Source organism: Mycolicibacterium helvum, assembly GCF_010731895.1.
GTDB classification, from domain to species: Bacteria; Actinomycetota; Actinomycetes; order Mycobacteriales; family Mycobacteriaceae; genus Mycobacterium; species Mycobacterium helvum.
The window spans coordinates 4,818,101-5,279,473 of the sequence record NZ_AP022596.1; the positions used below are offsets into that span (position 1 = coordinate 4,818,101).

Sequence of the window (461,373 nt, forward strand, 5' to 3'; positions counted from 1 at the left end):
CATCAACGCGTTCACCGCTCAGCTCAATGCCGGTGTGCGGCAGTACAACGAAATGGTGACCGCCGCAGCGCAACTGGTGTCGGCGGCCAACACCGGCTCGATGTCCAGTTCGCCGATGTCCCAGCAGCGCTACCGCAACGAGCTGGCCGGCGCGACCGATCGCCTGATGGGCTGGGCGCAGGCCTTCGACGAGTTGGGCCAGCTCCGTCGGGCCTAGAGCGTTGAGCGCGGCCCGAACCGCTCCACATAGGACTCGTGCTTGCCGGCGTTGCGCTCACGCTCGAGCTTCTCGATCAGGTCGGGATCGAGCTGATGTACCCGCAGCATGTGCTTGCGCCAGATCTTGTTCAGTGCGTGTGAGAAGTAGATGAACGGGATCAGAATCGGGACCGTCATACTGGCCCGCACCCACATGGCGGTCGGCACCAGCCAGAACGGGGCGAGGATGAGCACCGCGGGCACCAGTACACGGAGCATGACGCGCCGGGTGGCGCCGGGACCGGTGAGGTCGTTGCGGACCCAGTCCAGCATCGAGTCCGGCAACCGTCTACCCAAGTAGTAGCCGACCAGCTGGAACAGGTTGGGTTTCGTACGCTCAGTGCTAATCGTGATCTCCTACAGAGTCGGGCGCAGGGCGGGGACAACGGCGCCCAGAATGCCGCGAATGATAGCTTTGGTGAAGTCGAACATGTCGAAGTAGTCCCGCCACAACGTGATTCGGCCGTTGCGCACCTCGAAGACACCGCACACCCAGAACTGTAGGCGCACCGGACCGATCGCCAGCACATCGGTGCGTTCGGTCAGCACCGCCGGGCCGTTGACGGCGATGCGGTGGATCTTCACCTCGAAGCCGCCTTTGCCTTCCATCCGGCGGAACAACTTCATGGTCCGCGCACGGCCGCGAATGGTGGGGAATCCGACGTTCTCGTAGACCAGGTTGTCGTCCAGTTGGGCGTCGGCGGTGGTCAGGTCCTGGTCTTGGAGTGCAGCCAGAAAGACCTCGACGGTATGAGCGTTGTCGATGTCGGAGCTCACGTTGGTGGTCTGCTCGGTCATGCATGCCAGCCTAGGCTTTGTGCTCTGTGGCAGGGTAGGCCCGTGCGCGTCGCGGTGGTGGCAGGCCCGGATCCCGGCCATGCGTTTCCCGCGATCGCGCTGTGCCTGCGCCTGGCCGCCGCCGGGGACGGCCCCGTCCTGCTGACCGGCACCGAATGGCTGGATACGGCTCGGGCGGCCGGTATCGAGGCCGTCGAACTCGCTGGTCTGGACCCCACCGACGGCGACGACGACACCGACGCCGGTGAGAAGATTCACCGGCGTGCGGCGCGAATGGCGGTGCTCAACGTGCCGATCCTGCGCGGGCTCAAACCCGAACTGATCGTCTCCGACGTCATCACCGTCTGCGGCGGGATGGCTGCTGAACTGCTGGGCATCCCGTGGGTCGAGCTGAACCCACAGCCGTTGTACCTGCCATCGCGGGGCCTGCCGCCGTTGGGCAGTGGGCTGGCGCCAGGCACCGGTATCCGTGGCAGGGGGCGGGATGCGATCCTGCGGGCCCTGACCGCTCGGTCGGTGAAGGAAGGCCAGCGCCAACGCTCGGCGGCGCGGGTCGAGATCGGATTGCCGGCCAATGAGCCGGGACCGGTACGCCGGCTGATCGCCACCCTGCCGGCGCTGGAGGTGCCGCGCCCGGATTGGCCCGCTGAAGCCGTCGTCGTGGGCCCGCTGCACTTCGAGCCGACGGCCGCGGTGTTGCCGATTCCGCCGGGGGATGGTCCGGTGATCGTGGTGGCGCCGTCGACCGCCACGACCGGAGCCGCCGGCGTGGCTGAGCTGGCGCTGAAACACCTGGTGCCTGGCCGCACCCTGCCTGCGGGTTCCCGGGTGGTGGTCTCGCGGCTCGGTGGCCAGGATGTGGAGGTTCCGCCGTGGGCGAGTGTCGGCCTCGGACGGCAGGACGAGCTGCTCGGCCATGCCGACCTGGTGATCTGCGGGGGCGGGCACGGCATGCTGTCCAAGACGCTGCTGGCCGGCGTGCCGCTGGTGGTGATCCCAGGCGGGGGTGACCAATGGGAGTTGGCGAATCGCGTTGTCCGACAAGGCAGTGCGCGTCTGATCCGGCCACTGGCAGCCGAGGCGCTGGTGACCGAAGTGGGTGAGGTGCTGTCGTCGCCGGAGTATCGGGAGGCCGCCCGGCGCGCGGGGGAGAGCATCCGGCAGGTCACCGATCCGGTACGGGTGTGCCATGAAGCGACGGGGACGGCTGGGTAAGTTGGTCACGTGCGGCTGACGGAATTCCGGGAACTGGTCGATGCGCAGTTCGGTCGGGTTCGCGGGGGCTCGCTGCTGGTCGACCACGTGCTGACCCAGCTGGGCGGACGCACCGCCGCGCAGGCCATCGAGGACGGTGTGGAGCCCCGCGACGTGTGGCGGGCGCTGTGCGCGGACTTCGACGTGCCGCGCGACCAGTGGTAGCCGACACGCGCGGCGCGCCTTCCTTGCCATCGAACACATGTTCGCTATCGTGGTCGACGTTCGCCCGTTTTGTCGGAGCCTTGCCCTAGCGTCACGGCCAACCGACCGAGAACCGGTCAACAACGACTACTCAGAAGAGGTATCACCATGGCTCCTCAGGCACCTGATCGCGAGAAGGCCCTCGAACTGGCGCTCGCGCAAATCGAGAAGAACCACGGCAAGGGCTCGGTGATGCGCCTCGGTGACGAGGTACGTCAGCCCATTTCGGTGATTCCGACCGGATCCATCGCCCTGGACGTGGCGTTGGGCATCGGCGGTCTGCCCCGCGGGCGCATCATCGAGATCTACGGTCCGGAGTCCTCGGGTAAGACCACCGTCGCACTGCACGCGGTGGCCAACGCCCAGGCCGCCGGCGGCATCGCGGCGTTCATCGACGCCGAGCACGCACTGGACCCGGATTACGCCAAGAAGCTGGGTGTGGACACCGATGCGCTGCTGGTCAGCCAGCCTGATACCGGTGAGCAGGCACTCGAAATCGCCGACATGCTGATCCGCTCGGGAGCTATCGACATCATCGTCATCGACTCGGTGGCCGCTCTGGTGCCGCGCGCCGAGATCGAGGGCGAGATGGGCGACAGCCACGTCGGCCTGCAGGCCCGGTTGATGAGCCAGGCTTTGCGCAAGATCACCGGCGCGCTGAGCAACTCGGGCACCACCGCGATCTTCATCAACCAGCTGCGCGAGAAGATCGGCGTGATGTTCGGCTCGCCCGAAACGACAACGGGCGGTAAGGCTTTGAAGTTCTACGCCTCGGTGCGCCTGGATGTGCGGCGGATCGAGACGCTCAAGGACGGCACCGACGCGGTAGGCAACCGCACCCGCTGCAAGGTGGTCAAGAACAAGGTGTCGCCGCCGTTCAAGCAGGCCGAATTCGACATCCTCTACGGCAAGGGCATCAGCCGCGAGGGCTCGCTCATCGATATGGGCGTCGACCAGGGCTTCATCCGCAAGTCCGGATCGTGGTTCACCTATGAGGGTGAGCAGCTCGGGCAGGGCAAGGAGAACGCCCGCAACTTCTTGATCGGGAACCCCGATGTGGCCAACGAGATCGAGAAGAAGATCAAGGAAAAGCTCGGGATCGGTGCGGTGATAACCGATGAACTCGTCGATGACGTCCTGCCCGCCCCAGTCGACTTCTGAGACCCGCGAAGAGCAGGCGCACGCACTGTGCCTGCGCCTGCTCACCGCGCGGCCGCGGACGCGATCTGAACTGGCCGGGCAACTGGCCAAGCGCGGGTACCCCGACGAGATCGCCGCGACGATACTGAATCGACTGGCTGCCGTCGGCCTGATCGACGACGCCGATTTTGCCGAGCAGTGGGTCCGATCGCGACGGGCCCGGGCAGGAAAAGGCAAGCGCGCCTTGGCTGCTGAGCTCCGGACCAAGGGTGTCGACGACGACGTGATCGCCGCGGCCCTCGACGGTATCGACGCCGGTGCCGAGCGGCTACGCGCCGAGCAGTTGGTCGAGCAGAAGCTGCGCCGCGAGGCGCTGACCGACACCGACGACACCAAGGTGATGCGCAGGCTGGTCGGCATGCTGGCGCGCCGCGGCTACAACCAGAGCATGGCCGTCGCGGTGGTCAACGAGGGGTTGGCGGCCGAACGGGACCGCCGGCGGGTTTAGTCGAGTCCAAGTCACCAGCTCCACACGATGCCGCGGCGCCGGTCCCGGCCGGTCGGGGTGATCTCGCCGACGTGGGGGGCGCGGGTCTGAGGCACCGCCTTGATCGACACGCTGCCACTGGTCTCACACCTGACATGGCTGCCGGCGTCTTGACAGGTCTGCCGGGCATCGGCCGCGGGCGCTGAAACCAGCGATACCGCGACCATTGCCGCCGTCAGAAGCGAAGTCTTTCCTCGTAGAGTCATCGTGCGCGTTCCTTTCGCCGAGTATGTGGTTGGGATCCGCACCAATCGCGTCACGGGCAAGCCGATACGAGGATTCGGGCGCCCGGATCCAACGGTGCACTGGCGTCTTGCGAGTGTCGGAACGCATCATCACGCGCCGCCTCGACCGTCGGCCCGGCGCCGCCGGACACGATTCCGCTGTCGTCGTCGGCGCCGACGGAGACCACACACAGGTTGTCGTTGGTGACTTCGTCGCGGCTGCACTCCTGGGCCCCGGTCTGCTGGCACGCGGCGATCACGGCCGCCGATGCCGCCTCGTTGGTCGGGCCGGTGGCGGAGAAGCCGGTGAGTGCTCCGTTGAGCACACCCGAGCCGACCGCCTGAGAAATGTTGTCACTGCCCTCGACCGCGCCGTCTGGTCCGCCGGCCCATGCCGGACCTATGGAGAGCGTTGCCGCGACGGCGCACAGGGCCAATATCGTAGAAGCTATGCGGGTGAGGTTCATTCGCGTCCTGTCTTAATGCTGGTCGGCGAGGCGAACCGCTACTGTAACCGCGATATTGCCAACGTAGGCTGCCCTCATGCGGATTTCGGCCAAGCTCGCGCCCACGTTCGACTATCCCGAGCTCGAGCAGTTCTGGCGCAGCGCCGACGATCTCGGCTTCGAAGCGATCTGGAACTACGACCACTTCTACGGTCTGGTCGAGAACACCAAACCGACTCACGAGGGGTGGACGACGCTGGCTGCGATGGCTGTAGTGATCCGGCAGGCCCGGATCGGCTGCATGGTCACCGGGGTGACCTATCGCAATCCGGCGATCCTGGCGAAGATGGCGGTGACGGTCGACCACATCAGTGGCGGGCGGCTCGACTTCGGTATCGGTGCCGGCTGGCACGAGGCTGAGCACCGCGGCTACGGTCTCGAATTCCCCAGCGCCGGAACACGAGTCGCAATGCTCGACGAAGCGCTCACCGTCATCCGCCGGCTGTGGAGCGAAGAGTCGGTGACCTTTGAGGGCCGGTTTTATACGTTGCGCGAAGCGCTTTGTGAACCCAAGCCGGTGCAGCGTCCGCACCCGCCGATCGTCGTCGGCGGATCGCAACCCAAGATGCTGCGTGTCATCGCGCGGCACGCCGACGAGTGGAACATGCCCAGTCACGAAGGCCCGCAGCAGTGGGGAGAGGCCAACGCTCGGCTCAACGAGGCCTGCGCGGAGGTCGGCCGCGACCCGGCTGCAGTCCGCCGCTCGGTCCAGCTTTTCCTGCATCCGCGCGAGCCGGAGCAGGTCGCTACCCAGCTCGATCTGTTGCCCCGCTTCGCGGATCTGGGTTGCGAGCACGCGGTGCTGTCGTTCTACCAGCCGCCCTCGGTCGAGCTGCTGGAGCGGTGCGCGGCGTTGGGGGACAGCTAGTCGCCGGACCCCAGAGCGGCCAGGGGGTAGACGTTCTTGCACTGTGCTGCGAGGCGGACATATTCGGCAGTTACCGGAACCCGTACTCCGGGACGACATCGTCCGCCGTCGCTACGGCAGATCCAGACCTCAGGGAAAGCGGCGAAGACTCCGCAGTAGCTAGTCGCCCGGCTCCAATGTCGCCTGCGCGTGCATGGGGGCGGGCGCGCGCTTGGAGCGGCGCAACCGCTTCTCCAGCTTTGTGGCCGCCACCGACAGCGTGAAGTTCACGCTGATCATCAACACGGCGATGACGATCAGCGCGGGAACGTAATTGCCGTAGGACGATCCGACGACCGTGCCCTGGCGAACCATCTCGACGAACGTGATCTGATAGCCGATCGCGGTGTCCTTCAGCACGACCACCAGTTGCGACACCAGCACCGGCAGCATCGAGGTAATGGCCTGCGGCAACAGGATTGACCGCATCGTCTGGCCCCAGCGCAGCCCCAGGGCGGCCGCCGCCTCGCCTTGGCCCCGGGGCAGTGAATTCACGCCGGCGCGGACGATCTCGGCGATCACCGCCCCGTTGTACAGCGTCAGGCCCGTCACCACACCGGCCAGCGCCAGGTATTTGGACGGGAAGGTGCCGTAGAGCGCGAACAGGAAGTACGCAAAGATCATCATGATCAGCACGGGCACGGCGCGGAAGAACTCGACGAACACCGCAGACGGCCAGCGGATGAATTTGACCTGCGAGAGCCGTCCCACCCCCAGCAGGAACCCCAGGACCCCGGCCAGCACGATCGAGAGGGCCGCGGCGGTCAGCGTTCCCTCGATACCCGGCAACACGTAGGTCTTCCACAGGTTGGCGGTCAAGAACGGCTGCCACTTGGCTTCGGTCAATTGACCCTTGCTGGTCAGCTTGGCGAGCACCGCCCAGACGACCAGTGCGGCAACGACAATCGTGACACCGGTGATGATGCGGTTGCGGACCCGGGCCCGGGGCCCGGGCGCATCGAATAGGACCGACGCAGTACTCATCTCGCCACCGCCAGCCGGTTACCGAGCCAGCCGAAGAACAGGCCCAGTGGCAGAGTCAGTATCACGAAGCCCAGCGCGAAGATGGTGCCCACCGTCACCAGCGCCGCGGTGTTCTCCGTCATCTCCTTCATCAGCAATGCCGCCTCGGCTACCCCGATCGCCGAAGCGATCGTCGTGTTCTTGGTCAACGCGATCAGCACCGAGCCAAGCGGGATGATCACCGACCGAAAAGCTTGTGGCAACAGGATCATTCGCAGGTTCTGGCTGAAGGTGAAGCCCAGCGAGCGGGCCGCCTCGGCCTGGCCCAGCGGCACGGTGTTCACCCCGGAGCGCACTGTCTCGCAGACGAAGGACGCGGTGTAGACCGTCAACCCGAGTACCGCGAGCCGAAAGTTGCTGTCTTCGATGGACGTTGCTGATTTCGGATCCACCAGCGTGACGCCCAGCGTTTGCGCCAACCCGAACGAGCAGAACAGGATGATCAGCGTCAGTGGGGTATTGCGCACCACGTTGACATACGCGGTACCCAGCCAGTTGAGCATCGGCACCGGCGCCAGCCGCATCGCGGCCAACGCCGTGCCGAGGATCAGCGCTCCGACCGCGGAGAACACCGTGAGCTGAATCGTCGTCCAGAACGCCTCGAAGATCTGGCCGCGAAACTCGCTGAAGACCTCCACGTCGGGATGGCCTCAGCAGCCGTCGAGGGCTGGCGGAGCCGGTGCGGGGATGCCGGCGGGACCGAGGTTCTTGTCGAACGCGGCCTTCCAGGCGCCGTCGGACTCCATCTTCTTCAGTGCATCGGTGATCTTGGTGCACATCGCGGTGTCACCCTTGGTCAGCCCGATTCCGTAGCGCTCCTCGGAGAACGGCTGGCCCACGATCTTGAACTTTCCCGGGGACTGGGCGGCGTACCCGGCCAGGATCACCTCATCGGTGGTCACCGCGTCGATCGCGCCGTTCTTCAGCGCCTCGACGCAGGCCGAGTAGGTGTCGTACTGCTGTAACTGAACGCCGGGGTACTTGTCTTTGATCCGCTGCGCCGGGGTCGACCCGCTCACCGAGCACAGCTTCTTGCCGTTCTGCAGCGAATCGGCGCCGGTGATGTCGGTGTTGTCGGCGCGCACCAGCAGGCTCTGGCCGGTCACCAGGTACGGCCCGGCGAAGCTGACCTTCTGCTTGCGGGCATCGGTGATCGAGTAGGTCGCGACGATGTACTTGACCTGTCCGTTCTGGATCAGGTTCTCGCGCTGCCCTGAGGGTGCTTCCTTCCACTCGATCTTGTCCTCGGGGTAGCCGAGCTCCTTGGCGACATACTTGGCCACGTCGACGTCGAAACCGCTCATCGTGCCGTCGGGGTTCTTCAACGCCAGACCGGGCTGATCGAACTTCGTGCCGATCACCAGCGTGTCGCTGCTACTGCCACCACCGCACCCGGTCGCGGCGAACGGCAATGCGACAGCGATGACAGCGGCGCCGAGGACCCGCCAAGAATTACGAGACCGGGACGGCCAAGGAAAAACAGGCACGGTGGGTGTTCCTTTCGCCCTAGTGATTGAGGATCTTGCCGAGAAAATCTTTGGCGCGCTCCGAGCGCGGATTGTCGAAGAACTCAGCGGGCGGGGCGTCTTCGATGATTGCGCCGTCGGCCATGAACACCACCCGATTGGCGGCCTTACGAGCAAAGCCCATCTCGTGGGTGACCACCACCATCGTCATGCCATCGGTCGCCAGCGAGGTCATGACCGCCAGCACCTCGTTGATCATCTCCGGGTCCAGCGCGCTGGTCGGCTCGTCGAACAACATCACCTTCGGATTCATCGCCAGCGATCGTGCGATGGCGACCCGCTGCTGCTGACCGCCGGACAGCTGGGCCGGGTACTTGTCGGCCTGGTTGGCCACTCCGACCCGCTCCAGCAATGCCAACGCGTTCTCGCGGGCCTTGTCCTTGGCGACCTTGCGCACCTTCACCGGTCCCAGCGCAACGTTCTCCAGGATCGTTTTGTGCGCAAAAAGGTTGAACGACTGGAAGACCATGCCCACGTCGGCGCGCAGCTGCGCGAGTTTGCGCCCCTCGGAAGGCAATTGCTCACCGTCGATGGTGATAGTGCCGGAGTCGACCGTCTCCAGGCGATTGATGGTGCGGCACAACGTCGATTTACCCGAACCCGACGGGCCCAACACCACGACGACCTGGCCGCGGTCTACCTCGAGGTTGATGTCCTTGAGCACGTGTAGCTCGCCGAAGTGCTTATTGACGCCCTTGACCGAGATCATCGGCTCGTCGCCGCTGCGTCCCATGCGTTCAGACCATACCCAGGTAACCCCCAGATTGCCGAGCGTTGGCCGATCCGCGATTTCTCCGGTACACCAACCGCTCCGTACGATGAGCATGTGACATCGGTGCTGACCAACGACCACCCGGCGGGCGAACTGCCCAGTTCGGGGGCTGGGCGCACCTACCAGGTGCGCACCTACGGCTGCCAGATGAACGTCCATGACTCCGAGCGGCTGGCCGGACTACTCGAGGCCGCCGGATATCACCGGGCGCCCGAGGGCACCGACGCCGACGTGGTGGTGTTCAACACGTGCGCGGTGCGCGAAAACGCTGACAACAAGCTGTACGGCAACATCAGCCACCTGGCGCCGCGCAAGCAGGCCGACCCCAACATGCAGATTGCCGTCGGCGGCTGCCTGGCCCAGAAGGACCGTGACGGCCTGCTGAAGAAGGCGCCGTGGGTCGACGTCGTCTTCGGTACCCACAACATCGGCTCACTGCCGACACTGCTCGAGCGGGCGCGCCACAACCAGCAGGCTCAGGTCGAGATCGAAGAGTCGCTGCGGGAATTCCCTTCCACGCTGCCCGCCGCCCGCGAATCTGCCTACGCGGCATGGGTTTCCATCTCAGTGGGCTGCAATAACACCTGCACGTTCTGCATCGTGCCGGCGCTGCGCGGCAAAGAGGTGGACCGCCGTCCCGGGGACATCCTCGCCGAGGTGCAATCGCTGGTGGACCAGGGCGTGCTGGAAATCACCCTGCTGGGCCAGAACGTCAACGCCTACGGTGTCTCGTTTGCCGACTCGGACACCCCGCGTGACCGCGGCGCGTTTGCCGCATTGCTGCGCGACTGCGGCCGCATCGAGGGACTGGAGCGGGTCCGGTTCACCTCACCGCATCCGGCCGAATTCACCGATGACGTCATCGAGGCCATGGCCCAGACCCCGAATGTCTGCCCGGCCCTGCACATGCCGCTGCAATCCGGATCCGACCGCATGCTGCGGGCGATGCGGCGCTCCTATCGTGCCGAGAAATACCTCGGCATCATCGACCGGGTCCGCGCGGCCATGCCGCACGCGGCGATCACCACCGACATCATCGTCGGCTTCCCCGGCGAGACCGAGGACGACTTCGCCGCCACCCTCGACGTGGTGCGCCAAGCCCGCTTCTCGACCGCCTTCACCTTCCAATACTCGAAGCGGCCCGGCACCCCGGCCGCCGAACTCGACGGCCAGCTGCCCAAAGCTGTTGTGCAAGAACGCTATCAACGCCTGATCGAACTGCAGGAGCAGATCTCCTTCGAGGAGAATACCGCCCAGATCGGCACCCACGTCGAGCTGTTGGTGGCCACCGGCGAGGGTCGCAAGGACGCCAGCACCGCCCGGATGAGCGGACGCGCCCGCGACGGCCGCCTGGTGCACTTCACGCCGGGCGAAGCCGAGTTGCGGCCCGGTGACATCGTCACCACGACGGTGACCGGCGCGGCACCGCACCACCTGATCGCCGATGCGCCGCTGCTCAGCCACCGGCGCACCCGGGCTGGTGACGCCCACGCCGCGGGCACCCGGCCCCGCACGGTCGGGTTGGGGTTGCCCCCGGTGGGCCGGCCGCGCATCGAAGAGACGACGGGATGTTCGCGATGAGAAGCCCAGCAGACGATCGCTCACAAGACGACGGAAGTGAGGCCTACCGGTCCGAGATCGAGGCGGCCGAACGCAAGGTCGCCGGCGAGATTCAGCCGGGCGCCCGTGCCATGGTGGTGGCCATCCTGGTGTTCATCCTGCTGGTGTCGCTGATCCTGCCGCACACCGGTGGCGCACGCGGCGTCGATGTGCTGATGGGGGATAGCAAGGCAATCAGCGTAGGGATCGCCCTGCCCTCCAGGCTCTTCAGCTGGTTCGCGCTGGTGTTCGGCGTCGGGTTCTCGATGCTGGCGCTGACGACCCGGCGCTGGGTGCTGGCCTGGATCGCCCTGGCCGGTTCCTCGCTGGCCAGTGCGCTCGGGCTGCTGGCCGTCTGGTCGCGCCAGACCGCCGCACACGGAAATCCCGGCCCGGGCATCGGGCTGCTGCTGGGCTGGTTTGCGGTGATGCTGCTGACGTTTCACTGGGCGCGCGTCGTATGGACCCGTACCGCTGTGCAGCTGGCCGCAGAGGAGCAGCGCCGGATCGCGTCCGCCAAGAGCCAGTCTCGAACCCTGCTCGAGGATGTGGACCGCCGCGAGGAGAATTCTTGACTCGCCCGCGCCGGACTTCTCGCTAGCGCTTACCCAGCGACTCGACCGCCGCATCCGCCCATTGCCGCCACTGCTCGGCGTTGGCCCTGGCCGCTGCGGCGTCCTTGGTGCGGCCCGCTGCTTCGGCCTTCTCCGCTTGGCGTTCGTACTGTTCGACGCGCGCCTGAAACTGCTCAGCGCGGGCCCGGGCCTGCGGATCGATCCGGCCGGAGTCGGCTGCGTCACGCACCTTCTTCTCCACCGCACGCAACCGCCGCTCGAGGTCGGCGGACCGCTCCCGCGGCACCTTGCCGATCGCATCCCACTTGTCGGTGATCGTCCGCAACGCTGAGCGAGCCGCATCCACGTTGGACGTGTCGAGTTTCTCGGCCTCAGCCAGCAAGGCCTCCTTGGCGGTGGCATTGGCCGCAAACTCGCTGTCTCGCTCGGCGTTCACCGCGTTGCGTGCGGCGAAGAACGTGTCCTGCGCGGACTTGAACCGATGCCATAGCGAGTCGTCGACGTCCTTGGCCGCCCGGCCGGCTGCCTTCCACTCGGTCAACAGATCCCGAAACGCCGTCGCCGTCGCCGACCAGTCCGTGGACCCGGAGAGCTCCTCAGCACGCATGCAAAGTGCTTCCTTGGCCTGCCTGGCGCCGGCGCGTTCGCGGTCCAGATCGGCGAAGTGTGAGCCGCGCCGGCGGTTGAACGTCTCGCGAGCCGCCGAATAGCGCTTCCACAATGCATCGTCGGTCTTGCGGTCCAGGCCGGTGACAGTGCGCCACTCGTCGAGGATTACCCGAAGCCGATCGCCGGCGGCCTTCCACTGCGTCGAGCTGTTGGCCAGCTCCTCGGCCTCGGCGGCCAGCGCCTCTTTGCGGGCGGTCTGCTCAGCGCGGTGTTCCTCGCGGCGCGCCCGGTCGGCGGCCGCGGTTTCCTCGGCGTGGTCGCGAATCGCACCGAGCCGCTCGGCCAGCGCATCGAGGTCACCGAGAGCGCTTGCGGTCGGCAGGGTTTCGGCCAGCGCGGCCGCGGCCGCCTTGATCTTGCGGGCGTCGCCGGTGCCCGAGGCCAGGCGGGTCTCCATCAGCGTGACCTCGGTCGCCAGATCCTCGAAGCGCCTGCCGAAGTGGGCGAAGGCGGCCTCGGTGTCGCCGGCCTGCCACGAACCGATGGAGCGTTCGCCGGACGACGTGATCAGCCACACCGTTCCGTCGTCGTCGATGCGGCCGAACCGGTGGGGGTCGCTGGACGGCGGCACCGCCAGCGGGGCAGTGGGGGGGTGGGGTTTGGGTACCGGCCGGGGCGGTCCCGGTCGGGGTCCCGGCCTCGGGGATCCGCCGGCATTGGGTTCGTCGATGGTCATGGGCTCGCCTCACCTACCCTCCGCGCGGTCACCCGCGCATCTGCCGCGCGACGCGGCGCCACTGGTGCATGGTCGACGACCCGAGCGCTTGCGGTGGGCCGTCCTCGTTGGTATTGAACCAGGTCGATGTCACATGTGCGTCCGGGTTGGCCGGTCTGAGGTTGCGGGCGGCGGCGATCGGCGGGCAGGCTGGCGGCTTCGAGGGCGGAGGAGATCGGTCATGGCAAGGGCGGATATCGCAGTCCTGCTTGCGTTGTGCGCCGCGTTCTTCATCGCGATCGGTGACGTGATTCAGCAGCGATCGACGCACGAAGTCACCGACGAACAGCTGAGCCCGATCGAGTTGTTCACCCGGTTACTGCGTGACAAGACGTGGTGGGTGGGCAGCGTGGCCGGTGGCGCGGGGTTCGGATTCCAGGCCGCCGCGCTCGGATTCGGTTCCGTGCTCTTGGTCCAGGCCCTGCTGGTCACCTCGCTGCTGTTCGCCCTGCCGCTGAGCGCCTACTTCGCACACCGGCGGGTCAGCCGCTCGCAGTGGCTGTGGGCAGTGCTGCTGGCGGCGTCGGTGGCGGTGATCGTGACTGTCGGCAATCCCACCGAGGGGCATTCCCGCGCTGGCCTCGAACTGTGGATCTGGGTGGCCGCGATCATGGGTCCGGCACTGGTCGGGTGTGTGGTCGGGGCGAAGATTCTGGGTGGCAGGCAGGCGGGAAGCGACCCGAAAAATGGCCGGGCAAAGCCGGCGGCCGCGGTGCTGCTGGCGCTGGTCTCCGGATCGCTGTGGGGGTTGTTCGCGGTGCTTACCAAGGGCGTCGTCGGCCGTCTCGACCACGGCCTGGAGGCGGTGCTGGTCAGCCCGGAGCTGTACGCGTGGGCGCTGGTGGCGGTGGGCGCCACCATGTGGCAGCAATCCTCGTTCCGGGCCGGGTCGATGGCGGCGTCGTTGCCGACGATGACGGTCACCGAACCGGTGGTCGGCTCGATCCTGGGCATCTTCGTGCTCGGCGAGACACTGAGGCCCGGCGACGCCGGCTGGTTCCTGCTGATCGTTGCGTTCGCGGCGATGGTTCTCGCGACGGCCGCGCTGGCGCGCGGGGAGGTCGCCGACAAGGATGCGCCCGCCACCGAGAGTGTGCCCGGCTGACGGCCACTACCGTGTGTGGCGTGCTGTCCGCCATCGCTCTGACTCCCTCAGCACCTGTCCTGGTGCCGGAGCTGGCCGGTGCGGCGGCAGCCGAGGTCGCCGAATTCCGCGCCGCGGCACTGGCTGCGGTCGCCGAGCTCCCGGATCGCTGGATCGCCATCGGCGTTGGCCCGGATGACCAGGTCATCGGCCCCGACACCCGCGGAACATTCGCCGGCTACGGGGTGGACGTTCCCGTCGCGTTGTCCCCGGACGCGGGTCCGGCAGTCAGTGCGTTGCCACTGTGCGCACTGTTCACCGGGTGGTTGCGAGGGCGGGCCAACCCGTCGGCCCACGCGCAAGTCCGGGTGTACCGCGCCGACCATGACGCTGACACGGCGGTGGCGTTGGGCCGGGCGCTGCGCGCCGAAATCGACGCCGCCGGCGACCCGATCGGTGTCCTGGTGGTGGCTGACGGCGCCAACACGCTCACCCCACCCGCCCCCGGTGGATACGACCCGGACGCGGTGCCGGTCCAGGCCGCGCTCGACGATGCACTGGCCAGCGGCGATGCCGCCGCCCTGACCCGGCTGCCCGGCGGCATCGTCGGCCGGGTCGGCTACCAGGTGCTGGCCGGGCTCACCGAACCCGCGCCGCGGGCGGCCAGGGAGCTGGTGCGGGGCGCGCCGTACGGGGTGGGGTACTTCGTCGGGCTTTGGGTTCCGGAGGGCAGGAGCGCAGCGACCCGGGAATTGACCGAGTGAGACCGATAGCGGTCATTGGTCCGACCGGCACCGGCAAGTCGGCGCTCGCCCTGGATGTGGCCGAGCGACTCGGCGGCGAGATCGTGAATGCCGACGCCATGCAGCAATACCGCGGTATGGACATCGGCACCGCCAAGCTCACGGCCGCCGAGCGTCGCGGCATCCCACACCACCAGCTCGATGTGCTCGACGTCGCCGCGACCGCGACCGTCGCGCGCTACCAGGAGGCCGCCGCTGCCGACGTCGAGGCCATCGCGGCCCGCGGTGCGCCGCCGGTGATCGTGGGCGGCTCGATGCTCTACGTCCAGTCCCTGCTCGACGAATGGGCCTTCCCGGCCACCGACCCCGACGTGCGGGCCCGGTGGGAAGAACAGCTCGCCGAGATCGGGGTGGCCGCGTTGCACGCCGAGCTGGGTCGCCGTGACCCGGCCGCAGCGGCGGCGATCCTGGCCACCGACGGCCGCCGGATCGTGCGCGCGCTGGAGGTGGTCGAGCTGACCGGCCAGCCGTTCGCCGCCTCGGCGCCCCGTATCGGGGCACCCCGCTGGGACACGCTGATCATCGGATTAGATTGGCCGACAAGTATTCTCGATGAGCGACTGGCGCAGCGCACCGACGCGATGTTCGATACCGGGCTGGTCGACGAGGTGCGCGGGCTGCTGGACTGCGGGCTTCGCCAGGGCGTGACTGCCGCCCGCGCTCTTGGCTATGCCCAGGTGATTGCCGCGCTGGATGCCGATGGCACCGACGAGCAGCTGGGGCAGGCTCGCGACCTCACCTTCATCGGGACCCGGCGCTACGTGCGCCGGCAGCGGTCGTGGTTTCGCCGTGACCACCGCATCCACTGGCTCGACGGTGCGGCCGGCGGCCTGGCCGACGAGGTGATCACCCGGTGGCGGCACGTATCCTGATCAGGTGATCTTCACCAAGGGGCATGGCACGGAGAACGACTTTGTGCTGTTGCCCGACCTGGACGCGCAGCTGGAGCTGGCACCCGCCGCGGTGAGCGCGCTGTGCGACCGGCGCCGGGGTCTGGGCGCCGACGGCGTCTTGCGGGTCACCACCGCCGGTGCGGTCGTCGCCGCCGGTGTGCTGGACCGGCTGCCCGAAGGTGTCGCCGCCGGTGACTGGTACATGGACTACCGCAATGCCGACGGTTCGGTCGCTCAGATGTGCGGCAACGGCGTGCGGGTGTTCGCGCATTACCTGCGGGCCAGCGGACTGGAGAAGAGCGACGAGTTCGTGGTCGGCTCGCTGGCCGGGCCGCGACCGGTCGTCGTGCACCACGCTGATGCGCTCGAGGCCGAGGTCACCGTGGACATGGGCAAGGTCAACCTGCTCGGAACCGGGACCGCCACCGTCGGCGGCCGGCATTTCACCGGTGTCGGCGTCGACGTCGGCAACCCGCACCTGGCCTGCCTGGATCCCGGCCTGTCCGAGGCGACGCTGGCCGCTCTCGATGTGGCCGCGCCCGTGCAGTTCGACCACGGACAATTCCCCGACGGCGTCAATGTCGAAGTGCTGACCATCGCCGGTGACGGCGCGGTGAGCATGAGGGTGCACGAGCGCGGTGTCGGCGAGACCCGCTCCTGCGGCACCGGGACGGTCGCGGCCGCGGTCGCCGCGCTGGCGCATCTCAACATGACGACCGGCACGCTGCGGGTGCGCATTCCCGGTGGGGAGGTCACCGTCGAAGTGAGCCACACCAGCAGCTCCCTGCGGGGTCCGTCGTGCCTGGTGGCCCATGGCGAGGTGGCCGACGCATGGTGGGCGGCACAACTCTGACGGCACGTTAATGGGATGCACGACGTTGGACACCCGTGACACCATCGATTACTGCCTATGAGACTTAACCGCCTATGACGAAATCTGACTTTCCCGACCCGAGCGTCGGCGAACTCGCGCTCGAGGACCGTGCGGCCCTCAAGCGTGTCGCCGGGCTATCCACTGAACTCACCGACGTCTCCGAGGTCGAGTACCGCCAGCTGCGCCTCGAGCGGGTCGTCCTGGTGGGGGTGTGGACCGAGGGCAGCGCCGCCGACTCCGAAGCCAGCCTCGCCGAGCTGGCCGCGCTGGCCGAGACCGCAGGCTCCGAGGTCCTCGAAGGACTGATCCAGCGCCGTGACAAGCCCGATCCGTCCACCTATATCGGCTCGGGCAAAGCCCAAGAGCTGCGCCAGGTCGTGATCGCGACCGGCGCCGACACCGTGATCTGCGACGGCGAACTCAGCCCCGCCCAGCTCAACGCGCTGGAAAAGGTGGTCAAGGTCAAGGTTATCGACCGGACCGCACTGATCCTGGACATCTTCGCCCAGCACGCCACCAGCAGGGAAGGCAAGGCTCAGGTGGCGTACGCGCAGATGGAATACATGCTGCCGCGGCTGCGTGGCTGGGGTGAATCGATGTCGCGGCAAGGCGGTGGTGCAGGCGGCAGCGGCGGTGGCGTGGGTACTCGCGGCCCGGGTGAGACCAAGATCGAGACCGACCGGCGCCGAATCCGCGAGCGAATGTCGAAGTTGCGCCGCGAGATCAAAGACATGAAGCAGATCCGCGACACCCAACGCAGCCGCCGGTTGCACAGCGATATGGCGTCCGTCGCGATCGTCGGCTACACCAACGCCGGCAAGTCCAGCCTGCTCAACGCGCTGACCGGCGCCGGTGTGCTGGTGCAGAATGCGCTGTTCGCCACGCTCGAACCGACCACGCGCCGTGGCGAATTCGACGACGGTCGGCCGTTTGTCCTCACCGACACCGTGGGATTCGTCCGGCACCTGCCCACCCAGCTGATCGAGGCGTTCCGTTCCACCCTGGAAGAGGTCGTCGACGCCGATCTGCTGGTGCACGTCGTCGACGGATCAGACAGCAATCCGCTGGCCCAGATCGAGGCGGTGCGTCAGGTCATCCGCGAGGTGCAAAACGACCACCACGCGCCCCCGGCGCCGGAACTATTGGTGGTCAACAAGATTGACGCCGCCAATGACTTGACCCTCGCCCAGCTGCGAAAGGCGCTGCCGGGAGCGGTCTTCGTCTCGGCGCACACCGGCGAGGGCCTCCCACGTCTGCGTGCCCGGCTCGGCGAGCTGGTCGAACCGCGGGAGATCACCGTCGACGTGACGATCCCGTACGAGCGTGGTGATCTGGTGGCCCGACTGCACAGCGACGGACACGTCGACGCCGTCGAGCACACCGAGGCGGGGACCCGCCTCAAAGCACGGGTGCCCGCGGCGCTGGCGGCGATCCTGCGCCAGTACAGCAGTTAGGCGGCGGCCGAGGGCCCGCCGTCGAACGTGCGACAAACCTGAGAAAACGGCTATCGAATTACCGGCGGTTCATGCGCCCGCACCGGCGGCAGCGGGCCGTCGAACTTCTCGATTTGAACCAGGACGGCGGCACCGGTGCAGCCGCGGGCCAGCGACGAGGTGCCGACATCGTCGGTCAGTACGTTCGGATTACCGTGCACGCACATCGAATCCGGGTCAGTCGGGTCCAGCGGGTCGTACCAGGCACCCGTCGACAACTGCACCACCCGGGGGCGCAGCGCCTCGTCGACGACAACCCCAGCCAAGCAGGATCCGCGGTCGTTGAACACCCGCACCACGTCACCACCGACCAGGCCGCGCTGCGCGGCATCGCTGGGATGGATCCGGAGCGGTTCGCGCCCTTGGATTTTCGCATCCTGACTCACCGCGCCTCCGTCGAGCTGGCTGTGCAGCCGGGTGGCGGGCTGGTTGGCGAGCAGGTGCAGCGGGAAGCGTTCGGCGCGCGGCCCGCCGAGCCATTCGACGGGGTCGTACCAACGCGGGTGGCCCGCGCAGTCGGGATAGCCGAACCCGTCGACGTCGGAGGAGAAGATCTCGATCCTGCCGCTCGGGGTGGCCAGCGGATGCGCGTGCGGGTCGGCGCGGAAGTCGGCCAGCAGGGTCAGTCCGGATTCGACCGGAAGCGCCAGGAATCCGTCGGCCCAGAACTGGTCGAAATCGGGGACAGCGAAATCGACTTCAGCCGACCACGTTTCATAGAGGTGCTCCAGCCACTGCCGCGCTGTACGGCCTTCGGTGAACTGTTCGCCGAAGCCCAATCGGTCGGCCAGCGCGGCAAAGGTCGCGTAGTCGTCCCGGGACTGCGCATATGGACGTGCCAGGGCCGGCATCGCCACCAGCTGCGGATCGTTGCGCGACCCGGAGTAGTCGTCCCGTTCGAACGCCGTGGTGGAGGGGACGACGATATCGGCGTGCCGGGCCATGGGCGTCCAGTACGGATCGTGCACGACGACAGTGTCGACCCGGGCCAGCGCTCGACGCAGCCGGGGCAAATTCTGGTGGTGGTGGAAGGGATTGCCGCCGGCCCAGTACACGCACTTGATATCGGGGTAGGTCAGCGTGCGCCCGTTGTAGGTGAACGTCTCGCCGGGGTGCAGGAGCATGTCGCTGATCGCCGCCACCGGGATGAAGGTCCGCACCGGGTTGATGCCCTGTGGCAGCGAGGGCAGCCGAACCCGCACCGGTGGCAGCCCGGGTTCGTTCATCGATCCGTAGCCGTGGCCGAAACCGCCTCCAGGGAGCCCGATTTGGCCCAGCATAGCCGCCAGGGTCAACCCCATCCACGGGGCTTGCTCGCCATGGCGCAGCCGCTGTAACGACCAGCTCACGGTGACGATTGTGCGCTGCGCGGCCATCGTCGTCGCCAACTCGGTCAGCACCGCGGCCTCGACGCCGCAGATGCCTGAGGCCCACTGCGGAGACTTCGGCTGGCCGTCGTCGGCGCCGAGCAGATAGCGCTCGAACTGCTCGTAACCGGTGCAGTAGGTGTCCAGGAACTCCCGGTCGGCGAGGTTCTCAGTGGCTAGGACGTAGGCCAGCGCCAGCATGATCGCCACGTCGGTGCCGGGAATGGCGGGCAGCCAGCGGCAGTCGCCCTCGACGTCGCTGCGCAGCGGGCTTATCGAGACGATGCGACCGCCCTTGGCGCGGAAGCGCTGCAGCGCGCCGCGGGCTGGGTGACCAGTGGTACCGCCGTGGTTGATGCCGGTGTTCTTCAGGTTCACCCCACCGAAGCAGACCAGCAGGTCGGTGTGCTCGACGATGACGTTCCAGTCCGTCGATCGCTTGAACAGGTCGTCGTGCGTGCCGACCACCCGCGGCATGATCACGCCGGTGGCGCCGAGGCTGTAGGAATGTCGCGAAAAGGTATACCCGCCAAGAAGTTTCAGAAAACGGTGCACCTGGCTCTGGGCGTGGTGGAAGCGGCCGGCGCTAGCCCAGCCGTAGGAGCCGCCGTAGATCGCTTCGTTGCCATGAGTGTCGACCACCCGGCGCAGCTCGGTGGCCAGCAGATCGGCGAGTTCGTCCCAGTCCACGGCGACGAACTCGTCGGCCCCCCGTGCGGTACTGGGGCCGGGTCCGTCGCGCAGCCACCCGCGGCGGATGGCGGGCGTGGCGATCCGGGACCGGTGACGCAGGGAGCCTGGGATGTTGCCGAGCAGGGGAGAGGGGTCGGCGTCGCCGGGAATGGGGGCGACCGTGGTGATCTCGCCGTCGGCCACCGTCGCGCTGAAGGCACCCCAGTGCGTGAGGCTGGTGGGGGCATCGGGCATGGCAGAAGTTTATGTGCCGGCCGGCGGCGCAGGCCCCTAGGCGACCAACCATCCGGTTGGTCTATCCTCGTCGCAACAACTCGAGCGCTGTCCGGAAGGGAACCATGGCCCTGAAATCGAGCCCAGATAAGAACTCCGTCGTCAAGTACGAGCGGACCCTGTTCGAGCCCGAACATGACCTGTTCCGCGAGTCATACCGGGCCTTCCTCGATCGGCACGTCGCGCCATTCCACGAGGAGTGGGAGAAGGACAAGATCGTCGACCGCGGGGTCTGGCTCGAGGCCGGTAAGCAGGGCTTTCTCGGCACGGCCGTGCCGGAGGAGTACGGCGGTGGGGGCAACCCGGACTTCCGCTACAACGTCATCCTGACCGAGGAGACCGCGGCCGGGCGATACAGCGGGCTCGGGTTCGGCCTGCACAACGACATCATCGCCCCGTATCTGCTGCATCTGGCCACCGAGGAGCAGAAGCAGCGCTGGCTGCCCAAGTTCTGCAGCGGCGAGTACATCACCGCCATCGCGATGACCGAACCCGGCACCGGCAGCGACCTGCAGGGCATCAAGACCCGGGCGGTGAAAGAGGGCGACCACTACATCCTCAACGGCTCCAAGACGTTCATCACCAATGGCATCAACGCCGACCTGGTGATCGTGGTCGCCCAGACCGACCCCGAGAAGGGTGCGCAAGGCTTCTCGCTGCTGGTCGTCGAGCGCGGCATGGAGGGCTTCGAGCGCGGCCGGCACCTCGACAAGATCGGCCTGGACGCCCAGGACACCGCCGAGCTGTCGTTCACCGACACCCATGTTCCCGCCGAGAACCTCCTCGGCGAGGAGGGCATGGGCTTCATCTACCTGATGCAGAACCTGCCGCAGGAGCGCCTCAACATCGCGGTGATGGCGGCCGCGGCGATGGAGAGTGTGCTCGAGGAGACCCTGCAATACGCCAAGGAACGCAAGGCGTTCGGCAAGCCGATCGGCAGCCAGCAGAACAGCCGCTTCCTGTTGGCCGAACTGTCTACCGAAGCCACCGCGGTACGCATCATGGTCGACGAGTTCATCCGGCTGCACCTGGATGGAAAACTCTCCGCCGAGCAGGCGTCGATGGCGAAGTGGTATTCCACCGAGAAGCAGGTGTATCTCGTCGACCGCTGCTTGCAATTGCACGGCGGCTACGGCTATATGCGCGAATATCCGGTCGCGCGCTCCTTCCTGGACGCGCGGGTTCAGACGATTTATGGCGGGACGACCGAAATCATGAAGGAAATCATCGGCCGCAGCCTGGGTGTCTAGCCCACCCCATTGGAATTGCCTGGGCGCCTCGCCCAAACTATTGGGATGACCTGGGGTTTCTAGTAACCTTGGTCCGCTATGTACGACCCGGTGATCCGAATGGCTTGGCTTTGTGCTCGACTTTTCCGGAGTTTTACGCCTTACCTACGTGCGGCTTATCTAGGGAAACGCCGCGTGTCGTGAAGTGCTGACGCACAGTTGACACGGAGGATAGGGGAAGCATCTTGACCGAAACTGCGGGGAGAGTGCATGACCTGGCTTGGAAGTCGTCTCAGTAGAGGCGTCGGGCGGATGGCGCTCGCCGTCATCGCGACGGCTACAGCGGCTCTGCTGTTCGCGCCCGGGGCGATCGCAACCCCCGACAGTGATGCAAGTGATGCCATCGATCAGGCCTGGCAGGCCGCCGGTGGCGACGGTTCTCCGGTGGGCACCAAAGACGGCGACGTCTACGCGGTCGGCGACGGGTTCGCCCAGAACTTCAGCGGCGGCAAGATCTTCTTCACCCCGGCCACCGGTGCGCACCTTCTCTTCGGACCGATCCTGGACAAGTACCAGTCGCTTGGTGGCCCGGCCGACAGCGACCTCGGCTTCCCCACGATTGACGAAGTGGCCGGCTTGGTTGGTCCGGACAGTCGCGTCAGCACATTCAGTGCCAGTGACAAACCGGCGATCTTCTGGACGCCCGACACCGGCGCGCGAGTGGTGCGCGGTGCGATCAACGCGGCGTGGGACAAGCTCGGCGGCTCGGCCGGCACGATGGGCGTGCCCACCGGCGACGAGACTTTCGACGGCTCCGTGGTGAACCAGAAATTCACCGGCGGTGAGATCTCCTACGACAACAGCGCCAAGACGTTCACCACGGTGCCTCCCGAACTGGCGAGCAACCTGGTCGGTATCGAGGTCCCGACTGACCCGACAACGGCGATCAACGAGGCGTGGCGTGCCGCCGGCGGGCTCTCGGGCCCGCTCGGTGCCCGGCAGGGCGCCCAAAGTCCGGTCGGCACCGATGGTGCTGTGCAGGACTATGCCGGTGGCAAGATCTTCTACTCACCGGCGACCGGCGCACACGCCGTGACGGGCGCGATCCTCACGAAGTACGAGGCGCAGGGCGGACCGACCGGTGATCTCGGCCTGCCGACCGGAACCGAGGCCGACGGGGGTGCCCCGAACAGTCGGGTCAGCGCATTCAGCGCCGCTGACAAGCCGGTGATCTTCTGGACACCCGACAATGGCGCCATCGTGGTGCGTGGCGCGATCAACGCCGCGTGGTCGAAGCTGGGCGGGGCCGGCGGAAAGCTCGGCGTGCCGACCGGCGAGCAAAGTGCCAACGGCGACACCGTGACCCAGAAGTTCAGCGGTGGCGAGATCTCCTGGAACAAGGCGGCCAATAGGTTCACCACCCAACCACCGGAGCTGGCCGGCGAGCTGGCTGGGGTGCAGGTACCCAACGCAACCGGGCCGCAGGCGGGCCCGGCAGCACCGACTTCCGGCAAGGGCTTCACCTGGCACTGGTGGTGGCTGTTGATCGCCATTCCGGCGCTGCTGCTGGTGGCGGTGATCGCGCTGGGCTTGCTCTGGCTGCAGCGCCGTCGCAGCGCCGACATCGAGGTCGACGACGACTTCCATGACTCGGAATACGACGACGATGACGATCACTGGCCCGGCGATGACGCCGGTCCCGCAGGTGTGTCTCCTACCAGCCGCTTTGCGACATATCCCGATGGTGGCCGCGTGCAGGTCGCTCAGGCACCTGGGTTCGCCTGGGCGCAGCCGGGCGGCGAGGACAAGTCGCAACCCGGGCCCGAGGACGTGTTCGACGGTGACCAGGACTCCATCGACACCACGCCGACTCGCATTCCCCCCGAGCTGGTGGATCCCGACGAGACGGATGAAGCCGAGGTGCCCGTCGAGCACGAGTATGCCGAGGTCGAAGAGATCGAAGAGATCGAAGAGATCGAAGACGACGACCAGGCCACCGACTCAGGGCGCCATGCCGTGGTGAATCTTGGCGAGTCGCAGTCCATGTGGCGGCTCGATATGGGTGAGCTCGGTAAGCCGCGGGGGCGGCGCCGCGCTGCTGAGCCCGCGGAGTATGCCGGGGCCGAGATCGTCGAGCCGGAGGACGCCGCCGACGAGGCTCAACCGATCACCGAGCCGGCCGAGGTCCTGCAGTCCGACGTGCCGGCTGGGGCTGCCTCGTCGCGCCCGGCAATCCACCTTCCTCTGTCGGATCCGTATCAGGCACCCGAGGGTTACGTGATCAAGGCCAACACCCATTCGGGGCTCTACTACACCCCGGAGTCGGCCCTCTACGACCACACCGTGCCCGAAGTATGGTTCGCCAGTGAGGAACTCGCTCAGGCGAACGGCTTCATCAAGGCGGAATAGGGGCCTTGCCCCCTGGGTCCGGCTCAGCAGGGGCCTCGCCCCTGGATCGGGCCCAGGGGATTTGGCCCCTGGGTATCGGGGCTAGATCTTGCGGATCACGGTGACGACCTTGCCCAGGATGGCGGCGTCGTTACCGGGAATCGGGTCGAATGCCGGGTTGTGCGGCATCAGCCAGACCTGGCCACTGGTGCGTTTGAACGTCTTCACGGTCGCTTCGCCGTCGATCATCGCCGCGACGATATCGCCGTTGTCGGCCACGTTCTGCTGGCGGATCACCACCCAGTCGCCGTCGCAGATCGCGGCATCAACCATGGACTCGCCGACGACCTTGAGCAGGAACAGCGAGCCCTCGCCGACCAGTTCACGCGGCAGTGGGAAGACGTCCTCGACGGCCTGCTCGGCCAGGATCGGGCCGCCGGCCGCGATCCGGCCCAGCACCGGTACGAACGTCGGTTCGGGCAGGGCGTCCGAGCCGGTGACCTCGGTGCGCACCGGTGTCGCATCGTCGGAGCCACGCACATCCACGGCGCGCGGCCGGTTGGCGTCACGGCGCAGGTAGCCCTTGCGCTCGAGGGTGCGCAGCTGGTGTGCCACTGATGACGTCGATGTGAGGCCGACGGCGTCACCAATCTCGCGGATGCTCGGGGGATAGCCGCGGGTGGTGACCGAGGCGCGGATCACTTCGAGGATGGTTCGCTGCCGCTCGGTCAGTCCGGAGGCGGCACCTGCTGTCTCACTGCGGTCGCTCATGGGCCCGAATCTAGTCGTGCGAGCATTGATAATCAAACACTTGTTCGACCGTGGCGTGTCGCGCTGGAAGATCGCGCTGGTGACCAGCCGAATCGCGACATATCAAAACTTGTCGGTGGCCGGATTTAATCTTCAGACACGCTCGCTCACATGTTCGTATTTCGAACGCATGATCGAGTACAGTTCGAACACAAGAGCGAACAGTGGGCGTCTTGGAGGAAGGAAGCAGACGTGACAGTCATCGATGATCGGCAGGCTTTCCCATCGGCACCGGTACGACCGATGCGCCCCCGGGCAGCGGTCAGGCCCGTCGCACCCGTTCGCGGCCGTCCCGCCGGCCCCCGCGCCCGCCGGCCGTACCCGGCGCGCCCGGCCACCGCGCCGATGCACTACCCCGGTACCGGGGTCAGCTTCTCGCGCGCGCCGCACACACGCCGGCCGGTGAGCACCGCCGTCACCATCGCGCTGGCCGCGGTGGCCGCGCTCATCACCCTCTGGCTAGGGCTGGTGGGTCATCTCAGTGGCACTCCGATGGCCGCCACCGACCAGTTGCCGGATCAGCTCGCCGTGGTCCAGGTCCAGGCGGGGGAAACACTGCAGCAGCTCGCGGGCCGGGTGGCCCCAGATGCGCCAGCCGGGCAGGTCATGCAGCGCATCCGCGACCTCAACAAGCTCGATTCGGCCTCGTTGGATGCCGGGCAGACCCTGATCGCGCCCATCGGCTGACCCGCGGGGCGTCATGGCTGGCCAAAACGTGTGCCGGACAAGCGGCCTCGATGGCGGGGGTCTCGCTCGTCCGAGTTTCCGGGACGTGGCCGCTCGACGGACGGCGCAGGTAGGCTCTGGGTGGCTCGAACCATCGAGCTGCATCGGAGGCGAAGGAGCGGTCATGCATTGTCCGTTCTGTCGCCATCCCGACTCCCGGGTGGTCGACTCCCGAGAGGCTGACGAGGGCCAGGCCATCCGGCGGCGCCGGTCCTGCCCGGAATGCGGTCGACGGTTCACCACTGTGGAGACCGCCGTGCTGGCGGTCGTCAAACGCAGTGGAGTCACCGAGCCGTTCAGCCGGGAGAAAGTGATCAGCGGGGTGCGCCGGGCGTGCCAGGGTCGCGACGTCGATGACGATGCGCTCAATCTGCTGGCCCAGCAGGTCGAGGACACTGTGCGGGCGGCCGGTTCCCCCGAGATCCCCAGCCACGAGGTGGGCCTGGCCATACTCGGCCCACTGCGCGAACTTGACGAGGTCGCCTACCTGCGCTTTGCATCGGTCTATCGCTCGTTCAGCTCCGCTGAGGACTTCGAGCGCGAGATCGAGGCGCTGCGCGCCCACCGCGCGGTCGGTACCTCCGGCTGAGCCGTCGTCAGCCCAGCTGCCGCACGCCGTCGCTGACCACGCGACCAGCGACCAGCACCCATCCTTCGGCATTCCACGTTGTATAGATCTGCGATCCCTTGCCCTGGGTGATCGTCAGGTCTCGGCTCAGATAGTCGGTAATCCGCGCCGCCGCGGAGCCGGTCGCCTCGTCCTCGACGACGCCGAGGTCGTGGGCGAACATCCGCGAGCGAATGTGCCCGCCGTCGCGATCGAGCCAGGTCCACACATAGTGCTCGACATCGTCGGGGTAGTCGCCCGGCTCGGTGGCCAGCAGGTCGTCCACCGAATCAAGCTCGTGAACGGCGAACTCCGGTGACCATTCCGCCCGCGCCCGCACCGTGGTGAAGGCGTCGTCGTAGCTGATCTGCACGATCCCGGCCGGGACCTGCAGGGTGCGGATGGGGGTGCCGCGTTCGGCCAGCCACCAGGCCGCGCCCACGGTGGGGTGTCCGGCGAACGGCAGCTCGGTGGCCGGGGTGAAGATACGAGCGTGCGCGGTGGTCGACCCCTCGTCCGGCAGGTCGATGAATATCGTTTCGCTGTAACCCAATTCGGTGGCGATGCGCTGCCGCTCGGCGGCGGGCACGGTCGATGCGTCGACCACCCCGAGCGGATTGCCGAAATTGCCGCACTCGTCAGTGAATACCCGCAACACGGTAACGTCGACAGTCATATTTCGACTCTACGATGCCCGTTAGGGGGTAGAGCGCGTCAGGTAGCGCTGCGCTCGTCGGTGCCCATCGCGTCGAGCACCGCCACCCGGGTGTCGAGCGTGCCGGTGACCGAACGCTCCGACAGTCCGGTGCGTAACAGATCGCGCAGCGAGTCCTGGTCGTACTCGGCGGGTGCCGTGGAGTCGATGAACCGCTCGACGACCTCCACGAAGCGGTCGGGGTCGTCGTGGAACGGGAAGTGTCCGGATCGGCCGAAGATCTCCAGCCGTGAGCCCGGCATGGCGGCGTGGGCCATGCGGGCATGGCTGACCGGGATGACCGCATCCTGGTCACCCCAAATAAGTTGTACGGGAACAGATTCAGTCAAATAACATCGATCGAGCATGGTCACCACCTGCCCGCGCCAATCCACCACCGAGCGCAACGTGCGGGTGAACGCCGACGACGCGGTCGGCTCAGGCAGATCGGTCAGGATGCGCAGGGCATCGGGCAGGTCGCGGCCCAGGCCCGTCGAGCCGAAGAGGGTACCCAGTGCCCGCCCCGTGACCTGCAGGGCCGGCAGTACCAGCGGCAGCCGAAGCAGGGCCAGTGCCTCGCCGCCCAGCGGTAGCGAGGCGGCTCGCAGAGCGATGTTCACGTCTTTGGTCACTCCACCGGCGCCGATCAGGATCAGCCGCTCGACCAACTGCGGAAACTGGTAGGCGAATTGCATCGCCACACCGCCGCCGAGCGAATGACCGACCACCGTGACCTTGTCGAGGTCGAGGACGCTGAGCAGATCGCGCATGCCGTTGGCGTACGCGGCCACCGAATAGTCCGCCCGCGGCTTGTCTGACTGGCCGTGCCCCAGCAGGTCCGGGGCGATGACGGTGAAACGCTGGGCGAGCTTGCTGTGCACCGAATGCCACGTCGTCGAGTTGTCGCCGATCCCGTGGATCAGCAGCAGCGTCGGACCCGACCCGGCGACTCGGAACGCCCGCCGATAACCGTGAATAGTCCGGAAATGCAGCGTGGGCGTCACATCCCGCACGGGCTGCAGATTGGGCTTTCGCTGCGTCATTGGCAACCCCGTCGTTGGTGCGGTGGACCTCGCGTTAGGTGTCCCCGTTGTCGGTGAACCCGTCTTTGAAGTCGTCGGCGTGCTGGGCCAGGAAGCGCTCGAATTCCGCACCCAGTTCGTCACCGCTGGGAAGATCCTCATCGCGTGCCAGGAGCGACCGGTTCTCTTGAGCGGCAACGAAAGCATCGTACTGGCGCTCCAGTGCGCTCACCACTTGAGACACCTCAGGTGAGGCCTCTACCTGCTCGTCGATCTTGGCGCGGATACCCTCGCCCGCATCGGTCAACGCCCGCAACGGCACCTGCAGCGAAGTCAGCTTGGCCACCTGCTCCAGCAGCGCTTCGGCAGCCGCCGGGAAGTCGGTCTGGGCCAGATAGTGCGGCACGTGGACGGTGAACCCGACGACTTCGTGGCCGTGCTGGGCCATCCGGTATTCCAGCAGGTTGGACACGCTGCCGGGGACCTGTACCTCGCCCACCCAGGGGGTGAACTCGGTGATCAGCTCGCGGTTATTCGAGTGCGCCGTCAGCGTCACCGGGCGAGTGTGGGGGACTGCCATCGGGATCGTGCCCAGTCCGATGGTCTGGCGCACCCCGAGCCGCTCGGCCAGCAGCCGCACGGCCGTCACGAACCGCTCCCATTTCAGGTCCGGCTCCAGGCCAGCGAGCAGCAGAAACGGCGTGCCGAGGCTGTCGCGCAGGGCGTACAGGTTCAGCTGCGGATCGTCGTAGTCGGTGAAATGGTCGGTCTTGAACGTCATCAGCGGGCGACGGGACCGATAGTCCAGCAGGTCGTCGATCGCGAATGAGGCCACGAGCTCCGTGTCGAGCTTGCTCTTCAGGTGTTCGGCGGCCAGGCGAATAGCGTGGCCGGCATCGGAGAACCCTTCGAGAGCATGGATCATCACCGGTCCACGCCCGTCAGGGGCGGACAGTTGGGGCGCCGGAAACTCCAGTTCATACATTCCGGTCTGCTCAGGTTGGTACTGCTGTCCTTGCTCGTCAGTCATCGTCTCCGCCTCCTCGCGGTGCCCGGGCACGGTGTCGTGCCCTTGTACCGTGACAACCAGTGTCTCTTAGATTCGGGCCTGCGCTATCGATAGCGCCTGTGTTGCCTAACGCAGGGGCTGTGCCCGTCGTTCCCCGATGGCTGTGAACTCGACGGGTCCGCAGCTCCCGCATCAGGCATGATCGTGCAGATGCGGACGGTTTCGGCGGCGCTGAACCTGGTGGTGGTCACGGTGCTGGTGGCAGGCTGCCACGCGTCGTCCGAACTGCCGGTCAAGGCTGCCGAGGTCGCCGTCGCGCGGTCGGTGACCACGAGTGCCCGGCCGGTGACACCCCAGCCAGCGGTGGGGGCGCTGTTCCTTGGCGGCAGCGATTCCCACACGTGCACCGCGTCGGTGGTCCACTCCACGGCCCAGAATTTGATCCTGACCGCCGCGCACTGCCTGACCGCGGGCGTCCCGGTCACCTTCGTACCGGCGTTCGACGACAAGGCTGCGCCCGATGACGTGTGGACCGTCGACGCCGTCTACCTCGATCCTCGCTGGCTCGCCTCCCAGGACCCCAAGGCCGACTACGCCTTCGCGCGGGTCAGTCGCGTCGCGGGCGGGGCTGTCGAATCGGTCGCCGGTCAGGCGCTGACGCTGGGCGTGGCCCCCGGCGATCCCGCGCCGGTGACGGTGGTCGGGTACCCATTGGGCGTCGGCGGGCCGCCGCTGGGCTGCGACACGGCAGCGGGCATGGACCAGGGCGGGTACCCGTCGTTGCGTTGTGGCGGGCTGGTCGACGGAACCAGCGGTGGGCCGTGGATCAAGGGCTCGACGGTCGTCGGTGTGATCGGCGGCCGCGACGGTGGCGGCTGCCAGGATGACATCTCCTACTCGCCGCCATTCGACTCAGCGACGTCTGATCTGCTGGTGCGCGCCGAGGCGGGCGGTCCGGGAGACGACGCGCCCGTGGCGCTCGACAGCGAGTGCTGAGCTAGCGGCGGAACTGGTTCAGGGCCCGCAGCTTGTTCATCACGTCCAGCGCTGCGACCTTGTAGGCCTCTGAGAACGTGGGGTAGTTGAAGACGGCGTCGACGAGGTACTCGATCGTCCCCCCGCAGCCCATCACCGCCTGGCCGATGTGCACCAGCTCGGTGGCGGCGGTGCCGAAGATGTGGACGCCCAGCACCTTCAGGTCATCGGTGGACACCAGCAGCTTCAACATGCCGTAGGAGTCACCGGCGATCTGGCCGCGCGCCAGCTCGCGGTAGCGGGACACCCCGACCTCGTAGGGGATCGAATCCTTGGTCAGCTGCTGCTCGGTGGCGCCGACGTAGGACACCTCAGGGATCGAGTAGATGCCGATCGGCTGCAGCTGGGTCATCCCGGCCGTCGGCTCACCGAAGGCGTGGTAGGCGGCCAGTCGGCCTTGTTCCATCGAGGTGGCCGCCAGAGCCGGGAAGCCGATGACGTCACCGACGGCGTAGATGTGGTCGACCTTGGTCTGGAACGTCTTGTCGTCGACATAGATCCGGCCGCGGCTGTCGGCCTCCAGGCCGGCGTTCTCGAGATCGAGGTGGTCGGTCTGGCCCTGCCGGCCGGCCGAGTACATAACGGTCTCAGCCGGAATCTGCTTGCCGCTGGCCAGTGTGGTCACCGTGCCGGCCGAACCGACGTCGACGGCGGTCACTTCCTCGCCGAACCGGAAGGTCACCGCCAGGTCGCGCAGGTGGAAGCGCAGCGCCTCGACGATCTCGGGGTCGCAGAAGTCCAGCATCGTGTCGCGCTTCTCCACGACGGTGACTTTGGTGCCCAGCGCGGCGAACATCGAGGCGTACTCGATGCCGATGACTCCGGCGCCGACCACCACCATCGAGCTGGGGATGTTCTTCAGGTCGAGAATGCCGTCGGAGTCCAGCACCCGGTTCTCGTCGAACTCGATCCCGGCCGGCCGCGCCGGTTTGGTGCCGGTCGCGACGACGACATAGCGGCCGCTGATGGTGAAATGTTCGGCCCTGGTCGGGTCCTCGATCATCAGGGTGTGCTCGTCGAGGAACCGGCCACGGCCCATGTAGAGCTCAACACCGTTGCGCATCAACTGGTTTCGGATCACGTCGACTTCTTTGCCGATCACGTGCTGGGTGCGGGCGAGCAGATCGGCAGGCGTGATCTTGTCCTTGACCCGGTAGCTGGCTCCGTAGAGTTCGCGCTGGCTCATACCGGTCAGGTACAGCACTGCCTCGCGCAGCGTCTTGGACGGGATCGTGCCGGTCTGGACGCAGACGCCGCCGATCATGTGGCCCCGCTCGATGACGGCCACCGACTTGCCCAGCTTGGCCGCGGCGATGGCGGCCTTCTGGCCGCCGGGACCCGAGCCGATGACGACGAGGTCGTATTCCAAACCCATGAGGACAAGGTGTACGCCGGTTTGCCGAATCTTGCATGCCGACGATGTCAATACGACATGAACAATCTGCTCTCTCGCGCATAGTCGCTGATCCCCAGTCTCGACTTCATCCACAGGGCCGGGCTCCCGCGTGCGCGGGCGGCGCGATCTCGACGGTGCTGATTGACAGCGTCACTACCCATGACCACACACAAACCTGACTACCGCTTCACCCGACCCGGCGCGCTGATCGCCGCCCTGCCCGCCGTTCTCGGCTTCGTGCCGGAACAGTCGCTGGTGCTGGTGTCCCTCGAACACGGCGAGATGGGTGCGGTGATGCGCATCGACCTGCCCAAGGCGCTCGACGGCGATCTCAGCCGCCTGGCCGAGCTTGCGTCCGCTTCGGGGGCAGACACGGCGGTCGCGGTGATCGTGGACGCCGAAGGCGCGAGGTGCCCGATGTGCAACCAGGATTATCGCGACCTGTGCGATGAGCTGACGTCGGCGCTGTCGGCCCATGACATGGAGCTCTACGCGGGCCACGTCGTCGACCGGGTCGAGGCAGGCGGGCGCTGGCACTGCGTTGATGGGTGCGGGGCATTCGGTGCGGTGGACGATCCGATGGCATCGCCGTTGGCGGCTGCCGCCGTGCTCGACGGGCGCCGGCTCTATCGGCGCAGGGCCGATCTCCAGGCAGTCATCGCGGTGGCCGACGAAAACCGCAGTGCGGCACTGGTTCCGGTCATCTCCGAACGTGGCGAGACGCGGGAAGCGGACTGGCGCACCGATCCCGACGGCTGCGGCCGGCGGGACGTGGAGGCGGCGATGACGCTGGGCGTCCGGGTATGCGATGGTGAGGAGTTGGACGATGCCGAGCTGGCGGCGTTGGCCTGCGCGCTGACCGATGTCGCGGTCCGCGACACGCTGTATGCCTTGGCCGTCGGCGCCGACGCCGCGCGGGCGGAGGCATTGTGGGCGCTGCTGGCGCGCACGCTTCCTGAGCCGTGGCGAATCGAAGCGCTTGTGCTGCTGGCTTTCTCGGCCTATGCGCGCGGTGACGGCCCGCTGGCGGGGCTATCGCTGGAGGCGGCGTTGCGCACCGACCCCGAGCACCGGATGGCCGGCATGCTCGACACTGCGCTGCAGTCCGGCATGCGACCCGAGCAGATTCGTGAGCTTGCCGGTACGGGGTATCGGCTGGCCAAGCGGCTCGGGGTGCGGCTTCCGCCGCGCCGGTCGTTCGGCCGTCGCGCCGTCTAGTGCCGCACTAGACCTTCTCAACCTTGACGGCGTGGGCCATTTCGTGGGGGAGCTGCACGTTCTCGTGCCCTGCGATCACGATGGTCACGCTGCCGCTCGGGGTGTTCTCGACCTGCACCCGCGCATTGGGCACCACGCCGGCGTCCTTGAGCATGCCGATCAACTCCACGTCACCTTGGACGTGCTCGGTCAGCTGGCGGACCACCACGGCAACAGGGGTGCCGGGCGGGAGCTCGGTGAGCCGCACCAAGTGGGAGTCCTCACGCTGGTTCATATCCAGGCCCAGCAGGGACAGGCCCGGGATGGGGTTGCCGAACGGGGACACCGTGGGGTCGTCGAGAACCTGCACCAGGCGGCGCTCGACGTCCTCGCTCATCACGTGCTCCCACTTGCAAGCCTCGGCGTGCACCTCTTCCCACGGGAGTCCGATGACGTCCACGAGCAGGCGCTCGGCCAGCCGGTGCTTGCGCATCACCGACACGGCCAGTCCGCGGCCCTTGTCGGTGAGCTCGAGGTGTCGGTCGCCGGCCACATGCAACAGGCCGTCGCGCTCCATGCGGGCCACGGTCTGGCTGACCGTCGGACCGCTCTGCTCCAGCCGCTCGGCAATGCGCGCGCGCAGGGGGATTACGCCCTCTTCTTCGAGGTCGTAGATCGTGCGGAGATACATCTCGGTGGTATCGACCAGGTCGTTCATAAGGCACCCTTCTTCGGCCCCGAGTCTACTTGGCGAGCTGGGGAAATGGGTGTGCAACACCATCGCGCCAGAGCAGTGTGCCCGCCGGCATCGCCGACGGGCACACTAAGGGGGTTGCTGAATTTAGCTGGCGTACGACCGCAGCCGGTCAGCCCGATCGCCGTTGCGCAACTTGGACATAACCTCGCGCTCGATCTGGCGGACGCGCTCGCGGGACAGGCCGAACAGCTTGCCGATCTGGTCGAGGGTGCGGGGCTGGCCGTCATCGAGGCCGAACCGCAGCCGGATCACCTGCTGCTCACGCTCATCCAGCGTGGCCAGCACGTGGCGGATGTCGGTGTGCAGAAGCTCGGCGATTACGGCGTTCTCCGCCGACATGGCCTCGGAGTCCTCGATGAAGTCACCCAGCGGGGCCTCTTCGTCACTGCCGACCGGCATGTCGAGGCTGACCGGGTCGCGGCTGTGGGCCAGCAGATCGGCGATCTTCTCTTCCGGGATGCCCGACTCTTCGGCCAGTTCCTCGTCAGTGGCCTCGCGGCCGAGGTTCTGATGCATCTCGCGCTTGATGCGAGCCAGCTTGTTGACCTGCTCCACGAGGTGCACCGGCAGCCGGATGGTGCGGCTCTGGTCGGCCATGCCGCGGGTGATGGCCTGACGGATCCACCAGGTGGCGTAGGTGGAGAACTTGAATCCCTTGGTGTAGTCGAACTTCTCCATCGCCCGGATCAGGCCCAGGTTGCCCTCCTGGATGAGATCCAGCAGTGGCATGCCCCGCCCGGTGTAGCGCTTGGCCAGCGACACCACCAGGCGCAGGTTGGCCTCGAGCAGGTGGCTTCGGGCGGCCTGCCCGTCGCGAACCACGGTTGCCAGATCACGTTTGCGGTTATCGCTGAGCCGCTTGCGGGTCTGGAGCAGATGTGCCGCGAACAAGCCGGCCTCGATGCGCTTGGCCAGTTCGACCTCATCCTCCGCGGTGAGCAGGGCGGTCTTACCGATGCCGTTCAGATACACGCGCACCAGGTCGGCGGCTGGACTCTGGGCGTCCAGATCGCTATCAAATCGGCTGGTGGTGGCATTTGCCATGGTTGGCCTCCTGATCGGCTGCAACTGTCAAACGGTCCAACGTTCGACCGGAGCAAAGAGTTCCCATGGGGCCGCCTTCTCACACCCTCTGACGTGCGGGAATGCCGCGAAGCCCTGAGAATGTCCTGAGAAATGACGACTTAAGCGCTCAGCGGGAACTGTGGTCGGTGCCGTCGGCCGAATGCGGTTGCGCTGCGGAGATCCCGGTGTTGAGCGCGGGAGGTTCGGGGCGCGGGAACAGCTGAGTGCGCCGCGGGGTGTCATTGAACCGGCGCGGCTCCTCGGCACTGCGCGGCGGGCGATCATTGGCGATCAGCACCGCCATCCACGGCAGCGGCAGCGACACCGCGATGATCGCCAGCGAGATCAGCCCGTTGTGCCATAACCCGTAGGCCGCGGCCGCCAGGATCAGTGCCGGGATCCGAAAAGACATGATCGTCAAGTACTTTCGCACCCGCCGGCGGTGCTGCTCCTCATAAGCCGGAGCGGCAGCGGTAATGAGCACGGGTCGACCTTCGTCATCGAACCCCAGCTCACGCTTCATAGCTCCACTGTTCCACATTCTTCGGTCGATATGCAGGTCAGTTTCATCCGGCCGTCCGACCGGGCACAATGTCTTCTATGCAGACTCAGACGATCGAGCGCACCGACACCGACGAACGCGTCGACGACGGCACCGACGATGACACGCCGAAGGTCTTCCACTACGTCAAGAAGGAAAAGATCGCCGAGAGCGCCGTGATGGGCACCCATGTCGTCGCGCTCTGCGGTGAGGTGTTCCCGGTCACTCGCGCGGCCAAACCCGGGTCGCCGGTCTGCCCGGATTGCAAGCGCGTCTACGAGAATCTCAAGAAGGGCTGACCGGGGCCTTATCCTCGGGCTGCGGGTCGGGCACGTCTTCGGCGTCCTTGTCGCCCATCGCCTTCGCCTTGTGCCGCAACCACGTCCGCACCCGGTCGGCGTGCGGGGTCGGGGCCGGCCATTCCTCTTCGATCGCGGCATTGAGTTCGGCGCCGATCATGATCGCGAAGCCGAGAAAGAACGCGAACAGCAGAAACGCGATCGGCGTCGCGAGCGCCCCGTAGGTGTAGCCGGTGCTGGTGATCCAGGTCAGGTAGAACCGCAGTCCCATGGTGGCGACCACGAACACCGCCGTCGCCAGGACCGCACCCCACACCAGACGATGCGTCGGCAGCGGCTTGGGTAGCGACACCCGGTACAGGATGGTCACCGCCAGAACGAGGGCTAGCACCAGAGTGGGGTAGTAGCCGTACTGCAGGACGTTGTCCCAGCTGTCGGGCAGGTATGACGAGATCTTGCGCGGACCGACCGCGACGACGGGCGCCGCGGCGATGACGAACACCAGCATCACCACGTACAGGCCCAACGCGAAGAACCGCTGCCGCACGGGATGGCGCAGCGGCGTCTGATCGTGGGCTTCCACCACCGAGTCGACGAACGCCGAGATGGCCGACGAGCCGGCCCACAGGCTGATCACGAAGCCCACCGAGACCACCTCCCCGCGGGCCCCCTGCACGATGTCGCGGACCGTCGGCTCGATGATCTCGTTCACCACGTTCTTCGAGAAGAAGCTGTCGGCGAAGTTGATCAGCTGGTTCTCGATCGTCGGCAACGTATCGGGCCCGAAGAGCGGCGCGATGTAGGCCAGGCTGCCGAGCACGCCCAGCAGCAGCGGGGGGAGCGACAGCACCGACCAGAAGCCGGCCTGAGCGGACTCGGAGAAGATCGAGTCGTCCCAGCTCTTGGACAACGTCCGTTTCGAGATTCGCCAGATGTGATGGCGTGATGGCTTGGCGGGATGGTCAGTCATGACCAGACCAGCATTCCTGACGACGGCAGTCCTGCCCAGCGACGCGGCCGTGAGTTGTGGTTATGCCTCCGACGCAGCGACTTCGATCACCGCGGCGAGCTCGACAAGCTTGGCCTGGTGCTCGTTGGCGTGGTGCTGGCAGAACAGGAGCTCGGCACCTGAAGGAAGCTTTGCGCGGACCCGAGCGGCCGCACCACAGCGGTCGCAGCGATCAGCCTTGGTCAACTCGGGACTGGTCAGGGTCGCGTTCATCATTGGGCTCCTCCGTAAGGTGCTCAGCGCTCCGGTGACTTGGCGTCACCGTCACGTATCTCCACTGTCTCAGACGTTCTCTGTTTCGGCCTTGTTCCCCGGTGGTTTAACGCTGTGTCGTGTCTCACGCCCTGTGCTGTTGCAGGTGGTGCAGTGTGGTCGTATGTACCCGAATCCGGATCTCCTACTCCACCTCTGCGGACAGCGAGACTGGGACGCAGCCGAGGCCGCCGGGGAACTTTGCCCCGTCTCGCTGACCGAAGTCGGATTCGTCCACCTTTCGACGCCCGAGCAGGTCCACCTGCCCGCCAACCGGCTCTACGCCGGCCGGACCGATTTGGTACTGCTGCACATCGACCCGCGAGCGCTGGACGCGCCCGTGCGTTGGGAACCTGGAGTGCCAACGGATCCCGAGTCGATGCGGTTCCCGCACCTCTACGGTGCGCTGCCGGCCGCCGCCGTGACGAAAATCACCCAGTACGGGCCGGGGCCTGACGGCCGGTTTCAGCCGTTCGAGTCGCCGGCGTAGGCGTCGGCCTCGATCTCCACCAGAAGTCCGGGCTCGATGAGGGCCGTGACCTCGACCCGGCTGTCACAGTGCGCGCGGATCCCATCCGTAGTTCGCGAACGCATCCGTCGTTGTGGCCCACCGGAACGTATCGCTGAACCAGACTCGGGTGGCTTTGTCGTACGCAACGCGGTAGAAGCCTTGTTTCCAGTACAGGCCCGGGTCGCCGCAGTAACCGATCTTGCGGTTCTGGGCGTCTACTAACTTCTGCCCATCGCGCCAAATCTTGGCGTAGCCCGTTCCGGTGCAACCCAACCGCACCTCGATCACGAAGTCGTGCCATTGCTGCTTAGGTAGCGAACCCAGCGTGAACCACTCTGAAGTGGAGCCAGGTGGGTGGTCGGCCCCGTTGAGTTGGCCGCCCCCGAAAAGGCGCATCTTCAGGTTGGCCCCATCCCCGACGAGATTGAGTTGCCAGGGCGATTGCCCAGACCCGCCGGCCACATGTAGCTGGACGAAGTTGTTCCAGTCGCCCGGCGGGCTGGCGAAAGCCGAATCGATGAACAGCCCCCAGGACATCACGATCGTCTGCCCATCGACGAACCCTCCGAGATCGCCCACCCTGGTCACCTCGGCCCGTTCGCCGCTGCCGCCCGTTTCGAACACGTAGTTATCACCGGGCTTCACCTCGATACGCTGCACGATGCCACGCTGACCTGCGGGATCCGCGACATATGAGACGCGATCTGGTGCCTTGACCTGTTCGGCCCAATATGAGTAGCTTTCGGCCCCAGCCGCGATGGAGTCGTAGTCCGTGCGGGTCAACGGCGCTGAGGCGGCCGAAGCCGAAGCGGGATCGACCACCGATGCAGCGACCAGCGCGGCGACCGCCATTGCGGCAACCAGCGTCGACCCGCGGAAGCGACGACGAGGGATGGAACCAATGGACGCGGGCATCTGGCGAACTCTCTTCCGTGCTGGCCGCACGACTACCCGTTCACGAACCTGGTAAACGCAGTTCCAGGCTAGTGGACCGGGTCGAGTTGTCGAGGACGCCACGCGACACCCCGCGATGAGACCACCGCGGGGGTGCGGCTCTTAGTCGAGGTAGTCGCGCAGTACCTGAGACCGGCTGGGGTGGCGCAGCTTGCTCATGGTCTTCGACTCGATCTGGCGGATCCGTTCGCGGGTGACGCCGTAGACCTGCCCGATCTCGTCGAGGGTGCGGGGCTGACCGTCGGTCAGCCCGAACCGCAGCCGCACTACACCGGCTTCACGCTCGGAGAGCGTCTCGAGCACCGACTGCAGCTGATCCTGCAGCAGGGTGAACGAGACCGCGTCGACGGCCACGACGGCCTCGCTGTCCTCGATGAAATCGCCGAGCTGGCTGTCACCCTCGTCGCCGATGGTCTGATCCAGTGAGATCGGCTCACGCGCGTACTGCTGGATCTCCAGCACCTTCTCCGGCGTGATGTCCATCTCCTTGGCCAGCTCTTCGGGAGTGGGCTCGCGGCCCAGGTCCTGAAGCAGCTCACGCTGGATACGGCCGAGCTTGTTGATGACCTCGACCATGTGCACCGGGATACGGATGGTGCGGGCCTGGTCGGCCATCGCGCGGGTGATGGCCTGACGGATCCACCAGGTGGCGTAGGTGGAGAACTTGTAACCCTTGGTGTAGTCGAACTTCTCCACCGCGCGGATCAGGCCCAGGTTGCCCTCCTGGATGAGGTCCAGGAAGGCCATGCCGCGGCCGGTGTAGCGCTTGGCCAGCGACACCACCAGGCGCAGGTTGGCCTCGAGTAGATGGTTCTTCGCGCGGTCGCCGTCGCGGCAGATCCACTGCATGTCGCGGCGCTGCTGGACCGGCAGCTTCTCACCCTTGTCGGTTTTCTCGACCATCAGCTGAGTGGCGTACAGGCCGGCCTCGATCCGCTTGGCGAGCTCGACCTCCTCCTCGGCGTTGAGCAGCGCGACCTTGCCGATCTGCTTGAGGTAGGCACGAACCGAGTCGGCCGAAGCGGTCAGCTCGGCGTCTTTACGGGCCTGGCGCAGCGCCTCGGACTCCTCTTCGTCCCAAACGAAGTCACCGGAGGCCTTGTCCTTTTCGGACGGCTCTGAGATGTCCTCCTCGTCGCTGGCCTCACCTGCGGCCGCGGGGGCCTTGGTGGTCGCGGCCTCATCGCCGTCCTCGTCAGCGTCGTCGACGACGACTTCGAGATCGTCGAGCTCCAGTTCATCGTCGACGACGACGTCGATATCGGGTTCGCCGTCGAGTTCGGTGTCGACGTCCTCGTCGGTGCCGACTTCGGCATCGCCGTCGGCGGCCGTCGCGTCCTTCTTGCCGCGGCCACGAGCCGCGGGGGCTTTCTTCGCGACGCGTGGCTTGGCCGGGGCCGTGTCACCAGCGTCGATGGGATCGGAATCGCCGGCTTCCGCAGTGGCGGCGCGGGGCGCGGCCTTGGCGACGCGCTTGGCGGGCGCGGAACCGTTAGCGGCCTTCGCCGCCGGCTTCTTTGCGGGAGTCTTGGTGGCGGTGCGCTTCACCGGCTCGTCGGTTGCCGGGCTTGCTTTGGTCGCTGCCACGTACACCCTTTCGGTCGTGCTGGCTCTCGGTGGGCGCGGGGGCTCCACCGAAAGCGTCGGCTATGAGGACTGTTGGCGTGGATCTCGTTGCGGATTCTCGCCGCTATCCGGTAGGCGGCCGCCGTCGACCATTGTAACGACAGTGCGAGCATCTACCGCGCGAGCGGCGAAAAATCAGCGTGTGACGCCGGCCTGAGCCGCCATCGCCGCGCCCACGATGCCCGCCTCGTTCAGCAGTTCCGCGGCAACCACCGGGGTTCGGTTCTTCAACAGCGGGATCCACTTCTCGGACTTACGGCTGATGCCGCCGCCCGCGATGAACAAGTCGGGCCAGATTGCATTCTCGATGCTGACCAGCACTTTTGTGACTTCTTCAGTCCACCGCTCGTAGCTCCATTCTTTGCGCTCCTTCACCGAGGAGGCGGCGCGGTGCTCGGCCTCCTTGCCGCCCACCTCGAGGTGGCCGAACTCGGTGTTGGGTAGCAGCTGGCCGTTGTGAATCACGGCGGAGCCGATTCCGGTGCCAAAGGTGAGCAGCACGATGACGCCGTTCTTGTTGCGTCCGGCGCCGTGGCGCTGTTCGGCCATGCCGGCGGCGTCGGCGTCGTTGAGAACGACGACGTGTTGGCCGCCCAACGCGCCGCTGATGACCTCGGCGGCGTTGGTGCCGATCCAGCCCTTGTCGACGTTGGCCGCGGTCTGTACGACGCCGTTGACCACCACGCCGGGGTAGGTGACGCCCAGCGGGCCGGTCCAGTTGAAGTGCCGAACCACCTCGGCGACGGTCGCGGCCACCGCCGCCGGGGTCGACGGCTGCGGGGTGGGCAACTTGAAGCGGTCCCCGATGAGCAGGCCGGTGTCGAGATCGACGACGCCGCCCTTGACCCCGCTGCCGCCGACATCGACGCCGAAGCCGCGATTCTGTCCGGGGGTGGGTGATTCGGTCTCGGGCATGGGGTTGCTCCTCAGCGAGGCGGGCGGTCTGCGCGATTGCCCACACTAGTGGCTGCGAGTCTGTCTGTGCTGCGATAGGCGGGTGACTGACAACCGGCCTGAGCAACTACGGGCGGTGGCCGAGCAGTTGGCCGCCGAAGCCGCCGCATTCGTCCGCCGGCGCCGGTCGGAGCTGCTTGGCGACGGGGAGAGGATGGCCTCGGATTCAGCGCGGCCCGGGCTGGTCCAAACGAAGAGCACGCCGACCGATCCGGTGACCGTCGTGGATACCGAAACCGAACTGCTGCTGCGGGATCGGCTGGCCGTGCTGCGGCCGGGCGAGGCGATCCTCGGCGAGGAGGGCGGCGGCCCGGCGGCCGGTGACGACGGCGCCGTCTGCTGGGTGATCGACCCGATCGACGGCACGGTCAACTTCGTCTATGGCATTCCGGCGTATGGGGTTTCGATCGCCGCACAGATCGACGGCGTGTCGGTGGCGGGTGCGGTCGCCGATGTGGTCAGTGGCGACATGTATTCGGCGGCGGCGGGTCACGGCGCTGACGTGGTCAGTGGCGGCGAGCGCCGGGCATTGCACTGCAGCGTCTCGACCGACCTGTCGATGGCGTTGGTGGGAACCGGATTCGGCTATGCGCCGCAGCGGCGCGCCGAGCAATCTGCGTTACTGGCCCGGCTGTTGCCGCAGGTGCGTGACGTGCGGCGGATCGGGTCCGCCGCCCTGGATCTCTGTCTGGTCGCTGCCGGTCGCCTCGACGCCTACTACGAGCACGGCCTGCACGTCTGGGACTGGGCGGCGGGTGCGTTGATCGCGACCGAGGCGGGCGCGCGGGTGGTGCTGCCGCCAGTCGACGAAGAGGGCGGGCTGGTGGCGGCCGCCGGTCCGGGCATCGCGGGCGCGCTCATCGACGCGTTGGACCGGGCCGGGGGACTGCGGCCCCTGGGATAGCCGGCTCAGCAGGTGCCGTTGTGGATCTTGCTGATCAGTGCCGAGTCGGCGGGCTCGGTGGCGTCCGGGCGCAGACCGGCCAGGACGGCGTCGATGTCGTCGCTGTGGGCCAGGGTGGTGAAGTCGGTGCCGATCGACAGGTCCACCGAGTCGTCCTTGCGGTCGTCCTGGAAGAGCTCGACGCAGGGTGCCACCAGCCATACCGCGGCCGCGGCGGCCCGGCCGCTGGAACCGAAGCGGATCTGGCCCTGGCAGCTCAGCCGTGTGCTGGCGTAGATCGGATCGTTGGCCGCGGTGGGCTGGGCGAAGCCGACGTCCCGCAGTGCGCCGGCGACCTCACCGGCCTGTCCGCCCTGGCCGCTGGCGTTGAGGACCCGGATCTTGGTGTCGACAAGTTTGGCCGGCGCGACGTCGAGCATCGAGGCGTGCGAGACCTGTTCACCGAGCTTGGGCGCGGCCGGATCGGCGGCGGGTGGAGGCGGGTTGCAGGCCGCGGCCTCCCGTACGTCGACCGGGCGGGTCAGCACGAACGCCCACACCACCGCGGTGATCGTGAACATGACACCGAGGGCGATGAGTCCGGGCAGGTAGTTTCGCCGACGGAACGGACGACCGTTCTTGTCGAAGGCCGTGCCCTCCGTGATTTGAGCGACCACGGATGCACTCTAGAGGCACGCGGTGCGTGCCGACGGAACACGCCCGTCGAATCAGATCGATCTATGTGATGTAAATCACACGCGGATATGGGGGTTCTGGGCACGAATCGTTTGGCGGATCCGTTCGACGCTGATACAAAGCCATGCTGAGGTTTGGAGGGGACAACAATGGCTACCGATTACGACGCCCCACGGCGCACTGAGACCGATGAGGTGTCCGAGGACTCGCTCGAGGAGCTGAAGGCTCGCCGCAATGAGGCGCAGTCGGCGGTGGTCGATGTCGACGAAACTGACTCCGCCGAGAACTTCGAGCTGCCCGGTGCCGACCTGTCCGGCGAGGAGCTGTCGGTGCGGGTCGTCCCGAAGCAGGCCGACGAGTTCACCTGCTCGAGCTGCTTTTTGGTGCACCACCGGAGCCGCCTGGCCAGCGACAAGAACGGCGTGATGATCTGCACGGACTGCGCGGTCTAGCTGCGCCAGTCAGCTGCCGTCCCGCGCCGATGCGGGCCGGAACGGGCTGGGGAGGAGCGGGCTATCAGCTCCTCAGCGCGGACAGCACCCGATCGGGGTGGCGCACGCTGACCAGCCAGTACGGCGTCGGATCGTCGGGATCGTCGAGGACGACCAGCACAAGGGGGCCGACCCAGCCGCGGTGCAGGACATAAGCGGCCGGATCGAGCTGGCGGCCCAGCGCTGCCGATTTCGCGGTGCGCGGGATCTCGGCCGACCGTGACACCACCGACATCGGTAGATGGGCCTGACCGGCCCACAGCTCGACGTCGGCGCCGTCGGTCACCACGCGGACCTCGGTGCGGCTCAGCCACAGCAACACGCCCGCCGCGACGGCGCCGAGCAGGGTGTAGGGCAGCCAGACGGGCAGGGTGCGCACGCCCATGGTGACTTCCTTGGCGATCAGCGCTGCCAGCGCCAGACCGAGCGGCCACCACCACCACGGCACCCAGAGCCGCTCGCGATAACGCACGGTTTGCGAGGTCACACGCGAACCAGACACGCGGCCAAGGGTAGTCTGTGCCATCGTGCCAACCAGTCTCGCGGTGGTTCGCCTAGACCGCGATCTCCCGATGCCCAGCCGCGCCCATGACGGCGATGCGGGCGTGGATCTGTTCAGTGCGCAAGACGTCGACCTGGCGCCCGGCCACCGTGCCCTGGTGAGCACCGGGATCGCCGTGGCGATCCCGCACGGCATGGTCGGCCTCGTCCATCCGCGCTCCGGTTTGGCTGCGCGCGTGGGTCTTTCGATTGTTAACAGCCCCGGCACGATCGACGCCGGATATCGCGGCGAAATCAAAGTGTCGTTGATCAACCTCGACCCGACCGCGCCGATCGCGATTCGGCGCGGTGACCGCATCGCTCAACTGCTGGTCCAGCGGGTCGAACTCCCAGAGCTGGTCGAGGTGGCCTCGTTCGACGAGGCCGGACTGGCTGACACCACCCGTGGCGAAGGCGGCCATGGATCCTCCGGCGGACATGCGAGTTTGTGATGGCATTCGGCAGACGTAAGAACGAACCCAAGATTCCCGCGGACGAGGCGCCCGAAGGCGCTGAGGCCACCGAGGACACCGCGGCCGCTGAGCCCGACGACGTCGATGGCGACGCCACCGTCGACTACGACGGCGGCCCTTTCGACGTCGAGGACTTCGACAACCCCGACGACGCCGCGGAAGCCCGGCTCGACCTCGGTTCGGTGCTGGTCCCGATGCCGGCGGCCGGCCAGATCCAGGTCGAGTTGAACGAGGTTGGTGTGCCGAGCGCGGTGTGGGTGGTCACGCCCAACGGCCGGTTCACCATCGCGGCCTACGCGGCACCGAAGTCACCCGGCCTATGGCGGGAAGTTGCCTCGGAGCTGGCCGACTCGCTGCGCAAGGACAACGCTGCGGTGTCCATCGAGACCGGCCCCTGGGGCCGTGAGGTGGTTGGTACCGGCGCCGGCGTGGTCCGTTTCATCGGGGTCGACGGCTATCGCTGGATGATCCGCTGCGTGGTCAACGGCGCCCCAGAAGCCATGCCGAACCTCGTTGTCGAAGCGCGAGAAGCGTTGTCCGACACAGTTGTTCGACGCGGCGACACCCCGCTGCCGGTGCGCACCCCGCTGCCGGTCAACCTGCCCGAGCCGATGCTCGAACAGTTGCGTCAGGCTGCTGCCCAGCAGGCTCAGATGGTGGCGGCCCAGCAGGCGCTGGTGCAGGAGCAGCAGGCGCAGGGCCAGCCGCCAACTGAGCGGCGCAGCGCGTCGGGCTCGGCCATGCAGCAGCTGCGCAGCTCCAGCACCGGCGGCTGATCCCCCGGGGACCTAACCGGCCGCCTCGTCCAGCGCGGCCAGGCACGCCGTCCCGAGCACTGACGGGTCAGGGCCGAAGTCGTCGAGGCTGACCGTCCGCAGCGCCGCGCGCGGCGCCGCTGACACCCATTCCAGCGCCACCTCCAGCGGATGGATCGGATCGTCGGATGCCCCGACCACACCCATGGGCACGGTCAGCCGCTCCAATTCGGTGATGTTCGGCGCGACATAGGCGGCGGCTTCCTCCATCGCATCGGGCAGTTCGGGCCACTGGCCCAGCCAGCTGCGGGTGAGCTCGTCGGCCAGCCAGGCCGGGCTGGACGCCCGCATCTGCGCGGTTGTGGCGACCAGTCCGGCGGTGCGCAGCTGGTGGGCGGTGTGCCGGGCCGACAGTGCGGCCGGCGCCGCCGGCGCGGCCCCGGTCCACGCCGGCAGTGCGGCCAGCACCGCCACCGCGTGGCTCGGGTGAGCCAATGCCCATGCGACCGTCACGGCCGCCCCGATGGACACGCCTCCGACGATGATCGGCCCCTGACGGGCGGCGTTGTCGAGCGCGTCGAGGTAACTGGCGACCAGCCGGGACGGTTGCGGCGCGGGCGTCGACACCACCGCGCCGACCCCGTGTAGCGGCCCGGAGAACGCCCGGTAGACGTAGTCGTCGTCGGAGCCTGTCCCGGGCAACAGCACCGCGGTGGTGCCTCGGAAGGTGATCGTCATCTCCTGATCCTGCCTGTGACGGATTAGCAACGGTCGCCGCGGGTATGCCACGTGGCATTAGGGAACCAACAGGTCTACCGTTGCGTTGGCATTGTGATCCGCTGAAGTATCAGGAGAGGCCATGGCTACGGCCGAAAGTTTTGTCCGCCGTCTCACCCGTCGGTTGACGGAGGACCCTGAGCAGCGAGATGTCGAAGAACTCACCGATGAGGCGGCTGCCACCGGCGCGCAGCGAGCAATCGATTGTCAGCGCGGCCAAGAGGTCACCATGGTGGGCACCCTGCGCAGTGTGGAGATGAACGCCAAGGGCTGCGCCGGCGGGGTACGTGCCGAGCTGTTCGACGGTACCGACACCGTGACCCTGGTCTGGCTGGGACAGCGCCGGATCCCCGGTATCGAATCGGGTCGCGCCCTGCGCGTGCGCGGCCGGCTGGGCACGCTGGAGAGCGGTGCCAAGGCCATCTACAACCCGCATTACGAGATCCAGACTTGAGCCTTCCCGTCGAAGACAGCGATCGCTCGCAAGATTCCGTCGATATCGAGCCGCCCGCTGCCGAGAGGACTCCGGCCCAGGCGTTGCTGGCCCAGATGGGCGGTGTCAGTGGGCTGATCTATTCGGCGTTGCCCGTCGCCGTGCTGGTGCCGGTGAATACCGCGTTTGGTTTGGTGCCCGCGATCGCCGCGGCGCTCGGTGTCGCCGCGGCGATCCTGGTGTGGCGTCTGGTTCGCCGCGACTCCGTGCAGCCCGCTGTCTCCGGCTTCATCGGCGTCGGGATCAGCGCCCTGATCGCCTGGATGGTCGGGGCGTCGAAAGGCTACTTCCTGCTTGGCATCTGGACGTCGCTGATCTGGGCGGGGGTCTTCGCCCTGTCGGTGCTGATCCGCCGGCCCATTGTTGGCTACGCCTGGAGCTGGATCCAGAGCCACGACCACACCTGGCGCAGCAGCCGGCGCGCGGTGCTGGCCTTCGACATCGCGACGGTGACCTGGGTACTGGTGTTCGCGTCGCGTTTCGTGGTGCAGCGTCACCTCTACGATTTGGACCAGACCGGCTGGCTGGGGGTGGCCCGCATCGCGATGGGCTGGCCGTTGACCGGGGTGGCCGCGCTGGTGACCTACTTGGCGATCCGGGTGGCCCAGCGGGCGATCCACGCCGCGCACGCGGACAGCCACGACACCGGCGCCGCACCGGCCGCTGACTGACGGCTCGTGGCAGTGCGTGACGACCGCCTGCTCGTCGCGGCCGCGGTGCTCGCGTCCTTCGTCGCCTTCCTCGACGGCTCGGTGGTCAATCTCGCGCTGCCTGCCATCCAGGCTGATCTGGGCGGCGGGCTGGTCACCCAGCAGTGGGTCGTCGATGGGTACCTGCTGACACTTGGCGCACTGATCCTGGTCGCCGGGGCGATCTCCGACACCTTCGGCCGATTGAGGGTGCTGCGCGCCGGACTCGTCGCGTTCGGCTTGGCTTCGCTGCTGTGCGCGGCCGCACCCACCGGCGCGGTGTTGATCGCGGCGCGCTGTGTGCAGGGGGTGGGCGCCGCCTTTCTGGTTCCCAGCTCGCTGGCGATGCTGAACGCCAGGTTCGTCGGCCCCGCGCAATCCCGCGCCATCGGGATCTGGACGGCGTGGACCGGAACCGCTTTCGTGATCGGTCCGCTGCTCGGCGGATTGCTCGTCGAGGGTTTCGGCTGGCGCTGGGTGTTCGCCGTCAATCTCGTGCCGCTTGCCGTCACCCTCGTCCTCACCGGCAGATTGGCTGACGGCCCCGCCCCACGCACCGGGAGTGTCGATATCGTCGGCGCAGCCCTCGCCGCCATCGGCCTGGGCGGCACCGTCTTCGCCGTGATCGAACAGCAGCGCATGGGCTGGACCAACCCGGCGATCCTGACCGGGCTGGTCGTTGGGCCGATGTGCCTGATCGCGTTCGGCTGGTGGGAACGCCGCGCCGATGCTGCCCCCCGGCATATTCGCTGCGCGCAACTTCGCGGTGGGCAACCTCGCCACGATGTTTCTCTACGCGGGCGTCTCGCTGGGGCAGGTGCTCATTGCCCTGTACCTGCAGGAGACCGGGCGGCTGTCGCCTGCCCAAGCCGGGCTTGCGACATTGCCGGTGCCGATCTTGTCGCTGCTACTGGCTGCCCGCTTCGGCGGGCTGGCCGGCCGGTACGGACCCCGCCGATTCATGGCTGTCGGGCCTTTGATCGCCGCGGCTGGTTTCGTGCTGATGGCGGTGACGACCGGCGACATCTGGTTGCAGACGGTGCCGGGGCTGGTCCTGTTCGGCATCGGCTTGGCGGTCACGGTCTCACCGTTGACCGCCGCGGTCCTGGCGGCGGTCGACCCTGGCCAAAGTGGGATCGGGTCTGCGATCAACAACGCGGTGGCCCGCGTTGCGGGTCTGATCGCCATCGCCTGCACCGCTGTCATCGTCGGTGGCGCAATTGATGTGGGCGGCTTTCACCGCGGGACGATGGTCACCGCGGTGTTGCTTCTGATCGCCGCAGCCGTGTCGGCGGTGGGAATCCGAGATAGCGTGCGGGAACGGTCCGCGCCATCGCCGGCAGCGCTGGCCGCCTGCCAGGATCGGGACGGCCCGCCCCCGGCGACCCGCTAGCCCGTAGAGGCCGACAGCACCGTTCGGCGCAGCTCGTCTTCCACCTCTGGCGCCGCGACGAACAACAGCTCGTCGCCGCCTTCGAGCGGTTCGTCGGCTTCCGGCACGATCACCCGCGGTCCGCGCAGGATCGTCACCAGCGTGGCATCGCGCGGCAGGATGAGCTTGCGCACCGGCCGTCCGCCCCACGGCGTGTCGTCGGGCAGGGTGATTTCGACGAGGTTGGCGTGGCCCTGGCGGAACTGCATGAGCCGCACCAGATCGCCCACCGCGACGGCCTCTTCCACCAGCGAGGCCAGCATCCGCGGCGTGGACACCGCGACGTCCACGCCCCATGAGTCGTCGAACAGCCACTCATTGCGGGGATCGTTGACCCGGGCCACCACGCGCGACACCGCGAACTCCGTCTTGGCCAGCAGGGACAGCACCACATTCGCCTTGTCATCGCCTGTCGCGGCCACGACAACATCGAAATCATGCAGGTGTACCGACTCCAGCAGGCTGATCTCGCAGGCGTCGCCGAGCCGCCAGTGTGCGGCCGGGATCGCGTCGACGTCCAGATGTTCGGCATTGCGCTCGATGAGCGTCACCTCGTGCTCGCTCTCGAGCAGTTCGCGGGCAATCGAGCGGCCGACCGCACCCGCCCCGGCGATCGCCACTTTGAGCCGTTTGTCGCCCATCTCAGTGCCCCTCTCCGACGTCCGGGCCGGGCGGTAACGCGGCGATCGCCAGCGCTTCGCCAGCGCGCCCCGATACCGCGGCGATGTAGACCTGATCGCCGGCCTGGACGACGGTTTTGGGCTCGGGCAGGATGCCGGTGCCGAACCGGATCACGAACGCGACCCGTGCGCCGGTGGCCTCCTCGAGGGAGGTCAGCCGATGCCCGACCCACCCTTCGTGCAGGGTCACCTCGGCGACGGCCATCGTGCCGGTCGGATCCCGCCATTTGGCCGTCTCGGTGTCGCGCAGGAGGGCGTTCAGCAGCCGATCGGTGGTCCAGGGCACGGTCGCCACCGTGGGGATGCCGAGGCGCTCGTAGACCGCGGCACGTTTGGCGTCGTAGATCCGCGCGACGACCCGTTGCACCCCGAATGTCTCGCGGGCCACTCGAGCCGAGATGATGTTCGAGTTGTCGCCAGAGGAGACCGCGGCGAACGCGTCGGCGTCCTCGATCCCGGCGCGCAGCAGCACTTCTCGGTCGAATCCCATGCCCAGCACCCGTTCGCCGGAGAAGTCCGGCGACAACCGGTGAAACGCCGTCGCATCCCGGTCGATGACGGCCACCTCGTGGCCGATCCGCGACAGCGCGTCGGCCAGCGACGCGCCGACACGGCCGCACCCCATCACCACTACCCGCACCTGGCGTCCTCCCGGCTTTGTCGCGCGTTGACCCGCAGCGAACCCGGGCCGCGAAGTGCCTGACCCATGTGTGCGGACAACGACCGTACGGGGAACGCTACAGCCAAACCGCCATGGGCCTACTCTTGGCACTCGTGTCTAAGCTTTCGACCGCCGCCCGTCGGCTGGTCCTGGGGCAGCCGTTCCGCAGCGACAAGCTGAGTCACACGCTGCTGCCCAAGCGCATTGCCTTGCCGGTCTTCGCCTCCGACGCCATGTCATCGGTGGCTTACGCGCCCGAGGAAATCTTTCTGGTGCTCTCGGTGGCGGGCCTGTCGGCCTACGCGATGGCGCCGTGGATCGGGGTGATGGTCGCGCTGGTCATGCTCGTGGTGGTGGCCTCCTACCGGCAGAACGTGCACGCCTATCCCTCCGGCGGCGGCGACTACGAGGTGGTGACCACCAACCTGGGGCCGACGGCCGGCCTGACGGTGGCCAGCGCCCTGCTGGTCGACTACGTGCTGACCGTCGCGGTGTCGATGGCGTCGGCCATGTCGAACATCGGCTCGGCGGTCCCGTTCATCGCCCAGCACAAAGTGGCGTTCGCCGTCGTGGCCATCGTGATCCTCACCGCGGCCAACCTGCGCGGCATCCGCGAGTCGGGCACCGCGTTCGCCATCCCGACCTACGCTTTCATCGTCGGCATGTTCATCATGCTGATCTGGGGCTTCTTCCGGATCTACGTGCTGGGCGACGATCTGCAGGCCGAGTCGGCAAAGTTCTCGATGCACTCCGAGCACGGCGACGTCATGGGTTTCGCGATGGTGTTCCTTGTCGCGCGGGCGTTTTCGTCGGGTTGTGCCGCGCTGACCGGTGTGGAGGCGATCAGCAACGGCGTACCGGCGTTCCGTAAGCCCAAGTCCAAGAACGCCGCCACCACCTTGCTGATGTTGGGGACGATCTCGGTCGCCCTGCTGATCGGCATTATCGTGCTCGCGACCAAGATCGGTGTGAAGATCGCCGAACGGCCGGACGAGCAGCTCGGTGGGGCGCCGGCCAACTACCACCAGAAGACGCTGGTGGCCCAGCTGGCCGAGACGGTGTTTGCCGGTTTCCCCTTGGGTCTGTGGCTCATCGCCGGTGCCACCGCGCTGATCCTGGTGCTGGCCGCCAATACCGCGTTCAACGGATTCCCGGTGCTGGGCTCCATCCTGGCCCAGGACCGCTACCTGCCGCGCCAGCTGCACACCCGCGGCGATCGGCTGGCCTTCTCCAACGGCATCCTGTTCCTCGCGGCGGCTGCGATCGCGTTCGTCGTCGCGTTCAACGCCGAAGTCACCGCGCTGATCCAGCTGTACATCGTCGGGGTGTTCGTGTCGTTCACGCTCAGCCAGATCGGCATGGTTCGGCACTGGACGCGGCACCTGCGCACCGAAACCGACCCGCGGGTTCGCCGGCACATGATGCGCTCGCGGGTGATCAACACCATCGGCTTCATCGCCACTGGGGCCGTCCTCATCGTCGTTCTGGTCACCAAGTTCGTCGCCGGCGCCTGGATCGCAATCCTGGCTATGACAAGCCTTTTCGTCTTGATGAAGGCCATCCACAAGCATTACGACACGGTGGCCCGTGAACTGGCCGAGCAAGAGGCCGAGCAGGGCGAGGTGATCTTGCCCAGCCGCAACCACGCCGTCGTGCTGGTCTCCAAACTGCACATGCCGACGCTGCGGGCGTTGTCCTACGCCAGGGCCACCCGGCCCGACGTGCTCGAGGCGATCACCGTCAACGTCGACGATTCCGAGACCCGCCAGCTGGTGCATAAGTGGGAGGACAGTGACATCACTGTCCCGCTGAAAGTTGTTGCCTCCCCGTACCGGGAGGTCACCCGCCCGGTACTGGACTACGTCAAGCGGATCAGCAAGGAAGCCCCGCGCACGGTGGTGACGGTGTTCATCCCGGAATACGTCGTCGGGCACTGGTGGGAGCAGGTGCTGCACAACCAGAGTGCGTTGCGGCTCAAGGGGCGGCTGCTGTTCATGCCCAACGTGATGGTGACTTCTGTTCCATGGCAACTTAATTCGTCGGAACGGGTGCATGATTTGGAGGCGCAGAACGCACCAGGCGACGTGCGCCGAGGGTTCTTGGAGTGACGCGATAGTGGATCAGGGGGATGCGGTCGAGCTGGTGCTCACAACGGGCTCGGCCGCCAACGGGGGCAGCTGTGTGGCACGCCATGAGGGGCGGGTCGTGTTCGTCCGCTACGCACTTCCCGGCGAGGTGGTGCGCGCCCGGGTGACCGGTGACCGCGGATCCTATTGGCACGCCGAGGCAATCGAGATTCTCGAACCGTCGCCGGACCGGGTGGAATCGCAGTGCGCGATCGCCGGTGTGGGCAAGGCCGGCTGCTGTGACCTGGCCTTCGCCAGCCCCGAGGCGGCCCGCGTGCTCAAGGGACAGGTGGTGGCCAACCAGCTGGCCCGGCTCGGTGACTTCACCTGGGACGGGGTGGCCGAACCCCTGGGTGACGGCGCTGCCCGTGGCTGGCGCACCCGGGTGCGGCTGGCCGTGGATGCGGGCGGCCACGCGGGATTTCATCGCTATCACAGTGCCGAACTGGTCACTGACCTACGCTGCGGCCAGTTGCTCGACGGGCTTGTCGACGGGCTGGAGGGATCACGCTGGAAGCCGGGTGATCAGGTGCACGTCGTCGCCGACGACGACGGCACCCGCCACGTTGTGTGTAACAACCGTCAGCAGCGGCGTGGTCACCGCGCCGAGGGCGAGTTCGACGCGGTGCAGCGGGTGGGGCAGCGGGCCTGGCGAGTTCCGGTCACCGGGTTCTGGCAGTCGCACCGCGACGCCGCGACGACCTACAGCGCGCTGGTGGCCGGCTGGGCGCAGGACATTGCGGGGCGCACAGCGTGGGATCTGTACGGCGGCGCTGGTCTGTTCGCCGCCGTGCTGGCCGAAGCGGTCGGCAACGATGGCCGCGTGCTGACGGTGGACACCTCACGCGCCGCCTCCGCGGCGGCACGCGCCGCATTGGCCGACCTGCCGGGCGTCGAGGTGCTCACCGATTCGGTGCGCCGGGCGCTGACCGCCCAGCAGGCGGGCGCTGACATCGCCGTCCTGGACCCGCCTCGGTCGGGGGCTGGGCGCGAGATCATCGACCTTCTCGCCGACGCCGGGGTGCCGCGGGTGATCCACATCGGCTGCGAAGCGGCGGCGTTCGCCCGCGACATCGGCCTGTACCGCGGGCACGGTTACACCGTCGAGCAGATCCGGGTGTTCGACTCGTTCCCGCTGACGCACCACGTCGAGTGTGTCGCGCTGCTGGTGAGGTGAGATGCGTCACGCCTTATTCGCCCGGGGGTCGTGGTCGGAAACGTCGCGGATCTCCTCGATCCTGCGCAAGGAGACCGTGGGCGGGGCGTTGCTGCTGTTGTCCGCCGCGATCGCGTTGGTCTGGGCCAATTCACCGTGGTCGGCGGCCTATGGCCGGCTGGGCGACCTCCACGTCGGCACGGACCGGCTCGGCCTGCACCTGGATCTGAGCCTGGGCGGCTGGGCGGCCGACGGGCTGTTGGCGATCTTCTTCTTCGTCGTCGGACTGGAGCTCAAACGGGAGTTCGTTGCCGGCGATCTGCGTGACCCGGGCCGCGCCGCACTGCCGATCGCCGCCGCGGTGGGCGGCATGGTCGCACCCGCGGCCATCTTCGTGGCCTTCACGCTGCCCGAGGGCGGCGGCGCGAGCCGCGGCTGGGCCATCCCGACGGCCACCGACATCGCGTTCGCGGTCGCCGTGCTGGCCGTCCTCTCCACCCACTTGCCGGGTGCCTTGCGGACGTTTCTGCTGACGCTGGCCGTCGTTGACGATCTGCTGGCGATCACCGTGATCGCGGTGTTTTACACCGACAAGATCAACGTCGTTGCGCTGTTGATCGCAGTGATCCCGTTGACGCTGTTCGCGATCGTCGTGCAGCGCCGGATCAGTTCCTGGTGGCTGCTCGTCCCATTGGGTGTGCTCACCTGGGCATTCGTTCATGAATCGGGGGTGCATGCGACGGTGGCGGGGGTGCTGCTCGGGTTCACGGTGCCGGTGCTGCGCAGCGCGGCGGACGGCGGTCCCGACGCCGGACCTGGGTTGGCCGAGCACTTCGAGCACCGGATGCGGCCACTGTCGGCGGGCTTCGCGGTGCCGGTGTTCGCGTTCTTCGCCGCCGGTGTGACGTTCGGTGGCTATCACGGTTTGGTCACAGCTCTGAGTGATCCGATTGCGATGGGGATCGTCTTTGGCCTGGTGGCCGGCAAGACGATCGGGGTGTTCGGCACCACCTGGACACTGGCCAAGCTGACCCGTGCCAGCCTCGACTCGGCATTGCGCTGGGTCGACGTGTTCGGCATCTCGATGCTGGCCGGGATCGGTTTCACGGTATCCCTGCTGATCGGCGAATTGGCCTACGATCCTGGCTCCGAACGCCACGCCATCGTCAAAGTCGCGGTCCTCACCGGAAGTTTGCTGGCTGCCGCGTTGGCGGCGGTCGTATTGCGGCTGCGCAACCGGCATTACCGCACGGTGTGGCAGCTGGAGAACGACGATCGCGACCACGACGGTGTGCCCGACATCTACGAGTCTCATCAGGACTGATCTACGTACGGGTGCGTAGACTGGCCGAATGCTCGAACAGGTTCGCGGCCCAGCCGATTTGCAACACCTGTCCCAAGCGCAGCTGACCGATCTGGCCGCCGAGATTCGCCAGTTCCTGATTCACAAGGTCGCGGCCACGGGCGGACACCTCGGGCCGAACCTCGGTGTCGTCGAGCTGACGCTGGCGCTGCACCGGGTCTTCGACTCTCCGCACGACCCTATCCTTTTCGACACTGGGCACCAGGCCTACGTCCACAAGATGCTCACTGGCCGCGCGGCCGACTTTGACACGCTGCGCAAGCGAGAGGGCCTGTCGGGCTACCCGTCTCGCGCCGAAAGCGAGCACGACTGGGTCGAGTCCAGCCACGCCTCGGCGGCACTGTCCTACGCCGACGGGTTGGCCAAGGCCTTCGAGCTGACCGGCCATCGGAACCGCCATGTGGTAGCGGTGGTCGGCGACGGCGCCCTGACCGGCGGCATGTGCTGGGAGGCGCTGAACAACATCGCCGCCGCCCGCCGCCCGGTGGTGATCGTCGTCAATGACAACGGCCGCTCCTACGCCCCGACCATCGGCGGGCTGGCCGATCACCTGGCCGGGCTTCGGCTGCAGCCGGGTTACGAACGATTCCTGGAGCGCGGCCGGGTGGCGGTGCGCGGCGTGCCGGTCGTCGGCGAGGCCTGCTATCAGGCCATGCACAGCGTGAAAGCCGGCATCAAGGACGCGCTGTCTCCGCAGGTGATGTTCACCGACCTTGGCCTGAAGTACGTGGGCCCGATCGACGGGCATGACGAGCACGCGGTGGAGACCGCCTTGCGGCACGCCAGAGGCTTCAACGCCCCGGTGATCGTGCACGTGGTGACCCGCAAGGGCATGGGCTATGCGCCGGCCGAGAACGACGAGGCCGAGCAGATGCATTCCTGCGGGGTGATCGACCCCGACACCGGGCTGGCGACGAAGTCCTCGGCGCCCGGCTGGACCTCGGTGTTCTCCGAATCACTGATCTCTTATGCCGCCAAGCGGCGCGACATCGTGGCGATCACCGCGGCGATGCCCGGCCCGACCGGTTTGTCGGCGTTCGGGGAACGCTTCCCGGACCGGCTGTTCGACGTCGGGATCGCCGAGCAGCATGCGATGACCTCGGCGGCGGGCCTGGCGATGGGTGGGCTGCACCCGGTGGTGGCCATCTATTCGACGTTCCTCAACCGCGCGTTCGACCAGGTGATGATGGACGTTGCTCTGCACAAACTCCCGGTCACCATGGTGCTCGATCGGGCCGGGATCACCGGCAATGACGGCGCCAGCCATAACGGTATGTGGGACCTGTCGCTACTCAACATTGTTCCCGGCATCCAGGTGGCCGCGCCGCGTGACGGCGCCCGGCTGACCGAGGAGCTGGGTGAGGCGCTGGAGATCAACGACGGCCCGACTGCCATTCGCTTCCCCAAAGGTGAAGTGGGCGAGGACATTCCCGCGCTCGAACGGATCTCGGGTATCGATATCCTGGCACGTCCGACCGACGGTCTCGGTAACGATGTGCTGCTCGTCGCGGTGGGATCGTTCGCGTCGATGGCGCTCAAAGTCGCCCAGCGGCTGCGCAATCAGGGGATCGGTGTGACCGTCGTCGATCCGCGCTGGGTGATTCCGGTGCCCGATGCGGTTGCGCCCCTTGCCGAGTCGCACAAGCTGGTGGTCACGCTGGAGGACAACGGCGTGCGCGGTGGGGTGGGTTCGACGGTCTCGGCTACGCTGCGCGCCGCCGAGATCGATGTTCCCTGCCGGGATGTGGCTGTGCCGCAACAGTTCTTGGACCATGCCGCGCGCGGCGAGGTGCTCGAATCAGTGGGCTTGACCGAGCAGCACATCGCTCGTCAGGTCACCGGGTGGGTGGCCGCGCTGGGCGCGCTCGATGCTGACGAGCATCAGACCAGCGAACACCTCGACTAGTTCTGCACTTGCGGTGCGGGGTCCAACTTTGCGGCCAGCACCGGAACCACAAGCGTGCGTTGCCATTCCCTGGCCCCGCCGTCGCGCAGGACCTTCTCGATCGCCGTGCTGGCGTCGGCACTGTCCTGCCAGTCCCAGCACAGCCTGCGGACGAGTTCCGGGGAGACCAGGTTCTCGGTGGGGACATTCACCTTTTCGGAGAGCTCGGACAGCCCTGCCCGCGCGGCGTCCAGCCGGGCGGCGGCCTCGGGCTTGCGTTTGGCCCAGCGGACCGCAGGCGGCGGACCGTTCTGCGGCTCCGCGGTGTCCGGTGGCTCCGGGTTGGTGCGGGCCGACTCCAGCGCGGCCAACCAGACATTCGCGCTGCGGCGCTGCTTGTGTCCGCCGAAAATCGGCAGCTTCGTCAGGTCCTCGATCGTCTTGGGGTCGGCCACCGCGGCCGCGATGATCGCCGAGTCGGGCAGGATCCGGCCCGGCGCGATATCGCGACGCCGGGCGATCTGATCGCGCACCGTCCACAGCTCCCGGACCGCAGCCAGCGTCTGCCGGTTGCGGACCTTGTGGATGCCAGACGTCCGCCGCCACCGATCACGCCGCGTGGGTGTTGGATCGGCGCATCGGAGATACTCGAATTCCTCTGTGGCCCAACTGCTTTTGTGTTGCTCAGCTAGTATGCCCGCGATCGCATCCCGCAGTTCGACGAGCACTTCGACATCCAGGGCGGCGTAGTTCAGCCACGCGTCGGGCAGCGGGCGCTTGGACCAGTCCGCCGCACCGTGGCCTTTGGCCAGTCCCAGCCCCAGTAAGCGCTGCACCATGGCCGCGAGATTCACCCGCTCGAAGCCGGCCAGCCGCCCAGCCAGCTCGGTGTCGTACAGACTGGGCGGACGCATCCCGACCTCGGCCAGGCAGGGCAGGTCCTGGTCGGCGGCATGCAGAATCCACTCGTCGGTGGCCAGCACGTCGGCCACCGGTCGCAGCACGTCGATCGGGCTGTTGCCGTGGTTGACCGGGTCGATGAGCACCGTGCCGGCGCCGGTGCGCCGGATCTGGATGAGGTACGCGCGGTTGGAGTAGCGGAAGCCTGACGCCCGCTCGGCGTCGACGGCGAACGGGCCGGTGCCTTTGGCCAGCTGCTCTGCCGCCCGGGCGATCTCGTCGACGCTGATCGACAGCGGTGGCACGCCCTCGGCCGGGCACAGCAGGGGAGTCGCCTCGGGGGCGTCGTCGGCTGGGGTGTCGGACACCGCGGCTGCGGCGTCATCATCATCGGGTTCTGGCATGTCAGGCGCGGGAGCGGGAACCCAGATCTGTCACTCCCACCGGCGGCAGGCCCGCGGCGTGCTCGAGCACCTCGCAGAACGCCTGGACATGGGTGTCGAGTGCCATGGTGGTGGCCGTCCACGACGCGCGCATCTCGAGCTGATGAGCGCGCGGCGGACCGGAGATGTCGCCGTAGCGCACCGAGGTGGTGGCCGTGACGGTGCCGCCAAGGGCGGTGACGTGTTCGGCGCGGCTCTCCAGGGCGTCGATGAGCCAGCTCCAGGCCACCTCGGGCAGCAGCGGGTCGACGGCCTCACTGGAGTCCAGATCGGCCTGGATGTAGGCGACCAGGCGCATGGTGCCGTCCCACGCCTCTGAGCCGTCGGGGTCGTGGAGCAGGATCAGCCGACCGAACGCGTCACCTTCGGCCTGCTCGGGGACGATTTCGGTCTCGGCGTGCTTGACCTCCGCGCCCAGCGCATAGCTAAAGGGCGCGAGACGTTGAGGTGGGCGGATCGGACCGAGCTCGATCTCCGGCCGTACCTCGGCGGTGTTCATTGCCGCCACCGCCTCGCGGAATTGCGCCGGTTCCGCAGTGGTCACGGCAATTGACGCTAGCCCTATCGTCGAGGTGGAGGGGGCAGGCGCGCCGATTTGGTGCCATCTGGCGACTAAGGGCTCGTGGGCTGGGCCCGCGGGCTCGTGGGACCATGGACGCGATGAGTACCCGTCGTCAGCTGCCCGAGGCGCCCTACCTGGCCGCCGCCACCGGGCGCAAACCCAGCCGTGTCCCGGTGTGGTTCATGCGCCAGGCCGGCCGCTCCCTTCCCGAGTACCGCGAACTGCGGGCCAAGAACACGATGATGCAGGCCTGCTTCGACCCGGAGCTGGTGTGCGAGATCACTATGCAGCCGATCCGCCGGCACGGGGTCGACGCGGCGATCCTGTTCTCCGACATCGTCGTCCCGCTGCGCGGCGCGGGCATCGAACTGGACATCGTGCCTGACGTCGGTCCGGTGATCGACCACCCGGTGCGCACCGCAGCAGATGTGGACGCGATGAAAGGCCTTGAACCGCAGCGCGTCAGCGCGATTTCCGACGCGGTGGGCCTGCTGGTGGCCGAGCTCGGTGACGTTCCGCTGATCGGTTTCGCCGGCGCCCCGTTCACACTGGCGTCGTACTTGATCGAGGGCGGGCCCAGCAAGCTGCACGAGCGGACCAAGGCGATGATGCTGGCCGACCCGCCGACCTGGCATGCGCTGATGGGGCTGCTCACCGATGTGACCATCGCGTTCCTGAAGGTGCAGCTCGACGCGGGGGTGGACGCCATCCAGTTGTTCGACTCCTGGGCGGGCACATTGTCGCTGGCCGATTACCGCAGCCATGTGCTGCCGCACAGTTCCCGGGTGTTCGCAGCGCTGGCCGATTATCGGGTGCCGATGACTCATTTCGGCGTCGGGACCGCTGAACTGCTCGGCGCGATGGGGGAGGCGGGTGCCACCGTCGTCGGTGTCGACTGGCGCACCTCATTGGCCGACGCCGCGCTGCGCGTCGGTCCGAACGTGGCCTTACAGGGCAACCTGGACCCCGTCGTGCTGTTGGCCGGCTGGCCGGCGGTCGAGCGTGCGGCGCGTGCGGTGGTCGATGACGGCTGGCTGGCGGTCGACGCCGGCGCTGCCGGGCACATCTTCAACCTCGGCCACGGCGTGCTGCCGGGCACCGACCCTGGCGTGCTGACAGATCTGGTCGGCTTAGTGCATTCGCTGTGACCAAACAGTATTGCGTTGTCGGGGGCGGCATTTCGGGTCTGGTCGCGGCCTACCGATTGCGCGTGCTGGCCGGTGCTGACGCCGACATCACGGTGTTCGACCCGGCCGACCGGCTGGGCGGCATCCTGCGCACCGAGCGTCTCGCCGGCCAGCTAATGGACATCGGTGCGGAAGCATTCGTGGTGCGCCGCCCCGAAGTACCCGCACTGCTGGCCGAGCTCGGCCTGGCCGGCCGTCAGATCAGCACCACCGGCGTCCGGCCCACGATCTACAGCCAGGGCCGCATGCACCCGCTGCCGCCGGACACCGTCAACGGCATCCCGACCTCAGCGGGCTCGGTGACCGGCCTGGTCGACGACGCGACGCTCGCGCAGATGGCCGCCGAACCCAACCGGCCGCTGAACTGGCGGGCCGGCACCGACCCGGCCGTCGGCGCCGTCGTCGCCGACCGGTTCGGCGAGCAGGTGGTGGCCCGCTCGGTGGACCCGATGCTGTCCGGCGTCTACGCCGGCTCGGCGGCCACCATCGGCATCCGCTCCGCGGCGCCGACGCTGGCCGCCGCCCTGGACGCCGGCGCCGCCAGCCTCACCGACGCCGGGCGGCGCGCGCTGCCCGGCAGCACGGCCGGCCCGGTGTTCGGCGCCATCGAGGGCGGCTACCAGGTGCTGCTGGACGAATTGGTGGCCCGCAGCCGGCTGCGGTGGATACAAACCTCGGTGCAGCACATCGCGCCCGCCGCGAAGGGCTGGAGTCTGCGCGATGACGAAGGTTCGCACTGGCATGCCGACGCGGTGATCGTGGCCGTACCGGCGCCGAGGCTGGCGCCTCTGCTCACCGAGATCGCGCCGAACGCCGCCGCGGCAGCCGCCCGGATTCCGGTCGCATCCGCGGCGGTGCTGGCGCTGGCGGTCCCCGGCGGCACGCCGCTGCCGCAGCAGTCGGGTGTGCTGGTGGCCAGCGGAGAGCGCTTGCGCACCAAGGCAATTACCCTGTCCACTCGCAAGTGGGGGGCACGCGGTAACGCCGAGTTGTTGCGGCTGTCGTTCGGCCGGTTCGGCGATCAGGTGGCACGCAACACCTCCGATACCGACCTGCGAGCGTGGGCGGTGTCCGACCTGTTGACGGTGTTCGGCATCGCCATCGATCCGGTGGATGTTCTGGTGCACCGCTGGCTGGATGCGATGCCGCAGTACGGCCCAGGACACCGCGATCTGACCGCGGGACTGCGGACGGACCTGCCGCCCACGTTGGCGATCGCGGGGAACTATCTCGACGGCATCGGGGTGCCCGCCTGCGTGGCGGTGGCGGGTCGAGCGGCCGAGGCTGTGGTGGCCGCCACCATCGGTCAATAGTCGTATCCGCGCATGGCACCATGGGTGCCATGGCCAAACTGGACTACGACGAGCTCAACGCCACAATCCGCTACGTGATGTTCTCGGTGTTCGCGGCGGAACCGGGTGAGCTGGGGTACGACGAAGAATCCCGTGCCGCCGTCGTCGACGAGACCGCCACGTTCCTCAAGCAGCAGGAGGAGAACGGCGTAGTGGTGCGCGGTCTCTACGATGTCGCCGGTCTGCGTGCCGACGCCGATTTCATGATCTGGACGCACGCCGAGCGGATCGAGACGCTGCAGGCCACTTATAGCGACTTCCGCCGCACCACTACGCTGGGCCGGTCCGTCTCGCCGGTGTGGAGTGCCGTCGCGTTGCACCGGCCGGCCGAGTTCAACAAGAGCCACGTGCCGGCGTTCCTTGCCGGCGAGGAGCCGGGCAACTACGTCTGCGTCTACCCGTTCGTGCGTTCACTGGACTGGTACTTGCTACCCGATGACGAGCGCCGCAAGATGCTCGCCGACCACGGGATGGCCGCCCGCAGCTATAAGGACGTGCGCGCCAATACCGTGCCGGCTTTCGCGTTGGGCGATTACGAGTGGATCTTGGCGTTCGAAGCCCCTGAGTTGTACCGCATTGTCGACCTCATGCGGGATCTGCGGGCCACCGAAGCTCGTCGCCATGTGCGCGAAGAGATCCCGTTCTTCACCGGTCCTCGGGTCGGTGTCGAGGAGTTGGTCGCCAAGTTGCCCTAGGGTGGCGACGATGCAGGTAAACACCGTCGACTGAACAACTCGTTCGCTACGATTGCCTGGCCGTGATCATCCGCGGCCGAGACGATCGGGAGGCCCGATTGAGAGGGCTTAGGCCGACGCAGTCGATAGCCTTGGTCGCCGGCCTTATCGCGTCTGTCCTTCTCATCGACGCTGTGCTGACTGTTGTCGGATGGTCGACCGGCGCAGCGGTTCGATTCTTCGCCAATACCGACAACGTCATGATCGTGGTCGCCGTGGCGGCGGTGGTCGCGGCGACCTCGACCGCGCGATCCGCCCGTGGGCGGGTGCGCCTCGCGTGGGTCATTCTGGCGACCGGGCTCACGTCGTTCACCCTTGGTGCTGTCCTCTGGCGCGTCTACAAACTCGTCAACTACAAGCACCCGTACCCGTCGCTGGCCGACGCCGCCTATCTGGTGCTCCCGATCGCCACCGCGATCGCGCTGCTGCTGCTGTCCTCAGGGCTCAGCCGCACGTCGCGGACCCGGCTCATTCTCGACGGGCTGATCGTGGCCGGGTCGTTCACCATCGTCGGCTGGGCCGTGGTGCTGGACAAGCTGTGGAATTCGGCGCCCAAGGATCGCCTCCACGTGGCGGTCTCGGTCAGCTACCCGGTGTTGGATGCCGCGGTTCTCACCATCGGAGTCTTGGTGGTGGCGCGCAGTCAACGCGGTCAGCGCCTAACGCTGATCCTGCTCACACTGGGCATATTGGGGATTGCGATCTCCGACGGCGCCTTCGTATACCTGATGGCGACATACCAGCGAAGCACGCAGTTCGTTTACATCGGCTGGCTGGTGGGGCTGGCGCTCTTCATCGCCGCGGCCATCACCGGTCGGGGCTTCGCACATCGGGAAACGGCCACTGCACAACCGGTTTCGCTGACCTCGGTGTGGCTGCCGTTCATCCCGGCGCTGTTGGCAAGCCTGGCGGTATTCAGCCAGTCGCCCGCGGAGATCAAGTCCGGGCCGATACCGGCGATCGGGGTGGTGCTGCTGCTGGCCTTCGCCGGGCGCCAGCTGTTGGTGATGTTCGAGAATCGCATCCTGCTAGCCAGGGTGGCCGAGCAGGCGCTGCGTGATCCGCTCACCGGTGTCGGCAACCGGACCGTCTTCCGTGATCGCCTCAACCACGCGATGGAAATGCGGCAGCGCGATGGCATGTCGGTCGGTGTTCTGGTCATGGACCTCGACGACTTCAAGGTGGTCAACGACACCCTCGGTCACCCAGTCGGCGACGAACTGCTCAGCCTGGTCGCCGATCGGATCGCCGGCTGCGTGCGGGCCGGCGACACGGTAGCGCGCCTCGGCGGTGACGAGTTCGCCGTGTTGATCGAGGGCCGGGTGGACAATTCGCAGCTGGTCGCCCACCGGGTGGTGGAGGCGTTCGACGAGCCGTTGATCGTCGACGGCCAGGACCTGTTGATCCGGCCCAGTGTCGGGCTCGCGGTCGCCGATTCTGGTGAACCCGACTTGATGGCCGAGGACCTGCTCAAGCGGGCCGATATCGCGATGTATTCGGCCAAGCGGTCCCGCACCGGGGGCGTGCACCTCTTCAACGCGGAGATGCTGCTGGCCGAGGCGCCCGACAGTGACCTGTTCGCCAGCGGGCCGTTGCGGGTGGCCCGCAGCGGTGCGAGCACGATTCGGTTGCTGGGTGAGCTGCGTCAGGCCATCGACCAGTTCGAACTCACTCTGGTGTATCAACCGAAGTTCGATCTGCACACGGCCTCGATCGTGGGTGTTGAGGCGCTGGTGCGCTGGCCGCATCCGAAACGGGGCCTGCTGGGGCCCAACGAGTTTCTTCCGTTGGTCCGCCGCTACGGGCTGATGGGCTCGATCACCGATTTGGTGGTCAATACCGCACTCGATGACGTATTGCGTTGGCGCACGGAGGGCCTCACGGTGCCCATCGCCGTCAACATGTTCGCGCCGTCGATGGCCGATCTGCGCCTACCCGGCACGTTCGCCAAGTCGCTGGCCAGCCGCAACATCAGCCCGTCCCAGCTGACTGTCGAGATCACCGAAGACTTGTTCCTGGACAACATGGATCGCACCAAGTCTGTTCTGAATCAGTTGCAGGAGAACGGTATTCGGATTGCGATCGACGATTTCGGCAGCGGGTACTCGGCGTTGTCCTATATGCGCGACCTTACCGTCGACGAGGTCAAGCTGGACCGCACCTTCATCGCACCCATTCCCGCTGACCAACGGGCGGCCGCTGTGGTGCGCGCGGTGCTCAACCTGGCCGACGAGCTGGGGCTGACCACAGTGGCCGAGGGCATCGAGACCGCGGGAACGGCCGACTGGCTGCGCCAGCATGGCTGTCACATCGGGCAGGGCTATTACTTCAGTGCGCCGCTGGCTTCTGACGAGCTGGTCGAGATCTTGACGAAGTGTCAAAATGACGGCGACCGCCAGACATTGGGCTGTTCGGTCCGGGAGGGCTCCTGCCGCTGGGGTGACTCCGACGTTCCGCAGATCGAGCTGATGCGCTAGGTGTACGTTCGGGGCCGAGGGGGAAAGGCCACGATGCTCAAGACTTCCCATGTCGCCGTCGGCGCAGCCCTCGTGTTCGTCGGCTATGTCCTGTTTATTCTGGCCGGCCGGGCAACTGGCACGCCGTTTCGCGTGATTGTTGATCTGGTGCCCATCGCCCTGACGATTACCGCCGCCGTGTTCTGCGCTGTGGCGACCCGAACGATGCAGGGCCGGATGCGACTGGCCTGGTTGTCGATGACCGTCGGGTTGTTGGGTTGGGGGCTTGGCCAAGTCATCTGGACGCACTATGAGTTACAGCTGCCCGAAGTGCCGTTCCCCTCGATTGCGGATGCCGGCTATCTGGCGCTGCCGGTGGGAGGCTGCCTGGCACTACTGCTGTTCCCGGTCGAGGGCACCCAGTCGCGGGGGCGGCTGGTCCTCGACGGGATCATCGTGGCGCTGTCGTTGTTCCTGGTGAGCTGGGTGATCATCCTGCGTCCGCTTTACCTGGCGGACACGCCCAATCGGCTCGGGTTCGCTATCTCGCTGGCCTATCCGATTTTCGACATCACTATCCTGACTGTCGCCGCGGTCGTGTTGGTGAGGGCCAGTGACGATCATCGGCTTTCGCTGACCCTGCTGACCGCCGGAGTGGTGTGCTTTGCGTTCTCGGACAGCGGGTTCGCATATCTGGCCGTCGGCAACCGCTATAGGTCCGGCAACATGATCGATATCGGCTGGGCGGCCGGGCTACTGCTCATCACGGTGGCTGCGACAGCCGGTCACGAAGGCACCGAGCGTCAGCGCGACGCGTTCGTTCTTCCGGGCTGGACGTCGGTGTGGTTGCCGTACGCGCCGCTGCTGGTGGCGGGGTTCGTGACGGCCGCTCAACCGGTGCCGGTTCTGAAGACCCGGCCGGTCATCATCGCGGCGGGCATCCTGGCGGTGGCCGTCCTTGCCCGCCAGTTCCTGGCGGTCAGGGAGGACCGGCGGCTGGTGGCCACGGTTGCCGACCAGGCGAGGCACGACCCGCTGACCGGACTGGCCAATCGCGCGCTGTTCAACGAACGCCTCACCTACGCAATGCAATTGCGTGAGCGCGAAGGTCTGCAACTGGCGGTCGTTTCCGTCGACCTCAATGATTTCAAGCTCGTCAACGACACCCTTGGCCATCTGGTCGGTGACGACCTGCTGATCGGAGTGGGCCGGCGATTACGCAACTGCGTTCGGGGGAGCGGCACGGTGGCCCGGCTGGGTGGCGACGAGTTCTCGCTATTGGTCGACGGCGGTGCCGAGGCGGCAGAGCGGGTGGGCGCCCGCATCGTCGAGGCCTTCGAGGAGCCGTTCCAGCTCAGCGGTCACGAACTGCTGATGCGGCCCAGTATCGGGCTGGCCGTGGCCGACTCGAATGAACCACACCTGGCCGCCGAGGAATTGCTCAGGCGGGCCGACACCGCGATGTATTCGGCCAAACGGTCGCGGTTTCGCGGTGTGCAGGTCTACAACCCGGACATGCACTTGCTGGACGAGGCGGCGGACGTCCAGGTGTTCGGTGCGCCTGCGGCCATATCAGATGGCGGCGGTGTCGGGACGGTCCTGTTGCTCGGCAAGCTGCGGCAGGCCGTCGACAGGGCCGAACTGACTTTGGCTTACCAGCCGAAGTTCGACCTGCGTACCGCTGAGATGGTCGGCGTGGAGGGGCTGCTGCGCTGGCCACAGCCTGGCGGGGACGCGCTGGCGCCCGAGGAGTTCTTGCCCCTGATCCGCCGGCACGGTCTGATGGGCCCGGTCACCCAGCTGGTGATCACCAGGGCCCTCGATGACGCGCTGGTCTGGCATCGCGCGGGCGTCGACGTGCCGGTCGCGGTGAACGTGTTCGCCCCGTCGATGGCGAACGCCGGCCTGCCGGCGATCATCGCCAAGGAGCTCAGTGATCGTGGCCTGCGCTCGGCCGCGTTGGCGGTCGAGATCACCGAAGACCTGTTCCTGGACAGTTCGGAGCGAACACGCGCGGTGCTGGAGCAATTGCGGCAGAACGGGATTCGAATCGCAATCGACGACTTCGGTAGCGGCTACTCGGCGCTGTCGTATCTGCGGGACCTGCCGATCGACGAGGTGAAGCTGGATCGCAGCTTCGTCGCGCCGATCCTCGCCGACGCCCGGGCGGCGGCGGTGGTGCGCGCCGTGGTCGACCTTGCGCATGTGCTGGATCTGACGGTGGTGGTAGAGGGTGTCGAGGACGCCGCGACCGCGGCGCTGGTGCGTGAGCTGGGATGCGACATCGGCCAAGGCTTCTTCTACGGGCCGCCCGTCTCGCCCGAGGAAGTGCTGCGTCTGGTCCAGCGGCGGGCCGACGGCGCGGCCACCTAGCCGCCGGCTACTCCTGCGACGGAACCAACTTCAGTGATATTGAATTGATGCAGTACCGCTGGTCGGTCGGCGTCGGGTAGCCCTCGCCGCTGAACACGTGGCCGAGGTGGCTGTGGCAGTTCGCGCACAGCACCTCCACCCGGTGCATGCCGCCCGTGTCGTCCGGCCGCAGGATCACGGCCTCGGAATGCGACGGGTCGAAGAATGACGGCCAGCCGCAATGAGACTCGAATTTCTCTGTGCTGCGGAACAATTCGGTACCGCAGGCGCGGCAGGCGTAGACGCCTTCGGTTTTGGTGTCGGTGTACTCGCCGGTGAAGGGCCGCTCGGTGCCGGCTTCGCGCAGTACCGCGTACTCAGCGGGGTTGAGCCGCTTGCGCCATTCGTCGTCGGTCAGTTCGAGCTTGGGGGCTGGAATCGAACTCATGCTTTCACGTTACCGTGGCGTCGGCCCGGGCCTGCCGCATCCATGGCGGATCGATACCGTCGGCCAGCCGGTCTTGCGTCTTGGCGTCGGAATAGCGGTAGTACAGCACGCAGAACACCACGACCAGCATCAGCGACCAGCCGTAGGTGATCTTCATGTATTCCAGGAACCGGCCGGTGGTCGGCCACCGCCACATCAGCCAGCGGTCCATCGTCAGGAACCCGTAGGTGGCCAGCCAAGCCGGCCAGTTGCGCACCACCGAGTTGGGCAGCACCACCGTCATCAGGAACGGGAACAGCATCATCGAGTAGTAGCCCTGGGCCAGCGACAGCACCAGCCACGACGCGATCAGCAGCACACCGGATGAGGTCAGCATCCAGAACAGCGGGTCGCGGTCGGCGTAGTAGCGGTGCAGCAGCCACAGGCTGGCCACGGCCAGCGCCAGGAACACCACCCGCAGCGCCAGGATCAGCCACATCGGCAGCCCGTAATACACGCCGTTGCCCAGCACCGAGCTGTTGAAGTAGTCGCGGGTGGAGAAGATGTACGGCAGGGTGCGTTCGACGAAGTTCATCGGGTCGGCCACCAGCGGCCAGGCCGCCAGGTTGAACACCACCGGCACAACGATGGCGGCCACCACCGCCCGCCACTGCCCTTTGAGCAGCGGCAGCAGCAACAGCACGCCGAGCACCGGTTTGACCACCAGCGACAGCCCGATCACCACACCGGCCCACCACTGGTGGCTGATCTTGCCGTCGAGCAGCCAGCGGAAGAACAGCACCTCGCACAGCAGGATGCAGCCGTTGATGTTGGTGAACACCAGCGTGTTGGTCACCGATTCGGTGCAGAACATCGCCAGCAGCAGGGCCGGCAGCGCCACCGAGGTCAGCGAGAAGTTGAACAGCTTCACCAGCAGGCAAGCCGCGATGATCATGGCGACGGTGTTGAAGAACACGAACCAGTTGTGCGAGGCGAAGACCGGTAGATAACCGAACGGCGCCATCAGCAGCGTGCCGCCCGGCGGATACAGGTAGTGCGGGTCGACGTGGTCGAAGTGCTCGTTGTAGATGTCGAGGCCCCGCCGGAAATTCGACACCGCCCGGTAGACCGGCCCGAAATCGTCGGTGATGTAGCCGTTGGTCGACAGCACGTAACTGCGGTGAATGATCGACATGATCGCGATCGGCCACAGCACCGACCGCAGGATTGCCGAAGCGCTCGGGGGGCTGGTCCGCGGGCCGAATGTGTTCCTCAGGCCGGACCGTAGTGATTCAGCTACCGTCACGTCCGCACCGTACACCGGTGGGCCGCGTCAGCCGGTCAGGCGGGGCAGTAGGTGTCGGTGGGCGGCATGTTGCCGCTGTCGAGGTAACTCATCATCGGCGGCAGCGCACACGCCGAATAGACGCTGGCGCCGTGCCCGAGGCCCTGCCACATCACCCGCTTGCTGGCCGCACCGGCGTTGATGATGGTGGCCGCCGAGGCGGGCACACCCTGGTTACCGACGATCGGGTCGTTCTGCACGCCGAGCAGCAGCACGTTGACCTTCAGGTCCTTGGGTTCCTTGGGAGCCGAGCCGCTGGGCCAGTTCAGGCATTGGACCAGGCCGAGTGCACCGACCGCGCCAAACTGCGGGTAGAGCTTGCCCCACTGGACGACGAGTTCGCGTACCCGGTCGGGGGTCGGGCGGTTCAGCGCGTCACTGCAGGAGTTGACGAACTGGCCGTCGCTGTCGCGCATCGCCTCCGCCTGGTTGATCAGGCTGTTCAGCTGGTTGGCGTCGCCGTTGCGAGCCGCCGCCAGGGTGTTGGCCAGGCTGACCGTACTGCCGATGCGGTCCCCGCTGGGGAAGCCCATGCCGGTGACGATCGCGTTGGCCAGCACCGCCACCGACACGCCGCCGGGGCCGCGGCCGGCGCGGGCGGCGGCCAGCAGTGAGTCGACGGCTCCCAACGGGTCGGGCCCGAGCGCGCAGTTGACCGCGACGCATTGCGCGGCGAACGCCTCGAGCGCGGCTTGCTGGCCCTTCACCTGTTCCTCGGCGGCCGCTTCGGCGCTGACGCCCGGCGGGACGGGGGAGTCCAGCACCAGGCGGGCGACCTTGTCGGGATGTGAGCCGGCGTAGGCCAGCGCGATCTGCGCGCCGTTGCCGATGCCGATCAGCGCCAGCCCCGGCACGTCCCAGGTGCTGCGCAGGCGTTCGAGATCCTCGGCGGCGCGGGCATTGTCGTAGGCCGAGTCGCCGGGGGCGATGGTGTCGGTGCAGCTCGTGGTCGCGGTCATGGTGATCGCGCCCAGGTTGGCGACCGGGTCGTCACCCGATTCGAACTGGGCTTGGTCGCGCATCTCCTGGCGGTCGAACGCGTCGCGGCAGTCCACCGGGCTGGACATCCCGAGTCCGCGGCGGTCCACCGAGACGATCGGGTGACTCTTGAGCACGTCGGCTCCCGAGCGGGACAGCCACACCGGAAGTTGCATCGATGACGGGATGTCGGTGCCGGTGGTGAACACCAGTGGGCCGGCGTCGGGCGGGGTCTGCACCGAGCGGGCGCGCACCACTCCGATGCTCACCGTGCCGGTCGCCCCGGCGATCGGGTCGAGGTCGGCGTCGTAGTTGGCACACTCCAGGACCACCCCAGGGGCGGGCGGCACGCCGGCGTCACCGAAGACCTTCGAGGTGCAGTCCTTCCACCCGAGCTCGTTCTTCGGCACCGCGATGGCGGGCGGGCCGCCGGCCGGTGTGGTGGTGGCGGAGCCGGAGGGGTTGTGCGCCTTGTCGCTCGCGAACTGCGGATTTGCGGCCAGCCACGGGGCACATCCGGTTAGTAAAGCCGCACACGCCGCGGTGCCGAGGCTGACTATCGCCTGGGAGGCCCAGACCCGACGATCGCGCATGCCCACCACAGTAGCGACCCCGGTGGGCGGTACCGCTCAGCCGACGCGCGTGTAGCGCGCGTACAGATAGCCGTCGGCGTCGGCGATCAGGTGCGCGCGGTGCATCGACGTCAACACATGACCGGTACCGCTGGCGATCCGCGGTGCGGAACCGCCGACGAGCTTGGGCGCGGTGGTCAGGCACAGCTCGTCGAGCAGGTTGTGCTCGACGAACGTGCCCGTCAGGGTGGGTCCGCCTTCGCACAGCACCCGCAAGAGTCCGCGGTCGGCCAACGCCGCCAGCATGGCGGCGGGGTCGACCTCGGCGGGATCGGCTGCCGAGCAGGCGATCACCTCGGCTGCGCCGGCCAACCGGGTGCAGGTGTCGTCGACCGCGTCGGAACAGGTGAGCACCAGCGGTGGCACTTCGGTGCGGGTCAGCACCGGCAGATCGTGCTCGATGTGCCCAGAGCGGGTGACCAGGGCGATGGGCGGGACCTCGCTCTGGCCGCGCCGCTGCCGGTTACCGCGCTGCGCGACTGTCATCTGCGCGCCGGAGTAGTTCTCGGCGCGTGCGGTGCCGGCACCGACGACGATGACGTCGGCGAGCTCGCGCAGCACCCGGAAGAGCCGCCGGTCGCCCTCACCGCCGAGCCCGCCTGAGGTTCCGTCGGTCGCGGCGCCGCCGTCCAGACTGCTGATGGCATTGCCGCGGACCAGGCAGCGGTTCAGCTCGGTGGGGTAGGCGTAGAGCTCGGCGAGGCGGTCGTCATCCATCGGGCCGCTGGGACTGTCACCGCTCAGCAGTGTGAAATGCGTCCCATCCGGGTCGTCTGCGCTTGGGTCGGACATACCGACGATTGCAGCACGTCGTTACAGTTCGTGCATGGATCGGCCCGCTGCACCCACCGGAGTCGTTGTCGGGCATCTCGTCGACCGGCATCCGACGGTCTCCCCGGAGCGGCTGGTGGCCCAGCTCGTCCCGCCGCCCACGTTCGCCGATGTCGGCTTCGACACCTATCGGCCCGATCCCGCCGAGCCCACCCAGGCGGCGGCCGTGGACGCCTGCCGAGCCTTCTGTGTGGAGGCGCAGCGCCGCCGGGCCGGCAAGAAGAAACTGTTCGGGAAGCGGGAAACGCTGCCAGGGGTGGGCATCTATCTCGACGGCGGGTTCGGCGTCGGCAAGACGCACCTGCTGGCGTCGGCGTACCGGCAGCTGCCCGAGTCGGCCGAACATCCGAAGGCGTTTGCGACGTTCGGGGAGCTGACCCAGCTGGCCGGGGTATTCGGCTTCGTCGAGTGCATCGACCTGCTGGCCGAGTACGTCGTGGTGTGCATCGACGAGTTCGAGCTCGACGATCCGGGCAACACCACGCTGATCTCCCGGCTGCTGTCCCAGCTCGTCGAGCGCGGGGTTTCGATCGCCGCGACGTCCAACACGCTGCCCGAGCAGTTGGGTGAGGGGCGCTTCGCAGCCCAGGACTTCCTGCGGGAAATCAACACTCTGGCAAGCATTTTCACCACAGTGCGGATCGAGGGCCCGGATTACCGGCATCGCGGCTTGCCGCCCGCGCCCGAGCCGCTGTCCGGCGACGCTGTCACCGCACGCGCCGCCGAGGTCGCCGGCGCCACGCTCGACGATTTCGATGCGCTGTGCGCGCACCTGGCGACCATGCATCCGTCGCGCTATCTCACCCTGATCGAGGGGGTGTCAGCCGTGTTCATCACCGGCGTCCACCCGATCGACGACCAGAATGTGGCGCTGCGGCTGGTCGCGCTCACCGACCGGCTGTACGACGCGGGCATTCCGGTGGTGGCGTCCGGCGCCAAGCTGGACACCGTGTTCTCCGAGGAGATGCTGGCCGGCGGCTACCGCAAAAAGTACCTGCGGGCGACGTCCCGGCTGTTGGCGCTGACCAGCCCCGGCGGGCTATAGCTCGTCGGAGTCCGCTGCGGCCGCCGGCCGGATCTTGGCGAGTTCGGCCAGGCCGCTGACGATCAGCACGCGCATCAGCACCGGGTTGGCGATGATCTGAAGTGATTCCGCATGCGGTGCAAGGGCATTGATCGCTGCACTGTCCAGGTATTCGACGGCGCTGAGGTCGACGGTCAGTGTGTCGGCATCGCCACCCGTGCCGGTATTGAGGGCCTCGGCGAAGTCGGCCACATTGCTGGCATCGATTTCCCCGGCGGCGAACAGTACGAGCTGGCCGTCGGCTGCTCGGTCGATGCGAACTGTCAATGGTGTGCTCATCGGCGGATCCTGGTCGCCAGGTGCACGATAGTGCCGGTGGTGTCTTGCAGGATCGACACATCCTCCATCAGAGCCTGCATGATCTGAATGCCTTTGCCGCGGTGGCTATAACCGGTCTGCTTGGGTTTCCACGACCCGGTGTCAATGATTGTCAGGCGCAGCTGGTCGACTTCCGAGGTGGCGTGCAGGGTGATCGTGCCGCCGTCGATATGGCGATAGCCGTGCTCGATGGAGTTGGTGACGGCTTCGCCGGCGGCGACCAACACGTCCTGCGCCTGATCCTGGTTGATCCCCGCCGCAATCAGCCAGTCCCGCAGCGCTTTGCGTGCCGGTGCCAGGTGTAGGGGATCGGCGGGGATCGTCACTTCCAGTGGAGCGGGATGTCGGTAGAGCAGTACCGCGACATCGTCCTGGTAGCCGCCCGGCGGTGACAGGCGCGCCATGATCTGGTCGGCCAGTGGGTCGAGATCCAGTGTGCTGTCGTCGCGAATGAGGTTCGCCGCCCGATCGATTCCGTCGTCGAGCGAACGGCGGCGGCGCTCAATCAGGCCATCGGTGTAGAGCAGTAGCGTGGCCTGCGCCGGTACGATCAGCTGAGCCTGGGGACGCTCCCGGTCCGGTCGGATGCCCAGCGCGATGGAATGACCGCCCTCGAGCAGTTGGGTGGAGCCGTCGGCGCAGACCAGGATCGCCGGCGGGTGACCGGCACTGGAATAGTTCAGTTCACCGGTGTCGGGATTCAGGATCGCGCAGAACGCGGTGGTGGACTGGGCGCCGGGCAGGCGCGCGGCGAAGCGGTCCAGGCCCGCCAATGCCGCTGCAGGACTTGAATTTTCGAGTAGCAGAGCACGGCAGGCGCTGCGCAGCTGCCCCATCACGGTGGCCGCGCTCAGGTCGTGGCCGACGCAGTCGCCGACGACCAGGGCGATGCGACCGTCGTCGAGTGCGATCACGTCATACCAGTCGCCGCCGACCTGAAGCGGATGCGATGCGGGTTGGTAGCGCACTGCGAAACCGGCGGGCAGGTAGGCTGGGCCCAGAATCGAGTGTTGAAGTGCCAGAGCAGTTTCCCGCTGTTGATCCACCTGGTGGACGCGTTGCAGGCCCTGCCCCAGACGCCCGGCCAGTACGGTCAGCAAGGTTTGGTCTTCGGAGGTGAAGGGTCGTTCGGCGGGGAGGTCGATCCAGATCACCAGGATGCCGCGCGGGTGCTGAAGTGCGATGCCCGCCGAGCCGGCAATGCCGGTGTCGGCGGTCAGCAGATCCCCAGTGTTGCCCAGCGAGGTCATCCGCTCTCGAACTGCCGCAGGCAGGGCCGACCACTGCGCTTTGTCGGTGTCGCCGACGAGTTCGGCGGTGTCCGATCCGGCGAAGACCGCGGCCGACACGCGGCGGGCCGACCACAGCGCCCGCAGTTGTTCGATCGCGCCGCGCAATGCGTCGTCAGTGGTATCTGACTGTGCGAGTTGCTGATTCAGGGCGGCAAGGGCGGCCTGGCGTTGCCCGCTGTAATGCTCCGCTGTGACGTCGCGGAACGTCCCCACCATCACGCCGCGGCCGGTATCGGGGTCCTCGGCATGGGCGATGTTCGCTGTGATCCACACCCGGTGGCCGTCGCGGTGATTCACCGGCACGGTGTAACTCCCGTGCGGGTGCGCGGGGATCCCGGCAAACGCCTCGACGATCTGCTGATGGGCTTCGGGCTGAGTCTCGGCGTCCGGCCACCACGGATGCTCCGGGGCGTAGGGCAGATCCTCGGGTCCGAAACCGAGGATCTCGGTGAAGGCGTTGTTGATCTCGATGACGGCGCCGACTTCGTCGCAGACGAAAAAGGCCTCCTGTAGGGACTCCACCAGCGCCGCGCGCCAGCGGGTGTGGTGGGTGCGCAGCCGCGCCAGCTCGATGTTGGCCCGCACCCGAGCCAGCAGATCTGCGGCGGCAAACGGTTTCACCAGATAGTCGTCGGCGCCGGCACGTAGTCCTTCGCTGGAGGCTTCCTGGCCGGCTCGGGCCGACAGCAGCAGCACCGGAACGCCGACGGTGCTGGTGTTGGTCCGCAGGGCCGCTACCAGCGCCAGCCCATCGAGGCGTGGCATCATCACGTCACTGACCACGAGATCGGGCAGTTCGGCCCGGATGCGGGCCAGCGCCTGCTGACCGTCGGCTACCGCGTCGACCCGGTAGCCGGCGCCGCGCAGCAGCCGGACCAGGTATTCACGCATGTCGGCGTTGTCGTCGGCGACCAAGACGCGTCGTGGCGCGCTGACCCCCGACGGCGGATCCGGCACCTCCGACATGTGGTCGGCATCGTTGTCGGGCAGCCAGCGCAGGGCTTCCTGCACATAGGGTTCGGCGATTCCGGAGGATCCCAGCCCCGCCCCCGCCGGGGTGACTGCGTCGGCGGGCAGATGGGCCGATCCCATCGGCAGCCGAATGGTGAACGTGGTGCCCGCACCAGCGACGCTCTCGGCGGCGATGGTGCCGCTGTGTAGACCGACAAGTTCCTTCACCAGAGCCAGCCCGATGCCGCTGCCTTCGGTGGAGCGTGCGCGCGCATTCTCGATCCGATGGAAGCGCTCGAACAGCCGAGGCATCTCGGCGGCGGCCACGCCGATGCCGGTATCGGCGACACTGACCACCGCCTCGTCGCCGTCGCGGAACACCCGCACCGTGATGGTGCCGTCGAAGGTGTACTTCAGTGCATTGGACAGAAGGTTGAGGATCACCTTCTCCCACATGTCGTGATCCAGATACACCGGCTCGTCCAGCGGCTGGCAGTCCACGATCAGCTGTAGGCCCGCGCGGTCGATGGCCGAGCGGAACACACTTGCCAGCTCCGCGGTCACCTCGGCCACATTCACCGGCTCGTAGTGGGCTTGCACCCGGTTGGCCTCGATCCGGGAGAAGTCCAGCAGCGTGTTGACCAGTTTGGCCAGGCGCAGCCCGTTGCGCTGGATCACGTCCAGCTCCTTCTGGACGTGCTCGTCGAGGCCGGGCGCGCGGGTGCGTAGTTCGGCAACCGGGCCCAGGATCAGGGTGATCGGCGTACGGAATTCGTGGCTGATGTTGGAGAAGAATGTCGTCTTGGCGCGGTCCAGCTCGGCGAGTTCCTCGACCCGGCGCTGCTGCTCGCCGTAACTGCGGGCGTTGGAGATCCCGGTCGCGATGTGGCCCGCGACCAGGTTGATGAAGCCGCGGTACTCGTCGTCGAACGGGCGGAAGCGATTGAGGGCGGCGACCAGGAACCCCGATGGCGTTCTGCCCTGCGCCAGCAGTGGGGTCACCACGGCCTGTAGGGGTGGGTCCTGCCATTGGCCGGTCGGCAGGTCGGTGAAGGGTTCGCCGTCGAGGTCGACCACCACCGAACGGCCGTGACTCGGCTCGTCGACGGGCCAGACGCCGCCGCCTGCGCGCAGCACTGCCGGGGCGGCTGGGTGGCCGGCGGCGATTCCGCTGGAATCGGCCAGGCGCGCGGTGCCGTCGGCGTCGAACAGGTAGGTCAGCGTGAACGGCAGGTCACGCGGGTTGTGCTCGAGGTGGCGGGCCGCAAAGGCCAGCATTTCCTGCTCGGTTCGCACCACCGATGGATCAGAGCCCAGGTCGCGCAGCGTGGCCATCCGCCGGCCGCCGATCACCCGGTCGGTGTCTTCGCTGACGACGCAGAGCATCCCGACGACGTCCCCGGTGTCGTCGCGCAGGGGACTGTAGGAGAACGTGTGATAGGTCTCCTCGGGGTAGCCGGAGCGCTCCAGGAACAGCAGGAGCGCCTCGTCCCAGGTTGATTCGGCGGTGGTCAGCACCCGGTCGATGCGGGGACCGATGTCGTCCCAGATCTCTGCCCACACCTCCCGCGCGGGCCGGCCCAACGCCCAGGGGTACTTGCGGCCGAGCGTGTCCCGCCGGTAGGCGTCGTTGCAGAAGAACGTCAGGTCGGGTCCCCAGGCCATCCACATCGGGAAGCGGGAGGACAGCAGGATGCTGACCGCGGTCCGCAGGCTTTGGGGCCAGTCGGTCGACGCCCCCAGCGGAGTCGCAGCCCAGTCCACTTGGGCCAGATGGTGACCGACATGATCGGCGGGGCCGGAGGCCGAACCAACGTCCACCAAGGGTCCTTTCGGCCAGATCCGGCGTTGTGCGATCAGCGAACGGAGTTCACATTACGGCCCCTTCGCTAAACCAGGGGCGGAGTCGGCGCACTGCGTGGGCCTAAAGCGGCCGGACCATCACGAAGTCGTGTTCGGTGTGCGCGCCGAGCTGGAAGGTCTTGGTGCCGGCGATGCTGAAGCCGTTCTTGGTATAGAACCGTTGCGCCCGTTCGTTTCTCTGATTCACCCCAAGCCACAGGCAGCGGGCTCCGGTGGCCGAGGCGCGGTCGACGGCGGTGGACAGCAGGGCCGCGGCGACTCCCGAGCCGTGGCTGTCGGCCAGCACGTAGATCTTGGACAGTTCGACCGCGGGCCGCATCGTCACCGCCGCCGCGACATTGGGGTCCTCGCCGACGCCTTCGATGAGGATGGCGTAGCCGACGAGTCGGCCGCCGTCCCGGGCCGCCAGCACGATGCGCGACGGGTCGGCCAGGTAGTCCACGAAGCGCTGTGCTGACAGGTTGGCCCCGATGAAGGCCGCGACGTCCTCGGGCGGCGCCGAGGGCGGGCAGGCGAGCGGGAAGGTGGCGGCGGCCAGGTCGGCGAGCTCGTCGACGTCGGTGGCGGTGGCATCGCCGAGCTCGTGTCGGTCGAATGAGTTCAACAGTCCCATCCTCCGGTGAACGCTGTGTGTGGCGACTGGCTATCTGGAGGATAGCGGCCGGTTCACGGCGAACTCGCTCAACGACTTTGACGCGACCGTGCGGTGCCGGCCGATCCGGACAGCATGCGGATAGGACTCGTCGCGATGTTGGAACGACAGGATCTCTGGATTGAGCACGATCCCGTCTCGGATCTCGACGGCCCGAGCGATTGTCGGGCTCGTTTTCCATGCCGCCGGCCCCGCCAACAGGACCTCGAGGTGTGGCAACAGTGCCTCGCTGATCTCCCAGGTGGCGGAGTTCCACAAGTAGGACGGGCTGTGGTCGACGGCGTAGTAGTGCACGCCGTCTGCCACCTCGATGATCGGGTGGGTGAAGGAGGTTGGGTGCGCCCAGTCAAAGCCCATGTCCACGTCGCACGAGACATCGATGATCAGGCTGCCGGGTGCGAACGCGCCGAGTTCTTTTTCGGTGACGAAGATCAGCGGCGCGCCAGGATCCTGCAGAACACAGTTGACGACGATGTCGTTGTCGGCGAGGTAGCGGGCCACCGGGATCGGGCCGTCTCCTGCGTCGGCCCAGACCCGGTCGGGCCTGCCTGGGTGATGTCCCATCTGGATGATCTGGGTGGAGTGGATCGGTGACCCGACGGCGGCGACGTCACGGTTGGTCAGAACCCGAACGTCGTCGACGCCGTGGGCGTTCAGCGCGGTGACGGCGCCGCGGGCGGTCGCGCCGAACCCGATGACGGCGGCCCGCAGCCGACGACCATAACTGCCGGTGACCCCGACCAGTTGCATGGCGTGCAGCACTGAGCAGTAGCCCGCAAGCTCGTTGTTCTTGTGAAAGACGTGTAGCGCGAACCCGCCGTCTGGTCGCCAGTGATTCATCGCCTCGAAGGCGATCAGCGTCAGCTGCCGGTCGATGGCCACCTGTGTGAGCGCGACATCCTGTACGCAGTGCGGCCACCCCAAAACGACTTGCCGCTCTTTGACTTCCGCGAGGTCCTCGGCCTGGACTTTGGGCAGCAGAATGACGTCGCAGTCGGCGAGGAGCTGCGTGCGGGTGCCGATTCCACCGACGAGCTCGCGCAGCGCGTCATCGGTGGCGCCGAAGTCCGAGCCGTAGCCATGCTCAAGGAATATCCGCGATCGCAGCTCAGGATCGATTCTGCTCAGATGCGCTGGATGGATCGGCAGTCGCCGCTCGTTCTCCTTGCGGGAGTGAGCGAGAATACCGAGCGAAAGCGGTTGTGCATTAATATTTTTGGGCCCTCGATTACGGGGCCTTGGCAGCACCGATGCTTTGACTCTACGCCGTGGGCTGAGAGATCTTGAAAATCAAGGCGATTCATACCACGCAGGTCATAGCCAACCTCAGTGGCGGGAATGGGAGTACTGTCGAGTTCACCGGGCAGCTCGATTACGAGCGGACATGCTCGTCAAAGAAGGAAACCATGGCTTCGCCAACAACGGTCCGTACGCCGTACCTCCATCGTCTTGATCTGGTTACGGAGATCATCAAGGCTCATTCCAAACTCGGCGACAAGGCTGCGAGCGAAGTTGCGGTGAACGTGCTGCATGCGCTCAATTCGATCCCTGAGAAGGTGCGCTGAGGTTTCGACCATGACCGTTACTGTGACGCTGCTCGACGGCGAATGCGAAGAATACATGCGTTTCGGTGACTCGTATGTCAAGCACAACGATGGTTCGCTCGACGTCGTACGACGAGGCGAGAAAAAGCCGCACCGCTACGAATCAGGGCAGTGGACCCAGGTGGTCGGCGACGAAAAAGCATGGAAGAAACCCCGACTCTGGGGTTGATCAACGCGTTTCGCTCAACGATGTTGGTGACCAAACGATTTGCCCTGCTCACTCCACGCGGGTGATGGCATATCGCAGTCGCGGGCCAACAGGTCTGCGGTGGTCTCGCGCCGGATGAGCTGGTGGCATCGGCCGCCGGTGACGGCGACCAGCGGTGGGCGGCCCACGGTGTTGTAGCTCGACGCCATGCTGTGGTGATAGGCGCCGGTACAGGCCACGGCCAGCAGATCGCCGGGGTGGATGTCGGCGGGCAGTTGCACGCCGCGGGCAATCACATCGCCGGCCTCGCAATGCCGGCCGACGACGGTTACCGTCGTGCTGGGTGTGGCCGTATGCCGGTTCGCCAGTGTGACAGTGTATTTCGCGCCGTAGAGAGCCACCCGAGGGTTGTCGCTCATCCCACCGTCGACAGCGACAAACGTATGCCCGCCGGGCTGGGACTTGACTGCCACTACCCGATAGAGGGTGATGCCGGCGCGGGCGCTGATTGCCCTGCCCGGTTCGACCGTCAGCGCGGGGCGGGGAAAATTCGCAGCCGCACAGGCGGATTCAAGGCTGTGCTCGACGATGTCACCGAACCGCGCGAGGTCGAATTCGGGATCGCCTGCGACGTAGGGCACCGCGTGCCCGCCGCCGATGTTGAGCTCGGCCAGGGTGACCCCGAACCGAGTCCGGATATCGGCCATCACGGCGATCATCCGCGTGATGGCCTGCCCGTAGAGGGTGGGGTCGGCGACCTGGGATCCGATGTGGCAGTGCAGGCCGGCCATTGACAAGCACGGTTGGTGCACGATGCGGCCGGCGGCGTCCAGGGCCTGGTCGCCGCCGATGGTGAAGCCGAACTTCTGGCCGTCGACCCCAGTAGTGACTGCGGGGTGGCCGCCGATGTCCACGCCGGGAATTACGCGCAGCAGCACCGTTTGGCGCCGGCGAACCTGACCGGCCAGAAAGGCGATCTCCAGCGGAGAATCCACGACCACCCGGCCGACACCGGCCGCCGCTGCGTCGCGGAGTTCGTCGGGTGTTTTGGCGTTGCCGTGCAGGATGATTCGGGCCGGATCCAAGCCGGCGGCCAGGGCGGTGGCAAGCTCACCACCCGAGCACACGTCGAGCCCGAGGCCTTCCTGGTCGATCCATCGGACGACGGTAGTGGTCAGCAGCGACTTGCCGGCGTACGCGATCGATACGCCGGGAAGGGCGGCGCGGTAGCGGCGGATCCGGGCGCGGAAGTCTTCTTCGTCCAGGACGTAGGTGGGGGTTCGGAATTCGTCGGCGACCTCGGTCAGTGGCACCCCGCCGACGCAGAGCTGACCGAGGTCGTCTATGTGTGTGCTCGACGGCCACAGTCGCCGTTCGAGACCGGCGTGGCCAAGGGAGGGCAGTAACTCCGAAAGCGTCATGACTCAATCGATACGCCGGCGCCAGCCCGGGGTTGGGCTGTCTTGACGATGTTCTGACACCGCTAGCGCCCAATATTGATGGTTCAGGACTCCCGGGTCGTCGTGATCGCGACGAGGGTCTTGGCGATGTCGGCCTCGGCGCGGGCCTTGTCGAAGCCGAGCCGGCGCAGGGTGCCGTCGTCGTTCTCGGCCTCCATCAGCGCCAACAGAATGTGTTCGGTGCCAACGTAGTTGTGGCCCAGTCGAAGCGCTTCACGGAAGGTCAGCTCCAGGACCTTGCGGGCCTGGGCGTCGAACGGGATCAGGGCGGGCATGTCGGCGGCCGGCGGCGGCAAGGTGATGGTGGCGCGCACCGCCTCTTGGGTGATCTGCTGGGCTCGCAGCAGGGGAGTGGCCAGTGCGGCTGGATCGGTGAGCAGACCCAGCAGCAGATGGTCCGCGGTGATCTCGGCGTTGCCGGCTTTGTGGGCAGCGTTCTGGGCGGCGACGACCGCGCCGCGGGCCCGTGGGGTGAAGCGGGCGAATCCCTGGGCGGGGTCGAGGTCGATCGCGTCGAGGTTGGTCATCTTGGGTACGAATCGCTTTTGGGCCGCCTGTTTGGTGACGCCCATGCTCTTGCCGATGTCGGTCCAGGAGGCGCCCGAGCGGCGAGCCTGGTCGACGAAGTGGCCGATGAGGTGATCGGCGAGGTCGCCGAGCGCCTCGGCGGTCAGCACGGCGTCGGCCAGCTGCTCGAGGGTGTTGGTGTGGACGCGTTTGATCCCGTCGATGAGGTCGTCGAGGCGAACGGGGTAGGCGATGCGGGCCGGGTCGTCCATGCGTCAACCGTAAGTTGACGATTGGGATTCGTCAACCATGAGTTGACGCCCTGGTTCGTCACCTGCCTGCCCCGCTTCACGATTTGTTACCGGTGTGGCCGCGAAAGTCCATAAACTCGGCGCCATGGCAGGCCTGCGTAGATCCCAAGAGCAGCCCGACGTGAGCAAGATCGACAACCGGGCGCCGTCGGTGCCCCGGATGTTCCTTGACCGGGTCGCGGCCACGCCCACCAGCGAAGCGTTTCGCTATCCCGACAACGACGGGTGGACCAGCGTCACCTGGCAGCAGGTCGGTGATCGCGTCGAACTGATCGCGGCAGGGTTGATCGCCCTGGGAATCAACCCCGAGGATCGAGTCGCACTGGCATCGGGGACTCGCTACGAGTGGGTAGTTGTCGACTTCGGCATCTTGGCTGCCGGGGCGGCCACGACCACGGTCTACCCGAGCACCAACGCCGAGGACACCGCGTTCATCGTCGCCAACTCGGGCAGCAGGGTTGTGGTGGCCGAGAACCAGTCTCAAGTCGACAAGCTGGTCGCGAACCGTGCTGACCTGCCGGCCGTCGAGAAGGTGGTGATCATCGACGGCAAGAGCGACGACGACTGGGTGATCACACTCGAGGATCTCGAACAGCTGGGCAAGCAACTGTTGGCCGACAATCCCAGCGCGGTGACCGACCGGATCGAGGCGATCACGCCCGGTCGGCTGGCCACCCTGATCTACACCTCCGGCACCACCGGCAAGCCCAAGGGGGTGCGGCTGCACCACGAGGCCTGGACCTACACCGCCGCCGCGCTGCAATCACTGCGTGTGTTGTCGGACAAGGACCTCAACTACCTGTGGCTTCCGCTGGCCCATTCGTTCGGCAAGGTGATGCTGGCCATGCCGCTGTTGATCGGCTTCCCGACGGTCATCGACGGCCGGGTCGACAAGATTGTCGAGAACTTGGCGATCATCAAGCCGACGTTCATGGGCGCGGTGCCGCGCATCTTCGAAAAGGTGCACGGCCGGATCACCGAGACGATCGCCGAAGAGGGTGGATTCAAGAAGACCCTGTTCGACTGGGCGATCGAGGTGGGCTTGCGGGTCTCGCGGGCCAACCAGGCCGGTCACCGGATCGGCGCGGGGCTGGCATTGCAGCGTGCGATCGCCGACCGACTGGTGTTCTCCACGATTCGCCAGCGGTTTGGCGGACGGCTGCGGTTCTTCATCTCGGGATCGGCGGCGCTGGACCGCGACGTCGCCCAGTGGTTCGACGCCGTCGGCACGGTCGTTCTGGAGGGGTACGGGCTAACCGAGACGTCGGCGGCCTCGACGCTGAATCGCCCGGAGGCCTACCGGTTCGGCACGGTGGGCTGGACGTTGCCCTATACCGACGTCAAGATCGCCGATGACGGTGAGGTGCTGCTCAAGGGGCCCGGCGTCATGAGCGGCTATCACGACCTGCCCGAGGCCACCGCCGAGACCCTCACCAGTGAGGGCTGGTTCCACACCGGCGACATCGGTGAGCTCGACGCCGAGGGCTACCTGCGGATCACCGACCGCAAGAAGGACATGTTCAAGACCTCGCAGGGCAAGTATGTGGCGCCTTCGGCGATCTCGGCGTCGTTCAAGGGCATGTGCCCGTTCGCCAGCGAGATCATCGTTTACGGCGAGGGCAAGCCGTACTGCGTCGCATTGGTCAGTCTGGACGGGGAAGCCATCCGGGACTGGGCTGATCGAAACGGCTTGGAGGGCAAGTCTTTCAGTGAGGTCGCCCGCCACGAGAAGACCAAGGAGATGGTTGAGGGCTACGTGGAGACCCTGAACAAGCATCTCAACCGCTGGGAGCAGGTGAAGCGGGTCGCCATCATCGATCGTGAATTGACGGTCGAGGCAGGCGATTTGACGCCGAGTCTCAAGCTCAAGCGCAAGGCTGTCGTGGAGAATTTTCACGACAACATCGACCAGCTGTACGGATAATCGTGCGGAGGTGTGGCGCGCTGATCGCGGCGGTGGCGGCCGCGCTGGCGTCCGCGGCGCCCGCGCATGCCGACGCACCCGTCCCGCAGGCCGGCGCGCCGTGCCCGCAGGACTTCGCCGATGTGATGACGCAACTGCCCGGCGGCGCGGACTTCCTGGTGTGCCAGGCGGTGCCGGATCAGCCGGGGCGCTGGGCGCCGGTGGTCACGCCGTTCGATCCCGCCAGCAGGTGGCTGAGCTACGGGCCGGAGATCACGTTACATGGCCAGGGTTTTCGTAACCCGAACCTGCGCTCGGGACAGTGGACCGCCACCCCGCTGGACCCGGCAACGGAGTGTGCAGCTGATCAAGTCACCGTGGTGAGTGCGGGAGTGCTTGCGCCCCTGGTTCATTCACAGGGTCAGCCGGGTCAGCCGTTGCGCCTGGACGTGTTGCCCAAGCTGTTCACCATCGTGCTGAGTGGCGAATGCCTGTGGTCGCAGGAGGGCGAGTAGCGCAGGCGTCCTGACGTCAGGTGCCCTCGAGGTGAGCCGGTGGCGATCCGTCAAGTGGTCTCCAGGGGCGGGGGGCCCGGTGGCCCAAGGGGGTGGCCACGTCGCGTAGCCCGCCCCTGGAGACCCGCTTGTGTCGGTCAGGCTTCGGCTTGATCTATCACGGGGACCCGACCGGTCGGAAGTGCTCACAGCTCCGCCAGAAATGTACGACACCCAGCGACGGCAGGAAGCCGACTTCGCAAGAAAAATTGACGAATCAGTAAGAGGAGCTCTACCAGGTCACCGGCAGTGCGACCAGGCCGTGCGACAGAGAGTGGAAGCCGGCGGTCATGGTCGAGGGATCAGCGTTCAGCTTCAGGGTTGGGAACCGAGGAATGAGCTGGGAGTAGACGGTCTTGAGTTCCAGGCGCGCCAGCGCCGCGCCGATGCAGTAGTGCAGGCCGTAGCCGAATCCGACGTGGGCCGCGCCGGTGCGGGAGAGATCGACCCGATCGGGGTCGGCGAAGAACTCGGGGTCGTGATTGGCCGCGCCGGGATCCAACAGGACGAGGTCGCCGGCCCGAATGGTGACACCCTCGGCGTCGATATCGGCGCGGGCGTACCGCGGGACGCCGACACCGCCGGTCATACCGGCGCGCAGGATTTCCTCGACCGCCTTGGGGATCAAGTCGGGGTCGGCCAGTAGGGCCTGCCATTGCTCGGGATTGGTCAGCAGCAACAGTGAGCCCACCCAGATCTGCGTCACCGTGGTCTCGTGTCCGGCGAACAGCAGTTGCATTGCCAGCGTGGCGATTTCGAAATCGGCGAGATCGGGCTCATCGCACAGCCGGGAGATGACGTCGTCATCGGGCTTCGCGCGCTTGGCGGCCACCAATTCCATGCCGTAGCCGAGGAGCTTTTCGAGGCCTTTCAGCGAGACGTCATCGTCGGGCGAGAACGCGGCGTCATCAACCCAAGCCCGGAACCGATCCCGGTCGTCGTACGGCACGCCCAGCAGATCGCAGATCACCAGAATCGGCAGTTGCTGAGCCAGGCTCGTCAGCAGGTCCGCCGGTGAGCCCTGCTTCTCCATATCGTCGAGCAGGCCGGCGCACAGTCCCTCGACCTTCGGCTGCAGGGTGCGCATGTGCCGAGGCCCGAAGTGCGGTTGCAGCAGCCGGCGCATGCGGGCGTGGTCGGCAGGCTCGGAGTCGAAATCGCCGATCGGGCCGCCGAACAACGCCGACGTCCGGCTGCGCGGAGCGTTGGCGGGGTCACGGTGGGTGCGGCCCAGCCGTTCGTCATCCATCAGCCGGCGCACCAGGGTGTAGCCGGTGACCAGCCAGGCTTCGTCGCCGACCGCGGTGAGGACTTTGTGAATCGGCCCGGTGCCCTGCAGGGCGAGCAGCTGGTCGGGGGAGTGCAGGGGATGACTCTGGCGAAACGGCAGCTGCGCGGTGGCGGTCACGGTGGCAGCCTACGACGGAGCGGCGCTGCGAAAGCGGAGTTTTAAGACTATTGGTCTTGTTGGCCTCCCTCGGCAGCGAAACGGACGGGTCGGCCCCCGGACAGCCTTAGGATCGAGCCGTGGCTCACCCGGACCGTCGCAGCCTGAGCGCACTCCTTGGTTTGTGCGCGGCGCCGCTTTCGGTCGCCCTGTGCCTTCCCCTGACTGCTTCCGCTGACTCGCCGTCCTGGAATGGTGAGTATGCGATCACGTTCATCGTCGGTCCCAAAGCCGGAACGAGCATGGCGGCGGGTCAGCCCGAGCAGCAGCACACCGAGACCTACGGACTCCAATCGAGCTGTACAGGCGGAAAGTGCACCGCCACGATCACGAGCGGTCCTCCGCCGAGCAACCCGACGGTTCCGCAGCCCATTCAATTCACCTGGGACGGTTCGTCGTGGACGCAAGCCAACGATTTCCAATGGCAATGCATGATGCCCGACGAGACGATCCAATGGAGTCCGGCCCACGCCGACGTGCGTTACACACCCCAACCTGACGGGTCCCTTTCCGGCGTCATGCACACCGAGATTTTGAGCGGCGCGTGCCAGGGCACAGTTGACATGGAGATGACCGCCGAGCGCACGTAGGAACTGGCCACGCTGCTGTGGACTCTGGTCCGGAGGGATCGTATGGGTGGCATGTTCACTCAGGTCACCGGAAAAGGTACAGCTGACTGAGGTCGGCGGTCTACGCTCGGCTGGCGGTGCCTGATCGCACCGCGGTGGAGGTCGCGGCGGGGATATGAAGGCCAGCAAGGGGTTTACCCCGAAGGCGACACGAACGACCGTACTGTTATGCCTGCTTCTCGTGATCGCGCTCGGCACATCGCTGCTCTTCGGCGGATCGACGCTCGAAGACGCCTTCATCACCTTCCGCTATGCCAGGAACCTGGCCGACGGCGCAGGCGTCGGTGTGTGGAATGTCGGCCAGCCACCGGTGGAGGGCGCGACGAGCTTCCTTTGGATGCTGATCCTCGGAATCGGGATGAAGGTGGGAATATCACCGTTCCTGCTGTCCAAAGTCATCGGTCTGGGCAGCCTGCTTGGCGTCATCCTTCTGTTCGGGTTCCTGTCGCGGTCAGCCGCACGCCGTAATGACGAGCGGACCTCTCGCGCTGCGCTCGCCACGGCGGTGCTTGCCGCGCTTTATGTTCCGTTGGCGTGGTATTCGGTGAGCGGCATGGAGACCACCTTTTTCTCATTTCTGGTCGCCGTAGTCGTGGTGTCCATGATCGAGAGGCGCGGCACCTTAGTTTGGGTGCTCATCGACAGTGTTGCCATCGTCGTGCTTCTGCTCTTGCGCCCCGAAGGAATGGTGTTCGGCCTTTTGCTGGGGCTGTTCAAGATCTTCTTCAGCGACGACAGAGACCGGGCGCGCTTCGTACCGCTGGCGGTGTTCATCCTCGCCGTCATCGGAATCGAGGTATTCCGACTCGTCCAGTTCGGTGAGCTATTGCCAAACACCTACTACGCCAAGGCTTCAGGGGGAGCCGCGGGGTTCTTCTTCACGTTCGGCGTCAGCTATCTACGTGACTTCCTGCGCAACTGTTGGCCGATCTGGCTAGCCCTGGCGGCTGGCGGCGTTCTCGCCTTGCGCCGCAGAGACTGGACAGCGCCAGAGGTCATGCTCACGCTCGTCGTCGTGATCTACATCGGTTATGTCCTCAAGGTGGGCGGTGACCCGGTGTCGGCGTTTCCGCTGTGGCGCCACTTCGTCCACATCGCGCCGGTATGGCTATTCCTCACGGGCGCGGCCATCTCACGACTGAGCGCCGGCGACGTGCGCGCCGTCATGCTCGCCGCAGCCGTCGGCCTCCTGACCGTCGCGATGACATGGATGAAGACATTCACCCCTGCGGGTTCGCTCGCGGTGCAGCCGGGTCTTGCTGTGCGGCAAGCGGATAACGCCTATTTCGACTTTGTCAATCGCTTCGCCGACAACAAGCAGGTAGCAGCCGTCTCGTTGGCGGGTCAATGGGGCTGGTACGTCCCCATCGCCACGATCGACATGCTCGGCCTCAACGACCGTCACGTCGCGCAGTTCGGCACCTTCCAGCGCGACGGCGCGCTTGATAGCAAGACTGATATGGCTTACGTGATGGGGCAGAAACCGACGATTGTCGACGGCCACGACAGCGGGCTCAAGTTGCGCCAAGGTCGCTGCCCGCAGAACATCATCCTGGGCCGCAACGGAGTCCGTCACGACATGCTGCTGGGCATCTTCAAGTCCGACGATTTCCTGGACAACTACTACTTCGTTGCCAACGCCCCCTACGAAGTATTGGACCGGGCGCTGTTCGTCTCCGCTTCGGTCGCCGATGCCGCGAGAGCCACCGGTGCCGAGCTGGTGCCGTTACGAAAGACTGTCCTCAACGATCGGACCTGTCTGCCGTGAGAATGGCGCTGGAGTGCCCCGCAACGCGCATTCAGGCCATCGTGGTGGTCGCGGTAGACAATGACGTCACCGATGGCTCAGCAGCCCGGTAGCAGCAGGACGTCAGGTCAATAGCGTGGTGTCGCCGACGAGCGAGGCGGCTAACAGGTGCGTCGGGTGGGGAGGTCCGTTCCAGGATCAGCAATCCGGTGATGAAGACCACTTCATCGACCGTTCCCATCCCGGGGCTCCGCTGGAATTCGCCTGGGCTTCAAATGCGCGTTCCGGCCGCAACATACTGGTGCGCGATACTGGGATTGAACCAGTGACCTCTTCCGTGTCAGGGAAGCGCTCTCCCGCTGAGCTAATCGCGCTGGGCACATCTTGGAGGTGGAGACGGGAATCGAACCCGTGTGCACGGCTTTGCAGGCCGTTGCCTCACCACTCGGCCACTCCACCGTTGGGTCTGATGCCGCTTGCACCTTCGAGCGGATGACGGGATTCGAACCCGCGACCCTCACCTTGGCAAGGTGATGCGCTACCAACTGCGCTACATCCGCACGCCTCGGATGAGATCGTCACCCGGTGCGAAGGACGACAATAGTCGACGCAACCGAAGCCACACAAATCCCGACGTCGACCCGCTGCGACGAGCGCATTCTGGCCGGGTGGCGCCGTCGTGCTAGTGTTCCTGCTCGGCGAGGTCGCCACCCTTGGTGGTGTGTCCGCCACCCCGGGTCTCGTAGCTCAGTGGGAGAGCGTCCGCCTCACACGCGGAAGGTCGCTGGTTCGATACCAGCCGGGACCACCAGATAAAAGCCCAGATCAGAGGGCATATTTTCAGCCAATCGGCACCTCAAGAAACCACGATCGCGAGATCTATAGGGCCAAAATGGGGCCAACCCTCAGGGGTGATCGACCTGGCGGTCGTCGAGCGCATCGAGAGCCGACGCCACGTCGTCGAGTTCGTCGTCGTAGAGATCGGCGTAGGTGTGCCGCAGATCGTGCACGCGCAGCGTGGGCCGGCCGAGTTCGGCGATCGAGTCGTACCAGTGCACCGAGCGCTTCCAGTTCTCCAGGCCCAGCCGCGAACCCTTCGGTGAGGTGATCGCCGGTTCGCCCGGGCGCCGACCTGCGAGACGCTGCTCCAGGATCGGCACGACGCGTTGGGGGATCGGGATCGAGTGACGGCCGGCGGCTGATTTCGGATTGCCCTCGACGAGCTTGCCGCCGACCTGGGTGATCGAACGCCGGACGCGAATCCGGCGCGCCGTGAGGTCGACATCCTCGACGTTGAGACCGGTCAATTCGCCGAACCGCAGCCCGGTGTAGGCGAGCAGCGAAACGATGTCACCGTTGTCGCCACAGATCTGTGTGAGTGCAGCGACCTCGGGGGCAGTGAGATAGGTGTGCGTTGTCTGGCGCATTGGCGGAAACTTGGTGCGCGCAGCGGGATTTCGGCCGAGAAGTTGCCCGTCGTCGGCGGCATGGTGCGGGCACATCTTGAGCACCGAGTGATACCAGCGCAGCGTGCGGGGGCTCAGGCCGTCGGCAGCCATCTCGTTGACCCACTTCTGAATCGACTGGTGATCGATCTTGTTGACCTGCCATCCGCCGAATCGCGGTTGCAGCCAGGCGCCAGATATCTTCATATCCCCGCCGCACCTTGGGACTCAGGTCGAGCCGGGACGGAAGCCACGCTGCATAGACCTCTGCCAAGGTGATCCGCCCGGCCCGCGGGTCGACGACATCTCCGGCCGCGGTCTTGGTGACAATGGCCGCTTCGAAGATGCGTGCCTCGCGTTGGGTCTTGAAGGTCTTTCGGCGTTTCGACCGGTCAGGCAGTCGCCATTCGACGTCGAATCGGGGGCCGAGGCGGGTTTCGCGGCGAATGATAGCCATCAGTTACTCCATCAACAGGGCTGTGCTGCATAGTATTTCACCCCATGCCGACAGAAATCGGTGTGCCGCAGCCCGCTGTGGATGATCGGGCTCCTGTGCATGCGCGAGGCCCGGCGCGAGGCCTAGACGGTTCTGCGAAGCGTCGCGGGTGATCTCCGGGTGGACAACACGACCGTCCAAACCTCCTGAGTCATTCGGTCGGTTCGGTCGCAGCGACTACCGCTGCCGGATCCACCTTCGCGAGTGCCGGCAGTGGGATGAACCACGGCACACCCGACCACGCTCTAGCGATTGCAGCACGCCCAATGACTTCGTGGCCCGTCTCGGCAAGAAGAGCGCCAACCTCAGCGAGTTCGCGACTAGCAGGAATTGCGGCGAGAAGGTCGAGAGAACGATCTGTGTGGCCGGCAGTGATTGCCGCTTCGGCGATGATCGGGAGAGCTGCCGTCCGCTGCGCGGGATCTGGGATTGCGTTTACGCAGGCTTGCGCATGGTCGAGATGACCACTACGTGCTAGTGCAGACGCGACGGTCAGGTAGGCCGAAGCAACGTCCGTAGGACTAGTGACGCTGCGCACTAGACGATTGGCCAGGTCGGGATCAGATGCAGCCACGCCGGCAGCCATCGCGGTGATGGCACCAGGTCGCTTTCCTCTGGGAGCGGAACGAATAAGGCTCTCAGCGCGTTGGTGGTCCCCAATACGAGCCAGGGCGGCAACAGCAGCTATCAGCGCCCCGGAGTACTCGATATCACGTATGCGTGAATGAGCGAGGGACAGCGCCTCGTCCATGATTCGGCGCGCCTGTTGAAAATCTCCCTCGGCAGCACACTCCTGTGCGATGCTGGCCAGCGCCGCGACACGAAGAGGTCTGTCGGAGATTCTATTTGCCGTCCTTCGAGCACGTTTCGACTTGCCTCCCTTCGCCAATGCAGCCATTACTACGGACATCCGCTGAATGGACGCATCTGGATCGTCGTACGTAACGTCCAGCTCGGCCGCGAATTTAGCCGCTCTCGGACGGCCCGCCTCCGCTAGAACCGCCACTAAATCCGACCGCGCTTCAGAACGTAGGTCGCCGTCGCTCATCAGTAGCAGCGTGCCAACCGCTCTGATGACCCTCCCGTGCCGGCCATACCCGATACTGACTGCGCTGAGCGTCTTCTCCCAGAGGATGTCGTCGTCTATCTCGGTGAGGCAAGATCTGGCCTTGCGAAACATTCCGTTGGCGGCTAATTCTCGTATGACAGCCAACCAGCCCTCGCCGCGCTGAGGACCGCTTCTGACGTTACGAATCATCGCTATTGCTTGTTCAACGCGTCCCGCTCGGACCAACGCTGTGCACACGGCAATTCGCTCCGCGGTCCGCTCTGTATCTGAGAACCCGCGAATGACCTGCTCGGCGCGTTCAAGATCACCGCTTCGGGTTAACTGAGTAGCTACGGCCGCCAATGCAGCTCGGCGTAACCCATCGTTAGTAAGGGCATTCGCCGCACGCTCCGCCATCAGAACTGAGCCAGATTGGGCATGGGCAACAGCCACTCTAGTCAACAATGCTGCCCGAACGTCGTCGAGATCCACACCTTCACACAATGATTCGGCAGACTCACACTGGCCAATCTCAAGTAGCGCAGAGACAATTACCGCCAACATTTTGGCCTTCTCAGAAGCGTCTGTCGTACTTGTCGCATCGGCGTTCGCCGCATCAATGGCTTGTCGGTACTTGACGACATCCCCGGATTTTGCGAGAGCAACGGCGGCAGTGCATTTCGCAATAACTCGGCCGTAGGGATCGCGGATTGCGAGCTCGGATGCCTCGTCGACAACTTTCGCGACCGAGGAGCGCGACTCAGTGTCGGCCATTGCGTGGGCAACGACATTCATAGCGGCTGCTCGACCACAGTGATTGGTTATCTTGCGAACGAGGTCCACAGCTATGGCTGGTTGACCGGCTTTCACTGTCTCCACCGCGACAATCAGGAGGGCCCGGGCTCCGCTCCCCGTCAATTCACCGATCGCGTCGGCAACTTGGCGATGCCATGCGAGAGGCGTCGTCTGGCTCATCATGAGCGACGGCAATTCGTACGGCAGTGGTCGCACCGATCCCGGTGTCGCCCCTATGATTTCCCCGATCCGCCGCGCTGTTGCGAGGTCACCAGCGCGCGTAAGCGCCTCCGCCAACCCTGCGAGCAGGTCAATACGTCTTGGATCAGAGTCGGAGATCAAGGAGGCTAATAGCTCGATCCAGTCAAAGCGTCCTGCGTCCGCCAGAGCTTGTGCTGCAGCGACGAGCGCGCTAACCCGACCTTGCTGCTTCTTGTCGATCCTGAAAAGCGCCGAGTTGAGCTGTGCCGCTGCGCCGTCTGTCGGGATGGCCGTCGTGGCCGTGACCTCGATTAGTGTTCGCATGCGCCAATGGTCGTCGGGAACTATCGCCACGACGCGACCAGCGAGCTCGGAGTCGCCGATTTTCGCCAAGGCGAAAGCAACTCGCGCATAGATTTTCGACCTAGAGTCGTTGGTAACCCGGCTCCCCAGATAGACCGCGGTCTGACCATCGCCGAGTTCGGCAATCGCCGCGGCAGCCATCGCTAGGTCTTCGCTGTAGTCGGTGTATCTTGGGTCCGCGATAGCGACTGCTTCCATGGCTGCCCGTCCACAACGCGCGCGGTCGCCCATCGATCCGAACTCCGCTGCCAGCTCAGCCAACGCGCCAGCTCTGCGATTTTTGTCGATGATATTGGACGTTAATGCGATGGCGTAATCGGACAGTTCGGCCGCGCTATCCCGAGAATCACCGCGAACCATTGCCGCCGCAACGCGTGACAGAGCCGTCGCTCGGAGGCGGGCGTCGGAGACGTTCTTCAAAACATCCAGGGCTGAATTCGCTTCTGACAACTCGGAAAGCGCGGCCGCGACCGTTATGTACGCCCCATCGTCGCCTCGCGCCTGAGCAGCTGCCATTGCCCGGTGAAGTTGTCCTTGTTGCACCCAAGCTGTTAGCAAGAGCTCGGGTATAACTGTGCCTCGAGATGACACGGCATCACGGTGTCGCGCAAGAACGCAAATTCTCGCCAAGTCGGGGCAGGGTTGACGCGCGAGATAATCAATGGCGCCTGTCAGTTCTAGCATCGATGCGGCATCACCGCCCGTCATGAGATATAGGCGCTTATGGCGGTCATCATCAGAGGCGAAAAGATACACATCGTCGCCTCGGCCGGCGTTCTTCAGGACGCGGGGATAGTCGAGAAGCAAGTACACGGGACTAGAGTCAGGCCAGCGCTTCTCGACGTAACTCTTAGCCCATGAATGAATGCGATCCCGGTAATCCGCAACCCGGGGCGCAAGCTGCAGCTCAGCTTGAGTGAGCAGTTGGTCGTGCGCAAGAACATAGCGGTCTCCGAGCCCTCCTTGAAAAGAGGCTCCGCGTTGTGCCGTCAACAGTCGGCCAGCCTCGCCTGCCAAGGCGGCAGTGATGTCAGGCTTAACTCGGGACGTCAACTCGGACAGATCTGCGCAGCTGAGTCCACCCTGAGCGGCAACGATAAACCCCACCACGTCTCGGAGCAGTGGGTCTTGCAGCGCCCGCTGTAACTCATCTTCGGCACGACGCCCGATCCCGCGAGCATGCGGCGACGGAGGTAGAGGTACTGAATGCCACTCGAACAGTGGATGCTCGGGTTGAAGCCTCTCCCGGACGAGAGGCGCGCGTCTGCTCGAAATGATAATTCGCAGCGCGGGGTGCGGCCGCATCGGTAATTGCGATCCAATACTCGGGGAGCCATCGTCTTCGTCTAAGCCGTCGACGATAAGAGCGATCCGACGCCCTTTCCGCTGAGCCAGTTCACATGCAGTCTCAAGGAGTCTGCGCCTCAGGTCGTTCAACGCCGGCCCGGTCCAGTCGTTTGGCAATTGCTCACCGGTTATGACAGCTAATTGGGGAACGATCTTGAAGTTGAACCCCGCTAGATCGCATTCTGTGGCTATTCCACGACGGACAAAAAAATAAGCTGTGTCGACCTCGGAAGGGGGATCGAGCGCGAAAGTCGCCAGGAGACCCGTTTTGCCAGACCAGGGGTCGGCTTGCAGCCAGAGGTAAGGGCCGTCAGCCTCCAGGAATTGCCTCAGGTCAGCAAGCTCGGCTGACCGATCTAGTAACGGCCTAGGGGCAAGCTCTGAGACATATAGTCGATATCCCTGTTGCAACGTCGAAGCAGACGCCTGGGATTCGCCGAAATGCACATGCTCCGCGCGAAGCTCCGTGACGACGTTGTCGCGGCCAGCGACAAATAAATCTCTCCCGGTAGAAACATTCTCAATACGCGCGGCGAAACCGGGGGCTGGAGTCGCGCCTACTAAGGGTTTGGGCGTTGCTGCTCGCCTGCGCGTATACCACTGATGTTTACAACACGTGCTTCTATGTCGCTGGCCCTGACGCCGATCGCGCCTGCGCCGGCGTCTACGTCGTGGACATTTAGTAATTCGGTACTAATTCTGTCTAGGTCGACACCAACGGCGGTCGCCGCGCTCGGTGCATGAATTCGGATCGCCTCTAAAAGGTAACTGGAGGCGGCGAGCAGTGCGGCATCTCCTTCCGCGCCAGCGTCTGTCAGTATTTCTTTAAGAGCTGCTCGCTGGACCTCCGAGTCAGGTTTGGCTTCAATGGCTTTGGTGTCAACCTGCGAATATCTCGCCTCTGATAGTAGTTCCTTAACTCTGCCGTAGGCATCCTTTATGGCTTCGGCGACGGTGTCTGTCAGCCCAGCCGATGCTCCCGCGGCCAGTGCCGCGACGACTATCGAAACGGGGTCCATAGTGGCGCCTTCCAACTTGAAGCCCGCAAAGGCGCAGGCGACTTTGCAGTCACTCTAATGGTGACCATTGACCACGCGTCAGATTGACTAAGGCACCCGCGCGTGGCGAGTCGCCTCCGCGCCTGCTAATCGCGGGCGCCACCTTTCTGGACGAGTGGGGCACGAATTCCGCAAGTAAGGCTGGACCGGCCACGCTGGATGACGTGGCCTGCCCCACTGACTTTTGATCAACGGGTTGGGGGTCCGAGACTGTGTGGCAGCGGAAGTCCGGACGGCCGGAAGATGGCCAGATTTGGGAACAAATTTGGGAACACAACGCTGCGAAACCCCCAAAAGCATGGGACCCAACGGTACTGAGTGGACTTACACAACGGACTGACCAGCTCTTTGGGATTCGGCGTGATGCCGAAAATGCCCGGTGCCTGGCTCATAACCCAGAGGTTGCATGCTCGGATCCTGCCCTCGCTACCACCCAAAACGGCCGTCCTCGGCAACGCGATCGAAGCAGGACATGGTCATAGGGCTCGGTGGCACCGCTTTGGAGCCCGGGCATGGTGGCGTTGACGGCAGGCCAACGAGTCGTTCTTTGAGCCCTAAGCCCGACCTCCCGCTTGGTGTCCGGATACTCGGGGTCGAATTGAGCCCGAATTCATAGGGCCAAAATAGGGCCAAACTTTCAGACCAAGTGCTCCAGAGGGTCCAATCCGGCCCATCCGCAAGCCTCTGACCAGTGCAAACAGAAAGTTAGCGGGTCTAAGTCAGCCTCACACGCGGAAGGTCGCTGGCTCGATACCAGCCGAGACCACAGCGCAAAAGTCCAGTTCAGAGAGCATATTTCAGCGATCCCGCACAGCGCGAGACGGCATTGCCGAGACCGCCAGGGCCAAACGGTCAGTGGACGCGACGTGACTCAATGTGTTGCCACATAAGGACAACGGGCGCATGGCAGCGTCGCCCAGAGCCGCCGACGAAGTATCCCTCTGTCGTTGAGCGTCCCCACGGCTGATTGATGGCGTGGGGCGATCGCGGGTAGCGATGGCGAGATTGCGCCGCAGTGCCTGGGCGCTGAAAGTCGCTGCACAGATCGCGGTGGTTCCGCTGTGTGGGCATTTTCCCTCGGAGAACTCGGTACCCTGAACCCGACCGGAGCTCCCGCTGGCAGCGCATATCTCGCCCAGAACCGACGTTTTGCCGTGGTGAGTCGCCGATGCGGAGGAAGGGTGCGATGGATCGGCTGGTTCAGGCACTGACCGCTTCGGTCGATCCAGCGTCGTTAATGGTCCGCGTCGCTGAGCAGGCGTGTGCGTTCATGGCGAATGCCGATGGGGCCGCTATCAATCTGCTTCGCGCCTCCGACAATTCCTATGTGACGGTTTCGGCAAGCGGCGTACTAGCACCTGCCATGGGATTCGTGGTCTCCAAGGACAACAGTTTGCAGGGCATCGCTGCGCAGGAGAAACACCCCATCCTGATCCACGATGCGCAGGCGGACCGGACGGTGTCGCGGAATGTCCGTGCGATCAACAAGCAGTGGGGCACCCGATCTTGGGCGGTGATTCCGCTGTTGCACAACGACAGAGCCATCGGTTCGCTGATGCTGGCCGCCACAGCCGCCGGCGCCTTCACCCAGACAGACATCGACCCGATGGTCGCTGTCAGCGATTTTGTTTCGGCGTTGATCGGCAGTCAGTCGGAGCTTTCGACGCTGTTGACGGACGTGATCACAGACGGTCAAGACCGCGGGCAGGGGGCCTTCACAGCTCGATTTGTCGCGTCGGTGATGATGCCGGAAGCGGTCGAGGCCGAGGGGCACCAACTTCGACTGGACGCGCTGCTCGAACAGCCTGACGTCCTCGGCGTGGCATTTCAGCCCATCGCGCATCTGGCGAGCCGCAGAACTATCGCCTACGAAGGGTTAGCGCGCTTTCCCGCGCCGATGGGGTTGACCCCGACGCAATGGTTCAGCACGGCCCGCCGCCTAGGTCGAGGCCTCGACCTGGAGGGCGCCGCCCTACGTGCCGTCTTGGCGGCAGCTCGTGGCATCCCGAGCGAGTGTCCGGTCTCGGTCAACCTGAGCCCGAGCGCTGTGCTGGAGACGGCGATTCAGGACATCCTGTTAGCCCAGGACCGTCAGCTGATCGTAGAGATCACCGAGCACGAACCGTTTCCCGATGACCTCGGCGCGGGCCTGAAGGGTCTGCGCGAACGGGGAATCAAGGTGGCGGTCGACGATGCCGGCGCCGGATATGCCAGCTTCACTCAATTGCTGCGATTACGGCCAGACATCATCAAGATCGACGGCGAGTTGATCGCTGGCATCGACAGCGATCCGGCAAAGCGTGCGATAGCCACCGCACTCACGTCGCTGGCGGCCGAGCTGAACGCGAAGATAGTCGCCGAAGCCGTGGAGACGGCTGACCAACTACAGACACTGATTCGTCTCGGTATCGAATATGGCCAAGGCTTTCATCTAGGTCCGCCGCGGCGTGTGCCTCGCCAGGACCTCGGTGGCGCAATGTCTTGATCGGTGGACTCTTCTATGTCTTGTCAAGCGGCTTGAGGGTTGGCGTTGGGTTCGGCGTGGAGTTTTTCAAGGGTGCGGTAGAGATGGCGCGCGAGGTAGCGCTTGAGGCAGCGCCGGATCTCTTTGGTGGTGCGTCCTTCTGCGCGACGTCGTTCGACGTAGGCCTTGGTGTCGGGGTCGTGGGTCATCCGGACGATGACAGCCATGTGCAGGGCACGGTTGAGCCGCCTGTCGCCGCCGCGGTTGAGTCGGTGGCGCACGGTGTTTCCGGAGGATGCGGGGATCGGGTTGACGCCGGCCAAAGCGGCGAACGCCGCTTCGGAACGGACCCGGCCGGCGTGCGACCAGGCGGTGTAGACGACCGCGACGGTGACTGGGCCGATGCCGGTTTTGTCCAGCAAGACAGCGGCCTTGCTGGCGTGAATGAGATCAATCATGTTCTTGTAATTGGTCGCGAGTTGCTCGGTGAGATCAACCACGCGCTTGGCCAGCCGTACTGCCTCGGCGCGTGCAGTAACGGTGACAAGGTCTTCGACTCGGGTGCGCCAGCGGGCGACCTCACTAATTTGACTGGCGGTCAGCGGCTTACGCGCATCAACACCCAGGGTGGCCACACGCAACAACGCAGTGAGCGCGTTGACAGTCGCGGTGCGTTCGGTCGTCATGTGCTCACGGGCCGTGACAAGAATGCGCAATGCAGCTCGGATGCCGTCGTCACTTCGGGGACGGCGCAGCTGCTCAGGCTCAAGGGACAACACCGATGCCGCGATCCTGCGGGCATCGAAGAGGTCTGATTTGCCAGTCCCGCGATGGGCTCGTGCGTTCATCGCAGCCGCCTCCACGACTTCATAGCCAGCTCGCTTGGCTGCCGAAGCCAGGTGGGCTCCGTAGCTGGCGATGCCTTCAATGACCCACAGGGTGGCCAATTCGCCTTCGGTGCGCCGCGCGGCCCAGGCGATGGCCCGATCCAGGCCGGCACCGGTGGCTGGAAACTGCTCACTGGCGACCAGCTCGCCAGTGGCCGCTACCAATACGGCCAGGGTGTGAGTGCGGGCGTGGGTGTCCACTCCGATGACGAACGGGTGGTTGTGCGCAACGATGGTCATGGTGGTGGGATTCCTTCCATACGCGGGACAGATCCGGCCGCCAAAACGGCCGGCGCCGGCCTGGATGGAAGTCACGTCGGGGCAGCACTGTGATGAGCCACGATCCGCCCCTGGGGCGGGGACGGGCAGTCTTCTGATCAAGTCACCGAGGTGGAGCCGGGTCAGCGTCGGCCGTCCGCCCCTGCGCTGGACAAGTCCACCGAAACGCACCCAACGGGGCGAATGATTGTAAGAGTCACAACCCAAGGCGAGGCGACCGCCGCTAACCCTGCCAGCCAGTCCCAGACCAGCCACTCGAAGACTCACAGTGGTTGTATTCCCGGTCCCGTCAGGAGCACTGAGGAAGCGGTGGGGTGCGCGAGTGCGCCGCGGCCGCCGCGAACGACATGCGGCTCGCGAAACCGTACCTGCTTCTTTAAGGTCAACGGTAGGAGAGTAGCTGGCGAGCGATGCTAGCTGGCGGGGGATGTGTATGGCCTGCCGGAGGGAATATCATGGCGCAAATAGCCGCGTCTGACGATGCGCAACGACTTCAGCAACTCATCGATCGCCTGCCGGCGATGCTCGCCTACTGGGACGGTGATTTGCGCAATGTTGTTGCCAATCAGGCCCATTGGAACTTCTTCGGTAAGACTCCCAGTGAGATCCGGGGTCTGCATATTACCGAGTTACTGGTCGGGGATCTTGGCGTGGCGAGCTTGCCCTATGTCTATGCGGCGATGGCAGGTCAGGATCAGGTGTTCGAAAAGACCCTGACCGACCATAACGGCGTCACCCGACACGTGCAGGCCGCCTATCTCCCTGACATTGTCGACGGCCGTGTGCAGGGTTTGTACGTCCAGGTGACCGACGTGACGGCGCGGGTCGAGGCCGAACGGTCTCGGGACGAGGCCCAGCGCTTGTTCCAAATCACCCTTGACAGTGCACCATTCGGGAAGGCCGTGTTCGCCAGGGACGGGCAGGCGCTGTTTGTTAACCCAGCGCTGCGCCAGCTGCTGGGTCAGCCGCCGCACGCCGCAGCGGTGCTGAGGTACGACGATGGCGTGCATCCCGAAGATCTCGCTGTGGCGCAGCAGGATTGGCGCGAGTTGCTCTCGGGTGCGGTATCACAGACCTCGACCGAGGTCCGCTACGTCAAAAGTGACGGCACTACGATCTGGGCGCACCGCGTCGCGGTATTGGTACCCGGTGGTCATGGCGGTGCCGATGTCGTGGTCGCACAGCTTCACGATGTCACTTCCCGAAAAGTTGCCGAAGCCGAACTTGCGCGCCTTGCGGTGACCGATCCGCTGACCGGGCTATACAACCGGCACTCGTTGGTCGCTCGAATCGCCGATTATCGCGCCACCCAGCCGACCGCTTTGGTTGGAGCCGTGTTCATCGACCTCGATGGGTTCAAACAGGTCAACGATCTCCACGGCCACGCCGCGGGCGACACCGTCCTGGAGGCCGCGTCTCGCCGGCTCGTCGAGGCGGTGGCGCCACCTTCTTCGGTATACCGGCTCGGCGGTGATGAGTTTGTCGTCCTGGTCATCGATGATGTCCGCCCATCTGCCGTCGAACGGCTGGCCAAGGACCTGATCGCGGTACTCACCGGGTCGTATCTCGTCAACGGTGGCGAGGTCACGCTCACCGCCTCGGCGGGATGGGCCTGCAGTGCCACAGCAGATGCTGCTGAACTCATCCGGGAAGCTGATGCCAGCATGTACCGGCACAAGGCGCGGGGCAGGAACGAATCCGCGTTGGGACGCAACGATTGCCGCAATTTCTAGAGTCGCCCGTAAGCCTTCGCGTCCCGACGCAGACAGGTCGGCTAAGACGTGGTCTCAGATCTCAGCTAGCAAGAATCTGTTCGCGCAGGATGTCGGCGTGACCGCAGTGGTGAGCCAGTTCGCGCAGAACCTGCAGGTACACCCAGTGCAACGTGCGGGGCCCGCCCCGATGGCCCGTCACGACAGCGTCTAGCGGGAGGCCGGACACGGCCGCCCGAGCCGTCGCACAGGCCTGCCTGTGCGCCGCCACAACGCTGGTGCTGCTGTTCTCGTCAGCGAGTTGGAAGGACTCGTCTGGACTGTTCACCAGTCCTAGCTCCCCACGGGGTCTACCTCCGACGCACTCCTCGAACCACACTCGCTGCATCCATGTGACGTGCTTAAGCAACCCGAGCAACGTCGTCGCCGAGGGCACGAGCTGGACACGAACCTGCTCCTCGGTGAGACCGCTGAGTGCGGCTTCGATGGCGCCCCGATACTCCTCGATAAACGCGTCGAGCTGAGTGCGCTCGTCATCCAGCAGCACCTCGAACGGGCGCATTAGAACCTCCCATCACAGCGCCAATCAGGTGGTCCCCAATGGCACGTACGAACAGCGTTGACGTTAGCGATCGTGGCTCGACCAGAAGTCGATGGACGACACGTCGTGCTTACGCGATCATCGGGTCGATCGCGGACCGCGGCACCAGAACGTGCAAGGCCCCGGCTGAGGTGGGCAACAACACGCCCTGGTCGAAGAAGAAAATCACCCCGTCGTTGACCACCGCGAAATTCTGATAGTTGGCCGGGTTGTACAGCGCTGCTGGCGCGAACGGCAACGGCGCTGGCGGGGGTGGCGGCGTGCTGGTCGGCGTGGCCGTAACCGGTTGTCCGGGTTGTGCGGGCGGCGCAACGGCCGGCGGCGGTGCCAGTTGCTGCTGCAGCTCGGACTCGACGATGGGCGCGACGGTCTTCAGCGGGTCATCCACCCGCCACAGCGGCGCATGTTCTTTATCGTCGGGTGCGGCGGTGTAGGTGATCGCCTTGCGATAGCTCTGGTCCCAGTTGAATGCTTTGTACGTCGTCTGAGGACCCCCACCGCCGATGTCTTGGGTCACCGTGAATACCACGGCCTGCGTGCCGCGCGGGGGAACCGACGAGTTGTACTCCGTCGGCGTGATTTTCAGCTCGTATGGCGTGCTGTGGGGCGCGCCGGACTTGGCCGTGTTGAGGAACGCGTCACGTGTCTGGGAGATGTAGTCGGCGACCGATTTCTGGTCGGGGTAATCCAGCGGGACGCTGATATCGACGCTGTACCCGGCGTCCGAGAGCTGGATCTCACAGGTGCTGCCGGTGTTGGCGCCCTTGAGGTCGGCGCAGTAATCCTTCGGGGCCGCCGCCGCCAGCCCAGAGGAAACGGACATCGCGGCAACCGTGACGACTACTGCCACGCTAAAAGAACGCATGAGTGATACCTCCAAACACACGCGGCGCGCGCCGCGACCAAAGATCATCGTGCGCCACGCCAGCAAAGCGCCCCGACGGCATTGGCGCTCCACATCGTAGCCCAGGGGTCACGCCGCGCGCGGCGAGTAGTCCGGGGCAGCGCATGATGGGCTTCGTCCAATCATGTTCTGCCCCAGCAGTTTCTCTGTCGAGGTGGCTCAACCAGCCTCGAACACGTGGCGTCGGCCCTATGCAGAAGAGGGCCACTAGCCATGCGGCGCCTCTGAGATCTTGGTGTCTTCTTTGCCGAGTGTCTGGCAATAGAGCGTGACGGAGGCCTTCGTGGCAGTGATCTCTAGATTTGCCGGGTCCTGCCCGCTCTTGTCCTTGAGCATCTTGCTGACTTCATCGTTCTGCTTCTTCTCGTCTTGAGTGAGGAAGTCCTTGCACTTGGTGTCGCCGCCGGTGTTGATGACCTCGGAGGCTGAGCAGCCGCTGAGGACGGCCGCCGCCGCCGATGCTGCAAGAACGGAATGCGCGATTCGCTTCACTGGGAACCTCTCTCGGGTGGGACACGGCACGCAGGTGATTCACAGAATTGCGGAATTTGAAACCCAGCGATGGGTTGTGCCTGTCCACCTGGGGCGTTCGACCCGCTCAGTCCAAGTCTGCGAGCGCCTTACGGGCGGCTTCCAACTCGGCTTCGAGTGCGGCGACCCGGGCGGCCTGTTCCGAGCGCGCCTCCTCGATGACCTCGTCGATCGGGGTGGCGAGATCCTGATGCAGTTCCTTGGCCGCTCGGGAAACGGCGGCCGCCGCAACCGCGAGGTTACGCGCCACGTATGTGGTGCCCCGCTTGAGCTCCGCGTGCCATTCACCGTCGGCGGTACCGGTGACAGTGAGTGTGAGCTCGAGCGTCTTGGACTTCTTGCCGGCCTTCTTGGCCGGGGTCTTCGCCGGCTCCTCGGTGTCCGCCGGGGCGGGCGCCACCTGGGTTTCGGGCACCGTCGCCGCGACCGGGCGAAGCAACAGGTCCGGCATTTCAGTATTGGTAGACGGTGCTTCGGTTGCCCAAGTGTCTACAGTCATGGTCACGTCGGTCTCCTCCTGAAGGACGCCCGCAGTGCGCAGGCTGGCGATGCCCTTCAGTAGAACATACGTTCGACATACGGCCAAGTGGCCGACCCGGCATGTCGCAACGAAACCTCTGCCGGATTATTGGTGAATCGCGGTGTTGTTGCGGATGTTTCGCAATTCTTGTGCGGCCCGCAGTCGCGCCACGGTGATCCGTGCGCCGCGCTTCGGTGTGAGAATCACGTGCTTGACCCGCTGGCTCTCGCCGCGCGCCGTCGTCGGCACCAGGTCCGTCCGGCGCAGCACCTCGCCCAGCACCACCCGCATCTCGGCCATCGCGAACGTCGCCCCCAGACACCGGCGCGCCCCGCCACCGAACGGCAGCCATGTCGTCGGGCTCAGCGTCGCCCCGATCATCCGATCAGGGTCGAAGCGATCCGCATCGGGATAGACCCGGTCATCGGAGTGCACCAGACCCACTCCGGGCGCCACCATCACCCCGGCTGGCAGCAGATACCCGGCGATCTCCACCGGCTGTTTCAGAACCCTGCCGACGTCGAACACCACGGGCCGGTTGCGCAACGTCTCCTTGGCCACCGCATCCAGGTACTCGTCGTCGCCCGCCTCGGCGGCCCGCACCGCCTTGGCCAGCACCGCGGGATGTCGTGTCAGCCGCTCCAGGGCCCACGACAAACCCGTCGCCGTGGTGTCGTGCCCGGCCACCAGCAGGGTCATCAACTGGTCGCGCAACTCCGAGTCGGTCATCGTGCGCCCGTCCTGATCGGCGGCGCGCACCAGCATCGCCAGCGCATCGGTCCGTGACGCCAGGTCCGGATCGGCGCGACGTTCCGCGATCTCGGCATACAGCAGCCGGTCGGCCTCCTCGATGCGCCGGCGCACCCCGCGCCAGGGCCGCCGCTGTTGCAGGCTGGGCGTGCCGATCGCCAGCAGCTGGAACGCCGACAGGTTCAGCAGCTTGGGCAGCACCTCGCGCAGCGCGGCCAGCCGCGCGGCGTCGCTGGCGCCGATGACCAGGCGCATGATCACCTCCAGGGTGATCTCCGACATCTTCGGTGCCACCGCAAACGGCTTACCCACCGGCCAGCCGGCGATATTGGCTGCGGCGATCTGTGCCATCACCTCGGTCTGACGTGCCACGGCGTCGCGGTGGAACGGCTCCAGCATCAGCCGGCGTCGATCGCGGTGTACCTCGTCGTCGACCACTAGCACCGAGGCCGGGCCCAGCAGGCCGGAGAGCATCGAATTCGCCTCGCCGGCATGATAAATCGCGGGATCTCCCGCGAACACCTGCTTGATGTCGGCTGGGTCATCGAGGTACACCAGCGTGCCCATCTGGGCGATTCGCAGGGTGAATGTCCGCCCATAGCGTCGCCGGCAGGCCGATACTAAGTGCGGCCAGTAACGCAACATCAGCACGGCCTGAATCGCAGGGGGCAGACCGGGGCCTGGCGGCAGCGCCGTCGTCGGCTTATTAAACATGAGTCCAGTATAGAAAATTCACCCTCCGACGCACCGGGATTGACGGAAAGGTGCGATTTACCGGGGCTAAGGCGACGGTTTGTCGATTCGGCCGGCGCGGGCGCACACCCTGACGTTGGTCACCGCTCCCACATTTGGAGGCGGTGTACGTTAGCCTTTAGTGGTCTCGCCGGGAAGTTTCCGATGCTGACCCCGCGCCGTAAGCAGACCGGCGCAGGCCTGCTAACAAGTTCATGCCAGGTTCAGACGGCAGCCTCGCAGAGACGACGTATTCGCGAGCGTGCCGTCTGGCGCGTGCAAATGAGGTGAATCTTGGACGAGCAAGGCACTGCCACCACCGGCACAACGACCGCTGCCAACACAGGCTGTGTGATCGACGAGCAATGGATCGGGCGGACGGTTGTCATCTCCGCGACCGGCGTGGTGGACATGCTGACGTCACCGCAACTGGAGACCAGCATTGCCACCTCGCTGACGCGGGATCCGAAGGCCATCATCGTCGACCTCTCGGGCGTCGACTTCCTCGCTTCGGCGGGAATGGGTGTCCTGGTCGCAGCCCGCGACAAGGCTTCCGCCGACATCGGCTTCGGCGTCGTGGCCAGCGGGCCCGCCACAAGCCGGCCCCTCAAACTGGTCGGTTTGGCCGATATTGTCGGTCTCTACGAGACTCTGGAAGAGGCACGCGCCGCACTGGGTGAGTAATTCTCGGAAGTTGGGTATAAGAGATTTGCCATGACGACACCGAGTTACCCATGCCCCACAGCTGACGGTGACCGTTTCATCCGTAACGATGTCGTCGCTGATGCGCACAACGCAGCCAGGGTTCGCGATGAGTTCGCGACCTGGCTGCGAGCTTGCGGGGATCTGGACAGGGTTCGGTACAGCGACGTCGTCCTCGCGGTCAATGAAGCGCTCGCCAATACCGCCGAGTTCGCCTACCTGCACACCGGCGGCCCCGGCACCATCGATGTGGAAGCTGTCCGCGACGGCGCCACCTTGACCATCACCGTCGCCGACCAGGGCCGTTGGCGTGAATCCACCCCGGCCACGCAAAGCCGCTCCCGCGGCCGCGGCATCCCGCTGATGCAGGCATTGGCCGACGACGTCACCATCGATTCCTCCGCGCTGGGCACCACGGTCTGCCTGCGCTTCGAACACCTCAACGCCATCCGCCGCGACGACGCCGACTCAATAGTCAGTTAGCTCAAGCCGGTTCGTAGCGCAGCATCGTCACACCGGAATCGGGATAGTCGACAAACACCGGCTGCAGCCGCATGCCGACTTCCAGTTCGGTCGGCTCGGCGTTGACGATCTCGGTGGAGAACCGCGGCCCTTCGTCCCACTGCACCACGGCCAGCAGCTGCGGCACATCCTCGGCAAAATGCGGTGCTGTCGGCCGGTAGGCCACCGTGTAGGTGTAAAGCGATGCGGCCCCGGAGATCTCCCGCCACTGGAGGTCGTCGGCCAGCGTGCCCGGCGCCAACACCCGGGGATAGAACATGTACTGCTGCGCGGACGGCGAGTACTGGATCCGAATCTTGTGTTCGCCCAGCGCATCCCAGAACGGCTGGGTGGTGGGCGTCGGGATCGGCATCGGCTTGACGAAATCGCCCATGACTAATCGCCTTCCAGGACAAGGGTGGTCTGTTCACTCAAGATGCCGCCGTTGCCGGAGACGAAGGCGCGGTGGCAATCGGCCACCTGGGTGGCCCCCGAGCGGCCCATGATCTGACGGGTGGCATCGCAGATGTGGTGCATGCCGCCGGCGGTGCCGGCCTGCCCGTAACCCAGCTGCCCGCCGGCGGTGTTCATCGGGAAGTCGCCGCGGAACGTCAGGTCGTGTTCGGCGATGAACTGCAGGCCCTTGCCCTTCTGGCAGAATCCCGCGTCCTCGAGGCTGAGCAGCACGGTGATGGTGTAGCAGTCGTAGATCGACACCATGTCCATATCGGACGGGGCCAGCCCGGCCATCGAGAATGCCGACGCGGCTGCCTTGATCATCGGTGTCTGCAGAAGCTCATGGGCGTAGGTGGGCGTCTTGTAGGGGACCCGCTCCCCGAATCCCTTGACCCACACCGGCCGATTGGTGCTGCGACGGGCCAGCTCGGCGTTGGTCACCAGGACAGCTGCGCCCCCCATCACCGGCATGACGATCTCCAGCATGTGCAGCGGCGCGGCGATCACCGGGCTGTTGACCACGTCGTCGATGGTGATCGGGGTGTCTTTGAAGATCGCCCCCGGTGTGTGATTGGCGTTGACACGCTGGTCGACGCTGATCTTGGCCATGGCGCGTTCGTCGTAGCCGTAGGTGGCGCCGTAGCGGGTCGCGACCTGCCCGTAGGGGCCGTTCTGTCCGAGATTGCCGTAGGGGATCTCGAATTCGGCCTGCGGCGAGCCATACCGGTTGCTCGACGCCCCGAAGTACATCAGCTCGCTGACGTCCAGCGGTTTCTGCGCGCTGACCGGGGTCATCGGCGTCGCGGGGATCACGCACAGCACGGCGTTGCACAGCCCCAGCTCGATGGCAGCCGCGGCGCGCCACACCATCGCGACCGCGCTGGCGCCGCCAAGGTCGACCATCTCGGCGAAATTGGCTTTGATGCCCAGATATTCGATGACGGTCGAAGGGACGAAGATCTGTGATTCCTGCAGGTGCGTGGTGCAGATGCCGTCCACATCAGACGCCGACAGGCCCGCGTCGGCCAGGGTGGCCGCTGCCAGCCGGGCCCACTGTTCGAGGGTGAACTCCAGTGGCCCGGTCGGTCGCTTGGTGGAGGGGAGTTCGGTATAGCCGACGATTGCGGCCTCTCCGCGCAAGCCCATTCGGCAGCCCTTCGTCGCATCATTGCCCAATAACATTGAGCATGTAATCATATTGAGCGCTTAATGAGAATCTGGATGTAGGGAGAGGTAGCTCACAGTGGTATTACCGCTGGACGGAAAGGTCGCCGTCGTCACCGGCACCAGCCGCGGCGTGGGACTTGGTATCGCGCACGAACTGCTGCGGGCCGGGGCCACGGTTGTCGGCTGCTCGCGAGGACCGTTGGACGCGATCCCCGGCGTGGCCGACAACCCGGACTGGCTGGGCCGCTCGTCGCAGCGGGTCTGCGATCAGGGCGACTACCGGGCCATCGACGCGTTCGTCGACGCCGTGGTGGCCGACTACGGCCGCATCGACATCCTGGTCAACAATGCCGGCGGCACGGTACCCGCACCGCACGTCGAGGACATCCCGGAGCTCGTCTCGCGCATTCAGGGCGCACCGGCGGCCGCCGACGACTACGAACGCACGGTGTTGTTCCACGCCTTCGCCATTCAGATGAACCTGATCAGCCCGATGTGGTTCGCCATTCGGGTGTTTCGGCAGATGCGTGACCAGGACGGCGTCGGCTCGATCGTCAACATCTCCAGTGGCGCAGGCCATCCCGCCGGATCGCCCACGCTGGTGTCCTACGGCGCGGCCAAATCCGGGCTCAATCATCTGACCCGCTCGCTGGCCGAGGAATGGGGACCGAAGGTGCGGGTCAACTGTTTGGCACTGGGCCCCACCATGACCGACAACTTCAAGTCGTTCGTGCTGCCCAAGGATGACCCGACGGGGGAGAAGTACTTCCACGCCGTGCCGATGAACCGAGCCGGCGAGCCCGCCGAGGTCGGCCGTGCGGTGGTGTTCTTGTGCAGTGGCACAGCCGATTTCATCAACGGCACCACCATCGAGATCGACGGCGGCATGATGCCCGGCGTGCTGTACGAGGCGGGCCTGAAGACCATTACGGATCTGCTATGAAGCGCGTCATCCAGTTCGCCACCGGCAATGTCGGCAAGCATGCCCTGCCGATGATCATCGAGCGGCCCGACCTGCAACTCGTCGGGTTACACGCGTACGGCGCCGACAAGGTCGGTCGCGACGCCGCCCAGGTCTGCGGGCTGACCGAGCCCACCGGCGTCATCGCCACCAACGACATCGATGCGCTGGTCGACCTGGGCGCCGACTGCGTGGTCTACACCTCGCAGGCCGAGATGCGCCCCCAGCAGGCGATCGAGGAGATCTGCCGGTTCCTGCGGGCGGGCACCAACGTCGTCGGCACGTCGATGGTCTGGCTGGTCGCCCCACACCACGCCGACGCCTGGATCCGCGAACCGCTGGCCCAGGCCTGTGCCGACGGCGGCACCTCGCTGTACATCAACGGCGTCGACCCGGGCTACTCCGGTGACAGTCTGGTCTACACCGCGCTGACCTTGGCCGGGCGGGCCACCGCGATCACCGTGTCGGAGATCTGTGACTACGGCAGCTACGACGACGCCGAATTCACCGGCGTCAGTTTCGGTTTCGGCACCGCGCCGGACCACACGCCGATCATGTTCGCGCCCGGGGTGCTGTCCTCGCTGTGGGGCGGGCAGGTCCGCTCGCTGGCCGAGGTGCTCGGGGTCACCCTCGACGAGGTGCGCGAGCGGCACGAGAGCTGGGTCACCCCCGAGCCGATCGACTGCACGATGATGAGTGTGGCGCCCGGTCAGGTGGCTGCCGTCCGCTTCGCGGTCGAGGGCATCCGCGACGGGCAGCCGGTGATCACCATGGAGCACGTCAACCGGCTCACCCCGGCAACCGCACCGCACTGGCCCTACCCGCCCGACGGCCGCCTTGGCGTGCATCGGGTGGTCGTACACGGAAACCCCGGGGTGGAGATCAACACCCACCTCGGTCTGGACGGCGTGGACCACAACGACGGCGGGGTGATCTCCACCGCCGCGCGAGCCGTCAACGCCATCGACGCGGTGTGTGCCGCGCCGCCGGGTCTGGTGTCCGTCAAGGATCTGCCCGCCGCGCACGCCGACGCAGTGATGTGGTGACCAAGGCTTCGCCGCGGCGTCCGCCCGGCGGCAGCCAGCTGCGCGCCGACCGGACTCGCGACGCGGTACTCGACGAGACAGTGCGCTGCGTGGTCGAGGAGGGGTTTGCCGCCGCCAGCGCCAAGCACATCGCCGAACGGGCCGGCGTGACCTGGGGCGTGGTGCAATACCACTTCGGTGACCGGGACGGTCTGCTGATGGCCGTTGTCGACCGGGGTTTCACCGAGCTGCTCGATTTGTTGCGCAGCCTGCCGCCCCCGTCGGGCGATCAAAGCCGCCGCAAGCGGGTCGAATTGGTGGTCCACGCCGCGTGGGAGGCGTTCTCCAGCCCGACGTCGCGGGCCTCCCTGGAGATTCTCATCGGCACCCGGGCGATGCGCGACAAGCGGGCCACCCGCCATCTCGTCGAATTGCACAGGGCAATCACCGATTTGAGTGGCGACATCGCCGAAGGCCTGGACAGTCCGCACGCGGCGGCCATCGGCGACCTGATCTGGGCCACCATGCGTGGTCTGGTGATCACTCAACTGGTCATGGCCGGACCGTTGCGCAACAGCCGGGAACTGACGGCGCTGGTCGATGTGATCTGCTCGTACCTGGATCTACATGGGCAAACACAGTGAGCACCAGGCAAAGTCACAGTTAGGTCATAGGCGTGCGCGCGCTCGGCGCGCCTGAGTGACATTCGTCGTGAGCCATGGTGATCATGGCCAAATGACCGAACCACTGGGTATCTCCGTGGGCTCAACCAGCCTGGTGGCCGCGCGTGCCGGAGCTGCGCCGGTCATCTGTCCTGCCGAATTGACACTCGGCGACCAGGTGTGGACCGGCTTTGTCGACCGGGTCGGTGACCCGATGCCGCTGGTTGGGGACGACGGGGTGTCCTATCGCGCCGAACAGCTGCTGGCCCTGGCGCTGTCCGCGCTCGCCGATGCCGGCGGCGCGGGTCTTGCGGCGGTAGCGGGTGTGGCGGTTCCGGCGCACTGGGGGCCCGGCCGCCGCGACGCGCTGCGCGACGCCATGTGGAGCTTGCCCGCACTGGCCGGCGCCGGCGCACCACCACTGCTGGTCTCCGACGCCACCGCCGCGCTGCGCTCGCTGCAGAACGATCCGGGCCTACCGCGCCACGGCGTGATCCTGGTGTGCGACTTCGGTGCCAGCGGCACGTCGCTGACCCTGGCTGATGCCGGTGCCGACTACCGCCAGATCGGTGAGACCGCACGCCGCGCGGGTTTGCCCGCCGAACTCGAGGCGTTCATCGATGACACGCTGGCGCAGGCGCGGATCTCCCGCGAGAGTATCAGCGCCGTCGCGGCTATCGGCGATTCGGAATCGATACCGGCTGCTGTGCAACAACTCTCGGAGCACTTGCGGCTGCCGGTCACGATGTCGGCGTATCCGCAGCTTGATGCGGCGCTAGGCGCGAGTGTGGCCGCGGCACGACAGCTGGCGGCCGACGCACCGACCGGTCTGGCGCCCGCACCGCTGATCGCTGATGTCGGCCCGCAATCGGCGACCATGGCCGCCGCGCTGGCCTGGTCGAGCGACGAAACCCCCGATGACCCGATCGCGCAAGACCAGTCGTATTCCTACGGCGACTACGACTACCGCGGCTATGGCGACTACGAGAGCGACGACGATCTCGCCATCCTCGGCGGCGACGAGTCCGAGCGACGCGAGTCGGGCCTGACCCGCAGCGTGCCCCTGCTGCTCGGCGGGGCCGCCGCCGTCGCTGCCGTGGCAGTCGGTGGCTTCGCCTACACCCTCACAGGTGCCAGCACCCCCGACACACCGAGCACGCAGTCGGTGAAGCCGGCTCCGGCCACGGCGGTCACCGCGCTCACCCCGGCACAGCAGAGTCCTGCGGCGCCTCCACCGGTCCCGACGGAAACCGTCACGATGACCAATGCGCCCATCAGCACGGTCACCGAACAGGCACCGCCACCCCAAACCACCATCGTCACCGTGGAAACGACGATCACGACGCCGCCGACCACCACCACGACAACGCCGACGACGACCACCACAACAACGGCGACCACGACGCCGCCGACCACCACCACGACAACGCCGACGACGACCACCACCCAGTGGGACACCACAACCAGCACGACGCGAAAGCCGTTGATCCCCGGGTTGCCGCCGCCACCGCACATCCCCGGCCTGCCTCCGCTACCGAACCTCAACGTGGGCTGAGCCGGCTCCTTAACACGCAGGTAGAAGCGTGATGTGTGCGATGACACAGGAGATTTCGAACGTTTCAAGTAGGTGATGCCGTTTGCGTCCGCTCCTCGACGGGAAGACGGAAGCAGGCCGACGGGGATTTTCCCCTCACGTCCAACGGGGCGTGGTGCCACACCGAGAGGAAACACTATGGGCGAGCACAACAGCGGACCAGAAGAAGCCGTCAAGGGCGTCGTCGAAGGCGTCAAGGGTAAGGCCAAGGAAGTCATCGGCGCCGTGACGGGCCGCGATGACCTACAGCGCGAGGGACAGGCCCAGCAGGACAAGGCCGATTCTCAGCGTGAGGCCGCTCAAAAGGAAGCCGAGGCCGAGAGCGCCCGGGCCGCCGCGAAGGCGAACGAGGCGCGCGAAAAGGCCGAACAGAACTAGTGTTTGAGCCTAGACAGGCCCGGCACCCATTCGGTGCCGGGCCTGTCTACGTTTAGCGATGGCCGGCGTGGGCATTCTGTTGAGACCCAAGCCGCCTGGACTGAAAGCTCCGAACCATGCCGAACGCATCGATCAAGAACGAGAAGATGTACCGGGACCTTCGTCAGGAAGGCAGCTCGAAGGAGAAGGCCGCCCGCATTTCGAATGCTGCCGCGTCCCGGGGTGCGTCGGAAGTCGGTCGCAAGGGCGGCAAGTCAGGCACCTACGACCACTGGACAGTGGTCGAACTGAGAAGGCGCGCCAAGGAAATCGGGCTCTCGGGGTACTCCAAGCTCACCAAAGACAAGTTGATCGCGGAACTCCGCGATCACTGACAATAGAAGGGCGTGTCATGATCGTTCTCGGAATCATCCTGTTGGTGCTCGGCATCGTTCTAGGGGTCTCCATCCTGGAGACCATCGGCGTCATCTTGCTGGTGGTTGGCGCGGTGCTGTGGATTCTCGGCGCTGTTGGTCGGCCAGTCGGCGGACGCAAGGTCTGGTTCTAGAAGACGTTTCAGGCACCCGGTACGGCCGTGCGGGCTGCGACAGACTGGGCTGACCGGGTGTCGAATACCGCGATGGCAACATCGTCATCGCGGTATTCGGCTATCCGGTGCAGGCCGGCAGTCGCGCCGATGACTGCGTTGGCCTCGTCCCCCGACAGCGGATAGTCGGCCACCGGATGACGCCAATGCGCCGCGATCACGGTGACGCCCGCGTGCAGACGGGGCAGCTCTCGATCGAGTATCGCTCGAAGTGTCGGGGCATCGAAGTAGTACGCAACCTCAGAGATCATCACTAGGTCGAAATCGATTGCTGGCCAAGGCATATCGAAGGCTCGATGCAACAATGTGACGGTTTCTCGTCGCCCGCACCTGCGTAGCCGGGCATCTGCATGCGCCAGAGCGCCCTCGGCGACGTCGATGGCCGTAACGTGATCGCACCGAGCGCTGAGCTGCTCGGTGAGCACCCCGACCGAGCACCCCGGCTCGAACGCATGCTGGTAGCGCTCCTCGGGCAGCAGCGCGAGAGTGATCGCGTACTTGCGGCGTTCATACCAACGAGATTCGAGCTGCCACGGGTCCGTCGAGGCCTCGTAGAGGGCGGCGAAATACTCGTCGGGCAGGCGGGGCGTCACCGGAACACCACTTCGCCCACGGCCTGAAGCCGCGACAGGACATGCGGCGGCACTATCGGATCTCGGCCATCGTCGGGGTCGAGCTGACTGCGGAACACCGCCACGGCGTGTTGTTTACGTTCGGTCGCAACGGGATCCAGAATCACCCGGCTTGCCCGTTGCCACGGCACGTTTGCCTCGCCCGGACGCGCCCAGTGCCACATCCAGACCGGGTACTCCAGCAGGACCGCGCCGGTGCGGGACGTGGCGACAGCCGCGGCACGACCGACTGCCTCGTGATCGGGATGACCGTCGCCGCGCCAGGTTGCCGCGCACCACGTCCCGTCCACGCATTCGTCCAGCATGCCGGTCAGGATGTCGGCCAGCCGGGATTCCTCATCGGCCAGCCCGCCGTCGGGCAGCCCGAGAAAGGTCGGTGCGCGAAGGCCGAGCGCAGACGCCGCGCGCCGTGACTCGCTGCGTCGTGCGCGCTCGAGGTGCGTCTGGTCGCGCGATGAGAGGCCCGGCCAGGCCGCGCCGCCGTCGCTGGCGACGACCGTGCGGACAGCGATTCCGCGGGCCGCGATCGCGCCGGCCGCCCCGCCGAAGCCGAGGGTCTCGTCATCGGGGTGCGGTGCTACCACGAGCAGGCCCGGGCAGCTGTCGAGATCAACGGGCGGAAAGTGACAGCCCCACTCCAGCCACTCCTGCGTCGGCGTACCGCCGCCGGCGATCGGCACATCGGCGAACCGCGCGGCGTTGCTCGCCGCCCTCGGACTCATCGGGCCACCAGGCGGCCCAGCGCCGCCAGATCCTTCTCCGCGTGACTCTGCCTGATGTACATGGTCAGATCCGCGACGCGGCGGGCGTGCGCGGCATCGAGGGCCAACGGGGCGGGGCCCAGCGCGCGGGCCGCGCGAGCGATGACCTCATCGACAGCCGTTTCGACCACCGCGCGCAGCCGCCGGGCCGCCACCTCGCCGTGATCGCCATCCGGATCGGCATCGATCTGTTCGGCGGTGCGGGCAAGCAAGGCCTCGGCGGCAGCCAGCGCGGCGTCGGCCGCGCCGAGATGGGCCTGGGCGTGGGGGTCACCACTGCCGCGTGCGTCGTTGTCGCACACCGCCCGGTAGAGCGGTGCCGCGACGGCCCGCGCGGCGCCCAGCCAGCAAGCGGCAACCCCGGCCGCGCCATGCCAGAAGCCCGGTCGGCGCAGATAGTCACCCAGTCGGCCGACCAGAACGGCCGGTGCGGCAGTGAATTGCACCGATCGGGTGTCTGACTCGGCCATGCCCGCGTTGCGCCACGTACTCGGTAACGGATGCACACCCGGTCCGCGCAGATCCACCGCGTACAAGCCACGCTCGCCGGTCGCGGTAACGGCGGTCACCAGCGCATCCGAGCACAGGCCGGCACCCGAGCACCATGCTTTGGTGCCGCTCAGCGACGCCACGTCGCCCTCGAGACGGGCGGTGACCGCGGCCCCGGGGGCCTCAGCCGCCCAGACTCCCCACAACCGGCCTGGCAGCGCCGGTCGTCCCGACAGCTCGGCCAGGATTGCGACGGCGTCGGTGTGGGCCTCGGCGAGTCGGCCTGCCACCACATCGATCTCGGACAACTCGGCCAGTTTGCGCCAGCGCAACAGCGTTCGGCCCGAACCGGGCAGTGGCAGCTCCAGCGCGCCGGTGTCGAGCCAGCGTTGCACCAACGTGGCCGTCACGCCGGGTCCTTTTCCGGCCCGGCCAGTACCGTGCGCAGGTGATCGGCGAATCCGGCTGGCGCGCGGCCGATCTGGCGTGCTGACGTGACCACCGAGAGTCGGGTGTCTCGGTGGATCCGGTAGCCGGCCAGTTCGAAGCGGCGCACCAGGTCGACGTCCTCGCCGGTCGCCCGTTCAGGAAATCCGCCCACCCTCCAGTATGCGTCGGCCGCGAAACCCATGTTCGCGCCGTGGATGTGCTCATGGCGACCGCGATCCGGATGGATCTTGGCGTGGTAGGCCCGTAGGTAGCGCCGTGCCGCGGCGGCGGGGATCTGCCGCCAGTTGCTGATCCGGACGACGCCGAGCACCATGTCGGCCCGCGCGGTGAGTTGACGGGTCAGCCAGTTGCGGTCGACGCAGCTGTCCGCGTCGGTGGTCGCGTACCACGCACCCGAATCGGTGTGACCGTCCCCGAGTTGGTCGCGCGCGAACGAGAAGCCCGCGGCACGCGCCTTGCCCACGTTCTGAGCGTCGATCTCCAGGAAGTGCACCGTCGGCCCGAATCGGTCGGTCAATGCGCTGCTTCCGTCGTCGCACGTGTCGAGCACCACGACCACCGCCACCGGGATATCGACACGCGCGGCGGCAGCCAGGATGGCGGCCAGGCAGCCCGGTAACGCCCTCGCCTCGTTGTGTGCGGGAATCACGATCACTGCCCGATCGAAACGTGGTGTGCTCACCTCCCTGAAATAGCCGCTAACCGCGCATTTCACACCCGATGGCTGACATGGCCTCGGGTGGGGCCATCATCGAACACCATGGGCGTCACCACAGCTTCGAATAATGATCGTCGCCGCTCGCGTCGCGGCCCGATCACCCGCAATGCCGTCGGTCCGGCGAACGCGGAAGCGTTTGTCATTATTGCCATCACGACGATCCTGCTGACCCGCTTCTACCTGAAGCTCACCGGCTACCCGCAGATAGGCGGCGGCCAGCTGCACATCGCGCACGCGTTGTGGGGTGGTGCGCTGATGATGCTGGCCCTGCTGATCGGTTGGCTGACACTGGGTTTCGGTGCTCGGGTAGTGGCCGTGGTGGCGGGTGGCATCGGATTCGGTCTTTTCCTCGACGAAGTAGGCAAATTCGTCACCAAGGACAACGACTATTTCTACGGGCCGGCGGCCGAGATCATGTACATCCTCGTGTGCCTGATTCTCGTCGGCGCCCGGGTTGTGCGGGCGATCCGTCCCCTCAGCGCACACGAATGCCTGGCCTCGGCCGCCTCGATCGCAGCCGACGGAATGGCCCGCGGTTTGGCCGACCATCGCCGTGAGATCGGATTTCGGCTCGTCGAACAAGCGCGCGCCGGGGGAGCGCCACCGGCCGACGTGGACCACGTCCACTCGCTGCTGTCATCGGCCGGTCATGCCAGTGATCGGCTGCACCTCTTACAGAATCGGGCTGCGCGGCTGATCCCGAACGTGTTTCGCAGTCCGAAGTGGGTGCCGTGGGTGGGTTGGCTGCTCGTTGCCGGCGCAGTGGTCGGCTTGTTCTTCCACACGCTCGGCATCGCGCTCGGCGGATACTTCTTCGAGGACAAAGACATCAAGCTTCATCTTGATGGCAAGAGCCCGGCCACCCTCATCTTGTTGGTCGCCGCCGCGCTGACGTTGGCGATGGCCCTACCCGCCATGATCGCGCTGCCACGCACCAACAAGCTTCTGCCACTGCGTTTACTGCGCAGCGCGGCACTGACGTTCACGTTTCTCAGTGCTCTCGTCCACTTCGCCACCGAGGGCTTCGCGGCCCTGATCACGCTGTCGATCGGCCTGTTCGGGTTGGCCATCCTGTCGTATCAGCTCGACGTAGCGGCGGGAAAGGTGACGTCGACGCCGGACGGCAAAGCCTGACTCAACGCACGTTCGCTTGCGCCGCATCGACAACCTTGGTGGCCACCTCCGCCAACGGAACGTTGGAGTCGTGGGACAGCTGGCGGAGCAACTCGAAAGCCTGGTTGGCGCGCATGGCGTAGCGCTCCATGATCATGCCCTTGGCCTGTCCGATGATGTCACGGCTGGCCAGCGCCTCCCGGAACTGCAATTCGCGTCGTGCCGCGTCCCAGATCAGCGCCACCTGGGTAGCGAACAACGAGCCAAGCCGCCGGGTGCGCTCGTCGAACGCGTTCGGGCGTTCGGCGAACACATTCAGCGCACCCATCGATGTCCCGTTCACGAATAGCTGGAAGCCCATGATGCTGCGCACGGGTGTGCTGTTGAGAGCTTCGGCACGAAACTTCGGCCAGCGGGTCTCCTGGGTAAGGTCTCGGACGTGCACGGTGTGGTGCTGCCAAGCCGAGGACAAGCACGGGCCCTCCCAGTGGCGGCGCTGGATTGCGTCGATGCGCTCCGCCCACGGATGCGTTGACGCGGGGGTGTCGAAGTCGTCGGGGCCCGAGATCACCATGATGTTCGCGTAGTCGGCACCGGGCAGTTCCGCCGCGGCGTGTTCGGCTACTTCAGCGGCGACATCGCCGTCGAGACTCCGGCGTTCGTAGAGACTTCGGGCTATCTCGGCGATCCTGATGGCCGCGTCCGTCGGTGGAGACCCATCGTCGACCGACATGGTTCAGCGATACCCACCGCCGCCGAGCCCAATCCTTCAGTGGCGGTTACACCACCGACAGATACCGCTGGGTGATCACTCGCTGCACGATCGAGGCGACCGGTGCCCCGATTTGGCTCCACCACATCGCCGGCGTGGAGAACGCCACCACCTCGGCATGTACGGATTCATCGGCGGGCTCGAAGCGCACCCCGAACATTTCCTCACCGGACACGGCGTGCCCCGGCAGGCTGCCGTAGGCGAAGCCGCGGTGATTGGGTTCGTCGACCACGTAGACCACCCGGCAGGGCGCCGAAAACGGCCCCAGCCGGCCCAGTACATCGGTGCCGACCTCGGCCACCTCGGTGGTCGCGGTGATGCGCAGGCCGGCGCCGCGCAGCATTCCGTAGTGCATCACCGCGCTCGCGGCCTGCTCGAAACGGGCCCGGCCGCTGCCGATCCGCGACGACAGCCGCACATGGTGATAACCCGCAGGCAGGTCCGCTGCCGTCGCGCCCACCTCGGTATAGGTCAACGGAAGGCCGGCCAAGTCGCTGAGCTTCACGGGGTCCACCATGCCATCTGCGCAACGTCGGGGCGGCCACCACTTACGTACTCTCGAGATGAGCCGCCGGCACCCGGCGGCATACGGTAACCAGGTGGCAGAGGACATGACGGCGATCCGTGAAGCCGTGGCGGCATTGCATCCAGGCGGGGGATTCAACCCGCCGGTGCCGACGACCAAGGGCGGCCCCGACTACGGCCGGTTCATCGAGGCCGTCCGCGAGCTGCAGGATCAGGCGCGTGCCGTCGACGCGCCCGACGAAGTGATCACCCAAGCCGCCGAGCTGCTGGAGCAGGCATCGGCGCTGTTGACGCCGTACGACGCCGACGAGTGGTCGACCCCGTCGGGCCGGCGGATGGACCTCCCGATGCGCGGCAGCATCGTGAGCGTTCCCAACGAGACCGAGGTCGGCGAGGACGGGCGGCTGCGCGGCTGGGTCCGATTCCGGCGCTACCACCTGGGCCGCAACGGGGCCGTGCACGGTGGGTTCATTGCCCACCTGTTCGACTCAGTGCTGGGCAAGACGTCGTTCCTGGTGACCGGCGGGCCCTACCAGCGCACCGCCTATCTGCACGTCAACTACCGCAAGATCGTGCCGATCGAGAAAGAGCTCCAGGTCGACGCCGGGATGGCGCGCACCGAGGGGCGCAAGATCTTCGTCGACATCCGGCTCTCCGACGGCGAGGACCTGCTCGCCGACGGCGAAGGACTGTTCGTGACGCTCAAACCGGGGCAACCATGAAGCAATGGTTGGGTGCGTGGGCGCGTCGGCGGGACAAGCTGCGGGAGCGGCGTGTCGCCGATTTCGTCTACCGGGCCGTGGTCGGGGTCGTCGGACTGACCGTGCTGTTGGTCGGGATCGTCGCCATCCCGTACCCCGGCCCAGGCTGGGCGATCGTGTTCGTCGGGCTGGCGATCCTGGCCACCGAGTTCTACTGGGCACACCGAACCCTGGCGTTCACCCGCGGCCGCTATGACAGTGCGATGGCGTGGTTCCGCAGGCAGGGCTGGTTTGTCCAGGCGTTGGGTGCGGTGTTCACCGCCGCGGTGGTGGTGGCCACGCTGTGGCTGGTCGGCGCGGTGGGCTGGTCGGCGGGACTGCTGGGGTTGGACCATCCCGCCTTGAACAGCCCCATCGGCCTCGGTGCCTGACCAGCACCCCGATAGCATGGTCGCGTCCGACCGCGAGCGATCGCGGCGGTGGTTTGCCACCGCCCGGTGAAGCGGAGCTAGTCACATCAGCCGAAAGAGGCCAGCAATGAGCGCCCCCGCACACCCCGCCCCCGCAGCCCCGATCCGGGTGCCTGCCGGGACTACCGCGGGCGCTGCGGTGCGCGACGCGGGACTGCCGGGCCGCGGTGAACCCGGCGCGATCATCGTCGTACGCGACGGTGAGGACAAGCTGCACGATCTGAGCTGGACGCCCGACGCCGACGTCGACGTCATCCCGGTTCCCGCCGACACCGACGACGGTCGCAGTGTCATCCGGCACTCGGCCGCCCACGTGCTGGCGCAGGCGGTGCAGGAACTCTTCCCGCAGGCCAAGCTGGGCATCGGCCCGCCGATCACCGACGGCTTCTACTACGACTTCGACGTGCCCGAGGCCTTCACGCCCGAGGACCTCGAGGCGCTGGAGAAGCGGATGCGCAAGATCGTCAAGGACGGTCAGCTGTTCTCCCGGCGGGTCTACGGCTCCAAAGACGAAGCCCGTGCTGAACTCGCCGGCGAGCCCTACAAGCTCGAACTGGTCGACGACAAGTCCGGTGATGCCGACATCATGGAAGTCGGCGGCGATGAGCTGACCGCCTACGACAACCTCAATCCCCGTACCCGCGAACGCATTTGGGGCGATCTGTGCCGCGGACCGCACATCCCGACCACCAAGGACATCCCTGCCTTCAAGCTCACACGCAGCTCGGCCGCCTACTGGCGTGGTGACCAGAACAACGCCAGCCTGCAACGCATCTACGGCACCGCGTGGGAGTCTCAGGAGGCACTTGACCGCCATCTGGAGCTGATCGAGGAGGCCCAGCGCCGCGACCACCGCAGGCTCGGGGTCGAACTGGATCTGTTCAGCTTCCCCGACGAATTGGGTTCTGGCCTGCCGGTTTTCCATCCCAAGGGCGGCATCATTCGGCGCGAGTTGGAAGACTACTCGCGTCGTAAACATGAGCAGGCCGGGTACGAGTTCGTCAACACCCCGCACATCACCAAAGAACAGCTCTACATCACCTCGGGGCACCTGGAGTGGTACGCCGACGGGATGTTCCCGCCGATGCACATCGACGCCGAGTTCGATGAGGACGGCAAGCTGCGCAAGCCGGGGCAGGACTATTACCTCAAGCCGATGAACTGCCCGATGCACCATCTGATCTACCGGTCCCGGGGACGGTCTTACCGGGAACTTCCGTTGCGGCTCTTCGAATTCGGCTCGGTGTACCGCTACGAGAAATCCGGTGTGGTGCACGGCCTGACCCGGGTGCGCGGCATGACCCAGGACGACGCGCACATCTACACCACCCGCGAGCAGATGCGCGACGAGCTGGCCTCGCTGCTGCAGTTCGTGCTCGACCTGCTCGCCGATTACGGCCTGAACGACTTCTATCTGGAGCTCTCCACGAAGAACCCGGACAAGGCCGTCGGCTCCGACGAGATGTGGGAAGAAGCCACCGAAACCCTGCGTGAGGTCGCCGAGGCGTCTGGTCTGCAGCTGGTTCCCGACCCGGGCGGTGCGGCGTTCTACGGACCCAAGATCTCTGTTCAGGTCAAGGATGCGCTGGGCCGCAGCTGGCAGATGTCGACCATCCAGCTCGACTTCAACATGCCTGACCGCTTCGAGTTGGAGTACACCGCCTCCGATGGCACCCGACAGCGGCCGGTGCTGATCCACCGCGCGTTGTTCGGCTCGATCGAGCGGTTCTTCGGGGTGCTCACCGAGCACTACGCGGGAGCCTTCCCGGTATGGCTGGCACCGGTGCAGGTGGTCGGCATCCCAGTCGCCGAGGCGCACGCGGCGTATCTGGAAGACGTTGCCGCCGAGCTGAAATCCCAGGGTGTGCGGGTCGAGGTCGACACCAGTGACGACCGGATGGCCAAGAAGATCGTCAACCACACCAACCAGAAGGTGCCGTTCATGCTGCTCGCGGGGGACCGCGATGTCGAAGCGGGCGCGGTGTCGTTCCGGTTCGGGGACCGTACTCAGATCAACGGAGTGCCCAGGCATCAGGCGGTCGCCACGATCAAGAAGTGGATCGCTGACCGCGAGAATGCCACTCCCACAGCAGAACTGGTGAAGGTTGACGGTGGCTGACGAAGCGGACGCGATCATCGATCGGGGCATAGGGGAGCCGGACCGGCTGCAGCGCCTGTGGACCCCGCACCGGATGAGCTACATCCTGGACGTGCCCGCGCAGAAGAACTCATCCGAACCATCCCGACCGTTCACCGACATTCCCACCTTGCCCGACGAGGACGGCCTGGTGGTCGCCCGCGGTGAGCAGGTCTACGCGGTGCTCAACCTCTACCCGTACAACCCTGGCCACCTGATGGTGGTGCCCTACCGGCAGGTGTCGGAGCTGGAGGATCTCACCACGGCCGAGAGCGCCGAGCTGATGGCCTTCACCCAGAAGGCGATTCGCGTCATCAAGTCGGTGTCGAGCCCGGACGGGTTCAACGTGGGGCTCAACCTCGGGAAGTCCGCGGGCGGCTCACTGGCCGAGCACCTGCACATGCATGTGGTGCCGCGCTGGGCCGGCGACGCCAACTTCATCACGATCGTCGGTGAAACCAAAGTCATCCCGCAGCTGCTGCGCGATACCCGCAGGCTGCTCGCGCAGGCGTGGGCCGGTCAGCCGTGAGCGACTTTTACCTGATGACCCGCGCGGCCTACGCCAAGCTCAGTGGACCGGTGGCCAAGGGCGCGCTGAAGATCGGGCTGACCCCCGACATGGTCACCATCATCGGTACCGCGGGTTCAGTGCTGGCTGCACTGACCCTGTTCCCGATCGGCGTGCTGTGGTGGGGCGCGGTGGCCGTGTTCGTCTTCGTGCTCGCCGACATGCTCGACGGCGCGATGGCACGCGAACGAGGTGGCGGCACGCGGTTCGGCGCGGTCCTGGACGCCACCTGTGATCGGATCAGCGACGGTGCGATCTTCTGCGGGTTGCTGTGGTGGGTGATTTTCGGCCTGCACAGCTCGTCGCTGGCGGTGGCCACCATGATCTGCTTGGTGACCTCGCAGGTGATCTCCTACGTCAAAGCCCGCGCCGAGGCCAGCGGCCTCGAAGGGGGCGGCGGGCTCATCGAACGTCCCGAACGACTGATCATCGTGCTGGTCGGCGCCGGATTCTCCGATCTGCCCTTCTTCCCGATGCCCGTGTTTCTCCCCGTCGCCATGTGGGTACTGGCGGTGCTCAGCCTGGTGACGGTGGGTCAGCGGGTGCACTCGGTGCGCAGCAGCACCGGTGCGATGGACAAGATCGCGCCGGCGCGCCCGCAACAGCCCACCGGCGACGAGCCGACAGGCACCGAGCAGTGATCAGCAGACCGGGACAGCTGTGGACGCCGGGCCGCAGCTGGCTGCCGCGCGGCGAGGACATCAGCGACCTCGGCTACGCCGCTGGCTGGCGGGTGGTGCGGGCTTTGCCGGAGTTCGTGGCGCGCAACGCTTTCGATGCCGGCGCTTGGTACGCGGCGCAGGGCGGTGGACCCGATCAGCTGCGCAAGAACCTAGCCCGGGTGATCGGCACAACACCCGCCGAGGTGCCGGATTCGCTGGTTCGTGCTTCGCTGGCCTCGTACGCCCGATATTGGCGGGAGGCATTCCGGTTGCCCACGATGGACCACACGACGTTGGGGCCTCTGCTCGACAAGACCGCGTTCGGTAAGGAACACCTGGAGGCGGCGCTGGCCGCAGGCCGTGGGGCGATCCTGGCGCTGCCGCACAGTGGCAACTGGGACATGGCCGGGGTCTGGCTGGTCCAACTGAACGGCACCTTCACCACGGTCGCGGAACGGCTCAAGCCCGAATCGCTGTACCGACGGTTCCTCGACTACCGCGAAAGCCTGGGCTTCGAGGTGCTGCCGTTGACCGGCGGCGAGCGGCCCGCCTACGAGGTCTTGGTCGAACGCCTCCAGGCCAATCGGGTGGTCTGCCTGATGGCCGAGCGGGACCTGAGTCGCTCGGGGGTGCCCGTCGACCTGTTCGGGGAGCCCACCCGGATGCCCGCCGGCTCGGCCAAGCTCGCGTTGGATACCGGCGCGGCGCTGATACCGGTGCATTCCTGGTTCACCGATGACGGTTGGGTCGTCGACCTCTACCCGGAGCTCGATTGCTCCAGTGGCGATGTCGGCGTCATCACTCAGGCACTGGCCGACCGATTCGGCGCCAATATCGCTGAGCATCCCGAGGATTGGCACATGCTGCAGCCGCAGTGGCTGGCTGATCTGTCCGATGAGCGCCGGGCTCGGCTGGGGGATGACGCTCGGCGGGCAGGAGCGCAGCGACCGGGGGATGACGCTCGGCGGGCAGGAGCGCAGCGACCGGGGGATGACACAGCCTGATGCGGATCGGCATGGTCTGCCCGTACTCGTTCGACGTGCCCGGCGGGGTGCAGTCGCACATCTTGCAGCTTGCCGAGGTGCTGCGCGCCCGCGGTCACGAGGTGAGCGTGCTGGCGCCGTCGTCGCCGCATGTGGAGCTGCCCGACTACGTCGTCTCCGGCGGCAAGGCGGTGCCGATTCCCTACAACGGATCGGTGGCCCGGCTGCGGTTCGGCCCGGCCACCCATCGGCAGGTCAAAAAGTGGCTCGCGCAAGGCGATTTCGACGTGCTGCATCTGCATGAACCCAATGCGCCGAGTCTGTCGATGCTGGCGCTGCAGGCCGCCGAAGGCCCGATCGTCGCGACATTCCATACCTCGACCACAAAGTCGTTGACGCTGAGCGTGTTTCAGGGCATCCTGCGGCCATACCACGAGAAGATCATCGGCCGGATCGCGGTGTCGGATTTGGCTCGGCGCTGGCAAATGGAAGCACTGGGCTCCGATGCCGTCGAGATTCCGAACGGCGTCGACGTCGCGGCCCTCAAGTCGGCGCCGCGGCTGGAGGGCTATCCGCGGCCGGGCAAGACGGTGCTGTTCCTCGGGCGCTTTGACGAGCCGCGCAAAGGCATGGCGGTGTTGGTCGGTGCGCTGCCCACGCTGGTCGAGCGGTTCGACGACATCGAGATCCTGATTGTCGGGCGCGGCGACGAGGACGAGCTGCGGAAGGAGTGCGGCGAGCTGGCTTCTCATCTGCGCTTCCTCGGACAGGTCGACGACGCCGAGAAAGCGTCCGCGCTGCGCTCCGCGGATGTCTACTGCGCGCCGCACACCGGCGGCGAGAGCTTCGGCATCGTGCTGGTCGAGGCGATGGCCGCGGGAACCCCCGTGGTGGCCAGCGATCTCGACGCCTTCCGCCGAGTGCTCGTCGACGGCAAGGCGGGCCGGCTGGTTCCCGTCGACGACTCCGAGGCGCTTGCACAGGGGCTGATCGAGGTGCTCGACGATGAGGCTCTGCGCAAGCGCTACGTGGCGGCGGCCACTATCGAGGTGCGCCGCTACGACTGGCCGGTGGTAGCCGACCAGATCATGCGGGTGTACGAGACCGTGGCGGGTGCCGGGGTCAAGGTGCAGGTGGCCGGCTAGTGGGTCCGGGGTTGTACTGGTCGTTGACCGCGGTGCTGATCGTTGTGCTGGTCGTGAGCGCGCTACTGGCGCTGCAGACCGCCAACCGGCTGGACCGCCTGCACATCCGCTACGACCTGTCCTGGCAGGCGCTGGACGGGGCGCTGGGCCGGCGCGCGGTGGTCGCGCGGGCGGTGGCTGCCGACACCTACCGCGGACGCCCGGAGGGCCAGCGGCTGGCTGCGCTGGCCGCCGCAGCCGAACGCGCGCCTCGCTCCAGCCGGGAAGCTGCCGAGAACGAGCTGTCCGCGGCGCTGGCGGCGGTCGACCCCACGTCGATGCCGGTGGCGCTGGTCGCCGAGCTCGCCGACGCCGAAGCCCGGGTGCTGTTGGCCCGTCGGTTCCACAACGACGCCGTGCGCGACACACTTGCGCTGCGGGAACGCCGCCCGGTCCGGTGGCTGCGGCTGGGTGGCACCGCGGCGCTGCCCAGCTATTTCGAGATCGCCGAACGGGCCGCACCACCGGCAACCGAGGACCCTGACCGAGTGGATCGCCGCACGTCGGCACGAGTGGTACTGCTCGACGAACAGGGCGCGGTGCTGCTGTTTTGCGGGTCCGACCCGGCCGTGACGAGCGGCGTGGCGCCACGCTGGTGGTTCACCGTCGGCGGTCAGGCGTTGCCGGGGGAGCGGCTGGTCGATGCCGCCGTCCGCGAGATCGCCGAGGAGACCGGATTGCAGGTGGCACCGGCTGACATGGTCGGGCCGGTGTGGCGTCGCGATTCGCTGATCGACTTCAACGGCACCGTGGTTTCCAGCCAGGAGTTCTATTTCGTGCATCGCACGGCCCGGTTCGAACCGACCGCGGCTGGGCGCACCCAGTTGGAACTGCGGTACATTCACGGCCACCGATGGTGTGACTCCGCTGCGATTGCTGCGCTGGCCGAGGGTGGGCAGACGGTGTATCCATTGCAGCTCGGTGAGCTGCTCGAGGAAGCCAACCTGCTGGCCGACGGACGTGCCGGCCGGCCGGACACGGAGTTACACCCGATCCGCTGAACCGAACACGGCCCGATACGCGGGTCGCTTCGTTCCAGCCCACCGGTGGAGAAATTCAGTTTGGGGTCGCCCTTTACACTGGATCCGTATCAAACGAAGGGACTGACAGTGGATACCAACGGCTCGGGCAGCCCCGCGCAGACCGGTACCGCTCGGGTGAAGCGCGGCATGGCGGAGATGCTCAAGGGCGGCGTCATCATGGATGTCGTCACTCCCGAGCAGGCGCGCATCGCCGAGGGCGCCGGAGCAGTGGCCGTCATGGCGCTGGAACGCGTCCCGGCGGACATCCGCGCACAAGGCGGCGTGGCCCGGATGAGCGACCCGGACCTGATCGAGGGCATCATCTCGGCGGTCACCATCCCGGTGATGGCCAAGGCTCGCATCGGGCATTTCGTCGAGGCGCAGATCTTGCAGAGCCTCGGCGTGGACTACATCGACGAGTCCGAGGTGCTGACGCCGGCCGACTACACCCACCACATCGACAAGTGGCGCTTCACGGTTCCCTTCGTCTGCGGGGCCACCAACCTGGGTGAGGCCCTGCGCCGCATCACCGAGGGTGCGGCGATGATCCGCTCCAAGGGTGAGGCCGGCACGGGCGACGTCTCGAACGCGACCACGCACATGCGGTCCATCGGCGGGGAGATCCGTCGGCTGTCGTCGCTGTCGGAGGACGAGCTTTACGTCGCAGCCAAGGAATTGCAGGCCCCCTACGACCTGGTCGTCGAGGTGGCCCGGGCGGGCAAACTTCCGGTGACGATGTTCACCGCGGGCGGCATCGCCACCCCGGCTGACGCCGCGATGATGATGCAGCTCGGTGCCGAGGGTGTCTTCGTCGGCTCGGGGATCTTCAAGTCCGGCGACCCCGCCCTGCGGGCCGCCGCCATCGTCAAGGCCACCACCTTCTTCGACGATCCCGACGTATTGGCGCGGGTGTCTCGTGGTCTGGGTGAGCCGATGGTCGGAATCAACGTGGAGGAGATCGCGGAGCCGCACCGACTCGCACAGCGCGGCTGGTAAGTGGCGATCGAAGAGATCCTCGATCTGGAACAGCTCGAGGTCAATATTTACCGCGGTCAGGTTTTCAGCCCTGAATCCGGTTTCCTGCAGCGCACTTTCGGCGGCCATGTCGCCGGACAGTCACTGGTGTCGGCGGTGCGCACCGTCGACCCCACCTTCGAGGTGCACTCGCTGCACGGCTACTTCCTGCGTCCCGGCGACGCGACCGCTCCAGCGGTCTACATCGTTGAGCGGCTGCGCGATGGCGGATCGTTCGTCACCCGGCGGGTCAACGCCATCCAGCACGGCGAGACCATCTTCTCGATGTCGGCGTCGTTCCAGCGGGACCAGAGCGGCATCGAGCACCAGGACGAAATGCCCGCCGCGCCGCCGCCGGACGATTTGCCCGGGTTCATCTCCAAGGGCGGGGTCTTCGATGACGCTGGCTTCTCGCAGTTCGCCGAATGGGATGTCCGCATCGTCCCCCGCGACCAGGTGGTCCTGTTACCGGGCAAGGCTTCCCAGCAGCAGGTGTGGTTCAAACACCGCGACCCGCTGCCCGACGATTACGTGCTGCACATCTGCGCGCTGGCCTACATGAGCGACCTCACGCTGCTGGGTTCGGCACAGGTCAACCACCCTGAGGAACGCCAACACCTCAACGTCGCCTCGCTGGATCACGCCATGTGGTTCATGCGGCCGTTCCGCGCCGACGAGTGGCTGCTCTACGACCAGTCCTCGCCGTCGTCGTGCGGCGGCCGATCGCTCACCCAGGGCAAGATCTTCAATCAGTACGGGGAGATGGTCGCGGCCGTCATGCAGGAGGGCCTCACCCGGTACCGGCGCGGATACCCCGGCCCATGACGGTACCCACTGTCGCCGGCCCAGCGGAGCCGGTGCGCGTCGGCGTGCTGGCACTGCAGGGCGACACCCGCGAGCACCTGGCGGCCCTGCGCGAGGCTGGTGCCGAGGTGTGCACGGTGCGCCGCCGCAGTGAGCTCGACGCGGTCGACGCCCTGGTGATCCCCGGTGGCGAATCGACCACGATGAGCCACCTGCTGCGCGCCTTCGAGCTGCTGGACCCGCTGCGGCAACGCTTGGCCGACGGGATGCCGGCCTACGGTTCGTGTGCGGGAATGATCTTGCTGGCCACCGAGATTCTCGACGCCGGCGCGCCGGGCCGCGAGGCGGTGCCGCTGGGCGGCATTGATATGACGGTGCGGCGCAACGCATTCGGACGCCAGGTGGATTCCTTCGAAGGTGACATCGACTTCGACGGTTTGGATGGACCCGCGCACGCCGTCTTCATCCGCGCGCCGTGGGTGGAGCGGGTCGGTTCGCAGGTGCAGGTCCTGGCTCGCGCTGGTGACCACATTGTGGCGGTACGGCAGGGTCGCGTGCTGGCCACCGCGTTTCACCCCGAGATGACCGGTGATCGTCGGGTGCACAAGCTGTTCGTCGACATCGTCGCCGGCGCCAGGTAACTGCAGGCCAGACTGGCCGAACCCCTTACCGAATCAGTGCGCTCAACTGGCTGTTGCGGGCGTCGATCTCCTGCTGGGTGGCTGGCACCAACCGGTCGCCACCGGGGCCCGCGGTGCCCTGGGCGTAGGTAACGTGCGGGAGTTGCGCACGCTCGTATTGATCGAACGCCGCGGCGATGTCGTCCGGGTGATCGCGCAGCGCTTCGGCGAGCGACCAGGCGCCGGTCATGGCCAGACTGGTGCCGCGGCCGGACAGCGGAGACGCGCAGTACGCGGAGTCCCCGACCAGTACGACGCGCCCTTGGTGCCAGGTCGGCATGTGAATCTGGCTGACCGAGTCGAAGTAGAGTTCGGGGTCGCTGACCGCCGCGTCGAGTAGTTCGGGGATCTTCCACTCGTCGTGGCCCGCGAAGGCGTCGATCAGAAGCTGCTTCTGCGCGGCCAGGTCGTGGTAGTCGTAGTTGATCCACGGCGAGCGAAATATGAATACCGCCAACGCTTTATCGCGATACGCGGCGATACCGGCCATCCGCCCTGGGGTGTTGTACATCGGGTTGCGGCGGTCAGGTTGTGCGTAGCTCGGCAGATCGGCCAGCGCCACATAGAAGCCGAGGTGGTGGATGAATTGACTCTCCGGGCCGAAGACCAGACCGCGAGTCGCCGAGTGCATGCCGTCGGCACCGACGACGATGTCGTAGCGCTCTTGCCTGCCGGAGGTGAATCGCACAACCACGCCGTCGCCGTCGTCGTGAAGCGCGGCGACGGATTCGCCGAACGTCACGGGTGTGGCGGGGTCGAGGGCACCGCGCAGAACCAGGGCGAGATCCTCGCGGGGAATCTCGGTGTCGTCGGGGCAGTCGTTGACCTCCGAGTCGGGCATCTCGGCGAGCGTTTCACCGGAGGCGTCGATGAACTGGACTCGTTCACTCATGTCCACCCGGTGGGCGCGAATCGCGTCGAGGACTCCCATCTTGTCCGCGACCGCGAGCGCGTCGCCGCGGATGTCGATCGGCGATCCGTTGACGCGAAGATGGTTGGCCCGTTCGACGATGGCCACGTCGTGGCCGGCTGCTCCGAGAGTGATACCGGTGCTCAGACCGGCCATGCCTGCCCCAGAAACCAGAATGCGCATGTGAGATCGTCCCTTCCATTAAGATACGAACCGTCCCTTATGGACCATAGCCCGGCTATTTAGGAAACGCAATGTCTCTTAAAGAGGATGTGCCGCCGCAGCGCCGCCGCGGAGAGGTGCTGGAGAAAGCGCTGCTGGACGCGGCGTGGTTAGAGCTGACCGAGACCGGATACGACGACCTGACCATCGACGCGGTCGCAACGCGCGCGGGCACCAGCCGTGCCGTGTTGTATCGCCGGTGGCCCAACAAGAAGGACTTGGTGCTGGCAACCCTGCTGGACCACGTGAGATCGGATGCTGTCCCGATGCCGGACACCGGGTCGTTGCGCGGGGATGTCGTCGCGCTGCTCAAGGCTGCGAACGAACTTCGTTCGCGGATGGCCATATTGGTGTTCACCCGGCTCGGCGGGTTCTATCGCGACGCCGGCACCAACCTCGCCGAACTTGCTGCCGTCGTCGAGGGCGATCGGACCACCGTGCTCGACGAGATCATCGCGCAGGCCGTTGCGCGCGGCGAGGTCAAACCGGGCCAGATCAGCGAGCGAGTGGCACGGGTGCCGGTCGAGTTGTTCCGCTACGAGCTGATGGTGCGTCTGAAGCCGGTTCCCAACGACGTGCTGGAGGGGATCGTCGACGACGTGTTCCTCCCGCTGGTCAACCTGGGCGCCTCCCGGTCGCCGGGCGACTAACGATGGTGGCCTACACTTTCACCGGCCGGTACCGGTTATTCGGTTGACGAGTGCCACCAATTCTTCGACTGACGTTTAGATGACGTCAATCTGGGCCAACTCCGTCTGCCGGGACGCTCATCCATACTCGGTGTCTTGGATCGCGGCACAACGGTAGGAGGTCGTGGTGGCAGCATCACGCAACTGGTTGGGTCGTCGGGTGCGGCACATGCTGGAGGGTCAGCCCGCCAAATCCACGCTGGGCCTGTGGCGCCCGGCTTGGCAGAGTAATTCGCCTGTGGTGCGGCCGACCAGTTGGTGGCGCGCGCTCTAGCTTGCCCGATCGGTCTATGCGGTCGGGCGCCGTCTCTGGCTCTGGTGAAACTGGCGCTGGTCTTCGGTTCAGCTCAGAACGGGTAGCAGTAGCCGCGACGACGAGCGCACGGTGTTGATGCTGCTGGTTCCCACGCTGGCATGGCGGAAGTTCATGATCGCGGGAATGTCGGGGTCCTGGTCGTCGCTGGTGATCGTGACCTGGATGCGATGACCAGCTGCGAAATGATGGGCATTGGGCACCAATGGAATTCGATACTCCACGTCTTCACCGATGGGTACCGCGCCCGGGAGGCGGCACGGCAGTACCGGCGCGCCGGGCCGGCTGGCCGCTGCGTCCACCTCGCGCAGGCTGGCCCGCAGCCAGCCGGCGGTGACGGCCTCGGTGCTGCCGTCCGGGGCGACGTCGGTCAGCGTGACGATCCACGCGGTGTCGGCTGCGGTGGCGCTGGCCACCAGGCGCAGCTCGACGTCGCCGACGACGTCGATCGCCTCGGTCAGCGGCTCACCGGTCCACGTCAGTGACGACGGAGGATCGATCTCACTGGGCTTGGCCCGGCCTAATCCGGCGCCGAGCACCATGAATTCCCTTGCCCCATGAGCTCCTTCGTCGTCGTCGAGTCCGCCGTCGGCGCGCAGGGCGAGTTCACGATGGGTGCCGGCCGGTGGCCAGGAGTCGGCGGTGCGCCACTCGTCGGTGCCGGGCAGGACGTAGCGGATGGCCGGACCGTCGAGGATTCCGGTGTCGCGGCCCTTGAGCCAATGGTCGTACCACGCCAGCGCTTCGACGTGCAGGCTCTCCCATGGCCAGGTCAAGCCGTACTGGCCGAGCATGCCCATCTGGACCGCCGGACTGTTGGTCAGGCCGGCGAAGGTGGTGAAGGTCGACGGCAGGTGCAGCGGCACGTTCTGCCAGTCACAGCCCAAATAGACTGGAATATCGATATTTTCGAGCAGCGGCAGCAGGTTTCGCTCGTCCCACCAGGCGTCACGGGTGGGATGGCGCACCGCGGCATCGAGCCACAGGTCGTCCCAGGGATGCGGGTCGTGCGGCACCTTGAGCAGCCCGCGCATCATCGTCACCGCCGCCTCGCCGTTCATGGTGGCGAACTTGTGGTGCAGCGGCTTGGTGTTGAGCACCCAGCGCGCCAGGCCCAATGGCCGGCTGCGCCAGAACGAGTCGCTGCGGGCGGCAGTCAGCCCCAGCATGGACAGGAACGGCGTCACGAACGACGCGCTGGATAAGCCGTGGTGCACCGCGGCGTCGTACAGGTCGGCGGTGACCGCCACCGGGAAGATGGCCTTGAGATGGGGCGGGCGTTCGACGGCGGCCTCCAGCTGGGTCATCGCGAAATAGCTGATGCCGATCATCCCGACGTTGCCGTCGCACCACGGCTGGCCGGCCACCCACTCCACGAGGTCGTACATGTCGCGGCGTTCCTGGGCGTCGAAGAAGCCGAAGGTGCCGCCGGAGCCACCGGTGCCGCGCAGGTTGGCGATGACGTGCCCGTAGCCGCGCGGCACCCAGAAGTCGGTCGCGCCCGCTTCGATGAACCCGGCCGGGGCGCCGAGGTCCTGGATCTGCCGGGGGTAGGGCGACGCGGCGATCAGGGCGGGGAAGCGCGCGCCCTTCGCTGCTGGGCCGTCCGGGCGGTGCACGTCGGCGAGCAGCGTGACGCCGTCGCGCATGGGGACGGTGACGTTGATATCGGTGGTCGTGCCGTGGTCCGGCGTGCTGAGGTTTCGGTACTCCCGGCCGGTGGTCTGCGGCCCGTTCAGGAGTCGTTCGGTCGTCATGAGTTTCACGCTACGTTGAAACTAGTCTCAACGCAACGAGAAACTATTGCTAGGCTCGTCGTCGTGCCGAAGAACACGCCCCCAGGACCGCGCGATGAAAAGGGCGTCCTGTCTGCCCGGATCCTCGAGGCCGCCCGCGGTGAGTTCGCCCAGCATGGGTCAGCGGGCACCACGATCAGGGCAGTGGCCCGTGCCGCCGATGTCGACCCGGCCCTGGTGTATCACTACTTCAGCTCCAAGGACGGCCTGCTCGACGCGGCGACGAACCCGCCGCAGCGCTGGCTCGAAAGCGTGGCGAAAACCTGGACGACGCCGGTCGCGCAGCTCGGGGAGGCGCTCTTGCACCTGATGCTGCGCGCCTGGGCCGACGACGAGATCGGCCCGATTCTGCGGGCGGTGTTGCAGACCGCGGCTCATGAGGCCACCACCCGCGAGAAGCTGCGCAGAATCGTCGAGGGCCAGCTGATGGGGGCCTCGCAGCTGGGTATCGACACCGACGACCGCCGCAAGCGCAGCGGTCTGATCTCATCTCAGATCATGGGGCTGGCGATGATGCGCTACATCTGGAAGATCGAACCCGTCGCGTCGATGCGTGAGGACGAGATCGTCGCGGCCATCGCGCCGAACCTGCAGCGCTACATCGACGGCGATTTGGGCTAACGCCAAGCGTGGGGGATCTCGTTGAAGTTCGTCGGTAATTTCACCGACAACCCGCACGCTCGGCGTTCGGGCCGACGTCAGGTGAGCGTTGCCGCAATTCGCTCGGCCGCCCAGGACCGTGCCTGGGTGATCGGGTCGGTGGACCGCGAAATCTTGGAGCCCACCAGCGCGCCGTCGTACAGCAGTTGGATCTGCCTTGCCAGGCTCTCCGGGTCGCCCACTCCCGCATCGGCAAGCAGGCTCTCGAGGACCTCCAGCAGCCAGCGCCGGTGCGCGGCCACGGGTTCGAGTTCGACCCCGGGGAACTCGGTGGCCGCATTGGCATAAAGACAGCCTCGGAAGTCGCGCGCTGTCGCCGCCAAGGCGGCCAGGTCGAAGAACAGCAGGACTTTGTCCACTGCGTCAGGCTTCGCTGTGGCCGCGTGCAGCCAGCGGTTGCGATCAGCCTGATCCAAATCATTCAGGTAGGCCAGCACCAGGGCGTCTTTTGAGCCGTAGGTACTGTAAAGGCTCGCCTTTGCCACCCCCGCTTCACGCAGAATCTGATCAATGCCCACGGCCCGAATCCCTTGTGAAGCAAAGAGTTTCGCGGCGGTACGCAACAGCCGTTCGGCGGGCCGGGAGCCCGTCTCGGGCTGGGCCGCGGATGGCTGCGCGGTCGACGTCATAGAGGCAGAGTAGCCCATCAGGGGCAGTGGACAGACCGGTCTGTTCATGCAACCGTCGTGGAACCGAGCCGACGACGAAAGAGCTACCGTGTCCCTCTATCTCTACGAGATCGCCCCCGCCAGTGCCGACGCCAACCAGCTGCTCAAGGAGGTCGACGCGCTGATCCAGCGCCTCGGCGGCGATCTGATCGAAGCGCAGGTCACCGCGGCCCGTCGGATCTTCGCTGTGGCCGAGTTCAGCGCCGGGGAGGCGCCGAACCTGGATGCAGCCGCACTGGGTGGGGCTGAAGTCACCGGCCCACACCAGGTCCGGCTGGTGGGTGCCGCACTCGAGGACGTGAAGGCGGCCCGGCCCGCCGCGGGCTACCTGGTCGAGTGGGACCTTCCCGCCGAGCTCGACATGGATTCCTACCTCGCGCGCAAGAAGGCCAACGCGCCGCGCTACGCCGACGTGCCTGAGGTCAGCTTCTTGCGCACCTACGTCCGCGAGGACATGGACAAATGCCTGTGCTTCTACGACGCCCCGGACGAAGCCGCGGTGCGGCGTGCCCGCGATGCGGTGTCGACTCCGATCGACCGGCTGCACCGGCTCGACGAGGACCGGAGATGACCAGGGCGCTCACCGAAAACCGTGCCGCGACAGTGGCTGCGGCCGTCCGCACCGTCGCGGGGCGGGCAGCCGCGTTGGACGAGCCTGGCGTCGATGTGCGCACTGACCTCGCTGGTCTCGGTGCCGCCGGCCTGTTCGATGCCGCGTTGTCCGATACCGGTCTGCCCGAGATCGTCGGGCTCATCGACGACATCGCCACCGAGAGCCTCACGGTCGCGTTCAGCACCTGGGCGCACGTCATGGCGCTGACGTACCTGAGCCACGGTTCGCCACAACTGCGTGAGGGACACATCGAGGCGTTGCGTACCGGCTCCCGCATCGGGGTCACCGCCATGGCCGCCGGAATCAAACAGGTGGCCGGCCTTGGCGAGGTGCCTGTGGTCGCTCGCTGGCGCGGTGACGGCTTGACACTCAGTGGCCCAATCCGCTGGGCGTCCAACCTGTTCGACGATGCGGTGATCGTGTTGCCCGCCCGCGACGACACCGGCACGAGCCATGTGGTCGCGATCGATGCCGCCACACCTGGTGTCACCGTCGACCCGCCGCCCACACTGATGGCGCTGAATGCGACTGTGTCGAGTTCGTTGCGACTCGAGGAGGTGGCGGTGGGCCCGGACCAGATCATCAGCACTGATCTGGCGGGGTTCGTCGCCGCTATCCGGCCGGCATTCTTGTTGGCGCAGACGGCTTTCTGTGTCGGTGTCACCCGGGCGGCAGTCGCCGGCGCGAGCCACGCCGACGGTGTGCTGGCCGATCCGTTCGCCGACGACATCACCGCACTCGGCGAACGTGCCGCTGCGCTGCGCAACCGTCTCTACGAATTCGCCCGCGGCACCTCACCAGCGAGCATCGCGGACCTGATCCGGCTACGGCTCGAGGCCGCCGGCGCGGCGTTGGCCGCGACCCGGCTGGAATCCACCCTCGTCGGCGGAGCCGGCTACGTACGAGGCAACAGTGCCAACCGGCGGTTTAGGGAAGCGGCTTTCCTGCCCGTTCAATCACCTTCGGAAGGACAACTGCGGTGGGAACTGAGACGGTACGAATAAGCGCGGGCACCAAGCGGTTTGGGGCGACAACCGCGCTGCGCGATATCGACCTGACCATCGAAGGCGGGGAATTCCTGGCGGTGCTCGGGCGCAGCGGCAGCGGAAAGTCCACGCTGCTGCGGGTGCTTGCCGGACTGGACACCCTCTCGACCGGTGAGATCGCCTGGTCGGGCGCCGAGGGCCGCCCGCGAACCGGGGTCGTCTTTCAACAACCCCTGCTCATGCCGTGGCTTACGGTAACCGAAAACGTATGCTTTGCCCGACGATTCGGCGCTCACCGGCACGCGTTCGACGACAAGCACGTGGCCCAGCTGATGCAGCGATTCGGCATCGACTCACTCGCGGCACGGTATCCCGACCAGCTCTCCGGCGGGCAGGCCCAACGGGTGGCCATTCTGCGGGCTGTCGCTACCAACCCGGTATTGCTGCTGCTCGACGAACCGTTCAGCGCGCTAGACCCCGCCACCAAGAACGACCTGCAACGCTGGCTGGCCGATCTGGCTGCCGCCCTGACGATCACCGTTGTGCTCGTTACCCACGACGTCGACGAGGCGCTCGGGCTGGCCGACCGGGTGGTCTTACTGGGTTCGGACAGTGCACTGCATGGTCAGTGGCAGATCGTCGGCGCACCGACCGCCGACGACACAGTCGAGCTGCGCCGCGTGATCCTGGACCACTACCACCAGACCGCCGGATCCCTCCGGTGACGGGCCTGTCCCGGCGACGGCTGCTGGCGGGAGCAGCAGGGCTGGCCGCCACCGGTGGTCTGCTCGGTATCGCCGATCTGACTCGCAGTGCAACCACCAACGCCGCCAACGTCAGTGGGCAACTGCGGATCGGATATCTGCCGATCACCGACGCCGCACCACTGCTCATTGCCCACAGCGCGACGCTGTATCCGGCCGGTGTGGTGAGTTCGGCGAAGCCGACGCTGTTCCGCAGCTGGGCCGCGCTGGCCGAGGCGTTCATCAGCCGCCAGGTCGACGTCGTGCACCTGCTGATGCCGATGGCGGTGCAGCTGCGCTATGGCCTGGGTGGGGGAGTGCGGGTGCTGGGCTGGAACCACACCAACGGCTCGGCGCTGACCGTCGCCCCGCACATCCACGACCTGTCCGATCTGGCTGGCGCCCAGGTCGCGATCCCGTTCTGGTGGTCCATTCACAACATCGTTCTGCAGCAACTGCTGCGGGCAAACGGGTTACGACCGGTGGTGCGCCGCAGCGCATCTCGCTCCGAGCGCACCGTCGAGCTCGTCGTGATGAGCCCATCGGACATGGTGCCGGCGCTGGCCAACCGGTCGATCGCCGGATACGTCGTCGCCGACCCGTTCAACGCGATGGCCCAGATCAAGAAGATCGGCCGCATCCATACCTTCCTGGGTGACGTGTGGCGCGATCACGCCTGCTGCGTACTCATCACCCGCGACGATGTCATCGCCTCGCGGCCCGCCGCGATACAGGCCGTCACCGACGCCGTCGTGGCGGCGCAACTGAAGATCAACGCCGACCGCAAGGCCGCCGCGGCGGTGCTCTCCGGCCGCTATCTGCCCCAGCCGCTGCCGGCGGTGCAGACGGCGCTGACTTACCCCACGGCGCCGTACCCGTTCGCCCATCCGCAATGGCAGCCGCAACATATCGGGTTCCAGCCCTTTCCTTTTCCCAGCTTCACGAAGCGGTTGCTGGAGGCGATGGGTGACACCGTCGTCGACGGGGACCGGCGATTCCTTGATCGCCTCGATCCCGCCCATGTCCACCTCGACCTGGTGGACGACCAGTTCGTGCGCCACTCCCTGCACGCCCACGGCGGTCCATCCGCCTTCGGGCTGCCCACCGATCTCACCCGAATCGAAGAGGTGCAACCGCTATGACGACCACCCAGGCAGACCCGGCCGATTCGCTCGTCGGCAGCACGGTCCCCGTCACCAGTTCGCCCCGCGGGTGGGTGTGGCGCCGGGTCTGGCCGCCGGTGATCGCCGTCGCCGTTTCGGTCGGTCTGTGGTGGCTGGCCACCTCGGTGCTGTGCGACCCGACATCGCTGCTACGCCAGACGGCACCGCAGAAGGCGCTGCCCGCAGTCGGTGAACTGCTCAGTCGAGGGGTGCTGCTGTCGGACACCGGATACAGCTTGTACCGGCTGCTGGTGGGTTTGCTCGTCGCCGCGGTTATCGGCGTCCCGGCCGGGCTGCTGATCGGGCTGAACACGACGGTCGAACGTGCCGCCACCCCGTTGGTGCAATTCCTGCGGATGATCTCCCCGCTGTCGTGGACACCGATCGCGTTAGCGGTCTTCGGGATCGGCAACCAGCCGGTGATCTTTCTGATCGCGGCCGCCGCGGTGTGGCCGATCCTGCTGAACACCGTCGCGGGTGTGCGCGCCATCGAACCCGGCTTCCTGCACGTCGCGCGCTCCTTTCACGCCACCCGTACCGAACTGCTGACCGCTGTGGTGTTGCCGGCCATTCGCGGCCACGTTCAGACGGGTCTGCGCCTCGCACTCGGCATCGCCTGGGTCGTCCTGGTTCCCGCGGAAATGCTGGGGGTTCGATCGGGGTTGGGCTACCAGATCCTCAACGCCCGCGATCAACTCGCTTACGACCAGGTGGTCGCTGTCGTTCTGGTGATCGGCCTCGTCGGCTACCTGCTGGACCTCATCGCCCGGCTCGCGCTGGGCGGCCGGCTGGGCCGCAGCCTGGACGGATAGCTCGGCGACGGTCACTGACCAGTAGACTCGTCGGGTTATGGCAGGACGGAAAGTACGGAGAAGAACCCGATGAGCGGCCATTCCAAATGGGCTACCACCAAACACCAGAAGGCCGTCAAGGATGCGCGCCGCGGCAAGGAGTTCGCCCGGCTGATCAAGAACATCGAGGTCGCGGCCCGTACCGGTGGTGGTGATCCGGGCGGTAACCCCACCTTGTACGACGCCATCCAGAAAGCCAAGAAGACCTCGGTCCCCAACGACAATATCGAGCGGGCCCGCAAGCGTGGTGCCGGTGAAGAAGCCGGCGGCGCCGACTGGCAGACGATCATGTACGAGGGCTACGGACCCAATGGTGTCGCGGTCCTCATCGAGTGCCTGACCGATAACCGCAATCGCGCCGCCGGTGAGGTCCGGGTCGCGATGACCCGCAATGGCGGCAACATGGCCGACCCCGGGTCGGTGTCCTACCTGTTCTCCCGCAAGGGCGTGGTGACGCTGCAGAAGAACGGTCTGTCCGAAGACGACGTGCTGCTGGCGGTCCTGGAGGCCGGCGCCGAAGAGGTCAACGATCTCGGTGAGAGCTTCGAGGTCATCTCCGAGCCGACTGATCTGGTCGCGGTGCGCACTGCGCTGCAGGACGCCGGAATCGACTACGACTCCGCCGACGCCGGTTTCCAGGCCTCGGTGACGGTGCCGCTGGACGCCGACGGCGCCCGCAAGATCATGAAGCTCGTCGACGCGCTGGAGGACAGCGACGACGTGCAGGACGTGTACACCAACGCCGACATCTCCGATGAGGTCCTGGCCGAGATCGACGAGTGAGCTAGGGCATGGCGGAGGTGACCGACCCCGACGGTGTCGGCTGGTCGGTGCGTCGCTGGTGGTGGAAGACGATCCCCTGGGAGACCGGGTTCGCCACCATCGACGCGCTGATCTTCTTGGTTGTGCTGCCGTTCATGCTGCTGTGGCCGTTTTGGTTGGCGTCCAAGTGGCTTGGCGCGTCGTGGACCATCAACGTCAGGCGCGACGGAACCAAGGTGGGCAGCGAGCGGGTGCGCGGGTGGAAGCAGTCCGGTCAACGCGTCGAGGAACTCGCCCGCGCAGCGCAGGAAGGCACGCTGACGCAGTTCAACACCGAGGCCTGATCAGTTGCATGCCACCGGTTTGACCGGTGTCACCGTCGAGCACTGTGGCCCATGGTCTGACGATAGCCACTGCTCAGCGATCCGCGTGGCGTGTCATCACCGATCCGGGCAGCCCGGCCCGCTACTGTTATCGAACAGCTGTTCGTAGTGGGAAAGGGCGATCCGTGCGCGTGATGGGAGTCGACCCGGGGTTGACGCGATGCGGTCTCTCGGTGATCGAGAGTCGGGGCGGCCGCCAGGTCACCGCGCTGGATGTCGATGTGGTGCGCACCCCGGCCGACGAGGCGCTCCAGTGGCGCCTGATGACCATCAGCGACACCGTCGACCATTGGATGGACACCCACCTGCCCGACGTGATCGCGATCGAGCGGGTCTTCGCCAACCAGAACGCGAACACCGCGATGGGCACCGCCCAGGCCGCCGGGGTCATCGCGCTGGCCGCCGCCCGCCGCGATATCGACGTGCATTTCCACACCCCCAGCGAGGTGAAGGCCGCTGTCACCGGCAACGGCCGGGCGGACAAGGCACAGGTCACCGCGATGGTCACCCGGATCCTGCAGTTGCAGCAGAAGCCGACGCCCGCGGACGCCGCCGACGCGCTGGCCCTGGCGATCTGCCACTGCTGGCGCGCCCCGATGATCGCCCGCATGGCGCAGGCAGAGGCGATGGCCGCCGAACAGAAACGTGCCTACCAGGCCCGGCTGAAGGCCGCGAAAAAGCCGATGTCACGGAGCGCAAAATGATCGCCTCGGTGCGCGGGGAAGTCCTCGACATCGCCCTCGATCACGTCGTCATCGAGGCCGCCGGCGTCGGCTACAAGGTGATGGTCACCCCTGCCACGCTGGCGACGCTGCGGCGCGGCACCGAGGCCCGGCTGATCACAGCGATGATCGTGCGCGAGGACTCCCAGACGCTTTACGGCTTCGCCGACTCCGATGCGCGCGACCTGTTCTTGACGCTGCTCGGGGTGTCCGGGGTCGGGCCGAAGATCGCGCTGGCGACGCTGGCCGTTTACGACGCGACCGCGCTGCGCCAGGCACTGGCCGACGGTGACGTGACCGCCTTGACGCGGGTACCCGGCATCGGCAAACGTGGTGCCGAACGGATGGTGCTGGAATTGCGGGACAAGATCGGCGCGGTCTCCGGCGGTGCGGGTCTGGCCGCGGCCACCGGTCATGCGGTGCGGGCGCCAGTGGTCGAAGCCCTTGTCGGACTTGGTTTTGCGGCCAAACAGGCCGAGGAGGCATGCGACAAGGTGCTCGCCGGTGACCCGGATGCGACCACCCAGAGTGCGCTGCGCGCGGCGCTGTCACTGCTGGGGAAGACCAAGTGAGCCGGTTCGACGCCGACGACGAGGACGCGGAACTAGAGCGGGACGTCTCGCCGGCGCTGACCGTCGGCGAAGGCGATATCGATGCCAGCCTGCGACCGCGCTCGCTGCGCGAATTCATCGGCCAGCCACGAGTGCGCGAACAGCTGCAGCTGGTCCTGGAGGGCGCCAAGAATCGCGGCGGCACACCGGATCACATCCTGCTGTCCGGTCCACCGGGACTGGGCAAGACGTCGCTGGCGATGATCATCGCCGCTGAACTGGGCACCTCGCTGCGCGTCACCTCCGGACCTGCCCTGGAACGGGCCGGCGATCTGGCTGCGATGCTGTCGAACCTCGTCGAGCACGATGTGCTGTTCATCGACGAGATCCACCGCATCGCCCGGCCCGCCGAGGAGATGCTGTACCTGGCCATGGAGGACTTCCGCGTCGACGTCGTCGTCGGCAAAGGCCCTGGGGCGACGTCGATTCCGCTCGAAGTCGCCCCCTTCACGCTGGTGGGTGCCACCACCCGGTCGGGCGCACTGACCGGGCCGCTGCGCGACCGCTTCGGGTTCACCGCACACATGGACTTCTACGAGCCCGCCGAGTTGGAGCGAGTGCTGGCCCGCTCGGGGGGCATCCTCGGCATTGAAGTGGGAGCCGAGGCCGGTGCCGAGATCGCGCGCCGATCGCGGGGCACGCCGCGTATCGCCAACCGGCTGTTGCGGCGCGTGCGCGACTACGCCGAGGTGCGTGCCGACGGGGTCATCACCCGCGATATCGCCAAGGCGGCGCTGGCTGTTTACGACGTCGACGAACTCGGCCTGGACCGGCTCGACCGCGCAGTGCTCACTGCGTTGACCAAGAGTTTCGGCGGCGGCCCGGTCGGGGTGTCCACCCTGGCCGTCGCGGTGGGGGAGGAAGCCACCACAGTCGAGGAGGTGTGCGAGCCATTCCTGGTCCGCGCGGGCATGATCGCGCGGACTCCCCGCGGCCGGGTGGCGACGCCGCTAGCCTGGACCCACCTCGGCATGGTGCCACCGCCGCGGGCCAGCGGACTCGGTCAGTCCGGCCTTTTCGAATAATGGGAGCCCCAATGGTCACTGCCGCACTGGTTTTCGCCGGCCTCGCCGCGCTGCTGCATATCTACATCTTCACCATGGAATCACTGACCTGGACGACGCCGCGGACCCGCGCGGTGTTCGGCACCAGCGCCGAGGAAGCCGAGACCACCAAACTGATGGCCCTCAACCAGGGCTTCTACAACCTGTTCCTGGCGATCGTGAGCGTCGTCGGTATTGTCGCAATCATTCTGGGGCACAACGGTATCGGTGCGGCACTGGTGTTCGCCGGCGTCGGATCGATGCTCGCCGCGGCGGTCGTGCTGCTGGCGTCCGCGCCGGACAAGGCGCGCGCCGCCATCACTCAGGGAGCGTTCCCGCTGGTGGCCGTCGTGCTGCTGGCGATCGCCATCATCTGATCTCCAGGATTCGCTTGGGGTGCATGCCGTCGACCATGCCCATGAACGGCGGATGGATGCTGTAGCCGAGCATGCGGCGAATGTCCTCCGACACGGTCCGCACCGTGGCGGGAGGCGTCGACAGCGTGAAGGCCTCTTGGGGGCGCAACCAGGGCTCACAGTATTGCGCGGTGACGCCGAGCCGACTCTGGTCAGCGGTATGGTTGGCGCCGCCGCCGTGCCACAGCGTGCCGACGAAGAACACCACCGACCCGGCCGGCATCACGACACTGACATGCTCATCGGTGTCGGTGGGCTTACGGTCGTCGCCCCAGTGGTGGCTGCCCGGGATGACCACAGTGGCGCCGTTGTCCGCAGTGAAGTCGGTGATCGCCCAGATGGTGGCCGCGCTCAACGACGGACGCGGGCGCGGCACCGGATACATGCCGTCATCGAAATGCAGGAACTGCGCGGTTTCCTCAGGTCCGATCCTGATGGCCTGCAGCTGAGACAGTAGATAGTTGGGCATCAACAGCCGATCCAGCAGTGCCAGCACCCGCGGATGCTGGACCAGGGTGTCGCAGATGCGGGTCTTGGTCAGCAGGCTGTAGGCCCGCTGAGTATGCAGGCCCTCGAAGACATTTCGGCCGACCGGCCCCAGCAGCGGGTCCACCGTCGCGGCGATGTCCTGGCACGCCTGGGGCGAGAGCAGGCCTTCGATGACGAGGTATCCGTCGCGCTCGAGCGTCGCCAGGTCGGACTCGATGCAGTTGGGTACGCCCGACGCGGATGTAGTGGCGGTCGATCGGTATGTCCCGGCGATGTCGGCATAGAGATCCTCGACCTTCTCAACACGAACATCGTTGCGGGATATGTAGTGGGACATCGATTTAACCTTTCGCGGTTGGATCAAGGCCGACCGCCCCGGCGACGAACGACCACAGCTGGTCGATCACGTCGGGCGCGGGTGGACGGGGATCGCGGGTCAAGCACACCGCGACGACCGCGTTGGTGCCGCCGATCGTGGCGGCGGCCAGGTATTCGGGGTCACGGTCGGCAGGGATCTCGCCATCGCGTTGCCCTTGGGCCATGTTGCGCGCGCCGATCTTGCTCATCTCCTGCTGCCAGCGACTGCGTGCGGTGGCCAGCTCGCCGTCGCCGAGCCCGGCCAGTATCGCGGCAGCCACCGGTTCCCCGTAGAGGAAGTGCACCCAGTCGGCAATGCGTTGCCGTTCCCGTTCGGCCCAGGTCGGTGCGTCATAGCTGCGAAGGGCGATCGAGTCGGAGAAGCGTTGGTAGAACGCGTCGACGACGGCCACGAGCAGGCCGGTGCGGGTGCCGAAGTAGCGGTAGGGCAATCCGGCGCTGACTCCTGCCCGGCGCGCGACCCCGGCGACCTCGAAGGGCGCGGGGCCGGCCAACTCCGCCGTCGCGGCTTCGATCAGCCGTTCCCGAGCCTGGATGCCTCGCATCGTCATCGCTGTCGCCACAGGTGCGATCTTAAGTTGAGTTCAACTCATTTCCAAGAGCTGATCGTGAAGTCCCGCCAGGGTCGCGACGTCAGCTGTGGTTGCCCATAGCAGTGCGGTAGCGAACCTGGTTGCCGCCCGCTCGTTTGGCCTCGTACATCGCGGCATCGGCGGTGTCCGCCAACTTCGCGATCGTCGTGGCGACCGGCCGCTCGTCGATGTCGGTCAGGTCCAGCGTCGCCATACCAACGCTGGCGGTCACGCCACCCGGCGCGGCCGCGACGGCCGCACGCAGGCGCTCGGCACTGGCGGTAGGGTCGCCCGGCTCGGTCAGTTCGGCGATCAGGAACTCCTCGCCGCCGAGGCGGGCCACGACCGAGTTCATCGCGCTGGCCCGCCGCAGATTGTCGGCGACCGCGATCAGAACGGCGTCGCCAAAGCCGTGGCCGTGACGATCGTTGATCTGCTTGAACCCGTCCAGGTCGATCATGATCACGGCCAGCCATCGTGACTCTGATCGATCCGCCGCGGCGACCAGCCGCGCGGCCAACTGGTAGTAACCGCGCCGGTTACGCAGACCGGTCAGCGGATCGGTATGCGACATCAGCGCATCGAGGGTCAACAAGTGCAGCAGCACCTGACCGGCGAACGGAACCGCCAGCACCGCGATCGCCACGCCCACCACGTGGCCGGCCGCCAGCGCGATATCGCCGTCATCGGCCACCCGTGCGGCGGCGATCGCGGTGGCCAGGGCCGCGTTGGCCAGCGTCGCCGCCAGCAGCCGGCTGGAGTGGAACAAGGCCACGTACCCGGCCAGCGGTGCGAAGGTGGTGCACGCCAGCAGACCGGTGACCGGGCTCCCGGCGATCAGGCAGGCGAGGGTCACGCACGCATTGCCGCCGAGGGCGAACAGCGTCGATTGGCGTTGGCTCGGCCAGCCGGCCACCCAGATGCAGGCCCCGCCGACACACACCACCGAGATCATGATGGCCGCGGACCGGTGCAGCTCACCTTGGGGGCCCGACGGGCTGAACAGCATCACGATCGGCACCAAGCCGAGTATCGCGGCGATCGATGCGATCATGACGCGGGTGAAGCGCTGCAGTTGGCGCGACACAAGGTATTCGGACAGCCAGTTGTACTGATCGGGCTGACGCCACCACTGCCGGATCGACGCCGCCATGCCCACGTCTTTGCGCATAAGCTCCCGAACCGCCCGCAGCCCGCCCCCAAGGGCTGGAAGTCTGCGCGAAATCTTACTGCGAAGACCTCCAACCTGCCTGGGGAAGGACTGGGGGTTCGGCCTACAGCAGGCCGAGGAGCTGTAGATCGGTCACGTACTTGACGATGACCTCCGGTGTGACGTGCGGAATATCTTTGTCCGGACCGATTTTCGCGTCTTGAACCGCAGTGCGGAACCGCTCGGTCGGCGCGATCGATCCGCGGACGGGCCGCTCCGGATGCTGGTAGTTATGCAGCAACGGTAGGAGCGAGTACTGGCGCTGGCGGTCCGGCAGTGCCCGCATCGAGGTTTCGAACCGCTGCAACCACGCGCCGTACTCGTTGATCCGCTGGATCGGGTAGCCGGCCTCGACCAGCCAGTCGACGAACTCGTCGAGCCCGATGCCGTCGTCGTAGGGGTTCATCACGTGATACGTCTCGAATCCTTCGGTGACCTGAGCACCCAGCGTGGAGATCGCCTCGGCGATGAATTCCACCGGCAGGCCGTCATAGTGGGCACGCTGGCGGTTGCCATCGGCGTCGAGCTCGTAGAACGAGGCCGGCGCGACCCCGGTCGCCACCAGGCTCAGCATCATCCGGGTGAACATATCGGGCAGGTTGAGCTGGCCGCCGTAGGTAGTGTCGGCCAGGATCATGTCGCAGCGGAACACCGAGACCGGAAGGCCGCACAGGTCGTTGGCCTCGCGCAGCAGAACTTCGCCGGCCCACTTGCTGTTGCCGTAACCATTGGCGTAGGAGTCGTCCACCGCCCGGGTCGGGCTGATTGAGCGGATATCGCCGTCCTCGACGAACTGCCCCGGCGTGATACCGGCACCGACGCCGATCGTCGAGACATACACGAACGGCTTCACCTTGCTGGTCAGCGCGATCCGGATCAGTTCCGCGGTACCAACAGCGTTGGGGCCGAACAATTCCCGGTACGGAAGCACGTGGTTGACCAGGGCGGCGGGATCGACGATCAGATCGACGGTGTCGGCCAGCCGCTGCCAGGTCTGGGCGTCGAGCCCGAGGTTCTCCTCGCCCTTGTCACCGGCGATGACCTGGAGATGCCCTTCGGCCAGTTCGCGATAATGCGCCAGCAGCTCGGGATCGCCGCTGTCGAACGTCGCATCCAGTCGGCGGCGGGCATCCTCGTTGGTGCGGGCGCGCACCAGGGCGATCACCGTGCCGTCGACCAGGCTCATTCGCTCCAGCCATTCCAGGGCGAGGTAGCGACCCAGGAATCCGGTTGCGCCGGTGAGTAGTACGGTGCGGATCTCGCTGCTCGCCGGGGGGAGTTGCGGCGCGGCGGCCAGTGTCGCGGTATCGATGAAGCGGTCCAGTGTCAGATCACTGGCGTGCGCCTCGGTGGCGCCGGCACCGTGAACGGAGGCGAAGGTCGGCCGCTTGCTGCCCGAACTCCGCTCGGCCTCGATGTAGCCGGCGATGGCCTGTAGGTCGTTGGCCGGGCTGACGATGACGCCCACCGGCACCTCGATCGCGAAGATCTCGTTGAGCAGGTTGGCGAAGGTCAGCGCCGAGAGCGAATCTCCACCCAGGTCGGTGAAGTGCGCGTCGGGTTGCAGGTCTGCGGCCCCGGCGCCCAACAGTGCGCCGGCGGCGCGGGTGATGGTCACCAGCACCGGAGCGTCGGCGCCGCTCTGCCGAAGTGCACGCAGCTCGTCGGCCTGGCCTTCGGCCAGATCGGTGTAGAGCTGTTCCAGCGCAGAGCCGTAGCGTTCTTTCAGGCGGGGCCACGCCAGCTTGCGGATACCGGTCAGCAGGCCGTTCTCGACGGTGAAAGGCGTTGTCTCGATGAGGAAATCGCGTGGGATCTCGTAGGACTGCAACCCGGTGGTGCGGGCCACGTCCTGCAGTGATTCGCCGATCAGGGCCTTGAGCTCCGCCGCGTCGTGTCCGGCCGCTGCTTCAGTGGTGGGCACCACGACGGCCAGCAGGTAGGGCCGGGCGCTGTTGCCGTACAGGTAGATCTGCTGCACCAGCGGGCTGCCCAGGAATGCGGCTTCCAGCTTCGACACCGTGACGAACTCGCCCTGGGAGAGCTTGAGGACGTTGTTGCGCCGGTCGACGTACTGCAGGTGGTCGGGGGCGGGCTCGGCGACGATATCGCCGGTGCGATAGAAGCCGTCCTCATCGAACATCGTGGCGGTCACTTCGGGTCGCTTGTAGTAACCGGGGAACAGCTGCGTCGTCTTGACCAGCAACTCGCCGCGCGGATGCGGCAGGTCGGTGCCGAAGTAGCCGAGTTCGGGAACGTCCACCAGCTTGTAGTCGGTGACCGGGGGACGGCGCACGACGCCGTCGACGAACACCGCACCGGCCTCGGTGGAGCCGTACCCCTCGATCAGGTGCATGTCCGCGAAATTCTCGACCCAGGCTTTGAGTTCGGGCGCGATCGGTGCAGAGCCAGTCATCACCGATACGAACCGGCCGCCCAACAGGCTGGTGCGCTTGTCGGCCAACACCTCTGCCTCATCAGACGGCTGCCGGTCGATCGCGCTTTGCACTTCTTGGTGGATCATGTCCCACACCCGCGGAACCAGGTTCAGTTGGGTGGGGCGGGCCAGTGCCAGGTCTTCCAGGAACGTCGATAGATCCGGACGGGCGGCGAAATAGACTGTGCCGCCAGCGCTCAGCGTTCCGTAGAGCGCGCCGCGGCCCATCACATGACTCATCGGCATGAAGCTCAGCACGATCGCGGGGTAGGCGCCCTGCTTGTCGTCCCAGTGCGCAGCCGCGGCCGTCCACATGTCGGCGACCTTCTGGGCTGGGTACATAGCGCCCTTCGGGGCACCGGTGCTGCCGGAGGTGTAGATCAGCAGGGCCAGCGGATCGGCCTCGGAGGTGGCCGCAGGCCCAATGGAACGGCTGGCGCCATAAGCGATTTCGTCAGCAAGGGTGGTCACCGTGACCTGCGTGCCGGCCAGACGGTCGCGGGCGGCGGCCAGCGACTCGCGCTGATCGTCGACCTCGGGGTGGAAGTCGAAAACCACCAACAGCTTCGGTGCCGGTCCGGCGAGCACGAGATCGACGGCGTCGTCGAGGTTGTCGATGCTCGATGCGATCACCGTCGGTTCTGTCTCGGCAACGATCGGTTGCAGTTGGGTCGCACCGGCGCTGGTCTGCAGCGGCACAGACACCGCACCCAGTTGGGCCAGCGCGAGATCGATGGTGGTGTAGTCGACGCTGGTGAACCCCAGGATGGCCACCCGGTCGCCGGTGTTGACGGCGCGGCCGGACCAGGCGCCCGCGACCGCCAGTACGCGGTCCCACAGCTCGCGGTAGGTGATGGTGTCGAACTGAGCCATCAATTCGGCAGTGGTGCGATGGGTTTGCGGGTCCTCGACGAACCGGACTGCGCGCTGACCGACCGCGGGGCGGTCGGCGTATCCGTCGAAGACGATCTTGATGACCTGGGGCAGGCTCAGGCCCGATTGTGCGGCGGCCGCTGTGACGGCCGGGTCAGGCGCGGCGGCCGCGAACTGCGGATCAGTGGCGTAGAGATCGGTGACGCGCTGCTCGAACCGGGCTTCGCGAGTATCAGTCGGCATGACGAAACTCCATAAAAAGCTAGAGAAACAAGAAGGAATGTGGGGGCGCTCCGTTGCGCCCAACACAAACTACGTTAGCAAAGCTAACGGTATTCCCCGTGACGGTCGCATGTGACTGTGAACTTGCTGTCCGTTGCCTGGAGCCGGGTCGGTTAGAGGCTCGAGAGACAGGGGTACTCGTGCGTCATCACGGGGGATATCCCCTGGAACCAAGGAGGCGTCATGAAAGACGTAGACACCCGCATCGATGCTGGTGCGAGCCGGATGGAGATCGCGCGCAGCCGCGGCGCGGCAAGCGGTTTCCTGCTCATCCTGCTGGGCGCGTGGGGCGCGCTGATTCCGTTCGTGGGGCCGTACTTCAACTTCGCCTACGATCCCACTGTCACGTGGGCGTGGACCTCCGCTCGCGGCTGGCTGGAGGTTCTGCCCGGTGTGGTGACCGTGCTGGGCGGCGTGCTGTTGCTGATGTCACGTAATCGGGCGACCGCCGTGTTCGGCAGCTGGCTCGCGGTCGTCGCGGGCGTGTGGTTCGTGGTGGGACGGCTCTTCGCCAGCCCATTGCAGCTGGGCGACTTGGGCTCGCCGGTGTCCAACACCACGGCCGGGCGGCTGGCGATCGAGCTGGGCTTCTTCAGCGGGCTGGGAGCCCTGATCATCTTCTTCGGCGGGATGGCCCTGGGCCGGGTGTCGGTGCGCAGCCTGCGTGACGTGCGCTACACACAGCGACCGGTCGTCGCCGAACCCGTTGCCGACGAGCACGATACGGCCGCCACAACGGTCATCAAGGCACCGCGCCGCCATCGTGGTCCGGAGTCGGTCGAAGTCGACGAGGAGCACCGGCATCGCGGCTGGCGAGGAATGTTCGGCGGCTCGCGCCGCACACCCGTCACGCACTGACCGCGCGGGCGTGCGTCAGCCGGTATAAGCCATCACGTGCTTGATGCGGGTGTAGTCCTCGAAGCCGTACATCGAGAGATCCTTGCCGTGCCCTGAGGACTTGTAGCCGCCGTGCGGCATTTCGGCGACCAACGGGATGTGGGTGTTGATCCACACGCAGCCGAAGTCCAGCGCATTGGACACCCGGATCGCGCGGGAGATGTCCCTGGTCCACACCGAGGACGCCAGCCCGTACTCGGTGCCGTTGGCCAAGCGAAGAGCCTCGTCCTCGTCGGCGAACGACTGCACAGTGATCACCGGTCCGAAGATCTCCTCCTGGACCTGCCGGTCGTCCTGCAGCAGCCCGCCGATCACCGTCGGTTCGATGTAGAAACCCTTGTCGCCCTGACGGTTTCCGCCGGCCGCAACCGTGGCGTGCGACGGCACGTCGGACAGGAAGCCGAGCACCCGGTCGAGCTGGTTGAGGTTGTTGACTGGGGGCACCCAGGCGTCCTCATCGTCGGCCGCCCGGCCGAAGGTGGTGGCCGCGCCCTTGGCCTGTTCGGCCAGCGCTGCGATCAGCTCCTCGGCGATGCCGGCGTGCGCCAGTACCCGGGTGGCCGCGGTGCAGTCCTGACCGGCGTTGAAGTAACCGGCGGTCGCGATTCCCTCTGCGGCAGTGGCGATGTCGGCATCGTCGAACACGATCACCGGCGCCTTACCGCCCAACTCGAGGTGGGTGCGCTTGAGATGGCCACCCGCACTGACCGCCACCGCGCGGCCGGCGGCAACCGACCCGGTGATCGACACCATCTGCGGGGTCGGATGCGCGACGACGGCTGCGCCGGTCACCCGGTCGCCGCACACGACGTTGAGCACGCCGGGCCCGAAGTGCTTGGCGGCGATCTCGGCCAGCATCACGGTGGTTACCGGCGTGGTGTCGCTGGGCTTGAGTACGACGGTGTTGCCCGCGGCGATGGCAGGACAGAACTTCCAGATCGCCATCATCATCGGATAGTTCCAGGGTGCCACCTGACCGATCACCCCGACCGGTTCGCGACGGATCCACGACGTGTGATCGGCCATGTATTCACCGGCCGACTTGCCTTCCAAAATCCTTGCGGCACCTGCGAAGAACCGGATCTGGTCGACCATCGGCGGGATCTCCTCGGCCGCCGTCACATGGTTGGGCTTGCCGGTGTTCCGGCCTTCGGCCGCGACCAGGCTTTCCGCATGCCTTTCAATGTCGTCAGCGAAACTCAGCAACGCCTTCTGCCGATGCGACGGCGTGGTCCGTTTCCAGTCGGCGAACGCCGCAGCTGCCGCAGCGTAAGCGCTGTCGATGTCCTGCTCGTTGGAAATCGGTGCAGTGCCGTACTTTTCACCCGTCGACGGGTCGACGATCGGCATGGTGCCCCCGCTGATGGAGTCGACCAGTTCGCCGTTGATGAAGTTCTTGACGGTTGTCATCGCGGCTTCCTAGATGTCGGCGAGGATGCCGGCCAGCACGTCGAGACCTTCGGTCAACAGTTCATCGCTGATGGTCAGCGGTGGTAGGAAACGCAGGATGTTGCCGAATGTTCCGCAGGTGAGCACCAGCACACCCTGGGAATGTGCCTTGGCGGCAAGGTTTTTGGCGAGGTCGGGGTCTGGCTCGGCGCTACCTGACTTCACCAGCTCGACGGCGATCATCGCACCGCGACCGCGGACGTCGCCGATGCGGTCGTCGTCGGCCTGCAGGCGGCCAAGCTTGTCCTTCATCACCTTTTCGATGTGCTTGGCCCGGTCGAGCAGCCCGTCGAGCTCGATGGTCTCGATGGTGGCCAGCGCCGCCGCGCATGCCACCGGGTTGCCGCCGTAGGTGCCGCCCAGCCCGGAGACGTGCGGGGCGTCCATGATCTCGGCGCGCCCGGTCACAGCGGCCAGCGGCAGACCGTCGGCGATGCCCTTGGCGGTGACGATCAGGTCGGGGTCGATGCCCTCGTCCTCACAGGCGAACATCGCACCGGTACGGGCGAATCCGGACTGCACCTCGTCGGCGATGAAGACCACATTGTTGTCGGAGCACCACGCGCGCAGCGTCGGCAGGAAGCCTGGTGCGGGAACGATGAAGCCACCCTCGCCCTGGATCGGCTCGATGATGATGGCGGCCAGGTTGGCTGCACCGATCTGCTTGTCGATCACCGTCAGCGCCCGCTCGGCGGCCAGTTCGCCGTCGGTGGCCCACTCCTTGTCGATCAGGCCATCGCGGTAGGGGTAGGACATCGGCGCGCGGTAGACCTCCGGCGCGAACGGGCCGAACCCGCTCTTGTAGGGCATCGACTTGGCGGTCAGCGCCATCGTGAGGTTGGTGCGGCCGTGGTAGGCGTGGTCGAAGGCCACCACCGCGGTCTTGCGGGTGTACGCCCGCGCGATCTTGATTGCGTTCTCCACCGCCTCGGCCCCGGAGTTGAACAGCGCCGAACGTTTCTCGTAGGAGCCGGGGGTGAGGCGGTTCAGATGCTCGGCGACGGCGATGTACTCCTCGTACGGGGTCACCATGAAGCAGGTGTGGGTGAAGTCGGCGACCTGCGCGCGCACCGCCTCGACGACCCGCGGGGAGGAGTTGCCGATCGTCGTCACGGCGATCCCGGAACCCAGATCGATCAGCCGGTTGCCGTCGACGTCCTCGATGATCCCGCCGCCGGCGCGCGCGGCGTAGATCGGCATCGTGACGCCGACCCCGTGCGATACCGCGGCGACCCGGCGTTTGGACAGCTCGAGGGAGGCGGGGCCGGGGATGTCGGTGACGAGCTTGCGGCTCTGCTCGAGGGTGGTCACTTCTGTTCTCCTAGACGAAGGTGGCGCTGCACGCAGCGGGCCATCAGAGCCTAGTCGGGCAACAGCACGACGCAACTGAAAACCCGGTTCGAGGGCGTGATCAATAGTGGATTACGTCGTTGGTACAGGCAATATCGACGTAATCGGTTGGTATCTAGCCGGCGGCGGGAGTGAACGGCGCGCCGTCGATCCGGTCGATGGTGGTGAACGAGTCGACGGGTTGGCGGGTGAGCCGTCGGGGCTGGCGCACGGGGTGGCCCAGCGCGATCACCGCCGCCAGCACCAGCGGATCTTCGGCGCCCAGCAGCTGCTTCACCTCGTCTTCGGCCCGGACGAGCATGGTCGTCAACACGCCGCCGAGGCCTTCGGCCCGCGCGGCCAACAGGATGCTCCACGCGAACGGGTAGACCGATGCGCCACCGGCCAGCGAGTAGCGGTCGAGGTCTCGATCCACGGCGGCCAGCTGGGACAGATCGGCGAACAACGCCAGCAGCACCGGGACCTCGTCGAGGTGTGCGGCCATTCCGCCGACCGCGGTGTCGGCCGTCGGCCCGGCTCCCGCAGCCAGCGCGGCCGCCTCTTCGGCCCGGTCGTTCACCGGTGACCACGGACGCAGCCCGGCCGCGGTCAACGTCAGATAGTCCACCCAGGGCGGCAGATAGAGGTCGCGCAGGCGGGCCCGAATCGCACGGTCCTTGGCCACCACCACGCGCCAGGCCTGCGCATTGGCGCCGCTCGGGGCGAAGCGCGCGGTGTCGAGAACGCGGGCCAGCACGGCGTCGTCGACGGGCTCGTCGGTGAACTCGCGCACCGAGCCGGTGCTGCGCAACGCGTCGATCAAGTCCATCCGACCATCATCCATCGACGGTGCCGGTCGGAGTCGAACCAAGACAATGGCAGACTGGGCAGCTATGAAGCGCGTGACCCGACGGTCGCGGAGCTGACCCAGCACCCGATACGAAAGATTCGTGCCGCCATGGACCTGCTCGTCTTCCTGCCCCTGATCGTCATCATGGGCGCATTCATGTACTTCGCTTCCCGGCGTCAGCGCAAGGCCATGCAGGCCACCATCGACCTGCACGAGTCGCTGACCGTCGGCGATGAGGTGTACACCACCTCCGGCCTACGGGCCACGATCACCGGAATCACCGACGACACCGTCGACCTGGAGATCGCTCCTGGTGTGGTGACCACCTGGATGAAGCTCGCGGTTCGTGAGCGCATCGAGGCCGACGCGCAGGACGTCGAGGACGCTGAGGACGTAGCGTCGGGTGCCACCGAGATCACCGGCAGCGACGCGGACCGCCTAACCAGAGACTGATCGCCAGGCACACCACGTACCCTCTAGCGGGAGCTCGGCGGACCGCACCCGCGGACGCAGCACAATGACCTAGCGGGATGCGGCACAAAACCTAGGAGAGACAACAACGTGGCATCGTCTTCGGCGCCGGTGCATCCCTACCGCTGGCTGGCGCTGTTCCTGGTCCTGCTCATCGGGGTTTACCTGCTGGTCTTCCTCACCGGGGACAAGAAATCGAACCCCAAGCTGGGCATCGACCTGCAGGGCGGCACCCGTGTCACGCTGACTGCGCGCACCCCGGACGGATCCAGGCCCACCCGTGACGCGCTGAACCAGGCACAACAGATCATCGGCGCTCGCGTCAACGGTCTGGGCGTGTCGGGCTCTGAGGTCGTCATCGACGGCGACAACCTCGTCATCACCGTTCCCGGCAACGACGGCAACGAGGCCCGCAATCTCGGGCAGACCGCCCGGTTGTTCATCCGCCCGGTGATCGGCCAGCCGATCCCGATCGATGCCATCAAGCAGCAGATGCAGGCCGCGAACCCCGGTGGCGTGCCGCCGGGCGGGGCGCCCGCACCCGGTGCACCGCCGGCGCCCGCCGCACCGCCTGCGGCACCCGAGCCTGCCAACCCGGCCGCTCCGGCGCCGCAGCCGCGGCCATATCCGGCCGAGCCGGCACCCTCGCCGTCGCCAACCCCCGAGCCGGCGCCGCCGGCCGCAGAACCGGCTGCCGGCGCACCCGCCGCGCCGGGCGCGCCCGCGCCCGGTCAGCCCGCGCCGCCGCCGGACCCGCGTAAGGACCTCGCCGCGCGCATCAAGTTCGAGAAAGAGCTGCGCCAGAGCACCAACCAGAACCTGCTGCTGATCGCCGTGCAGTACATGGCGACCAAATGCGACCAGCCGGACATCCTGGCCGGCAACGACGACCCGAACCTGCCGCTGGTGGCCTGCTCGCAGGATCACAAGTACATCTACGTTCTGGACAAGTCGATCATCAGTGGCGACCAGATCAAGGACGCGACGTCCGGCCTGGACAACCAGAGCGGCGCCTACGTCGTCGACTTGTCGTTCAAGGACCAGGCCGCCACCACGTGGGCCGATTTCACGGCCGCCAACATCGGCACCCAGACAGCGTTCACGCTCGACTCCGAGGTAGTCAGTGCCCCGCAGATCCGGGAGGCCATTCCTGGCGGGCGCACCCAGATCAGCGGCGGCAACCCGCCGTTCACCGCCGACAGCGCCAAACAGCTGGCCAACGTCCTCAAATACGGATCGCTGCCGCTGTCGTTCGAATCTTCGGAGGCCGAAACCGTCTCGGCGACACTGGGATTGGCGTCGCTTCGGGCGGGCCTGATCGCGGGCGCCATCGGGTTGGCACTGGTGTTGCTGTACTCGCTGCTCTATTACCGCGTGCTGGGACTGCTGACGGCATTGTCGCTGGTGGCTTCCGGCGCCATGGTGTTCGGCATCCTGGTGCTGCTGGGCAGATACATCAACTACACCCTCGACCTGGCCGGTATCGCGGGTCTGATCATCGGTATCGGCACGACCGCCGACTCGTTCGTGGTGTTCTTCGAACGCATCAAGGACGAGATCCGAGAAGGCCGTTCGTTCCGCTCGGCGGTGCCACGCGGCTGGGCGCGCGCCCGAAAGACGATTCTGTCCGGAAACGCGGTGACCTTCCTGGCCGCCGCGGTGCTGTACTTCCTGGCCGTCGGGCAGGTGAAGGGCTTCGCGTTCACGCTGGGTCTGACCACGATCCTCGACGTCGTCGTGGTGTTCCTGGTGACCTGGCCACTGGTGTACCTGGCATCGAAGTCGCCGACCATGGCCAAGCCGGGCCTGAACGGCCTCGGTGCGGTGCAGCAGATCGCCCGCGAACGCCGAGCGGCCGCAACAGCGACAGGACGGGGGTAACGGCATGGCCAAGGACACCGCGGACGACACCGCATCGACCGCCATCGAGGCACCCGATCTGGAGGCTGCCGGCGCCGCCGGACCCAAGCACGGCTTCTTCGTCCGTCTCTACACCGGCACCGGTGCCTTCGAGGTCATCGGCAAGCGCAGGATGTGGTACGCGATCAGCGCCCTGATCGTTGCTGCCTGCATTGTCAGCGTCGTGGTGAAGGGCTTCACCTTCGGTATCGACTTCGAAGGCGGCACCAAGGTTTCGATGCCGGTCGCCGGCCAGAACGGCACCGTCACCACCCAGCAGGTGGAGGACGTCTACAGCAAGACCCTGGGCAAGGCGCCGGAATCTGTGGTGCTGGTCGGCAACGGCGCCTCGGCGACTGTGCAGATCCGCTCGGAAGCCCTGAACAACCAGGAGTCCGAGGAGCTGCGCACGGCGCTGTTCGACGCGTTCAAACCCAAGGGATCCGACGGCCAGGCCAGCAAGGAAGTCATCAGCGATTCGGCGGTCTCGGAGACCTGGGGTGACCAGATCACCAAGAAGGCGCTCATCGCGCTCGCGGTGTTCCTGGTGCTGGCCGCCATTTACATCACCTTCCGCTACGAGCGGTACATGGCGATGTCGGCGCTGCTGACCGTGGTGTTCGACCTCATCGTCACCGCAGGCGTGTATTCGATCGTCGGGTTCGAGGTAACCCCCGCCACGGTGATCGGCCTGCTCACCATCTTGGGTTTCTCGCTGTACGACACGGTGATCGTGTTCGACAAGGTCGAGGAGAACACCCACGGCTTCGAGCACACCACCCGAAGAACGTTCGCCGAACAAGCCAACCTCGCGGTCAACCAGACCTTTATGCGGTCGATCAACACCAGCCTGATCTCGGTGCTGCCGATCGTGGCGCTGATGGTGGTCGCGGTCTGGTTGCTCGGCGTCGGCACGCTGATGGACCTGGCCCTGGTGCAGCTGGTCGGCGTCATCGTGGGCACGTACTCGTCGATCTTCTTCGCCACCCCGCTGCTGGTGTCGCTGCGGGAGCGCACCGACTTGGTGCGCACCCACACCCGACGGGTGCTCAACCGGCGCAAGGCAGCAGCCACCGCGAGCGATGTAGTCACCGGCGGTGCTGCCGACCTGGACACGGCCGTCGACGCGGTCCCCGCCGAAGCTGCCATCGGGGGGACCCCGACGTTGGCAGTGGGCAACAAGCCCGCACCGGGTGCCCGCCCGTCCAGTGCGCGCCCAAACCGGCCAACGGGCAAGCGCAGCACCCGAGGGCGATAGCGAGCCATGGCTGTCCGGCGCCGGCGCGCCGCCGCTGTCGCAGCGGCGGCTGTCGTGGGAGTGATCGCGTCGAGCGTTCTGACGTCGTGTTCGGGCAGCCCCGCTGACCAGATCAACTACGCCGTCGACGGCACGCTGATCACCTACAACACCAACACTGTGACCGGTGCGGCCTCGGCCGGCCCGCAGGCCTTCGCCCGCGTGCTCGCCGGCTTCAACTTCCACGGTCCCGACGGGCAGGTGCTGGCCGACCACGACTTCGGCTCGGTGTCGGTGGTCGGTCGAGACCCGCTGGTGCTGGACTACCAGATCTCCGATAAAGCCGTGTATTCCGACGGCAAGCCGGTGACCTGTGACGACATGGTGCTGACGTGGGCCGCGCAGTCCGGGCGGTTCCCGGCCTTCGACGCCGCCAGCCGCGCCGGTTATCTCGACATCGACGGCATCGACTGCCAGCCGGGCCAGAAGAAGGCGAGGGTGACCTACCTGCCGGGCCGGGCTGTCGTCGACTACCTGCAGCTGTTCACCGCGACGTCGATGATGCCGTCGCACGTCATCGGCGACGTGCTGGGCCTCGACGTCGCCCGCACCATCCAGAGTGGCGATCCTGCCGGGGTCGACCGCATCGCCCAGGTGTGGAACACCGTGTGGGATCTCAAGCCCGGTGTCGACCTCAAGCGGTTCCCCTCGTCTGGTCCCTACAAGATCGATTCGGTGCTGCCCGAGGGGGCGGTGGTGCTGACCGCTAACGACCGGTGGTGGGGCGCCAAGCCCATCACCAAGCGAATCACCGTGTGGCCACGCGGCGTCGACGTCCAGGACCGGATCAACAACGGCACCTTCCAGGTCGTCGACGTGGCGACCGGATCGTCGGGCACCCTGACCACGCCCGACGGCTATGACCGCCACGAGCTGCCCTCGGGAGGTATCGAGCAGCTCATCTTCGCGCCCGGTGGCCCGCTGGCGGCGCCGCCGGCCCGCCGCGCGGTGGCGTTGTGCACCCCGCGCGACCTGATCGCACTGAACGCCGAGGTGCCGATCTCCAATGTTCGGCTCAACCCGGCCAGCGATGACGCGTTCAGCGGTATCGAAGGCATCGCCATCGCAGGGCAGTTCGGTCCGGCCAATCCCGACGCCGCGCGCGACGCCCTGGGCGGCCAGCCGCTGACCGTGCGCATCGGTTACCAGGCACCCAACCCGCGGCTGGCGGCCACTGTCGGCGCGATCACCAAATCCTGCGCCGCCGCGGGGATCACCGTCGTCGACACCACATCGGATACGACGGGCCCGCAGGCGTTGCGGGACGGCAAGCTCGACGTCCTGCTGGCCAGCACCGGCGGCGCGACGGGCAGTGGCTCGACGGGTTCCTCGGCGCTGGACGCGTACACGCTGTTCTCCGGCGACGGCAACAACCTGCCCCGCTACTTCAACCCGCAGATCGACGGCATTATCTCCGCGCTCGCGGTCACCGCCGACGCCAAGCAACAGGCCAAGCTCCTGAGCGACAGTTCGCCGATCCTGTGGGACGACATGCCGACCCTGCCGCTGTACCGTCAGCAGCGCACGGTGCTGGCGTCGAAGAAGATGTATGCCGTGGAAGGCAATCCGACCAAGTGGGGCGCGGGCTGGAACATGGATCGGTGGGTTTACGAGAAGTGAGTGATTCCGTCGTCGACGTCATCAAGTCGCTGACCCGCGAGGTGCCCGACTTTCCCGAGCCCGGCATTCAGTTCAAGGACCTCACCCCGGTGCTGGCTGATCGCAACGGGCTGGCTGTCGTCACCGACGCGCTGGCCGAGATCGCGGCCGGCGCCGACCTGGTGGCCGGTATCGATGCCCGCGGTTTCCTGCTGGGCGGTGCGGTGGCCCACCGACTGGGCGTCGGAGTCCTGGCCATTCGCAAGGGCGGAAAGCTGCCCCCGCCGGTGCACAGCCAGACCTACACCCTCGAGTACGGCACGGCGACTTTGGAGATTCCCGCCGATGGCATCGACCTGGCGGGGCGTCGCGTCGTGATCATCGACGACGTGCTCGCCACCGGCGGTACCTTGGCCGCAGCGGGCGCTTTGCTGGCGGCCAGCGGGGCAGAGGTTCCGATCGCGGCGGTGGTGCTGGAACTCTCGGGGCTCGGCGGCCGGGACAAGATTTCCCCGCTGCAGGTTGCGAGCCTCCAGACCATCTGAGTCCGCCTGCCACTCGGCAGCTCGGGGAGCGATATCCTCGAAGTCGGTCCGATGGCGAGGAGGTGACGGCGTGGTGGACGACAACGGTGCGCTCACCTCCGCGCCGGCGCCGGTTTCCGATATCCCACCCGCTGAGCCGCGGGTCGAGACGCCGAAGACCACCAGCAGCGCATCGCGCCGGGTGCGTGCCCGGCTGGCACGCCGGATGACCTCGCAACGCAGCACCGTCAACCCGGTTCTGGAACCGCTGGTCGCCGTGCACCGGGAGATGTACCCGAAGGCCGACCTGGCGATCCTGCAGCGCGCCTACGAAGTGGCCGAGGCCAAACATGCCGATCAGCTGCGGCGGTCCGGTGACCCGTACATCACTCATCCGCTGGCAGTGGCCAACATTCTCGCCGAGCTCGGCATGGACACCATCGCATTGGTGGCGGCGCTGTTGCACGACACCGTCGAGGACACCGGTTACGCCATGGAGGCGTTGACCGCCGACTTCGGCGAAGAAGTAGCCCACCTGGTGGACGGCGTCACAAAGCTGGACAAGGTGGCCCTGGGCACCGCGGCCGAGGGCGAGACCATCCGCAAGATGATCATCGCGATGGCCCGGGATCCCCGGGTGCTCGTCATCAAGGTCGCCGACCGGCTGCACAACATGCGCACCATGCGGTTCCTACCGCCGGAGAAACAGGCCCGTAAGGCCCGTGAGACGCTGGAAGTCATTGCCCCGCTTGCTCATCGGCTGGGGATGGCGACCGTGAAGTGGGAGCTCGAGGATCTGTCCTTCGCGATCCTGCATCCCAAGCGCTACGAAGAGATCGTCCGGCTGGTCGCCGACCGGGCGCCGTCGCGGGACACCTACCTGGCCAAGGTTCGTGCCGAGATCATCGCGGCGCTATCCGGGATGAAGATCACCGCCACTGTTGAGGGCAGGCCCAAGCACTACTGGTCGATCTATCAGAAGATGATCGTCAAAGGCCGCGACTTCGACGACATCCACGATCTGGTGGGTGTGCGGATCCTGTGTGACGAGATCCGGGACTGCTATGCGGCTGTGGGCGTTGTGCATTCGCTGTGGCAGCCGATGCCCGGCCGGTTCAAGGACTACATTGCCCAGCCGCGATTCGGGGTGTACCAGTCGCTGCACACCACCGTCGTCGGCCCGGAGGGCAAACCGCTGGAGGTGCAGATCCGCACCGAGACCATGCACAAGACGGCCGAGTTCGGCATCGCCGCGCACTGGCGATACAAGGAAACCAAGGGCCGCAACGGAGTTCCGGCCTTGAACGCCGCGGCCGAGATCGATGACATGGCGTGGATGCGGCAATTGCTCGACTGGCAGCGGGAGGCCGCCGACCCCGGCGAGTTCCTCGAGTCGCTTCGCTACGACCTCGCGGTGCAGGAGATCTTCGTGTTCACCCCGAAGGGTGACCTCATCACACTCCCGGCCGGCTCGACTCCGGTGGATTTCGCGTACGCGGTGCACACCGAGGTCGGCCACCGGTGTATCGGCTCCCGGGTCAACGGACGACTCGTCGCGCTGGAGCGCAAACTGGAAAACGGCGACCAGGTTGAGGTTTTCACCTCCAAGGCGCCGAACGCAGGCCCATCACGGGACTGGCAGACGTTCGTGGTGTCGCCGCGGGCAAAGGCCAAGATCAGACAGTGGTTCGCCAAGGAGCGCCGCGAGGAGGCCCTGGAAGCAGGTAAGGACTCCATCGCCCGCGAGGTTCGCCGGGGCGGTCTGCCGCTACAGAGGCTGGTCAACGCCGAAGCGATGGGCGCGTTGGCCCAGGAACTGCGGTATGCGGACGTCTCGGCGCTCTACACGGCGGTCGGGGAGGGCCACGTCTCACCCCGGCACGTGGTGCAGCGGCTGGTGGACCAGCTCGGTGGTGCTGAAAGCGCCGAAGACGAACTGGCCGAACGCTCGACGCCGGCCACCATGCCGGTGCGCCACCGAAGCACCGACGACACCGGCGTCGCGGTGCCCGGTGCGCCCGGTGTGCTGACCAAACTGGCCAAGTGCTGCACACCGGTGCCCGGTGACAACATCATGGGCTTCGTGACCCGCGGCGGTGGAGTCAGCGTGCACCGCACGGACTGCACGAATGCCGGATCACTGCAGCAGCAGTCGGAACGGATCATCGAGGTGACGTGGGCGCCGTCGCCCACGTCGGTGTTCCTGGTGGCTATCCAGGTCGAGGCGCTCGACCGGCACCGGCTGCTCTCCGACGTCACCCGGGTGCTGGCCGACGAGCGGGTCAACATCCTGTCGGCCTCGGTGACCACCTCCAATGATCGAGTGGCGATCAGCCGCTTCACCTTTGAGATGGGTGATCCCAAGCACCTCGGACACGTGCTCAACGCGGTCCGCAATATCGAGGGTGTCTACGACGTGTACCGGGTGACGAGCGCGGCCTGACCAACCTGCGTACACCGGACTCATAGGCCAACGCCTCAGCGCCGCAGATTATTTCATTGAAACCGACGGAATAACTAACCGCCGCAACACTCTTGTTCGTAGTGGCCAAGATCCCTCTTGGAAAGAGATTCGCTATGAACAGATTTCACGTGTTATCAGCAACTATCGGGGCCGGTGCCCTCGTTTCGTTCGGTGCATTCGCCGCGATGACGGCCAGTCCGCAGACCGAGACCGGCTCATTTTTGAGTTCGGAAATGTCTACCGGAGTCACGGTCACACAATCGCCAGGGCCGACCAAGGCTGAACTGCCGGTTGCGGTACCCGCCATCAAGGGGCCGGCACCTTTGCCGCCAGAGGAACAGGGCCTGCCCGGCGGATAGTCGCGCAGGCTCAGTTCAGCCGGATTGACTTGATCGTCACCGGTTTCGCTGGTTTCCCGTCATCGGCACTTCCGGCGATACCGATCGCGGCGATGTCTTCGATCACCCCAAAACCGGTCTTGTCGACCTGTCCGAACGCCGTATAGGTGGGCGGCAGCTTCGAATCGCGGTAGACGATGAAGAACTGGCTGCCGTTGGTGTCGGGCCCGGCGTTGGCCATGGCCAGCGTGCCGCGCGGATATGTGACGGCCTGCTTGAGCGCGGGGTCGAACGGGCGGAACTGGTTGGTCGGGTACTCGTTGGCGAACCGGTATCCCGGCCCGCCGGTTCCGTTGCCGGTCGGGTCACCGCATTGCAGCACCGATAGCGATCGTGAGTCGGTGAGCCGATGGCACGGAGTGTTGTCGAAGTAGTTCTGTTTGACCAGGCTCTCGAAGCTGTTGACCGTGCACGGCGCCTTGGCGTTGTCGAGGTGCACGACGATGGGGCCTGCGTTGGTGACGATCGTCGCGTCTACCGTCACCGGTGTGGTGGACGCTTTGCCGGGCTGCGGCGGCTTGACCGGCTTGTCGGCCGGGGTAGCGGTGGCCGGGTACTGGCAGTTGGCGCCAAGGGCGGCCGGTGGGTTGAACGGTGGCAGTTGGTCGCTGCCGGGTCCGGCCGTCGTCGTCCGCCCCGGAATGCCGGCACCGCCGGTGCGCTCCAACTCCCGCGCCATCCAGGAGAAGAACACGATGCCGGCGACCAGGACCAGGATGCTGAGCACGGTCACCAGGTAGCTGATCACCAGTCCGGCGATCGCCAGCCCGCGGCCTTCCTCACCGGACTTCTTGATCTGCGACAGCGAGATGTGGCCGAACACGATGCCCAGCGGCGCGAACACGAACGCACAGATCAGCGACGCGATCGCCATCCCATTGGTCGGCTGTGGTGTCGGATACGGATACGGCCCAGGCCCGTACGGCGCGCCGTACGGCGGTGGCGGCGGGTAATACGGTGGTTGGCTCATGGCCGCTAGTCCAGCAGGATCGACTTGACCTGCACGTCGGTTGTCGGCTTGCCGTCCTGGCCGCCGCCGGCAACCCCGGCGCCGGCGATCTTGTCCAGCGTGGCCAGGCCGGTCGCGTCGATCGTGCCGAACGCGGTGTAGTTCGGCGGCAGCTGCGAATCCTTGTAGACCAGGAAGAACTGGCTGCCGTTGGTGCCGGGCCCGGCGTTGGCCATGGCCAGTGTTCCGCGCGGGTAGGTCACCGGCTCCTGCAGGGCGGGATCACCCTGCGGGTACTGGTCCGTCGGGTACTCGTTGGCGAACTGGTAGCCCGGTCCGCCGGTTCCGTTGCCGGTCGGGTCGCCGCACTGCAGCACCGACAGCGACGGCGATGTGGTCAGCCGGTGGCAGGGGGTGTTGTCGAAGTAGCCCTTCTGGGCCAGGCTGGCGAAGCTGTTGACCGTGCACGGGGCCTTGGCGTTGTCCAGGATCAGCCCCAGGTTGCCTTGGTTGGTGCTCATACTGACGCTCACCGTCGGCGGGGTGGTCGGCACCTTGCCACTGTGTGGCGGGTCGACCTTTCTGCTGGCCGGTTCGGGCGACGCCGGGTACTGGCAGTTGGTGCCCAGGTTCGCGCCGGGTTTGAAGGCCGGCAGGCCGCCGGTGGCGGGGGGAGCGGTGGAGGGCCCAGCGGGGTCTGCGGGTGCACTGCTCGGCGCGGAGGATGCCGCCGTGGTGGTCTTGTTGTCGTCGTTCTTGTTGGTCAAGACGAACGTGGCGACCAGTGCTGCGGCCACGATGATCGCCACGACACCGCCGATGATGACGAACAACTGGCGACGCTTCTCCTGTTGGGCGCGACGCTCCAGCTGCCGCTCGAGTTTGCGCTTGGCGGTCTCACGTCGCTGTTCGTTGGTGGGCACCGTGGTGGTCCTCCGTTGATGATCGGTTGAGTCGGCACCGAGTGTGCCAGCTAATGCTGAGGCCAGGGGGCGCGACCCTCACGAACAGGGGATGGGAAACTGGACGACGTGCTACTCACCGGGTTCCCGGCCGGCATGTTGGCATGCAACTGCTACGTGCTGGCCCCACGCGCCGGGGCCGACGCCATCGTCGTCGACCCGGGTCAGCGTGCGATGGGGAATCTGCGCCGCATTCTCGACGAGAATCGGCTGACCCCGGCGGCCGTCCTGCTCACCCATGGGCACATTGACCACATGTGGTCGGCGCAGAAGGTGGGCGACACGTTCGGCTGCCCGGTGTTCATCCACCCCGAGGATCGCTTCATGCTCGCCGACCCGATCCGCGGGTTCGGGCCCAGACTGGGCCAGCTCGCGTTCGGTGCGCTGTTCCGCGAGCCCAAGCAGGTCGTGGAACTCGACCGCGACGGGGACAAGATCGAACTCGGCGGCATCACCGTGACCGTCGACCACACGCCGGGACACACGCGCGGGTCGGTGGTGTTCAGGGTGGACCGGGCCGGTTTGCAAGATCCGCTGGTCTTCACCGGCGACACCCTGTTCAAACAGACGGTGGGTCGCACCGACCTGCCAGGCGGCAGCGGACGGGACCTGCTCGGCTCGATTGTTGACAAACTGTTGGTGCTCGACGACGACACCCTGGTATTACCGGGGCACGGTGAATCCACCACCATTGGTCTCGAACGCCGCACCAACCCATTCCTCGAAGGTCTGACTCAGTGAGTGAATTCCAGGCACCCAAGGGTGTTCCCGATTACCTGCCGCCGGAGTCGGCTGAGTTCGTCGCGGTCCGCGACGGCCTGCTGAGGGTGGCCCGGCTGGCCGGCTACGGCGACGTCGAGTTGCCCATCTTCGAAGACACCGCACTGTTCGCGCGCGGCGTCGGCGAGTCCACCGATGTGGTGTCCAAGGAGATGTACACCTTCGCCGACCGTGGTGAGCGCTCGGTGACACTGCGGCCCGAGGGCACCGCCGGCGTCATGCGCGCGGTTATCGAGCACGGCCTGGATCGCGGTGCGCTGCCGGTCAAGCTCTGCTATGCCGGCCCCTTCTTCCGCTACGAGCGGCCGCAGGCCGGGCGTTACCGACAGCTGCAGCAGGTCGGGGTCGAGGCGATCGGCGTCGATGATCCCGCGCTGGACGCCGAAGTGATCGCGATCGCCGACGCCGGCTTCCGTTCGCTGGGGCTGGACGGCTTCCGCCTCGAGATCACCTCGCTGGGCGACGACACCTGCCGCCCCCAATACCGAGAGCTGCTGCAGAGCTTTCTGTTCACGCTGGATCTGGACGCAGAAACGCAGCGACGTGCTCAGCTGAACCCGCTGCGGGTTCTCGATGACAAACGCCCGCATGTGCGGGAGATGACGGCTGAGGCCCCGGTGATGCTCGATCACCTCTCCGATGTCGCCAAGCAGCACTTTGAGACGGTGCTCGCGCACCTCGACGCCCTTCGGGTGCCCTACGTGATCAATCCGCGGATGGTGCGCGGGCTGGACTACTACACGAAGACCACGTTCGAGTTCGTGCATGACGGACTCGGTGCACAGTCCGGCATCGGGGGCGGTGGCCGATATGACGGGCTGATGCGTCAGCTCGGCGGCCAAGATCTGTCGGGCATCGGGTTCGGCCTGGGTGTCGACCGCACCATGCTGGCGCTGCGCGCCGAGGGGAAGACGGTGGGCAATCCGAGCCGCTGCGATGTGTTCGGGGTGCCGCTGGGCGAGCAGGCCAAATTGGCGCTCGCGACACTGGCGGCGGGCTTGCGCGCGGCCGGCGTGCGGGTCGATCTGGCCTACGGCGACCGCGGAATGAAGGGCGCGATGCGTGCGGCCGATCGTTCGGGCGCCCGCATTGCCTTAGTAGCCGGCGACCGGGATATCGAGGCTGGCACCGTGGGCGTCAAAGATCTCGCCACCGGCGTGCAGATGGATATCCCGGCCGACGCGGTTATCGCTGAAGTGATAACGCGGCTGGCCTAAATCAGGCCAGCCGCGCTCTTGGTCGGAAGAAGTTGGCTGTCAGCCTGCTGGGCAAAGGTCAGTCTTTGCGAAATTGACCGCGGCGTCGGCCTGCGCGTGGCTGATCTGACCGGAGTTGGTGAAGTACCTCTGCGACAGCGTGTTGGGATCTGTGCCCCCCGCCAGCGCCTGGCAGATCGTGTGGCCGTCGGCGATCAAAGCCGCCTGGTCACCGGCGATACCGGCGCTGGTGAGGTCCTTGATGTAGTCGGCCTCGGCGTTGGTGATCGCTCCGGCAACAGGTGCGCCGATGAGCGCGATGGCCCCGGCGGCAGCAGCCGCCGTCAACAAACCTTTGATCATTGTCCGTCCCTTTTATGCATTGGAGTTACTGCTGCGGCAGAAGTTACTACGCTTTCAGCAGACTCGCAGAGAAAGCCGAAAGATTTAACGCGCACCAAGGCGGCGCCGATCAATCGGCTTTTTGAGGACATGAATTCAAGTTGTGGGCTGTGCACCCCCATTTAATCAATTCTCAACGAATTCTTGGCGCAACCTTGGGCTATTTGGGAACCGTGTCGTTCGTGCGGTCCGTTTGAGAGTTATGAACACCGCGATCGGCGCCCAGCTCATCGAGAGCTACCTGCGGACCCGGCAGGTGCGGCACTTCCGCGGCCATCATGACGACGAATACTTCTTCCTGGTGAGCGCCTACCACGGCCGTCTGCATGTGCACCTGCAACCGTGCGGGCCATCCGGGGCCGCGGCGCGGATCAGCATCACCGCCGCGCGCTACTACCCGGCCGAGCAACGCGCCCGGGTCGAGGCATTGGTTGAGCAGTGGAACGCCGCGGCCCCGCGGGTCACCGCCACGGTCTTCGAGTCCTCAGACCCACGCCTGGTCGGTGTGCTGGCCGAACGGCGCTATCGTGCCGGCGACACAGAATTCGGCCCGTTCGTCGATCAGGCCGTCCAATCGGCGATCGACCTGTTCGGCCGGCTCAGAGCGTTCGTGGCGTCGCCGTCGGACGACACGCGCCTGCTCGACGCGGGCTGACATTCAGCGCACCGATCATTCGCGCCTGGCGCCAAACGTCATCCGGCTCAACATCCGGTCGCCCAAGGTGAGGGTATGCAGCAGCACCGCCGACACATGCGCGGCGATCGCCGCGACAAGCAGGTAGGCGAACACCGAGTGCGCCTGTCGCAGCACGAAATACAGATCGGCGTCGAACGGCGCGATCCGCGGCAGCGCAAGCCAGTCGAACACCACCACGTGCCGTCCACCCGCCGACACCATCGCCCACCCGACCAGCGGCTGAGCCAGCATCAGGGCGTACAGCCCGATCTCGGAGCCGACCACCAGCAGATGCTCGACGGAGCCCACCGTGTCCGGCAATCGTGGTGTGCGGTGGGTGAAACGGTTGGCCGCGCGGATGACCACGACAAGCAGGATCAGCACCCCGAGCGTCATATGCACGCCGACCAGGGCGCCGTAGCCACCGAGCGAATTCACCATCGCGAACCCGATGAACAAGGCGCTGAACACCAGGACAGCGGTCAGCCAGTGCAGCACCCGGGTGCGCACCGGATAGCGGTCGACCCTCGTCACGCGCCGACCTCCGATACCTGCACCGCCGGTGGTGATTTGGGTTCGCCGGTGCGCTGCCGATACGACTCCGCGTAGACATCCGAACGGGCGGACAACAGCGGGTCGGCGGAAGGCTCGATGCCGTCGGGCAGTGCCAGCGGATCGAAGTTGATATCGCGGGCATTGCCGGGGGAGTCGGTCGCCACCGCGGTCAGCGTGAGCAGGCCCAGATCGATGCTCCGCCGGTCGGCGGGCCAGGCCAGAGTGGCATCGGTCAGCGGGTCGCCGGGTTCAGCGAGGGTGACCAGCAGATGCCACCGCAGCGGCCCGCTGCGCAATTGGTCGATCAACGCGTCGAACAGGCCGTTGACATCACCGGGCCGTGGGGCTGGCGCGGTCGTCTGTTGCGGCACAAGCGACCATCGCACCGGCGTGCGTGCGCCGGCGTCGTCGACGAAGTAGAAGGTGTTGAGGCTGCGGAATGTGCTGTCGCCGAAGCCGACTGCGGGCGGCTGCTTCTTGATGATCGCCATCGCGGCGGCGGTCTCGGGATGGGCAGTCAGAAACGCGTCCATGGCCGCGGGGTCCGGCTTCCCGGTGCCAGGCACGATCTTCGACGCCAGCAGCCGGTCGTAGAACCCGCGCGGTGAGTTGTCCGGGAACACCGGCAGGTTGAGCATCGCCGTGCGCCATTGGGAGCTGCCGGGAAATCCGAACGCCAGGCCGAGCCCGCGCGCGGCGCCGGAGGTATCGGCAGCGTGGGCATCACCCCCGGCCAGCGAGAAGCGGCCGACGACGGGAACCTGTCCGGGCCGGAACACCGCGGCACGGCTCAGGAATTGGCCGTTGCCGTTGCCTTCGAAGTAACCGCTCACGGAGACGCCTTTGGCGTGGTTCTTGCGGAAGCCGAGTTGGGGCCCGTTCACCGCGAGGAACCCGTCGAGGAAGGTCTTGGGCGTTGCGCCCGAGCCGATCCATTTGTTGGCGTAGGCGATCGCGCCGAGGTCGACGGCGAGGAAGGCGCCGACCGCGCCGAGTCCAATCAGAACCGATCTGCGGCTGACAGCGGAGTGCACGCCCCAGCGTGGACGTTGGGTCACCTAGAGAGGGACGCGTCGAAGGCGGTTTTCGTTCACTGTCGTGACACAGTTCACGACGACAAGTCTAGGTCTAGATCGCCATCGCCGCGCGCACGTCGGCCTCTGACGCCGACCCGCCGGTCCCGCTCGAGGTGACCCGGCCGGCTTCCAGGATGTAGTACTGCTGTGCCGACTCCAGTGCGAAGCCGATGTGCTGCTCGACCAGCAGCACGCCGAGGTCGCCGCGGCGGGTCAGCGTGGTGATCGCCGCCTCGATCTCGGCGACCACCGACGGCTGAATGCCCTCGGTGGGTTCGTCGAGGATCAGGATCTTCGGGCTGGTGATCAGTGCCCGCGCGATCGCCAGCTGCTGGCGCTGACCACCGGAGAGCAGACCAGCTCGGCGGGTGAGCAATTCCTTGAGCGCGGGGAACAGGTCGAGCTGTTCGTCGATCAGCTGCTTGCCGTTTTTGCGGCCGTCGGCGACGACCTGAAGGTTCTCCGCGGTGGTCAACTGGCCGAAGGACTGCTGACCCTGCGGCACATACGCCAACCCGCGCGCCACCCGGGCGCTGGGCCGCATCTTGGTCACGTCGTCGCCGTGCAGCAGCACCGTGCCCGAGCTGCACTTCAAGAGGCCGACCGCCGCACGCAGCAGGGTCGTCTTACCCGCGCCGTTGTGCCCCATCACGGCGGCTACGCCGTCGGAGGGCACGTCGATGCTGACACCGTGGATGACCTGTGATCTGCCGTATCCGGTGCGGACGTCGACCAGTTCCAGCATTACGAGGTCTCCTCGATCAGTTCGTCCGGAACGCCGTCCGTGCCCGCCGCGGCGGTGCCCAGGTAGACCTCCTGCACCTTGGGGTTGGCCTGCACGTCGGCTACCGATCCTTCGGCGATCACCTGGCCGCGGGCCAGCACCGTGACGGAGGTGGCGAAGGCGCGCATGAAATCCATGTCATGCTCGACGACGACGACGGTGCGCGACGATCCGATGCGGCGCAACAGCTTTCCGGTCTCTTCGCGTTCTTCACCGCTCATCCCGGCGACCGGTTCGTCGAGCAGCAGCACGTCGGCATTCTGCACGAGTAGCATGCCGATCTCCAGCCACTGTTTCTGACCGTGGGCCAAGATGCCCGCGGGCCGGTCGGCCAACTCGGTGAGCCCGATCGTCTCGAGCGCCTCCTCGATGGCAGGCAACACTTCCTTGCGCCGGCGCAGCAGGGTCAACCACGACCGGCCTGCCCCCGCCGCTATGTCGAGGTTCTGCAGGACGGTCAGCTGCTCGAATACGCTGGCGGTCTGGAAGGTTCGGCCGACGCCGAGCCGGGCGATCTGATGGACCTTCTTGCCCAGTAGGTCCACACCGGACTTGTCCACCGACCCGGTGGCGGGCACCAGGCCGGTGATCGCGTCGATGACGGTGGTCTTCCCGGCCCCGTTGGGGCCGATCAGGAAGCGAAGATCACCCTGGAACAGCGTCAGGTCGACCTCGTTGACAGCCTTGAACCCGTCGAAATCGACGGTGAGACCGCGGACTTCGAGATACTGGGTGCCCATGCCGACATTGCCGCCGGCTACCGGTTCGGCGAGTTCGGTCATGGTGCGGCTCCCACCGGCTCGGATGCGGGCTCACCGCTGGGCGTGGCAGTTGCCTTGGTGCGGTTGCGCCGGCGGAACAGCGCCCCGAGTCCGGCGAACCCCGCAGGGAAGAAGCCGACGACCACGATGAACAGCAGCCCCTGGGCGTAGGTCCAGCCCGACGGAAAGCGTTCGGAGAACGCCGTTTGCGCCCAGGCCACGCCGATCGCACCCAAGATGGGCCCGAGCAGTGTGGTTCGCCCCCCGATCGCGACACCGATCAGGAAGGCAATGGACGGTACGACGCCGACCTGAGCCGGGGTGATGAAACCGATGATGGGTGCGAACAGGGCACCGGCGATGCTGGCGAACAGTGCGGCGGCCGTGTAGGCGACGACCTTGATGTTGGCCGGGTCGTAGCCCAGGAACCGCACTCGTTCTTCGCCGTCGCGCACCGCGACGAGAAGTTCGCCGTAGCGACTCTGCATCAACTGGCGCACCACGGCGACCACCACGAGCAGGGTTCCCGCGGCGATGAAGTACAGCATCTGCCGGTTCACCGGGTCGGACAGCCGGAACCCGAAGAATGTGCGAAAACCATTGAGCCCGTTGCTGCCACCCAACGTCGCTTGGCCGACGAGCAGGATGGCCAGTGCGGCAGCCAGCGCTTGGGACAGGATCGCGAAATATGCGCCCTTGACCCGGCGTTTGAACACCCCGAGCCCGAGCAGCGCCGCGATGCCCGTCGGGACCACTACGATCGCCGCCAGGGTGAACGCCGCCGACGAGAACGGCTCCCAATAGGACGGCAGCGCAGGCATTCCCGCGATCTGCATGAAGTCAGGGACCGCCTGTTTGCGGACCTCGGCGTCAGCGATCTTGAGGTGCATGCCCATCATGTAGGCGCCCAGCCCGAAGAACACGCCCTGGCCCAGCGTGAGCATCCCGCCACGGCCCCAGGCCAGCCCGATACCGGCGGCCACGATCGCATAGCACAGGTATTGGCCGAGCAGGCCGAGTCGGAAGCTGGACAGTACCGCGGGTGCCACCCCGAAGAGGACGACCGCGGCGACCGCGAAACCGGCCAGCGGAAGGGCATGGGCCTGCCAGCGTCCTCTGCCGCTCGTCATACCAAACTCCTTGTCCGCACGGTGAACAACCCCTGCGGGCGTACCTGCAGGAAGATCACGATGATCACGAACACGATCACCTTCGCCAGCGACGCAGTGGTGCTGTACTCGATGAAGGAGTTCATCAGTCCGAGCGCGAACGCGGCGATGACGGTGCCTTTGATCTGGCCCAGGCCGCCGACCACGACCACCAGGAACGCGTCGATCAGATAACTCTGCCCGATGGTCGAACTGGTGGATCCGATCAGGGTCAGCGCGACACCGGCGACGCTGGCCAGACCCGATCCGATGAAGAACGTGGTGATATCGGTCTTCCGGCTCGAAATACCGCTGGTTTCAGCCAGATCCCGATTCTGCACGACTGCCCTGATCCGCCGGCCCATGGGGCTGAGCTTGAGCACCGAGGCCAGCACGATGACGCAGACGACGGCCAGCACCAGGATGAAGACGCGAGTCTTGGGTACCACCGCGCCGAGGATCTCGACTCCGCCGGACAGCCATGTCGGTGCGTTGACGTTCACCGCGGGCGCACCGAAGATGCTGCGGGCGGCCTGCTGCAGGATCAGCCCGACGCCGAAGGTCACCAACAGCGTGTCCAGCGGCCGGTCGTACATCCGCTGGATCAGTGTGACCTCCAGCAGAACTCCGAGGAGGCCACCGACCACGAATCCCACGGCTAGCGAAACCAAAAGCGATGCACCGGCATTCGAGATCAGCTTCTGCACCACGAAGGCGGTGTAGCAGCCAACCATGATGAATTCGCCGTGCGCCATGTTGATGACGCCCATCTGGCCGAATGTCAGGGCAAGCCCCAATGCCGCCAGCAACAGGATTGAGCCGAGACTCAATCCCGTCGCCAGCTGTCCGACAAGGACATCCATGCTGTGTTAATTCCCCGTCGCGCTCAGCCCGAAAGGCCCTTGGCCCAGGGGTAGGACTTCAGATAGGGATCCGGGGTGATCGGGCCGGGGGACTCCCAGATGGTGTAGATCAGGCCGTCGGGATGGATCTCACCGATCCGCGCGGTCTTGGTGATGTGGTGGTTCTCACCGTCGATGGTGACCAGACCCTCCGGAGCATCAAACGTGACGCCACCCGCATTGTCCTGAATCGCCTTGACGTCGAAGGACTTCCCCTTCTCGACAGTGTTCTTCCACAGGTAGACCGAGACGTAAGCGGCTTCCATCGGATCCGAGGTCGGCTTATTTTGGCCGTACTTGGCCTTGTAGGCCGCCACGAACGCCTTGTTCACCGGATTGTCGAGCGTTTGGTAGTAGTTCCATGCGGTCAGCTGGCCGGCTATGTTCTGCGCGCCGATGCCCTGGACTTCTTCCTCGGCGATCGACACCGAGACCACCGGCATCTTCTGCGGGGTGAGTCCGGCGTTGGTGTACTCCTTGAAGAACGCGACGTTGGAGTCACCGTTCAGGGTGTTGAACACCGCGTCAGCGTTGGAGGAACGGACCTTGTTGACGATGGTCGAGAAGTCGGTGGAGCCCAGCGGCGTGTAGTCCTCGCCTTTGATCTCGATGCCGTTGGCCGCCGCGTACGCCTTGATGATGCGGTTGGCGGTCTGCGGGAACACGTAGTCGCTGCCCACCAGGTACAGCGACTTGAGGCCCTTTTCCTTGAGGAAGTCCAGAGCCGGCACGATCTGCTGATTGGTGGTGGCGCCGGTGTAGAAGATGTTCTTCGACGACTCCAGGCCCTCGTACTGCACCGGGTAGTACAGCAGCGAGTTGTTGCTTTCGAAGACGGGCAGCATGGCCTTGCGGCTCGACGACGTCCAGCCGCCGAAGACCGCGGCGACGCAGTCGTCCTTGATCAGCTTCTCGGCTTTCTGGGCGAACACCGCCGGGTCGGACGCCCCGTCTTCGCCGACGACCTGGATCTGCTTACCGAGCACACCGCCTTGGGAGTTGATCTCGTCGACGGCGAGCTTGATGGCGTCGCGCACAGTGACTTCGGAGATCGCCATGGTGCCCGACAACGAGTTCAGTGAACCCACTTTGATATTGGGCCCGGACGTGTCCACGCATGAATCGGACTTTGCTGTGTCGGTCTCGCTCGCCTTGCTGCCGCAGCCGGACAGCACGAGTCCAGCCGTCACCATGACGCTTGTCGCAGCCAATGCCGATCGGTTCAGAGCAGAACGCCGGAGTTGCATAGAGGCCCTTTCATGTTGGGAACGACAATCTTTGGGCGACGACAGACTTGATGGCCCCCGAACCCACGGTTGGTGTCGACCCGGACGTTAGAGCGCATAAGTTTCTGTGACATATCTGTGTGTGACGAACTCGTTAACCTGCTATTCATTCGCTGTGGGCGGCCAGGTGCCGACACGGGTAACGATGTCGGTAGCGTGGCCGATATGGGCCATATGCGAAAAGTGACAGCAAGGGTTGGGGTGGCGCTGGTGTTGGCGACTGCCGGTGTTGCGGCCACTCACGCGGTGTCGAACGCTGATCCGGCGCCCGGACACCAGGTGACCTACACGCTCGCGACGGGCGGCACGTACGACTTCACCATCACCTATCTGACGGCGCAGCCGCCGAGCAAGGACGCCTTCAACGCAGACTCGAACGCGTTCATGAAGCGCGAGACCATCACTGTGTCGCCGGATGCGCCGTGGGTCTTTTCGACCACACTGGCGGATCCGCAGTGGGCTTTCCTGCAGGTTGGCAGCACCACCCACGGCGGGCAGGCAGCCCCGAACGCGCACTGTGAGGTGTCGGTCGACGGCCAGGTCGCCATCGCGCAGGACGCCCCCTACAGCCCGCAGTGCTACTTATCGAAGTGGTCGTCCTAGCGTCCTAGGCGCTTACTGAAGAACACCCGGTCGAAGCCGTCCTGGCGGGCCCGGTGCGTCTCGACGTAACCGTGGCGCGGATAGAACGTCAGGTTCTCTGTCATCGCGGCATTGGTATAGAGGCGGACCTCGATCACGCCGGCGTCATGGGCGTCATCTTCGGCGCGGTGTAGCAGCAGCGCGCCGTATCCGCGGCCCTGGGTGTCAGGCGCGACGGCGACCGAGTCGAGCAGTAGATGGCTGCCTTGCGTGTAGGTGACCAAACTCCCGACCAGGCGGTCGTCACAGGTCAGGACCCACACGTTGGCGTCCTCGATGAGAGCCGCGTAGTCGGCGTCCATCGGAGCGGGCCTGCGCCCGATGCGGGCGGTGTATTTCTCGTATGCCCCCTCGACGAGCGCGACGATAGCGGCCGTATCGGCCGCGGTGGCCCGGCGTAACGACGGTTCGGACATGCGCCCACGGTAAAGCCACAGCAGCCCTGACGTACGTTGGGCACGGTGGGTAGCTCGATAGCGCTTGTCGGTCCGGGAGCGATTGGTTCGACCGTCGCCGCGCTGCTGTATGCGGCCGGTCATCGGGTGACGTTGTGCGGGCATACGTCCCGCGCTCAGATCGAGGTCCGCCGGGATCAGCCGGGCGACACCATCGTGGTGCCCGGCCCGGTGCTGACCGATCCCTGCGACGTCGACGGTCGCGTCGACCTGGTGTTGCTCGCGGTCAAGGACACCCACAACGAACAGGCGGCCGGCTGGCTGCACCGGTTGTGCGACGACCACACGGTGGTCTGTGTGCTGCAGAACGGCGTCGAACAGGTCGAGCGGGTCGGCGAGTTCTTTCCGTCGGAGCACATCGTGCCGGCGGTCGTCTGGTTTTCCGCAGAGCCTCAGCCGGGCGGCTGGGTGCGGCTACGTACCGATGTGCGTCTGGTGCTGCCCGACTGCGAAGACGCCGAAACCCTGGCGGCGGTGTTGCGTCCGGCGGGGGTGACAGTCGACCTGGACCCCGACTTCAGCACCGAGGCGTGGCGCAAGTTGTTGGTCAATGCGCTGGCCGGGTTCATGGTGCTGGCCCGGCGCCGATCAGGCATGTTCCGCCGCGCCGACATCGCCGCGCTCGCGCGCCGCTACCTCACCGAATGCCTGGCGGTGGCCCGTGCCGAAGGTGCCGCGCTGCCCGACACCGTGATCGACGAGATAACCGAGATGTTCGCCACCGGGCCGCAGGATCTGACCACGTCGATGCTGACCGACGCCAACGCGGGCCGCCGCCTGGAGTGGGATATCCGCAACGGTGTCATCGTTCGGAAGGCCGCTCAGCACGGGTTGGCGACGCCGGTGAGCGACGTGGTTGTTCCGTTGCTCGCCGCGGCCAGCGACGGACCCGGCTAGTCCGGCACCCGCCAGATGGCATCCTGGCCAGGTGGGCCTGATATTCCGGTTGGTCGAGCTGTTGCTCGTGATCGTGCCGATCGCTGGCGCGATCTATGCCGCCTTCCGGGGTGTCTCCGCGCTGACCAAACGCCAGAGCGGCTCCGGGCAGGATCCACAACCCGCAGCCCGTGACGACCCGAAAAGCCAAGCAGCACAGTGGCGCACCATCACCCGAGTGATCGACGAACACAGCCGTACCGACACCCGCTGGCTCGACTACGAACTCGACGCCGCCAAGCTGCTCGACTTTCCGGCGATGACCGATATGCGCGATCCGCTGACGGTGGCCTTTCACCGGGCCAAACTGCGCGCGGATCTGCTGCGGCCCGGCAAGGCCGAGGATCTGCTCGACGCCCCCGACGCGATGCGCCAGTATCTCGACGCCGTCGAGGCGTATGTGACCGCGTTCGATGCCGCCGAGAACGAGGCCCGCCGGCGCCGGCGCAGTGACTTCTCTCGCGCTGACCAGCAGCGGATGACCCGGGCGCAGAGTCTGCTGCGGGTGGCGGCCGATCGCGGCGCCACCCAGCAGGAGCGGGAGCGCGCCTACGAGCTGGCCCGCGGTGAGCTCGACGGGCTGCTGGTGCTGCCAGATCGCACCACGGCCGCCCTCGAGCGCGGTATCGCGGGCGAGCTCGACGACTAAACAGCGTTGTCGTGCCGCACCGAGAGTGTGCTCCGGCAGTCGGGTGGGCTCAAGACTCGTGTGAGCCCAAGAGATCGCCTCATCGAAATCGACGCAAGCGCGAGAAGATCCCGCGCCAGCGTCGATCTCGGCGCTCGACTCGAGCGAGCAAGCGGCACGTTCGCCGCAATCCGCCATTGACAGATCATCGAACGTGCGTTCGAATGAATGGATGCGGTGGAGCGGCCAGGGGATAGCGATCGACGACGGCGCCCTGCCGGGCCTGCAGCGCATTGGCCTGGTGCGCAGCGTGCGCACACCGCAATTCGAGGGCATCACGTTTCACGAGGTGCTGTGCAAGTCGGCGCTCAACAAGATCCCTGCCGCGGCGATGCTGCCGTTCCGTTTCACCGTCAACGGCTACCGCGGCTGCTCGCACGCCTGCCGGTACTGCTTCGCGCGGCCCACCCACGAATATCTGGAGTTCGACCCTGGCGCGGATTTCGACAGCCAGATCGTGGTGAAGACCAACGTCGTCGACGTGCTGCGCCGTGAGCTCGCCCGCCCGTCCTGGCGCCGGGAAACGGTGGCGCTGGGCACCAATACCGATCCCTATCAGCGGGCCGAGGGGCGCTATGTGCTGATGCCGGGCATCATCGCTGCCCTCGCCGGGTCGGGTACGTCGCTGTCGATCCTCACCAAGGGCACGCTGCTGCGCCGGGATCTGGATCTGATTGCTGATGCAGCACAACAGGTTCCGGTGTCGGTCGCGATCTCTCTGGCTGTCGGCGACCCTGATCTGCACCGCGACGTCGAACCTGGAACGCCGTCGCCGCAGGCCCGGCTTGGGCTGATCGCCGCCGTGCGCGACGCCGGGCTGGACTGCCACGTCATGGTCGCCCCGGTGTTACCGCATCTGACCGATTCGGCCGAGCATCTCGACAGCCTCCTCGGCCAGATCGCGGCGGCGGGCGCCACCGGGGTCACGGTGTTCGGCCTGCACCTGCGCAGTTCGACGCGCGGGTGGTTCATGACCTGGCTGGCGCGTTCGCATCCCGAACTCGTTGAGCCCTATCGGCAGCTGTACCGTCGCGGGGCCTACCTGCCGGCCGAGTACCGCGACATGCTGCGCCGGCGGGTGGCGCCGCTGGTGGCCAAGTACCGCTTGACCGGCGACAATCGGCCATTCGTCCCGGTCGCGCCGCGTGCCGTCGTTGAGCCGGAGCCGCAGCCGACGCTGTTCTAAGCCGGTTGCTGCGCGCTGGACAGCGCCGCCCGCCACGTCGCAACGCTGTCCCGTAGGTCGGCTAGCACCGCGTCGTCGGGGTGTTCATGCGCATGGATGATCTCGAAAAACAGATAGACGTCGCCAGTCCAGCTCTGCCTGAGTTGGTCGACGACGACGGTCGCGTCGACAGTGCCGGCCGCCTGGGTCGCGGCGGTGAACGGCCCGTGATGATCGGCGCCTCGGGGCGACTGCTGAAGTTGCACCACCGGGGTGTGCCGCCATGTCTCGCGGATCCAATTGTCGATATGCCCGCTCGGCGTCTCAGAATCCAGCGCCGCCGGGTGGCCGAGGTCCAGGCATAACCGCCACGGTATGGCGGTATCGGCGAGTGCGTCCTCGACTGCATGTGCCTCGTCAATCGAATGGCCGTATTCGCGTGTCACAGCGAGGTTCTCGAACTGCAGGTGGTCCAGGCCGGCGGCCTGCGCGGTATCAGCAAGCTTGCGCATCGCAGCGAGTTCGTCGTCGATCAGAGTCCGCGCCCGGTGTGCATCTGCGGCCGCGCCGACCGACAGCGCACCGAGATGGCCGCCAACACCGCGTGCACCCGCTGCCACGGTGACCGCGACCATTTGCTCGTACCAGTTATACGCCGCCGCGCGGTCACCGGGATCGTCGGAGAGCAGCAGCCCAGACGAATAAGCCGCCAGTCCGGTGAACAGACTGTGGATTTCGAGGTCGTATTCTTCGGCTGCTTGCCGAGCTCGCTTGGCGTATGCCAGTGCCGGGGCGGGATCGAACCCGACGGGCAGCAGATCGATGCTCAGCTGAACGACGTCGAGGCCCAAATCCTCCTTGGCGATTCGGGCCCAATCTCGGGGCTCCGGCCAGCGTTTCACCGCAAAACAGGTGTTGATGCCCAGATGTAGCCGAGGTCCCTGCGCTGATGTGTTCGTCATTCGATGCGCTTTCCTGAGTCGGGGTAGAAGTAATGCGCGGAATCGGGCCGGACGCTCAGAGCGACCGGAACACCGGGTTCGATCCCGCTGAGACGGCTCACTTCCGCGACGGCCGTGAGTTCGGTGTCGCCGACGGCGATCGTGACGATGGCGCGTGGCCCCAGCAATTCCACGAGGGAGACCACCGCCGTCGATGTCGGGTCGGGGGTGAGTAGCAGGTCGTCGGGGCGCACACCGAGCAACAGATCGCCGCGTAACGGGGCGTCGACAGTGAGCCTGATACCGGACTCGCTGCGCAGCACCGACTCCGAGTAGGAGCCCGCGATGAGGTTCATCTTGGGGCTACCGACAAAGGTGGCCACGAACGTGTCCACTGGCCGGGAATACACCTCGTTCGGCGTGCCGGTCTGCGCCACACCACCGTCGCGCATTACCACCATCCGATCAGAGAGGGTCATCGCCTCCTCTTGGTCGTGGGTGACGTAGAACGAGGTGATGCCCAGCCGGCGCTGGATGCGCAGCAGTTCGGTGCGGGTTTCGATACGGAGCTTGGCGTCGAGATTGCTCAGTGGTTCGTCGAACAGAAAGATGGCTGGCTCGCGGACGATCGCCCGGGCGATGGCGACGCGCTGCTGTTGACCGCCGCTGAGATCTTTGGGACGGCGTTTGAGTAGTTCGCCCAGTCCGACGGACTGGGCGACTTCGGTGGCGCGGCGGTGTGCGTCGGCCTTCTTCATCTTCTTGGCGCGCAACGGAAACGCCACATTGCCGAGCACATCGAGATGGGGGTACAGCGCGTAGTTCTGGAACACCATGGCGATATCGCGGTCGCGGGTGTCAACCTGGGTGACATTGCGTTCACCGATGAAGATGTCTCCCGAGGAGACCGCCTCGAGACCGGCCAACATGCGTAATGAGGTGGACTTTCCGCATCCAGACGGTCCGACCAGTACGGTCATGGACCCGTCGGGCAGATCCAGATTGAGGTTGTCGACGACATGGGTCTGACCGTAAGTCTTGGAGACGTTACGAAAAGTGATGGTAGCCACGGGTTCTCTCTGTTCGATGGATGGCTGGTCAGAATTTGACGGCGCCGCCGCCCATGCCCTGGATGAGGCGGCGTTGCACGAAGAAGGCCGCAGTCACGACAGGGACGATGGAGATGATGATGGCGGCGCTCATCGTGCCGAGATCGACTCCGCGGAATGTGTTGAACGATGAGATCGCGACCGGAAGCAGCTGATTCTTGTTGGGCGCCAGGATCAGTCCGTAGAACATGTCGTTCCAGGACAGGATGAAGCCGAAGATGGCGGCTGCGCCGACACCGGGCAGAACCTGGGGGACCATCACCTTGTAGAAGGCACTGAACCGGGTCAGGCCGTCGACCCGGGCCTGCTCCTCCAACGAAGCTGGGACCGACTCCCACAAACCGATGAGGAACCAGGTGACGAACGGGAGCACAAAGCTGATGTGCGCCAGCGTGACCGGTATCAGTGTTCCGCTGAGGCGGAGCGTATAGGCCATGGTGAGAAACGGGAACACCAGCACCGCTGGTGGCAGGACCTGGGCCGCCAGCATACCGAATCGGGTGACCGAGCCACCGGCGCGGTAGCGCGAGATGGCGTAGGACGCCATGGTGCCGGCAACGATGCTGACGACAACTGTGGTGATGGCGACGAAGGCGCTGCGTCCGACCGCCTCGATGATTCCGCCGGAGACCACATCCGACCAGTTCTGCGTGGTCGGCGTGAACGCCACCAAGCCAGGGTCGTTGATCTGGCTGGGAGTCTTGAAGCTGGCCAGGGTAATCCAGCACAGCGGGAGCACCACGACAAGGACAGCGACGATCAACAGCCCGATCCGGGCGGCGCTGAATACGCGGTGTTTCACGACGACAACCTCTCCATACGCCGGTAGATCACGAAGATCACCGCGAGCACAAATGCCAGCACCAGACACGCCATCGCACTCGCCTCACCGAGGCGGAAGAACTGAATCCCGGTCTGATACATGAGGTATTGCAGGGTCTCCGTCTCAGTTCCCGGACCGCCTCTGGTGGTGGCGTAGACATACTCGAAGACCTTCATCGCATCCAGGGCCCTCAACATCACCGCGACCGTCAGCACCGGCGACAACAGCGGCAGAATCACGTGGAACAGCGTGTAGATCCCGCCCGCACCGTCGACCTGAGCCGCCTCGAGTGGTTGCTTGGGCATGGCTTCCAGACCCGCGAGGATCAGCAGCACCAAAAATGGTGTCCACTGCCACACGTCGATCGCGATCAGCGTGTACAGCGCTGTCCCCGAGCCGAAGAAATCGACGTCGATGCCCACACTGGACAAGGCGCGGGGGATGGCCCCCAACTGACTGTTGAGCAGGAATCGGAAGACCAGCGCGACCGCGATCGGGGTGATGAACATCGGGATCAGCAGCACTGATCGGGTCAGATCTTTCATCCAGCGCTGCCGGTGTAGCGCCAGCGCGATCAACAGGGCCAGGACGAACTCCACGGCGACCGCTACGACGACGTAGAACACGGTGATCCAGGCCGAGGAAAGGAAGCGGCCATCGAACGCGGCAGCGTAGTTGTCCGTTCCGACGAACCCGGGGGAGGCGCGCGAGGTGAGTTTCTTGTCGACGAAGCTCAGATACGTCGCATACATCAACGGAAACCCGATGGCGATGACGAACACCGCGATGAACGGTGCCAACATGCCATACCGAAAGGTCTTCATACGGAGGAGCTTTCTCTGGTGAGCGCGTCCCGGGAGGCCGTGGGCTGAACCGGCCTCCCGGGACGGGCTGCTACTTGCCGGAAATCTGGTCGGCGGCCTTCTGCGCGTCGGCCAGTGCCTGGTCGATCGTCTTGGCGCCGATCACGGCCTCGTTCAGCTGGGTGCCCACTTCCTGCACCAACTGCTCGGCGTTGCGGCCCTCCGCGAACGGAACTGCCTTCTGCAGAATCGAATTCACCGCGGTGAAGTAGCCCTCACCCAGACCTTCCTTACGGACGCGAGGATCGTTGACGGTGCTCATGCGGGTCGGGGCGCCGCCATCGATGACCCGCTGCTTGTCGACATCCTTGGAGGTGACCCAGGAGATGAACGCCCATGCGGCATCGGGTGCCGCCGAGTTCGACGGGATGGCCCACGACCAGGCTCCCAGTGAACCGCGGCCGCCTGGCATCGGCGCCAGCGCGAATTCCCCGGCGTGCGGCCCGGATCCGGCCTTGTTCAGGCTCGCGGTCAGCCAGTTGTAGCCGACGATCGAAGCCGAACCACCCGAGGACAATGAGCGCAGCGTTTCGTCCTGCGCCCAGTTGACGCTGTTGGCCGGCGCGGCGGTCTTGAGGGTGTCGATGTAGACCTCCAGGGCGCGTTTGGCCTCCGGGGTGTTGATCGTCGGCTTGCCGTCGGCGTCGAACATCTGCCCGCCGGCGGCCAGATAGAAGCTCGACCACTCTTCGAGGATCTTGTACCCGCGCTGTGGGCTGTGGGCGATACCGGCGTGCTCGGGCGTCGTCAGTTTGTTTACCGTGGTGACCAACTCGTCCAGCGTTGTCGGTACCGACAACCCGGCTTGCTGCAACAGATCATCGCGATAGATGTAGCCCAACGCGTAGTTGTACATCGGCACGCCATAGGTGCCGCCCTTGACTTCGTTGAGCTTGCGCAGTGACTCATAGAAATCGTCGTAGTCCATGCCGGTCGTCGAGGCGATGCGGTCCTGCACCGGTGCCACGAACCCGGCGTCGACGAAGTCGCCCATCCAGGGGTTGTCGACCATGATGAGGTCGTAGGTGGGATCCGGTGACTGGAACGAGGCGACCAGCTTGTCGCGCATCGAGTCGTAGGCGAGCTTCTGGATATCGAGTTTGATGTTGGGGTAGGCGGTCTTGAAGCCGCCGAGCAGACCCTCGATCACCTCGGTGTCGTGCTCGTCTTCCAGCAGTACCCGTACGGTGGCCGTGGTGTCCTTCGGGATGTCGCCGGCGCCGGACCCGGCGTTGTCCTTGGCCGAACTCGAACACCCGGCGAGCGTGAGGGCCGTAGCACCGAGGAGCGCGGCGGCAACCGAACTCCATCTCTTTATCGACATGTGAATTCTGATCTCCTCAGTTGTTGTTGACGGATCTGACGGCGTCAGTCCATGAAGGCGCCGCCGTTGACCGACAGCGCCTCTCCGGTGATGAAACGGGCGTCCTCAGAGACCAGGAAGGCCACCGACCGTGCGATGTCTTCGGGCTGTTCCAGTCGACCCAATGGTGTTGCGGCAATCCACATTTGCTTGACGTCGTCCGCTGTGCAGCCGCGCAGCGTCGCTTCCCATTCCAGTTCACGCTCCTGCATCGGCGTCGCCACAAAACCGGGGCAGATGCTGTTGACGTTGATTCCGTGCTCGGCCAGTTCGTGGGCCATCGCTTGAGTGAGGCCGATGACCCCGAACTTGGAGGCGATGTAGTCGGACAGGTACGGGACGTTGCCTTGTTTGCCACCCATCGAAGCGGTGTTGACGATCATTCCCTTGCTGCCGGTGCGCACCATGGCTCGGGCGGCAGCCTGCCCGCAGATGAACACACCCTTCAGGTTGACCTCGAACGTGCGATCTACACGATCCAGGGGCATATCGAGAAACCGCTGCATATACGAGATTCCGGCGTTGCTGATCCAGGCATCGAGTCCTAGGCGATCAGCGACGTCGTCGGCGACTCGAGTGGCATCGGCCGCGCTGGTGACATCCAGCTTGGCGTGCTCGTGGTGCGCTCCAGCGGAGCGTTCCAGGCTTTCGCAGGTACGCTCGGCGGCGTCGGGGTCGACGTCGGTCACCACGACCTGCCAGTCGCGGCGGGCCAGCTCGACGGCCATGGCGCGGCCGATGCCGGAGCCGGCGCCGGTTACTACTACGGTCTTCGTCATGTTTCCTCTTGTCTCGTCGGAGTTTTCGTAGTTCTGGGCGTGCCTCAGCACAACTGGATCTTGACGCCCTGCTGGCGTGCGGCCTCGAGAGCGGGATGTTCAGGAGGACCGTCGGTAACGATGGTGTGTGCAGCTGACAGTGGCGCGATGTTGACCAACTGCACTCGGGCGAGCTTGCTGGAGTCGACGACGACGATCACCCGGTCGGCGCATTCCATCGCCAGCCGCTTCACGTTGCTCTCCTCGCCGTGATAGTCAGTCAGTCCGCGCTTGGCATCGACCCCCGCAACGCCCATCACATAGGTGTCGCAGTTGTAGCGGCGGAACGCCGCCTCGGCGTCAGATCCGATCAGGCTCAGCTCGCCAGGGCGCAGGCGCCCGCCGGTGAGGATGACGGTGGTGTCCGGTTCATCGGCGAGCTCAAGTGCCGCCAGCACGCTGGGAGTGATGATGGTCAGGGCCAGGTTGCGGCCACGGATGCACTTGGCGACTGCCAATGCGGTGCTGCCGCTGTCGAGGATCACGGTGGCGTGCGGTTCGAGCAGTGTCACGGCGGCTTCAGCGATATGTGCCTTCTCATGGGCGGCCAGCTGCGCCCGCGCCTCGAACGAAGGTTCCTCGGACTTACCGGTGAACGCGATTGCGCCGCCGATCACCCGGCGTACCTTGCCCTGGACTTCGAGTGCCTCGATATCGCGCCGGATCGTCATCTCGGAGACGTCGAATGCGGACGCCAGCGTCGCGTAATCCGCTTCGCCGTCGGCGGCGATCCGCTCCTGGATGAGTGCGCGGCGTTCGTCGCCGGTCATCGGAGCCGTGAGGCAGGACGGTTGTGATTGGCTAACAGCATCGAGCCTCCAGTCGTGATAATCCCGGTGACTAATCGTCTAAGTTGTTAATGTCTAACACAAGATTGCGGAACGGGAAACGGGAACATGACATCTTTTGCCAGTCGTACGGTGACAGCGGAGCTTCTCGACGTCGCGCTTGCGGCCGCGCGGGCGGGTGCGCGGGTGCTGCGCGACGGTGCTCTGGGGGCGCCGCAGATCACCGTCAAGGGTGAGCGAGGCAACCTGGTGACCGATGTCGATGTGGCTGCTGAGCGTGCCGTCCGTGAGGTGCTCGCGGCGCGCCGCCCCGGCGATGAAGTCACCGGCGAGGAATTGCCCGACAGCGCCTCGGCCGGGTCTGCGCTGCGTTGGTCGATCGACCCACTCGATGGGACGACCAACTTCACCAGGGGGATTCCCTATTACGCGACGTCGGTGGGCGTCGTTGACGGCGATGGCTGCTGGTTGGCCGGCGCAGTTATCGCCCCTGAACTGGACAAATGTTATTTCGGATCGCTGGACGGAGGAGCCTGGTTGGCCGACTCCACCGGGGTGCGACAGCTGACCGGGCCGGCGCAGGACGGTGAAGGTGCACGCCTGCTCGGAATGGGCTACTCGTATTCGGCGCAGATCCGGGCCGGCCAGTACGCGATGACCGCTGAGTTGATGGCCGGCTACACCGATGCCCGTGCTTTGGGGTCGGCGGCGCTAGCCGTCTGCGCGGTAGCCGAAGGGGCTCTCGACGGATACATCGAGACCGACCTGGCCGAGTACGACTGGGCGGCCGGGGCGGTCATCGCCGAGGCTGCGGGCCTGCGGGTGGTGCGACCGACGGCAAGTTCCCCGATGCTGCGCATCGAGCCTGAACCGGCCGGCGCGTGTGAAATATAGACAAACTGAATGTTTATGAATAACATCGCGTTTCGCCGGCGACCCGCTGCCGGGTGGGGCCGGGACAGGCCGGGGATGGCCGTGGGAAGGACATTGAATGGCCAGCAGGCATTACATCGGGATCGACATCGGGACGACCGGAACCAAGACGGTGCTGCTGGAACGTTCGGCGGGCATCATTGCCCAGGCGAACTTCGAGTCGCCGATCTTCTCCGACGGCCCCGCCTTTGCCGAAGCTGACGCCGACGCGTGGGTTGATAACGCAGTCAACGGGATTCGTGCGGTGTTGACCGAATCCGGTGTTGATCCGGCCACGGTGGTCGCGGTGGCGACCACCGGAATGGTGCCCGCGGTGCTGTGCTTGGACGCGGATATGAAGCCGGTCCGCCGGCCGATCCTGCAGAATGATGCCCGCGCGACTGTCGAGATCGGCGAACTCGCCTCGCTCATTGACGGCGCCGACATGCTGACCCGTACGGGGTCGGCGCTCACCCAACAGTCGGTGGCCCCCACCCTGATGTGGCTGCGCCGTCACGAGCCTGAACTCTGGTCGCGCACGGTCCATGTCGTCGGTTCCTACGACTATGTGCTGACCGCCCTCGGCGCGCCGGTGCACGTCGAGGAGAACTGGGCGCTCGAATCGGGGCTGTACACCCTCGATGGCAGCCGGTACGACACGGCGATCACGGCGGCCGGACTGGATCCGGGCTTATTGAGCACCCCGGTCCGGCCCGGCACTGTGGTGGGCGCCGTGTCGGCACGGGTTGCCGCCGAAACTGGGCTGGATCCGGCCACCGCGCTGGTGGTGGGCGGCGCCGATCACGTGCTCTCGGCGTACGCCGCCGGCGTCGACAGCCCGGGAAAGTGGCTGGTCAAGCTTGGTGGAGCCGGTGATATTCTCACCGCCTGCGACGCGCCGGTCGTCGACGAACGGCTCTACCTCGATGCCCATCCCCGCCCCGGTGTATGGCTGCCCAACGGGTGCATGGCCACCAGTGGCAGCCTGATTCGCTGGTTCCAAACGGTGGTCGGCGGTGTCACGCTGGCCGAGCTCGATGCCGAGGCAGCGTCGCGAGAGCCGGCCTCGTTGCTGTGTCTGCCGTACTTTCTGGGGGAGAAATCGCCGATCCACGATCCAGAGCTGCGCGGCGCCTTCCTCGGACTTGAGCTGTCCCATACCCGCGCCGACCTGTACCGCGCTGTGCTGGAGGCTATCGCCTTCGGCTTCCGGCACAACGCCGAAGCGATGCGCGCCGCGGGTATCGAGCTCGACGCTCGAGCCAGCGTGACCAATGGTGGAAGTAAATCCATGCTGTGGAAGCAGATTCACGCCGATGTCCTCAACGTCGAGCTGATTCCGGTACGAGACCACCCCGGGGCATCGCTTGGAGCGGCGATCCTCGCCGGCGTCGGTGCCGGCGACCTGACGGTCGACGACTCTGCCCGTTTCCTGCACACCGACCCGCCGATCGTGCCGGACCCGGCCCGCGTCGCCGCCTACGACCAGGCGTACCGATTGTGGCGACAGGCCGGTGATGCTCTTACCGGCGTATCCCACGCATTGGCCCGGCGCCGAACAGACCGCGCCGCAACATCGAAGGAGGGCTGATGCGGGTGCGGCACGAGCATCAGGTTGCTCTGACCGATATCGCTTGGAAGATGGTCGATCTCGGTCTCACGACCGGTCTCGATTCGGGGGACGCCACGCTGTTCGACCGGGACGAAGGCGTGATCTACGCACTGCCGGCGCCATCGGCCCGGTTACCGATCCGCACTTGGAAGGATGTGCGGCCCGAAGACGTCGCCATGGTCGATGAGCGCGGAAATCTGCACCCAGCTTCGCTGGCCGAGCCGACCGTCGAACTTCCCATGCACCTGGCGATCTACGCTGCGCGACCTGATGTCAACGCGATCGTGCATTCGCACGCCGAGGACTCGCAGGTGTTCGCCGCGGCCGAGCGCGATATCCCCACGGCCACCATCGATTCCTACACCCGGGCTGGCTTCGGACCCATCAAGTGCGGGGAGTTCGGCGTTGTCGCCTCGGTGGAATTGGGTGAGCACATGGTCGCAGCGCTCGGTTCGACCAGTAAGGCCGCCCTGATGGCGCGGCACGGCGCGGTCGCAGTCGGGGCCGACCTCGCGGACGCGTTGTTCACCGCGACGGTCATCGAGAAGGCCGCCCGGCAGGCGATGAAGGTTGTGTCGCTGGGCGAAACACCTGAGCAGTTAACGCTTTATCACATTTTCGACGAACAACTCGCCCGCGATATCGAGGCCGGACGAGTTCATCTCGACACCCAAACCGTCACCGTTCAGCGACTCGCGTAACCGATTAGGAGACACACATCATGCAATGGCTCAACGACGTATTCGGCGTGCCCAAGCCAATCATCGCCATGCTGCACCTGGGAGCACTTCCCGGTGACCCGGCCTACGACACCGCCAGCGGTATGCGCAAGATCGTCGACGACGCCCGCCGCGACCTCGACGCGCTGCAGACCGGCGGGGTGGACGCCGTCCTGATCTCCAACGAATTCAGCCTCCCGTATCTGACGAAGACCGAGCCGATCACGGCGATCACGATGGCCCGGGTGATCGGGGAGCTGCTCGACGAGATCACCGTGCCGTTCGGCGCGAACGTGCTCTGGGACGGGGTCGCGTCGATCGATCTGGCCGCGGCCACCGGTGCGGCGTTCGTCAGGGAGATCTTCACCGGTGTCTACGCCAGCGACTTCGGTCTGTGGGACACCAATGTCGGGTACTCGGCTCGGCACCGCCGCCGAGTGGACGCCGGTAATGTGCGGCTGCTGTTCAATGTTGTTCCGGAGGCGACTTCCTATGTCGCGCAGCGTGATCTGGCCTCGATCACCCGCTCGACCGTGTTCAACGCCAAGCCTGACGCGCTGGTGGTTTCCGGGCTGACCGCGGGTGCCCCGACAGACAGCTCGGCGTTGTCCACGGTGAAGCAGAACGCCGGTGAGGTGCCCGTGTTCGTCAACACCGGGATGCGGGCCGAGACCGCCGAACAGCAGCTCGCGATCGCCGACGGTGCCGTCGTCGGTACCGCATTGAAGAAGGACGGCAAATTCGAGAACCATCCCGACGTCAACCGGGTCACGGAGCTGATGGCGGTCGTCAAGGACTATCGGTCCTCACTGCCGGCGAGCGCGGTCGGCTGACCAGACCGGGCACAGGTCAAGCGCGGCCTACTGGCGGCCGCGCTTGACCTGATTGAACGGCAGACCCTTGTCGGCGGCGAGTTCGCGCGGGAATCCGAGGATGCGCTCGCTGATCACATTGCGGGCCATCTCACTGCTTCCGCCGCCCAGTGAACCGGTCTGTCGCGACAGATACCGCACTCCGATATCGAGCAGGTCGGACAGCTCTTCGCCCTCGTCGACCACTCCGGCGGTGCCCGCGATCGCGAGCGCGGTGTCGACTTCGAGTTCGGTTGTCTCGGCGTGGAAGAGCCGGATCAGCGTGCCGGCATTGGGCGGCAGCGTGCCGTTGCCGATTGCGGTTCCGACGTGATCGATCAGTTGGTCTTTGACGATCCGGCGCACCAACGCTCGACCGGCGAGATTCCGCACCGCCGGATCTTCGCCCTGGCCGGTGCGCTCAGCCAGGCGGACATGGTCCGGTGGCTTTTCGCTGGCGTTCTCCGCGCCGCTTCCGCTGGCGAATTCTGATCCGCCGCCGACTGCGCGACGTTCGTGGAACAGCTGACGGGAGGCCACTTCCCAACCGTTGTTGACCTCGCCGACCACGGCGTCATCACCTAGTTCGAGGCCGTCGAAGAACTCCTCACAGAACTCCTCGTTGCCATTGACCTCTTTGATGCGGCGCATCGTGATGCCGGGGGAGCTCAGCGGCACCAGGAACATGGTCAGGCCCTCGTGCTTGGGCACGGTCCAGTCGGTGCGGGCCAGCAGCAGCCCGTAGTCGGCGGCGAACGCACTGGTGCTCCAGGTCTTGGCGCCGTTGATGACCCAGGTGTCACCACGTCGATCGGCGCGGGTGATGACGCCGGCCAGATCGGAGCCGCCGCTGGGTTCACTCAGGAGCTGGCAGAGCACCTCGTCGCCACGAATCGCAGCCGAAATGCGGTCGCGTTTCTGGCTTTCGGTGCCCATATCGAGGATCGTCGCCGAACAGATGGTCAGCGACGGCACATTGAGGATCAGCGGCATCTCGTAGCGGCGGCACTCGGCGTTGAATGCCCGCTGATACGCGTAATCGAGGCCCAACCCGCCGTACTCGCGGGGGAAACAGATCCCGGCGAAACCACCCCGGTACAAGCGCTGCTGCAGCTCCTTGGCACGATCCCAGGAGGCCTGTTCGGCGCGAACCGAGAAGGGCGGATGATCCGGATCGATGGCGGGCATGTTCTCGGCCAGCCAGGTGCGGGCCCTGGCGGCGAAATCGGCAACCGATTCGGTGGCTACGGTGAGCGCGGCGTCGGTCATGCCGAAGCCTCCTGTGGCGCGGTCTTGGCACTCAACGCGTACACCGCGCGGTGGTGATCTTCGGGTGAACCATAGAGCGCGCGGTACAGCGCAGCCCGGCGCAGGAACAAGTGCAGGTCGTGCTCCCAGGTGACGCCGATCCCGCCGTGCAGCTGCACGCAATCCTGCAGCATCAGCGGGGCACGTTCGGCCACATAGGCTTTGGCGACGCTAACCAGAAGGCCGGCGTCATCCGAGCGTGCCGACACCGCGGCCACCGCACCCGCAGTCGTTGCCCGGCACGCCTCGAACCACATCTTCATATCGGCGAGCCGATGCTTGAGCGCCTGGTACGACGCCAGCGGCCTGCCGAAACTATGGCGATCGAACATCCACTGCGTCGTCATGGCCAACACGGCATCCAGAATCCCGACGATTTCCGCACATTGCAGCACCAGGGCGACCTGCCGCTGCCGCTCGATGATCGCGGGTGTTTGCGCGGCATTGCCGACTGCGGCGGTCTCGTCGACCTGCGCGCCGTCGAATTCCACTCGGGCGTAACGCTTCACCATGTCGACGGAGCGCTGCTCGGTGACTTCTGTGCGGTCGGCGGGGACGAGGAATTGGCGAGGACTGCCGTCGCAGTCGGCGACCACCAGGAACACGCCGGCTTCGGTGCCCGCTTCTACCCGGTCCTTCACCCCGTCGATGCGGTAGCCGGTCTCGGTGCGTGTCGCGGTCACGCCCGGCTGCAACGGGGACAGCGGCCGGCGCGGTTCGTAGATCGCCCAGGACGCCACCAGTTCGCCGGCCACCAGCGCGTCGATGGTGTCTTCATGTCCGCCCGGCGCCTCGGCCAGGCCCGCAAGCACGATGCTGACCGGATGCAGCGGACCGGGTGCCACGCTGTGGCCGATCTGTTCGGCCACCAGGGCGAGATCGGCCAAACCGTCACCCGAAACACTGCCGCCGCCAAGCTCTTCGGGGACCAGCAGGCTGGTCCAGCCGAGTTCGGCCGCCCGCTGCCACCACTCGCTGTCGAAGGAGCGGTCCGCGGCGTGCAGCTCGCGCACGCGGCTCAGTGAGGCCTCCTTCTCCAGGAAGGCCTGCGTCGTCGACGCAAACAGCAGCTGTTCGGGATTGGCGACATCTGTCATAGAGCCAGTCCAGCCTGTTCAGTGGTGGCGGTCAGTCGGATCGAATTATGCGATGACGAGCGCGGGTACGTCGGGCTTGTGGACCGACACGTTGGGGACCTTGAACAGGTCGACCAGGTTGCCGCCCATCACTTTTCGTTGACCTTCGGAGTCCAGCCCCTGGGCAATCAGGTCGTCGACGAGGTTGATCGGATTGGCCAGTCCCTCCGGGTGCGGCCAGTCCGAACCAAAGATGATGCGGTCGATACCGCACAGCTCGGCCATCTTCTTGAAGTCGTCCTCCCAGAACGGCGCCACGTACACCCCGCGCCGGAACGCCTGGATCGGGTCCTCGGGGAACTCCTGCGGCATCTTCGAGTAGACGTCTTTGAACTGGTAGAGGAGGTAGGGCACCCAGGATGCGCCGTTTTCGATGGACAGGATGCGCAGATCCGGATTACGGGTCAGCGCGCCGTGGCACACCAGGGCGGCCATGGTGTCCTCGATGGGCCGCTTGCCCATCGCGACCATCCGGAACGAGGTCGGCTTGAACGGCAGGAACTCTTCGGCGGGCTCCCAGTCATTGAGGTACTCGGCGTAGCCGCTGTCCGAGGCGTGCATGCACACCGGGATACCGGCTTTGACGCAGGCGTCCCAGAACGGATCGAACTCGGGCAGGCCCATCGAACGGGAGCCACGGAACCCAGCCACGGGGGCCGGGCGTACCAGGACGGTCTTGGCGCCGCGCTCCAGGCACCATTCGAGCTCCTCGAGCGCACGGTCGACGATGCTCAGGTTGATGACCGGGGTGGAGAAGATCCGGCCCTCGTAGTTGAACTGCCAGGTCTCATACATCCACTGATTGAGCGCATGGACGATATCCAGGATCAGCTCCGGATCGTCCTTCAACCGCTCCTCGACCAGGCTGGCCAGGGTCGGGAACATGATCGTGTAGTCCAGGCCCAGTCCGTCGAGCACTTCGAGGCGCGCCTCGGGGTTGCGGAACGCGGGGATGGCCTTCATCGGCTTGCCCATCACCTCGCGGTAGCTTTTGCCGCCGCTGCCGTGCCGGAAGTACTCCTCCTGGGCGCCGGGGCGGGCGACGACCTCGAAGGTCGGGTTGGGGATGTAGTCGCTGATGTGATTGCGCACCACGATCTTGGTGCGGCCCTTGACGTCGATGTAGTCGATGACGCCCTTCCGGTTGTCCGGCAGGAATTGCGTCAGCGCTTCCTGGGGCTCGTAAAAGTGGTTGTCGGCGTCGAAAACGGGGTAGGGGAGCTCGCGCGAGGGCATGTCCGCCTCCAGAGAGTCTGATTGGTGAATAACGGTAATGACGTTACCACGCGGCAAGCTGGGTCAACACATGGATCGCAAAAGCTGGGTCTACCAGTGCAAACGGGTCAGGGGAGCAGGCCGCGCACGCAGAAGTCGTATATGTGCGCCGCGTCGATCGGCACGCCGTTGAGTTCGACGCCGAGGCTGCGTAGCCGCATAGCGCCGAGCACCGCCTGCATGATGAGCGCGGCGGTGGTCTCGGTCTGCAGGTCGGGTCGGAAGGTGCGCTCGTCTTTGCCGCGTTCGAGAATCTCGCCGATCAGTTGATGCAGCGGGGAGAGCACGCGGGAGTACTCCCGCGGCAGCGTCTCGGCCAGGTGGTCGTTGTAGTAGGTCAGGCCGCGGTTGATGCTGTCCTGTTTGGTGGATTCGGCTGGGGTGCAGATCCGGTCGATCAACAGCCGCATGGCGTCGGCGGCGGCCAGGCCGTCGGTCTCTGTGCGCCACTGCTTGGTGGACTCGGCCATGATCTTGTCGATCAGCGCCAGCAGCAGCTCGTCTTTGGTGGTGAAGTGCTGGTAGAACGAGCGCAGCGAGGTCTTTGAGCGCTCGACGACCTCCAGCACGGTGAAGTCGGTGCGGCCGGTCTCGGCCAGAATCGATAGCGCGGATCGCATGAAGCGACTCTCCCGGGAGTCCGGATCGGCGCTCAACGCGTCAGGCGTTCGTTCATCGGCCTTGGCCATCGGGTCAGCATATCGGTCGGGTTACAGTGACGAGAATGACGTTACCGTCTTGGCGCGCGACGAGGTGAGGGAAACATGGCTTCGAACCCTGCAGACTCCGGCGAGACCCACTGGACAGTGGCCCGGCTGCTTGAGCTCTTCGACGTCCAGGCCGACGGCCGGGATCGCTTCATCGCCCCGACGGGCATCGCCGATGCCGACGAGCGGCAGGTGGTCGAGGGCACACAGGTGCTCGCTCAGGCGATCGTCGCGGCGGCAAAGCGCTTCGAGGGCAAGTCAATTCGCTCGGTGCACGGTGCGTTCGCCCGCGCGGTGCTGGTGGGCCCGCCGGTGGTGCTCGATATCGATGTCGTCTCCGAAGGCCGCTCCACCGCGTCCGCGATCATCACCGCATCGCAGAACGACAAGCGCTGCATGACCTTCACGGTGCTCGCCGACGTGCCCACCGCGGATGTGATCCGCCACCATCTGCCGCGTCCCGAGGTGGCCGGGCCGGATCAGTCCAATGTCTGCGACATGCCGATGCGGGGACGGCAGGTCAAGTTGGTCGACGTCGTCGACATCAACAGCCCGGACGAGGTGGGCCCGCCCGAGGTGTACGCGTGGCTGCACTACGAGCCCATCCCGACCCGCGATGATCTGGCCAAGGCCCTGATCGCTTACTTCACCGGGCATCTGGGCATCTCGACGACCATGCGCGCGCACGCCGGCATCGGCACCGCGCAGTCCCACCTCAGCGTCTCGACCGCGCCGATGACCGTCACGGTGAGCTTCCACGAGCCGGTCGCCTGGAGCGGTTGGCTGCTCTACACCCACGAGAGCACGCAGGTCGGTGCCGGCATGTCCTACATCCGCGGGGCGATCCACACGCACGAGGGTGAGCTGATCGCGTCGTTCACCCAGGACGCGTTGATTCGCCCGCTGCGCACCACCGACAACGCGATCGCCGCCGAAGCCCGGATCTAGTGCGATGAGCTTGGTGGCCGGGCGCGGCCCACTCGGTCCCGATCGGGCCGGCTGGTTTTCCGCGCCGGTGGCCGAGCCGATCATCTACGTCGAGCCCCATCCGCGCCGGGTTCAGGCGTTGCGCGGCGGCCGGCTAGTCATCGACACCGAGAACGCGCTGCTGGTCCACCGCGCCGGCGCGCCGTTGAGCTATGTCTTCCCGGTCGGTGAAACAGCCGATCTGCCAACCGAACCCGAAGAGGTTGCGCCGGGTTACGTGCGGGTGCCTTGGGGTGCCGTCGATACGTGGGTGGAGGAGGGGCGCACCCTGGTGCACTACCCACCGAACCCGTATCACCGCGTCGATTGCCGGCCCACCCGGCGGCGGTTGCGGGTCGTGGTTGCCGACAGTGTGTTGGTGGATACCGACGACACTATGATTGTGTTCGAAACATCCTTGGCGCCAAAGCTTTACGTTGCGCCCGCCCATTTGCGCACCGATCTGCTGCGGCCGACGGCCACGTCGAGCTACTGCAACTACAAGGGGTACGCGAGTTACTGGGCCGTCGGCGACGTCGAGGACGCGGCCTGGAGTTACGACGATCCGCTGCCCGAAACGGTGCCCATCAAGGGATATTTCAGCTTCGATCCGGAGCGAGTCGACGTAGCGGCCGAGCTGCCTAGAGTGGGTTAGCCGAGCCGGGCGGCCGCATCGCGCAGACATTGAGCGGCACCCGCGGCGAGCGGCTCGCCGTGCCCGAAGCAGGCCGTATCGCAGTCGATTTCGGCCAGGGTACGAAACGACTCGGCGGTGCGGTCCCGGTCTCGGTTGAACACCCCCAGGGTCACCTCGCCCACGTTGGCGACGGTGTCGCCGGTGAACAGGATGCCGTGGGAGACGAGATGGACCGCGACGCTGCCGTCGGTGTGGCCCGGTGTTGCGATGATGTGCGCGCCGCCGACGACGTCGAGAACCTCCCCGCCGTGCAGTTCGATGTCCACCGGCGCTGGCGGCGCGGCCGGCGGGAGATCAGCCGAGACCCGTTGGTGGAGCGGCAGTTCCCACTCCTCGAACTTCGGTGGGGTAGCCACCAGCCCACCGCGAATGACCTCGGCGTCTGCCGCGCCGGCGGCAATCGGTGCGCCGGTGCGCCCGTGCACGGCGGCGGCTGACCCGCAGTGATCGACGTGGCAGTGGGTCAGAATGACCAGATCCGGTGTTCCGCAGGCCAAAAGGAGTTCGGCGCCACCGTCGGGGGCGCCGGTGTCGATCAGCAGCCGTTCACTGCCGTCGTCGATGAGGTAGGCCTGCCAGCCGCCGATGCGCAACATCGTCAGCACCGGCGTCACCTCGATACGTTCCATGCGTCAGACCGTAGGCGGCCACCTGGCCCGGACGGAAGCCGATCAGCTGCCGGCGAACATCGCCCTAGCCCAGATTCCCGGCCTTGAACGTGTCGCATTGCTTGGGGTCACCGGTCTGATACCCGGTGGTGAACCACTTCTGGCGCTCGGCCGACGATCCATGCGTCCACGCCTCGGGGTTCACCCGTCCGGTCGCCTGCTTCTGAATCCGGTCGTCGCCCACCGAGGCCGCCGCCGACAGTGCGTCGGCAATGTCCTTATCGGTCAACGGTTCCAGATACGTCACATCGGTGCCGGGCTGCTTGGTGATCGCGGCGTAATGCGCCCACACCCCGGCATAGCAGTCGGCCTGCAACTCGGTGCGGACACTGCCCCCGGTGGCGCCTTGCGCGCCCTGCTGAGCGCGGCCCAGTACACCGAGCAAGTCCTGCACATGGTGGCCGTACTCGTGGGCCACCACATACTCCTGCGCCAACGGTCCACCGCTGGAGCCGAATTGGTCGGTGAGCACCTGGAAGAAATCGGTGTCGAAATAGGCGGTCTGGTCCACCGGGCAGTAGAACGGCCCGACATCACTGGTGGCCGGTCCGCAGCCGGTGTTCACGCTGTTCTTGAACAGCCTCATCTTCGGGCGGGTGTAGCCCTTGAGTAGATCCGCCCATACGCCGTCGACGGAGTTGCCGGTGGCCACCACGCGGCATTCGACGTAGGAGTTGGCGTCGGCGCCGGTCTTGCACTTGCTGAGGTCGTAGCCCGAGGACTGCTCGGCGCCGGGCGGTAGGGCCGGCTGCTGGCTGAGCACCTGGCTGGGGTCGACCCCGAGGAACACCGCCAAAAGCACCACCACCAGGCCGCCGAGGCCACCACCGATCGCGATGCCCCGGCCGCTACCACCGCCACTGGTCGACGTGGTGCTCGTGTCGATCTGCATACCTTCGTTGAAGGTCATGGCCACTCCTCGACATCGACACCCCAGCGCAGACTTCCCGGCTCGTTCACCTTGCCACATTACGATTGCGCCGTGACCGTCGTCGCCGATCCGTCGACCCTGGTTTGCACGTCCCTAGGTGCCGTGCGTGGTGCTACCGAGCACGGTGTCCGCGTCTGGCGTGGCATTCCCTACGCCGAGCAACCCGTCGGGGATCGCCGCTTCCGCGAGCCCATCCCGCTGCAGCCGTGGTCAGGTGTGCGCGACGCCATCGAGTTCGGACCGATGCCCCCGCAGGGTCGCTCATTCGTCGGCGGCGGTCGTGACGACCCAAAGATCCGCGACGAAGCCTGCCTGACACTGACGGTATGGGCGCCGCCGCACAAGGACACGCCGTTGCCCGTCATGGTCTGGATCCCCGGCGGGGCATTCGTCTACGGCGCCGGGCAACTGCAGCTCTACAACGGCTCGCGGCTGGCCGCCAACGGCGACGTCGTGGTGGTCAACGTGACCTATCGGCTCGGCGTGTTCGGCGGCTTCGAACTCGGCGACCTCGGTGCCGGTTTCGCCGACAACCTGTGTCTGCGTGACCAGATCGCTGCGCTGCGCTGGGTGCAGGACAACATCGCTGCGTTCGGCGGAGACCCGCAGCGGGTCACCATCTTCGGTGAGTCGGCCGGTGCGACGTCGGTACTGGCGCTGCTGGCGAGCCCGGCCGGAGACGGCCTGTTCGCCCGCGCGATCGCGCAGAGCCCGGCGCTGCCGCTGATCGCCGACCGCGCAACTCGGGCGCGACGAGCCCACGAGTTCGTCGATCTGGTCGGATCCGATCCGGCCGCGTTCCCGGTCCTGCCGCAGCGGGTACTGCGCCGTGCGGCGGGTGAGATCCAGCGCCGCAGCGTGGCGACCAGCCCGACGCTGGCCTACGGGCTCACCTACGGGGTGGATCTGTTGCCGCGACACCCGATCGAGGCGGCGCGGGCTGGTGAGGTCAACCGGGTGCCGCTGATCGTGGGAACCAACAGCCACGAGGCGTCGATGTTCGCCTGGGCCAAGCCGCCCATGCTGCCGACCACGGTCGAGAGCATCGATGCCTACTTCGACCGGGTGGCGCCCGACGCCCGCGCTCGGGTGCTGGCCGCTTACCCCGACTATCCGCGCCGGCGCTCGCAGATCGCCGTCGGCTCCGACGTGATGTTCGGGGCACCGACGTGGGCGTTCGCCGACGCCTACAGCTCGTACGCGACCACCCACGTCTACCGGTTCGACCACACCACCTGGACGCTGCGGATGCTGGGGCTCGGCGCCACCCATGGCAGCGAGATCGTGCACATTCAGCACAGCTACGGCTCTTACCTGGGCCGCAAGCTGCACCCGCTGGGGCGGCGCGTGCAGCCCGCGGTGGGCCGCCGGATGCAACGCAGCTGGCTGAATTTCGCCACGCACGGTGCGCTCGACGACTGGCCCCGCTACGACACCGCGCGGCGACGTACGAGGATCATCCAGTCGAACCGCGACGTGTCCGTCAATGACCCCGACGCACAGCGCCGCCAGGCCTGGGCGTCGGTAAGTCAGCCGTAGCGCTTGTCGGTGTACCGCCGCAGGTTGGCCAGGAACCACTTGAACGACAGGTTCATCAGCGGCCCGCCCACGACCAGACCGACCCGGGCCGGCCCGTTCGCCTTCTGCGCCAGCGTCCAGGTCAGCCGGCAACCACCCGGCGTCTCCACCACGGTGTATTCCTCGGCGAACGCGGCGACCACCTTGTTCGAGCAGTTGTTGAACCGAAACGCCATGTACCTGAACGGCTCCCAGGCCAGGAACTCCTCGTCGCCGACCAACCCGCCGAGCATGTCGACGGTCCGGGTGGTGCCGACCCCGTAGGGCTCGGGACTGGTCCAGGTGACTTTGGTGATGACCTTGGCCCACTGCGGCCAGGACTGCGCGTCGGCGAGGACGTCGAAGAGCTGCTCGGGCGTGATGGCGAGGTCCATGCTGTTGGAGAAGCGGAACGGCGCGCTCTTGATCCAGTCCAGGTCGACGCGCTCACAGGGATACATCGTGGTCATCGGGCTACCTCCGCGCTGACCATACACTGAGGTGAAGAATGTCTGGTCGGGTCTACCTCATAGACTGATACCTCGATTTCCATACCCTCGATCCCTGGGAGTTTTCACAGTGCTGCGCAGTCACGCCGCCGGTACGTTGCGGGCCACCGACGCCGGACGGACGGTCACTCTGGCCGGCTGGGTGGCTCGCCGGCGCGATCACGGCGGCGTCATCTTCATCGATCTGCGCGACGCATCCGGCGTCTCTCAGGTGGTCTTTCGCGACGCCGACGTGCTGGCTGCGGCCCACCGGCTACGCGCCGAGTTCTGCGTGGCGGTGGAGGGGGTGGTTGAGGTCCGCCCCGAGGGCAACGCCAACGCTGAGATCCCCACCGGCGAGATCGAAGTCAACGCCACGTCGCTGACGGTGTTGGGGGAGAGCGCCCCGCTGCCGTTCCAGCTCGATGAGCAGGCCGGCGAGGAAGCGCGGCTCAAGTACCGCTATCTCGATATGCGCCGCGAAGGTGGCCCGGGTGATGCGATCCGGTTGCGCTCCAAGGTCAATGCGGCCGCACGCTCGGTGCTGGCCAGCCACGACTTCGTCGAAATCGAAACGCCGACGCTCACCCGTTCGACACCGGAGGGCGCGCGCGACTTTCTGGTCCCAGCCCGGCTGCAGCCCGGCTCGTTCTACGCGCTGCCGCAGAGCCCGCAGCTGTTCAAGCAGTTGTTGATGGTGGCAGGCATGGAGCGCTACTACCAGATCGCTCGGTGCTATCGCGACGAGGATTTCCGCGCCGACCGCCAGCCCGAGTTCACCCAGCTGGACATGGAGATGAGCTTCGTCGACGCCGAGGACGTGATCGCCGTCTCGGAAGAAGTGCTGCGGTCGGTGTGGTCCACGATCGGCTACGACCTGCCCACGCCGATCCCGCGGATGTGTTACGCCGAGGCCATGGGCCGGTTCGGGTCCGACAAGCCCGACCTGCGGTTCGCTGTGGAGCTTGTCGAGTGCACCGAGTACTTCAGGGACACTCCGTTCCGAGTCTTCCAGGCGCCTTATGTCGGCGCCGTGGTGATGGCCGGCGGCGCATCGCAGCCGCGCCGGACGCTGGACGGCTGGCAGGAGTTCGCCAAACAGCGCGGGCATAAGGGGCTGGCCTATGTGCTCGTCGGCGAGGACGGTGAATTGAGCGGCCCGGTCGCCAAGAACCTGTCCGACGCAGAGCGGGAGGGCCTGGCCGCCCATGTCGGCGCGAAGCCGGGGGACTGTGTGTTCTTCGCGGCCGGAACTCCCAAGGGCGCCCGTGCGCTGCTCGGCGCCACACGTATCGAGATCGCCAAGCGACTCGACCTCATCGATCCCAACGCCTGGGCCTTCACCTGGATCGTGAAGTGGCCGCTGTTCGAGCCGGCCGACGAGGCGACGGCGGCCGGTGACGTGGCGGTGGGTTCAGGGAACTGGACCGCGGTGCACCACGCGTTCACCTCACCCATGCCCGAGTCGGAGGCGACGTTCGACACCGATCCGGGTTCAGCGCTGGCCAACGCCTACGACATCGTGTGCAACGGCAACGAGATCGGCGGCGGATCCATCCGTATCCACCGCCGCGATGTCCAAGAGCGCGTGTTCGCCATGATGGGAATCGACGATGCCGAGGCGCAGGAGAAGTTCGGATTCCTGTTGGACGCCTTCACCTTTGGTGCGCCTCCGCACGGCGGTATCGCGTTCGGCTGGGATCGCATCGTGGCGCTGCTGGCCGGGGTGGATTCGATCCGTGAGGTGATCGCGTTCCCGAAGTCCGGCGGCGGGGTCGATCCGCTCACCGATGCCCCGGCCCCGATCACCGCCCAGCAGCGCAAGGAATCCGGAATCGACTTCAAGCCCGAGAAGCCGGACAAGCCCTGACGTTGTGGTTTCGGCGCGGTAACCGCCCCGTGGGTGGCGGTTACCGCGCCGAAATCACTAGGTGAGGTTCGGGCAGATCTGCTTGAGCCAATCAGTGATCTGGTTCCGGTTGGTGTCGAGATCGGCATCGGTGGGCTGCGCGCCGACCGTGGTCACGAAGTGCTCGATGGCGGCCTTCACCGGGTCAGGCGGACTGTACTTTTCGAGCGTGTCGGCGTTCGCGCGCGCCCTGTCGGCGTTCGTGGCGACCATCAGGTTGTCTTTGGCGAAGCCGATGTCCAGACAGGTGGAGTCGTCCAGTGTCCCGGCCGCCGCGGACGGAGGGGTGGGCGCGGCCGACGAGGTCGCTGCCGCCGAGCTCGATGAGATGGCAGCGGCACTTGACGATGCCGCCTGGCTCGACGTCGGCCCCGAGGACGAATCGTTGCTCGAGCACCCCGCCGCCACCAGCGCCACGGCCGTCAGTCCTGCGATCGAAAATCGTGTGAGCTGCATCGGCACGAGTATTGCCTAACGGGCGTTACTTCGGCGCGGAAACCTTTGCAGCCAGCGCAGCGAGCTTGGCGTCGAGAACCTGGGCAGCGCTGAGCAACGGGGCATTCGGCTCCACGACCATCAACGACGACGGCTTGACGTACGTCAGGCTGCTGTGACCGTCGGGCTCGTCGAGCACCAACAGCTCGACCGGAGCGAACAGGGCCGCCGTCACGTCGTGACGGATCATGGTGATGGCGATCAACGGGTTGCCGAGGATGGCCCGCATCGCCTTGCGCTCGATACCGGCCTTCGGGATCCAGCCCCCATGGTCAAGCAACGCAAACAACATGAATCCGCTTGGCCCGACATACTTTTCGACGCGCTCCTGATACGAGTGCCAATCGCCGTCGATCGCCCCGATCTCGTTGATCGGCACCGGCTGCTCGCCGATGTCGGCGAGCAGCGCGGCGAGGAGTTCGTCGTAACTCTTGGTGCTGTCATAGCGCACCCGCACTCCGGTGAATCCGATCTCGGTCATGGTCAGACCAGCCGCTCGATGATCGTGGCGTTGGCCATGCCGCCGCCCTCGCACATGGTTTGCAGGCCGTAGCGGCCGCCGCGCTGTTCGAGCGCGTTGACCAGCGTGGTCATGATTCGTGCGCCACTGGCGCCCAGTGGGTGCCCGATCGCGATCGCGCCGCCGTTGACGTTGGTCCTCGAAAGAAGGTCCGAGTCAAGTCGTCCGCCGATTTCCTTCGCCCAGCTCAACACCACCGGCGCGAAGGCCTCGTTCACCTCGAACAGATCGATATCGGACAACGTCAGCCCGGCCCGGGACAGCACCTTCTGGGTCGCCGGAATGACGCCGGTCAGCATGTACAGCGGATCGGAGCCCACGACGGTCGTGGTGTGGATGCGAGCCAGTGGTTTCCAGCCGTGCTTGCGCGCCACCTCTGACGAGGTGATCAGCACCGCGGCGCTGCCATCGGACAGCGGCGACGAGTTGCCCGGCGTGATCTCCCATGTGATCTGGGGGAAGCGCGCCGCATAGGCCGCGCTGTAGAACGCGGGCTTGAGCCCGGCTAGCGTGTCGACGCCTGTGCCGGGGCGGATGATCTCGTCGGTCCGCAGGCCGGCGACCGGCGCCAGCTCGTTGTCGAACAGTCCGTCCTTGGTGGCCCGCGCCGCCTTCTCGTGGCTGGCTGCGGAGAACTCGTCGAGTTGGGTGCGCGACAACTCCCAGCGGGCGGCGATCAGCTCCGCGCTGATGCCCTGGGGTACCAAACCCTCGGAGTAGCGCTCGGCGAAACGAGTGCCGAACGGATCGCTGCCCGGCAGCACCGACGACCCCATCGGTACCCGGCTCATCGACTCCACACCGCCGGCGATCACCACGTCATAGGCGCCCGCGATGACACCGTGCGCGGCGAACGAGATCGCCTGCTGGCTGGAACCGCACTGGCGATCGACGGTGGTGCCGGGAACCGTCTCGGGGAAGCCGGCGCCCAGCAGCGCATTGCGGGCGATGTTGACCGCTTGGTCACCGACCTGTGTCACCGCGCCGGCGATGACGTCGTCGACCTCGGCCGGGTCGACGCCGGTGCGCGTCACCAGCTCGGTCAGGCTGTGGGCCAGCAGATCGGCGGGCAGCACACCGTGCAATGCGCCGCTGGGCTTGCCCTTGCCGATCGGGGTGCGGACTGCCCCGACGATGACGGCGTCTCGTCCTGTGTAACCGGCCATTGGGTCCTCCTGAACTCGTCGCTGAGTAGTGCGTTCTATACCCAGCTATAACACCTAGGTATAGTGAAAACAACTCAGAAAGAAAGTGACGTCTGTGACAGTGCTGCAGGGCCCCCTGGTTGACCGCGACGCTTGGTCGGCGGTCGGCAAATGCCCGATCGAAAAAACCATGGCGGTGATCGGAACCAAGTCGGCGATGCTCATCCTGCGCGAGGCCTACTACGGCACCACCCGGTTCGACGACTTCGCCCGACGGATGGGCATCACCAAGGCTGCCACCGCGGCCCGACTTGCCGAATTGGTCGACGCCGGCCTGCTGACCAGGCAGCCTTACCGCGAACCGGGGCAGCGGGTCCGCGACGAGTACGTGCTCACCGAGGCCGGCACCGATCTGATGCCCGTGGTGTGGTCGATGTTCGAGTGGGGGCGCCGCCACCTGAGCAATGACAGCCGGTTACGGCTGACCCATCTCGATTGCGGGGCGGATGCAACTGTGGAAATCCGTTGCGCCAAAGGTCATCTCGTGCCACCGGCCGAGCTCGGCGTGGAGATCAGGCGAAAAGGTAATCCCACGGTTGCGACCGAGTGACGTCGCCGCCTGAGTAACATGCCGGTCGTGGACTCCACGCTGGCCTACATCGATCAGGGATCCTTCCTCGGACTGCGGGCGCTCGGTCGTGGACCGCTCGCCCAGTACGGCTGGATCTACGAGCATCCGGTTGACCTCGACGCGGTGCGGAGGTTCCACCACAACCTGGGCCACGGTCTGCTCGGGCGCCGGGTCGAGAGGTCACCGCTGCCTTTTGCCCGCGACCGCTGGGTGACCTGGCGGGGTCCGGCCGATATCGACCTCGCCGCCACCGCCCGCCCCCGCAGCGAAGCGATGGCCTGGCTCGACGAGCAGCTGCGCATCCCGATCGATCCCGAGGCCGGGCCGTCCTGGCGAGTGGCAGTGCAGCCGCTGACCGAAGGCGGGGCGGTGATCACGCTGATTGCCTCCCACACAGTCTGTGACGGCCTCGCCCTCACGCAGGCGATCGGCCATGCCGCCCGAGGTGAAACCTGGGAACTGGGCTATCCCCAGCCGGGTTCGCGCACCCGTGGTCAGGCGCTGCGCCAGGACGCGGCTCAGGTCCTGCGCGCGATTCCCGACATCGCCAAGGCGGTGGTTGCCGCGATCAAACTGGCCAGGAACAACGCCAGAGACTTCGCTTCGTCGGCCGGTCGCTCGGGCCCCTCGCCCGGCAGGCTCGACGGCGCAGCATTGGTCACCGTGCCGTCGGTGGCGGCCTACGTCGACGAGGCCCAGTGGCAGAGTCGGATGGAAAGCCTTGGTGGAACCAGTAATTCGCTGTTCGCCGGCATCGGCGCCAAGCTTGGGCAGGTCTTGGGTCGGATCGACGACAGTGGCCTGGTGAGGCTGCAGTTCCCGGTCAGTGAACGCACTGAGGGGGACACCAGGGCCAACGCGTTGACCGGGATGACGCTGACGATCGATCCGTCCGACGTCACGACGAGCCTGCGGGACGTGCGCGCCGAGCTGAAGCGGACTCTGGCGGCGCTGTCCGAGGCGCGTTTCGAACTGCTGGGTCCGGTGGCGCTCGCGCCGCTGGTCCCGCCCGGTCTGGCACGCCGGCTGGAGGGGCTGGCACTGGGCGCGGGCGCCCCGGTTGGTTGTTCCAACCTCGGGAAGCTGGACGCCTCGGTGAACCGGCCGGACGGCACCGACGCCGAATGTCTTGTCCTGCGACAGATCGAGTCCAGGACCACCGCCGATATCCTCGACCGGCTCGGCGGGACGCTGTTTGTGGCGTGCGGCCAGGTCAACGGAAAAGTCTCGCTCACGGCATCGGCATGGCGGCCGGGTGGGCCGAACAGCAGAGACGAGCTGAAGGCCATATTCGCTCAGGTACTCGACGAGTTCGGGCTCACCGCCACCGTCGAATAGCCGGGGTGCTGTGACGGCGGTCGGAGCTTTTCCTGATCCATGAGGCTCGTCACACGGGTTATGCTGACGAGATCCGTTAGTCCTACTATGTAGCGGTGCTAAATGCAGCCGCGGTGAATCGACAGGCCGAACTGCAAGGACAGAAGGGGGGCAGGTGATGACAACGGAGAGCCAGACCTACACCTCCTCGGGTGCGTCAACGGATAACGACGCCCAGGCCGACCCGGGTCAGCAGCAGGTCCAACCCGCTGCTCACCGCACCAAACGCCGCGGTGGACCGATGCAGCTGCTGCGCAAAGTGTGGCTGCCCATCGTGATTTTGCTCGTGGTCGCCGTCGCCGCGTTCGGCGTATTTCGCCTGCACGGTGTGTTCGGTAAGACCGAGCTCACTCGCCCCGGTAGTGGGCTGGCCAATGACACCAAGCCGTTCAACCCGAAGACCGTCGTGTACGAGATTTACGGCCCGCCGGGTGCCGTCGCGACCATCAACTACCTGGATTTGGACGCCCAGCCGCAGATCGCGCGGGACGTCACCCTTCCGTGGTCTCTGACCTTGACGACCACCGCGCCGGCAGCCTCGGCCAACATCGTCGCCCAGGGCGACACTGACAGCATCGGCTGCCGGATCACGGTGAACGGCGAACTCAAGGACGAGAAGACCTCGACCGGGGTGAACGCCCAGACCTTCTGCCTGGTCAAGTCCGCATGATCACACTGAACAAGGGCGATAAGCCGCAGGCTGACGAGCACGGTAAGCGCCCGCATATCGCGCAGTGGGTGCGCTGGCTGTCCGTCCCGATCATCCTGGGCTGGCTGGCGCTCACTGTCGTCACCAACATCGTGGTGCCCCAGGTCGAGGTGGTCGGCCAGGCGCAGTCGGTGCCGATGGCGGCGACCGACGCGCCCTCGTCGATCGCGATGAGCACCATCGGCACGACGTTCCAGGAGTTCAAATCGAACACCTCGGTGATGATCGTGCTGGAGAGCGACCAGCCCCTCGGTGACGCCGCGCACCAGTACTACAACGAGATCGTCAAGAAGCTCGAGGCCGACAAGAAGCACGTCGAGCACATCCAGGACTTCTGGAGCGACCCGCTGACCGCAGCCGGCTCGCAGAGCTCCGACGGCAAGTCCGCCTACGTGCAGGCCTACCTGGCCGGCAATATGGGTGAGGGACTGGCCAACGAGTCGGTCGAAGCCGTCAAGCAGATCGTCGAGAGCGTGCCCCCGCCGCCCGGGATCAAGGCCTACGTCACCGGATCCTCGGCCCTGATCAACGACACCCACATCGCCGGCGACCGAAGCCTCCAGATGATCACCGGCCTGACGTTCGGCGTCATCACCGTGATGCTGCTGTTCGTCTACCGCTCGATCGTCACGGTGCTGGTGGCGTTGTTCATGGTGTTCCTCGAACTTGCGGCGGCTCGCGGCGTGGTGGCCTTCCTGGGCTATCACCATCTGATCGGGCTGTCGACGTTCGCGGTCAACCTGCTCGTCATGGTCGCGATCGCGGCCGGCACCGACTACGTGATCTTCCTGTTCGGCCGCTATCAGGAGGCCCGAAGTAAGGGCGCCGACAAAGAGGCGGCCTATTACGAGATGTATCACGGCACCGGCCATGTGATCGTCGGGTCCGGCATGACCATCGCCGGTGCGTTGTTCTGCCTGCACTTCACCCGAAGCCCGATGTTCAGCTCGATGGGTGTTCCGCTGTTCGTGGGCATGGTGGTGGTGGTCGCTGCCGCGATGACGCTTGGTCCCGCCGTCGTGACCACAGCCAGTCGTTTCGGCCTGTTAGAGCCCAAACGGGCGTCACGCGAACGTTTTTGGCGGCGCATCGGCACCGCCGTCGTGCGCTGGCCCGGACCGATCCTGGTCGCGACGACGTTCGTCTGTCTGATCGGGCTGCTCGCGCTGCCCGGGTACCACACCGACTACAACGACCGCCACTACCTGCCGCCGGACATCCCGGCCAGTGAAGGGTTCGCGGCCGCCGAGCGCCACTTCCCGGCAGCTCGTCTGAGCCCCGAATTGCTGATGCTGCAGAGCGATCACGACCTGCGGAACTCAGCGGACTTCCTGGTCATCGACCGGGTGGCCAAGGCCATCTTCCATACCCCGGGCATCGGGCGGGTGCAGACCATCACGCGGCCGCTCGGCGCCCCGATCGAGCACAGCTCGATTCCGTTCCTGCTGGGTATGCAGGGCACCACGCAGACGCTGAACCAGTCCTACATGCAGGACCGGATGCGCGACTTGCTCAAAATGGGCGACGACATGCAGGTGTCCATCGACACGATGACGCAGATGTACAACCTGCTGGGCGACCTCAACGCGGTTACTCACAGCATGGTCGGCAAGATGGATGTGACGCTGGCCGATATCCAGTCACTGCGTGACAACATCGCCAACTTCGACGACTTCTTCCGGCCGATCCGCAACTACCTGTACTGGGAACCGCACTGCTACGACATCCCGATGTGCTGGTCGATCCGGTCGGTGTTCGACACCCTCGACGGTATCGACACGATGACCGACGACTTCCAGACCCTGGTGCCCGACCTGCACAAGCTGGACTTGCTCACGGCGCAGATGCGCACGCTGATGCCGCCGATGATCGACACCATGCGGTCCATGAAGACCATGCAGCTGACCATGCAGAGCACTCAGGCCGGCCAGCAGGACCAGATCGCGGCCATGCAGGAAAACCAGAGTGCGATGGGCAAGGCGTTCGACGAGGCCAAGAACGACGACTCGTTCTACCTTCCGCCCGAGGCGTTCGATAATCCGGACTTCAAGCGCGGCATGAAGATGTTCCTGTCGCCGGACGGAAAAGCGGTGCGGTTCATCATCTCTCACGAGGGTGATCCGATGTCGCCGGAAGGTCTCACCCACATCGACCCGATCAAGAACGCGGCGTTCGAGGCGATCAAGGGCACCCCGCTGGAGGGGTCCAAGATCTACCTCGCCGGCACCGCGGCCAGTTACAAGGACATGCAGGACAGCGCCGACTACGACATTCTGATCGCCGGTGTTGCCGCCTTGTGCCTGATCTTCATCATCATGCTGATCATCACCCGGGCCGTGGTGGCCGCCGCGGTGATCGTGGGCACGGTGGTGCTGTCACTGGGAACGTCATTCGGCTTGTCGGTGCTGATCTGGCAGGACCTGATCGGCCGGCCACTGCACTGGATGGTGCTGATCATGGCCGTGATCATCCTGCTGGCGGTCGGTTCGGACTACAACTTGCTTCTGGTGGCCCGCCTCAAAGAGGAGATTCCGGCCGGAATACGGACCGGCATCATCCGGGCGATGGGTGGCAGCGGATCGGTGGTCACGTCGGCCGGGTTGGTATTCGCAGTGACGATGGCGGCCATGGCCTTCAGTGAGCTGACGATTCTGGCGCAGGTCGGCACGACTATCGGGATGGGTCTGCTGGTCGACACGCTGGTGATCCGGTCGTTCATGACACCGTCGATCGCCGCGCTGATGGGTCGCTGGTTCTGGTGGCCGCAGCGGGTCCGCCCGCGGCCGGTGCCGAGTCCGTGGCCGAGGCCGGCGGCGGAGAATACCGAACCCGTCCGGGTCGAATCGCAATCCTAGCCAACCGCTTTCGGCTAGTGCATGGCGTTGTGGGCGCCGTCGATGCAGCCGCGCCCGTAACTGGCGGGTTGGTGTGCGGACTGCCCGGCGCAGTACGCGGAGATGGACTCCTCGTGGGCCTGGTAGCCGCCGGCGTCGACCCAGCGTTGCCCGTCGGCGTAGCCGGCCCAGTACGCGGAGTCCTTGCGGTCGGAGGTCAACATGAAGATCACACCGAGGAGCGCGAACACCGCGATCACGAGTAGTGCCTTGACCCAGCGCTTATTCAGCCATGGCCAAAGCGGGGCAGGTATCCAACGCGGCTTGGGCCGATCCACACCGAGCATTCTCGCATCCCGGTGTGGTGGTGCTGGCACGACGGCAGCACCGGCTAGTGTCTAGCCCCTGTGGGGTGGATGACGAAGATCGGCAAACTGAAGGACCGGACATCGCTTCGCGGGATCGTGATGACGATCTTGTCCGTCGTGGTTCTCGGTCTGGCGATCGCGACGTTGCGGTATACGCCGAGCCCTCCCGACGACGGGCTGGTGTCGCCGGTGGACACGAGCTCAACGGCCCCCGTGGTCGCTCCCTGGCTCGCTCCGGGGCCCGCCGTTGTGACGCCGATATCTCCCACCGCTGCGCCGACGACAGTTGAGCCCACCACCACTACGCCGAGCTACAGCCCCACCCCGACGTACACCCCGACGCCGACATACGCCCCCACGCAGACACCCAGTTCGACACCCACTTCGAGTGCGACGCCCACGTCCACGGCGACGACCAGTCCCAGCACGCAGCCCGCTTTCCCCATCCGGCCTTCACGCGCTCCTTCTGATCTGCTGCCCAACGGCGGAAGGCGTAGTTAAGAAGATCGTCCCGGTAGAACCGGCGCGTGCCCTGCGCGTCTGCGCGCCTTGTGATGGGATTAGCGGCCTATGGGTATCAAAGTGGCGCTGGAGCACCGCACCAGCTACACCTTCGACCGTTTGGTCGAGGTGCACCCGCACGTCGTCCGGCTGCGGCCGGCGCCGCATTCCCGCACGCCCATCGAGGCCTACTCGCTGGAGGTCGAGCCCGCCGACCACTTCGTCAACTGGCAGCAGGATGCGTTCGGTAATTTCCTGGCCCGACTGGTCTTTCCGACCCGGACGCGACAGCTGACCATCAAGGTCGGCCTGATCGCCGACCTCAAGGTGATCAACCCGTTCGACTTCTTCATCGAGGACTACGCCGAGACGTTCCCGTTCACCTATCCCAAGGCGCTTAAGGATGATCTCGAGCCTTACCTGCGGCCCGTCGACGAAGCCGAGGAAGGTTCGGGCCCAGGGGAGTTGGTGCAGTCCTGGGTGCGGAATTTCGTCGTCGCGCCCGGCACCCGGACCATCGACTTCCTGGTCGCCCTCAACCGCGCAGTCAACGGCGACGTCGGCTACAGCCTGCGGATGGAGCCCGGGGTGCAAGCCCCGGACTTCACCTTGCAGACCGGGATCGGCTCCTGCCGTGACTCCGCATGGCTGCTGGTGTCGATCCTGCGTGAGCTCGGCCTGGCCGCTCGGTTCGTGTCCGGCTACCTGGTGCAGCTGTCCTCGGACATCGAGGCCCTCGACGGCCCGTCGGGGCCGGCGGCCGATTTCACCGATCTGCACGCCTGGACCGAGGTATACATCCCCGGCGCCGGCTGGATCGGGCTGGACCCCACCTCGGGTCTGTTCGCCGGGGAGGGGCACATCCCGCTGGCGGCCACCCCGCATCCGTCGTCGGCCGCGCCGATCACCGGCGCCACCGGCGTGGCCGAGGCCACCCTGGATTTCGCCAATATCGTCACGCGCGTCCACGAGGACCCGCGCGTCACCCTGCCCTACACCGAGGCGGCGTGGGCGGCCATCAACGCGCTGGGCGCCCGCATCGACCAGCGACTAACGGATGCCGACGTCCGGCTGACGATCGGCGGTGAGCCGACGTTCGTCTCGGTCGACAACCAGGTCGATGAGGAGTGGATCACCGCCGCCGACGGCCCGCACAAGCGGGAACGCGCCTCGGTGCTGGCCGCGCGGCTCAAGGCGGTGTGGGCGCCGGGCGGTCTGGTGCAGCGCAGCCAGGGCAAGTGGTACCCCGGCGAACCGTTGCCACGCTGGCAGATCGGAATCCACTGGCGTCGTGACGGCCAGCCGCTGTGGAACGATCCTTCGCTGCTGGCTGACCCGTGGGGCACCGAATACGACGAGGCGGAACCCCAAGCCGCCCAGCAGGTGCTGGCATTGATCGCCGAAGGCCTCGGCTTGCCGGTCAGCCAGGTGCGACCGGCCTACGAGGATGCGCTCAGCCGGCTGGCCCATGCGGTCCGCATGCCGTCCGGCGATCCGGTCGAACCCGACGATGATCTGGAAACCGACACCCCGGCTGCCCGCGCGACGCTGCTGGCCCGCCTGGACGAGTCGGTGGGCGACCCGGTCGCTTATCTGCTGCCCCTGCACCGCAGCGACGACGAGGCCGGCTGGGCCAGTGCCGACTGGCGGCTGCGCCGCGGCCGCGTCGTGCTGCTGGAAGGTGACTCACCGGCCGGGTTCCGGTTGCCGTTGAGTTCGATCAGCTGGCAGCCGCCGCGCCCGACGCTGCCCGCCGACCCGATCGCCAGCGGGCGTAGGGCCTTGCCCGTGGATCGGAAGGCCGCCGACGCCGCGGTGGATGACGCCAGCGACGCACCCACCACCGCCATGGTGGCTGAGGTCCGCGGCGGGTTCCTCTATATCTTCTTGCCGCCCACCGAAGAGCTGGAACACTTCGTCGACCTGATCGCCCGGGTGGAGTCCGCCGCGGCCAAGGTGGGCTGCGCGTTGGTGATCGAGGGTTACGGGCCGCCGTCGGACGGTCGGCTGGAATCCATGTCGATCACGCCGGACCCCGGCGTCATCGAGGTCAACGTCGCGCCCAGCAAGAGTTTCGCCGAACAGCGCGACCAACTGGAGACCCTCTACGCCGAGGCCCGCAAGGCGCGGCTGTCGACCGAATCGTTCGACGTCGACGGAACACATGGCGGGACCGGCGGCGGTAACCACATCACGCTGGGCGGCATCACCCCGGCCGACTCGCCGCTGTTGCGCCGCCCGGACCTGCTGGTGTCGCTGCTGACCTACTGGCAGCGTCACCCAGCGCTGTCCTACCTGTTCGCCGGGCGCTTCATCGGCACCACATCGCAGGCGCCCCGGGTGGACGAGGGCCGCTCCGAGGCTCTCTACGAACTCGAGATCGCCTTCGCCGAGATCGCCCGACTCACGGCGGCCGGCGCGAATTCTGGTCAGCCGTGGGTCACCGACCGCGCCCTGCGGCACCTGCTCACCGATATCACCGGCAACACCCACCGCGCCGAGTTCTGCATCGACAAGCTCTACAGTCCGGACAATGCCCGTGGCCGGCTGGGCCTGCTGGAGCTGCGCGGCTTCGAGATGCCACCGCACTACCAGATGGCGATGGTGCAATCGCTGTTGGTGCGCGCACTGGTGGCCCGGTTCTGGGAGCAACCGCTGCGGGCTCCGCTGATTCGGCACGGGCTCAACCTGCACGGCCGATACCTGTTGCCGCACTACATCATCCACGATATCGCCGATGTCTGCGCCGACCTGCGCGCGCATGACATCAATTTCGACACCAGCTGGCTGGACCCGTTCACCGAGTTCCGGTTCCCGCGCGTCGGCACGGCGGTGTTCGACCATGTGGAGATCGAGCTGCGCGGCGCCATCGAACCCTGGAACACCCTGGGTGAGGAATCCACCGGCACCGGCACCGCGCGTTATGTCGACTCCTCGGTGGAGCGGATCCAGGTCCGAACCATCGGCGCCGACCGGCAGCGCCACGTGTTGACCTGCAACGGCTACCCGATCCCGATGCTGGCCACCGACAACCCCGACGTCCAGGTCGGCGGGGTGCGTTACCGCGCATGGCAACCGCCGAGCGCGCTGCACCCGACGATCACCGTCGACGGCCCGCTGCGGTTCGAACTGGTAGATATCGCCACCGGGACATCCCGCGGCGGCTGCACCTACCACGTCTCCCATCCCGGCGGCCGGTCCTACGACAGTCCGCCGGTCAACGCCGTTGAGGCCGAGTCGCGGCGCAGCAGGCGCTTCGAGGCCACCGGGTTCACTCCCGGCAAGGTCGACGTCGCCGACATTCGGGAGAAGCAGGCCCGGCAATCGACCGACGTCGGCGCCGCGGGGATCCTCGACCTGCGCCGGGTGCGTACTGTGCTGCAGAACTGATGGCTACGGCCGACCCGAATGTGGTCGGGGCGGGTCATTCTCGTAAGTTTGCTCAGAGTACTTCAGTCAGGAGGTGGGCCGTTGTCGCTGTCGGCCGCCGGTTCTGGCTTAAGCCGGCCCAGTCATGACCCAGACCGGCTGCTAGCCGGGTACGGTGCCGCCCGCGCCCAGGACACGCTGTTCGAGCTGCGTGGCGGGGCCGAGACATTCGGTGGCACCGGATACGACGAGTTCGTCGACGCCACCGGTACCGTCCGCCCGTCGTGGCAGGAGCTCGCTGATCTCATCGGCGAACGCGGTCGCGGTGGGCTGGATCGGTTGCGCGGTGTGGTGCGCGGGCTCGTCGACAACGACGGCATCACCTACATCGAGCTCGACCACGACGGCGAGGCGGTCACCAACAGCGAGGGCATCGCGTTGCCCGGCCCGTGGCATCTGGACGGGATACCGCTTCTCCTCTCGGCCGCGGACTGGGAGACGCTGGAAGCCGGTGTGGTGCAACGGTCCCGCATCCTCGATGGGGTGCTGGCCGACCTGTACGGCGAACGCCGCGCGATCACCAGCGGGATCCTGCCGCCGCAGCTGCTGTTCGGCCATCCTGGCTACATCCGGGCCGCCCGCGGTATCGAGAACCCGGGCCGGCATCAGCTGTTCATGCTCGGCTGCGATGTGAGCCGGGCCGCCGACGCACGGTTTGTGGTCAACGCCGACTGGACGCAGGCGCCGTCGGGGGCCGGCTATGCGCTGGCCGACCGCCGGGTGGTGGCGCATGCGGTGCCCGACGTCTACGAGCGCATTGGCCCGCGACCGGCATCGCCGTTCGCCCAGGCGCTGCGGCTGGCGCTCATCGAGGCCGCACCCGAGGCTGCCGAGGACCCGGTGGTCGTGGTGCTGAGCCCCGGTATTCACTCCGAGACCGCGTTCGACCAGGCCTATCTGGCGTCGGTTCTGGGTTTTCCGCTGGTCGAGAGTGCGGATCTGGTGGTGCGCGACGGCAAGCTGTGCATGCGTTCGCTGGGCACGTTGAAGCGGGTCGATGTGGTGCTGCGCCGGATCGACGCCGACTACGTCGACCCGCTGGATCTGCGACCGGATTCACGCTTGGGTGTCGTCGGTCTGGTCGAGATGCAGCGGCGCGGTGCGGTGACGGTGGTCAACACCCTCGGCGCCGGTATTCTGGAAAGCCCTGGGCTGCAACGCTTTCTGCCTCAGCTGGCTGATCGGTTGCTGGGGGAGAAGCCGCTGCTGGATACCCCGCAGCTGTACTGGGGTGGATTCGAGCGGGAGCGTTCGCATCTGCTGGCGCGGCTGAACACCCTGCTGATCAAGTCGACAGTCGGCGGCGACACCATCGTGGGTCCGGCGTTGTCGACGGCACAGCGCAGCGAGTTGGCGGCCCGGATCGATGCGCAGCCCTGGGAATGGGTCGGCCAGGAACTGCCGCAGTTCTCCTCGGCGCCCACCGATCACTACCCGGGTGGGCTCTCGGCCGCCAGCGTGGGCCTGCGGTTGTTCACGGTGTCGCAGCGCGGCGGGTACGCGCCGATGATCGGTGGGCTCGGCTATGTGCTGGCACCGGGCAACGCTGCCTACAAGCTGAAAACTGTTGCTGCCAAGGATGTCTGGGTGCGTCCGCCGACCCGGGTGAAGGCGGACACGTTGACCGTCCCGCCGGTCGAGCTCCCCAGCGGCACCCGGTTCATCAGCTCGCCGCGTGTGTTGTCCGACCTGTTCTGGATGGGCCGCTACGGCGAGCGGACCGAGAATCTGGCCCGGCTGCTGATCGTGGCCCGCGAGCGTTACCACGAATACCGCTACCGCCAGGACATGGAGGGCAGCGAGTGCGTGCCGGTTCTGCTGGGGGCGCTGGGTGCGCTCACCGGAACCGACACGGAGGCGGCAGGGACCTACGCCGACGCGGTGGCCGGTGCTCAACGCACGCTGTGGTCGCTGACGGTGGACCGGCAGCGCTCAGGGTCGCTGGCCCAATCCGTCGAACGGCTCGGGCTGGCCGCCCGGTCGGTGCGCGACCAGATGTCCAACGACACCTGGATGGTGCTCGGCGCCGTCGAGCGGGCGCTGGCCGAGCAGGCGGGCTTCCAGCCCAGCCCGCAACGCGGGACGCGGGTCGCCGACGACACTGCGCTGGCGACCGCTCAGCAGCAGACGCTGGCCGGAATGCTGGCGTTGTCCGGGGTGGCCGCCGAGTCGATGGTGCACGACGCCGGCTGGACGATGATGGACATCGGTAAGCGCATCGAGCGTGGGCTGGCCTTGTCCGCGCTACTGCGCGCGACGCTGACGACCGAGCGCAGCGCGGGCGCCGAACAGACCATCACCGAATCCGCTTTGGTGGTGTGCGAGTCCTCGGTGATCTACCGCAGGCGCAACCTAGGCAAGGTGAGTGTGGCGGCGGTGGCCGATCTCGTGCTGTTTGACGGCGAGAACCCCAGATCGCTGGTCTACCAGCTGGAACGGCTGCGCTCGAACCTGCGTGCGCTACCTGGCGCGTCGGGCTCGTCGCGACCGGAGCGGCTGGTCGACGAGATCAGCACGCGGCTGCGCCGGCTGAATCCGGCCGACCTCGAAGTCGTCGACGGCGAGGGGCACCGAGCCGACCTCGATGCGCTGCTGGGCTGGATTCACAACGCGCTGCGTGACCTCTCCGACGTCATCACCCGCGCCCAGCTGTCGCTGCCTGGTGGCATGCAGCCGCTGTGGGGTCCCGACCAGCGCCGGGTCATGCCGTGACCACGCCGGCGGGGGCGAGCACGGCGGCCGGGGGATCAACCAGGGCGTATCGGATCACCCATCGCACCGAGTACAGCTACTCCGATGTGGTGACCAGTTCGTATGGCCGCGGCCATCTCACCCCGCGCGACACCACCGGGCAACGCTGCCTGGCCTACGAACTCGACATCGATCCGGTACCCGCTGACCGGTCCACCAGCCGCGACGTGTACGGCAATATCAGCTCCTACTTCCACATCACCGAACGCCACGACGCCCTGACCGTGACCAGCCGCTCCGTCGTCGAGGTCGACCCGCCGCCGGTGGAGCTGTACACGGCGGGCTGGGCATTGGCGCCCTGGGAGGCTATCCGGCCGGTCGGCCACAACGGCGCGCTGGCATCCGAATTCACCCTCGACCTGCGTCCGCCTGAAATCACCGAGGCGGTGCGGGAGTACGCCGCGCCCAGTTTCACACCGGGCCGTCCACTCGTCGAAGTCCTGCGCGACCTCAATGCCCGAATCTTCTCCGACTTCACCTACAAGTCCGGATCCACGACGGTGTCCACACAGGTGAGCGAGGTTTTACTGGCCCGGGAAGGGGTATGCCAAGACTTCGCCCGGCTGGCGATCGCCTGCCTGCGCGCCAACGGATTGGCGGCGAGTTATGTGTCGGGATACCTCGCCACCGACCCGCCGCCGGGGAAGGAACGGATGTACGGCGTGGACGCCACTCATGCTTGGGCCGCGGTGTGGACCCCGCAAAACGATTGGCTCGGGCTGGATCCCACCAATGACCAACTGGTCGATCAGCGTTACATCACGGTCGGCTGGGGCCGTGACTACGCCGACATCCCTCCGCTGCGCGGCATCATTTACACCGACTCCGAGCGCAGCGTCATCGACGTCTCCGTAGACGTCGCGCCGTACGACGAGGGCGTGCTGCATGCGTGACTTCATCTGCCCCAACTGCGGGCAGCATCTGGCCTTTGAGAATTCGGTCTGCCTGTCGTGCGGGAGCCGGCTGGGATTCTCCCTGGATGACATGGCATTTTTGGTGATCGCCTCCGGCGAAGGCAGTGAGCATGGTGGGGCGGTGGACGCCGCCGATTTTCAGCTGTGCGCCAATCTCTATCTGGCCGAATGTAACTGGCTGGTCAAGGTGGAGCCGGTCCGTCAGTTGTGTGCGTCGTGCCGGCTCACCCGCACCCGGCCCGACGATGACGACACCGCTGCGATGGCGGCCTTCGCCCTAGCCGAGCAGGCCAAGCGGCGCCTGATCGCCGAACTGCACGAACTCAAGCTGCCGATCGTCGGCCGTGACGAGGATCCGCAGTACGGACTGACGTTCGATTTGTTGTCCAGCGCCAAGGAAAAGGTGTTCACTGGCCACGACAACGGCGTGATCACACTGGATCTGGCCGAGGGCGACGATGTTCATCGCGAGCAGTTGCGCACCTCGATGGATGAGCCGTATCGCACGCTGCTCGGCCATTTCCGCCACGAGGTCGGCCACTACTACTTCTACCGGCTGGTCAGTACCTCACCGGCGCATCTGCCGCGGTTCAACGAACTGTTCGGCGATCCAGACGCCGACTATCAGGCCGCGCTGGACCGTCACTACAACGAGGGCCCGCCGGCCGGCTGGAATAAGAACTACGTCTCCTCCTATGCCACCATGCACCCGGCCGAGGATTGGGCCGAGACATTCGCTCACTACCTGCACATCCGGGACACCCTGGACACCGCCGCGGCATTCGGGTTGGCCCCGGCCAACGCCACCTATGAGCGAAGGGTGTTGGGGCCCAGCGGGTTCGACAACATGATCGAGATGTGGCTGCCGTTGTCCTGGTCGCTGAACATGGTCAACCGGTCGATGGGCAAGGACGATCTCTACCCCTTTGTGCTGCCGGTGCCGGTCCTGGAGAAGATGCGCTTCATCCACGCAGTCATCGACGAGGTGGCGTCCGCCTAGGCTTGCGGACGTAACCCGAGTACATCGCGGAACAAGGCTTGCCGGAGGGCAAGCTCCCGCGGGTCGCTGTACAGGTGGAAGCCCAGCTTGTTCATGACGTAGCCGAATCCGATCCCGGTGTCGGGATCGGCGAACCCGAACGAACCACCGAAACCCGGTGTGCCGTAGGCGTTGCCGGATGACCCGAACACCAGGGTGGGCGTTGGCTTGGTCAAGCCCAACGAGAACGAGGTGTCGACGTTGAGGACCTTGTCGCGAAGGCCCTGGCTGGGCGCGATCGCCGGCGCGGCCAGTGCGGACAGCACGTCGGCGGTCAGCCCGATCTGTTCGCCGCCGGTGGCGGCGGTGCCGTACAGCTGCGCAACGGATCTGGCCGTCCCGATCCCGTTGCTTGACGGTATCTCGACCGAGCGGACGTCGTCGCGGTTGTAGTCGCCATCAAAGGGGTTGACGTCGCGCGGGATACCGGTGGTGCGGGCGGCCAGCCCCACCGGGTTGAGCGCGGCCAGCGCAAAGCCGGCCGGCATCTCGCCCAGGTGAAGCAGCGATTCGGCCCGCTTCCACTGGTGCAGCTGCGCGATCCGGCGCCGGTCGATGTCGCGCGCCAGTCCGATGTGAAGGTCCAAGCCCAGCGGTCCGGCGATCTCGTCGGCCAGGAACCGGCCGACCGTGCGCCCGGCGGGGTCGGTGCGGCGAATCAGCTCAGATTGATACCAGCCCAAGGTGATTGCATGGTAGCCATGCCGGGTGCCGACGGGCCATGCCGGCGCTTGGCCGGCCAGGATCGGGGCGAGCCGGTCCGGGTCGGCGACATAGCCAAGGGTGGGGTTGGGGGTCAGGGCTGACAACCCCGCCTGGTGGGCCAGGAGCTGGCGAACCGTGACATCGCCCTTACCGGATTGGGCGAACTCCGGCCAGTACTCGGCGACTTTCGCGTCGTAGGACAGCATGCCGCGGGACACCGCGACGGCGAATGTCAACGCAGTGATGCCCTTCGTCGTAGAGAACATGTTGACCATGGTGTCGGCCTGCCAGGTGGTTTTCGCCACCCCGTCGCGGTAACCGCCCCACAGATCGACGACCTTGACTCCGTCCCGGTAGACGGCGACGGCGGCCCCCACCTCCACACCGGAGGCCAGGTTCCGCCGGAACGCATCGGCGACCTTCCCGTAGCCTTCGGCGACGTCGCCGCCCATCAAGTCAGGTGGCACTACAACTTTGAGCACGATCGAGCCCTTCTTTAGTTTGTCGAGGAGGATATGTCGGCGCACCGCGCGTCATAGGCGTAATCGCTGCGGGGACCCCTACGATCGCCGGGTGGCTGATCGCTATGGCGCCGACGTACTGGCCAACAACCCGCACAACTCGCGCAAGACCCGTTCCACCGAACAGGCCGTCGAGCTGGGCATGGTCGTCGAAGACCCGCAGTCCGGATTCGTCGGCGCGGTCGTCGGTGTCGAAGGGTCCCGGGTCGAGCTGGAGGACCGCAAGGGCCGGCGGCGAGTGTTCCCGCTGGGTCCCGGGTTTCTGTTCGAGGGCAAGCCGGTGATCCTGACCCCGCTGCGCCGGTCCGCGCCGGCCGCGCAGCGCACCAAGTCGGGATCGGTGAAGGTGTCCGACGCGCGCGCGAAGGTGGCACTGGCCAGTCGCATCTACGTCGAGGGCCGCCACGACGCCGAACTCGTCGAGCAGGTGTGGGGCGACGACCTCCGAGTCGAGGGCGTCGTCGTGGAGTACCTCGGCGGCGTCGACGACCTGGCCGGCATCGTGGAGTCGTTCCGCCCCGCCCCGGGGCGACGCCTCGGTGTGCTGGTCGATCACCTGGTGGCCGGGTCCAAGGAGGCCCGGATCGCCGAGGCGGTCCGGCGCGGGCCGGGCGGGGCGCACACGCTCGTCGTGGGCCATCCCTACGTCGACATCTGGCAGGCCGTCAAACCCGAGCGGGTCGGCCTGAAGGCGTGGCCGTCGGTGCCGCGCAATGTCGAATGGAAGCACGGGATCTGCGAGGCATTGGGCTGGCCACACCGAGACCAGGCCGACATCGCCAGGGCCTGGCAGCGTATCCGCTCCTCGGTAAGGGACTGGACCGATCTGGAGCCGGCACTGATCGGCCGGGTCGAGGAGCTCATCGATTTCGTGACGCAGCCCGCCTGAGGTGAATCTGCAGCTGTGACGCACGTCGCAGGCGGAATTCAGAGCGATTCGGTGTACGGTTGTTCACCGTACGAGGTTTACCGCCGACTGCAGTCTGGTCGTCGTCTCCCGATGCCGGCCGACGCGGTACGACTTGATCCGGAGCTATACCGTCATGACCTTCGCTCTTGATGTGCCTGAAGAAGTCGCCCAGGTCCGGGACTGGGTACACCAGTTCGCTGCCGATGTCGTGCGACCCGCGGCCGCCGAATGGGACGAGCGCGAGGAAACGCCCTGGCCGCTGATCCAGGAGGCCGCCAAAGTCGGTCTCTACACGCCGGAGCTGTTCGCCGAGATGTCTGCCGAGCCGTCCGGAATCGGCATGCTGACCGTGTTCGAGGAGATGTTCTGGGGCGATGCCGGCATCGGGCTGTCGATCCTGGGCACCGGACTGGCGGCCGCCGCACTGGCCGCCAACGGCACCCCGGAGCAGATCGGGCACTGGCTACCCGAGATGTTCGGCACGCCTGGCGACCCGCATCTGGCGGCGTTCTGTTCCTCTGAGCCGGGCGCCGGCTCGGATGTCGGCTCGGTGCGCACCCGTGCCCGCTATGAGCAGGCCACCGATGAATGGGTGCTGGACGGCACCAAGACCTGGGCCACCAACGGCGGCATCGCCAACGTCCACATCGTGGTGGCTTCGGTCCATCCCGATCTCGGCACCCGTGGACAGGCCACCTTCATCATTCCGCCGAACACGCCTGGGTTCTCCCAGGGGCAGAAGTTCAAGAAGCACGGTATCCGCGCTTCGCACACCGCCGAGGTGGTGCTGGACAACGTCCGCCTGCCGGGCAACCTGATTCTGGGCGGGATGGAGCGCTTCGAGCAGCGCATGGCCCGGGCCAGGGAAGGGCAACGCACCTCCGCTCAGGCCGCGATGGCGACCTTCGAGCGCACCCGGCCCGCCGTCGGTGCGATGGCGCTCGGCGTCGCCAGGGCCGCCTACGAGTACGCCCTCGAATACGCTTGCCAGCGTGAACAATTCGGCCGCAAGATCGGTGACTTCCAAGCGATCGGTTTCAAGCTGGCGGACATGAAGAGCCGCATTGATGCGTCGCGGCTGCTGATCTGGCGGGCCGGCTGGATGCAGCGGAACAACAAGCCGTTCACGTCGGCGGAGGGGTCGATGGCCAAGCTGCACGCCAGCGAGACGGCGGTGTACGTCACCGACGAAGCGATTCAGATCCTCGGCGGAAACGGCTACACCCGCGACTACCCGGTGGAGCGGATGCACCGTGACGCCAAGATCTTCACGATCTTCGAGGGCACCAGCGAGATTCAGCGATTGGTGATCGCCCGCAGGCTGACCGGTCTGCCGCTGCGCTAGCCGAGGTCGGGCGCCCAGGCAACGCCGTTGATGTGGCTGCCGCCGTCGACGAAAAGCGTGTTGCCGGTGAGGTATCGCGAGCCCTCACTGGACAGGAACACTGCGACCGGCGCGATGTCCTCGTACGGGTCGCCCATCCGGCCCATCGGGTTGGCGGCGTCGGCGATTGCCTCTATCTCGGGGTGCTGCGAGGTAACCGCAAGGAAGGCTTGGCTTTTGGCAGCGGGGCAGATGGCGTTGACGGTCACTCCGGTCGGCGCCCATTCCCTGGCGGCGGTGCGGGTCAGAGTGCGCAGCGCCTCCTTGGCCGAGTTGTACTCCAGTGAGCCGATGTGGGCATTGACACCGTTGAGGCTGCACATGTTGATCACCCGGCCCCAGCCGCGCTCTTTCATGTGGCCGAAGGCCGCGCGCATGGCCCACAACGGACCGTAATAGCCCACCGCGAAACCGTGCGCCAGCTCGTCGTCGGTCTTGTTCTCGACCCGCCCGATCGCGCCACCGCCCCAGGCATTGTTCACCAGAACGTCGATTGAACCGTACTCGGAAACAGCTGCGGCGACGGCATTTTCGACCTGGCCGCGGTCGGACACATCGGTGGCGACGAACAGTCCGCCGATCTCATCGGCCACGGCGGCCCCGCTGGTGGGGTCGAATTCGGCCACCACCACCCGAGCGCCCTCATCGGCGAACCTGCGGGCGATGCCGGCGCCGATGCCCGCGCCGGCGCCGGTGACCAGGGCAACCTTGCCGTCCAGTGCGCCGCTCATCGCGTGCCACCGGCCATTCCGGCCGAAATCAGGTCGTTGGCCTGACCGCTGCCATCGAGCTGACGGGCCGTGCGACTGACGATCTCCCAGCCGTGGGCGGCCCGGTGCAGCCGGATCAGATGCACACCGGCGCGGCCGACGTTGTAGCCGCCCGCCTCCCGGCGCACGAGCAGCATCGACTGGCAGACGGCGACCGCCTGGTCGCCGTCGACGGTGACCGCGGGCGGGCCGAAGAAGTGACAGCAACCCCTGGCGATCAATCCTCGGTGTTCCTCCGAGCGCACCATGGCGGCGACGTCGGCGCGGCTGGACATCGTCCAGTCGCCGGTGTCGTAACCGCCGTCGACGGCCCACAGCGCGGCGACGGCGTCGGGATCACCTGAATCGACCAGTGGCCCGTAGGACGCGATGAGCCGCGCGATATCCCGTTCGTCTTCCAGGGTTTTGAGGCGTCTTTCGAGGCCCTCCAGGGTGTCGCTCACGGTGCATTCCTTTCTAGAGCTCTTCGGCCAGCCCCTGTAGCGCGGCGAGCTGATCGCAATAGTGGTCGGGGGAGCTGGCGGTCACCGAAGCCGTGATGGCGGTGGCGCCGGCGTCACGTAAAGCGGTGAGGCGCTTACGCGTTCGATCGCGGTCGGCGAGCGGATCAACCGAGTGTCCGGTGGACAGCACCACGTCGAAGCCGGGTGGCGCGTCCATTGCGGTCAGCATGGCCCCGATCTCGGCGGTGGTCAGGCCGAACGGCATCCAGCCGTCGGCCAGCAGGACTGCCCGGCGCAGCGAGCGTTGGCTGCGCCCGCCGACCCAGATCGGTACCCGCGGCTGCTCGGCGCAGGGCTGTACGGCGAACCCGTCGAATTGGTAGTGGCTACCCCGGTAAGTGGGCCTGGTGGTGGACAGTGAGGCGCGCAGTGCGCGGATGGCGTCGTCAGCGCGTTCCCCGCGGCCGTCGAACGTCGCGCCGAGTAACTCGAACTCTTCTTCCAGGGAGCCGACACCGACGCCCAGTACCAGCCGGCCTCCGCTGAGCGTGTCCAGCGTGCCGAACCGTTTCGCGATCTCCAGCGGGTGGTGATAGCCGAGCACGATCACCGAGGTCGCCAACGAGATCCGGCTGGTGTGGGCGGCCAGAAAGCCGAACGTCGACAGCGGATCCCAGTAGGTCAGGCCGCGCCGGCCGGTTTCGTCGACCGGGACGGCGATGTGCTCGGCGCAGGTGAGGTGGTCGAAGCCGAGCTGGTCGGCGGTGTGGGCGATGCGGGCCAGGTCGGTGACTCCTGCGTTCGTTTCCCACTCCGAGGACACCCCAGGCAGCTGCATCACCATCGGCGTCGACAGTCCGATCCGCACAGTGCTGTTCTAACCGGCGCCACACCGGCGGAATGCTTGCGTCCCGGTGATCGGGACCGCTACGGTGCGGTAGAACGAATTCTCGCCAAGCGGACAGGAGGCCTGATGACCGCGGCTTTAAGTGATACCGCCCCCGCATCGATGCTGGATCGGTTCACGGCCATCATCGATGCCTTTGAGGACGCCTCCGCTGGGCTGACGCTGGACCAGATCGCCGCGCGGGCACACCTACCCCGCTCGACGACGCACCGCATCCTCGACCAGCTGGTACGCCTGCAGTGGCTGACCCACTCCGGGCGGGGCTACCGGCTCGGTGCGCGCACGTCGGCATGGGGCGCGGGGGACAGCGCCGATGTTCGGCTGCGCTCGGTGGCCGCGCCGGTGCTGCACGAGATGCAGCTGCGCACGGGTGCGGTGGTGCATCTGGGTCTGCTCGATCGGGGCGAGATCGTTCATCTGGACAAGCTGGGCGGGCCGTCGGCGCGCCAGGTGCCGACCTCGGTCGGCGTGCGGATCCCATGTCACCGGGTCGCGCTGGGAGTCGCCGCACTGGCCGGGCTGTCGCCGGAGGATGTAGTCGCCGAGCTGAACCATGTCCGGGGCTGGGAGCCCGACGCGGCCTGGTGGGGCGAGTTGCACAAGGTCCGCCGCCGCGTCGTGGTGCGCCACGGCGACTACACCGTCCCGATGGTGTCGGTCGCGGCGACGATCGGCTCGCGCGCGGCGATCGGAATCGTCACCTCGGATCGGGTGCTCGCGCAGCGATGTCAGCCGCTGGTCTCCGCATCGGCGGCCCGAATCGCCCGGGCGCTGGCGGGCGCGAACATCTAAGCCGCACCATCTTCGTTCCCGAGTAGTCGTTCGGGGTGGTGGAAGTCGTTGGTGCCGGCGGTGAGTGGTAGTTGTGGTGGTGGTATCCATTCGGTGTCGCCGTTGGCGAGTTTTCGGGTTTCCCAGCCTTGGTCGAGGAGTCGGTGATCGGGTGGGCAGGCCAGGGTGAGTGTGTCGATGTTGGTGAGGCCGCCGTGGGCCCATTGGTCGACGTGGTGGACTTCGCAGCGGTAGCCCGGTGCGTCAGCCGGGTCGGGTGCCGCCGGCGGTGACGGCGTGGCCGGTCTTGCTCTGGATATCGTGCAGGGTGGCCGAGACGATCACCGTCACCGGTAGGCCGTTGTGCTGACCGAGATTCGGGTCCCCGAGTTGCCCCCGCACCAGGGCGGTCAACGCGTCGTGCTGACGCTGGCCGTGGCTGCGTAGATCTCGCTCGGCCACCTCGGCAGAAGGTGTGATGGTCGGTGTTTGGTCGGCGGGGTTGCCCATGCCGGGGGCGGCGAATGTGGTGAACCAGGCATCCAGCATCGACCGCAGCTCCGGGTCGGCCACCAGCCTGCCCACACTCATGCCGTCGACCTGTTGCCCACCACACCACACGAAGCCGCGTTTGCGGGCCCGGTCCTCATCAGAGAACGTTCCGTCGGGGTTGAGCAGCAGGCACAGCTGATGGGCGATCTTCTCCAGCTGATCCGGGCGCAGATTCGCTGCGTGCTCAGCCAGCGTGTGTTCGGCTTTCTCGACCTCGTCCGGCGGCACCTGGTCAGGCAGGTCGCGGACGAACTTCTGGATTACTCGTAGGTGCTCGCCATCGAGCTGGCCGGCGTGCCAGGCCTTCGACGTCTCGGGTAACAGCGCAGGCAGGAGTTCGCCGGTCAACGTCCTCCGCGGCGCCAGTTGCTCGGCGTCTCGGATGCGCCGCCTGGCTTCCCCGCGGGCTGATCCGCAGCACATCGCCCAGCGTGATCGGCACCGGTAGACAGCCCTGGAACTGCTCCAACCGCGACACCACAGTCTGGGACACCGCCACCTGACGGCGCTGCGCAGTCTCCAACCGCTCCAGAACCGCAAACCGCTCCGGCGGCTCGAGCGTCTCGAAATCGATGGCGGCAAGGGACGCTACGACGTCGTCGAGCGCATCCAACGTCGCATCGATCGAACGCACATTCGAAACATTACCCGCAGGCGCCGACAAAAAATGACCCCACAACACCTCTGAGGATGAACGCGAATGTGTGGAGAGAGTTAGCTCAGACCCATCAATTTCTGCATCATCCGGTGCGCGCCGGCGACCACCTTCGTGCGATCCGGATCATTGCGCCGCGCAACATCTTCGGCGTTGCCCCCGGCGACGTAGACCGGTCCGTTCGGCAGCTGCTCGAGGCCTTCGCGGGCCACATCGGCCGGGTCGGCCACCCGCATGCCGGGCACGTCGAAGTTGAGGCCAACCCGCTCCATCGCGGGAGTGCGGGTCACCCCGAGAACCAGCTCCAGCACATCGACGCCGTAGTCGCGTAACTCCAGCCACAGCCCCTCGGCGAAGATGCGCCCGTAGGCCTTCACTCCGCCGTACACGGTGTGGCGCACCGATCCCAGATATCCCGACATCGACCCGACCAGCAGGATGCCGCCGCGCCGCCGTTCGCGCATCAGCCGGCCGTAATGCTGGGTCAGCGCCATCATCGTGGTGATGTTGAGGTCGATCACGCGCTGGAAATCCGCGAGCTCGGCGTCCAGGAACTCTGCGCTGCAAGTATTGGCGCCGGCGTTGTAGACGAAGAGCCCGACCTCGAGCCCGTCAGTCACGGCCGTCAACTGACCAACCGCACCTGGCTCGGCGAGATCTGTTGCCAGCGTGCGTACTTCGACCCCAAGTGCACGGCATGCCGAAGCGGTCACCGTCAGGGGCTCGGGCTTGCGGGCCACCAGAACGAGATTCACGCCGGACTCGGCCAGCAAGCGGGCGAATTCGGCGCCCACGCCTTCTGAACCACCGGCGATTACTGCCCACGGGCCGTACTTTGCATGCGACACGCACTGATCGTCACCCGTTGTGGTTCAGCGCGTGATGAGCGTCTCGCTGATCGGTACCGCTGCGCGGTGACCTGGCCCATACCCGATACTGAGAGACATGCCGCGGATCGGAGAGCCCCGGGCGCCGGCCCGGCCGGCGACCGATGACCAGGAGAATCGTCGTGGCGCCATCCTGTCCGCCGCCGCGAGGCTCGGCCTGGTCAAGGAGATCGACCGGATCCAGGCCCAGGAGATCGCCGCTGACGCCGGTGTTGCGTTGCGCACCCTCTATCGTTACTACCCGTCCAAGCACCACGTGTTCGCCGCGGTGCTCGACGACCAGGTGTCGCGCTTCCGTCCGCCGCCGCCCAGCGGCGTCGCGGCCGACGACATCGCCGGACTGATGGTTGCTGCCTGTCGAAACCTGTTGCGCCACAAGCATCTTGCGCATGCGATGATCACCTCCACTCAGATTGTGCGTGCTCAGGCCGACGCGCCAGACGATCCCACCCTGCGCGAGCTCATCCTGAAGATCGCCGGCGTCGACAACCCCACCGACGAACAGTTGCGCCGCTCCCGGCTCGTGCAGCAGGCCACGTTCGGCATCCTGACGTGGACGGTCGGCGGGGCGCTGCGGCCCGAGGATGCGCTGGCCGACGTCGACGTCGCCTGCCGGCTACTCGTGGGTGATGTTTTTTGACGGCTGGTTGGCGCCTGCCCGGCCGGCCAGCACCGAACCGGCGAGAATCAGCGCCACTCCGGCGATCAGCGCCACCGCTGGATTGACGTCGGTGAACATCAGCGCACACCTGGCGCCGACGACGACATTACGAACGTGGTAAGTCTGAGTGCGTGTCCGACAGCCTGTTCGACGTGCCCGGGGGCGACGACGGCCGGGTCAGCTCGGCCGCGCCGGCGTCGGCCCCATTGGCGGTCCGCATGCGCCCGGCCAGCCTTGACGAAGTCGTCGGGCAGGAGAACCTGCTACGCCTCGGGTCGCCACTACGGAGGCTCGTCGAAGGATCGGGCGCGGCGTCGGTCATCCTCTATGGGCCGCCCGGCACCGGCAAGACCACGCTGGCATCGCTGGTGTCGCAGGCCACCGGCCGGCGGTTCGAGGCGCTCTCGGCGCTGAGCGCCGGTGTCAAGGAAGTGCGCGCGGTCATCGACAACGCCCGGCGCGCGGCCGCCTACGGCGAGCAGACCGTGCTCTTCATCGACGAGGTGCACCGCTTCTCCAAGACGCAGCAGGACGCCCTGCTGGCGGCGGTCGAGAACCGCATCGTGCTGCTGGTGGCCGCCACCACCGAGAACCCCTCGTTCTCGGTCGTCGCCCCGCTGCTGTCCCGCTCGCTGATCTTGCAGCTGCAGCCGCTGACCGCCGACAACATCCGTGCGGTGGTGCAACGCGCCATCTCCGACCCGCGTGGGCTGGGCGGTGCGGTCACTGTCGACGACGACGCCGTCGAGCTGGTGGTGCAGCTGTCCGCCGGGGATGCCCGCCGGGCGCTGACCGCGCTGGAGGTCGCGGCTGAAACCGGTCAGCATGTCACCGTCGACACCATCGAGCAGTCGCTGGACAAGGCGGCGGTGCGCTACGACCGTGACGGCGACCAGCACTACGACGTCATCAGTGCGTTCATCAAGTCGATCCGCGGATCGGACGTCGATGCCGCACTGCATTACCTGGCGCGGATGCTGGTGGCGGGGGAAGATCCACGCTTCGTGGCGCGCCGGCTGATGATCCTGGCCAGTGAGGACATTGGGATGGCAGATCCGTCGGCGCTGCTGACCGCCGTCGCCGCCGCGCAGACTGTGGCACTCATTGGAATGCCCGAGGCGCAGCTGACCCTCGCGCACGCGACCGTGCACCTGGCGACCGCCCCGAAATCGAACGCGGTTACCACCGCGCTCGGCGCTGCGATGAACGATATCCGGGCGGGCAAGGCCGGTTTAGTGCCGGCTCATCTGCGTGACGGGCATTACGCGGGTGCGGCCAAACTGGGCAATGCCGTAGGCTATCGCTATCCGCACGATGACCCTGATGGTGTTGTGCCACAACAGTATCCACCCGATGAGGTGGTGGGTTTCGACTACTACAGGCCGACCAATCACGGCACGGAACGGGAGATCTCCAGCCGGCTGGATAAGCTGCGGGCGATCATCCGGCGTAAGCGCTGACATCATCTTCGGCGCACGGTGCCGCCGTGTCGGCGCGGATCCCGACGGGGTCGACCGGCCGATGTGGACTCCCGTCTAGCGCTGCGCACGTTGGCGAATGCCACGCAGCATCCCGAGCTCCATCACGAAGTGCGCGATGTCGAAGGCGGTGATCCCGACCGCGCCGCCGATGCCGCGGGCCAGCAGCCGGGTCTGACCGCCTTGTGGCCGAAGGTAGAAGGCCCATGATCCCAAGGCCTTCGCGCCGCGCTGTACGCGGTCGTAGTCAGCGGCAGACATCAGCACCAGATGCGACTTCGGCACTACCTCGGCGACCAGCTGCGTGGCCCACTGGCCGTAGCGGCGGGCGAGCCAGACGGTGTCGCCGGCCTGCAATTCCTGCCACTCCAGGTGAATGATGTCCGCATTGTGGATCTGGGCGCCCACCAGCCGCTCGAGGAAGTCGTAACTGTAGAAACCTCCGCGGTTCTCACCGATCTGGGCCAGCCACGGCCAGACCGCTTCGACCGGGGCGTCGATGGTGATGGCACGGGTCGTGCGCGGCGTGCCCAGTTCCACCAACGCGTCGCCGGGCAGTTCGGCGGCGGCCTCCTCGCCGGTGGCACCCCAGGTATACAACTTCGGTCGCACACCCCAGTGATACAGCCCGGCGATGCCGGCAGCCGCCATTCCCGCGGCCAGTGCCGGCCTCTGCGTGCCCATGTCCGAGAACGTAGTCCCGGTGCGGGCCGCAGGGGGAGAGACTTAAGTCCCGTCCTTGTCCGTCAAGCCATTTCGGGCACGCGCAGGTGCGCCAGCGCCAGTTCGAACTCGCCGACGTCGAGCTGGTCGGCACCCAGGTCGCGCAGCAGGGCGGTCCGCAGTGACCGCGCCGCATCCCGGCTGCGTTCCATCGCCTCGTGGCTGTCGTAGGTCGTCGAGACCACCGCACGTCCCGACATCCGATCACACATCAGGCTGGTGCTGCAGAACCCGTCGAGCTGTTCGATCTCCGGCAGCACCGTCACCTTGTAGAACTCGACGGTCTGGTCGAACTGGTCGGGCCTGGCTTTGAGCCAGGTAGCCCGCACACAGGCCCCGTCGCCAGACCGGTGGTCCCGGTGCAGCGCGGCGATGTCCCATTCGTCCACCGATGTGCTGGCACTCAACGCTTTGGCGGCCCTGGCTCGTAGTGGGCGTACCTGGTCTGCGCTGGAGTGCATCGCGGCCGTGTCCGTCCAGGCCGTGGTGGCGATACAGCGGCCCGATTCGCGGTCCGCCAGCAGCGACATGCCGACACATCCGGCCATGCTTTGCAGCGCCGGCATCACCTCGTCACGAAACATGGCGATCCCGGCGCCGATACATTCGGGGCGCGCGACAAACGTGGTAGAGCGTGCGTGCACGGTCCACCCCCTTCGACTCGGGGCAGCGCCCCGGTGGCGCTACCGGCACTTCTCACCTTCCTCCACCCGATATGACCTGGCGGCGTTTTCGCTCACGTCACCTACGCTGGGAAATTGTGGATAGCGACGTGCTCGACATCGACAGGGCGCGGCGGCGGATCCTCGACCTCACCGGCGAGGTTCGGTCGCTCGGCCGCGCCCACGGGTCGCCCGGCCACGGCGCCGACCACGTGCTTCCGGCCATCGTGGCGCCCTCGGTGACGTTCCCCGTGCCCGACGGCGCCACTGCTGGGCGCCTGGCAGAGCGTGGTGCTGGTCGCCCTGAATCAGGACAACCCGCGCCGATCAGTCCGGCTGAGCTTCGTGCCCGGCTGAGCGAAGGTTGCCGACCGGTAATGTAATGCGGTCGAAGCGTCCGACCCGAACGCAAGGAAAGCCAGTGCAGACACACGAGATCAGGAAGCGGTTCCTGGATCATTTCGTGAAGGCAGGTCACACCGAGGTGCCGAGCGCCTCGGTGATCCTCGACGACCCGAACCTACTGTTCGTCAACGCGGGCATGGTGCAGTTCGTGCCCTTCTTCCTGGGGCAGCGCACCCCGCCCTATGCGACGGCCACCAGCGTCCAGAAGTGCATCCGCACCCCTGACATCGACGAAGTCGGCATTACCACCCGCCACAACACCTTCTTCCAGATGGCGGGCAACTTCTCTTTCGGTGACTACTTCAAGCGCCGCGCGATCGAACTGGCCTGGTCGCTGCTCACCACGCCGGCAGCCGACGGTGGTTACGGGTTCGACCCGGAGCGGCTGTGGGCGACGGTCTTCTACGACGACGACGAGGCCGTGCAGCTGTGGCAGGAGGTCGCCGGTCTGCCGACCGAGCGGATTCAGCGCCGCGGCATGGCCGACAACTACTGGTCGATGGGCATTCCCGGGCCGTGCGGCCCGTGCTCGGAGATCTACTACGACCGCGGCCCCGAATACGGCGTCGAGGGCGGCCCGGAAGCCGACGAGAACCGCTACATCGAGATCTGGAATCTCGTGTTCATGCAGAACGAGCGCGGCGACGGCACCAGCAAGGACGACTTCGAGATCCTGGGCCCGTTGCCGCGCAAGAACATTGACACCGGCATGGGTGTCGAGCGCATCGCTTGCCTGCTGCAGAACGTCGACAACGTCTACGAGACCGACCTGCTGAGGCCGGTCATCGACAAGGTGGCGCAGTTCGCGCCGCGCGGCTACGGCGCAGGCAGCCACGAAGACGACGTGCGCTACCGGGTCATCGCCGATCACAGCCGGACCGCCGCGATCATCATCGGCGACGGTGTCACTCCCGGCAATGAGGGCCGAGGGTACGTGCTGCGCCGGTTGCTCCGGCGGATTATCAGGGCGGCCAAGCTGCTGGGCGTTGAGCAGCCGATCATGGCGGACCTGATGGTCGTCGTGCGTGACGCGATGGGCCCGTCGTACCCGGAACTGGTCACCGACTTCGACCGCATCCAGCGCATCGCGGTGGCCGAGGAGACGGCATTCAACCGGACGCTGGCGTCGGGGTCGAAACTGTTCGAAGAAGCTGCCACTGCCACGAAGGCCGCCGGCAAGTCCGTGTTGGGTGGCGCGGAGGCATTCGCCCTGCACGACACCTACGGCTTCCCGATCGAACTGACCCTGGAGATGGCCGCCGAGGCGGACCTGAGCGTCGACGAGCTCGGCTTCCGTGAGCTGATGGCCGAGCAGCGCCGCCGCGCCAAGGCCGACGCCGCGGCGCGCAAGCACGCCCACGCCGACCTGTCGGCGTTCCGCGAGCTGGTGGACGCCGGTCCGACGGAGTTCACCGGATTCGACGAATTGACTTCTGAGGCACGAATTCTCGGCATCTTCGTCGACGGCAAACGGGTGCCGGTGGTCGCGCATCATCCGCGCGTGCATTCCGAGACCCCGCCCCCCGAGCGCGTCGAGATCGTTCTGGACCGCACTCCGCTCTATGCCGAGTCCGGTGGGCAGATCGCTGATGCCGGCTGGATAGGCGGCAGCGGGGCCGCCAAGGCTGCGGTCAGCGACGTGCAGAAGATCGCCAAAACCCTGTGGGTGCATCGGGTCAACGTCGAATCCGGCGAGTTCGTCGAGGGTGACACCGTCACCGCGGCCGTCGACCCGGAGTGGCGTCGCGGTGCCACCCAGGGGCATTCCGGCACGCACATGGTGCACGCCGCACTGCGACAAGTGCTGGGGCCCAACGCCGTTCAGGCCGGTTCGCTGAACCGGCCCGGTTATCTGCGGTTCGACTTCAACTACCAGGGCGCGTTGAGCGACGAGCAGCGGGCTCAGGTCGAGGAAGTCACCAACGAGGCCGTGCAGGCCGACTTCCAGGTGCACACCTTCAACGAGAAGCTGGAGAAAGCCAAGGCGATGGGCGCCATGGCGATGTTCGGCGAGTCCTACCCCGACGAGGTCCGGGTGGTCGAGATCGGCGGCCCGTTCTCGCTGGAACTCTGCGGCGGCACTCACGTGCACAACTCGGCGCAGATCGGTCCGGTCACGATCCTGGGCGAGTCGTCGGTCGGCTCCGGGGTGCGCCGCGTCGAGGCCTACGTCGGCCTGGACTCGTTCCGCCACCTGGCCAAGGAACGCGCGCTGATGGCCGGTCTGGCGTCCTCGCTCAAGGTGCCATCCGACGAGGTGCCGGCCCGGGTGGCCAATCTCGTCGAACGGCTCAAGGCCGCCGAAAAAGAACTCGACCGGGTGCGCCTGGCCACCGCGCGGGCGGCCGCGGCGAACGCCGCCGCAGGTGCCGAGCAGGTAGGTAAGGTCCGTCTCGTGGCGCAGCGGATGTCGGCCGGGATGAACGCCGGCGATCTGCGCTCCCTGGTCGGTGACATCCGCGGCAAGTTGGGCTCCGATCCCGGCGTCGTGGTGCTCATCAGCGAGGGGCCCGAAACAGACGGAGTGGGAACCGTTCCTTTTGTTGTTGCGACCAACCCGGCCGCGCAGGACGCCGGGTTGAGTGCCAACGAGCTGATCAAGCAGATCTCTTCGGCGGTCGACGGGCGGGGCGGCGGAAAGGCCGACCTGGCCCAGGGCTCCGGCAAGAATGCGGCCGGAATCGATGCGGCACTGGCGGCGGTTCGCGCAGAGATCGCGCGGAGCTAGCCTCAGTGCTCTCCGCACAGAACCGTGTGCCCGACCGGCCCGGCGCAGACGATCCCGGGCGGGGTCGACGGCTCGGCGTCGACGTCGGCACTGTGCGGATCGGAGTCGCGGTCAGTGATCCGGACGGCATCCTGGCCACCCCGGTGGAGACTGTGCGACGGGAGCGAACCGGCAAGCATCTGCGGCAGCTGAGCGCCCTGGTTGCCGAGCTCGGTGTCGTCGAGGTGGTCGTCGGGCTGCCGCGCACCCTGGCCGACCGGGCCGGGACGTCGGCGCAGGATGCTGTGGAGGTGGCCGACGCGCTGGCCGAACGGATCGCGCCGGTGCCGGTCCGGCTGGCCGATGAGCGGCTGACGACGGTGGCGGCCCAGCGGTCGCTGCGAGAGGCCGGCGTACGCGCCAAAAACCAGCGCGGGGTGATCGACCAGGCCGCCGCGGTCGGGATTCTGCAGGGCTGGCTGGACCAGCGCCGCAACTTCCCGGCGGGCTGGGGGTACCGCCCGGCCGAAGGCGAGGGCGAGAGCGAAGCGACCCGGGGTTCGATTGAGAGAAACGCGGGTGACGATGCCTGACGACTTCGAGCACGACCGCTCGGCACCCCTGGCGGTGGGCCCGCCGCGAAGCCGGATGAGTCGCCTCGATCGGGTTCGCGCCCGGCGAAACCGTAACCGCCGCAGGATGATCGGGGCCGCCGCGGCGGCCCTGCTGGTCGTTGTGGTGGTGGTTGCGGTGTACCTGGGCGCCAAGTTGTTCAGCAGCTCCGGTGGCGATTTCACCGGGGAGGGCAAGGACGACGTCGTCATCCAGGTCCACGATGGGGACTCCACCACACAGATCGCGCAGACGTTGCGCGACCAGAACGTCATCTCAAACGTCAAGGGATTCGTGGACGCGGCCAAGGACAACGCGGCGATCGCGGCCATCCAGCCGGGGTTCTATACCGTCCGCACCCAGATGTCGGCGTCGGCCGCGGTGCAACGCCTGGTCGACCCGCACAACCGGGTGGGCAAGCTGGTGATCCCCGAGGGGCGTCAGCTCGACGATATCGCCGAGGTTGGTTCGGGCAAGGTGACCGACGGCGTCTTCACCCTGATCTCGAAGGCCACCTGTGTGCCACGCAACGGCGAGCAGAAATGCGTGCCAGCCGAGGATCTGCGCAAGGCGGCCGAGCAGGCGCCGCCGGAGCAGTTGAACGTCCCGCAATGGGCGACGCAGCCGGTGGCCGCATTGGGCAAGAACCATCGTCGACTGGAGGGGCTGATTGCCCCCGGTACCTGGAACGTCGACCCATCGGCGTCGCCGCAGGAGATCCTGGCCAAGCTGGTCGGCCAGAGCGCGGACCACTACGTGGGTGGTGGGCTGCTGGATACCGCTCGGGCCATGAACATGTCGCCCTATCAGATCCTGGTCGTCGGTTCGCTGGTGCAGCGCGAGGCCAAGCCGCACGACTTCGCGAAGGTTGCGCGGGTGATCTACAACCGGTTGGCTGTGCCGCAGAAGCTGGAATTCGATTCGACGGTCAACTACCCGCTGGATCGTCAGGAAGTCGCCACCACCGACGCCGACCGGGCTCAGGTGACGCCGTGGAACACCTACGCCATGGAGGGGTTGCCGGCCACACCGATCTGTTCGCCCGGCCAAGAGGCACTGGCTGCCGCCGAGCGGCCCGAGCCGGGGGACTGGCTGTACTTCGTGACCGTGGACACCGAGGGCACCACCCTGTTCACCCGCGACTATCAGCAGCACCTGGCCAATATCGAGCTGGCCAAGCGCAACGGCGTGCTGGATTCCGCCCGTTAGCCATGAACGAAGTGAAGAGCGCCATCAGGTCTGCGCGCGATGACTGCGCGTAAGGCGGCGGTGCTGGGCTCGCCCGTCGCCCACTCCCAATCACCTCAGCTGCATCTGGCCGCCTATCGGGCACTGGGACTGACCGACTGGACGTATGAGCGCATCGAGTGCACGGGCGACGAGTTGCCGCGCCTGGTGCGAGGTTTCGGGCCCGAATGGGTTGGTGTCTCGGTGACCATGCCGGGCAAATTCGCCGCACTGCGCGTCGCTGATGAGCGCACCGAACGCGCCGAGCTGGTCGGTTCAGCCAACACCCTGGTCCACACCGGCCATGGCTGGCGCGCCGACAACACCGACATCGACGGGGTTGCCGGTGCGCTCGGGCACGTTCGTCACCTTCGGCATGCGATTGTGCTGGGTTCGGGCGGGACCGCGCCGGCGGCCATCGTGGCATTGGCCGACCTCGGGGCCATCGAGATCACCGTTGTCGCCCGCAACCGCGACAAGGCGGCCCGGCTGCTGGACCTCGGTAGGGCGGTCGGCGTCACCACCGAATTCTGCGACCTGGCCGAGCCGCGGCTTCCTGAGGTCGCGGCCACCGCCGACGTCCTGGTCAGCACCATTCCGGCCGCCGCGGCCGCCGCTTACGCCGGGGCGCTCGCCGGGGTTCCGGTCCTGCTGGACGCCATCTACGACCCGTGGCCCACCCTGCTGGCCACCGCCGTGCAGGACGCCGGCGGCGAAGTGATCAGCGGTCGGCAGATGCTGCTGCACCAGGCCTTCAGCCAGGTCGAACAATTCACAGGCCGCCCGGCGCCGCGAGAGCAGATGGCCGCCGCGCTGAGTTAACGTCGCCCCGATGCGCCAGTTGGTGTTCGGGGTCGTGCTGCTGTGGGCGGCGGCGTTGACGGTGTGCGACATCCGCCACCGGCGATTGCCGAACGCGCTGACGCTGCCCGGGGCGGTCACGGCGATCGCCGTTGCGGCTGGCTGCGGGCACGGGTTATCCGCGCTGGCCGGTGCGCTCGGCCTGGCGGCGTTGTATCTGGTTGTGCACCTTGCGATCCCGGCCGGTCTGGGTGCCGGCGACGTCAAGCTCGCGCTCGGCGTTGGCGGCCTGACTGGCGCGTTCGGACCCGACGTCTGGCTGCTGGCGGCACTGGGCGCGCCGGTGCTGACGGCGCTGCTGGCCGTCGTCATCGCGGTACGGGATCCGACGGCGACGGTTCCGCACGGCCCGTCGATGTGTATAGCGAGCTTGGCCGCGGCGGCCCTGGTCGTGTTTTAGCTCTCGGGCCAACCGACTGCGTCGAACACGGCGACGGGGTCGAGGTAGTCGCGCCAGCGCACGATCTCCCGATTCTCGATCGTGACGACAGAGATGAACCGGTTTGCGTAGCGGCGGTTTCCGTGGACCGTGCGGCCTTCGACGGCGTACTCCAGCACCGCGACGTTCTGGGCGGGATCGTGGTAGACGGCCAGATCGAAGCAGCGGTCCAGCCGGATGGCGGTCCCGTAGGGCCGGTACAGCTCGGCCAGTTCGTGGCGGCCCTCGATCCGGCGAGGATAACCCGGCACCGTGACCACGTATTCGGTGAGGACGTCCTCGGCCATCAGGTCGAAGAAGTGCCCCGGATCGACCAGTCCGTCGAGCCCGCGTTCGATGATCCGGAAGAACGGGTCGAGGGCGGTGAAGTCGTCCAGGTTCGCGATGGGGGATTTCACCGTTACTTGATACCTGACCACTCCGGCACGCCACCGAGAGGCCCGGTCAACCGTTCTCGGCGTCGGTGCCCGATGACGCGGTGTCGGTGAGCAGCTGGCGCAGCCGGTCCAGCGGATCACCGTCGCCCAGTCGGTGCGACGGCGGTGGCGGCGCTCCCGGGCTGGGCAGGCGATCCGGGGCGATATCGGACAACCCGTTCCCTGACCGGCCCATCGCAGGTGGCGATGGCAGTGACTCGGTGGACGCCGCTCCCGCCGGGGGTGGCGGCGGTGGGGATGGCGGCAGTACGGCACTTGGTGGTGATGACGGGCTATCAGATTGCAGCGCAGCAAGTTTCGCCTGAAGCCGGGTGCTGGCCTCAGCCCGCACCGCACGCCGGTCGGGTTGCGGATCGGTGTTGTCGGTGAAGCAGCCCGCAGGCGCGTCGGCGACGATGCTCAGCGCGTTGCGGTAGCGTTCCTGCGCCGCGGCGGCCCGGCCCGCCGATGCCGCCACGTCACCCTGTGTCTCGCGGACCAGTTCGACGTTGATCCGGACCGGACAGGACTGTTCGGCAGGTGTGCGTTCCAGCGCTCGCGAGAACTCGGCGTCGGCACTGCCGAGTTGACCGTCGAGCACCCCGGCGGCGCCCCTGGCGAACGGTGCCTTCGCCGGTTCGATCACATTGAGGACTCCCAGCATCGACGCGTCGGCGTGCAACGCCGGACCGTCGCCCCGGGCGAAACTCGACACCGCAGCATTGCCGGCCAGTGCAACGGAGATCATCTTGATCGCTGCCACCATCGCCAGCACCGCGACCGGTGTGGACCACATCAACAGCCGGCGACGCAACCGCAGCCGGGCCGGCATCATTGCCGCATCTCCCGCCGCGACGTGCGGTCGCGACGGAATTCGCGCACCGCCAGATAGATGTCGGGCAACAGCAGTATCGCGGCCAGCAGCGCGAACAGCCAGTACAGCTCGACGCGGTCGGGTGCGGGGGTGGGTTCCTCGGCGCCGCCGGCCGGGCCCACCGCGGGCAGGGCGCCGGTCACCGGCTGACCGGGATTCCGGTGCAGGTACGGCACCCCGAGTTCGTCGGCGACACGGCGCAATCCCGCCTCATTGAGCGACGAGGTCACCGGCACGCCGGATCGGGTGTCAGACAGATACGTCACCGCGCCATCCACATACGCGCCGGGAACCGGACCGCCGGCCGCAGTGCCGTAGCCGAAGACCGCCCCGCCCGACACCGCGTCGCCGACCGAGAAGCTGCCTTGGGGTGTCGTCGACCCGCCAGCACCCTCGCCGAGGTGGAACACCAGGTTCTGCGCACCCGGGTACTGCCGGGTGGCCTGGATGAGTTGGTAGCGAAGCAAATTGGCGGCGGCGCCGGCGTCCACGCGTGCGGCGGCATCAAGCGGCACACTGACATACGGCGACAGCCCGGCGATGACCGCCTTCAGGCTCCAGGTGTCGTCGGACAGTGGCCAGTCGATCACCGGTGCCGAGGCGAAGCCGACCACCGCGAACCGCGCCTGAGGGAAGGTATCGATGATCGCCGACATGTCGGTGCGGATCCCCGACATCCGCGATGCCCCGCCGTAGTCCTCGACCCGGGAGTCCACCGAACGATCGACGACGAAGAACACGTTCACGTTCGCGCCCTGGCTCGCCGCGGCCGCGTCGCGGCCGGGTGGCGGCGGTGTGGGGGTGGTCAGACCGGGGCGGGCGGCCGCGAGCACCAGCAGCAGCATCGCCAATGTGTTTGCCATCCAACGCAACAGCGCGGCCCGCCGGTGGCTGCCGGGGTGTGCGAGGATCGCAGGAAGCGTCTGCGCACGGGCACCGACGATGACGGCGGCCAGCACCAGCAGCAGTGCGGCAGGCAACACGGGTTGCGCGTTCATCGTCGCGCCACCATCAGCGCGATGCAGAGCAGGACCGCGGCGGCGAGGCCGGTGAGCAGTGACGGGTTGGGGTGATCGGGCAGTTGGCCGGTGACCCGGGCGGGGTTGGCCCGGATCGCGTCGAGATCCGCCGACAGCGTGGGATCCGGGCTGTCGGACTGCGCGGCGTGGTAGCGGAAGAACAGCCCACCGGAGCGCTGCGCGAGCGCGGTCAGCTCGACCTCACCGCGCTGCGCCGCGTCGGTGACGTCCACCCGTGCGATGGCGTTGACTTGGATACCGGCCCGTGTTGCCATATCGGCGACCTGCTGCTCGCTGAACAACCCGGGCTGATCGACCGGCCCGAACGTGCTGGGGCCCAGGTAGATCAACGACCTGCGATGGGTTGTCGGCGCGGTCCCGAAGCCGGTCATACACAGCGCGAGGGTGTCTCGCACGGTCGGGGTGTAGTTGGTATAACTCACCGTCTTGGCGAAGAACTCGGCCTGCTGGAGCCTCGGCGCCCCGAAGTCGCCGAGGCGCTGTGCCGCGTACTGGTAGTCGCGGGTCAATGGCATCACTCGCGCCGTCGGGGACGTGAGGCCGATGCGCTGGCTATCGAATGTCGTTGCCTGTCTGGCGAAGTGATTCATGAACTGAGCGGTGCCGGCATCGGTGACCGGTGCGCCGACGCACAGCATCACATCCTCGGGGTGCAGCCCGTCAAACTCCCGCCCGGTGGCCGACGGTCGTGCAGCAGTCACCGCAGCGGCGCCGAATGCGACGGCCAAGAGCACGATGGTCGCCGCGGCCGACAGTGTTTCCCGTCGCCGGATCCGCACGTATTCAGGCAGCGCGGTGAGCCGGTCGACGTGCGCCAGCGGTCGTAGCCGACGGTCGGCCCGCGCGTTGGGCGCCACCGCCGCGATGACCACGCAGGCGACCACGCAGACCAGCCCCGCCAGCGCGACCGGCCACCACCTCAGGTCCACGACCGAATCAGCTCCTCGGCTTGTAGGCCCAGCCGGTCGGGGTCCGCATCGGCGCTCTCATCAAAGCGCGCGTCCCGCAGCGCCGCGATAAGTGGGGCGGCCGGTGCGAGTTCGCCGCCGGCGATCTCGTCGACGTGGAGGTATTGCGCCCCTATTCCGGTGACGTGGTGCAGGAAGCTGCGCACGGTATGGCTCATCTTGTCGTAGGCCTGCGCATCGGAGAGTTCCCCGCGCCGCCGCTGCCCGCTGATGTGCCGGATGCTGCCGGCGAACCGCCTGCGGGTCAGGCGAGCCTGCACAACCCGCAGCGCCGGGATCCTCCGAAGCCGAGAAGTCGGCAGGGTGGCCACGAAAACGGCCGTGTACCAACCAACCACGGCCAACAGCAGAATCATGGCAAGCCACGGCCACCACGACCAATAGGGCGTCGGGCCGCCGACGTAGCGCAGCAGGTCACCCGGCACGGGCGAAGACCTCCGCCATCGCGGTGAGCCGGGGACGGATCTCGTCGCTGCGGCCGATCGTGGTGAAGGGGATTTCGAGGTCGGTCAGGAACGCCTCCAGCCGCACACGCCGTTGTTGTTCGGCGCGCCGGTAGGCTGCCTCGACCCGACGGCCAAGCCGAGTCCGGTTGGGCACCAGGGCCCCGGTAGCCACGTCGTAGCCGTCAACCCCGCCGCTGACCGCGGGCATATCGGACACAAAAGCCCACAGCACATCGTGGCGGGCGGCCAGCTGCCGGGTGACCTCGCTGAGACCGGCATCCACGTCGGGTTCGTCGGACACCACGACCACCAGCATTCGGCGGCGATAATGTGTTGCCACATAACGCAATTGATTCTCGATACCACTGATTCCCGGGCTGGTCGTGGCGTGCCGGTAGAAATGGTCGAGCAGGCCCTCGACGTGAGTTTCGCCGCGGCCGCCGCGGATGCTCACACAACCCCGGGCGTCGCCGTACACCATCCCGATCTCGTCCGAGCGGCCCAGGGTGATCAGACCGAACGCGCCCAGGATCGTTGCCGCCACATCACGTTTGATCTCGCCGCCGGCCGCCAGCGCCGTCATGTTTCGGCCCGCGTCGGCCACCAGCAAGATCTTGTGGTGCTTTTCGGACACGAACCGCTTGATCAGCACGGTGCCCGATCGCGCGGTGGCCTTCCAATCGATATCGCGGACGTCATCGCCGGGCACGTACGGCCGCAGGTCGTCGAATTCCATGCTGCGGGTGTGCAGCAGCGCGTATCGGCCCCCTTCGAGAAGCCCTCGGGTGTCCCTGCCGAAGTGCCGTTTGGCCCGGTTGAGATGGTGACCCACGCCGATCCTCAGGGCACTCGTACCGCGTGCAGGATGGCGTCGATGACGGTCTCCGCTGTGACTCCGGTCGCGGCCGCTTCGAAACCCAGGATCAACCGGTGCCGCAGGATCCGGTGGGCGAGTTTGGCGATGTCGTCCGGGATGACGTGCCCGCGCCCGGACAGCACCGCCAGCGCGCGGGCAGCCCGGCAGAACGCGATCGTCGCGCGCGGGCTGGCGCCGTACTCGACGAGCCGGGCCAGCTTGGGCTGCAGATACTGCTGCGGGTCGCGGCTGACCGCGACGAGCTCACTGGCGTAACGCATCAGTGCCGGATCCATCTGTACCCCGCGCACGACCCGCTGGAGGACGCGGATGTCGGCGAGGTCGATCACCGCGCCGCCACGCCGGTCCTTGTCGTACAGGCCGGCGTCCATCCGGCGGAGCATCTCTACTTCCTCCGTCACAGAGGGGTAGCTCACGACATCCTTGAGCATGAACCGGTCGGTCTGGGCCTCCGACAGTGGATAGGTGCCTTCTTGGTCGACGGGGTTCTGGGTGGCGACCACCAGGAACGGCTCCGGGATGGGGTAGACCGTGCCGGCAATGGTGGTCTGTCGTTCCTCCATCGCCTCGAGCATGGCGCTCTGCGTCTTCGCGCTGGAGCGGTTGATCTCGTCGAGTAGCACGACATTGGTGTGCACCGGACCCAACTGGGTGACAAACGAATTGCTCGTGGCTTCATACACCTGGGTACCGATGATGTCGCTGGGCAGCAGGTCGGGTGTGCACTGGATGCGCTGGAAACCGCCGTGGATGGATTCGGCGACCACCCGCGCGGCGGTGGTTTTGGCCAGCCCGGGAACGCTCTCGATCAGCACGTGGCCGCCGGCAGCCAGCCCGATGAGCAGCGATTCCCGCAGGTTGTGCTGGCCGACGACGGTCGTGGAGAACGCGGCCGACACCGCATCCACGGTGTGTCGGGCCCGGTCGAGGTCGCCTCGGTCGGTGCCTAGTTGTGCCGTGGTCATCAAAGCCTTTCGGTGCGGTTGCAGACTCCGAATACCCGCCGCGCGAGTGCCGAACACCCCGCCACCTCACGGGCTAGGGCGAAAGCAGATTGGGTCTGCCGAGACCGGCGTGGGAAGATGGGACGCGTGTTGCGATGGACGACCGCCGGTGAATCCCACGGCCGCGCGCTGGTAGCCGTGGTCGAGGGCATGGTCGCCGGTGTGCAGGTCACGTCGACGGACATCGCCGAACAGCTGGCTCGCCGGCGCCTGGGTTATGGCCGCGGCGCCCGGATGAAATTCGAACAGGACCAGGTCACCGTGCTGGCCGGGGTTCGCCACGGCACCACCCTGGGCGGCCCGATCGCCATCGAGATCGGCAACACCGAGTGGCCCAAATGGGAAACCGTGATGGCGTCCGATCCCGTCCCGGCCGACGAGCTGGACGTGGCGCGCAATGCGCCGCTGACCCGGCCCCGGCCCGGCCACGCTGACTTCGCCGGCATGCTCAAGTACGGCTTCGACGACGCCCGCCCGGTGCTCGAGCGGGCCAGCGCCCGCGAGACCGCCGCGCGGGTCGCGGCCGGCACCGTCGCCCGGTCCTTCCTGCGCCAGGCGCTCGGCGTCGAGGTGCTTTCGCACGTCATCTCGATCGGCGGATCGGCGCCCTACGACGGACCTCCACCGGCCGCCGGTGATCTGGCCCGTATCGACGAGAGTCCGGTCCGAGCGTCAGACAAGACGGCCGAGGCCGACATGATCGAGCAGATCGAGGCGGCCAAACGCGACGGTGACACCCTGGGCGGCGTCGTCGAGGTCGTCGTCCACGGCCTGCCGATCGGCTTGGGCTCGTTCACCAGCGGTGACAACCGGCTGGACAGCCAGCTCGCCGCCGCGGTGATGGGCATCCAGGCCATCAAGGGCGTCGAGATCGGTGACGGCTTCGAGACCGCGCGCCGCCGCGGCAGCCAGGCCCACGACGAGATGTACCCCGGACCCGACGGCGTGGTCCGCTCCACTAACCGGGCCGGTGGCCTGGAGGGCGGCATGACCAACGGCCTTCCGCTGCGGGTGCGGGCGGCGATGAAGCCGATCTCCACGGTCCCGCGGGCGCTGGCCACCGTCGACATGGCGACCGGCGACGAGGCGGTGGCCATCCACCAGCGCTCCGATGTGTGCGCGGTGCCCGCCGCCGCCGTCGTCGTCGAGACCATGGTCGCGCTGGTGTTGGCCCGCGCGGTGCTGGAGAAGTTCGGCGGCGACTCGCTGTCGGAGACCCGGCGCAACATCGACGGGTACCTGCAGGCGGTGGCCGAGCGGATGCCGTCCGATTCGCCAGTGCGGGTGTCGGGGTAGCGCGATGGCGCCGAAGGCCGTGCTGATCGGGTTGCCCGGCTCTGGAAAGTCCACCATCGGGCGGCGGCTGGCCAAGGCGATGGGCGTGGCGATGCTGGATACCGACGCTGCCATCGAGGAGAAGACCGGCCGCACCATCGCCGATATCTTCGCCAACGAGGGCGAGAAGGAATTCCGCCGCATCGAAGAAGAGATCATCCGCGACGCGCTCGAGTCCCATGACGGTGTGCTGTCACTGGGTGGGGGTGCCGTCACCACACCCGGTGTGCGCGATGCGCTCGCCGGGCAGACAGTGATCTTCCTGGAGATCAGCGCGGCCGAAGGGGTTCGCCGCACCAGCGGCAACACCGTCCGCCCGCTGCTTGCCGGACCCGACCACGCCGAGAAGTACCGCATGCTGATGAACCAGCGGGTCCCGCTCTACCGGCAGGTCGCGACCATCCGGGTCAACACCAATCGCCGAAACCCCGGTGCCGTCGTGCGCCACATCATCACGCGCATGGAAAACCCGCAGCCGTCCCGTCGACGCAGACCGCCGTGGCGCCGTTCGCCGTCGGCAACCGAAAACCGTTCCACCCCAAAACCACCGGATGAGCCGGTGGAGTCCACCCCGGTCACGCCCGCCACCCCGGCGGCGCTGGCCGCACGCCGCGCCGGAGTTCGCAAATGACCGATACCACGCCGGTGACCATCGAGGTCGCCGTCGATCCGCCCTACCCGGTGATCGTGGGCACCGGCCTACTCGGCGAGCTCGGTGAGCTGCTCGGCGGCCGGCACAAGGTGGCGATCTTGCACCAGCCGGTGCTGAACCAGACCGCCGAAGCCATCCGGGCGCACCTATCTGACAAGGGCGTCGACGCCCACCGCATCGAGATCCCGGACGCCGAAGCCGGCAAGGATCTGGCCGTGGTCGGGTTCATCTGGGAAGTTCTGGGTCGCATCGGAATCGGCCGCAAGGACGCCTTGCTGAGCCTCGGCGGTGGGGCGGCGACCGATGTGGCCGGGTTCGCCGCAGCGACCTGGCTGCGCGGCGTCGACATCGTGCATGTCCCGACCACGCTGCTGGCCATGGTCGACGCCGCCGTCGGCGGCAAGACGGGGATCAACACCGAGGCGGGCAAGAACCTCGTCGGCGCCTTCCACCAGCCGGCCGGTGTCCTGGTCGACCTCGCGATGCTGGAAACGTTGCCGCGCAATGAACTCGTCGCCGGAATGGCCGAGATCGTCAAAGCGGGTTTCATCGCCGACCCCAAGATCCTTGACCTCATCGAGGCCGACCCGCAGGCCTCGGTCGACCCGGCCGGAACGGTGCTGCCCGAGCTGATCAGGCGGGCCATCGCCGTCAAAGCCGAGGTGGTGGCTGCCGACGAGAAAGAGTCGGCACTGCGCGAGATCCTCAACTACGGACACACTTTGGCGCATGCCATCGAACGCCGGGAGCGCTATCGGTGGCGCCACGGCGCGGCGGTCTCGGTGGGACTGGTGTTCGCCGCGGAGCTGGGCCGGCTGGCCGGCCGGCTCGACGACGCCACCGCCAAGCGGCACCGCGATGTGCTCATGGCGCTGGGATTGCCGGTCAGCTACGAGCCTGACGTGCTGCCCGAACTTGTCGAGATCATGGCTGGTGACAAGAAGACTCGCTCGGGGGTGCTGCGATTCGTGGTGCTCGACGGGCTGGCCAAGCCGGGACGGCTGGAAGGCCCGGACCCGGCGCTGCTGGCGGCGGCCTACGCGGAGGTGTCGAAGTGACCACTGTTCTCGTCCTCAACGGACCCAATCTCGATCGGCTGGGCCGCCGCGAACCAGAGATCTACGGCAGCACAACCTATGACGATCTGGTCATGCTGATCGAGACGCAGGCGACCGAGCTGGGCCTGACCGCGGTGGTGCGGCAGAGCAACAGCGAAGGCCAGCTGATCGACTGGCTGCACGCCGCCGCCGACGCCGGTGACCCGGTGATCCTCAACGCCGGCGCGCTGACCCACACCTCGATCGCGCTGCGGGACGCCTGCGCCGAACTGAAAGCGCCGCTGCTCGAGGTACATATCTCGAATGTGCATGCGCGCGAAGAGTTTCGGCACCACTCGTACCTCAGTGGGGTAGCCACCGGAGTGATCGTCGGGCTCGGCGTGCAGGGCTATCTGCTGGCGCTGCGTTATCTGGCCACCCTCGACGTCACCCTGGACTAGCCGGGGTGGCCGGGATGACGGGGGTGCGCAACCGGATGGCGTTGGGCGAGGCCACCGTCACCCGTGTCGTCGAAACTCAGATCCAGATGCGGACATCGCTGTTCGCCGATACCCCGGCGTCGGCCTGGGACGACCACGCCGACCTGCTGGAGCCACACTTCTGGGAGCGGGTGTCCGACCAGTGGCGGATCGCGATGCAGTCGTGGGTGGTGCAGGTCGATGGTCTGGTCGTGGTGGTCGACACCGGGGTCGGCAATGACCGCGACCGTCCGCACATGCCGCCCCTGGATCACCTGTCGACTGATTTCCTCGCCGCGTTCACCGCGGCCGGCTTCGACCCGGCGGCCGTCGACATCGTGATCAACACCCACCTGCACACCGATCATGTCGGCTGGAACACCCAGCTGGTCGACGGCCGATGGGTGCCGACGTTCCCCAACGCCCGCTACGTGATGCCCGAGCCGGACTATCGATTCTTCGGTCCCGGGGGATCCGGGGAGAACGACGGCATGCGAACGGTGTTGGCCGACAGCGTGATTCCGGTGACCGATCAGATCCAGCTGTGGACCGACGACCTCCAGCTCAGTCCGTCGCTGCGGCTGCGCCCGGCCGCCGGACACACGCCAGGGTCGTCGGTGCTGTGGCTCGACGCGGGCAGCCCAGCGGTGTTCATCGGTGACCTGACGCACTGTCCGATCCAGATTCGGCGACCCGACGACGCATGTGCGTTCGATGTGGACCCGGCCGCCGCGAGCGGCACCCGTCGGCGGGTGTTCGGCGAGGCAGCCCGCGCCAATGCGACGGTTTTTCCGGCGCACTACCCCGGCCACGGTGCCACGGCCATCGTGGCGAGCGGCGACGGTTTCGACGTCGGCGGCTGGGCGCCGATGGACGCGATCTAGCCGACCGAGTGGTGACTAGCGGGTGCTGGCCACCGAATTGCAGATCGCGGTCGAGACCAGCGATGGAACCACGTAGGTCAGCACCAGGGCGAAGATGACCAATCCCATGTTCGGGGTCGTCAGCCAGTCTTTGGGAAATCGGTTGATACTCATCGTCAGCCAGGCTCCGACGATCGCCAGCGCCGTCATGCCGACAGTGGCGAATCTGATCGCCCGGAGCGTCAGAACGGTCGGTTGTTCGACGTCGAGCAGTGACTTTCGCAATGCTCGGGTGCGTACGTAGACCAAAGCGAGGTCACCCAGGATGATTGCGGCCGCGGAGGTCGTGATGATTCCGACGACCCAGAGGGGCGGACGCTCGCCATACATGAAATGCAGGTAGTCGATCGACGTCTCGCTGAGCACCAGCGTCATCGCCATTGCCGATGCGAAGGTGAGCCAGCCGCCGAGATCAGCCAGAAAGCAGTAAGCGCGGATTTCCTCGGGATCGTCGACCGTGGATTTGCTCACCGCATGGCTCGCCAACATCCAGCCGAGTCCGCCGAAAAGGGCCGTCGTACCTGCGGCCAACATTCCGGTCGCCACCGCTCCCTGCGTCCATGCGATCGCGCAGACTCCGCGTCGATCACCGTCGTCGGGCACCACGCTGCCGCTGATGATGCTGAACAGGTAGCTGTCCAGCATCAGAATGAGCACAGCTGACGAAAACAGCGCGATTGTGTGAATGGATTCTCGGCCTCTGCGGTCGAACAAGAGCGCGATCGCGGTGATGAGAAAGCCGCCGAGCACCCCCGCGAGCTGCGAGATCGATGGTGCCGAGGTGAGCATGCTCCACTGGTCGGAGCTGCAGGACGGATCGAGATTCACGAGTCTGCGATCCTAGTGAGGTGCGGGCGAATCCGCGCTGTCAGCTGTTGGGACGTTCCCCGGTCATATCGATCTGCTCGGTCGGCTCGTCGCGCTCGGCGGTCGCGACGGCGGAGGTGTGCTCTTCGGTCGCCGCGGCTTCGTGGGTGTCGAGCCCGGCGATGGGCCCGGTCCGGTCGTCCTCGCGGGCAGCGTCGAATACGTCTGTCTCGCTGCCGTCTTCGCGGCGGCGCACCTGCGGAGGCCGCTTGCGGTCGATCAGGAAGCGGCCGATGGCGACCGCGGCGATGGCCGGAAGGAACACCAGCAGCGCGGTGAACGCCGCGAACGTGGTGACCTCACTGATCAGGCCCTCGGCGTAGACGTTCTTGTAGAACAGCGAAATGACCCAGACGACCAGGCCACTCAGCACGCCGGCGATGAGCCCGGCCACCAGCCAGGCCGTGGCCAGATCGCGGCGGCGGTCCGGGTCGGGATTGGCATTCGCGTCAGCGCGGCCATCGAGTAGTCCCCAGATGAACGACGCGATGCCGAACAGCACCACCAGCGAGATGCTGATGAGTCCCGCTTTGGTTTCGTAGATATTGATCAGCGTGCCCTGCACCAGACGGACGATCACCATGCCGGCAGCGAAGGCCAGTCCGCGCAATAACCACGTATGCATGGTTAGCCAGCGTAGCGAGTACCGTCAGCGACCGTGACACATTCCCAACGTCGGGACCGGCTGGCCGCCCGGCTTGCCACCGACGGACTGGATGCGATCCTGGTCAGTGACCTGGTCAACGTCCGATATCTGTCCGGATTCAGTGGCTCGAATGCCGCGCTGCTGGTGTTCGCCGGCGACACGCCGACGGTGTTGGCCACCGATTCGCGCTACCGGACGCAGGCTGCGCACCAGGCGCCCGACGTGGAAACGGTCATCGAACGGGCCTGCGGACGCCATCTGGTCGGTCGGGCGGTGGTCGACGGGGCGGCCCGGATCGGCTTCGAAAGCCACGTCGTCACAGTCGACGGATTCGACGTGCTGGCCCGCGAGCTGGACGACCACCCGGCCGCGGAGCTGGTGCGGGCTTCGGGCACGGTCGAGGCGCTGCGGGAGATCAAGGACGCCGGGGAGATCGCGCTGCTGCGGCTGGCGTGCGAGGCCGCCGATGCGGCCCTGACTGAACTGGTGAACGGCGGCGGGTTGCGGCCGGGCCGCACCGAGCGGGAGGTCGGCCGTCAGCTCGAGGCGTTGATGCTCGAGCACGGCGCGGACGGTCCGTCGTTCGAGACGATCGTGGCCACCGGCGCCAACTCGGCCATCCCGCATCACCGACCTACCGATGCCGTGCTGGCCAGCGGCGATTTCGTCAAGATCGACTTCGGCGCGCTGGTCGGCGGCTACCACTCCGATATGACGCGCACCTTCGTGCTGGGCGCGGCGGCCGATTGGCAGCTGGAGGTCTACGAGCTGGTGGCGGCCGCCCAGCGGGCCGGCCGCGATGCCCTGGGCGTCGGGGTGGAGCTGCGCGATGTCGATGGCGCCGCCCGCGAGGTCATCGTCGACGCCGGCTACGGCGAGTACTTCGGCCATGGACTCGGTCACGGCGTCGGATTGCAGATCCACGAAGCGCCGGGAATCAACTCGGCGGCCGCCGGTACACTGCTTGCTGGCTCCGTGGTGACCGTGGAACCCGGTGTCTACCTGCCCGACCGTGGCGGTGTCCGCATCGAGGACACGCTGGTCGTGCTCGGCGAGCGGACGCCGGAACCGCACAGCCGGCGCCATGAAGCAACAGAACTGTTGACCCGGTTCCCCAAGGAACTGGCCATCCTGACCTAGGAGAACGACCGACCGTGGCATCCACTGCCGATTTCAAGAACGGCCTTGTGCTCAACATCGAGGGCCAGCTCTGGCAGATCATCGAGTTTCAGCACGTCAAACCGGGTAAGGGTCCGGCGTTCGTGCGCACCAAACTCAAGAACGTGCTCTCCGGAAAGGTCGTCGACAAGACCTACAACGCCGGGGTGAAGGTGGAGACGGCGACCGTCGACCGGCGCGACGCCACCTACCTCTACCGGGATGGCTCGGACTTCGTCTTCATGGACTCCGAGGACTACGAGCAGCACCCGCTGTCCGAGGCACTGGTCGGCCGCTTGTCAGATTTCCTGCTCGAGGGCATGCCGGTGCAGATCGCGTTCAACGAGGGCGCAGCGCTGTATCTGGAGCTTCCGGTGACCGTCGAGCTCCTGGTCGCCAGCACCGAGCCGGGTTTGCAGGGCGACCGGTCCAGCGCGGGCACCAAGCCCGCGACACTGGAGACCGGCGCCGAGATTCAGGTGCCGCTGTTCATCAACACCGGCGACAAGCTCAAGGTGGACTCCCGCGACGGCAGCTATTTGGGGCGCGTGAACGCCTGATATGGCTGATCGCAAGGCCGACAAGGGTCGGCATCAGGCGCGCAAACGCGCCGTCGACCTGCTCTTCGAGGCCGAGGCCAGGGGTCTGACGTCAGCCGAGGTGGCCGACTCGCGCATCGGGCTGGCCGAGGCCAACACCGAGGTATCCGTCCTGAACCCGTACACGGTGACGGTTGCCAGGGGCGTGGCCGCCAATGCGGCTCATATCGACGAGCTGATCACCTCGCACCTGCAGGGCTGGACGTTGGAGCGGCTGCCCGCCGTGGACCGCGCGATCTTGCGGGTGGCGGTCTGGGAGCTGTTGCATGCCGAGGATGTTCCGGAGCCAGTGGCTGTCGACGAGGCGGTCGAGCTGGCCAAGGAGCTGTCCACCGACGACTCGCCGGGCTTCGTCAACGGAGTGCTGGGTCAGGTCATGCTGGTCACTCCGCAGATACGCGCGGCTGCCGCTGCGGTCCGGGGCACCGCGCCCGAGGCGTAACCTCGCCGCATGCTGGCCGCGACCGATTGGGTAGAGGCGGGTTTCTCACTGCTGGCCGAGCACGGCGTCAAAGGCCTGACGCTCGACCGGCTCTGCAAGCGGGTTGGTGCCACCAAGGGCAGCTTCTATTGGCATTTCAGCGATCTTGGTGCCTACCGGTCCGCTCTGGTGGACACCTGGGCCGAGGTGCACGACAGCGACCGTACCGATTTCACCGCGAGTGCGGGCCTGCCGCCGCGTGAGCGGCTCACCCGGATGATGAGAGTCCTTCTTGGCCAACGGCATTGGATGCTGGAACGGGCTATGCGGGAATGGGCCCGCTCGGACGCCGATGTCGCCGTGGCGGTTGCGTCTTCCGACCGTCGGGTGCGCCATGCGGTACGTCAGGCCTATCTCGACGACGGCTTCAGCACCGAGGAGGCCGGCGTGCGGGCCGACGCGACGTTCGCGGCCGGAGTCGGATTCCTGCACCTGTCGGCCTCAGCGCCCGGCGCGAAAGCCGCCACCCAGCAACAGCGTTTCCTGGACATCATGTTGCGGCACTGAAGCCCGACGTTTCCATACCAAAAGGTATGCTAGCGTCGGTTCGTGTTGCCGATCAGCGACGAATTCGTGGCTTGCCTGGCGCGGCGCGCGGCCGAAGCCGAGGACCTTCGCCGGCTTCCCGACGCCACCATCGTTGACTTCCGGGCCAGCGGCATGGCCCGGTTGCTGCTTCCGGCCCGGTACGGCGGTGAACAGGCGCCGTTCGGAGCGATCCTGGATCCGGTGCGCCGGATGGCGCACGGCTGTGCCGCCAGCGCCTGGACGCTCGGGTTCTACATCCTGCACAACTGGATGCTGGCGTTGTTCGGTGAGCAGGCCCAGGATGAGGTGTTCGCCGACGGCCCGGTGCTGTGCCCGGCGCCGCTGGCGCCGACGGGGCGCGGTGTGCCCGTCGACGGCGGGGTGCGGCTGTCCGGCCGGTGGTCGTGGGCGACCGGAATCATGGCCGCCGACTGGGTGATGGTCGGTGCGCTGTGTGGGCCCGAGGGCGCGATATATCCGGCACTGGCCTTGTTGCCCGTCAAAGATGTTGCAGTCGAGGATGTCTGGCACACCGACGGGATGCGGGGGACCGGATCCCACGACGTCGTGGTGCACGACGCCCTCGTCCCCGAACGTCGGCTGGCGAAGGTTGCCGATATCTATGGCGGCACCGCGCCAGGGGCGGCGCTGCACGATGCGAGCACCTACCGCTGGCCAATGGTGCCCGCGCTGGCATTGCTGGCCGCCATGCCGGCACTGGGCGCGGCCGAGCATGTCGCCGACCTGTTCGTCGCCCGCCTCGGTGAGCGGGTGCTGGCCTACTCGGGGATAGCCCAGGGACAGCAGCCCGCCGCGCAGATTCGCCTGGGCGACGCCCGGGTGCGCCTGCGCGCATTGAATGGTCTGCTGGGCGATACCGTCGCAATGATTGAGGACAAAGTCACTGCGGGTGAGCGGATTTCGCGTGCGACCCGCGCCCAGGCAAGGGTGGCCGCTGCGCACATCGTGCACGAATCTCGCGCCATCGTTGCCGACCTGCTCGAATCGTCGGGCGCCAGTGCGCATTTCCTGTCCAACCCGCTCCAGCGGGCCAAGCGGGACATCGACGTCATCTGCGGCCACGTGGTGTTCGACCACGACGTCAGCCGGGAGCTGGCCGGTGCGCTGGAGATCGGCGTGCCGATCTCGCCGATCGCGATGGTCTGACTGCCACTCGCCGCTTGGCGTCGGTCAGCTCGAACCGGTCCGTGATTTGCCATGCCGCCGGGTAGGCGGATCGGGTAGTGGATCGGGTGGCCCAATTTGTACTATGCGCCTTGATCTTTCGTAGGGCAGGTTACGGTACTGCGGGTCGGCATCGTTCACGCTTGGTTGCCAGAATCAACTCCTGTTGTTCACAGTCGATTGCCAGAATCGCTACGCGGTCGGGTCACTGTGCATCCAGCGGTGTTGTCTAGTGCAAATCTTGATCGGGGGTTCGGGATCGTGGGAGAGTTTTCGCGACAGTCGGCGTTGCGGTATGCGCGGATCGGTGGCCTTGCGGTCGCGACCGGACTCGGGGCCGCCCTGGCGACCGGGCACGGGGTTGCGGCAGCGGAGCCGTCGTCCAGTGGTAATACGTCGGCGCACGGCGCTGAGACCAAGACGGCCGGCCCGAAGCGCGCATCGAGCAGGTCGAAACAGCCAGTGCCGAAGTCTGATTCACGCAGCGAGTCGACGTCGACGCCGTCGACCGTACCTCGGCGCACCCCCGCGGTAGGGGCAGCGCAGGCAAGGCCGGCACCTGCGGTGGCTGGGACCTCGCTGACGGCCGCGGCCGTCCCCTCGGCGGCCAGTTCGCTGTCGGCCTTGGGTGGCAGTGGTGCTCTCGTGATTCCGTCGCCGGCGGCGTTCGTAGACCTGTTGGCAGGTGCGCGCCGGGACTTCGAACACATGCAAACCTCTTTCGCACAGTCATTTTCGGCACTCGCCAACAACCCCGTCGGCGCGGCGACGGCAGGGCTGACTGCCCTACGCGCAGCAATCGTCAACGTGGAACCGCGCGCATCTGACACTCCTTCTCCCGGGTTTCAGCTCTATACGATCTATAACCTGACATCGGCGCCAATGACGTTGGTCAACGTCAACATCGTCACGCCAGAAGGTGCCGGCAGATCGATAGTGCGGACACCACCGGTCGGCACCGTCATCGACCCCGGCGGCAAGATGACCTTCGAACTCGCGCAGAAGCGGACGTCGATTCTCGGATTGTTCACGACCACGGCGTTCCGGGACACCGACGTCGTGCTCACGTTCAAAGATGCGGTCGGCGCATCCGTCAATGTCCGAGCGGAATACACCTACTGGCAAGCCAGACCCGTGACCGGCGGCGGTGGCTTGGCGATCTGTGACTCCGCGCGGTGCAAGGTGGAAGGTGACGACGGAGATTCCCGCAGGACGGTGTTCCTGCTCGGCGACGGTGACTCGGCAATCGACGCGTCCACATTGCCGATCGCTCGCCAGCAGAAGCTCGTCGGTCTCTGCGGCGCATCCCAAGTGACCTGCAAGTGGGCGGATTCCAAAGTTCAGCAGGGTGTTTACGGCCAGGCGGAGGTACTGGGTGCGGTAGTGACCAACAACACGAGCGTCTCCACGACGACCGTGGTCACCGTCACCATCCAGAAGGCATACTCGTCCACCATCAAGGGCGCTGTGAAGGGGGGCTTCGATCTCTTCTCGGTGGTGAAGGCCGAAGTCAGTGCGGAATACACCAGACAGTGGACCGACACCTACACGTTCAGCCAGCAGGTGACCGTCCCGCTGCGAGCCAACTACATGGGCTGGGTGGAAGGCACCGTCCCGGTCGACGTCGTGACCGGCACCCTGATCGTGCAGACGCCGGGTCAGACGATCTACCTGAGGAACATCAAGGTCGAGGTGCCGATTGCGGGCGGCCAACCCAGATTGAGCATCCAGGACCGCGCGCTGCCCAACACGGTCAGCGTCTAGCACGTCCCGGCACGGACGACCCACCCCCATCGCTGACAGCGCCCGGCCGGTGCCGGTCGAATTGTTCTGTCGCGCAGCTGAACCCCGAAGGAGCGCTTCGATGTCCGAGATCCCCAGCGTCCGCAGGCTCGTCGCCCGGCGCCTGTTCACATTCGCGCCGCCAGTGATCACAGCTGGTGTGATCGGCGCTTCGGCGGTCATGGCGGGCGCCACGTCGTCGGCTGCGCCGGTTGAGGCGCCTACCGTAAAGGCCGTCAGCTCGGCGGTTCACCCGGCCGCGCTCGTCAGCACGGATTCGGCCACCGCCGCCGTCTCGTATCGCGAGAACGCATACCCGCACCTTCTCGAGATCACCACGGACGCAGTGGGTTCCGACTTTGGCGCGGAGGTTCCGCCCAATGTCGCCTCGTCGGCCGGTGTTGTCACGCGGCCTGCCGTCGGCCTGACCCGACTCCTCACAACTCCGGTGGCAACGCACGTGCACGGTGCGCGGTCGGCGACTGTCGCCGCCGAGCCGGCGGTCGCTGCCCCGCTGGATGCGCTGGCGGGGGTGGTCAGGTACTACATCGGCAACGGCGCCGACGCTCCGACTGACTGCAGCGGCGACGAATGCAATGGCGGCAACGCCGGAATCCTCTTCGGCAACGGGGGCAACGGCGCCAATGGTGGCAGGGGCGGAAACGCCGGGCTCCTCTTCGGGTTCGGCGGCGCAGGTGGAGACGGCGTCGCTGCGACCTACGATGCGAACGGCAATCCAGTGGATCCGGCAAGTGACGGCGGCGTCGGCGGCAACGGGGGTGCATTGTTCGGGTTCGGCGGCACGGGTGGCTCCGGTGGCGCAAACCTGAGCCCGGGAACCGGGATTGCAATCGCGGGCGACGGCGGTGCCGGCGGTAGGGGCGGATTGTTCGGTCAGGGCGGGTCCGGGGGTGCGGGAGGAATGGCCAGCGCTACCGATGGAACCGCGCTCGGCGGCAACGGCGGCAAGGGTGGAACGGCGATACTCGGCGTGGGCGGCGCGGGCGGCGCGGGCGGGAATGCTGAAGCCACGGGCAGCGACCCCGACGATCTCGCCTTCGGTGGTGATGGCGGCCGCGGCGGTACGGCGGTCCTCGGATCGGGTGGCGCCGGCGGCGGCGGTGGCTACGGCGATGCCTACGATGCCGTCGACGGTGCGGGCGGTCGCGGCGGCGATGGCGGCAGTGTCCAGTGGGGCGCCGGTGGGAAGGGCGGTACCGGCGGCGGCGGTTATTCCGACAACGGTAAGGCGCACGGTGGTCGCGGTGGCGCCGGCGGCGGTGGGGCCGCGCTGACGTCTGGCGGGCGCGGTGGCGACGGCGGCGATGCGGCGGCATTCGGCACCGGCACGGCACTCGCCGGCGACGCCGGCGACGGTGGCTCGGGTGGTGTCCTCGGGAGCACGGGCAGGAAAGGGGCCGGAGGCGAGGCCAGCGATGGCGCCAACGACTCCGGCGCGACTGCTGCCAAAGCCCCCAAGCCGGCTACCGGGGCCAAGTCAGCTCGAAGGTCGTCGCGGCGCTAGTCGGGCTTCTAGAGCCCCAGCGCCTCGTATGTCCGGCGGACGAATTTCGGCTGCACCGACTGAAGTTTGGCCAGTGAGGTGTTGCCGGCCACTGCGGCTGCCGGCGCGCTGAGGTTCGGATAGTTCTGGATCAGGTAGATCAGGATCAGGTCGTTGGCCGGGTCAGCCTGCCACCAGGTTCCGTATGCGCCGGGCCAGCTGAACGTGCCCACGCCACCCGGGCCGTACAGCTGCGCAGATTTGGCCGGATCGGTGACCACCGAGAGGTTCAGACCGAAGCCGCGGCCCACCCAGAACGGCATCCCCAGGAACGGGTACTTCTTCTGTTCGGCGGTCAGCCGATCGCCGCGCATCAGGTGCGCCGATTCCTCGGAGAGCACCCGCGCTCCGTCGACGTGGCCGCCACCCAACAACATCCGGGCGAAGCGCAGATAATCGTCGACGGTCGTCACCAGGCTCGCCCCACCCTGGCAGAACCGGGGCTCGGTGACCGGTATCGGGCCCATCGCGTCGTGGTGCAATCCCGTCTCTTCGTCGAGCCGGTACATGGTGGCGGCGCGGGCGCGTTTGTCGGGGGAGATGAAGAACCCGGTGTCGGTCATGCCCAGCGGCTCGAAGACCCGCTCAGTGAGCACGGTGTGCAGCGATTTGCCTTCGATCCGCGATAAGACGATGCCGAGGACGTCGGTGGCGTGACTGTAGGTCAGTCGGTCGCCGGGCTGGTGGACCAGCGGCAGCTTGGCGATCTCGGCAAGCCAGTGGTCCTGGTCCTGGCGGAACGAGACCTGCGCGTAGGCCCGGCTGAGCGGGCCGAGCACCGAGAACGCGTAGGCCAGTCCGCTGCGGTGAGTCATCAGGTCGTCGATCGTGATCGGCCGTCGCGCCGGCTCGGTGCGATCCAGCGGGCCGGCGGGATCCACCAGCACCTGCATGTCGGCCAGCTCCGGTAGCCAGCGGCTGACCGGATCCGACAGCGCCAGCTTGCCTTCCTCGATGAGGGTCATCGCCGCCGCTACCGTCACCGGTTTGGTCATCGAGGCGATCCGAAAGATTGTGTCGCGCTGCACCGGAAGCTCGGCCTCGACGTCGCGGTAACCAATCTCATTGACCTGCACGATGTTCCCGCGTTGCCACACCAGGGTGACGGCCCCGGCCAGCAGCCCGGCGTCCACCGCCTGCACGACAGAACTGCGATTGTCCGCGAGATTCATCCGAGGGAGTCTACTGAAGGCAGTGATCAAGGCGGTCGGCCGAGCTCGTCAACACCCAAGAGCGGTTCGGGAAGATGGACAGTTGGGTGCTAAGCTGCCGGGCAGTTCGACATCCTTTAACGATCCGTCCAGAGAGGCGGAGAAGGAGGTCCGGTCAGCTCGTGAGCGCAGACGACCGTGAATTGATGTCCGGTGCGGACGTCGGTAGAACCGTTTCCCGCATCGCCCACCAGATCATCGAAAAGACTGCTCTCGACGCCCCCGACGCACCCCGCGTCATTCTTCTGGGCATCCCGACGAGGGGTGTCACCCTGGCCAACCGGCTGGCTGCGAGAATCGACGAATTCTCCGGCGTCTCGGTCGAGTGCGGCGGCCTCGACATCACGCTGTACCGCGACGACCTCGACTTCAAGCCGCCGCGCGCGCTGGAGAAGACATCGATCCCCGCGAGCGGAATCGATGGGGCTCTGGTGGTCCTGGTCGACGACGTGCTCTACACGGGTCGATCGGTCCGCTCGGCCCTTGATGCCCTGCGCGACATCGGCCGGCCGAAGGTGGTGCAGTTGGCGGTTCTCGTCGACCGCGGCCATCGCGAGCTGCCGTTGCGGGCGGACTACGTCGGCAAGAACGTGCCCACGTCGCGCAGCGAGAACGTCAAGGTGCGCCTCGTGGAGGACGACGGCGTCGAAGGTATCTGGATCGCACCCCAGGGAGGGCCGGAGAGATGACGATCAGGCATCTGCTGTCGGCGGGGGATCTGACCCGCGACCAGGCCACCGCCATCCTCGACGACGCTGACCGGTTCCGGCAGGCGCTGCTGGGCCGCGAGGTCAAGAAGCTGCCGACGCTGCGCGGGCGCACGATCATCACGATGTTCTACGAGAACTCCACCCGCACCCGGGTGTCGTTCGAGGTTGCAGGCAAATGGATGAGCGCCGACGTGATCAACGTCAGCTCCTCGGGATCCTCGGTGGCCAAGGGCGAATCCCTGCGTGACACGGCGCTGACCCTGCGCGCGGCCGGTGCCGACGCACTGATCATCCGGCACCCGGCCTCCGGTGCGGCCCAGCAGCTGGCCGAGTGGACGCTCGAACCGGACGGCGCGGGGCCCTGCGTGATCAACGCCGGCGACGGCACCCACGAGCACCCCACCCAGGCACTGTTGGACGCGCTGACGCTTCGTCAGCGTCTCGGCGATATAGAGGGACGCCGGGTGGTGATCGTCGGCGACATCCTGCACAGCCGGGTGGCTCGCTCGAACGTCACGCTGCTGTCCACGCTTGGCGCCGAGGTAGTGCTGGTCGCCCCGCCGACGCTGCTGCCGGTGGGGGTGGAGGACTGGCCGGTCACGGTGTCGCACGACCTGGACGCCGAGCTGCCCGCCGCCGACGCGGCCCTGATGCTGCGGGTGCAGGCCGAGCGGATGAACGGCGGGTTCTTCCCATCGGAGCGGGAGTACTCGATTCGCTACGGACTGTCCGATCGGCGGCAGGCACTGCTGCCGGGGCATGCGGTGGTGCTGCACCCCGGCCCGATGCTGCGGGGCATGGAGATCTCCTTCGCCGCCGCTGATTCATCGCAGTCCGCTGTGCTGCAACAGGTTTCCAACGGTGTGCACGTGCGGATGGCGGTGCTGTTCCATCTGCTGGTCGGCACGGACGAGGCGGTGACGGTATGAGTGCGAGTGTCCTGATTCGCGGTGTCCGGTTGTATGGCGAAGGCGACCAGGTCGATGTCCTGGTGGCCGACGGCCAGATCGCCGAGATCGGCCCGAAGCTGGCAGTTCCCGCTGATGCCGACGTGATCGACGCCACCGGTCAGGTGCTGCTGCCCGGTTTGGTCGACCTGCACACCCATCTGCGTGAGCCCGGCCGCGAATACGCCGAGGACATCGAGACTGGTTCGGCGGCAGCGGCATTGGGCGGCTTCACCGCGGTGTTCGCGATGGCCAACACCGACCCGGTGGCCGACAGCCCGGTGGTCACCGACCACGTGTGGCGGCGCGGTCAGCAGGTCGGCCTGGTCGACGTGCACCCGGTGGGTGCCGTCACGGTGGGGCTGGCGGGCAAGCAGCTCACCGAAATGGGCCTGATGGCAGCCGGTGTGGCACAGGTCAAGATGTTCTCCGACGACGGCATCTGTGTGCACGATCCGCTGGTGATGCGCCGGGCGCTGGAGTACGCCACCGGGCTGGGGGTGCTGATCGCCCAGCATGCCGAGGAGCCGCGGCTGACCGTCGGCGCCGTCGCCCACGAAGGCCCCAACGCTGCCCGGCTCGGACTGGCCGGCTGGCCGCGCGCTGCCGAGGAGTCAATCGTGGCCCGCGACGCGCTGCTGGCCCGCGACGCCGGCGCCCGGGTGCACATCTGTCACGCCTCCACGGCCGGCACCGTCGAACTCATCAAATGGGCTAAACAGCAGGGCATTTCGATCACCGCCGAGGTCACCCCGCACCATCTCCTGCTCGATGACAGCCGGCTGGCCAGCTACGACGGCGTGAACCGGGTGACCCCGCCACTGCGGGAGGACACCGACGCCCAAGCCCTGCGCCAGGCGCTGGCCGACGGGGTGCTCGACTGTGTGGCCACCGACCACGCGCCGCACGCCGAGCACGAGAAGTGCTGTGAGTTCTCCCGGGCCCGCCCGGGCATGCTTGGCCTGCAGACCGCGTTGTCGGTCGTCGCCGAGACGATGGTGGCCACCGGCCTGCTGGACTGGCGCGGCGTGGCGCGGGTGATGAGCGAGAACCCGGCCCGCATCGTCGGGCTGGAGGATCAGGGTCGCCCGCTGGAGGTGGGGGAGCCCGCCAACCTCGTCGTCGTCGACCCGGACGCCACCTGGGTTGTCGATGGAGGCGAGCTGGCCAGCCGTTCGGCCAACACCCCGTTCGCAGCTATGACGCTGCCAGCTACGGTCACCGCGACGTTGTTGCGGGGGACCGTGACGGCGCGGGACGGGAAGAGCCCAGCGTGAAGGCTCAGCGAGAAGCGCAGGCGGATCGCGCATGAACACAGCCACGGCGATCGGGGCGTACATCTTCGCCTTTGTGATCGTCGTCATCATCGGGGTGCTGATCGGACGCATGCTGCGTGGCTGGAAGCACCGCGCCAAGCGGCAGCTCGCACTGGTGGGCGAACTGCCTTCGATGCCCGATCTGCTGAGCTCGGCGGTCATCGCGCCGACCAGAGGCCTCTATGTGGGCACGACCCTGTCGGGCAATTGGCTGGAACGTGTTGCCGCCGGAGACTTGGGTTTCCGGTCCAAGGCGGTGTTGACCCGCTACCCGGAAGGGATCCTGCTCGAGCGCTCCGGTGCGACGCCGATCTGGATTCCGCAGGATGCGATCACCGGCATCCGCGCCGAGCGTGCGTTGGCGGGCAAAGTCGCCGGCATCTTGGCGATTCGGTGGCGGCTGCCGTCGGGCACGGAGATTGACACAGGCTTTCGCGGCGACGACCGCCGCGACTATGCACGATGGACGACAACAGGAGAAGCAGCGTGACGGGTAAAGCCCATCTGATATTGGAGGACGGGCGGGTCTACACCGGCACCGAATTCGGTGCGGTCGGAGAGACTCTCGGCGAAGCGGTGTTCTCCACCGGGATGTCCGGTTACCAGGAGACCCTGACCGATCCGAGTTATCACCGCCAGATCGTGGTGGCCACCGCCCCGCAGATCGGCAACACCGGCTGGAACCACGAGGACGCCGAAAGCCGCGGCGACAAGATCTGGGTGGCCGGCTACGTGGTGCGCGACCCGTCGCCGCGTGCGTCCAACTGGCGGGCCACCGGAACGCTGGATGACGAGCTCAAGCGTCAGCACATCGTCGGCATCGCCGGTGTCGACACCCGCGCGGTGGTGCGCCACCTGCGCACCCGCGGTTCGATGAAGGCCGGGGTGTTCTCCGGACCTGCGCTGGCCGATACCGAGGAGCTGGTGCGCCGGGTGCGCAGCCAGCCCGCGATGCTGGGTGCTGACCTGGCCGGCGAGGTCAGCACCCCGGCGAGCTACATCGTCGATCCCGTTGGAACGCAACGGTTCACCGTGGTCGCGCTGGACCTTGGCATCAAGACCAACACGCCGCGCAACTTCGCCGAGCGTGGCATCCGCACCCACGTGCTCTCGTCGTCGGCGACCTTTGAGCAGATCGTTGAGCTGAAGCCCGACGGGGTGTTCCTGTCCAACGGCCCCGGCGACCCGGCCACCGCCGATCACGTCGTCGGGGTCACCAGAGCTGTTCTCGGGGCGGAAATCCCGCTCTTCGGAATTTGTTTCGGAAATCAGATCCTGGGCCGGGCGCTGGGCCGGTCCACGTACAAGATGGTGTTCGGTCACCGAGGCATCAATGTGCCGGTGATCGACCATGCCACCGGGCGGGTCGCGGTCACCGCACAGAACCACGGCTTCGCACTGGAAGGTGAGGCCGGCGAGCATTTCGACACCGACTTCGGCCCGGCTCTGGTCAGCCACACCTGCGCCAACGACGGCGTCGTCGAAGGCATCAAACTCGCTAACGGAAAGGCCTTTTCGGTGCAGTACCACCCGGAGGCCGCAGCCGGACCACATGACGCGAACTACCTGTTCGACCAATTCGTGGATCTGATGGACGAGGGGAAGCGCTAAATGCCACGCCGGACCGACCTCAACCACGTTCTCGTCATCGGCTCCGGGCCGATCGTCATCGGCCAGGCCTGCGAATTCGACTATTCGGGCACCCAGGCTTGTCGGGTGCTGCGTGCCGAGGGATTGACCGTCAGCCTGGTCAACTCCAACCCTGCCACGATCATGACCGACCCCGAGTACGCCGACTACACCTACGTTGAGCCGATCACCTCGGCATTCGTCGAGAAGGTCATCGCCCAGCAGGCTGCACGCGGCAACAGAATCGACGCCGTGCTGGCCACCCTCGGTGGACAGACCGCGCTGAACACCGCTGTCGCCCTGCATAACGACGGCGTACTCGAGAGGTATGGCGTCGAGATGATCGGTGCCGACTTCGACGCCATTCAGCGCGGCGAGGACCGGCAGAAGTTCAAGGACATTGTCGCGAAAGTCGGCGGTGAGTCCGCGAAGTCGGCCGTCTGCTACACCATGGCCGAGGTTCGCGAGACTGTGACCGAGCTGGGCCTGCCCGTCGTGGTGCGCCCGTCCTTCACCATGGGCGGGTTGGGGTCGGGCATGGCACATTCGCTCGAGGACGTCGAGCGGATGGCCGGCGACGGGCTCGCGGCGTCCCCGTCGGCCAACGTGCTCATCGAGGAATCCATCTACGGCTGGAAGGAATACGAACTCGAGCTGATGCGCGACCACCACGACAACGTGGTGGTGGTGTGCTCGATCGAGAACGTCGACCCGATGGGCGTACACACCGGCGACTCGGTGACCGTGGCTCCGGCGATGACGCTCACCGACCGCGAGTACCAGAAGATGCGTGATCTGGGCATCGCGATCCTGCGTGAGGTCGGCGTGGACACCGGCGGCTGCAACATCCAGTTCGCGGTGGACCCGAAAGACGGCCGGCTCATCGTGATCGAGATGAACCCGCGGGTGTCGCGGTCCAGTGCGCTGGCCTCCAAGGCCACCGGATTCCCGATCGCCAAGATCGCCGCCAAGCTCGCGATCGGCTACACGCTCGACGAGATCGTCAACGACATCACCAAGGAGACGCCCGCCTGCTTCGAGCCGACGCTGGACTACGTGGTGGTCAAGGCGCCACGGTTCGCGTTCGAGAAGTTCCCCGGTGCCGACCCAACACTGACCACCACGATGAAGTCGGTCGGTGAGGCAATGTCGCTGGGCCGCAACTTCATCGAGGCGCTCGGTAAGGTGATGCGGTCCCTGGAGACCACCCGCACCGGGTTCTGGACCGCGCCCGACGACGACGGTTCGGTGCCGGACATCCTGGACCGGTTGCGCACCCCGACAGAGGGACGGCTCTACGATATCGAGCTGGCGCTGCGGCTGGGCGCCAGCGTCGAAGACGTCGCCGAGGCGTCCGGTGTCGACCCGTGGTTCGTCGAGCAGATCGCTCGCCTGGTGGCGTTGCGCCGGGAGTTGATCGAAGCACCCGTCCTCGATGAGGACCTGCTGCGGCGGTCCAAGCACAACGGGTTGTCCGATCGCCAGATCGCAGCGCTGCGAGCCGAATTGGCCGGCGAGGCCGGCGTGCGGGCATTACGCCGGCGGCTTGGAATCCACCCGGTCTTCAAGACCGTCGACACCTGCGCAGCCGAGTTCGAGGCCAAGACGCCGTATCACTACTCCAGCTACGAGCTCGACCCCGCCGCCGAGACCGAGGTGGCACCGCAGACCGACCGGCCGAAGGTGCTGATCCTGGGTTCGGGACCGAACCGCATCGGGCAGGGCATCGAATTCGACTACAGCTGTGTGCATGCGGCGACGACGCTGAGCGAGGCCGGGTTCGAGACCGTCATGGTCAACTGCAACCCCGAAACGGTGTCCACCGACTACGACACCGCCGACCGGCTGTACTTCGAGCCACTGACCTTCGAAGACGTCCTTGAGGTCTTTCACGCCGAATCAGAGTCCGGCCGGGGCGGTCCAGGGGTGGCCGGGGTGATCGTGCAGCTCGGTGGGCAGACCCCGCTGGGGCTGGCTCAGCGGCTGGCCGACGCCGGGGTGCCGATCGTCGGCACCAGGCCCGAAGCCATCGACCTCGCCGAGGATCGCGGCCGGTTCGGGCAGGTGCTCACGAACGCCGGGCTGCCTGCCCCGAAGTTCGGCACTGCCACCAGCTTCGAGCAAGCCCGCGAGATTGCGGCACGCATCGGCTATCCGGTTCTGGTGCGGCCGTCCTACGTGCTCGGCGGGCGCGGGATGGAGATCGTCTACGACGAAAAGACGCTGCATGGCTACATCACCCGGGCCACCCAGCTCTCACCCGAGCACCCCGTCCTGGTGGACCGGTTCCTCGAGGACGCCATCGAGATCGACGTCGACGCACTCTGCGACGGCACCGAGGTCTATATCGGTGGTGTGATGGAGCACATCGAGGAGGCCGGCATCCACTCGGGCGACTCAGCGTGTGCGCTGCCGCCGGTGACGTTGGGCCGCAGCGATATCGAGGCGGTTCGGCAGGCCACCGAGGCGATCGCCCACGGTGTCGGAGTGGTCGGGCTGCTCAATGTGCAGTATGCGCTCAAGGACGACGTGCTCTACGTGCTGGAAGCCAACCCGCGGGCCAGCCGGACCGTGCCATTCGTCTCGAAGGCCACCGCGATCCCGCTGGCCAAGGCCTGTGCGCGAATCATGCTTGGCGCCAGCATCTCCCAGCTGCGCGCCGAAGGTGTGCTGGCTTCGACCGGCGACGGAGCGACGCCATCGCCCAACGCGCCGATCGCGGTGAAGGAAGCCGTGCTGCCGTTCCACCGGTTCCGTAAGGCGGACGGCTCGGGCATCGACTCCCTGCTGGGGCCGGAGATGAAGTCCACCGGCGAGGTGATGGGCATCGACCGCGATTTCGGTAGCGCATTCGCCAAGAGCCAGACCGCGGCCTACGGTTCGTTGCCGAGTTCCGGCACGATCTTCGTCTCGGTGGCCAACCGAGACAAACGCTCGCTGGTGTTCCCGGTCAAGCGGCTGGCGGACCTGGGTTTCCAGGTGCTGGCCACCGAGGGAACCGCGGAGATGCTGCGGCGCAACGGCATTCCTTGCGACGTCGTGCGCAAGCACTTCGAGGAACCGGGCGAGGGCAGGCCCGCGATGTCCGCGGTGGATGCCATCCTCGCCGGTGACATCGACATGGTGATCAACACCCCGTATGGCAACTCGGGCCCGCGGATCGACGGCTATGAGATCCGGTCGGCCGCGGTGTCGATGAACGTCCCGTGCATCACCACCGTGCAGGGCGCCTCGGCGGCTGTTCAGGGCATTGAGGCCGGTATTCGCGGCGATATCGACGTGCGCTCGCTACAGGAACTGCACGCCACCCTGGGTCATGAGTGAGATGGGTCAATGACTGAGCCCGGCTTCGGCACCCGGCTGGCCGCCGCGGTCGCCGATCGCGGGCCGCTGTGCCTCGGTATCGATCCACACCCGGAATTGCTGCGGGCCTGGGACCTGCCGGTCAGCGCGGACGGCCTGGCCCGGTTCAGCGAGATCTGCGTGCGGGCGTACGCCGGGTTTGCGATCGTCAAGCCGCAGGTGGCGTTTTTCGAGGCGTACGGTTCAGCGGGTTTCGCGGTGCTGGAGAACACCATGGCCGCACTGCGGGAGGCCGGGGTGTTGGTGCTTGCCGACGCCAAGCGGGGCGACATCGGTTCGACGATGGCCGCCTACGCGCAGGCCTGGGCCGGGACCGGGCCGCTGGCCGCCGACGCCGTCACCGCGTCCCCGTATCTCGGATTCGGTTCACTGCAGCCACTTTTGGACCTGGCCGCCGCCAATGGGCGCGGGGTGTTCGTCTTGGCCGCGACGTCGAACCCAGAAGGCGCGTCAGTGCAGCGGGCCATCGCCGGCGAGCGCACCGTGGCGCAATCCGTCGTCGATGACGCCGCCGCGGTCAATCGGGCGGGATTACCTGACCCGGGTTCGGTTGGCGTGGTTGTCGGCGCCACGCTGGATGTGGTGCCCGATCTCGGCGACCTGAGCGGGCCGGTCCTTGTGCCCGGAGTGGGCGCCCAGGGCGGACGCCCCGAAACGCTCGGCGGGCTCGGGGGCGCCCGACCCGGTCAGCTGCTGCCCGCGGTGTCGCGCGAGGTCTTGCGCGCCGGACCCGATGTCGCCGCTGTGCGGGCGGCGGGGGAGAAGCTGCTCGACGAGCTCGCCTACCTCGCCTAAGGCTGGTGGGACCCGCCCACGTGGGCTTCGGCGCGCATGCGTTCGACCATGTGCGGGTAGTGCAGTTCGAAAGCGGGTCGCTCTGAACGGATCCGGGGCAGCTCGGTGAAGTTGTGCCGCGGCGGCGGGCAGGAGGTGGCCCACTCCAGCGAGTTGCCGTAGCCCCAGGGATCGTCGACGGTGACGACCTCGCCGTAGCGCCAGCTCTTGAAGACGTTCCAGACGAAGGGGAGCATCGACACCCCGAGAATGAACGCCCCGACCGTGGAGATGATGTTCAGCGTCGTGAACCCATCGGTCGGTAGGTAGTCGGCATAGCGGCGGGGCATGCCCGCGTTGCCGAGCCAGTGCTGCACCAGGAACGTGGTGTGGAACCCGATCATGGTGAGCCAGAAGTGCAGCCTGCCCAGCCGTTCGTCGAGCAGCCGCCCGGTCATCTTCGGGAACCAGAAGTAGATCCCGGCGTAGGTCGCGAACACGATGACACCGAACAGCACGTAATGGAAGTGCGCGACAACGAAATACGTGTCACTGACGTGGAAGTCGAGCGGCGGGCTGGCCAGCAGCACGCCGGACAGGCCACCGAGCAGGAACGTCACCAGGAAACCGATGGAGAACAGCATTGGCGTCTCGAACGTCAATTGTCCTCGCCACATGGTGCCGATCCAGTTGAAGAACTTGATGCCGGTGGGCACCGCGATCAGGAACGTCATGAAGCTGAAGAACGGCAGCAGCACAGCGCCCGTGACATACATGTGGTGGGCCCATACGGCCACCGACAGCGCCGCGATGCTGATCGTGGCGTAGATCAGGGTGGTGTAGCCGAAGATCGGCTTACGGGAGAACACCGGGAAGATCTCGGAGACGATCCCGAAGAACGGCAACGCGAGAATGTAGACCTCGGGATGGCCGAAGAACCAGAACAAGTGCTGGAACAGCATGATTCCGCCGTTGGCCGGGTCGTAGATGTGCGCTCCCAGGCGTCGGTCGGCGGCCAGCCCGAACGCGGCGGCGGTCAGCAGCGGGAAGACCACCAGCACCAGGATCGACGTCACGAAGATGTTCCAGGTGAAGATCGGCATCCGGAACATCGTCATACCGGGGGCACGCATGCACACGATCGTGGTGATCATGTTGACCGCACCGAGGATGGTGCCAAGACCGCCGACCGCGACACCCAGGATCCACAGGTCGGCGCCGACGCCAGGGCTGTGCAGGGCGTCAGACAGCGGAACGTAGATGGTCCAGCCGAAGTCGGCGGCACCGCCGGGGGTGATGAACCCGCTGAGCGCGATCAGGGCCCCAAACACGAAGAGCCAGAACGACAATGCGTTCAGCCGCGGGAAGGCAACGTCGGGGGCACCGATCTGCAACGGCAGGACCAGGTTGGCGAACCCGAACACGATCGGGGTCGCATAGAACAGCAGCATCGCCGTGCCGTGCATGGTGAACAGCTGGTTGTACTGCTCATTGGACAGGAACTGCAGGCCCGGCACCGCCAGCTCGGCGCGGATGAACAACGCCATCAACCCGGCGATCGCAAAGAAGATGAAGCAAGTAACCACGTACATGATGCCGATCAACTTGTGATCGGTCGTCGTGATCAGTTTGTAGATCAGGTTGCCCTTGGGGCCCACTCGGGCAGGGAACGGGCGGGTTGCGTGCAGAACGGCAGCCTCGGGCGCCTCGGAAACCACGATGTCTCCCAACATCTAGTCCGGTGCACCCTGCGAGCACTCTAGCGTGCCCGCCCCGATGGCGCCGCGGATAACCCCGCCGCGGCGCCATCGGGGCTGCCCCCGTCCCCGAGTCGCTTCGCTCCTGCCCGCCGCATCACAGCGGAATCCACACTCCGAAGAGCCAGAAGCCCCAGTTCTGATAGCCCGGGTCGAAGACCGGGACGACCCAGTTGCCGCCGTAATTGAACGGTTGATGGTCCCAGCGACCCTGATCGATTCCGCGCCAGCCCAGATCGGGTGGCGGCGGGCCCGGACGCCAACCTCGGTCGTCGCCGCCACGCCATTGCGGCCCACCAGGCCCGCCACCAGGGCCGCCGCGCCAGTCGGCTGGGCCGGGGCCGCGGCCGTCCGGCGGCGGCCCGCCAGGGCCTCGCTCACCGGGTCCCTGACAGCCCTGGAATCCGCATGGGCCGCCTGGTCCGCCTGGTCCGCCCGGACCGGGGTCGGCGAGGGCGGGGGTCGCTCCGACTGTCAGCCCCACGACCGTGATCCCGATCGCCACTGCGGCGATTCGGCTGGCAACGCGGGTGGAATGTGTGATGGACATGGCACGCCCCTTCGAGGTTCGAATCAGCCACTGACAACCCCGACACGACCCACGTTAGGTAGCTCAGCTATGCAAAATCTGTCGCGCAGCTGTGCGTGCGGTAAGTGACCGGCGAGGGCGGATTCGACACGCCCGACACGCCGCGACCTGCCTGTGAGGTGAAATTTGCCCCAGGTTGGCTCCCGATGCCGTGCACCCCGGTGCGTGCCGCCTGGCGTGAACTGGAAAAACTGCAGGTAGATGGGTTTTTTCTGGCGCGATCTCGGAGTTTTGGACGCCCTCGCGCACGTCCCGGAATGTTGTCTCGACAGCTGTTCGGACAACCTGATCTTGGGCCATATCCTGCGGGTTTGCACCGCTAAGCAGGGGGTGGGGTTAGATTTCGTCAGAGAGCGTGGGTACGGTCGCTGTCGCTGGCTGAAGTACCCGGCCCAGGCAAAACAATGATGGTGATGAGACGGAGGAACCCGTGGCCCTTCCCCAGTTGACCGACGAGCAGCGTGCAGCCGCGTTGGAGAAGGCTGCTGCCGCGCGTCGCGCACGAGCTGAGCTCAAGGATCGGCTCAAGCGTGGTGGCACCAACCTCAAGCAGGTGCTCAAGGACGCTGAGACCGACGAGGTTCTCGGCAAGATGAAGGTTTCCGCACTGCTGGAAGCCCTGCCCAAGGTGGGCAAGGTCAAGGCGCAGGAAATCATGACCGAGCTGGAGATCGCCCCGACGCGCCGCCTGCGTGGCCTCGGCGATCGGCAACGCAAGGCACTGCTGGAAAAGTTCGACTTCACTTCCGACTAAGAGTGGACGCCGGCGGAGGGCCGGACAGCGCGGGCACTACGCCCGACCACCGCGGCCGTGGCCGAGTGGTGGTGCTGTCCGGGCCATCCGGGGTGGGGAAGTCGACAGTCGTCCGTTGCCTGCGCGAGCGGGTGCCCGATTTACATTTCAGCGTGTCGGCAACCACCCGGGCCCGCCGCCCGGGTGAAGTGGACGGAGTCGACTACCACTTCGTCACCCCCGAGCAATTTCAGCAGTTGATCGACCGTGGTGACTTGCTCGAATGGGCAGAGATCCACAACGGACTGCAGCGTTCTGGCACCCTGGCCGCACCGGTGGCCGACGCCGTCGCGGACGGACACCCCGTTCTGATCGAGGTAGATCTGGCCGGTGCCGAGGCCGTCAAACGGGCGATGCCCGCGGTCCTGACGGTGTTCCTGGCGCCGCCCAGCTGGGAGGCGCTCGAAGAGCGACTGACCGGCCGGGGCACCGAAACCCCGGAGGTGAGGGCGCGCCGGCTGGACACCGCACGCGCTGAGCTGGCTGCTCAGGACCGCTTCGATGTCGTCGTCGTGAACAGCCAATTGGATTCGGCCTGCGCCGAATTGGTATCCTTGCTGGTGGGCTCGGGAAATCAACAAGATTGAGGCCCCGAAGTCGGCGTGGGACGTCGATAACTCCGATTCAGAACGCGATCTCGACCCGCATCTGCCAGTTTTAACCCGCACAATCCGCCAGGAAGAAGTACTACGTGACGCAAGCCAGCTCGGATCACTACGATCCGGCCCCGGGTGCCGCAACCGCTTATGACACACCGCTGGGCATCACCAACCCGCCTATCGACGAGTTGCTGGACCGGGTGTCGAGCAAGTACGCCCTGGTCATCTACGCCGCCAAGCGCGCGCGCCAGATCAACGACTACTACAACCAGCTCGGCGACGGGATCCTCGAATACGTCGGCCCGCTGGTCGAGCCTGGTCTGCAGGAAAAGCCGCTGTCGATCTCGCTCCGCGAGATCCACGGCGATCTGCTCGAACACACTGAAGGCGAGTAGCCCACCAAGCGCGGGCTAGTTGATGAACCGCAAGCGGATCATCGTCGGCGTGGCCGGAGGCATCGCCGCCTACAAGGCGTGCTCGGTGGTCCGTCAGCTCAGCGAGGCCGGGCACGACGTCCGCGTCGTGCCCACCGAGTCGGCACTGCGGTTCGTCGGCGCCGCGACGTTTGAGGCGTTGTCGGGGCATCCGGTCCGCACCGGCGTCTTCTCCGATGTCGACGAAGTCCCGCACGTCCGGCTCGGGCAGGAAGCTGACCTCGTCGTCGTCGCACCGGCCACCGCGGACCTGCTGGCCCGCGCCGTCGCCGGCCGCGCTGACGACCTGCTGACCGCGACCTTGCTGACGGCCCGCTGCCCGCTGCTGTTCGTCCCGGCCATGCACACCGAGATGTGGTTGCACCCGGCCACCGTCCAGAACGTGGCGACGTTGCGCAGCCGTGGCGCGGTCGTGCTCGAACCCGCCTCAGGACGGCTTACCGGCGCCGACACCGGCCCGGGGCGGCTGCCCGAGCCCGAGGAGATCACCACCTTCGCTGAGCTGCTGCTGGCCCGCTCCGACGCAATGCCGTACGACCTGAGCGGCGTCAAGGTGCTGGTGAGCGCCGGCGGCACGCGCGAGTCCATCGATCCGGTCCGCTTCATCGGCAACCGCAGCTCCGGCAAGCAGGGCTACGCGGTCGCCAGGGTGGCCGCCCAGCGCGGCGCCGACGTCACGCTGATCGCCGGTAACACCGCCGGACTGGCCGAGCCCGCCGGCGTGGAGGTCCTGAACATCACCTCGGCAGCCCAGCTGCACGAGGCGGTGACCAAACACGCGCCGGACGCCCACGTCCTCGTTATGGCCGCTGCCGTCGCCGACTTCCGGCCGGCCCACGTGGAGACCAACAAGATCAAGAAGAAGCCCGACGTGGTGGATGCACCGGCCATCGAGTTGGTTCGTACCGACGATGTGCTGGCCGGGGCGGTGCGCCAGCGTGCCGACGGGCAGCTGCCCAATATGCGGGCGATCGTGGGGTTCGCCGCCGAGACCGGTGACGCAGAAGGTGATGTGCTCTTTCACGCCCGAGCGAAGCTGGCGCGCAAGGGTTGCGATCTGCTCGTCGTCAACGCCGTCGGTGAGGGACGCGCTTTCGAGGTGGACAGCAACGACGGTTGGCTGCTGGGCGCCGACGGCACTGAATCTGCATTGGAGCACGGCTCGAAGACGCTGATGGCAAGTCGTATCGTGGACGCAATTGCCACGCTCCTGCGGCGCGAGGCCTAGCTCGAACGACGTCGATTCGAAGAAATGTGCGCGTAATGGTTGCGCGAGACGTACCGTCCCGGTTTGGTCTGTCAGGGGCGAATATATGATTCGCAGAACTAACTTTTTTGGGAAACTAGCCCAGGAGAAGGGAATGACACTGTGAGCGCAGGTCGGCTGTTTACCAGTGAGTCGGTGACCGAGGGTCATCCCGACAAGATCTGCGACGCCATCAGCGATTCGATCCTGGACTCGCTGCTGGCCGATGATCCCAAGTCGCGGGTCGCGGTCGAGACCGCGGTCACCACCGGTCAGGTGCACGTCATCGGCGAGGTGACGACGTTGGCCAAGGAAGCCTTCGCCGATATCAACGACACCGTCCGCAAGCGCATCCTGGAAATCGGCTACGACTCCTCGGAGAAGGGGTTCGACGGCGAGACCGCGGGCGTCAACATCGGCATCGGCCGCCAGTCGCCCGATATCGCTCAGGGTGTGGACACCGCCCTTGAGACGCGTGTCGAGGGCGGCGCCGATCCGCTGGACCTGCAGGGCGCAGGCGACCAAGGCCTGATGTTCGGCTACGCCATCAAGGACACCCCGGAGCTCATGCCGCTGCCCATCGCGCTGGCGCACCGGCTGGCCCGCCGGTTGACCGAGGTGCGTAAGAGTGGCGTGCTGGACTACCTGCGCCCGGACGGCAAGACCCAGGTCACCGTGCAGTACGACGGCACCACCCCGGTGCGGTTGGACACCGTCGTGCTCTCCACGCAGCACGCCGCGGGCATCGACCTGGAAGGCACCCTGACCCCGGACATCCGGGAGAAGGTGGTCAACACCGTGCTGGCCGACCTCAACCACGACTCGATGGACACCTCGGACTTCCGGCTGCTGGTGAATCCCACCGGCAAGTTCGTGCTCGGTGGCCCGATGGGTGACGCCGGCCTGACCGGCCGCAAGATCATCGTCGACACGTATGGCGGCTGGGCCCGCCACGGCGGCGGTGCGTTCTCCGGTAAGGACCCGTCGAAGGTGGACCGCTCGGCGGCGTACGCGATGCGCTGGGTGGCCAAGAACGTCGTCGCCGCCGGCCTGGCGGAGCGGGTCGAGGTACAGGTCGCCTACGCCATCGGCAAGGCTGCCCCGGTCGGCTTGTTCGTCGAGACCTTCGGCTCCGAGACCGTCGACCCGGCTCGCATCGAGAAAGCCATCACCGCGGTGTTCGATCTGCGGCCCGGCGCGATCGTCCGCGACCTGGACCTGTTGCGTCCCATCTACGCGCCGACCGCCGCGTACGGCCACTTCGGCCGCACCGACATCGATCTGCCGTGGGAGCGCCTGGACAAGGTCGACGACCTGAAGAACTCGGTCTAGTCACCCGTCGAGATCGACGTTTTGGCGGTGGTGAAGCGGTAGTCGTCGAGCGGGAAGCGCCGGCTGTGCCAGTACGCCTCGACGGTGCTGGCCGGCCGTAGCGGCACATCGCCGTTCTTGTCGAAGTAGTAGCTGTTGGCCTGCTTGCAGCTGTCCTGCCAGAAGATCTGGCGGTGCCGCTTGGCCATCATCGACGCAAAGAACCGGTCGTTGGCCTCCCGGGTCACCTCGATTCGGGTGGCCTGTGTGCGCCGGGCCTGTGTCAGGCAGCGGACGATGTGGTGGCTCTGTGCCTCGATCAGCGCGAAGTAGGACGACCCGACATAGCCGTACGGCCCGAATACCGTGAACATGTTCGGAAAGCCCGGCACGCTGACGCCCTCATAGGCCTGCAGCCGGTTCTCGTCCCAGAACCGCGCCAGTGACTGGCCGCCCAGACCGGTCACCGGATAGGTCGGCACGCTGTCGGTGTCCATCACCTTGAACCCGGTGGCCAGGATCAGGACGTCAGCGTCGTAGCAGCCGCCGTCGGCGGTGGCCACCCCCGAGCCGGTGATCTTGTCGATCGGGTCGGTGACCAATTCGACATTGTCCCGGTTGAACGTGGACAGATAGCTGTTGTGGAACCCTGGTCGCTTGCATCCGACGGCGTAGCGGGGGGTGAGCTTGCTGCGGATCTTCTGATCGTGAACTTGGTTGCGCAGGTAGGCCTTTCCGATTTCGGACATCTGGCGGGCCATCGGGTTGATGGTGAAATAGTGCGCGGCCAATGGGAAAGTCAGCTCGACGTAGGCCTGGCTGACCAAGCGTTGCAGGGTCATGCCGCCGGGTACGCGCATCGCCCAGCGCGCGGCCCGCGAGATCGGTAGGTCCGCCTTCGGGAAGCACCAGATCGGGGTGCGCTGAAAAACGGTGAGCCGCTCCACAATCGGCGCGATCTCGGGGATCACCTGTACCGCGGATGCGCCGGTGCCGATGACGATGACCCGTTTGCCGGCCAGATCCTGGCCGTGGTCCCAGCGCGCGGTGTGCATGGTCAGCCCGGCGAACGAGTCCACCCCGTCGATATCAGGCGGCTTGGGAATGGTCAGGACGCCGCTGGCGTTGATCAGGTACCGCGCGCTCAGAACGCCACCGGAATCCAGCTCAACCAGCCATGCGTCCTGCGCGCCGTCGAACACCGCTCCAGTCACCTTGGTGTTGAACCGGATTCGGCTGCGCAGTCCGTATTTCTCGACGCAGTGTTCGGCGTAGGCGCGCAGCTCTCGGCCCGGCGCATAAGTGCGCGACCAGTGCGGGCTCTGCTCGAAGGAGAACTGGTAGGAGAACGACGGGATGTCGACGGCGATCCCGGGATAGGTATTCCAGTACCAGGTCCCGCCGGGGCCCTCGCCGGCTTCGACGATCAGGTAGTCGCCCAAGCCCGCCTTGTCGAGCAGGATCGCCGAACCGATACCGGAGAATCCAGCGCCGACGATCAGCGTCTCGTAGTCGGGCTTCATTGCCCATCCTCCCGTGCGCGTAGGCGGCCTACCGACCGCCTACGCGCAACGCCGGGCTAGCCGACGAACTGGTCGAACGCCCACTGGTACTGCGGCGGGATGACCTGAACGCCGCACTGCTTCTGCAGCGTGCCCAGCGGGGCGATGATCCCGGTGAACTCCTGGTATTCCTGCGGGTTGGCCTGCGCGTAGGCCTGCAGGGTCGCGGAGGCCTGCGCGCGCGGCTGCATGGCCGCGGTCATCAGCATTTTCTGACCGGCCGGGTGGGTGGCCAGGTAGCCCTGGATCTGGCCTTGTGCGGTCGCGACAGTCGCGTCGATGTTGCCTTGGCTGCAGTCGGGCGCGGCAACCGCGGCCGGGGCGGCGATGATCGCCGATGCCAGGCCGGCGGTGATGGCGCCGAAACAGATGCCGAGTGTTCGCCGGGTTCCGGCGGCTTCAGCAATTTTCATGGGGTAGATCCCTCCACATTGTGAATTCTGTTGCCATTGTGGCCTGTCCGGACGATCCCGACAAGGTTGCTCCTAGCACTGCTCTTCCAAGCTGCTCACGCGTGCAACGCTGCGCGCAGAGCGGCTAATCCACGTTCGGTCGCCTCAGTGGCGGCCGGAACGATCCCGGCGTAGCCGAGATAGCCATGCACCAGTGTGTCGGCCTGATGCAGGTCTACCGTTACACCCGCCGCGGCCAACACCTCGGCATAGCGGGTGCCGTCGTCGCGTAGCGGATCGTGGCCGGCGACGGCAATGTAGGCGGGCGGCAGGCCAGCCAGGTTGCCCGCCCGGCCGGGGGCCAGGCCCGGCGGCGGGTCAGCGAGGTCGATTTCCCCGGCGTACCAGCGGCTGAAGGCGTCGACGGCGGCGTTGTCGAGTACCGGCGCGTCGGCGTTCTCGCTGAACGACGGTAGCGAGTTGTCCCACATCGTCGACGGGTACCAGAGCAGCTGGAACGCGATCGCCGGGCCGCCGCTGTCGCGGGCCAGCTGGGCCACCACCGCCGACAGCGTGCCGCCGGCCGAGTCACCGGCGACCGCCAGCCGCGAACCGTCCGCGCCCAACCGGTCGGCATTGGCCGCGACCCACCGGGTAGCGGCCCAGACGTCGTCGACAGCGGCCGGGTAGGGATGTTCGGGGGCGAGCCGGTAGTCGACCGAGACGACCACAGTGTCTGCGGCGGCGGCGTGCAGGCGCGCCGTCCCGTCATGGGTATCGAGGTCGCCGACCGCGAAACCGCCGCCGTGGAAGTACATGGTGATCGGAGGGCAGGAGCGCCGCGACCCGGGAATTGACTCCGGCGGCGTCGTGATTTCGTCGGGCCAGTAGACCCGGACCGGGATCGGGCCGGCGGGGCCGTCGATGTGGCGATTCTCGACCCGCAGGCCGGGATGGACCGGGCGGCGCGGCAGCTCCCGGAGCCGGCGGCGCGCCTCCTCGACTCCGCCGTCCACGGTCAATTGGAACGGCACCGCTTCCAGTACCTTCTGCAGGATGGCATCCACTGGCGCTCGGTCCAAGCTCGGCATCAGCCCACCGTACTTACGGAGCCTGACACATTGGTGGCTAGCCGGTGCGGTCGCGGCGATCGGTTACGGCATCTTTCTGGCGATCACCGCGCTGCGGCTGCCCGAGAATGCCGAGCTCACCGGCCGGTTCCCGGGCCAGCCCGCCGTCAAGGCTCTGATGGCGGTACTACTCGCGGTCGCTGCACTGTGGCACCCACTCGTCCGGGAGCGACGCTGGCTGGTCGCGGCACTGCTGTTCTCGGCCGGCGGCGACTTCTTTCTGGCGATGCCGTGGTGGCAGCCGTCGTTCGTGCTCGGGCTGGGCTCGTTCCTGGTCGCCCACCTCTGCTACCTGGGCGCGCTGCTTCCACTGCGGGGTCCCAGCCGGCTCCGGCTGACCGCTTCGGCGGTCGTGGTCGTCGCATGCGTGGGTTTGCTGGTGTGGTTCTGGCCCCGGCTGGTCGCCGACGGGCTGACCATCCCGGTCATGGTCTACATGACGGTGCTGGCCGCGATGGTGTGCTCGGCGCTGCTGGCCCGCCTTCCGACGCCGTGGACGGCCCTAGGAGCGGTGTCGTTCGCGATCTCGGACGGCATGATCGGCATCGGCCGCTTCGTCCTGGACTCACCGGCACTGGAAGTGCCGATCTGGTGGGTGTACGCCACTTCGCAGGTGTTGATCACGGCCGGGTTCTTCTTCGGCCGGGTGGCGGCTGGCTAAAAGTCTGTCGGGCCCGTCGATAGTCTTCGACGATGCCGATCCGGCGCGCCGCCGAGCACGAACCCATCGCCCGGGTGTTGCCGATGCTGTCGGTGCCGCACCTGGACCGTGAGTTCGACTATCTGGTGTCGGCTGAACAATCCGACGACGCCCAGCCCGGGGTCCGGGTCCGGGTCCGGTTCCACGGACGGCTGGTCGACGCCTTCGTGCTCGAACGGCGTTCCGAGACCGACCATGTCGGTCAGCTGGGCTGGCTGGACCGGGTCATCTCAGCCGAGCCGGTGCTCACCCCGGAGGTCCGCCGCCTCGTCGACGCGGTCGCCGCCCGCTACGCCGGCACCCGACCCGACGTACTCCGGCTGGCTATCCCACCCCGGCATGCCCGGGCGGAGAAGACCCAGGCCGACGCTCCGCTGCTCCCCGTCATCGACCCGGTCGACCCCACCGGCTGGGCTCGCTATGCCCGCGGTGAGGGATTCCTGACTGCGCTGCGCGACGGCCGGGCCGCCCGAGCGGTGTGGCAGGCGCTGCCGGGCGAGCAGTGGTGCGACCGGATCGCCGAAGCCGCCGCGGCCGCCGTGAGCGGCGGCTACGGGGTGTTGGCTGTGGTGCCCGACCAGCGCGATATCGACGCGCTGTGGCAGGCCGCGACCGCGCGGATCGACCCGTCCGCGGTGGTCGCCCTGTCCGCCGGGCTGGGCCCCTCGGCCCGGTACCGGCGCTGGCTGGCGGCGCTACGTGGGCACGCCCGGCTGGTCATCGGCACCCGCAGCGCGGTATTCGCCCCCGTCGAGCGGCTTGGCCTGGTCATCGTCTGGGACGACGGCGATGACACCCTCGCCGAACCGCGCGCACCGTACCCGCACGCCCGCGAGGTGGCGATGCTGCGCGCCCATCAGCTGCGCTGCGCGGCGGTGATCGGGGGCTACTCCCGCACGGCCGAAGCGCAGGCGCTGGTGCAGAGCGGCTGGGCGCACGACCTGGTGGCATCCCGACCGCTGGTGCGCGCGTCCGCGCCCCGGGTGGTTGCCCTCGACGACGCCGGCTACGCGGAGGAACGCGACCCCGCCGCCCGGTCGGCCCGGTTGCCGTCGCTGGCGCTGCGCGCCGCCCGCGGCGCGCTCGAACAGGAAGCCCCGGTGCTGATCCAGGTGCCGCGGCGCGGCTATGTGCCGTCGGTGGCCTGCGCGCGCTGCCGGACGATCGCCCGCTGCCGGCACTGTATGGGGCCGTTGTCGCTGTCCGAGCGGGATGCCGCCGGCGCGGTGTGCCGCTGGTGCGGCCGGATGGACAGCTCGCTGCGCTGCCGGCGCTGCGGCTCCGACGCAATCCGTGCCGTGGTGGTGGGGGCGCGCCGCACCGCCGAGGAAATGGGCCGGGCCTTCCCGGGGACGACGGTCATCACCTCTGCTGGGGACTCGGTGCATACCGAGATCGAGCCGGGCCCGGCCCTCGTCGTCGCCACCCCGGGAGCTGAGCCGCACGTGCCGGGCGGATATGGCGCCGCACTGCTGCTGGACAGCTGGGCGCTGCTGGGCCGCCAGGACCTGCGCGCCGCCGAGGACACCTTGCGGCGCTGGATGGCCGCCGCCGCGCAGGTCCGGCCCCGCGGCGACGGCGGTGTGGTGGCGGTGGTGGCCGAGTCGGCCATCCCGACCGTGCAAGCGCTGATCAAGTGGGATCCCGTCGGGCACGCGGAGGCCGAACTGGACGCCCGCGCCGAGGTCGCGCTGCCACCATGTGTGCACATGGCCGCCGTCGACGGCGGCTCGGATGCGGTCGGCGCGCTGCTCGAACATGCCGAGCTGCCCGAAGACGCCGACCTGCTCGGCCCCGTCGACCTGCCGCCCGGCGTCCGGCGCCCGCCCGCGACCCGGCCGGGCGAACCGGTCATCCGAATGCTGGTGCGGGTCCCCAAGGACGAGGGACTGGGCCTGGCCGCCTCGCTGCGGCATGCCATCGCCATCGCCAGCGCCCGGCACGACCACGAGGCAGTTCGGGTACAGATCGATCCGTTGCACATAGGGTGAAACCCGGTGAACCACGGGGGCGTGGACCCGACGAAACGGGGGAGGCGAGATGAAGTTGACCGGCCGGGTCATCTGGTTCTCGATTGCCTTGTTGCTCATGGTCATTGGGCTGCTGTGGCCGCTGATGTTCACGGGGAGCTCGCAGGGTGCCCCGCCGTCGGACCCGGTCGTCATCACCGACTACCACGCCGAACTCGTCGTCGATGCCAACGGCAGGCTGGATGCCACCGAGATCATCACCGGCGCTTTCCCCGGTGGGCGGCACGGAATCTTCCGGTACTGGGACGTCGCCAACCTCAACAGTCCGCATGTCCGGCAGCCACCCCAGATCACCGAGGTCCTCCTCGATGACCGCCCGGTGCCGTACACGATGCAGTGGGAGAGCGGAAAACGCTTCCGGGTGGCCAAGATCGGCGACCCGGGCAGCTACCTCGACTACGGCAGGCACGTCTTCCGGATCCGCTACACCATCGACGGGGTCCTCGACCCGGGCGGCACCGGTGCCGACAAGAAGTTCGCGTCGTCGACCGGAGACCCGTCGGCGCGGTCGGCGTTTTTCTGGAACGTCATCGCCCCGGCGTGGAACAACACCATCGAACGCGCCGATATCTCCGTGGTCCTGCCCGGCGGTATCACCGGCGCCCAGTGCTCGGTCGGCTATGGCGTCGGGCGGGCCTGCGACGACCTGACTGTCAGTGGCGACAAGGTCCATCTGTCGGCCAGCAACCTGGCCCCTCGCACACCGGTCACGGTACGGGCCGGGGTCGACGTGCCCACGCCGCCGCGCGCCGAGCTGCCGTGGACCTACCGCTGGGACCCGGTCCTGGGCCAGTCGCTGCCCGTGGTCGTGTGGCTGGTCGGCGCCAGCCTGGCGGCTGGTCTCGGTGCCTACCTGTGGTGGCGGACCACGGTCGAGCCCCCACCGGGTTTTCCGCTGCAGTACGCGCCGCCGCCGGGTCTGGGCCCGGTGCAGTGCGAGTACATCCGCACCGAGAAGGTGCCGGCCAATGGGCTGACCGCGACGCTGTTTTATCTGGCTGAGCACAAGCTGATCAATCTGCTCCAGGTCAGCGGTAAGAAGTGGACCATCACCGGGAGCGCGCCCGCCGCGGCGTGGGCCGACGTCGACCCGGTCAGCCTGGATGTCGGCGCGGCACTCAAGATCGTCGGGCCCGGCACCCGATTCGACGCGAACGGCACTGTGGCCGCCGGCAAGAAGCTCTCCAGCGCCAAAACGGATATGAGCGCGGCCGTCACGAAGTGGGCGTTCGACGGCTTCATGGTCAAACGCTCCAAGGAGCTGTGGCTGCGGTTCTTCAACGTCCTCGCGCTGACGCTGGCCGCGTGTACCTTCTTCTGGTCTCCGGTCACCCTAAGGGGTGTCCCGTTCGCGCTGTTCTTCGGTTTCTCGGCCCGATCATGGACCGCCGGGGTCGGCAGTCGGCGCACCGCCGCGGGGCGCGAACTGTGGTCGCAGGCCGGCGGTTTCTACCGGATGCTGTCCACCGACTCGGCCGAGTCACGCTTCGACTTCGCCGCCCGCAAGGACCTCTACACCGCCTATATCCCGTTTGCCGTCGCCGGCGGGGTGGCCGCCCTGTGGGCCCGCAAGTACCAGACCTCCACCGGCGAGGTCGACCCGCGACCGGAGTGGTACCACTCGTCGTCGGGTACCAGCTGGCATGCGGCCACCATCGGTGGTGCTAGTTTCGACAGCTTCGAGTCGGCGTTGTCGTCGTCGATCGGGGCCTACACCGCCTCGCAGTCCTCCTCGTCCAGCAGTGACGGAGGAGGGGGCGGCGGTGGTGGCGGAGGCGGCGGTGGTGGTGGCGGAGGAGGAGGCGGTTCATGGTGAGCTTCGTGCTGATCGTGGTGCTGGTGCTCGCGGTCTTGGTGTTGATCGGGTTCGTGTTGGGCTACAACAAGGTTCGGGCCGCAGACGTCCGCGTCGACGAGGCGCTCGGCGGTATTGACGTGCAGCTCACCCGGCGGGCCGCCCTGATCCCCGGACTGGTGCACACGGTGCAGACCTTCGCTGCCCACGAGAAGGCGATCCTGGATCACGTTGCCGACGCGCAGACGGCGCTGGCCGCCGCGACGACGGGGAAATCAGTCGCGCAACGCACTTCGGCGGAAAAGGAATTCGACACCGCGGTCGGTCAGGTGCTGGCGCTTGGCCAGACCTACCCGCAGCTGAACTCCTCCAACAACTTCCTGAACCTGCAGCAGAACCTGGCCGACACCGAGGACAAGCTGGCGTTCGCCCGCCAGTACTACAACGACGCGGTCGCAGGAGTGAACCGGTTGATCACCACGATTCCGACGATGTTCGTCGCGCCGATGGCCGGGGTGTCGCAGCGTGAGTTCTACCAGGTGTCAAAGTAGCGGTATGCGAATCATTTTCGCCGGTACCCCCGAGCCGGCCCTGCCGTCGTTACAGCGGCTGATCGACTCACCGCGCCACGATGTGATCGCGGTGCTCACCCGCCCGGATGCCGCGGCTGGGCGTCGCGGCAAACCCGCGCCGTCACCGGTGGCGCAGCTCGCCGCGGCAGCAGGCATTCCGGTGTTGCGCCCGTCACGGCCCAATAGCGGTGAGTTCGTCGCCGAGTTGGCTGAGCTGGCGCCGGAATGCTGCGCGGTGGTGGCCTACGGCGCGCTGCTCTCCGAGCAGTTGCTGGCGGTTCCGGCGCACGGCTGGATCAATCTGCATTTCTCGCTGCTGCCGGCGTGGCGGGGTGCCGCGCCAGTACAGGCCGCCATCGCCGCGGGCGATACCGTCACGGGCGCAACGACTTTCCTGATCGAGCCGAGCCTGGATTCCGGACCGGTTTACGGCGTGGTCACCGAGACGGTGCGCCCCGCCGACACCGCGGGCGATCTGCTGGACCGGCTGGCCGTCTCGGGCGCGGCCCTTCTGGAGGCGACGCTGGACGGTATCGCCGACGCCACCTTGACTCCGGCACCCCAACCCGCCGACGGGGTCAGCGTGGCGCCCAAGATCACCGTCGAGCAGGCGCGCATCTCCTGGGACCTGCCCGCCCACGTGGTCGACCGCCGGATCCGCGCGGTGACCCCCAATCCCGGTGCCTGGACGATGCTCGGTGACCTGCGGGTCAAGGTCGGCCCGGTCAGTGTCGACGAGGCGGCCTTGCCCTTGGCGCCGGGGGAGATCGTGGTGGATCGGTCCGGTGTCAGGGTCGGCACCGGGTCGCAGCCGGTGATACTCGGCCAGGTGCAGCCGCCGGGCAAGAAGCTGATGAACGCCGCAGACTGGGCTCGCGGTGCCCGGCTCGACGAAACGGTGCGGGCATCATGAGTGAGCGTCCGGGTAATAAGCGAAAGCCGCAGGGCGGCAAAGGCTTCCAGAAACGTGAGCGAACCGGCGCACCGCCAGGTCGTGAGCGTGCTCAGCAGCGTCCACCGCGCCGCGCGCCACGCACCCCGCTGGATCCGGCTCGGCAGGCCGCCTTCGACGTGCTGCGTGCGGTCTCGGAACGCGACGCCTACGCAAACCTGGTGCTGCCGGCGATGCTGGCCGAGCGTGGGATCCACGGCCGCGACGCGGCGTTCGCCACCGAATTGGCCTACGGCAGCTGCCGCACCCTGGGGCTGCTCGACGCCGTCATCGCGGCCGCGGCCGGCCGTCCCATCGACCAGATCGACCCGGTTCTACTGGACCTGCTGCGCCTCGGCAGCTATCAGCTGCTGCGCACCAACGTCGCCATGCACGCCGCGGTGTCCACCACCGTCGAGCAGGCTGGTATCGAATTTGACAGTGTCAGAGCGGGTTTCGTCAACGGTGTACTGCGCACCATCTCCGGTCGCGACGAAGCGTCCTGGGTGGCAGAGCTGGCGCCATCGGCGGACACCGACCCGATAGGGCATATGGCGTTCGTCCACGCCCATCCGCGCTGGATCGCCCAGGCGTTCGGCGATGCGCTCGGCGCCGCCGCAGGCGAGCTCGACGCCACCCTGGCCGCCGACGATGCCCGCCCGGGCGTCCATCTGGCTGCTCGGCCGGGTGTGCTGAGCGCGCAGGAGCTGGCCACCGAGGTCGACGGCACCGTCGGACGGTATTCGCCGTACGCGGTGTACCTCAGTGGCGGTGACCCGGGCCGGCTCGCGGCGGTGCGTGACGGCAAGGCACTGGTGCAGGACGAGGGCAGCCAGCTGGTGGCCCAGGCGCTGACGCTGGCCCCGCTGATCGGCGACGACGGCGGGCGCTGGCTGGACCTGTGCTCGGGGCCGGGCGGCAAGACCGCGCTGATCGCCGCTATCGCCGCGCAGCACGGTGGCAGCGTGACCGCGATCGAACCCACACCGCGCCGCGCGGAGCTGGTCGAGCAGAACACCCGCGGCCTGCCGGTCGAGGTGCTGCGGGTCGACGGGCGCGAATCGGGGCTGGCGCCGGGCAGCTTCGACCGGGTGCTGGTCGACGCGCCGTGTACCGGGCTGGGTGCGTTGCGGCGCCGGCCGGAGGCCCGCTGGCGGCGAACCCCGGGCGACGTTCCGGTGCTCGCCAAGCTGCAGCGTGAGCTGCTGGCCGCCGCGATCGCCTTGACCCGCCCCGGTGGGGTGATCCTCTACGCCACCTGCTCGCCGCACCTGGCCGAGACGGTGGGGGTGGTCTCCGATGCGCTGCGCCGCCAGCCGGTGACCGCTCTGGACGCCCGGCCGCTGTTCGCCCCGACTGAAGGGCTGGGTGACGGTCCGTACGTGCAGCTTTGGCCACATCGGCACGGCACCGACGCGATGTTCGCGGCTGCGCTGCAAAAGACTGTTTAAGGTTGCAGCCATGGTGACACCGCCCCGTCCACTGATCGCGCCGTCGATCCTGTCCGCCGACTTCGCTCACCTCGCCGACGAAGCGGCCGCTGTCGAGGGCGCCGACTGGCTGCACGTCGATGTGATGGACGGCCACTTCGTGCCGAACCTCACGCTCGGCCTGCCGGTGGTGGAGAGCCTGCTGGCGGCCACCGACATCCCGATGGACTGCCACCTGATGATCGACAACCCGGACCGCTGGGCCCCCGGATACGCCGAGGCCGGGGCCTACAACGTCACCTTCCACGCCGAGGCCACCGACAACCCGGTCGGCGTCGCCCGCGATATCCGCGCCGCCGGCGCCAAGGCGGGTCTTGCGGTGAAGCCGGGCACCCCGCTGGAGCCGTACCTGGAGATCCTGCGCGATTTCGACACGTTGCTGGTGATGTCGGTCGAGCCGGGCTTCGGCGGGCAGAGCTTCATCGCCGAGGTGCTCTCCAAAGTCGCGACGGCGCGGCGGCTGGTCGATTCCGGCGAGCTGACGATCCTGGTGGAGATCGACGGCGGCATCAATGCCGACACCATCGAGCTGGCCGCCGAGGCCGGCGTGGACTGCTTCGTCGCGGGTTCGGCCGTGTATGGCGCGCAGGACCCCGCTGCCGCGGTGGAGGCGCTGCGTCGCCAGGCGGCGAGCACCTCGCAGCATCTGCGGATATGACGGTAGCCACGCCGGCGGCGGTGGAGGCCGCGATGGGGCTGGCCATCGCCCAAGCTCAACGGGTCAAGGGTTCAACGTATCCGAATCCTCCTGTGGGAGCGGTCATTCTGGATGCTGCGGGCGAAGTCGTTGGTGTCGGCGGCACTCAACCGGCGGGCGGTCCGCACGCCGAAGTGGTGGCGCTGCGGGCGGCGGGGGAGCGTGCTGCCGGTGGCACCGCCGTCGTCACCCTCGAGCCGTGCAATCACCATGGCCGCACTCCGCCGTGCGTCGACGCCCTGATCCAGGCCGGCGTGGCTTCGGTGGTCTACGCCGTCGCCGATCCCAATCCGGTCGCCGCGGGCGGCGCCGACCGCCTGCGCGGCGGGGGGATCGCAGTGACCGCCGGGGTGTGCGCCGACGAGGTGTCGGGTGGCCCGCTGCGTGAATGGCTGCACAAACAACGGACCGGCCGGCCGCACGTCACCTGGAAGTACGCCACGAGCGTCGACGGGCGCAGCGCCGCCGCCGACGGCTCTTCCCAATGGATCACCAGCGACGCGGCGCGCGCCGATCTGCATGTGCGCCGCGCGGCGTGCGACGCGATCGTGGTCGGCACGGGCACAGTCTTCATCGATGACCCGACGCTGACCGCCCGGCTGCCCGGCGGGGGACTGGCGCAGCGCCAGCCGCTTCGGGTGGTCGTCGGCATGCGGGAGATCTCCCCGGAAGCTAAGGTGCTCAACGATGATTCGCGCACAATGGTGATTCGCACCCACGATCCGAACGAGGTGATCCAGGCGCTGTCGGATCGTACCGATGTGCTCGTCGAGGGTGGCCCGACGCTCGCCGGCGCCTTTTTGCGGGCTGGGGCGATCGACCGAATCCTGGCCTATGTCGGCCCGATTCTGCTGGGCGGTCCGGTCACCGCCGTCGATGACGTCGGCGTGTCGAGCATCGCGCGGGCGCTGCGCTGGCGGTACGACGGTGTCGACCGGATCGGGCCCGATCTGCTGCTGAGTCTGGTGCCGGGCTAGCGGGTTTATGGCCGGGTCAGCAGCGACGCCGGCGTTTTGACGAACATTGTGGTGATGGTCTCCGGGTCCACGCCGTAGTGGTCGCGCAGGAGCGGCATGATGGTCCGGGGGAGATGGCCGTAACCAAGTCCGCCGTAGTGTCGTTGGTTGATCTTCATCCAGACATCGCAGCCGAGCACGAGTTGCTCACCGAACCCCTCGCCGATGAGCGTGGTGAGATCCGCCAGCCGCTGTTGATCGGTCGCATCCCGGTGGAAATCGCCCCAATAGAATTCCGCGCCGAAGGTGTCGTACTCGAGTATCGCGCCCGACGCCGCGACGTCGCGGTGATAGGGCAGATCGAGGTGTTCGTCCATGTGGCTGAAGACGACCCGACTGGCAGTCATGCCCTCACTGAGCAGAACATCCAGGATGGACAAGGCGTGGGTGCCGAATGGGTCCAGATGGATATTCACCGCCGTTCCGGTTGCCGCGCCCGCGGCACCTGCGGCCCGTACCACTCGCCATTCGCGATCGGTGATGGTTGCGCTAGTCCCGATTTCGCCGATGATCGCCGGACGGATACCCGTTCCTTCGATGCCGTCGCGCAGCTCGGTGAGGAAGAAGTCGGCCACCGCGTCGACATCGGCCGACTCGACCCACTGCGGATGCGCATCGTGGACGTAGATGCCGGTGGACACGACGATGTTGACGCCCGTCCGGCGGGCGAGCGCCGGCAGGTCCGACACACGCCGGCCGAGATTGACCGGGGTGAGGTCGACCAGCGTCTGTCCACCTGCTTGGGCGAAGTCGTAGAGTTCGGTCTCGGTGACAGCGGGGTCATCGAGGACCAGGTTGTCCTCGGAGCCATGGATGTGCCAACGCAGCCATCCGAGGTTGTCCATCGTGACCGCGACCGGATCGCAACGATCGGGCGGCGCCGAATACCAGACACGCGCATCGGAGAACAGGTGCTCGTGCATGCTTGTCACACCGAGTGACGCCGCCGGCACTGGGCCACCGACTGTGTGGATGTAACCCGTCATCGTTCGATGCCAGCCGTCAGACCGCGAACGATGTACCGCTGGACGAATACTGCGAACAGCAGGACGGGGGCGCTGGTCAACAGGGCGGCGGCGGCAAGCTGATCCCAGTGCACTGACGCATATCCCTTGTATCGGGAGGCGAGAATGGGAATGGTCGGATTCGCCGATGTCAGGGCAAGGGCGATGGTGACCTCGTTCCACATGTTCACCGCGAGAATGATTGCCGTGGTGGCAATTCCGGGAATCACCAGCGGTAGCGACACATAGCGCAAAGTACGCCAGGTGCTGCAGCCATCGAGCGTCGCCGCTTCGGAAAGCTCGGGCGGCAGTGCGCGGAAAAAGGCCAGCATCAGCCACATCGCCAGTGGCACAGCCGCGGTCTGGTAGGCCAGGGCGAGTCCGAGCGCGGTGTCGTAGAGCCCGATGCTCTGCAGCACTGAATACAGCGGAATGGCCACCAGGAAGTCGGGAAACAGGTACGCGACGAACAGCCATGCGAGTAACCCGGTGCGTGCACGCACCTCACGGCGGGTGAGGATGAAGGCCGCCGGAATCACCACGACCATGGTGATCACCAGGGTAATTCCGACGGTCAGGGCGCTCATACCCAGTGCTTGGATGAATCCTTGGTCATTCCATACGGTTTCGAACGCGGAAAACCGGGGGGTGAAGATGAATCGCGGCTCGCCGAAGGTCGCCACCGGATCCTGGGTAGCGATGCAAAATGTCCAGTACAAGGGGAAGAGGGTCAGTAGGACCGCCATTCCCAGGAATGTCCACTTGCCCAGCGATGCGACGCGGCTAAGCACGGGAGCCCCTGAGTCCACGGACACCCAGCACGATGACTACGGCGGCGCCGATCAACAGTGCGAACACCACCATCATTGTCATGCCCATGCTCATCTCGTGCGCCCGGAATGCGGTGCGATACGCCAACATCTGGGTGAATTCGGTCGCCTGGCCCGGGCCCCCGTTTGTCGTGCCAAAGGCCAGGGCGAAGACCTTGAGACAGTCGATCGACCTGATGCCGGCAACAACGAGGAGCAGCGGGGTGATCATCGGCAGGGTGAGGTATCGGAACCGCTGCAGATAGTTCGCGCCGTCGAGTGCGGCTGCTTCGAACGGTTCCGCAGGAAGAGCCTGCAAGCCCGCCTGCAGGATCACGAACACGAATCCGGTTTGCCACCAGGCATCGATCATCGCCAATGCCGGCAATGCCAGATTGGAGTCGCCGAGAAGATTGACGCCGTCGATACCGATTCGTGCTGCCAGCCAGGGGACGACGCCCAGCGTCGGATCCAGCATGGCCTTCCAGATCATCGAGACCACGATGCCTGACACCATGAGTGGGGCGATGAAGATCGTGCGCAGCCAGGGGATGTTGCGCCCGGCCCGTTCGACAGCGAGAGCCAGGACCAGCCCGAGTACCAATTCGGACCCGACTGCCAGGACTGTGAAGACCCCGGTTCGGGCAAGTGATGCCCAATACTCCGAACTGGTCAGGACCGTGAAGTAGTTGGCAAGCCCGACGAAGCTGAACCTGCTGCCCCAGTTCCAGTTGAAGAGGCTCAGGTAGATGGCGTAACAAAGGGGGAACAGCGTTGCCAGCGCGAGCACGGCGAGCAGCGGGCCAAGGAAGGTGATTGACGCTCCGTCGGTTCGGTCGCGGGCACGCGCGCCGACGGCGGCTGCCTCATCGGTACCGGTCAACGTATCCCTCACGGATAGAGGGAGGCCATCTTGGTCTGAGCGTCGGTCATGACGGCCGAGGGATCCTTGCCTTGAGCCATCGCCAGAACCGCGTCGACGATGACGAGTAGGGCAGGGTCGGCGTCTTCCTTGATGACTGCCGTGGGCCGTGCTGTAGCGAGTGACTGTTTCACCGCGCTGACGTATTCCGGCACGAAAGCCGATGTGTAGACCGGCATGTCGGTTGAGGATTGCCGCGGCGCCCCACCGGTGGCCGCGCCGATCTCAGCAGTGCGCTGCTTGTCGGTGAACCACTGGGTGAAGAGCCATGCCGCACCCTTGTTGTGACTCGCAGAGGGGATCGACAACGCCCAACTCCACAGTCCGCTGGTTCCGCCCTTGGCGGCCGGCGGTAGGGGGGCGTAGCCCACTTTGCCGACGATGGCCGACTGGTCGGGCTTCTCGAAGTTCGGTCCAAAGACACTGGCGTCAAGGTAGAAGGCGGCTTTGCCCTGGCTGAACAGAGCGCTCGCATCCGACCAGTCCAGGGCGAATTTGTTGGGTGGCCCCGCGGCGATCAACTGGGCATAGTCGTCAAGCCCTTGCCGGATCGCCGGATCGGTCATCCGCGGCTTGTTCCAGGCGCCGTTGAAATAGACGTTGTACGGCAGTGTGATGGGAGGGTTGGTCGCAGGCCACTCGTTGAACACCATCGCGGTCGGGGTGTCGACGATGGAGGTGGCCCGAACACCGCGGACGACCGAACCGAATACCTCACCGTTTCCTTGCTCGGTAATGAGTTTGGCCCCCGCGATCAGGTCAGCCATCGTCGCGGGAACCTTGCCGCCGAGGTACTTCCCGACGAGATCCTTGTTGTAGAAAAGGATGTAGGTCTCAGTCGAGATCGGTACTCCGTATAGGGCCGCGTTGGAGTCGCCGGAGGGTAGGGTCGCGGGCTCGACGATGCCCTTCGGGAAGTCTGCCAGGTCGTAGCCGGAGGCCGTCAGCGACGCGTTGTTGATCATCGGGGTGAGGGGCTCCACCAGACCGGCTGCTTGCAGCGTCGCAAGATTGGTGTCGAGTCCGGTCATGACCACGTCCGGAGCGTCGGGTGTGCGGACGGCCTGATCGAGCTTGTCGAAGTAGAGGTCCTCGGCATAGGACTGGGCGTCGACCTTGATGCCCGTCGCGCTCTCGAAGTCCGCCAGCTTCGTCTTGACGGCCTCGGTCCACGGATGTTGGTCAAGCATGACGTGAATTGTCGTGCCGGAGAACCGTTTCCAGTCGAATGCGCCTTCAGCCGATACGCTGGATGATTCCTTTGGAGTGTTGCCCATGCCGGCGCATGCGGACACCGCCAGCATGACACACGCACATAAGGCCGCTAGGACAATTCTTGTCTTGGTCATCGCGCCTCCGTGGGCTTTGGGCAGGTGGGAGGCGTTGATTACGCCGAGCACAGCTCCTTGAATACGATTCTTAGTATACTAAGCACACTTAGTTCTTGTATGGCTGTTTTCGCGTTTTTAACACAGAGGTAACTCTGGCCGTTCGGCAGCGTCAACTCGGTTTGCCGCACACTGCGCACCTACCGGCCCGACAGACGACGCCCATCGGTGGGGGAGAAGAAATAGATGTGCTTCGGGTCGGTGCGCAGGACCACACGTGCTCCCTTGGCCGGGGGATTGCGCCAATCGACGCGGGCTGCCAAGGTGTGACCGGCCCCCGGTGCGTCGTTGTGAGAGATGGCTCGCCCGTAGACATATGCGTCGGATCCGAGTTCCTCGACCACGTCGATCTCCACGGAAATGCCCGGGCCGTTCTCGACGAGTTCGAAGTGTTCCGGCCTGATCCCGATGACAATGCTCTCGCCCGCGTCGCGGGCGGTATCGCGCGGGACCGGAAGTGTGTACCCGCCGATCGCCACCCCGTCGGGCTGGGACGGCAGCGTGAACAGGTTCATGGCAGGTGAACCCATGAATCCGGCGACGAATTGGTTCGCCGGGTTGTGGTAGAGATCGCGGGGGCTGGCGAATTGTTGCAGCACGCCATCTTTGAGTACGGCTACGCGGTCGCCCATGGTCATCGCTTCGACCTGGTCATGGGTCACGTAGACAGTCGTTGTCGCCAGGCGCCGCTGGAGTTGTGCGATCTGCGTGCGGGTTTGTACCCGTAACTTGGCATCGAGATTCGACAGTGGCTCATCCATCAGAAAGACCCGTGGTTGTCGGACAATGGCCCGCCCCATCGCAACACGCTGGCGCTGACCACCCGAGAGCGATTTGGGCTTGCGATCCAAAAACGGTTCGAGGTCAAGCAATTTGGCGGCTTCTGTGACGCGGCGCTGGATGTCAGACTTCGACAGCTTGGCCATTTTGAGAGCGAAACCCATGTTCTCCGCGACGGTCATGTGCGGGTAGAGGGCGTAGTTCTGGAAGACCATCGCGATGTCGCGGTCCTTGGGCGCGACTCGGGTGACGTCCTCAGTGCCGATCAGGATGCGCCCGTCGGTGACTTCCTCGAGGCCTGCCAGCATCCTCAGCGAGGTTGATTTTCCGCAGCCCGACGGACCCACCAGCACGACGAACTCGCCATCGGCGATATCGAGGTCGAGTTGCGCAACTGAAGGTTTCGGGGCGTTGGCGTAGGTACGTGTCGCGCGGTCGAATGTCACCGATGCCATAACGGGACCACCTTCTGAGTCAAGGGTGTGGCAGGTTCGCCGAACGAGTCAAGTATGCGGCGCTCCGTGTGAGCGCGCAGTACCTGGTCAACGTTAAGCCAGCCCAGGGCTTTGGCGCTCCTTGGCGATGACGGACAGTGCATCGGCTGCCGCAGTGAGGGTTTCGTCGATGTCCTCGTCGGTGTGTACGAGCGACACGAAAAGGTTCTCGAACTGCAGGGGGTGGAAGAGGACACCACGTACGACCATCTCCTGATACCAGCGAGTGAACAGCGCTTCATCGGCGTGGGTGACGGCATCTCGCCAATTCCGGATGGGAGCGTCGGCGAACCAGAGTTGGAATACGGTGCCCAGGCCCTCTACGTAGGCATCGAGGCCGTGGTCGGCAGCCAACACGGAAAGGCCCTCGGCGAGTCGGGTGCCGCGGGCGCGGGCTCGCTCGTAGAGTCCGGGCTCGGCGAGCGCGTCCATGGTGGCGGATACTGCCGCGCACTGAACGACGTTGGCGTTGTAGGTGCCCGAATGCGAATACGTGCCGTCAGCCACCAACCGCATTGCGTCGGCGCTGCCGCCGACGGCCGCGACCGGAAAACCGCCGCCCAGGCCTTTTGCGAAGGTGGTGAGATCGGGGTTGACCCCGAACCACTCCTGAGCTCCGCCCCGCGCAAATCGGAACCCGGTGATCACCTCGTCGAAAATGAGCATTGCGCCGTATTTGTGAGTCTCGGAGCGCAGCAGCTCGAGATAGCCAGGTTCGGGCAGGATGCAGCCGGTGTTGAAAACTGCGGGTTCGGTCAACACCGCCGCGACTTCGTGGCCTCGTTGTGCCATGAACTGAGTGAACAGGTCGGCGTCGTTCCAGGTGAGCACTGCCAGCGTCGACTCCAATTCCGCTGGGACACCGGGGCCCATCGCGACGGGTCTCGGGCTGTCGGCCGGCCCGGCCAGTGCGGGATCAACGTGGTTGGACCAGTAAACCGTGTCCTGCCAGCCGTGATAATGCCCTTCGAAACGGACTATGAGTCGGCGCCCGGTGGTCGCTCGTGCCAGGCGAACCGCGGTGCCGACCGCCTCGGAACCTGAGTTGGTGAAGCGAACCTGTTCAACGCTGGGAACGGCGGCGACAACCTTCTCGGCAGCTTCGATCTCGAGTTCGTAGGGCAGCCCGAAGCAGGTGCCGAGTTCGTCGATGGCGGCTGACACGGCGCGGGTGATATCGGGGTGGCGGTGCCCGAGGATCATCGGCCCCAGTCCCAGGAGGTAATCGACGTACTCGTTGCCGTCCACGTCGGTGATGCGCGATCCGCGCCCCTGGGTGATGAAGAGCGGGTACGGCCGCCAACCGTTGCGGGGGAGTCGCGCTGTGCTGCCGGCTCCCCCCGGTACGGTGCGCCGTGCTCGCTCAAACATCCGGGCTGAACCACTCGTCCGCGCCCGGAAGGCCTGCTCGAAACCCATGACTATCCCTCGTTCGCCGTTTCCGGCAACTTATCATAATAAGTATACAAAGAGCCTCGAATTTCGGCCGCGCCCGCCATCACAGTCGAACTCGCCGTCGGTAGGCATACCGAGCATGACCGCGATGCTAGACTCGTTGACTCGTACATGCCGGGCGGACGGGCAAGTTCCCGCCACCAAAGGTGGCTAGGCAAGGGGTGGAGGCCTATGACTTCGAAGGCTCAGAAGTCCGCGCAGCCTCGCAAACGCCACGAGCGAAAGCTCCGGTATCAGCACGTCTACGACATGATCGAAGCCATGATCCGGGAGCAGGGTTTGCAACCGGGCGATAAGCTCCCGAGCACGGCCGAGCTGGCTGAGATGGCCAAAGTCAGCGTCATCTCGGTGCGCCGCGCCCTCGACGAATTGGCGCATCAACAGAAGATCACCCGCCACCAGGGTGTTGGTACGTTCGTTGCGCCGCATCGCATCACGAGCGAACTGACGCGGTCGGGAAGTCTGCTGCAAATGATGCGAGGGCCGGCCGGCGAGGTTGAGTTGCATACCGACCTGGTCAGCGTGCTCGTCGGGCTCGCCGGAGATCAGCATGCAATTGCACTGGGGGTGCAATCGGGATCTCCGGTGTGGGAAGTGACTCGGGTTCGCAGGGTCGGCGCCACTCCTAAGGTGCTGGAGCGGGCCGTTTTGCCGCTGGCCGTGGTCCCCTCGCTTGATCAAGAGCACCTGGCGGCCGGCGGATCGCTCTACGACTTCCTGCGTGACCAGTACGGCCTCAGTGACGACCTCGTCGAGCAAGCGATGGAGGTCGTCGAGCCGAGCGCGTGGGAGCGTGAACACCTGAACTTGACCGGTCGCGACGACGTCGTGCGGATCAGGGGTACGAGCATCCGTGCCGACGGCGTCGTGTTCGACAGCTTCCAACAGACCTACTTGGCACACGATTTCGTGTTCTATGTTTCTGCATCGTCGCGGTCGCGGCTCATCGAGCCACGTGACGACAAATTCTGGGCTGTCCAGCCGCTAGGCCCGACGGCTCGTTCCGTCAACTGACCACGGCCCCGTTCCGGTAACCACGGCGCCGTTCCGGCGTGGTGTGCCCAACGCTGTCTGGGGCTGCCGCCCGCTGTGCCCGAACCGGCTGTGCGGAAATCTAGCGGTAATAATCGCGCAATCGATCAGCAATACCTTCCACTCATACTACTTTGTATATAAAGTGCTCCTTGGGAAGGATTGCCATGACAGGTGCGATGGATCGTCGGAAGTTTCTTCGGACGTCGGCGGTTGTTGCCGCCGCCCTCGGTGGCGCGGCCGCCCTCGCGGCGTGTGCGCCGGAAACGGCGAGTAGCACGGTGTTGAGGGTCGGCTCGACCACCGACATCGACTCGCTGAACCCATTCACCGCGGACTCCACCCAATCCGATGACGTGCTGCAGCTCGTCTACGACCGACTGATGGCTTACGACGCTCAGCTCAATATCCAACCCTCGCTGGCCACCGATGTGCAGGTGACCGATGGCGGCAAGACCTTCACCTACACACTGCGGTCCGGCGTGAAGTGGCACGACGGCAAAGACTTCAGCGCCGACGATGTTGTGTTCACCTTTCTGATGGTGCGGGACAACGACTACGGCACATACGGGGCGTACCTCAAGAACTTGACCGATGTGACGAAGGTGGGGGACAACCAGATCCGGCTGACCTACTCGCAGCCGCAGACCCTGGAACCCGGCGTCATCATGCCGATCGCTCCCAAGCATCTCTGGGAGGGTGTCGCCAAGGGCGACTTGCCCAAATATGCCAACGAAAAGCCAGTCGGCACCGGGCCATTCAGCTTCGTATCGTGGGACAAGGGCAGCGTCGCCACCGTCGTCCGCAACGACTCGTGGTGGGGTACCAAGCCCGCGGCGCAGAAAGTCACCTGGACGAAGTTCGGGTCCGACGACATCGTCACGCAGGCGTTGCGCACCGGCGACATCGACATCGTCCCCGAGGTGCCGCCCACGATCTACACCGGTCTGCAGAACGCCACCGACGTCAAAACCACTGCGATGGAATCGTTCTCGTTCCACATGATCGGATTCAACTGTTCGGCCGCCCCCGGTTCGAAGGGCAACCCGATCTTGCGTGATCCGGTGGTCCGCCAGGCGTTGTCATGTGCCGTCAGCCGCCAGCAGCTCGTGGAGCTGGCTTTGGCGGGTTACGGAGAACCCGGGACCGATCTGCTGCCGCCGGCCTTCGGCGACTTCCACTTCGTCCCCGCACCCGACGCGGTGCTCGACAACAACCCGGCCAAGGCCAAGGAACTCTTGGACAAGGCCGGCTACACCGATCGCAACGGCGACGGCATTCGAGAGTCTAAAGATGGTGCGCCACTGGAGTTTCGGCTCTTGGTTATCGCCGACACCACAGTGGACATGAAGGCCGCAGATCTGTTCGTCAGTGCGGCTAAGGCCATCGGGGTCAACTTCAAGCTGTCCAGCACCGACGCCGACAGTATGGGGGCCACCGTCTACAACGCCGACACTCCCGACTGGGACGTGATGATCTGGGGTTGGGACTCCTCGTTCTATGACCCGTCATACCTGCTGGGGCTGGCCACCACCGATCAGATCGGGGGCAACAACGACACCTTCTGGACCGACCCCCGCTATGACGAGCTCTACCAACAACAGGCGACCACCATCGACCGTGCCGCCCGGGTCAAGCTGGTCCAGGAGATGCAGGCGATCCATTACGCCGCGTGCCCCTACATCGTGATGTGGTATCAGAAGAAGCTGACCGGGACCCGGACGAACACCTGGACGGGCTGGCAGCCGATGAACGGCGGCATGATTCTCAACTTCCCGCGGGTGAACTACCTCGACGTGAAGCCGGCCTGAGACTCGATGCTCCGGTACCTCGGCCAGAAGATCTCCTACCTGGTCCTCACGCTCGTTGCGGTGGTGGCGACGAATTTCGTTCTCTTCCATCTGATGCCGGGAGATCCGGTGACTCATATCGCACGCGGTCAGCACCTGGATGCCGACGCGATCGCACGGCTGCGCAGCTACTACGGACTCGATCAGCCCATGGCGTCGCAGTTCCTCACGTATCTGCAGAACCTCATCAAAGGTGACCTCGGCTTCTCCTATACCTATCAGGCCGCCGTCGGGCCGATCGTGGTGAAAGCCCTTGCCAACACGCTGATCCTGGTGACGATCTCCACGCTCTTGGTGATCATCCTCGGTGTGCTGATCGGTGTGTTCGCCGCGTCCCGGCGCGGCTCACGCACCGACGGGGGACTGGTGATCGGATCGTTGGTGTTCTGGAGCCTGCCTACGTTCTGGGTCGGCATGCTGCTGATATTCGTCTTCGCCGTTTCACTCGGCTGGTTCCCGATCGCCGGGATGTACACCGCTGACGCGCTCTACCCCACGGTGTTCACCCGAATCGCCGACCTGGGACGCCATCTCGTGTTGCCCACGATCGCCATGGTCCTGGTCGACATCGCTCAGTTCGTCCTGATCACCCGCAGTTCACTGCTGGCGACCCTGTCCGAGGACTACATGACCACAGCCCGGGCCAAAGGCCTGACCCCGCGGCGGGTGCTCTGGCGGCACGGCGTCCGCAATGCGCTGCTGCCGGTGGTGACCGCCACCACGCTGTACGCCAGCGCAACTGTCGGCGGCACAATCCAGGTGGAAACGGTGTTCTCCTGGCCCGGTATGGGGCAGTTGATCTACTTGTCGGTCATCCGGCGGGACTATCCGGTGATGGAAGCCTGCTTCCTGATCTTCGCGGTGGTCGTCGTGTTGGCCAACTTCGCCAGCGATCTGCTCTACCGGATCCTTGATCCACGGGTTCGGCTGACATGACCCGCCCGCTACACGACCCCAACCAGGAACCCGAACCTGCCGCCGCGCACGTGGCGGGCGGATGGCGGGGGGTGCTACGCCAGCTCGTCGCCGACCCGATGGGCCGTATCGGCCTGCTCACCGTCGCCGTCGTCATGCTGGTGGCAATCCTCGGACCGCTCCTCGCACCGTACGACCGTACCGACGTCGCCGAGTCGCGGACCGGAATCCTGTTGCCGCCCAGTGCCGCCCACTGGCTGGGCACCGATGAACTTGGCCGAGACGTGTTGCGTCAGGTCTTGGCCGGCACGTCGGTGTCGCTGGAGATCGGATTGATCGCCACCCTGATCACGGTGCTGATCGGGACGCTGGTCGGGGTGCTGGCGGGCTGGTTCACCGGTTTCGTCGACGCTGTCCTGATGCGCATCACCGATTTTTTCCTGGTGCTGCCCAACCTGCCCTTGATGATTGCGCTCGGGGCAATCATCGGGCAGAGCCTGCCGATGATCGTGCTCGTCATCGCGATCACCAGCTGGCCCAGCACCGCGCGTATCGTTCGCTCCCAAGCTCTCGCGCTACGGGAGCGCGAGGTAGTGGCCCGCGCCAAAACCGTTGGGCTGTCGTCGGCGGGCATCCTGTGGCGCCTGATCCTGCCCGGGGTGATGGCACTGGTCATCGCGAACGCGGTGCTGGTGATCGCCGGGTCGATCCTCGCCGAGGCCACATTGTCGTTCCTCGGCCTCGGCGATCCGGCCCGCACCTCATGGGGCCAGATCCTGCACAACGCCTTCGCGGCCGGCGCGGTGGGCAACGGCTTCTGGTGGTACTTTCTGCCCCCCGGTGTCGGCATTGTGCTGGTGGTGCTGGCCTTCTCGCTGGTCGGGCAGAGCCTGGAACGTATCCTCAACCCGCGGCTGGCGGTGGTCGAATGAGCCTGCTGAGCATCCGCAATCTGACCGTCACCTACGGTGGCGGCGTGCGTGCGGTCGACGGTGTCGACCTGGACGTCTCAGCCGGCGAGGTGGTCGGGCTGGCTGGTGAATCCGGCTGCGGGAAAAGCACGCTGGCGCTTGCGGTGGCGCGTTTGCTTCCGCACGGAGCTGTCACGGCCGCCGACGAGATGGTTTTCGCCGGCACCGATCTGCGCACAGTCGAGGAAGCCGAATTGCGGACGCTGCGGTGGCGGCGGCTGTCGCTGGTGTTCCAGGGCGCGATGAACGGCTTCAACCCGGTCATGACAGTCGGTGCTCAAATCGGCGAGGCGATCCGCGCGCATGAGCCGGACGTCACCCGCAAGGCGGTGCGCCTGCGGGTCGCGGAGCTGCTGACCCAGGTCGGTATCGCCGCGGGCCGGGCCGCCGACTATCCCCACCAGCTGTCCGGCGGTATGAAGCAGCGGGCGATGATCGCCATGGCGCTGGCCTGCCGCCCCGATCTGGTGATCGCCGACGAGCCGACGACCGCACTCGACGTCATGACCCAGGCGCAGATCCTCGAGCTGATCCGCGGTCTGGCTGACGAACTGGGGCTTGCCATGCTGATCATCTCCCACGACCTGACCGTGCTGTCCGAGCTGTGTGACCGGGTCGCGGTCATGTACGCCGGGCGGATCGTCGAGCGCGGAACTGCCGAGGAGATCCTGGGTTCCCAATCGCAGCCGGCCCATCCTTACACCCGCCGGTTGCTGGACTGCTATCCCCGCTTGGACGCGGGACAGGCGTCGATCAGTGGAATCCCGGGCAGTCCACCCGATCTCGCGCATCCCCCGGTCGGCTGCCGCTTCCACGACCGCTGCGCCGAGAAGTTACCGCGCTGTGTGAGCGACGATCCGGCCCCGCGTCTGGTGCCTGGCGCCTCCGATCATGTCGCGGCATGTCATCTGGTGGGGGTGTCCGCATGACCAAGCCGGTGGTCGCCGAGGTCAGCGACCTGCATGTGCACTTCCCGGTCCGGCACGGTCGTCAGCGCCTGACCGCGCGCGCCGTCGACGGTGTCGACCTGTCCGTGAGTGAAGGCGAGATCGTGGCCCTGGTAGGTGAATCCGGGTGCGGCAAGACGACGGTGGCCCGCACCATCATGCGGCTCGTCGAAGCGAGCTCGGGGTCGGTAGCGGTCGGCGGTGTCGATATCACCCACGCCCGTGGCGCGGCTCTGCGAAGACAGCGCCAGGACTTCCAGATGATCTTCCAGGATCCGTTCGAGAGCCTTCCGGTCAACGCCACCGCGATCGATGTCGTCAGTGAAGGTCTCGGCATCCACCGTAAGGACCTGGACGCGGCAGCACGGCACTCGGTGGCGCTGGGGGCGTTGGAGATGTGCGGGCTCACGCCGGCGACGGCCATTGCGCAGCGGCGGATCTTCCAGCTGTCCGGCGGGCAGCGCCAGCGCGTGGCCATCGCAGCCGCGCTCGCTCTCGAGCCCCGGCTGCTGGTGGCCGACGAGCCGGTTTCCATGCTGGACGTCTCGTTGCGCGCCGGCGTCATCCGGGTGCTGCTGGATATGCGTGAACGGCTCGGTGTGGCAATCCTTTTCATCACGCACGACTTGGCGCTGGCCGGTGTTTTCGCCGACCGGGTGGCCGTGCTTTACTTGGGCCGGGTGGTCGAGCAGGGTCAGGCCTCGGATGTCATCGGGACTCCCCGGCACCCCTACACCCGCGCACTGGTGGACGTCATGCCGAAGGCTGGCGGCGGCCGGCGAGCGGCGCGCACGCTGCTGAGCGGTGAGCCGCCCAACGCGACCGCCACCGCGACGGGCTGTCGCTTCGCGCCGCGTTGCCCGCTGTACCGGCAGCTCGGCCAACCCGAACGCTGTCGCGCGGAGCAACCACTGCTGACCGCCGTCACTCCGGAACACGCTGTGGCGTGCCATTTTTCCGACCTTGAAGTATCACCGACACCGAAGGAGAACACCATATGACCGTCACTCGCGAGGAAGCGATCGAGCTGCTTGAGGCGATGGTTCGAATCGACTCCGTGACGCCCTGGCTGATCCCGGGCGGGGCGGGCGAGGGTGAGGTCGCCCGGTTCACGCGTGACTGGCTCGCCGATCTGGGCCTGGACGCGACGTTGGAGGAAGTGGAGCCTGGCCGGCCCAACGTGCTGGCGTGGCTGCGGGGCAGCGCGCCCGGCCCGACGATCTGCCTGTCCGCACACAGCGACACCGTCGGCTACGCGAACTGGCCCGACCGCGCACTGCACCCGGTGATCGAGGGTGACCGGATGATCGGGCTGGGTGTGGCCGACGACAAGGGCGGCTGCGCGGCGGCCATGCTGGCGGTGCGCGAATTAGTGCGCTCTGGAGCCGAATTGGCGGGCAACATCCTGGTGGCACTGGTGATCGACGAGGAGGGCATCAGCATCGGCACCGAGCATCTGGTCGCCCATCACGCGGCCGAGATCGACCTGGCCATCAACCTCGAACCCGACGGTTCTCACACCATCTTCGGCGAGCACCAGGGATTCGGGTGGATCGACATCGTGGTGCACGGCGAACCGGCCCACGGTTCGGCTCCGGACAAAGGTGTGGATGCGATCGTGCACATGGCTGAGGTGGTGACCCGCCTGCATCGACTCGATGAGACTCGGTGGAAGCCGAACCCTGATCCGAAGAACGGGCGCACCGTGTTCCACACCGGGACCATCAGCGGCGGAACCGATTACGCCACGTATCCGAATCAGGCGGTGTTGGGTATCGAGATCGGCACCCAACCGGGCGAGACGCTGGCCGACCGGGTGGCCGAGATCGAGGCGATCTTCGCCGAAGTGAAGGAATCCGAGCCGCGTTTCCGGGGCGAGGTCATCGTCCGTCTGGACCGCGATCCCTTCACCGGCGAAGGTAACGAGGCGCTGCTCGACGCACTCGCCGACGCGACGGAGGCGGTCAACGGAGTGCGTTCACCGATCACCGGCCTCAACGCCTGGACCGATGCCGCGTTGTTCCAGAGCGCCGGCATCCCGACTGTGCTGTTCGGCCCCGAGGGCGGCAACTATCACGCCGCAGAGGAATGGGTGTCCATCCCGGACGTGATCGCCACCACCGAGATCCTCCGCCGCACTCTGGTGACCATGTTGGGCACCTCCGTTTCCCCCGCACAGTGACATGAAAACGACTGCAAAGAAAGAGAGTTCGATGTCGTTCGCCGACGCGTTCGCCACCCGTACGCCCGCCACCGCCGCCATGTACGACCGGGCGAAACGAACGATCCCCGGCGGTGCGGGCTCGACAGCCCGGTTACCGCGCAACGGGTGGAAGCCGTACCCGATTTTCATGGCTGAGGGCAGCGGATCGCGCCTTACCGATGTGGACGGCAACACCTACATCGACTATCTGCTGGGGCTGGGCCCGATGATCCTGGGTCACCGGCACCCGGTGGTGACCAATGCTGTCACCGAGGCGGTGCGTGATCTGGGCACCTGCTTCGGACTTCCCTACGAGCTGGAGATCGAGGCTGCCGAGAAGGTGGTGGCTGCGGTGCCGGGTATCGAGCAGGTGCGGTTCACCAACTCCGGATCCGAAGCGGTCGGCACCGCGGTCCGGCTGGCTCGGGCGACCACCGATCGACGCATCGTGGTCCGGTTCGAGGGGCACTACCACGGCTGGCAGGACACCGTGTATTGGTCGAACCACGTTGATCCGGTGCTGGCCGGGCCGGCCGACCATCCACGTCCAGTCGCCATGGGGCCCGGGGTTCCAGCCGAATTGGAGGACACCCTGGTTGTGCTGACCTGGAACGATCCCGACAGCTTCGTCGAGTTGATGAATCGGCGCGGTCACGAGATCGCCGCGGTGCTTACTGAACCCGCCGTGTTCAATACTGGCTGCATCCTGCCCGAACCCGGCTATCTCGAACTGCTGCGCAGCGAGACCCGCAAGCACGGTGCCCTGTTGATCTTCGACGAGGTGATCACCGGGTTCCGGTTTGCCCGCGGCGGAGCCCAGGAGTGGTTCGGCGTGACACCGGATTTGACGACCCTGGCCAAGGGGCTTGGCGGCGGTTTTCCGGTGGCCGCGGTGGGCGGGTCAACGGAGGCGATGCGGCTGGTCGCCGAAGGCCGTTATTCACACTCGGGCACCTACAACGCCAATGTCGTTCAGTGTGCGGCAGTCTCGGCCACCATGGATCTGCTGGCCGAGCCGGGACTCTACGAGCGGCAGCGTGCTTTGGGACACCGGCTTGCCGCAGGTCTTGGCGAACTGGCTGCCGACCGGGGGCTTGACGCCTACTGTGAGGGGCTGGGCACGGTGTTCCAGCTGTGGTTCGCCAACGGTCCGATCCACAACTGGCGTGATGCGGTTGCCCGCGCCGACGAGGCCTTGTTCACCCGGTGGTACGAGGAGATGGTCGTTCGCGGAGTGCTGTTCCACCCCCTTCAGTTCGAGAACCTCTTCGTATCGCTCGTGCACGACGACCGCGATATCGACGAGACGCTGCAGGCTGCTGCCGACGCACTGACCGTCGTCGCCCGCACCCGGACTCCCGCCGCCAAGTCGTGACCGGACCGGTAGTCATCGGCGTCGATCTCGGCACCTCGGCAATCAAGATCGTCGCGGTCGGCCGCGACGGCGATGTCGTCGCGACAGCCCGGTGCGGGTATCCGACACGCCGGCCCGAACCCGAAGCAGCCGAACAGGATACGCAGCACTGGTGGGAGGCGCTCGGCACCGCCGGTGACGCGATCGCCGGTATGGTGGCGCCCCAGCGATGGCGCGCGATCGGACTGAGTGCGATGCTGCCGACCCTGGTGGAGCTGGACGCGGCGGGCAAGGCGGTGGGATCGGCGATCACCTGGGAGGACGCCAGGGCTGAGCCGCAGGCCGATGCGCTGCGCGCCACGATCGGCGACGACGTGCTGTATCAGATCACCGGCCAACGCGTCGACGGCCGGTACCTGGCGCCGATGCATGCGCGGCTGCGTGGGCTGGGCCGCACCGGCGCAATCGTCGCGGGGGCCAAGGACGTGCTGTTCCACCAGCTGACCGGACACTTGCTCACCGATCCCAGCACTGCTGCCGGCAGTGCCGTCTTCGACCTCGAGCAGGGCTGCTGGAGTGCCGAACTAGTCGCGGCGTCAGGCGGTTTCGAGGTACCCGAGGTGGCCGATGCCGCCACGGCGCTACCGCTGGTGTCGTCGTGGCGGCAGCGCTGGGGGGTGGCCGGCGACCTGCCCGTGGTACTCGGGGCGGCGGATTCGGTGCTCGGCGCACTAGGGGTTGGCGCGGTCGCCCACGGTGACGTCGGGGTCATCGCCGGAACCAGCGCGGTGGTGCTGGGCATTTCCGACCGGCCGGTCCGCGACCCGGCCAGGCGGTACTTGGTAACCCCGCTGGCCGGATCCGGGTGGGGGCTCGAAATGGATCTACTGGCAATGGGCTCGGCATTCGACGCAGTCGCCGCCCTGTTCGGCCTTGGCGGTCCGGCGGACCTACTCGAGCTGGCCGGCGCCGTCCCAGTTGAGGAGGCGCCGCTGTTTCTGCCGTACCTGTCACCGGGGGAGCAGGGGGCGCTGTGGGATCCGGGTCTGACCGGCACCCTGCAGGGTCTCCGGCTCGGGATGGGAGTCGGTCACATCGGCCGGGGGTTGCTGACCGGGATCGTGGTCGAACTGCGCCGCTGTATCGATGTGTTGGCCATGACGACAGGCCGGTCGGGTCCGGTACGGCTCGGCGGCGGCAGCGCGGTCAGCCCGCTGATGTGGCAGGACATCGCCGACGCGACGGGCCGTGAGGTGTGGGTGGACCCGGTAGTGACTGATCATTCGACAGTGGGTGCGGCGTTGTTCGCCGCCGCTGCCACCGGCGACCCGATCGTGCGCGACGATGCGCCGCGGATCATCGAGCCGCGCGCCGAGCGGTACGCCTGGTGGACGGATTGCCTTGTGCGCCATGACGACGCGCGGCTCGGACGGAGGTAGGGCGATGAAGGTGAGGGTTGTTGACGACGAGATGTTCGCCACCACCGCCGCCACCGCGTTGCTGGTGAATCTGCCGCCGGACAGACCCCGGCTCGGGGTCGCAACCGGCGGTACGCCGATGCGCCTGTACGACGAGCTGGCCCGGCGCAGTAGCCGCGGGGAGATCGATCTGTCGGGCGCCGTCGTAATCGCCCTGGATGAGTACCTTGGGCTGGCCGACGGTGACCCGCACAGCTATGCCACCTATGTGGATGAGCACATCGCCGGCCCGCTTGGTATTCCGGCCGCCAACGTCCATGTACCCCAAGGCTATGGTGACGATCCGGCGCCCGGGGCGGCGGAATTCGAGGACCGTATCGCCGAAGTCGGCGGTGTCGATGTCCAGATCGTCGGTATCGGCTCCAACGGTCACCTGGCCTTCAACGAGCCAGGCTCGGCACTCGACTCGCTGACCCGCGTGGTGGAGTTGTCCGAACAGACCCGGAACGACAATGCGCGGTTCTTCGGTGGCCGGGTCGATGCCGTCCCTCGGCGGGCGATCACCCAGGGATTGGCGACGATCTGCCGCGCCCGCTCGATCCTGCTGTTGGCTGCCGGCCAGACGAAGGCCGCCGCGCTGGCCGCCGCGCTGCGGGGACCGGTCGGCAGCGATGTTCCGGCCTCCGTCTTGCAGCGACATGGCGACGTGACGGTGATTGCGGATCGGGCGGCGTGGAGCAGGATGTCCTGATGAGTGATTCCCAGGTGTTGGGCTTGTTCCCGCCCGGTTCAGTTGTCGATCACGGCATGCTGAGCGTCGGTGGCTGCCGACTGGACGACATCGCGGCCGAGTTCGGCACTCCGGTCATGGTGGTCGCCGAGGACGCGGTGCGTCAGCGGGCCAGGGATTATCTGGCGGCGTTCCGCAGCCGCTGGGCTCGCGCCGATGTGGCGTTCGCGTCAAAAGCGTTCCCGTGTACTACGATTCAACGTCTGGCTAGCGAGGAGGGGCTGCTGCTCGACGTCGCGGGCGGGGGCGAGATCATCACCGCGCTGGCGGCGGGCGCTGACCCGGCCCGGATGTTGTTGCACGGTAACGCCAAGACCGACGAGGAACTCGAACTGGCCGTCGCCAAGGGCGTCGGTCTGATCGTCGTCGACAACTTCGACGACATCGACCGGCTGGAGCGCATCGTCGAACCGGGCCACCGGCAGGCCTGCCTGGTGCGGGTGGTGCCCGGTATCGAGGCCGATACCCACGCGGCCGTCGCGACCGGGCATGCCGGCTCGAAGTTCGGTCTGCTGCCCGAGGACGCACGCGTGGCGATCGACCGGATCCGCCGCAGCAGGGTGTTGCGCTGCGACGGCGTGCATACCCACGTCGGCTCCCAGCTGCTCGATGCCGAGCAGCTGGCCGCCGCCGTGGCTCCGGTCGCCGCGCTCGGCAGCTTCGACGTCTACGACTTCGGCGGTGGGCTCGGTGTCCGCTATACGTATGCCGATCAGCCACCTGAGGTGGACGTCTACGCCCAGACCATGATTGACAAGGCTCGCGGGCTGGTCCCCGCCGATGCCCGCATCATCGTTGAACCGGGCCGGTCGATGACCGCCACCGCGGCGTGCACGGTCTACCGGGTCACCACCGTCAAGCGCGGCAAGGTCATCCATGTCGCGGTCGACGGCGGGATGGGGGACAACCTCGAGGTGTCGCTATACGGGCAGCGGTTCGAGGCCACGCTCGTCGACCGGCTCGGCGGCGGCGAGAGCGTCACAGTGGTGGGCCGGCACTGCGAGTCCGGCGATCAGCTGATCGACGTTGTGCCCCTTGATAATCCAGCCGTCGGCGACCTGCTGGCGGTGCCCGTCACCGGGGCGTATTGCTACACGATGTCCAACCAGTACAACGGCGCGCGCCGCATCCCGGTGGTGTTCGCCACGGGCGGCGATGCCCGCCTCGTCGTGCGTCGGGACACCTGGGCCGACCTACTGGCGCGTGACGTGGAGCTACCGTGAGGCCGGCAGCGTAGCTTCAGCTTTGGCGTCGTCGGCGTGTATCTGCTTGCTGCCGATGAACAGTGCCAGCGCGGCACCCACCAGGCACACGATGACCGTGATGAAGAAGATCGAGCCGTACTGCATGGCGAACGCGGTGCGATAGCGCTCGGCCTCGCCGGCGAGTTTGGCGGCCAAGCTGTTGCCGCCCGGGCTGGGCAAGGTGGCCAGGATCTGGTTGAACCGGTACAAGCCCCATGCGCTCAGCGCCGCGACACCGATGAGCATGCCCGTCATCCGGGCCACCACGACCAGTGATGACGCGATGCCGTGCTGGGCTGCCGGCACCACGCGCAGCGCGGCCGAGGTGAGCGGACCGATCACCAGCCCGAGCCCGAGGCCGGCCAGCGCCAGATCCGTGTCGATCACCGGCAGCGACACGAAGCCCAGATCGTGGTGCGCGCTGGCCACATTGGTTCCCCAGTGCGACACCAGCCAGTAGGCGCCCGCGGAGATCAGCATGCCGGTCACCGCGACGATCCGGTCGCCAATCCGGGTGGCGACCCAGCCGCCGATCAGCGCGCCGATCGGCAGCGCGATCAGGAAGTGCAGCAGCAGGAAGGCTGCCTGGGTCTGGTCCTTGCCCAACACGCCCTGACCGAACAACTCGACATTGACCAGGGTGACCATCAGTGCGGCGCCTGCGCACAGCGAGGTGCCCAGTGCGGCCAGAAAGGGGACGAACCGGACGCCGGCCGGTTCGATCAGCCGGGTGCGGGCAAAGCGCTCCCACACCGCGAATGCGATCGCCGCGACGATCGCCCCGCCGACCAGGACCAGGCCGTGCGGCGGCAGGAGCTGCTTGCCGTCGGGGGACGGGTTGTACAGGCCGATGACGGCCAGGCCCAACGCGATCGCGAGCAGGATGCCGCCGATCAGATCGACCTTCTCGGGGTTAGCGGTGCGGTCGTGGCCAGGCAGGCTGAAATGGATCAGAACCATCGCGATCACGGTCAGCGGCAAGTTGATCCAGAACACGTCTTGCCACTTGCCCAGCAGTAGCACCACGCCGATGCCGTACAGCGGACCGAGCACGCTGCCCAGCTCCTGGGCGGCGCCGATGCCGCCGAGCACCGTGGCCCGGCTGCGGGCCGCCCAGAGGTCAGCGGCCAGCGCCAGCGTGACAGGCAGCAGGGCACCGCTGGCCACACCCTGGATCAGCCGGCCGATGACCAGCATGGTCAGGTCGGTGGACAGTGCCGTCACCACCGAGCCCACCGCGAAGGTGACCAGGGACAGCTGCAGCACGAGTTTGCGGCCGAAGCGGTCGGACAATCGGCCCAGCAGCGGCATGGCCGCGATGTAGCCCAGCAAGTACCAGGTGATGATGGGGGTGACCTGCTGGAGCTTGTTCACCGGGATGCCGACGGTCGACATGATGTCGACCATGATCGTGACGACGACATAGGTGTCGAGCGCGCCGAGCAGAACCGCCAGGCTGCCCGCGCCGATCGCGATCCGGCGGCTGCGGCCGGAGGTCTGTGCCCGGTGGGCGGCGGTGTCCAGAGACTCAGCCATGACTCAGGCCGTCAGACGGCGGGCTTGGTGACGGTGACGGGCTTGTCCCACTCCGACAGCGTGATCTGAATGCTGCCGCCGTTGCCTGTGTCGGCCTTGGCCTGCACCAGCTGATGGGGGTCGGCCTTCTGGATCCAGACGGTGGCGGGCAGCGGGGTGGTCGCCTTGAGCGGGATCAGTTTGTTCATGGCGTCGGCGCTGACCTTGCCGGAGATCCGCACCGTGTCAACACCATTGATGGTCTCGCTGGCCTCCGACTTGGCGTCGGTGATGCTGGCCAGCCAGTTACCCAGACCGTTGTCGGGGTTGAGGACCACCGACGGGTCGTAGATGTCCTTGGCTGGGCCCATGTCCAGCCAGTTGTTGGGGGTCAACGCGGCATACAGGGTGCCGTCCTGGACCACCAGCTGGATGTCGACATCCGAGCCGCCCATCGAGATCGTGGAGTTTCCGGCCACCGCGACGGTCGGGATGTTGGTCAGGTCGCCGGTGAGCTTCTTGACGGGCAGGCCCTCGATCTTGCCGTTCACGGCGATGTCGAGGTGGGCACTCTTGAGGCCCTTGGTGACTGCGATGGACTGCTGCAGCAGTCCGGCGGCATCCGGTAGCGGCTCAGAGGGCTTCGAGGATGACGAGCAGCCCGCGACGAACAGGGCTGCTGTGGCGAAGAGGGCGACAAGGACGGCAAACATTCGGCGGCACGTCGGCATAGGTGCATCGTAGAGGGTCAGCCCGACCAACTTTGTCCTACCACGGCGGGTGGGACCCGACAAATGCGACATGACCTGCGTTTTTAGTGGGGCTAAGTGAGTGTCGTCGGGGCCGGACTAGATTAAGTGCGTGTTCACTGGAATCGTCGAGGAGCTGGGCGAGGTGGTCGGCAAGGATGAACTGGCCGACGCCGCCCGATTCGTGATCAGCGGGCCCGTCGTCACCACCGACGCCCGGCATGGCGATTCGATCGCGGTCAACGGCGTATGCCTGACCGTGGTCGACGTGCTGCCCGACGGGCAGTTCAGTGCCGACGTGATGGCCGAGACGCTCAACCGGTCCAGCCTGGCGGCTGTCGGGGTCGGTAGCGCGGTGAACCTGGAGCGGGCCGCTGCGGTCAACAGTCGACTCGGCGGCCACATCGTGCAGGGCCACGTCGACGGCACTGGTCGGGTGGTGTCCCGGACGCCGTCCGAGCACTGGGAAGTCGTGCGAGTCTCGCTGCCGCCCGAGCTGTCGCGTTACGTCGTGGAGAAGGGCTCGATTACCGTCGACGGGATTTCGCTGACGGTCTCCGGCCTGGGTGACGACTGGTTTGAGGTGTCGTTGATTCCGACGACGTTGGCGCTGACCACGCTGGGTCGCGCCGCCGTCGGGACGCCGGTGAATCTTGAGGTGGATGTCATCGCGAAATACGTGGAACGGCTTCTGCAGCAGAGAACCTAGCTGAACTGCATTTTTGTGTGTCGAGTCGAAGATGAGCGACACGCACAGTGCTGTATGTCCAAACAATTGCGTGGCGTCCAACACGCCGGCCGACCTGCTTCCGTTGTGGCAGCTCATCTCCGTGCCGAGCGGAAATCGCCTTAACGAATCGGATGCCGTTGTCCGGAAGACGGCGATCCCTCGTAGGCACCTGCCTGAGTGGTACGGCGCTGTGATCGCCTACCCAAGGGGTGGGCAGAGCAAGGTTCAGCTGTGATTGACAGCGGCATACTCGAGCACCTTGGTAACCCTCGCCGACATGCTTGACCTGTACGTAGTGAAGCAGTAGAGGACCCAGTTGCCACAGTCCTACGTGTGCAAGTCAATAACAGCGAGGAAAACAAAGCGAGGAAAACAAAGAGCGGATCTGGCATCCGTTGATGACGAATTTCGTCTGGCCGTCCGCCGTCAACCTGTTGGCCGCGATCCCTTTCCGGGCGCTGGTAATGCTTGCGCTCACGCAGGGCAGCGGGGCAACGGGATTCATCGGACTTTACGACCATTGGCATCGGGTATGGCTCCGGCGATCATCATGATTCCCTCGATGAATACCCAGATCCCCAAAGGTGCGAGGATCACCAGCCCTAGAAAGCAGAACACTGTGAGGAAGAGTCCGAGAAGGCCAAGCCCGAGCTGGATTCCTCCGATGGAGGTGTACCCGAGGTAAAAGCGGCCGAGGCCGAAGTAGCCAAGGAAGAGTTGCAGTAGTCCCGCAGCTAAGCCTGACTTGGCTGGCTCGTCTCCCGCGTAGGCGATCTGGTCGGTCCATCGGCTGCCGTCGAAGTAGCGTTTTCCGTTGCCCCCGCGGGGGTCGGCGTACCAGCCCGGGGCTGGCTTTGGCGGCGGCGGTGTTTCGCCGGAGCGCCAGCCATGTTTGCGGGAAACGAGACGTCGCATATGGCGCAGCGGATACGTGGCGCCGTGGAGTCAGCCGATATGTTGAGGTGCGCACCGCATGCTGGGCACGCAATCAAGCGTTTGGGTGCCGTCACCACCGCGCCCCTCTGACGGCAATGACTGGCTCACGGTCCCTCATTTGTCCCCCCCGGCGAATGAGCAATTCGGTGGCCCCCCTGTCTGTGCCGACCTGGGAGTGTAACGAGGCCACCCGATCATGTCCCCGCGATTGGGACGCCACCTACATTCCGATGTCGCGCCTGGGAGATCGCTTCGAAGGGACGGCAAAGGGAACGGAAACCCGCCCGCGTCGCGTGATACCGGGTGGTTCTCTGGCCGCGGCAGAGAGGGCGTCGACCAACCTGGGCCACAGCGCTCTGATCTGGCCTTTATCTAGGCGGGTCGAGCGCAGCGCTGACTGGGAGACAATCGCCAAATACGACGTGGAACGGTTGCTGGCCGATCGCGAGCGGTGACTCGCCCACGCTAATCGCTTGATCAGTACGAGACGTTGCTGCATAGTGCTCGCTAAGCGAGTGCTCAGCACGATCTGTGATCCTCGGTGTGCCAGAAACGCCGCCGAATGCGCTGGTCGATGTATTCGCAGAAATTTGGCTGAGACACGCTTCGGTAGAAGTCACAGCTAAATCCACGTTGCGGGCAGTCCGGATGAGCGGAGCGAACAGTGCGTTCATTGCAGTGCACAGCGAAGACCGGTCATGTCCGCGGCTAGCCCACGGAAAGCGCGGCGCGCGAAGGGGCGTCACCGCAAACAGGCGGCTCGCAACCGGCAGCGCGCGGCTCGCAACGGAATCCTCGCAGCGGCGGTGGGGGTCAGCCTGGCGGTGGCCGCCGGTCAAGGAGTGGCGGCGGCCGCCCCGGACCGCGAATCGTCGGGTTCCGTATCGAAGGGGAGTTCGGCCAGTGACGCCGGAACTCCCTCGAAATCCACCGGTGCAACCGGCACGGCTGGACCAGCGCGCAAGCGTGCCTCAACCAAGCAATCGTCAGGGGCTCCTCGCGCCTCTTCTGGCGTAAGTGCACCGAGTTCGAGCACCGCTACTACTACTGCTGCTGACTCACCCACTGCCGCCGCCGACTCAACTACTACCGCCGCTACCTCACCGAAGACCGCGACTAGCTCTGCGACCTTCGTGGAGACAACCGCCAGCGCGCCGCAAACCGAGAAGTCGACGACGGCCGCGGCCAAAGCAGCTCCGGCCGCATCGGCCACGCCGACGGCCGCTGCGACCCCGGCAGCGGGGACGGCGGCGTGGTATTTCATGGGCGCCTTGACCAGAGCGGTCAACCGGCTCGCCGGCTGGCCCGGTTTACCGCACAACTTCGTCACTATTACCAACCATCAAACCGACCAGAGCCTCGACGCCGTTGACGATCAGCTCGAAGCCTTGATCGCCGGCGCAGTCGCGGGCAGCCCAGCACGGTGGATTCCAGATCTCAACAGCATCCTCGGCCTTTTCGTCAAGTCGGCGATCCCCAACTATTCGTTCACGGACACCCTCAACGCGTGGGGCGACTTCCTGAACCGGGTCGTGCCGCCATTCACTATCGCCCCAGGGGCAGGGACTTTCGGCATCATCACGCCGTACAAGATCATGGGCGCTGCGGTGGTCGGCACCGCAACGGTCTTGACCGACATGCTCAATGGCATTTACGACCCGGCCCAGTGGGAGATCGATGTCATAAAGGCGACCACCGGCGCCGTCGTCACCAGGTCTGACCTCACAAACGCCGCTAGTCTCGACACCAAGATTGCTGCGGCGCAGGCCGCGGCCACCCTGACGTTCGGGCTCAGCGACGGTGGCGCTTTCTACGACCCGACGAGGGCGTGGAATATAACGCTGCCGACCTGGACCGCCGCGCAGGTCAATCCATTCACGATCGTGGCCTATGTCGCGCTGGTTGCCATGTACAAGCGGTTCCAGGAGATGGCCGCCCTCACGACCTTCACGACCAGCACGACCTACGACGGTTGGCTCTACACGCTGAGCTTGGGCAGTGACAGCACACGCTCTGAGTACGCAGCGGGCACGTTCCACGCGGTGGATCCCGATGGCAGATCGGTGGATTTCGGGACGTCGCTACTCGGGACCTTTGTCTCGGCAGGCGGTGGGCTGGTCACCATCAACACCAGCGATGGTGGATTCACGTATACGAACACGCTTCCCGGCCAGGCGTTCTTCCAACGGGCAACGTCAGAAAATGAGGCGGACAGATACGACACCGTGAAGATCCCGGTGACGTCCGCGGACGGCGTCAAATACACCGTCACCTTCAGCATCAAGATCATCGACGGGTCGAACAGCGCGCCCACATCGTCTCCGACGATGGGCGCTGCCGACGGCCTGGGCGTCGTGCGTGGCAGCGTCGGAGGCGCCGACTCTGACGGTGACACCTTGACCTACTCGCTGGTCGGCTCATCGGTCAACGGCCTGACTAACAACTCCGCCTATACCAAGAATGGCGCAGGGAACGGCGGCATCCTCACCCTGAACTCGACCACCGGCGCCTTTACCTATGTTTCGTCGGCGACCGCCGGCGCCACGCAGAGCTTCCAGGTGCAGATCACCGACGGCCACGGTGGCACCACGATCGCGACGGTTACGGTCGCCAACACCACGTCGATCACCCCGGGCAATCTCAACACCTCGACGCCGTACGTCGTGACAGGTTCTGTGCCGGTCCCGAGTGGTGATGCGGGCATCTTCACCAGTTATGCGCTGGGCGCCAGCCCGACGAAGGGCACCGTGACGTCCTTCGACCCGACCACCGGCGCGTTCACCTATACCTCGAGCGTCGGCCGCACTCCGGCCAATAGCGATGTGGTCACCGTGATTGCCACCGACGCCAACGGCCGCACAGTCACCCTGAATCTGGCCGTCAAACCTGCGGTGGTCAACAGCGCGCCGGTGGGTAGCGGTGTGACAGTGGCCAGTTCGGCGCTGACCCGCATATTTGGCCCGTACGATCGGCAGGATACCAGCGGCACGCTGAAAGCTACTGACGCAGAGGGTGATCCGATCACCTGGGCGGCTGGGACATACACCACCACAAACGGCGGTTCGATCACAGTCTCTGCCAGCGGCATATTCACCTACTCGTTACAGAAGTACGCGTGGTTCGGCGTCTCGGACAGCTACTGGCACGACCACGCTGTCGCCGGTGATCCTGGCGACACGTTCACGATCGCGGTCAGCGACGCGTTTGGCGGTACCACCAACGTGACCTACTCGATCCCGATCGAAAAGCAAAATGCAGCACCGACTTTGAGTGGATCGGTGAGCAGTTCGAGCACCAGCGGCCTTGGCGTCGTGCGTGGCATCATCTCGGGTGGCTCCGATAGTGACGGCGACAGCCTGACCTACCGCCTGCTCAATACAAGCGGCGGGTCGGCATACACCGCAGGCGGTGGCATCGTCACGATGAGCGGTACCTCGTTCACCTACGTCCCCAAGGTGGGCGTCACCTCGGATTCGTTCCAGGTTCAGGTCGATGACGGTCATGGCGGCGTCACGACAGCGACAGTCAACCTGGGCGGGCTGACGGCGGCGTCGCCGCAGACGAACACCAACACCTCGATTGGTGTGGTCAACGGCCAGCTGAACATCCCGGTCGGCGACATGGGACTGGGGTTGACCTACAGCTTGGGTACCGGCCCGTCGAAGGGCACCGTCACCGTCAACGCCAACGGTTCCTACACCTACACCCGGACCGCCGGCCTGGGGCACACCACGATCCCGAATGATTCCTTCACGATCAAAGCCACTGATGCCAGCGGCAAGTCGGTGATCATCGCCACGATCAACGTCACCCCGACCGTTACCAACGCAGCCCCGACGCCCGGCACGACCACGATCGGCACCTCGACCCTGCAAGACAACCGCATCCTGGGCATCGGCACCCTCAAGCAGTCCGTCACCGGCGCACTGCATGCCACCGACGCCGACGGCGACCCCCTGACCTACACCGCCGGCAGTTACACCACGGTCAACGGCGGCACGGTGGTGATCAACGCCGACGGGACCTTCAGCTACAGCATCGACAAGGGGTATTCGTACTACCACGCTGCAGCCAAGATCGGTGCCACCGGCAGCGCGGTCGGTGACACCTTCACCGCGACGGTCAATGACGCTTTCGGTGGGACCACCACATATACAAGTGTCATACCCATCTACGCCGCCAATACCGCCCCAACGCTGTCCAACGGAATCCGCTGGGCCGGAAGCAGCATCCTAGGCACGTACACCTACTGGACATCGGTTTCCGGCAGCGACGGCGACAGCGACTCCACGACGTACGCCATCACCCAGCAGCCGGCGCACGGCAGCGCCAGCTACGACTCCTTCCTCAACATCCTCAGCACCAGTGGCACCCACACCGGCGACACCATCGTCCTCACCGTCTACGACGGCTACTACGTCGTGAACAACGGCGTGGTGAGCAGCACGCCGGCCAGCTACTCCGTGACGTATACGGCTCAACAGAACTTCTAAGCCCGGGCTTTGGCCATCCTTACGCCCCCAATATGCCCCAGTGGCGACACCGTGACCGACACCGTCTACGTCAGTTACGACGGCCTGCTGCCCTAGGGGGCCTTCTTGAGACCCGCGACCCGCGACGGTCTGCGGCCGTGACCTGTGCGAAGGCTGTGTACATACCTGATCTTTGCGCGACGCGTGTGTAAATTTGCTGATTCATAAACTAGAACATGTTCTCTCTCATTTGAGACACATGAGCACAGTCTGTCGCACCATCAAAGCTGCAGCTCACTAGGTTATGACACACGCGGGCTGGCGAAATCTTGGCGAAAATTCGAATGGAGTGTTACGTTGCGGCATCAACAAAGTGGTGCGCGTCTCTAGACCTGTGGGGGCATGAGTTGCGCCACGTTTCACGTGTCGGGAGAGTCGGTGGCTTCGAAGAAGAAGCAGGCAGGTCGTCACAGGAAGCAGGCTGCGCGACATAGGAAGGTCGTCGCCCGCAACCGGAAACGTGCTGCACGCAACGGTATCTTCGCCGCCGCGGTTGGGCTGAGTCTGGCGGTCGGCGTCGGTCAAGGAGTGGCCGCAGCCTCCACTGACGGCAGCTCGTCGGATTCCGGATCCGCATCGCATTCACCGAGCAATTCGGGAAGTAATTCCGGCCAGTCCGCGGCCGCCAACCGCACCAACGGATCTGCCGGACCTGCGCGGACTCGCTCGACAGCAAAGCCGCCTGCGGCCGGCTCCAACGGCGGTTCCTCGGTGTCCGTACGGTCGCCGGGATCGGCTCGCTCCGTCGCCACGGGCAGCGATACAGACCCGACCCCTCAACCGGCATCCTCGACTCCGACACCAACGTCGACCGATGACGCCACAACGACCGAAACATCGGCCACCGGCGGGACGTTGACGACGCCGTCGACCGCCCCTGCGGCGACTGACTCATCGGCGCCGACGGCCGCCAGTCCGTCGAGCGACAACCCAACGGGTGGAGGCAATTCGACGACGGCGAAGGCTACCGCGGCCAGGGCCGTGGCTGCTGCCGCCGTGGCACCCTCTGCGGCTGCGTCTTCGATGGACGGCGACCTGTCCGCCGTTCAGGAGGGCGCGGGCCCAATCACCACCCCAGCGCACTACGCCATCCAGACAACGCTGGACGCCTGGGCTGCGCAACTCGACGCGCTGATGGCGGCCCCGCTCACCGCGGTCAACGGATGGCTCAAATTCCCGCTGACCTTCTTGAACGCGTTCTTCAAGCCCTCGATCGTGGTCGACAGGCTGTCGTATGGGCTCAACGGGCTCGCTACCCTCATCAACGAGTTCGTGCCACCGTTCAAGATGGTGGATGGCGCACCGTCGACCATCACCCAGGCATCCGTCACCGCGGCAGTGCTCGCGGGCGCCATTGAGATCATGAACATCGCGCAGACCCCCGACCCGATGCTGTGGGTGACCGAGGCGGTGGCGCTAGCCGGTGCGTTGCACGATCTCGCCGGCGGAGACCTCACCGCGATCGGGGACAGCCGGATCGTATCGGCCGCCAGTGGTGCGTTCCTCTCCCCGAAGACGGTGCTGGACAAGGTAATTGACCTCAAGGCTCCGAATCCGGTTTCGCTCACCATGTACGTCTTCGTGGTCGCCATCTTCCGGCGGTTTGCCGACGTTGCCAGGGATCACGCCCCGGTGGTCACCGACATGAAGCAGACCAGTCAGCATCTGCCGAACGGAAGCGGGACGACCGTCTCGGGTTACGTGCAGTTCTACGATGCCGACGGCGACCCAATCACCTCGTTCGGATTCACCGAGCCCAACGACAGCCGGTTCACGGTCACCGTTGTCGACGCCGGTAACGGGCGGATGAACTGGACGGTGTGGGACTGGAATCCGTTGTCCAGCGACAAGTCACCGAAGACCTTGACATTCACCATGACAGTCCTCGCGCAGGGCGACGGCCAGATCAGCGTGTCGAAGCCGTACATGCCGAACGGTGACGAAACCAAGAAAACCGTCACCGTCACGGTCTGGTACAACCAGCCGGCGATGTCTATGAACAACACGGTCGGCAGCACCTCGCCGCTGGGCGTGGTTCGTGGCACCGTCTCTGCGCCGACGAACCCGGACAACCCGATGAGCTTCGCGCTGGTCGGCGCCAGTAGCGGGGGATCGGCGTACACCGCCAACGGCGGCATCGTGAAAATGACCAACGGGCAGTACACCTACATCCCGAACCGGGCATCGAGCGCCACCTCCGACTCGTTCCAGGTTCAGGTCACCGATGCCTACGGCAACACCTCGACGACAACCGTCACGGTTCCGGTGAGCGCGACATCGCCGGTGACGAACATCAACACCGCCACGCCGGGCAAGGTCACCGGCAACCTCGCCAACGGCAGCGACGCCGGGCTGATGACTTACAGCATCGGTACCGCCCCAAATCCTCTGCGGGGCACCGTCACTCTCAACGCCGACGGCAGTTTCACTTACACGAGGACCGCGGCCGGCCACTCTCAGCCAACGGACGACTCGTTCACGATCCTTGGCACCGACAGCACCGGAAAGACCGTCACCATCGCGGTGGTCAACGTCAACCCGACGGTGGGGAACAGCCCACCGGTGGGTAACGGTGTGACAGTGGCTAGTTCGGCGCTGACGCGCATCGTGGGTCCCTACGACCGGCAGGACACGTCGGGCACGCTTCGTTACACGGACGCCGATGGCGACCCGGTTACCTTTGCAGCCGGGACCTACACCACCGCCAACGGCGGCACGGTGACGGTGAACGCCAACGGGACATTCAGCTACACCTTGCAGAAGTACGCCTGGTTCGGCGTCTCGGACAGTTACTGGCACGACCATGCGGTCGCTGGTGACCCCGGTGACACGTTCACTGTCAACGTCAGCGACGCCTTCGGCGGTACCACCGCGGTGACCTACTCGATCCCGATCGAGAAGCAGAATGCGGCACCGACGTTGAGCGGAAATGTGAGCAATAGCAGCAGTTCCGGCATGGGCGTGGTGCGTGGCACCATCGCGAGCGGCTCCGATGGCGACGGCGACAGCCTGACCTACACCCTGGTCGGCGCGACGGGTGGCTCGGTATACGGCTCCAACGGCGGCATCATCACGATGAATGGCACTTCGTTCACCTACATCCCGAAGGCTGGGGTCACCTCGGATTCGTTCCAGGTGAAGGTTGACGACGGCCACGGTGGCACCACCACGGCGACCGTCACCCTGACCGGGCTGACGACGCCGTCGCCGCAGACCAACACCAACACCACCGCCGGTGTCGTGACCGGCCATCTGAATGTTCCGTCGGGTGATAGCGGCCTTGGGCTCACCTACAGCCTGGGCAGCGGCCCATCCAAGGGCAGTGTGGTCGTCAATTCCGACGGCACCTACACCTACACGCGGACTGGCGGCCTTGGTCACAGCACGACCCCGAACGATTCGTTCACCATCAGGGCCACCGATTCCACCGGTAAGTCGGTGATCATTGCGACGATCAATGTTGCCCCGTCGGTGTCCAACAACGCACCTGCGGTATCGCTGGTCACCCAACCGACGGTCGGAACTCGTAGCGGGACAACGCAGACCACCACCGGCAAGATCCAATGGAGCGACGCCGACGGTGACCCGATATCGATCAACGGGCAGGCCGCCCCGACTGGCACCAACACCATCACCCTGAGCACGAGAAACGGCGGCACCGTAGTCCTCAAGGGCGACGGCACCTTCACTTACACCCGAACCGTGAGCAACGCGCAGTCCCATCAGGCGGCCAAGATTGGCGCGGCTGATAGCGATGTGAACGACTACATCGACATCACGGTCGATGACGGCTACGGCGGCACCACCGCCCTCGCGGTGAAGGTGGCGGTCTACGCGACCAACAGTGCGCCGACCATCTCCGGTGGCGGCAAGTTCGCCGGCAACGTCAACACGATCAAGGTGGATGATGCTGACGGAGACAGTCTTTCGTTCACGCACAACGGGTCGAGCTTCACCTTCGGTGGCCGCGGCGTCTCCACCAGCACGCTGTGGGGTGGAAATACGCTCACGGTGACCGACGGTTACTACACCGTCATCAACGGCGTGGTCCAGACGACGCCCTCCAGCGTAACGAAGACCTGGTAGGGCAGAGGCCCGCGAGTTGGGGCAGTGCGGAATGGGCGATCAGGAAGTAGATGATCAGCCCGGTGCCGTCGACAACTGACTCGCGTCAGTGCTAGCAATGCCAGCACGAGGTGAGCCGGATCGTCGAATGTTCCCGCAGTGTGCGCAAATTCGGGTGATCTCTTTGTGAATGTGCTGTCAGTCGCGCGCTCAACGCCACATCGCGACACGAATCCGGGATAATTTTGCCGAACACGCTGGTCGGCAGGTTTCTCCAAGGCCTGACTGAAACTGGCTTCGGTGAAGAGTTGTGAGCGATGTTGCGTTGCCGGTGGGTGGCGTGACGTGTCAGTCGGGAGATTCGTTGAGTTCCAAGAAGGGCGCGGGTCGCCACCGGAAGCATGCGGCTCGCCACCGGAAACAGGTAGCTCGTAACCGGAAGCGCTTGGCTCGCAACGGGATTCTCGCCGCTGCGGTGGGGCTCGGTCTGGCGGTATCCGCCGGTCAAGGAGTGGCGTCGGCTGCCGCAGACGGCGGTTCGTCGGATTCCGGATCCAAGCCGAGCTCAACGAATGATTCCGGGAATTCCTCGAACTCCAAGAGCACGGCCAGATCTGCGCGTACGCGCCCGTCAAGTAAGCAATCGTCGGCGGCCCCCTCCTCGTCGGCCGCCAGTGCATCCGGTTCGACCCGAACCACCGCCGCGGGTGCCGCCTCGACGCCCTCGACCACCCCCGCCACCGCAACCTCGACCAGAACGGAAACGTCGAGCACCGTCCAGCCCATCGCTGACGCGCCGAAGACTGCCGTATCGGCTGCGGCCGTTGCGGCGGCCTCGCCCGCCGCGTCCGCGGTGCCGGCCGCCGCTGCGACGGCCGACAACACTGTGTGGGTCGCTACCGTGCAGAGGGCGCTCAAAAGACTCATCGGCTGGCCCGGAACGCCGCACAACTTCGTCGCAGTGACCAATTACAAAATTGATCAGAGTCTCGACACCATCGACAATCAGCTCGACGCCTTGGTCGCGAATCCGGTCGCAGGCAGTCCGGCGCGGTGGGTTCCCGATCTCATCGGCATACTGCACCTTTTCGTCACCTCGGCGATCCCCGGCTATTCGTTCAGTGACACCCTCAACGCGTGGGGCGACTTCCTGAACCGGGTAGTGCCGCCGTTCACCATCGACTCAGCGGCGAGCACCTTCGGCATCATCACGCCGTACAAGATCATGGCTGCAGCCGTCGCCGGGACGGCGACGGTCTTCACGGACATGCTGAACGGCACCTATGACCCGGCCCAGATCGAGATTGACGTCATCAAGACGACCACCGGGGCGACCGTCACCAGGTCTGACCTCAGTGACTCCACCAGTCTGGACACCAAGATCGCCGCTTCGGTAGCCCTCGGCGGTGGCGTGTACAGCAGCCCGGCAGAGGCGTGGAATACGGTGTTGCCGACTTGGACTGCCGCCCAGGTGAATCCGTTCACGATCGTGACCTACGTGGTGCTGGTCGCCTTGTACAAGCGGTTCCAGGAGATGGCCGCCCTACAGACCTTTACGGTCGGTACTCAGTACAACTCCGGAACCCCTTACACCCTCGGGTTGACCCCCGAGACGGCTTCCGAGTACGCGAACGGATCGTTCAGTGCGGTCGATGAGAACGGGAACTCGGTGAGCTTCGCGCCCGCGGACGGGAACACGTACACGTCGGCGTGGGGGGGATTGGTCACGATCAACACCTACGGCGGTGGATACACGTACACCAACACGCTTCCCGGCGTGGCCTTCTTCGCGGCGGGCGCGGCCGGTCAGTCCGACACGGTGAGCATTCCGGTGACGTCCGTGGACGGTGCTCCCTACACGCTGACCTTCCAGATCAAGATCCTCACTGTTGCGAACACTCCGTCGCCCGGGGACAGCACTTTCACCACGAGCACCACCTACAACTCCGGCTATCCGTCGACCATCGATTTGGGCAGCGTGGGAACGCGTTCGGAGTACGCGTACGGCACGTTTCATGCGGTCGATCAGAATGGCGTCGCGGCGAGCTTCTCGCCGGCGTCCGGGAACACCTACACATCGGCCTGGGGTGCCCTGGTCACGATCAACAGTGCGACCGGCGGTTTCTCGTACACCCAGACAACTCCCGGTGCCGCGTACTTCCACGCGGGAACCTCGGCCAACCCGTACGACACCGTCCAGGTGACCGTACAGGGGGCCGACGGCAAGAACTACCTGGTCACCGAGAAGATTCAGATCGTCGGAGGGGTGAACAGCGCCCCAACCGTGTCCAGCACTGTCGGCAGCGCGGACACGCTGGGCGTGGTGCGCGGCACCGTCAACGGTAGTGACTCCGACGGCGATACCCTCACGTACTCCCTGGTGGGTTCGTCGGTCAACGGACTGAGCGGCAACTCCGCCTACACCAAAAACGGCGCCAACAACGGCGGCATCGTCACGCTCAACTCGACGACCGGCGCCTTCACCTACGCATCGACGTCGACAGCCGGCGCCTCCCAGAGCTTCCAGGTGCAGGTCGCCGACGGCCACGGTGGCAATACCGTCACGACGGTTACGGTGCCCAACACCAGCTCGATCACTCCGTCCAACGTCAACACCTCCACGCCGAACGTCGTCACCGGCTCGGTGCCGGCCCCGACCGCGGACACCGGAATGTTCACCTACAGTCTGGGCACCGCCCCGACGAAGGGAACGGTGACGTTCAACTCGACCACCGGCGCCTTCACTTACACGCGCAACTCGGGTCTGGGGCACACCGGTGGGCTTGCCGACTCGTTCACCGTGATCGCCACCGACGCCAACGGCCGCGCGGTCACCCTGACCGTGCCCGTCACTCCGACTGTCACCAACACCGCGCCCACATTGACGCTCACCAACGCCCCGACCGTGGGGTCGTTGTCCGGGTCCACGAACGACACTGGCTCAGCTACGTCGACGCAGACCAGCACCGGGAAGTTCACGGCAACCGACGCGGACGGCGACACGCTGACGTACAGCGCGACCACCGGCTCCCAGGGCGGCACGCTCACGTTCAACTCGGACGGCAGCTTCACCTACACCGGGACCCTGTCAAACACAGTCCGTCACGCGGCCGCCAAGATCGGTGCCACTTCCGCGGGCATGAATGACACATTCACCGTCACGGTCAGCGACGGCTATGGCGGCACTGCCAACTACACACTCAGTGTGCCGATCTACGCGATCAATAGCGCGCCCGTGATAACCGGCTTCGGCGGGATTACCTGCGCCTTCTACGCCTGCACGGTGGGCACGATGACGATCAGCGATCCCGATGGCGACAGCATTCCCAACACGAAGATAACCGCCGGGACAGGTGCTGGGTACACCCTCGCCACCGGATCTGTCACTGTCTGGGGCTCCGGCACGACCACCATCTCGTGGAGCGCCGGCGGCACGTTCGGTACTACAGCGACTGCCAACACCTTCACCGTTTACGACGGCTACTACACCGTCACCAACGGTGTGGTCAACGTCGGCACCCCGTCGAAGTTCTGGGCGCAATGGGCCGCCGGCTCGGGCACCAGGACCACCGGCAACTGACACCGATGCTTTGCGTCTGAGCTGATCGGCTACAGCCCCGCGAGTTGGGGCAGTGTGGCGTGGGCGATCAGGAAATAGATGATCAGCCCGGTGCCGTCGACGATCGTGGCGATCATCGGCCCCGACACCACCGCCGGATCCACCCGGCACTTCTTGAGCAACGGCGGCAGCACCGAGGCCACGAGCGATGCCCACAGCACGATTGCGGCGACCGTCAACGACACCGTGACGGTGACTTCCGGCCCGACCCCCAGCGTCCATGCGCGGATGATGGCGGCTGCGGCCATCGTCGCGGCGATGAGGAAGCCTGTCGACATTTCTTTGGCCAGGATTCGCGGCAGATCACGCAGGCGTACCTGGCCGGTTCCCATGGCACGCACAAGCGTCGTGGTGATCTGGGTCCCGGTGTTGCCGCCCGTGCCGATCAGCAGTGGGATGAAGAAAGCCAAGGCGACGACGGCTTCCATCTCGTCCTCGAACGCGCGCAACACCGTGCCGGTGTACGCTTCGGCGGCGAACAGTACGAGTAGCCACACAATGCGCTTGCGCCACAGCCGAAATGGTGATGCGCGAAGGTACGGGACCTCGAGTGGTTCGGAGCCGCCCTGGCGTTCGGCGGCCCTGGTCGCCTCGGTGTCGATGATGTCGGCCGCCGCGTCGGCCGTGAGCACACCGAGCAGCCGGCGCTGGTCGTCGATGACGGGCAGCGCCGCGAGGTCGTAGTCGACCAGCGACTGGGCGGCCTGCTCGGCGTCGACCAGAGGACGGACCCAGACGGGGTCCTGGCTGCTCAGTTCCGCGATCGGCTGGTCTGGGTGAGCCAGCACCAGATCCTGGAAATCCAGAAAGCCGATCAGGCGGCGTTCGGCGTCGGTCACGTAGATCAGTGCACCGTGCCGGGCCCTGCCCCGCACCTGGGCGCTCTGGGTGCGGACCAACTCCTCCGCCTCGGCGGCTGTGATCGAGTCCGGGATGGTGAACACGTCGGGAAGCATGTGCGCGGCAACCGAGGTCGGCGGCCACCGCAGCACCTCGCGCAGGACCTCCGCCTGTGGACCACCGATCTGGTCCAGCAACGTGTCACGGGTCGAATTACTCAGCCGCCGAAGGATTTCGGCGGCTTCGTCGGTTTCGATGGCCTTCATCCAGCGGGCCGCTTGCGCGGTGTCCGCTGCACCGACGATGCGGGTCGCCAGGTCGGTGTCGATCGAGCCGAGCAGTTCGGGGCCCGTCGTGGCATCGAGCAGCGACACGAAGCTGGTCAGCCTCGCCCGGGACATGGCGCCGACTTGGCGGCTCCGCTCGACGGATCCCGCCGAGCGTAGCCATGCGTCGACCGCCTCGGGGGAGTCCAATTGGGCGGCCCGCACCGGCAGAACACCGAGCACGCCGACATCGAGACCGGGACTCTTCATCACACTCCTCAGCGTTGGGATCTTGTTCGGAGGTATAAGACCGCACATCCGGCTGGTGGAAGCCGTCGAGGCGGCGGTGCGCACCCAGAGTTCATCTGCAATTCACCCCCTGAGTCCGTCCTGTCACGTACGTCACACCGCGTGGCTGGCCTGCAGATATTCACCATCGGGGTTGGCGGGAGAGGGCGGACTGGGCCGCTGAACAGGACAGGCAATAGTCGCCGGTCTGGGGTGGTTCATACTGTCTACAGCAGCATCACGCGAGAAATGGGCAGGCAGCAAGGATGACGAGGCTGGACACCGTCGAACGGGCGGTCGCCGATATCGCCGCGGGCAAGGCCGTCGTCGTCATCGATGACGAAGACCGCGAGAACGAGGGCGACCTCATCTTCGCCGCCGAGAAGGCGACACCGGAACTGGTCGCGTTCATGGTCCGCTACACGTCCGGTTATTTGTGCGTCCCGCTGTCCGGCGAGATTTGCGACAAGCTCGGCCTGCTGCCGATGTACGCGGTCAACCAGGATAAGCACGGCACCGCTTACACCATCACCGTCGACGCCAAAGTTGGTGTGGGGACCGGGATTTCGGCCGCAGACCGGGCGACGACCATGCGCCTGCTGGCCGATCCGACCAGCGTTTCGGAGGATTTCACCAAGCCCGGCCACGTTGTTCCGTTGCGCGCCAAGGATGGTGGCGTGCTGCGCCGGCCCGGCCATACCGAGGCCGCCGTCGACCTGGCTCGGCTGGCTGGCCTGCAACCCGCCGGTGCCATCTGCGAGATCGTCAGTCAGAAAGACGACGGCTCGATGGCGCAGACCGACGAGCTGCGGGTTTTCGCCGACGAACACGACCTGGCCCTGATCTCGATCGCCGACCTCATCGAGTGGCGCCGCAAGCATGAGAAGCACATCGAGCGGATCGCCGAAGCGCGGATCCCGACGCGGCACGGGGAATTCCGGGCGGTCGGCTACTCCAGCATCTACGAAGAGGTGGAGCACGTCGCACTGGTCAGGGGCGATATCGCCGGGCCGGAGAACGACGGCCACGACGTCCTCGTGCGGGTGCACTCAGAATGTCTGACCGGCGATGTGTTCGGCTCGCGGCGCTGTGACTGCGGTCCGCAGCTGGATGCCGCGCTGGCGATGGTGGCCCGGGAGGGCCGCGGCATCGTTCTCTACATGCGCGGCCACGAAGGTCGCGGCATCGGCCTGATGCACAAGCTGCAGGCCTATCAGCTGCAGGACGCCGGCGCCGACACCGTCGACGCCAACCTTGAGCTCGGGCTGCCCGCCGACGCCCGCGACTACGGGATCGGCGCCCAGATTCTGGTGGATCTGGGGGTGCGCTCGATGCGGCTGCTGACCAACAACCCGGCCAAGCGGGTGGGTCTGGACGGCTACGGGCTGCACATCATCGAGCGGGTTCCGCTGCCGGTGCGAGCCAACGCCGAGAACATCCGCTACCTGATGACCAAGCGTGACCGGATGGGTCACGACCTGACCGGACTCGACGACTTCGACGAGGTCGTGCCGGGCGATCTCGGGGGAGCGCTGTGAGGGTGAGGGCCGGGCGCGACGCTTGCGGAGCGGGTCAATGAGCGGAGGAGCGGGCGTCCCGGATTTCCCGGAGATGGACGCCTCGGACGTGTCGTTGGCGATCGTTGCCAGCACCTGGCACTCGAAAATCTGTAACGCGCTGCTCGACGGCGCCCGTCGAGTGGCCGAGGATTCCGGGGTGCCGAGTCCGACGGTCGTCCGGGTGCTCGGTGCCATCGAAATCCCGGTCGTAGCACAGGAACTCGCCCGTACCCATGACGCGGTTGTCGCGCTTGGTGTCGTGATCCGTGGTCAGACACCACATTTCGACTATGTCTGCGACGCCGTCACCCAGGGTTTGACCCGGGTCTCGCTGGATGCCTCGACGCCGGTGGCGAACGGAGTGCTCACCACCAACGACGAGGAGCAGGCGCTCGACCGCGCCGGGCTACCCGGTTCGGCCGAGGACAAGGGCGCCCAAGCCGCCGCCGCCGCGCTGTCGACCGCACTGACGCTGCGCCACCTACGCAGGGCATGACCACGGCGAACAGCGACTGGGATGTGGTGCTGCGGCCCCGCCGGACGCCGTACGTCGCCTACATCGTGGCCTTCGTCATCGCCACGGCCGGCATCGTGGTCGGTTTCCTGCTCAAGATTCGCTACACCGGGGCCTTCATCCAGACCGCCGATCAGGTGTCGATGGCTGTCCTCGGGGTGATTCTGGCTGCCGCGATCCTGCTGCTGGCGACCCCGCGGGTGCGGGTCGGCCCGGCCGGTGTCGGGGTGCGAAACATCCTGACCGAGCGGGTTGTCCCGTGGAGCGATGTGGTCGGTGTGTCGTTCCCGCAGGGCGCCCGGTGGGCCCGGTTGGACCTGGCTGACTACGAGTACGTCCCGGTATTGGCCGTCCAGGCGATCGACGGTGACCGCGCGGTGGCGGCGATGGACACCCTGCGCACGCTGCTCACCAAGTACCGGCCCGACATCACCGGATCGTGAGTCTCATCACCACTTCGCCCGCGGCGCCGCCGGTGGGCACTTCGGTGAATCCGAGGCCCTCGTACACCGTGCGCGCCGCGGTGTTGTCGGGGGCCATGCGCAGTGTCGCGGTGCGCACCCCGCGCCGGCGCGCCCAGTCCAGCGCCGCGACCACCAGGCGGCGGCCAAACCCGCGCCCGCGCGCCACGGGGTCGACCCACAGTGAGTACACGTAGGCCGTCTCAGTGCTCTCCTGGTAGGCGGCGACCATGCCGACGGGCCGACCGGCCAGGACCACCACGAACTGGGCGTGATCGCGCAGCCGCCTGCGCCAGTCGGCGGCGGTGAAGCGCGCCTCGACAAGGTATTGCTGGTCCGCTGCGCCGAACGTGTCGGTGAGTGCCCGCAGTCGAAGTTCGGCGAACTGCTCCCAGTCCGACTCGGTGAGGCGGGTGATCCGCGTCATGGGCACGCCGTCGACGGTAATGCTTGTGGCCGGCCAGTCGGACGCGCCGACTAACCTGGGAGCGTGCCCGATCCCGCCACGTACCGCCCGGCGCCCGGGTCGATTCCAGTCGAGCCGGGGGTCTATCGATTCCGGGATCCGCACGGCCGAGTGATCTACGTCGGCAAGGCCAAGAGCCTGCGTAGCCGGCTGACGTCGTACTTCCAGGACATCTCCGCCCTGCACCCGCGCACTCGTCAGATGGTGACCACGGCGGCCAAAGTCGAGTGGACGGTGGTCAACACCGAGGTCGAGGCGCTGCAGCTGGAATACAACTGGATCAAGGAGTTCGACCCGCGGTTCAACGTCCGATACCGCGACGACAAGTCCTATCCGGTGCTGGCCGTCACGCTCAACGAGGAGTACCCGCGGCTGTTCGTCTACCGCGGGCCGCGGCGTAAGGGCGTCCGCTACTTCGGCCCGTACTCGCATGCCTGGGCCATCCGGGAAACCCTCGACCTGCTGACCCGGGTGTTTCCCGCCCGCACCTGCTCGGCCGGAGTGTTCAAGCGGCACAGCCAAATCGAACGTCCGTGCTTGCTGGGCTACATCGATAAATGCTCGGCACCGTGCGTCGGCCGGGTCAGCGCCGAAGAGCACCGCAAGATCGTCATGGATTTCTGCGACTTCCTGTCCGGCAAGACCGACCGCTTTGCCCGCGAACTGGAACACCAGATGAACGCGGCGTCGGCCGAGCTCGAATTCGAACGGGCCGCCCGGCTGCGCGACGATATCGCCGCACTCAAGCGTGCGCTGGAGAAGCAGGCCGTCGTGCTCGGCGACGGCACCGACGCCGACGTCGTCGCGTTCGCCGACGATGACCTGGAGGCCGCCGTTCAGGTCTTCCATGTCCGCGGTGGCCGGGTGCGTGGCCAGCGCGGCTGGGTGGTCGAAAAGCCCGGAGATCCAGGCGATTCCGCAGAGGCCCAGCTGGTCGAGCAGTTCCTCACTCAGTTCTACGGTGAGCAGGCCGAATTGGGCGGCGCCGCAGACGAAGCCACCAACCCGGTGCCGCGCGAGGTGCTGGTGCCGTGCCTGCCGCCCAACGCCGACGAGCTAGGCGATTGGCTTTCGGGGTTGCGCGGCTCGCGGGTTGTGCTGCGGGTGCCGCAGCGCGGCGACAAGAAGGCACTTGCCGAGACGGTGCACCGCAATGCCCAGGAGGCGCTGCAGCAGCACAAGCTCAAGCGCGCTGGCGACTTCACCGCCAGATCGGCTGCGCTGCAGAATATTCAGGAATCCCTGGGACTGGCCGATGCGCCGTTGCGCATCGAGTGCGTCGACATCAGCCACGTCCAGGGCACCGATGTGGTGGCCTCCCTGGTGGTGTTCGAGGATGGCCTGCCGCGCAAGTCGGACTATCGGCATTTCGCGATCCGCGAGGCCGCCGGCCAGGGCCGTTCCGACGACGTGGCCTCGATCGCGGAGGTGACCCGCCGCCGCTTCACCCGTCACGTCCAGGAGCAGCAGCGGCCCATTGAGGAATTCTCTGCTCGCTTCGATGTCGCCGGCCCGGCGGCTCCGCAGCTCGATGTCGCCGGCCCAGCGGCTCCGCCAGGCAAGTCCCGCAAGTTCGCCTACCCGCCCAACCTTTACGTCGTCGACGGGGGTGCCCCTCAGGTCAATGCCGCCCAGGCGGTGCTCGACGACCTCGGTGTCACCGATGTCGCCGTCATCGGTTTGGCCAAACGCCTCGAGGAGGTGTGGGTGCCCATGGAAACAGATCCGGTCATTCTGCCCAGGAACAGTGAGGGCCTCTACTTGCTGCAGCGGGTCCGCGACGAAGCCCATCGCTTCGCGATCACCTACCACCGCAGCAAGCGGTCCAAGCGAATGACGGCCTCGGCGCTGGACGCGGTACCCGGGCTCGGGGACATCAGGCGCAAGGCGCTGGTGACCCACTTCGGGTCGCTGGCCAGGCTGCGGCAGGCCAGTGTCGAGGAGATCACCTCGGTGCCGGGGATCGGGGCCGCGACCGCCGCCGCGGTGCTGGAAGCGCTAGGCGTGACTGTGGATTCGGTGGGATCGGCTGCGCAGGGCGACGCCGTCAGTGAAGATCAGTCTGCTGAACAGGCGACGCGATGACAGAAAACAGCACAGGCGAACACATGCACACCGGAGCGACCGGTGAAGAATCGGGTATCGATGTGGTGTTGGTGACAGGCCTGTCAGGGGCCGGCCGGGGCACCGCGGCGAAGGTGCTCGAAGATCTCGGCTGGTATGTCGCCGACAACCTGCCGCCCGAACTCATCGCCCGGATGGTGGACTTCGGCCTCGCCGCCGGCTCGCGGATCACCCAGCTGGCGGTGGTGATGGACGTGCGGTCCCGGGGTTTCACCGGTGACCTGGACTGGGTGCGCAACGAGCTGGCGACCCGCGACATCCACCCGCGCGTGCTGTTCATGGAGGCCTCCGACGACATCCTGGTGCGCCGGTACGAGAACAATCGGCGCAGTCATCCGCTGCAGGGAAACCAGACCCTGGCGGAGGGCCTTGCCGCGGAGCGGACGATGCTGGCCCCGGTGCGGGCATCGGCGGATCTGGTCATCGACACCTCGACTCTGTCGGTGCGCGCCTTGCGGGAGAGCATCGAGCGGGCCTTTGGTGGGGAAGCTGTCGCGCAGACCAGCGTGACCGTCGAGTCGTTCGGCTTCAAGTACGGCCTGCCGATGGACGCCGATATGGTGATGGACGTCCGCTTCCTGCCCAATCCGCACTGGGTCGACGAGCTCCGGCCGCACACCGGCCAGCATCCTGCGGTTCGTGATTACGTCCTGGGCCAACCTGGTGCCGCGGAGTTTCTGCAGACCTACCATCAGCTGCTGAGGCTCGTCGTTGACGGCTACAGCAGGGAAGGGAAGCGATACATGACCGTGGCCATCGGCTGCACCGGCGGCAAGCACCGCAGTGTCGCCATGGCCGAAGCGCTCGCCGGACTGCTGGAGCACAACGAGCAACTGTCCGTGCGCGTGCTGCACCGGGATCTGGGTCGCGAATGAGTCGTATCGTCGCCCTCGGTGGTGGACACGGATTGTATGCGACGCTATCGGCGGCGCGCCGCCTCACGCCCCATATCACTGCGGTGGTGACCGTCGCCGACGATGGCGGATCGTCGGGACGGTTGCGCAGTGAGCTCGACATTGTGCCCCCGGGTGATCTGCGAATGGCATTGGCCGCCTTGGCTTCTGACAGTCCGCACGGTCGGCTATGGGCGACCATCCTGCAGCACCGGTTCGGTGGCAGCGGCGCGTTGGCCGGGCACCCGATCGGCAACCTGTTGCTCGCGGGGCTCAATGAGGTGCTGGCCGATCCGGTGGCCGCGCTCGACGAACTGGGCCGGATCCTGGGCGTCATGGGCAGGGTCCTGCCGATGTGCCCGATCGCCCTGCAGATCGAAGCCGACGTGTCGGGTCTGGACGGCGACCCGAGGATGAGCCGGGTGATCCGCGGTCAGGTGGCGGTGGCCACCACCCCGGGCAAGGTGCGTCGGGTGCGTCTGCTGCCCGGCGATCCGCCGGCGACCCGCCAGGCGATCGATGCCATCATGACCGCCGATCTGGTGGTGTTAGGCCCGGGTTCCTGGTTCACCAGTGTGATCCCGCACGTGCTGGTGCCGGAACTGGCGGCCGCGCTGAAAGCCACCACCGCGAGCCGCGCCCTGGTGCTGAACCTGGCCGCCGAGCCGGGGGAGACTGCCGGCTTCTCCGCCGAGCGTCACTTGCACGTTCTGGCCCAGCATGCGCCGGGATTCGTCGTCGACGAGATAATAGTGGACGCCGCTCGTGTCCCGTCTGACCGGGAGCGTGACCAACTTCGGCGCACCGCAAGCCAGCTGGAAGCTTCAGTTCGGTTTGCTGACGTCTCAAGACCTGGTACACCTTTACATGACCCGGCGAAGCTGGCTGCAGCGCTTGACGGTGTGCGTAGTCGGAATACGATTCCCGCGGCATCTTCCCTCCCGTCTGCTGCGTCCATGCCAGCTGGAGGGACTCGACAGGGGGATGGGGTGCAGGGAACTGCTGGCAACGGACCGAGAGGTGACGACCCGTGGCGATGACTGCTGAGGTGAAGGACGAACTCAGCCGGTTGGCCGTCAATTCTGTGACTGCCCGCCGCGCCGAGGTGGCCTCGCTGTTGCGCTTCGCCGGCGGCTTGCACATCGTGTCGGGCCGAGTGGTCGTCGAGGCCGAAGTGGACCTGGGCATCATCGCCCGGCGGCTGCGCAAGGACATCTACGACCTCTACGGCTACAACGCGGTGGTGCACGTTCTGTCGGCCAGCGGCATCCGCAAGAGCACCCGATATCTGGTGCGGGTCGCCAAGGACGGTGAAGCGCTGGCCCGGCAGACCGGCCTTCTGGACATGCGTGGCCGGCCGGTGCGGGGGTTACCCGCCCAGGTGGTCGGCGGCAGCGTCGGCGACGCCGAGGCGGCCTGGCGCGGTGCGTTCCTGGCGCACGGCTCGCTGACCGAGCCCGGGCGGTCCTCAGCGCTCGAAGTCAGTTGTCCCGGACCGGAAGCCGCGCTGGCCCTGGTTGGCGCGGCCCGTCGGCTCGGGGTGAGCGCGAAGGCGCGTGAGGTGCGGGGGACCGACCGGGTTGTGGTGCGCGACGGCGAGGCCATCGGTGCGCTGCTGACCCGGATGGGCGCTCAGGACACCCGGCTGACGTGGGAGGAACGGCGGATGCGCCGCGAGGTGCGGGCCACGGCCAACCGGCTGGCCAACTTCGACGACGCGAATCTGCGCCGCTCAGCCCGCGCCGCGGTGGCGGCCGCGGCCCGCGTCGAACGGGCATTGGAAATCCTGGCTGACACCGTGCCCGACCACCTGGCCGCCGCGGGCAAGCTGCGGGTCGAACATCGTCAGGCCTCCCTGGAGGAGCTGGGCCGACTGGCCGACCCGCCGATGACCAAAGATGCTGTGGCCGGGCGTATTCGGCGACTCTTGTCGATGGCCGACCGCAAGGCTAAGCAGGATGGCATCCCCGACACCGAGTCGGCCGTTACCCCTGATCTGCTGGAAGACGCTTAGATACGTAGGCCTTGAGTTCGGCGGACAGCGCGTCGGCGGCCAGCAGCTGGGGCAACAGGCTGGGATCCGACATCTTGGCGCGATAGACCAGGTTGATCGTCACGTCGTGGTCGGGCCGGTGCTCGATGTCGATCATGTCGCCGGCCCGTACGGTTCCCGGCGAGATAACCCGCAGATAGGCGCCGGGTTTGCCGGCCTCGGTGAACGTCTTGATCCAGCCGTCGATGTCCAGGAACTTAGCGAAGGTCCGGCATGGGGTGCGGGGAGCCGAGACTTCGAGCAGCAGTCCAGCCGTGCCAACCCGCCAGCGGTCGCCGATGCGCGCTCCTGTGACGTCGATGCCCGTGGTGGTGAGGTTCTCCCCGAACATCCCGTTGGCCAGCGGGCGCGACAGCCGGCCTTCCCACTCGTCGAGGTCCTCGCGGGCATAGGCGTAGACGGCTTGGTCGTCACCGCCGTGTAGTTTCTGGTTGCCGATGGTGTCACCAACCAGACCGCTGCCCAGGCCCTCGCGCATCGGGCCCGGCGCACGAACCAGCACTGCTTGCGTGGTGCTTGCCTTGTCGATGCCCGTCGGTTTCGGCGCCTTCGCATCCGGGTTCGTCCGCGCGCAAGCCGACAGATTGACCGACAAAACACGTGCCATCACAACAGGGTAATGGCGATGCGGCATTCGAACCGGCTGACGCCGGCCGTGATCGTCGCCGCACGCAACGACGCCACCGCGTAACCGGACACCCTGGCGCTGCTGCTCGACCAGAGCGCCCCGCCGAAATGCTCTGTGGGAATCATGGTTTCGCAGCTCGTCCGGACGGCCTACCCGGACGTGGTCTTGGCCGTCGACGCTGGCACCGTGCCGGATTGCGGGTGATCGGTGCAGTGCGCCAACCTTTTTCGCGTGAACCACAACTGGTCGCCGTGACCGGCGGGTGGATGGGAGTCGATTGCCCGCAGGTGATCTCCGGGCTAGCGTTGCGCCATGTCCGGTGGTGAACTGCTGCGCGTCGGTGCGGCTTTTCCGGACCCGCCCTTCAACGACGTGAAGCAGTCAGGGCTGGACATCGAGCTCATGACGGCCATCGGCGAGCAGCTCGGCGCCGAGGTGCGGTTCGTCGGCTATGAGGGCCGCGACTTCAACGGCATCTTCGATGCGCTGGACTCCGGCGACTTCGACTGCGTCGCCTCGGGCACCACCATCACCGGTTCGCGCGCGTTGAAGGCAGCGTTCTGCGACCCTTACCTGATCTCTGGTCAGGCACTGGCTGTCGACGCCACTCGGCTGCCTGACGTCAAGTCGATCGATGACCTCGACGGCCTGACGATCGGCGTGCAGCAGGGCAACACCAGCCAGCCGATCGCCAACCGGCTGCTAGCCGACGGCAAGATCGCCCGGGTCCGGGTCTACGACTACGGCAATATCCGCAGCGCGCTGCGCGATCTGACCACGGGCCGCTGTGACGCGTTCATGAAACTGGACCCGGTGCTCAGCCGGCTGGCCGACGCGGCGCCCGGCGTCACGGTCGTTCAGCGCGGCATCACCACTGAGAAGATTGCGATCGCGGTGTCAACGACGGCCACCGCGCTACTGGGCCGGATCAACGTCGCCCAGGCCACGCTCGAGCGGGACGGCACGCTGCCCGCACTCCGAGAACGCTGGACCGGCTCGCCCCGCGCGGACCAGAGCGGGCCCCAGATCGAGTGACCCTCCGGGCGGTCGCGCACGCTGGTGAGCACGCTATTAGGCTGGGCACGGGTACTGAGAAGCTACTAGAGGAGACAACGTGACCATCCGGGTTGGCGTTAACGGTTTCGGCCGCATCGGACGCAACTTCTACCGGGCCCTGGCGACCCAGCAGGCCCTGGGCAAGGCCAAGGACATCGAGATCGTGGCCGTCAACGACCTCACCGACAACGCCACCCTCGCGCACCTGCTCAAGTTCGACTCGATCCTGGGCCGTCTGGCCGACGATGTCAGCCTCGAGGGTGAGGACACGATCGTGATCGGCAACACCAAGATCAAGGCGCTGGAGGTCAAAGAAGGACCGGCCGCGCTGCCTTGGGGTGATCTCGGTGTCGATGTGGTGGTCGAATCGACCGGCATCTTCACCAAGCGGGAGAAGGCCCAGGGCCACCTCGACGCGGGCGCCAAGAAGGTCATCATCTCCGCTCCCGCCAGCGATGAGGACATCACCATCGTGCTGGGCGTCAACGACGACAAGTACGACGGCAGCCAGAACATCATCTCCAACGCGTCGTGCACCACGAACTGCCTTGGCCCGCTGGCCAAGGTCCTCAACGACGAGTTCGGCATCGTCAAGGGCCTGATGACCACGATCCACGCGTACACCCAGGATCAGAACCTGCAGGACGGTCCGCACAGCGACCTGCGCCGGGCCCGTGCCGCCGCGCTGAACATCGTGCCCACCTCGACCGGTGCCGCCAAGGCCATCGGCCTGGTGCTGCCCGAGCTCAAGGGCAAGCTGGACGGCTACGCACTTCGAGTGCCGATCCCCACCGGCTCGGTCACCGACCTGACCGCACAGCTGAGCAAGAAGGCGACCGCCGCGGAGATCAACGCCGCGATGAAGGCCGCCGCCGATGGGCCGCTCAAGGGCATCCTCAAGTACTACGACGCGCCGATCGTGTCGAGCGATATCGTCACCGATCCGCACAGCTCGATCTTCGACTCGGGCCTGACCAAGGTCATCGACGATCAGGCCAAGGTCGTGTCCTGGTACGACAACGAGTGGGGCTACTCCAACCGTCTGGTGGACCTGGTCGCGCTGGTCGGCAAGTCGCTGTAAGCGATGGCCGTCAAGACTCTCGCTGACCTGCTGGCCGAGGGTGTTGAGGGTCGGGGTGTTCTTGTTCGCTCCGACCTCAATGTCCCGCTCGACGATTCGGGCGCCATCACCGATCCCGGACGGATCATCGCGTCGGTTCCCACGCTGAAGGCACTGGCCGACGCCGGGGCCAAGGTCGTGGTGACCGCTCACCTGGGCCGCCCGAAGGGCGGAGCCGACCCGAAGTTCTCGCTGGCGCCGGTCGCCGCCGCGCTCGGCGAGAAGCTGGGCCGGCACGTTCAGCTGGCCGGTGATGTGGTCGGCACCGACGCGCTGGCTCGTGCCGAGGGGCTGACCGACGGCGATGTCCTGCTGCTGGAGAACATCCGGTTCGATCCGCGTGAGACTAGCAAGGACGACGCCGAGCGGCTGGCGCTGGCCAAGGCGCTGGTCGAATTGGTAGGGGATGACGGCGCTTTCGTGTCTGACGGCTTTGGGGTGGTGCACCGCAAGCAGGCCTCGGTGTACGACGTGGCCACGCTGCTGCCGCACTACGCCGGCACGCTGGTGGCGACCGAGGTCAAGGTCCTCGAGCAGCTGACCAGCTCCAGCGAGCGGCCCTATGCCGTCGTGTTGGGCGGCTCCAAGGTGTCGGACAAGCTGGCGGTGATCGAGAACCTCGCCACCAAGGCGGACAGCATCGTTATCGGCGGTGGCATGTGCTTCACCTTCCTTGCCGCGCAAGGGGTTTCGGTGGGCACCTCGCTGCTGCAGGAGGAGATGATCGACACCTGCCGGCAGCTGCTGGAGACCTACGGTGATGTCATCCACCTGCCGGTGGACATCGTCGTCACCGAGAAGTTCGCGGCTGATTCCGCGCCGGAAACCGTTTGGGCTGACCAGATCCCGGCCGACAAGATGGGTCTGGACATCGGGCCTGAGTCGGTGAAGCGGTTCACCACGCTGCTGTCCAATGCGCGCACCATCTTCTGGAACGGCCCGATGGGGGTCTTCGAGTTTCCGGCGTTCGCGGCGGGCACCAAGGGGGTGGCCGAGGCCATCGTCGCCGCCACCGCGAAGGGCGCGTTCAGTGTTGTCGGCGGTGGCGATTCGGCCGCCGCGGTGCGTCAGCTGGGGCTGCCGGACGACGGTTTCTCGCACATTTCCACCGGCGGCGGTGCTTCGCTGGAATACCTTGAGGGCAAAGCTCTGCCCGGCATTGATGTTCTGAATTAGGAGTCTTGTGTCCCGTAAACCGCTGATCGCGGGCAACTGGAAGATGAACCTCAACCACTTCGAGGCCATCGCGCTCGTCCAGAAGATCGCGTTCTCGTTGCCCGACAAGTACTTCGACAAGGTCGACGTCACGGTCATCCCACCGTTCACCGATCTGCGCAGTGTGCAGACCCTGGTAGACGGTGACAAGCTGCGGCTGACCTACGGCGGACAGGATCTGTCCCAGCACGATTCGGGCGCCTACACCGGTGATATCAGTGGTGCGTTCCTGGCCAAGCTGGGCTGCACGTTCGTGGTGGTCGGCCACTCTGAGCGGCGTACCTATCACCACGAGGACGATGCGGTGGTCGCCGCGAAGGCGGCTGCGGCGTTCCGGCACGGGCTGAGGCCGATCGTCTGCATCGGCGAGCAACTCGAGGTGCGGGAGGCCGGCGACCACGTCGAGTTCAACGTGAATTCGCTGCGCGGCTCGCTGGCTGGGCTGACCAACGAGCAGCTGACCGACGTGGTGATCGCCTACGAGCCGGTGTGGGCCATCGGTACCGGTCGGGTGGCCAGTGCCGCCGACGCCCAGGAGGTTTGTGGCGCCATCCGCAAGGAAATTGGGGCGCTGGCCTCCGCTGAGATCGCCGCCGGCGTCCGGGTGCTCTACGGCGGCTCGGTGAACGCCAAGAATGTGGGTGAGCTGATCGCACAGAAGGACGTCGATGGCGCCTTGGTCGGCGGTGCTTCGCTGGACGGCGAGCAGTTCGCGACGCTGTCGGCGATCGCTGCAGGCGGGCCCCTTCCCTGACCCAAACCAAGTCAGCGCTCTAGAGCAGGTATTCTGGGCGCCATGGTTTTGACCCTGCAGATCATCCTGGTTGTCACCAGCGTGCTGGTGGTGTTGCTGGTGCTGCTGCACCGCGCCAAGGGTGGTGGTCTGTCGACGCTGTTCGGCGGCGGTGTGCAGTCGAGCCTGTCCGGGTCGACCGTGGTGGAGAAGAACCTCGACCGCCTGACGCTGTTCGTCACCGGTATCTGGGTGGTGTCCATCGTCGGCATGGCCCTGCAGATCAAGTACAGCTGAGAAGTCAGGGCGTGACGTGTCAGGGCGTGAAAACGACCCGCTGACCGTTCTCCGGCTGCTGCCACACCTGTTCCACGTCCGAGAGCGGGACGGCTCGTGCCTGCGTCCGCAGGGTGCCGTTCGAGATTGCGACCGCGAGCTGCGGTAATTCGGCCAGGATGTCGGCCACCGGCACTGAGCCGATGCCGCTGCCGACAATCTGCAGCGGCATCGACCGTAGCGCCGCCGAGGGGATATCGGCTTGGGCGCCGGCCATCGAACCGATCTGAACCCAGGCCAGCGGTTGGGCCGAGTCATGGCGGCCGCGTGCGAAGCCGGCCATCAGCTCAGCAGCGGGCGCGCCCCAGAGGTAGTCGATCACGATGTCCACGCCCATCACCCGGTCGTGGTGTGCGGCAAGCTCGTCCAGCGCGATGACATCGTCGGCGCCCAGACCCGCAAGCGTGTCCAGCTGCTGGCGATCCCGGCCTATGCCGATCACCGCGCCCGCACCCAGATGCTTGGCGGTCTGGACGGCCAACCGGCCGGCGCTGCCGGTGGCGCCCAGGACGACGACGGTCTGCCCGGGGTGCAGGCTGACGCGGCGGCGCAACGCCACCCACGATGACATCGCAGGATTCATCGCCGCGGCGATCGCGACGGGGTCGACGTCGTCCGGCAGGACGATGCTGCGGCGCAGGTCGACGACTGTCCGTTCGGCCATCGCGCCCAAGGCCGTGGCCACCACGAAGTAGCGCAGGCTGCCGTCGGGTGCGCGGCCAACCCCGTCGATACCGGGGACCAGCGGCAGTTCGCCGGTGCTGGTGTAGTGCGTTCCGGCGGCGCGCGACCGTACGAGCGGGTGCAGACCCGCCGCGACGACGTCGACGACGACCTCGTTGTCGGTGGTCGGGTGCGGCTCCGGGATCTCGTGATAGGCCGGCGGGTGAGCGAAATCTGTGACGACAGCGGCGTGCATGACATCTCTCCGATTAGGTGGTATTACGAACTAATTAGATGGTAATACGAACTAATTGGTTACGCTATGGACATGTCGGGTGAGGACCACGTGGTCAGTGATCTGATCGATGGCCTGGCGCAGGCGTCGTTCACGGTGATTGCGCTGCTGACCCGTACCGCCGCCGCGCACGACGTGTCGCTGACGCAGCTGAGGGCCCTGGCGATCCTGCGTGACCGGGAACCCACGATGGCCGAGCTGGCCGGCTATCTGGGCCTGGAGCGGTCGTCGGTGAGCGGGTTGATGGACCGAGCGGCGCGCCGCGGACTGGTGCACCGAACCGTCAGCAGCACGGACGGCCGCGCCGTCCACGTCGGCCTGACCGCTGCCGGGCAGCGACTGGCCGCACAGGTGGCCGGCGAGGTGGCGGAGCTATTGGCACCGATGACCAGTCGCCTGTCCGCTGCCGAGCAGAAGCGCTTGTCGGCGTTGCTCTTCGTCATGCTGGATCAGCCGGACGGGAACCAGCGGCCCTGGTAAACCGTGCCCAGTACCGGGATTTGGTCGAGTCGCAGCGGATCGACCGCAAAGGGGTCGTCGGCCAGGATGGTGAAGTTGGCGAGTTTTCCCGGGGTGATGCTGCCGAGCTCGTGCTCCAGCCGCCACGAGTAGGCGGCTTCGATCGTGACGGCGCGCAGGGCGTCGTGCACCGAGATCCGTTGATCGGGAGCGGCGATCCGGCCGCTGGCTGTCCGCCGGTTGACGGCGCACCAGGCCAGGGTCAGCGGTGCGGCCGGCCCCATCGGAAGGTCGGAATGCAGCGACAGCGGTATGCCCCGGCTCAACACCGAGGCGGCTCGCACCATGTTGTCGGCGCGTTCGGCGCCCAGCCCGTGAGCGGTGTACTGGTCGGCGAATCCGACCGGGTAATACGAATTGGCCGACACGATGCAGCCGAGCTCGGCGATGCGATCCACTTGTGCCTCGGTTGAGTTGGCGAAGTGCACGATCACTGTGCGGTGGTCTGTGCGCGGGTGGGCGGCCATGCACTCCGCGATGGTGTCGAGCACCAGATCCAGTCCGGCATCACCGTTGACGTGTATGTGCAGCTGCCAGTCGGCGTTCCAGTAGACCTTCGCGAAGGCCCGGAAGGCGTCGGGCTGCATCATCCACTCGCCGTGGTGGCACAGGTCGGGATGTCCGGACTCGTCGAGGTAGGGATCACGCATCTGCATCAGCTGGCTGATGATCGCGCCGTCGGCGAACAGTTTGACCTGCCGCGGGAGCAGCCGCACCTTGCCGGATGAGGCGTGCTCGACCTGCCGCTGCGCGTCGGCGACCGCATCGGCGGGGTCCATGCCGGCATCTGCTTGGCTGCGGGCATCGACGAGAAACGTTGATGTGAAAGGTGTCTCGTCGGAGCCGAGAATGTCCTGGTACAGCGACCACGGTTCGAGCGACCACATGATGCCCGGTTCGTTGATCGCGGTGACCCCGTTACGGTGCAGATACGCGACCAGCTGCCGCAACCCGGCAGTCAGCCGGTCGTGGCTCATGAACAGCGGAGAAAGCTTGGGCAGCAACAGATTCATGCCGGTTTCCCACCAATGGCCGTCGGCGAGATTCACCATCGTGCTGGCGGTCCCGCCGCCGGCGAGGTCCGCGGCGGTGATGCCGAGCCGGTCGATCGCGGCGGAGTTCAGATACCACTCGTGACAGGACCGCTGCCACACCGCGATCGGCCGCGTCGTGCTGATCGCGTCGAGGGTGCCCCGGTTCAGCGGTCCGTGCCAGAGCTGGTGATAGCCCCAGGAGAACAGCCACTCGTGGGGATCGGAAAGCTGTTGTGCGGCAACACTGAGCCGGTGCCGGTATTCCGCACTGGAGTGCGCGGCAGGATAGGTTTTGGTGGGCAGCCGCCAGTCCTCGATGGCGATCACCTCGGTCATCAGCGTGGTGGCCCCGAGCACTGGATGTAGGTGTTGATCGATAAGCCCCGCGCAGATGACCACGTCGGCGAAGGTGTCGTCGACCGCCCCGAGTGAGCGCAAGTCATCGGCATCGCCGACGGCGGTGATCCGGCCGTCCGCCACGGCGACAGCGGTGGCATCTTCGACATCGGGATCCATGGTGAGCACCCGGCGAGCGGTGAACACGGTGGTCGTCGGTGTGGTGGCCATCCTGCGATCCTGCCCGTCGTGCCGTGTGGCCGTCTGGTGGTCAGCCGGAATCATCGTCCACCTCGCCCAGTAGCCGCTCCGGATGGTGGGCGTCGTTGACGCGTGGGGGACCGGTGCCGTCACTCCAGGCGATTCGGCCGTCCTCGGTGACGGTGGTCGTGTACGTGCCCTCGGTGGCCATCATGTGGTCGCAACCGCAACCGAAGAACAGATTGTCGGCGTCGGTCGGGCCGCCCTGGCTCCACGGCAGCGCATGGTGGACCTCGGAGTGATAGCCCGGCTCGAAACAGTTCGGTTTCGTACAGCCGCGATCCCTGGCATAGCAGATGATCCGATGGTCAGCTGTTGCGAGGCGCTTGGCCCGGCCCAGGTAGAGCGGGCGCGCGGAGTGGTCCTCGAACACCACCAGATACTGGATCGATTCGCTGGCCATCCGGATGACGTCGCTCATCGGCAACCGGCCCCTTCCGCCGGTGCGCGCCCAGCCCGCCGCCTGCTCCAGTTCGCCCAGCGTCGTCGTCACGATCACCGTGACCGGCAGCCCGCGGTGCTGACCCAGGGCCCCGGATTCCACCGCGGCCTTCAGACCCTGCTTCAGCCCATCGTGGCAGCGCTGCTCGGGCGTGCGGGTATCTCGCCCGTCGGTGTTGTCGGGACGATGTCGCCCAGGCCGTTGCGCGGCCGTCACCGCCTCGAGGTAAGCGCGGCTCTCCGGATCGAGCCAGCCCGAGATCCTGCTCATCCCGTCCGGCCCCTGCCGGCCCAGCACCACTGCGCGGCGCTTGGCGCGATCCTCGTCGCTAAAGGTGCCATCGGGGTTGAGGCAGTCGGCGATCGTGAGGCCGATCGCGGCGACGAACGCCGAATCCTGCTGCCGGGCATGGCGAACCAGTGCCCGCTCGGCCCCCTCCCGATCGGCCGGTGTCACCGCGGACGGCAGCCGGTCGAGCGCCTTGCATACCGCCTCGATGTGGTCTTCGCCGACCTCGCCCGCCTCGACTGCGGCCGCCAGTACCGGTAGCTCGGGCGGCAGCGGCGGCCCGGTCAGCGACCGGCGGGCCCGTATGCGCGACGCCACCCGGAATCGTCGCTTCACCTCCCCGGCGGTCAAGCGCAACCGGCTGGCCAGCACGTCACGCACCTTGACCCCGGCCGGCATGGTCCCGCCGTCGACCGGCGCGGCGATCTCACCGAACATCCGATAGGACAGGCCCCGGTTCACCCGATGGTGACCCTCCAAGCGTTCTGCAATCTCGATACGGAACGCGTTGCCGGCCAGATCTGTGCAGATTGACCGTAACCGGCCATGAGCCGCATCGATGGCGTCGAGTTCGGCGCGGACCCGGTCGTGTACCGCCTGGGCGGTGAGGGGTTCACCCGTCATGAACCCACGGTATCGAACGGATGTTCGATTAAAGTATCGAAGCGGCCCGTCTGTGGATGAACCCGGGTCTGTGGACAACTCCACGCGCCCTCGGCCTGCAGCCCCCACCCGGCACCCGGATACTTGAGGGATGGCTGAAGTCTCGGACGTATCCCTGGAACCGATCGGCGCGGTCACCCGCACCAAGGTCGGGCGGGAGGCCACCGAACCGATGCGCGAGGACATCCGGCTGCTCGGGACGATCCTCGGCGACACCGTGCGTGAGCAGAACGGCGAAGAGGTGTTCGACCTCGTCGAGCGGGCCCGCGTCGAATCGTTCCGGGTGCGCCGATCCGAAATCGACCGAACCGAGCTGGCCCGGCTCTTTGACGGCATCGACATCCATCAGGCCATCCCGGTGATTCGCGCCTTCAGCCACTTCGCCCTGCTGGCCAACGTCGCCGAGGACATCCACCGCGAACGCCGCCGGGCCGTCCACGTCGCCGCAGGCGAACCACCGCAGAACAGCACCCTTGCCGCCACCTACGAAAAGCTGGACGCGGCGCAGTTGCAGCCCGAGACGGTCACCGACGCACTACGAGGTGCGTTGGTGTCGCCGGTGATCACCGCCCATCCGACCGAGACCCGGCGCCGTACCGTGTTCGACACCCAGCACCGCATCACCCAGCTGATGCGGGTGCGGCTGCGCGGGCAGGACGAAACCGACGACGGCCAGCCGGTCGAGACCGAACTCCGTCGGCAGATTCTGACGCTGTGGCAGACCGCACTGATCCGGTTGTCCCGGTTGAAGATTCAGGACGAGATCGAGGTCGGCCTGCGGTATTACCCGGCAGCGTTCTTCGAGGTGATCCCGAAGGTGAACGCCGAAGTGCGCGACGCGCTGCGGGCTCGCTGGCCCGATACCGAACTGCTGGCCGCGCCGATCCTGCGCCCTGGCTCGTGGATCGGCGGTGATCGCGACGGCAACCCGAATGTCACCGCCGAGGTGGTGCGACTGGCGACCGGTAGTGCCGCGTACACCGCGTTGGGGCACTATTTCGCCGAACTGACGCACCTCGAGCAGGAGCTGTCGATGTCCGCGCGGCTGGTGAAGACCACCGACGATCTGGTCGCACTGGCCGAACAATGCAACGAGCCGGCCCGAACCGACGAGCCCTATCGGCGGGCGCTGCGGGTGGTGCACGCCCGGCTCACTGCCACGGGCCAGGACATCCTGGACCGCACGCCGCAGCACACTCTCGATCTCGGCATGCCGCCCTATGCGACCCCGGCCGAGCTGCGGGCCGACCTCGATGTCATCGACGCCTCACTACGCGCCAACGGCAGCGCGCTGCTGGCCGACGATCGGCTGGCCCGGCTGCGGGATGCCGTGGAGGTCTTCGGCTTTCACCTCAGCAGCTTGGATATGCGGCAGAACTCCGAGGTGCACGAAGAGGTCATCGCCGAATTGCTCTCCTGGGCGGGCGTGCACGCCGATTACCCGTCGTTGTCCGAGCCGGAACGCGTCGAGCTGCTGGCGGGGGAGTTGGCCACCCGGCGCCCACTGGTCCGCGACGACTCCGAGCTGTCGGAGTTGGCCCGCAAGGAACTCGACATCGTCTTTGCCGCCGCTCGTGCCGTTAACGTGTTCGGCCCGGCGGCGGTGCCGAATTACATCATCTCGATGTGCCAGTCGGTCTCGGACATGCTGGAGGCCGCGATCCTGCTCAAAGAGGCTGGACTGCTGGATGTTTCGGGCGCAACAGTGGATGTTGCCGCCGGAGCGGCTCCGGAGGTCTACGCACCGGTAGGCATCGTGCCGCTCTTCGAGACGATCGACGACCTGCAGCGCGGTTCGGCCATCCTGGAATCGGTGCTGGATCTTCCGCTTTACCGGGCGATGGTGCACGCCCGTGGCGAGAGCCAGGAAGTCATGCTCGGCTACTCGGACTCCAATAAGGACGGCGGATACCTCGCCGCCAACTGGGCGCTGTATCGGGCCGAACTGGATCTGGTGGAGTCGGCCCGCAAGACCGGGATCCGGCTGCGGTTGTTCCACGGTCGCGGCGGAACCGTCGGCCGCGGTGGCGGTCCGAGCTACGACGCGATTCTGGCCCAGCCGCCGGGGGCAGTGAAGGGGTCGCTGCGGCTGACGGAACAGGGCGAGATCATCGCGGCCAAATACGCCGAGCCGCGCATCGCCCACCGAAACCTGGAGACGCTGCTGGCAGCGACGCTCGAGTCGACGCTGCTGGACACCGAAGGATTGGGGGATCTGGCCCAAAGCGCCTATGACGTGCTCGACGACCTCGCCGCCCGCGCGCAGCGTGCCTACGCCGAATTGGTCCACGAGACACCGGGTTTCGTCGAATACTTCAAGGCGTCCACCCCGGTCAGCGAGATCGGCTCGCTCAATATCGGCAGCCGGCCGACATCGCGCAAACCCACCACGTCGATCGCCGACCTGCGAGCCATCCCGTGGGTACTGGCCTGGAGTCAGTCGCGCGTCATGCTGCCCGGCTGGTATGGCACGGGCAGTGCGTTCGAGGAGTGGATCGCCGAAGGTGACGGCCGCCTCGAGGTACTGCAGGACCTCTACGTGAAGTGGCCGTTCTTCGCCACGGTGCTCTCGAACATGGCCCAGGTGCTGGCCAAGTCGGATTTGGGGCTGGCCGCTCGGTATTCCGAGCTCGTCGAGGACGAGGAGCTGCGGCACCGGGTATTCGACAAGATCGTCGCCGAACACGAGCGCACCATTCGCATGCACGAGCTCATCACGGGACACGACGATCTGCTCGCCGATAATCCGGCGCTGGCCCGCTCGGTGTTCAACCGGTTCCCATACCTGGAGCCGCTTAATCACTTACAGGTGGAGCTGTTGCGCCGCTATCGATCCGGCGACGAAGACGAGCTGGTGCAGCGCGGCATCCTGCTGACGATGAGCGGGTTGGCCTCGGCGCTCCGCAACAGCGGCTGAGCCTAGTTCAGCCAGGTGGCCCACGGGGTGTAGACCGGCGCGGGATCGGCGTAGGTGTCCGGCGCAACGACGATCTCGTTGTTCGGGTGCACACCGTAGGAGTCGGAGCCGGAGTAGTCGTTGTAGGTCCAGGTGTCGGCGCTGGCCGGGCCGGCCAACGTCAATGCCCCACCGAGGACGGCGGCGGTGATGGCGGGTGCGGCGAGGAATCCTGCGAGGCGGTTCTTCATGGTCATCATGCCGATAAATCTGCCCTAACCTGCGGCAACAGTGAATCGGGCGGTCGGTGTATTTTCGACGTCCCCCAATCGGTGGACGCGCGGGGAACCGGTGGCCTCGAACGAACGTCAAACCCGCTATGACGCAACCCGACTGCTCGCTGGAGAACACCGCTGAACTGATCGGTTCACTGCCGCTCGTCGCCCCGCCCGTGCTGGCCGACTGGGCGGTCGCCGATCCCGAGGACGGCTGGTGGTAGGCCTATGAGTGGTCGAGCAGCCTTTTGAGGACCTTGCCACTCGGATTTCTCGGCAAAGTGTCCATGAATACCACGTCGCGCGGCACCTTGAACCGGGCCAGTCGTTGAGCGACATAGGATTTGACGTCGTCGGCGCTCAGTGCGCGTCCCGGCCTGGTGACGACGAAACTGCGCAGTCGCTGCCCGAACTCGACATCGCCCACGCCGATCACCGCGGCCTCGGCGATGTCGGGATGGCGTTCCAGCGCGTCCTCGACCTCGCTGGGGAACACCTTCTCGCCACCTGAGATGACCATCTCGTCATCCCGACCGTCGATAAAGAGTCTTCCTGCGCTGTCGAAATGGCCGACGTCCCCGCTGGACAGCAAGCCGTCGACGATCTCCTTGTTGCCGCCGCCGGTGTAGCCCTCGAACTGCATGACGTTGCCGACGAAGATGCGGCCCGGGGTTCCGGTCGGGACGGGCCTGCCGTGAGCGTCGAGAATCCGTACCGCCGAACCCGCCACCACGCCACCGACACATCCCGGTTCGGTCGCCAGATCGGCAGGCGTGGCGATTGTCGCGAATGCCACCTCGGTGGAGCCGTACATGTTGTAGACGACCGGCCCGAAGGCATCCAGCGCACGTCGGCACAGACCCGCGCCGAGCTGCGAGCCGCCGACGAAGATGACCCGCAGGTCGGAAAAATGCCCGACCGGCTGCTGATCCAGCATGCGCCGCAGCATTATCGGCACCACGATCAGCGCTGTCGCACGATTGATGCGCAGGCTCTCCAACGTCTTAGCTGGGTCGAACTCGCGGCGGATCACCAACGTCGATCCCAGCACCAGTGCCATCATCGCCTGGCTGAACCCTAGGGAATGAAACAGTGGCACCGCGCATTCGGTGACCTCTCGTGCCCGGAACGGCACTTTGCCGAACAGTCCGCCCACCGGGATGAGCGAACGCGGCTCCGAGCGCGCGGCACCCTTGGGGGTTCCGGTGGTGCCGCTGGTCAAGATGATGATCTTCGGCCGGGTGTCTGGGGGTGCCGGCGCGGAGCCATCGCTCTCAGAGATCAGCTGGTCGAGCGAGTCGGTGTTGGAATCGTTGTGCCATGCCAGAAACCGGCCCACGCGCAACGGAAGGCTCGACACGGAGTCGCCGAACTCCTCGTCGTAGACCAGCAGGTCCACTCCCTCGCGGGCGACGACGTCGGCCAACTGGTCGCGGCCGAACCCCGTGTTGAGCAGAATCAGGCGGGCGCCGCACTTGGCCGCACCGAACACCGCATCGTAGAAACCACGATGGTTTCGGGTCAACACGGCGACCCCGGCCCCTGCCCGCAGCCCGCGGCGCCCCCATCCGGCGGCGACGGCATCCGACCGGCGATCGAGCTCACGGTAGGTCAGCGGTCCGTGTTCGTCGATGATGGCCACACCGTCGGGGTCCCGAAGCGCGGCGATCGTCGTCCCGGCACCCATGAGCCCGTACGTGTTGAGGGCCTTGAGCATTCTGGCGAGCCGGCGGACCGACAGTGGGCGCACCACACCGCTGCGCAACAGCACTGCCGCAGACCAGACCTCCAACCTGGAGCGGCGCACCAGGTTGGTCAGTAGCGCGATCAACGGCCCGCGCGACGCACCGCGTTGACCACCCCGCGTACCGCGGACTCGGTGGCGGCCAGCGGCGACAGCACCGCCTCGCCGACTCCCACGATGCGCTCGACCCGCTCGACGATCCCTTCCATCCGTCCGACCACCGCGTCCAGCCTCGGCGCCAGTTCGTCGATGCGGGCCAGCGTGGAGTTGAACACGCCAAGGGTTTCCTCGAAGTACTCGAGGGTGCCGTTCATTCCGCTCATCGTCGTGTTGAGATCGGTGAGCGCCTCGCTCATCCCGGTCAGGATGGTGTCGAGCTGGTCGACGGTGACATCGGCGTTGAGTGCTGCCTGTGCCAGGGTCTTGAGCCGGTCGCGACCAGTGCGGGGCGGTGGCGTCTTGTCAACCATGAGCTCAGTCTTACAGCTTGCTGGCTGCCTCGGTGTCGAGAAGCCAAACCGTGGCCTCGAAGCCGACCGCACCGGCCGCGGGCACGTCGTCTGGGCTGGCGCCGCCGATGGCGTCGGCGACAGCATCGGCCTTGGCCGCGCCCGACACCACCAGCCACACCTCGCGCGACCGCGTGACGGCGGGCAGCGTCAGCGTAATCCGCCGGGGCGGCGGCTTGGGGGAGTCCGCGACGCCGACGACCAGACGGGTGGTTTCCGCGACGGCCGGGGTGTGCGGGAACAGCGAGTTGATATGACCTTCGCCGCCCATCCCGAGCAGATGTACGTCGAAAGCCGGTGTGGGTTCACCTGGCTCGGCGGTGGCCGCCAGCACGCCCTCGTAGGCCAGCGCGGCCGCCTCCAGATCGTCGCCGAACTCACCGTCGCTGGCGGCCATCGGGTGTACATTGCCGGCCGGGATGTCGATGTGATCGAGCAGCGCTTCGCGGGCCTGCTTGTCATTGCGCTCGGCGTCGTCGGCGGGCACAAAGCGATCGTCGCCCCAGAAGATGTGCACCCTGGCCCAGTCGATCGCCTCGTCGTGCGCGCCCACGTGCTTGAGCAGGCCGATACCCGTTCCGCCGCCGGTTAATACGATGAACGCTTGCCCACGGGCCGCGATCGCGGATGTGATCGCCTCGACCAGGCGGTCGCCGACGGCGGTCACCAAGGCTTCGGTGTCGGCGTATGTCTCGACGATGCGGGTCATACGTACTGCACCTTGTCGATGCCGGCCAGCGCCTCGTGGTAGATCTCGTCGGCATCGAGCCGGCGAAGATCCTCGGCCAGGCACTCACGGGTCTCCCGGCGCGGCAGCGGCAGCAGGGCCTCCGGATGCGAGGTACGGGTCAGGGTGGCGGTGATGCCCTCTTGCGGCCGGCTCAGCGTCACCGTCTCCGAAGCGCGCACCAACTCGACCCTCAGGTCGCCGACAGCGCGCTGCACCGTGCCGTCGACGCGGCTGGCCAGCCAACCAGCCAGAATATCCAGGGCCGGTTCGTCTTTCAGCCCCGACACGACCACCGATGTGATCGGCTCGTACGGCGGTTGATCCACTGCCGAGGCCAGCAGGGCTCGCCAGTAGGTGATCCGGCTCCAGGCGAGGTCGGTGTCGCCGTCGGTGTAGCCCTGCAGCCGGCCCTTGATCGACGCCAGTGGGTCCTCCGCCGATGTCGCGTCAGTGATCCGGCGAATAGCCAGGCGGCCCAACGGATCCTCGGCGGGAATCGCCGGGGCGGTACCTGGCCACCACGCCACTACCGGCGTATCGGGCAGCAGGAACGGCAGCACGACGCTGTTGGCATGGTTGGCCAGCGGGCCAGAGATTCGCAACACCACGACTTCGCCGGCGCCGGCATCGGCGCCCACCCGCAACTGGCCGTCCAGTCGCGCGTCGGTAGCCAACCGGTCGTCGGGCACCACGACGATGATGCGGCAGGGGTGTTCACGGCTGGCCGACACCGCGGCCTCGATGGAGTCCTCGACCAGATCCTCGGTGTCGGGCGCGATGACCAGCGTCAGCACCCGGCCCAGGGTGATCGCCCCGCCCTCTTCGCGCAGCGCGGTGATCTTCTTGTTGAGGGTATTGGTCGTCGTGTCCGGCAGATCGACAATCACTTCTGTTGTCTCCGCTCTTCGCTGGCGCTCATCACGGTCTTCTCCATTCCCGCCCGGACCGCTGCAGCACCTCGAACGCCGAGTCCGGCCCCCAGGTACCCGACTCGTAGGGATCCGGCTTGCCGTGGGTGGCCCAGTAGTCCAGTACGGGATCGAGTATGTCCCAAGACAATTCGACCTCGGCATTGACCGGGAACAGCGACGGCTCGCCGAGCAGCACATCGAGGATCAGCCGCTCGTAGGCCTCCGGTGAATCCTCGGCGAAGGCCGAGCCGTAGGAGAAGTCCATGTTGACATCGCGGACTTCCATTGCGCTGCCCGGTACCTTCGAGCCGAACCTCAGCGTGATGCCCTCGTCGGGCTGGACACGGATGACCAAGGCGTTCTTGCCCAACTCTTCGGTCATCGTCGCGTCGAAAGGTAGGTGTGGTGCCCGCTTGAACACCAGGGCGATCTCGGTGACCCTGCGGCCCAACCGCTTTCCGGTTCGCAGATAGAACGGCACACCGGCCCATCGCCGGGTGTCGACCTCCAGGGTGATCGCGGCGAACGTCTCGGTGGTGGAGGTCTTGGAGAACCCCTCCTCGTCGAGCAGGCCGACGACCTTCTCGCCGCCCTGCCACCCCGCGGTGTACTGACCCCGCGATGAGGTCAGATCCAGCGGCTTGGCCAGCGAGGTGGCCGAGAGCACCTTGATCTTCTCGGCCGTCACCTCGTGCGGATGGAAGCTGACCGGCTCTTCCATCGCGGTCAGCGCGAGCAGTTGGATCAGGTGATTCTGGATGACGTCGCGCGCCGCGCCGATCCCGTCGTAGTAGCCCCCGCGGCCGCCGAGGCCAATGTCCTCGGCCATGGTGATCTGCACGCTGTCGACGTAGTGGCTATTCCAGATCGGCTCGAACAGCTCGTTGGCGAAGCGCAACGCCATGATGTTCTGGACCGTCTCCTTGCCGAGGTAGTGGTCGATGCGGAAGACCGAATCCTCGGGGAACACGCTGTTGACCACTTTGTTGAGCTCGATGGCGCTCTGCAGGTCGTGGCCGAACGGCTTCTCGATCACTACCCGGCTCCAGCGGCCGTCCTGCTGGCGGGCCAGCTCGGACTTCTTCAGCTCCTCGCACACCACCGGGAACGCATTCGGTGGAATCGACAGGTAGAAGGCATGATTGCCGCCGGTTCCGCGTTCGACGTCGAGCTTCTCCAGGGTCTCGGACAGTCGCGTGAACGAGGCAGGGTCGTCGAAGGTGCCCTGGACGAAGCGGAATCCCTCGGCCAGCCGATCCCACACTTCCTGGCGAAACGGGGTGCGCGCGTACTGGCATACCGCGTCATGGACGATGTTGCCGAAATCCTCGTCCTTCCAGTCCCGTCGGGCGAAACCGACGAGCGAGAACGACGGCGGCAGCAGCCCACGGTTGGCCAGGTCGTAGATCGCCGGCATCAGCTTCTTGCGCGCGAGGTCACCGGTCACGCCGAAGATCACCACGGCGCACGGCCCGGCGATCCTCGGCATCCGCTTGTCGCGCTTGTCGCGCAGCGGGTTGTGCCAGGTGTCGGGGGCCGGCGCCATCAGCCCCGGTACGGGACGGTGGGTCATTTGGCCGCGGCGTCGAGCTGTTCCTGGGTTGCGTCGAGCAGTTCCTGCCACGACTTCTCGAACTTATCCACGCCCTCGTCTTCCAGCACCACGAACACGTCGGGCAGATCGATGCCGACTCCCGCGAGCTTGTCGAACACCTCCTGCGCTGCCGCGGCGGTGCCGGTAATCGTGTCACCGGTGACCACGCCGTGGTCGGCGACCGCGTCAATCGTCTTCTCCGGCATGGTGTTCACCGTGTTGGGAGCGACCAGCTCGGTGACGTAGAGCGTGTCGGAGTAGTCGGGGTTCTTGACGCCGGTGGAGGCCCACAGCGGCCGCTGCACCAGGGCACCGGCCTGCGCGAGCGCACCGAACCGCTCACCGCCGACGAACACCTCCTCGTAGGCGGCGTAGGCCAGCCGTGCGTTGGCCACGCCGGCCAGCCCACGCAGCGCCAGCGCCTCGTCCGACCCGATCTTCTCCAGCCGCTTGTCGATCTCGGTGTCCACTCGGGACACGAAAAACGAAGCGACCGAATGGATCTTGGATAGGTCATGACCAGCCTGCTTGGCGGCCTCCAGCCCGGCCAGGTACGCGTCGATCACCTCGCGGTGGCGCTCCACCGAGAAGATCAGCGTCACGTTGACCGAAATGCCCTCGGCCAGAACCGCGGTGATCGCCGGCAACCCTGCCTTGGTGGCCGGGATCTTGATCAGTAGGTTTGGCCGGTCGACGATCTTCCACAGCTCGATGGCCTGCAGGACGGTCTTGTCGGTGTCGTGGGCCAGCCGTGGGTCGACCTCGATCGAGACCCGTCCGTCGATACCGTCGGAGGACTCCCACTGTGGACGCAGCACGTCGCACGCCTCGCGGACGTCATCGGTGGTGACGGTGCGGATGGTGGCGTCGACATCGGCACCGCGCTCGGCGAGCTCGGAAACCTGTGCGTCGTAGGCATCACCGTGCGACAGCGCGGCCTGGAAGATCGACGGGTTGGTGGTCACACCGACCACGCTGCGGGTGTCGATCAGTTCCTGCAGGTTGCCGGTCCGCAGCCGGGTCCGGGATAGATCATCGAGCCAGACGGACACGCCGGCGGCGGACAGCGCCGCGAGGTTGGGATTCTGCGCCATGACGGTTGCCTCTCGTTGTATGTCGGGTAATCAGTTGTCGATTGCGCGTTCCGCGGCTGCGGCGACTGCTTCGGGGGTGAACCCGAACTCGCGGAACAGGGTCTTGTCGTCGGCGGACTCGCCGTAGTGCTCGATGGAGACGATCTCGCCGGTGTCGCCGACGTACTTGTACCAACTCTGTGCGATACCCGCTTCCACCGCGACGCGGGCCGACACGTCAGGCGGCAGCACGCTGTCGCGGTATTCCTGCGGCTGCGATTCGAACCACTCAACGCAGGGCATCGATACCACGTATGCCCTGATGTCTTTGTCCGCCAACAGTTTTTGTGCCTCCACGGCCAACTGCAGTTCGGAACCGGTGGCGATGATGATGACGTCGGCGTCGTCGGTGGGATTGCCGCCGCCGAGCACATAGCCGCCCTTGGCCACACCGTCGGAGCTGGTGCCTTCCAGTACCGGGATACCCTGGCGGGTCAGGATGAAACCGACGGGGCCGCTGCCATTGCCCCTAGCGATGATGCTTCGCCAGGCATAGGCGGTCTCATTCGGATCGCCCGGACGCACCACCGACAGTCTCGGGATCGCCCGCAGCGCGGCCAGGTGCTCGATGGGCTGGTGCGTCGGACCGTCCTCACCAAGGCCGATCGAGTCGTGGGTCCAGATGTAGATGGTGTCGATGTCCATCAGCGAGGCCAACCGGACCGCGCCACGCATGTAGTCGGCGAACTGCAGGAATGTGCCACCGAAGGCGCGGGTCGGCCCGTGCAGCGCGATGCCGGACAGGATGGACCCCATCGCGTGCTCGCGGATGCCGAAGTGCAGCACCCGGCCGTACCAGTCCGCGGTGTAGTCCTCCGTCGAGATCGACGGTGGGCCAAAAGATTTCACGCCGTTGATGGTGGTGTTGTTACTGCCCGCCAGGTCCGCCGAGCCACCCCACAGTTCGGGCAGCTTAGGGGCGACGTCGTTGAGCACCTTGCCGAATGCGGCGCGGGTGGCCAGCGGCTTGGAGCCCGGCTCCCAGTACGTGAGGTCGGCATCCCAGCCGTCAGGTAGCTCGTTGGCCAACAGCCGGTCCAGCAGGGCCTTGCGCTCCGGCTCCCGCTGCGCCCAGGCGTCGAAGTCGCCCTGCCACTTCTGGTGAGCCTCGCGGCCCCGGTCGACGAGTTTGCGGGTGTGCTCGATGACCTCGTCACTCACGTCGAACGACTTATCCGGGTCGAAGCCCAGCACCTTCTTGGTGGCCGCGACCTCGTCGGCGCCCAGCGCTGAGCCGTGCACACCGCCAGTGTTCATCTTGGTGGGTGCCGGATAGCCGATGATCGTGCGTACCGCGATGAACGACGGCTTGTCGGTGACCTTCTTGGCTTCCTCGATCGCCGCCTGGATGCCGACGACGTTCTCGCCGCCCTCGACGACCTGCACGTGCCAGCCGTACGCCTCGTAGCGCGCCGGAGTGTCTTCAGTGAACGCGATGTTGGTGTTGTGCTCGATCGAGATCTCGTTGTTGTCCCAGAACACGATCAGGTTGCCCAGCTGTTGGGTGCCCGCGATCGACGACGCCTCGGAGGTGACGCCCTCTTCCATGTCGCCATCGGAGGCGATCACGTAGATGTAGTGGTCAAACGGGCTGGTGCCCGCGGGGGCGTCGGGGTCGAACAAGCCGCGCTCGTAGCGCGCCGCCATCGCCATCCCGACGGCCGAGGCCAGGCCCTGACCCAGCGGTCCGGTCGTGATCTCCACACCCTTGGTGTGCCGGAACTCCGGGTGACCCGGAGTCTTGGAACCCCAGGTGCGCAGCGATTCGATATCGGAGAGCTCCAGGCCGAACCCGCCCAGATACAGCTGCAGGTACAGGGTCAGGCTGCTGTGGCCGCAGGACAGGACGAACCGGTCCCGGCCCAGCCAGTGGGTGTCGCTGGGGTCATGCCGCATCACCCGCTGGAAGAGCGTGTAAGCCAGGGGAGCCAGGCTCATCGCGGTACCTGGATGCCCGTTGCCCACCTTCTGGACCGCATCGGCGGCCAGGACTCGCACGGTATCGACGGCTTGTGAATCGACCTCCGTCCAGTCCTCGGGGTGGTGTGGCTGGGTCAGCGCGGCAATCTCTTCGACAGTTGTCACTAACTGGCTCCTGGCATCGTCAGATGGGCTGGCAAGCTGGGGTGGTCCTCTTTACCCTAATGCCGGTCGGCACCTTGCTGCATAGTGCTCCTACCAGCGTTACCCGCGGGTGAAGCTCTACACCTGGAACTGTGTCATCACGATGTAATCGCCGTGAATCGACCCTTCGGTTCGGTAAGTGCAACGGCGGCGTCTACCATCCTCTGTAGTAGATCGTCGACAGGTCTGTCAGGAGTCGGTTGCGTGAGAGTTCGCGAAGTGCACCTCGTTGACGGGGCGCCGATCCGATTCCGCGACAGACTGCTGGGTTACCTGGCTCTGACCAAACCCCGCGTCATTGAGCTGCTGCTCGTCACCACCATTCCGGCCATGCTGCTGGCCGGCCGCGGCAACGTCGACCTCCCGCTGATTCTCAATACGCTGTTCGGCGGGCTGTTGGCCGCCGCGGGCGCCAACACGCTGAACTGCGTCGCCGACGCCGACATCGACAAGAAGATGAAGCGCACCGAGCGCCGGCCGCTGGCCAGGGCTACGGTGCCGCGCAGCCACGCGCTGGTGTTCGGGCTGGTGCTGTCGGTGGCGTCGTTCTTCTGGCTGTGGTGGACGACGAATATGCTCTCGGCGCACCTGGCCGGGGCCACTATCGCCTTCTACGTGCTGGTCTACACCCTGCTGCTCAAGCGCCGCACCTCGCAGAACGTGGTGTGGGGCGGGGCGGCCGGCTGCATGCCGGTGATGATCGGCTGGTCGGCGGTGACCGACACGATCGGCTGGCAGGCGCTGGTGATGTTCGCGATCATCTTCTTCTGGACGCCGCCGCACACCTGGGCCCTGGCGATGAAGTACAAGGACGACTACGCCGCCGCCGGCGTGCCGATGCTGCCGGTGGTCGCCACCGAGCTGCAGGTCACCAAGCAGATCCTGATCTACACCTGGCTCACCGTGCTCGCCACGCTGGCGCTGGTGCCGGCGGCCGGCTGGCTCTACGGCTCGGTGGCTGCGCTGGCGGGCGCCTGGTTCCTGGTCATGGCGCATCGCCTGCACGCGGGAGTGCGCCGCGGCAACCCGGTCAAGCCGCTGAAGCTGTTCCTGCAGTCGAATAACTACCTGGCCGTGGTGTTCGTGGCGCTGGCGGTCGATTCGGTGCTGGCGCTGCCGACGCTCTTCAGCTAGGCGTAGCGCCGGACCCGGTTGCGGTTCTGGCGGCGAGAACATTCGGGTAGACGATGCCCAGGTTGCCGTCGATGGCCACCTCGCTTCCGGTGACAACGCCCGCGTCGGTGGCCCGGATCCCGCTGACCGCCGGGATTCCGTACTCCCGAGCCAGAATGGCGCCGTGGGCCAGCATGCCGCCGGTCTCGATCACCAAACCGGACAGCAAGGGGAAGACGCTGGTCCATCCGGGGTCGATGTTCGGCGCTATCAGGATGTCGCCGGCTTCGACATCGCCGAGGTCGCGCAGCGAGGTCACTACTCGTGCGGTGCCGCGCGCGGTTCCTCTGCTGATACCCGTTCCGCGCAACGCCCCTTCGGGCGGATCACCGTCGTCGTTCATGGCTTGCGGCAGGTCGGTCTCGATGTCGTCGAAGAGGAAGGTGGCAGGTGTGCGACGCAGATAGATGGCGTAGTCGCCACGGCGACGGTTCACGGTGGCGGCCAGACCGGTCTCGTGGGGCGCGCCCTCGACAAGGGTGGTGAACTCGGTCCTGGTGAGGAGGAAGACATCCTCGGGGTCGGACAGGACACCCCGCTCGGCGAAGCGCTGACCTTGCTCTAGGACCAGCGACCTCATGTGAGTGATGAGGTAGTCCAGGTAGTAGCGCTGGTTCTCCCGGTACCGGGTGTACTGCCGGACAGTCTCGGTCAGCCTTTGGAGGATCAGCCGCCGGATCCTGCCGACAGGACCGCGGCCGACGGCGGCGATCACCGCGTTCTCGGCGTTGATTCTGCGCACCTGCGCGACGTGTTCGCCGGCCTGCGAGATGTCGGCCGTCCGTGACCGCAGCCTGGCCCGAACCAGCTCGAGGATGACGTCGGGTTCCTCATGCCAGCGTGGGCGGGCGATGTCCCGGCTGGCCGATCGATGTCCATGCCGGCTGATAAAACCGTCGTAGTGCTGCCAGAACCCGGACTCGCGGAAGCGCGAGCGTAGCGAACTGTATTCCTCGCCGGCCGCGATCGCTGTGGTCAGCGGGTCGTGTGCCATGGATTCCTTTGCCAGCGCAACGATTTCGTTGTTCAGCGCGGCGGTGCGGGTGTCGTCGAGCCCGCCAATCAGGTGTTGATAGAGCTCGCCGCTGTCATCGGAGCACCACACGCGCAGCATCCGGGACAGGGCGGCGTGCAGAAAGGTGTTGTAGATCGTCATGCCCCAACGGACCACGCGGAAGTGTTCGCGTCCCAGCGCCTCTACCCGATGAAACTGGAGTTGCCATGCTTCGGGACCGAGAGCCGAATAGTCCTGGCTCAACAGGGGTGCGATATCACGTTCGATGATCGCGCAATGTTCTTCGAGTGCCACCAGGTTGCGCTTGAGTCCGCTGCGCCGTCGATCCCGAAGCGGCGCCAGCAATGCCAGCATCGTCAGCCGGGGGTTCCAGGATTCCTGATCGACCCATTCGTCCACCTGCGGCGGAAACCACTCGCTCGCCGCGGTCCTACGCATCGACTTCGGCAGGATCTGCAGTCCCGCGGCGTAATAGCGCGCGCTGAAATAGGCGTATCCCTGGTAGAGCCGGACCGGCTGGGTTGCGGCCAGGTCGGGACGGCCCTGCAGCGCGGCCATCTCCTGGAACGCTGCCTCGGTGATCCAGGGCACCATGAGTTCGCCGGGAAGCGGTAGGGAGCATTCCGAGAGGTACTCATCGCCAAAGCGGCGTGACCAGATATCTGCCGGGTTGTCGCTGGGCAGTGTCGTGATGGGGCGATCCTGCAAGACGTAGAGGGTGGCCTCAGCGATGGCCCACTCGAGATCCCGGCGCGGGCCGATGGTGTCGTTGACCACTTGGGCGAGCTGCCAGAGTTCGCGGATCTGTTCATCGGTCAGGCACGGGCGTTCACGACGGTCCGCGTCGACTTCCCGTTCGACGATGCCGCCGTCCCACACGATCTCACAGTGCTTGGTTCCGATTCGTCGTTCGAGAATGTCGCCGGTCGTCCGGTTCAGCCGGATGTGATCGGGAGCGGTGTGGCCGGACACCACCGCCTCGCCCAGGCCCCACGCGGCGTCGATGACGATCTCGTCTGCGAACGGGTCCAGCGGATTGGCGCTCAGCAGCACGCCTGCGACCTGCGGGCGCACCATGCGTTGGATGATCAGTGCGATACCGGTTCCGTCGGTGTTGTCGTGAGCGGAACGGTAGGTCACGGCGCGCGTCTTCTCCAGGGCAGACCAGCAGCTGCGCACGGCGGCACACAACGCGGCCAAGGAATCGATTCCCAGGACCGTCTCGTAGACGCCGGCGAACGAGGCGTCCTCCAGATCCTCGGCCACTGCCGAACTGCGGACGGCCCACAGTTCCCCGGAATGCTCCCCACCGACGCGCTCCCACCATGCCGGCAGTGCGTCGGCCAAGAGTGACTGGCGTGCAACGGGATCCAGCGAGATGGCGGCGTCGATGCACCACGCTTCGGGCACGGTGAGACCGGCCCGCAGTAGTCGGATCAATCCGGTGGCCTTACCACCGAGGCTTCCGATGTCTCCGGTCGTTGTCGCCTGCAGACGTGTGATCATCGCCGGGGCGCCCTGATTGCGTCGACCAACACAGGCACCAGTCGTGGCGCCCACCTCAACGCCTCGAAACCGCCTGCATGCCAGGTATGTTCGACAATCCCCGCGCCGGCGAGGCGCCGGCCGTCGACGTGCGCTTCGAACCGGGTGTGGGTTTCGTCGAGCAGCATGCCGCTCTTGAAGAGGGGAACGTCGCTGGTGGCTGTCCCGGTGACGTGGTAAGACCCGCCGTGCGCGTCACGGATCGTCAGATGCAAGCCGGCCACCCTGTGCGGGCTCTGCCAGGAGTACTCGAGGTCAAAGGAATCAATGGCCACACATTGCCCGGCCCGGTAGATGAACCCGGATTGGGTCTGCGAGCCAGGCTCGCCCGTTTGTGAGGCGGTGAAGGCGAAGTCACCGTCGAACTGGGCCGAGATCCACTCCCAGCCGGTGATGGTCGCCCAGTCTCGTGGTCCCCATGACTTGTCACGGGTACCGAATCCCACGATCTCGTGGTGGCGCCCACGCAGGCGGGTCACGCCTGTGACGGCACCGGGGTGCTCGAAGTGACGTGCTGCCAGCACATGAGCCCCACCTGACTCGGCGAAGTCGAACGGCGAGGCCAGCGCGGTCCAGGTCAGGTCGATGCTGTCCTGGCCGGAAAGCGTGATGCGCCAACTCTGTAGCGGCTCGTTCATGCGGAGCGTCAGCCGGCCGACCCGGAAGCCGTCGCGCATTGACGGTGCCGTCGCGACTTTCTGGTTGATCGCCGCGTAGACGAACTCCCGCCGTCCCCCGCGCATCGTGATCACCACCGCGTCCGCGGTGCCTTCGCGGGCGCGGTAGCCGAGTCGCGCCAATCCGACCGTGTCCTGGGCGACCCAGTTGAAGTAGAAGCTCTCCTGCCAGTGGTCCTGCCGTCCTGGTGGATGGAGTTCTTCGTCGCTGTCGGTCAGGGGAGTGAGCATCCTCACATTAGAATGTAAGCGTTTACTCGCTTTCAACTTGTATCCGCGCTAGCGTTCCTGGCATGGCCTCTGGTCTGCGTAAAAAGCCCCAGCAACAACGCGCCAAGGACACCATCGAGCGCATCGTCGATGCGGGTGCTCGCGTTCTGGTTCAGTACGGCTACGACGGCGCCTCGACGAATCGCATCGCGCAGGAGGCGGGCCTGAGCCCGGGCTCGGTGTACCAGTACTTTCGTGACAAGGATGCGATCGTATTGGCAGTGGTGGAACGCCTCAACGACGACCTGGGCCGCCGGATCGCCGCGGCGTTCCCGTTGACCACCGAGCTATCCCTTGACGAGCTGGCGCGAACCGTCGTGACCTCACTTGTCGATGCGCTGTCATCCCAATCGGATCTTCTCGCGGCATTCCTCGACAGGGTGCCTCGGTTGGCTGACGGCAGCCCGTTCGGTGGTCTGCTGAGTCGCGCCGGCGAACTGACCTACCTCCAGCTGGTTGCCAACCGGGAATGGGTGCGCCACGAGGAGTTCGACGTGACGACGTGGTTCATCGTGCAGACCACCTCGCACCTGGCGTTGCGTTATGTGATTGACAAGCCTGCGATCTCGCGTGATCGGTTCATCGAGGAACTCACCGCACTGCTGGTCACGTACGCCTATCGGACCGCCGGCGAACCGCAGGTCAGGGCAGCAGCACTATCGAGCCCGTCGTCTTGCGGCCCTGCAGATCGCGGTGCGCCTGGGCCGCCTCGGCCAGCGGGTAGTGGCCGCCGACGGTGATCGTGATCGAGCCGGTCGAGATCGCATCCAGCAATTCACCTGCTCGCCAAGCGAATTCATCCGGCGTGCGGGTGAAATGCGCGAGATTGGGTCGGGTCAGGTACACCGATCCGGCGGCGTTGAGCCGCTGCGGGTCCACCGGCGGCACCGGCCCGCTGGAAGCGCCGAACAGGGCCAGTGTGCCGCGAATGGCCAGGCTGGCCAGGCTGGCGTCGAAGGTGGTCTTGCCGACCCCGTCGTACACCGCGGCGACCCCGTGGCCGTTGGTGAGCTCGCGGATCGTGGCGGCGAAATCACCAGGTTCCTCGGGGTAGTCGAGCACCTCGATCGCCCCGGCCTGCCGCGACAACTCGGCCTTCTCCGGGCCGGAGGCCGTCGTGATCACGCGGGCGCCCAGGCTGGTCGCCCATTGGGTCAGGATCAGTCCGACACCACCCGCTCCGGCGTGTACAAGCACGAAATCGCGGGCCTGCACTGGATACACCGACTTGATCAGATAGTGCGCCGTCATCCCCTTGAGCAGTGCGGAGGCGACCGCGTCCGACGGGACGTTATCGGGCACGTAGGCGACGAAATCAGCTGGAGCCGTGCAGAACTCGGCGTAGGAACCGGACGCCATGGCGGTCACCACCCGGTCGCCGGGCTTGATCGCGGCGACGTCGTTGCCGACGGCGGCGACCGTCCCGCACACCTCAGTGCCCAGCACGAACGGCAGCTCCCGCGGGTAGAGGCCCGAGCGGAAGTAGGTCTCGATGTAGTTGACGCCGATCGCGTCGGCTTCGATGAGCACCTCGGCGGGGCCGGGTTCGGGTTTCGGCTTCTCGACGTAGTTCAGGACCTCGGGGCCGCCCGTCTCGGCGACTTCGATTGCGTGCATGTCACTATCATCCCCGCTGTGACCCCACCCTCGAAGCTGGCCCGCCCCGACGTCTTCCACCCCAGCATCGTGCTGGCCGGATGCCCGCAACTGATCGCCGGTGACGGCGACGACGAGGGTCTGATCGAGGCGCTGCGCCGCCGGGGACTGCATGCCCGCTGGCTGTCCTGGGATGATCCGCAGACCGAAGATGCCGACCTGGTGATCCTGCGCGCGGCGTGGGACTACGCCGAACGCCGTGAGGAGTTCCTGAGCTGGACCACCCGGGTGCCCAACCTGCTGAACGCGCCGGAAGTGGTGGCGTGGAACAGCGATAAGCACTACCTGCAGGACCTTGCTGAGGCAGGTGTGCCCACCCTGGCGTCGTTCTTCTTCGAACCCGGCGAGAAGGTCACGCTGCCCAAGGGCGAGATCGTGGTCAAACCCGCGATCGGCGCCGGCTCGATCGACACCGGGCGGTTCGTCGACCACGCCGCTGCCCGCGCACACGTCGCCGCCCTGCAGGACTCCGGGCGCACGGCGCTGGTGCAGCCCTACGACGCCCGCGTGGAAGCGGGGGAGACGGCCCTGGTGTTCCTCGGCGGTCGCCAGTCGCACGCCTTCACCAAAGGTCCGATGCTTCCGCCGGAAGGCGAGGTGGCCGCCCTCGACGAGTCGGGCACCTACGTCGCCGAGAAACTGGCACCGGCCGATCCCGACTTCGCGATGTGGGACGTCGGCGTCACCGCGCTGGAGGCGGCGTGTGGGTACCTGGGCATCATCACCACTGAGCTGCTGTACGCCCGGGTGGATCTCATCGGTGGCGCCGATGATCCGGTGCTGCTCGAGCTCGAGCTGATCGAGCCGGGGTTGGGGTGGGGTCAGCTCGACGGAGCCACCCGCGAGCTGCAGCAGCGGACGTTCGCGCTGGAGGTCGAGTCAGCGCTCGAGCGTCTTGGGCTCGGTCCGCTGTCGCATCGACGCCCATAACGCAGCGGTGGCCGCGGTCGATGCCGCCGCACCCGCGACGTGCAGCGCCACCAGCGCGGCGGGCACACCGGTGAAGAACTGCACCGCGCCGACCAACCCTTGAGCCAGCACCAGCGCGACCAGCACCGCCAGTCGCCGCATGATCAGCCGTGGGGCGAACACCGCCTGCAGGCCGGCCGCCAGCCCTACCAGCAGCGCCAGATAGGCGATCAGCAGCGTGGAATGCATATGCACCAGCGTGAGGATCTCCACCTCGAGCCGCGGCACAGTGCGCTGCGGGCTCTTGTCGCCGGCGTGCGGGCCCGCACCGGTCACCAACGTGCCGGTGACCAGCGTGGCGGCCAGTGTCAGTACGCCGAGCAGGGTCAGATGCCGCAACGGCTTGGGCACTAGGACGGTGGGCAGGCCGTCGTCGGGTTCCCCGATCTTGACGTACAGCAGGGTGGCCAGCCACACCATCGCCATCGAGACCAGCAGGTGGATCGCCACCGTCCACCACGCCAGCCCGGCCAACACGGTGATGCCGCCGAGGACCGCCTGCAGCACCGTCGACGCCGGCATCAGCCAGGCATAGACCAGCACCTCGCGGCGGCGGCGGGCGCGGGTGACGGCCAGGACGGCCAGGATCGCGGTGATGACGACCAGGAAGGTGATCATCCGGTTGCCGAACTCGACGGCCTGATGGATGCCGGGCACTTCGGAGTGCGGGACCGGAACGAAACTGCCCGGGAAGCATTGCGGCCAGGTCGGGCAGCCCAGCCCGGATGCGGTCACCCGGACGATCGCGCCCGTAACGGCGATGCCGCCCTGGGTGAGGATGACCGCGGCGGCAATGACGCGCTGAGTGCGCAGGCTCGGCAGTGGCAGCAGGTCCACCAGCCGCAGGAAAAACCGTCCGACGGGCACGGCCCGATCGTAGAGGACGGCTAACTACGCGACGTAGTAGGGATTGGGTTGAGCGTAGGACTCACGCTCAGGTGAAACGGAACCAGCGCAGCGCGCCCAGCGCCGCGACGGCACCCCACGCCGCCAGCACCGCGATGCCGAACCAGTCCACCGACAGCGACATTGCCTGCGTCAGGGTCTCGGTGAGCGCCCCGGACGGGGTCAGCCGGGCCACCAATGCGATCCCGCGCGGGATCGCATTGGTCTCCAGGGTCAGCGCGCCCAGCCCGGCGAAGATGAACCAGAGCAGGTTGGCCACGGCCAGGACGATCTCGGCGCGCAGCGTGCCGCCGAGCAACAGGCCCATGGCCGCGAAGCCCGCGGTGCCGAGCGCGATGACGACCGCGCCCAACAGCAGACCGGCCGGGTGCGGGCGCCAACCAAGGGCCAGCCCGATGCCGCCGAGTAGCAGCGCCTGCAGGAACACCACGGTCACCACGGCAAGTGATTTCCCGGCGATAATGCCCCACACCGGAAGGGCGGTGGCGCCCAAGCGTTTCAGCGCCCCGTAGCGGCGGTCGAAGGCCACCGCGATGGCCTGGCCGGTGAACGCGGTCGAGATGACCGCCAGCGCCATGATCGCCGGCACGAACACCGCGACGCGCTGCGAACCGAATGAGCCCAGCGGCAGCAGAGTGAGTCCGATCAGCAGAGTGATCGGGATGAACATCGTCAGCAGCAGCTGTTCGCCGTTGCGCAGCAGTAGTTTCAGCTCGAGGCCGTACTGCGCGGCCAGCATCCGCTGCACCGTGCTGGGCCGCGGATCGGGAGCGAACGTGCCCGGCGGGAAGAGCTCGGTCGTCATGCCGCTCCCTCGTCCGCTCGGTCGCGCCATGTCCGTCGTCGATTCGCTCCGCAACTGTCGCTCATGGCCGCAACTCCTTGCCGGTCAGTTCGAGGAAGACGTCTTCCAGGCTGCGCTGCTCCACCCGCACGTCGGTGGCTAGCACGTCCAGCCGCGCGCACCACGCCGTCACGGTGGCCAGCACCTGCGGGTCTATCTGACCCTCGACCAGGTATTCACCGGGGGATCGCTCTTTTGCCACATAGCCTTCTGGCAGCGCGGTCATCAGCAATGACAGGTCGAGCTGGCGGGGCGCGGAGAATCGCAGCTGGCCTTCGGCGCCGCCCCGCATCAACTCGACGGGCGTGCCGGCGGCCACGGCCGAGCCGTGGTCGATGATGACGATGCGATCCGCCAGTTCCTCGGCTTCCTTGAGCTGGTGGGTGGTCAGCACCACCGTCACTCCGTCGCGGCGTAGCGCCTCGATGAGTTCCCACACCACCAGGCGGGCGTGCGCGTCCATGCCTGCGGTCGGCTCGTCGAGGAAGACCAGCTCGGGGCGCCCGACCAGGGCGCACGCCAGTGCCAGCCGCTGCTGCTGGCCACCGGAGAGCCGGCGGTAGGTGGTGCGCGCCGCATCGGTGAGTCCCAGGGTGTCCAGCAGCCACGCCGGGTCCAGGGGGTGGGCGGCATATGCGGCGACCAGCTGGAGCATCTCACCGGCCCGGGCGGCCGGATAGCCGCCACCGCCCTGCAACATCACGCCGATCCGCTCTCGCACCCGTGCGTTATCGGCCACCGGGTCCAGGCCCAGCACCTCGATCGTGCCCTCGTCCGGCCGGACGAATCCCTCGCACATCTCGACGGTGGTCGTCTTGCCGGCCCCGTTGGGGCCCAACAGCGCCAGCACTTCGGCGCGATGTACCTCGAGGTCGAGGCTCGACACCGCCGTCGTCGTGCCGTAGCGCTTGGATACCCCGCGCAGTCGCACGGGGATTTCGTGGCCGGAACTCACGGGGAGTCAGCGTATGCGCCGGGCGCCGGGCGCGGCGTCGGTGGCTCGGCAGACGACTCAGTGAGTGGCTCCGGCGGCGGTGCCGGGTCGGGTTCCTGGCCGCTGAACGCCTCGCTGGTGCCGGGCACCTTGCGCCAGGGCAGGTGGTTGAACGTCACCGCGATCAGCAGCAGCACGATCACCGCGCTGGCCAGGGTGGCGTCCAGGATCTGGAACAGGGCGAAACGGTCGCCGTTGGCGGTGGGCCCGAAGATGCCGACGACCAGGGTCACCGCGATGGTGGCGATCCGGAAGCCGGGGCGGGTGGCCCAAGCGGCCAGCGGAATGATCGCCCACAGCAGGTACCACGGCTGCACGACGGGGAACAGCAGCACGGTCGCGCCCAGCGCGACGCCCAGCCCGCCGACCGGGTACAGCCGGCCCCGGAACACCGCCAGTAGCAGCCAGGTGACCGTGATCGTGATGATCAGCACGCCCATCGCGCGGGTCAGCGACAGCACGGCTGTGGTGTGATCGCCCAGCCCGAGCAGGATCCCGACCTGACCGGTGCCCAGTGCCAGCAGTGTCGGCGGCGACATCCAGCTACGCACCACGTTGGCGGTGCCGAGCGTGAAGATCCAGCCGAACCCCAGCCCGCTGGCCCAGCCGATGACCGCCATCACCACGAGCGACAGCGCCGTCATCAGGGTGGTGGCTTTCACGAATGCCGTGAAACTGGTGCCCCAGCGATGAGCCAGTGCCATCCCCACGAACCCGAGCGCCAGCAGGCCTGGCAGCTTGACCTGGGACGACAGCGTGATCAGGACCGAGCCCAGGATCAGCATGGCCAGCGGTATCCACGCCGCCCACTGGTCTCGCCCGCGCGGCCAGTGCAGTGGCCGTGGCACCAGCGAGCCCGCGGCTCCGTCGACGCCGCGCAGGGCAAACTCGGTGCCGGTCAGCATCAGGCCAAGCATCAGCGCTTCGTTGTGGATGCCGGCCACCAGGTGCATCAGCAGCAGTGGATTGGCCGCGCCCAGCCACAGCGCACTGACCTCGGCCACCCCGCAGCGGCGAGCCAGCCGTGGCACCGCCCAGACGATCATGCCGACCCCGAGCAGCACCACCACCCGATGACTGAGCACGGCGGCGACGATGTCCTCGCCGGTCAGCGCCGAGATACCGCGGCCGACCCACAGGAACAGCGGCCCGTAGGGGGCCGGCGTCTCGCGCCACAGGCTGGGCACCGAGAGGGTGAACACATGGTCCAGGCCCAGGCCGGGGGCCGGGCCGACCTTGTACGGGTTGAGTCCGTTGGCCGAGATCTGGCTCTGCGCCAGGTAGGAGTACACGTCCTTGCTGTACATCGGCGGCGCGATGAGCAGCGGCACGATCCACAGCAGCAGAGTGTGATCGAGCTGACTGCGGGACATCCGGCGGCTGCCCAGCGCGAAGCGGCCCAGCATCAGCCAGGCCAGTGCCATCATCACCGCGCCGGTGGTGGTCATCGTGAGCGAGACGGTCTGGATGCGGGATGGCAGGTTGAGCAACCGCACCCCGAAGGTGGGGTCCTGCACGACGGGGCGGGCGCCGGCGCCGAGAGCACCGATCGCCATCAGCACTGTTCCGGTGGCGCCGAACATCCGGGTGCGGCGCATGGCGCGCAGTTCGGCGTCGTTGAGGGGCGACCCCACCGGGCGTTCATCGCCGTGCAAGCGGGCGATCGATGAACTCAGTGAGTGTTGGCGGGCTGCCACCACAGCACTCTAACCGGCGAGCGCTTTGACCCCGTGGCTGCTAAGGGTGCCCTTGCTAGACCTGGTCCGCGAATTGCGTAACACTGGTGTTGTGAAATTCCCGTCCGCTGCAGATCCGGCGCCTGTGCTGGGTGCTGCTGTGCATGACGGACAGACCCGCCGCACCATTGTGCAGCTGTTGGTCGAGTCGGGAGCGATCACCGCCGCCGAGATCGGGCGGCGGCTTGGCCTCTCCGCCGCCGGCGTGCGCCGGCACCTCGATGCTCTCATCGATGCCGGCGATGCCGAGGCCAACGTCGCGGCAGCCTGGCAGCAGGCCGGCCGTGGGCGGCCCGCCAAGCGCTACCGGCTTACCTCCGCCGGGCGTGCCAAGCTCGAGCACACCTATGACGACCTGGCCTCGGCCGCGATTCGCCAGCTGCGTGAGATCGGCGGCGAGGCGGCGGTGGAGACCTTCGCCCGGCGCCGCATCGACGCGATCCTGGCGGGAGTAAAGGCCGGTCCCGACGACGTTGAATCCACTGCTGAGCGGGTGGCCGACGCGTTCACGAGGGCCGGTTATGCGGCGACGACGACGCGGGTGCGCGGTCCGCTGGCGGGCATCGAGATCTGCCAGCACCACTGCCCGGTTTCGCATGTCGCCGAGGAATTTCCGGAGCTCTGCGAGGCCGAGCAGCAGGCCATGTCGGAGGTCCTGGGCACCCACGTTCAGCGCCTGGCGACGATCGCCAACGGCGACTGCGCCTGTACCACCCACGTGCCGCTCACGCCGGCACACCGCTAGACCAGAACCACTTCGGTGCTCAGCCCGCACCGAAGCCGCCACGAACGATTGAGGAGCGTCACCATGACACTCACACCGGAAGCCAAGCAGGCTGAGGCGCCGATGGGCGGCTTGCGCGAAGAGAATCAACCTCTGACCCAGGACGAGGCCATCGCCTCGCTGGGCAATTACGGCTATGGCTGGTCCGACTCCGATGTCGCGGGTGCCAGTGCCCAGCGGGGTCTGTCCGAAGCGGTGGTGCGCGACATCTCGGCCAAGAAGAGCGAACCGCAGTGGATGCTGGACATGCGGCTCAAAGCGCTGCGCACGTTCGACAAGAAGCCGATGCCGAACTGGGGATCGAATCTCGAAGGCATCTTCTTCGACAACATCAAGTACTTCGTGCGCTCCAGCGAGAAGCAGGCTGCGACATGGGACGACCTGCCGGCTGATATCAAGAACACCTACGACCGGCTCGGTATCCCGGAGGCGGAGAAGCAGCGCCTGGTGTCGGGGGTGGCCGCACAGTACGAGTCCGAGGTGGTCTACCACTCCATTCGCGAGGACCTGGAGGCCCAGGGCGTCATCTTCCTGGACACCGACTCGGGTCTGCGGGAACATCCGGAGCTGTTCAAGCAGTACTTCGGCACCGTGATCCCGGCCGGTGACAACAAGTTCTCCGCGCTCAACACCGCGGTGTGGTCGGGCGGTTCGTTCATCTACGTGCCCAAGGGTGTGCACGTCGACATCCCGCTGCAGGCCTACTTCCGGATCAACACGGAGAACATGGGCCAGTTCGAGCGCACACTGATCATCGTCGACGAAGACGCCTACGTGCACTACGTCGAGGGCTGTACCGCGCCGATCTACAAGAGCGACTCGCTGCACTCCGCGGTGGTGGAGATCATCGTGAAGCCCAGGGGCCGTTGCCGATACACGACCATCCAGAACTGGTCGAACAACGTCTACAACCTGGTCACCAAGCGCGCCAGGGCCGAGGCCGGCGCCACCATGGAGTGGGTCGACGGCAATATCGGCTCGAAGGTGACCATGAAGTACCCGGCGGTGTGGATGACCGGTGAGCACGCCAAGGGCGAGGTGCTCTCGGTGGCGTTCGCCGGCGAAGGCCAGCACCAGGACACCGGCGCGAAGATGCTGCACCTGGCGCCGAACACGTCGAGCAATATCGTGTCGAAGTCGGTGGCCCGCGGTGGCGGCCGCGCGTCCTACCGCGGCCTGGTTCAGATCAACAAGGGCGCACACGGATCGCGGTCGAGCGTGAAATGCGATGCGCTGCTCGTTGATTCGATCAGCCGCAGCGACACCTACCCCTACGTCGACATCCGCGAGGACGACGTCACGATGGGGCATGAGGCCACCGTGTCCAAGGTCAGCGCCGATCAGCTGTTCTATCTGATGAGTCGCGGCATGACCGAGGACGAGGCGATGGCCATGGTGGTGCGTGGCTTCGTCGAGCCGATCGCCAAGGAACTGCCGATGGAGTACGCCCTCGAGCTCAACCGGCTGATCGAGCTGCAGATGGAAGGTGCAGTCGGCTGATGGCTCAGAATCTCAATCTCACTGAAGCTGCCGAAGGGATCATCAAGAACAAGGGCGAGCAATTCAGCTCGTTCGATGTCGATGCCTTCGAGGTGCCCGGCGGCCGCGACGAGCTATGGCGGTTCACTCCGCTCAAGCGATTACGCGGCCTGCACGACGGCTCGGCGCCGGCCACCGGCACCGCCCAGATCAGCGTCACCGAGCGACCCGGCGTGACGGTGGAGACCGTCCACCGTGGCGACGAACGACTCGGTCAGGGTGGGGTGCCCGCCGATCGTGTTGCCGCGCAGGCTTTCTCGTCCTTCAATGAGGCGACGATCGTCACTGTGGCTCGCAACACCGAGGTGGCCGAGCCCATCGAGATCGTCGTCACCGGGCCCGGCGAGGGTGCGGTCGCCTACGGTCACCTGCAGATCCGAGTCGAGGAACTGTCGCGGGCCACCGTCGTCGTCGACCTTCGTGGCAGCGGAACCTACGCGGACAACGTCGAGATCATCGTGGGTGATGCGGCGGGCGTCGGCGTCATCTGGATCGCCGACTGGGCCGACGACATGGTGCACGTGAGTTCGCATCACGCCAAGCTCGGCAAGGACGCCGTGCTCGGGCATGTCGCGGTGACGCTCGGCGGCGACGTCGTCCGCACCTCTGCGACCGTGCGGTTCACCGCGCCGGGCGGCGACGCGCAAATGCTCGGTACCTACTTCGCCGACGACGGCCAGCACTTCGAGTCGCGGCTGCTGGTGGACCACGCACAGCCCAACTGCAAGTCCGACGTGCTGTACAAGGGTGCGTTGCAAGGCGATCCGGATTCCGCCAAGCCCGATGCGCACACCGTGTGGATCGGTGACGTGTTGATCCGCGCCGAGGCCACCGGGACCGACACCTTCGAGGTCAACCGCAACCTGGTGCTGACCGACGGCGCCCGCGCCGACTCGGTGCCGAATCTCGAGATCGAAACCGGCGAGATCCTCGGCGCCGGACATGCCAGTGCCACCGGACGTTTCGACGACGAGCAGCTCTTTTACCTGCAAGCCCGTGGCATCCCGGAAGAACAGGCCCGCCGGCTGGTGGTGCGTGCGTTCTTCGGGGAGATCATCGCCAAGATCGCCGTCCCCGCCGTCCGGGACCGCCTCACCGAAGCCATCGAACGAGAATTGGCCATCACGACTGTGTCCAATTCAAAAGACCAGAAAGCCACACAGCCATGAGCACTTTGGAAATCAAGGATCTCCACGTCAGCGTCGCCAATGAGGACGGGACCGAAAAGGAGATCCTCAAGGGCGTCGATCTGACCGTGAACTCGGGCGAGACCCACGCGGTCATGGGCCCCAACGGATCGGGCAAGTCCACACTGTCGTATTCGATCGCCGGTCATCCCAAGTACCACGTCACCTCGGGGTCGATCACCCTCGACGGTGCGGACGTGCTGGCGATGAGCGTTGATGAAAGAGCCCGTGCCGGACTGTTCCTGGCCATGCAGTACCCGGTCGAGGTGCCGGGAGTCTCGATGTCGAACTTCCTGCGCACGGCGGCGACCGCGGTGCGCGGCGAGGCGCCCAAGCTCCGGCACTGGGTCAAAGAGGTCAAGGCCGCGATGACCGACCTCGAGATCGACCCACAGTTCGCCGAACGCAGTGTCAACGAAGGCTTTTCGGGCGGCGAGAAGAAGCGCCACGAGATCCTGCAGCTGGGTCTGCTGAAGCCGAAGATCGCCATCCTCGACGAGACCGACTCCGGGCTGGACGTCGACGCGCTGCGCGTGGTCTCCGAGGGCGTCAATCGCTATGCCGAGGCCGAGCACGCCGGTGTCCTGCTCATCACGCACTACACCCGGATCCTGCGCTACATCCAGCCGCAGTTCGTCCACGTCTTCGTCGACGGCCGGATCGTCGAATCCGGTGGTCCCGAGCTGGCCGACGAGCTGGAGGAGAACGGTTACGTGCGCTTCACCCAGGCGGCGGCGGGAGCCTGACATGACCGCCTCGGTGGATCTGGACGTCACGGCTGTCCGCGCCGACTTCCCGATCCTGAATCGGGTGATGCGGGGCGGACATCAACTGGCCTATCTGGATTCCGGGGCGACGTCGCAGAAACCACTGCAGGTTCTCGACGCCGAGCGCGATTTTCTGACCACTTCCAACGGCGCGGTGCACCGCGGTGCGCACCAGCTGATGGAGGAGTCGACCGACGCCTACGAACAGGGGCGAGCCGATATCGCCGCGTTCGTCGGGGCCGACGCCGACGAGCTGGTGTTCACCAAGAACGCCACCGAATCGCTCAACCTCGTCTCGTATGTATTGGGGGACAAGCGGTTCGAGAGTGCGGTCGGGCCCGGTGACGTCATCGTCACCACCGAGCTGGAGCATCACGCCAACCTGGTTCCCTGGCAGGAACTGGCCCAGCGCACCGGGGCAACCCTGCGCTGGTACGGGGTTACCGATGACGGGCGTATCGATCTGGATTCGCTGGCGCTCGACGAGCGAGTGAAAATCGTCGCGTTCAGCCATCATTCGAATGTCACCGGCGCGGTGGCGCCGGTCGGTGAGCTGGTGTCGCGGGCCAAGGCCGTCGGTGCGCTGACGGTGTTGGACGCCTGCCAGTCGGTGCCGCATCAGCCGGTGGACTTCCACAGCCTTGATGTCGACTACGCCGCGTTCTCCGGTCACAAGATGCTGGGCCCCACCGGGATCGGCGTGTTGTACGGGCGCAGCGAACTGCTCGACGCGATGCCGCCGTTCATCACCGGCGGCTCGATGATCGAAACTGTCACGATGGAAGCCACCACCTACGCACCCGCGCCGCAGCGGTTCGAGGCCGGCACGCCGATGACCTCGCAAGTGGTCGGATTAGCTGCCGCCGCAAGGTATCTCAGTGCGTTGGGGATGACCACGGTGGAGGCGCACGAGAACGAACTGGTGGCTGCAGCGCTGGCCGGGCTGGCCGGAATTCCGCAGGTGCGCATCGTCGGGCCGACAACGCTCGAGAACCGGGGCTCACCGGTGAGCTTCGTGGTGGACGGGGTGCACGCCCACGATGTCGGGCAAGTGCTCGATGACGAGGGAGTGGCCGTGCGCGTCGGGCATCACTGCGCGTGGCCGCTGCATCGCCGGTTCGGTATCGCCGCCACCGCACGGGCGTCGTTCGCGGTGTACAACACCGCAGACGAGGTGGATCGTTTGGTGGCAGGTGTGAAGCGTGCCGTGGAGTTCTTCTCGTGAAGATCGAGCAGATGTACCAGGAAGTGATCCTGGACCACTACAAACACCCGCACCATCGCGGGCTGCGTGAGCCGTTCGGCGCCGAGGTGCACCACGTCAACCCGACGTGCGGTGACGAGGTGACGTTGCGCGTGGCGCTGTCCGAGGACGGCGAGACGGTGACCGACGTGTCATACGACGGGCAGGGCTGCTCGATCAGTCAGGCCGCGACGTCGGTGCTGACCGACCAGATCATCGGGCAGTCGGTCGGGGATGCGCTCAAGACCGTGGCCGCGTTCAGCGAGATGATCTCGTCGCGCGGCAACGTCGAAGGTGATGAGGATGTGATCGGCGATGGCATCGCGTTCGCCGGTGTGGCCAAGTATCCGGCGCGGGTGAAATGCGCGCTGCTCGGATGGCTGGCCTTCAAAGATGCACTCGTGCAAGCGAAGGACTCGGAGGAACGACCGTGAGCGAAACAACAATTCCCCCCAGCGAGGAGTTCATGGCGGACCTAGAGGAGGCAATGCGTGACGTCGTCGATCCCGAACTCGGCATCAACGTCGTCGACCTCGGGCTGGTGTATGGCCTGAACGTCGAAGACGCCGAGGGCTCGAAGGTCGCCCTCGTCGACATGACGTTGACGTCGGCCGCCTGTCCGCTCACCGATGTGATCGAGGACCAGACGCGCACCGCGCTCGTCGGCGCCGGGCTCGTCAACGAGATCAAGATCAACTGGGTGTGGAACCCACCGTGGGGACCCGACAAGATCACCGAAGACGGCCGCGAACAACTGCGCGCTCTCGGCTTCACGGTCTAGCCTCGCAGAATGCTCACCGTCCCCGCCTTCGTCTGGCGGGGCAGTGCGCTTGCCCGGGCGGTGATAGTCGGCCTTGGCGGCGGTGTCTTCCTCGGCTTGCTGGCTTGGCTGGACTCAGGATTGTGGTTCGCCGCTCTGATCGTGCTGGTCGTCATGACCTTGTTCTCCGGCGCGTGGCTGGGCCGGCGGATGGTGCGCTATTGGCCGGGCGCTTCGGCACTGACCGGCGAGCAACGCGAGCGGGTCGCCGGCGTGACCCACTGGGGCGGGCGCATTGGCGATCCGGCGCTGGCGCAGCCGGTGGTCGACTTCGCCGACGGGATGCACAAGGCCGCCGAGAGCGGCCGTCCGTTTCGCTGGGTGGTACCGCTGGTCCTTGCCGTCGCAGTAGTGGTCGCCGTCTGGGACTCGGCGTTCGGATCGACACGCGAGATGGTCGCGTCGCTGCTGTATCTCGTACTGCTGGCATTTGAACTGTTCTGGTGGCCGGGCCGGCGAGACCGATTGCTGGTCAACGCCGATCGCGCCAAAGAGCGGGCGCTGGGGCTCATCGAAAGCGCACAGGGGAAGGCGCAGTGACCGTACCGGCCGTCGTTGTGGCGACCCGCCGGCAGTTGCACGGCATCGCTGAGAGCTTCATAGCCGGGCCGCAGTACCGTGCGACGGGAACGATCCGGCTGGCGGTGCGCCAGGATGGCTTCAGCGCCACCACGCTGGCGATAGCGGTGCACGGGACCACGCTGGTATGGCCGGGCGGTAGCACTGTGCTCGCGGGTCCGGTCAGTGCAGTGGCTCAGGCCAGCGGACTCGACATCGGGCCGCCGGCCGGGGTGTACGAGTCGGTCGCGGCATTGGGCCCAGGCATCGTCCTGCACCTGGACGCTGATGCCGCCGATGCCATCTACCGCAGCCTCTACGCCGGTGGGTTTGCCATCAATGCGGTTCTCCCAGAAGGCCATCCGGTGTTGTGGCCCGAGCACCTCGACGTCGCGGCCACGGCCGACGAGGTCAACTACGGAGTCTCGGCCGGTGACGACTTCCACGAACTGCCCTACGCCTACGTCGGGCCGTGGGACTTCGCGACCTCGCCGCGCACCGGGCCGCTGTGGAACGCGCCGTTCGGCGCGGTGCGCGATCTCGATCTCACCGCCGACGTCGACACCCTGGCCGCCGACGTCACCGACTTCTTTCGTCGGGTTCAAGAAACTCTGTAGACCCCGCGGAAACAACACACCGCTCAGCGGTGTTGCAGCCCGTCATGGATGATGCACGCGTGCAGGAGTTGTTCGCCCCGCTGAGCGTGGGATCGCTGACCGTGCGCAACCGGTTCGCGATGGCGCCGATGACCCGGGCCGCGTCACCAGACGGCATCCCGGGACCGGATGTCGCCGCCTATTACGCGCGCCGCGCCGCGGGCGGTACCGCGCTTGTCATCACCGAGGGCATTCGGATCCCGCATCCGGCCGCCGGCTGGCCGGACCGCATCCCGAACCTCGACGGCGAGGACGTGCTCGCGGGCTGGCGCGCGGTCACCGACGCTGTCCATGCCGAGGGTGGCGCCATCGCCGCCCAGCTGTGGCATCAGGGCGCCGCGCGCGGCGTGCACGACGGTGACCGCCCCGATGAGGTGCCGGTCAGCCCATCGGGAGTCGACCTCACGGGCAGCGCGATCGGGCGAGCATTGAGCATCGACGAGCTGCCCCAGCTCGCTTCGGCCTATGCCCGCGCCGCCGTCAACGCCCGTGCCGCCGGCTTCGATGCCGTCGAGATCCACGGCGCCCACGGCTACCTGCTGGATCAATTCCTCTGGGAGCAAACCAATCACCGCACCGACGGTTACGGCGGCTCGCTGGTGGCCCGCACCCGGTTCCCGGCCGAGGTCGTGGCGGCGGTGCGCGCGGCAGTGGGCCCCGGCTTCCCGATCATCTACCGCTTCTCGCAGTGGAAGATGAACCGCTACGACGCCCAGCTGGTCGGCAGCGCGAGCGAGCTCGAGCAATTGCTGGCTCCGCTGGTCGAGGCCGGCGTGGACGTGCTGCACCCGTCGACGCGGCGGCACTACCTGCCCGGCTTCCCCAGTGAGGACCCGCGATTGAGCCTGGCCGGTTGGACGAAGAAGATGACCGGACTGCCCGTCATCGCCGTCGGGTCAGTGGGTCTGGAGACCGAGTTCAACCCCGGTGGGCAGGAGCGAAGCGACTCGGGGACAGGCCGAGGTGCGGGCAGCGGACCGATTCCGCCGTCGTCGATCGACCGGCTGCTCGACCAATTCGAGGCCGGTGAATTCGACATCGTCGCGATCGGCCGAGCGCTGCTCGCCGATCCCGCCTGGGTGAACCGGGTGCGCGACGGGGAGCTCGACGGGTTCGGCGGTTTCGATGCGGCCAGCGCACTCGGCCGTCTGTACTAGCTTCTACAGGGAACACTCAGCGGAATCCGGACGTTAGGACTGACGTGGCTACTCAAGACCTCACCGCGCAGAACTTCAACGACACCATCACCGGCAACGACATCGTGCTGGTGGACTTCTGGGCGTCGTGGTGCGGACCGTGTCGCGCGTTCGCGCCGACCTTCTCGGCGTCCTCGGAGAAGCACCCTGATGTGGTCTACGCCAAGGTCGACACCGAGGCCGAGCAGGAGCTGGCGGCCGCCGCCGAGATCCGTTCAATCCCGACGCTGATGGCGTTCAAGAAGGGCAAGCTGATCTTCAACCAGGCCGGTGCGCTGCCGCCCGCCGCGTTGGAGGACCTCATCTCGCAGGTCAAGGAATTCGACGTCGACGCGGCCGCCGCGTCTCAGTCTCAAGACACATAAGACCGAGCACGGGTTACCGTGCAACCCGTGATTCGTGACTCTGGTTTCGTCCTCGTCGAAAACCCCCAGCCAAACGTCGCTCTGGTGACCCTGAACCGGCCCGAGCGGATGAACTCCATGGCCTTCGACATCATGGTGCCGCTCAAGGAAGTTCTCACCGAACTCAGCTACGACAACTCCGTGCGCGCGGTGGTGCTGACCGGGGCCGGGCGCGGCTTCTCGTCGGGCGCCGACCACAAGTCCGCCGGTTCGGTACCGCACGTCGCGGGGCTGACCCGGCCAACCTACGGACTGCGGTCCATGGAGCTGCTCGACGATGTGATCCTCGCCATGCGGCGCCTGCACCAACCGATCATCGCCGCGGTCAACGGCGCGGCCATCGGCGGCGGGCTGTGTCTGGCGCTGGCTGCCGACATCCGAGTGGCCGCCAGCGGCGCGTACTTCCGAGCCGCCGGAATCAACAACGGGTTGACGGCCAGCGAGCTGGGCCTGAGCTATCTGCTGCCGCGGGCAATCGGGTCGTCGCGGGCATTCGAGATCATGCTGACCGGCCGCGACGTCGATGCGCAGGAGGCCGAACGGATCGGCCTGGTGTCTCGGCAGGTGTCCGAAGAGGACTTGCTGCCAGCCTGCCTCGAGATCGCCACCCGCATCGCGGCGTTCTCCCGCCCGGGCACCGAGTTGACCAAGCGGACGCTATGGAGTGGACTAGACGCCGGTAGCCTGGAAGGGCATATGCAGGCCGAAGGCCTCGGGCAACTCTATGTGCGCCTGCTCACCGCCAACTTCGAAGAGGCGGTCGCTGCGCGCGCCGAGGACCGTGCCCCGGTCTTCACCGACGAGAAGTAATCATCGTGAGCAAGGAGCAGTGTCGTGATCACCGCAACGGACCTCGAGGTCCGCGCCGGCGCGCGCACGCTGCTGTCCGCTGAAGGACCCGCGCTGCGGATCCAGCCCGGCGACCGGATCGGCCTCGTCGGGCGCAATGGTGCGGGGAAGACCACCACCATGCGCATCCTCGCCGGTGAGGGTGAGCCATACGCGGGCTCTATCGCCCGTACCGGTGAGATCGGCTACCTGCCACAGGATCCGCGCGAAGGTGACCTCGACATGCTGGCGCGCGACCGGGTGCTCTCGGCGCGCGGCCTCGACACGCTGCTGGCCGATCTGGAAAAGCAGCAGGCGTTGATGGCCGAGGTGGTCGACGAGGCCGCGCGCGACAAAGCGGTGCGGCGCTACGGCGTCCTCGAGGAGCGGTTCGCCGCGCTCGGTGGATATGCCGCCGAGAGTGAGGCCGGCCGTATCTGCGCGAGTCTGGGCCTGCCGGAACGGGTTCTGACCCAGCCGTTGCGGACGTTGTCCGGCGGGCAGCGCAGGCGTGTCGAGCTATCCCGCATCCTGTTCGCCGCTTCCGATACTGGTTCTGGATCGGCGACCACGCTGTTGCTCGACGAGCCGACCAACCACCTCGACGCCGACTCCATCGGCTGGCTACGCGCCTTCCTGCAGAATCACACTGGTGGACTCGTGGTTATCAGCCACAACGTCGAACTCCTCGCCGATGTGGTCAACCGGGTGTGGTTCCTCGACGCGGTGCGCGGGGAGGCCGACGTCTACAACATGGGTTGGCAGAAGTACCTCGACGCCCGCGCGACCGACGAGCAGCGCCGCCGCCGTGAGCGCGCCAACGCCGAGAAGAAGGCCTCCGCGCTTCGCACCCAGGCGGCCAAGATGGGTGCCAAAGCCACCAAAGCTGTTGCTGCACAGAACATGCTGCGCCGGGCCGAGCGGATGATCTCCGAACTCGATGACGAGCGGGTTGCCGACAAGGTGGCCAAGATCAGGTTCCCCACTCCGGCGGTCTGCGGGCGGACGCCGTTGGTTGCCAAGGGGTTGACCAAGACCTACGGCTCGCTGGAGATTTTCACTGGCGTCGATCTCGCGATCGACAAGGGCTCGCGCGTCGTCGTGCTCGGTCTCAACGGTGCGGGCAAGACCACGCTGCTCCGAATCCTCGCGGGAGTGGAAAAGGCCGACGCCGGCGCAGTCGAACCGGGCCACGGGCTCAAGCTCGGCTATTTCGCACAGGAGCATGACACCATCGACGGTAGTGCTTCGGTGTGGGAGAACATCCGCCATGCGGCGCCTGACACCGGCGAGCAGGAGTTGCGGAGCCTGCTCGGCGCTTTCATGTTCAGCGGCCCACAGCTCGACCAGCCTGCCGGCACCCTGTCCGGCGGTGAGAAGACCCGGCTTGCTCTCGCGGGTTTGGTGGCTTCGACGGCCAACGTGCTGCTGCTCGACGAGCCGACCAACAACCTTGACCCCGCCTCGCGTGAACAGGTTCTCGACGCGCTTCGCAGTTACCAGGGGGCGGTGGTACTGGTGACTCACGACCCAGGCGCCGCCGAAGCACTCGACCCACAGCGAGTTGTCCTGCTTCCGGACGGCACCGAGGATTTCTGGTCCGACGAGTATCGGGACCTCATCGAACTCGCCTGACAACTGGCATAGACCATTTCGGTGATTCCGGCCAAACCGCGCAGATGCGCTCCTACGCTGTGGGTTGTCGGCGCGGATCGACCGGGGAGGGTCATCATGAGGAAGCCAAACGAAGCTCATGATCAGTTGGTCAATAACCTGCGGAACGCCTACGAGGGCGGCGCGAGTATTCGCACCCTAGTGGCGTCGACGGGCCGCTCCTACGGCTCGATCCACGCGTTGTTGCGCGAGTCGGGAACCACGATGCGCAGCCGCGGTGGCCCCAACCACGTCACCCGCCGCTAACGGCCGGCATCGTCGGCCCGCACCGAATCCTCCACCAGATCCAGCACCGCCGAGAGCCGCTGGGGATCTTCGCCCGCGGCCAGCCGTGCCACCAGCCCGTCGAGCACCAGGTCCAGATAGACCTGCAAGACATCGCTGGGCACGTCGTCGCGCAGCCTTCCGGCCTGCTTTTGCCTGCGCAGCCGGTCGCTGGTCGCCGCCGACAGCTCGGCTGACCGCTCCACCCAGCCCTGCTGGAATACGGGATCGTTGCGCAGCTTGCGCGCGATCTCCAAACGTGTAGCCAGCCAGTCGAATTGATCGGGCGCGGCGAGCATGTCCCGCATCACCTGGACCAGGCCCTGACGCGAGGCGACCTCGGCCATCCGCTCGGCGTCCTCACGTGCGAGCGCGAAGAACAGGGTGTCTTTGTCGCGGAAATGATGAAAGATCGCACCGCGTGACAGACCAATGGTCTGCTCCAGGCGGCGCACGGTTGCCTTGTCGTAGCCGTACTCGGCAAAGCAGTGCCGTGCGCCGTCGAGGATCTGGCGACGGCGGGCCGCCAGATGGTCCTCGCTGACCCGGGGCACGTGCGGCTAGCCGGCCCGCAGCATGTTGCGCAGCACGTACTGCAGGATGCCGCCGTTGCGGTAGTAGTCGGCCTCGCCGGGGGTATCGATACGCACCACTGCTTCGAACTCCACGGCGCTCCCGTCGGCCTTGGTGGCCTTGACATGAACCGTCTTCGGCGTCTTGCCGTTGTTCAGCTCCTCGATCCCGGTGATGTCGTAGACCTCGGTACCGTCCAGTTTCAGCGACGCCGCTGACTCCCCGGCGGGGAACTGCAGCGGGATCACGCCCATACCGATCAGGTTGGACCGGTGGATGCGTTCGAAGGACTCAGTGATCACCGCGCGCACACCCAGCAGGCTGGTGCCTTTGGCTGCCCAGTCTCGCGACGAGCCGGAGCCGTATTCCTTGCCACCCAGCACCACCAGCGGAATGTTCTGCGCCGCATAGTTTTGCGCCGCATCGTAGATGAACGCCTGCGGCCCGTCGGGCTGGGTGAAGTCGCGAGTGTAGCCACCGGAGACATCGTCGAGCAGCTGGTTCTTGAGGCGGATGTTCGCGAACGTGCCGCGGATCATGACCTCGTGGTTGCCGCGGCGCGAGCCCAGTGAGTTGAAGTCCTCCGGCTTGACGCCGTTGGCCTCCAAGTACTGCGCGGCGGGCGTGCCCTTCTTGATGCTGCCGGCCGGTGAGATGTGATCGGTGGTGACCGAATCACCCAGCAGGGCAAGGACTCTGGCGCCAGTGATGTCAGTGACCGGTTGCGGGTCGGCCGGCATGCCGTCGAAGTACGGTGGCTTGCGCACGTAGGTCGAGGTGTCGTCCCATTCGAAGGTGTTCCCGGACGGCGTCGGCAGGTTGCGCCACCGCTCGTCGCCCTTGAACACATCGGCGTAGCTGCTGGTGAACATGTCCCGGTTGATGGAGGACGCGATGGTGTCCTGGATCTCCTTCTGCGACGGCCAGATGTCCTTGAGGAACACGTCGTTGCCGTCCTGGTCTTGGCCCAGGGGATCGGACTCGAAGTCGAAGTCCATGGTGCCGGCGATGCCGTAGGCGATGACCAGCGGCGGGGATGCCAGGTAGTTCATCTTGACGTCGGGGGAGATGCGACCCTCGAAGTTGCGGTTACCCGAGAGCACCGCGGTGACTGAGAGGTCGTTGTCGTTGATGGCCTTCGAGATCTCCTCGGGCAGCGGACCGGTGTTGCCGATGCACGTCGTACATCCGTAACCACCCAGGTAGTAGCCCAGCTTCTCCAAGTAGGGCCACAGGCCGGCCTTGTTGTAGTAGTCGGTGACCACCTGCGAGCCGGGCGCCATGTTGGTCTTGACCCACGGCTTGCTGGTCAGACCTTTCTCGACGGCCTTCTTGGCCAGCAGTGCCGCGCCGAGCATCACCGACGGGTTGGAGGTGTTGGTGCACGAGGTGATGCCGGCGACCACCACGGCGCCATGGTCGAGCACGAACTGACCATGCTCGGCGGTGGACACCGTGATCGGTTTGGACGGCCGGCCCGCCGAGCCGTTGGCCGCCGACGGCCGCGCATCGACAGCGCCGTCGTCGGCGAAGGACAGCGATGCCGAATCGCTGGCCGGGAACGACTCCTCGACGGCTTCGTCCAGTTTGGTCTCCGGCGTCGGGTGGTTCTCCTCGACGTAGTTGTGGATGTCCTTGCGGAACGCGGTCTTGGCGTCGGTCAGTTCGATCCGGTCCTGCGGGCGCTTCGGTCCGGCGATGGACGGGACCACGGTGGACAGATCAAGCTCCAGGTACTCGGAGAAGACCGGTTCCTTGTCCGGATCGTGCCACATGCCCTGTTCCTTGGCGTATGCCTCGACCAGTGCCAGCTGCTCCTCGGTGCGCCCGGTCAGGCGCAGGTAGCTGATGGTCTCCTCGTCGATCGGGAACATCGCTGCCGTCGAGCCGAATTCGGGGCTCATGTTGCCCAGCGTGGCGCGGTTGGCCAGCGGAACCTCGGCCACACCCTTGCCGTAGAACTCTACGAACTTGCCGACCACACCGTGCTTGCGCAGCATGTCGGTGACGGTGAGCACGACGTCGGTGGCGGTCACGCCCGGCTTGATCTCGCCGGTCAGCTTGAAGCCGACGACGCGGGGGATCAGCATCGACACCGGCTGGCCCAGCATGGCGGCCTCGGCCTCGATACCGCCGACGCCCCAGCCGAGCACGCCGAGGCCGTTGACCATCGTGGTGTGGCTGTCGGTGCCCACGCAGGTGTCGGGATAGGCGACACCGTCACGCACCATGGTGACCGGCGCCAGGTACTCGATGTTGACCTGGTGCACGATCCCGGTGCCCGGCGGCACCACCTTGAAGTCGTCGAAGGCGCCCTGGCCCCAGCGCAGGAACTGGTAGCGCTCGCCGTTGCGCTGGTATTCGAGTTCGACGTTGCGCTCGAAGGCCTGGGGGCCGCCGAAGAAGTCGAGGATCACCGAGTGGTCGATCACGAGCTCGGCGGGAGCCAGCGGGTTCACCTTCTCGGGATCGCCGCCGAGCGTGGTGACGGCTTCGCGCATGGTGGCCAGGTCGACGATGCAGGGGACACCGGTGAAGTCCTGCATGACCACGCGGGCCGGGGTGAACTGGATCTCGATGCTCGGCTCGGCCGACGGATCCCAGTTGGCGATCGCTTCAATGTGGTCTTTGGTGATATTGGCGCCGTCCTCGGTGCGCAACAGGTTCTCGGCCAACACCTTGAGGCTGTAGGGGAGTTTCTCGGCGCCGGGCACCGCGTCGAGGCGGTAGATCTGGTAGCTGTTGTCGCCGACCTCAAGGGTGTCGCGCGCTCCAAACGAATTCAGTGAATCATTGCTGCTCACATCAACTCCCGGCGTTGTCATCGGTGCCGACGGGCTGTGTCGGCATCCGTCTCCAATACTAACAGTACGGTTGTCCTGCTAAGCGGGCGGATCGGTGTCCGGCTGCGGTCAACGGTCCTGGGTGCCAGTCTTGTCTTCCTCGGCGCGTGGTGCCACCCCGGGATGGGGCCGCGAGGTACCGTTTCCGATCGTGACGATTCTGCACGCGCCGACCTTCATCCCGGTGGAGGTGTGTAGCAGTGTGGGGCTGGCCCCCTCGACGCCGGTTGAGCAGTGCCTGGCGGCCGTCAAGGCTGATGTGGCCAAGGATGGCGTTGCGGCGCCGGCCGTCGATGTGGCCGGTCTGCGGAAGGTGGTGGCCGCGGCTCAGGAACACGGCATCGACCTGAAGGTCGTCGTGATGGAGAACAGCCCGCCGATCGATACCCCCCTTCGCGATATGGCTACCGAGATCGGTCATGCCAACCCCGGTGCCACGGTGTTGGTGCTCAGCCCGGGTTGGGCCGGGACCTACAGCACGACCTATGACCGCGTCATCCTCGAGGCGGGCCAGGATGTGGCCAAGACGGCGCCCAATCCGGTGGTCGGCACGCAGGCCTTTGTCGATCAGTTGCAAACCCCCGATTTCCCCTGGATCGGATTAACGATCACGCTCGTGATCGGGGTGGCTGTGGCGGCCGTTTCGACCCGTGTTCTGCAGCTCTGGGCCCGGCGTTCGCAAAATGCTGATACCCCGCCTGAGCAGGCTAAATAGCCTTATCTGGCAAATCGATAAGATTACTTTTCGGCAACATCCCGTAAATGACAAACATGTAATTCTTGCCGGAAGTTTCCTCCGCGACAAATGTGACGTACGGTGCAGTTGTCGCCATTGTTATTGATGTGACTCATGTGACATCTGTTACTGGCGTGACTGCACGTGGAGCAGAGGAGACCAGGGTCAGATGAGACGTTCCCATCGCGCCTCGCTTGTCCGGCCGGCCATCCGCATCACCAAGCCGATAGGCCCGTTGGCGCTCAGCGTCGCCATGACGCTGACCACGCCCGGACTGGCCCACGCCGAACCCGGGCCCGGCCCCAACACGATCGCCGGCCTGATCGCCGACGTCGCCGACGCCAACCAGAGGCTGCAGGACATCGGCGCCAAGGTGCAGGCCGAGCAGGAAAGCGTCAACAAAGCACTCGTCGACGTCCAGACCGCACGGGACGCGGCGGCTGCCGCGAGTGCACAGGTGGACGCCAGCGCGGCGGCCGTCAAGGACGCCAACGCCGCAATTGCCGACGCACAGAAGCGATTCGACGAGTTCGCGGTGGCGGCCTATATGAATGGACCGTCAGCGTCGCTGTTGATGGCGTCAACTCCCGAGGACATCATCTCCACCGCATCGGCCAACCAGGCGCTGGCGCTGAGCTCCGAACAGGTGATGACCGACCTGCAGCGTGCCCGCACCGAGCAGGTCAACAAGGAGTCCGCCGCACGGCTGGCGAAAGAGAAGGCCGACCAGGCCGTCGCTGACGCCGAAGCCAGCCAGCAATCGGCGGTCTCGGCGCTGACCCAGGCACAGAAGACGTTCGGCGACCAGCAGGCCGAGATCAACCGGCTGGCCGCTGAGCGCAAAACGGCTCAGGACAAGCTCGACGCCGCCCGCCAGTGGTCGGGACCGGCGAATTCACCTGCCGCCGTGCCGCAGTCGGCGGCGACCGGCCCGGCGACCCCGGGGGATCGCTGGGATCCGGCCGCGCCGGGCTCGCCCAAGGCTCCCGACGCGGGCAAGGTCCCGCCCTACGGCAGTGCTTCGGAATGGGACACCACCCTGCCGATGGTGCCCAGCGCCTTCGTCTCCGGCGACCCGATCCAGATCATCAACGCCGTGCTGCAGATCTCGTCGTCATCGCTGAACGCGACCAAGCAGATGGGCAAGAGCTTCCTGCAGAAGCTGGGCATCCTGAAGCCCGACGACACCGGGATCACCAACGGCGCGATTCCTTACGTCTACGGCGCCCAGGCCTCGGAATACGTCATCAAACGCGCCAGCTCACAAATGGGTGTGCCGTACTCCTGGGGTGGCGGGACCGCCACCGGCCCCAGTAACGGCATCGACAGCGGCGCCGGCACAGTCGGGTTCGACTGCTCAGGGCTGATCCTCTACGCATTCGCGGGCGTCGGCATCAAGCTGCCGCACTACTCGGGATCGCAATACAACATGGGCCGCAAGATCCCGTCGTCCCAGATGCGCCGCGGCGACGTGATCTTCTACGGTCCCGGCGGTAGCCAGCACGTGACCCTCTACCTGGGCCAGGGCCAAATGCTCGAGGCTCCCTACACCGGCTCGAACGTGAAGATCTCGCCGGTGCGCACCAGCGGCATGACACCGTACGTCATCCGCTACATCGAGTACTGAGTTCAGTTTGTACAGGAGTTTTCCCTATGTCTCGCAATAGATCTCGACGACTCTTGGTCGGGACGGTCCTGACGGCACTGACGCTGGCGCTTGGGCTTGCCAGTCCGGCGAATGCCGATCCGGGCGAGTGGGATCCGACATTGCCCAAGCTCCTGAGTGCGGGCGCTCCCGGCGACCCGCTTGCAATGGCCAACGCCTCACTGCAAGTCACCGCGCAGGCGACGCAGGCGACCATGGACCTGGGCCGCAAGTTTCTGGCCGGCCTCGGCTTCGGTGGGTCACCGTCCGCGCTGGCCGGTGGGCGGGTCCGCGGGCCGCAGGCCATCGAGTACGTGATCGCCCGCGGCGCCTCACAGCAGGGCGTGCCCTACTCCTGGGGTGGCGGCGCGATCAACGGACCCAGCGCCGGTGTGGAAGAGGACGCCGGCAAGGTCGGCTATGACTGCTCGGGTTTCACCCGCTACGCCTTCGCGGGCGTGGGTGTGCAGATTCCCAAGTATTCCGGTGACCAGTACAACGCCGGCAGGCACATCCCGCCGTCGCAGGCCAAACGCGGCGATCTGATCTTCTATGGACCGGGCGGGACCCAGCACGTCACCATCTATCTGGGCAACGGGCAGATGCTCGAGGCGTCGTCGGCAGCCGGTCACGTGACCGTCAGCCCCGTCCGTACCGCGGGCATGACGCCCTACCTGACGCGCATCATCGAGACCTAGCCGAGAGCATCCGTCGACGCGCCAGCGAACGGGGCACGTCGACGGATCTCAGAACGCCTGGAATAGTTGTGAGCGGGCACCGAGGTGCCCGCTACAACCAACAGCTGTGGAGGAAGTCGATGACGTCACCAGGTGGGTCGCCCGCAGGCCCCGGAGCGTTTGCCGGACCGGCCGGAGCCCCGGCCACCCCGCCGTCCGGCGGCAACGGTCTGGCCGGTGAGGTGAACACCCTGGAGCGGGCGATCTTCGAGGTCAAGCGCATCATCGTCGGCCAGGACCAGCTCGTCGAGCGCATCCTGGTCGGGCTGCTGGCCAAGGGCCACGTGCTGCTCGAAGGTGTCCCCGGCGTCGCCAAGACGCTGGCGGTCGAGACCTTCGCCAAGGTGGTCGGCGGCACCTTCGCCCGTATCCAGTTCACCCCCGACCTGGTGCCCACCGACATCATCGGTACCCGCATCTACCGGCAGGGGCGGGAGGAGTTCGACATCGAACTCGGGCCCGTCGTGGTGAACTTCCTGCTGGCCGACGAGATCAACCGCGCCCCGGCAAAGGTCCAGTCGGCGCTGCTGGAGGTCATGGCCGAACGCAAGATCTCGATCGGCGGCAAGACCTATGAACTGCCCAAGCCGTTCCTGGTGATGGCGACCCAGAACCCGATCGAGAACGAGGGCGTCTACCCCCTGCCAGAGGCCCAGCGCGACCGCTTCCTGTTCAAGATCAACGTGGATTACCCGTCGCCGGAGGAAGAGCGCGAGATCATCTACCGGATGGGTGTCACCCCGCCGGAGCCCAAGCAGATCCTCGAAACCGGCGACCTGCTGCGTCTGCAGAACGTCGCTGCCAACAACTTCGTCCACCACGCGCTGGTGGACTACGTGGTCCGGGTTGTCACCGCGACGCGGCGGCCCGAGCAGTTCGGCCTCAACGACGTGAAGTCCTGGATCGCGTTCGGTGCCTCGCCGCGCGCGTCGCTCGGCATCATCGCTGCCGCCCGCGCCCTGGCGCTGGTGCGCGGTCGCGACTATGTCATCCCGCAGGACGTCATCGATGTGATCCCCGACGTGCTCCGCCACCGGCTGGTGCTCACCTACGACGCGCTCGCCGATGACATCAAGGCGGAGACGGTGATCAACCGAATTCTGCAGACGGTTGCGCTGCCCCAGGTCAATGCCGTTCCGCAGCAAGGACATTCCGTCCCGCCGGTGGTTCCCGCCGGGGCGGGTGCCAACGGTCGGTGAGCGACTCGCAAACCATCCACCCGCCGTCGTTCCAGCGTGGTGAGATCGGTGACGCCAAGCTCTCGGCGGCGCTGCGCACCCTCGAGCTGACGATCAAGCGCAAGCTCGACGGTGTGCTCCACGGTGACCATCTGGGCCTGATTCCCGGGCCCGGGTCCGAACCCGGGGATTCGCGCATCTACCAACCGGGCGACGATGTGCGCCGGATGGACTGGTCGGTCACCGCACGCACGCAGGTCCCGCACGTGCGGCAGATGATCGCCGACCGGGAGTTGGAGACCTGGCTGGTGGTCGACATGTCGGCCAGCCTCGACTTCGGCACCACCGGCTGCGAGAAGCGCGACCTGGCGGTGGCTGCCGCGGCCGCGATCACCTACCTCAACAGCGGCGGTGGCAACCGCCTCGGCGCGATCATCGCCAACGGCGACCAGATCACCCGCGTGCCGGCCCTGTCCGGCCGCAACCACGAGCAGACGATGCTGCGGACCATTGCCACCATGCCGAAGGCGCCACCCGGAGTGCGCGGAGATTTGTCCGCCGCCATCGATGCGCTGCGCCGGCCCGAGCGCCGCCGCGGCATGGCCGTGGTGATCAGTGACTTCCTCGGCCCGATCACCTGGATGCGTCCGCTGCGCGCGATCGCCGCCCGCCACGAAGTCCTCGGCATCGAGGTGCTCGATCCGCGCGACGTCGAACTGCCCCCGGTCGGTGATGTGATCCTGCAGGACACCGAATCCGGTGCCACCCGTGAGTTCACCATCGACGAGCAGCTGCGCGACGACTTCGCCCGCGCCGCCGCCGTGCACCGCGAGGAGGTGGCGCGCACCTTCCGCCGCTGCGGCGCGCCGATGATGACCCTGCGCACCGACCGCGACTGGATCGCCGACATCGTGCGGTTCGTCGCGTCCCGTCGCCGCGGCGCCATGGCGGGCCGCCAATGACCTTCCCGTTGCTCGGGCCGATGACGCTGTCTGGCTTCGAACACCCGTGGTTTTTTCTTTTCCTGCTTGTCATCGCGGGACTGGTCGGGCTCTACGTCGTCGTGCAGTACGCCCGGCAGAAGCGGGTCCTGCGGTTCGCCAACATGGAACTGCTGGAAACCGTTGCGCCCAAACGGCCCAACCGGTGGCGGCATCTGTCGGCGATCCTGCTGATCGCCTCGCTGGTGCTGCTGACCATCGCGATGGCCGGGCCGACCCACGATGTGCGGATCCCACGCAACCGTGCCGTGGTGATGCTGACCATCGACGTCTCGCAGTCGATGCGCGCCACCGACGTCGAGCCCAGCCGGTTGGCTGCCGCGCAGGAGGCCGCCAAACAGTTCGCCGACCAGCTCACCCCCGGCATCAACCTGGGCCTGATCGCCTATGCCGGCACGGCCACCGTGCTGGTGTCGCCGACCACCAACCGCGAGGCCACCAAGAACGCGATCGACAAGCTGCAACTGGCTGACCGCACGGCCACCGGCGAGGCGATCTTCACCTCACTGCAGGCCATCGCGACCGTCGGCGCCGTCATCGGTGGCGGCGACACCCCACCGCCGGCTCGCATCGTGCTGATGTCCGACGGCAAGGAGACGGTGCCGTCCAACCCGGACAATCCGAAGGGCGCATTCACTGCCGCCCGGACGGCCAAGGATCAGGGCGTGCCGATCTCGACGGTGTCGTTCGGCACACCGTACGGATATGTCGAGATCAATGACCAACGCCAGCCGGTCCCCGTCGATGACGAGATGCTCAAGAAGATCGCGGATCTCTCCGGCGGCAACGCCTACACCGCATCGAGTCTGCAGCAGCTCAAAGAGGTTTTCACCTCGCTGCAGGACCAGATCGGCTACGAGACCATCAAGGGTGAGGCCAGCACCGGCTGGCTGCGCCTGGGTGCGCTGGTGCTGGCCGTCGCCGCACTGTCCGCGCTGCTGATCAACCGGCGCCTGCCGGGCTGATGCCGCTCGGTTCGATTTCGCCGGGGCGGTGTCGATTTCGGCACGAGGAACCGCAGGCACTAAGTTGGCGTGAATGAGCGATTCCGGAACCGCAGAGGCGGCGACATCAGGCACCGCTGGCAAGCCACCCTTTGTCTCCCGTTCGGTGCTGGTCACCGGCGGAAACCGGGGTATCGGACTGGCGATCGCACAACGGTTGGCCGCTGACGGCCACAAGGTCGCGGTCACCCATCGCGGCTCCGGCGCACCCGAGGGGCTGTTCGGTGTCGTGTGTGATGTCACCGACAGTGCGGCCGTCGACCGTGCCTTTACCGAGGTCGAGGAGCATCAGGGTCCGGTCGAGGTGCTGGTGTCCAACGCCGGCATCTCCCAGGACGCGTTCATGATCCGGATGACCGAAGAGCGTTTCGAGAGCGTCATCAACGCCAACCTGACCGGGGCGTTCCGGGTGGCCCAGCGGGCGTCTCGAAGCATGCAGCGTAAGCGCTTCGGCCGGATCATCTTCATCGGCTCGGTCTCCGGTATGTGGGGCATCGGCAATCAGTCGAACTACGCCGCCGCCAAGGCGGGCCTGATCGGGATGGCCCGGTCGATCTCCCGCGAGATGTCGAAGGCCGGCGTTACCGCCAACGTCGTCGCCCCCGGCTACATCGACACCGAGATGACGCGCGCGCTCGACGAGCGCATCCAGGAGGGTGCGTTGGACTTCATCCCGGCCAAGCGGGTCGGGACGGCCGAAGAGGTCGCCGGCGCGGTCAGCTTCCTGGCGTCCGAGGATGCCGGTTACATCGCCGGCGCGGTCATCCCGGTCGACGGCGGTATGGGGATGGGCCATTAGGCCCCCGACAGCACAGCGCCACTAAGGAGATAAGGACTGATATGACAGGGTTTCTCGAAGGCAAGCGCATCCTCGTCACGGGGATCATCACCGACTCGTCGATCGCGTTCTACATCGCCAAGGTCGCTCAGGAGGCCGGTGCCGAACTGGTGCTCACCGGTTTCGACCGGATGAAGCTGATCCAGCGGATCGCCGACCGGCTCCCGGAGAAGGCGCCGCTGCTCGAACTCGACGTGCAGAACGAAAAGCATCTCGACACGCTGGCCGACCGCGTCTCTGAGGTCATCGGCGAGGGCAACAAGCTCGACGGGGTGGTGCACTCCATCGGCTTCATGCCGCAGACCGGAATGGGTATCAATCCGTTCTTCGACGCGCCGTACGAGGATGTTGCCAAGGGTATCCACATCTCGGCGTTCTCCTACGCTTCGCTGGCGAAAGCCGTGCTGCCCATCATGAATCCCGGTGGCGGCATCGTCGGCATGGACTTCGACCCGACCCGGGCAATGCCGGCCTACAACTGGATGACCGTCGCCAAGAGCGCACTGGAATCGGTCAACCGATTCGTCGCCCGTGAAGCTGGCAAGGTCGGTGTGCGATCCAATCTCGTTGCTGCGGGCCCGATCCGGACCTTGGCGATGAGTGCCATCGTCGGTGGTGCGCTCGGTGAAGAAGCCGGTGCTCAGATGAAGCTGCTCGAAGAGGGCTGGGATCAGCGTGCCCCGCTGGGCTGGAACATGAAGGACCCGACGCCGGTCGCCAAGACGGTGTGCGCGCTGCTGTCGGATTGGCTGCCGGCCACCACTGGCACCGTCATCTTCGCCGACGGCGGCGCCAGCACCCAGCTGCTCTAAGGGCCACGTCATCACCATGTTTGACGCACTCCTCATCCTCTCGTTTGGCGGACCGGAGGGCCCCGAACAGGTGATGCCGTTCCTGGAGAACGTCACTCGCGGCCGCGGGATACCACCCGAGCGCCTGACCGCGGTCGCCGAGCACTACCTGCACTTCGGCGGCGTCTCACCGATCAACGGCATCAACCGCGCCCTGATCGACGAGATCCGCGCCGAGCTCGCCGAGCGCGGTGAACAACTACCGGTGTACTTCGGCAACCGCAACTGGCATCCGCTCGTCGAGGACACCGTTGCCGCAATGACTTCGGCCGGCGTGCGCCGCGCCGCGGTGTTCACCACCTCGGCCTGGGGTGGCTATTCGGGCTGCGCCCAGTACCAGGAGGACATCGTCCGCGCACGGGCCGCCGTCGGCGACGGTGCCCCGGAATTGGTGAAGGTGCGCCAGTTCTTCGACCATCCGCTGCTGGTGGCGATGTTCGCCGACGCCATTGCGGACGCCGCCGCCACGCTGCCGGCCTCGGTGCGCGCCGACGCCAGGCTGGTGTTCACCGCTCATTCGATACCGCTGCGCGCCGCCGACCGGTGCGGGCCGGATCTGTATGCCCGCCAGGTCCATTACGCCGCCGCCCTGGTGGCAGCTGCCGCCGGCTACCCGGACTATGACGTGGTCTGGCAATCCCGGTCCGGACCACCCCAGGTTCCGTGGCTGGAACCCGATGTCGGCGACCATCTCTCGGCGCTTGCGGCATCGGGTACGAAAGCCGTGCTGGTCTGTCCGGTGGGGTTCGTTGCCGACCACATCGAGGTGGTGTGGGACCTGGACAACGAATTACGGCAGCAGGCCGACGAACTCGGGATCGCATTGGCCCGCGCGTCGACTCCTAACGCGCAGCGCCGCTTCGCCCAACTGGTCCTCGACCTCGTCGACGAGGTGCGCGATGGCCGCGAACCCGCGAGGGTGATTGGCGCCGAGCCGGTTCCGGGCTACGGAGCCAGCGTGGACGGCCGGTTCTGCACCAACGAATGCGCAATCAGTGCCAGGCCGAGTGCAGGATCGCGGTGACCGCGGCGATCCGCGCGGAGCGCACGATCGATGCCAGCGGCCGCAGCGCATCGTTGGCGATCTGAGCCTCCGACGCGCTCTGGGTGCCGATCGGCATCAATCCCGAACTGACCGTGATGATCGCGTCGACGTGTGCGGCATTCTCCAGCACCCGAAGCGCCCGCGTCGGAGCGTGATCGGGGGCCCGGTGATGCCTGCCGGTTTCCAGCACCTGTTCGACGAGTCCGCGCGGGTCGTCGATGCCGCCGGCGGCGCCGAGCTGCAGGGCGCCAAGCGCGTCGGCGGCCGATCGCACCGCTGAACGCAGGGTGTACTCCGCCTCACCGAGGTCGAGGTGGTCGACCACCGGGGCCCCGGGCAGCGAGTACACGGTCCACGACAGCGCGCACAGCTCGGGCACCCGGTCGCAGTCGGGCAGTTCGTCGTCGACGTCGTCGTACTCGAAATCGGGGACCAGGCCGATGGTGTCGCCGGCCGGGCTGGTGACGATGATCGCCTCACCGGAGGCCAGCGCGTCGCGCTGGAACTGGGTGCCGGCCGCCAGTCCGCGGACGTCGCCAGGGACGGGTAGCGCGACGCTGATCGCGGGGGGCCGGGCATCGATCGAGCGGCCGGCGACCGTCCGTAGCGTCTGCAACAGCGACACCGCGCCGGCATCGTCGACATCTGGCCAGGGCAGGCCGGTGCGGCCAGCCGCGACGGAATCGTACGCGGTCACCGAATGCGTTGGTGCCCAAGCAGATAACGCGTCGAGGACGTCGTCGGGCGCGGCTTGGCCGGCGAGCCAGGCATTGGCCCACAAGGACAGTGAAACACTCGGGCACCACATGATGCTCGCAGTGTAGTGGTTCGTCGGTGAACCGGCTTTCCACAACCGCCCCTCGGCCTGCCGCGTATCCTGGCGGCATGCCTGCGGCGCTGATCTGGCTTGTCTTCGCCCTGGGCCTTGCCGGTGCGGAGGCACTGACGGGCGATATGTTCCTGCTGATGCTCTCCGGTGGCGCGCTGGCCGCCGCCGGTTCGAGCTGGCTGCTGGACTTGCCGGTATGGGCCGACGGCGCGGTGTTCCTGGTGGTTTCGGTGCTGCTCGTGCTGCTGGTGCGGCCCGCGCTGCGCCGCAAATTCACCGCGGGTAAGGGGCTGCCGGAACCGGTCAAGGCGCTGGAAGGCAAGAACGCGCTGGTGCTCGGCCGGGTTTCGCAGCATGAAGGCCAGGTGAAGCTCGAAGGCGAAGTCTGGACGGCACGTCCCTACAACGACAACGATGTCTACGAGCCGGGCGACCACGTCACCGTCATGCACATCGACGGTGCCACCGCGGTCGTCTGGAAGAACGGGTAAGGAGAACCCTTCATGGACGGTGCAGTTGCGGGTCTGGTCCTACTGGCGGTGCTGGTGATCTTCGCCATCATCGTCGTCGCCAAGTCCGTCGCCCTGATCCCGCAAGCCGAGGCCGCCGTCATCGAGCGGCTCGGGCGCTACAGCAAGACTGTCTCGGGGCAGCTCACCCTGCTGGTCCCGTTCGTGGACAAGGTCCGGGCGCGGGTCGACCTGCGTGAGCGGGTGGTGTCCTTCCCGCCGCAACCGGTGATCACCGAGGACAACCTGACCGTCAACATCGACACCGTGGTGTACTTCCAGGTCACCAACCCACAAGCGGCGGTCTATCAGATCAGCAACTACATCGTCGGTGTGGAACAGCTGACCACCACCACGCTGCGCAACGTGGTCGGCGGCATGACCCTCGAGCAGACGCTGACCAGCCGTGACCAGATCAACGGTCAGCTCCGCGGTGTGCTCGACGAAGCCACCGGCCGCTGGGGCCTTCGGGTCGCCCGCGTCGAGTTGCGCAGCATCGACCCGCCGCCGTCCATCCAGGACTCGATGGAAAAGCAGATGCGCGCCGACCGTGAGAAGCGTGCGATGATCCTCACCGCCGAGGGCAGCCGGGAAGCCGCGATCAAGCAGGCCGAGGGCCAGAAGCAAGCCCAGATCCTGGCCGCCGAGGGCGCCAAACAGGCCGCGATCCTGGCCGCCGAGGCCGACCGGCAATCCCGAATCCTGCGGGCCCAGGGCGAGCGGGCCGCGTCGTACCTGCAGGCGCAGGGCCAGGCCAAGGCCATCGAGAAGACGTTCGCCGCCATCAAGGCGGGCCGGCCCACCCCGGAGATGCTGGCCTACCAGTACCTGCAGACGCTGCCGCAGATGGCCAAGGGTGAGGCCAACAAGGTGTGGTTGGTGCCCAGCGACTTCGGTTCGGCGTTGCAGGGATTCACCAAGATGCTCGGTGCGCCCGGCGAGGACGGCGTGTATCGGTACACGCCGTCGCCGGTGGAGGAGAACCTGCCCATGCAGGACGACTCCGACGAGGTCGCCGACTGGTTCGACACCAAGACCGACCCCGCGATCGCCCAAGCGGTGGCCAAGGCCGAGGCCGAGGCGCGGACGTCCGTGCCTGCGGTCGGCGCAGCCCCGGTGCCGCCGCCCCAGGACGCGATCGCCCCGCCGCAGCGTTCGTACCCGCCGCTGTCCGAGCAGCAGGCCCCGCCGGCCGACCCGCAATATGCGCCGCCGCCGCCCGGCTCGCACCGCGCTACTTAGCCGCGGCTCGCACCTCGTACACCAGCCCAGCGACGCCGACGGCCGCGGTGCACACCGACACCAGCACCAGCAGTGGGCTGATGTTGCCGGTCAGCGCGTCTCCGAGGAACACCACGGCGGCGGTGCCGGGGATCAGCCCCGCCAGCGTCGCCCAGAAGTAAGGGAGCACCCGCACCGCCGACGCCCCGGCGGCGTAGTTGAGCACCGAGAACGGCACCGCGGGGATCATTCGCAGCGAGAAGATCGCCCGCCAGCCACTGGCCTGCAGTCGGGCGTCCACCGCCTCCACCGCCGGATGACTGACCAGGCGGCTGAGCTGCCAGCCCAGCGCACGCACCAGCACCAGGGCGAGCAGCGCGCTCACCGTGCTCGCGACCACGGCGATCGCCACGCCGAGCGCGGGCCCGAACAAGAGTCCGGCGGCCAGCGTGAACGCGGTGCGGGGGAAGGGGAAGACGGTGACGACGATGTGCGCGCCGAGGAACGCCAGCGGGAACCAGGCGCCGAGCGATGTCGCCCAGTCCCGCAATTGCAGGGCGGTGGGCAGCGGCACCAGGATCACTACTGCGACGAGAATCACAGTGGCGATCGCGGTGACGACAATGCGGGTTCGGGATACCTGGCGCGCCGTAGAGACCAGCGCTGAGCGCACACTGCGCAGCGTGTTGCGGGTCTTCGACGTCACGTTGACCAAGATTACGGGCAGGTGTAGTCGGCGGCGTGACGCCTGAGGCCATCATTTAGCCTGATGGTCTGGTGGCGTTCCCAGGTATGGGCGCCCACATGCTGCGACAACAGGAGTTGCCGGTGTCAGTAGAGGTGGAGGAGGCACGCGCCCGCTGGCGCACCGCCGTGGCCGGCGTGCTGGCCAAGAGCAGCCGGAAAGACCCGGCAGACCTGCCCGCTGAACCCGAGACGCTGCTGGACTCGCCCACTTACGAGGGCTTTTCGATCCGGCCGCTCTATACCGCGCTGGACGCACTGCCGGAACCGCCGCTGCCCGGCACCTGGCCGTTCGTCCGCGGCGCCGATGCCCGTCGCGATGTCGTGAGCGGATGGAAGGTCGCCGAGGTGTTCCCGGCGCCCGACTTCACCGCCGCGGTCGCCGACGGCAACGCCGTGGTGTTGGGCGCGCTCGGCGACGGGGTCAGCGCGCTGATGCTGCGCGTCGGGGACAACGGTGTAGCTCCCGCCGACCTCGATCGGCTACTGGAAGGCGTCTACCTGGAGCTCGCACCGGTGATCCTCGATGCCGGGGCGCAGTTCGGTGCCGCCGCAGAGGCGGTGCTGGCACTGGTGGCCGGTGCCACTGACGCCCAGCGCGCCACGATGTCGATCGACCTGGGCGCCGACCCGCTGACCGCGCCACTGAGCGGAATCGCCGCGCCGGCCATCGAGGACGTCACCGGCGTGGCACAGACCTTGGCCGGTGGCAGCGGGGTGCGTGCCATCACCGTTGACGGCCCAGCGTTCCACAACCGCGGTGCCAATGCGGCATGGGAGCTGGCCGGGGTGCTGGGTGCCGCCGTCGAGTACGTGCGGGCGCTGGTCGACGCCGGTATCGAGGTGGCCGACGCGCTGCGACAGATCAGCTTTCGCCTGGTGGCCGACGACGACCAGTTCCTGTCGATCGCGAAATTCCGTGCGGGCCGCCAACTCTGGGCCCGAGTCGCCGATGTGCTTGGCCAACCCGACAGCGGGGCGGTGACGGTACACGCGGTCACGTCGCTGCCGATGATGACGCAGCGCGATCCGTGGGTGAACATGCTCCGCACGACGCTGGCCGCCTTCGGCGCGGGCGTCGGGGGAGCCGATACCGTCGCGGTGCTGCCGTTCGATGTCGCGATCCCCAGCGGATTCCCCGGCATCAGCGCCGGTTTCGCCCGCCGCATCGCGCGCAACACCCAGCTGCTGCTGCTGGAAGAGTCGCATATCGGGCGGGTGCTCGATCCGGCCGGCGGCTCCTGGTATGTGGAGGACCTCACCAAGAACCTTGCCGCCCAGGCATGGTCGCACTTCCAGGACATCGAGTTCCGCGGCGGGTTCGTGGCGGCGCGCGATCACATCGCCGAGCAGATCGAGCAGGTGCGGGTGCGTCGGGCCGACGACATCGCTCACCGCCGGACCGCGCTGACGGGAATCAACGAATTCCCGAATCTGTCCGAACCGCCACTGCCGCATTACAGCTCGTCGGAAACCGTGCGCCGCTACGCGGCGGGTTTCGAGGCGCTGCGCGACCGCTCCGACGCTTTCTTGGAGCGCACCGGTTCGCGCCCGCTGGCCCTGCTGCTGCCGCTGGGGCCGCTGGCCGAGAACAACATCCGGGCCACGTTCGCGGCCAACCTACTGGCCTCCGGCGGAATCGAAGCCGTCAACCCGGGCACCGTCGATGCCGCCGGGACGGCTGCTGCGATCGCCGATGCCGGCGCCTCAGTGGCGGTGATCTGCGGCACCGATGCGCGCTATGGCACCGACGCCTCCGATGTGGTGCAGGCGGCGCGCGCGGCCGGACTCGACCAGGTCCTGCTCGCCGGCCCGGAGAAGGCCGTAGCCGACGTCGCGGCCGATGCCCGCCCCGATGGTTACCTGACTGCGAAAATCGATGCGGTCGAAGCGCTTTCGTCCCTGCTCACCCGATTGGGGGCCTGATATGACTCAGTCCGATGTCGCCGGCTCCGCGGCTCCGGCCAGCACGAGCACCGTACCCAGCTTCGCCGACGTCCCGCTGCACGGTGAGCGCCCGGCGACGGCGCCCACCGAGGCCGCCGTGGCCGAGCACGTTGCCGCCGCCGCGTCGGCGCACGGCTACACCGCTGAGCAGCTGGAATGGCAGACCCCCGAAGGAATCGCCGTCAAACCGGTGTATGTCGGCGCCGACCGCGACGCCATCGCCGCCGCGGGATACCCGCTCGACAGCTTCCCCGGCGAGCCGCCGTTCATCCGCGGGCCCTACCCGACGATGTACGTCAACCAGCCGTGGACCATCCGGCAGTACGCCGGGTTCTCGACCGCCGCCGAATCCAACGCGTTCTACCGGCGCAACCTGGCGGCCGGCCAGAAGGGTCTGTCGGTGGCCTTCGACCTGGCCACCCACCGCGGCTACGACTCCGACCATCCGCGGGTCGCCGGCGATGTCGGAATGGCCGGTGTGGCCATCGATTCCATCTTGGACATGCGCCAGCTGTTCGACGGTATCGACTTGGGTGCCGTCAGCGTGTCGATGACGATGAACGGCGCCGTGTTGCCGATCCTGGCGCTGTACGTGGTGGCGGCCGAGGAGCAGGGGGTGCCTCCGGAGAAGCTGGCCGGGACCATCCAGAACGACATCCTCAAAGAATTCATGGTCCGCAACACCTACATCTATCCGCCGAAGCCGTCGATGCGGATCATTTCGGACATCTTCGGTTACACCAGCGCCAAGATGCCGAAGTTCAACTCGATCTCGATCTCCGGCTACCACATCCAAGAGGCCGGTGCCACAGCCGATCTCGAGCTCGCCTACACGTTGGCCGACGGTGTGGAGTACCTCAAGGCCGGCCGGGATGCCGGGCTAGACGTGGACAAGTTCGCGCCGCGGCTGTCGTTCTTCTGGGGCATCGGCATGAACTTCTTCATGGAGGTCGCCAAGCTGCGGGCCGGTCGGCTGCTGTGGAGTGAACTGGTCGCCGAGTTCGGCGCCAAGAATCCCAAATCGCTGTCGCTGCGCACCCATTCACAGACGTCGGGCTGGTCACTGACCGCCCAGGATGTGTTCAACAACGTCGCGCGGACCTGCGTGGAGGCGATGGCAGCCACCCAGGGTCATACCCAGTCGCTGCATACCAACGCACTCGACGAGGCGCTGGCACTGCCCACCGACTTCTCCGCGCGCATCGCGCGCAACACCCAGCTGCTGCTACAGCAGGAGTCGGGCACCACCCGGCCGATCGATCCCTGGGGTGGCTCGTACTACGTGGAGTGGCTGACCCATCAGCTGGCCGAGAAGGCGCGCGCGCACATCGCCGAGGTCGCCGAACACGGTGGTATGGCCCAGGCCATCGGCGAGGGCATCCCGAAGCTGCGCATCGAGGAAGCCGCCGCGCGCACTCAGGCGCGCATCGACTCCGGTGCCCAGCCGCTGATCGGGGTGAACAAGTACCAGGTCACCGAGGACCAGGAGATCGAGGTCCTCAAGGTCGAGAACAGCCGGGTGCGCGCCGAACAGCTGGCCAAGCTGGCGCAACTGCGTGCCGAACGTGACGAGGCGGCCTGCCAGGCGGCGCTGGACGAGTTGACCAGGGCCGCAGGCACGTCGGGCCCGGCCGGCGAGGACGGACTGGGCAACAACCTGCTGGCGCTGGCCATCAATGCCGCGCGTGCCAAGGCCACCCTCGGTGAGATCTCCGACGCCCTGGAGAAGGTGTACGGCCGGCATCAGGCCGAGATCCGAACCATCGCTGGTGTCTATCGGGATGAGGTCGGAAAGGCTCAGAATGTGAGTGCCGCAACCGAATTGGTGGAGAAGTTCGCCGAGTCCGATGGGCGCCGGCCACGCATCCTGGTGGCCAAGATGGGTCAGGACGGCCACGACCGGGGGCAGAAGGTCATCGCCACCGCGTTCGCCGACATCGGCTTCGACGTCGACGTGGGTTCGCTGTTCTCCACCCCGGAGGAGGTCGCACGGCAAGCTGCCGACAACGACGTCCACGTGGTGGGGGTGTCCTCGTTGGCTGCCGGGCACCTGACACTGGTGCCGGCACTGCGCGATGCGCTGGCCGAGGTGGGGCGTCCCGACATCATGGTGGTCGTGGGTGGCGTCATCCCACCCGGTGACTTTGACGAGCTCTATGCCGCCGGAGCCACTGCGATCTTCCCGCCCGGCACGGTGATCGCCGATGCTGCGGTGGATCTGCTGCACAAGCTCGCCGAGCGGCTCGGCTACGACCTCACCTGATGGCCGCCGACGTCGACGTGCTCGCCGAGGCGATCCGCGCCGGTGATCGGGCGGCGCTGGCGCGGGCCATCACGCTGGTCGAGTCGACCCGCGCCGATCACCGTGACCAGGCCCAGCGCCTGCTGCTGGAACTGACGCCCGACGCGGGTAAGGCCATCCACATCGGTATCACCGGGGTGCCCGGGGTGGGGAAGTCGACCACGATCGAAGCGCTGGGCATGTACCTCATCGAGCAGGGCCATCGGGTCGCGGTGCTGGCCGTCGACCCGTCGTCGACCCGCACCGGCGGTTCGATTCTGGGGGACAAGACCCGCATGGCGCAGCTTGCCGTGAATGCGAACGCCTATATACGGCCGTCGCCGACGTCGGGAACCCTCGGCGGCGTCGCAAAGGCGACCCGGGAGACGATCGTGCTTGCCGAGGCCGCCGGCTTCGACGTGATCCTGGTCGAGACAGTCGGCGTCGGGCAGTCCGAAGTGACTGTCTCGAACATGGTGGACACCTTTGTTTTCCTCACTCTGGCCCGCACCGGCGACCAGTTGCAGGGGATCAAGAAGGGGGTGCTGGAACTCGCCGACATCGTCGTGGTGAACAAGGCTGACGGCGCGCACACCACCGAAGCCCAAGCGTGCGCGCGCGAGTTGTCGGCGGCGATCAGACTGATCTATCCACGCGAAACACTTTGGCGCCCACCGGTATTGACGATGAGCGCGCTGGAGGGTACCGGCTTGCGAGAGCTGTGGGACACCGTCTTGCGGCATCGTGACGTCTTGACCAAAGCCGGCGAGTTCGACGCCCGCCGCCGCGCCCAGCAAGTCGACTGGACCTGGTCGATGGTGCGTGACACCGTCCTCGACCGGGTGCTGAGTCACCCGGTTGTACGCGCCGAGCGGGCCGAGATTGAGCGTCAGGTCCGCGACGGTGAGCTCACTCCCACGCTGGCCGCCCAGCGAATCCTCGAGATAGCCCAGCAGTCAACCTGACGGGCCGTCAGTCAAGTTAACGTTTTGGCAACAAATCGCTGCAGATGTGCTTAGACCGATTAAATTCCCATCTGTGACTCAGGCGATTCGCAGCAGCGGCACACTGCCCCATGGGGTGCAGGGTGCCGCCGACCCGAACTTCGCCTCCGCGGTGCGAAGCTTCGCGGCGATGTTTCCGCATCCGCGCTTCGGCGGCGGTGCGCTGGCGGTCTATCTCGACGGCCAGCCCGTGGTCGACGTGTGGACCGGCTGGTCGGATCGACGGGGACGGCAGCACTGGTCCGCGGACACCGGGGCCATGGTGTTCTCGGCGACCAAAGGTGTGGCCTCGACGGTCATCCACCGGCTCGCCGACCGCGGCCTGATCGACTACGACGCTCCGATGGCCGAGTACTGGCCGGCGTTCGGCGCCAACGGCAAGGCGGACATCACCGTTCGCGACGTGATGCAGCACCGCGCGGGTCTGGCGCATCTACGCGGCGTGCGCACGCGTGACCTGCTCGACCACCTGGTCATGGAGGACCGCATCGCGGCAGCGGCGGTAGGCCGGAACTTCGGCAAGCCCGCCTATCACGCGCTCACCTACGGCTGGCTGCTGTCCGGCTTGGCCCGGGCGGTCACCGGCACGGGGATGCGGGATCTGATCCGTACCGAGGTGGCCGCACCGCTCAATACCGACGGGATTCACCTGGGGAGGCCGCCGGTCGGTGCGCCGACCCGGGCCGCGAGCATTATCGGACCCCAGCTCAGCATCCCCAACCCGGTCTTCAACGCCGTCGCACCCCGGCTCGCGGCCTTCGAACGGTCGGCGATCTTCGGCTCCATGTACTTCCCCGGCATGCGGTCGACCGTCCAGGGCGCGATGCCGTTACTCGACAGCGAGCTGCCGTCGGCCAACGGGGTGGCCACCGCGCGCAGCCTGGCCCGCATGTACGGCGCGATCGCCAACGGCGGCGAGATCGACGGCCGGCGCTATCTGTCGTCCGAATTGGTCGCGGGCCTCACCGGCCGGCGCAATCTGACTCCGGACCGCAACCTGATCATGCCGCTCGGCTTCCACCTGGGTTATCACTCGCTGCCGATCCCGGGTGTGTTGCCCGGCTTCGGGCACGTGGGGCTGGGCGGATCGCTGGGCTGGGCGGTTCCGGAATCGGGATTGTCGTTCAGTTTTGTCCATAACCGATTGCTGACCCCGTTCATCGTGGCCGATCAGGCCGGATTCGTTGCCACCGCGGCGTTGATCCGGCGGGGCGCGGCGGCTGCGCGTAAGAACGGTTTTGCGCCCGTCGCCGAGTTCGGTGCCCCCTTTGGGCCGCTCGCGTCCGGGGTTGTTGCAGGGTAATCCGACCCTAAGTCGCCCGTGCCGGGTTCCTTGCTGGTCTGCCTCACGTTTGGCATGTCGCCTGGTCGCGGGGTTCCGGGCCGTTGCCGCCTACCTCGCCGAATACCCTTGATAAGACCTCCAGCAAACTTTCACAGGGAGTTCACAAGGCGCAGCTAAAGGGGTGACAAATGTCACCGACAGTCGGCCGAACCTTCCCGAAATCCTTCTCAGATGGAAAGTTCGCCAAATACCGACGAATAGCCGGTCATTTATCCTGTTGCGTTTGCTGACTCACGGCGAGAAATATCAGGGAACCGGTAATCGATATCTCTGCACCCTTAGAAATGTGGTACGGATCACGTTTAGTTAGATGCGGATAATGAAATCTCAGCCTACTCTCAGGTTAGTAGCCATCTCCTGTGGAAGCTGATCATCACTGCAGGCTATACCGTTGTAAGCACCTGAGGCGCGATTGCGGAAACTCTCAGGATGGTTCAGCTGCTCAGGCCCTCCCGCGCGGTGATGGTGTCACTATTCGACACTATTCAATTGTCGAAGTAGCCCAATTCGGGGCGCTGAACCGGGCCACTCGGATGACGTCATAACCGTTATTTGCTATATCCGCGTTGATGCCAATTTGTGTCAAAAATGCGAGAGTAAACACTCTGCAACTTCCTCCTTGCCGCCGCGGACACGCCGTCGGAAGCGATCTGGACGATCGCCGAGGTGATCTTGCCTCGACAAACATGCAGGTAGAGGCGATTATTGCGCTTCTCCTCGGGAACGTAACGACGATCCAGCAGGTTGCTGCCGTGCGAGCCGCAGCAATCGGATAAGCGCCTGACCGGGCACGACGTTAGGGCCATGGGTCACATTGCTCAATCCCTAATCAAAAACATGAAACATTTCTCGCGGTCTTAACGAAAAACGGCTAAGCTACCGAGCACATTGGCAACTTTGACTGGGTAGCTACCACTGCATAGTCGGAACTGGTTGCCTTGCCCAGTGTCAAGAAGTGAGGTGTGAGCGGACGTGCGTCAGACATCTGTCACCCCCATCGCCGTTGTCGGCATGGCTTGCAGATTGCCCGGTGGTATCGACTCACCCCACAAGCTCTGGGAGGCGTTGCTCGAGGGCGCTGACCTGGTCACTGAGATTCCCGCCGACCGCTGGGACGCTGACGACCTCTACGACCCCGAGCCCGGGGTACCCGGCCGCTCGGTGTCGAAGTGGGGCGCCTTCATCGATGACGTCACCGGCTTCGACCCCGACTTCTTCGGTATCAACGAGCGCGAGGCCACCGCGATGGACCCGCAGCACCGAGTGCTGCTGGAGACCTGCTGGGAAGCCACCGAGCAGGCCGGTTTCACCCCGTCGTCCCTGTCTGGCACATCGACCGGTGTCTTCATCGGCATGTCTCACGACGACTACGCGATGGTTACCAGTGACGCCGGCGCCTTCGATCAGGCCTACGCATTCACCGGCGCCCCGTTCAGCATGGCTTCGGGCCGCATTTCGCACGCGCTAGGTCTGCACGGACCCGCAGTGACCATGGACACCGCCTGCTCCTCGAGCCTGGTCGCGGTGCACCAGGCCTGCCGCAGTCTGCGTGACGGCGAAAGCGATATGGCGCTGGCCGGTGGCGTGATGCTGATGTTGGACAAGCGTCTCTACGCCTCCTCCTCAGGCCAGGGCATGCTCTCGCCGACCGGACGTTGCCATTCCTTCGACGTCGCCGCCGACGGCTTCGTCCGCGCCGAGGGCTGCGGCATTGTCGTCCTCAAGCGGCTCGACGACGCGCAGCGCGACGGCGACCGCGTCCTGGCCGTCATCAAGAGCACCGCCTCCAACCAGGACGGTCGCACTGAGAACATCCTGACCCCGTCCAGGGACGCCCAGGTTTCGGTGTTCCGGGCCGCGCTAGCCGCCGCCGACGTCGACCCCGCCACCGTCGGCATGGTCGAGGGGCACGGCACCGGCACGCCGGTGGGCGACACGATCGAGTTCAACAGCATCTCTAGCGTCTATGGCACCGCGGGGCCCTGCGCCCTCACGTCGGTCAAGAGCAACTTCGGTCACGCCGAATCTGCGGCGGGTGTTCTTGGGCTGATGAAGGCCGTGCTTGCGGTGCACCACGGGGTGATACCCCAGAACCTGCACTTCAACCGCCTGCCCGAGAAGCTGACCAAGGTCAAAACCGGGATGTTCGTCCCGACCGAAAACACCCCGTGGCCGAAGGAAGACGGCCCGCGCCGTGCGGGCGTCTCCTCCTATGGCATGTCCGGCACCAACGTCCACGTGGTTCTCGAGCAGGCCCCTGACTCCCCGGTGGTCGTCGACGTCGATCAGGCCCAACGCGAGGGCAAGGACCTGCTGCTCTTCCCGGTGTGCTCAACCTCGGTCGAGGAACTCCGCAACACTGCGGCGAAACTCGCGGACTGGGTCGAGCGCGCGGGCGACGAGTTGTCGCTGCCGGATCTGGGCTACACGTTGAGCCGCCGCCGCGGGCATCGCCCGGTGCGTACCTCCGTCATCGCCGAGGACCGCGGCTCGTTGGTCGAGCAGCTACGCCAGGTTGCCGACGGTGACGAGCCCTATCAGCCCGCTGTCGGGCACGACGATCGCGGACCGGTCTGGATCTTCTCCGGGCAGGGCTCGCAGTGGGCGTCGATGGGTACCGGTCTGCTGGCCACCGAGCCGGTCTTCGCCGCGAAGATCGCCGACATCGAGCCGCTGATCGCCGCCGAATCCAACTTCTCGGTCACCGAGGCGATGACGGCCCCTGAGACCGTCGAGGGCATCCATCGAGTCCAGCCCACCATCTTCGCTGTCCAGGTCGCGATGGCGGCCACGATGCAGGCCTACGGGGTACAGCCGGGTGCGGTCATCGGCCACTCGCTGGGTGAGGTCGCCGCGGCCGTCGTGTCCGGCGCACTGTCGCTGGAAGACGGCGTCAAGGTCATCTGCCGCCGTTCGCTGCTGTGTCTGCGGCTGGCCGGTGGGGGCGCGATGGCGTCGGTCGAGATGCCCGCCCAGCAGGTGCGTGAGGAACTCGAGCAGCAAGGTATCGAGGACGTCGTCGTCGCTGTCGTCGCGTCGCCCAAGTCGACGGTCATCGGTGGCGCCACCGACACCGTCCGAAAGATCGTGGCCGCCTGGGAGGCCCGCGAGATCATGGCCCGCGAGGTCAATGTTGATGTCGCGTCGCACTCGCCGCAGGTCGATCCGATTCTCGACGAGCTTGCCGACATGCTTTCCGACATCACGCCGATGGCCCCCGAGGTGCCCTACTACTCGGCGACGTCGTTCGATCCCCGTGAGCAGCCTTACTGCGATGCCGACTACTGGGTGGACAACCTGCGCCACACGGTTCGGTTCTCGGCAGCCGTGCAGACGGCGCTGGAGGACGGCTTCCGGGTCTTCGGCGAGCTGGCCCCGCATCCGCTGCTGATCCGTGCGATCGATCAGACCGCAGGCACGCTGGACATCAGCGTCGCGGCGCTGGCCGGTATGCGCCGTGGCCAGGAGGTCCCGAACGGTCTGGGCGATTTCCTCGGCGATCTCTATTCGGCCGGCGCGCGGGTGGATTTCTCAGTTCTCTACCCGGTTGGCCAGCTGGTCGACGCACCGCTGCCGACCTGGACGCACCGCAGCTTGGTCCTGATCTCCGACGGTGTCGACCATCAGGCCCGCGGCGCGCACCTGGTTGCCGCCCACCCGCTGCTGGGCTCACACGTCCGGCTGCTGGAGGAGCCCGAGCGGCACGCCTGGGCCGCCGAGGTCGGGACCGGGGCGCATCCGTGGCTGGTCGACCACCAGATCAATAATGTCGCGGCGCTGCCCGGTGCGGCGTACTGCGAAATGGCGCTGGCCGCTTCGCGCACCGTGTTCGGTGACGACGCCGAGGTCCGCGATGTCACGTTCGAGGCGATGCTGCTGCTGAAGGACGAGACCCCGGTCAGCGCCGTGGCCTCGGCGGACGGCTCCGGTGTCCTCAACTTTGTCGTGGAGACCGACCAGGACGGTGAACGGGAGCGCCGCGCCAGTGCCACGCTGCACGCCGGCGAGCCCGGCGGGCAGCCCAACACCTACGACATGGACGTGCTGCGCGACGCCCATCCCAACCGCGCTGACGGCGAGGGTGTACGGCAGTGGTTCGACGGCCGCGGTGTTCAGTTCGGCCCCGCGTTCACCGCGCTGATCGCCGTGAACGCAGCCGACGAGACAGCCGACACCGTGCTCGCCGAGATCGGCCTGCCCAGCTCGATCCGCAATCAGCAGACCTCCTACGGCGTCCACCCGGCGCTGCTGGACGCCTGCTTCCAGTCGGTTGCCGCCCATCCAGGCGTGCAGGCGTCCGGCACCGGTGGGCTGCTGCTGCCGCTGGGCGTGGACCGCCTGCGGGTGCATGGCGCGACCCGCAATGCGCGGTACTGCCTGACCCGGGTGACCTCGCTCGACGGTTCGTCGGTCGAGGCTGATATCGATCTGCTCGACGACTACGGCACGGTGCTCTTCACCGTCCAGGGTCTGCGGATGGGCACCGGCATGTCCGATGACCACGAAGGTGACCGGGTGCTCAACGAGCGCCTGCTCGGCATCGAGTGGCGCCGGAACCAGGTCGCCGAGATCACCCACACCACCTCCGCGACATGGTTGGTGGTCAGTACCTCCGATGTCGCTGACCTGCTGGCTTCGGCGCTCACCGATGCGCTGAAGCTCAACGACGCTGACGTGACCACGATGTCCTGGCCGCAGCAGGCCGACCACGTGGGCAATGCCGAGCGGCTCCGGTCGTACTTCACCGAAGGCGGCTTTGCGAACGTCGTCGTGGTGAGCGGCGCCGGCAACGGCTGCCCGGAAGAGCAGCTGCCGCATCGCGGGGGAGAGCACGTACGCCACTTGGTGCGCATCGCGCGTGAGCTGGCCGACACCGCCGGCGAGCCGCCGCGGCTCTACGTCATCACCCGCAACGCCCAGACCGTGCTGGCCGACGACCGGCCGAACCTCGAGCAGGCTGGCCTCCGCGGTCTGCTGCGCGTGGTCGGCGCCGAGTACCCGCAGCTGCGCCCCAGCCAGATCGACGTCGACGACGATGTCGACTCCAAGCTGCTGGCCCGTGTTTTGCTCACCGGCTCGGAGGAAGACGAGACCGCGTTCCGCAATGGCGAGTGGTACACCGCGCACCTGCACCCGAGCCCGCTGCGGCCCGACGAGCGCTACACCACCGTCGTGGACCATTCCCGCGACGGCATGCGCCTGGAGATCCGTACCCCGGGCGATATGCAGACCCTGGAGCTGGCGGCCTTCGACCGCATCACCCCGGGACCGGGTCAGATCGAGGTCGCGGTCACCGCGTCCAGCCTCAACTTCGCCGACGTCCTGCTTGCGTTCGGCCGGTACCCAAGCTTCGAGGGTCTGCACCCGCAGCTGGGCATCGACTTCGCCGGTGTGGTCACCGCGGTCGGTCCGCAGGTCACCTCGCACCGAGTGGGCGACCATGTGGGCGGCATGTCGCCCAACGGCTGCTGGGGAACGTTCGTCACCTGCGACGCCGACGTGGCCGTGACGCTGCCTGCAGGGTTGCGTGACGATCAGGCCGCAGCGGTGTCCACCGCGTCGGCGACGGCCTGGTACGGCCTGCACGACCTGGCCCGGATCAAGTCCGGCGACAAGGTGTTGATTCACTCCGCCACCGGTGGTGTGGGCCAGGCCGCGATCGCGATCGCTCGTGCCGCCGGGGCGGAGATCTTCGCCACCGCCGGTACTGAGGAGCGCCGGGACATCCTGCGCGACATGGGCATCACCCATGTCTACGACTCGCGCAGCGCCGCCTTCGCCGAGCAGATCCGTCGGGACACCGACGGTTATGGCGTGGATATCGTGCTGAACTCGCTGACCGGTGCCGCCCAGCGGGCAGGTGTCGAACTGCTGGCCTTCGGCGGTCGGTTCGTCGAGATCGGCAAGAAGGACATCTACGGCGACACCAGGCTCGGGCTCTTCCCGTTCCGGCGCAACCTGTCCTTCTACGGTGTCGACCTGGCGCTGATGGCCACCACACACCCCGAGCAGATCCGCGACCTGTTGAGTACCGTGTACCGGCTGACCGCCGAGGGCGTTCTGCCGCAACCGGAAACGACGCACTACCCGCTGGCCGACGCGGCCACCGCCATCCGCGTGATGGGCGCGGCCGAGCACACCGGCAAGCTGCTGCTCTCGGTGCCGAAGGTGGGCCACAGCAGTGTGGTCGTGCCGCCGGAACAGGCCAAGGTCTTCCGCCGCGATGGTTCGTACATCATCACCGGTGGCCTTGGCGGGCTGGGCTTGTTCCTCGCCTCGAAGATGGCCGGGGCCGGCTGCGGCCGGATCGTGCTGAACTCGCGATCGGAGCCCAAGGCAGACGCGCTGGCGGAGATCGCTCGGATGCGGGCTGCGGGAACCGAGGTCGAGGTCGTCAGCGGCGATATCGCACTGTCGGAGACGGTTGACCGCCTGGTGGCGGTGGCGACCGCGACCGGCCTGGCCGTGCGCGGTGTCCTGCATGCCGCCGCGGTCGTCGAGGACGCCGTCCTGACCAATATCAGCGACGAGCTGATCGACCGGGACTGGGCACCGAAGGTCTACGGCGCCTGGCACCTGCACCGGGCCACCACGGCACAGCCGCTGGACTGGTTCTGCTCGTTCTCCTCAGCGGCCGCCCTGATGGGCTCGCCGGGACAGGGCGCCTACGCCGCGGCCAACAGCTGGTTGGACGGGTTCACCCACTGGCGCCGTTCGCAGGGGCTGCCCGCCATCGCGATCGCATGGGCGGCATGGGACGAGATCGGTGCGGGCAAGCACCTGGCCGCCACCGGCGATACCGCGATGATCAGCCCGGACGAGGGCGCACATGCCTTCGAGGCGCTGCTGCGCCACGATCGCGCCTATACCGGCTACGCGCCGATCATCGGGACGCCGTGGCTGACGGATCTGGCGGCACGCAGCCCGTTCGCCGAGGCATTCCAAGCCAGTGGCGACCGGCCGGCCGATACCAGCACCTTCCGAGCGGAACTACACGATCTGCCGCGTGACGAGTGGCCGACCCGGGTTCGCCGGCTGGTATCCGAGCAGCTCAGCCTGATCCTGCGCCGTTCCATCGACCCGGACCGACCGATTTCGGAGTACGGTTTGGACTCGTTGGGGAACCTCGAGCTGCGAACCCGTATTGAAACTGAAACGGGAATACGCGTCCGATCGATGGATATAACGACTGTCCGGTCGCTGGCCGAAAGCCTGTGCGAAACGCTTGCCGGCGTCATCACGTCAGCACGCTGATAAATAGGGTCGATAGGGGAATCTGACAGTGGTTGCACTTACCGCAATCCATGACTGGGTTGACGCGCCGGGCACGGTCGTGTCGTGGAGCCCGTCGCCGGCATGCCTGAAGAAGGTCCAGGATGCGCCGGTCAGCGATGTACCTGCGAGCTACCAGCAGAGCCAGCACATCCGCAGCTACCGCAATCACACGGCCAATGGGCTGGAGATGGCGCGGCTGCTGATCCCGGCGTGGAACATGCCGGGCAAGTGCGACGTCCGCGCGATGACCTTCGTCATCAATGCCTACCTGCGCCGGCACGACACGTACCACAGCTGGTTCGAGTTCTCCGCCGGCGCCAATGGGGTGGATCAGGTCGTTCGCCACACGGTCGAGAACCCGAACGACATCCAGTTCGTGGCCACCAAGCACGGCGAGATGAACTCCGCGCAGTGGAAAAAGCACGTGCTCGACACCCCGAGCCCGCTGGAGTGGGACTGCTTCCGGTTCGGCGTCATCCAGCGCGCCGCCCATTTCACGTTCTACGTCTCAGTCGATCACCTGCACGCCGATGCGATGCTGATGATGGCGCTGTTTGTGGAAATGCACATGAATTACGAGGCGCTGGCCGGGGGTGGCGCACCGTTGCGGCTGCCGGACGCGGGCAGCTACCACGACTACTGCGTGCGTCAGCACGGCTACACCGAGCAGCTGACCATGGATTCACCGGACGTTCGCGGCTGGCTGGACTTCCTGGAGAACAACGGCGGAACCATGCCGACGTTCCCGCTGCCGCTGGGTGATCCGTCGGTGCACTGCAGCGGTGATCTGCTGACGGTCCAACTGATGGACGATCACGAATCGGACCGCTTCGAGTCGGCGTGCACCGCGGCCGGTGTCCGCTTCATCGGTGGCGTGTTCGCCGCCGCGGCGATCGCGCACCGGCAGTTGACCGGCGACGACGATTACTACGTCATCACCCCGACGACCACGCGCAGCACGCCGGCGGAGTTCATGACCACCGGATGGTTCACCGGTGTCGTTCCGCTGTCGGTGCCGGTCGCTGCCCGCAACTTCGCCGAGGTCGCCCGCGCTGCCCAGGAGTCGTTCGACTCGGGCATGCCGCTGGCAAACGTACCGATCGAACGGGTATACGAGCTGGCGGAGTCGGAGTCCACCCCGCGCATCCGGCCGGCCGGACCGGGTGTGCCGATGCTGTCCTACCTGGACGTGGGCCTGCCGCCGCTGAACCCGGTCATCATGTCCCAGTGGTATGCGCAGAACGGGCACATCTACACCGATCTGGGCGCGGCCAATCAGGTCGGCATGTGGGTGAACCGGCGTACCGAGGGCACGATCATCACCGTCGCCTACCCCGACAATCCGATCGCGCGCGAGTCGGTTGCCGAGTTCGTCGAACTGATGAAGTGCATTTATCTTCGGGTGGCTGACGGCCGCTCCGAACTCGTGTCGTCGTCTCGCTTGCCGGTCGCAACGGCCTGATGCCGGTGGGCGACAACCGCCGGCCCACACCCGACAACGTGGTGCCCTACGCCGACCAGGCGTTGTTGTTGGCGCTGCGCGGTGCCGGGCAAGAGGCCGTTATGCAGGTCCTGTGGATCTATGAACATCCCATCAACCTCGACGGCGTGCGACGCTTCCATCAGAACTGTGGCCAGGGACTGATCGGCCGCCTGATCGAGCGTTCTTCGCTGCCCTTCGGCCGGCATCGATGGGTCGCGGCCCCAGGCCCGCAGGCCCCGCTGGACATCGGCGAATATCCGCGGCCGCGCGAAGAGCTGTACGACTGGGCGCACGAGCAGGTGGAGCTGCCACTCGACCCCGAGCACGGCCCGGCGTGGCGAATGGGTGTCCAGTCGTTCACCGACGGCACCAGTGTCGTTGGCTTGGTCCTATCGCATACCGTCATCGACGGCGCAGGCGCCGTCGGAGTGGTTTACGACGCGGTCGTGGGCAACCGTAGGGACCTCGGCTATCCGCCGCGCCGGTCCCGTACCCGGATGCGCGCCATCGGCGAAGATCTGCGCCAGTTGGGCAGGGATCTCCCAGAGATTGGCCGAACACTGGTAAAAGCGGTCAAGGTCGCAACCCGCCGCAAAGACGAGCTGGTGCGCCCGAGTGCACCGGCACCCCGGGCGACCGGCGGTGCAGGCGATGTCGTCAAGACGGCGTTCACCACGGCGATCATCGACATCCCGCAGTGGGATGGCCGGGCGGAAAGCCTTGGCGGAAACCACTTTTCGTTGGTCGCAGGGTTCGCCGGCAAGCTCGCGGAGAATATCGGCCGAACCCGCGCGACCGACGGTGCGGTGACGCTGATGATGCCGGTCAGCGAACGAGAAGACCCGGCCGACACCGGCGGAAATGTCGTGTCGATCGCGAATGTCACCTTCGATCCGGGCCCGGTTGCCAACGATCTCTCCGACGCTCGCGCGGCCATCAAACAGGGTTTGGCGACCGCGCGGCAGACGCCGGACGAGATGGTGGAGTTGCTGCCGCTGATCCCGTTTCTGCCGAAGCGGGCGATGGGGCGCATCGCGGATATGGCTTTCAACTTCACCACCGATGTGCCGGTGTCCTGCTCGAATTTGGGCGACGTCCCCGATGTTGTGCTCAGCGTCGACGGGACGGTGGCAGAGCGGTTCTACTTCCGCGGCATCGACCGTAATCTGACCCGCGATGTCCTCGACAAGCGACAGGGCCTGATGACCGTGGCATCGATGCGGCTCGGCGGCAAGGTCATCCTGCCGGTCATGAGTTACTTGCCCGGCGCAGACAACTCGCGCGCACGGCTTCGCGAGGTGATTGCCCAGACTCTGGCAGAGTTCGAGCTGTCTGGCGTCATCGAGTGAGGGTTTGAGCAGTGACTACTGAATCGCAGGAACACCGGCTGGAGTTCCTCGACCAGACGGCGTTCGAGATGATGCGCGCCACCGGGCGCGGCCAGCTGATGCAATGCGTTTGGGTCTACGAGCACCCCGTCGACATCGAAGGACTTCGGCGGTTTCACCGCAACATCGCGCAATCGCACGGCGGACGACACATCGAGCGTTCACCACTGCCGTTCGGCCGGCCGCGGTGGGTCAAGCCCGGTCACGCTCCGTCGGAGATCCAGATCAACGAAACGGCCCGCCCGCGCGCCGAACTCATGGACTGGGCCGATGAGCTCGGCAATCTGCCGATCGACCCCGAGCACGGCCCGACCTGGTACCTGGTCGTCCAACCACTCACCGATGGTTCCACCGCCATCAGCATGGTGGCCTCGCACGTGATCGGCGATGGCACCGGCGCCGGGCTGGCGATCTTCGAAGCAGTCACCGATACCGTCCGCGACGCGGGCTATGATCGGCCGGGCGCGCGGACCCGCGGGCAGGCGTTGGCTGCCGACACGCGCCAGATCGTGCGTGACTTGCCGGTGACGCGCAAGGCGCTGGTCAAAGGCGCGAAGCTGGTGTGGGGGAAGCGCAAGGAACTCGCCCAATCCAGGAAGGCGCGTGCCGGCCGACAGCCGATCGAGGAGGTCGTCACCGTACCGTCGGTGGCGGTCGTCGTCGATATGGCAGAGTGGGATGCGCGCGCGGAAAGCCTTGGCGGAAACAGCTATTCACTCCTGGTGGGGTTCACCGCGAGGGTGGCGCAGCGGCTGGGTCGGCGCCGGCGCTCCGACGGCGCCGTGACGCTGGTGATCGCGATCAACCTCCGGGAGAGCCTGGAAGATGATCGTGCCTTGGCGATGGCCTTCGCTAATGCCACCGTCGACCCGGAGAAGGTGACAGTCGACCTGTCGGAGGCTCGCACCGTCGTCCGGGAGGCACGGCAGATAGCCAAGGAACAGACCGACCCCGCCATGGAACTGCTACCGCTGATGCCGTGGTTACCCAAGGCCGCGGTCAAAGGGGTGGCCGAGTTGTTGTTCTCCTACTCTGAAGATCTGCCAGTGTCCTGCTCGAACCTCGGCGACTTGCCACCTCAGATTGCTCAGGTCGACGGCACGACTGCGGAGCTGGTCATTCTGCGGGCCTTGGACCAGAACGTCACGCTGCAGGAGATGCAGCGTTCACACGGCCAGCTCGTCGTGGTGTCCGCGCGCATCAACGGAAAGGTCACGATCTCGATAGAGGCCTACGAGATCGGCGCGGAGAACAGCAAGCAGCGTCTTCGCGATCTGGCCGAGGCGACTCTGACCGAATTCGGACTCACCGCCGTCATCGAGTGATCGGGGGTCACAGGCCGTGCAGGCCCACCGCGATCAGCATGACCCCCACGACCGCGACGAATGCACCGGCGTGCTTGCGAGTGCGGGTGCGGATCCACTCGTTGAAGCGCTGCACCCAGATCCGAGTCTTGCCTGGCACAACCATGAAACTCAGCAGGGGGACCACCGCTGCCCAGCTCGCCAGTAGCAGGAAGGTGACCAGGGCCGACGCCTGCTCGATCGGAGCAGTCTTGGACGCGATGATCAGCGCGAGCAGGGCCATGTAGTCGACGCTCGGCATCGCCAGAGCCGCCCCGATGGAACCCGAGAACCAGGATGATTCGCCCTTCGCAAAGGCACGGATCCGGGCGGATAGCCGCTTGAACCGGCTCGGCCGCGGGGGATCCTGCACGACGAGGGGACTGTCACCGGCACCGGCCGGCACGTCGACCATCTCCTTGCGGGCGAATTGTCGCAACGGAATATTCGACGTCAACAGCGCGCCGAGCAGGACCGTGACGACGCCGATACCGATCTGGATGAGCGCCGGGTTGAAGTTCGCCTTGCTGAGGAAGGAGTGGTGGAACACGAACAGCACCGTGAAGCCGATGCTGAGGCTGATCGCCAGGCCGGTGCAGAGGAAGACGAGCAAATGCCGCGCGGGACGTGGCCGGGTCAGCAGGAGGGCGATCAATCCGATGCGTGTGGGCTCGATACTCACCGCGAGGCCGAGCAGCACCACGGTAGTCCACACGAAGCGGGATTCTACCTTGCCGGGCTGCTGCGGGCAGCGTTGACATCAGCCGTGGCGGCGGTTGCGGGCGGCCTCCTCGAGAAGGTCGGCTGCTGCCGCCACGCTGCCCGACGCCGGGCTCATCCGGGCAGCGAGCAAACGGGACCGATCGACTGTTTGCGGAGCCAGCACGGCTCGGAGATCGGTCAGCAGCGAATACCGTGTAGAAGCTGAGAAACGGCGGGATGTGCCGACACCGAGCCGCTCCACCTGTTTGCCCCAAAGTGGTTGCTCGGCGGCCACCCACAGCACGAGGGTGGGAACTCCGGCGCGGATCCCGGCCGCGGTGGTGCCCGCTCCGCCGTGGTGCACGACGGCCCGGCACGACGGGAATACGGCGGCATGGTTGACCGCGGCCACGACCTTGACATGGGCTGCTGTGGCGGAGTCGTCGAAGTCGGAGAACCCAGCGCAGATCAGGGCGCGTTCGCCCAGCTCGGCGCAGGCGTCGCTGATCAGGCGAACCGTCTCGGCGGGGGAGTCGATCGGCATGCTGCCGAAGCCAAAGTAGATCGGCGGTGTTCCCGAGGCGATCCAGGACGCCACGTCACTGTCGACTTCGGTGGGCAGTTGCAGCGTCATCGACCCGACGAGCGGGCGTCGCTCACCCCATTCGTCGGCCAATGCGGGGAAGAACACCTTGTCGTAAGCCTGGATCTCGAGTGCGCCGGAGGCCACGATGCGGGCCACCGGCCGGGTGGTGGCCGCGGGCAGGCCCAGGGTGCGGCGCTGCTGAGACTCCGCCGGTTTGAGTAGCCGCCAATGCAGCCATTCACCCATCGAATAGGCCGCCTCGACTACGGGCTGCGGCAGCCGCACCGGCAGCACCTGGGTGTTGGCTCGCACCGGGAAGTAATGCACCTCGGCCAATGGGAGGCCCCGGAACTCGGCGACGTTGGCTGCGATCTCCTGATAGGCCGTGCCGGTCACCACTAGATCGGCACCGTCGGTCATCGACAGCAGCGCGTCGTTCATCTCGGCCCAGCCGCGGGTCGCCGCCGCCCTGGCCTTGCGTAAGGCGATCAACGGATTGCCCAACCGCAGCCAATCCGCCGGGCTGGCCGCGGTCAGGGCATCCGGTCGCTCGAAGACGTCGCCCTGCAATTGTTTCTGCGAGTCGGGCCCATAGCCGATGGTGGCCGCCAGGCCGGCGGACTCGACGAAGCTGACAAGGTTAGGGGGGACGGCCATGTACACGTCGTGCCCCCGGCGCTGCAGCTCGAGGCCCACCGCTGCGCAGGGTTCGACGTCACCGCGTGTCCCGTGGATGCTCACCGCGATCTTCATCGATCCCTATTATCGGGACCCGCCCGAGCGGGCGTGCCGTCAGCTCGCTGCCCGGGTGAACCATTTGGTCTTGATCCGCCATGAGTGCGCCGACGCCAGCGCGAATCCGGCACCGCAGAAGCAGGCGAAGAACCAGACCAGTTTGCCGCCCTCCAGCTCCTGCAGTAGGGGTACGTAGGCGGTGATGATGCGAATCGTGCAGGCGATGATTCCGCTGACTGAGGCCGTGATGTACACGTTGGCGATCCGCCGCGACCGCGGATCCCGGCGCAGGATGAGCAGCGCCCGTAAACCGTAGCCGAGCAGGTAGATCAGGGTGCCGCAGAGCAGCGCCCAGTAGGCGGCCAGCCAGAAGTCGGTGGGCACGGTGAAGAAATCGGAGCGATAGATCTTGGCGCCGTTGCCGATCGAGAATGTCGCGAGTAGTAACGGGATGCATAGGGTGGCCGGGCGTTCGACGTATTGCTTGAACGCGGCTTGCATGGCGTTGTCGTCCTGCAGGCGGCCCAGAGCGTTGTAGACGATCGCCGAGGCGGCCACGACGTAGCAGTCGTGGCCGATATAGTCCTCGAGGTTCCACACTCCGGTCAGCGAGTGCAGCCAGTGCCCGACGGTTTCGGAGGCTAACGGCGACATCAGCAGCACGGCGGCGGCCTGCAGGGCGATGTTCAGAGTCGCGGCGATTTCCCACCGGCAGCCCCACGTGACGCGCCTAATCCACAGGCTCCATGCCATACATGCCAGCGTGACGGTGATTAATGCACCGAGACCCATCTCGTCGTCGCCTTACGCCCCCGAATAACTTCAGCAAATACTACAGCGAAGGGGCGTCTAGTCGGGGCTTCAATTCTGAGAGTTTCGCCGGAATATGTGTCGCCGTTACGGTATTAATTGTCGTCACCGTAAATGGTGTGGACTCGACGTATTGCTGGACTTCCTCGCGGCTCATCAGTCCGAACCTGACCTGCAGGTCGGGGTAGCTCAGGCCGAATCGTGTTGCCACCAAGCGCAACTCCTCGGCATTCGGGTAGTCTCGTTCCTTTACTCGCCGGTAATAAGTGCTGCTAGAGGTGCTGAGCGCGTCGTAGATGTCCTTGGCTTCGATGTCGCCGTCGAGGAGGTAGTCGAGCAAGGTCTTCAGCTGACGTCCGTTTTCGTCGGTACGAGGCACGTCTGGAGAATAACCTGGAACTCCCGGTAATGGGTATCGGCAACTTTTTTCAGGAAATTATTGAATTTATTGACATGGCCGTAACGATTGTGGGATTGGTCTCCCATCTATGGGACACGGCCGCTACGGTGGGGGGCATGGTTGCTCCTGTGACCTACCCGTCTAGCAATGTGCGGGTAGTTGACGACGAGATTCTTGGCCGACCACGACCAGGGGATCTGGTCCGTTTGTCGGCACCGCTATCCCACGAACTGACCGCTGAACTCGACGGAGCTGTCGAGTTCGGCGGCTTTGGTGTCGAGGAAATGCTCTTGGCCGCGCTGGGCCGGGCGATCGCCCGGACCATCGGTGTCGGTGTGGTGACGGTCAGCGGTCTGACCACGGCGCAGCCGTTTCGGCTGTGCTGCGCTGAAGAACGAGCCCTGGACGCAAACGCCCTGTTGGCCGATGTCCGCGATGCGCTGACGCCAGCCCGGCAGCTCAGTAATTCCCCGGCCGACGTGGTGTTCTCGTTCCTGGGCCTGCCGCCCGATCCTTCGCTCGGTCCGCTTCAGCTCACCGATGGGCCGGCCCTGGGTGTGCTGGGCTACCGGGCCGACGGGGAACTGCAGATGGACTGGTGGTTCGATGGCCGGCGGCTTGACCGCTGCACCGTCGAGGAGCTGACGGCTCAATTCCGACTCGGTCTCATCGGTCTGACTTCCGAGGCCATCCCGGCCTGAGGTTAGAATCATCCGATCGGCGTCGATCCGGCCATCACCGGGGAGTCTTCGGAAGAACAGCCCTGGTCGGGCCAAGTAGAACCGAACGGGCAGGCCCGTCACAGCCAGTAAAGAGCGACGCACGAATCTGTGCGTAAGCGGGGTGGTACCGCGGCGCTCGCGCACCAGCGCGTCGTCGTCCCCGTGTCCAGGCAGCGGGCACAGGAGACGAACGCGCACGTGACCGAGAATGGCTATCCGAAGCCGGCCGGTGGCTCACCCAATTTTCCCGCCCTCGAACTCGAGGTGCTCGACTACTGGGCGGCCGACGACACCTTCCGGGCCAGCATTGCCCGCCGCAACGACGCAGAAGAGTACGTCTTTTATGACGGCCCGCCGTTCGCCAACGGCCTGCCGCATTACGGTCATCTGCTGACCGGTTACGTCAAGGACATCGTGCCGCGTTATCGCACCATGCGCGGCTACAAGGTGGAGCGCCGCTTCGGCTGGGACACCCACGGGCTGCCGGCCGAACTCGAGGTGCAGCGCCAGCTCAGCATCACCGACAAGGCCGAGATCGAAGCGATGGGCATCGGGAAGTTCAACGATGCATGCCGGGCGTCGGTACTGAAGTACACCGGCGAATGGCGCGACTATGTCACCCGCCAGGCCCGCTGGGTGGACTTCGACAACGACTACAAGACGCTTGACCTATCGTTCATGGAGTCGGTCATCTGGGCGTTCAAACAGTTGTGGGACAAGGGCCTTGCTTACCAAGGCGTTCGGGTGCTGCCGTACTGCTGGAACGATGAGACCCCGCTGTCCAACCACGAGCTGCGGATGGACGACGACGTCTATCAGAGCCGGCAGGACCCCGCGATCACTGTCGGGTTCCGGGTCAACGAGCCCGGATCCGACCTGGACGGTGCCTACCTGCTGATCTGGACCACCACGCCGTGGACGCTGCCGTCGAACCAGGCGGTGGCGGTCAACCCGGAGGTCACCTATGTGGTGGTGCGGGTTGACGACCGCCGACTGGTGCTGGCGCAGCCCCGGCTGGGCGCCTACGCGCGGGAGCTAGGGGAGGACCCCGAGGTGGTGGCCACGGTGTCCGGTGAGCAGTTGCTCGGGCTGCGCTACCTGCCGCCGTTCCCGTACTTCCTCGACGATGACAAGGCGTGCAACGCTTTTCAGGTGCTCCGTGGCGACTTCGTCACCACCGAGGACGGCACCGGCGTGGTGCACATGGCACCGGCCTACGGTGAGGACGACAAGGCCACCACTGACACCGTCGGTATTGTTCCGGTCACCCCGGTGGATTCCAAGGGCCGCTTCGACGTGACCGTGCCGGACTATCAGGGTCAGCACGTGTTCGACGCCAACCCGCAGATCATCCGCGATCTGAAGAACGGCACCGGGTCCGCCGCGGTCAACACTCCGGTGCTGATCCGTCATGAAACCTACGAGCACTCCTACCCGCATTGCTGGCGCTGCCGCAATCCGCTGATCTACCGTGCGGTGTCATCGTGGTTCGTCAAGGTCACCGAATTCCGCGACCGGATGGTCGAACTCAACCAGCAGATCACCTGGTATCCAGAACACGTCAAGGATGGCCAGTTCGGCAAGTGGCTCTCAGGCGCCAGGGACTGGTCGATCTCTCGAAACCGGTACTGGGGCACGCCCATTCCCGTATGGGTGTCTGACGATCCGGCGTATCCGCGGATCGATGTCTATGGCAGCCTCGATGAGCTCGAGCGGGACTTCGGAGTCCGCCCGGACAACCTGCACCGGCCTTATATCGACGAGCTGACCCGGCCGAATCCCGATGATCCGTCCGGTAACTCGACGATGCGCCGCATCGAGGACGTCTTCGACGTGTGGTTCGACTCCGGGTCAATGCCGTACGCCCAGGTGCACTACCCGTTCGAGAACCAGGACTGGTTCCGCGGTGTCGATTCCGCCGACCCTGACAAGCAGATCGTCGGTCATTTCCCCGGTGACTTCATCGTCGAGTACATCGGCCAGACCCGCGGCTGGTTCTACACCCTGCACGTGCTGTCCAGCGCGTTGTTCGACAAACCGGCATTCAAAACCTGTGTGGCACACGGGATCGTGCTTGGCAATGACGGCGCCAAGATGAGTAAGTCGCTACGCAACTATCCTGACGTCAATGAGGTGTTCGACCGCGACGGGTCCGACGCGATGCGGTGGTTCCTGATGGCCTCACCGATCCTGCGCGGCGGAAACCTCGTGGTCACCGAACAGGGCATTCGCGAAGGCGTTCGGCAGGTGCTGCTGCCGTTGTGGAACGCCTACAGCTTCTTGGCCCTGTACGCGCCGAAAGTCGGTACTTGGCGCACCGATTCGCGACATGTGCTGGATCGCTACATCCTGGCCAAGCTCGCCGAGCTGCGTGACGGTCTGACTGACGCGATGGATGTGTGTGATATCTCCGGCGCCTGCGAACAACTGCGTCAGTTCACCGAGGCGCTGACGAACTGGTATGTGCGCCGGTCGCGTTCGCGGTTCTGGGTAGAGGATTCCGACGCTATCGACACCCTGCACACCGTGCTCGAGGTGACCACCCGGCTGGCGGCCCCGCTGCTGCCGATGGCCACCGAGGTCATCTGGCGTGGGTTGACCGGTGAGCGTTCAGTACATCTGACCGACTGGCCGCAGGCCGGAGTTGTCCCCGCCGACCCCGCGCTGGTGACGGCCATGGACCAGGTGCGGGACGTGTGCTCGACAGCGTCCTCGCTGCGCAAGGCGAACAAGCTGCGGGTGCGCCTACCGTTGCCGAAACTGACTGTTGCGGTGGAGGATCCGTCTGCACTCGCACCGTTCACGGACCTGATCGCCGACGAATTGAATGTCAAGGCAGTCGAGCTCACCAACGACATCCCCGCGTACGGCCGCTTCGAGTTGACCGTGAACGCCAGGGCGGCCGGTCCGCGGTTGGGCAAGGCCGTGCAGGACGCGATCAAGGTGGTCAAGGCCGGCAACGGAGTCCTCAACGCCGATGGCACGCTGACTGCCGGTGACGTGGTGCTCACCGCCGAGGAATACAGCTCGCGGCTGGTCGCCGCTGATCCGGAGTGGACGGCCGCGCTGCCGGAAGGCGCCGGGCTGGTGGTGCTGGACGGCGCCGTCACTGTGGAGCTGGAGGCCGAGGGCTGGGCGCGCGACATGATTCGGGAGATCCAGGAAGCCCGCAGGCAAGGTGAGCTTGACATCAGCGACCGAATCGTTTTGACGCTCACTGTTCCTGAGCTGCCGACAGGGTGGAGCAATGGTCTCAAGGACCTCATCGCCGGTGAGGTTTTGGCCGTGGATTTCACGCTCGACGAGGACCCGCGTATCAAGCTCGGGCAAGGGGAGTCGTCCGACCTTGACAAGCAAAGCGGGGCAATCGGTTGGCGCGATGACGTGCTGACCGGGCGGATCGGGCCGGGATATTTGTTCTCGATCAAGCGGGCGGTTACGGGCTAGGCCATGTGGCCGAGTGGCCAGCTATGCACGCATGCAAGGTGGCGAATTCAGGGCTGGTGTTGCAGCATCGGGTGTCTTGGCCGGTTGTGAGAGTCGGGCAGCTAGTTGTTGCGGGTCATGACGTTGCTTACGGGCCTCCGGGGATGCTTCTTTATCGAGGCGCGAACGTTGTGATCGCGGTCAGCGCGGCTGAGTGGGCGGTCTGCACCAGGCTTTCCGAACACGCCGGGTCGGTTCGGGATGAGCTCGGTGCGTGGGCGTGGAAACCGGCCCGCATTCGGGTCCGCGGTATCAGACCGAGCGGGTGTTGGGGTTGTGGGGAGTCTTTGGCGATGCGGCCGTGAGGCTCCCGAGAAAGTTGAGTGCTTCCTCTGAGGTGCTACCCGGAGCGGCGGTGTAAATGACAAGCAAGTGATCGGCGGCGTCGGGGAGTTGAAATGTTTCGTATCGCAGGTCGATATCGCCCAGGTCTGGGTGGTGGAATCGTTTGGGGCCGTGCGTCTTTTGATGTACGTGGTGAGATGCCCAGAGGGTGCGGAAGCTGGGGCTGCTCAGTGAGAGTTCGCCAACGAGTTGGACGAGTTCGGGATCGTGTGGGTGACGTCCGGCTGCCATACGCAGCATCCCCACTGTGGTGCGGGCTGCGTCGTCCCAATCGGGGTGCACAAGTTTGGACTGGGGGTTCAGAAAGATCTGGCGTCCCATATTGCGTTCTTGGACAGCAAGGTTAGGGAAATCGGCGATCAGGGCCGCCGCTAGGTGATTCCACGCCAACACGTCGTTTCGGTCGTTCATGATCATCGCGGGTGTGGTTGGGATTGCTTCGACCATCTGGCGGAGCGGGTCGCGCAGCGTGCGCGGGTGGTCAGCGATCACTCGGGTGGGCCTGCGTCGGACCGGCCTTGCCAAGTCGTAGAGGTGGGCGCGTTCGGCGGATCCGAGAAGCAGCGCTCGACAGAGCGCGTCGAGTACTTCGTCGGAGGGTCGGTCGGCACGTCCCTGTTCCAGTCGTACGTAATAGTCGGTGCTCAAGCCGACCAATTCGGCGACTTCTTCGCGCCGTAGTCCGGGAACTCTGCGTCTGCTGGTCGACGTGCGGCCGACATCGGCGGGAGAAACCAGGGCACGGCGCGCGCGTAGGTAGCCGCCGAGGGTCGTGCTGGTCGCGTGCGTGTCGGACATCGAATTCAGTATGACCGCGACACCGCGGCTGGGGTGTTCTGAAGGTGGTCCTGTCATACCCAGGGAATCACCGTCTCTTCATCCGAGGATCCCCGGCGCTGACGATCGACACCATGTCCTCTTCACGAGCGGGTACTGCCCGCACCGCTGATATCCCGACCCAGGAGCCAGCTCCGATGACCGACCAGGCCGGAAACGGATTTTGGCCAATGATGGTGGCGATCGCGCTAGCCAGCATGCTGCTGCCCTTCTCGATCACCGGGGCGGCGATGGCGTTGCCCACCATGGCGGCGAATCTGGGCGCATCCGTCAGTTCCGGACAGTGGGTGCTCAACGGCTTCAACATCACCTTCGCCGCCCTACCCCTGGCCTTTGGGAGCCTTGCAGATCGGTGGGGAAGGCGACGCATCCTGTTGTCGGGCATCACCATGGTCGGGCTGATGTCCTTGGTGGTGGCGGTGGCCCCGTCAATGGCTGTGGTCGTTGCTGCGCGCGTCATCCAAGGAGCCGGGGCCGCGTCGGTCTTGGCGTCGGGGGCCGCGGTCTTGGCGCACGCCACCACCGGGCGCCGCCGACACCTCGCCTTCGGCATCCTCGGGGCATCGTTTGGCTCAGGTCTGGCCATTGGCCCGCTAGCCGCCGGTGCACTGGTGCAGTCCGCCGGCTGGCGGTCGGTGTTCTTCCTGTTGGCTGCGATCTCCCTACCCGCACTGCTGTGCGGGACGCGGGCACCGGAATCTCGCAATCCCGATCAGCCCGCATTCGACGTGGCCGGGCTGGTGCTTTTCACGGCGGGGCTGACGTGTCTTTCCTTTGCGTTCGTCGCAGCGAGTACCACCGGCTGGACCGCGGCGGGCACGCTGTTCTTACTGGCAGGCGCGGTGGCCTTGATAGCCCTGTTCGCGGTGGTGGAACTTCACATGGCAGAGCGGGCGATGTTCGATGTCCGACTCTTCCGCAAACCCGAGTTCGTTGCCGTGATTTTTCAACCCTTCACTGTCTCTTTGGGGTTCGTGGTCCTGTTGGTCTACCTCACCATTTATCTTCAAGGCGTTGCCGGGCACACCACGGTGGCCAGCGGCCTGCTGCTGCTCCCGATGACTGCGCCGGTACTGGTCCTACCCCTGATCGCCAGCAACCTAGCCGCTCGGACGTCGGTCAGGATGGTCTTGACCGGAGCCTCCGTTCTCATCGTGATCGGTGCCCTGCTGTTGATGACACTGCGTAGCGACGGATCATGGCTGATGCTTGCGTTGCCGCTGTTGCCGTTCGGTGCGGGCGTGGGCCTGGCGTTTGGGGTCATGGACAACGCTGCCGTCAGCACCGTCCCTGTCAGCAACGCCGGGGCGGCGGCAGGGATCTTCAACACCATGCGCGTCACCGGGGAGTCCGTCGCGATCGCCGCCGCCGCGGCGGTCCTGACCACCCTGACTGCCCGAGACCTGAGCAGCCACGGCGTCGCCGCCGACTACGCTTCAGCACTGGCCGGGCAAGCGATCCAAGGACACCTTGACCCCGCCCATTCAGCTGCCTTGACCGAAGGCATCACCAATGCCTTCCACACCATCGGGCTGGCGCTTGCCGCCCTGTCGGCCGTCGGTGCGGTCCTGACATTCTTCGCCCTGGCACCCCACAGAGCCCAATCGCGAGGCAGCGACCACCACACGTCCACGACCGGAGCCACTCGATGACTCACCGCAACGCCCCATTGTCCGTGGAGGGCCGACGCCGTCTCGTCGCTCGCTGTCAGACGCGTCCGATCGCCCACGTGGCCGCCGAGATGGGGATCTCCCGGGCGTGTGCCTCGAAGTGGGTCAACCGGTTCCGTCAGTTCGGCGAGATGGGCTTGGAAGACCGTTCGTCCACTCCGCGATGTCAACCCGCCGCGACTGCTGCGCAGACAATCACCGTGATCGAGACGATGCGCCGCACGCGGAAGTGGTCGGCGACCCGGATCGCCTTCGAACTCAACGCTCAAGGCGTAGCGATCAGCCGCCGCACCGTGTCTCGGCACCTGGTCGCGCTCGGGCTGAACCGGCGACGGTTCATCGACCCCAACGGGGAGCCGAATCGTGCGCCACGTCCCATCACCGCACGCCGACCCGGCCACATGGTTCACGTTGACGTGAAGAAGGTCGGCCGCATCCCCGACGGCGGCGGCTGGAGGGTGCACGGAAAGGGCAGCCCACACGCCAAAGCCGTCGCCCGAACCACCGCCGCGGGCGCCCGAGCCGGCTACGTCTATCTGCACTCCGCCATCGACGGCTATGCGCGGTTGGCCTACACCGAAGCACTACCCGACGAAAAAGCCACCACCGCAATCGGTTTCATGCACCGCGCTCGCGTATGGTTTGCCGCCCACGGCATCGACCGGATCGAACGGATCGTCACCGACAACGGCGCCTGCTACCGAGCCAAGGATTTCGCTCACGTCCTTCACAGGGCACGCCATCAGCGAATCGCGCCCTACACCCCGCGGCACAACGGCAAAGTAGAGCGCTACAACCGCATCCTGGCAGAAGAGTTCCTCTATGCCCGCACTTGGACCTCAGAAGCCCAACGCGCCGAAGCCCTGAAGATCTGGAACATCCACTTCAACTACGACCGACCACACTCCGCCACCGACGGTCAGCCACCGGCATCACGACTCACTCACGGTGTCACCAACGTCATGGCCTCATACAGCTAGTGCTTCGGCCGGCGTTCTCCCGCTGAGCGTCTTGCGGGGCTGGGCGTTCAATTTGGTGGCCCCGTAGTCGAGGTAGTCCGCGCCGCCGCCTTGCACTATTATCTGCGTATGAATGCAGGTAAGCAACTGGCTGACGACCACGCTCATCTGGTCGTGGAGGTCTTCCGGATGCTGGCCGACGCCACCCGGGTGCAGCTGCTCTGGTCGCTGATCGACGGTGAACTCAGCGTCAACGATCTGGCGGAATGTGTGGGCAAGCCACCACCGTCGGTGTCCCAGCATCTGGCCAAGCTGCGGATGGCCCGTCTGGTGCGCACCCGGCGCGAGGGCACCCAGGTGTTTTATCGGCTCGAGAACGATCACGTCCGTCAGCTCGTCACCGATGCGGTCTACAACGCCGAGCACGCGGCCGGCGGCACACCCGCTCACCATCGTGGTGTCCATGAATTGCCGTCACGGGGAAGCGCCTGATGAGTCGCGGGCACGATCACAGCCACGACCACGCCGGCCGCGTCGATGACGCACTGCGCGACAGCACCGCGGGCATCCGCGCCGTCAAGATCAGCCTTGTGGTGTTGGGCATCACCGCGATCGCTCAGATCGTCATCGTCATGATCTCCGGGTCGATCGCCTTGGCCGCGGACACTATCCACAATTTCTCCGACGCGCTCACCGCGGTGCCGCTGTGGATCGCGTTTGCGTTGAGCACCAAGGCCGCTACCCGTCGCTACACCTACGGCTTCGGGCGCGTCGAGGACCTCGCTGGGTTGTTCGTCGTTGCGATGATTGCCCTTTCGGCGATTGTTGCGGGCTACGAGGCCATCGGACGCCTCATCCACCCCCGCCCCATCGAACACCTCGGCTGGGTGGCCCTGGCCGGTCTGCTCGGCTTCATCGGCAACGAATGGGTGGCGCTCTACCGAATTCGCATCGGACGCCGAATCGGCTCGGCCGCCTTGGTTGCCGACGGTCTGCACGCCCGCACCGACGGTTTCACCTCTTTGGCGGTGGTCATCGGCGCCGGCGGCGTTGCGCTGGGGTTCCCATTGGCGGACCCGATCATCGGTCTGGTCATCACCGTGGCCATCCTGGCGGTGCTGCGCACCGCGGTCCGTGATGTCTTCGCCCGCCTGATGGATGGCGTAGATCCCACTTATATCGATACTGCTGAGACCACGCTGGCCGCACGCCCCGGAGTGCGGTCGGTGCGCAGCGTGCGGATGCGTTGGATCGGTCACCGGCTGCACGCCGACGCCGAACTCGACATCGACCCCAACCTCACGCTGGCAGAAGCGCACCACATCGCCCACGGCGCCGAACACGATCTCTCCCACGCCATCCCGAAACTGGACTCCGCCGTCGTGCACGCCTATCCGGCGCACGCGCCCTAACAGACGTACTGCACACCGATTCCCGGCGGCGGCGTCACTTGGCGTGCGCAAGCGTAGGCGTCGGCCCCGTCGGCGGACAGCCGCACTGCTGACTGCTTGGCATAGTTCACGCAGAACAACGCACTCGCATCGGTGCGGCAGCGATAGTCACCGAACGACAGTGAAGTGTCATAGGGCAATTCGCGCCCCTGCCCGTTGGCGAAGCGCCCCGGGTCGCCGTGCGCGGAACCGACCTGAACGCTGCCACCGTCGAAGTCGACCCAGCCGCCCTTCCACTGACCGTAGACATCCGGCGGTCGCGGCGGGGGATTGGTGAACTCCACCAGACAGGCGAGTCCTGGAGCGCCGTGCTTGGCGTCGGTCATGCATGTCGTGCCGGCCGGTGTCGTGAACGCGATGTCGTCGCCGAGATCGGTCGTGACCGAGCCCCGCAACGCGATGTGGTACTGGGCGGCATCGATGGGCGGCCCCGCTTCGATCCACTTGATCGCCTCGTCGATCGGCACTCCGGCGGCGGGTGCGGGCGTCGAGGAGGTGGTCGTTGGCACCGACGTCGTCGCTGACGTGCCGGTACGTGATGGGGTGATCGGGGTCAGTTGGGTCTGCTTTGCCTGGCCGCCTGTGGACCCGGAGCATCCCGCGACCAGCAGCGACGCGGTGAGCAATACGGCAATCCGCATCACGACAGGCTAGCGGCCCCACGCCGCCGGGGTTGTCAGGCACGTCGGGGGAGCCAGATGTTCGCTACCGTCGTGTGATGCACGAACACACCGTCCGCGCCACCACCGGCAGCGGCGTCGTCGAGGGGTTCACCCGCCACGGGGTAAACAGGTGGCGTTCGATTCCCTACGCCCGCCCGCCGGTCGGGGCACTGCGATTCCGTGCCCCGCAGCCCCCGCAGCCCTGGCGTGGTGTGCGGTACTGCCATGGCTTCGCCAACTGTGCCCCTCAGCAGCGGCGCTACACGATGTTGGGGGTGGGCAAGTACCAGCCGATGGGCGAGGACTGCCTGACTCTCAATGTTGTCACCCCCCAGTGGCCGGGTGCCGAGCCGGATCATGAGCCATTGCCGGTGATGTTCTTCATCCACGGCGGCGGTTACCTGATGGGTAGCTCGGCCACCCCGCTTTATGACGGCGCCGCGCTGGCCCGCCGTGGCTGTGTATACGTGTCGGTGAACTACCGGCTTGGGGCACTGGGCTGCGTGGACCTGTCGTCGCTGTCCACGCCCGACACCCCGATCGACAGCAACCTGTTCCTGCGCGATCTCGTCATGGCCTTGCGCTGGGTACGGGAGAACATCGGCGCCTTCGGCGGTGACCCCGGCAACGTGACGATCTTCGGCGAGAGCGCCGGTGCGCAAGCGGTCGCGACCCTGTTGGCCGTTCCGGGCGCGGAAGGTCTTTTCGCCCAAGCTATTTCCGAGAGTCCGGCGTCGGGGTTGGTGAGTGGCCCGGAGACTGCCGCAAAGATTGCCGGAAAGTTCGCCGCCCTGCTCGGGGCTGGATCCGACGACGGCGCCGAAATCGTGATGCGGGCCAGGCCCCGGGACCTGGTTGACGCGCTGGACACCCTGCTGGTCCGCAGCCTGGACGATATGGATGGCGCCTTCTCCCTCGGCCCGACTTTCGGCGACGAGGTCCTGCCCGACGACCCGTTCGTGGCGATGCGCCGAGGCGCGGCGCACAAGGTGCCGCTGATCGTCGGCACCAACGCCGACGAGGGAAAGCTGTTCACTCGCTTCATGAAGCTGCTACCAACCACCGAGCCTGCGATCGAACGCCTGCTCTCGACTGCCGATCCCGAAGCGCGAGAACGGATCACCGCCGCCTATCCGGGCTACCCACGCCCGGCGGCCTGTGTGGCGCTCGGCGGTGATTTTGCGTTCGGGACGGCCGCCTGGCAGATCGCCGAGGCGCATGGCGCCCATGCGCCGACCTACATGTATCGCTACGACTACGCCCCGCGGACCCTGCACTGGTCTGGTCTCGGCGCCACGCACGCGACCGAACTGCTGGCGGTCTTCGACATCTACCGCACCCGGTTCGGGTCGGCGCTCACGGCCGCGATGGACCGGCGCTCGGCACTGAAGGTCAGTCGCGACCTGCAGTCTCGATGGCGCGGTTTCAGTCGCAGCGGTGTGCCCGGCGATGACTGGCCGCGCTACAGCGATCCGGAGCGCGCGGTGCTGGTGTTCGACCGGCAGACCCGGGTCGAGTATGACCCGCACGCCCATCGCCGCACGGCATGGGAAGGCTTTTCGCTCGCGAGTCGCTAGCCTGACCAGGCTCGAATTGACACCCGTCAAGAATTGGCCGGAAAGCCTTCGTTTGGCTGCCGATCTGGCTTAGGTTGGTCGCGTGCAGACCAACGACATCGTCATCGAGCGCCCCAGTGACCTGACCGCCGAATGGCTGGCCGCAGCCCTCGGGGCCCCGGTGACCGGATTCACCGTCGATCGCATCGGCACCGGCCAGATGAGCGAGTGCTACCGGATCGGATTGACCTACGGCGACGGCGGAAGCGGTCCCGCCTCGGTGATCCTCAAGGTTGCCGCCACCGATCCGATGAGTAGGCAGACCGGCCTCGGGCTGGGGCTCTACGAGCGGGAGGTGAGGTTTTACTCCGACGTGGCGCCACGCCTGGGCGGCCCGGTGGCCGAGTGTTATCACACCTCGTATGACCCCGAGACGGGCATCTTCGCGCTGCTGCTCGACGATGCCGCTCCCGCCGAGGTTGGCGACGAAATCCGCGGTGCCACAATCGATGACGCCGTTCTGGCGCTGACCGCGCTGAGCCGCCTGCACGCCCCGGTGATCGGCAGCGAGAGGCTGGCTCACGCGGAGTGGCTTACTCGGGCCGCCCCGCTGAACCAGGCTTTGCTCGGTCAGCTGTGGGCCGGGTTCGCTGATCGCTATGGCGAAGCGATTACCTCGGATCAGCGACTGGTGTGCGAACGCCTGGTGGAGAGCTTCGACGCCTATCTGGCAGCCGAGTCGTTAGCCGACCGGATCAAGGGACTCGTGCACGGCGACTACCGGCTGGACAACATGCTCTTCGGCCGCCCCGGGTCCCGGCGCGACCTCACCGTGGTGGACTGGCAGACCGTCACCTGGGGCCCGGCCATGACCGATGTCGCCTACTTCATCGGTTGTGCGGTCGCCATCGAGGACCGTCGGGCGTACTACGACGAGCTACTGCGCGCGTATCACCAAGGGCTTGGCCCCGATTCGTCGCTGACGCTTGATGACGTGCGCGACGGTGTGCGGCGCCAGAGCTTCGCGGGCGTGATGATGGCAGTCGTGTCGTCAATGCTGGTTGAGCGCACTGATCGTGGCGATGAGATGTTCTTGACCATGCTCGACCGGCACACCAGTCATGTGCTCGATACGGGGGCATTGGAAGTCCTGCCCGCAGGCGAGGCCCCGCAGGCACTGACACCCGACCCGGCCGACGAGGGAGCACATGAACCCGGCGACGAGCCGCTGTGGAACGAGAGTTGGTACTGGGATTTCGCCGACCCGGCGCAAGGCGTCGGCGGCTGGATCCGGCTCGGCCTGGTGCCCAATCAGAACGTTGCGTGGATCAACGCATTGGTGTGCGGTCCGGATATGCCCACCGTCGCGCTGGTGAACTTCGCGGCCCCGCTGCCCGTGGACCCTGCCGTCGCCCAAGCCGATGGTGCCGAGCTGCGCCACGGCGCGATCACGCCGTTGCAGTCCTACCGCGTCGAAGTCCGCGGCACCGCACAGGCATACGACGACCCGTCGGCGCTCCTGCGGGACGAGCCTGGTCGGCCGGTGGACCTGGCGATGGACCTCACCTGGACGTCGGTCGGAACCCCCTATGCGTATCGCATCACCACGCGCTACGAAATCCCCTGCACTATCACCGGAACCGTCACCATCGACGGGCGCGTCTATCATTTCGAGGCGGTCCCCGGGCAGCGCGATCACTCGCACGGTGTGCGTGACTGGTGGAGCATGGACTGGGTCTGGAGTGCGTTGCATCTGCAGGATGGAACGCATTTACACGGTGTGGATCTGCGCATCCCTGGCATGGGGCCGATCAGCGTGGGTTATCTGCAACGCTCCGGCGAACCGGTCACCGAGACCACGGCCGTCACGGCCGACGCGACGTTCGCCGACAACGGATTACCGCTGACCACCAGCATCGTCTATGAGCCGGGGCCGGTGCAGACAGAAGTCGACATCCGTGGCCACGCACCCGTCCGGCTGATCGGACCGGCGGGTCAGATCAGCTTGTTCCCGCGGGCCTGGGTGGCCGTCAAGACCGCCGATGGCAGAAGTGGTGCCGGCTGGGTGGAGTGGAACCGCAACGTCTGAGGCTCCTTCTATAGCCGCGTTATAGCCGCGTTATAGCCGCGCGGAATTGTCGTCGAGTTCGTCGCGGCGCAGCGCCATCGGGGTGGCCACCGGAAGATCGCCGCCGGCGATCACCTGCCGGGTGATCGGCGTGAGCACCTGGAACAACCGCTCCACGCCAGCGTCGTCGAGTGCGCCCAACGCGCTCAGCGCAAGTGTGTCGGTCCGCAGTTCGATGTGATCCTTCAGCGCCCGCCCAGCATCGGTGAGAGTGCATGCGGGCGTGAGTAATCCGCGCTCGCCGAGAGACTGCACGCACGCCTCCCACTCCTCGTCGGAGTAGTCCCGGCTACGCTTGATGAAATCGGCAGGCACCGCGCCGGCGGCGACGTGAAACACGTTGGACTCGCGACCGCTGATGCCCTCGTTGACCAGAATCGCCACATGACCATCGCCGCGGTGCTCGCGGAGCAGGGTCGCCGCGTGCCACAGGCTTGCCAACGCGGTGTCGGGCCAGGGGAGTGCCAGATTCGCCGCAAATAATGGCCGACCGTCCAGTGGCGCGTTGCGGGCGGCTAGGCCGGCAAGTTCGGCGGCTTCCGCCACACCCGGGGTCTGGTCGCTGAGTCCGTAACCCCGCAATGCGGCCACTGCGGAGTCCAGCCGCACCCGAACCATGTCGGCTGGCGTGGCGATCTCCCAGATCGCGGGCACCGCCTTGTGCACCCGCTCGGCGGAGAAGTTGTAGAACACCGCGGTTACCACCTCGGCCGGCACCTGCCCCAATGGCGCGGCGCGACAGGCGAAGTATCCGCGCCAGAACCAGATGAACCCCAAGGCGTCCAACACGGTTCGCACGCTCGGTGCGAAATAGGTGATGCCGTGAACGGGTTCGTAGCGGTCGAAGAGACGGCGTGCCAACTCAGGTGATCTGCCCACCTTTGTAGTGAACCACCACCGATGGTCCCCTAGGCGCAGCGGTCGCTTGGTATCTTGCACGCGGGCGTGCGGGAATCCGCGCCGCTGGCACGTTCTGGGAGGTCATGATGCTTTCGACGATGGTGCTGCCCCGGCTCGGGGCCGCGCTGGCGGCCGCGGGCCTTGCCGGCGCGGCCCTGGCCGGTTGCTCGTTCAACGTCAGCACGGGTGTCTCGGTGTCGAAAACCGACCTCGAAAAGGACATTTCGGCGCGGCTGGAAAAAGCCGGGCAGAAGCCGCAGACGGTGACCTGCAAGGATGATCTGCAGGGCGAGGTCGGCAAGACCACCCGCTGCGAGGTGGTGCTCAGTACCGACAACAGCTTCGAACCCGTGGTCACCGTCACCAAGGTCGATGGCGCCACGGTCAGCTACGACATGACCCCGGCGCTGTCGAAGGCGCAGCTGGAGAAAGGCGTGTCCGGCCTGCTGGCCAAAGCCTCCAACGTCACGGTCGACTCGGTGAGCTGTGATGGCGGCCTGGAGGGTAAGGAGGGCACCGAGACTCACTGTGATGTCACGGTCGCCGGCGTCACCTCCAAGCGCACCGTGGTCGTCACCAAGATCGAGGGTCTGATGCTGTATTTCAACGTGCTGCCCGTGCTGGAGAAGGCTCAGGTCGAAAGCTCGCTGTTGGATCAGCTTGCGACGCAGCTGGGGAGCCGGCCGGATTCGGCGACGTGCACTGGCGATTTGGAGGGCAAGGTCGGTAACTCCATCACGTGCACGGTGGTGGCCGGCCCGGAGACCCAGGACTTCGCGTTGACGGTTAGCGACGTCAACGGTGACCGGATCGACTTCAACTACAAGCCCGCCGCATGACGTCAGGTTGTTCGGGGGGATAGGTCCTCGGCCAGCGCCGCGGCTGATTCGTCGATGATCGCGCGCATGGCGCGTTCGGCGGCGACCTCGTCGCGCAGTCGGATCGCCCGCGCCACTTCGTCATGCAATTCGATCGCTGTCGGGTTGGGCCGGCTGGGCATCATGCCGTGATGGGTCCGTCCGGCGAGCACTTCGGCCACCACGTCGGTGAGCGCCCGGAACATCTCATTGCCACTGGCCTCCAACAGCGTGCGGTGAAATACCTTGTCCGCCAGAAGATACGATTCCAAATCGCCTGAGCGGCCATGCACCACCATGTCCGAGACAGCGGCCGCCATGATGCGGCACTGATGCGGGTCGGCACGGCGCGCAGCCAATGCGGCGGCCGCCGGCTCGAAACCCCGTCGCAACTCCGACAACGACGTCAGTTGCGCAGCACGGTCACCGGCATCCAGTCGCCAGCGAATCACCCTCGGGTCGAAGACATTCCACTTGGTGGGCGGCTGGATCGTGATGCCCACCCGCCTACGGGGGGCGACCATCCGCATGGACTCCAACACCCGGATGGCCTCGCGGGCCACCGAACGAGACACGCCATGGTCGGTGCTGACGCTGTCGAGCGTCAGCACCTGGCCGGGTTGGTAGCGCCCAGAGACGATGGCTTCGCCGAGCGCGGTGAGCACACTGCTGTGCAGCTCGCTCACCATTGGCTCCGACGTCACGGATACATCTTGTCATAGACCGTTCATGGCGACATAAAAACTGATCCAAGGCCCTCGGGTCTTGTAAAAGTATGACGATTGATGAATGCTGTGTGGCATGTCCCACAGCGGGGTAGACGCACACATGGCCTCACCCATCGTCGTCATGGGGGTGTCCGGCTCGGGGAAATCAACCGTCGGCGCAGCACTTGCCCAGCGGTTACGCGTTCCCTTCGCCGACGCCGACGACTTCCACCCACCGGCCAATATCGCCAAGATGACCGCCGGGCACGCCTTGGACGATGACGACCGCTACCCGTGGCTGGAGTCGATCGGGGAGTGGCTCGCCGAACACCGAGATGGTGGTGTGATGAGCTGCTCGGCATTGAAACGTAAGTACCGCGACCAACTCCGGCGGCACTGCGCCGGCCTCGAGTTCCTTCATCTGAGCGGAACCGAAGACGTCATCGCTCGCCGCCAAGCGAGCAGGCCCGGTCATTTCATGCCCGCGGCATTACTCACTTCACAGTTCGAAACCCTCGAACCTCTCGATTCCGACGAACACGGAATCAGCATCGATGTCGACCAGAGCATCGATTCGATCGTCGACGCGTACGTAACCAGCGCTGAAGGAGCATGACGCCGATGAACCTGCACGCGACACTGTTGGCAGAAGCGCCCAAGTTGGCGACACCGGTAGCTCCCGGATGGCAGCTCATCCTGGCCTTCCTGGCGGGTATCGCGGTGATTGTCGTCCTGATCACGCTGGCGCACCTGCATCCGTTCCTGGCGTTGATCTTTGGTGCGCTGACCGTCGGTATCGTCGCCGGCGAGAACCTGGAGAAGGTACTCAAATCGTTCTCCGACGGCTTCGGTTCCACCGCCGCGGGGGTCGGCATTCTGATCGCCCTTGGTGCGATGTTCGCCAAGCTCCTGGCTGATTCGGGCGGTGCAGACGAGATCGTCGACACGATCGTCGGGCACGCATCGCCGCGGGCCCTGCCATGGGCGATGGCCCTGGTGGGGGCCATCATTGGCCTGCCGATGTTCTTCGAGATCGGCCTGGTCCTGCTGATGCCGGTCATATATCTGGTCTCGCGGCGCTCCCAACTCTCGCTCATCACCGTCGGAATCCCGGCACTGGCAGGCCTTTCCGCGATGCACGGTTTCGTGCCGCCGCACCCGGGGCCACTGACCGCGATCAGTCTGCTACATGCCGACCTGGGCCTGACGCTGGCTCTCGGCGTGGCAGTCGCGATTCCGACGATTGTCGTCGCCGGTCCGCTGTTCGGGAAGTTGGCCGGGCGGTGGGTGGTCGTGGCGGCGCCCGACACGTTCGGATCCGGCTCAGCTGCGCTGGGACCTGAAGGCGAGGCGCTTCCCGATCAGAATCGCGGTGCCCGCCGGCCGTCATTCGGGGTGACGTTGTCCAGTGTGCTCCTGCCCGTCGTGCTGATGCTCGGCAAAGCGCTCGTCGACATTTTCATCGACGACGAGAATCAATGGTTCCGAATCACTTTCGACGTCCTGGGTACACCGCTGGTCGCTCTGTTGATCGCGGTCATCGTCGGCATCTTCACCCTCGGCGGCGGTTCAGGCATGTCCCGGACCCAGGTGATGAAATGCGTGGAGTCGGGGCTGCCCCCGGTGGCAGGGATCATCCTGATCGTCGCCGCGGGTGGCGGTTTCAAACAGGTCCTCGTCGACAGTGGGATTGGCACACTGCTGGCCGACTGGGCCAAGAGTGCCAACGTTTCGGTGATCCTGCTGGCCTGGGTGCTGGCCGTATTGATCCGACTGGCGACCGGATCCGCGACGGTGGCCACCATCACCGCCTCGGCGTTGGTGCTCGGGTTGGTGGAGGGCCTTGGCAGCGGCCAGGTGTCACTGGTCGTGCTTGCCGTCGGGGCCGGCTCGCTGTTCTTCTCCCACGTCAACGACGCCGGATTCTGGTTGGTCAACCAGTACTTCCGGATCAGCGTGGGTCAGACCATCAAGACCTGGTCCCTGATGGAGACGGTCTTGTCGGTAACGGGTCTGGCCGTCGTCATGCTGCTCAGTCTGGTGGTCTGAGCGCAGTGCTCAGCCTTGGACGACCTGTGTGCCGCCGGCCAGTTCGTCGTGCTTGCCTTGCCTGGTCGGGCTGTTGTTGATCGTCACGCCGATGACAACGCAGGCGATCAAGTGGAGCAACCAGCCCACCCACGGGATGACCGACAGCAGCATGAACGAGTTACGGATGGCCGATTGCTGGGCGGTCGGTTTCGCGGCGCCGCCGGGCCCATGGACTTGGAGGCCAAGAAGTTTCTTGGCCGGCGTCCAGCCCTGGGAGACTTCGAAGCCGACGAAGTACGCGAAGGGCACTAGGCCCGAAATCACGCCCGCGAGAATGCCGTAATTGTCGCTGGCATAGAACGACAGCGAGATCAGAAACACCACGATGCCGGTGAGAATCCAGTCGATCACGCGGGCGCCCAAGCGAATCCACACCCCGCCGCCCTGACCGCCGGTAGGCGATGGTGGAGGGTAGCCGCCGTAGCCGGGCTGGCCGTAGCCGGGCTGGCCGTAGCCGGGCTGGCCGTATGGCTGAGGCGGAGGGTAACCAGGTGCCCCCGGCGGCGGCGGGGGGTAACCCCCGGCGGGGCCCGGCGGCGGCGGGGGGTAACCCCCGGCGGGGCCCTGCGGTGGCGGTGGTGGCGGGTAGCCGCCCGGCGGTGGCGGCGGGTAACCCGGTGCGCCCGGCGGCGGTGGCGGTGGATAGCCCCCGGGTGGACCGTACGCGTTGGGGTTGTAATCACCCGTGGTCATTGATCGCTCCTCCCGCTGCCGTCAGTCCGGCCCAATCTACCTTGGCCGTGTGACTCGGCAGCGGGTTCGCCTCGGCGCGATCCGAGCGGTCAGTGCTTGGCTAACTTTTTAGCCTGTTGCTTGGCTTGTTTGTTCGCCTTCTTCGCGCGGGCGCGCGTGAGTTCGGCCAATTCGCCGCCCTGATCCCTGGCCACGTCGGCGAATTCAGCACCCCGCTCGCGGGCGATCTCGGCGAACTCGGCCCCGCGTTCGCGGGCCACGTCGGCGAGCTCGGCCCCGCGTTCGCGGGCCACGTCGGCGAGCTCGGCCCCGCGTTCGCGGGCCACGTCGGCGAGCTCGGCCCCGCGTTTACGGGCGGTCTCCAGTAGCGGGGCAGTACGCTCACCGGCGGCCACCGCTAGTTCACGACCGCGTTCCGCGCCGACCTGCAGGCCATGGCCGACCCTGGGGCCCACCTTGTCCAGCAGGTCATTGTCCAGCAGGCCGTGGCTCGATCCCGGCAACCCGGCCGAGACGGCATCGCTGACCTTGCGTGCGGCGCGGCGCCCACGCCAGCCCAGCGACGGTTTGCCCGCGGTGTCGGCCGAGGCGATGATCAGCCCGCCGAGCAAGCTGAGATCAGTCAGGAAGGCGCGGCGTTTCTCTGCCTTGAGTTGTTGGTCGGGCTCGTCCCAGAACATGTGCGCGCCGAGATTGGCCGGAATCACCGTGGCCGCCAACGCCGCCGAGGCCAGCCGGGGCAGTCGGCCGGACGCCAACAGCAGGCCGCCGCCGATCTGGACGGCTGCGGTGATCCTCGCGAACGTCTCCGGGTCGCTCGGGACGCCGGAGCCGACCGGGTCGGGGAGTTTCTGCAGACCTTCCAGAGTCGGCCGGGCGGCCTCGGCGGCCGGCTTGGGGCTCTTGAGCGCTTCGAATCCTTGGCCAATGAACACCGCCGCCAACATGGGCCGGGCAACTCTGCGAATCAACATGAGGCCGTTGTTCCCTACTGGCCTGCCTGTCAAACCCGAACGCCACCATGACGACACCCGTCAATGCGGCGCCCCGCAACACCGGCGGCAGAACGCGAACCGGTGGCAATGCCAGGCCAGTGCCGCGCGAAACGTCAGGTCAGCAGTAACCGGGCTGAGGCCTCCAGCCTGGCGGCGATTTCTGTGTAGGAGGCGTATCCCATGCCGGCCCGCACCAGTGCGCCGGCGTAGAGCTGTTCCAGGGACTCGACTATGTCTGAATCGCCTTGCGCACCAAGGGCAGACGTTAGCCGCTGGTGGATCTCGCGGCCGATTCGAAAGCGCAGGTGCTCGACGTCGGGATCCTTGCCCAGCAGGGCGGTCGTCACGGCCCCAGCGAGTTCGGGCTCATCGGCGACCAGTAGGGCGATGTGCCGCAGCACACCCACCACCCGCTCGATCGGGTCGGGGGAGTCGTCGGGCGGCACAGGTGTCGAGGCCAGCCGTCGCCAGAACACCTCAGCGACCAGATGCTCTTTGGACGAGAAATAGGTGTAGGCGGTTGCTGCGCCGACACCGGCCTCGGCGGCCACCATCCGGATCGTCAGACCGGAGAATCCTTCTCGGCTCAGCACGTCGACCGCGGCGCGACCCAGTCGGTCTACGGTGGCGGCCTGCTTTGCTGTCAACCGGCGTCGCGTTGATTCCCGAGCTACCGGTTCAGACACATGTCCGGACGCTACTACAACCCACCAGCAGCGACAAGGTGCGCGCTGGCCATCGACCATCCCGACGGGTTAGGTTCGGAACATGAGTCGCACCGACACTACCTTCGCCGCGCAAACTTCCCGCCTCTTCGAATTGGCCGAGCAGGTTGTCGGCTTCATGCCCGCTGACGAAGGGCGTGCGCTCTACGACGCGGCGATGCGTTACCTGGACGGTGGGGTCGCGGTCGAGATCGGCACGTACTGCGGCAAGTCCACCGTCATGCTGGGTGCCGCCGCCGCGGCGACGCGCAGTGTGCTCTACACCGTCGACCACCATCACGGATCTGAGGAGCACCAGGCGGGCTGGGAATTCCACGACACGACGATGGTCGATCCGGTCAGTGGCCGGTTCGACACGCTGCCCACCTTCCGCCGGACGCTGGACGCTGCCGGCCTGGACGACACGATCGTCGCGGTGGTCGGCAAGTCGCCGGTGGTGGCCCGCGGTTGGCAGAGCCCGCTGCAGCTGCTGTTCATCGACGGCGGGCACAGCGAGACCGCCGCGCAGCAGGACCTCGAGGGCTGGGCCAAGTGGGTTACGTTCGGTGGTGCGCTGGTCATCCACGACGTGTTCCCCGACCCCCGCGACGGGGGCCGGCCGCCCTACAACATCTATTGCCGCGCTGTGGAATCCGGTCATTTCACTGAGGTCAGCAGCATGGGCTCGCTGCGGGTGCTGGAGCGCACCGCCGGCGCAGTGGGCGAGGATCCGCTCAGCGCCTGACGCATTCACAGTCGTAGTTGCCTTCTAGGCCGCGCGGTAGATCGGCGGCACGGAAGATGCCGCTACCTCCGGTGGTCACCGATAGCGCGTCGGCGGCCAGGATCACCGCCGCTGCGGTCCATGTGGTCCGCTCCACCGGCCAGCGCTTGCCGTCGGCGAATACCAGCCCCGTCCAGTAGGAGCCGTCCTGTTCGCGCAGATGCTGCATCGCGCCGAACTGTGTCACTGCTCGCTGACGCTCGCCCATTGCGTCCAGTGCCATGACCAGTTCGCACGTTTCGGCCCCGGTGACCCATGGCCGGTCGTCGACGCAGCGGATGCCCAGCCCGTCGACCACGAAATCGTTCCAGCGCTGGGAAATTCGGGCAGTAGCCGCTGATCCGCGCAAGGCGCCGCCGAGAATTGGGTAGTACCAGTCCATCGAGTGGTGGGGCTTCTCGGTGAACGCATCGGGGTGTTCGGCGATGGCGTGGCCGAGTCGGCCCAGCGCCACTTCCCATTCCGGCTGCGGGTCGTCGAGCCGATCGGCCAGCGCCACGGCGCAACGGATGCTGTGATACACGCTGGCGCATCCGGTCAGCAGTGCCTCCGGAAGAGCGCCGGACGGGCCTTGCGCCCAATAGATTTCACCGGTACCGGCTTGAAGGCCGAGGACGAAGTCGATACCGGCGCGCACCGTCGGCCACATGTGCTCGGCGAATTGCCGATCTCCGGTCACCAGGAAGTGATGCCACACTCCGGCGGCGATGTAGGCGCAGAAGTTGCTGTCGCTGTTGGGATCTTCGATCACGCCGCGTCGGTACTGGATGGGCCAGGAGCCGTCGGTGCGCTGCTCGCGGCGGCACCATTCGTAGGCGGCACGGGCAGGTTCATGCAGACCAGCCGCGGTCAGGGCCATCGCACACTCGATGTGATCCCACACGTCGGTGTGCCCGGTCTCCGACCATGGGATCTCGCCCGAGGATTCCTGCACGGCCGCAATGGATTCCGCTGTTTGGCGGCATTGCTGCGGTGTGAGGATGCCGACGACGCCCGGCACACCCTCAAGATCAGGCTGGCGCGGCATTCGTGATCGGCTTCTCGAAGTAGAGGGCGACACTCTTGCCGACCAGCGGATTGAGCGCGGCTTCGGCCACCCTGGTCAGAGCGGGCCGAGACATCATGTCCCACACCAGCAGCTGGTGGTACGCCTTGACTGCTGGATGATCCGGCTTCTCCACGCCGACAGCGCATTTGAGCCACCAGAACGGGGAATGCAGCGCGTGGGCGTGATGTGAGTGGGTGAAGGTGAGTCCACCGCGAACAAGCTTGGCCTGCAACTCGTCGGCCTTGTAGATGCGGATGTGGCCACCCTCGTTGGCGTGGTATTCGTCGGACAGCAGCCAGCAGATCCGCTCGGGCAGCCACCGCGGCACGGTCACCGCCAGCTTGCCGCCGGGCTTGAGGACCCGGATGAGTTCGGCGATGGCCGCGTCGTCGGCGGGGATGTGCTCGAGGATCTCCGAAGCGATCACGCAGTCGAAGCTCGCGTCCGGATAGGGCAGTGCCAGCGCGTCGCCCACCACGACCTGCGCCTTGGCTGATTCCGGTGCCTCGCCGGCTTCGCCCATCGCCTGTAGCAGGGTGTCGACGTCGGCCAGCTCGGCGGCGTCCTGGTCGAACGCGATGACGTCGGCGCCGCGCCGGTACGCCTCGAAGCTGTGCCGCCCGGCGCCGCAGCCGACGTCGATGACCTTGGTTCCCGGTCCGACGGCTAGCCGGTCATAGTCGACGGTCAGCACGGCTCGTCCACCGCCTCGACGGCGTCGGTGACGCGGCCGGTTCGCCCAATGGCCTGCTCGTAGACGCGCACCGTCTGCGCAGCCACCGATTCCCAGCTGAACACGTCAAGAGCACGACGCCGGCCCGCGGTGCCGAGCCATTGCCGGCGCTCGGGCGATTCCAATTGCCTGCCCAATGCCGCGATCAGCTCGTTGACGTCACCCGGTGTCACCAGGTCGGCGCATTCACCGTCGGCACCCAGTACCTCGGGTAAGGCTCCGGCTCGGCTGGCCACGACGGGGGTCCCGCTGGCCATGGCCTCAACCGCGGGCAGTGAGAAACCTTCATAAAGAGAGGGGATGCAAGCGATCTCGGCCGATGCGAACAGTGCCGCCAGATCTTCGTCGGACAGGCCGCTGGTGATGTGCACGATGTCACTGATACCCAGTTCGGCGATGAGCTTCTCGGTCGGGCCGTTCGGCTCCAGTTTGGCCACCAGCTGCAGTTCCAGGTCGTGCTCGACGCGCAACCTGGCCACCGCGTGCAGCAGATGTCCGATTCCCTTGAGTGGGCGGTCGGCGCTGGAGATCGCGATGATGCGGCCCGGGACGCGCGGCTGGTCGGACGGCTTGAACAGGTCGGTGTCCACCCCGAGCGGAACGACGCGCAGCTGCCTAGGGCTGACTCCGAAGTCGTCGGCGATGTCGGTGGCCGACGACGACGACACTGTCAACAGGTCCGGAATCTTCCTTGCGACCTTCTTCTGCATCTGCGCAAAGCCATACCATCTGTGCACCAACGGCTTTCGCCACCACTTGGCGGCGGCCAGGTCGAGCACGCGGTCCCGGGTGATCGGGTGGTGCACGGTGGCCACCACGGGAAGGCCCATGTCGGCGATCCGCAGCAGGCCGGTGCCTAGGCACTGGTTGTCGTGCACGATGTCGAATTCGTCGAGGCGGCCAGCCAGCAGTCGGGCGGCCCGCAGGCTGAAGGTGCGCGGTTCGGGGAAGCCCGACGTCCACATGGTGGCCAGCTCCAGCACGTCGATGCGGTCGCGGATCTCACTGGGGTGGGGTACCCGGAACGGGTCGGGTTCCCGGTAGAGATCAAGGCTGGGAACCTCGGTCAGCCGAACCCGCGGATCGAGGATCTCGGGGTAGGGCTGGCCGGAGAAAACCTCGACGTCATGGCCCAGTTCCACCAGCCCGCGACTCAGGTGCCGAACGTAGACGCCCTGCCCGCCACAGTGGGTTTTGCTGCGGTAGGACAGCAACGCGATCCGCATCTTCACACTCCTGCAACGTCCATGACCGACACGGCCGAGTCACTCACCGGGCTCGCATATGTCATCGTGAGAACAACCGGACACGGTCAGCGAGCTGTCTGGACATGTGTCTGGACTATAATTCGCTTAGCTACATACTGCAACGTAAGTGCCCAGTCTCTACCCTATGTCAGGACTAGTTTGTCCTGTTATGCACTACGACTGGGAAGCTCTTTCCGATGGTGTGTACCGCTGCCGGTTACCGTTCCTTGACGTTACCGTCGGACTGGTGCGCGGCGACGACAGAATTCTACTGATTGATTGCGGCACAACACTTTCCGAGGCGGCTCGGATCGCAGAGGATGTCGGGGAGCTCACCGGCGGTGTGGTCACCGATGTGGTGATGACGCACCATCATTTCGACCACATCCTCGGCTCGTCCGGCTTCGGTACGGCCGTCCTATATTCGCCTGCCGCGGTGGCTGAGGCGCTGACCACCCGAATCGGCGAGGTTCGCGCCCACGCTCTGCAGTACGGGGCCGACCCGGGGCCGCTGGACCGCGCGATCGCCGGGCTCCGAGCCCCCGACCACGTGGTGACGGTCGCCGATCTGGATCTCGGCGGGCGCAGCGTCCACCTGGAACTGCCCGGACCTGGCCATACCGACCATGACCTGGTGGTTGTCGTCCCAGCCAGCCCGCAGGGCCAGCCCACGGTGGTGTTCTGCGGCGACCTCGTCGAGGAATCCGCTGACCCGGCTATCGACGTCGGTTCGGACCTTCCCAGCTGGCCGCATGCGCTGGACCGGATCGTGCTGCTGGGCGGCCCGGGCGCGATCTATGTTCCCGGCCATGGGGCGGTGGTGGACGCGGCGTTCGTACGGGCTCAGCGCGACTGGCTGGCCGCCCTCGGTTGATCCCCGAATCCGCTTCGCTCCCGCCCGCCGCTCGATCGATCGATCCCCGAGTCGCTTCGCTCCCGCCCGCCGCGTCGATCCCCGAGTCGCTTCGCTCCCGCCCGCCGGGGGATCCCCGCGAGCTGACTCACCAGCCCGTCGACAGCACCCGGTCGAGCATGTCGACGAAGAAATCGGCCGATTCCCGGCTGATGCACATCGGGGGTTTGACCTTGAGCACGTTCTGCCGGTCGCCGGTCGGCTGGACAATGACGCCGAGCTCACGAAGCCGTTCGCAGATCGCGGCCGTTTCCTCGACGGCGGGTTCCAGCGTCGTCCGGTCGCGTACCAACTCGACGCCCATGTACAGCCCGCTGCCGTGTACGGTGCCGATCAACTCGTGGCGGGTAGCCAGCTCGTTGATGCGGGTCTTGAGGTGGTCGCCGACGGTCAGGGCGTTGCGCTGCAGCCCTTCCTTCTCCAGCATGTCGAGCACTGTCAGGCCGACCACGCAGGAGACCGGGCTGCCGCCGGCCGAGGAGAAGAAGTAGCCCTGGGTGCGGTACTTCTCGGCGACCGCGCGGGTGGTGATGACTGCCCCGAGCGGCTGGCCGTTGCCCATCGCTTTCGCGACGGTGACGATATCGGGCACCACGTCCTGTTGCTGGAAGCTCCAGAATGACCGGCCGGTGCGGCCGTAGCCGACCTGTACCTCGTCGGCGATGGCGAGACCGCCTGTGGCGCGTACCGCCGCGTAGACAGCCGCGAGATAGCCGTCGGGCAGCGCCATGCCGCCGGCATTGCCGTAGAACGGTTCGCAGATGAACGCAGCGGGTGGCTTTCCTTGTGCGGCAAGCTGTTCGATGATCTCGACGGCCTCGAGGGCGTAGCGCGCCGCGTCTGTTCCGCGATACTCGCCGCGGTAGGCGTTGGGCGAGGGGACGGTGTGCACCCACTCCGGCCGGGTGGCCAGTGCGTTGGGGTTGTCGGCCACCGACGTCGAGACGGCATCGGTGGCGTAGGTCCAGCCGTGGTAGGCCTCGGCCACTGCGACCACATCTTGGCGCCCGGTGGTGGCCATCGCCAGCCGCAGCGCCAGGTCGACGGCCTCGGAGCCGGAGTTCACCAGGAACACCGTGTCCAGCGGGTCGGGCAGGGTAGCTGCCAGCCGCTCGGAGAGCGCGACCACGGCACCGTAGTTGAACCGCGAATTGGTGTTGAGTCGGCGCCACTGACGAGCGACGGCATCGGCGAGCACGGGATGGCCGTGGCCGAGAACCGCGACGTTGTTGACCATGTCGAGGTAGCTACGGGCGTCGTTCGCCAGCATGTGCTCGCGCCAGCCGCGCTCGATGCGGGGTGGGTTGAGGTAGTAGTGCTCCTGGACGCTGGCGAAGGAGTCCGCCCGACGCCGCCACAGTGCCTCGCTGTCGTCGGCCGCCGGGGTCGCCGGTGCCAGACCGAGCAGCGGGCTGGGATCGTCAACCAGGCTCAGCCAGCCCGCGGCGTATTCGGCCCGCACGAAATCGGGGACCCCCAGGTCGAACTGTCTGCGGCACTGGATCCACACATGGGCCTCGACGGTTCCCAACCCGGTGCCTGCGGCGACGTGCTGGCCTGGTTGCAGCTGGTCGCTGATGCGCAGGGCGCCGCGCACTTCCACCGATCCTGCGGTGCCGGTCAGGGTGATCGAGTCGGCGTCGACGGCGTCCACCACGCCGCTCCACGGGGCGATGATCGGCATCGGCGCGGCCGGCCACAGGTCCACGCCGGTGCCAACGGTGGGCGCGGATTGCGGGCTCAGCGGTACCGACCGGGTCAGGCGCGGCTGGCCGAACGTGCTGACGATCGCCTGGGCGCCGTCGGCGAGTGCCTCGGCGACAAGGTCGTCCTCGCAGCCGGCGGCCAGCCACCGGCCGTAATCCACTGCGTCGGATTCCGCGGACAGGTCCAGTCGCACGACGGAACCGGCGGTCAACCCGCTGATCAGCGGGCCCTCCACCGGTAGCGGATCAGCCGTGGGCCTGACCCCCAGCGCGGCGCGGATCTGGGCGGTCATGACTTCGCGGGGCACTTCGACGGCGCGTTCGAAGATCCGCCATTCCCACTCCAGGGCGCTGGTGGCGTAGTCGTTGTCGGCATCGATCGCGGCCTGATGGACGCCGCTGACCACAAGTACCGCGGCGCGTAGCACGACCAGCGGCCAGAGCGCTTCGATCTCGGCGGGCCCCAGCGGGCGCACCGCGTGGAACGCGGCGATGGCGGGCAGGGTGGCGACAGGTTCACCGCCCTCGTGGCGCAGCAGCGAGGAGACCGCGATCGCCAGTTCTCCCACGGTCCAGGATCTGGTCAGGTCACCTAGGTCGATGACGCCATCGGGAATCCGGCCGGTATCCGCTGGACCGCATACGACGTTGTCGTCGGTGATGTCGCCATGGATCACCTGGACCGGCAGGTCCTCACTGAGGTCGGCGACCACTTGCCCGGCCGCCGCGGCCGCGGCCTCGACAGCCTCTCGGCGCGCCGCATCGGTGAGGTGCGCGGCGAGCACCTCGACCGTGCGTTGGGCGTGGCGCAAATCCCACTGCAAGACGCGGTCGACGCCGGCGTGCTCGAAGTCGGCCAGGGCACCGACGGTGCGAGCAGCCAACGCGCCCAGCGCTGCCGCCTGGGCGGGACTGACGTACTGCTCACCGCTCAGGGTGCCGCCGACCAGGTGGGCGATGATCCGTGCGTAGAGCACGGTGCCGTCCGCACCGCGCAGCTCCGCGATCGGTGCGACGCCGGCAAGCCCGACATTCGTCGCGGTGCGGACATCCGCCCCGGACTGCCGGATATGGGCCGCGGCGGCGTCCTGGGCCTCCAGTTCGATACGGGAGAACGCCGGGTTGGCGATCTTGAGGACCCCGATCGGCTCGCCGTCGGGGGCGCTCAGTAGGAAGTTGGCGTCCTGCTGGCTGCCCAGCGGGGTGACCTGTGCGTCGACCCCGAACTGGGTCGTGGCGATCTCGCGGGCCTGGGCCGGGGTGACCGCCGGCACCGGAAGCTCCTCGGCGTGGAAGAAGTCGAACAGTGTCATGGCGAACTCACTGTACTGCCGAGCCGACCGGTAGTACCGCGTCGGATCTGCCGATACGGTGGGCAGATGCGGGCGCTGATCATCGTCGACGTGCAGAACGATTTCTGTGAAGGGGGATCGCTGGCCGTGGCCGGGGCCGGCGCGGTGGTGCGCGCGATCAACGCGCTGCTGGCCCGGGACCACGGCTATGACCATGTAGTCGCGACCAAGGACTATCACGTGAACCCCGGCGCCCACTTCGCCGACCACCCCGATTATGTCGACACCTGGCCGCGGCACTGTGTGGCCGGAACCGCCGGTGCCGAGTTCCATCCGGAACTGAACACCGCGCCGGTCGAGGCGGTATTCCACAAAGGTGCCTACACGGCCGCCTACAGCGGCTTCGAAGGCGCCACCGACCACACCTCACTGACCGACTGGTTGCGTGCCCGCGGTGTCGACGACGTTGATATCGCCGGCATCGCCACCGACTACTGCGTGCGCCAGACCGCAGCCGACGCCACCCGCGCCGGCTTCAAAACTCGTGTCCTGGTGGATCTTACGGCCGGGGTCGCCCCTGGATCGACCGCCGAGGCGCTGGACGAGATGCGTGGTCGCGGCGTTGAACTGGTCCGCAGCGCGTGATGCCAGAATTGCGCTCGGCGCTGCTCGACGCCGTCGACCGCTCCCCACAGATGGCGGCCGAACACGACCGGGCCGGCTGGGTAGGCCTGTTCACCGCCGATGGCCAGGTGGAGGATCCGGTGGGTTCGCGGCCGCATGTCGGGCCGCTGCAGCTCGGGCGGTTCTACGACACGTTCATCGCACCGCGCCAGATCGTCTTCCGGCATGAGGCCGACATCGTCTCGGAGACAACGGTTATCCGGGACGTTGTACTCGAAGTCGGGATGGGGCCGGCGGTGACAATGCACATCCCGGCGGTATTGCGTTACGACCTGCGTGACGTGGCGACGCAGTGGCGGATCGAGCGGCTGCGCGCCTACTGGGAACTCCCGGCGATGGTCGTGCAATTCGCTGGTAACGGGTTGGCGGCGGGTCCGCAGGCATTGGAACTGAGCCGCGCTCTGATCCGCAATCAGGGGCTGCGCGGATCCCTGGGATTCGCCGCGGGTTTTCGCGGTGCTCGTTTCCGCGGCAAGCGGACGGTGCGGGCCTTTCTGACCGCGGTCGCTGCTGGGGACCAGTTGCGGGCCTGGCGGTCGCTAGGGCCGGGAGCGCTGATCACCCTTGGCGAGCGAAATCCGGTGAAATTCGGTGCGTTCAGCGACGAGCTGACGGGAACGTCGTGGACCACGGTAATCGCTGCCGGGTCGTCGGTGACCGTCGCACTGCGCGGCCCACGGCCGGGGGTGCTGATCGCCGAACTCGGTGCTGGCGGCGGCGTCATCACCCGGCTGCAGTACTTCGCCGAGTGACTAGCGCAGCATCTCGGCGAGGACCGCGGCCTCGCTACGGTCGGCATCCTTGGTTGCGGTGAGCAATGTCAACGCGCCGTGCCTCGCAAGCCGGCGCAGCTCGTCCAACACTTCCGCGCGTTGAGGGTCGGTCAGCTCCTCGCGATAGCGCCGAGCGAACTCGTCGAACAGCGTTGGGTCGTGGTGGTACCAGGTGCGCAGCTCCGTCGACGGAGCGACGTCTTTGCACCATCGGTCGAGCTGCGCGCGGTCCTTGCTGATACCGCGGGGCCACAGCCGGTCGACGAGGACGCGGGTGCCGTCGGCCGGCGTGGGATCGTCATAGATCCGCCGAAGCCGCACTTCATTGCTTGGTCGGTTCGCCATGACGACAAGGTTGCGCTACATCCGCGAGAAACGGGCGAGGACGAAGCAAAAGGCGCCGTAAGCGGCAAAGCCGATCGCGGCGGCGATGAGCAATGTCTTGCCGAACGGTGCCTGGCCCAGGCTCTTCACCGCGGCGTCCACCCCGGCACCTTTGGCAGGATCTGTGGTCAGGGTGGCGACGACCAGTAGAATCCCCGCGCCGCCCAACACGACTCCCTTAGCGGTGTATCCCGCGATGCCCAGCGGGGTGATCAACGGCCCGCCCCCGGTGACCGTGAGGTCCTCCTCGAACTTTGTCGACAGCCCCTTGTAGACGTGGTAGCCGCCGACACCGATGATCACCGCCGCAGCGATCAGCAAAACGGATTTCCCCCAACCGGTTTGGAGCAGCCGCGCGGTAAGGCCGGCGTTCTGCTGGCCGTTGGATTCTCCACCGCCGTTGGCGAATCGCACCGCGGCGATGGCGATCCCGGCGTATACGACGGCGAGAGCAGCCGACTTGATCCGGTCGAACACGTCGTAGGCGCCATGGTGTTCGCGCCCCGGCTCGCTGGGGTGTGAGCCGAGAACGGCTTCAGCGATTCGCCATAGTGCGAGCGCGACGAGGCCCGCCGCAGTGAGCCAGAGCGCGACGACGCCGGCGGGCTGGGCCGACAACGTCGCCAGCGCACCGGACTGGTCGGCGTTGCCGGCCGAACCGAAGGCTAGCCCCACGATGATGTAGGCGATCAACAGATGCAGGACGCCGCTGATGCTGTATCCGGCTCGTGCGGCGAGTTCGAATGGCCTGTTGTGTGCGGCCGCCTGCACGGCACTATGTACCGCGTTGTCAGCCATGACAATTGAGTTACCCCGGCCGAGCAGCGGGAAAACCCCCATGGGTAGCGCCATGGCGGCCCTACCGCCGATTCGCCGCCCTGCGGTTACGCTCGGCGCCTACGCCGGCGGTCTGCGCAGGGTCTCCCAGTCGTGCTCGGCCTCCAGCTGGGCGATCAGCCTACGGGTGCGTTCCTTGAGTAGCAGTGTCAGGCCGATGCCGATGCCGATCGCGAGGACCAATGCGATCCAGGAGAACCGCGACAGCCACTTCTCGGCGGCCAGCCCCAGATAGTAGACAACTGCGGTGGTGCCACCGGCCCAGCACAGTGCCCCGGATGCGTTGGCGGCCAGGAACTGCGGGTAGCGCATGTGCAGTGCACCGGCGAGCGGTCCGGCAAGAATCCGCAGCAGAGCGATGAAGCGCCCGAAGAACACCGCCCACACGCCCCACCGGGCGAACAGCTGCTTGGCCAGCGCCACGTGCCCAGGGCCGAAGTGTTTCGGGAAGCGCTTGCCGAGCCGCTCGAACAGTCCCATCCCGAACTTTCGGCCGATCGTGTAGCCGATCGTGTCGCCGATGATCGCACCGATAGTGGCCGACGCGCCCACCCACAGCGGGTCGATGTCGAGGGTGTGCCTCGAGGCCAGCAGTGCCGCACTCACCAGCGCGATCTCGCCGGGCAACGGAATGCCCAGGCTTTCGACGCCGATGATCAGCCCGACGACCAGGTAGACCGCCAAAGGTGGGATGGATTCCAGCATCGAGTCGACCGTCACCCGCCAAGGATGCCGTACCGACCACTGTTACCGGCGCGAACCGGCGCGTTCGCGTGTCGGACTTAGGTGTCGCGCTTGCGCCGATACAGCGTCCCGAGGGCCAACAGGATCAAGCTGGCCAACAGGATCGCGGTGGCCAGCACGTTGATCTGAGGTGGCACAGCCGCTTTCACCGCTGCGTTCACGTACAGCGGGTAGGTCACTGTCGAGCCGCTGACGAAATAGGTGATGATGAAGTCGTCCAAGGACAGCGCGAACGACAACATGGCGGCGGCGACGATGCCTGGCACGATCAGCGGCAGGGTCACCCTGAAGAAGGTCCGGGTCGGCCCGGAGCCCAGATCCAGTGAAGCGTCCTCGAGTGTCCAGTCGAAGCCACGGATCCGGGCGCGCACGGTCATGGCGATGAAGCTGATCTCGAAGGCCACGTGCGCGATCAGGATCGTGGCGTAACCGGTGGCCCAGCCCAGGTCCAGGAACAGGGTGAGCAGTGAGGCGCCCATCACGACCTCGGGTGAGGTCAGCGGCAGCACCAGAAAGGTATCGACCGCCTTGCTCCCGCGAAACCGTTGCCGGACAAGGGCAACCGCGACCAGAGTGCCGAGCACGACAGCGATCAGTGTCGAGACCGCGGCGACGTTCAGGCTCAGTTTCAACGCATCGGTCAACGCCGGGTACTTGAACGGGTTGGCCCAATTGTCCAGCGTGAAGCCCTGCCAGGTGTAGTTGAACTTGCCGGCCGGCTTGTTGAACGAGAAGACGATGATCACCAGGATCGGCAGGAACAGGTAGAACAGCACCAGCCCGGCGATGACGCGCAGGGCTATATCGCCGAGCTTGAATGTGCCCCGAAAGTTGCGGCCGGGCTTGGCTAGTCCGCCGTGGTCGATGGTCTGCGCGATCGCAGCCCCGGCCTCGGTGGTCATACGAGGTCCTCCGTGCCGAGCGCCTTTGTATACAGCAGGACACCGACCAGGATCAGTGCCATCAGCACGAAGCTCAGCGCAGCGGCGACAGGGTAGTCCTTGACGACCAGGAACTGCTTCTGAATGACGTTGCCGATCATTCTGGTCTCGGTACTGCCCAGGTAGTCGGCGTTGATGAAATCGCCCACCGACGGGATGAAGACCAGCAGGCTGCCGGCCAGCACGCCGGGCATCGCCAACGGCATGATCACCTTGCCGAACATTCTGCGGTTGGTGGCGTAGAGATCGCGGGAGGCCTCCAGCAGGCGGGCGTCGATCTTCTCCAAGCTGACGTACAGCGGCAGGATCATGAAGATGATCCAGTTGTAGGTCAGGCCGCCGATGACTGCCCAGCTGGTCGAGAGCAGGCGTCCGTCGGACGGCAGCAACCCGAGGGTGCCCAGCGTGTGGACCACCCAGCCGTCGTCGGCCAGGATCGTCTTCCATGCCAGCGTGCGGATCAGGAACGTGACGAAGAACGGCAGGATCACCAGGCCGAGTAGCAAGTTCTTGTAGCGGCCGGCTTTGAACGCGATCACATAGGCAAGCGGGAAAGCCAGCAGCGCACACAACACGGTGGCAGTCAACGCGTAGCCGAACGAGCGCAGGATCTGCTCGCGGTACGTGCTCAGCGCCTCGCCGTAATTGGCGAAATTCCAGGCGAACGTGAGTTTCGGTAGGTAGATGGACCCGCCCATCTCCGACAGCGATGTCCGGAACAGCGACACGAACGGCACGACGTAGAAGACGCCGAGGTACGCAAGTGCGGGCAGGATCATCAAGTAGGGAGCGAGTTTGCTCCGCTGCCGGTTGCTGCTGGCTACTCCCGCCATCGGTCAGCCGCCGGTGACTGCGGCGTAAGCCTTGTTGAACTCCGCGGTCTGCTCGTCGGTGAGCGCGGCCCAGGTCTTCAGTTTGTCCAGGGTGGCCTTCGGCGGGTTGATCAGCGGGTTGGCCGCCAGAGCCGGATCGATCTTGTTGAGCTCGTCGCTCATATCCGACAACACGGGCACGTACTGGGTGTGTGCGATGAGCTTGGCGTAGTTCGCCCGGTCGTAGACGTAGTTGATCCACGCCTCGGCGGCCTTCTGGTTTTGCGTCGTGTAGGGAATCACCATGGTGTCGACGAAGGTGGTACCGCCCGTGTCTGGCACCACGAACTTCAGATCGGGGTTGTCCTTCTGCAGCTGCACCACATCGCCGGAATATGCCTGGGCGATAACGACATTGCCGGAGGCCAAGTCGTCGGCGTAGTCGTTGCCGGTGAACCGGCGGATCTGTCCGTTGTCCTTCTGCTGCTTGATCAGGGCGACCGCCTTGTTCACGCCGTCGCTGGTCGGATTCTCCACGGAACTGCCCTGCGAGAGCATGATCATGCCCAGGCCGTCCTGGGTGTCGGCGAGCAGGCTGATCTTGCCCTTGAACGCCGGATCCCACAGGTCGTCGATCTTGGTGATGTCGCGCCCCGTGGCGGCGCGGTTGTAGGCCAGGGCCGTCATACCGGACATGTAGGGCGCGCTGTACTTACGGCCTGGGTCGGCTTTGGCGTCGAGCAGGTCGGGGCGCATGTTCTTCTTGTTGGTCCAACGGCTTTCGCTGATGCCGTTGAGCCAGCCCAGCCCGTTGAGCCGCGCAGCCATGAACTGAGTGGGTACCACCAGGTCGGCGCCGATGTCCTGCTTGCGCGACAGCGGCTCCTTGTTCTTGGCGAACCACTCCTCGTTGTCGTTGTAGTCCTCTTTGTAGTCGACCGTCAGTCCGGTCGCGGTCTGGAAGGCCGCGACGAATCCGTCGGCCATGTACAGCGGCCAGTTGGAGATGCGCAGTTTTCCGGTGGCGGGTGAGCCGTCGTCGGATGGTGTTGCGGGTCCGCTGGAACTGCTCGAGGTGTTCGACGACTTGCTACACGCGGCGAGGAAGGAGGGTCCCAGGACCAGCGCGGCCGCGGCAGCGGCACCGCCACCGATGAAGCGGCGTCGGGAGGACAGCGAAGCGAGGATCCGAGGGTCGATCTCTGTGGCCATTTGCCGTAGTGCCTTTCGGTGGGGTGAAGGTTTCGGTGGACGAAGCTGCAGGACTACGCGAATGGACTAGGAGTCGTCGAGCATCTCCTCGAGGTCCTCGGTGGTCGGAATGTCAGCGGCCGGCAAGACCAGCGACGCTTCGGGAGCCCAGCACACGAACACGTCGTCACCGGGACGTAGCAGGGGCAGGCTCTGCTCGGGTCCGATATGAGCCAGGATCGGGGAGTTGTCGGCAGCGGCCAACGACAGCCGCAGTACTGGTCCTTGGAAGGTCAGGTCGACCACCTTGGCGGCGACCGCGGCGACATCTCCGGTGGGCTGGTCCATCGACACTCGAACCCGCTCGGGCCGCACCATCAGGGTGGCCTGACCGCCGGGTTCGATCGTGGTGTCACCGGGCCGGGCCTTGAGCGTGGTACCGAGGACTTCCACCTCGACGTAGTCGCGGTTGACGCGGCCGGTCTGGCGGCCGTGCCACAGGTTGGCCTGGCCGATGAAGCCGGCCACGAACACCGTCGCGGGCCGGTCATAGATCTCGGTCGGGGTGCCGATCTGCTCGACGTTGCCGGCGTTCATGACCGCGATCCGGTCGCTCATCGTGAGCGCTTCTTCCTGATCATGGGTCACGTAGACGAACGTGATGCCGACCTCGCGCTGGATGCGCTTGAGCTCGAACTGCATGACGTGACGCAACTTGAGGTCCAGCGCGCCGAGCGGCTCGTCGAGCAGGAGGGCGCTGGGGTAGTTGACCAGTGCCCGGGCCAGGGCGACGCGCTGTTGCTGGCCGCCGGAGAGTTGGGCGGGCTTGCGCTTGGCGAAGTCGGTGAGCCGAACGATCTCGAGCATCTCATCGACGCTCTTTTTGACCGTGGCCTTGTCCTTCTTCTGGCTGCGCGGCCCGTAGGCGACGTTGTCCCACACCGTCATGTGGGGGAACAGGGCGTAGTGCTGGAAGACGGTGTTGACGTTGCGTTTGTGCGGTGGCACCCGCGAAACGTCGACGCCTTCGAGGCGAATCGCGCCTTCGGTGGGCTGTTCGAAGCCCGCGATCATGCGCAGGGTGGTGGTCTTCCCGCAGCCGGATGGTCCGAGCATGGAGAAGAATTCGCCGGCGCCGATGGAGAAGTCGGCGTCGGCGACGGCGATGTAGTCCTCGAAGCGCTTGACGACGTGGTCGATCTCGATGACCGGCGCGCCGTTGCTGCGCGTGGATCCGGATTTCCCGGTGGTCTGCTGGGTGGCGGTGGCGCCGGTCTCGGTCAGGGCCCGTCTCCTTATGTCCCGCGGGCCGCCGAGCAGTGCGACCTGTCGGCCCCGCCCCTAAACGATTGCGGATTTGCGTGCTCTTCGCAACCGATTCCGCAACGAAATATGAATTTCTCGATGGAATCGCTCGTTATGACCGGGGTTGGGGCACGGCTTTCGATTGGACGGCGGCAGTTGACGGGGCGTCTCAGGCCGTCGCTGGGACGGATCGTATCGCCGTTCAGGCCGTCGTGAGCGCTCGTGCGATAACCAGTCGCTGGATTTGGTTGGTTCCTTCGAAGATCTGGGTGATCTTGGCTTCCCGCATGTAGCGCTCTACGCGGTAGTCGCGGGTGTAGCCGACACCGCCGAGCACCTGGACGGCATCGGTGGTGACCTTCATGGCGGCGTCGGTGGCCACCAGCTTGGCAACGCTGGCCTGTTGGGAGTAGGGCCGGCCGGCGTCGCGCCGCCGCGCGGCATCCAGGTAGGTGGCCCGTGCGCTGGCTACTGCGGCCGCCATATCGGCAAGGAGGAAGCCGAGTCCCTGATGGTCGATGATCTTGCGGCCGAAGGTCGTTCGCTCGTTGGCGTAGGCGCAGGCCTCATCGAGTGCAGCCTGCGCGATCCCGACGGCTACCGCCGCAATGCCCAGCCGGCCTGAGTCCAGTGCGCTGAACGCGATCTGCAAGCCCTGCCCTTCGGCACCGATGCGGCGCTCGGCGTCGAGCTCGGCGCTGTCATAGAACGCGGAGGTCGTCGGTATCGCGGCGAGCCCCATCTTCTCCTCAGGTTTGCCGAAGCTCAGCCCCGGTTGGTCGCCCGCGACCAGAAAGTTGGTTATGCCTTTAGAGCCCTGCCCGGTCCGCGCAAACAACGTGTAGAAATCCGCCCGCCCACCGTGGGTGATCCAAGCCTTCGAGCCGGTGATGACGTATCCGCTCTCAGTAGGGGTGGCCGTGCAACGCAATGCCGCCGCATCAGAACCGGCCTGCGGTTCGGAGAGGCTGTAGGCGCCGATCTGCTCACCCGAGAGCATGCCCGGCAGCCAGCGTTCCCGCTGTTCGTCGGTGCCGAACGTCACCAGCGGATGACACGACAGGCTGTGCACGCTGACCGCCACGGCCACCGCGGCCCAGCGGGCGGCGATCTCCTCGAGGACTTGGAGGTAGACCTCGTAGGGCTGACCGCCGCCGCCCCAGTCCTCCGGCTGCGGCAGGCTGAGCAGCCCGGCCGCGCCGAGTTGGGCGAACACACCTTCGGGGTAGGTCTCGCTGCGCTCGTGCTCGTCGACGATCGGGCTGAGCACTTTGTCACCGATATCGCGAGTCAGCGCGAGGAGATCCGCGGCGTCCTGGTCGGGGAGGAGTCGGTCGACGGGCATGAGTGGGACCTCTCGAAGTGGTGTCGAAGAGTACTCAAAACAGTACTGAGTTACATCTACCAGTACTATTCGGCGAATGGCCACCCGCACCGCCCCGGCGTTCGGAACCCGGCGCCGCGGCGAGTTGTTCGACGCCCTGCTGGCTCTTTTTCTTGCCGAGGGGTTCGCGCATCTGACCCTCGATGACATCGCGGCTCGGCTGCGCTGTTCGAAGGGAACGCTCTACACCCTGGCCGGCAGCAAGGAGCAGCTGGTCCACGCCGTCACCGTGCACTTCTTCCGGCGTGCGACCGAGGATGTGGAGCATCGCGTCGCGGGGGTGAGTGGCGCCCGTGAGCGGATCACCGCCTACCTCACCGCTGTCGGCGCCGCGCTCGAAGTCGCCTCCGATCGATTCATGGCCGACCTGGACGCGTTCACTCCGGCCCGGGTGGTCTACGAGCAGAACACTGCGATCGCAGCTCGACGAGTCGGCGAACTGATCGCTGAAGGTGTTGTCGCACAGGAGTTCCGGGACGTGCACGCGGCGTTTGCCGCGGATCTGGCCGCGGCCATGATGGTGCGCATTCAGCAGGGCACCGTGCGGTCCACTATCGGTCTGGACGACGCGGCGGCCTACCGAGAGCTGGCGGCGATCCTCACTGCAGGCATCAACGCCTGACTCACATGTGGGCGCCGCCGTCGATGCGGATCTCGGTACCCGAGACGAAGTAGGCGTCCGGGCTGCCCAGCATCGCGACAACATTGGCGACCGCATCCGGCTTGGCGAAGATCTCGCCCTTGGGCAGTGGCAGCAGTGGCGCGACCCGGCCGAACAGGCTGTAGTCGACGTCGTCCGGCAGGCCGGGACCGACGCTCTGCTTCGACTCCCCGGTTCCGTCGGTCATTCCCGACGAGATCGACCCGGGCTGCACGGAGTTGAAGCGGATGCCGTCCTTGGCGAACTCGGCCGCCAAGGCGTGCGTCATCGCTTGGACGCCGCCCTTCGACGCGGCATAAGCCGACATATAGGGATGGGCGAAGGCGGCCGATGTCGAGCTGAAGTTCACCACGGCCGGCGCATTTCCAGCGCGCAGAGCCGGAATTGACTCCCGCGTTACCAGGAAGGTGCCGACCAAGTTCACCCGCAGCACCTGCTCGAACGCGGCGAGCGTGGTGTCGAGGAAATGATCGGAACGAAGGATGCCGGCGACGTTCACCAGTGTGTCGAGGCCGCCGAGGGTGGAGATCGCTTCACCGACACCGGTTTTCACCGACTCCTCGCTACCCACGTCGATGACCACGGTGGTCAGCCGGTCGCTGGCGTCGCCGGCCTTGGCGGTGGTGTCCTTCAAGCCGGACTCGCTGATGTCGGCGGCCACCACCCGAGCGCCCTCGCCGAGAATGCGCAGTACGCAGGCTTGCCCGATGCCCGAGCCGCCACCGGTGATCAGCACGCGACGATCGGTGTAACGCTGCAAAGTCGCCATGGCGGGTCAGTCTCCTGCTTCAGGTCGGGGATAGCGGCCTCGATCATTGTGGGTCGCCGTCGGTTGGAAGTGACGGTGATCCCGCTGACCGGGAATAGGTGGCGATGCGGTGGCGGTGGTGCGGTCCACTCTTCCCTCGTGAGCGCCGCGCCCGGAATCCTGACTGGCCCAAGCGAGTCGATGACCGAGCAGGCAAAAACGAGACACTTGAGCCCAAGTCGTCTCGAAGCCACGTGGGGAAACAACGACACCACCAGCCACATGTCTCGATTGCCGAGATTCGCTACCGCGCGGGCGCTAAGTGCACTAATCTGCGTTGGCGTCGTTGTAACACGTTCCAGTTTTGGGCTGGTTGGTGCCATGACGCTGGGTCGATGACCACGACGACGTTGGAGGCTCTGCAGATACCCATGACGAATCGCACATCAGATCGTTGGTCGCCGGGCGTCGCTCTGAGCGGTTTGTCGGGTCCGATGCAGGCTATTGGTGGTTTGTTCGCGATGTCTGCGGATGCTGTGCGGTTTGTGTTTCGGAAGCCGTTTCAGTGGCGGGAGTTTTGGAGCAGTCGTGGTTTGTGGCGCGGGTGTCGTTGGCGCCGACGTTGTTGGTGGCGATTCCGTTCACGGTGTTGGTGTCGTTCACGCTCAATATTCTGTTGCGGGAGTTGGGGGCTGCGGATCTGTCGGGGGCTGGTGCGGCTTTTGGTGCGGTGACGCAGGTGGGTCCGTTGGTGACGGTGTTGATTGTGGCGGGTGCTGGGGCGACGGCGATGTGTGCGGATTTGGGGTCGCGCACGATTCGTGAAGAGATCGATGCGATGGAAGTGCTGGGGATTAATCCGGTGCAGCGGTTGGTGACGCCGCGGATGTTGGCGTCGGGTTTGGTGGCGCTGCTGTTGAATTCGTTGGTGGTGATCATCGGGATTTTGGGTGGTTACGTGTTTTCGGTGTTTGTTCAGGATGTGAATCCGGGGGCGTTCGCGGCGGGGATCACGTTGTTGACCGGGGTGCCGGAGGTGATCATCTCGTGTGTGAAGGCGGCCCTGTTTGGGTTGATCGCGGGTTTGGTGGCCTGTTATCGGGGGTTGACGATCACTGGTGGTGGCGCCAAGGCGGTGGGTAATGCGGTCAATGAGACGGTGGTGTACGCGTTCATGGCGTTGTTTGTGGTGAACGTGGTCGTGACGGCCATTGGTATCCGGATGAGTGCGCGGTAGGTCCGGGGGTGGCGTCGTTGCAGGCTTTGTATCCGCGGATCGCGCGTCAGGTGCGCCGTCCGTTGGGGACGTTTGGTCGTATTGGTGATCACACGATTTTTTATGGGCGGGCGATTGCTGGTACGCCGCATGCGACGGTGCATTTCCGTAAGGAGATCATCCGGTTGATCGCGGAGATCTCGATGGGTGCCGGGACGTTGGCGATGATCGGCGGCACTGTGGTGATCGTCGGGTTTTTGACGTTGGCTGCTGGTGGCACGTTGGCGGTGCAGGGTTATTCCTCGTTGGGCAATATTGGTATTGAGGCGTTGACCGGGTTTTTGGCGGCGTTTATCAATGTGCGGATCAGTGCGCCGGTGGTGGCTGGGATTGGGTTGGCGGCCACGTTCGGGGCGGGGGTGACCGCGCAGTTGGGGGCGATGCGGATCAATGAGGAGATCGATGCCCTGGAATCGATGGGTATCCCTCCGGTCGAATACTTGGTCTCGACGCGGATTGTGGCCGGGATGGTGGCGATCACGCCGTTGTACTCGATCGCGGTGATCTTGAGTTTTGTGGCCAGCCAGTTCACGACGGTGGTGTTGTTCGGTCAGTCCGGGGGCCTCTATGACCATTACTTCAACACGTTTTTGAATCCGATTGACTTGCTGTGGAGCTTTTTGCAGGCGGTGTTGATGGCGATCACGATTTTGTTGATCCATACCTACTTCGGCTACTTCGCCACCGGCGGCCCGTCGGGAGTCGGGGTTGCGGTGGGTAACGCGGTCCGGACCTCCCTGATCGTGGTCGTCTCGGTCACCCTGCTGGTCTCCCTGGCCATCTACGGATCCAACGGCAACTTCAACCTGTCCGGATAGTCGAGGAGCGGAGATGAAATCAGGTATCGCGCGCCCGCTCGCCGGATTGGCGACCGTGGTGGCCATCGCCGCGATCGTCGCGTTGGCCGTTGGGCTGTTCCAGGACAGTTTCACCAAAACCGTTCCGGTGACCGTGATCTCACAACGGGCCGGTCTCGTGATGTACCCCGACGCGAAGGTCAAGCTCAACGGCGCCCAGGTCGGCAAAGTCGCTTCCATCGAATTGCTGCCGGACGGACGAGCCGCGCTACACCTTGCGCTGAACCCCGCCCGAGTCAACGACATACCCGCCAACGTGAGTGCCGATATCACCTCTTCGACGGTGTTCGGCTCGAAGTTCGTCGAGCTGAATCCGCCGGCGGACGCCTCGCCCAAGAACATCCAGGCCGGGCAGGTGATCGACGGCAAGCACGTCACCGTGGAGGTCAACACCGTTTTCCAGCAGCTGGTTTCGGTGCTCTCGCAGATCGAACCCACCAAGCTCAATCAGACCCTCGGCGCGATCGCCAAATCCCTGGACGGTCGGGGTGACAAGTTCGGTCAAACTCTGGTCGACCTCGACGCCGCGCTGGCCAAGCTCAACCCGAGCCTGGACACGCTCAATCATGAATTGGCCGTGGCCCCAAAGGTGTTCGATGCCTACGGCGACGTCTCCAATGACCTGCTGTCGACGGTCAAGAACGCGGCCAAGCTCAGCGACACGATCGTCGACCAGGACCACAACCTGGACACCCTGCTCGTCAGCGCCATCGGACTGGCCGATGTCGGCACCGAGGTGCTCAGCGAGAACAAGGATCCGTTAGCCAATGTCGTGCATCTGCTGGTGCCCACCACGGACCTGCTGAACAAGTACAACGCGGCACTGAACTGCGGTATCGGCGGCCTCGTTCCGCTGGCCACCGGCCCCGGCCTGCCGCTACCGGGAGCGGTTCTGCTGCAATCGTTCTTCCTCGGCCGTGAGCGTTACCGGTATCCGGCCAACCTGCCCAAGGTGGCCGCCACCGGCGGCCCGCAATGCACCGATATGCCGAAGGTGCCCTTCGAGACCAGCCCGCCGTTCGTGGTCGCCGACATCGGCGCCAACCCCGCCCAGTACGGCAACCAGGGCATCTTGCTGAACTCCGACGGACTGAAGCAGGCGTTGTTCGGCCCGCTGGACGGTCCGCCGCGCAACACCGCACAGATCGGACAACCGGGATGACCGCGCTGTGGAAGACGATGGTCAAGGTCGGCGTGTTCGGCGTCGTGATGATCCTGCTGACCGCCGCACTGTTCGCGATCTTCGGCCAGTACCGGTCGGGTTCGGACAACTCCTACTCGGCCGTCTTCGCCGACGCGTCGAGCCTGAAGTCCGGAGATTCGGTGCGGGTGGCTGGTGTTCGCGTCGGCACGGTCAAGGACGTCGCGCTGCAACCGGACAACAAAGTGGTCGTCGACTTCGACGCCGACCGCAAGCTCGTGCTGACCTCGGGAACCAAGGCGACGGTGCGATACCTCAACCTGGTCGGCGACCGGTATCTGGAACTGGTCGACGGCCCGGGATCGGCGAAGATCCAGCCGCCGGGCAGCCAGATTCCGCTGGACCGTACCGAGCCGGCTCTTGATCTTGACCTGCTCCTCGGTGGACTCAAACCTGTTGTCCAGGGCCTCAATCCGCAGGATGTCAACGCGCTGACCAACTCGCTGATCCAGATCCTCCAGGGGCAGGACGGCAACATCGAATCGTTGTTCTCCAAGACAACGTCGTTCACCACGGCGCTGGCCGACAACGGGCAGACGGTCCAGCAGCTGATCGACAACCTCAACACGGTGATCGCCACCATCAGCAAGGACGGCGACAAGTTCTCTGGAGCCGTCGACAAGCTGGAGAAGCTCGTCACCGGCCTGGCAGGAGACAAAGATCCCATCGGCCAGTCGATCACCGCGCTCGACAATGGCACCGCGTCGCTGACCGACCTGCTCACTCAGGCCCGCGCACCGTTGAACGGCACCATCGACCAGCTTGGCCGGCTGGCTCCGCTGCTGGACCAGGACAAGGAACTGCTCGACATCTCGATCCAGAAGGCGCCGGCCAACTACCGCAAGGTGGTGCGACTCGGTTCCTACGGCAGCTGGATCAACCAGTATCTGTGTGGCCTGTCTCTGCGTGTCAGTGACCTGCAGGGCCGTACCGCCTACTTCCCCTGGCTTGTTCAACACACTGGAAGGTGCGCGGAGCCGTAATGCTCAAATATCGTGGGTCCTCGCTGATCAGGTCGGGCTTCATTGGCCTGGCATTGATCCTGCTCGTCATCACCATCGGGTTGACGCCCGAGCGGCTGGTGTCGCTTGCCACGTCGATTCGGCATCAGGCGCTGTTCACCGAAGCCGGTGGCCTGCAGGCGGGTAACGACGTCAAGGTGTCCGGTGTCAAGGTCGGCACAGTCTCGGATGTCTCCTTGCAGCACGGCAAGGCGCTGGTGACCTTCATGGTCAAAGGGTCCGTACGGCTCGGCGCCGAGACCAGCGCTCACATCCGCACCGGAACGCTGCTGGGGCAGCGGATTCTGACGCTGGAGTCCAACGGCAAGGGGACACTCCGGGCGGCCGATGTGATTCCGGTATCGCGTACTGGATCGCCGTACTCGCTTTCGGAGTCGCTGTCCGACTTCGCCGGCAATACCGCCGAAACCGATACCGCGGCGATCAATCAGTCGCTGGATACGCTGTCGGATACGTTGGATCGCATCACCCCGCAGCTGGGCCCGACCTTCGACGGGATCAGCAAGCTGTCGCGGATGATCAACGAGCGCAACGATTCACTGGCCAGTCTGCTCAAGAGTGCGGCGAACGTCACTGGGATTCTCTCGCAACGCAGCGCCCAGGTGAACACGCTGTTGCTCAACGCCAACGACCTGATCGGCGTTCTTCAGCAGCGCCGTTACGCCATCGTGAACCTGCTGGCCAGCACCTCGGCGCTGTCGCGGCAGCTGAGCGGGATCGTGGCCGATAACGAGAAAGAACTGGCACCGGCTCTTGAGAAGATCAATGCTGTGACCGCGATGTTGGAGAAGAACAACGACAACATCACCGCAGCCATGAAGGGTCTGGCCAAGTTCCAGCTGACGCAGGCCGAAGCGGTCAACAACGGCTTCTACTACAACGCGTTCGTCGGCAACCTGTTGCCGGCCCAGACGCTGCAGCCCTACCTCGACTACGCGCTCGGCTTCCGGCGCGGTACCGATGCGGGCCAGCCTGCGGACAACGCCGGACCACGTGCGGAATTCCCGTTCCCGTACAACGGAATACCGCAGCCTTATGAGCGATGGGGGCAGCCATGAAGTCGCGTAGGGGGCTGACGGTCGCCGTGGCCGTGGTGCTGGCGGTGGTAATCGTCGGTGGGATCGGATGGCTGCTCCGCGCAACCGTCTTCAAGCCCAACACCATCACCGCCTACTTCACCAGCGCCACCGCGATCTATCCCGGTGACGAGGTGCGGGTGGCCGGGGTGAAGGTCGGCACGATCGAGTCCATCCAGGCCCAGGGGACCAAGGCCAAACTCGTGCTGGCCGTCGATCGGAAAGTGCCCATCCCGGCCAACGCAGAGGCCGTCATCGTCTCGCAGAACCTGGTGGGCGCCCGCTACGTTCAGCTCACGCCGCCCTATGAGGACAAGGGCCCCACCATGGCCGACGGAGCGGTGATCGGTCTCGACCGCACCGCGATCCCGGTGGAATGGGACGAGATCAAGACCCAGTTGATGCGGCTGGCAACCGACCTCGGGCCGGCAAGTGAAGGACAGACCACCTCGGTGGGGCGCTTCATCGACACCGCGGCCAACGCCTTGGACGGCAACGGGGAGAAGCTGCGGGACACCATCGCGCAGCTGTCCGCGGTCAGCAAGGTCTTGGCCGACGGCAGCGGCAACATCGTCGACACCATCAAGAACCTGCAGACCTTCGTGACGGCGTTGCGCGACAGCAACACCCAAATCGTCCAGTTCCAGGACCGCTTGGCCTCGCTGTCCAGCGTGGTCGATGGCAGTCGGTCGGACATCGACGGGGCCCTGACGAACCTGTCCAGCGCCGTCGTCGACGTTCAGCGGTTCATCGCCGGCACGCGTAACCAAACCGCCGAGCAACTGCAGCGGCTGAGCAGCGTGACCAAGAACCTCGCCGACAACAAGCTCGTCGTCGAGAACCTGCTGCACGTGGCGCCGAATGCGATCGGCAACGCCTACAACATCTATAACCCCGACTCCCAAAGTGCGCTCGGTGCTTTCGCGCTGGCCAACTTCTCCAACCCCGTCCAGGTCATCTGCTCGGCCATCGGTGCCGTGCAGAACGCGACCGCGGACGAGACCGGCAAGTTATGTGCCCAGTACCTCGGACCCGCGCTGAGGCTGTTGAACTTCAACTACCTGCCGTTCCCGTTCAACGCATATCTGGGCAAGTCCACCAGCCCGGACAAGCTGATCTACACCGAGCCGGGGCTTGCGCCGGGTGGTTCCGGTGCGACCCCGCCGGGTTACGAGATTCCGCCCACCGTGTCGGCATACACCGGGTACAACGGCGATGTGCCGGGACCCGCTGGCTGGGGCGGCCCGCCGAACACTCATCAGGGCGCCTACGCGCCCAACGGATTGCCCGCCGATCCGTCGCCGGCACTGTTCCCCGGTGCTCCGATTCCGCCCGGCGTCCCGGTCGGGCCGGCGGCTCCGCCGCCGTCGAACCTGGAAGGCATGTTGCTTCCGGCCGAAGGGAATCCGCCCTCATGATGCGTCGTAGTTCGGTGCAGCGTCTCCTGGTGACCGCGTCATGTGTGGCGGTGACAGTGACCGGCTGCAGTTTCGGGGGGTTGAACTCCCTGCCGCTGCCGGGGACTGTCGGCCATGGCAAGGGCTCGACCACCTATCGCATCGAGATCGCCAATGTCGGTCAGTTGGAATCTAATTCGCCGGTAATGGTCGGCGACGTTGTCGTCGGCAGTGTCGGCGAGATGACGGTGACCGACTGGCATGCCGATGTCGAGGTGTCGGTGGAACCCGGTGTGGTGATCCCGGCCAACGCCGTGGCATCGGTGGGGCAGACCAGCCTGCTGGGCTCGATGCACCTGGCGCTGAACCCGCCGCTGGGGCAGGCGCCCAGCGGGGTTCTGCAACCCGGTGCGACTCTGGGCCTCAACCGCTCGTCGACTTACCCGTCGACAGAGCAGACCCTTTCGGCGCTGTCGGTCGTCGTCAACGGCGGGGGACTTGGCCAGATCGGCGACATCATTCACGAGTTCAGCGCGGCCCTGGGCGGCCGCTCGGACCAGATCCGCGACTTGCTCACGCGGCTCAACGATTTCATCGGGCTGCTGGCAAACCAGCGCGACAGCATCAACGAGGCGGTCAACTCGTTGAACCGGTTGGCCGGCACCTTCGCCGGCCAACAGGAAGTCCTCACCGACGCGCTCAACCGGATTCCGCCCGCGCTGGACGTCCTGGTGAAGGAACGGCCTCGCATCACGACCGCGCTCGAGAAGTTCCGCGATTTCTCCAATTTGGCCACCGGCCTGGTCAACGACACCAAGACCGATCTGGTCCGCAACTTGCAGAACCTCGAACCGACGTTGAAAGCACTGGCCGATGTCGGGCCCAAGCTGGACACCGCGCTGGCCTACTTGCCGACGTTCCCCTACACCCAGCAGGTGATCGACCGCGCGATCCGCGGTGATTACCTCAACCAGTTCATCATCTTCGACTTCACCGTTCCGCGGTTGAAGAAGACCTTGATGCTCGGTACCAGCTGGGGTGACGAGAACGCCAAACTCGTTCCGGCGCCGGGGGATCCGTGGTACGCGACGTACACTTACGATCCGCTCAACGCCCCGTTCAGCCCCGCGCCGCCGCCGACCCAGGTGGCCGACATCCCGCCGTTGATTCCGGCGCCTCAGGGCGGCCAGCAGGCCTCCCTCACCGGCGCCACGCAGCCCGCGCCCGGCGCGGGCGCTGGTCCACTGCCCGGCGCGGGCTCTGGTCCACTACCCGGTCCGGCCCCGCAAGACGCACCACAGGACGGGGGTAACTGATGCTGACACGGTTTGTCCGAAATCAGCTCATCATCTTCACGATCGCGTCGGTGGTCGGCATCGGTGTCATGGTGGTGGCCTACCTGCAGGTGGGGACCTTGCTCGGCATCGGCAAGATGACGGTTACGCTCCAACTGCCCAGAACCGGTGGGCTCTACCAGTTCTCGAACGTCACCTATCGCGGTGTTCAGCTGGGCAAGGTCACCGAGGTGCGGCCAACCCGCACCGGTGCCGAAGCCACGCTGATCCTGGACACCAATCCGAAGGTGCCCGCCGACCTCGAGGCACGGGTGCTCAGCGTGTCGGCGGTCGGTGAGCAATACGTCGATCTGGTGCCGCACACCGATTCCGGACCGTATCTGCACGACGGCTCGGTCATTCCGGTACAGCAGGCCCGCGTCCCGCAGGCAGTCGGCCCGATGCTCGACCAAACCAACACGCTGCTCAAGAGCATCCCCACCGATCGGCTGAGCGATCTGTTGAGCAGCGCCTACAAGGGTCTGAACGGCGCGGGTGACGATCTCACGACGCTGAACGACTCCGCATCGAAGCTCGCCGCGGATTTCAGCGGTGCCGCCGACCAGGCCCGCACCCTGGTCGATGACAGCCGACCGCTGCTGGACGGCCAGCTCGCCTCGACCGATGCGATCCGCACCTGGGCACACAGCCTGGCGGGGATCACCGATCAGCTCAACACCAATGACCCGCAGTGGCGCGGCATCTTGGCCAATGGCCCGGGTGCGGTCGACGAGGCGTCGGCGTTGTTGAACCAGGTGAAACCGACGTTGCCGGTGCTATTGGCCAGCCTCACGACCTTGGGGCAGGTGGGCGTGACCTATAACCGCAGCCTGGAGCAGTTGCTCGTGCTGCTGCCGCCCTACGTCGGCTCGATCCAGGCGGTCGGTTCGCCGCTGAACAACCCGACCGGCATGACGCTGGGCGACTTCACGCTGACGATGAACGACCCGCCGGCGTGCACGGTCGGCTTCCTGCCGCCGTCCTCGTGGCGGTCACCGGAGGACGTCTCCGATATCGACACTCCGGACGGGTTGTACTGCAAGCTCCCTCAGGACTCGCCGGTCGCCGTCCGCGGTGCGCGCAACTATCCGTGCCAGGGCGAGCCGGGGAAACGTGCTCCGACCGTAGAGATCTGTGACAGCGACAAGCCGTATGAGCCATTGGCCATGCGACAGCACGCGACAGGTCCCAACCCGATCGACCCGAACCTCGTCGCACAGGGCATCCCGCCCGACGACCGGACGTCGTTCCAGGACCACATCTACGGACCGCTTCAGGGCACACCGATGCCGGCGGGACCGGTTCCGGCTCCGCCGTCCGGCCCGATACCACCGGTGGGGGGATTCACTGGGCCGGTGGGTATCCCGAATATCGCGCCGACCGATACCGGCGGCGGCCCGGGAGCCGCGCCAAGCGCCTTCAAGCCGGGAGCACCCGGCGGTCCGTCGGTGGCAATCGCCACCTACGACCCGGCGACAGGGCAGTACGCCACGCCGCAGGGCAACGTGTACCGCCAGACCGATCTGGCGCAGTCCGGCGGCGATCGGTCGTGGAAGGATCTGCTGCCTACTACATGAGCACTGGTGAGGGGAGAGGTCGGATGCGTACACCACGGACGTTGATCAGCGTTGCGGCGCTGACCGCTGCGACGGTCGCCGGTGTCGTGTACCCCGCGACTGCCGCGGCTAACGACAAGTGGGCGCTCAACGGGACGTTCGTCGCGACGTCCAACGGCGAGTGGGCCACCACCAACGACGTCTTTCACAACGAGCGCAGCATCCGCAGCACCTGGACCATCTCCTCGACGTGCAGCTATCCCACTGAGTGCACGGGCACGGTCAGCAGCGACGCGGGCTGGACGGCGCCGATCTTTCAGACCGGCGGGGATTGGCGGGTCAAGCGTGTCATTGAGGACTGGATGCCCTGCCAGGACGGCACCAGCGCCCCGGGCTTGCAGGTGATCCGGTTCCACGGCTCAAGCCCGGGCGGAGATCAGACCGATCCGTCCTCCAACATGTTGGTCGGGCAGGACTCGACGACCGGTCAGCCGGGCGCCTGTGGGCACAGCCTGGCGCTGTTCATCAACATGCCCTTCAAGTTGGTCAAGCAGACCTGACGTCACCGGCCATGTCGAGCGCCGCGAGATGGCTGAACAACATTGACGCGCCAATCGGGTTTCCGCCGCCCGGATACGTCGTTCCGCTGACCGCAGCCATAGTGTTGCCCGCCGCGTAGAGGCCGGGGATCGGCTGGCCGGACTCGTCGAGCACCCGGGCCCTGGCATCGGTGCGCAGACCACCCTTGGTCCCGAGATCGGACAGGCCGAAGGCCGCGGCGTGGAAGGGTGCCGCCTCGATCGGCACGAGCGGCGATTCGCCCCCGGAGAAGGCCCGGTCGTATGGTTCGTCACCGCGCCCGAAATCGATGTCAGTACCGTCGGCGACCATCGCGTTGTAGCGGGCAACCGTCTGTGCCAGGCTCTCGGCGGGCACCCCGATCGCCTCGGCCAGCTCGGCCAGAGTGTCTGCGCTGCGCCATAATCCGGCGGCGCGGTATTTCTCGGTGTCCACCATCGAGACGTTGGTCGCCTTGACCGGGGGGACTTCGCCGTCGCGATTGTCGTAGACCATCCAGAACGGGATATCGAGGCGGCCGGCCGTCATCTCGGCGATGACCTCCCGGCCGATCCGGTCATACGCCGCCGACTCGTTGACGAATCGTTGCCCGGCCTGGTTGACGAAGATGCCGCCGGTGAACCACAGGGCGAACGCCGAACGACCGTCGGGGTGGGTCAGGCCCGGCGACCACCACGCCTGATCCATCAGGTCGGTGGCGGCACCGGCGCGGATCGCCGCTTCCAGCGCCGCGCCGGTACTGCCAGGGCCGCCCATGCTGTCACCGGGCGTACCCGGTACGCCGTAGGACTGCCGCAGTGCGGCATTGTGCTCAAATCCGCCTGCCGCCAGCAGCACTCCGCGCCTGGCGCCGATCCGCACCGGGCCACCGTCGCGTTGCACGATGGCGCCGACCACCCGGCCGTCGTCGGTGATGAGGTCGGTCAACGCAGCGTTTCGGTACAGCGCAGCGTCCGGATAGCCGCCCAGTGCGGCGAGGAATCGGCCGATCAGGGCCCGGCCGCCGAACAATTTTTCCGGGGCGGGTGTGCCGAGGCGGTCGCGGTCGAGGGGGCCTCGCACGAAACCGGCGTATGGGCCAAGCTTCTCACCGCGGATTGGTGCTGCCACGATGTGGCGCATGCCGTCGCCGCGTGAGTCGGGCGCCTTGCCGAAATAATCCGGCCATGGCAGCACGGAGAAGATGAAGTTCTCGTCGGCCTCGAGGTACTCGATCAGTCCGGGCCCTCGGCGAATATAGGTCTCCTGCAGTTCCAGCGGGGTCCGGTCACCGATGACGGAGTGAAAGTAGTTGAACGCCTTCTCGATAGTGTCGTCGCTGCCAGCGCGTTGCAACACCGGGTTGCACGGAAACCACATGCCGCCGCCGCCCGAATAAGCGGTTGTCCCGCCGAAGAAGTCGGTCGCCTCCACCAGCGCCACCGACAGGCCCTCGCGGGCGGCTGTGTACGCACCGGTGATGCCGCCTCCGGAGCCGGCCACGATGACGTCAACGGTCTCGTCGAATGGGGTGTTGCGCGCGCTCATCGGCCTCCCTCGGTGTCTTGCCACCCACTGTTGCCGGTGACCGGGAGCGATGCAACAACCACTCCCGCTGAGCGAGTGTCAGAGCGTGATGCGCTCCCGACTCGGCCGAGAGTTACCCGTATCGGCATCGAAGAAGTAGGTCCGTTCCGGCGGCAGCTCGAGACCGATGCGGCTGTCCGCAGGCAAGTCGGTGCCTGCCGGTGCATGAACGATCACCCGGGCGGTCGCCGCGTCCCCGCTATCGACGAGTGCGGTCACCAGCACATGGCTGCCGAGCGGTTCGATGAAATCGACCCGCGCGGGCAGCAGCCCGTCCGTGTGGTGGCGGTGCAGCTGCAGATGTTCTGGACGAACGCCGACCGTCACCGGACCCTCGGGCGTCGACACCGCGGTCACCGCCTGGTTCCCGACGTGCAGCACTCCCGATCGCACCTCGGCCGCAATAAGGTTCATCGGGGGACTGCCCATGAACGCCGCGACGAAGGTGTTCGCCGGACGGTTGTAGATCTCATCGGGCGTGCCGATCTGCTGAATCTCGCCGCCGGCCATCACGCACAGCCGGTCGCCGAGCGTCATCGCCTCGATCTGGTCATGAGTGACGTAGATCGACGTGACGGGCAGTTCACGGTGCAATCGCTTCAGATCCCCGCGGACCTGGTTCCGTAACTTGGCGTCGAGATTCGACAGAGGTTCGTCGAGCAGGAATGCCTGTGGTTGGCGCACCAGCGCGCGGCCCATGGCGACCCGCTGGCGTTGACCGCCAGAGAGCTGACCGGGCTTACGGTCGAGCAGCTTGTCGATCTCGAGCAGCGCGGCAGTCTCTCGGACCCGCCGGTCGATCTCGCTGCGCGGTGTCTTGCGCTGCCGCAGCCCGTAGGCGAGATTGCGATAAACCGACATGTGCGGATACAACGCATAGTTCTGGAACACCATGGCGATGTCACGCTCGCCGGGCGCCAGCCGATTGACGATCGTGTCGCCGATCCTGATCTCCCCGGAGGTCGGCTTGTCCAGCCCGGCAAGCAGTCTCAATGCTGTGCTCTTCCCGCACCCCGAGGGCCCGACGAGGATCAGGAACTCTCCGTCGGCGACAGTCAGGTTGAATTCCTTGAGGGCAACGACGCCGCCCGGGTAACACCGTGTGACGCCACGGAACTCGACTTCCGCCATGTTCAGCCTTTCAGTCCGGTCGACGCGACCGATTGCACGAAGAAGCGCTGCGCCCCGATGAACACCAGCAGCATCGGCAGCAGGCTCATCACGTTCGCCGCCATCAGCAGCGGCCACTTGACGTGGTGTGCGCCTTGGAAGTAGCTGAGTCCCAACGGGATTGTCATCTGATCTTGCGAGGTGATGACGATCAACGGCCACAGGAAGTCATTCCACGATGTGAGCACGGTGAGTGCTGCCAACGTCGATAGTGCAGGCAACGACAGCGGCAGGATGATCTTGAAGAGCACGCCGATCCGCGACGTCCCATCGACCCGGGCGGCTTCTTCCAACTCGACGGGCACTGTCATGAAGAACTGCCGCAGGAAAAAGATACCGAACGCCGTGGCCAGGTTCGGCAGCATCAGCGCGCCGATGTGATCGATGCCCAGGCCCTCCCAGACGTTGTCACCGAACCACTTGACGATCAGGAAAACTGGAATCATCGTGACCTGGAACGGCACCATCAGCGTCGCCATCAGCGTGACGAACAGCGCTCCGCGGCCGAGGAATCGGACCCTCGCGAACGCGTAACCCGCCAGGCTGCACACCACGAGGTTGCTCACCAACACGACAGATGTCACCATCGCGCTGTTGATGAAGAAGTGTCCGAACGGCGCCGCATCCCACGCATCGGTGTAGTTCGAAAACTGCGGGCTGTGCGGAAATAGCACTGGCGGAAAGTGGTTCGCCTCGCCCTCGGTCTCCAACGACGTGACGAGCATCCACAACAGCGGCACGAGCAGGATGAACGTCAAGGGAATCAGAACCAGATGCCACGGGCTGAACGGCAGCCGCCAGCGAGACGTCCGTTCCGGCCCGGCTGTTTCGACCCGCATGGGGGCCAGCAGGTCGCTCATGAGTGCACATGCCTTCGGGCGAGCCGGAACTGAACGACGGTGATGATCAGGATGACGACGAACAGTGCGTAGGCCATCGCTGCCGCGTAGCCGGCGTCGAACTGCACGAACGCGCGGTCCCACAGGTAGTAGACGATGACGGTGGTGGCGCGCAACGGACCGCCCCGTGTCGTCACGTAGACCTCGTCGAACAACTGCAGGGCGTTGATCGTCAGCCAGACGACGAGAAACAGATTCGCCGGTCCGAGCAGCGGCACCGTGATGGTGCGGAACCGAGTGAACGCGGATGCGCCGTCAATGGCGGCCGCTTCATGCAGCTCCGCTGGAACACCCTGCAGCGCAGCGAGATACACGATCACCGAGAAGCCGGTCCAACCCCAGACCGTCATCGCCACGATCACGTACAGCGCCTGCGACGGGGAAGCCAGGAACGGCTGCGACGAGACGCCCACCGCGTTCAACGCGGCGTTGACCAGACCGTAGTCGCGGTCGGTCAGCCACAGGAAGATGATGCCTTGCGAGATCGTCGACACCGCCATCGTGACATACGCGGCCGTCCGATACACCGAGATGAACCGCACCGAACGGTTGAGCGCCGCCGCGACGAACAGCCCTACCAGCATCGTGCCTGGCACGAACAATGCCGTGTAGATGATGGTGTGCTTGATCGCCTCGACGAAGACCGGATCGTCGGCCAGCTTCTTGTAGTTGTCGAACCCCACCCACGGCGTCTCGGCACTGAGCAAGTCGGACTTCTGGAACGACAACTGCAGCGACATCAGCACCGGGAGCAGCCCAAAGATCCCGATCAGGATGGCCGCCGGGCTCACCAGCGCCCATCCCGAGACGGTATCTGTGCGGCTCAGCCGTCGAAGTAGTGCAGGCATCAACGCCCTACTTCTCTGCCAACTTCGCGTCAGCGGCCTGGGCTGCGGTGTCCAGAGCGGCCTGGGGTTGGTCTTTGCCGAGCATCACAGACACGATCGCCTGGCCTAGCGCCTCCGACACCGCCGGGTACTGCTCGATTTGCGGTCGCGCCTGCTTCACATTCTTCAGGTTCTCGACGAACGCCGCGGTTCCTGGGACGTTCTTGTCGAGCTCGTCGAGCACGGCCTTGTCGTCACCGACCGAGGCACGGATCGGCAGGTCCCCGGTGCCCTCGGAGAACTTCTTGACCTGTTCCGGCGCCGAGAGCCATTTCAGAAAGTCGATGGCAGCGGCCTTGCGCTTGTCGCCGTTGTTGAACACCACCCAGTTGTCGGGTCCGGCGATGGTCTGATGTCCGCCGTTCGATCCGGGATAGCTGGGCATCACCTGGACTCCGTACTCGATGTCGGATAGCTGAGACAGATCCCACGGTCCAGTCACCAGCATCGCGATCTTGCCGCTGTTCATCAACTTCGGCCCGTTCTCGTTGGTGGTGTCAAGGTACAGCGACTTGTCGGCCACAGCCATCTGCTGCAGTGTCGTCAGCGCCTTGACGCCCGCCTCGGAGTTGAACGCGGCCTTGGTGTTGTCCGGGGACAGGATGTCGCCACCGGCCTCCCAGAGCATCGGAATGT

Annotated in this window: 430 protein-coding genes, 4 tRNA genes and 5 pseudogenes (2 of these 439 only partly in view); 245 read left to right on the forward strand and 194 right to left on the reverse strand. The window is 66.4% G+C overall.

Features of this window, described 5'->3' with window-relative positions:
* On the forward strand, positions 1-217 hold the 3' end of the coding sequence (gene pspM / locus G6N38_RS22635) for a phage shock envelope stress response protein PspM (RefSeq protein ID WP_163750232.1). Its footprint begins 614 nt before the window's first position; only the last 217 of its 831 coding nucleotides appear in the window; the start codon falls outside the window, past its left edge; the stop codon is at positions 215-217.
* Here pspM and G6N38_RS22640 read toward each other — a convergent pair.
* Complete coding sequence (locus G6N38_RS22640; protein ID WP_163752277.1) at positions 214-612, reverse strand: DUF5313 domain-containing protein; 399 nt, start codon at positions 610-612, stop codon at positions 214-216. The genes pspM and G6N38_RS22640 overlap by 4 nt on opposite strands.
* Positions 613-615: 3 nt before the next feature.
* Complete coding sequence (locus tag G6N38_RS22645; protein WP_163750233.1) at positions 616-1,056, reverse strand: limonene-1,2-epoxide hydrolase family protein; 441 nt, start codon at positions 1,054-1,056, stop codon at positions 616-618.
* Between the two features lie 42 nt (positions 1,057-1,098).
* Here G6N38_RS22645 and G6N38_RS22650 point away from each other — a divergent pair, with 42 nt between their 5' ends.
* The 4 genes from G6N38_RS22650 to recX all read left to right on the forward strand — a co-directional run bounded on the left by G6N38_RS22650 (position 1,099) and on the right by recX (position 4,162).
* The gene (locus G6N38_RS22650; RefSeq protein WP_163750234.1) at positions 1,099-2,271 is read left to right on the forward strand and encodes a glycosyltransferase; all 1,173 of its coding nucleotides are present in this window, start codon (positions 1,099-1,101) and stop codon (positions 2,269-2,271) included.
* Positions 2,272-2,280: 9 nt separating this feature from the next.
* A complete protein-coding gene (locus G6N38_RS22655) occupies positions 2,281-2,475 on the forward strand; it encodes a DUF3046 domain-containing protein (protein ID WP_163750235.1) in 195 nt (64 codons plus the stop codon).
* A 147-nt stretch (positions 2,476-2,622) separates the two neighbouring features.
* Positions 2,623-3,675 (forward strand): recombinase RecA, encoded by a 1,053-nt coding sequence (gene recA, locus G6N38_RS22660; protein ID WP_163750236.1) that lies wholly within the window; start codon positions 2,623-2,625, stop codon positions 3,673-3,675.
* Positions 3,644-4,162, forward strand: coding sequence for a recombination regulator RecX (gene recX / locus G6N38_RS22665; protein ID WP_163752279.1), 519 nt, complete (start codon positions 3,644-3,646; stop codon positions 4,160-4,162). The genes recA and recX overlap by 32 nt, the downstream gene beginning before the upstream one ends.
* Before the next feature lie 11 nt (positions 4,163-4,173).
* Here the strand turns inward: recX and G6N38_RS22670 are convergent, their stop codons facing one another.
* Positions 4,174-4,407, reverse strand: coding sequence for a hypothetical protein (locus G6N38_RS22670; RefSeq protein ID WP_163750237.1), 234 nt, complete (start codon positions 4,405-4,407; stop codon positions 4,174-4,176).
* Between the two features lie 50 nt (positions 4,408-4,457).
* On the reverse strand, positions 4,458-4,892 hold the full coding sequence (locus G6N38_RS22675) for a DUF4189 domain-containing protein (RefSeq protein WP_163750238.1): 435 nt from the start codon (positions 4,890-4,892) through the stop codon (positions 4,458-4,460).
* Between the two features lie 76 nt (positions 4,893-4,968).
* Here G6N38_RS22675 and G6N38_RS22680 point away from each other — a divergent pair, with 76 nt between their 5' ends.
* Positions 4,969-5,799: a TIGR03560 family F420-dependent LLM class oxidoreductase gene (locus G6N38_RS22680; RefSeq protein WP_163750239.1), complete on the forward strand. Its 831-nt coding sequence runs from the start codon at positions 4,969-4,971 to the stop codon at positions 5,797-5,799.
* A 159-nt stretch (positions 5,800-5,958) separates the two neighbouring features.
* Here the strand turns inward: G6N38_RS22680 and G6N38_RS22685 are convergent, their stop codons facing one another.
* From G6N38_RS22685 to G6N38_RS22700, 4 genes are read right to left on the reverse strand one after another with little or no spacing between them, the layout of a single operon-like run.
* Entirely contained in the window at positions 5,959-6,822 is an 864-nt protein-coding gene (locus tag G6N38_RS22685) for an amino acid ABC transporter permease (RefSeq protein WP_163750240.1), read from the reverse strand.
* A complete protein-coding gene (locus tag G6N38_RS22690; protein WP_163750241.1) occupies positions 6,819-7,499 on the reverse strand; it encodes an amino acid ABC transporter permease in 681 nt (226 codons plus the stop codon). Before G6N38_RS22690 ends, G6N38_RS22685 begins: the two co-directional genes overlap by 4 nt.
* 12 nt (positions 7,500-7,511) lie before the next feature.
* Positions 7,512-8,348, reverse strand: a complete 837-nt coding sequence (locus G6N38_RS22695) for a glutamate ABC transporter substrate-binding protein (RefSeq protein ID WP_163750242.1) — start codon at positions 8,346-8,348, stop codon at positions 7,512-7,514.
* 19 nt (positions 8,349-8,367) lie between these two features.
* Entirely contained in the window at positions 8,368-9,096 is a 729-nt protein-coding gene (locus G6N38_RS22700; protein ID WP_170314234.1) for an amino acid ABC transporter ATP-binding protein, read from the reverse strand.
* 117 nt (positions 9,097-9,213) lie between these two features.
* Between G6N38_RS22700 and miaB the strand changes: the two genes are divergently transcribed.
* Both miaB and G6N38_RS22710 read left to right on the forward strand, forming a co-directional pair.
* Positions 9,214-10,740: a tRNA (N6-isopentenyl adenosine(37)-C2)-methylthiotransferase MiaB gene (gene miaB, locus G6N38_RS22705; protein ID WP_246227387.1), complete on the forward strand. Its 1,527-nt coding sequence runs from the start codon at positions 9,214-9,216 to the stop codon at positions 10,738-10,740.
* Positions 10,737-11,333: an Rv2732c family membrane protein gene (locus G6N38_RS22710; RefSeq protein ID WP_170314177.1), complete on the forward strand. Its 597-nt coding sequence runs from the start codon at positions 10,737-10,739 to the stop codon at positions 11,331-11,333. The genes miaB and G6N38_RS22710 overlap by 4 nt, the downstream gene beginning before the upstream one ends.
* A gap of 22 nt (positions 11,334-11,355) precedes the next feature.
* On the opposite strand, the gene G6N38_RS22715 is transcribed toward G6N38_RS22710, so the two are convergent.
* A complete protein-coding gene (locus G6N38_RS22715; protein ID WP_163750245.1) occupies positions 11,356-12,678 on the reverse strand; it encodes a DUF349 domain-containing protein in 1,323 nt (440 codons plus the stop codon).
* A gap of 220 nt (positions 12,679-12,898) precedes the next feature.
* Here G6N38_RS22715 and G6N38_RS22720 point away from each other — a divergent pair, with 220 nt between their 5' ends.
* From G6N38_RS22720 to hflX, 5 genes are all read left to right on the forward strand, one after another.
* A complete protein-coding gene (locus G6N38_RS22720) occupies positions 12,899-13,822 on the forward strand; it encodes a DMT family transporter (protein WP_163750246.1) in 924 nt (307 codons plus the stop codon).
* A 20-nt stretch (positions 13,823-13,842) separates the two neighbouring features.
* The gene (locus G6N38_RS22725; RefSeq protein ID WP_163750247.1) at positions 13,843-14,565 is read left to right on the forward strand and encodes a class III extradiol ring-cleavage dioxygenase family protein; all 723 of its coding nucleotides are present in this window, start codon (positions 13,843-13,845) and stop codon (positions 14,563-14,565) included.
* On the forward strand, positions 14,562-15,476 hold the full coding sequence (gene miaA, locus G6N38_RS22730) for a tRNA (adenosine(37)-N6)-dimethylallyltransferase MiaA (protein WP_163750248.1): 915 nt from the start codon (positions 14,562-14,564) through the stop codon (positions 15,474-15,476). Before G6N38_RS22725 ends, miaA begins: the two co-directional genes overlap by 4 nt.
* A 4-nt stretch (positions 15,477-15,480) precedes the next feature.
* Positions 15,481-16,350, forward strand: coding sequence for a diaminopimelate epimerase (gene dapF / locus G6N38_RS22735; protein WP_163750249.1), 870 nt, complete (start codon positions 15,481-15,483; stop codon positions 16,348-16,350).
* A gap of 74 nt (positions 16,351-16,424) precedes the next feature.
* Entirely contained in the window at positions 16,425-17,825 is a 1,401-nt protein-coding gene (gene hflX, locus G6N38_RS22740; RefSeq protein WP_163750250.1) for a GTPase HflX, read from the forward strand.
* A 50-nt stretch (positions 17,826-17,875) separates the two neighbouring features.
* Here hflX and G6N38_RS22745 read toward each other — a convergent pair whose 3' ends face one another.
* On the reverse strand, positions 17,876-20,158 hold the full coding sequence (locus G6N38_RS22745) for a molybdopterin guanine dinucleotide-containing S/N-oxide reductase (RefSeq protein WP_163750251.1): 2,283 nt from the start codon (positions 20,156-20,158) through the stop codon (positions 17,876-17,878).
* A 104-nt stretch (positions 20,159-20,262) separates the two neighbouring features.
* Between G6N38_RS22745 and G6N38_RS22750 the strand changes: the two genes are divergently transcribed.
* Together G6N38_RS22750 and G6N38_RS22755 are read left to right on the forward strand one after the other, a co-directional pair.
* Positions 20,263-21,447 (forward strand): acyl-CoA dehydrogenase family protein, encoded by a 1,185-nt coding sequence (locus G6N38_RS22750; protein WP_163750252.1) that lies wholly within the window; start codon positions 20,263-20,265, stop codon positions 21,445-21,447.
* A gap of 249 nt (positions 21,448-21,696) precedes the next feature.
* Complete coding sequence (locus G6N38_RS22755; RefSeq protein WP_163750253.1) at positions 21,697-23,835, forward strand: LGFP repeat-containing protein; 2,139 nt, start codon at positions 21,697-21,699, stop codon at positions 23,833-23,835.
* A gap of 81 nt (positions 23,836-23,916) precedes the next feature.
* Here G6N38_RS22755 and lexA read toward each other — a convergent pair whose 3' ends face one another.
* Positions 23,917-24,585, reverse strand: a complete 669-nt coding sequence (gene lexA / locus G6N38_RS22760; RefSeq protein ID WP_163750254.1) for a transcriptional repressor LexA — start codon at positions 24,583-24,585, stop codon at positions 23,917-23,919.
* Between the two features lie 231 nt (positions 24,586-24,816).
* On the opposite strand from lexA, the gene G6N38_RS22765 reads away from it, so the two are divergent.
* A complete protein-coding gene (locus G6N38_RS22765) occupies positions 24,817-25,311 on the forward strand; it encodes a LysM peptidoglycan-binding domain-containing protein (RefSeq protein WP_163750255.1) in 495 nt (164 codons plus the stop codon).
* Between the two features lie 163 nt (positions 25,312-25,474).
* Positions 25,475-25,939, forward strand: coding sequence for a transcriptional regulator NrdR (nrdR, locus tag G6N38_RS22770; RefSeq protein ID WP_163750256.1), 465 nt, complete (start codon positions 25,475-25,477; stop codon positions 25,937-25,939).
* Between the two features lie 7 nt (positions 25,940-25,946).
* Here the strand turns inward: nrdR and G6N38_RS22775 are convergent, their stop codons facing one another.
* The 3 genes from G6N38_RS22775 to G6N38_RS22785 are packed head-to-tail and all read right to left on the reverse strand — an operon-like array spanning position 25,947 to position 28,703.
* A complete protein-coding gene (locus G6N38_RS22775; protein WP_163750257.1) occupies positions 25,947-26,633 on the reverse strand; it encodes a PhzF family protein in 687 nt (228 codons plus the stop codon).
* 38 nt (positions 26,634-26,671) lie between these two features.
* The gene (locus tag G6N38_RS22780) at positions 26,672-27,694 is read right to left on the reverse strand and encodes an alpha/beta fold hydrolase (RefSeq protein WP_163750258.1); all 1,023 of its coding nucleotides are present in this window, start codon (positions 27,692-27,694) and stop codon (positions 26,672-26,674) included.
* Positions 27,695-27,728: 34 nt separating this feature from the next.
* A complete protein-coding gene (locus G6N38_RS22785; protein ID WP_163750259.1) occupies positions 27,729-28,703 on the reverse strand; it encodes a proteasome assembly chaperone family protein in 975 nt (324 codons plus the stop codon).
* Between the two features lie 189 nt (positions 28,704-28,892).
* Here G6N38_RS22785 and G6N38_RS22790 point away from each other — a divergent pair, with 189 nt between their 5' ends.
* Positions 28,893-29,678, forward strand: coding sequence for a trypsin-like serine peptidase (locus G6N38_RS22790; protein ID WP_163750260.1), 786 nt, complete (start codon positions 28,893-28,895; stop codon positions 29,676-29,678).
* Between the two features lies 1 nt (position 29,679).
* Here G6N38_RS22790 and sthA read toward each other — a convergent pair whose 3' ends face one another.
* Complete coding sequence (gene sthA, locus G6N38_RS22795; RefSeq protein ID WP_163750261.1) at positions 29,680-31,092, reverse strand: Si-specific NAD(P)(+) transhydrogenase; 1,413 nt, start codon at positions 31,090-31,092, stop codon at positions 29,680-29,682.
* Between the two features lie 180 nt (positions 31,093-31,272).
* On the opposite strand from sthA, the gene G6N38_RS22800 reads away from it, so the two are divergent.
* Positions 31,273-32,331, forward strand: a complete 1,059-nt coding sequence (locus G6N38_RS22800) for a DUF4192 domain-containing protein (protein ID WP_163750262.1) — start codon at positions 31,273-31,275, stop codon at positions 32,329-32,331.
* A 7-nt stretch (positions 32,332-32,338) separates the two neighbouring features.
* Here G6N38_RS22800 and G6N38_RS22805 read toward each other — a convergent pair whose 3' ends face one another.
* The 3 genes from G6N38_RS22805 to G6N38_RS22815 all read right to left on the reverse strand — a co-directional run bounded on the left by G6N38_RS22805 (position 32,339) and on the right by G6N38_RS22815 (position 34,673).
* Complete coding sequence (locus G6N38_RS22805) at positions 32,339-33,028, reverse strand: iron-dependent transcriptional repressor DtxR (RefSeq protein WP_163750263.1); 690 nt, start codon at positions 33,026-33,028, stop codon at positions 32,339-32,341.
* Positions 33,029-33,151: 123 nt separating this feature from the next.
* Positions 33,152-34,111: a sigma-70 family RNA polymerase sigma factor gene (locus tag G6N38_RS22810; protein ID WP_163750264.1), complete on the reverse strand. Its 960-nt coding sequence runs from the start codon at positions 34,109-34,111 to the stop codon at positions 33,152-33,154.
* A 148-nt stretch (positions 34,112-34,259) separates the two neighbouring features.
* A complete protein-coding gene (locus tag G6N38_RS22815; protein ID WP_163750265.1) occupies positions 34,260-34,673 on the reverse strand; it encodes a DUF3099 domain-containing protein in 414 nt (137 codons plus the stop codon).
* A 59-nt stretch (positions 34,674-34,732) separates the two neighbouring features.
* Between G6N38_RS22815 and G6N38_RS22820 the strand changes: the two genes are divergently transcribed.
* Positions 34,733-34,972 (forward strand): DUF3039 domain-containing protein, encoded by a 240-nt coding sequence (locus G6N38_RS22820; protein ID WP_197748097.1) that lies wholly within the window; start codon positions 34,733-34,735, stop codon positions 34,970-34,972.
* Here the strand turns inward: G6N38_RS22820 and G6N38_RS22825 are convergent.
* Both G6N38_RS22825 and G6N38_RS22830 read right to left on the reverse strand, forming a co-directional pair.
* The gene (locus tag G6N38_RS22825; RefSeq protein ID WP_163750267.1) at positions 34,959-35,942 is read right to left on the reverse strand and encodes a YihY/virulence factor BrkB family protein; all 984 of its coding nucleotides are present in this window, start codon (positions 35,940-35,942) and stop codon (positions 34,959-34,961) included. The two genes, G6N38_RS22820 and G6N38_RS22825, sit on opposite strands and share 14 nt — an antisense overlap.
* 60 nt (positions 35,943-36,002) lie before the next feature.
* Complete coding sequence (locus G6N38_RS22830; RefSeq protein WP_108059338.1) at positions 36,003-36,194, reverse strand: DUF7455 domain-containing protein; 192 nt, start codon at positions 36,192-36,194, stop codon at positions 36,003-36,005.
* Positions 36,195-36,357: 163 nt separating this feature from the next.
* On the opposite strand from G6N38_RS22830, the gene G6N38_RS22835 reads away from it, so the two are divergent.
* Entirely contained in the window at positions 36,358-36,723 is a 366-nt protein-coding gene (locus G6N38_RS22835; protein ID WP_163750268.1) for a DUF952 domain-containing protein, read from the forward strand.
* Here G6N38_RS22835 and G6N38_RS22840 read toward each other — a convergent pair.
* The 4 genes and pseudogenes from G6N38_RS22840 to ppgK form a co-directional block, all read right to left on the reverse strand.
* Positions 36,699-36,788: pseudogene (locus G6N38_RS22840) on the reverse strand (RidA family protein); the annotation flags it as partial. The gene G6N38_RS22835 and the pseudogene G6N38_RS22840 sit on opposite strands and share 25 nt — an antisense overlap.
* A complete protein-coding gene (locus G6N38_RS22845) occupies positions 36,787-37,659 on the reverse strand; it encodes a heparin lyase I family protein (protein ID WP_163750269.1) in 873 nt (290 codons plus the stop codon). The pseudogene G6N38_RS22840 and the gene G6N38_RS22845, both read right to left, overlap by 2 nt.
* Positions 37,660-37,800: 141 nt before the next feature.
* Positions 37,801-39,285, reverse strand: a complete 1,485-nt coding sequence (locus G6N38_RS22850) for an RNA polymerase sigma factor (protein WP_163750270.1) — start codon at positions 39,283-39,285, stop codon at positions 37,801-37,803.
* Positions 39,286-39,459: 174 nt separating this feature from the next.
* Positions 39,460-40,239: a polyphosphate--glucose phosphotransferase gene (ppgK, locus tag G6N38_RS22855; RefSeq protein WP_163750271.1), complete on the reverse strand. Its 780-nt coding sequence runs from the start codon at positions 40,237-40,239 to the stop codon at positions 39,460-39,462.
* 82 nt (positions 40,240-40,321) lie between these two features.
* Here ppgK and G6N38_RS22860 point away from each other — a divergent pair, with 82 nt between their 5' ends.
* The gene (locus G6N38_RS22860) at positions 40,322-41,182 is read left to right on the forward strand and encodes an inositol monophosphatase family protein (protein ID WP_163750272.1); all 861 of its coding nucleotides are present in this window, start codon (positions 40,322-40,324) and stop codon (positions 41,180-41,182) included.
* Positions 41,183-41,187: 5 nt separating this feature from the next.
* On the opposite strand, the gene cei is transcribed toward G6N38_RS22860, so the two are convergent.
* Entirely contained in the window at positions 41,188-41,838 is a 651-nt protein-coding gene (cei, locus tag G6N38_RS22865) for an envelope integrity protein Cei (RefSeq protein ID WP_163750273.1), read from the reverse strand.
* Positions 41,839-42,006: 168 nt separating this feature from the next.
* Between cei and G6N38_RS22870 the strand changes: the two genes are divergently transcribed.
* Positions 42,007-42,309 carry a DUF4193 domain-containing protein gene (locus G6N38_RS22870; RefSeq protein ID WP_163750274.1) on the forward strand — a complete coding sequence of 101 codons (303 nt, stop codon included), beginning with the start codon at positions 42,007-42,009 and terminating at the stop codon, positions 42,307-42,309.
* 64 nt (positions 42,310-42,373) lie between these two features.
* On the opposite strand, the gene G6N38_RS22875 is transcribed toward G6N38_RS22870, so the two are convergent.
* Positions 42,374-42,874 (reverse strand): DUF3093 domain-containing protein, encoded by a 501-nt coding sequence (locus G6N38_RS22875; protein WP_407662798.1) that lies wholly within the window; start codon positions 42,872-42,874, stop codon positions 42,374-42,376.
* A 1-nt stretch (position 42,875) separates the two neighbouring features.
* Here G6N38_RS22875 and dut point away from each other — a divergent pair, with 1 nt between their 5' ends.
* Entirely contained in the window at positions 42,876-43,340 is a 465-nt protein-coding gene (dut, locus tag G6N38_RS22880) for a dUTP diphosphatase (protein WP_163750276.1), read from the forward strand.
* Positions 43,337-44,137 (forward strand): DUF3710 domain-containing protein, encoded by an 801-nt coding sequence (locus G6N38_RS22885; RefSeq protein ID WP_407662799.1) that lies wholly within the window; start codon positions 43,337-43,339, stop codon positions 44,135-44,137. The genes dut and G6N38_RS22885 overlap by 4 nt, the downstream gene beginning before the upstream one ends.
* Before the next feature lie 12 nt (positions 44,138-44,149).
* Here the strand turns inward: G6N38_RS22885 and G6N38_RS22890 are convergent, their stop codons facing one another.
* A complete protein-coding gene (locus G6N38_RS22890) occupies positions 44,150-44,854 on the reverse strand; it encodes an alpha/beta fold hydrolase (protein WP_163750278.1) in 705 nt (234 codons plus the stop codon).
* A 121-nt stretch (positions 44,855-44,975) separates the two neighbouring features.
* Here G6N38_RS22890 and G6N38_RS22895 point away from each other — a divergent pair, with 121 nt between their 5' ends.
* From G6N38_RS22895 to G6N38_RS30830, 4 genes and pseudogenes are all read left to right on the forward strand, one after another.
* The gene (locus tag G6N38_RS22895; protein ID WP_163750279.1) at positions 44,976-45,347 is read left to right on the forward strand and encodes an OB-fold nucleic acid binding domain-containing protein; all 372 of its coding nucleotides are present in this window, start codon (positions 44,976-44,978) and stop codon (positions 45,345-45,347) included.
* Positions 45,344-46,057: a DUF3159 domain-containing protein gene (locus tag G6N38_RS22900; protein ID WP_407662800.1), complete on the forward strand. Its 714-nt coding sequence runs from the start codon at positions 45,344-45,346 to the stop codon at positions 46,055-46,057. The genes G6N38_RS22895 and G6N38_RS22900 overlap by 4 nt, the downstream gene beginning before the upstream one ends.
* 81 nt (positions 46,058-46,138) lie before the next feature.
* Positions 46,139-46,720: pseudogene (locus G6N38_RS30825) on the forward strand (MFS transporter); the annotation flags it as partial.
* A gap of 139 nt (positions 46,721-46,859) precedes the next feature.
* Entirely contained in the window at positions 46,860-47,468 is a 609-nt protein-coding gene (locus G6N38_RS30830) for an MFS transporter (RefSeq protein WP_246228088.1), read from the forward strand.
* Here the strand turns inward: G6N38_RS30830 and G6N38_RS22910 are convergent.
* Complete coding sequence (locus tag G6N38_RS22910) at positions 47,465-48,148, reverse strand: potassium channel family protein (protein WP_163750280.1); 684 nt, start codon at positions 48,146-48,148, stop codon at positions 47,465-47,467. The two genes, G6N38_RS30830 and G6N38_RS22910, sit on opposite strands and share 4 nt — an antisense overlap.
* A gap of 1 nt (position 48,149) precedes the next feature.
* Positions 48,150-48,827 (reverse strand): potassium channel family protein, encoded by a 678-nt coding sequence (locus G6N38_RS22915; RefSeq protein WP_163750281.1) that lies wholly within the window; start codon positions 48,825-48,827, stop codon positions 48,150-48,152.
* A gap of 125 nt (positions 48,828-48,952) precedes the next feature.
* Here G6N38_RS22915 and G6N38_RS22920 point away from each other — a divergent pair, with 125 nt between their 5' ends.
* The 4 genes from G6N38_RS22920 to dxs are packed head-to-tail and all read left to right on the forward strand — an operon-like array spanning position 48,953 to position 55,399.
* Positions 48,953-50,956, forward strand: coding sequence for an APC family permease (locus G6N38_RS22920; protein WP_179968440.1), 2,004 nt, complete (start codon positions 48,953-48,955; stop codon positions 50,954-50,956).
* Positions 50,901-52,151 carry a class I SAM-dependent RNA methyltransferase gene (locus G6N38_RS22925; protein ID WP_163750283.1) on the forward strand — a complete coding sequence of 417 codons (1,251 nt, stop codon included), beginning with the start codon at positions 50,901-50,903 and terminating at the stop codon, positions 52,149-52,151. The genes G6N38_RS22920 and G6N38_RS22925 overlap by 56 nt, the downstream gene beginning before the upstream one ends.
* A gap of 1 nt (position 52,152) precedes the next feature.
* Positions 52,153-53,454: a Na+/H+ antiporter NhaA gene (gene nhaA / locus G6N38_RS22930; RefSeq protein ID WP_163750284.1), complete on the forward strand. Its 1,302-nt coding sequence runs from the start codon at positions 52,153-52,155 to the stop codon at positions 53,452-53,454.
* Between the two features lie 28 nt (positions 53,455-53,482).
* On the forward strand, positions 53,483-55,399 hold the full coding sequence (gene dxs, locus G6N38_RS22935) for a 1-deoxy-D-xylulose-5-phosphate synthase (RefSeq protein WP_163750285.1): 1,917 nt from the start codon (positions 53,483-53,485) through the stop codon (positions 55,397-55,399).
* Here the strand turns inward: dxs and G6N38_RS22940 are convergent.
* Both G6N38_RS22940 and G6N38_RS22945 read right to left on the reverse strand, forming a co-directional pair.
* On the reverse strand, positions 55,396-56,682 hold the full coding sequence (locus tag G6N38_RS22940) for a ribonuclease D (protein WP_163750286.1): 1,287 nt from the start codon (positions 56,680-56,682) through the stop codon (positions 55,396-55,398). The two genes, dxs and G6N38_RS22940, sit on opposite strands and share 4 nt — an antisense overlap.
* A gap of 1 nt (position 56,683) precedes the next feature.
* Positions 56,684-57,220 carry a DUF3000 domain-containing protein gene (locus G6N38_RS22945; RefSeq protein ID WP_246228090.1) on the reverse strand — a complete coding sequence of 179 codons (537 nt, stop codon included), beginning with the start codon at positions 57,218-57,220 and terminating at the stop codon, positions 56,684-56,686.
* 161 nt (positions 57,221-57,381) lie between these two features.
* Here G6N38_RS22945 and hemE point away from each other — a divergent pair, with 161 nt between their 5' ends.
* The 5 genes from hemE to G6N38_RS22970 all read left to right on the forward strand — a co-directional run bounded on the left by hemE (position 57,382) and on the right by G6N38_RS22970 (position 65,385).
* Positions 57,382-58,431 carry a uroporphyrinogen decarboxylase gene (gene hemE / locus G6N38_RS22950; protein WP_163750288.1) on the forward strand — a complete coding sequence of 350 codons (1,050 nt, stop codon included), beginning with the start codon at positions 57,382-57,384 and terminating at the stop codon, positions 58,429-58,431.
* Positions 58,428-59,783, forward strand: a complete 1,356-nt coding sequence (locus G6N38_RS22955) for a protoporphyrinogen oxidase (RefSeq protein ID WP_163750289.1) — start codon at positions 58,428-58,430, stop codon at positions 59,781-59,783. The genes hemE and G6N38_RS22955 overlap by 4 nt, the downstream gene beginning before the upstream one ends.
* A gap of 29 nt (positions 59,784-59,812) precedes the next feature.
* Positions 59,813-60,517 carry a hydrogen peroxide-dependent heme synthase gene (gene hemQ / locus G6N38_RS22960; protein ID WP_163750290.1) on the forward strand — a complete coding sequence of 235 codons (705 nt, stop codon included), beginning with the start codon at positions 59,813-59,815 and terminating at the stop codon, positions 60,515-60,517.
* A 173-nt stretch (positions 60,518-60,690) separates the two neighbouring features.
* Complete coding sequence (locus G6N38_RS22965) at positions 60,691-63,033, forward strand: putative bifunctional diguanylate cyclase/phosphodiesterase (RefSeq protein WP_163750291.1); 2,343 nt, start codon at positions 60,691-60,693, stop codon at positions 63,031-63,033.
* A 33-nt stretch (positions 63,034-63,066) separates the two neighbouring features.
* Positions 63,067-65,385: a putative bifunctional diguanylate cyclase/phosphodiesterase gene (locus G6N38_RS22970; protein ID WP_163750292.1), complete on the forward strand. Its 2,319-nt coding sequence runs from the start codon at positions 63,067-63,069 to the stop codon at positions 65,383-65,385.
* Positions 65,386-65,392: 7 nt separating this feature from the next.
* Here G6N38_RS22970 and msrB read toward each other — a convergent pair whose 3' ends face one another.
* From msrB to G6N38_RS22990, 4 genes are read right to left on the reverse strand one after another with little or no spacing between them, the layout of a single operon-like run.
* Positions 65,393-65,812 carry a peptide-methionine (R)-S-oxide reductase MsrB gene (gene msrB, locus G6N38_RS22975; protein ID WP_163750293.1) on the reverse strand — a complete coding sequence of 140 codons (420 nt, stop codon included), beginning with the start codon at positions 65,810-65,812 and terminating at the stop codon, positions 65,393-65,395.
* 4 nt (positions 65,813-65,816) lie between these two features.
* A complete protein-coding gene (gene aftC, locus G6N38_RS22980; protein ID WP_163750294.1) occupies positions 65,817-67,112 on the reverse strand; it encodes an arabinofuranan 3-O-arabinosyltransferase in 1,296 nt (431 codons plus the stop codon).
* A 20-nt stretch (positions 67,113-67,132) separates the two neighbouring features.
* Positions 67,133-68,707 (reverse strand): alpha/beta fold hydrolase, encoded by a 1,575-nt coding sequence (locus G6N38_RS22985; protein ID WP_163750295.1) that lies wholly within the window; start codon positions 68,705-68,707, stop codon positions 67,133-67,135.
* Positions 68,708-68,743: 36 nt separating this feature from the next.
* Positions 68,744-69,538 carry a pyrimidine reductase family protein gene (locus G6N38_RS22990; protein WP_163750296.1) on the reverse strand — a complete coding sequence of 265 codons (795 nt, stop codon included), beginning with the start codon at positions 69,536-69,538 and terminating at the stop codon, positions 68,744-68,746.
* On the opposite strand from G6N38_RS22990, the gene zapE reads away from it, so the two are divergent.
* A complete protein-coding gene (gene zapE / locus G6N38_RS22995) occupies positions 69,537-70,622 on the forward strand; it encodes a cell division protein ZapE (RefSeq protein WP_163752285.1) in 1,086 nt (361 codons plus the stop codon). The two genes, G6N38_RS22990 and zapE, sit on opposite strands and share 2 nt — an antisense overlap.
* Here the strand turns inward: zapE and G6N38_RS23000 are convergent.
* The 4 genes from G6N38_RS23000 to G6N38_RS23015 all read right to left on the reverse strand — a co-directional run bounded on the left by G6N38_RS23000 (position 70,617) and on the right by G6N38_RS23015 (position 76,985).
* Complete coding sequence (locus G6N38_RS23000; RefSeq protein WP_163750297.1) at positions 70,617-70,940, reverse strand: STAS domain-containing protein; 324 nt, start codon at positions 70,938-70,940, stop codon at positions 70,617-70,619. The two genes, zapE and G6N38_RS23000, sit on opposite strands and share 6 nt — an antisense overlap.
* Entirely contained in the window at positions 70,937-75,043 is a 4,107-nt protein-coding gene (locus G6N38_RS23005; protein WP_163750298.1) for a SpoIIE family protein phosphatase, read from the reverse strand. The genes G6N38_RS23000 and G6N38_RS23005 overlap by 4 nt, the downstream gene beginning before the upstream one ends.
* A gap of 103 nt (positions 75,044-75,146) precedes the next feature.
* Positions 75,147-75,689, reverse strand: coding sequence for a GNAT family N-acetyltransferase (locus tag G6N38_RS23010; protein WP_246227390.1), 543 nt, complete (start codon positions 75,687-75,689; stop codon positions 75,147-75,149).
* Between the two features lie 39 nt (positions 75,690-75,728).
* Positions 75,729-76,985, reverse strand: a complete 1,257-nt coding sequence (locus G6N38_RS23015) for a N(5)-(carboxyethyl)ornithine synthase (RefSeq protein WP_246227392.1) — start codon at positions 76,983-76,985, stop codon at positions 75,729-75,731.
* A gap of 35 nt (positions 76,986-77,020) precedes the next feature.
* Between G6N38_RS23015 and G6N38_RS31265 the strand changes: the two genes are divergently transcribed.
* Together G6N38_RS31265 and G6N38_RS23025 are read left to right on the forward strand one after the other, a co-directional pair.
* Positions 77,021-77,302, forward strand: coding sequence for a DUF6307 family protein (locus G6N38_RS31265; protein WP_163745678.1), 282 nt, complete (start codon positions 77,021-77,023; stop codon positions 77,300-77,302).
* Positions 77,303-77,312: 10 nt separating this feature from the next.
* Positions 77,313-77,510 carry a hypothetical protein gene (locus G6N38_RS23025; RefSeq protein WP_163750300.1) on the forward strand — a complete coding sequence of 66 codons (198 nt, stop codon included), beginning with the start codon at positions 77,313-77,315 and terminating at the stop codon, positions 77,508-77,510.
* A 14-nt stretch (positions 77,511-77,524) separates the two neighbouring features.
* On the opposite strand, the gene lysA (G6N38_RS23030) is transcribed toward G6N38_RS23025, so the two are convergent.
* Together lysA (G6N38_RS23030) and G6N38_RS23035 are read right to left on the reverse strand one after the other, a co-directional pair.
* Complete coding sequence (lysA, locus tag G6N38_RS23030) at positions 77,525-78,910, reverse strand: diaminopimelate decarboxylase (protein WP_163750301.1); 1,386 nt, start codon at positions 78,908-78,910, stop codon at positions 77,525-77,527.
* Between the two features lie 83 nt (positions 78,911-78,993).
* Complete coding sequence (locus tag G6N38_RS23035) at positions 78,994-79,728, reverse strand: Clp protease N-terminal domain-containing protein (protein ID WP_163750302.1); 735 nt, start codon at positions 79,726-79,728, stop codon at positions 78,994-78,996.
* 124 nt (positions 79,729-79,852) lie between these two features.
* On the opposite strand from G6N38_RS23035, the gene G6N38_RS23040 reads away from it, so the two are divergent.
* On the forward strand, positions 79,853-81,691 hold the full coding sequence (locus G6N38_RS23040; protein WP_163750303.1) for an AMP-dependent synthetase/ligase: 1,839 nt from the start codon (positions 79,853-79,855) through the stop codon (positions 81,689-81,691).
* A gap of 2 nt (positions 81,692-81,693) precedes the next feature.
* On the forward strand, positions 81,694-82,185 hold the full coding sequence (locus tag G6N38_RS23045) for a hypothetical protein (RefSeq protein ID WP_163750304.1): 492 nt from the start codon (positions 81,694-81,696) through the stop codon (positions 82,183-82,185).
* Positions 82,186-82,456: 271 nt separating this feature from the next.
* On the opposite strand, the gene G6N38_RS23050 is transcribed toward G6N38_RS23045, so the two are convergent.
* Complete coding sequence (locus tag G6N38_RS23050) at positions 82,457-83,590, reverse strand: cytochrome P450 (RefSeq protein WP_407663013.1); 1,134 nt, start codon at positions 83,588-83,590, stop codon at positions 82,457-82,459.
* 161 nt (positions 83,591-83,751) lie between these two features.
* Here G6N38_RS23050 and G6N38_RS23055 point away from each other — a divergent pair, with 161 nt between their 5' ends.
* A complete protein-coding gene (locus tag G6N38_RS23055) occupies positions 83,752-84,261 on the forward strand; it encodes an Rv2253 family sensor-like surface protein (protein ID WP_163750306.1) in 510 nt (169 codons plus the stop codon).
* Positions 84,262-84,415: 154 nt separating this feature from the next.
* Positions 84,416-86,068 (forward strand): hypothetical protein, encoded by a 1,653-nt coding sequence (locus G6N38_RS23060; RefSeq protein WP_163750307.1) that lies wholly within the window; start codon positions 84,416-84,418, stop codon positions 86,066-86,068.
* Between the two features lie 278 nt (positions 86,069-86,346).
* Here G6N38_RS23060 and G6N38_RS23065 read toward each other — a convergent pair.
* From G6N38_RS23065 to G6N38_RS23075, 3 genes are all read right to left on the reverse strand, one after another.
* Positions 86,347-86,421: transfer RNA gene (locus G6N38_RS23065), tRNA-Val, on the reverse strand.
* Between the two features lie 11 nt (positions 86,422-86,432).
* Positions 86,433-86,506: transfer RNA gene (locus tag G6N38_RS23070), tRNA-Cys, on the reverse strand.
* 28 nt (positions 86,507-86,534) lie between these two features.
* Positions 86,535-86,607: transfer RNA gene (locus tag G6N38_RS23075), tRNA-Gly, on the reverse strand.
* A gap of 176 nt (positions 86,608-86,783) precedes the next feature.
* Here G6N38_RS23075 and G6N38_RS23080 point away from each other — a divergent pair.
* Positions 86,784-86,858 (forward strand) — tRNA-Val (locus G6N38_RS23080).
* Between the two features lie 94 nt (positions 86,859-86,952).
* Here the strand turns inward: G6N38_RS23080 and G6N38_RS23085 are convergent.
* The 3 genes from G6N38_RS23085 to G6N38_RS23095 form a co-directional block, all read right to left on the reverse strand.
* On the reverse strand, positions 86,953-87,699 hold the full coding sequence (locus G6N38_RS23085) for a tyrosine-type recombinase/integrase (RefSeq protein WP_246227393.1): 747 nt from the start codon (positions 87,697-87,699) through the stop codon (positions 86,953-86,955).
* Positions 87,700-88,139: 440 nt separating this feature from the next.
* Entirely contained in the window at positions 88,140-91,208 is a 3,069-nt protein-coding gene (locus tag G6N38_RS23090) for a hypothetical protein (protein WP_163750308.1), read from the reverse strand.
* Positions 91,209-92,302: 1,094 nt separating this feature from the next.
* Positions 92,303-92,761: a Het-E N-terminal domain-containing protein gene (locus G6N38_RS23095; protein WP_163750309.1), complete on the reverse strand. Its 459-nt coding sequence runs from the start codon at positions 92,759-92,761 to the stop codon at positions 92,303-92,305.
* 1,225 nt (positions 92,762-93,986) lie between these two features.
* On the opposite strand from G6N38_RS23095, the gene G6N38_RS23100 reads away from it, so the two are divergent.
* Positions 93,987-95,285 (forward strand): sensor domain-containing phosphodiesterase, encoded by a 1,299-nt coding sequence (locus tag G6N38_RS23100; protein ID WP_163750310.1) that lies wholly within the window; start codon positions 93,987-93,989, stop codon positions 95,283-95,285.
* 23 nt (positions 95,286-95,308) lie between these two features.
* Here G6N38_RS23100 and G6N38_RS23105 read toward each other — a convergent pair whose 3' ends face one another.
* The gene (locus G6N38_RS23105; protein ID WP_163750311.1) at positions 95,309-96,391 is read right to left on the reverse strand and encodes an IS110 family RNA-guided transposase; all 1,083 of its coding nucleotides are present in this window, start codon (positions 96,389-96,391) and stop codon (positions 95,309-95,311) included.
* 494 nt (positions 96,392-96,885) lie between these two features.
* Here G6N38_RS23105 and G6N38_RS23110 point away from each other — a divergent pair, with 494 nt between their 5' ends.
* A complete protein-coding gene (locus tag G6N38_RS23110) occupies positions 96,886-98,163 on the forward strand; it encodes a diguanylate cyclase (RefSeq protein WP_163750312.1) in 1,278 nt (425 codons plus the stop codon).
* Between the two features lie 61 nt (positions 98,164-98,224).
* On the opposite strand, the gene G6N38_RS23115 is transcribed toward G6N38_RS23110, so the two are convergent.
* From G6N38_RS23115 to G6N38_RS23135, 5 genes are all read right to left on the reverse strand, one after another.
* Positions 98,225-98,704 carry a DinB family protein gene (locus G6N38_RS23115; protein ID WP_163750313.1) on the reverse strand — a complete coding sequence of 160 codons (480 nt, stop codon included), beginning with the start codon at positions 98,702-98,704 and terminating at the stop codon, positions 98,225-98,227.
* Positions 98,705-98,813: 109 nt separating this feature from the next.
* Positions 98,814-99,608 carry an RsiV family protein gene (locus G6N38_RS23120; protein ID WP_163750314.1) on the reverse strand — a complete coding sequence of 265 codons (795 nt, stop codon included), beginning with the start codon at positions 99,606-99,608 and terminating at the stop codon, positions 98,814-98,816.
* A gap of 246 nt (positions 99,609-99,854) precedes the next feature.
* Positions 99,855-100,139 carry a hypothetical protein gene (locus G6N38_RS23125; RefSeq protein ID WP_407662801.1) on the reverse strand — a complete coding sequence of 95 codons (285 nt, stop codon included), beginning with the start codon at positions 100,137-100,139 and terminating at the stop codon, positions 99,855-99,857.
* A 106-nt stretch (positions 100,140-100,245) separates the two neighbouring features.
* Positions 100,246-100,677, reverse strand: coding sequence for a DUF6319 family protein (locus G6N38_RS23130; protein WP_163752291.1), 432 nt, complete (start codon positions 100,675-100,677; stop codon positions 100,246-100,248).
* A 126-nt stretch (positions 100,678-100,803) separates the two neighbouring features.
* A complete protein-coding gene (locus G6N38_RS23135; protein ID WP_163750315.1) occupies positions 100,804-102,162 on the reverse strand; it encodes a cytochrome P450 in 1,359 nt (452 codons plus the stop codon).
* Between the two features lie 312 nt (positions 102,163-102,474).
* Between G6N38_RS23135 and G6N38_RS23140 the strand changes: the two genes are divergently transcribed.
* Positions 102,475-102,864, forward strand: coding sequence for an STAS domain-containing protein (locus tag G6N38_RS23140; RefSeq protein ID WP_163750316.1), 390 nt, complete (start codon positions 102,475-102,477; stop codon positions 102,862-102,864).
* 30 nt (positions 102,865-102,894) lie between these two features.
* Positions 102,895-103,365, forward strand: a complete 471-nt coding sequence (locus G6N38_RS23145; RefSeq protein ID WP_163750317.1) for an ATP-binding protein — start codon at positions 102,895-102,897, stop codon at positions 103,363-103,365.
* 1 nt (position 103,366) lies between these two features.
* Here G6N38_RS23145 and G6N38_RS23150 read toward each other — a convergent pair whose 3' ends face one another.
* Complete coding sequence (locus G6N38_RS23150) at positions 103,367-103,777, reverse strand: Zn-ribbon domain-containing OB-fold protein (RefSeq protein WP_163750318.1); 411 nt, start codon at positions 103,775-103,777, stop codon at positions 103,367-103,369.
* A 2-nt stretch (positions 103,778-103,779) separates the two neighbouring features.
* Positions 103,780-104,985 (reverse strand): thiolase family protein, encoded by a 1,206-nt coding sequence (locus tag G6N38_RS23155; RefSeq protein WP_163750319.1) that lies wholly within the window; start codon positions 104,983-104,985, stop codon positions 103,780-103,782.
* 97 nt (positions 104,986-105,082) lie between these two features.
* Between G6N38_RS23155 and G6N38_RS23160 the strand changes: the two genes are divergently transcribed.
* From G6N38_RS23160 to G6N38_RS30290, 7 genes are all read left to right on the forward strand, one after another.
* Entirely contained in the window at positions 105,083-105,949 is an 867-nt protein-coding gene (locus tag G6N38_RS23160; protein ID WP_163750320.1) for an SDR family NAD(P)-dependent oxidoreductase, read from the forward strand.
* On the forward strand, positions 105,946-107,013 hold the full coding sequence (locus tag G6N38_RS23165) for an NAD(P)H-dependent amine dehydrogenase family protein (protein WP_163750321.1): 1,068 nt from the start codon (positions 105,946-105,948) through the stop codon (positions 107,011-107,013). The genes G6N38_RS23160 and G6N38_RS23165 overlap by 4 nt, the downstream gene beginning before the upstream one ends.
* Positions 107,007-107,636: a TetR/AcrR family transcriptional regulator gene (locus tag G6N38_RS23170; protein ID WP_163750322.1), complete on the forward strand. Its 630-nt coding sequence runs from the start codon at positions 107,007-107,009 to the stop codon at positions 107,634-107,636. The genes G6N38_RS23165 and G6N38_RS23170 overlap by 7 nt, the downstream gene beginning before the upstream one ends.
* Positions 107,637-107,727: 91 nt before the next feature.
* Positions 107,728-109,209, forward strand: coding sequence for a type IV pilus biogenesis protein PilM (locus G6N38_RS23175; RefSeq protein WP_163750323.1), 1,482 nt, complete (start codon positions 107,728-107,730; stop codon positions 109,207-109,209).
* A 177-nt stretch (positions 109,210-109,386) separates the two neighbouring features.
* Positions 109,387-109,626, forward strand: a complete 240-nt coding sequence (mbp1, locus tag G6N38_RS23180; protein ID WP_163750324.1) for a microaggregate-binding protein 1 — start codon at positions 109,387-109,389, stop codon at positions 109,624-109,626.
* Between the two features lie 116 nt (positions 109,627-109,742).
* A complete protein-coding gene (locus G6N38_RS23185) occupies positions 109,743-110,000 on the forward strand; it encodes a DUF7218 family protein (RefSeq protein WP_163750325.1) in 258 nt (85 codons plus the stop codon).
* Positions 110,001-110,017: 17 nt separating this feature from the next.
* Positions 110,018-110,173: a DUF6131 family protein gene (locus G6N38_RS30290; protein WP_170314178.1), complete on the forward strand. Its 156-nt coding sequence runs from the start codon at positions 110,018-110,020 to the stop codon at positions 110,171-110,173.
* An 8-nt stretch (positions 110,174-110,181) separates the two neighbouring features.
* Here the strand turns inward: G6N38_RS30290 and G6N38_RS23190 are convergent, their stop codons facing one another.
* Genes G6N38_RS23190 through G6N38_RS23205 form a run of 4 tightly spaced genes read right to left on the reverse strand, consistent with a single transcriptional unit; the run spans position 110,182 to position 113,226 of the window.
* A complete protein-coding gene (locus G6N38_RS23190; protein ID WP_163750326.1) occupies positions 110,182-110,805 on the reverse strand; it encodes a class I SAM-dependent methyltransferase in 624 nt (207 codons plus the stop codon).
* On the reverse strand, positions 110,802-111,566 hold the full coding sequence (locus tag G6N38_RS23195) for a PIG-L deacetylase family protein (protein ID WP_163750327.1): 765 nt from the start codon (positions 111,564-111,566) through the stop codon (positions 110,802-110,804). Before G6N38_RS23195 ends, G6N38_RS23190 begins: the two co-directional genes overlap by 4 nt.
* Positions 111,563-112,504 carry an acyl-CoA dehydrogenase family protein gene (locus G6N38_RS23200; protein ID WP_163750328.1) on the reverse strand — a complete coding sequence of 314 codons (942 nt, stop codon included), beginning with the start codon at positions 112,502-112,504 and terminating at the stop codon, positions 111,563-111,565. The genes G6N38_RS23195 and G6N38_RS23200 overlap by 4 nt, the downstream gene beginning before the upstream one ends.
* Entirely contained in the window at positions 112,501-113,226 is a 726-nt protein-coding gene (locus G6N38_RS23205) for a glycosyltransferase family 2 protein (RefSeq protein ID WP_163750329.1), read from the reverse strand. Before G6N38_RS23205 ends, G6N38_RS23200 begins: the two co-directional genes overlap by 4 nt.
* Positions 113,227-113,304: 78 nt before the next feature.
* Between G6N38_RS23205 and G6N38_RS23210 the strand changes: the two genes are divergently transcribed.
* Positions 113,305-114,396 (forward strand): hypothetical protein, encoded by a 1,092-nt coding sequence (locus G6N38_RS23210; protein WP_163750330.1) that lies wholly within the window; start codon positions 113,305-113,307, stop codon positions 114,394-114,396.
* A gap of 1 nt (position 114,397) precedes the next feature.
* On the opposite strand, the gene G6N38_RS23215 is transcribed toward G6N38_RS23210, so the two are convergent.
* Positions 114,398-115,108 carry a GAF and ANTAR domain-containing protein gene (locus tag G6N38_RS23215; RefSeq protein ID WP_163750331.1) on the reverse strand — a complete coding sequence of 237 codons (711 nt, stop codon included), beginning with the start codon at positions 115,106-115,108 and terminating at the stop codon, positions 114,398-114,400.
* Positions 115,109-115,154: 46 nt separating this feature from the next.
* Positions 115,155-115,652: a DUF1990 domain-containing protein gene (locus G6N38_RS23220; protein WP_163750332.1), complete on the reverse strand. Its 498-nt coding sequence runs from the start codon at positions 115,650-115,652 to the stop codon at positions 115,155-115,157.
* Positions 115,653-115,758: 106 nt separating this feature from the next.
* Here G6N38_RS23220 and G6N38_RS23225 point away from each other — a divergent pair, with 106 nt between their 5' ends.
* The 11 genes from G6N38_RS23225 (at position 115,759) to pdxT (ending at position 125,858) form a co-directional block, all read left to right on the forward strand.
* A complete protein-coding gene (locus tag G6N38_RS23225; protein ID WP_170314236.1) occupies positions 115,759-116,394 on the forward strand; it encodes a PaaI family thioesterase in 636 nt (211 codons plus the stop codon).
* Complete coding sequence (locus G6N38_RS23230; RefSeq protein ID WP_163750333.1) at positions 116,391-116,804, forward strand: TIGR02611 family protein; 414 nt, start codon at positions 116,391-116,393, stop codon at positions 116,802-116,804. Before G6N38_RS23225 ends, G6N38_RS23230 begins: the two co-directional genes overlap by 4 nt.
* 106 nt (positions 116,805-116,910) lie before the next feature.
* Entirely contained in the window at positions 116,911-118,962 is a 2,052-nt protein-coding gene (gene thrS / locus G6N38_RS23235) for a threonine--tRNA ligase (RefSeq protein ID WP_163750334.1), read from the forward strand.
* Positions 118,955-119,509 (forward strand): ATP adenylyltransferase, encoded by a 555-nt coding sequence (locus G6N38_RS23240; protein WP_246227394.1) that lies wholly within the window; start codon positions 118,955-118,957, stop codon positions 119,507-119,509. The genes thrS and G6N38_RS23240 overlap by 8 nt, the downstream gene beginning before the upstream one ends.
* The gene (pgsA, locus tag G6N38_RS23245) at positions 119,506-120,189 is read left to right on the forward strand and encodes a phosphatidylinositol phosphate synthase (RefSeq protein WP_163750335.1); all 684 of its coding nucleotides are present in this window, start codon (positions 119,506-119,508) and stop codon (positions 120,187-120,189) included. Before G6N38_RS23240 ends, pgsA begins: the two co-directional genes overlap by 4 nt.
* A 41-nt stretch (positions 120,190-120,230) precedes the next feature.
* Positions 120,231-121,214: a phosphatidylinositol mannoside acyltransferase gene (locus tag G6N38_RS23250; RefSeq protein WP_407663014.1), complete on the forward strand. Its 984-nt coding sequence runs from the start codon at positions 120,231-120,233 to the stop codon at positions 121,212-121,214.
* A complete protein-coding gene (locus G6N38_RS23255) occupies positions 121,214-122,338 on the forward strand; it encodes a glycosyltransferase family 4 protein (protein ID WP_163750336.1) in 1,125 nt (374 codons plus the stop codon). Before G6N38_RS23250 ends, G6N38_RS23255 begins: the two co-directional genes overlap by 1 nt.
* Positions 122,338-123,378 (forward strand): NUDIX hydrolase, encoded by a 1,041-nt coding sequence (locus G6N38_RS23260; protein ID WP_163750337.1) that lies wholly within the window; start codon positions 122,338-122,340, stop codon positions 123,376-123,378. The genes G6N38_RS23255 and G6N38_RS23260 overlap by 1 nt, the downstream gene beginning before the upstream one ends.
* Before the next feature lie 168 nt (positions 123,379-123,546).
* Positions 123,547-124,395 carry a pyridoxal 5'-phosphate synthase lyase subunit PdxS gene (gene pdxS / locus G6N38_RS23265; protein WP_246228092.1) on the forward strand — a complete coding sequence of 283 codons (849 nt, stop codon included), beginning with the start codon at positions 123,547-123,549 and terminating at the stop codon, positions 124,393-124,395.
* Complete coding sequence (tesB, locus tag G6N38_RS23270; protein WP_163750339.1) at positions 124,396-125,238, forward strand: acyl-CoA thioesterase II; 843 nt, start codon at positions 124,396-124,398, stop codon at positions 125,236-125,238.
* Positions 125,235-125,858 carry a pyridoxal 5'-phosphate synthase glutaminase subunit PdxT gene (gene pdxT, locus G6N38_RS23275; RefSeq protein ID WP_163750340.1) on the forward strand — a complete coding sequence of 208 codons (624 nt, stop codon included), beginning with the start codon at positions 125,235-125,237 and terminating at the stop codon, positions 125,856-125,858. The genes tesB and pdxT overlap by 4 nt, the downstream gene beginning before the upstream one ends.
* Before the next feature lie 25 nt (positions 125,859-125,883).
* Here the strand turns inward: pdxT and G6N38_RS23280 are convergent, their stop codons facing one another.
* Entirely contained in the window at positions 125,884-126,990 is a 1,107-nt protein-coding gene (locus G6N38_RS23280) for an FAD-dependent monooxygenase (protein WP_163750341.1), read from the reverse strand.
* 71 nt (positions 126,991-127,061) lie between these two features.
* Here G6N38_RS23280 and G6N38_RS23285 point away from each other — a divergent pair, with 71 nt between their 5' ends.
* Positions 127,062-127,679, forward strand: a complete 618-nt coding sequence (locus G6N38_RS23285; protein WP_179968441.1) for a TetR/AcrR family transcriptional regulator — start codon at positions 127,062-127,064, stop codon at positions 127,677-127,679.
* Positions 127,680-128,060: 381 nt separating this feature from the next.
* On the opposite strand, the gene G6N38_RS23290 is transcribed toward G6N38_RS23285, so the two are convergent.
* Positions 128,061-129,788 (reverse strand): CocE/NonD family hydrolase, encoded by a 1,728-nt coding sequence (locus G6N38_RS23290; protein WP_163750342.1) that lies wholly within the window; start codon positions 129,786-129,788, stop codon positions 128,061-128,063.
* A 63-nt stretch (positions 129,789-129,851) separates the two neighbouring features.
* Here G6N38_RS23290 and G6N38_RS23295 point away from each other — a divergent pair, with 63 nt between their 5' ends.
* Complete coding sequence (locus G6N38_RS23295) at positions 129,852-130,448, forward strand: TetR/AcrR family transcriptional regulator (protein WP_163750343.1); 597 nt, start codon at positions 129,852-129,854, stop codon at positions 130,446-130,448.
* A gap of 77 nt (positions 130,449-130,525) precedes the next feature.
* Here G6N38_RS23295 and G6N38_RS23300 read toward each other — a convergent pair whose 3' ends face one another.
* Entirely contained in the window at positions 130,526-131,134 is a 609-nt protein-coding gene (locus G6N38_RS23300; protein ID WP_163750344.1) for a TetR/AcrR family transcriptional regulator, read from the reverse strand.
* Positions 131,135-131,204: 70 nt separating this feature from the next.
* Between G6N38_RS23300 and G6N38_RS23305 the strand changes: the two genes are divergently transcribed.
* The 11 genes from G6N38_RS23305 (at position 131,205) to G6N38_RS23355 (ending at position 139,409) form a co-directional block, all read left to right on the forward strand.
* Entirely contained in the window at positions 131,205-131,726 is a 522-nt protein-coding gene (locus G6N38_RS23305) for a DUF4242 domain-containing protein (RefSeq protein ID WP_163750345.1), read from the forward strand.
* Positions 131,723-132,772, forward strand: a complete 1,050-nt coding sequence (locus tag G6N38_RS23310) for an acyl-CoA dehydrogenase family protein (RefSeq protein ID WP_163750346.1) — start codon at positions 131,723-131,725, stop codon at positions 132,770-132,772. The genes G6N38_RS23305 and G6N38_RS23310 overlap by 4 nt, the downstream gene beginning before the upstream one ends.
* Positions 132,748-133,479, forward strand: a complete 732-nt coding sequence (locus G6N38_RS23315; protein WP_163750347.1) for an ABC transporter ATP-binding protein — start codon at positions 132,748-132,750, stop codon at positions 133,477-133,479. Before G6N38_RS23310 ends, G6N38_RS23315 begins: the two co-directional genes overlap by 25 nt.
* Positions 133,476-134,639: an ABC transporter substrate-binding protein gene (locus G6N38_RS23320; RefSeq protein WP_163750348.1), complete on the forward strand. Its 1,164-nt coding sequence runs from the start codon at positions 133,476-133,478 to the stop codon at positions 134,637-134,639. The genes G6N38_RS23315 and G6N38_RS23320 overlap by 4 nt, the downstream gene beginning before the upstream one ends.
* Entirely contained in the window at positions 134,636-135,472 is an 837-nt protein-coding gene (locus tag G6N38_RS23325; protein WP_163750349.1) for an ABC transporter permease, read from the forward strand. The genes G6N38_RS23320 and G6N38_RS23325 overlap by 4 nt, the downstream gene beginning before the upstream one ends.
* A 69-nt stretch (positions 135,473-135,541) precedes the next feature.
* Positions 135,542-136,294 carry a YebC/PmpR family DNA-binding transcriptional regulator gene (locus G6N38_RS23330; RefSeq protein ID WP_163750350.1) on the forward strand — a complete coding sequence of 251 codons (753 nt, stop codon included), beginning with the start codon at positions 135,542-135,544 and terminating at the stop codon, positions 136,292-136,294.
* Between the two features lie 8 nt (positions 136,295-136,302).
* Positions 136,303-136,617: a hypothetical protein gene (locus tag G6N38_RS23335; protein ID WP_163750351.1), complete on the forward strand. Its 315-nt coding sequence runs from the start codon at positions 136,303-136,305 to the stop codon at positions 136,615-136,617.
* Positions 136,618-136,781: 164 nt separating this feature from the next.
* On the forward strand, positions 136,782-137,360 hold the full coding sequence (gene ruvC, locus G6N38_RS23340; protein WP_163750352.1) for a crossover junction endodeoxyribonuclease RuvC: 579 nt from the start codon (positions 136,782-136,784) through the stop codon (positions 137,358-137,360).
* A complete protein-coding gene (ruvA, locus tag G6N38_RS23345) occupies positions 137,357-137,950 on the forward strand; it encodes a Holliday junction branch migration protein RuvA (RefSeq protein WP_163750353.1) in 594 nt (197 codons plus the stop codon). Before ruvC ends, ruvA begins: the two co-directional genes overlap by 4 nt.
* The gene (ruvB, locus tag G6N38_RS23350) at positions 137,947-139,014 is read left to right on the forward strand and encodes a Holliday junction branch migration DNA helicase RuvB (protein ID WP_163750354.1); all 1,068 of its coding nucleotides are present in this window, start codon (positions 137,947-137,949) and stop codon (positions 139,012-139,014) included. Before ruvA ends, ruvB begins: the two co-directional genes overlap by 4 nt.
* 11 nt (positions 139,015-139,025) lie before the next feature.
* On the forward strand, positions 139,026-139,409 hold the full coding sequence (locus G6N38_RS23355; protein ID WP_163750355.1) for a DUF1304 domain-containing protein: 384 nt from the start codon (positions 139,026-139,028) through the stop codon (positions 139,407-139,409).
* On the opposite strand, the gene G6N38_RS23360 is transcribed toward G6N38_RS23355, so the two are convergent.
* The 4 genes from G6N38_RS23360 to car all read right to left on the reverse strand — a co-directional run bounded on the left by G6N38_RS23360 (position 139,402) and on the right by car (position 145,650).
* Positions 139,402-140,262, reverse strand: a complete 861-nt coding sequence (locus G6N38_RS23360) for a phytanoyl-CoA dioxygenase family protein (protein WP_163752303.1) — start codon at positions 140,260-140,262, stop codon at positions 139,402-139,404. The two genes, G6N38_RS23355 and G6N38_RS23360, sit on opposite strands and share 8 nt — an antisense overlap.
* A 16-nt stretch (positions 140,263-140,278) precedes the next feature.
* The gene (locus tag G6N38_RS23365) at positions 140,279-140,878 is read right to left on the reverse strand and encodes a TetR/AcrR family transcriptional regulator (RefSeq protein WP_197748099.1); all 600 of its coding nucleotides are present in this window, start codon (positions 140,876-140,878) and stop codon (positions 140,279-140,281) included.
* A 70-nt stretch (positions 140,879-140,948) separates the two neighbouring features.
* Positions 140,949-142,040: a GGDEF domain-containing protein gene (locus tag G6N38_RS23370; RefSeq protein ID WP_246227396.1), complete on the reverse strand. Its 1,092-nt coding sequence runs from the start codon at positions 142,038-142,040 to the stop codon at positions 140,949-140,951.
* A 121-nt stretch (positions 142,041-142,161) separates the two neighbouring features.
* Entirely contained in the window at positions 142,162-145,650 is a 3,489-nt protein-coding gene (gene car / locus G6N38_RS23375; RefSeq protein ID WP_163750356.1) for a carboxylic acid reductase, read from the reverse strand.
* Between the two features lie 222 nt (positions 145,651-145,872).
* On the opposite strand from car, the gene G6N38_RS23380 reads away from it, so the two are divergent.
* Positions 145,873-146,547, forward strand: coding sequence for a hypothetical protein (locus G6N38_RS23380; RefSeq protein ID WP_163750357.1), 675 nt, complete (start codon positions 145,873-145,875; stop codon positions 146,545-146,547).
* 15 nt (positions 146,548-146,562) lie between these two features.
* On the opposite strand, the gene G6N38_RS23385 is transcribed toward G6N38_RS23380, so the two are convergent.
* The 3 genes from G6N38_RS23385 to G6N38_RS23395 form a co-directional block, all read right to left on the reverse strand.
* Positions 146,563-147,996 (reverse strand): gamma-aminobutyraldehyde dehydrogenase, encoded by a 1,434-nt coding sequence (locus G6N38_RS23385; protein WP_163750358.1) that lies wholly within the window; start codon positions 147,994-147,996, stop codon positions 146,563-146,565.
* A 9-nt stretch (positions 147,997-148,005) separates the two neighbouring features.
* A complete protein-coding gene (gabT, locus tag G6N38_RS23390; RefSeq protein WP_163750359.1) occupies positions 148,006-149,346 on the reverse strand; it encodes a 4-aminobutyrate--2-oxoglutarate transaminase in 1,341 nt (446 codons plus the stop codon).
* Positions 149,347-149,500: 154 nt separating this feature from the next.
* Positions 149,501-150,193: a nitroreductase family protein gene (locus tag G6N38_RS23395; protein ID WP_163750360.1), complete on the reverse strand. Its 693-nt coding sequence runs from the start codon at positions 150,191-150,193 to the stop codon at positions 149,501-149,503.
* A 129-nt stretch (positions 150,194-150,322) separates the two neighbouring features.
* On the opposite strand from G6N38_RS23395, the gene yajC reads away from it, so the two are divergent.
* From yajC to G6N38_RS23425, 6 genes are all read left to right on the forward strand, one after another.
* Positions 150,323-150,667 carry a preprotein translocase subunit YajC gene (gene yajC, locus G6N38_RS23400; protein ID WP_163750361.1) on the forward strand — a complete coding sequence of 115 codons (345 nt, stop codon included), beginning with the start codon at positions 150,323-150,325 and terminating at the stop codon, positions 150,665-150,667.
* Positions 150,668-150,775: 108 nt separating this feature from the next.
* Positions 150,776-152,566, forward strand: a complete 1,791-nt coding sequence (gene secD / locus G6N38_RS23405) for a protein translocase subunit SecD (RefSeq protein ID WP_163750362.1) — start codon at positions 150,776-150,778, stop codon at positions 152,564-152,566.
* Positions 152,567-152,570: 4 nt separating this feature from the next.
* A complete protein-coding gene (gene secF / locus G6N38_RS23410) occupies positions 152,571-153,842 on the forward strand; it encodes a protein translocase subunit SecF (protein WP_163750363.1) in 1,272 nt (423 codons plus the stop codon).
* A gap of 6 nt (positions 153,843-153,848) precedes the next feature.
* Complete coding sequence (locus G6N38_RS23415) at positions 153,849-155,501, forward strand: ABC transporter substrate-binding protein (RefSeq protein ID WP_163750364.1); 1,653 nt, start codon at positions 153,849-153,851, stop codon at positions 155,499-155,501.
* A complete protein-coding gene (locus G6N38_RS23420; RefSeq protein WP_163750365.1) occupies positions 155,498-156,025 on the forward strand; it encodes an adenine phosphoribosyltransferase in 528 nt (175 codons plus the stop codon). The genes G6N38_RS23415 and G6N38_RS23420 overlap by 4 nt, the downstream gene beginning before the upstream one ends.
* Positions 156,026-156,146: 121 nt before the next feature.
* Positions 156,147-158,447 carry a RelA/SpoT family protein gene (locus G6N38_RS23425; protein ID WP_281357917.1) on the forward strand — a complete coding sequence of 767 codons (2,301 nt, stop codon included), beginning with the start codon at positions 156,147-156,149 and terminating at the stop codon, positions 158,445-158,447.
* 390 nt (positions 158,448-158,837) lie between these two features.
* Here the strand turns inward: G6N38_RS23425 and G6N38_RS23430 are convergent, their stop codons facing one another.
* Both G6N38_RS23430 and G6N38_RS23435 read right to left on the reverse strand, forming a co-directional pair.
* Positions 158,838-159,836: a peptidylprolyl isomerase gene (locus tag G6N38_RS23430; protein ID WP_163750367.1), complete on the reverse strand. Its 999-nt coding sequence runs from the start codon at positions 159,834-159,836 to the stop codon at positions 158,838-158,840.
* Between the two features lie 5 nt (positions 159,837-159,841).
* Positions 159,842-160,738, reverse strand: coding sequence for a peptidylprolyl isomerase (locus G6N38_RS23435; RefSeq protein ID WP_163750368.1), 897 nt, complete (start codon positions 160,736-160,738; stop codon positions 159,842-159,844).
* 108 nt (positions 160,739-160,846) lie between these two features.
* On the opposite strand from G6N38_RS23435, the gene G6N38_RS23440 reads away from it, so the two are divergent.
* Both G6N38_RS23440 and hisS read left to right on the forward strand, forming a co-directional pair.
* Positions 160,847-161,518: an MBL fold metallo-hydrolase gene (locus G6N38_RS23440; protein WP_163750369.1), complete on the forward strand. Its 672-nt coding sequence runs from the start codon at positions 160,847-160,849 to the stop codon at positions 161,516-161,518.
* Positions 161,515-162,774, forward strand: a complete 1,260-nt coding sequence (gene hisS, locus G6N38_RS23445; RefSeq protein ID WP_163750370.1) for a histidine--tRNA ligase — start codon at positions 161,515-161,517, stop codon at positions 162,772-162,774. The genes G6N38_RS23440 and hisS overlap by 4 nt, the downstream gene beginning before the upstream one ends.
* Positions 162,775-162,813: 39 nt before the next feature.
* On the opposite strand, the gene G6N38_RS23450 is transcribed toward hisS, so the two are convergent.
* The gene (locus G6N38_RS23450; RefSeq protein WP_163750371.1) at positions 162,814-163,116 is read right to left on the reverse strand and encodes a DUF732 domain-containing protein; all 303 of its coding nucleotides are present in this window, start codon (positions 163,114-163,116) and stop codon (positions 162,814-162,816) included.
* A 241-nt stretch (positions 163,117-163,357) separates the two neighbouring features.
* On the opposite strand from G6N38_RS23450, the gene G6N38_RS23455 reads away from it, so the two are divergent.
* Positions 163,358-163,810: a hypothetical protein gene (locus tag G6N38_RS23455; RefSeq protein ID WP_163750372.1), complete on the forward strand. Its 453-nt coding sequence runs from the start codon at positions 163,358-163,360 to the stop codon at positions 163,808-163,810.
* 15 nt (positions 163,811-163,825) lie between these two features.
* Here G6N38_RS23455 and G6N38_RS23460 read toward each other — a convergent pair whose 3' ends face one another.
* The 7 genes from G6N38_RS23460 to urtA all read right to left on the reverse strand — a co-directional run bounded on the left by G6N38_RS23460 (position 163,826) and on the right by urtA (position 170,304).
* Positions 163,826-164,365: a cytochrome b gene (locus G6N38_RS23460; RefSeq protein WP_163750373.1), complete on the reverse strand. Its 540-nt coding sequence runs from the start codon at positions 164,363-164,365 to the stop codon at positions 163,826-163,828.
* The gene (locus tag G6N38_RS23465) at positions 164,362-165,444 is read right to left on the reverse strand and encodes a catalase family peroxidase (protein ID WP_246227397.1); all 1,083 of its coding nucleotides are present in this window, start codon (positions 165,442-165,444) and stop codon (positions 164,362-164,364) included. Before G6N38_RS23465 ends, G6N38_RS23460 begins: the two co-directional genes overlap by 4 nt.
* A gap of 70 nt (positions 165,445-165,514) precedes the next feature.
* Positions 165,515-166,207, reverse strand: coding sequence for an urea ABC transporter ATP-binding subunit UrtE (gene urtE, locus G6N38_RS23470; RefSeq protein WP_163750374.1), 693 nt, complete (start codon positions 166,205-166,207; stop codon positions 165,515-165,517).
* Positions 166,207-167,028 carry an urea ABC transporter ATP-binding protein UrtD gene (gene urtD, locus G6N38_RS23475; RefSeq protein ID WP_163750375.1) on the reverse strand — a complete coding sequence of 274 codons (822 nt, stop codon included), beginning with the start codon at positions 167,026-167,028 and terminating at the stop codon, positions 166,207-166,209. The genes urtE and urtD overlap by 1 nt, the downstream gene beginning before the upstream one ends.
* Positions 167,025-168,137 (reverse strand): urea ABC transporter permease subunit UrtC, encoded by a 1,113-nt coding sequence (gene urtC / locus G6N38_RS23480; protein WP_163750376.1) that lies wholly within the window; start codon positions 168,135-168,137, stop codon positions 167,025-167,027. Before urtC ends, urtD begins: the two co-directional genes overlap by 4 nt.
* The gene (gene urtB / locus G6N38_RS23485) at positions 168,134-169,018 is read right to left on the reverse strand and encodes an urea ABC transporter permease subunit UrtB (RefSeq protein ID WP_163750377.1); all 885 of its coding nucleotides are present in this window, start codon (positions 169,016-169,018) and stop codon (positions 168,134-168,136) included. Before urtB ends, urtC begins: the two co-directional genes overlap by 4 nt.
* Positions 169,019-169,041: 23 nt before the next feature.
* Positions 169,042-170,304, reverse strand: a complete 1,263-nt coding sequence (gene urtA / locus G6N38_RS23490) for an urea ABC transporter substrate-binding protein (RefSeq protein ID WP_163750378.1) — start codon at positions 170,302-170,304, stop codon at positions 169,042-169,044.
* A gap of 213 nt (positions 170,305-170,517) precedes the next feature.
* Between urtA and G6N38_RS23495 the strand changes: the two genes are divergently transcribed.
* Positions 170,518-170,946 (forward strand): Rv2576c family protein, encoded by a 429-nt coding sequence (locus tag G6N38_RS23495; protein ID WP_246228093.1) that lies wholly within the window; start codon positions 170,518-170,520, stop codon positions 170,944-170,946.
* Here G6N38_RS23495 and G6N38_RS23500 read toward each other — a convergent pair.
* Positions 170,943-171,401 (reverse strand): GNAT family N-acetyltransferase, encoded by a 459-nt coding sequence (locus G6N38_RS23500; protein WP_163750380.1) that lies wholly within the window; start codon positions 171,399-171,401, stop codon positions 170,943-170,945. The two genes, G6N38_RS23495 and G6N38_RS23500, sit on opposite strands and share 4 nt — an antisense overlap.
* A 45-nt stretch (positions 171,402-171,446) precedes the next feature.
* Between G6N38_RS23500 and G6N38_RS23505 the strand changes: the two genes are divergently transcribed.
* The 3 genes from G6N38_RS23505 (at position 171,447) to G6N38_RS23515 (ending at position 174,250) form a co-directional block, all read left to right on the forward strand.
* Complete coding sequence (locus G6N38_RS23505; RefSeq protein WP_163750381.1) at positions 171,447-172,337, forward strand: oxidoreductase; 891 nt, start codon at positions 171,447-171,449, stop codon at positions 172,335-172,337.
* Between the two features lie 31 nt (positions 172,338-172,368).
* Positions 172,369-173,025 (forward strand): hypothetical protein, encoded by a 657-nt coding sequence (locus G6N38_RS23510; RefSeq protein WP_163750382.1) that lies wholly within the window; start codon positions 172,369-172,371, stop codon positions 173,023-173,025.
* Positions 173,026-173,236: 211 nt separating this feature from the next.
* Positions 173,237-174,250, forward strand: a complete 1,014-nt coding sequence (locus G6N38_RS23515) for an Rv2578c family radical SAM protein (protein ID WP_163752311.1) — start codon at positions 173,237-173,239, stop codon at positions 174,248-174,250.
* On the opposite strand, the gene G6N38_RS23520 is transcribed toward G6N38_RS23515, so the two are convergent.
* The 7 genes from G6N38_RS23520 to G6N38_RS23550 form a co-directional block, all read right to left on the reverse strand.
* Positions 174,247-175,191, reverse strand: coding sequence for an apurinic/apyrimidinic endonuclease family protein (locus G6N38_RS23520; protein WP_163750383.1), 945 nt, complete (start codon positions 175,189-175,191; stop codon positions 174,247-174,249). The genes G6N38_RS23515 and G6N38_RS23520 overlap by 4 nt on opposite strands.
* Complete coding sequence (locus G6N38_RS23525) at positions 175,188-176,240, reverse strand: ABC transporter ATP-binding protein (RefSeq protein ID WP_163750384.1); 1,053 nt, start codon at positions 176,238-176,240, stop codon at positions 175,188-175,190. Before G6N38_RS23525 ends, G6N38_RS23520 begins: the two co-directional genes overlap by 4 nt.
* Positions 176,241-176,268: 28 nt before the next feature.
* Entirely contained in the window at positions 176,269-177,081 is an 813-nt protein-coding gene (locus G6N38_RS23530) for a carbohydrate ABC transporter permease (RefSeq protein ID WP_163750385.1), read from the reverse strand.
* Positions 177,078-177,926, reverse strand: a complete 849-nt coding sequence (locus tag G6N38_RS23535) for a carbohydrate ABC transporter permease (RefSeq protein ID WP_163750386.1) — start codon at positions 177,924-177,926, stop codon at positions 177,078-177,080. The genes G6N38_RS23530 and G6N38_RS23535 overlap by 4 nt, the downstream gene beginning before the upstream one ends.
* A 70-nt stretch (positions 177,927-177,996) precedes the next feature.
* The gene (locus G6N38_RS23540; protein ID WP_163750387.1) at positions 177,997-179,289 is read right to left on the reverse strand and encodes an ABC transporter substrate-binding protein; all 1,293 of its coding nucleotides are present in this window, start codon (positions 179,287-179,289) and stop codon (positions 177,997-177,999) included.
* Between the two features lie 44 nt (positions 179,290-179,333).
* Positions 179,334-180,107: an SDR family NAD(P)-dependent oxidoreductase gene (locus tag G6N38_RS23545; protein WP_163750388.1), complete on the reverse strand. Its 774-nt coding sequence runs from the start codon at positions 180,105-180,107 to the stop codon at positions 179,334-179,336.
* Positions 180,108-180,151: 44 nt separating this feature from the next.
* Positions 180,152-180,916, reverse strand: a complete 765-nt coding sequence (locus G6N38_RS23550; RefSeq protein ID WP_163750389.1) for a DeoR/GlpR family DNA-binding transcription regulator — start codon at positions 180,914-180,916, stop codon at positions 180,152-180,154.
* A gap of 150 nt (positions 180,917-181,066) precedes the next feature.
* On the opposite strand from G6N38_RS23550, the gene G6N38_RS23555 reads away from it, so the two are divergent.
* The 4 genes from G6N38_RS23555 to G6N38_RS23570 all read left to right on the forward strand — a co-directional run bounded on the left by G6N38_RS23555 (position 181,067) and on the right by G6N38_RS23570 (position 185,010).
* A complete protein-coding gene (locus tag G6N38_RS23555; protein WP_163750390.1) occupies positions 181,067-181,828 on the forward strand; it encodes an inositol monophosphatase family protein in 762 nt (253 codons plus the stop codon).
* A gap of 97 nt (positions 181,829-181,925) precedes the next feature.
* Entirely contained in the window at positions 181,926-183,437 is a 1,512-nt protein-coding gene (locus G6N38_RS23560; RefSeq protein WP_163750391.1) for an FGGY-family carbohydrate kinase, read from the forward strand.
* On the forward strand, positions 183,437-184,159 hold the full coding sequence (locus tag G6N38_RS23565; RefSeq protein ID WP_163750392.1) for a class II aldolase/adducin family protein: 723 nt from the start codon (positions 183,437-183,439) through the stop codon (positions 184,157-184,159). The genes G6N38_RS23560 and G6N38_RS23565 overlap by 1 nt, the downstream gene beginning before the upstream one ends.
* 17 nt (positions 184,160-184,176) lie before the next feature.
* Positions 184,177-185,010, forward strand: a complete 834-nt coding sequence (locus tag G6N38_RS23570; protein WP_163752313.1) for a BtpA/SgcQ family protein — start codon at positions 184,177-184,179, stop codon at positions 185,008-185,010.
* A 27-nt stretch (positions 185,011-185,037) separates the two neighbouring features.
* Here G6N38_RS23570 and G6N38_RS23575 read toward each other — a convergent pair whose 3' ends face one another.
* From G6N38_RS23575 to G6N38_RS23590, 4 genes are all read right to left on the reverse strand, one after another.
* The gene (locus tag G6N38_RS23575; RefSeq protein ID WP_163750393.1) at positions 185,038-186,297 is read right to left on the reverse strand and encodes an acyl-CoA dehydrogenase family protein; all 1,260 of its coding nucleotides are present in this window, start codon (positions 186,295-186,297) and stop codon (positions 185,038-185,040) included.
* Positions 186,294-187,433: an acyl-CoA dehydrogenase family protein gene (locus G6N38_RS23580; RefSeq protein WP_163750394.1), complete on the reverse strand. Its 1,140-nt coding sequence runs from the start codon at positions 187,431-187,433 to the stop codon at positions 186,294-186,296. The genes G6N38_RS23575 and G6N38_RS23580 overlap by 4 nt, the downstream gene beginning before the upstream one ends.
* A gap of 45 nt (positions 187,434-187,478) precedes the next feature.
* Complete coding sequence (locus G6N38_RS23585; RefSeq protein WP_163750395.1) at positions 187,479-188,708, reverse strand: amidohydrolase family protein; 1,230 nt, start codon at positions 188,706-188,708, stop codon at positions 187,479-187,481.
* A gap of 107 nt (positions 188,709-188,815) precedes the next feature.
* Positions 188,816-189,436, reverse strand: a complete 621-nt coding sequence (locus tag G6N38_RS23590; protein WP_163750396.1) for a TetR/AcrR family transcriptional regulator — start codon at positions 189,434-189,436, stop codon at positions 188,816-188,818.
* Positions 189,437-189,511: 75 nt separating this feature from the next.
* Here G6N38_RS23590 and G6N38_RS23595 point away from each other — a divergent pair, with 75 nt between their 5' ends.
* A complete protein-coding gene (locus G6N38_RS23595) occupies positions 189,512-190,402 on the forward strand; it encodes an acyl-CoA thioesterase (protein WP_163750397.1) in 891 nt (296 codons plus the stop codon).
* Positions 190,403-190,406: 4 nt separating this feature from the next.
* On the forward strand, positions 190,407-191,075 hold the full coding sequence (locus G6N38_RS23600; protein WP_163750398.1) for a DUF427 domain-containing protein: 669 nt from the start codon (positions 190,407-190,409) through the stop codon (positions 191,073-191,075).
* On the opposite strand, the gene G6N38_RS23605 is transcribed toward G6N38_RS23600, so the two are convergent.
* Both G6N38_RS23605 and ypfJ read right to left on the reverse strand, forming a co-directional pair.
* Positions 191,072-191,746 (reverse strand): MBL fold metallo-hydrolase, encoded by a 675-nt coding sequence (locus G6N38_RS23605; RefSeq protein ID WP_163750399.1) that lies wholly within the window; start codon positions 191,744-191,746, stop codon positions 191,072-191,074. The genes G6N38_RS23600 and G6N38_RS23605 overlap by 4 nt on opposite strands.
* A gap of 64 nt (positions 191,747-191,810) precedes the next feature.
* The gene (ypfJ, locus tag G6N38_RS23610; RefSeq protein WP_163750400.1) at positions 191,811-192,695 is read right to left on the reverse strand and encodes a KPN_02809 family neutral zinc metallopeptidase; all 885 of its coding nucleotides are present in this window, start codon (positions 192,693-192,695) and stop codon (positions 191,811-191,813) included.
* Between the two features lie 72 nt (positions 192,696-192,767).
* On the opposite strand from ypfJ, the gene G6N38_RS23615 reads away from it, so the two are divergent.
* Positions 192,768-194,255: a carboxylesterase/lipase family protein gene (locus G6N38_RS23615; RefSeq protein ID WP_163750401.1), complete on the forward strand. Its 1,488-nt coding sequence runs from the start codon at positions 192,768-192,770 to the stop codon at positions 194,253-194,255.
* Here G6N38_RS23615 and G6N38_RS23620 read toward each other — a convergent pair.
* Positions 194,246-194,734 (reverse strand): SRPBCC family protein, encoded by a 489-nt coding sequence (locus G6N38_RS23620; RefSeq protein ID WP_163752315.1) that lies wholly within the window; start codon positions 194,732-194,734, stop codon positions 194,246-194,248. The genes G6N38_RS23615 and G6N38_RS23620 overlap by 10 nt on opposite strands.
* 118 nt (positions 194,735-194,852) lie before the next feature.
* Between G6N38_RS23620 and aspS the strand changes: the two genes are divergently transcribed.
* Entirely contained in the window at positions 194,853-196,631 is a 1,779-nt protein-coding gene (gene aspS / locus G6N38_RS23625; RefSeq protein WP_163750402.1) for an aspartate--tRNA ligase, read from the forward strand.
* A 57-nt stretch (positions 196,632-196,688) separates the two neighbouring features.
* Here the strand turns inward: aspS and G6N38_RS23630 are convergent, their stop codons facing one another.
* Genes G6N38_RS23630 through G6N38_RS23640 form a run of 3 tightly spaced genes read right to left on the reverse strand, consistent with a single transcriptional unit; the run spans position 196,689 to position 198,851 of the window.
* Positions 196,689-197,126, reverse strand: coding sequence for a hypothetical protein (locus G6N38_RS23630; protein ID WP_163750403.1), 438 nt, complete (start codon positions 197,124-197,126; stop codon positions 196,689-196,691).
* 25 nt (positions 197,127-197,151) lie between these two features.
* On the reverse strand, positions 197,152-197,646 hold the full coding sequence (locus tag G6N38_RS23635; RefSeq protein ID WP_163750404.1) for a DUF302 domain-containing protein: 495 nt from the start codon (positions 197,644-197,646) through the stop codon (positions 197,152-197,154).
* Between the two features lie 2 nt (positions 197,647-197,648).
* Positions 197,649-198,851, reverse strand: a complete 1,203-nt coding sequence (locus G6N38_RS23640; protein WP_163750405.1) for a thiolase family protein — start codon at positions 198,849-198,851, stop codon at positions 197,649-197,651.
* A 94-nt stretch (positions 198,852-198,945) separates the two neighbouring features.
* Between G6N38_RS23640 and G6N38_RS23645 the strand changes: the two genes are divergently transcribed.
* From G6N38_RS23645 to G6N38_RS23660, 4 genes are all read left to right on the forward strand, one after another.
* Entirely contained in the window at positions 198,946-199,440 is a 495-nt protein-coding gene (locus tag G6N38_RS23645) for a winged helix-turn-helix transcriptional regulator (protein WP_163750406.1), read from the forward strand.
* An 18-nt stretch (positions 199,441-199,458) separates the two neighbouring features.
* Positions 199,459-200,799 (forward strand): condensation domain-containing protein, encoded by a 1,341-nt coding sequence (locus G6N38_RS23650; protein ID WP_163750407.1) that lies wholly within the window; start codon positions 199,459-199,461, stop codon positions 200,797-200,799.
* 280 nt (positions 200,800-201,079) lie between these two features.
* Positions 201,080-201,508, forward strand: coding sequence for an MmpS family transport accessory protein (locus G6N38_RS23655; protein ID WP_163752318.1), 429 nt, complete (start codon positions 201,080-201,082; stop codon positions 201,506-201,508).
* On the forward strand, positions 201,505-204,402 hold the full coding sequence (locus tag G6N38_RS23660; RefSeq protein ID WP_163750408.1) for an MMPL/RND family transporter: 2,898 nt from the start codon (positions 201,505-201,507) through the stop codon (positions 204,400-204,402). The genes G6N38_RS23655 and G6N38_RS23660 overlap by 4 nt, the downstream gene beginning before the upstream one ends.
* Before the next feature lie 14 nt (positions 204,403-204,416).
* Here G6N38_RS23660 and G6N38_RS23665 read toward each other — a convergent pair whose 3' ends face one another.
* Together G6N38_RS23665 and G6N38_RS31045 are read right to left on the reverse strand one after the other, a co-directional pair.
* Complete coding sequence (locus G6N38_RS23665; RefSeq protein ID WP_163750409.1) at positions 204,417-204,719, reverse strand: hypothetical protein; 303 nt, start codon at positions 204,717-204,719, stop codon at positions 204,417-204,419.
* Positions 204,720-205,060: 341 nt separating this feature from the next.
* Positions 205,061-205,195, reverse strand: coding sequence for a hypothetical protein (locus G6N38_RS31045; RefSeq protein WP_281357829.1), 135 nt, complete (start codon positions 205,193-205,195; stop codon positions 205,061-205,063).
* A 124-nt stretch (positions 205,196-205,319) separates the two neighbouring features.
* Here G6N38_RS31045 and G6N38_RS23670 point away from each other — a divergent pair, with 124 nt between their 5' ends.
* From G6N38_RS23670 to G6N38_RS23685, 4 genes are all read left to right on the forward strand, one after another.
* A complete protein-coding gene (locus G6N38_RS23670; RefSeq protein WP_163750410.1) occupies positions 205,320-208,640 on the forward strand; it encodes a transglutaminase family protein in 3,321 nt (1,106 codons plus the stop codon).
* Between the two features lie 81 nt (positions 208,641-208,721).
* On the forward strand, positions 208,722-211,391 hold the full coding sequence (locus tag G6N38_RS23675) for a circularly permuted type 2 ATP-grasp protein (RefSeq protein ID WP_163750411.1): 2,670 nt from the start codon (positions 208,722-208,724) through the stop codon (positions 211,389-211,391).
* Positions 211,388-212,323 carry a transglutaminase family protein gene (locus tag G6N38_RS23680; RefSeq protein WP_163750412.1) on the forward strand — a complete coding sequence of 312 codons (936 nt, stop codon included), beginning with the start codon at positions 211,388-211,390 and terminating at the stop codon, positions 212,321-212,323. Before G6N38_RS23675 ends, G6N38_RS23680 begins: the two co-directional genes overlap by 4 nt.
* The gene (locus G6N38_RS23685) at positions 212,316-213,344 is read left to right on the forward strand and encodes a zinc-binding metallopeptidase family protein (protein WP_163750413.1); all 1,029 of its coding nucleotides are present in this window, start codon (positions 212,316-212,318) and stop codon (positions 213,342-213,344) included. The genes G6N38_RS23680 and G6N38_RS23685 overlap by 8 nt, the downstream gene beginning before the upstream one ends.
* Here the strand turns inward: G6N38_RS23685 and G6N38_RS23690 are convergent.
* Positions 213,341-214,573: a serine hydrolase domain-containing protein gene (locus G6N38_RS23690; RefSeq protein ID WP_163752320.1), complete on the reverse strand. Its 1,233-nt coding sequence runs from the start codon at positions 214,571-214,573 to the stop codon at positions 213,341-213,343. The two genes, G6N38_RS23685 and G6N38_RS23690, sit on opposite strands and share 4 nt — an antisense overlap.
* Before the next feature lie 88 nt (positions 214,574-214,661).
* On the opposite strand from G6N38_RS23690, the gene G6N38_RS23695 reads away from it, so the two are divergent.
* Together G6N38_RS23695 and G6N38_RS23700 are read left to right on the forward strand one after the other, a co-directional pair.
* A complete protein-coding gene (locus G6N38_RS23695) occupies positions 214,662-215,498 on the forward strand; it encodes a DUF3097 domain-containing protein (RefSeq protein WP_163750414.1) in 837 nt (278 codons plus the stop codon).
* A gap of 154 nt (positions 215,499-215,652) precedes the next feature.
* Positions 215,653-216,864 carry an acyl-CoA dehydrogenase family protein gene (locus G6N38_RS23700; protein ID WP_163750415.1) on the forward strand — a complete coding sequence of 404 codons (1,212 nt, stop codon included), beginning with the start codon at positions 215,653-215,655 and terminating at the stop codon, positions 216,862-216,864.
* On the opposite strand, the gene G6N38_RS23705 is transcribed toward G6N38_RS23700, so the two are convergent.
* The 3 genes from G6N38_RS23705 to G6N38_RS23715 are packed head-to-tail and all read right to left on the reverse strand — an operon-like array spanning position 216,861 to position 218,984.
* The gene (locus G6N38_RS23705; protein ID WP_163750416.1) at positions 216,861-217,634 is read right to left on the reverse strand and encodes an SDR family NAD(P)-dependent oxidoreductase; all 774 of its coding nucleotides are present in this window, start codon (positions 217,632-217,634) and stop codon (positions 216,861-216,863) included. The two genes, G6N38_RS23700 and G6N38_RS23705, sit on opposite strands and share 4 nt — an antisense overlap.
* A complete protein-coding gene (locus tag G6N38_RS23710) occupies positions 217,631-218,116 on the reverse strand; it encodes a nuclear transport factor 2 family protein (RefSeq protein ID WP_163750417.1) in 486 nt (161 codons plus the stop codon). The genes G6N38_RS23705 and G6N38_RS23710 overlap by 4 nt, the downstream gene beginning before the upstream one ends.
* A gap of 13 nt (positions 218,117-218,129) precedes the next feature.
* On the reverse strand, positions 218,130-218,984 hold the full coding sequence (locus tag G6N38_RS23715) for an LLM class F420-dependent oxidoreductase (protein ID WP_163750418.1): 855 nt from the start codon (positions 218,982-218,984) through the stop codon (positions 218,130-218,132).
* A 105-nt stretch (positions 218,985-219,089) separates the two neighbouring features.
* On the opposite strand from G6N38_RS23715, the gene G6N38_RS23720 reads away from it, so the two are divergent.
* On the forward strand, positions 219,090-219,815 hold the full coding sequence (locus G6N38_RS23720; RefSeq protein ID WP_163750419.1) for an IclR family transcriptional regulator: 726 nt from the start codon (positions 219,090-219,092) through the stop codon (positions 219,813-219,815).
* On the opposite strand, the pseudogene G6N38_RS23725 reads toward G6N38_RS23720, so the two are convergent.
* Both G6N38_RS23725 and G6N38_RS23730 read right to left on the reverse strand, forming a co-directional pair.
* Positions 219,812-220,980 (reverse strand): annotated as a pseudogene (locus G6N38_RS23725) (DUF222 domain-containing protein). The gene G6N38_RS23720 and the pseudogene G6N38_RS23725 sit on opposite strands and share 4 nt — an antisense overlap.
* An 80-nt stretch (positions 220,981-221,060) precedes the next feature.
* Complete coding sequence (locus G6N38_RS23730) at positions 221,061-221,849, reverse strand: SDR family NAD(P)-dependent oxidoreductase (RefSeq protein ID WP_163750420.1); 789 nt, start codon at positions 221,847-221,849, stop codon at positions 221,061-221,063.
* A 97-nt stretch (positions 221,850-221,946) separates the two neighbouring features.
* Here G6N38_RS23730 and G6N38_RS23735 point away from each other — a divergent pair, with 97 nt between their 5' ends.
* The gene (locus G6N38_RS23735; RefSeq protein ID WP_163750421.1) at positions 221,947-222,528 is read left to right on the forward strand and encodes a TetR/AcrR family transcriptional regulator; all 582 of its coding nucleotides are present in this window, start codon (positions 221,947-221,949) and stop codon (positions 222,526-222,528) included.
* Here G6N38_RS23735 and G6N38_RS31050 read toward each other — a convergent pair.
* Entirely contained in the window at positions 222,505-222,627 is a 123-nt protein-coding gene (locus G6N38_RS31050) for a hypothetical protein (protein WP_281357830.1), read from the reverse strand. The genes G6N38_RS23735 and G6N38_RS31050 overlap by 24 nt on opposite strands.
* 53 nt (positions 222,628-222,680) lie before the next feature.
* On the opposite strand from G6N38_RS31050, the gene G6N38_RS23740 reads away from it, so the two are divergent.
* A complete protein-coding gene (locus G6N38_RS23740) occupies positions 222,681-224,009 on the forward strand; it encodes a replication-associated recombination protein A (RefSeq protein WP_163750422.1) in 1,329 nt (442 codons plus the stop codon).
* A gap of 75 nt (positions 224,010-224,084) precedes the next feature.
* Here G6N38_RS23740 and G6N38_RS23745 read toward each other — a convergent pair whose 3' ends face one another.
* Complete coding sequence (locus G6N38_RS23745; protein ID WP_163750423.1) at positions 224,085-224,711, reverse strand: hypothetical protein; 627 nt, start codon at positions 224,709-224,711, stop codon at positions 224,085-224,087.
* Positions 224,712-224,773: 62 nt separating this feature from the next.
* On the reverse strand, positions 224,774-225,394 hold the full coding sequence (locus G6N38_RS23750; protein WP_163750424.1) for a hypothetical protein: 621 nt from the start codon (positions 225,392-225,394) through the stop codon (positions 224,774-224,776).
* 128 nt (positions 225,395-225,522) lie between these two features.
* On the opposite strand from G6N38_RS23750, the pseudogene G6N38_RS23755 reads away from it, so the two are divergent.
* The 6 genes and pseudogenes from G6N38_RS23755 to G6N38_RS23780 all read left to right on the forward strand — a co-directional run bounded on the left by G6N38_RS23755 (position 225,523) and on the right by G6N38_RS23780 (position 231,624).
* Positions 225,523-225,769 (forward strand): annotated as a pseudogene (locus tag G6N38_RS23755) (YjbQ family protein).
* A gap of 64 nt (positions 225,770-225,833) precedes the next feature.
* Positions 225,834-228,545: an alanine--tRNA ligase gene (alaS, locus tag G6N38_RS23760; RefSeq protein ID WP_163750425.1), complete on the forward strand. Its 2,712-nt coding sequence runs from the start codon at positions 225,834-225,836 to the stop codon at positions 228,543-228,545.
* Between the two features lie 5 nt (positions 228,546-228,550).
* Entirely contained in the window at positions 228,551-229,117 is a 567-nt protein-coding gene (ruvX, locus tag G6N38_RS23765; RefSeq protein ID WP_163750426.1) for a Holliday junction resolvase RuvX, read from the forward strand.
* Entirely contained in the window at positions 229,110-230,345 is a 1,236-nt protein-coding gene (locus G6N38_RS23770; protein ID WP_163752322.1) for an endolytic transglycosylase MltG, read from the forward strand. Before ruvX ends, G6N38_RS23770 begins: the two co-directional genes overlap by 8 nt.
* A gap of 39 nt (positions 230,346-230,384) precedes the next feature.
* Positions 230,385-231,185, forward strand: coding sequence for a shikimate dehydrogenase (locus G6N38_RS23775; protein WP_163750427.1), 801 nt, complete (start codon positions 230,385-230,387; stop codon positions 231,183-231,185).
* 10 nt (positions 231,186-231,195) lie between these two features.
* Complete coding sequence (locus G6N38_RS23780) at positions 231,196-231,624, forward strand: prepilin peptidase (RefSeq protein ID WP_163750428.1); 429 nt, start codon at positions 231,196-231,198, stop codon at positions 231,622-231,624.
* Here G6N38_RS23780 and G6N38_RS23785 read toward each other — a convergent pair.
* The 7 genes from G6N38_RS23785 to G6N38_RS23815 are packed head-to-tail and all read right to left on the reverse strand — an operon-like array spanning position 231,621 to position 237,249.
* The gene (locus tag G6N38_RS23785; RefSeq protein WP_163750429.1) at positions 231,621-232,061 is read right to left on the reverse strand and encodes a nuclear transport factor 2 family protein; all 441 of its coding nucleotides are present in this window, start codon (positions 232,059-232,061) and stop codon (positions 231,621-231,623) included. The genes G6N38_RS23780 and G6N38_RS23785 overlap by 4 nt on opposite strands.
* A 46-nt stretch (positions 232,062-232,107) precedes the next feature.
* Positions 232,108-232,914 carry a hypothetical protein gene (locus G6N38_RS23790; protein WP_246227399.1) on the reverse strand — a complete coding sequence of 269 codons (807 nt, stop codon included), beginning with the start codon at positions 232,912-232,914 and terminating at the stop codon, positions 232,108-232,110.
* Positions 232,911-233,951 (reverse strand): VWA domain-containing protein, encoded by a 1,041-nt coding sequence (locus G6N38_RS23795; protein WP_163750430.1) that lies wholly within the window; start codon positions 233,949-233,951, stop codon positions 232,911-232,913. The genes G6N38_RS23790 and G6N38_RS23795 overlap by 4 nt, the downstream gene beginning before the upstream one ends.
* Positions 233,948-234,922, reverse strand: a complete 975-nt coding sequence (locus G6N38_RS23800) for a hypothetical protein (protein WP_163750431.1) — start codon at positions 234,920-234,922, stop codon at positions 233,948-233,950. The genes G6N38_RS23795 and G6N38_RS23800 overlap by 4 nt, the downstream gene beginning before the upstream one ends.
* Positions 234,913-235,386 (reverse strand): hypothetical protein, encoded by a 474-nt coding sequence (locus G6N38_RS23805; protein ID WP_163750432.1) that lies wholly within the window; start codon positions 235,384-235,386, stop codon positions 234,913-234,915. The genes G6N38_RS23800 and G6N38_RS23805 overlap by 10 nt, the downstream gene beginning before the upstream one ends.
* Entirely contained in the window at positions 235,376-236,239 is an 864-nt protein-coding gene (locus G6N38_RS23810; RefSeq protein WP_163750433.1) for a DUF58 domain-containing protein, read from the reverse strand. Before G6N38_RS23810 ends, G6N38_RS23805 begins: the two co-directional genes overlap by 11 nt.
* Positions 236,240-236,247: 8 nt before the next feature.
* Complete coding sequence (locus G6N38_RS23815) at positions 236,248-237,249, reverse strand: AAA family ATPase (protein WP_163750434.1); 1,002 nt, start codon at positions 237,247-237,249, stop codon at positions 236,248-236,250.
* Positions 237,250-237,375: 126 nt separating this feature from the next.
* Between G6N38_RS23815 and aroC the strand changes: the two genes are divergently transcribed.
* From aroC to G6N38_RS23840, 5 genes are read left to right on the forward strand one after another with little or no spacing between them, the layout of a single operon-like run.
* Complete coding sequence (gene aroC / locus G6N38_RS23820) at positions 237,376-238,584, forward strand: chorismate synthase (protein ID WP_163750435.1); 1,209 nt, start codon at positions 237,376-237,378, stop codon at positions 238,582-238,584.
* Between the two features lie 4 nt (positions 238,585-238,588).
* Entirely contained in the window at positions 238,589-239,254 is a 666-nt protein-coding gene (locus tag G6N38_RS23825; protein WP_163750436.1) for a shikimate kinase, read from the forward strand.
* Positions 239,251-240,333, forward strand: coding sequence for a 3-dehydroquinate synthase (gene aroB / locus G6N38_RS23830; protein ID WP_163750437.1), 1,083 nt, complete (start codon positions 239,251-239,253; stop codon positions 240,331-240,333). The genes G6N38_RS23825 and aroB overlap by 4 nt, the downstream gene beginning before the upstream one ends.
* Entirely contained in the window at positions 240,330-240,773 is a 444-nt protein-coding gene (gene aroQ / locus G6N38_RS23835; RefSeq protein ID WP_163750438.1) for a type II 3-dehydroquinate dehydratase, read from the forward strand. Before aroB ends, aroQ begins: the two co-directional genes overlap by 4 nt.
* A 14-nt stretch (positions 240,774-240,787) precedes the next feature.
* On the forward strand, positions 240,788-241,675 hold the full coding sequence (locus tag G6N38_RS23840; RefSeq protein ID WP_163750439.1) for an MBL fold metallo-hydrolase: 888 nt from the start codon (positions 240,788-240,790) through the stop codon (positions 241,673-241,675).
* A gap of 15 nt (positions 241,676-241,690) precedes the next feature.
* On the opposite strand, the gene G6N38_RS23845 is transcribed toward G6N38_RS23840, so the two are convergent.
* The gene (locus tag G6N38_RS23845) at positions 241,691-242,542 is read right to left on the reverse strand and encodes a hypothetical protein (protein WP_246227401.1); all 852 of its coding nucleotides are present in this window, start codon (positions 242,540-242,542) and stop codon (positions 241,691-241,693) included.
* Positions 242,543-242,582: 40 nt separating this feature from the next.
* Complete coding sequence (locus G6N38_RS23850; protein WP_163750440.1) at positions 242,583-243,206, reverse strand: B-4DMT family transporter; 624 nt, start codon at positions 243,204-243,206, stop codon at positions 242,583-242,585.
* A 33-nt stretch (positions 243,207-243,239) separates the two neighbouring features.
* Between G6N38_RS23850 and G6N38_RS23855 the strand changes: the two genes are divergently transcribed.
* From G6N38_RS23855 to G6N38_RS23885, 7 genes are all read left to right on the forward strand, one after another.
* Positions 243,240-244,367, forward strand: coding sequence for a M24 family metallopeptidase (locus G6N38_RS23855; RefSeq protein WP_163750441.1), 1,128 nt, complete (start codon positions 243,240-243,242; stop codon positions 244,365-244,367).
* Between the two features lie 14 nt (positions 244,368-244,381).
* Complete coding sequence (efp, locus tag G6N38_RS23860; protein ID WP_163750442.1) at positions 244,382-244,945, forward strand: elongation factor P; 564 nt, start codon at positions 244,382-244,384, stop codon at positions 244,943-244,945.
* Between the two features lies 1 nt (position 244,946).
* On the forward strand, positions 244,947-245,426 hold the full coding sequence (nusB, locus tag G6N38_RS23865; RefSeq protein WP_163750443.1) for a transcription antitermination factor NusB: 480 nt from the start codon (positions 244,947-244,949) through the stop codon (positions 245,424-245,426).
* 9 nt (positions 245,427-245,435) lie between these two features.
* Positions 245,436-245,972: a TetR/AcrR family transcriptional regulator gene (locus tag G6N38_RS23870; RefSeq protein ID WP_163750444.1), complete on the forward strand. Its 537-nt coding sequence runs from the start codon at positions 245,436-245,438 to the stop codon at positions 245,970-245,972.
* A 42-nt stretch (positions 245,973-246,014) separates the two neighbouring features.
* The gene (locus G6N38_RS23875; protein WP_163750445.1) at positions 246,015-247,160 is read left to right on the forward strand and encodes an acyl-CoA dehydrogenase family protein; all 1,146 of its coding nucleotides are present in this window, start codon (positions 246,015-246,017) and stop codon (positions 247,158-247,160) included.
* Between the two features lie 279 nt (positions 247,161-247,439).
* A complete protein-coding gene (locus G6N38_RS23880; RefSeq protein ID WP_163750446.1) occupies positions 247,440-248,942 on the forward strand; it encodes a hypothetical protein in 1,503 nt (500 codons plus the stop codon).
* Positions 248,943-249,042: 100 nt separating this feature from the next.
* Complete coding sequence (locus tag G6N38_RS23885) at positions 249,043-250,485, forward strand: hypothetical protein (RefSeq protein ID WP_163750447.1); 1,443 nt, start codon at positions 249,043-249,045, stop codon at positions 250,483-250,485.
* 8 nt (positions 250,486-250,493) lie between these two features.
* On the opposite strand, the gene G6N38_RS23890 is transcribed toward G6N38_RS23885, so the two are convergent.
* Positions 250,494-251,696, reverse strand: coding sequence for a serine hydrolase domain-containing protein (locus G6N38_RS23890; protein WP_163750448.1), 1,203 nt, complete (start codon positions 251,694-251,696; stop codon positions 250,494-250,496).
* Positions 251,697-251,881: 185 nt separating this feature from the next.
* On the opposite strand from G6N38_RS23890, the gene pyrR reads away from it, so the two are divergent.
* The 7 genes from pyrR to pyrF are packed head-to-tail and all read left to right on the forward strand — an operon-like array spanning position 251,882 to position 260,495.
* Positions 251,882-252,424 carry a bifunctional pyr operon transcriptional regulator/uracil phosphoribosyltransferase PyrR gene (gene pyrR, locus G6N38_RS23895; RefSeq protein ID WP_246228094.1) on the forward strand — a complete coding sequence of 181 codons (543 nt, stop codon included), beginning with the start codon at positions 251,882-251,884 and terminating at the stop codon, positions 252,422-252,424.
* Positions 252,421-253,374 (forward strand): aspartate carbamoyltransferase catalytic subunit, encoded by a 954-nt coding sequence (locus G6N38_RS23900; RefSeq protein ID WP_163750450.1) that lies wholly within the window; start codon positions 252,421-252,423, stop codon positions 253,372-253,374. The genes pyrR and G6N38_RS23900 overlap by 4 nt, the downstream gene beginning before the upstream one ends.
* The gene (locus tag G6N38_RS23905) at positions 253,371-254,669 is read left to right on the forward strand and encodes a dihydroorotase (RefSeq protein WP_163750451.1); all 1,299 of its coding nucleotides are present in this window, start codon (positions 253,371-253,373) and stop codon (positions 254,667-254,669) included. Before G6N38_RS23900 ends, G6N38_RS23905 begins: the two co-directional genes overlap by 4 nt.
* Positions 254,670-254,700: 31 nt before the next feature.
* Positions 254,701-255,198, forward strand: coding sequence for a PH-like domain-containing protein (locus tag G6N38_RS23910; RefSeq protein ID WP_163750452.1), 498 nt, complete (start codon positions 254,701-254,703; stop codon positions 255,196-255,198).
* Complete coding sequence (carA, locus tag G6N38_RS23915; RefSeq protein WP_179968442.1) at positions 255,195-256,319, forward strand: glutamine-hydrolyzing carbamoyl-phosphate synthase small subunit; 1,125 nt, start codon at positions 255,195-255,197, stop codon at positions 256,317-256,319. The genes G6N38_RS23910 and carA overlap by 4 nt, the downstream gene beginning before the upstream one ends.
* Positions 256,320-259,661: a carbamoyl-phosphate synthase large subunit gene (gene carB / locus G6N38_RS23920; protein ID WP_163750454.1), complete on the forward strand. Its 3,342-nt coding sequence runs from the start codon at positions 256,320-256,322 to the stop codon at positions 259,659-259,661.
* A gap of 9 nt (positions 259,662-259,670) precedes the next feature.
* The gene (pyrF, locus tag G6N38_RS23925) at positions 259,671-260,495 is read left to right on the forward strand and encodes an orotidine-5'-phosphate decarboxylase (RefSeq protein WP_163750455.1); all 825 of its coding nucleotides are present in this window, start codon (positions 259,671-259,673) and stop codon (positions 260,493-260,495) included.
* On the opposite strand, the gene ctaD is transcribed toward pyrF, so the two are convergent.
* Positions 260,492-262,207, reverse strand: a complete 1,716-nt coding sequence (ctaD, locus tag G6N38_RS23930) for an aa3-type cytochrome oxidase subunit I (protein WP_407662809.1) — start codon at positions 262,205-262,207, stop codon at positions 260,492-260,494. The genes pyrF and ctaD overlap by 4 nt on opposite strands.
* Positions 262,208-262,328: 121 nt before the next feature.
* On the reverse strand, positions 262,329-262,781 hold the full coding sequence (locus G6N38_RS23935; RefSeq protein WP_163750456.1) for a hypothetical protein: 453 nt from the start codon (positions 262,779-262,781) through the stop codon (positions 262,329-262,331).
* Positions 262,782-263,250: 469 nt separating this feature from the next.
* Here G6N38_RS23935 and mihF point away from each other — a divergent pair, with 469 nt between their 5' ends.
* The 5 genes from mihF (at position 263,251) to metK (ending at position 267,224) form a co-directional block, all read left to right on the forward strand.
* Positions 263,251-263,574 (forward strand): integration host factor, actinobacterial type, encoded by a 324-nt coding sequence (gene mihF / locus G6N38_RS23940; RefSeq protein ID WP_067811067.1) that lies wholly within the window; start codon positions 263,251-263,253, stop codon positions 263,572-263,574.
* Positions 263,575-263,639: 65 nt separating this feature from the next.
* Positions 263,640-264,200: a guanylate kinase gene (gene gmk / locus G6N38_RS23945; protein WP_407663015.1), complete on the forward strand. Its 561-nt coding sequence runs from the start codon at positions 263,640-263,642 to the stop codon at positions 264,198-264,200.
* A gap of 104 nt (positions 264,201-264,304) precedes the next feature.
* Entirely contained in the window at positions 264,305-264,607 is a 303-nt protein-coding gene (gene rpoZ / locus G6N38_RS23950) for a DNA-directed RNA polymerase subunit omega (protein ID WP_108056092.1), read from the forward strand.
* A gap of 22 nt (positions 264,608-264,629) precedes the next feature.
* On the forward strand, positions 264,630-265,874 hold the full coding sequence (coaBC, locus tag G6N38_RS23955) for a bifunctional phosphopantothenoylcysteine decarboxylase/phosphopantothenate--cysteine ligase CoaBC (protein ID WP_179968443.1): 1,245 nt from the start codon (positions 264,630-264,632) through the stop codon (positions 265,872-265,874).
* A 141-nt stretch (positions 265,875-266,015) separates the two neighbouring features.
* On the forward strand, positions 266,016-267,224 hold the full coding sequence (gene metK, locus G6N38_RS23960; protein ID WP_163750459.1) for a methionine adenosyltransferase: 1,209 nt from the start codon (positions 266,016-266,018) through the stop codon (positions 267,222-267,224).
* Here metK and G6N38_RS23965 read toward each other — a convergent pair.
* The 3 genes from G6N38_RS23965 to G6N38_RS23975 all read right to left on the reverse strand — a co-directional run bounded on the left by G6N38_RS23965 (position 267,221) and on the right by G6N38_RS23975 (position 270,248).
* Positions 267,221-268,726 carry a flavin-containing monooxygenase gene (locus tag G6N38_RS23965; protein ID WP_163750460.1) on the reverse strand — a complete coding sequence of 502 codons (1,506 nt, stop codon included), beginning with the start codon at positions 268,724-268,726 and terminating at the stop codon, positions 267,221-267,223. The genes metK and G6N38_RS23965 overlap by 4 nt on opposite strands.
* Before the next feature lie 56 nt (positions 268,727-268,782).
* Positions 268,783-269,178, reverse strand: a complete 396-nt coding sequence (locus G6N38_RS23970) for a hemophore-related protein (protein WP_163750461.1) — start codon at positions 269,176-269,178, stop codon at positions 268,783-268,785.
* 95 nt (positions 269,179-269,273) lie between these two features.
* A complete protein-coding gene (locus G6N38_RS23975) occupies positions 269,274-270,248 on the reverse strand; it encodes an alpha/beta hydrolase (RefSeq protein ID WP_163750462.1) in 975 nt (324 codons plus the stop codon).
* Between G6N38_RS23975 and G6N38_RS23980 the strand changes: the two genes are divergently transcribed.
* Genes G6N38_RS23980 through ribD form a run of 8 tightly spaced genes read left to right on the forward strand, consistent with a single transcriptional unit; the run spans position 270,214 to position 279,479 of the window.
* A complete protein-coding gene (locus G6N38_RS23980; RefSeq protein WP_170314180.1) occupies positions 270,214-270,948 on the forward strand; it encodes a lysoplasmalogenase in 735 nt (244 codons plus the stop codon). The genes G6N38_RS23975 and G6N38_RS23980 overlap by 35 nt on opposite strands.
* A 32-nt stretch (positions 270,949-270,980) precedes the next feature.
* Positions 270,981-272,978: a primosomal protein N' gene (locus tag G6N38_RS23985; RefSeq protein ID WP_163750463.1), complete on the forward strand. Its 1,998-nt coding sequence runs from the start codon at positions 270,981-270,983 to the stop codon at positions 272,976-272,978.
* A 49-nt stretch (positions 272,979-273,027) separates the two neighbouring features.
* Positions 273,028-274,833: a DUF2207 domain-containing protein gene (locus G6N38_RS23990; RefSeq protein ID WP_163750464.1), complete on the forward strand. Its 1,806-nt coding sequence runs from the start codon at positions 273,028-273,030 to the stop codon at positions 274,831-274,833.
* A complete protein-coding gene (locus G6N38_RS23995; protein WP_163750465.1) occupies positions 274,827-275,363 on the forward strand; it encodes a LemA family protein in 537 nt (178 codons plus the stop codon). Before G6N38_RS23990 ends, G6N38_RS23995 begins: the two co-directional genes overlap by 7 nt.
* Positions 275,364-275,367: 4 nt before the next feature.
* Complete coding sequence (gene fmt / locus G6N38_RS24000) at positions 275,368-276,297, forward strand: methionyl-tRNA formyltransferase (protein ID WP_163750466.1); 930 nt, start codon at positions 275,368-275,370, stop codon at positions 276,295-276,297.
* The gene (locus G6N38_RS24005; protein WP_163750467.1) at positions 276,294-277,766 is read left to right on the forward strand and encodes an RsmB/NOP family class I SAM-dependent RNA methyltransferase; all 1,473 of its coding nucleotides are present in this window, start codon (positions 276,294-276,296) and stop codon (positions 277,764-277,766) included. Before fmt ends, G6N38_RS24005 begins: the two co-directional genes overlap by 4 nt.
* A 10-nt stretch (positions 277,767-277,776) precedes the next feature.
* Entirely contained in the window at positions 277,777-278,463 is a 687-nt protein-coding gene (gene rpe / locus G6N38_RS24010; protein ID WP_163750468.1) for a ribulose-phosphate 3-epimerase, read from the forward strand.
* Positions 278,460-279,479 (forward strand): bifunctional diaminohydroxyphosphoribosylaminopyrimidine deaminase/5-amino-6-(5-phosphoribosylamino)uracil reductase RibD, encoded by a 1,020-nt coding sequence (gene ribD, locus G6N38_RS24015; protein WP_163750469.1) that lies wholly within the window; start codon positions 278,460-278,462, stop codon positions 279,477-279,479. The genes rpe and ribD overlap by 4 nt, the downstream gene beginning before the upstream one ends.
* A gap of 5 nt (positions 279,480-279,484) precedes the next feature.
* On the opposite strand, the gene G6N38_RS24020 is transcribed toward ribD, so the two are convergent.
* The 6 genes from G6N38_RS24020 to G6N38_RS24045 all read right to left on the reverse strand — a co-directional run bounded on the left by G6N38_RS24020 (position 279,485) and on the right by G6N38_RS24045 (position 286,286).
* Positions 279,485-280,504 carry a phosphotriesterase family protein gene (locus tag G6N38_RS24020; RefSeq protein ID WP_163750470.1) on the reverse strand — a complete coding sequence of 340 codons (1,020 nt, stop codon included), beginning with the start codon at positions 280,502-280,504 and terminating at the stop codon, positions 279,485-279,487.
* Positions 280,501-281,313, reverse strand: coding sequence for a carbohydrate ABC transporter permease (locus G6N38_RS24025; protein WP_163750471.1), 813 nt, complete (start codon positions 281,311-281,313; stop codon positions 280,501-280,503). The genes G6N38_RS24020 and G6N38_RS24025 overlap by 4 nt, the downstream gene beginning before the upstream one ends.
* On the reverse strand, positions 281,306-282,226 hold the full coding sequence (locus tag G6N38_RS24030; protein ID WP_163750472.1) for a carbohydrate ABC transporter permease: 921 nt from the start codon (positions 282,224-282,226) through the stop codon (positions 281,306-281,308). The genes G6N38_RS24025 and G6N38_RS24030 overlap by 8 nt, the downstream gene beginning before the upstream one ends.
* The gene (locus G6N38_RS24035; RefSeq protein ID WP_163750473.1) at positions 282,223-283,443 is read right to left on the reverse strand and encodes an extracellular solute-binding protein; all 1,221 of its coding nucleotides are present in this window, start codon (positions 283,441-283,443) and stop codon (positions 282,223-282,225) included. Before G6N38_RS24035 ends, G6N38_RS24030 begins: the two co-directional genes overlap by 4 nt.
* A gap of 338 nt (positions 283,444-283,781) precedes the next feature.
* Positions 283,782-284,876, reverse strand: a complete 1,095-nt coding sequence (locus tag G6N38_RS24040; protein ID WP_163750474.1) for an ABC transporter ATP-binding protein — start codon at positions 284,874-284,876, stop codon at positions 283,782-283,784.
* A 93-nt stretch (positions 284,877-284,969) separates the two neighbouring features.
* Positions 284,970-286,286, reverse strand: coding sequence for an aspartate aminotransferase family protein (locus tag G6N38_RS24045; RefSeq protein ID WP_246227403.1), 1,317 nt, complete (start codon positions 286,284-286,286; stop codon positions 284,970-284,972).
* Between the two features lie 333 nt (positions 286,287-286,619).
* Here G6N38_RS24045 and G6N38_RS24050 point away from each other — a divergent pair, with 333 nt between their 5' ends.
* The 11 genes from G6N38_RS24050 (at position 286,620) to lysA (G6N38_RS24100) (ending at position 299,073) form a co-directional block, all read left to right on the forward strand.
* Positions 286,620-287,384, forward strand: a complete 765-nt coding sequence (locus G6N38_RS24050; RefSeq protein ID WP_163750476.1) for a GntR family transcriptional regulator — start codon at positions 286,620-286,622, stop codon at positions 287,382-287,384.
* A 185-nt stretch (positions 287,385-287,569) separates the two neighbouring features.
* Positions 287,570-289,213, forward strand: a complete 1,644-nt coding sequence (locus tag G6N38_RS24055; protein WP_163750477.1) for an ABC transporter substrate-binding protein — start codon at positions 287,570-287,572, stop codon at positions 289,211-289,213.
* Positions 289,214-289,219: 6 nt separating this feature from the next.
* The gene (locus G6N38_RS24060) at positions 289,220-290,188 is read left to right on the forward strand and encodes an ABC transporter permease (RefSeq protein ID WP_163750478.1); all 969 of its coding nucleotides are present in this window, start codon (positions 289,220-289,222) and stop codon (positions 290,186-290,188) included.
* Complete coding sequence (locus G6N38_RS24065; protein WP_163750479.1) at positions 290,185-291,099, forward strand: ABC transporter permease; 915 nt, start codon at positions 290,185-290,187, stop codon at positions 291,097-291,099. The genes G6N38_RS24060 and G6N38_RS24065 overlap by 4 nt, the downstream gene beginning before the upstream one ends.
* Positions 291,096-292,067 (forward strand): ABC transporter ATP-binding protein, encoded by a 972-nt coding sequence (locus G6N38_RS24070; RefSeq protein WP_163750480.1) that lies wholly within the window; start codon positions 291,096-291,098, stop codon positions 292,065-292,067. The genes G6N38_RS24065 and G6N38_RS24070 overlap by 4 nt, the downstream gene beginning before the upstream one ends.
* Positions 292,064-293,086, forward strand: coding sequence for an ABC transporter ATP-binding protein (locus G6N38_RS24075; protein ID WP_163750481.1), 1,023 nt, complete (start codon positions 292,064-292,066; stop codon positions 293,084-293,086). Before G6N38_RS24070 ends, G6N38_RS24075 begins: the two co-directional genes overlap by 4 nt.
* Positions 293,083-294,267 carry a M20 family metallopeptidase gene (locus G6N38_RS24080; RefSeq protein ID WP_163750482.1) on the forward strand — a complete coding sequence of 395 codons (1,185 nt, stop codon included), beginning with the start codon at positions 293,083-293,085 and terminating at the stop codon, positions 294,265-294,267. Before G6N38_RS24075 ends, G6N38_RS24080 begins: the two co-directional genes overlap by 4 nt.
* Positions 294,268-294,298: 31 nt before the next feature.
* On the forward strand, positions 294,299-295,663 hold the full coding sequence (locus G6N38_RS24085; RefSeq protein ID WP_163750483.1) for an aspartate aminotransferase family protein: 1,365 nt from the start codon (positions 294,299-294,301) through the stop codon (positions 295,661-295,663).
* Complete coding sequence (locus G6N38_RS24090) at positions 295,660-297,081, forward strand: xylulokinase (protein ID WP_163750484.1); 1,422 nt, start codon at positions 295,660-295,662, stop codon at positions 297,079-297,081. Before G6N38_RS24085 ends, G6N38_RS24090 begins: the two co-directional genes overlap by 4 nt.
* A 4-nt stretch (positions 297,082-297,085) precedes the next feature.
* Positions 297,086-297,811: a glucosamine-6-phosphate deaminase gene (locus G6N38_RS24095; RefSeq protein ID WP_163750485.1), complete on the forward strand. Its 726-nt coding sequence runs from the start codon at positions 297,086-297,088 to the stop codon at positions 297,809-297,811.
* A complete protein-coding gene (gene lysA / locus G6N38_RS24100; RefSeq protein ID WP_163750486.1) occupies positions 297,811-299,073 on the forward strand; it encodes a diaminopimelate decarboxylase in 1,263 nt (420 codons plus the stop codon). The genes G6N38_RS24095 and lysA (G6N38_RS24100) overlap by 1 nt, the downstream gene beginning before the upstream one ends.
* Here lysA (G6N38_RS24100) and G6N38_RS24105 read toward each other — a convergent pair.
* Both G6N38_RS24105 and G6N38_RS24110 read right to left on the reverse strand, forming a co-directional pair.
* The gene (locus tag G6N38_RS24105; protein ID WP_163750487.1) at positions 299,065-300,630 is read right to left on the reverse strand and encodes an MFS transporter; all 1,566 of its coding nucleotides are present in this window, start codon (positions 300,628-300,630) and stop codon (positions 299,065-299,067) included. The two genes, lysA (G6N38_RS24100) and G6N38_RS24105, sit on opposite strands and share 9 nt — an antisense overlap.
* An 11-nt stretch (positions 300,631-300,641) precedes the next feature.
* Entirely contained in the window at positions 300,642-301,340 is a 699-nt protein-coding gene (locus G6N38_RS24110) for an LppX_LprAFG lipoprotein (RefSeq protein WP_170314181.1), read from the reverse strand.
* A gap of 130 nt (positions 301,341-301,470) precedes the next feature.
* On the opposite strand from G6N38_RS24110, the gene G6N38_RS24115 reads away from it, so the two are divergent.
* Positions 301,471-302,067 (forward strand): riboflavin synthase, encoded by a 597-nt coding sequence (locus G6N38_RS24115; RefSeq protein ID WP_163750489.1) that lies wholly within the window; start codon positions 301,471-301,473, stop codon positions 302,065-302,067.
* Positions 302,068-302,589: 522 nt separating this feature from the next.
* Here G6N38_RS24115 and G6N38_RS24120 read toward each other — a convergent pair.
* On the reverse strand, positions 302,590-303,003 hold the full coding sequence (locus G6N38_RS24120) for a DUF2510 domain-containing protein (RefSeq protein ID WP_163750490.1): 414 nt from the start codon (positions 303,001-303,003) through the stop codon (positions 302,590-302,592).
* An 856-nt stretch (positions 303,004-303,859) separates the two neighbouring features.
* On the reverse strand, positions 303,860-304,288 hold the full coding sequence (locus G6N38_RS24125) for a hypothetical protein (RefSeq protein ID WP_163750491.1): 429 nt from the start codon (positions 304,286-304,288) through the stop codon (positions 303,860-303,862).
* Between the two features lie 7 nt (positions 304,289-304,295).
* On the opposite strand from G6N38_RS24125, the gene G6N38_RS24130 reads away from it, so the two are divergent.
* The gene (locus tag G6N38_RS24130; RefSeq protein WP_163750492.1) at positions 304,296-307,517 is read left to right on the forward strand and encodes a beta strand repeat-containing protein; all 3,222 of its coding nucleotides are present in this window, start codon (positions 304,296-304,298) and stop codon (positions 307,515-307,517) included.
* Positions 307,518-308,077: 560 nt separating this feature from the next.
* Here the strand turns inward: G6N38_RS24130 and G6N38_RS24135 are convergent.
* Positions 308,078-308,308: a hypothetical protein gene (locus tag G6N38_RS24135; protein WP_163750493.1), complete on the reverse strand. Its 231-nt coding sequence runs from the start codon at positions 308,306-308,308 to the stop codon at positions 308,078-308,080.
* A gap of 24 nt (positions 308,309-308,332) precedes the next feature.
* Positions 308,333-308,503 carry a hypothetical protein gene (locus G6N38_RS24140; RefSeq protein ID WP_163750494.1) on the reverse strand — a complete coding sequence of 57 codons (171 nt, stop codon included), beginning with the start codon at positions 308,501-308,503 and terminating at the stop codon, positions 308,333-308,335.
* 34 nt (positions 308,504-308,537) lie between these two features.
* Between G6N38_RS24140 and G6N38_RS24145 the strand changes: the two genes are divergently transcribed.
* Positions 308,538-311,642, forward strand: a complete 3,105-nt coding sequence (locus G6N38_RS24145; protein WP_163750495.1) for an Ig-like domain-containing protein — start codon at positions 308,538-308,540, stop codon at positions 311,640-311,642.
* 483 nt (positions 311,643-312,125) lie between these two features.
* On the opposite strand, the gene G6N38_RS24150 is transcribed toward G6N38_RS24145, so the two are convergent.
* On the reverse strand, positions 312,126-312,506 hold the full coding sequence (locus G6N38_RS24150; RefSeq protein ID WP_163750496.1) for a hypothetical protein: 381 nt from the start codon (positions 312,504-312,506) through the stop codon (positions 312,126-312,128).
* Between the two features lie 76 nt (positions 312,507-312,582).
* Between G6N38_RS24150 and G6N38_RS24155 the strand changes: the two genes are divergently transcribed.
* Positions 312,583-315,201, forward strand: a complete 2,619-nt coding sequence (locus tag G6N38_RS24155) for a beta strand repeat-containing protein (protein ID WP_163750497.1) — start codon at positions 312,583-312,585, stop codon at positions 315,199-315,201.
* A gap of 29 nt (positions 315,202-315,230) precedes the next feature.
* On the opposite strand, the gene mgtE is transcribed toward G6N38_RS24155, so the two are convergent.
* Positions 315,231-316,616, reverse strand: coding sequence for a magnesium transporter (mgtE, locus tag G6N38_RS24160; protein WP_163750498.1), 1,386 nt, complete (start codon positions 316,614-316,616; stop codon positions 315,231-315,233).
* Between the two features lie 284 nt (positions 316,617-316,900).
* Here mgtE and G6N38_RS24165 point away from each other — a divergent pair, with 284 nt between their 5' ends.
* From G6N38_RS24165 to G6N38_RS24175, 3 genes are read left to right on the forward strand one after another with little or no spacing between them, the layout of a single operon-like run.
* Positions 316,901-318,172 carry a bifunctional 3,4-dihydroxy-2-butanone-4-phosphate synthase/GTP cyclohydrolase II gene (locus tag G6N38_RS24165; RefSeq protein ID WP_163750499.1) on the forward strand — a complete coding sequence of 424 codons (1,272 nt, stop codon included), beginning with the start codon at positions 316,901-316,903 and terminating at the stop codon, positions 318,170-318,172.
* A 37-nt stretch (positions 318,173-318,209) separates the two neighbouring features.
* Positions 318,210-318,689, forward strand: a complete 480-nt coding sequence (gene ribH / locus G6N38_RS24170; RefSeq protein ID WP_163750500.1) for a 6,7-dimethyl-8-ribityllumazine synthase — start codon at positions 318,210-318,212, stop codon at positions 318,687-318,689.
* Entirely contained in the window at positions 318,686-319,150 is a 465-nt protein-coding gene (locus tag G6N38_RS24175; RefSeq protein ID WP_163750501.1) for a PH domain-containing protein, read from the forward strand. Before ribH ends, G6N38_RS24175 begins: the two co-directional genes overlap by 4 nt.
* Here the strand turns inward: G6N38_RS24175 and G6N38_RS24180 are convergent.
* Positions 319,137-319,595 carry a GNAT family N-acetyltransferase gene (locus G6N38_RS24180; protein WP_163752331.1) on the reverse strand — a complete coding sequence of 153 codons (459 nt, stop codon included), beginning with the start codon at positions 319,593-319,595 and terminating at the stop codon, positions 319,137-319,139. The genes G6N38_RS24175 and G6N38_RS24180 overlap by 14 nt on opposite strands.
* 63 nt (positions 319,596-319,658) lie before the next feature.
* Here G6N38_RS24180 and uvrC point away from each other — a divergent pair, with 63 nt between their 5' ends.
* From uvrC to whiA, 4 genes are read left to right on the forward strand one after another with little or no spacing between them, the layout of a single operon-like run.
* Positions 319,659-321,719: an excinuclease ABC subunit UvrC gene (gene uvrC, locus G6N38_RS24185; RefSeq protein WP_163750502.1), complete on the forward strand. Its 2,061-nt coding sequence runs from the start codon at positions 319,659-319,661 to the stop codon at positions 321,717-321,719.
* A complete protein-coding gene (gene rapZ / locus G6N38_RS24190; protein ID WP_163750503.1) occupies positions 321,716-322,633 on the forward strand; it encodes an RNase adapter RapZ in 918 nt (305 codons plus the stop codon). The genes uvrC and rapZ overlap by 4 nt, the downstream gene beginning before the upstream one ends.
* Complete coding sequence (gene yvcK / locus G6N38_RS24195; RefSeq protein ID WP_163750504.1) at positions 322,630-323,691, forward strand: uridine diphosphate-N-acetylglucosamine-binding protein YvcK; 1,062 nt, start codon at positions 322,630-322,632, stop codon at positions 323,689-323,691. Before rapZ ends, yvcK begins: the two co-directional genes overlap by 4 nt.
* Positions 323,688-324,665, forward strand: a complete 978-nt coding sequence (gene whiA / locus G6N38_RS24200; RefSeq protein WP_163752333.1) for a DNA-binding protein WhiA — start codon at positions 323,688-323,690, stop codon at positions 324,663-324,665. Before yvcK ends, whiA begins: the two co-directional genes overlap by 4 nt.
* Here the strand turns inward: whiA and G6N38_RS24205 are convergent.
* Together G6N38_RS24205 and G6N38_RS24210 are read right to left on the reverse strand one after the other, a co-directional pair.
* Positions 324,637-325,311, reverse strand: a complete 675-nt coding sequence (locus G6N38_RS24205) for an MOSC domain-containing protein (RefSeq protein ID WP_163750505.1) — start codon at positions 325,309-325,311, stop codon at positions 324,637-324,639. The genes whiA and G6N38_RS24205 overlap by 29 nt on opposite strands.
* Positions 325,311-325,457, reverse strand: a complete 147-nt coding sequence (locus G6N38_RS24210) for a hypothetical protein (RefSeq protein WP_163750506.1) — start codon at positions 325,455-325,457, stop codon at positions 325,311-325,313. The genes G6N38_RS24205 and G6N38_RS24210 overlap by 1 nt, the downstream gene beginning before the upstream one ends.
* Before the next feature lie 187 nt (positions 325,458-325,644).
* Between G6N38_RS24210 and G6N38_RS24215 the strand changes: the two genes are divergently transcribed.
* From G6N38_RS24215 to secG, 5 genes are all read left to right on the forward strand, one after another.
* Positions 325,645-326,367, forward strand: coding sequence for an ABC transporter substrate-binding protein (locus G6N38_RS24215; RefSeq protein ID WP_163750507.1), 723 nt, complete (start codon positions 325,645-325,647; stop codon positions 326,365-326,367).
* A 79-nt stretch (positions 326,368-326,446) separates the two neighbouring features.
* Positions 326,447-327,469 (forward strand): type I glyceraldehyde-3-phosphate dehydrogenase, encoded by a 1,023-nt coding sequence (gene gap / locus G6N38_RS24220; protein ID WP_163750508.1) that lies wholly within the window; start codon positions 326,447-326,449, stop codon positions 327,467-327,469.
* Positions 327,470-327,472: 3 nt separating this feature from the next.
* Entirely contained in the window at positions 327,473-328,684 is a 1,212-nt protein-coding gene (locus tag G6N38_RS24225) for a phosphoglycerate kinase (RefSeq protein ID WP_163750509.1), read from the forward strand.
* Between the two features lie 7 nt (positions 328,685-328,691).
* Positions 328,692-329,477 (forward strand): triose-phosphate isomerase, encoded by a 786-nt coding sequence (gene tpiA, locus G6N38_RS24230; RefSeq protein WP_163750510.1) that lies wholly within the window; start codon positions 328,692-328,694, stop codon positions 329,475-329,477.
* A gap of 42 nt (positions 329,478-329,519) precedes the next feature.
* Complete coding sequence (gene secG / locus G6N38_RS24235; RefSeq protein ID WP_099251382.1) at positions 329,520-329,753, forward strand: preprotein translocase subunit SecG; 234 nt, start codon at positions 329,520-329,522, stop codon at positions 329,751-329,753.
* A gap of 19 nt (positions 329,754-329,772) precedes the next feature.
* On the opposite strand, the gene G6N38_RS24240 is transcribed toward secG, so the two are convergent.
* Positions 329,773-330,711 carry a quinone oxidoreductase family protein gene (locus G6N38_RS24240; RefSeq protein ID WP_163750511.1) on the reverse strand — a complete coding sequence of 313 codons (939 nt, stop codon included), beginning with the start codon at positions 330,709-330,711 and terminating at the stop codon, positions 329,773-329,775.
* A gap of 72 nt (positions 330,712-330,783) precedes the next feature.
* On the opposite strand from G6N38_RS24240, the gene G6N38_RS24245 reads away from it, so the two are divergent.
* Positions 330,784-331,230 (forward strand): MarR family winged helix-turn-helix transcriptional regulator, encoded by a 447-nt coding sequence (locus G6N38_RS24245; protein ID WP_246227405.1) that lies wholly within the window; start codon positions 330,784-330,786, stop codon positions 331,228-331,230.
* Here the strand turns inward: G6N38_RS24245 and G6N38_RS24250 are convergent.
* Positions 331,200-332,870, reverse strand: a complete 1,671-nt coding sequence (locus G6N38_RS24250) for an amidohydrolase (protein WP_197748102.1) — start codon at positions 332,868-332,870, stop codon at positions 331,200-331,202. The genes G6N38_RS24245 and G6N38_RS24250 overlap by 31 nt on opposite strands.
* A 40-nt stretch (positions 332,871-332,910) precedes the next feature.
* Positions 332,911-334,254, reverse strand: a complete 1,344-nt coding sequence (locus G6N38_RS24255; protein ID WP_163750513.1) for an HNH endonuclease signature motif containing protein — start codon at positions 334,252-334,254, stop codon at positions 332,911-332,913.
* Positions 334,255-334,384: 130 nt separating this feature from the next.
* On the opposite strand from G6N38_RS24255, the gene ppc reads away from it, so the two are divergent.
* Positions 334,385-337,210 (forward strand): phosphoenolpyruvate carboxylase, encoded by a 2,826-nt coding sequence (ppc, locus tag G6N38_RS24260; RefSeq protein ID WP_163750514.1) that lies wholly within the window; start codon positions 334,385-334,387, stop codon positions 337,208-337,210.
* A gap of 2 nt (positions 337,211-337,212) precedes the next feature.
* On the opposite strand, the gene G6N38_RS24265 is transcribed toward ppc, so the two are convergent.
* From G6N38_RS24265 to tkt, 8 genes are all read right to left on the reverse strand, one after another.
* A complete protein-coding gene (locus G6N38_RS24265; RefSeq protein WP_163750515.1) occupies positions 337,213-337,449 on the reverse strand; it encodes a hypothetical protein in 237 nt (78 codons plus the stop codon).
* 241 nt (positions 337,450-337,690) lie between these two features.
* Entirely contained in the window at positions 337,691-339,295 is a 1,605-nt protein-coding gene (locus G6N38_RS24270) for an AMP-binding protein (RefSeq protein WP_163750516.1), read from the reverse strand.
* Positions 339,292-339,678 (reverse strand): ATPase, encoded by a 387-nt coding sequence (locus G6N38_RS24275; protein ID WP_163750517.1) that lies wholly within the window; start codon positions 339,676-339,678, stop codon positions 339,292-339,294. The genes G6N38_RS24270 and G6N38_RS24275 overlap by 4 nt, the downstream gene beginning before the upstream one ends.
* Before the next feature lie 10 nt (positions 339,679-339,688).
* A complete protein-coding gene (gene pgl, locus G6N38_RS24280) occupies positions 339,689-340,426 on the reverse strand; it encodes a 6-phosphogluconolactonase (RefSeq protein ID WP_163750518.1) in 738 nt (245 codons plus the stop codon).
* On the reverse strand, positions 340,423-341,334 hold the full coding sequence (gene opcA, locus G6N38_RS24285; protein WP_163750519.1) for a glucose-6-phosphate dehydrogenase assembly protein OpcA: 912 nt from the start codon (positions 341,332-341,334) through the stop codon (positions 340,423-340,425). Before opcA ends, pgl begins: the two co-directional genes overlap by 4 nt.
* A 31-nt stretch (positions 341,335-341,365) precedes the next feature.
* Positions 341,366-342,931 carry a glucose-6-phosphate dehydrogenase gene (gene zwf / locus G6N38_RS24290; protein WP_163750520.1) on the reverse strand — a complete coding sequence of 522 codons (1,566 nt, stop codon included), beginning with the start codon at positions 342,929-342,931 and terminating at the stop codon, positions 341,366-341,368.
* Positions 342,928-344,046: a transaldolase gene (gene tal / locus G6N38_RS24295; protein WP_163750521.1), complete on the reverse strand. Its 1,119-nt coding sequence runs from the start codon at positions 344,044-344,046 to the stop codon at positions 342,928-342,930. Before tal ends, zwf begins: the two co-directional genes overlap by 4 nt.
* Positions 344,047-344,076: 30 nt before the next feature.
* Entirely contained in the window at positions 344,077-346,170 is a 2,094-nt protein-coding gene (gene tkt, locus G6N38_RS24300; protein ID WP_163750522.1) for a transketolase, read from the reverse strand.
* Between the two features lie 243 nt (positions 346,171-346,413).
* On the opposite strand from tkt, the gene G6N38_RS24305 reads away from it, so the two are divergent.
* On the forward strand, positions 346,414-347,343 hold the full coding sequence (locus tag G6N38_RS24305; RefSeq protein ID WP_163750523.1) for a heme o synthase: 930 nt from the start codon (positions 346,414-346,416) through the stop codon (positions 347,341-347,343).
* Here G6N38_RS24305 and G6N38_RS24310 read toward each other — a convergent pair.
* On the reverse strand, positions 347,336-349,903 hold the full coding sequence (locus tag G6N38_RS24310; RefSeq protein ID WP_163750524.1) for a PEP/pyruvate-binding domain-containing protein: 2,568 nt from the start codon (positions 349,901-349,903) through the stop codon (positions 347,336-347,338). The genes G6N38_RS24305 and G6N38_RS24310 overlap by 8 nt on opposite strands.
* Positions 349,900-350,850, reverse strand: a complete 951-nt coding sequence (locus G6N38_RS24315) for a DUF7064 domain-containing protein (RefSeq protein ID WP_163750525.1) — start codon at positions 350,848-350,850, stop codon at positions 349,900-349,902. The genes G6N38_RS24310 and G6N38_RS24315 overlap by 4 nt, the downstream gene beginning before the upstream one ends.
* A 62-nt stretch (positions 350,851-350,912) precedes the next feature.
* On the opposite strand from G6N38_RS24315, the gene G6N38_RS24320 reads away from it, so the two are divergent.
* Entirely contained in the window at positions 350,913-351,629 is a 717-nt protein-coding gene (locus tag G6N38_RS24320) for a TetR/AcrR family transcriptional regulator (RefSeq protein ID WP_163750526.1), read from the forward strand.
* Here G6N38_RS24320 and G6N38_RS24325 read toward each other — a convergent pair.
* A complete protein-coding gene (locus G6N38_RS24325) occupies positions 351,532-352,506 on the reverse strand; it encodes a quinone oxidoreductase family protein (protein ID WP_163750527.1) in 975 nt (324 codons plus the stop codon). The genes G6N38_RS24320 and G6N38_RS24325 overlap by 98 nt on opposite strands.
* A gap of 18 nt (positions 352,507-352,524) precedes the next feature.
* Between G6N38_RS24325 and G6N38_RS24330 the strand changes: the two genes are divergently transcribed.
* A complete protein-coding gene (locus G6N38_RS24330) occupies positions 352,525-353,475 on the forward strand; it encodes an ATP-grasp domain-containing protein (protein WP_163750528.1) in 951 nt (316 codons plus the stop codon).
* On the opposite strand, the gene G6N38_RS24335 is transcribed toward G6N38_RS24330, so the two are convergent.
* The 4 genes from G6N38_RS24335 to mptB all read right to left on the reverse strand — a co-directional run bounded on the left by G6N38_RS24335 (position 353,425) and on the right by mptB (position 357,955).
* The gene (locus tag G6N38_RS24335; RefSeq protein WP_163750529.1) at positions 353,425-354,381 is read right to left on the reverse strand and encodes a COX15/CtaA family protein; all 957 of its coding nucleotides are present in this window, start codon (positions 354,379-354,381) and stop codon (positions 353,425-353,427) included. The two genes, G6N38_RS24330 and G6N38_RS24335, sit on opposite strands and share 51 nt — an antisense overlap.
* 67 nt (positions 354,382-354,448) lie before the next feature.
* A complete protein-coding gene (locus G6N38_RS24340) occupies positions 354,449-355,225 on the reverse strand; it encodes an ABC transporter permease (protein WP_163750530.1) in 777 nt (258 codons plus the stop codon).
* Positions 355,226-355,286: 61 nt separating this feature from the next.
* Entirely contained in the window at positions 355,287-356,195 is a 909-nt protein-coding gene (locus G6N38_RS24345) for an ABC transporter ATP-binding protein (RefSeq protein ID WP_163752338.1), read from the reverse strand.
* A gap of 20 nt (positions 356,196-356,215) precedes the next feature.
* On the reverse strand, positions 356,216-357,955 hold the full coding sequence (gene mptB / locus G6N38_RS24350; RefSeq protein ID WP_163750531.1) for a polyprenol phosphomannose-dependent alpha 1,6 mannosyltransferase MptB: 1,740 nt from the start codon (positions 357,953-357,955) through the stop codon (positions 356,216-356,218).
* Between the two features lie 25 nt (positions 357,956-357,980).
* Here mptB and G6N38_RS24355 point away from each other — a divergent pair, with 25 nt between their 5' ends.
* From G6N38_RS24355 to G6N38_RS24420, 14 genes are all read left to right on the forward strand, one after another.
* Positions 357,981-358,739, forward strand: a complete 759-nt coding sequence (locus G6N38_RS24355) for a helix-turn-helix transcriptional regulator (protein ID WP_163750532.1) — start codon at positions 357,981-357,983, stop codon at positions 358,737-358,739.
* A gap of 63 nt (positions 358,740-358,802) precedes the next feature.
* The gene (sufB, locus tag G6N38_RS24360; RefSeq protein ID WP_179968444.1) at positions 358,803-360,278 is read left to right on the forward strand and encodes a Fe-S cluster assembly protein SufB; all 1,476 of its coding nucleotides are present in this window, start codon (positions 358,803-358,805) and stop codon (positions 360,276-360,278) included.
* Positions 360,278-361,486 (forward strand): Fe-S cluster assembly protein SufD, encoded by a 1,209-nt coding sequence (gene sufD / locus G6N38_RS24365; RefSeq protein WP_163750533.1) that lies wholly within the window; start codon positions 360,278-360,280, stop codon positions 361,484-361,486. The genes sufB and sufD overlap by 1 nt, the downstream gene beginning before the upstream one ends.
* Positions 361,483-362,250 (forward strand): Fe-S cluster assembly ATPase SufC, encoded by a 768-nt coding sequence (sufC, locus tag G6N38_RS24370; protein WP_163750534.1) that lies wholly within the window; start codon positions 361,483-361,485, stop codon positions 362,248-362,250. The genes sufD and sufC overlap by 4 nt, the downstream gene beginning before the upstream one ends.
* A gap of 1 nt (position 362,251) precedes the next feature.
* Entirely contained in the window at positions 362,252-363,496 is a 1,245-nt protein-coding gene (locus G6N38_RS24375) for a cysteine desulfurase (RefSeq protein WP_163750535.1), read from the forward strand.
* Positions 363,493-363,948, forward strand: a complete 456-nt coding sequence (sufU, locus tag G6N38_RS24380; protein ID WP_163750536.1) for a Fe-S cluster assembly sulfur transfer protein SufU — start codon at positions 363,493-363,495, stop codon at positions 363,946-363,948. The genes G6N38_RS24375 and sufU overlap by 4 nt, the downstream gene beginning before the upstream one ends.
* Positions 363,945-364,295 (forward strand): metal-sulfur cluster assembly factor, encoded by a 351-nt coding sequence (locus G6N38_RS24385; RefSeq protein WP_163750537.1) that lies wholly within the window; start codon positions 363,945-363,947, stop codon positions 364,293-364,295. The genes sufU and G6N38_RS24385 overlap by 4 nt, the downstream gene beginning before the upstream one ends.
* Before the next feature lie 9 nt (positions 364,296-364,304).
* Positions 364,305-364,874, forward strand: a complete 570-nt coding sequence (locus G6N38_RS24390) for a hypothetical protein (RefSeq protein ID WP_163750538.1) — start codon at positions 364,305-364,307, stop codon at positions 364,872-364,874.
* A complete protein-coding gene (locus G6N38_RS24395) occupies positions 364,871-365,509 on the forward strand; it encodes a hypothetical protein (RefSeq protein ID WP_163750539.1) in 639 nt (212 codons plus the stop codon). Before G6N38_RS24390 ends, G6N38_RS24395 begins: the two co-directional genes overlap by 4 nt.
* 44 nt (positions 365,510-365,553) lie before the next feature.
* A complete protein-coding gene (locus tag G6N38_RS24400; protein WP_163750540.1) occupies positions 365,554-366,705 on the forward strand; it encodes an oxidoreductase in 1,152 nt (383 codons plus the stop codon).
* A gap of 44 nt (positions 366,706-366,749) precedes the next feature.
* Positions 366,750-367,109: a thioredoxin gene (trxA, locus tag G6N38_RS24405; protein WP_108056032.1), complete on the forward strand. Its 360-nt coding sequence runs from the start codon at positions 366,750-366,752 to the stop codon at positions 367,107-367,109.
* A 27-nt stretch (positions 367,110-367,136) separates the two neighbouring features.
* Entirely contained in the window at positions 367,137-367,958 is an 822-nt protein-coding gene (locus G6N38_RS24410; protein ID WP_163750541.1) for an enoyl-CoA hydratase, read from the forward strand.
* A 24-nt stretch (positions 367,959-367,982) separates the two neighbouring features.
* Positions 367,983-369,611 (forward strand): ABC-F family ATP-binding cassette domain-containing protein, encoded by a 1,629-nt coding sequence (locus G6N38_RS24415; protein ID WP_163750542.1) that lies wholly within the window; start codon positions 367,983-367,985, stop codon positions 369,609-369,611.
* A 96-nt stretch (positions 369,612-369,707) separates the two neighbouring features.
* Entirely contained in the window at positions 369,708-369,896 is a 189-nt protein-coding gene (locus tag G6N38_RS24420) for a helix-turn-helix domain-containing protein (protein WP_163750543.1), read from the forward strand.
* Here the strand turns inward: G6N38_RS24420 and G6N38_RS24425 are convergent.
* Entirely contained in the window at positions 369,893-370,468 is a 576-nt protein-coding gene (locus tag G6N38_RS24425; protein ID WP_163750544.1) for a TetR/AcrR family transcriptional regulator, read from the reverse strand. The genes G6N38_RS24420 and G6N38_RS24425 overlap by 4 nt on opposite strands.
* Positions 370,469-370,474: 6 nt before the next feature.
* Positions 370,475-373,312, reverse strand: a complete 2,838-nt coding sequence (gene acnA, locus G6N38_RS24430; protein ID WP_163750545.1) for an aconitate hydratase AcnA — start codon at positions 373,310-373,312, stop codon at positions 370,475-370,477.
* A gap of 169 nt (positions 373,313-373,481) precedes the next feature.
* Here acnA and G6N38_RS24435 point away from each other — a divergent pair, with 169 nt between their 5' ends.
* The 9 genes from G6N38_RS24435 to G6N38_RS24475 all read left to right on the forward strand — a co-directional run bounded on the left by G6N38_RS24435 (position 373,482) and on the right by G6N38_RS24475 (position 382,344).
* A complete protein-coding gene (locus G6N38_RS24435) occupies positions 373,482-374,045 on the forward strand; it encodes an Rv1476 family membrane protein (protein WP_163750546.1) in 564 nt (187 codons plus the stop codon).
* Positions 374,046-374,235: 190 nt separating this feature from the next.
* A complete protein-coding gene (gene ripA / locus G6N38_RS24440) occupies positions 374,236-375,693 on the forward strand; it encodes an NlpC/P60 family peptidoglycan endopeptidase RipA (RefSeq protein ID WP_163750547.1) in 1,458 nt (485 codons plus the stop codon).
* Between the two features lie 26 nt (positions 375,694-375,719).
* A complete protein-coding gene (ripB, locus tag G6N38_RS24445; protein ID WP_163750548.1) occupies positions 375,720-376,409 on the forward strand; it encodes an NlpC/P60 family peptidoglycan endopeptidase RipB in 690 nt (229 codons plus the stop codon).
* Between the two features lie 119 nt (positions 376,410-376,528).
* On the forward strand, positions 376,529-377,647 hold the full coding sequence (gene moxR1, locus G6N38_RS24450; protein ID WP_163750549.1) for a chaperone MoxR1: 1,119 nt from the start codon (positions 376,529-376,531) through the stop codon (positions 377,645-377,647).
* Positions 377,644-378,588, forward strand: a complete 945-nt coding sequence (locus tag G6N38_RS24455; protein WP_163750550.1) for a DUF58 domain-containing protein — start codon at positions 377,644-377,646, stop codon at positions 378,586-378,588. The genes moxR1 and G6N38_RS24455 overlap by 4 nt, the downstream gene beginning before the upstream one ends.
* Positions 378,585-379,592, forward strand: a complete 1,008-nt coding sequence (locus G6N38_RS24460) for a VWA domain-containing protein (RefSeq protein WP_163750551.1) — start codon at positions 378,585-378,587, stop codon at positions 379,590-379,592. The genes G6N38_RS24455 and G6N38_RS24460 overlap by 4 nt, the downstream gene beginning before the upstream one ends.
* A 73-nt stretch (positions 379,593-379,665) precedes the next feature.
* Entirely contained in the window at positions 379,666-380,430 is a 765-nt protein-coding gene (fabG1, locus tag G6N38_RS24465; protein WP_163750552.1) for a 3-oxoacyl-ACP reductase FabG1, read from the forward strand.
* A 41-nt stretch (positions 380,431-380,471) separates the two neighbouring features.
* Positions 380,472-381,281: an NADH-dependent enoyl-ACP reductase InhA gene (gene inhA, locus G6N38_RS24470; protein ID WP_163750553.1), complete on the forward strand. Its 810-nt coding sequence runs from the start codon at positions 380,472-380,474 to the stop codon at positions 381,279-381,281.
* Positions 381,282-381,297: 16 nt separating this feature from the next.
* A complete protein-coding gene (locus G6N38_RS24475; RefSeq protein ID WP_163750554.1) occupies positions 381,298-382,344 on the forward strand; it encodes a ferrochelatase in 1,047 nt (348 codons plus the stop codon).
* Here the strand turns inward: G6N38_RS24475 and G6N38_RS24480 are convergent.
* On the reverse strand, positions 382,313-383,173 hold the full coding sequence (locus G6N38_RS24480) for an Rv1486c family protein (protein ID WP_163750555.1): 861 nt from the start codon (positions 383,171-383,173) through the stop codon (positions 382,313-382,315). The genes G6N38_RS24475 and G6N38_RS24480 overlap by 32 nt on opposite strands.
* A 77-nt stretch (positions 383,174-383,250) precedes the next feature.
* Here G6N38_RS24480 and G6N38_RS24485 point away from each other — a divergent pair, with 77 nt between their 5' ends.
* Both G6N38_RS24485 and G6N38_RS24490 read left to right on the forward strand, forming a co-directional pair.
* A complete protein-coding gene (locus tag G6N38_RS24485; RefSeq protein ID WP_163750556.1) occupies positions 383,251-383,685 on the forward strand; it encodes an NfeD family protein in 435 nt (144 codons plus the stop codon).
* Positions 383,686-383,697: 12 nt separating this feature from the next.
* Complete coding sequence (locus tag G6N38_RS24490) at positions 383,698-384,945, forward strand: SPFH domain-containing protein (RefSeq protein WP_163750557.1); 1,248 nt, start codon at positions 383,698-383,700, stop codon at positions 384,943-384,945.
* Here the strand turns inward: G6N38_RS24490 and G6N38_RS24495 are convergent.
* On the reverse strand, positions 384,938-385,630 hold the full coding sequence (locus tag G6N38_RS24495; protein ID WP_163750558.1) for a TVP38/TMEM64 family protein: 693 nt from the start codon (positions 385,628-385,630) through the stop codon (positions 384,938-384,940). The two genes, G6N38_RS24490 and G6N38_RS24495, sit on opposite strands and share 8 nt — an antisense overlap.
* Before the next feature lie 98 nt (positions 385,631-385,728).
* Here G6N38_RS24495 and mutA point away from each other — a divergent pair, with 98 nt between their 5' ends.
* The 8 genes from mutA to G6N38_RS24535 all read left to right on the forward strand — a co-directional run bounded on the left by mutA (position 385,729) and on the right by G6N38_RS24535 (position 403,716).
* Positions 385,729-387,594, forward strand: coding sequence for a methylmalonyl-CoA mutase small subunit (gene mutA / locus G6N38_RS24500; protein WP_163752341.1), 1,866 nt, complete (start codon positions 385,729-385,731; stop codon positions 387,592-387,594).
* A 1-nt stretch (position 387,595) separates the two neighbouring features.
* The gene (gene scpA, locus G6N38_RS24505) at positions 387,596-389,878 is read left to right on the forward strand and encodes a methylmalonyl-CoA mutase (RefSeq protein WP_163750559.1); all 2,283 of its coding nucleotides are present in this window, start codon (positions 387,596-387,598) and stop codon (positions 389,876-389,878) included.
* Entirely contained in the window at positions 389,878-390,861 is a 984-nt protein-coding gene (gene meaB, locus G6N38_RS24510) for a methylmalonyl Co-A mutase-associated GTPase MeaB (RefSeq protein ID WP_163750560.1), read from the forward strand. The genes scpA and meaB overlap by 1 nt, the downstream gene beginning before the upstream one ends.
* A gap of 46 nt (positions 390,862-390,907) precedes the next feature.
* The gene (lipL, locus tag G6N38_RS24515; RefSeq protein WP_163750561.1) at positions 390,908-392,203 is read left to right on the forward strand and encodes an esterase/beta-lactamase LipL; all 1,296 of its coding nucleotides are present in this window, start codon (positions 390,908-390,910) and stop codon (positions 392,201-392,203) included.
* Positions 392,204-393,256: 1,053 nt separating this feature from the next.
* Entirely contained in the window at positions 393,257-399,499 is a 6,243-nt protein-coding gene (gene pks2, locus G6N38_RS24520) for a sulfolipid-1 biosynthesis phthioceranic/hydroxyphthioceranic acid synthase (protein WP_246228096.1), read from the forward strand.
* A gap of 28 nt (positions 399,500-399,527) precedes the next feature.
* Positions 399,528-400,982 carry a condensation domain-containing protein gene (locus G6N38_RS24525; protein ID WP_163750563.1) on the forward strand — a complete coding sequence of 485 codons (1,455 nt, stop codon included), beginning with the start codon at positions 399,528-399,530 and terminating at the stop codon, positions 400,980-400,982.
* A 5-nt stretch (positions 400,983-400,987) separates the two neighbouring features.
* Complete coding sequence (locus tag G6N38_RS24530) at positions 400,988-402,352, forward strand: hypothetical protein (protein ID WP_246227409.1); 1,365 nt, start codon at positions 400,988-400,990, stop codon at positions 402,350-402,352.
* An 11-nt stretch (positions 402,353-402,363) separates the two neighbouring features.
* The gene (locus tag G6N38_RS24535; RefSeq protein WP_163750565.1) at positions 402,364-403,716 is read left to right on the forward strand and encodes a hypothetical protein; all 1,353 of its coding nucleotides are present in this window, start codon (positions 402,364-402,366) and stop codon (positions 403,714-403,716) included.
* A gap of 7 nt (positions 403,717-403,723) precedes the next feature.
* On the opposite strand, the gene G6N38_RS24540 is transcribed toward G6N38_RS24535, so the two are convergent.
* Genes G6N38_RS24540 through G6N38_RS24555 form a run of 4 tightly spaced genes read right to left on the reverse strand, consistent with a single transcriptional unit; the run spans position 403,724 to position 406,946 of the window.
* Positions 403,724-404,449: a GAP family protein gene (locus G6N38_RS24540; protein ID WP_179968445.1), complete on the reverse strand. Its 726-nt coding sequence runs from the start codon at positions 404,447-404,449 to the stop codon at positions 403,724-403,726.
* A gap of 45 nt (positions 404,450-404,494) precedes the next feature.
* Positions 404,495-405,775 carry a glycosyltransferase gene (locus G6N38_RS24545; RefSeq protein WP_163750566.1) on the reverse strand — a complete coding sequence of 427 codons (1,281 nt, stop codon included), beginning with the start codon at positions 405,773-405,775 and terminating at the stop codon, positions 404,495-404,497.
* A gap of 39 nt (positions 405,776-405,814) precedes the next feature.
* Positions 405,815-406,549 carry a hypothetical protein gene (locus G6N38_RS24550; protein ID WP_163750567.1) on the reverse strand — a complete coding sequence of 245 codons (735 nt, stop codon included), beginning with the start codon at positions 406,547-406,549 and terminating at the stop codon, positions 405,815-405,817.
* A gap of 40 nt (positions 406,550-406,589) precedes the next feature.
* Positions 406,590-406,946 carry an XRE family transcriptional regulator gene (locus G6N38_RS24555; RefSeq protein ID WP_163750568.1) on the reverse strand — a complete coding sequence of 119 codons (357 nt, stop codon included), beginning with the start codon at positions 406,944-406,946 and terminating at the stop codon, positions 406,590-406,592.
* A 137-nt stretch (positions 406,947-407,083) separates the two neighbouring features.
* Here G6N38_RS24555 and G6N38_RS24560 point away from each other — a divergent pair, with 137 nt between their 5' ends.
* Positions 407,084-407,668 (forward strand): hypothetical protein, encoded by a 585-nt coding sequence (locus G6N38_RS24560; RefSeq protein ID WP_163750570.1) that lies wholly within the window; start codon positions 407,084-407,086, stop codon positions 407,666-407,668.
* Positions 407,669-407,887: 219 nt separating this feature from the next.
* A complete protein-coding gene (gene ileS / locus G6N38_RS24565) occupies positions 407,888-411,136 on the forward strand; it encodes an isoleucine--tRNA ligase (protein ID WP_163750573.1) in 3,249 nt (1,082 codons plus the stop codon).
* A 291-nt stretch (positions 411,137-411,427) separates the two neighbouring features.
* On the opposite strand, the gene G6N38_RS24570 is transcribed toward ileS, so the two are convergent.
* Positions 411,428-412,318 carry a helix-turn-helix transcriptional regulator gene (locus G6N38_RS24570; protein WP_163750575.1) on the reverse strand — a complete coding sequence of 297 codons (891 nt, stop codon included), beginning with the start codon at positions 412,316-412,318 and terminating at the stop codon, positions 411,428-411,430.
* 113 nt (positions 412,319-412,431) lie between these two features.
* Between G6N38_RS24570 and G6N38_RS24575 the strand changes: the two genes are divergently transcribed.
* The 4 genes from G6N38_RS24575 to G6N38_RS24590 all read left to right on the forward strand — a co-directional run bounded on the left by G6N38_RS24575 (position 412,432) and on the right by G6N38_RS24590 (position 416,398).
* Positions 412,432-414,009 carry an MFS transporter gene (locus tag G6N38_RS24575; protein WP_197748103.1) on the forward strand — a complete coding sequence of 526 codons (1,578 nt, stop codon included), beginning with the start codon at positions 412,432-412,434 and terminating at the stop codon, positions 414,007-414,009.
* Positions 414,006-415,007: an IS481 family transposase gene (locus tag G6N38_RS24580; RefSeq protein ID WP_163750577.1), complete on the forward strand. Its 1,002-nt coding sequence runs from the start codon at positions 414,006-414,008 to the stop codon at positions 415,005-415,007. Before G6N38_RS24575 ends, G6N38_RS24580 begins: the two co-directional genes overlap by 4 nt.
* A 108-nt stretch (positions 415,008-415,115) precedes the next feature.
* On the forward strand, positions 415,116-415,478 hold the full coding sequence (locus G6N38_RS24585) for an ArsR/SmtB family transcription factor (RefSeq protein WP_163750579.1): 363 nt from the start codon (positions 415,116-415,118) through the stop codon (positions 415,476-415,478).
* A complete protein-coding gene (locus tag G6N38_RS24590; protein ID WP_163750581.1) occupies positions 415,478-416,398 on the forward strand; it encodes a cation diffusion facilitator family transporter in 921 nt (306 codons plus the stop codon). The genes G6N38_RS24585 and G6N38_RS24590 overlap by 1 nt, the downstream gene beginning before the upstream one ends.
* On the opposite strand, the gene G6N38_RS24595 is transcribed toward G6N38_RS24590, so the two are convergent.
* On the reverse strand, positions 416,395-417,078 hold the full coding sequence (locus G6N38_RS24595; RefSeq protein WP_163750583.1) for a hypothetical protein: 684 nt from the start codon (positions 417,076-417,078) through the stop codon (positions 416,395-416,397). The two genes, G6N38_RS24590 and G6N38_RS24595, sit on opposite strands and share 4 nt — an antisense overlap.
* Before the next feature lie 77 nt (positions 417,079-417,155).
* Here G6N38_RS24595 and G6N38_RS24600 point away from each other — a divergent pair, with 77 nt between their 5' ends.
* Both G6N38_RS24600 and G6N38_RS24605 read left to right on the forward strand, forming a co-directional pair.
* Positions 417,156-418,676 carry a carboxylesterase/lipase family protein gene (locus G6N38_RS24600; RefSeq protein ID WP_163750585.1) on the forward strand — a complete coding sequence of 507 codons (1,521 nt, stop codon included), beginning with the start codon at positions 417,156-417,158 and terminating at the stop codon, positions 418,674-418,676.
* A gap of 82 nt (positions 418,677-418,758) precedes the next feature.
* Positions 418,759-420,744: a DUF7064 domain-containing protein gene (locus G6N38_RS24605; protein ID WP_163750587.1), complete on the forward strand. Its 1,986-nt coding sequence runs from the start codon at positions 418,759-418,761 to the stop codon at positions 420,742-420,744.
* 30 nt (positions 420,745-420,774) lie between these two features.
* On the opposite strand, the gene G6N38_RS24610 is transcribed toward G6N38_RS24605, so the two are convergent.
* Complete coding sequence (locus G6N38_RS24610) at positions 420,775-421,662, reverse strand: SCO6745 family protein (protein WP_163750590.1); 888 nt, start codon at positions 421,660-421,662, stop codon at positions 420,775-420,777.
* A gap of 104 nt (positions 421,663-421,766) precedes the next feature.
* Here G6N38_RS24610 and G6N38_RS24615 point away from each other — a divergent pair, with 104 nt between their 5' ends.
* The gene (locus tag G6N38_RS24615; protein ID WP_246227411.1) at positions 421,767-422,522 is read left to right on the forward strand and encodes a DUF4333 domain-containing protein; all 756 of its coding nucleotides are present in this window, start codon (positions 421,767-421,769) and stop codon (positions 422,520-422,522) included.
* A 2-nt stretch (positions 422,523-422,524) separates the two neighbouring features.
* Here the strand turns inward: G6N38_RS24615 and G6N38_RS24620 are convergent, their stop codons facing one another.
* Positions 422,525-423,229 (reverse strand): FadR/GntR family transcriptional regulator, encoded by a 705-nt coding sequence (locus G6N38_RS24620; protein ID WP_407663016.1) that lies wholly within the window; start codon positions 423,227-423,229, stop codon positions 422,525-422,527.
* Positions 423,230-423,368: 139 nt separating this feature from the next.
* Between G6N38_RS24620 and G6N38_RS24625 the strand changes: the two genes are divergently transcribed.
* The gene (locus G6N38_RS24625; RefSeq protein ID WP_163750594.1) at positions 423,369-423,863 is read left to right on the forward strand and encodes a gluconokinase; all 495 of its coding nucleotides are present in this window, start codon (positions 423,369-423,371) and stop codon (positions 423,861-423,863) included.
* 5 nt (positions 423,864-423,868) lie between these two features.
* A complete protein-coding gene (locus tag G6N38_RS24630) occupies positions 423,869-425,296 on the forward strand; it encodes a GntP family permease (protein ID WP_163750595.1) in 1,428 nt (475 codons plus the stop codon).
* A gap of 9 nt (positions 425,297-425,305) precedes the next feature.
* Here the strand turns inward: G6N38_RS24630 and G6N38_RS31055 are convergent, their stop codons facing one another.
* From G6N38_RS31055 to G6N38_RS24645, 3 genes are all read right to left on the reverse strand, one after another.
* Positions 425,306-426,031: an RDD family protein gene (locus G6N38_RS31055; protein ID WP_163750597.1), complete on the reverse strand. Its 726-nt coding sequence runs from the start codon at positions 426,029-426,031 to the stop codon at positions 425,306-425,308.
* 89 nt (positions 426,032-426,120) lie between these two features.
* Positions 426,121-427,005, reverse strand: coding sequence for a DoxX family protein (locus G6N38_RS24640; RefSeq protein WP_163750599.1), 885 nt, complete (start codon positions 427,003-427,005; stop codon positions 426,121-426,123).
* 134 nt (positions 427,006-427,139) lie between these two features.
* On the reverse strand, positions 427,140-427,712 hold the full coding sequence (locus G6N38_RS24645) for a TetR family transcriptional regulator (protein WP_163750601.1): 573 nt from the start codon (positions 427,710-427,712) through the stop codon (positions 427,140-427,142).
* 82 nt (positions 427,713-427,794) lie between these two features.
* Between G6N38_RS24645 and G6N38_RS24650 the strand changes: the two genes are divergently transcribed.
* A complete protein-coding gene (locus G6N38_RS24650) occupies positions 427,795-428,475 on the forward strand; it encodes a class I SAM-dependent methyltransferase (protein WP_163750603.1) in 681 nt (226 codons plus the stop codon).
* Here the strand turns inward: G6N38_RS24650 and G6N38_RS24655 are convergent.
* From G6N38_RS24655 to G6N38_RS24665, 3 genes are read right to left on the reverse strand one after another with little or no spacing between them, the layout of a single operon-like run.
* Positions 428,465-429,541 (reverse strand): MMP endo-(1,4)-3-O-methyl-alpha-D-mannosidase, encoded by a 1,077-nt coding sequence (locus G6N38_RS24655; protein WP_163750605.1) that lies wholly within the window; start codon positions 429,539-429,541, stop codon positions 428,465-428,467. The two genes, G6N38_RS24650 and G6N38_RS24655, sit on opposite strands and share 11 nt — an antisense overlap.
* A complete protein-coding gene (locus tag G6N38_RS24660) occupies positions 429,525-430,256 on the reverse strand; it encodes a class I SAM-dependent methyltransferase (protein WP_163750607.1) in 732 nt (243 codons plus the stop codon). Before G6N38_RS24660 ends, G6N38_RS24655 begins: the two co-directional genes overlap by 17 nt.
* Positions 430,250-431,521 carry an MMP alpha-(1->4)-mannosyltransferase gene (locus tag G6N38_RS24665; protein WP_163750609.1) on the reverse strand — a complete coding sequence of 424 codons (1,272 nt, stop codon included), beginning with the start codon at positions 431,519-431,521 and terminating at the stop codon, positions 430,250-430,252. The genes G6N38_RS24660 and G6N38_RS24665 overlap by 7 nt, the downstream gene beginning before the upstream one ends.
* A gap of 190 nt (positions 431,522-431,711) precedes the next feature.
* Between G6N38_RS24665 and G6N38_RS24670 the strand changes: the two genes are divergently transcribed.
* Complete coding sequence (locus tag G6N38_RS24670; protein ID WP_163750611.1) at positions 431,712-432,416, forward strand: MBL fold metallo-hydrolase; 705 nt, start codon at positions 431,712-431,714, stop codon at positions 432,414-432,416.
* Positions 432,417-432,543: 127 nt separating this feature from the next.
* On the opposite strand, the gene G6N38_RS24675 is transcribed toward G6N38_RS24670, so the two are convergent.
* A complete protein-coding gene (locus G6N38_RS24675; protein WP_163750613.1) occupies positions 432,544-435,474 on the reverse strand; it encodes an aminotransferase in 2,931 nt (976 codons plus the stop codon).
* A gap of 66 nt (positions 435,475-435,540) precedes the next feature.
* Between G6N38_RS24675 and G6N38_RS24680 the strand changes: the two genes are divergently transcribed.
* Positions 435,541-436,098, forward strand: a complete 558-nt coding sequence (locus G6N38_RS24680) for a nicotinamidase (RefSeq protein WP_163750615.1) — start codon at positions 435,541-435,543, stop codon at positions 436,096-436,098.
* Positions 436,095-436,889 carry a ketosteroid isomerase family protein gene (locus G6N38_RS24685; protein ID WP_163750617.1) on the forward strand — a complete coding sequence of 265 codons (795 nt, stop codon included), beginning with the start codon at positions 436,095-436,097 and terminating at the stop codon, positions 436,887-436,889. The genes G6N38_RS24680 and G6N38_RS24685 overlap by 4 nt, the downstream gene beginning before the upstream one ends.
* On the opposite strand, the gene G6N38_RS24690 is transcribed toward G6N38_RS24685, so the two are convergent.
* The 8 genes from G6N38_RS24690 to G6N38_RS24725 form a co-directional block, all read right to left on the reverse strand.
* Positions 436,890-437,255 carry a DUF488 domain-containing protein gene (locus tag G6N38_RS24690; RefSeq protein ID WP_163750619.1) on the reverse strand — a complete coding sequence of 122 codons (366 nt, stop codon included), beginning with the start codon at positions 437,253-437,255 and terminating at the stop codon, positions 436,890-436,892.
* 15 nt (positions 437,256-437,270) lie between these two features.
* Complete coding sequence (locus G6N38_RS24695; RefSeq protein ID WP_163750621.1) at positions 437,271-438,092, reverse strand: DUF1206 domain-containing protein; 822 nt, start codon at positions 438,090-438,092, stop codon at positions 437,271-437,273.
* A gap of 99 nt (positions 438,093-438,191) precedes the next feature.
* Complete coding sequence (locus G6N38_RS24700; protein WP_407663017.1) at positions 438,192-438,836, reverse strand: DedA family protein; 645 nt, start codon at positions 438,834-438,836, stop codon at positions 438,192-438,194.
* Between the two features lie 77 nt (positions 438,837-438,913).
* Positions 438,914-439,777 (reverse strand): ABC transporter permease, encoded by an 864-nt coding sequence (locus G6N38_RS24705; protein WP_163750625.1) that lies wholly within the window; start codon positions 439,775-439,777, stop codon positions 438,914-438,916.
* A complete protein-coding gene (locus tag G6N38_RS24710; RefSeq protein WP_163750627.1) occupies positions 439,774-440,649 on the reverse strand; it encodes an ABC transporter permease in 876 nt (291 codons plus the stop codon). Before G6N38_RS24710 ends, G6N38_RS24705 begins: the two co-directional genes overlap by 4 nt.
* A gap of 3 nt (positions 440,650-440,652) precedes the next feature.
* Positions 440,653-441,840, reverse strand: a complete 1,188-nt coding sequence (locus G6N38_RS24715) for a polyamine ABC transporter substrate-binding protein (protein ID WP_163750628.1) — start codon at positions 441,838-441,840, stop codon at positions 440,653-440,655.
* Between the two features lie 66 nt (positions 441,841-441,906).
* Positions 441,907-442,935 carry an ABC transporter ATP-binding protein gene (locus G6N38_RS24720; protein ID WP_281357833.1) on the reverse strand — a complete coding sequence of 343 codons (1,029 nt, stop codon included), beginning with the start codon at positions 442,933-442,935 and terminating at the stop codon, positions 441,907-441,909.
* A gap of 391 nt (positions 442,936-443,326) precedes the next feature.
* A complete protein-coding gene (locus G6N38_RS24725) occupies positions 443,327-444,469 on the reverse strand; it encodes an acyl-CoA dehydrogenase family protein (protein WP_163750630.1) in 1,143 nt (380 codons plus the stop codon).
* Between the two features lie 76 nt (positions 444,470-444,545).
* Here G6N38_RS24725 and G6N38_RS24730 point away from each other — a divergent pair, with 76 nt between their 5' ends.
* Entirely contained in the window at positions 444,546-445,130 is a 585-nt protein-coding gene (locus G6N38_RS24730; RefSeq protein ID WP_163750632.1) for a TetR/AcrR family transcriptional regulator, read from the forward strand.
* Between the two features lies 1 nt (position 445,131).
* Here the strand turns inward: G6N38_RS24730 and G6N38_RS24735 are convergent, their stop codons facing one another.
* Complete coding sequence (locus G6N38_RS24735; protein ID WP_163750634.1) at positions 445,132-445,938, reverse strand: SDR family NAD(P)-dependent oxidoreductase; 807 nt, start codon at positions 445,936-445,938, stop codon at positions 445,132-445,134.
* A gap of 410 nt (positions 445,939-446,348) precedes the next feature.
* Here G6N38_RS24735 and G6N38_RS24740 point away from each other — a divergent pair.
* The 9 genes and pseudogenes from G6N38_RS24740 to G6N38_RS24780 all read left to right on the forward strand — a co-directional run bounded on the left by G6N38_RS24740 (position 446,349) and on the right by G6N38_RS24780 (position 456,196).
* Positions 446,349-447,154, forward strand: a pseudogene (locus G6N38_RS24740) (MlaE family ABC transporter permease).
* 8 nt (positions 447,155-447,162) lie between these two features.
* The gene (locus G6N38_RS24745) at positions 447,163-448,011 is read left to right on the forward strand and encodes an MlaE family ABC transporter permease (protein WP_163746121.1); all 849 of its coding nucleotides are present in this window, start codon (positions 447,163-447,165) and stop codon (positions 448,009-448,011) included.
* 13 nt (positions 448,012-448,024) lie between these two features.
* Positions 448,025-449,212, forward strand: coding sequence for an MCE family protein (locus tag G6N38_RS24750; protein ID WP_163750636.1), 1,188 nt, complete (start codon positions 448,025-448,027; stop codon positions 449,210-449,212).
* Entirely contained in the window at positions 449,209-450,234 is a 1,026-nt protein-coding gene (locus tag G6N38_RS24755) for an MCE family protein (protein WP_163750638.1), read from the forward strand. The genes G6N38_RS24750 and G6N38_RS24755 overlap by 4 nt, the downstream gene beginning before the upstream one ends.
* Positions 450,234-451,331, forward strand: coding sequence for an MCE family protein (locus tag G6N38_RS24760; protein ID WP_163750640.1), 1,098 nt, complete (start codon positions 450,234-450,236; stop codon positions 451,329-451,331). Before G6N38_RS24755 ends, G6N38_RS24760 begins: the two co-directional genes overlap by 1 nt.
* Positions 451,328-452,767, forward strand: coding sequence for an MCE family protein (locus G6N38_RS24765; RefSeq protein WP_246227412.1), 1,440 nt, complete (start codon positions 451,328-451,330; stop codon positions 452,765-452,767). Before G6N38_RS24760 ends, G6N38_RS24765 begins: the two co-directional genes overlap by 4 nt.
* Positions 452,764-454,062, forward strand: a complete 1,299-nt coding sequence (locus tag G6N38_RS24770; RefSeq protein WP_163750643.1) for an MCE family protein — start codon at positions 452,764-452,766, stop codon at positions 454,060-454,062. Before G6N38_RS24765 ends, G6N38_RS24770 begins: the two co-directional genes overlap by 4 nt.
* Positions 454,062-455,657, forward strand: a complete 1,596-nt coding sequence (locus G6N38_RS24775; RefSeq protein ID WP_163750645.1) for an MCE family protein — start codon at positions 454,062-454,064, stop codon at positions 455,655-455,657. The genes G6N38_RS24770 and G6N38_RS24775 overlap by 1 nt, the downstream gene beginning before the upstream one ends.
* A gap of 23 nt (positions 455,658-455,680) precedes the next feature.
* Positions 455,681-456,196, forward strand: coding sequence for an Rv2253/PknI dimerization domain-containing protein (locus G6N38_RS24780; RefSeq protein ID WP_163750647.1), 516 nt, complete (start codon positions 455,681-455,683; stop codon positions 456,194-456,196).
* Here G6N38_RS24780 and G6N38_RS24785 read toward each other — a convergent pair.
* From G6N38_RS24785 to G6N38_RS24805, 5 genes are all read right to left on the reverse strand, one after another.
* Positions 456,183-457,742: an FAD-binding protein gene (locus G6N38_RS24785; protein ID WP_163750649.1), complete on the reverse strand. Its 1,560-nt coding sequence runs from the start codon at positions 457,740-457,742 to the stop codon at positions 456,183-456,185. The genes G6N38_RS24780 and G6N38_RS24785 overlap by 14 nt on opposite strands.
* Positions 457,743-457,820: 78 nt before the next feature.
* Complete coding sequence (locus G6N38_RS24790; RefSeq protein ID WP_163750651.1) at positions 457,821-458,912, reverse strand: ABC transporter ATP-binding protein; 1,092 nt, start codon at positions 458,910-458,912, stop codon at positions 457,821-457,823.
* Positions 458,913-458,914: 2 nt separating this feature from the next.
* Positions 458,915-459,811, reverse strand: a complete 897-nt coding sequence (locus G6N38_RS24795; protein WP_246227413.1) for a carbohydrate ABC transporter permease — start codon at positions 459,809-459,811, stop codon at positions 458,915-458,917.
* On the reverse strand, positions 459,808-460,698 hold the full coding sequence (locus tag G6N38_RS24800; protein WP_163750652.1) for a carbohydrate ABC transporter permease: 891 nt from the start codon (positions 460,696-460,698) through the stop codon (positions 459,808-459,810). Before G6N38_RS24800 ends, G6N38_RS24795 begins: the two co-directional genes overlap by 4 nt.
* 7 nt (positions 460,699-460,705) lie before the next feature.
* Positions 460,706-461,373, reverse strand: partial view of an ABC transporter substrate-binding protein gene (locus tag G6N38_RS24805; RefSeq protein WP_163750654.1) — the 3' portion only. It continues 610 nt past the right edge of the window; 668 of the gene's 1,278 nt are visible here — the last part of the coding sequence; its start codon lies beyond the right edge, outside the window; it ends in the stop codon at positions 460,706-460,708.

Excerpts from the sequence above, each read along its gene's own strand:
- G6N38_RS22645 (WP_163750233.1), bottom strand. The coding sequence starts at position 1,056 with ATGACCGAGCAGACCACCAACGTGAGCTCCGACATCGACAACGCTCAT.
- recA (WP_163750236.1), top strand. The coding sequence starts at position 2,623 with ATGGCTCCTCAGGCACCTGATCGCGAGAAGGCCCTCGAACTGGCGCTC.
- recX (WP_163752279.1), top strand. The coding sequence starts at position 3,644 with ATGACGTCCTGCCCGCCCCAGTCGACTTCTGAGACCCGCGAAGAGCAG.
- G6N38_RS22670 (WP_163750237.1), bottom strand. The coding sequence starts at position 4,407 with ATGACTCTACGAGGAAAGACTTCGCTTCTGACGGCGGCAATGGTCGCG.
- G6N38_RS22675 (WP_163750238.1), bottom strand. The coding sequence starts at position 4,892 with ATGAACCTCACCCGCATAGCTTCTACGATATTGGCCCTGTGCGCCGTC.
- G6N38_RS22680 (WP_163750239.1), top strand. The coding sequence starts at position 4,969 with ATGCGGATTTCGGCCAAGCTCGCGCCCACGTTCGACTATCCCGAGCTC.
- G6N38_RS22685 (WP_163750240.1), bottom strand. The coding sequence starts at position 6,822 with ATGAGTACTGCGTCGGTCCTATTCGATGCGCCCGGGCCCCGGGCCCGG.
- G6N38_RS22700 (WP_170314234.1), bottom strand. The coding sequence starts at position 9,096 with ATGATCTCGGTCAAGGGCGTCAATAAGCACTTCGGCGAGCTACACGTG.
- G6N38_RS22710 (WP_170314177.1), top strand. The coding sequence starts at position 10,737 with ATGAGAAGCCCAGCAGACGATCGCTCACAAGACGACGGAAGTGAGGCC.
- G6N38_RS22715 (WP_163750245.1), bottom strand. The coding sequence starts at position 12,678 with ATGACCATCGACGAACCCAATGCCGGCGGATCCCCGAGGCCGGGACCC.
- G6N38_RS22720 (WP_163750246.1), top strand. The coding sequence starts at position 12,899 with ATGGCAAGGGCGGATATCGCAGTCCTGCTTGCGTTGTGCGCCGCGTTC.
- hflX (WP_163750250.1), top strand. The coding sequence starts at position 16,425 with ATGACGAAATCTGACTTTCCCGACCCGAGCGTCGGCGAACTCGCGCTC.
- G6N38_RS22745 (WP_163750251.1), bottom strand. The coding sequence starts at position 20,158 with ATGCCCGATGCCCCCACCAGCCTCACGCACTGGGGTGCCTTCAGCGCG.
- G6N38_RS22750 (WP_163750252.1), top strand. The coding sequence starts at position 20,263 with ATGGCCCTGAAATCGAGCCCAGATAAGAACTCCGTCGTCAAGTACGAG.
- G6N38_RS22755 (WP_163750253.1), top strand. The coding sequence starts at position 21,697 with ATGACCTGGCTTGGAAGTCGTCTCAGTAGAGGCGTCGGGCGGATGGCG.
- lexA (WP_163750254.1), bottom strand. The coding sequence starts at position 24,585 with ATGAGCGACCGCAGTGAGACAGCAGGTGCCGCCTCCGGACTGACCGAG.
- nrdR (WP_163750256.1), top strand. The coding sequence starts at position 25,475 with ATGCATTGTCCGTTCTGTCGCCATCCCGACTCCCGGGTGGTCGACTCC.
- G6N38_RS22775 (WP_163750257.1), bottom strand. The coding sequence starts at position 26,633 with ATGACTGTCGACGTTACCGTGTTGCGGGTATTCACTGACGAGTGCGGC.
- G6N38_RS22780 (WP_163750258.1), bottom strand. The coding sequence starts at position 27,694 with ATGACGCAGCGAAAGCCCAATCTGCAGCCCGTGCGGGATGTGACGCCC.
- G6N38_RS22785 (WP_163750259.1), bottom strand. The coding sequence starts at position 28,703 with ATGACTGACGAGCAAGGACAGCAGTACCAACCTGAGCAGACCGGAATG.
- G6N38_RS22790 (WP_163750260.1), top strand. The coding sequence starts at position 28,893 with ATGCGGACGGTTTCGGCGGCGCTGAACCTGGTGGTGGTCACGGTGCTG.
- sthA (WP_163750261.1), bottom strand. The coding sequence starts at position 31,092 with ATGGGTTTGGAATACGACCTCGTCGTCATCGGCTCGGGTCCCGGCGGC.
- G6N38_RS22800 (WP_163750262.1), top strand. The coding sequence starts at position 31,273 with ATGACCACACACAAACCTGACTACCGCTTCACCCGACCCGGCGCGCTG.
- G6N38_RS22805 (WP_163750263.1), bottom strand. The coding sequence starts at position 33,028 with ATGAACGACCTGGTCGATACCACCGAGATGTATCTCCGCACGATCTAC.
- G6N38_RS22810 (WP_163750264.1), bottom strand. The coding sequence starts at position 34,111 with ATGGCAAATGCCACCACCAGCCGATTTGATAGCGATCTGGACGCCCAG.
- G6N38_RS22815 (WP_163750265.1), bottom strand. The coding sequence starts at position 34,673 with ATGTGGAACAGTGGAGCTATGAAGCGTGAGCTGGGGTTCGATGACGAA.
- G6N38_RS22820 (WP_197748097.1), top strand. The coding sequence starts at position 34,733 with ATGCAGACTCAGACGATCGAGCGCACCGACACCGACGAACGCGTCGAC.
- G6N38_RS22825 (WP_163750267.1), bottom strand. The coding sequence starts at position 35,942 with ATGACTGACCATCCCGCCAAGCCATCACGCCATCACATCTGGCGAATC.
- G6N38_RS22830 (WP_108059338.1), bottom strand. The coding sequence starts at position 36,194 with ATGAACGCGACCCTGACCAGTCCCGAGTTGACCAAGGCTGATCGCTGC.
- G6N38_RS22835 (WP_163750268.1), top strand. The coding sequence starts at position 36,358 with ATGTACCCGAATCCGGATCTCCTACTCCACCTCTGCGGACAGCGAGAC.
- G6N38_RS22845 (WP_163750269.1), bottom strand. The coding sequence starts at position 37,659 with ATGCCCGCGTCCATTGGTTCCATCCCTCGTCGTCGCTTCCGCGGGTCG.
- ppgK (WP_163750271.1), bottom strand. The coding sequence starts at position 40,239 with ATGCCCGAGACCGAATCACCCACCCCCGGACAGAATCGCGGCTTCGGC.
- G6N38_RS22870 (WP_163750274.1), top strand. The coding sequence starts at position 42,007 with ATGGCTACCGATTACGACGCCCCACGGCGCACTGAGACCGATGAGGTG.
- G6N38_RS22875 (WP_407662798.1), bottom strand. The coding sequence starts at position 42,874 with ATGGCACAGACTACCCTTGGCCGCGTGTCTGGTTCGCGTGTGACCTCG.
- G6N38_RS22890 (WP_163750278.1), bottom strand. The coding sequence starts at position 44,854 with ATGACGATCACCTTCCGAGGCACCACCGCGGTGCTGTTGCCCGGGACA.
- G6N38_RS22895 (WP_163750279.1), top strand. The coding sequence starts at position 44,976 with ATGGCTACGGCCGAAAGTTTTGTCCGCCGTCTCACCCGTCGGTTGACG.
- G6N38_RS30830 (WP_246228088.1), top strand. The coding sequence starts at position 46,860 with ATGTTTCTCTACGCGGGCGTCTCGCTGGGGCAGGTGCTCATTGCCCTG.
- G6N38_RS22910 (WP_163750280.1), bottom strand. The coding sequence starts at position 48,148 with ATGGGCGACAAACGGCTCAAAGTGGCGATCGCCGGGGCGGGTGCGGTC.
- G6N38_RS22925 (WP_163750283.1), top strand. The coding sequence starts at position 50,901 with ATGATTTGGAGGCGCAGAACGCACCAGGCGACGTGCGCCGAGGGTTCT.
- nhaA (WP_163750284.1), top strand. The coding sequence starts at position 52,153 with ATGCGTCACGCCTTATTCGCCCGGGGGTCGTGGTCGGAAACGTCGCGG.
- dxs (WP_163750285.1), top strand. The coding sequence starts at position 53,483 with ATGCTCGAACAGGTTCGCGGCCCAGCCGATTTGCAACACCTGTCCCAA.
- G6N38_RS22940 (WP_163750286.1), bottom strand. The coding sequence starts at position 56,682 with ATGCCAGAACCCGATGATGATGACGCCGCAGCCGCGGTGTCCGACACC.
- G6N38_RS22945 (WP_246228090.1), bottom strand. The coding sequence starts at position 57,220 with ATGAACACCGCCGAGGTACGGCCGGAGATCGAGCTCGGTCCGATCCGC.
- hemE (WP_163750288.1), top strand. The coding sequence starts at position 57,382 with ATGAGTACCCGTCGTCAGCTGCCCGAGGCGCCCTACCTGGCCGCCGCC.
- hemQ (WP_163750290.1), top strand. The coding sequence starts at position 59,813 with ATGGCCAAACTGGACTACGACGAGCTCAACGCCACAATCCGCTACGTG.
- G6N38_RS22970 (WP_163750292.1), top strand. The coding sequence starts at position 63,067 with ATGCTCAAGACTTCCCATGTCGCCGTCGGCGCAGCCCTCGTGTTCGTC.
- msrB (WP_163750293.1), bottom strand. The coding sequence starts at position 65,812 with ATGAGTTCGATTCCAGCCCCCAAGCTCGAACTGACCGACGACGAATGG.
- G6N38_RS22985 (WP_163750295.1), bottom strand. The coding sequence starts at position 68,707 with ATGCGCGATCGTCGGGTCTGGGCCTCCCAGGCGATAGTCAGCCTCGGC.
- G6N38_RS22990 (WP_163750296.1), bottom strand. The coding sequence starts at position 69,538 with ATGTCCGACCCAAGCGCAGACGACCCGGATGGGACGCATTTCACACTG.
- G6N38_RS23000 (WP_163750297.1), bottom strand. The coding sequence starts at position 70,940 with ATGAGCACACCATTGACAGTTCGCATCGACCGAGCAGCCGACGGCCAG.
- G6N38_RS23025 (WP_163750300.1), top strand. The coding sequence starts at position 77,313 with ATGACCGTTACTGTGACGCTGCTCGACGGCGAATGCGAAGAATACATG.
- lysA (WP_163750301.1), bottom strand. The coding sequence starts at position 78,910 with ATGACGCTTTCGGAGTTACTGCCCTCCCTTGGCCACGCCGGTCTCGAA.
- G6N38_RS23035 (WP_163750302.1), bottom strand. The coding sequence starts at position 79,728 with ATGGACGACCCGGCCCGCATCGCCTACCCCGTTCGCCTCGACGACCTC.
- G6N38_RS23040 (WP_163750303.1), top strand. The coding sequence starts at position 79,853 with ATGGCAGGCCTGCGTAGATCCCAAGAGCAGCCCGACGTGAGCAAGATC.
- G6N38_RS23060 (WP_163750307.1), top strand. The coding sequence starts at position 84,416 with ATGAAGGCCAGCAAGGGGTTTACCCCGAAGGCGACACGAACGACCGTA.
- G6N38_RS23085 (WP_246227393.1), bottom strand. The coding sequence starts at position 87,699 with ATGAAGATATCTGGCGCCTGGCTGCAACCGCGATTCGGCGGATGGCAG.
- G6N38_RS23095 (WP_163750309.1), bottom strand. The coding sequence starts at position 92,761 with ATGGACCCCGTTTCGATAGTCGTCGCGGCACTGGCCGCGGGAGCATCG.
- G6N38_RS23100 (WP_163750310.1), top strand. The coding sequence starts at position 93,987 with ATGGATCGGCTGGTTCAGGCACTGACCGCTTCGGTCGATCCAGCGTCG.
- G6N38_RS23105 (WP_163750311.1), bottom strand. The coding sequence starts at position 96,391 with ATGACCATCGTTGCGCACAACCACCCGTTCGTCATCGGAGTGGACACC.
- G6N38_RS23110 (WP_163750312.1), top strand. The coding sequence starts at position 96,886 with ATGGCGCAAATAGCCGCGTCTGACGATGCGCAACGACTTCAGCAACTC.
- G6N38_RS23115 (WP_163750313.1), bottom strand. The coding sequence starts at position 98,704 with ATGCGCCCGTTCGAGGTGCTGCTGGATGACGAGCGCACTCAGCTCGAC.
- G6N38_RS23120 (WP_163750314.1), bottom strand. The coding sequence starts at position 99,608 with ATGCGTTCTTTTAGCGTGGCAGTAGTCGTCACGGTTGCCGCGATGTCC.
- G6N38_RS23130 (WP_163752291.1), bottom strand. The coding sequence starts at position 100,677 with ATGACTGTAGACACTTGGGCAACCGAAGCACCGTCTACCAATACTGAA.
- G6N38_RS23135 (WP_163750315.1), bottom strand. The coding sequence starts at position 102,162 with ATGTTTAATAAGCCGACGACGGCGCTGCCGCCAGGCCCCGGTCTGCCC.
- G6N38_RS23145 (WP_163750317.1), top strand. The coding sequence starts at position 102,895 with ATGACGACACCGAGTTACCCATGCCCCACAGCTGACGGTGACCGTTTC.
- G6N38_RS23150 (WP_163750318.1), bottom strand. The coding sequence starts at position 103,777 with ATGGGCGATTTCGTCAAGCCGATGCCGATCCCGACGCCCACCACCCAG.
- G6N38_RS23155 (WP_163750319.1), bottom strand. The coding sequence starts at position 104,985 with ATGGGCTTGCGCGGAGAGGCCGCAATCGTCGGCTATACCGAACTCCCC.
- G6N38_RS23165 (WP_163750321.1), top strand. The coding sequence starts at position 105,946 with ATGAAGCGCGTCATCCAGTTCGCCACCGGCAATGTCGGCAAGCATGCC.
- G6N38_RS23175 (WP_163750323.1), top strand. The coding sequence starts at position 107,728 with ATGACCGAACCACTGGGTATCTCCGTGGGCTCAACCAGCCTGGTGGCC.
- mbp1 (WP_163750324.1), top strand. The coding sequence starts at position 109,387 with ATGGGCGAGCACAACAGCGGACCAGAAGAAGCCGTCAAGGGCGTCGTC.
- G6N38_RS23185 (WP_163750325.1), top strand. The coding sequence starts at position 109,743 with ATGCCGAACGCATCGATCAAGAACGAGAAGATGTACCGGGACCTTCGT.
- G6N38_RS30290 (WP_170314178.1), top strand. The coding sequence starts at position 110,018 with ATGATCGTTCTCGGAATCATCCTGTTGGTGCTCGGCATCGTTCTAGGG.
- G6N38_RS23195 (WP_163750327.1), bottom strand. The coding sequence starts at position 111,566 with ATGAGTCCGAGGGCGGCGAGCAACGCCGCGCGGTTCGCCGATGTGCCG.
- G6N38_RS23210 (WP_163750330.1), top strand. The coding sequence starts at position 113,305 with ATGGGCGTCACCACAGCTTCGAATAATGATCGTCGCCGCTCGCGTCGC.
- G6N38_RS23215 (WP_163750331.1), bottom strand. The coding sequence starts at position 115,108 with ATGTCGGTCGACGATGGGTCTCCACCGACGGACGCGGCCATCAGGATC.
- G6N38_RS23225 (WP_170314236.1), top strand. The coding sequence starts at position 115,759 with ATGACGGCGATCCGTGAAGCCGTGGCGGCATTGCATCCAGGCGGGGGA.
- G6N38_RS23230 (WP_163750333.1), top strand. The coding sequence starts at position 116,391 with ATGAAGCAATGGTTGGGTGCGTGGGCGCGTCGGCGGGACAAGCTGCGG.
- thrS (WP_163750334.1), top strand. The coding sequence starts at position 116,911 with ATGAGCGCCCCCGCACACCCCGCCCCCGCAGCCCCGATCCGGGTGCCT.
- G6N38_RS23255 (WP_163750336.1), top strand. The coding sequence starts at position 121,214 with ATGCGGATCGGCATGGTCTGCCCGTACTCGTTCGACGTGCCCGGCGGG.
- pdxS (WP_246228092.1), top strand. The coding sequence starts at position 123,547 with ATGGCGGAGATGCTCAAGGGCGGCGTCATCATGGATGTCGTCACTCCC.
- pdxT (WP_163750340.1), top strand. The coding sequence starts at position 125,235 with ATGACGGTACCCACTGTCGCCGGCCCAGCGGAGCCGGTGCGCGTCGGC.
- G6N38_RS23280 (WP_163750341.1), bottom strand. The coding sequence starts at position 126,990 with ATGCGCATTCTGGTTTCTGGGGCAGGCATGGCCGGTCTGAGCACCGGT.
- G6N38_RS23285 (WP_179968441.1), top strand. The coding sequence starts at position 127,062 with ATGTCTCTTAAAGAGGATGTGCCGCCGCAGCGCCGCCGCGGAGAGGTG.
- G6N38_RS23290 (WP_163750342.1), bottom strand. The coding sequence starts at position 129,788 with ATGACGACCGAACGACTCCTGAACGGGCCGCAGACCACCGGCCGGGAG.
- G6N38_RS23300 (WP_163750344.1), bottom strand. The coding sequence starts at position 131,134 with ATGGGCTACTCTGCCTCTATGACGTCGACCGCGCAGCCATCCGCGGCC.
- G6N38_RS23310 (WP_163750346.1), top strand. The coding sequence starts at position 131,723 with ATGACCAGGGCGCTCACCGAAAACCGTGCCGCGACAGTGGCTGCGGCC.
- G6N38_RS23325 (WP_163750349.1), top strand. The coding sequence starts at position 134,636 with ATGACGACCACCCAGGCAGACCCGGCCGATTCGCTCGTCGGCAGCACG.
- G6N38_RS23330 (WP_163750350.1), top strand. The coding sequence starts at position 135,542 with ATGAGCGGCCATTCCAAATGGGCTACCACCAAACACCAGAAGGCCGTC.
- G6N38_RS23335 (WP_163750351.1), top strand. The coding sequence starts at position 136,303 with ATGGCGGAGGTGACCGACCCCGACGGTGTCGGCTGGTCGGTGCGTCGC.
- ruvA (WP_163750353.1), top strand. The coding sequence starts at position 137,357 with ATGATCGCCTCGGTGCGCGGGGAAGTCCTCGACATCGCCCTCGATCAC.
- G6N38_RS23355 (WP_163750355.1), top strand. The coding sequence starts at position 139,026 with ATGGTCACTGCCGCACTGGTTTTCGCCGGCCTCGCCGCGCTGCTGCAT.
- G6N38_RS23370 (WP_246227396.1), bottom strand. The coding sequence starts at position 142,040 with ATGGCGGCGTCGATCCGGCAGTGGTGGCGTCAGCCCGATCAGTACAAC.
- car (WP_163750356.1), bottom strand. The coding sequence starts at position 145,650 with ATGCCGACTGATACTCGCGAAGCCCGGTTCGAGCAGCGCGTCACCGAT.
- G6N38_RS23380 (WP_163750357.1), top strand. The coding sequence starts at position 145,873 with ATGAAAGACGTAGACACCCGCATCGATGCTGGTGCGAGCCGGATGGAG.
- G6N38_RS23385 (WP_163750358.1), bottom strand. The coding sequence starts at position 147,996 with ATGACAACCGTCAAGAACTTCATCAACGGCGAACTGGTCGACTCCATC.
- G6N38_RS23395 (WP_163750360.1), bottom strand. The coding sequence starts at position 150,193 with ATGGACTTGATCGACGCGTTGCGCAGCACCGGCTCGGTGCGCGAGTTC.
- yajC (WP_163750361.1), top strand. The coding sequence starts at position 150,323 with ATGGACCTGCTCGTCTTCCTGCCCCTGATCGTCATCATGGGCGCATTC.
- secF (WP_163750363.1), top strand. The coding sequence starts at position 152,571 with ATGGCCAAGGACACCGCGGACGACACCGCATCGACCGCCATCGAGGCA.
- G6N38_RS23415 (WP_163750364.1), top strand. The coding sequence starts at position 153,849 with ATGGCTGTCCGGCGCCGGCGCGCCGCCGCTGTCGCAGCGGCGGCTGTC.
- G6N38_RS23430 (WP_163750367.1), bottom strand. The coding sequence starts at position 159,836 with ATGAGCCAACCACCGTATTACCCGCCGCCACCGCCGTACGGCGCGCCG.
- G6N38_RS23450 (WP_163750371.1), bottom strand. The coding sequence starts at position 163,116 with ATGATCAAAGGTTTGTTGACGGCGGCTGCTGCCGCCGGGGCCATCGCG.
- G6N38_RS23455 (WP_163750372.1), top strand. The coding sequence starts at position 163,358 with ATGAACACCGCGATCGGCGCCCAGCTCATCGAGAGCTACCTGCGGACC.
- urtE (WP_163750374.1), bottom strand. The coding sequence starts at position 166,207 with ATGCTGGAACTGGTCGACGTCCGCACCGGATACGGCAGATCACAGGTC.
- urtD (WP_163750375.1), bottom strand. The coding sequence starts at position 167,028 with ATGACCGAACTCGCCGAACCGGTAGCCGGCGGCAATGTCGGCATGGGC.
- urtC (WP_163750376.1), bottom strand. The coding sequence starts at position 168,137 with ATGACGAGCGGCAGAGGACGCTGGCAGGCCCATGCCCTTCCGCTGGCC.
- urtB (WP_163750377.1), bottom strand. The coding sequence starts at position 169,018 with ATGGATGTCCTTGTCGGACAGCTGGCGACGGGATTGAGTCTCGGCTCA.
- urtA (WP_163750378.1), bottom strand. The coding sequence starts at position 170,304 with ATGCAACTCCGGCGTTCTGCTCTGAACCGATCGGCATTGGCTGCGACA.
- G6N38_RS23495 (WP_246228093.1), top strand. The coding sequence starts at position 170,518 with ATGCGAAAAGTGACAGCAAGGGTTGGGGTGGCGCTGGTGTTGGCGACT.
- G6N38_RS23500 (WP_163750380.1), bottom strand. The coding sequence starts at position 171,401 with ATGTCCGAACCGTCGTTACGCCGGGCCACCGCGGCCGATACGGCCGCT.
- G6N38_RS23515 (WP_163752311.1), top strand. The coding sequence starts at position 173,237 with ATGCGGTGGAGCGGCCAGGGGATAGCGATCGACGACGGCGCCCTGCCG.
- G6N38_RS23520 (WP_163750383.1), bottom strand. The coding sequence starts at position 175,191 with ATGACGAACACATCAGCGCAGGGACCTCGGCTACATCTGGGCATCAAC.
- G6N38_RS23535 (WP_163750386.1), bottom strand. The coding sequence starts at position 177,926 with ATGAAGACCTTTCGGTATGGCATGTTGGCACCGTTCATCGCGGTGTTC.
- G6N38_RS23540 (WP_163750387.1), bottom strand. The coding sequence starts at position 179,289 with ATGTCGATAAAGAGATGGAGTTCGGTTGCCGCCGCGCTCCTCGGTGCT.
- G6N38_RS23545 (WP_163750388.1), bottom strand. The coding sequence starts at position 180,107 with ATGACGAAGACCGTAGTAGTAACCGGCGCCGGCTCCGGCATCGGCCGC.
- G6N38_RS23550 (WP_163750389.1), bottom strand. The coding sequence starts at position 180,916 with ATGACCGGCGACGAACGCCGCGCACTCATCCAGGAGCGGATCGCCGCC.
- G6N38_RS23560 (WP_163750391.1), top strand. The coding sequence starts at position 181,926 with ATGGCCAGCAGGCATTACATCGGGATCGACATCGGGACGACCGGAACC.
- G6N38_RS23565 (WP_163750392.1), top strand. The coding sequence starts at position 183,437 with ATGCGGGTGCGGCACGAGCATCAGGTTGCTCTGACCGATATCGCTTGG.
- G6N38_RS23575 (WP_163750393.1), bottom strand. The coding sequence starts at position 186,297 with ATGACCGACGCCGCGCTCACCGTAGCCACCGAATCGGTTGCCGATTTC.
- G6N38_RS23580 (WP_163750394.1), bottom strand. The coding sequence starts at position 187,433 with ATGACAGATGTCGCCAATCCCGAACAGCTGCTGTTTGCGTCGACGACG.
- G6N38_RS23585 (WP_163750395.1), bottom strand. The coding sequence starts at position 188,708 with ATGCCCTCGCGCGAGCTCCCCTACCCCGTTTTCGACGCCGACAACCAC.
- G6N38_RS23590 (WP_163750396.1), bottom strand. The coding sequence starts at position 189,436 with ATGGCCAAGGCCGATGAACGAACGCCTGACGCGTTGAGCGCCGATCCG.
- G6N38_RS23595 (WP_163750397.1), top strand. The coding sequence starts at position 189,512 with ATGGCTTCGAACCCTGCAGACTCCGGCGAGACCCACTGGACAGTGGCC.
- G6N38_RS23600 (WP_163750398.1), top strand. The coding sequence starts at position 190,407 with ATGAGCTTGGTGGCCGGGCGCGGCCCACTCGGTCCCGATCGGGCCGGC.
- G6N38_RS23605 (WP_163750399.1), bottom strand. The coding sequence starts at position 191,746 with ATGGAACGTATCGAGGTGACGCCGGTGCTGACGATGTTGCGCATCGGC.
- ypfJ (WP_163750400.1), bottom strand. The coding sequence starts at position 192,695 with ATGACCTTCAACGAAGGTATGCAGATCGACACGAGCACCACGTCGACC.
- G6N38_RS23620 (WP_163752315.1), bottom strand. The coding sequence starts at position 194,734 with ATGTATCCCTGTGAGCGCGTCGACCTGGACTGGATCAAGAGCGCGCCG.
- G6N38_RS23630 (WP_163750403.1), bottom strand. The coding sequence starts at position 197,126 with ATGCAGCTCACACGATTTTCGATCGCAGGACTGACGGCCGTGGCGCTG.
- G6N38_RS23635 (WP_163750404.1), bottom strand. The coding sequence starts at position 197,646 with ATGACCGAGATCGGATTCACCGGAGTGCGGGTGCGCTATGACAGCACC.
- G6N38_RS23640 (WP_163750405.1), bottom strand. The coding sequence starts at position 198,851 with ATGGCCGGTTACACAGGACGAGACGCCGTCATCGTCGGGGCAGTCCGC.
- G6N38_RS23650 (WP_163750407.1), top strand. The coding sequence starts at position 199,459 with ATGCCGGTCGTGGACTCCACGCTGGCCTACATCGATCAGGGATCCTTC.
- G6N38_RS23655 (WP_163752318.1), top strand. The coding sequence starts at position 201,080 with ATGCAGCTGCTGCGCAAAGTGTGGCTGCCCATCGTGATTTTGCTCGTG.
- G6N38_RS23660 (WP_163750408.1), top strand. The coding sequence starts at position 201,505 with ATGATCACACTGAACAAGGGCGATAAGCCGCAGGCTGACGAGCACGGT.
- G6N38_RS31045 (WP_281357829.1), bottom strand. The coding sequence starts at position 205,195 with ATGGGGAAAGCGGGCTGCGTGCTGGGACTGGTCGTCGCCGTGGACGTG.
- G6N38_RS23670 (WP_163750410.1), top strand. The coding sequence starts at position 205,320 with ATGGGTATCAAAGTGGCGCTGGAGCACCGCACCAGCTACACCTTCGAC.
- G6N38_RS23685 (WP_163750413.1), top strand. The coding sequence starts at position 212,316 with ATGCGTGACTTCATCTGCCCCAACTGCGGGCAGCATCTGGCCTTTGAG.
- G6N38_RS23700 (WP_163750415.1), top strand. The coding sequence starts at position 215,653 with ATGACCTTCGCTCTTGATGTGCCTGAAGAAGTCGCCCAGGTCCGGGAC.
- G6N38_RS23705 (WP_163750416.1), bottom strand. The coding sequence starts at position 217,634 with ATGAGCGGCGCACTGGACGGCAAGGTTGCCCTGGTCACCGGCGCCGGC.
- G6N38_RS23720 (WP_163750419.1), top strand. The coding sequence starts at position 219,090 with ATGACCGCGGCTTTAAGTGATACCGCCCCCGCATCGATGCTGGATCGG.
- G6N38_RS23735 (WP_163750421.1), top strand. The coding sequence starts at position 221,947 with ATGCCGCGGATCGGAGAGCCCCGGGCGCCGGCCCGGCCGGCGACCGAT.
- G6N38_RS31050 (WP_281357830.1), bottom strand. The coding sequence starts at position 222,627 with ATGTTCACCGACGTCAATCCAGCGGTGGCGCTGATCGCCGGAGTGGCG.
- G6N38_RS23745 (WP_163750423.1), bottom strand. The coding sequence starts at position 224,711 with ATGGGCACGCAGAGGCCGGCACTGGCCGCGGGAATGGCGGCTGCCGGC.
- G6N38_RS23770 (WP_163752322.1), top strand. The coding sequence starts at position 229,110 with ATGCCTGACGACTTCGAGCACGACCGCTCGGCACCCCTGGCGGTGGGC.
- G6N38_RS23775 (WP_163750427.1), top strand. The coding sequence starts at position 230,385 with ATGACTGCGCGTAAGGCGGCGGTGCTGGGCTCGCCCGTCGCCCACTCC.
- G6N38_RS23780 (WP_163750428.1), top strand. The coding sequence starts at position 231,196 with ATGCGCCAGTTGGTGTTCGGGGTCGTGCTGCTGTGGGCGGCGGCGTTG.
- G6N38_RS23790 (WP_246227399.1), bottom strand. The coding sequence starts at position 232,914 with ATGATGCCGGCCCGGCTGCGGTTGCGTCGCCGGCTGTTGATGTGGTCC.
- G6N38_RS23795 (WP_163750430.1), bottom strand. The coding sequence starts at position 233,951 with ATGAACGCGCAACCCGTGTTGCCTGCCGCACTGCTGCTGGTGCTGGCC.
- G6N38_RS23815 (WP_163750434.1), bottom strand. The coding sequence starts at position 237,249 with ATGACCACGGCACAACTAGGCACCGACCGAGGCGACCTCGACCGGGCC.
- G6N38_RS23825 (WP_163750436.1), top strand. The coding sequence starts at position 238,589 with ATGGCGCCGAAGGCCGTGCTGATCGGGTTGCCCGGCTCTGGAAAGTCC.
- aroB (WP_163750437.1), top strand. The coding sequence starts at position 239,251 with ATGACCGATACCACGCCGGTGACCATCGAGGTCGCCGTCGATCCGCCC.
- G6N38_RS23840 (WP_163750439.1), top strand. The coding sequence starts at position 240,788 with ATGACGGGGGTGCGCAACCGGATGGCGTTGGGCGAGGCCACCGTCACC.
- G6N38_RS23850 (WP_163750440.1), bottom strand. The coding sequence starts at position 243,206 with ATGCATACGTGGTTATTGCGCGGACTGGCCTTCGCTGCCGGCATGGTG.
- nusB (WP_163750443.1), top strand. The coding sequence starts at position 244,947 with ATGGCTGATCGCAAGGCCGACAAGGGTCGGCATCAGGCGCGCAAACGC.
- G6N38_RS23870 (WP_163750444.1), top strand. The coding sequence starts at position 245,436 with ATGCTGGCCGCGACCGATTGGGTAGAGGCGGGTTTCTCACTGCTGGCC.
- G6N38_RS23885 (WP_163750447.1), top strand. The coding sequence starts at position 249,043 with ATGTCCGAGATCCCCAGCGTCCGCAGGCTCGTCGCCCGGCGCCTGTTC.
- G6N38_RS23890 (WP_163750448.1), bottom strand. The coding sequence starts at position 251,696 with ATGAATCTCGCGGACAATCGCAGTTCTGTCGTGCAGGCGGTGGACGCC.
- pyrR (WP_246228094.1), top strand. The coding sequence starts at position 251,882 with ATGTCCGGTGCGGACGTCGGTAGAACCGTTTCCCGCATCGCCCACCAG.
- G6N38_RS23900 (WP_163750450.1), top strand. The coding sequence starts at position 252,421 with ATGACGATCAGGCATCTGCTGTCGGCGGGGGATCTGACCCGCGACCAG.
- G6N38_RS23905 (WP_163750451.1), top strand. The coding sequence starts at position 253,371 with ATGAGTGCGAGTGTCCTGATTCGCGGTGTCCGGTTGTATGGCGAAGGC.
- G6N38_RS23910 (WP_163750452.1), top strand. The coding sequence starts at position 254,701 with ATGAACACAGCCACGGCGATCGGGGCGTACATCTTCGCCTTTGTGATC.
- carB (WP_163750454.1), top strand. The coding sequence starts at position 256,320 with ATGCCACGCCGGACCGACCTCAACCACGTTCTCGTCATCGGCTCCGGG.
- pyrF (WP_163750455.1), top strand. The coding sequence starts at position 259,671 with ATGACTGAGCCCGGCTTCGGCACCCGGCTGGCCGCCGCGGTCGCCGAT.
- ctaD (WP_407662809.1), bottom strand. The coding sequence starts at position 262,207 with ATGTTGGGAGACATCGTGGTTTCCGAGGCGCCCGAGGCTGCCGTTCTG.
- G6N38_RS23935 (WP_163750456.1), bottom strand. The coding sequence starts at position 262,781 with ATGTCCATCACACATTCCACCCGCGTTGCCAGCCGAATCGCCGCAGTG.
- coaBC (WP_179968443.1), top strand. The coding sequence starts at position 264,630 with ATGAACCGCAAGCGGATCATCGTCGGCGTGGCCGGAGGCATCGCCGCC.
- G6N38_RS23965 (WP_163750460.1), bottom strand. The coding sequence starts at position 268,726 with ATGAAGCCCGACTACGAGACGCTGATCGTCGGCGCTGGATTCTCCGGT.
- G6N38_RS23970 (WP_163750461.1), bottom strand. The coding sequence starts at position 269,178 with ATGAAAATTGCTGAAGCCGCCGGAACCCGGCGAACACTCGGCATCTGT.
- G6N38_RS23980 (WP_170314180.1), top strand. The coding sequence starts at position 270,214 with ATGGCATCCACTGGCGCTCGGTCCAAGCTCGGCATCAGCCCACCGTAC.
- G6N38_RS23975 (WP_163750462.1), bottom strand. The coding sequence starts at position 270,248 with ATGCCGAGCTTGGACCGAGCGCCAGTGGATGCCATCCTGCAGAAGGTA.
- G6N38_RS23985 (WP_163750463.1), top strand. The coding sequence starts at position 270,981 with ATGCCGATCCGGCGCGCCGCCGAGCACGAACCCATCGCCCGGGTGTTG.
- G6N38_RS23990 (WP_163750464.1), top strand. The coding sequence starts at position 273,028 with ATGAAGTTGACCGGCCGGGTCATCTGGTTCTCGATTGCCTTGTTGCTC.
- G6N38_RS23995 (WP_163750465.1), top strand. The coding sequence starts at position 274,827 with ATGGTGAGCTTCGTGCTGATCGTGGTGCTGGTGCTCGCGGTCTTGGTG.
- fmt (WP_163750466.1), top strand. The coding sequence starts at position 275,368 with ATGCGAATCATTTTCGCCGGTACCCCCGAGCCGGCCCTGCCGTCGTTA.
- G6N38_RS24005 (WP_163750467.1), top strand. The coding sequence starts at position 276,294 with ATGAGTGAGCGTCCGGGTAATAAGCGAAAGCCGCAGGGCGGCAAAGGC.
- rpe (WP_163750468.1), top strand. The coding sequence starts at position 277,777 with ATGGTGACACCGCCCCGTCCACTGATCGCGCCGTCGATCCTGTCCGCC.
- ribD (WP_163750469.1), top strand. The coding sequence starts at position 278,460 with ATGACGGTAGCCACGCCGGCGGCGGTGGAGGCCGCGATGGGGCTGGCC.
- G6N38_RS24020 (WP_163750470.1), bottom strand. The coding sequence starts at position 280,504 with ATGACGGGTTACATCCACACAGTCGGTGGCCCAGTGCCGGCGGCGTCA.
- G6N38_RS24035 (WP_163750473.1), bottom strand. The coding sequence starts at position 283,443 with ATGCTTGACCAACATCCGTGGACCGAGGCCGTCAAGACGAAGCTGGCG.
- G6N38_RS24040 (WP_163750474.1), bottom strand. The coding sequence starts at position 284,876 with ATGGCATCGGTGACATTCGACCGCGCGACACGTACCTACGCCAACGCC.
- G6N38_RS24045 (WP_246227403.1), bottom strand. The coding sequence starts at position 286,286 with ATGTTTGAGCGAGCACGGCGCACCGTACCGGGGGGAGCCGGCAGCACA.
- G6N38_RS24050 (WP_163750476.1), top strand. The coding sequence starts at position 286,620 with ATGATCGAAGCCATGATCCGGGAGCAGGGTTTGCAACCGGGCGATAAG.
- G6N38_RS24055 (WP_163750477.1), top strand. The coding sequence starts at position 287,570 with ATGACAGGTGCGATGGATCGTCGGAAGTTTCTTCGGACGTCGGCGGTT.
- G6N38_RS24060 (WP_163750478.1), top strand. The coding sequence starts at position 289,220 with ATGCTCCGGTACCTCGGCCAGAAGATCTCCTACCTGGTCCTCACGCTC.
- G6N38_RS24065 (WP_163750479.1), top strand. The coding sequence starts at position 290,185 with ATGACCCGCCCGCTACACGACCCCAACCAGGAACCCGAACCTGCCGCC.
- G6N38_RS24070 (WP_163750480.1), top strand. The coding sequence starts at position 291,096 with ATGAGCCTGCTGAGCATCCGCAATCTGACCGTCACCTACGGTGGCGGC.
- G6N38_RS24075 (WP_163750481.1), top strand. The coding sequence starts at position 292,064 with ATGACCAAGCCGGTGGTCGCCGAGGTCAGCGACCTGCATGTGCACTTC.
- G6N38_RS24080 (WP_163750482.1), top strand. The coding sequence starts at position 293,083 with ATGACCGTCACTCGCGAGGAAGCGATCGAGCTGCTTGAGGCGATGGTT.
- G6N38_RS24085 (WP_163750483.1), top strand. The coding sequence starts at position 294,299 with ATGTCGTTCGCCGACGCGTTCGCCACCCGTACGCCCGCCACCGCCGCC.
- G6N38_RS24095 (WP_163750485.1), top strand. The coding sequence starts at position 297,086 with ATGAAGGTGAGGGTTGTTGACGACGAGATGTTCGCCACCACCGCCGCC.
- lysA (WP_163750486.1), top strand. The coding sequence starts at position 297,811 with ATGAGTGATTCCCAGGTGTTGGGCTTGTTCCCGCCCGGTTCAGTTGTC.
- G6N38_RS24105 (WP_163750487.1), bottom strand. The coding sequence starts at position 300,630 with ATGGCTGAGTCTCTGGACACCGCCGCCCACCGGGCACAGACCTCCGGC.
- G6N38_RS24110 (WP_170314181.1), bottom strand. The coding sequence starts at position 301,340 with ATGCCGACGTGCCGCCGAATGTTTGCCGTCCTTGTCGCCCTCTTCGCC.
- G6N38_RS24120 (WP_163750490.1), bottom strand. The coding sequence starts at position 303,003 with ATGCGACGTCTCGTTTCCCGCAAACATGGCTGGCGCTCCGGCGAAACA.
- G6N38_RS24125 (WP_163750491.1), bottom strand. The coding sequence starts at position 304,288 with ATGAAATACCACGCCGCCGTCCCCGCTGCCGGGGTCGCAGCGGCCGTC.
- mgtE (WP_163750498.1), bottom strand. The coding sequence starts at position 316,616 with ATGAAGAGTCCCGGTCTCGATGTCGGCGTGCTCGGTGTTCTGCCGGTG.
- G6N38_RS24165 (WP_163750499.1), top strand. The coding sequence starts at position 316,901 with ATGACGAGGCTGGACACCGTCGAACGGGCGGTCGCCGATATCGCCGCG.
- ribH (WP_163750500.1), top strand. The coding sequence starts at position 318,210 with ATGAGCGGAGGAGCGGGCGTCCCGGATTTCCCGGAGATGGACGCCTCG.
- G6N38_RS24175 (WP_163750501.1), top strand. The coding sequence starts at position 318,686 with ATGACCACGGCGAACAGCGACTGGGATGTGGTGCTGCGGCCCCGCCGG.
- G6N38_RS24180 (WP_163752331.1), bottom strand. The coding sequence starts at position 319,595 with ATGACGCGGATCACCCGCCTCACCGAGTCGGACTGGGAGCAGTTCGCC.
- rapZ (WP_163750503.1), top strand. The coding sequence starts at position 321,716 with ATGACAGAAAACAGCACAGGCGAACACATGCACACCGGAGCGACCGGT.
- yvcK (WP_163750504.1), top strand. The coding sequence starts at position 322,630 with ATGAGTCGTATCGTCGCCCTCGGTGGTGGACACGGATTGTATGCGACG.
- whiA (WP_163752333.1), top strand. The coding sequence starts at position 323,688 with ATGACTGCTGAGGTGAAGGACGAACTCAGCCGGTTGGCCGTCAATTCT.
- G6N38_RS24205 (WP_163750505.1), bottom strand. The coding sequence starts at position 325,311 with ATGGCACGTGTTTTGTCGGTCAATCTGTCGGCTTGCGCGCGGACGAAC.
- G6N38_RS24210 (WP_163750506.1), bottom strand. The coding sequence starts at position 325,457 with ATGATTCCCACAGAGCATTTCGGCGGGGCGCTCTGGTCGAGCAGCAGC.
- G6N38_RS24215 (WP_163750507.1), top strand. The coding sequence starts at position 325,645 with ATGTCCGGTGGTGAACTGCTGCGCGTCGGTGCGGCTTTTCCGGACCCG.
- G6N38_RS24225 (WP_163750509.1), top strand. The coding sequence starts at position 327,473 with ATGGCCGTCAAGACTCTCGCTGACCTGCTGGCCGAGGGTGTTGAGGGT.
- secG (WP_099251382.1), top strand. The coding sequence starts at position 329,520 with ATGGTTTTGACCCTGCAGATCATCCTGGTTGTCACCAGCGTGCTGGTG.
- G6N38_RS24240 (WP_163750511.1), bottom strand. The coding sequence starts at position 330,711 with ATGCACGCCGCTGTCGTCACAGATTTCGCTCACCCGCCGGCCTATCAC.
- G6N38_RS24245 (WP_246227405.1), top strand. The coding sequence starts at position 330,784 with ATGTCGGGTGAGGACCACGTGGTCAGTGATCTGATCGATGGCCTGGCG.
- G6N38_RS24250 (WP_197748102.1), bottom strand. The coding sequence starts at position 332,870 with ATGGCCACCACACCGACGACCACCGTGTTCACCGCTCGCCGGGTGCTC.
- G6N38_RS24255 (WP_163750513.1), bottom strand. The coding sequence starts at position 334,254 with ATGACGGGTGAACCCCTCACCGCCCAGGCGGTACACGACCGGGTCCGC.
- ppc (WP_163750514.1), top strand. The coding sequence starts at position 334,385 with ATGGCTGAAGTCTCGGACGTATCCCTGGAACCGATCGGCGCGGTCACC.
- G6N38_RS24265 (WP_163750515.1), bottom strand. The coding sequence starts at position 337,449 with ATGATGACCATGAAGAACCGCCTCGCAGGATTCCTCGCCGCACCCGCC.
- G6N38_RS24275 (WP_163750517.1), bottom strand. The coding sequence starts at position 339,678 with ATGGTTGACAAGACGCCACCGCCCCGCACTGGTCGCGACCGGCTCAAG.
- pgl (WP_163750518.1), bottom strand. The coding sequence starts at position 340,426 with ATGACCCGCATCGTCGAGACATACGCCGACACCGAAGCCTTGGTGACC.
- zwf (WP_163750520.1), bottom strand. The coding sequence starts at position 342,931 with ATGACCCACCGTCCCGTACCGGGGCTGATGGCGCCGGCCCCCGACACC.
- tal (WP_163750521.1), bottom strand. The coding sequence starts at position 344,046 with ATGGCGCAGAATCCCAACCTCGCGGCGCTGTCCGCCGCCGGCGTGTCC.
- G6N38_RS24310 (WP_163750524.1), bottom strand. The coding sequence starts at position 349,903 with ATGATCACACGTCTGCAGGCGACAACGACCGGAGACATCGGAAGCCTC.
- G6N38_RS24315 (WP_163750525.1), bottom strand. The coding sequence starts at position 350,850 with ATGCTCACTCCCCTGACCGACAGCGACGAAGAACTCCATCCACCAGGA.
- G6N38_RS24320 (WP_163750526.1), top strand. The coding sequence starts at position 350,913 with ATGGCCTCTGGTCTGCGTAAAAAGCCCCAGCAACAACGCGCCAAGGAC.
- G6N38_RS24325 (WP_163750527.1), bottom strand. The coding sequence starts at position 352,506 with ATGCACGCAATCGAAGTCGCCGAGACGGGCGGCCCCGAGGTCCTGAAC.
- G6N38_RS24340 (WP_163750530.1), bottom strand. The coding sequence starts at position 355,225 with ATGACGACCGAGCTCTTCCCGCCGGGCACGTTCGCTCCCGATCCGCGG.
- sufB (WP_179968444.1), top strand. The coding sequence starts at position 358,803 with ATGACACTCACACCGGAAGCCAAGCAGGCTGAGGCGCCGATGGGCGGC.
- sufD (WP_163750533.1), top strand. The coding sequence starts at position 360,278 with ATGGCTCAGAATCTCAATCTCACTGAAGCTGCCGAAGGGATCATCAAG.
- sufC (WP_163750534.1), top strand. The coding sequence starts at position 361,483 with ATGAGCACTTTGGAAATCAAGGATCTCCACGTCAGCGTCGCCAATGAG.
- G6N38_RS24375 (WP_163750535.1), top strand. The coding sequence starts at position 362,252 with ATGACCGCCTCGGTGGATCTGGACGTCACGGCTGTCCGCGCCGACTTC.
- G6N38_RS24390 (WP_163750538.1), top strand. The coding sequence starts at position 364,305 with ATGCTCACCGTCCCCGCCTTCGTCTGGCGGGGCAGTGCGCTTGCCCGG.
- G6N38_RS24400 (WP_163750540.1), top strand. The coding sequence starts at position 365,554 with ATGGATGATGCACGCGTGCAGGAGTTGTTCGCCCCGCTGAGCGTGGGA.
- G6N38_RS24420 (WP_163750543.1), top strand. The coding sequence starts at position 369,708 with ATGAGGAAGCCAAACGAAGCTCATGATCAGTTGGTCAATAACCTGCGG.
- acnA (WP_163750545.1), bottom strand. The coding sequence starts at position 373,312 with ATGACAACGCCGGGAGTTGATGTGAGCAGCAATGATTCACTGAATTCG.
- ripA (WP_163750547.1), top strand. The coding sequence starts at position 374,236 with ATGAGACGTTCCCATCGCGCCTCGCTTGTCCGGCCGGCCATCCGCATC.
- ripB (WP_163750548.1), top strand. The coding sequence starts at position 375,720 with ATGTCTCGCAATAGATCTCGACGACTCTTGGTCGGGACGGTCCTGACG.
- moxR1 (WP_163750549.1), top strand. The coding sequence starts at position 376,529 with ATGACGTCACCAGGTGGGTCGCCCGCAGGCCCCGGAGCGTTTGCCGGA.
- G6N38_RS24460 (WP_163750551.1), top strand. The coding sequence starts at position 378,585 with ATGACCTTCCCGTTGCTCGGGCCGATGACGCTGTCTGGCTTCGAACAC.
- fabG1 (WP_163750552.1), top strand. The coding sequence starts at position 379,666 with ATGAGCGATTCCGGAACCGCAGAGGCGGCGACATCAGGCACCGCTGGC.
- inhA (WP_163750553.1), top strand. The coding sequence starts at position 380,472 with ATGACAGGGTTTCTCGAAGGCAAGCGCATCCTCGTCACGGGGATCATC.
- G6N38_RS24475 (WP_163750554.1), top strand. The coding sequence starts at position 381,298 with ATGTTTGACGCACTCCTCATCCTCTCGTTTGGCGGACCGGAGGGCCCC.
- G6N38_RS24480 (WP_163750555.1), bottom strand. The coding sequence starts at position 383,173 with ATGTGGTGCCCGAGTGTTTCACTGTCCTTGTGGGCCAATGCCTGGCTC.
- G6N38_RS24485 (WP_163750556.1), top strand. The coding sequence starts at position 383,251 with ATGCCTGCGGCGCTGATCTGGCTTGTCTTCGCCCTGGGCCTTGCCGGT.
- G6N38_RS24490 (WP_163750557.1), top strand. The coding sequence starts at position 383,698 with ATGGACGGTGCAGTTGCGGGTCTGGTCCTACTGGCGGTGCTGGTGATC.
- mutA (WP_163752341.1), top strand. The coding sequence starts at position 385,729 with ATGCTGCGACAACAGGAGTTGCCGGTGTCAGTAGAGGTGGAGGAGGCA.
- scpA (WP_163750559.1), top strand. The coding sequence starts at position 387,596 with ATGACTCAGTCCGATGTCGCCGGCTCCGCGGCTCCGGCCAGCACGAGC.
- meaB (WP_163750560.1), top strand. The coding sequence starts at position 389,878 with ATGGCCGCCGACGTCGACGTGCTCGCCGAGGCGATCCGCGCCGGTGAT.
- pks2 (WP_246228096.1), top strand. The coding sequence starts at position 393,257 with ATGGCTTGCAGATTGCCCGGTGGTATCGACTCACCCCACAAGCTCTGG.
- G6N38_RS24545 (WP_163750566.1), bottom strand. The coding sequence starts at position 405,775 with ATGAAGATCGCGGTGAGCATCCACGGGACACGCGGTGACGTCGAACCC.
- G6N38_RS24550 (WP_163750567.1), bottom strand. The coding sequence starts at position 406,549 with ATGGGTCTCGGTGCATTAATCACCGTCACGCTGGCATGTATGGCATGG.
- G6N38_RS24560 (WP_163750570.1), top strand. The coding sequence starts at position 407,084 with ATGGTTGCTCCTGTGACCTACCCGTCTAGCAATGTGCGGGTAGTTGAC.
- G6N38_RS24570 (WP_163750575.1), bottom strand. The coding sequence starts at position 412,318 with ATGTCCGACACGCACGCGACCAGCACGACCCTCGGCGGCTACCTACGC.
- G6N38_RS24575 (WP_197748103.1), top strand. The coding sequence starts at position 412,432 with ATGTCCTCTTCACGAGCGGGTACTGCCCGCACCGCTGATATCCCGACC.
- G6N38_RS24580 (WP_163750577.1), top strand. The coding sequence starts at position 414,006 with ATGACTCACCGCAACGCCCCATTGTCCGTGGAGGGCCGACGCCGTCTC.
- G6N38_RS24585 (WP_163750579.1), top strand. The coding sequence starts at position 415,116 with ATGAATGCAGGTAAGCAACTGGCTGACGACCACGCTCATCTGGTCGTG.
- G6N38_RS24590 (WP_163750581.1), top strand. The coding sequence starts at position 415,478 with ATGAGTCGCGGGCACGATCACAGCCACGACCACGCCGGCCGCGTCGAT.
- G6N38_RS24595 (WP_163750583.1), bottom strand. The coding sequence starts at position 417,078 with ATGCGGATTGCCGTATTGCTCACCGCGTCGCTGCTGGTCGCGGGATGC.
- G6N38_RS24600 (WP_163750585.1), top strand. The coding sequence starts at position 417,156 with ATGCACGAACACACCGTCCGCGCCACCACCGGCAGCGGCGTCGTCGAG.
- G6N38_RS24615 (WP_246227411.1), top strand. The coding sequence starts at position 421,767 with ATGATGCTTTCGACGATGGTGCTGCCCCGGCTCGGGGCCGCGCTGGCG.
- G6N38_RS24620 (WP_407663016.1), bottom strand. The coding sequence starts at position 423,229 with ATGGTGAGCGAGCTGCACAGCAGTGTGCTCACCGCGCTCGGCGAAGCC.
- G6N38_RS24625 (WP_163750594.1), top strand. The coding sequence starts at position 423,369 with ATGGCCTCACCCATCGTCGTCATGGGGGTGTCCGGCTCGGGGAAATCA.
- G6N38_RS24630 (WP_163750595.1), top strand. The coding sequence starts at position 423,869 with ATGAACCTGCACGCGACACTGTTGGCAGAAGCGCCCAAGTTGGCGACA.
- G6N38_RS31055 (WP_163750597.1), bottom strand. The coding sequence starts at position 426,031 with ATGACCACGGGTGATTACAACCCCAACGCGTACGGTCCACCCGGGGGC.
- G6N38_RS24640 (WP_163750599.1), bottom strand. The coding sequence starts at position 427,005 with ATGTTGATTCGCAGAGTTGCCCGGCCCATGTTGGCGGCGGTGTTCATT.
- G6N38_RS24650 (WP_163750603.1), top strand. The coding sequence starts at position 427,795 with ATGAGTCGCACCGACACTACCTTCGCCGCGCAAACTTCCCGCCTCTTC.
- G6N38_RS24655 (WP_163750605.1), bottom strand. The coding sequence starts at position 429,541 with ATGCCGCGCCAGCCTGATCTTGAGGGTGTGCCGGGCGTCGTCGGCATC.
- G6N38_RS24665 (WP_163750609.1), bottom strand. The coding sequence starts at position 431,521 with ATGCGGATCGCGTTGCTGTCCTACCGCAGCAAAACCCACTGTGGCGGG.
- G6N38_RS24670 (WP_163750611.1), top strand. The coding sequence starts at position 431,712 with ATGCACTACGACTGGGAAGCTCTTTCCGATGGTGTGTACCGCTGCCGG.
- G6N38_RS24675 (WP_163750613.1), bottom strand. The coding sequence starts at position 435,474 with ATGACACTGTTCGACTTCTTCCACGCCGAGGAGCTTCCGGTGCCGGCG.
- G6N38_RS24680 (WP_163750615.1), top strand. The coding sequence starts at position 435,541 with ATGCGGGCGCTGATCATCGTCGACGTGCAGAACGATTTCTGTGAAGGG.
- G6N38_RS24690 (WP_163750619.1), bottom strand. The coding sequence starts at position 437,255 with ATGGCGAACCGACCAAGCAATGAAGTGCGGCTTCGGCGGATCTATGAC.
- G6N38_RS24695 (WP_163750621.1), bottom strand. The coding sequence starts at position 438,092 with ATGGCTGACAACGCGGTACATAGTGCCGTGCAGGCGGCCGCACACAAC.
- G6N38_RS24700 (WP_407663017.1), bottom strand. The coding sequence starts at position 438,836 with ATGCTGGAATCCATCCCACCTTTGGCGGTCTACCTGGTCGTCGGGCTG.
- G6N38_RS24705 (WP_163750625.1), bottom strand. The coding sequence starts at position 439,777 with ATGACCACCGAGGCCGGGGCTGCGATCGCGCAGACCATCGACCACGGC.
- G6N38_RS24710 (WP_163750627.1), bottom strand. The coding sequence starts at position 440,649 with ATGGCGGGAGTAGCCAGCAGCAACCGGCAGCGGAGCAAACTCGCTCCC.
- G6N38_RS24715 (WP_163750628.1), bottom strand. The coding sequence starts at position 441,840 with ATGGCCACAGAGATCGACCCTCGGATCCTCGCTTCGCTGTCCTCCCGA.
- G6N38_RS24720 (WP_281357833.1), bottom strand. The coding sequence starts at position 442,935 with ATGCTCGGACCATCCGGCTGCGGGAAGACCACCACCCTGCGCATGATC.
- G6N38_RS24725 (WP_163750630.1), bottom strand. The coding sequence starts at position 444,469 with ATGCCCGTCGACCGACTCCTCCCCGACCAGGACGCCGCGGATCTCCTC.
- G6N38_RS24730 (WP_163750632.1), top strand. The coding sequence starts at position 444,546 with ATGGCCACCCGCACCGCCCCGGCGTTCGGAACCCGGCGCCGCGGCGAG.
- G6N38_RS24735 (WP_163750634.1), bottom strand. The coding sequence starts at position 445,938 with ATGGCGACTTTGCAGCGTTACACCGATCGTCGCGTGCTGATCACCGGT.
- G6N38_RS24750 (WP_163750636.1), top strand. The coding sequence starts at position 448,025 with ATGAAATCAGGTATCGCGCGCCCGCTCGCCGGATTGGCGACCGTGGTG.
- G6N38_RS24755 (WP_163750638.1), top strand. The coding sequence starts at position 449,209 with ATGACCGCGCTGTGGAAGACGATGGTCAAGGTCGGCGTGTTCGGCGTC.
- G6N38_RS24760 (WP_163750640.1), top strand. The coding sequence starts at position 450,234 with ATGCTCAAATATCGTGGGTCCTCGCTGATCAGGTCGGGCTTCATTGGC.
- G6N38_RS24765 (WP_246227412.1), top strand. The coding sequence starts at position 451,328 with ATGAAGTCGCGTAGGGGGCTGACGGTCGCCGTGGCCGTGGTGCTGGCG.
- G6N38_RS24770 (WP_163750643.1), top strand. The coding sequence starts at position 452,764 with ATGATGCGTCGTAGTTCGGTGCAGCGTCTCCTGGTGACCGCGTCATGT.
- G6N38_RS24775 (WP_163750645.1), top strand. The coding sequence starts at position 454,062 with ATGCTGACACGGTTTGTCCGAAATCAGCTCATCATCTTCACGATCGCG.
- G6N38_RS24780 (WP_163750647.1), top strand. The coding sequence starts at position 455,681 with ATGCGTACACCACGGACGTTGATCAGCGTTGCGGCGCTGACCGCTGCG.
- G6N38_RS24785 (WP_163750649.1), bottom strand. The coding sequence starts at position 457,742 with ATGAGCGCGCGCAACACCCCATTCGACGAGACCGTTGACGTCATCGTG.
- G6N38_RS24790 (WP_163750651.1), bottom strand. The coding sequence starts at position 458,912 with ATGGCGGAAGTCGAGTTCCGTGGCGTCACACGGTGTTACCCGGGCGGC.
- G6N38_RS24795 (WP_246227413.1), bottom strand. The coding sequence starts at position 459,811 with ATGAGCGACCTGCTGGCCCCCATGCGGGTCGAAACAGCCGGGCCGGAA.
- G6N38_RS24800 (WP_163750652.1), bottom strand. The coding sequence starts at position 460,698 with ATGCCTGCACTACTTCGACGGCTGAGCCGCACAGATACCGTCTCGGGA.